At 73.8% G+C, this 448,720-nt stretch carries 410 protein-coding genes and 22 pseudogenes (1 of these 432 cut by a window edge); 230 read left to right on the top strand and 202 right to left on the bottom strand.

Going from position 1 to position 448,720, the window contains the following annotated elements; all coding sequences use genetic code 11:
• Positions 1-878 (top strand): annotated as a pseudogene (hemC, locus tag ACWH4W_RS23885) (hydroxymethylbilane synthase); its annotated part reaches 37 nt to the left of the window's first position; the annotation flags it as partial.
• A 19-nt stretch (positions 879-897) separates the two neighbouring features.
• Here the strand turns inward: hemC and ACWH4W_RS23890 are convergent.
• Positions 898-1,419 carry a hypothetical protein gene (locus ACWH4W_RS23890; RefSeq protein WP_473077906.1) on the bottom strand — a complete coding sequence of 174 codons (522 nt, stop codon included), beginning with the start codon at positions 1,417-1,419 and terminating at the stop codon, positions 898-900.
• 451 nt (positions 1,420-1,870) lie between these two features.
• Between ACWH4W_RS23890 and ACWH4W_RS23895 the strand changes: the two genes are divergently transcribed.
• Positions 1,871-2,665, top strand: a complete 795-nt coding sequence (locus ACWH4W_RS23895; protein WP_473077907.1) for an RNA polymerase sigma factor SigF — start codon at positions 1,871-1,873, stop codon at positions 2,663-2,665.
• A 39-nt stretch (positions 2,666-2,704) separates the two neighbouring features.
• On the opposite strand, the gene ACWH4W_RS23900 is transcribed toward ACWH4W_RS23895, so the two are convergent.
• Positions 2,705-3,031 carry an ANTAR domain-containing protein gene (locus ACWH4W_RS23900; RefSeq protein WP_473077908.1) on the bottom strand — a complete coding sequence of 109 codons (327 nt, stop codon included), beginning with the start codon at positions 3,029-3,031 and terminating at the stop codon, positions 2,705-2,707.
• 246 nt (positions 3,032-3,277) lie between these two features.
• Here ACWH4W_RS23900 and ACWH4W_RS23905 point away from each other — a divergent pair, with 246 nt between their 5' ends.
• The gene (locus ACWH4W_RS23905) at positions 3,278-4,081 is read left to right on the top strand and encodes a VOC family protein (RefSeq protein ID WP_473077909.1); all 804 of its coding nucleotides are present in this window, start codon (positions 3,278-3,280) and stop codon (positions 4,079-4,081) included.
• 21 nt (positions 4,082-4,102) lie between these two features.
• On the opposite strand, the gene glgX is transcribed toward ACWH4W_RS23905, so the two are convergent.
• Together glgX and ACWH4W_RS23915 are read right to left on the bottom strand one after the other, a co-directional pair.
• Entirely contained in the window at positions 4,103-6,247 is a 2,145-nt protein-coding gene (gene glgX, locus ACWH4W_RS23910; RefSeq protein WP_473077910.1) for a glycogen debranching protein GlgX, read from the bottom strand.
• Positions 6,244-6,756: a pep a2 gene (locus ACWH4W_RS23915; protein ID WP_473077911.1), complete on the bottom strand. Its 513-nt coding sequence runs from the start codon at positions 6,754-6,756 to the stop codon at positions 6,244-6,246. Before ACWH4W_RS23915 ends, glgX begins: the two co-directional genes overlap by 4 nt.
• A 357-nt stretch (positions 6,757-7,113) precedes the next feature.
• Between ACWH4W_RS23915 and ACWH4W_RS23920 the strand changes: the two genes are divergently transcribed.
• The 6 genes from ACWH4W_RS23920 (at position 7,114) to ACWH4W_RS23945 (ending at position 16,055) form a co-directional block, all read left to right on the top strand.
• Positions 7,114-7,416, top strand: a complete 303-nt coding sequence (locus ACWH4W_RS23920) for a DUF5133 domain-containing protein (RefSeq protein WP_473077912.1) — start codon at positions 7,114-7,116, stop codon at positions 7,414-7,416.
• Positions 7,417-7,489: 73 nt separating this feature from the next.
• Positions 7,490-9,487, top strand: a complete 1,998-nt coding sequence (locus tag ACWH4W_RS23925) for an alpha-1,4-glucan--maltose-1-phosphate maltosyltransferase (protein WP_473077913.1) — start codon at positions 7,490-7,492, stop codon at positions 9,485-9,487.
• On the top strand, positions 9,484-11,220 hold the full coding sequence (gene treS, locus ACWH4W_RS23930; RefSeq protein ID WP_473077914.1) for a maltose alpha-D-glucosyltransferase: 1,737 nt from the start codon (positions 9,484-9,486) through the stop codon (positions 11,218-11,220). Before ACWH4W_RS23925 ends, treS begins: the two co-directional genes overlap by 4 nt.
• Positions 11,221-11,248: 28 nt before the next feature.
• Positions 11,249-12,607, top strand: coding sequence for a maltokinase N-terminal cap-like domain-containing protein (locus ACWH4W_RS23935; protein ID WP_473077915.1), 1,359 nt, complete (start codon positions 11,249-11,251; stop codon positions 12,605-12,607).
• A 4-nt stretch (positions 12,608-12,611) separates the two neighbouring features.
• Entirely contained in the window at positions 12,612-14,837 is a 2,226-nt protein-coding gene (gene glgB, locus ACWH4W_RS23940; protein ID WP_473077916.1) for a 1,4-alpha-glucan branching enzyme, read from the top strand.
• Between the two features lie 129 nt (positions 14,838-14,966).
• Positions 14,967-16,055: a glutamate--cysteine ligase 2 gene (locus ACWH4W_RS23945; protein ID WP_473077917.1), complete on the top strand. Its 1,089-nt coding sequence runs from the start codon at positions 14,967-14,969 to the stop codon at positions 16,053-16,055.
• A 322-nt stretch (positions 16,056-16,377) separates the two neighbouring features.
• Here ACWH4W_RS23945 and ACWH4W_RS23950 read toward each other — a convergent pair whose 3' ends face one another.
• On the bottom strand, positions 16,378-16,611 hold the full coding sequence (locus ACWH4W_RS23950; protein WP_473077918.1) for a DUF6480 family protein: 234 nt from the start codon (positions 16,609-16,611) through the stop codon (positions 16,378-16,380).
• Positions 16,612-16,738: 127 nt separating this feature from the next.
• Here ACWH4W_RS23950 and ACWH4W_RS23955 point away from each other — a divergent pair, with 127 nt between their 5' ends.
• Together ACWH4W_RS23955 and ACWH4W_RS23960 are read left to right on the top strand one after the other, a co-directional pair.
• Positions 16,739-18,640, top strand: coding sequence for an AMP-dependent synthetase/ligase (locus tag ACWH4W_RS23955; protein WP_473077919.1), 1,902 nt, complete (start codon positions 16,739-16,741; stop codon positions 18,638-18,640).
• Between the two features lie 147 nt (positions 18,641-18,787).
• Positions 18,788-19,222, top strand: coding sequence for an ATP-binding protein (locus ACWH4W_RS23960; protein WP_473077920.1), 435 nt, complete (start codon positions 18,788-18,790; stop codon positions 19,220-19,222).
• A 20-nt stretch (positions 19,223-19,242) separates the two neighbouring features.
• Here ACWH4W_RS23960 and ACWH4W_RS23965 read toward each other — a convergent pair whose 3' ends face one another.
• On the bottom strand, positions 19,243-19,614 hold the full coding sequence (locus tag ACWH4W_RS23965; protein ID WP_473077921.1) for a PRC-barrel domain containing protein: 372 nt from the start codon (positions 19,612-19,614) through the stop codon (positions 19,243-19,245).
• A 340-nt stretch (positions 19,615-19,954) separates the two neighbouring features.
• Between ACWH4W_RS23965 and ACWH4W_RS23970 the strand changes: the two genes are divergently transcribed.
• The 10 genes from ACWH4W_RS23970 (at position 19,955) to ACWH4W_RS24015 (ending at position 35,275) form a co-directional block, all read left to right on the top strand.
• Positions 19,955-23,959 (top strand): HAMP domain-containing protein, encoded by a 4,005-nt coding sequence (locus ACWH4W_RS23970; RefSeq protein WP_473077922.1) that lies wholly within the window; start codon positions 19,955-19,957, stop codon positions 23,957-23,959.
• Complete coding sequence (locus ACWH4W_RS23975; RefSeq protein WP_473077923.1) at positions 23,956-26,370, top strand: SpoIIE family protein phosphatase; 2,415 nt, start codon at positions 23,956-23,958, stop codon at positions 26,368-26,370. The genes ACWH4W_RS23970 and ACWH4W_RS23975 overlap by 4 nt, the downstream gene beginning before the upstream one ends.
• 102 nt (positions 26,371-26,472) lie before the next feature.
• Positions 26,473-26,865, top strand: coding sequence for an STAS domain-containing protein (locus tag ACWH4W_RS23980; protein WP_106416549.1), 393 nt, complete (start codon positions 26,473-26,475; stop codon positions 26,863-26,865).
• 64 nt (positions 26,866-26,929) lie between these two features.
• Positions 26,930-27,829: an STAS domain-containing protein gene (locus ACWH4W_RS23985; RefSeq protein ID WP_473077924.1), complete on the top strand. Its 900-nt coding sequence runs from the start codon at positions 26,930-26,932 to the stop codon at positions 27,827-27,829.
• Positions 27,826-28,239 (top strand): STAS domain-containing protein, encoded by a 414-nt coding sequence (locus ACWH4W_RS23990; RefSeq protein WP_473077925.1) that lies wholly within the window; start codon positions 27,826-27,828, stop codon positions 28,237-28,239. Before ACWH4W_RS23985 ends, ACWH4W_RS23990 begins: the two co-directional genes overlap by 4 nt.
• On the top strand, positions 28,239-28,682 hold the full coding sequence (locus ACWH4W_RS23995) for an anti-sigma regulatory factor (RefSeq protein ID WP_106415620.1): 444 nt from the start codon (positions 28,239-28,241) through the stop codon (positions 28,680-28,682). Before ACWH4W_RS23990 ends, ACWH4W_RS23995 begins: the two co-directional genes overlap by 1 nt.
• Positions 28,682-29,749, top strand: a complete 1,068-nt coding sequence (locus tag ACWH4W_RS24000) for a SpoIIE family protein phosphatase (protein ID WP_473077926.1) — start codon at positions 28,682-28,684, stop codon at positions 29,747-29,749. The genes ACWH4W_RS23995 and ACWH4W_RS24000 overlap by 1 nt, the downstream gene beginning before the upstream one ends.
• Positions 29,746-31,467, top strand: a complete 1,722-nt coding sequence (locus ACWH4W_RS24005; protein WP_473077927.1) for a PP2C family protein-serine/threonine phosphatase — start codon at positions 29,746-29,748, stop codon at positions 31,465-31,467. Before ACWH4W_RS24000 ends, ACWH4W_RS24005 begins: the two co-directional genes overlap by 4 nt.
• A 141-nt stretch (positions 31,468-31,608) precedes the next feature.
• Positions 31,609-32,982 (top strand): NAD(P)/FAD-dependent oxidoreductase, encoded by a 1,374-nt coding sequence (locus tag ACWH4W_RS24010; RefSeq protein WP_473079249.1) that lies wholly within the window; start codon positions 31,609-31,611, stop codon positions 32,980-32,982.
• A gap of 61 nt (positions 32,983-33,043) precedes the next feature.
• The gene (locus ACWH4W_RS24015; protein ID WP_473077928.1) at positions 33,044-35,275 is read left to right on the top strand and encodes an FUSC family protein; all 2,232 of its coding nucleotides are present in this window, start codon (positions 33,044-33,046) and stop codon (positions 35,273-35,275) included.
• A gap of 685 nt (positions 35,276-35,960) precedes the next feature.
• On the opposite strand, the gene ACWH4W_RS24020 is transcribed toward ACWH4W_RS24015, so the two are convergent.
• From ACWH4W_RS24020 to ACWH4W_RS24035, 4 genes are all read right to left on the bottom strand, one after another.
• Positions 35,961-36,389: a hypothetical protein gene (locus ACWH4W_RS24020; RefSeq protein ID WP_106415616.1), complete on the bottom strand. Its 429-nt coding sequence runs from the start codon at positions 36,387-36,389 to the stop codon at positions 35,961-35,963.
• 28 nt (positions 36,390-36,417) lie between these two features.
• Positions 36,418-36,642: a DUF5133 domain-containing protein gene (locus ACWH4W_RS24025; RefSeq protein ID WP_473077929.1), complete on the bottom strand. Its 225-nt coding sequence runs from the start codon at positions 36,640-36,642 to the stop codon at positions 36,418-36,420.
• A 38-nt stretch (positions 36,643-36,680) separates the two neighbouring features.
• On the bottom strand, positions 36,681-37,538 hold the full coding sequence (locus tag ACWH4W_RS24030) for a SigB/SigF/SigG family RNA polymerase sigma factor (RefSeq protein ID WP_473077930.1): 858 nt from the start codon (positions 37,536-37,538) through the stop codon (positions 36,681-36,683).
• A 249-nt stretch (positions 37,539-37,787) separates the two neighbouring features.
• The gene (locus ACWH4W_RS24035; RefSeq protein ID WP_473077931.1) at positions 37,788-38,231 is read right to left on the bottom strand and encodes an ATP-binding protein; all 444 of its coding nucleotides are present in this window, start codon (positions 38,229-38,231) and stop codon (positions 37,788-37,790) included.
• Between the two features lie 150 nt (positions 38,232-38,381).
• Between ACWH4W_RS24035 and ACWH4W_RS24040 the strand changes: the two genes are divergently transcribed.
• The 3 genes from ACWH4W_RS24040 (at position 38,382) to ACWH4W_RS24050 (ending at position 40,910) form a co-directional block, all read left to right on the top strand.
• Positions 38,382-38,612: a hypothetical protein gene (locus ACWH4W_RS24040; RefSeq protein ID WP_473077932.1), complete on the top strand. Its 231-nt coding sequence runs from the start codon at positions 38,382-38,384 to the stop codon at positions 38,610-38,612.
• Between the two features lie 58 nt (positions 38,613-38,670).
• On the top strand, positions 38,671-40,137 hold the full coding sequence (locus ACWH4W_RS24045; protein ID WP_473077933.1) for an aminotransferase class I/II-fold pyridoxal phosphate-dependent enzyme: 1,467 nt from the start codon (positions 38,671-38,673) through the stop codon (positions 40,135-40,137).
• Between the two features lie 317 nt (positions 40,138-40,454).
• On the top strand, positions 40,455-40,910 hold the full coding sequence (locus tag ACWH4W_RS24050) for a cyclic nucleotide-binding domain-containing protein (protein WP_473077934.1): 456 nt from the start codon (positions 40,455-40,457) through the stop codon (positions 40,908-40,910).
• 7 nt (positions 40,911-40,917) lie between these two features.
• On the opposite strand, the gene ACWH4W_RS24055 is transcribed toward ACWH4W_RS24050, so the two are convergent.
• Together ACWH4W_RS24055 and ACWH4W_RS24060 are read right to left on the bottom strand one after the other, a co-directional pair.
• Positions 40,918-42,216, bottom strand: coding sequence for an MFS transporter (locus ACWH4W_RS24055; protein ID WP_473077935.1), 1,299 nt, complete (start codon positions 42,214-42,216; stop codon positions 40,918-40,920).
• A gap of 71 nt (positions 42,217-42,287) precedes the next feature.
• Entirely contained in the window at positions 42,288-42,911 is a 624-nt protein-coding gene (locus ACWH4W_RS24060) for a LysE/ArgO family amino acid transporter (RefSeq protein ID WP_473077936.1), read from the bottom strand.
• Positions 42,912-42,978: 67 nt separating this feature from the next.
• On the opposite strand from ACWH4W_RS24060, the gene ACWH4W_RS24065 reads away from it, so the two are divergent.
• A complete protein-coding gene (locus ACWH4W_RS24065) occupies positions 42,979-43,878 on the top strand; it encodes a LysR family transcriptional regulator ArgP (RefSeq protein ID WP_473077937.1) in 900 nt (299 codons plus the stop codon).
• Here the strand turns inward: ACWH4W_RS24065 and ACWH4W_RS24070 are convergent.
• A complete protein-coding gene (locus tag ACWH4W_RS24070; RefSeq protein ID WP_473077938.1) occupies positions 43,844-44,581 on the bottom strand; it encodes a TetR/AcrR family transcriptional regulator in 738 nt (245 codons plus the stop codon). The genes ACWH4W_RS24065 and ACWH4W_RS24070 overlap by 35 nt on opposite strands.
• Positions 44,582-44,719: 138 nt before the next feature.
• On the opposite strand from ACWH4W_RS24070, the gene ACWH4W_RS24075 reads away from it, so the two are divergent.
• On the top strand, positions 44,720-45,940 hold the full coding sequence (locus ACWH4W_RS24075) for a saccharopine dehydrogenase family protein (protein WP_473077939.1): 1,221 nt from the start codon (positions 44,720-44,722) through the stop codon (positions 45,938-45,940).
• Positions 45,941-46,044: 104 nt separating this feature from the next.
• A complete protein-coding gene (locus tag ACWH4W_RS24080; protein ID WP_473077940.1) occupies positions 46,045-46,302 on the top strand; it encodes a WhiB family transcriptional regulator in 258 nt (85 codons plus the stop codon).
• 73 nt (positions 46,303-46,375) lie between these two features.
• Here the strand turns inward: ACWH4W_RS24080 and ACWH4W_RS24085 are convergent, their stop codons facing one another.
• Positions 46,376-46,825, bottom strand: a complete 450-nt coding sequence (locus ACWH4W_RS24085) for a DUF6098 family protein (protein WP_473077941.1) — start codon at positions 46,823-46,825, stop codon at positions 46,376-46,378.
• Between the two features lie 163 nt (positions 46,826-46,988).
• Between ACWH4W_RS24085 and ACWH4W_RS24090 the strand changes: the two genes are divergently transcribed.
• The gene (locus ACWH4W_RS24090; protein ID WP_473077942.1) at positions 46,989-47,339 is read left to right on the top strand and encodes a DUF488 domain-containing protein; all 351 of its coding nucleotides are present in this window, start codon (positions 46,989-46,991) and stop codon (positions 47,337-47,339) included.
• A 51-nt stretch (positions 47,340-47,390) separates the two neighbouring features.
• On the opposite strand, the gene ACWH4W_RS24095 is transcribed toward ACWH4W_RS24090, so the two are convergent.
• Together ACWH4W_RS24095 and ACWH4W_RS24100 are read right to left on the bottom strand one after the other, a co-directional pair.
• Entirely contained in the window at positions 47,391-49,064 is a 1,674-nt protein-coding gene (locus tag ACWH4W_RS24095; RefSeq protein WP_473077943.1) for an FAD-binding dehydrogenase, read from the bottom strand.
• A 33-nt stretch (positions 49,065-49,097) separates the two neighbouring features.
• Positions 49,098-49,703: a TetR/AcrR family transcriptional regulator gene (locus tag ACWH4W_RS24100; RefSeq protein ID WP_473077944.1), complete on the bottom strand. Its 606-nt coding sequence runs from the start codon at positions 49,701-49,703 to the stop codon at positions 49,098-49,100.
• A gap of 48 nt (positions 49,704-49,751) precedes the next feature.
• On the opposite strand from ACWH4W_RS24100, the pseudogene ACWH4W_RS24105 reads away from it, so the two are divergent.
• From ACWH4W_RS24105 to ACWH4W_RS24115, 3 genes and pseudogenes are all read left to right on the top strand, one after another.
• Positions 49,752-50,264: pseudogene (locus tag ACWH4W_RS24105) on the top strand (alpha-ketoglutarate-dependent dioxygenase AlkB); the annotation flags it as partial.
• Positions 50,265-50,333: 69 nt separating this feature from the next.
• Positions 50,334-51,089 carry an MBL fold metallo-hydrolase gene (locus tag ACWH4W_RS24110; RefSeq protein ID WP_473079250.1) on the top strand — a complete coding sequence of 252 codons (756 nt, stop codon included), beginning with the start codon at positions 50,334-50,336 and terminating at the stop codon, positions 51,087-51,089.
• A gap of 41 nt (positions 51,090-51,130) precedes the next feature.
• A complete protein-coding gene (locus ACWH4W_RS24115; protein ID WP_473077945.1) occupies positions 51,131-52,402 on the top strand; it encodes a DUF4032 domain-containing protein in 1,272 nt (423 codons plus the stop codon).
• Positions 52,403-52,424: 22 nt separating this feature from the next.
• Here the strand turns inward: ACWH4W_RS24115 and ACWH4W_RS24120 are convergent, their stop codons facing one another.
• Positions 52,425-53,297 carry a universal stress protein gene (locus tag ACWH4W_RS24120; protein ID WP_473077946.1) on the bottom strand — a complete coding sequence of 291 codons (873 nt, stop codon included), beginning with the start codon at positions 53,295-53,297 and terminating at the stop codon, positions 52,425-52,427.
• A gap of 436 nt (positions 53,298-53,733) precedes the next feature.
• Between ACWH4W_RS24120 and ACWH4W_RS24125 the strand changes: the two genes are divergently transcribed.
• The 4 genes from ACWH4W_RS24125 to ACWH4W_RS24140 all read left to right on the top strand — a co-directional run bounded on the left by ACWH4W_RS24125 (position 53,734) and on the right by ACWH4W_RS24140 (position 58,620).
• On the top strand, positions 53,734-55,113 hold the full coding sequence (locus ACWH4W_RS24125; RefSeq protein WP_473077947.1) for a CAP domain-containing protein: 1,380 nt from the start codon (positions 53,734-53,736) through the stop codon (positions 55,111-55,113).
• A gap of 73 nt (positions 55,114-55,186) precedes the next feature.
• Positions 55,187-55,864 carry an AIM24 family protein gene (locus ACWH4W_RS24130; protein WP_473077948.1) on the top strand — a complete coding sequence of 226 codons (678 nt, stop codon included), beginning with the start codon at positions 55,187-55,189 and terminating at the stop codon, positions 55,862-55,864.
• Between the two features lie 81 nt (positions 55,865-55,945).
• Complete coding sequence (locus tag ACWH4W_RS24135) at positions 55,946-56,905, top strand: threonine/serine dehydratase family protein (protein ID WP_473077949.1); 960 nt, start codon at positions 55,946-55,948, stop codon at positions 56,903-56,905.
• Between the two features lie 122 nt (positions 56,906-57,027).
• Positions 57,028-58,620: a serine/threonine-protein kinase gene (locus ACWH4W_RS24140; RefSeq protein ID WP_473077950.1), complete on the top strand. Its 1,593-nt coding sequence runs from the start codon at positions 57,028-57,030 to the stop codon at positions 58,618-58,620.
• Positions 58,621-58,837: 217 nt separating this feature from the next.
• On the opposite strand, the gene ACWH4W_RS24145 is transcribed toward ACWH4W_RS24140, so the two are convergent.
• Positions 58,838-60,280, bottom strand: coding sequence for a serine hydrolase domain-containing protein (locus tag ACWH4W_RS24145; protein WP_473077951.1), 1,443 nt, complete (start codon positions 60,278-60,280; stop codon positions 58,838-58,840).
• 72 nt (positions 60,281-60,352) lie between these two features.
• On the opposite strand from ACWH4W_RS24145, the gene ACWH4W_RS24150 reads away from it, so the two are divergent.
• Together ACWH4W_RS24150 and ACWH4W_RS24155 are read left to right on the top strand one after the other, a co-directional pair.
• Entirely contained in the window at positions 60,353-61,345 is a 993-nt protein-coding gene (locus tag ACWH4W_RS24150; RefSeq protein ID WP_473077952.1) for an LLM class F420-dependent oxidoreductase, read from the top strand.
• 89 nt (positions 61,346-61,434) lie between these two features.
• Positions 61,435-61,860 (top strand): SsgA family sporulation/cell division regulator, encoded by a 426-nt coding sequence (locus ACWH4W_RS24155; protein WP_473077953.1) that lies wholly within the window; start codon positions 61,435-61,437, stop codon positions 61,858-61,860.
• A gap of 22 nt (positions 61,861-61,882) precedes the next feature.
• Here ACWH4W_RS24155 and ACWH4W_RS24160 read toward each other — a convergent pair whose 3' ends face one another.
• The gene (locus ACWH4W_RS24160) at positions 61,883-62,380 is read right to left on the bottom strand and encodes a DUF6328 family protein (protein ID WP_290004859.1); all 498 of its coding nucleotides are present in this window, start codon (positions 62,378-62,380) and stop codon (positions 61,883-61,885) included.
• A 129-nt stretch (positions 62,381-62,509) separates the two neighbouring features.
• Between ACWH4W_RS24160 and ACWH4W_RS24165 the strand changes: the two genes are divergently transcribed.
• Positions 62,510-62,851 carry a hypothetical protein gene (locus ACWH4W_RS24165; protein WP_473077954.1) on the top strand — a complete coding sequence of 114 codons (342 nt, stop codon included), beginning with the start codon at positions 62,510-62,512 and terminating at the stop codon, positions 62,849-62,851.
• A gap of 45 nt (positions 62,852-62,896) precedes the next feature.
• Here ACWH4W_RS24165 and ACWH4W_RS24170 read toward each other — a convergent pair whose 3' ends face one another.
• The 3 genes from ACWH4W_RS24170 to ACWH4W_RS24180 form a co-directional block, all read right to left on the bottom strand.
• Positions 62,897-63,880 carry an aldo/keto reductase gene (locus ACWH4W_RS24170; protein WP_473077955.1) on the bottom strand — a complete coding sequence of 328 codons (984 nt, stop codon included), beginning with the start codon at positions 63,878-63,880 and terminating at the stop codon, positions 62,897-62,899.
• 62 nt (positions 63,881-63,942) lie between these two features.
• Positions 63,943-64,653, bottom strand: coding sequence for a ribonuclease H family protein (locus tag ACWH4W_RS24175; RefSeq protein WP_473077956.1), 711 nt, complete (start codon positions 64,651-64,653; stop codon positions 63,943-63,945).
• Between the two features lie 377 nt (positions 64,654-65,030).
• Positions 65,031-65,519, bottom strand: coding sequence for a VOC family protein (locus tag ACWH4W_RS24180; protein WP_473077957.1), 489 nt, complete (start codon positions 65,517-65,519; stop codon positions 65,031-65,033).
• Between the two features lie 234 nt (positions 65,520-65,753).
• Here ACWH4W_RS24180 and ACWH4W_RS24185 point away from each other — a divergent pair, with 234 nt between their 5' ends.
• Both ACWH4W_RS24185 and ACWH4W_RS24190 read left to right on the top strand, forming a co-directional pair.
• A complete protein-coding gene (locus ACWH4W_RS24185) occupies positions 65,754-66,407 on the top strand; it encodes an ATP-dependent Clp protease proteolytic subunit (protein WP_473077958.1) in 654 nt (217 codons plus the stop codon).
• On the top strand, positions 66,407-67,009 hold the full coding sequence (locus ACWH4W_RS24190; protein ID WP_473077959.1) for a ClpP family protease: 603 nt from the start codon (positions 66,407-66,409) through the stop codon (positions 67,007-67,009). Before ACWH4W_RS24185 ends, ACWH4W_RS24190 begins: the two co-directional genes overlap by 1 nt.
• Positions 67,010-67,040: 31 nt before the next feature.
• Here the strand turns inward: ACWH4W_RS24190 and ACWH4W_RS24195 are convergent, their stop codons facing one another.
• The gene (locus ACWH4W_RS24195; protein ID WP_473077960.1) at positions 67,041-67,445 is read right to left on the bottom strand and encodes a helix-turn-helix domain-containing protein; all 405 of its coding nucleotides are present in this window, start codon (positions 67,443-67,445) and stop codon (positions 67,041-67,043) included.
• Between the two features lie 313 nt (positions 67,446-67,758).
• Between ACWH4W_RS24195 and ACWH4W_RS24200 the strand changes: the two genes are divergently transcribed.
• Positions 67,759-68,646, top strand: a complete 888-nt coding sequence (locus tag ACWH4W_RS24200) for a SigB/SigF/SigG family RNA polymerase sigma factor (RefSeq protein ID WP_473077961.1) — start codon at positions 67,759-67,761, stop codon at positions 68,644-68,646.
• Positions 68,647-68,738: 92 nt separating this feature from the next.
• On the opposite strand, the gene ACWH4W_RS24205 is transcribed toward ACWH4W_RS24200, so the two are convergent.
• Positions 68,739-69,194, bottom strand: a complete 456-nt coding sequence (locus ACWH4W_RS24205; protein ID WP_473077962.1) for an ATP-binding protein — start codon at positions 69,192-69,194, stop codon at positions 68,739-68,741.
• Positions 69,195-69,892: 698 nt separating this feature from the next.
• Here ACWH4W_RS24205 and ACWH4W_RS24210 point away from each other — a divergent pair.
• Positions 69,893-71,152, top strand: a complete 1,260-nt coding sequence (locus tag ACWH4W_RS24210) for a streptophobe family protein (protein ID WP_473077963.1) — start codon at positions 69,893-69,895, stop codon at positions 71,150-71,152.
• 14 nt (positions 71,153-71,166) lie between these two features.
• On the opposite strand, the gene ACWH4W_RS24215 is transcribed toward ACWH4W_RS24210, so the two are convergent.
• Both ACWH4W_RS24215 and mgrA read right to left on the bottom strand, forming a co-directional pair.
• Positions 71,167-71,577 (bottom strand): hypothetical protein, encoded by a 411-nt coding sequence (locus ACWH4W_RS24215; RefSeq protein ID WP_473077964.1) that lies wholly within the window; start codon positions 71,575-71,577, stop codon positions 71,167-71,169.
• A gap of 322 nt (positions 71,578-71,899) precedes the next feature.
• The gene (gene mgrA, locus ACWH4W_RS24220) at positions 71,900-72,892 is read right to left on the bottom strand and encodes an L-glyceraldehyde 3-phosphate reductase (protein WP_473077965.1); all 993 of its coding nucleotides are present in this window, start codon (positions 72,890-72,892) and stop codon (positions 71,900-71,902) included.
• A 149-nt stretch (positions 72,893-73,041) separates the two neighbouring features.
• On the opposite strand from mgrA, the gene ACWH4W_RS24225 reads away from it, so the two are divergent.
• Positions 73,042-73,938, top strand: a complete 897-nt coding sequence (locus ACWH4W_RS24225; protein WP_473077966.1) for a LysR family transcriptional regulator — start codon at positions 73,042-73,044, stop codon at positions 73,936-73,938.
• Positions 73,939-73,952: 14 nt separating this feature from the next.
• Positions 73,953-74,468: a mycothiol transferase gene (locus ACWH4W_RS24230; RefSeq protein ID WP_473077967.1), complete on the top strand. Its 516-nt coding sequence runs from the start codon at positions 73,953-73,955 to the stop codon at positions 74,466-74,468.
• On the opposite strand, the gene ACWH4W_RS24235 is transcribed toward ACWH4W_RS24230, so the two are convergent.
• The 4 genes from ACWH4W_RS24235 to ACWH4W_RS24250 form a co-directional block, all read right to left on the bottom strand.
• Entirely contained in the window at positions 74,450-75,529 is a 1,080-nt protein-coding gene (locus ACWH4W_RS24235) for an adenosine deaminase (RefSeq protein ID WP_473077968.1), read from the bottom strand. The genes ACWH4W_RS24230 and ACWH4W_RS24235 overlap by 19 nt on opposite strands.
• Before the next feature lie 38 nt (positions 75,530-75,567).
• Positions 75,568-75,960, bottom strand: coding sequence for a VOC family protein (locus ACWH4W_RS24240; protein ID WP_473077969.1), 393 nt, complete (start codon positions 75,958-75,960; stop codon positions 75,568-75,570).
• A 101-nt stretch (positions 75,961-76,061) separates the two neighbouring features.
• Positions 76,062-77,435: a phosphoinositide-specific phospholipase C-related protein gene (locus tag ACWH4W_RS24245; RefSeq protein ID WP_473077970.1), complete on the bottom strand. Its 1,374-nt coding sequence runs from the start codon at positions 77,433-77,435 to the stop codon at positions 76,062-76,064.
• A 95-nt stretch (positions 77,436-77,530) separates the two neighbouring features.
• Positions 77,531-78,436, bottom strand: coding sequence for a glycoside hydrolase family 19 protein (locus ACWH4W_RS24250; RefSeq protein ID WP_473077971.1), 906 nt, complete (start codon positions 78,434-78,436; stop codon positions 77,531-77,533).
• 515 nt (positions 78,437-78,951) lie between these two features.
• Here ACWH4W_RS24250 and ACWH4W_RS24255 point away from each other — a divergent pair.
• A complete protein-coding gene (locus tag ACWH4W_RS24255) occupies positions 78,952-79,404 on the top strand; it encodes an SPW repeat protein (RefSeq protein WP_473077972.1) in 453 nt (150 codons plus the stop codon).
• Positions 79,405-79,566: 162 nt separating this feature from the next.
• Positions 79,567-79,830, top strand: a complete 264-nt coding sequence (locus ACWH4W_RS24260) for a GlsB/YeaQ/YmgE family stress response membrane protein (RefSeq protein WP_473077973.1) — start codon at positions 79,567-79,569, stop codon at positions 79,828-79,830.
• Positions 79,831-80,045: 215 nt separating this feature from the next.
• Here the strand turns inward: ACWH4W_RS24260 and ACWH4W_RS24265 are convergent, their stop codons facing one another.
• Positions 80,046-80,894, bottom strand: a complete 849-nt coding sequence (locus ACWH4W_RS24265) for a GNAT family N-acetyltransferase (protein WP_473077974.1) — start codon at positions 80,892-80,894, stop codon at positions 80,046-80,048.
• Between the two features lie 86 nt (positions 80,895-80,980).
• On the opposite strand from ACWH4W_RS24265, the gene ACWH4W_RS24270 reads away from it, so the two are divergent.
• Positions 80,981-81,466, top strand: a complete 486-nt coding sequence (locus ACWH4W_RS24270) for a nucleoside deaminase (RefSeq protein WP_473077975.1) — start codon at positions 80,981-80,983, stop codon at positions 81,464-81,466.
• 299 nt (positions 81,467-81,765) lie between these two features.
• On the opposite strand, the pseudogene ACWH4W_RS24275 reads toward ACWH4W_RS24270, so the two are convergent.
• Positions 81,766-82,035 (bottom strand): annotated as a pseudogene (locus ACWH4W_RS24275) (chaplin); the annotation flags it as partial.
• 197 nt (positions 82,036-82,232) lie between these two features.
• Here ACWH4W_RS24275 and ACWH4W_RS24280 point away from each other — a divergent pair.
• Positions 82,233-83,840 carry an alpha/beta hydrolase gene (locus tag ACWH4W_RS24280; protein WP_473077976.1) on the top strand — a complete coding sequence of 536 codons (1,608 nt, stop codon included), beginning with the start codon at positions 82,233-82,235 and terminating at the stop codon, positions 83,838-83,840.
• 24 nt (positions 83,841-83,864) lie between these two features.
• Here the strand turns inward: ACWH4W_RS24280 and ACWH4W_RS24285 are convergent, their stop codons facing one another.
• Entirely contained in the window at positions 83,865-84,272 is a 408-nt protein-coding gene (locus tag ACWH4W_RS24285; protein ID WP_473077977.1) for a hypothetical protein, read from the bottom strand.
• A gap of 112 nt (positions 84,273-84,384) precedes the next feature.
• Here ACWH4W_RS24285 and ACWH4W_RS24290 point away from each other — a divergent pair, with 112 nt between their 5' ends.
• Both ACWH4W_RS24290 and ACWH4W_RS24295 read left to right on the top strand, forming a co-directional pair.
• The gene (locus ACWH4W_RS24290) at positions 84,385-85,479 is read left to right on the top strand and encodes a baeRF3 domain-containing protein (protein ID WP_473077978.1); all 1,095 of its coding nucleotides are present in this window, start codon (positions 84,385-84,387) and stop codon (positions 85,477-85,479) included.
• A 306-nt stretch (positions 85,480-85,785) separates the two neighbouring features.
• The gene (locus tag ACWH4W_RS24295; RefSeq protein ID WP_473077979.1) at positions 85,786-87,204 is read left to right on the top strand and encodes a PP2C family protein-serine/threonine phosphatase; all 1,419 of its coding nucleotides are present in this window, start codon (positions 85,786-85,788) and stop codon (positions 87,202-87,204) included.
• 31 nt (positions 87,205-87,235) lie between these two features.
• Here ACWH4W_RS24295 and ACWH4W_RS24300 read toward each other — a convergent pair whose 3' ends face one another.
• A complete protein-coding gene (locus ACWH4W_RS24300; protein ID WP_473077980.1) occupies positions 87,236-88,726 on the bottom strand; it encodes a DNA-binding protein NsdB in 1,491 nt (496 codons plus the stop codon).
• A gap of 235 nt (positions 88,727-88,961) precedes the next feature.
• On the opposite strand from ACWH4W_RS24300, the gene ACWH4W_RS24305 reads away from it, so the two are divergent.
• Both ACWH4W_RS24305 and ACWH4W_RS24310 read left to right on the top strand, forming a co-directional pair.
• Positions 88,962-90,098 carry an aminoglycoside phosphotransferase family protein gene (locus ACWH4W_RS24305; RefSeq protein ID WP_473077981.1) on the top strand — a complete coding sequence of 379 codons (1,137 nt, stop codon included), beginning with the start codon at positions 88,962-88,964 and terminating at the stop codon, positions 90,096-90,098.
• Between the two features lie 329 nt (positions 90,099-90,427).
• Positions 90,428-91,258 (top strand): annotated as a pseudogene (locus ACWH4W_RS24310) (N-acetylmuramoyl-L-alanine amidase); the annotation flags it as partial.
• A gap of 39 nt (positions 91,259-91,297) precedes the next feature.
• Here the strand turns inward: ACWH4W_RS24310 and ACWH4W_RS24315 are convergent.
• Together ACWH4W_RS24315 and ACWH4W_RS24320 are read right to left on the bottom strand one after the other, a co-directional pair.
• The gene (locus tag ACWH4W_RS24315; protein ID WP_473077982.1) at positions 91,298-92,305 is read right to left on the bottom strand and encodes a recombinase family protein; all 1,008 of its coding nucleotides are present in this window, start codon (positions 92,303-92,305) and stop codon (positions 91,298-91,300) included.
• 289 nt (positions 92,306-92,594) lie between these two features.
• On the bottom strand, positions 92,595-93,191 hold the full coding sequence (locus ACWH4W_RS24320) for a TetR/AcrR family transcriptional regulator (RefSeq protein WP_473077983.1): 597 nt from the start codon (positions 93,189-93,191) through the stop codon (positions 92,595-92,597).
• Positions 93,192-93,344: 153 nt separating this feature from the next.
• Here ACWH4W_RS24320 and ACWH4W_RS24325 point away from each other — a divergent pair, with 153 nt between their 5' ends.
• Both ACWH4W_RS24325 and ACWH4W_RS24330 read left to right on the top strand, forming a co-directional pair.
• Complete coding sequence (locus ACWH4W_RS24325) at positions 93,345-95,888, top strand: MMPL family transporter (protein ID WP_473077984.1); 2,544 nt, start codon at positions 93,345-93,347, stop codon at positions 95,886-95,888.
• Between the two features lie 118 nt (positions 95,889-96,006).
• On the top strand, positions 96,007-96,303 hold the full coding sequence (locus ACWH4W_RS24330; protein WP_473077985.1) for an antibiotic biosynthesis monooxygenase family protein: 297 nt from the start codon (positions 96,007-96,009) through the stop codon (positions 96,301-96,303).
• A 264-nt stretch (positions 96,304-96,567) separates the two neighbouring features.
• Here the strand turns inward: ACWH4W_RS24330 and ACWH4W_RS24335 are convergent, their stop codons facing one another.
• Positions 96,568-99,612 (bottom strand): Tn3 family transposase, encoded by a 3,045-nt coding sequence (locus ACWH4W_RS24335; protein WP_473077986.1) that lies wholly within the window; start codon positions 99,610-99,612, stop codon positions 96,568-96,570.
• A gap of 150 nt (positions 99,613-99,762) precedes the next feature.
• On the opposite strand from ACWH4W_RS24335, the pseudogene ACWH4W_RS24340 reads away from it, so the two are divergent.
• Positions 99,763-100,902: pseudogene (locus ACWH4W_RS24340) on the top strand (N-acetylmuramoyl-L-alanine amidase); the annotation flags it as partial.
• A gap of 78 nt (positions 100,903-100,980) precedes the next feature.
• Here ACWH4W_RS24340 and ACWH4W_RS24345 read toward each other — a convergent pair.
• The 3 genes from ACWH4W_RS24345 to ACWH4W_RS24355 form a co-directional block, all read right to left on the bottom strand.
• Complete coding sequence (locus tag ACWH4W_RS24345; RefSeq protein ID WP_473077987.1) at positions 100,981-101,478, bottom strand: glycosyltransferase family protein; 498 nt, start codon at positions 101,476-101,478, stop codon at positions 100,981-100,983.
• Positions 101,479-101,569: 91 nt separating this feature from the next.
• A complete protein-coding gene (locus ACWH4W_RS24350) occupies positions 101,570-102,472 on the bottom strand; it encodes a universal stress protein (protein WP_473077988.1) in 903 nt (300 codons plus the stop codon).
• A gap of 130 nt (positions 102,473-102,602) precedes the next feature.
• Entirely contained in the window at positions 102,603-102,845 is a 243-nt protein-coding gene (locus ACWH4W_RS24355) for a DUF397 domain-containing protein (RefSeq protein ID WP_473077989.1), read from the bottom strand.
• Between the two features lie 297 nt (positions 102,846-103,142).
• On the opposite strand from ACWH4W_RS24355, the gene paaK reads away from it, so the two are divergent.
• On the top strand, positions 103,143-104,444 hold the full coding sequence (paaK, locus tag ACWH4W_RS24360) for a phenylacetate--CoA ligase PaaK (protein ID WP_473077990.1): 1,302 nt from the start codon (positions 103,143-103,145) through the stop codon (positions 104,442-104,444).
• Positions 104,445-104,481: 37 nt separating this feature from the next.
• Here the strand turns inward: paaK and ACWH4W_RS24365 are convergent.
• Positions 104,482-104,713, bottom strand: a pseudogene (locus ACWH4W_RS24365) (TetR/AcrR family transcriptional regulator); the annotation flags it as partial.
• 146 nt (positions 104,714-104,859) lie between these two features.
• Here ACWH4W_RS24365 and ACWH4W_RS24370 point away from each other — a divergent pair.
• A complete protein-coding gene (locus ACWH4W_RS24370) occupies positions 104,860-106,635 on the top strand; it encodes a serine hydrolase domain-containing protein (protein WP_473077991.1) in 1,776 nt (591 codons plus the stop codon).
• A gap of 57 nt (positions 106,636-106,692) precedes the next feature.
• Here the strand turns inward: ACWH4W_RS24370 and ACWH4W_RS24375 are convergent, their stop codons facing one another.
• From ACWH4W_RS24375 to ACWH4W_RS24385, 3 genes and pseudogenes are all read right to left on the bottom strand, one after another.
• The gene (locus tag ACWH4W_RS24375; protein ID WP_473077992.1) at positions 106,693-108,261 is read right to left on the bottom strand and encodes a phytoene desaturase family protein; all 1,569 of its coding nucleotides are present in this window, start codon (positions 108,259-108,261) and stop codon (positions 106,693-106,695) included.
• 89 nt (positions 108,262-108,350) lie between these two features.
• Positions 108,351-108,641, bottom strand: a pseudogene (locus ACWH4W_RS24380) (tetratricopeptide repeat protein); the annotation flags it as partial.
• A 117-nt stretch (positions 108,642-108,758) separates the two neighbouring features.
• Entirely contained in the window at positions 108,759-109,130 is a 372-nt protein-coding gene (locus ACWH4W_RS24385) for a four-helix bundle copper-binding protein (protein WP_473077993.1), read from the bottom strand.
• Between the two features lie 146 nt (positions 109,131-109,276).
• Between ACWH4W_RS24385 and ACWH4W_RS24390 the strand changes: the two genes are divergently transcribed.
• Positions 109,277-109,639, top strand: a complete 363-nt coding sequence (locus tag ACWH4W_RS24390) for a DUF6479 family protein (RefSeq protein ID WP_473077994.1) — start codon at positions 109,277-109,279, stop codon at positions 109,637-109,639.
• Positions 109,640-109,729: 90 nt separating this feature from the next.
• Here ACWH4W_RS24390 and ACWH4W_RS24395 read toward each other — a convergent pair whose 3' ends face one another.
• Positions 109,730-110,479 (bottom strand): transposase family protein, encoded by a 750-nt coding sequence (locus ACWH4W_RS24395; protein ID WP_473077995.1) that lies wholly within the window; start codon positions 110,477-110,479, stop codon positions 109,730-109,732.
• 286 nt (positions 110,480-110,765) lie between these two features.
• Here ACWH4W_RS24395 and ACWH4W_RS24400 point away from each other — a divergent pair, with 286 nt between their 5' ends.
• From ACWH4W_RS24400 to ACWH4W_RS24420, 5 genes are all read left to right on the top strand, one after another.
• The gene (locus ACWH4W_RS24400; RefSeq protein ID WP_473077996.1) at positions 110,766-111,272 is read left to right on the top strand and encodes a SigE family RNA polymerase sigma factor; all 507 of its coding nucleotides are present in this window, start codon (positions 110,766-110,768) and stop codon (positions 111,270-111,272) included.
• Between the two features lie 11 nt (positions 111,273-111,283).
• The gene (locus tag ACWH4W_RS24405; protein WP_473077997.1) at positions 111,284-111,715 is read left to right on the top strand and encodes a cellulase; all 432 of its coding nucleotides are present in this window, start codon (positions 111,284-111,286) and stop codon (positions 111,713-111,715) included.
• A 229-nt stretch (positions 111,716-111,944) separates the two neighbouring features.
• Complete coding sequence (locus tag ACWH4W_RS24410; protein WP_473077998.1) at positions 111,945-113,192, top strand: dolichyl-phosphate beta-glucosyltransferase; 1,248 nt, start codon at positions 111,945-111,947, stop codon at positions 113,190-113,192.
• On the top strand, positions 113,189-114,442 hold the full coding sequence (locus ACWH4W_RS24415) for a hypothetical protein (RefSeq protein ID WP_473077999.1): 1,254 nt from the start codon (positions 113,189-113,191) through the stop codon (positions 114,440-114,442). The genes ACWH4W_RS24410 and ACWH4W_RS24415 overlap by 4 nt, the downstream gene beginning before the upstream one ends.
• Positions 114,443-114,621: 179 nt before the next feature.
• On the top strand, positions 114,622-114,915 hold the full coding sequence (locus tag ACWH4W_RS24420; protein WP_473078000.1) for a hypothetical protein: 294 nt from the start codon (positions 114,622-114,624) through the stop codon (positions 114,913-114,915).
• Positions 114,916-115,000: 85 nt separating this feature from the next.
• Here ACWH4W_RS24420 and ACWH4W_RS24425 read toward each other — a convergent pair whose 3' ends face one another.
• The 5 genes from ACWH4W_RS24425 to ACWH4W_RS24445 all read right to left on the bottom strand — a co-directional run bounded on the left by ACWH4W_RS24425 (position 115,001) and on the right by ACWH4W_RS24445 (position 123,388).
• Entirely contained in the window at positions 115,001-116,026 is a 1,026-nt protein-coding gene (locus tag ACWH4W_RS24425; RefSeq protein WP_473078001.1) for a hemolysin family protein, read from the bottom strand.
• Positions 116,023-117,360, bottom strand: coding sequence for a hemolysin family protein (locus ACWH4W_RS24430; RefSeq protein WP_473078002.1), 1,338 nt, complete (start codon positions 117,358-117,360; stop codon positions 116,023-116,025). Before ACWH4W_RS24430 ends, ACWH4W_RS24425 begins: the two co-directional genes overlap by 4 nt.
• 212 nt (positions 117,361-117,572) lie before the next feature.
• Positions 117,573-119,996, bottom strand: a complete 2,424-nt coding sequence (locus ACWH4W_RS24435; RefSeq protein ID WP_473078003.1) for a phosphoketolase family protein — start codon at positions 119,994-119,996, stop codon at positions 117,573-117,575.
• Positions 119,997-121,163: 1,167 nt separating this feature from the next.
• Complete coding sequence (locus tag ACWH4W_RS24440; RefSeq protein WP_473078004.1) at positions 121,164-122,078, bottom strand: universal stress protein; 915 nt, start codon at positions 122,076-122,078, stop codon at positions 121,164-121,166.
• Positions 122,079-122,440: 362 nt separating this feature from the next.
• Entirely contained in the window at positions 122,441-123,388 is a 948-nt protein-coding gene (locus ACWH4W_RS24445; protein WP_473078005.1) for an RNA-guided endonuclease InsQ/TnpB family protein, read from the bottom strand.
• Here ACWH4W_RS24445 and ACWH4W_RS24450 point away from each other — a divergent pair.
• From ACWH4W_RS24450 to ACWH4W_RS24460, 3 genes and pseudogenes are all read left to right on the top strand, one after another.
• The gene (locus ACWH4W_RS24450) at positions 123,348-123,491 is read left to right on the top strand and encodes a hypothetical protein (protein ID WP_473078006.1); all 144 of its coding nucleotides are present in this window, start codon (positions 123,348-123,350) and stop codon (positions 123,489-123,491) included. The two genes, ACWH4W_RS24445 and ACWH4W_RS24450, sit on opposite strands and share 41 nt — an antisense overlap.
• Positions 123,492-123,637: 146 nt before the next feature.
• The gene (locus tag ACWH4W_RS24455; RefSeq protein ID WP_473078007.1) at positions 123,638-123,925 is read left to right on the top strand and encodes a DUF1876 domain-containing protein; all 288 of its coding nucleotides are present in this window, start codon (positions 123,638-123,640) and stop codon (positions 123,923-123,925) included.
• Between the two features lie 293 nt (positions 123,926-124,218).
• Positions 124,219-124,584, top strand: a pseudogene (locus tag ACWH4W_RS24460) (sporulation protein); the annotation flags it as partial.
• A gap of 254 nt (positions 124,585-124,838) precedes the next feature.
• Here the strand turns inward: ACWH4W_RS24460 and ACWH4W_RS24465 are convergent.
• Entirely contained in the window at positions 124,839-126,221 is a 1,383-nt protein-coding gene (locus tag ACWH4W_RS24465; RefSeq protein WP_473078008.1) for an LCP family protein, read from the bottom strand.
• A 198-nt stretch (positions 126,222-126,419) separates the two neighbouring features.
• On the opposite strand from ACWH4W_RS24465, the gene ACWH4W_RS24470 reads away from it, so the two are divergent.
• Positions 126,420-126,788: a hypothetical protein gene (locus ACWH4W_RS24470; protein ID WP_473078009.1), complete on the top strand. Its 369-nt coding sequence runs from the start codon at positions 126,420-126,422 to the stop codon at positions 126,786-126,788.
• 14 nt (positions 126,789-126,802) lie between these two features.
• On the opposite strand, the gene ACWH4W_RS24475 is transcribed toward ACWH4W_RS24470, so the two are convergent.
• Entirely contained in the window at positions 126,803-127,735 is a 933-nt protein-coding gene (locus tag ACWH4W_RS24475; RefSeq protein WP_473078010.1) for a M56 family metallopeptidase, read from the bottom strand.
• Between the two features lie 6 nt (positions 127,736-127,741).
• Positions 127,742-128,128, bottom strand: coding sequence for a BlaI/MecI/CopY family transcriptional regulator (locus ACWH4W_RS24480; protein ID WP_473078011.1), 387 nt, complete (start codon positions 128,126-128,128; stop codon positions 127,742-127,744).
• Positions 128,129-128,323: 195 nt separating this feature from the next.
• Between ACWH4W_RS24480 and ACWH4W_RS24485 the strand changes: the two are divergent.
• From ACWH4W_RS24485 to ACWH4W_RS24500, 4 genes and pseudogenes are all read left to right on the top strand, one after another.
• Positions 128,324-128,580, top strand: a pseudogene (locus tag ACWH4W_RS24485) (GlsB/YeaQ/YmgE family stress response membrane protein).
• Positions 128,581-128,713: 133 nt separating this feature from the next.
• A complete protein-coding gene (locus tag ACWH4W_RS24490; RefSeq protein ID WP_473078012.1) occupies positions 128,714-129,289 on the top strand; it encodes a TerD family protein in 576 nt (191 codons plus the stop codon).
• Positions 129,290-129,394: 105 nt separating this feature from the next.
• The gene (locus tag ACWH4W_RS24495) at positions 129,395-130,069 is read left to right on the top strand and encodes a hypothetical protein (protein WP_473078013.1); all 675 of its coding nucleotides are present in this window, start codon (positions 129,395-129,397) and stop codon (positions 130,067-130,069) included.
• 145 nt (positions 130,070-130,214) lie between these two features.
• A complete protein-coding gene (locus ACWH4W_RS24500; RefSeq protein WP_473078014.1) occupies positions 130,215-130,490 on the top strand; it encodes a hypothetical protein in 276 nt (91 codons plus the stop codon).
• 42 nt (positions 130,491-130,532) lie between these two features.
• On the opposite strand, the gene ACWH4W_RS24505 is transcribed toward ACWH4W_RS24500, so the two are convergent.
• Positions 130,533-132,512, bottom strand: coding sequence for a heavy metal translocating P-type ATPase (locus ACWH4W_RS24505; protein ID WP_473078015.1), 1,980 nt, complete (start codon positions 132,510-132,512; stop codon positions 130,533-130,535).
• A gap of 137 nt (positions 132,513-132,649) precedes the next feature.
• On the opposite strand from ACWH4W_RS24505, the gene ACWH4W_RS24510 reads away from it, so the two are divergent.
• Positions 132,650-133,033: an ArsR/SmtB family transcription factor gene (locus ACWH4W_RS24510; protein ID WP_473078016.1), complete on the top strand. Its 384-nt coding sequence runs from the start codon at positions 132,650-132,652 to the stop codon at positions 133,031-133,033.
• Between the two features lie 198 nt (positions 133,034-133,231).
• On the opposite strand, the gene ACWH4W_RS24515 is transcribed toward ACWH4W_RS24510, so the two are convergent.
• On the bottom strand, positions 133,232-134,320 hold the full coding sequence (locus ACWH4W_RS24515; RefSeq protein WP_473078017.1) for a saccharopine dehydrogenase NADP-binding domain-containing protein: 1,089 nt from the start codon (positions 134,318-134,320) through the stop codon (positions 133,232-133,234).
• 93 nt (positions 134,321-134,413) lie between these two features.
• Here ACWH4W_RS24515 and ACWH4W_RS24520 point away from each other — a divergent pair, with 93 nt between their 5' ends.
• Positions 134,414-135,337 carry an NAD(P)/FAD-dependent oxidoreductase gene (locus ACWH4W_RS24520; RefSeq protein WP_473079251.1) on the top strand — a complete coding sequence of 308 codons (924 nt, stop codon included), beginning with the start codon at positions 134,414-134,416 and terminating at the stop codon, positions 135,335-135,337.
• A gap of 44 nt (positions 135,338-135,381) precedes the next feature.
• Here the strand turns inward: ACWH4W_RS24520 and ACWH4W_RS24525 are convergent, their stop codons facing one another.
• The 10 genes from ACWH4W_RS24525 to ACWH4W_RS24570 all read right to left on the bottom strand — a co-directional run bounded on the left by ACWH4W_RS24525 (position 135,382) and on the right by ACWH4W_RS24570 (position 156,868).
• A complete protein-coding gene (locus ACWH4W_RS24525; protein WP_473078018.1) occupies positions 135,382-137,397 on the bottom strand; it encodes a condensation domain-containing protein in 2,016 nt (671 codons plus the stop codon).
• Complete coding sequence (locus tag ACWH4W_RS24530; protein ID WP_473078019.1) at positions 137,394-138,815, bottom strand: class I SAM-dependent methyltransferase; 1,422 nt, start codon at positions 138,813-138,815, stop codon at positions 137,394-137,396. Before ACWH4W_RS24530 ends, ACWH4W_RS24525 begins: the two co-directional genes overlap by 4 nt.
• On the bottom strand, positions 138,812-140,194 hold the full coding sequence (locus ACWH4W_RS24535) for a class I SAM-dependent methyltransferase (RefSeq protein ID WP_473078020.1): 1,383 nt from the start codon (positions 140,192-140,194) through the stop codon (positions 138,812-138,814). The genes ACWH4W_RS24530 and ACWH4W_RS24535 overlap by 4 nt, the downstream gene beginning before the upstream one ends.
• The gene (locus ACWH4W_RS24540) at positions 140,172-141,788 is read right to left on the bottom strand and encodes an ABC transporter ATP-binding protein (RefSeq protein ID WP_473078021.1); all 1,617 of its coding nucleotides are present in this window, start codon (positions 141,786-141,788) and stop codon (positions 140,172-140,174) included. The genes ACWH4W_RS24535 and ACWH4W_RS24540 overlap by 23 nt, the downstream gene beginning before the upstream one ends.
• Positions 141,785-142,606 carry an ABC transporter permease gene (locus tag ACWH4W_RS24545; protein WP_473078022.1) on the bottom strand — a complete coding sequence of 274 codons (822 nt, stop codon included), beginning with the start codon at positions 142,604-142,606 and terminating at the stop codon, positions 141,785-141,787. The genes ACWH4W_RS24540 and ACWH4W_RS24545 overlap by 4 nt, the downstream gene beginning before the upstream one ends.
• Positions 142,603-143,574 (bottom strand): ABC transporter permease, encoded by a 972-nt coding sequence (locus ACWH4W_RS24550; RefSeq protein ID WP_473078023.1) that lies wholly within the window; start codon positions 143,572-143,574, stop codon positions 142,603-142,605. The genes ACWH4W_RS24545 and ACWH4W_RS24550 overlap by 4 nt, the downstream gene beginning before the upstream one ends.
• Positions 143,571-145,136: an ABC transporter substrate-binding protein gene (locus tag ACWH4W_RS24555; RefSeq protein WP_473078024.1), complete on the bottom strand. Its 1,566-nt coding sequence runs from the start codon at positions 145,134-145,136 to the stop codon at positions 143,571-143,573. The genes ACWH4W_RS24550 and ACWH4W_RS24555 overlap by 4 nt, the downstream gene beginning before the upstream one ends.
• Positions 145,137-145,182: 46 nt before the next feature.
• Positions 145,183-151,950 carry an SDR family NAD(P)-dependent oxidoreductase gene (locus ACWH4W_RS24560; protein WP_473078025.1) on the bottom strand — a complete coding sequence of 2,256 codons (6,768 nt, stop codon included), beginning with the start codon at positions 151,948-151,950 and terminating at the stop codon, positions 145,183-145,185.
• Positions 151,947-156,017, bottom strand: coding sequence for an amino acid adenylation domain-containing protein (locus ACWH4W_RS24565; RefSeq protein ID WP_473078026.1), 4,071 nt, complete (start codon positions 156,015-156,017; stop codon positions 151,947-151,949). The genes ACWH4W_RS24560 and ACWH4W_RS24565 overlap by 4 nt, the downstream gene beginning before the upstream one ends.
• Positions 156,018-156,115: 98 nt before the next feature.
• The gene (locus tag ACWH4W_RS24570; RefSeq protein WP_473078027.1) at positions 156,116-156,868 is read right to left on the bottom strand and encodes a class I SAM-dependent methyltransferase; all 753 of its coding nucleotides are present in this window, start codon (positions 156,866-156,868) and stop codon (positions 156,116-156,118) included.
• Positions 156,869-157,114: 246 nt separating this feature from the next.
• On the opposite strand from ACWH4W_RS24570, the gene ACWH4W_RS24575 reads away from it, so the two are divergent.
• Both ACWH4W_RS24575 and ACWH4W_RS24580 read left to right on the top strand, forming a co-directional pair.
• Positions 157,115-158,140, top strand: coding sequence for a permease (locus tag ACWH4W_RS24575; protein ID WP_473078028.1), 1,026 nt, complete (start codon positions 157,115-157,117; stop codon positions 158,138-158,140).
• Complete coding sequence (locus ACWH4W_RS24580) at positions 158,137-158,889, top strand: TIGR03943 family putative permease subunit (protein ID WP_473078029.1); 753 nt, start codon at positions 158,137-158,139, stop codon at positions 158,887-158,889. The genes ACWH4W_RS24575 and ACWH4W_RS24580 overlap by 4 nt, the downstream gene beginning before the upstream one ends.
• 165 nt (positions 158,890-159,054) lie before the next feature.
• On the opposite strand, the pseudogene rpsR reads toward ACWH4W_RS24580, so the two are convergent.
• From rpsR to ACWH4W_RS24595, 3 genes and pseudogenes are all read right to left on the bottom strand, one after another.
• Positions 159,055-159,236, bottom strand: a pseudogene (gene rpsR / locus ACWH4W_RS24585) (30S ribosomal protein S18); the annotation flags it as partial.
• Positions 159,237-159,262: 26 nt separating this feature from the next.
• A pseudogene (locus ACWH4W_RS24590) lies at positions 159,263-159,696 on the bottom strand (cobalamin biosynthesis protein CobW); the annotation flags it as partial.
• A 69-nt stretch (positions 159,697-159,765) separates the two neighbouring features.
• Positions 159,766-160,068, bottom strand: a complete 303-nt coding sequence (locus tag ACWH4W_RS24595; RefSeq protein ID WP_473078030.1) for a hypothetical protein — start codon at positions 160,066-160,068, stop codon at positions 159,766-159,768.
• Between the two features lie 846 nt (positions 160,069-160,914).
• Between ACWH4W_RS24595 and dhaK the strand changes: the two genes are divergently transcribed.
• From dhaK to ACWH4W_RS24610, 3 genes are all read left to right on the top strand, one after another.
• Positions 160,915-161,907, top strand: a complete 993-nt coding sequence (gene dhaK / locus ACWH4W_RS24600) for a dihydroxyacetone kinase subunit DhaK (protein ID WP_473078031.1) — start codon at positions 160,915-160,917, stop codon at positions 161,905-161,907.
• 64 nt (positions 161,908-161,971) lie between these two features.
• Positions 161,972-162,595 carry a dihydroxyacetone kinase subunit DhaL gene (dhaL, locus tag ACWH4W_RS24605; protein WP_473078032.1) on the top strand — a complete coding sequence of 208 codons (624 nt, stop codon included), beginning with the start codon at positions 161,972-161,974 and terminating at the stop codon, positions 162,593-162,595.
• A 1-nt stretch (position 162,596) separates the two neighbouring features.
• Positions 162,597-163,007, top strand: a complete 411-nt coding sequence (locus tag ACWH4W_RS24610) for a PTS-dependent dihydroxyacetone kinase phosphotransferase subunit DhaM (RefSeq protein ID WP_473079252.1) — start codon at positions 162,597-162,599, stop codon at positions 163,005-163,007.
• Positions 163,008-163,044: 37 nt separating this feature from the next.
• On the opposite strand, the gene ACWH4W_RS24615 is transcribed toward ACWH4W_RS24610, so the two are convergent.
• Positions 163,045-163,806, bottom strand: coding sequence for a glycoside hydrolase family 75 protein (locus ACWH4W_RS24615; protein WP_473079253.1), 762 nt, complete (start codon positions 163,804-163,806; stop codon positions 163,045-163,047).
• 646 nt (positions 163,807-164,452) lie between these two features.
• Between ACWH4W_RS24615 and ACWH4W_RS24620 the strand changes: the two genes are divergently transcribed.
• Both ACWH4W_RS24620 and ACWH4W_RS24625 read left to right on the top strand, forming a co-directional pair.
• Positions 164,453-165,460, top strand: a complete 1,008-nt coding sequence (locus ACWH4W_RS24620; protein ID WP_473078033.1) for a fibronectin type III domain-containing protein — start codon at positions 164,453-164,455, stop codon at positions 165,458-165,460.
• 171 nt (positions 165,461-165,631) lie between these two features.
• On the top strand, positions 165,632-166,168 hold the full coding sequence (locus tag ACWH4W_RS24625; protein ID WP_473078034.1) for a hypothetical protein: 537 nt from the start codon (positions 165,632-165,634) through the stop codon (positions 166,166-166,168).
• Positions 166,169-166,276: 108 nt separating this feature from the next.
• Here ACWH4W_RS24625 and ACWH4W_RS24630 read toward each other — a convergent pair whose 3' ends face one another.
• The 3 genes from ACWH4W_RS24630 to ACWH4W_RS24640 form a co-directional block, all read right to left on the bottom strand.
• Positions 166,277-166,846: a PadR family transcriptional regulator gene (locus ACWH4W_RS24630; protein WP_473078035.1), complete on the bottom strand. Its 570-nt coding sequence runs from the start codon at positions 166,844-166,846 to the stop codon at positions 166,277-166,279.
• Positions 166,847-166,877: 31 nt separating this feature from the next.
• Positions 166,878-168,893 carry an FAD-dependent oxidoreductase gene (locus ACWH4W_RS24635; protein ID WP_473078036.1) on the bottom strand — a complete coding sequence of 672 codons (2,016 nt, stop codon included), beginning with the start codon at positions 168,891-168,893 and terminating at the stop codon, positions 166,878-166,880.
• 108 nt (positions 168,894-169,001) lie between these two features.
• Positions 169,002-169,373: a hypothetical protein gene (locus ACWH4W_RS24640; RefSeq protein WP_473079254.1), complete on the bottom strand. Its 372-nt coding sequence runs from the start codon at positions 169,371-169,373 to the stop codon at positions 169,002-169,004.
• Positions 169,374-169,626: 253 nt separating this feature from the next.
• Here ACWH4W_RS24640 and ACWH4W_RS24645 point away from each other — a divergent pair, with 253 nt between their 5' ends.
• Complete coding sequence (locus ACWH4W_RS24645) at positions 169,627-171,696, top strand: SpoIIE family protein phosphatase (protein ID WP_473078037.1); 2,070 nt, start codon at positions 169,627-169,629, stop codon at positions 171,694-171,696.
• 871 nt (positions 171,697-172,567) lie between these two features.
• On the opposite strand, the gene ACWH4W_RS24650 is transcribed toward ACWH4W_RS24645, so the two are convergent.
• Positions 172,568-173,401, bottom strand: coding sequence for a putative protein N(5)-glutamine methyltransferase (locus tag ACWH4W_RS24650; protein WP_473078038.1), 834 nt, complete (start codon positions 173,399-173,401; stop codon positions 172,568-172,570).
• Between the two features lie 464 nt (positions 173,402-173,865).
• Here ACWH4W_RS24650 and ACWH4W_RS24655 point away from each other — a divergent pair, with 464 nt between their 5' ends.
• The 4 genes from ACWH4W_RS24655 (at position 173,866) to ACWH4W_RS24670 (ending at position 177,099) form a co-directional block, all read left to right on the top strand.
• On the top strand, positions 173,866-174,471 hold the full coding sequence (locus ACWH4W_RS24655) for a sulfite oxidase-like oxidoreductase (protein ID WP_473078039.1): 606 nt from the start codon (positions 173,866-173,868) through the stop codon (positions 174,469-174,471).
• A gap of 40 nt (positions 174,472-174,511) precedes the next feature.
• The gene (locus ACWH4W_RS24660; protein WP_473079255.1) at positions 174,512-175,231 is read left to right on the top strand and encodes a ferredoxin reductase; all 720 of its coding nucleotides are present in this window, start codon (positions 174,512-174,514) and stop codon (positions 175,229-175,231) included.
• 179 nt (positions 175,232-175,410) lie between these two features.
• Positions 175,411-175,992 carry an Rv1733c family protein gene (locus ACWH4W_RS24665; protein ID WP_473078040.1) on the top strand — a complete coding sequence of 194 codons (582 nt, stop codon included), beginning with the start codon at positions 175,411-175,413 and terminating at the stop codon, positions 175,990-175,992.
• Between the two features lie 138 nt (positions 175,993-176,130).
• Positions 176,131-177,099, top strand: a complete 969-nt coding sequence (locus ACWH4W_RS24670; RefSeq protein ID WP_473078041.1) for an acetylxylan esterase — start codon at positions 176,131-176,133, stop codon at positions 177,097-177,099.
• A 64-nt stretch (positions 177,100-177,163) separates the two neighbouring features.
• On the opposite strand, the gene ACWH4W_RS24675 is transcribed toward ACWH4W_RS24670, so the two are convergent.
• Positions 177,164-177,892 carry a class I SAM-dependent methyltransferase gene (locus ACWH4W_RS24675; RefSeq protein ID WP_473078042.1) on the bottom strand — a complete coding sequence of 243 codons (729 nt, stop codon included), beginning with the start codon at positions 177,890-177,892 and terminating at the stop codon, positions 177,164-177,166.
• 214 nt (positions 177,893-178,106) lie between these two features.
• On the opposite strand from ACWH4W_RS24675, the gene ACWH4W_RS24680 reads away from it, so the two are divergent.
• Complete coding sequence (locus tag ACWH4W_RS24680) at positions 178,107-179,270, top strand: D-alanyl-D-alanine carboxypeptidase family protein (protein WP_473078043.1); 1,164 nt, start codon at positions 178,107-178,109, stop codon at positions 179,268-179,270.
• Between the two features lie 152 nt (positions 179,271-179,422).
• Here ACWH4W_RS24680 and ACWH4W_RS24685 read toward each other — a convergent pair whose 3' ends face one another.
• Positions 179,423-180,439 carry an asparaginase gene (locus ACWH4W_RS24685; protein ID WP_473078044.1) on the bottom strand — a complete coding sequence of 339 codons (1,017 nt, stop codon included), beginning with the start codon at positions 180,437-180,439 and terminating at the stop codon, positions 179,423-179,425.
• Positions 180,439-181,194 carry a FadR/GntR family transcriptional regulator gene (locus ACWH4W_RS24690; RefSeq protein WP_473078045.1) on the bottom strand — a complete coding sequence of 252 codons (756 nt, stop codon included), beginning with the start codon at positions 181,192-181,194 and terminating at the stop codon, positions 180,439-180,441. Before ACWH4W_RS24690 ends, ACWH4W_RS24685 begins: the two co-directional genes overlap by 1 nt.
• Positions 181,195-181,369: 175 nt before the next feature.
• Between ACWH4W_RS24690 and ACWH4W_RS24695 the strand changes: the two genes are divergently transcribed.
• Positions 181,370-182,476, top strand: coding sequence for a fatty acid desaturase family protein (locus ACWH4W_RS24695; RefSeq protein WP_473078046.1), 1,107 nt, complete (start codon positions 181,370-181,372; stop codon positions 182,474-182,476).
• A gap of 178 nt (positions 182,477-182,654) precedes the next feature.
• Here ACWH4W_RS24695 and ACWH4W_RS24700 read toward each other — a convergent pair whose 3' ends face one another.
• Complete coding sequence (locus ACWH4W_RS24700) at positions 182,655-182,921, bottom strand: helix-turn-helix domain-containing protein (protein ID WP_473078047.1); 267 nt, start codon at positions 182,919-182,921, stop codon at positions 182,655-182,657.
• A gap of 246 nt (positions 182,922-183,167) precedes the next feature.
• Between ACWH4W_RS24700 and ACWH4W_RS24705 the strand changes: the two genes are divergently transcribed.
• Positions 183,168-183,557 carry a MarR family winged helix-turn-helix transcriptional regulator gene (locus tag ACWH4W_RS24705; RefSeq protein WP_473078048.1) on the top strand — a complete coding sequence of 130 codons (390 nt, stop codon included), beginning with the start codon at positions 183,168-183,170 and terminating at the stop codon, positions 183,555-183,557.
• 52 nt (positions 183,558-183,609) lie between these two features.
• Here the strand turns inward: ACWH4W_RS24705 and ACWH4W_RS24710 are convergent, their stop codons facing one another.
• A complete protein-coding gene (locus ACWH4W_RS24710; RefSeq protein WP_473078049.1) occupies positions 183,610-184,014 on the bottom strand; it encodes an SseB family protein in 405 nt (134 codons plus the stop codon).
• Positions 184,015-184,236: 222 nt separating this feature from the next.
• On the opposite strand from ACWH4W_RS24710, the gene ACWH4W_RS24715 reads away from it, so the two are divergent.
• Positions 184,237-185,682 carry a glyceraldehyde-3-phosphate dehydrogenase gene (locus ACWH4W_RS24715; protein ID WP_473078050.1) on the top strand — a complete coding sequence of 482 codons (1,446 nt, stop codon included), beginning with the start codon at positions 184,237-184,239 and terminating at the stop codon, positions 185,680-185,682.
• 198 nt (positions 185,683-185,880) lie between these two features.
• On the opposite strand, the gene ACWH4W_RS24720 is transcribed toward ACWH4W_RS24715, so the two are convergent.
• Positions 185,881-187,527, bottom strand: coding sequence for an FAD-dependent oxidoreductase (locus ACWH4W_RS24720; RefSeq protein ID WP_473078051.1), 1,647 nt, complete (start codon positions 187,525-187,527; stop codon positions 185,881-185,883).
• Positions 187,528-187,762: 235 nt separating this feature from the next.
• Here ACWH4W_RS24720 and ACWH4W_RS24725 point away from each other — a divergent pair, with 235 nt between their 5' ends.
• The 7 genes from ACWH4W_RS24725 to ACWH4W_RS24755 all read left to right on the top strand — a co-directional run bounded on the left by ACWH4W_RS24725 (position 187,763) and on the right by ACWH4W_RS24755 (position 193,073).
• A complete protein-coding gene (locus tag ACWH4W_RS24725; RefSeq protein ID WP_473079256.1) occupies positions 187,763-188,887 on the top strand; it encodes a SchA/CurD-like domain-containing protein in 1,125 nt (374 codons plus the stop codon).
• Between the two features lie 70 nt (positions 188,888-188,957).
• Complete coding sequence (locus ACWH4W_RS24730; RefSeq protein ID WP_473078052.1) at positions 188,958-189,425, top strand: cupin domain-containing protein; 468 nt, start codon at positions 188,958-188,960, stop codon at positions 189,423-189,425.
• Positions 189,422-190,690: a beta-ketoacyl-[acyl-carrier-protein] synthase family protein gene (locus ACWH4W_RS24735; RefSeq protein WP_473078053.1), complete on the top strand. Its 1,269-nt coding sequence runs from the start codon at positions 189,422-189,424 to the stop codon at positions 190,688-190,690. Before ACWH4W_RS24730 ends, ACWH4W_RS24735 begins: the two co-directional genes overlap by 4 nt.
• The gene (locus ACWH4W_RS24740) at positions 190,687-191,931 is read left to right on the top strand and encodes a ketosynthase chain-length factor (protein ID WP_473078054.1); all 1,245 of its coding nucleotides are present in this window, start codon (positions 190,687-190,689) and stop codon (positions 191,929-191,931) included. Before ACWH4W_RS24735 ends, ACWH4W_RS24740 begins: the two co-directional genes overlap by 4 nt.
• Before the next feature lie 26 nt (positions 191,932-191,957).
• Positions 191,958-192,218 carry an acyl carrier protein gene (locus ACWH4W_RS24745; protein ID WP_354758795.1) on the top strand — a complete coding sequence of 87 codons (261 nt, stop codon included), beginning with the start codon at positions 191,958-191,960 and terminating at the stop codon, positions 192,216-192,218.
• A 2-nt stretch (positions 192,219-192,220) separates the two neighbouring features.
• On the top strand, positions 192,221-192,703 hold the full coding sequence (locus tag ACWH4W_RS24750) for an SRPBCC family protein (protein ID WP_366251752.1): 483 nt from the start codon (positions 192,221-192,223) through the stop codon (positions 192,701-192,703).
• Between the two features lie 34 nt (positions 192,704-192,737).
• Positions 192,738-193,073 carry a TcmI family type II polyketide cyclase gene (locus ACWH4W_RS24755; protein WP_106415489.1) on the top strand — a complete coding sequence of 112 codons (336 nt, stop codon included), beginning with the start codon at positions 192,738-192,740 and terminating at the stop codon, positions 193,071-193,073.
• 85 nt (positions 193,074-193,158) lie between these two features.
• Here the strand turns inward: ACWH4W_RS24755 and ACWH4W_RS24760 are convergent, their stop codons facing one another.
• The 4 genes from ACWH4W_RS24760 to ACWH4W_RS24775 all read right to left on the bottom strand — a co-directional run bounded on the left by ACWH4W_RS24760 (position 193,159) and on the right by ACWH4W_RS24775 (position 196,485).
• Positions 193,159-194,187, bottom strand: coding sequence for a methyltransferase (locus ACWH4W_RS24760; RefSeq protein ID WP_473078055.1), 1,029 nt, complete (start codon positions 194,185-194,187; stop codon positions 193,159-193,161).
• Positions 194,188-194,241: 54 nt separating this feature from the next.
• Positions 194,242-195,303: a right-handed parallel beta-helix repeat-containing protein gene (locus ACWH4W_RS24765; RefSeq protein ID WP_473078056.1), complete on the bottom strand. Its 1,062-nt coding sequence runs from the start codon at positions 195,301-195,303 to the stop codon at positions 194,242-194,244.
• Positions 195,304-195,540: 237 nt separating this feature from the next.
• Positions 195,541-196,143, bottom strand: a complete 603-nt coding sequence (locus ACWH4W_RS24770; RefSeq protein WP_473078057.1) for a GOLPH3/VPS74 family protein — start codon at positions 196,141-196,143, stop codon at positions 195,541-195,543.
• A gap of 96 nt (positions 196,144-196,239) precedes the next feature.
• Complete coding sequence (locus ACWH4W_RS24775) at positions 196,240-196,485, bottom strand: DUF5133 domain-containing protein (protein ID WP_106415485.1); 246 nt, start codon at positions 196,483-196,485, stop codon at positions 196,240-196,242.
• Between the two features lie 120 nt (positions 196,486-196,605).
• Between ACWH4W_RS24775 and ACWH4W_RS24780 the strand changes: the two genes are divergently transcribed.
• Positions 196,606-198,504, top strand: coding sequence for an SMI1/KNR4 family protein (locus tag ACWH4W_RS24780; RefSeq protein WP_473078058.1), 1,899 nt, complete (start codon positions 196,606-196,608; stop codon positions 198,502-198,504).
• A gap of 42 nt (positions 198,505-198,546) precedes the next feature.
• Here ACWH4W_RS24780 and ACWH4W_RS24785 read toward each other — a convergent pair whose 3' ends face one another.
• The 5 genes and pseudogenes from ACWH4W_RS24785 to ACWH4W_RS24805 form a co-directional block, all read right to left on the bottom strand.
• Positions 198,547-198,792, bottom strand: a complete 246-nt coding sequence (locus tag ACWH4W_RS24785) for a hypothetical protein (RefSeq protein WP_473078059.1) — start codon at positions 198,790-198,792, stop codon at positions 198,547-198,549.
• A 230-nt stretch (positions 198,793-199,022) separates the two neighbouring features.
• Complete coding sequence (locus ACWH4W_RS24790) at positions 199,023-199,661, bottom strand: LamG-like jellyroll fold domain-containing protein (protein ID WP_473078060.1); 639 nt, start codon at positions 199,659-199,661, stop codon at positions 199,023-199,025.
• Positions 199,662-200,058: 397 nt separating this feature from the next.
• The gene (locus ACWH4W_RS24795) at positions 200,059-201,198 is read right to left on the bottom strand and encodes an alkaline phosphatase PhoX (RefSeq protein ID WP_473078061.1); all 1,140 of its coding nucleotides are present in this window, start codon (positions 201,196-201,198) and stop codon (positions 200,059-200,061) included.
• A 13-nt stretch (positions 201,199-201,211) separates the two neighbouring features.
• Positions 201,212-201,514 (bottom strand): annotated as a pseudogene (locus ACWH4W_RS24800) (hypothetical protein); the annotation flags it as partial.
• Positions 201,515-201,663: 149 nt separating this feature from the next.
• Complete coding sequence (locus tag ACWH4W_RS24805) at positions 201,664-202,563, bottom strand: SGNH/GDSL hydrolase family protein (RefSeq protein ID WP_473078062.1); 900 nt, start codon at positions 202,561-202,563, stop codon at positions 201,664-201,666.
• 203 nt (positions 202,564-202,766) lie between these two features.
• Between ACWH4W_RS24805 and ACWH4W_RS24810 the strand changes: the two genes are divergently transcribed.
• From ACWH4W_RS24810 to ACWH4W_RS24840, 7 genes are all read left to right on the top strand, one after another.
• On the top strand, positions 202,767-203,978 hold the full coding sequence (locus tag ACWH4W_RS24810) for a PucR family transcriptional regulator (RefSeq protein ID WP_473078063.1): 1,212 nt from the start codon (positions 202,767-202,769) through the stop codon (positions 203,976-203,978).
• A 251-nt stretch (positions 203,979-204,229) separates the two neighbouring features.
• Positions 204,230-204,538 carry a hypothetical protein gene (locus ACWH4W_RS24815; RefSeq protein ID WP_473078064.1) on the top strand — a complete coding sequence of 103 codons (309 nt, stop codon included), beginning with the start codon at positions 204,230-204,232 and terminating at the stop codon, positions 204,536-204,538.
• Between the two features lie 66 nt (positions 204,539-204,604).
• Positions 204,605-204,829, top strand: a complete 225-nt coding sequence (locus tag ACWH4W_RS24820; protein WP_473078065.1) for a hypothetical protein — start codon at positions 204,605-204,607, stop codon at positions 204,827-204,829.
• Positions 204,830-205,056: 227 nt separating this feature from the next.
• Positions 205,057-205,707 carry a D-glycero-alpha-D-manno-heptose-1,7-bisphosphate 7-phosphatase gene (locus ACWH4W_RS24825; protein ID WP_473078066.1) on the top strand — a complete coding sequence of 217 codons (651 nt, stop codon included), beginning with the start codon at positions 205,057-205,059 and terminating at the stop codon, positions 205,705-205,707.
• A 46-nt stretch (positions 205,708-205,753) separates the two neighbouring features.
• Positions 205,754-206,683: an NAD-dependent epimerase/dehydratase family protein gene (locus tag ACWH4W_RS24830; RefSeq protein ID WP_473078067.1), complete on the top strand. Its 930-nt coding sequence runs from the start codon at positions 205,754-205,756 to the stop codon at positions 206,681-206,683.
• Positions 206,684-206,718: 35 nt separating this feature from the next.
• Complete coding sequence (locus ACWH4W_RS24835; RefSeq protein WP_473078068.1) at positions 206,719-207,726, top strand: nucleotidyltransferase family protein; 1,008 nt, start codon at positions 206,719-206,721, stop codon at positions 207,724-207,726.
• A 120-nt stretch (positions 207,727-207,846) separates the two neighbouring features.
• A complete protein-coding gene (locus ACWH4W_RS24840; protein WP_473078069.1) occupies positions 207,847-209,031 on the top strand; it encodes a glycosyltransferase family 4 protein in 1,185 nt (394 codons plus the stop codon).
• Positions 209,032-209,115: 84 nt separating this feature from the next.
• Here the strand turns inward: ACWH4W_RS24840 and ACWH4W_RS24845 are convergent, their stop codons facing one another.
• The 5 genes from ACWH4W_RS24845 to ACWH4W_RS24865 form a co-directional block, all read right to left on the bottom strand.
• Positions 209,116-209,844, bottom strand: a complete 729-nt coding sequence (locus tag ACWH4W_RS24845) for an HAD family hydrolase (RefSeq protein ID WP_473078070.1) — start codon at positions 209,842-209,844, stop codon at positions 209,116-209,118.
• The gene (locus ACWH4W_RS24850; RefSeq protein ID WP_473078071.1) at positions 209,841-210,461 is read right to left on the bottom strand and encodes a D-sedoheptulose-7-phosphate isomerase; all 621 of its coding nucleotides are present in this window, start codon (positions 210,459-210,461) and stop codon (positions 209,841-209,843) included. The genes ACWH4W_RS24845 and ACWH4W_RS24850 overlap by 4 nt, the downstream gene beginning before the upstream one ends.
• Positions 210,454-211,155, bottom strand: a complete 702-nt coding sequence (locus ACWH4W_RS24855) for a nucleotidyltransferase family protein (RefSeq protein ID WP_473078072.1) — start codon at positions 211,153-211,155, stop codon at positions 210,454-210,456. Before ACWH4W_RS24855 ends, ACWH4W_RS24850 begins: the two co-directional genes overlap by 8 nt.
• Positions 211,156-211,213: 58 nt before the next feature.
• Complete coding sequence (locus tag ACWH4W_RS24860; RefSeq protein WP_473078073.1) at positions 211,214-212,263, bottom strand: amidohydrolase family protein; 1,050 nt, start codon at positions 212,261-212,263, stop codon at positions 211,214-211,216.
• Positions 212,264-212,730: 467 nt separating this feature from the next.
• Positions 212,731-214,032, bottom strand: a complete 1,302-nt coding sequence (locus ACWH4W_RS24865; protein ID WP_473078074.1) for an MFS transporter — start codon at positions 214,030-214,032, stop codon at positions 212,731-212,733.
• Between the two features lie 411 nt (positions 214,033-214,443).
• Between ACWH4W_RS24865 and ACWH4W_RS24870 the strand changes: the two genes are divergently transcribed.
• Entirely contained in the window at positions 214,444-215,199 is a 756-nt protein-coding gene (locus tag ACWH4W_RS24870) for a class I SAM-dependent methyltransferase (RefSeq protein WP_473078075.1), read from the top strand.
• An 11-nt stretch (positions 215,200-215,210) separates the two neighbouring features.
• Here the strand turns inward: ACWH4W_RS24870 and ACWH4W_RS24875 are convergent, their stop codons facing one another.
• From ACWH4W_RS24875 to ACWH4W_RS24885, 3 genes are read right to left on the bottom strand one after another with little or no spacing between them, the layout of a single operon-like run.
• Positions 215,211-216,149: a phosphotransferase family protein gene (locus ACWH4W_RS24875; RefSeq protein WP_473078076.1), complete on the bottom strand. Its 939-nt coding sequence runs from the start codon at positions 216,147-216,149 to the stop codon at positions 215,211-215,213.
• Between the two features lie 55 nt (positions 216,150-216,204).
• The gene (locus tag ACWH4W_RS24880; protein WP_473078077.1) at positions 216,205-217,125 is read right to left on the bottom strand and encodes an aminotransferase class IV; all 921 of its coding nucleotides are present in this window, start codon (positions 217,123-217,125) and stop codon (positions 216,205-216,207) included.
• Positions 217,122-218,126 (bottom strand): GHMP family kinase ATP-binding protein, encoded by a 1,005-nt coding sequence (locus tag ACWH4W_RS24885; protein WP_473078078.1) that lies wholly within the window; start codon positions 218,124-218,126, stop codon positions 217,122-217,124. Before ACWH4W_RS24885 ends, ACWH4W_RS24880 begins: the two co-directional genes overlap by 4 nt.
• Positions 218,127-218,400: 274 nt before the next feature.
• On the opposite strand from ACWH4W_RS24885, the gene ACWH4W_RS24890 reads away from it, so the two are divergent.
• The 8 genes from ACWH4W_RS24890 (at position 218,401) to ACWH4W_RS24925 (ending at position 228,972) form a co-directional block, all read left to right on the top strand.
• Positions 218,401-218,943: an NUDIX hydrolase gene (locus tag ACWH4W_RS24890; RefSeq protein ID WP_473078079.1), complete on the top strand. Its 543-nt coding sequence runs from the start codon at positions 218,401-218,403 to the stop codon at positions 218,941-218,943.
• A 318-nt stretch (positions 218,944-219,261) separates the two neighbouring features.
• Positions 219,262-220,311 carry an amidohydrolase family protein gene (locus tag ACWH4W_RS24895; protein WP_473078073.1) on the top strand — a complete coding sequence of 350 codons (1,050 nt, stop codon included), beginning with the start codon at positions 219,262-219,264 and terminating at the stop codon, positions 220,309-220,311.
• 183 nt (positions 220,312-220,494) lie between these two features.
• On the top strand, positions 220,495-221,337 hold the full coding sequence (locus ACWH4W_RS24900; protein WP_473078080.1) for an inositol monophosphatase family protein: 843 nt from the start codon (positions 220,495-220,497) through the stop codon (positions 221,335-221,337).
• Positions 221,334-222,848, top strand: coding sequence for a class I adenylate-forming enzyme family protein (locus tag ACWH4W_RS24905; protein WP_473078081.1), 1,515 nt, complete (start codon positions 221,334-221,336; stop codon positions 222,846-222,848). Before ACWH4W_RS24900 ends, ACWH4W_RS24905 begins: the two co-directional genes overlap by 4 nt.
• A complete protein-coding gene (locus tag ACWH4W_RS24910; protein WP_473078082.1) occupies positions 222,838-223,353 on the top strand; it encodes an acyl carrier protein in 516 nt (171 codons plus the stop codon). The genes ACWH4W_RS24905 and ACWH4W_RS24910 overlap by 11 nt, the downstream gene beginning before the upstream one ends.
• A 29-nt stretch (positions 223,354-223,382) precedes the next feature.
• On the top strand, positions 223,383-225,764 hold the full coding sequence (locus ACWH4W_RS24915) for an AMP-binding protein (RefSeq protein ID WP_473078083.1): 2,382 nt from the start codon (positions 223,383-223,385) through the stop codon (positions 225,762-225,764).
• Between the two features lie 139 nt (positions 225,765-225,903).
• The gene (locus ACWH4W_RS24920; protein WP_473078084.1) at positions 225,904-227,229 is read left to right on the top strand and encodes a condensation domain-containing protein; all 1,326 of its coding nucleotides are present in this window, start codon (positions 225,904-225,906) and stop codon (positions 227,227-227,229) included.
• 228 nt (positions 227,230-227,457) lie between these two features.
• Positions 227,458-228,972, top strand: coding sequence for a pyridoxal phosphate-dependent decarboxylase family protein (locus ACWH4W_RS24925; protein WP_473078085.1), 1,515 nt, complete (start codon positions 227,458-227,460; stop codon positions 228,970-228,972).
• 607 nt (positions 228,973-229,579) lie between these two features.
• On the opposite strand, the pseudogene ACWH4W_RS24930 reads toward ACWH4W_RS24925, so the two are convergent.
• From ACWH4W_RS24930 to ACWH4W_RS24955, 6 genes and pseudogenes are all read right to left on the bottom strand, one after another.
• Positions 229,580-229,785 (bottom strand): annotated as a pseudogene (locus ACWH4W_RS24930) (diguanylate phosphodiesterase); the annotation flags it as partial.
• A pseudogene (locus ACWH4W_RS24935) lies at positions 229,765-229,926 on the bottom strand (3-hydroxybutyrate dehydrogenase); the annotation flags it as partial. The pseudogenes ACWH4W_RS24930 and ACWH4W_RS24935, both read right to left, overlap by 21 nt.
• Positions 229,927-229,981: 55 nt before the next feature.
• Positions 229,982-230,482 carry an NUDIX hydrolase gene (locus tag ACWH4W_RS24940; RefSeq protein WP_473078086.1) on the bottom strand — a complete coding sequence of 167 codons (501 nt, stop codon included), beginning with the start codon at positions 230,480-230,482 and terminating at the stop codon, positions 229,982-229,984.
• Between the two features lie 63 nt (positions 230,483-230,545).
• The gene (gene lnt, locus ACWH4W_RS24945) at positions 230,546-232,156 is read right to left on the bottom strand and encodes an apolipoprotein N-acyltransferase (RefSeq protein WP_473078087.1); all 1,611 of its coding nucleotides are present in this window, start codon (positions 232,154-232,156) and stop codon (positions 230,546-230,548) included.
• Positions 232,157-232,719: 563 nt separating this feature from the next.
• Positions 232,720-233,265, bottom strand: a complete 546-nt coding sequence (locus ACWH4W_RS24950) for a hypothetical protein (RefSeq protein ID WP_473078088.1) — start codon at positions 233,263-233,265, stop codon at positions 232,720-232,722.
• 49 nt (positions 233,266-233,314) lie between these two features.
• Positions 233,315-234,109 carry a glutamate racemase gene (locus tag ACWH4W_RS24955; RefSeq protein ID WP_473078089.1) on the bottom strand — a complete coding sequence of 265 codons (795 nt, stop codon included), beginning with the start codon at positions 234,107-234,109 and terminating at the stop codon, positions 233,315-233,317.
• A gap of 39 nt (positions 234,110-234,148) precedes the next feature.
• Here ACWH4W_RS24955 and ACWH4W_RS24960 point away from each other — a divergent pair, with 39 nt between their 5' ends.
• Positions 234,149-235,342 (top strand): glycosyltransferase, encoded by a 1,194-nt coding sequence (locus ACWH4W_RS24960; protein WP_473078090.1) that lies wholly within the window; start codon positions 234,149-234,151, stop codon positions 235,340-235,342.
• 7 nt (positions 235,343-235,349) lie between these two features.
• Here ACWH4W_RS24960 and ACWH4W_RS24965 read toward each other — a convergent pair whose 3' ends face one another.
• Complete coding sequence (locus ACWH4W_RS24965; protein ID WP_473078091.1) at positions 235,350-236,618, bottom strand: TerD family protein; 1,269 nt, start codon at positions 236,616-236,618, stop codon at positions 235,350-235,352.
• A 357-nt stretch (positions 236,619-236,975) separates the two neighbouring features.
• Here ACWH4W_RS24965 and ACWH4W_RS24970 point away from each other — a divergent pair, with 357 nt between their 5' ends.
• From ACWH4W_RS24970 to ACWH4W_RS24985, 4 genes are all read left to right on the top strand, one after another.
• On the top strand, positions 236,976-237,410 hold the full coding sequence (locus ACWH4W_RS24970; protein ID WP_473078092.1) for a DUF6643 family protein: 435 nt from the start codon (positions 236,976-236,978) through the stop codon (positions 237,408-237,410).
• A 40-nt stretch (positions 237,411-237,450) separates the two neighbouring features.
• On the top strand, positions 237,451-238,278 hold the full coding sequence (locus ACWH4W_RS24975; protein ID WP_473078093.1) for an MOSC domain-containing protein: 828 nt from the start codon (positions 237,451-237,453) through the stop codon (positions 238,276-238,278).
• Positions 238,279-238,370: 92 nt separating this feature from the next.
• Positions 238,371-238,982 (top strand): Rv1733c family protein, encoded by a 612-nt coding sequence (locus ACWH4W_RS24980; RefSeq protein WP_473078094.1) that lies wholly within the window; start codon positions 238,371-238,373, stop codon positions 238,980-238,982.
• A 124-nt stretch (positions 238,983-239,106) separates the two neighbouring features.
• Positions 239,107-241,548, top strand: coding sequence for a right-handed parallel beta-helix repeat-containing protein (locus ACWH4W_RS24985; protein ID WP_473078095.1), 2,442 nt, complete (start codon positions 239,107-239,109; stop codon positions 241,546-241,548).
• A 10-nt stretch (positions 241,549-241,558) separates the two neighbouring features.
• On the opposite strand, the gene ACWH4W_RS24990 is transcribed toward ACWH4W_RS24985, so the two are convergent.
• Complete coding sequence (locus tag ACWH4W_RS24990) at positions 241,559-243,904, bottom strand: hypothetical protein (protein ID WP_473078096.1); 2,346 nt, start codon at positions 243,902-243,904, stop codon at positions 241,559-241,561.
• Positions 243,905-244,191: 287 nt separating this feature from the next.
• On the opposite strand from ACWH4W_RS24990, the gene ACWH4W_RS24995 reads away from it, so the two are divergent.
• Positions 244,192-245,043 carry a DeoR/GlpR family DNA-binding transcription regulator gene (locus ACWH4W_RS24995; protein WP_473078097.1) on the top strand — a complete coding sequence of 284 codons (852 nt, stop codon included), beginning with the start codon at positions 244,192-244,194 and terminating at the stop codon, positions 245,041-245,043.
• Positions 245,044-245,108: 65 nt separating this feature from the next.
• A complete protein-coding gene (locus ACWH4W_RS25000; RefSeq protein ID WP_473078098.1) occupies positions 245,109-245,579 on the top strand; it encodes an SRPBCC family protein in 471 nt (156 codons plus the stop codon).
• Here the strand turns inward: ACWH4W_RS25000 and ACWH4W_RS25005 are convergent.
• Complete coding sequence (locus ACWH4W_RS25005; RefSeq protein WP_473078099.1) at positions 245,553-246,704, bottom strand: PLP-dependent cysteine synthase family protein; 1,152 nt, start codon at positions 246,702-246,704, stop codon at positions 245,553-245,555. The genes ACWH4W_RS25000 and ACWH4W_RS25005 overlap by 27 nt on opposite strands.
• Positions 246,705-247,027: 323 nt before the next feature.
• On the opposite strand from ACWH4W_RS25005, the gene ACWH4W_RS25010 reads away from it, so the two are divergent.
• Positions 247,028-247,351: a hypothetical protein gene (locus tag ACWH4W_RS25010; RefSeq protein ID WP_290008823.1), complete on the top strand. Its 324-nt coding sequence runs from the start codon at positions 247,028-247,030 to the stop codon at positions 247,349-247,351.
• Positions 247,352-247,534: 183 nt separating this feature from the next.
• Positions 247,535-248,080, top strand: coding sequence for an ATP-binding protein (locus ACWH4W_RS25015; RefSeq protein WP_473078100.1), 546 nt, complete (start codon positions 247,535-247,537; stop codon positions 248,078-248,080).
• 617 nt (positions 248,081-248,697) lie between these two features.
• Here ACWH4W_RS25015 and ACWH4W_RS25020 read toward each other — a convergent pair.
• Genes ACWH4W_RS25020 through ACWH4W_RS25030 form a run of 3 tightly spaced genes read right to left on the bottom strand, consistent with a single transcriptional unit; the run spans position 248,698 to position 251,361 of the window.
• Positions 248,698-249,117 carry a PPOX class F420-dependent oxidoreductase gene (locus tag ACWH4W_RS25020; protein WP_198602621.1) on the bottom strand — a complete coding sequence of 140 codons (420 nt, stop codon included), beginning with the start codon at positions 249,115-249,117 and terminating at the stop codon, positions 248,698-248,700.
• Between the two features lie 40 nt (positions 249,118-249,157).
• Positions 249,158-250,090: an NAD(P)-binding domain-containing protein gene (locus ACWH4W_RS25025; RefSeq protein WP_473078101.1), complete on the bottom strand. Its 933-nt coding sequence runs from the start codon at positions 250,088-250,090 to the stop codon at positions 249,158-249,160.
• A 32-nt stretch (positions 250,091-250,122) separates the two neighbouring features.
• Positions 250,123-251,361, bottom strand: coding sequence for an ROK family protein (locus tag ACWH4W_RS25030; RefSeq protein WP_473078102.1), 1,239 nt, complete (start codon positions 251,359-251,361; stop codon positions 250,123-250,125).
• Between the two features lie 161 nt (positions 251,362-251,522).
• Between ACWH4W_RS25030 and ACWH4W_RS25035 the strand changes: the two genes are divergently transcribed.
• Both ACWH4W_RS25035 and ACWH4W_RS25040 read left to right on the top strand, forming a co-directional pair.
• The gene (locus tag ACWH4W_RS25035; RefSeq protein ID WP_473078103.1) at positions 251,523-252,656 is read left to right on the top strand and encodes a methyltransferase; all 1,134 of its coding nucleotides are present in this window, start codon (positions 251,523-251,525) and stop codon (positions 252,654-252,656) included.
• Between the two features lie 92 nt (positions 252,657-252,748).
• Positions 252,749-254,587 (top strand): glycoside hydrolase family 15 protein, encoded by a 1,839-nt coding sequence (locus ACWH4W_RS25040; protein ID WP_473078104.1) that lies wholly within the window; start codon positions 252,749-252,751, stop codon positions 254,585-254,587.
• 3 nt (positions 254,588-254,590) lie between these two features.
• On the opposite strand, the gene ACWH4W_RS25045 is transcribed toward ACWH4W_RS25040, so the two are convergent.
• Positions 254,591-255,541 carry a hypothetical protein gene (locus ACWH4W_RS25045; RefSeq protein ID WP_473078105.1) on the bottom strand — a complete coding sequence of 317 codons (951 nt, stop codon included), beginning with the start codon at positions 255,539-255,541 and terminating at the stop codon, positions 254,591-254,593.
• 400 nt (positions 255,542-255,941) lie between these two features.
• Here ACWH4W_RS25045 and ACWH4W_RS25050 point away from each other — a divergent pair, with 400 nt between their 5' ends.
• Positions 255,942-256,601 (top strand): phosphatase PAP2 family protein, encoded by a 660-nt coding sequence (locus tag ACWH4W_RS25050; RefSeq protein ID WP_473078106.1) that lies wholly within the window; start codon positions 255,942-255,944, stop codon positions 256,599-256,601.
• Between the two features lie 370 nt (positions 256,602-256,971).
• On the opposite strand, the gene ACWH4W_RS25055 is transcribed toward ACWH4W_RS25050, so the two are convergent.
• Positions 256,972-257,745 (bottom strand): response regulator, encoded by a 774-nt coding sequence (locus tag ACWH4W_RS25055; protein WP_473078107.1) that lies wholly within the window; start codon positions 257,743-257,745, stop codon positions 256,972-256,974.
• A gap of 236 nt (positions 257,746-257,981) precedes the next feature.
• On the opposite strand from ACWH4W_RS25055, the gene ACWH4W_RS25060 reads away from it, so the two are divergent.
• The 5 genes from ACWH4W_RS25060 (at position 257,982) to ACWH4W_RS25080 (ending at position 264,059) form a co-directional block, all read left to right on the top strand.
• Positions 257,982-258,965, top strand: a complete 984-nt coding sequence (locus ACWH4W_RS25060) for a Bug family tripartite tricarboxylate transporter substrate binding protein (RefSeq protein WP_473079257.1) — start codon at positions 257,982-257,984, stop codon at positions 258,963-258,965.
• Positions 258,962-259,537, top strand: coding sequence for a tripartite tricarboxylate transporter TctB family protein (locus tag ACWH4W_RS25065; RefSeq protein WP_473078108.1), 576 nt, complete (start codon positions 258,962-258,964; stop codon positions 259,535-259,537). The genes ACWH4W_RS25060 and ACWH4W_RS25065 overlap by 4 nt, the downstream gene beginning before the upstream one ends.
• A gap of 1 nt (position 259,538) precedes the next feature.
• Positions 259,539-261,047, top strand: coding sequence for a tripartite tricarboxylate transporter permease (locus ACWH4W_RS25070; protein WP_473078109.1), 1,509 nt, complete (start codon positions 259,539-259,541; stop codon positions 261,045-261,047).
• A gap of 186 nt (positions 261,048-261,233) precedes the next feature.
• Complete coding sequence (locus ACWH4W_RS25075; protein WP_473078110.1) at positions 261,234-262,364, top strand: cellulose binding domain-containing protein; 1,131 nt, start codon at positions 261,234-261,236, stop codon at positions 262,362-262,364.
• Between the two features lie 57 nt (positions 262,365-262,421).
• Positions 262,422-264,059 (top strand): cellulase family glycosylhydrolase, encoded by a 1,638-nt coding sequence (locus ACWH4W_RS25080; RefSeq protein ID WP_473078111.1) that lies wholly within the window; start codon positions 262,422-262,424, stop codon positions 264,057-264,059.
• 82 nt (positions 264,060-264,141) lie between these two features.
• On the opposite strand, the gene ACWH4W_RS25085 is transcribed toward ACWH4W_RS25080, so the two are convergent.
• Positions 264,142-264,801, bottom strand: a complete 660-nt coding sequence (locus ACWH4W_RS25085) for a class F sortase (protein WP_473078112.1) — start codon at positions 264,799-264,801, stop codon at positions 264,142-264,144.
• Between the two features lie 198 nt (positions 264,802-264,999).
• Positions 265,000-265,626, bottom strand: a complete 627-nt coding sequence (locus ACWH4W_RS25090) for a hypothetical protein (protein WP_473078113.1) — start codon at positions 265,624-265,626, stop codon at positions 265,000-265,002.
• A 252-nt stretch (positions 265,627-265,878) separates the two neighbouring features.
• Here ACWH4W_RS25090 and ACWH4W_RS25095 point away from each other — a divergent pair, with 252 nt between their 5' ends.
• From ACWH4W_RS25095 to ACWH4W_RS25110, 4 genes are all read left to right on the top strand, one after another.
• Positions 265,879-267,042: an MFS transporter gene (locus tag ACWH4W_RS25095; protein ID WP_473078114.1), complete on the top strand. Its 1,164-nt coding sequence runs from the start codon at positions 265,879-265,881 to the stop codon at positions 267,040-267,042.
• A gap of 110 nt (positions 267,043-267,152) precedes the next feature.
• Positions 267,153-268,031: an SDR family oxidoreductase gene (locus ACWH4W_RS25100; protein WP_473078115.1), complete on the top strand. Its 879-nt coding sequence runs from the start codon at positions 267,153-267,155 to the stop codon at positions 268,029-268,031.
• A gap of 55 nt (positions 268,032-268,086) precedes the next feature.
• Positions 268,087-268,821, top strand: coding sequence for a maleylpyruvate isomerase family mycothiol-dependent enzyme (locus tag ACWH4W_RS25105; protein ID WP_473078116.1), 735 nt, complete (start codon positions 268,087-268,089; stop codon positions 268,819-268,821).
• Positions 268,822-268,885: 64 nt separating this feature from the next.
• A complete protein-coding gene (locus ACWH4W_RS25110; protein WP_473078117.1) occupies positions 268,886-269,182 on the top strand; it encodes a DUF6332 family protein in 297 nt (98 codons plus the stop codon).
• Between the two features lie 596 nt (positions 269,183-269,778).
• On the opposite strand, the gene ACWH4W_RS25115 is transcribed toward ACWH4W_RS25110, so the two are convergent.
• Entirely contained in the window at positions 269,779-270,483 is a 705-nt protein-coding gene (locus ACWH4W_RS25115) for a TetR/AcrR family transcriptional regulator (RefSeq protein ID WP_473078118.1), read from the bottom strand.
• Between the two features lie 150 nt (positions 270,484-270,633).
• Here ACWH4W_RS25115 and ACWH4W_RS25120 point away from each other — a divergent pair, with 150 nt between their 5' ends.
• The gene (locus ACWH4W_RS25120) at positions 270,634-271,089 is read left to right on the top strand and encodes a nitroreductase family deazaflavin-dependent oxidoreductase (RefSeq protein WP_473078119.1); all 456 of its coding nucleotides are present in this window, start codon (positions 270,634-270,636) and stop codon (positions 271,087-271,089) included.
• Here the strand turns inward: ACWH4W_RS25120 and ACWH4W_RS25125 are convergent.
• Positions 271,073-272,314: a geranylgeranyl reductase family protein gene (locus ACWH4W_RS25125; RefSeq protein ID WP_473078120.1), complete on the bottom strand. Its 1,242-nt coding sequence runs from the start codon at positions 272,312-272,314 to the stop codon at positions 271,073-271,075. The genes ACWH4W_RS25120 and ACWH4W_RS25125 overlap by 17 nt on opposite strands.
• Before the next feature lie 194 nt (positions 272,315-272,508).
• Between ACWH4W_RS25125 and ACWH4W_RS25130 the strand changes: the two genes are divergently transcribed.
• Complete coding sequence (locus tag ACWH4W_RS25130; protein ID WP_473078121.1) at positions 272,509-273,870, top strand: dipeptidase; 1,362 nt, start codon at positions 272,509-272,511, stop codon at positions 273,868-273,870.
• 264 nt (positions 273,871-274,134) lie between these two features.
• Positions 274,135-274,341: an MBL fold metallo-hydrolase gene (locus ACWH4W_RS25135; protein ID WP_473078122.1), complete on the top strand. Its 207-nt coding sequence runs from the start codon at positions 274,135-274,137 to the stop codon at positions 274,339-274,341.
• A gap of 257 nt (positions 274,342-274,598) precedes the next feature.
• On the opposite strand, the gene ACWH4W_RS25140 is transcribed toward ACWH4W_RS25135, so the two are convergent.
• The 3 genes from ACWH4W_RS25140 to ACWH4W_RS25150 form a co-directional block, all read right to left on the bottom strand.
• Entirely contained in the window at positions 274,599-275,639 is a 1,041-nt protein-coding gene (locus tag ACWH4W_RS25140; protein WP_473078123.1) for an NUDIX hydrolase, read from the bottom strand.
• 144 nt (positions 275,640-275,783) lie between these two features.
• Positions 275,784-275,978 carry a hypothetical protein gene (locus tag ACWH4W_RS25145; RefSeq protein WP_473078124.1) on the bottom strand — a complete coding sequence of 65 codons (195 nt, stop codon included), beginning with the start codon at positions 275,976-275,978 and terminating at the stop codon, positions 275,784-275,786.
• Between the two features lie 68 nt (positions 275,979-276,046).
• The gene (locus ACWH4W_RS25150) at positions 276,047-277,000 is read right to left on the bottom strand and encodes an ROK family protein (RefSeq protein WP_473078125.1); all 954 of its coding nucleotides are present in this window, start codon (positions 276,998-277,000) and stop codon (positions 276,047-276,049) included.
• 207 nt (positions 277,001-277,207) lie between these two features.
• Here ACWH4W_RS25150 and ACWH4W_RS25155 point away from each other — a divergent pair, with 207 nt between their 5' ends.
• The gene (locus tag ACWH4W_RS25155; protein WP_473078126.1) at positions 277,208-278,302 is read left to right on the top strand and encodes a LacI family DNA-binding transcriptional regulator; all 1,095 of its coding nucleotides are present in this window, start codon (positions 277,208-277,210) and stop codon (positions 278,300-278,302) included.
• A gap of 501 nt (positions 278,303-278,803) precedes the next feature.
• On the opposite strand, the gene ACWH4W_RS25160 is transcribed toward ACWH4W_RS25155, so the two are convergent.
• From ACWH4W_RS25160 to ACWH4W_RS25185, 6 genes are all read right to left on the bottom strand, one after another.
• A complete protein-coding gene (locus ACWH4W_RS25160; protein WP_367508830.1) occupies positions 278,804-279,043 on the bottom strand; it encodes a helix-turn-helix domain-containing protein in 240 nt (79 codons plus the stop codon).
• Positions 279,043-279,540, bottom strand: coding sequence for a DUF2975 domain-containing protein (locus tag ACWH4W_RS25165; RefSeq protein ID WP_473079258.1), 498 nt, complete (start codon positions 279,538-279,540; stop codon positions 279,043-279,045). Before ACWH4W_RS25165 ends, ACWH4W_RS25160 begins: the two co-directional genes overlap by 1 nt.
• A gap of 438 nt (positions 279,541-279,978) precedes the next feature.
• Positions 279,979-280,941, bottom strand: coding sequence for an electron transfer flavoprotein subunit alpha/FixB family protein (locus tag ACWH4W_RS25170; RefSeq protein ID WP_473078127.1), 963 nt, complete (start codon positions 280,939-280,941; stop codon positions 279,979-279,981).
• Between the two features lie 61 nt (positions 280,942-281,002).
• The gene (locus ACWH4W_RS25175) at positions 281,003-281,791 is read right to left on the bottom strand and encodes an electron transfer flavoprotein subunit beta/FixA family protein (protein ID WP_473078128.1); all 789 of its coding nucleotides are present in this window, start codon (positions 281,789-281,791) and stop codon (positions 281,003-281,005) included.
• Positions 281,792-282,012: 221 nt separating this feature from the next.
• The gene (locus tag ACWH4W_RS25180; protein WP_473078129.1) at positions 282,013-282,522 is read right to left on the bottom strand and encodes a flavin reductase family protein; all 510 of its coding nucleotides are present in this window, start codon (positions 282,520-282,522) and stop codon (positions 282,013-282,015) included.
• Positions 282,523-282,740: 218 nt separating this feature from the next.
• Positions 282,741-283,157 (bottom strand): TlpA family protein disulfide reductase, encoded by a 417-nt coding sequence (locus ACWH4W_RS25185; RefSeq protein ID WP_473078130.1) that lies wholly within the window; start codon positions 283,155-283,157, stop codon positions 282,741-282,743.
• 190 nt (positions 283,158-283,347) lie between these two features.
• Here ACWH4W_RS25185 and ACWH4W_RS25190 point away from each other — a divergent pair, with 190 nt between their 5' ends.
• Complete coding sequence (locus tag ACWH4W_RS25190; protein ID WP_473078131.1) at positions 283,348-284,076, top strand: lysophospholipid acyltransferase family protein; 729 nt, start codon at positions 283,348-283,350, stop codon at positions 284,074-284,076.
• Between the two features lie 66 nt (positions 284,077-284,142).
• Here the strand turns inward: ACWH4W_RS25190 and ACWH4W_RS25195 are convergent.
• The 5 genes and pseudogenes from ACWH4W_RS25195 to ACWH4W_RS25215 form a co-directional block, all read right to left on the bottom strand.
• Positions 284,143-284,437: pseudogene (locus ACWH4W_RS25195) on the bottom strand (cytoplasmic protein); the annotation flags it as partial.
• A gap of 16 nt (positions 284,438-284,453) precedes the next feature.
• Positions 284,454-285,026, bottom strand: coding sequence for a transglutaminase domain-containing protein (locus ACWH4W_RS25200; protein ID WP_473078132.1), 573 nt, complete (start codon positions 285,024-285,026; stop codon positions 284,454-284,456).
• A gap of 75 nt (positions 285,027-285,101) precedes the next feature.
• On the bottom strand, positions 285,102-286,172 hold the full coding sequence (locus ACWH4W_RS25205; RefSeq protein ID WP_473079259.1) for a threonine aldolase family protein: 1,071 nt from the start codon (positions 286,170-286,172) through the stop codon (positions 285,102-285,104).
• Positions 286,169-286,915, bottom strand: a complete 747-nt coding sequence (locus tag ACWH4W_RS25210; RefSeq protein WP_473078133.1) for an SDR family NAD(P)-dependent oxidoreductase — start codon at positions 286,913-286,915, stop codon at positions 286,169-286,171. The genes ACWH4W_RS25205 and ACWH4W_RS25210 overlap by 4 nt, the downstream gene beginning before the upstream one ends.
• A 38-nt stretch (positions 286,916-286,953) precedes the next feature.
• Positions 286,954-288,351 (bottom strand): DUF6421 family protein, encoded by a 1,398-nt coding sequence (locus tag ACWH4W_RS25215; RefSeq protein WP_473078134.1) that lies wholly within the window; start codon positions 288,349-288,351, stop codon positions 286,954-286,956.
• A gap of 254 nt (positions 288,352-288,605) precedes the next feature.
• Here ACWH4W_RS25215 and ACWH4W_RS25220 point away from each other — a divergent pair, with 254 nt between their 5' ends.
• Positions 288,606-289,325 carry a glycerophosphodiester phosphodiesterase gene (locus ACWH4W_RS25220; protein ID WP_473078135.1) on the top strand — a complete coding sequence of 240 codons (720 nt, stop codon included), beginning with the start codon at positions 288,606-288,608 and terminating at the stop codon, positions 289,323-289,325.
• A 22-nt stretch (positions 289,326-289,347) separates the two neighbouring features.
• Here the strand turns inward: ACWH4W_RS25220 and ACWH4W_RS25225 are convergent, their stop codons facing one another.
• Positions 289,348-289,890, bottom strand: coding sequence for a GNAT family N-acetyltransferase (locus ACWH4W_RS25225; protein ID WP_473078136.1), 543 nt, complete (start codon positions 289,888-289,890; stop codon positions 289,348-289,350).
• A 148-nt stretch (positions 289,891-290,038) separates the two neighbouring features.
• On the opposite strand from ACWH4W_RS25225, the gene ACWH4W_RS25230 reads away from it, so the two are divergent.
• Positions 290,039-290,437 (top strand): VOC family protein, encoded by a 399-nt coding sequence (locus tag ACWH4W_RS25230; protein WP_473078137.1) that lies wholly within the window; start codon positions 290,039-290,041, stop codon positions 290,435-290,437.
• 130 nt (positions 290,438-290,567) lie between these two features.
• Here the strand turns inward: ACWH4W_RS25230 and ACWH4W_RS25235 are convergent, their stop codons facing one another.
• Positions 290,568-291,155, bottom strand: coding sequence for a MarR family winged helix-turn-helix transcriptional regulator (locus ACWH4W_RS25235; protein WP_473078138.1), 588 nt, complete (start codon positions 291,153-291,155; stop codon positions 290,568-290,570).
• Entirely contained in the window at positions 291,152-292,855 is a 1,704-nt protein-coding gene (locus tag ACWH4W_RS25240; RefSeq protein WP_473078139.1) for an FUSC family protein, read from the bottom strand. The genes ACWH4W_RS25235 and ACWH4W_RS25240 overlap by 4 nt, the downstream gene beginning before the upstream one ends.
• A gap of 158 nt (positions 292,856-293,013) precedes the next feature.
• Between ACWH4W_RS25240 and ACWH4W_RS25245 the strand changes: the two genes are divergently transcribed.
• From ACWH4W_RS25245 to ACWH4W_RS25260, 4 genes are all read left to right on the top strand, one after another.
• A complete protein-coding gene (locus tag ACWH4W_RS25245; RefSeq protein WP_473078140.1) occupies positions 293,014-293,556 on the top strand; it encodes a DUF5134 domain-containing protein in 543 nt (180 codons plus the stop codon).
• Positions 293,557-293,661: 105 nt separating this feature from the next.
• Positions 293,662-294,597 (top strand): M56 family metallopeptidase, encoded by a 936-nt coding sequence (locus ACWH4W_RS25250; RefSeq protein ID WP_473078141.1) that lies wholly within the window; start codon positions 293,662-293,664, stop codon positions 294,595-294,597.
• Positions 294,598-294,710: 113 nt separating this feature from the next.
• Entirely contained in the window at positions 294,711-295,490 is a 780-nt protein-coding gene (locus ACWH4W_RS25255; protein WP_473078142.1) for a phosphatase PAP2 family protein, read from the top strand.
• Positions 295,491-295,575: 85 nt separating this feature from the next.
• Positions 295,576-296,253 carry a TetR/AcrR family transcriptional regulator gene (locus ACWH4W_RS25260; protein WP_473078143.1) on the top strand — a complete coding sequence of 226 codons (678 nt, stop codon included), beginning with the start codon at positions 295,576-295,578 and terminating at the stop codon, positions 296,251-296,253.
• Here ACWH4W_RS25260 and ACWH4W_RS25265 read toward each other — a convergent pair.
• Positions 296,241-297,743 carry an LVIVD repeat-containing protein gene (locus ACWH4W_RS25265; RefSeq protein WP_473078144.1) on the bottom strand — a complete coding sequence of 501 codons (1,503 nt, stop codon included), beginning with the start codon at positions 297,741-297,743 and terminating at the stop codon, positions 296,241-296,243. The two genes, ACWH4W_RS25260 and ACWH4W_RS25265, sit on opposite strands and share 13 nt — an antisense overlap.
• 208 nt (positions 297,744-297,951) lie before the next feature.
• On the opposite strand from ACWH4W_RS25265, the gene ACWH4W_RS25270 reads away from it, so the two are divergent.
• Positions 297,952-298,611 carry a DUF305 domain-containing protein gene (locus tag ACWH4W_RS25270; RefSeq protein WP_473079260.1) on the top strand — a complete coding sequence of 220 codons (660 nt, stop codon included), beginning with the start codon at positions 297,952-297,954 and terminating at the stop codon, positions 298,609-298,611.
• Positions 298,612-298,635: 24 nt separating this feature from the next.
• Here the strand turns inward: ACWH4W_RS25270 and ACWH4W_RS25275 are convergent, their stop codons facing one another.
• Entirely contained in the window at positions 298,636-299,100 is a 465-nt protein-coding gene (locus ACWH4W_RS25275; RefSeq protein ID WP_473078145.1) for a DUF6214 family protein, read from the bottom strand.
• A gap of 202 nt (positions 299,101-299,302) precedes the next feature.
• On the opposite strand from ACWH4W_RS25275, the gene ACWH4W_RS25280 reads away from it, so the two are divergent.
• Positions 299,303-300,664 (top strand): FAD-dependent oxidoreductase, encoded by a 1,362-nt coding sequence (locus ACWH4W_RS25280; RefSeq protein WP_473078146.1) that lies wholly within the window; start codon positions 299,303-299,305, stop codon positions 300,662-300,664.
• A 357-nt stretch (positions 300,665-301,021) separates the two neighbouring features.
• Here ACWH4W_RS25280 and ACWH4W_RS25285 read toward each other — a convergent pair whose 3' ends face one another.
• Entirely contained in the window at positions 301,022-301,375 is a 354-nt protein-coding gene (locus tag ACWH4W_RS25285) for an ArsR/SmtB family transcription factor (protein WP_473078147.1), read from the bottom strand.
• Between the two features lie 123 nt (positions 301,376-301,498).
• Here ACWH4W_RS25285 and ACWH4W_RS25290 point away from each other — a divergent pair, with 123 nt between their 5' ends.
• Positions 301,499-302,578: an NADH:flavin oxidoreductase/NADH oxidase gene (locus ACWH4W_RS25290; RefSeq protein ID WP_473078148.1), complete on the top strand. Its 1,080-nt coding sequence runs from the start codon at positions 301,499-301,501 to the stop codon at positions 302,576-302,578.
• Between the two features lie 264 nt (positions 302,579-302,842).
• Positions 302,843-303,646: a pectate lyase gene (locus tag ACWH4W_RS25295; RefSeq protein WP_473078149.1), complete on the top strand. Its 804-nt coding sequence runs from the start codon at positions 302,843-302,845 to the stop codon at positions 303,644-303,646.
• An 83-nt stretch (positions 303,647-303,729) separates the two neighbouring features.
• On the opposite strand, the gene ACWH4W_RS25300 is transcribed toward ACWH4W_RS25295, so the two are convergent.
• Positions 303,730-304,494 carry a PaaX family transcriptional regulator C-terminal domain-containing protein gene (locus tag ACWH4W_RS25300; protein WP_473078150.1) on the bottom strand — a complete coding sequence of 255 codons (765 nt, stop codon included), beginning with the start codon at positions 304,492-304,494 and terminating at the stop codon, positions 303,730-303,732.
• 100 nt (positions 304,495-304,594) lie between these two features.
• On the opposite strand from ACWH4W_RS25300, the gene ACWH4W_RS25305 reads away from it, so the two are divergent.
• The 5 genes from ACWH4W_RS25305 to ACWH4W_RS25325 all read left to right on the top strand — a co-directional run bounded on the left by ACWH4W_RS25305 (position 304,595) and on the right by ACWH4W_RS25325 (position 310,425).
• Positions 304,595-306,283, top strand: coding sequence for a DNA alkylation response protein (locus ACWH4W_RS25305; RefSeq protein WP_473078151.1), 1,689 nt, complete (start codon positions 304,595-304,597; stop codon positions 306,281-306,283).
• A 224-nt stretch (positions 306,284-306,507) separates the two neighbouring features.
• Positions 306,508-307,662, top strand: a complete 1,155-nt coding sequence (locus ACWH4W_RS25310; protein WP_473078152.1) for a WD40/YVTN/BNR-like repeat-containing protein — start codon at positions 306,508-306,510, stop codon at positions 307,660-307,662.
• A gap of 73 nt (positions 307,663-307,735) precedes the next feature.
• Positions 307,736-308,413, top strand: a complete 678-nt coding sequence (locus ACWH4W_RS25315) for a uracil-DNA glycosylase (protein WP_473078153.1) — start codon at positions 307,736-307,738, stop codon at positions 308,411-308,413.
• Positions 308,410-309,417 (top strand): N-acetylglucosamine kinase, encoded by a 1,008-nt coding sequence (locus tag ACWH4W_RS25320; RefSeq protein WP_473078154.1) that lies wholly within the window; start codon positions 308,410-308,412, stop codon positions 309,415-309,417. Before ACWH4W_RS25315 ends, ACWH4W_RS25320 begins: the two co-directional genes overlap by 4 nt.
• A gap of 84 nt (positions 309,418-309,501) precedes the next feature.
• A complete protein-coding gene (locus ACWH4W_RS25325) occupies positions 309,502-310,425 on the top strand; it encodes a sirohydrochlorin chelatase (RefSeq protein ID WP_473078155.1) in 924 nt (307 codons plus the stop codon).
• Between the two features lie 317 nt (positions 310,426-310,742).
• Here ACWH4W_RS25325 and ACWH4W_RS25330 read toward each other — a convergent pair whose 3' ends face one another.
• The gene (locus ACWH4W_RS25330) at positions 310,743-312,230 is read right to left on the bottom strand and encodes an FUSC family protein (RefSeq protein WP_473078156.1); all 1,488 of its coding nucleotides are present in this window, start codon (positions 312,228-312,230) and stop codon (positions 310,743-310,745) included.
• 203 nt (positions 312,231-312,433) lie between these two features.
• On the opposite strand from ACWH4W_RS25330, the gene ACWH4W_RS25335 reads away from it, so the two are divergent.
• The 3 genes from ACWH4W_RS25335 (at position 312,434) to ACWH4W_RS25345 (ending at position 314,520) form a co-directional block, all read left to right on the top strand.
• Positions 312,434-312,910, top strand: coding sequence for an Lrp/AsnC family transcriptional regulator (locus ACWH4W_RS25335; RefSeq protein ID WP_473078157.1), 477 nt, complete (start codon positions 312,434-312,436; stop codon positions 312,908-312,910).
• Between the two features lie 19 nt (positions 312,911-312,929).
• Positions 312,930-313,628, top strand: coding sequence for an HAD family hydrolase (locus ACWH4W_RS25340; protein ID WP_473078158.1), 699 nt, complete (start codon positions 312,930-312,932; stop codon positions 313,626-313,628).
• A gap of 142 nt (positions 313,629-313,770) precedes the next feature.
• The gene (locus ACWH4W_RS25345) at positions 313,771-314,520 is read left to right on the top strand and encodes a DUF4142 domain-containing protein (RefSeq protein WP_473078159.1); all 750 of its coding nucleotides are present in this window, start codon (positions 313,771-313,773) and stop codon (positions 314,518-314,520) included.
• A 19-nt stretch (positions 314,521-314,539) separates the two neighbouring features.
• On the opposite strand, the gene ACWH4W_RS25350 is transcribed toward ACWH4W_RS25345, so the two are convergent.
• Entirely contained in the window at positions 314,540-315,301 is a 762-nt protein-coding gene (locus ACWH4W_RS25350) for a LysR family transcriptional regulator substrate-binding protein (protein WP_473078160.1), read from the bottom strand.
• 58 nt (positions 315,302-315,359) lie between these two features.
• Here ACWH4W_RS25350 and ACWH4W_RS25355 point away from each other — a divergent pair, with 58 nt between their 5' ends.
• Both ACWH4W_RS25355 and ACWH4W_RS25360 read left to right on the top strand, forming a co-directional pair.
• Entirely contained in the window at positions 315,360-315,761 is a 402-nt protein-coding gene (locus ACWH4W_RS25355) for a DUF5997 family protein (RefSeq protein ID WP_473078161.1), read from the top strand.
• Between the two features lie 186 nt (positions 315,762-315,947).
• Positions 315,948-316,436 (top strand): bifunctional DNA primase/polymerase, encoded by a 489-nt coding sequence (locus ACWH4W_RS25360; protein WP_473078162.1) that lies wholly within the window; start codon positions 315,948-315,950, stop codon positions 316,434-316,436.
• On the opposite strand, the gene ACWH4W_RS25365 is transcribed toward ACWH4W_RS25360, so the two are convergent.
• On the bottom strand, positions 316,402-316,728 hold the full coding sequence (locus tag ACWH4W_RS25365) for a hypothetical protein (protein ID WP_473078163.1): 327 nt from the start codon (positions 316,726-316,728) through the stop codon (positions 316,402-316,404). The two genes, ACWH4W_RS25360 and ACWH4W_RS25365, sit on opposite strands and share 35 nt — an antisense overlap.
• Positions 316,729-316,885: 157 nt before the next feature.
• Between ACWH4W_RS25365 and ACWH4W_RS25370 the strand changes: the two genes are divergently transcribed.
• On the top strand, positions 316,886-317,959 hold the full coding sequence (locus ACWH4W_RS25370) for a DNA polymerase III subunit beta family protein (protein WP_473078164.1): 1,074 nt from the start codon (positions 316,886-316,888) through the stop codon (positions 317,957-317,959).
• A gap of 72 nt (positions 317,960-318,031) precedes the next feature.
• Here the strand turns inward: ACWH4W_RS25370 and ACWH4W_RS25375 are convergent, their stop codons facing one another.
• Both ACWH4W_RS25375 and ACWH4W_RS25380 read right to left on the bottom strand, forming a co-directional pair.
• A complete protein-coding gene (locus ACWH4W_RS25375) occupies positions 318,032-319,279 on the bottom strand; it encodes a cation:proton antiporter (protein ID WP_473078165.1) in 1,248 nt (415 codons plus the stop codon).
• A gap of 4 nt (positions 319,280-319,283) precedes the next feature.
• Entirely contained in the window at positions 319,284-319,754 is a 471-nt protein-coding gene (locus ACWH4W_RS25380; protein WP_473078166.1) for a cation:proton antiporter regulatory subunit, read from the bottom strand.
• A 306-nt stretch (positions 319,755-320,060) separates the two neighbouring features.
• Here ACWH4W_RS25380 and ACWH4W_RS25385 point away from each other — a divergent pair, with 306 nt between their 5' ends.
• Positions 320,061-320,897 (top strand): universal stress protein, encoded by an 837-nt coding sequence (locus ACWH4W_RS25385; RefSeq protein ID WP_473078167.1) that lies wholly within the window; start codon positions 320,061-320,063, stop codon positions 320,895-320,897.
• Between the two features lie 564 nt (positions 320,898-321,461).
• Positions 321,462-321,770 (top strand): annotated as a pseudogene (locus ACWH4W_RS25390) (IS1380 family transposase); the annotation flags it as partial.
• Here the strand turns inward: ACWH4W_RS25390 and ACWH4W_RS25395 are convergent.
• Positions 321,757-321,864: pseudogene (locus ACWH4W_RS25395) on the bottom strand (IS630 family transposase); the annotation flags it as partial. The pseudogenes ACWH4W_RS25390 and ACWH4W_RS25395 sit on opposite strands and share 14 nt — an antisense overlap.
• Before the next feature lie 127 nt (positions 321,865-321,991).
• On the opposite strand from ACWH4W_RS25395, the gene ACWH4W_RS25400 reads away from it, so the two are divergent.
• The gene (locus ACWH4W_RS25400) at positions 321,992-322,504 is read left to right on the top strand and encodes a LuxR C-terminal-related transcriptional regulator (RefSeq protein WP_473078168.1); all 513 of its coding nucleotides are present in this window, start codon (positions 321,992-321,994) and stop codon (positions 322,502-322,504) included.
• A gap of 192 nt (positions 322,505-322,696) precedes the next feature.
• Here ACWH4W_RS25400 and ACWH4W_RS25405 read toward each other — a convergent pair whose 3' ends face one another.
• The 7 genes from ACWH4W_RS25405 to ACWH4W_RS25435 form a co-directional block, all read right to left on the bottom strand.
• Complete coding sequence (locus ACWH4W_RS25405; protein ID WP_473078169.1) at positions 322,697-323,206, bottom strand: SRPBCC family protein; 510 nt, start codon at positions 323,204-323,206, stop codon at positions 322,697-322,699.
• Positions 323,203-323,580, bottom strand: a complete 378-nt coding sequence (locus tag ACWH4W_RS25410; RefSeq protein ID WP_473078170.1) for an ArsR/SmtB family transcription factor — start codon at positions 323,578-323,580, stop codon at positions 323,203-323,205. The genes ACWH4W_RS25405 and ACWH4W_RS25410 overlap by 4 nt, the downstream gene beginning before the upstream one ends.
• Before the next feature lie 451 nt (positions 323,581-324,031).
• The gene (locus ACWH4W_RS25415; protein WP_473078171.1) at positions 324,032-325,990 is read right to left on the bottom strand and encodes a hypothetical protein; all 1,959 of its coding nucleotides are present in this window, start codon (positions 325,988-325,990) and stop codon (positions 324,032-324,034) included.
• A complete protein-coding gene (locus ACWH4W_RS25420) occupies positions 325,987-327,147 on the bottom strand; it encodes a VWA domain-containing protein (protein ID WP_473078172.1) in 1,161 nt (386 codons plus the stop codon). The genes ACWH4W_RS25415 and ACWH4W_RS25420 overlap by 4 nt, the downstream gene beginning before the upstream one ends.
• Positions 327,144-329,477, bottom strand: coding sequence for a DUF5682 family protein (locus tag ACWH4W_RS25425; protein WP_473078173.1), 2,334 nt, complete (start codon positions 329,475-329,477; stop codon positions 327,144-327,146). The genes ACWH4W_RS25420 and ACWH4W_RS25425 overlap by 4 nt, the downstream gene beginning before the upstream one ends.
• Positions 329,474-330,571 carry an ATP-binding protein gene (locus ACWH4W_RS25430; protein ID WP_473078174.1) on the bottom strand — a complete coding sequence of 366 codons (1,098 nt, stop codon included), beginning with the start codon at positions 330,569-330,571 and terminating at the stop codon, positions 329,474-329,476. The genes ACWH4W_RS25425 and ACWH4W_RS25430 overlap by 4 nt, the downstream gene beginning before the upstream one ends.
• An 8-nt stretch (positions 330,572-330,579) precedes the next feature.
• Positions 330,580-333,879, bottom strand: coding sequence for a DUF4132 domain-containing protein (locus tag ACWH4W_RS25435; protein ID WP_473078175.1), 3,300 nt, complete (start codon positions 333,877-333,879; stop codon positions 330,580-330,582).
• Between the two features lie 392 nt (positions 333,880-334,271).
• Here ACWH4W_RS25435 and ACWH4W_RS25440 point away from each other — a divergent pair.
• The 6 genes and pseudogenes from ACWH4W_RS25440 (at position 334,272) to ACWH4W_RS25465 (ending at position 340,965) form a co-directional block, all read left to right on the top strand.
• Positions 334,272-335,473 (top strand): IS3 family transposase gene (locus tag ACWH4W_RS25440; protein ID WP_473078176.1). Its coding sequence is split into 2 segments (ribosomal slippage): positions 334,272-334,563 and positions 334,563-335,473, totalling 1,203 coding nucleotides; the frame shifts between segments, so codons are not numbered across the junction.
• Between the two features lie 537 nt (positions 335,474-336,010).
• The gene (locus ACWH4W_RS25445; RefSeq protein WP_473078177.1) at positions 336,011-337,516 is read left to right on the top strand and encodes an FAD-dependent monooxygenase; all 1,506 of its coding nucleotides are present in this window, start codon (positions 336,011-336,013) and stop codon (positions 337,514-337,516) included.
• Between the two features lie 239 nt (positions 337,517-337,755).
• Positions 337,756-338,037 (top strand): transposase, encoded by a 282-nt coding sequence (locus tag ACWH4W_RS25450; RefSeq protein ID WP_473078178.1) that lies wholly within the window; start codon positions 337,756-337,758, stop codon positions 338,035-338,037.
• 13 nt (positions 338,038-338,050) lie between these two features.
• On the top strand, positions 338,051-339,595 hold the full coding sequence (locus ACWH4W_RS25455) for an IS3 family transposase (RefSeq protein ID WP_473078179.1): 1,545 nt from the start codon (positions 338,051-338,053) through the stop codon (positions 339,593-339,595).
• Between the two features lie 159 nt (positions 339,596-339,754).
• A pseudogene (locus tag ACWH4W_RS25460) lies at positions 339,755-340,255 on the top strand (C40 family peptidase); the annotation flags it as partial.
• A 224-nt stretch (positions 340,256-340,479) separates the two neighbouring features.
• Complete coding sequence (locus ACWH4W_RS25465; RefSeq protein ID WP_473078180.1) at positions 340,480-340,965, top strand: TnsA-like heteromeric transposase endonuclease subunit; 486 nt, start codon at positions 340,480-340,482, stop codon at positions 340,963-340,965.
• A gap of 67 nt (positions 340,966-341,032) precedes the next feature.
• Here ACWH4W_RS25465 and ACWH4W_RS25470 read toward each other — a convergent pair whose 3' ends face one another.
• The 4 genes from ACWH4W_RS25470 to ACWH4W_RS25485 form a co-directional block, all read right to left on the bottom strand.
• Positions 341,033-341,776 (bottom strand): SDR family oxidoreductase, encoded by a 744-nt coding sequence (locus ACWH4W_RS25470; protein WP_473078181.1) that lies wholly within the window; start codon positions 341,774-341,776, stop codon positions 341,033-341,035.
• Positions 341,777-342,067: 291 nt separating this feature from the next.
• Positions 342,068-342,864, bottom strand: a protein-coding gene (locus ACWH4W_RS25475) for an IS5 family transposase (RefSeq protein ID WP_473079261.1) whose coding sequence is annotated in 2 segments (ribosomal slippage) — positions 342,068-342,526 and positions 342,529-342,864 — 795 coding nt in all. Because the reading frame shifts where the segments join, the coding sequence is not laid out codon by codon here.
• On the bottom strand, positions 342,864-344,027 hold the full coding sequence (locus ACWH4W_RS25480) for a recombinase family protein (protein ID WP_473078182.1): 1,164 nt from the start codon (positions 344,025-344,027) through the stop codon (positions 342,864-342,866). The genes ACWH4W_RS25475 and ACWH4W_RS25480 overlap by 1 nt, the downstream gene beginning before the upstream one ends.
• A gap of 48 nt (positions 344,028-344,075) precedes the next feature.
• Complete coding sequence (locus ACWH4W_RS25485; RefSeq protein ID WP_473078183.1) at positions 344,076-344,498, bottom strand: secondary thiamine-phosphate synthase enzyme YjbQ; 423 nt, start codon at positions 344,496-344,498, stop codon at positions 344,076-344,078.
• 82 nt (positions 344,499-344,580) lie between these two features.
• On the opposite strand from ACWH4W_RS25485, the gene ACWH4W_RS25490 reads away from it, so the two are divergent.
• Positions 344,581-345,660 carry an FAD-dependent oxidoreductase gene (locus ACWH4W_RS25490; RefSeq protein WP_473078184.1) on the top strand — a complete coding sequence of 360 codons (1,080 nt, stop codon included), beginning with the start codon at positions 344,581-344,583 and terminating at the stop codon, positions 345,658-345,660.
• A 7-nt stretch (positions 345,661-345,667) separates the two neighbouring features.
• Here the strand turns inward: ACWH4W_RS25490 and mltG are convergent, their stop codons facing one another.
• Both mltG and ACWH4W_RS25500 read right to left on the bottom strand, forming a co-directional pair.
• Positions 345,668-346,525, bottom strand: coding sequence for an endolytic transglycosylase MltG (gene mltG / locus ACWH4W_RS25495; RefSeq protein WP_473078185.1), 858 nt, complete (start codon positions 346,523-346,525; stop codon positions 345,668-345,670).
• 43 nt (positions 346,526-346,568) lie between these two features.
• Entirely contained in the window at positions 346,569-348,371 is a 1,803-nt protein-coding gene (locus ACWH4W_RS25500) for an ABC transporter ATP-binding protein (protein WP_473078186.1), read from the bottom strand.
• Positions 348,372-348,481: 110 nt separating this feature from the next.
• On the opposite strand from ACWH4W_RS25500, the gene ACWH4W_RS25505 reads away from it, so the two are divergent.
• The 5 genes from ACWH4W_RS25505 (at position 348,482) to ACWH4W_RS25525 (ending at position 353,922) form a co-directional block, all read left to right on the top strand.
• Positions 348,482-348,970 carry a MarR family winged helix-turn-helix transcriptional regulator gene (locus tag ACWH4W_RS25505; protein WP_473078187.1) on the top strand — a complete coding sequence of 163 codons (489 nt, stop codon included), beginning with the start codon at positions 348,482-348,484 and terminating at the stop codon, positions 348,968-348,970.
• 159 nt (positions 348,971-349,129) lie between these two features.
• Complete coding sequence (locus tag ACWH4W_RS25510) at positions 349,130-350,971, top strand: ABC transporter transmembrane domain-containing protein (RefSeq protein ID WP_473078188.1); 1,842 nt, start codon at positions 349,130-349,132, stop codon at positions 350,969-350,971.
• Positions 350,968-352,749 carry an ABC transporter ATP-binding protein gene (locus tag ACWH4W_RS25515; protein ID WP_473078189.1) on the top strand — a complete coding sequence of 594 codons (1,782 nt, stop codon included), beginning with the start codon at positions 350,968-350,970 and terminating at the stop codon, positions 352,747-352,749. The genes ACWH4W_RS25510 and ACWH4W_RS25515 overlap by 4 nt, the downstream gene beginning before the upstream one ends.
• Before the next feature lie 388 nt (positions 352,750-353,137).
• Entirely contained in the window at positions 353,138-353,608 is a 471-nt protein-coding gene (locus tag ACWH4W_RS25520) for a DUF5709 domain-containing protein (protein ID WP_473078190.1), read from the top strand.
• Positions 353,609-353,658: 50 nt separating this feature from the next.
• On the top strand, positions 353,659-353,922 hold the full coding sequence (locus tag ACWH4W_RS25525) for a type B 50S ribosomal protein L31 (RefSeq protein ID WP_473078191.1): 264 nt from the start codon (positions 353,659-353,661) through the stop codon (positions 353,920-353,922).
• 79 nt (positions 353,923-354,001) lie between these two features.
• Here the strand turns inward: ACWH4W_RS25525 and ACWH4W_RS25530 are convergent, their stop codons facing one another.
• Positions 354,002-354,796, bottom strand: a complete 795-nt coding sequence (locus ACWH4W_RS25530) for a metal-dependent hydrolase (protein WP_473078192.1) — start codon at positions 354,794-354,796, stop codon at positions 354,002-354,004.
• 145 nt (positions 354,797-354,941) lie between these two features.
• On the opposite strand from ACWH4W_RS25530, the gene ACWH4W_RS25535 reads away from it, so the two are divergent.
• Positions 354,942-357,455, top strand: coding sequence for a DEAD/DEAH box helicase (locus ACWH4W_RS25535; protein WP_473078193.1), 2,514 nt, complete (start codon positions 354,942-354,944; stop codon positions 357,453-357,455).
• A gap of 19 nt (positions 357,456-357,474) precedes the next feature.
• A complete protein-coding gene (locus ACWH4W_RS25540) occupies positions 357,475-358,341 on the top strand; it encodes an acyl-CoA thioesterase (protein ID WP_473078194.1) in 867 nt (288 codons plus the stop codon).
• A gap of 192 nt (positions 358,342-358,533) precedes the next feature.
• Here the strand turns inward: ACWH4W_RS25540 and ACWH4W_RS25545 are convergent, their stop codons facing one another.
• Positions 358,534-359,601, bottom strand: coding sequence for a DUF6397 family protein (locus tag ACWH4W_RS25545; protein WP_473078195.1), 1,068 nt, complete (start codon positions 359,599-359,601; stop codon positions 358,534-358,536).
• A 127-nt stretch (positions 359,602-359,728) separates the two neighbouring features.
• Positions 359,729-360,136 carry a roadblock/LC7 domain-containing protein gene (locus ACWH4W_RS25550; RefSeq protein ID WP_473078196.1) on the bottom strand — a complete coding sequence of 136 codons (408 nt, stop codon included), beginning with the start codon at positions 360,134-360,136 and terminating at the stop codon, positions 359,729-359,731.
• Between the two features lie 323 nt (positions 360,137-360,459).
• Between ACWH4W_RS25550 and ACWH4W_RS25555 the strand changes: the two genes are divergently transcribed.
• Positions 360,460-360,804 carry a hypothetical protein gene (locus tag ACWH4W_RS25555; RefSeq protein WP_473078197.1) on the top strand — a complete coding sequence of 115 codons (345 nt, stop codon included), beginning with the start codon at positions 360,460-360,462 and terminating at the stop codon, positions 360,802-360,804.
• Between the two features lie 45 nt (positions 360,805-360,849).
• Here ACWH4W_RS25555 and mihF read toward each other — a convergent pair whose 3' ends face one another.
• The 3 genes from mihF to ACWH4W_RS25570 all read right to left on the bottom strand — a co-directional run bounded on the left by mihF (position 360,850) and on the right by ACWH4W_RS25570 (position 363,056).
• Positions 360,850-361,200: an integration host factor, actinobacterial type gene (gene mihF / locus ACWH4W_RS25560; RefSeq protein WP_473078198.1), complete on the bottom strand. Its 351-nt coding sequence runs from the start codon at positions 361,198-361,200 to the stop codon at positions 360,850-360,852.
• Positions 361,201-361,234: 34 nt separating this feature from the next.
• Positions 361,235-361,891, bottom strand: a complete 657-nt coding sequence (locus ACWH4W_RS25565; RefSeq protein WP_473078199.1) for a hypothetical protein — start codon at positions 361,889-361,891, stop codon at positions 361,235-361,237.
• Between the two features lie 694 nt (positions 361,892-362,585).
• Positions 362,586-363,056 carry a nuclear transport factor 2 family protein gene (locus ACWH4W_RS25570; RefSeq protein WP_164367171.1) on the bottom strand — a complete coding sequence of 157 codons (471 nt, stop codon included), beginning with the start codon at positions 363,054-363,056 and terminating at the stop codon, positions 362,586-362,588.
• Between the two features lie 161 nt (positions 363,057-363,217).
• Between ACWH4W_RS25570 and ACWH4W_RS25575 the strand changes: the two genes are divergently transcribed.
• A complete protein-coding gene (locus ACWH4W_RS25575; RefSeq protein WP_473078200.1) occupies positions 363,218-363,661 on the top strand; it encodes an Rrf2 family transcriptional regulator in 444 nt (147 codons plus the stop codon).
• Here the strand turns inward: ACWH4W_RS25575 and ACWH4W_RS25580 are convergent.
• The 3 genes and pseudogenes from ACWH4W_RS25580 to ACWH4W_RS25590 all read right to left on the bottom strand — a co-directional run.
• Positions 363,662-363,919 (bottom strand): annotated as a pseudogene (locus ACWH4W_RS25580) (hypothetical protein); the annotation flags it as partial.
• Positions 363,920-363,938: 19 nt separating this feature from the next.
• Positions 363,939-364,247: a DUF4158 domain-containing protein gene (locus ACWH4W_RS25585; RefSeq protein ID WP_473078201.1), complete on the bottom strand. Its 309-nt coding sequence runs from the start codon at positions 364,245-364,247 to the stop codon at positions 363,939-363,941.
• A gap of 6 nt (positions 364,248-364,253) precedes the next feature.
• Complete coding sequence (locus ACWH4W_RS25590) at positions 364,254-364,433, bottom strand: hypothetical protein (RefSeq protein ID WP_473078202.1); 180 nt, start codon at positions 364,431-364,433, stop codon at positions 364,254-364,256.
• Between the two features lie 107 nt (positions 364,434-364,540).
• Here ACWH4W_RS25590 and ACWH4W_RS25595 point away from each other — a divergent pair, with 107 nt between their 5' ends.
• The 3 genes from ACWH4W_RS25595 to ACWH4W_RS25605 all read left to right on the top strand — a co-directional run bounded on the left by ACWH4W_RS25595 (position 364,541) and on the right by ACWH4W_RS25605 (position 366,840).
• On the top strand, positions 364,541-364,975 hold the full coding sequence (locus ACWH4W_RS25595) for a PPOX class F420-dependent oxidoreductase (RefSeq protein WP_473078203.1): 435 nt from the start codon (positions 364,541-364,543) through the stop codon (positions 364,973-364,975).
• 183 nt (positions 364,976-365,158) lie between these two features.
• Positions 365,159-365,758, top strand: a complete 600-nt coding sequence (locus ACWH4W_RS25600) for a class I SAM-dependent methyltransferase (RefSeq protein ID WP_473078204.1) — start codon at positions 365,159-365,161, stop codon at positions 365,756-365,758.
• 221 nt (positions 365,759-365,979) lie between these two features.
• Positions 365,980-366,840: a hypothetical protein gene (locus tag ACWH4W_RS25605; protein ID WP_473078205.1), complete on the top strand. Its 861-nt coding sequence runs from the start codon at positions 365,980-365,982 to the stop codon at positions 366,838-366,840.
• Positions 366,841-367,247: 407 nt separating this feature from the next.
• On the opposite strand, the gene ACWH4W_RS25610 is transcribed toward ACWH4W_RS25605, so the two are convergent.
• The 3 genes from ACWH4W_RS25610 to xylA form a co-directional block, all read right to left on the bottom strand.
• Positions 367,248-367,430, bottom strand: coding sequence for a hypothetical protein (locus ACWH4W_RS25610; RefSeq protein ID WP_106415338.1), 183 nt, complete (start codon positions 367,428-367,430; stop codon positions 367,248-367,250).
• Between the two features lie 256 nt (positions 367,431-367,686).
• The gene (locus ACWH4W_RS25615) at positions 367,687-368,181 is read right to left on the bottom strand and encodes a hypothetical protein (RefSeq protein ID WP_473078206.1); all 495 of its coding nucleotides are present in this window, start codon (positions 368,179-368,181) and stop codon (positions 367,687-367,689) included.
• Between the two features lie 331 nt (positions 368,182-368,512).
• Positions 368,513-369,679, bottom strand: coding sequence for a xylose isomerase (gene xylA / locus ACWH4W_RS25620; protein WP_290009234.1), 1,167 nt, complete (start codon positions 369,677-369,679; stop codon positions 368,513-368,515).
• 114 nt (positions 369,680-369,793) lie between these two features.
• Here xylA and xylB point away from each other — a divergent pair, with 114 nt between their 5' ends.
• Complete coding sequence (xylB, locus tag ACWH4W_RS25625; protein ID WP_473078207.1) at positions 369,794-371,239, top strand: xylulokinase; 1,446 nt, start codon at positions 369,794-369,796, stop codon at positions 371,237-371,239.
• A 94-nt stretch (positions 371,240-371,333) separates the two neighbouring features.
• The gene (locus ACWH4W_RS25630; RefSeq protein ID WP_473078208.1) at positions 371,334-372,542 is read left to right on the top strand and encodes an ROK family protein; all 1,209 of its coding nucleotides are present in this window, start codon (positions 371,334-371,336) and stop codon (positions 372,540-372,542) included.
• 289 nt (positions 372,543-372,831) lie between these two features.
• Here the strand turns inward: ACWH4W_RS25630 and ACWH4W_RS25635 are convergent, their stop codons facing one another.
• The 6 genes from ACWH4W_RS25635 to ACWH4W_RS25660 all read right to left on the bottom strand — a co-directional run bounded on the left by ACWH4W_RS25635 (position 372,832) and on the right by ACWH4W_RS25660 (position 378,078).
• Positions 372,832-373,026 carry a hypothetical protein gene (locus ACWH4W_RS25635; RefSeq protein ID WP_473078209.1) on the bottom strand — a complete coding sequence of 65 codons (195 nt, stop codon included), beginning with the start codon at positions 373,024-373,026 and terminating at the stop codon, positions 372,832-372,834.
• 102 nt (positions 373,027-373,128) lie between these two features.
• Complete coding sequence (locus tag ACWH4W_RS25640; protein WP_473078210.1) at positions 373,129-373,992, bottom strand: phosphatidylinositol-specific phospholipase C/glycerophosphodiester phosphodiesterase family protein; 864 nt, start codon at positions 373,990-373,992, stop codon at positions 373,129-373,131.
• Between the two features lie 169 nt (positions 373,993-374,161).
• The gene (locus tag ACWH4W_RS25645) at positions 374,162-375,247 is read right to left on the bottom strand and encodes an acyl-CoA dehydrogenase family protein (protein WP_473078211.1); all 1,086 of its coding nucleotides are present in this window, start codon (positions 375,245-375,247) and stop codon (positions 374,162-374,164) included.
• The gene (locus tag ACWH4W_RS25650) at positions 375,244-376,425 is read right to left on the bottom strand and encodes an acyl-CoA dehydrogenase family protein (RefSeq protein ID WP_473078212.1); all 1,182 of its coding nucleotides are present in this window, start codon (positions 376,423-376,425) and stop codon (positions 375,244-375,246) included. Before ACWH4W_RS25650 ends, ACWH4W_RS25645 begins: the two co-directional genes overlap by 4 nt.
• Complete coding sequence (locus tag ACWH4W_RS25655; RefSeq protein ID WP_473078213.1) at positions 376,422-377,399, bottom strand: NADPH:quinone oxidoreductase family protein; 978 nt, start codon at positions 377,397-377,399, stop codon at positions 376,422-376,424. The genes ACWH4W_RS25650 and ACWH4W_RS25655 overlap by 4 nt, the downstream gene beginning before the upstream one ends.
• 103 nt (positions 377,400-377,502) lie before the next feature.
• Positions 377,503-378,078 (bottom strand): helix-turn-helix domain-containing protein, encoded by a 576-nt coding sequence (locus ACWH4W_RS25660; protein ID WP_473078214.1) that lies wholly within the window; start codon positions 378,076-378,078, stop codon positions 377,503-377,505.
• A 78-nt stretch (positions 378,079-378,156) separates the two neighbouring features.
• On the opposite strand from ACWH4W_RS25660, the gene ACWH4W_RS25665 reads away from it, so the two are divergent.
• The 5 genes and pseudogenes from ACWH4W_RS25665 (at position 378,157) to ACWH4W_RS25685 (ending at position 382,878) form a co-directional block, all read left to right on the top strand.
• Complete coding sequence (locus tag ACWH4W_RS25665; RefSeq protein WP_473078215.1) at positions 378,157-379,104, top strand: NAD(P)/FAD-dependent oxidoreductase; 948 nt, start codon at positions 378,157-378,159, stop codon at positions 379,102-379,104.
• Between the two features lie 49 nt (positions 379,105-379,153).
• Positions 379,154-380,692: an ATP-dependent DNA ligase gene (locus ACWH4W_RS25670; protein ID WP_473078216.1), complete on the top strand. Its 1,539-nt coding sequence runs from the start codon at positions 379,154-379,156 to the stop codon at positions 380,690-380,692.
• A pseudogene (locus tag ACWH4W_RS25675) lies at positions 380,689-381,147 on the top strand (NUDIX hydrolase); the annotation flags it as partial. The gene ACWH4W_RS25670 and the pseudogene ACWH4W_RS25675, both read left to right, overlap by 4 nt.
• Before the next feature lie 83 nt (positions 381,148-381,230).
• Entirely contained in the window at positions 381,231-382,616 is a 1,386-nt protein-coding gene (locus ACWH4W_RS25680; protein ID WP_473078217.1) for an NADP-dependent succinic semialdehyde dehydrogenase, read from the top strand.
• A gap of 25 nt (positions 382,617-382,641) precedes the next feature.
• Positions 382,642-382,878 carry a DUF6213 family protein gene (locus tag ACWH4W_RS25685; RefSeq protein ID WP_106415325.1) on the top strand — a complete coding sequence of 79 codons (237 nt, stop codon included), beginning with the start codon at positions 382,642-382,644 and terminating at the stop codon, positions 382,876-382,878.
• A gap of 10 nt (positions 382,879-382,888) precedes the next feature.
• Here the strand turns inward: ACWH4W_RS25685 and ACWH4W_RS25690 are convergent, their stop codons facing one another.
• Together ACWH4W_RS25690 and ACWH4W_RS25695 are read right to left on the bottom strand one after the other, a co-directional pair.
• Complete coding sequence (locus tag ACWH4W_RS25690) at positions 382,889-383,551, bottom strand: thiaminase II/PqqC family protein (RefSeq protein WP_473078218.1); 663 nt, start codon at positions 383,549-383,551, stop codon at positions 382,889-382,891.
• Between the two features lie 103 nt (positions 383,552-383,654).
• Positions 383,655-384,881, bottom strand: a complete 1,227-nt coding sequence (locus ACWH4W_RS25695) for an acyl-CoA dehydrogenase family protein (protein ID WP_473078219.1) — start codon at positions 384,879-384,881, stop codon at positions 383,655-383,657.
• Between the two features lie 172 nt (positions 384,882-385,053).
• Between ACWH4W_RS25695 and ACWH4W_RS25700 the strand changes: the two genes are divergently transcribed.
• A complete protein-coding gene (locus ACWH4W_RS25700) occupies positions 385,054-385,695 on the top strand; it encodes a TetR/AcrR family transcriptional regulator (protein WP_473078220.1) in 642 nt (213 codons plus the stop codon).
• Between the two features lie 272 nt (positions 385,696-385,967).
• Here ACWH4W_RS25700 and def read toward each other — a convergent pair whose 3' ends face one another.
• Positions 385,968-386,513, bottom strand: coding sequence for a peptide deformylase (gene def, locus ACWH4W_RS25705; protein WP_473078221.1), 546 nt, complete (start codon positions 386,511-386,513; stop codon positions 385,968-385,970).
• Positions 386,514-386,660: 147 nt separating this feature from the next.
• Here def and ACWH4W_RS25710 point away from each other — a divergent pair, with 147 nt between their 5' ends.
• The 5 genes from ACWH4W_RS25710 to ACWH4W_RS25730 all read left to right on the top strand — a co-directional run bounded on the left by ACWH4W_RS25710 (position 386,661) and on the right by ACWH4W_RS25730 (position 391,227).
• The gene (locus tag ACWH4W_RS25710) at positions 386,661-387,899 is read left to right on the top strand and encodes a DUF1727 domain-containing protein (protein WP_473078222.1); all 1,239 of its coding nucleotides are present in this window, start codon (positions 386,661-386,663) and stop codon (positions 387,897-387,899) included.
• A 24-nt stretch (positions 387,900-387,923) separates the two neighbouring features.
• The gene (locus ACWH4W_RS25715; protein WP_473078223.1) at positions 387,924-388,652 is read left to right on the top strand and encodes a type 1 glutamine amidotransferase; all 729 of its coding nucleotides are present in this window, start codon (positions 387,924-387,926) and stop codon (positions 388,650-388,652) included.
• A 201-nt stretch (positions 388,653-388,853) separates the two neighbouring features.
• Entirely contained in the window at positions 388,854-389,879 is a 1,026-nt protein-coding gene (locus ACWH4W_RS25720; RefSeq protein WP_473078224.1) for a 6-phosphofructokinase, read from the top strand.
• A gap of 128 nt (positions 389,880-390,007) precedes the next feature.
• Positions 390,008-390,961, top strand: a complete 954-nt coding sequence (locus tag ACWH4W_RS25725) for a cytochrome c oxidase assembly protein (protein ID WP_473078225.1) — start codon at positions 390,008-390,010, stop codon at positions 390,959-390,961.
• Between the two features lie 89 nt (positions 390,962-391,050).
• Positions 391,051-391,227, top strand: coding sequence for a hypothetical protein (locus ACWH4W_RS25730; protein WP_473078226.1), 177 nt, complete (start codon positions 391,051-391,053; stop codon positions 391,225-391,227).
• Between the two features lie 19 nt (positions 391,228-391,246).
• Here ACWH4W_RS25730 and ACWH4W_RS25735 read toward each other — a convergent pair whose 3' ends face one another.
• The 4 genes from ACWH4W_RS25735 to ACWH4W_RS25750 are packed head-to-tail and all read right to left on the bottom strand — an operon-like array spanning position 391,247 to position 395,330.
• Positions 391,247-392,452 carry a sensor histidine kinase gene (locus ACWH4W_RS25735; protein ID WP_473078227.1) on the bottom strand — a complete coding sequence of 402 codons (1,206 nt, stop codon included), beginning with the start codon at positions 392,450-392,452 and terminating at the stop codon, positions 391,247-391,249.
• A complete protein-coding gene (locus ACWH4W_RS25740; RefSeq protein WP_473078228.1) occupies positions 392,449-394,161 on the bottom strand; it encodes a sodium/solute symporter in 1,713 nt (570 codons plus the stop codon). The genes ACWH4W_RS25735 and ACWH4W_RS25740 overlap by 4 nt, the downstream gene beginning before the upstream one ends.
• Positions 394,162-394,182: 21 nt before the next feature.
• Positions 394,183-394,542: a hypothetical protein gene (locus tag ACWH4W_RS25745; protein WP_473078229.1), complete on the bottom strand. Its 360-nt coding sequence runs from the start codon at positions 394,540-394,542 to the stop codon at positions 394,183-394,185.
• A gap of 17 nt (positions 394,543-394,559) precedes the next feature.
• Positions 394,560-395,330: a LytR/AlgR family response regulator transcription factor gene (locus ACWH4W_RS25750; protein WP_473078230.1), complete on the bottom strand. Its 771-nt coding sequence runs from the start codon at positions 395,328-395,330 to the stop codon at positions 394,560-394,562.
• A 132-nt stretch (positions 395,331-395,462) separates the two neighbouring features.
• Here ACWH4W_RS25750 and ACWH4W_RS25755 point away from each other — a divergent pair, with 132 nt between their 5' ends.
• The 4 genes and pseudogenes from ACWH4W_RS25755 to ACWH4W_RS25770 all read left to right on the top strand — a co-directional run bounded on the left by ACWH4W_RS25755 (position 395,463) and on the right by ACWH4W_RS25770 (position 399,224).
• A complete protein-coding gene (locus ACWH4W_RS25755) occupies positions 395,463-395,966 on the top strand; it encodes an Lrp/AsnC family transcriptional regulator (protein ID WP_473078231.1) in 504 nt (167 codons plus the stop codon).
• 123 nt (positions 395,967-396,089) lie between these two features.
• Positions 396,090-396,902: a dimethylargininase gene (gene ddaH, locus ACWH4W_RS25760; RefSeq protein ID WP_473078232.1), complete on the top strand. Its 813-nt coding sequence runs from the start codon at positions 396,090-396,092 to the stop codon at positions 396,900-396,902.
• Positions 396,899-398,125 carry an ornithine--oxo-acid transaminase gene (gene rocD, locus ACWH4W_RS25765; protein WP_473078233.1) on the top strand — a complete coding sequence of 409 codons (1,227 nt, stop codon included), beginning with the start codon at positions 396,899-396,901 and terminating at the stop codon, positions 398,123-398,125. Before ddaH ends, rocD begins: the two co-directional genes overlap by 4 nt.
• A 230-nt stretch (positions 398,126-398,355) precedes the next feature.
• Positions 398,356-399,224: pseudogene (locus ACWH4W_RS25770) on the top strand (alpha/beta fold hydrolase).
• Positions 399,225-399,619: 395 nt separating this feature from the next.
• On the opposite strand, the gene ACWH4W_RS25775 reads toward ACWH4W_RS25770, so the two are convergent.
• The gene (locus tag ACWH4W_RS25775; protein ID WP_473078234.1) at positions 399,620-400,075 is read right to left on the bottom strand and encodes an RpiB/LacA/LacB family sugar-phosphate isomerase; all 456 of its coding nucleotides are present in this window, start codon (positions 400,073-400,075) and stop codon (positions 399,620-399,622) included.
• A 197-nt stretch (positions 400,076-400,272) separates the two neighbouring features.
• Between ACWH4W_RS25775 and ACWH4W_RS25780 the strand changes: the two genes are divergently transcribed.
• On the top strand, positions 400,273-400,998 hold the full coding sequence (locus ACWH4W_RS25780) for a lysophospholipid acyltransferase family protein (RefSeq protein WP_473079262.1): 726 nt from the start codon (positions 400,273-400,275) through the stop codon (positions 400,996-400,998).
• 66 nt (positions 400,999-401,064) lie between these two features.
• Here the strand turns inward: ACWH4W_RS25780 and ACWH4W_RS25785 are convergent, their stop codons facing one another.
• Entirely contained in the window at positions 401,065-401,352 is a 288-nt protein-coding gene (locus tag ACWH4W_RS25785; protein WP_473078235.1) for a type II toxin-antitoxin system Phd/YefM family antitoxin, read from the bottom strand.
• A gap of 64 nt (positions 401,353-401,416) precedes the next feature.
• Between ACWH4W_RS25785 and ACWH4W_RS25790 the strand changes: the two genes are divergently transcribed.
• From ACWH4W_RS25790 to ACWH4W_RS25800, 3 genes are all read left to right on the top strand, one after another.
• Entirely contained in the window at positions 401,417-402,052 is a 636-nt protein-coding gene (locus tag ACWH4W_RS25790; protein ID WP_473078236.1) for an ATP-dependent Clp protease proteolytic subunit, read from the top strand.
• Between the two features lie 7 nt (positions 402,053-402,059).
• A complete protein-coding gene (locus ACWH4W_RS25795) occupies positions 402,060-402,365 on the top strand; it encodes a hypothetical protein (RefSeq protein WP_473078237.1) in 306 nt (101 codons plus the stop codon).
• A gap of 547 nt (positions 402,366-402,912) precedes the next feature.
• A complete protein-coding gene (locus ACWH4W_RS25800) occupies positions 402,913-403,386 on the top strand; it encodes a C40 family peptidase (protein ID WP_106415300.1) in 474 nt (157 codons plus the stop codon).
• Between the two features lie 200 nt (positions 403,387-403,586).
• Here ACWH4W_RS25800 and ACWH4W_RS25805 read toward each other — a convergent pair whose 3' ends face one another.
• Positions 403,587-404,060 (bottom strand): ATP-binding protein, encoded by a 474-nt coding sequence (locus tag ACWH4W_RS25805; RefSeq protein WP_473078238.1) that lies wholly within the window; start codon positions 404,058-404,060, stop codon positions 403,587-403,589.
• A gap of 212 nt (positions 404,061-404,272) precedes the next feature.
• Here ACWH4W_RS25805 and ACWH4W_RS25810 point away from each other — a divergent pair, with 212 nt between their 5' ends.
• Both ACWH4W_RS25810 and ACWH4W_RS25815 read left to right on the top strand, forming a co-directional pair.
• On the top strand, positions 404,273-405,133 hold the full coding sequence (locus ACWH4W_RS25810; protein ID WP_473078239.1) for a helix-turn-helix domain-containing protein: 861 nt from the start codon (positions 404,273-404,275) through the stop codon (positions 405,131-405,133).
• 9 nt (positions 405,134-405,142) lie between these two features.
• Positions 405,143-405,367, top strand: a complete 225-nt coding sequence (locus tag ACWH4W_RS25815; RefSeq protein ID WP_473078240.1) for a DUF397 domain-containing protein — start codon at positions 405,143-405,145, stop codon at positions 405,365-405,367.
• A 100-nt stretch (positions 405,368-405,467) separates the two neighbouring features.
• Here the strand turns inward: ACWH4W_RS25815 and ACWH4W_RS25820 are convergent, their stop codons facing one another.
• Positions 405,468-406,595 carry an 8-amino-7-oxononanoate synthase gene (locus tag ACWH4W_RS25820; RefSeq protein WP_473078241.1) on the bottom strand — a complete coding sequence of 376 codons (1,128 nt, stop codon included), beginning with the start codon at positions 406,593-406,595 and terminating at the stop codon, positions 405,468-405,470.
• Positions 406,596-406,743: 148 nt separating this feature from the next.
• On the opposite strand from ACWH4W_RS25820, the gene bioB reads away from it, so the two are divergent.
• The 4 genes from bioB to ACWH4W_RS25840 are packed head-to-tail and all read left to right on the top strand — an operon-like array spanning position 406,744 to position 410,728.
• Positions 406,744-407,970 carry a biotin synthase BioB gene (gene bioB, locus ACWH4W_RS25825; protein ID WP_473078242.1) on the top strand — a complete coding sequence of 409 codons (1,227 nt, stop codon included), beginning with the start codon at positions 406,744-406,746 and terminating at the stop codon, positions 407,968-407,970.
• Entirely contained in the window at positions 407,963-409,243 is a 1,281-nt protein-coding gene (locus ACWH4W_RS25830; RefSeq protein WP_473078243.1) for an adenosylmethionine--8-amino-7-oxononanoate transaminase, read from the top strand. Before bioB ends, ACWH4W_RS25830 begins: the two co-directional genes overlap by 8 nt.
• Before the next feature lies 1 nt (position 409,244).
• Positions 409,245-409,973, top strand: coding sequence for a dethiobiotin synthase (bioD, locus tag ACWH4W_RS25835; protein WP_473078244.1), 729 nt, complete (start codon positions 409,245-409,247; stop codon positions 409,971-409,973).
• A 56-nt stretch (positions 409,974-410,029) separates the two neighbouring features.
• Positions 410,030-410,728, top strand: coding sequence for a class I SAM-dependent methyltransferase (locus tag ACWH4W_RS25840; protein ID WP_473078245.1), 699 nt, complete (start codon positions 410,030-410,032; stop codon positions 410,726-410,728).
• Here ACWH4W_RS25840 and ACWH4W_RS25845 read toward each other — a convergent pair whose 3' ends face one another.
• Together ACWH4W_RS25845 and ACWH4W_RS25850 are read right to left on the bottom strand one after the other, a co-directional pair.
• Positions 410,729-411,103: a fic family toxin-antitoxin system, toxin component gene (locus tag ACWH4W_RS25845; protein WP_473078246.1), complete on the bottom strand. Its 375-nt coding sequence runs from the start codon at positions 411,101-411,103 to the stop codon at positions 410,729-410,731.
• A gap of 3 nt (positions 411,104-411,106) precedes the next feature.
• Complete coding sequence (locus tag ACWH4W_RS25850; RefSeq protein WP_473078247.1) at positions 411,107-411,346, bottom strand: toxin-antitoxin system HicB family antitoxin; 240 nt, start codon at positions 411,344-411,346, stop codon at positions 411,107-411,109.
• Positions 411,347-411,543: 197 nt separating this feature from the next.
• On the opposite strand from ACWH4W_RS25850, the gene ACWH4W_RS25855 reads away from it, so the two are divergent.
• From ACWH4W_RS25855 to mug, 7 genes are all read left to right on the top strand, one after another.
• The gene (locus ACWH4W_RS25855; protein WP_473078248.1) at positions 411,544-412,380 is read left to right on the top strand and encodes an ABC transporter ATP-binding protein; all 837 of its coding nucleotides are present in this window, start codon (positions 411,544-411,546) and stop codon (positions 412,378-412,380) included.
• Positions 412,381-412,736: 356 nt separating this feature from the next.
• Positions 412,737-413,174: a GNAT family N-acetyltransferase gene (locus ACWH4W_RS25860; protein ID WP_473078249.1), complete on the top strand. Its 438-nt coding sequence runs from the start codon at positions 412,737-412,739 to the stop codon at positions 413,172-413,174.
• Between the two features lie 156 nt (positions 413,175-413,330).
• Positions 413,331-414,716, top strand: a complete 1,386-nt coding sequence (locus ACWH4W_RS25865; protein WP_473078250.1) for a hemolysin family protein — start codon at positions 413,331-413,333, stop codon at positions 414,714-414,716.
• Positions 414,713-415,726, top strand: coding sequence for a hemolysin family protein (locus ACWH4W_RS25870; RefSeq protein ID WP_473078251.1), 1,014 nt, complete (start codon positions 414,713-414,715; stop codon positions 415,724-415,726). The genes ACWH4W_RS25865 and ACWH4W_RS25870 overlap by 4 nt, the downstream gene beginning before the upstream one ends.
• A gap of 326 nt (positions 415,727-416,052) precedes the next feature.
• Positions 416,053-416,844, top strand: a complete 792-nt coding sequence (locus ACWH4W_RS25875; RefSeq protein ID WP_473078252.1) for an SGNH/GDSL hydrolase family protein — start codon at positions 416,053-416,055, stop codon at positions 416,842-416,844.
• A gap of 73 nt (positions 416,845-416,917) precedes the next feature.
• Positions 416,918-418,360 carry an adenylosuccinate lyase gene (gene purB, locus ACWH4W_RS25880; protein WP_473078253.1) on the top strand — a complete coding sequence of 481 codons (1,443 nt, stop codon included), beginning with the start codon at positions 416,918-416,920 and terminating at the stop codon, positions 418,358-418,360.
• Between the two features lie 44 nt (positions 418,361-418,404).
• Positions 418,405-418,905 carry a G/U mismatch-specific DNA glycosylase gene (gene mug / locus ACWH4W_RS25885; RefSeq protein WP_473078254.1) on the top strand — a complete coding sequence of 167 codons (501 nt, stop codon included), beginning with the start codon at positions 418,405-418,407 and terminating at the stop codon, positions 418,903-418,905.
• Between the two features lie 172 nt (positions 418,906-419,077).
• Here mug and ACWH4W_RS25890 read toward each other — a convergent pair whose 3' ends face one another.
• The 3 genes from ACWH4W_RS25890 to ACWH4W_RS25900 are packed head-to-tail and all read right to left on the bottom strand — an operon-like array spanning position 419,078 to position 421,059.
• Positions 419,078-419,356 (bottom strand): hypothetical protein, encoded by a 279-nt coding sequence (locus tag ACWH4W_RS25890; RefSeq protein ID WP_473078255.1) that lies wholly within the window; start codon positions 419,354-419,356, stop codon positions 419,078-419,080.
• Positions 419,357-419,410: 54 nt separating this feature from the next.
• Complete coding sequence (locus ACWH4W_RS25895) at positions 419,411-420,136, bottom strand: ABC transporter permease (RefSeq protein ID WP_473078256.1); 726 nt, start codon at positions 420,134-420,136, stop codon at positions 419,411-419,413.
• A gap of 2 nt (positions 420,137-420,138) precedes the next feature.
• Positions 420,139-421,059, bottom strand: coding sequence for an ABC transporter ATP-binding protein (locus ACWH4W_RS25900; protein ID WP_473078257.1), 921 nt, complete (start codon positions 421,057-421,059; stop codon positions 420,139-420,141).
• Positions 421,060-421,166: 107 nt separating this feature from the next.
• Between ACWH4W_RS25900 and ACWH4W_RS25905 the strand changes: the two genes are divergently transcribed.
• The 3 genes from ACWH4W_RS25905 to ACWH4W_RS25915 all read left to right on the top strand — a co-directional run bounded on the left by ACWH4W_RS25905 (position 421,167) and on the right by ACWH4W_RS25915 (position 424,259).
• The gene (locus ACWH4W_RS25905) at positions 421,167-422,324 is read left to right on the top strand and encodes a sensor histidine kinase (RefSeq protein WP_473078258.1); all 1,158 of its coding nucleotides are present in this window, start codon (positions 421,167-421,169) and stop codon (positions 422,322-422,324) included.
• Between the two features lie 14 nt (positions 422,325-422,338).
• Entirely contained in the window at positions 422,339-423,001 is a 663-nt protein-coding gene (locus tag ACWH4W_RS25910) for a response regulator transcription factor (protein ID WP_473078259.1), read from the top strand.
• 100 nt (positions 423,002-423,101) lie between these two features.
• The gene (locus ACWH4W_RS25915; protein ID WP_473078260.1) at positions 423,102-424,259 is read left to right on the top strand and encodes an ROK family protein; all 1,158 of its coding nucleotides are present in this window, start codon (positions 423,102-423,104) and stop codon (positions 424,257-424,259) included.
• A gap of 59 nt (positions 424,260-424,318) precedes the next feature.
• Here ACWH4W_RS25915 and ACWH4W_RS25920 read toward each other — a convergent pair whose 3' ends face one another.
• Positions 424,319-425,080 (bottom strand): GntR family transcriptional regulator, encoded by a 762-nt coding sequence (locus ACWH4W_RS25920; protein ID WP_473078261.1) that lies wholly within the window; start codon positions 425,078-425,080, stop codon positions 424,319-424,321.
• 307 nt (positions 425,081-425,387) lie between these two features.
• On the opposite strand from ACWH4W_RS25920, the gene ACWH4W_RS25925 reads away from it, so the two are divergent.
• The 3 genes from ACWH4W_RS25925 to ACWH4W_RS25935 all read left to right on the top strand — a co-directional run bounded on the left by ACWH4W_RS25925 (position 425,388) and on the right by ACWH4W_RS25935 (position 429,333).
• Positions 425,388-426,218, top strand: coding sequence for an alpha/beta fold hydrolase (locus ACWH4W_RS25925; RefSeq protein ID WP_473078262.1), 831 nt, complete (start codon positions 425,388-425,390; stop codon positions 426,216-426,218).
• Positions 426,219-426,395: 177 nt separating this feature from the next.
• Entirely contained in the window at positions 426,396-427,979 is a 1,584-nt protein-coding gene (locus ACWH4W_RS25930; RefSeq protein ID WP_473078263.1) for an alkaline phosphatase D family protein, read from the top strand.
• Positions 427,980-428,076: 97 nt separating this feature from the next.
• Entirely contained in the window at positions 428,077-429,333 is a 1,257-nt protein-coding gene (locus tag ACWH4W_RS25935) for a GNAT family N-acetyltransferase (protein WP_473078264.1), read from the top strand.
• A gap of 80 nt (positions 429,334-429,413) precedes the next feature.
• Here ACWH4W_RS25935 and ACWH4W_RS25940 read toward each other — a convergent pair whose 3' ends face one another.
• On the bottom strand, positions 429,414-430,601 hold the full coding sequence (locus ACWH4W_RS25940) for a trans-sulfuration enzyme family protein (protein ID WP_473079263.1): 1,188 nt from the start codon (positions 430,599-430,601) through the stop codon (positions 429,414-429,416).
• Positions 430,602-430,661: 60 nt separating this feature from the next.
• On the opposite strand from ACWH4W_RS25940, the gene ACWH4W_RS25945 reads away from it, so the two are divergent.
• Both ACWH4W_RS25945 and ACWH4W_RS25950 read left to right on the top strand, forming a co-directional pair.
• Positions 430,662-431,153: an Lrp/AsnC family transcriptional regulator gene (locus tag ACWH4W_RS25945; protein WP_473078265.1), complete on the top strand. Its 492-nt coding sequence runs from the start codon at positions 430,662-430,664 to the stop codon at positions 431,151-431,153.
• A 32-nt stretch (positions 431,154-431,185) separates the two neighbouring features.
• Positions 431,186-432,874 (top strand): DUF885 domain-containing protein, encoded by a 1,689-nt coding sequence (locus ACWH4W_RS25950; RefSeq protein ID WP_473078266.1) that lies wholly within the window; start codon positions 431,186-431,188, stop codon positions 432,872-432,874.
• A gap of 6 nt (positions 432,875-432,880) precedes the next feature.
• On the opposite strand, the gene ACWH4W_RS25955 is transcribed toward ACWH4W_RS25950, so the two are convergent.
• Genes ACWH4W_RS25955 through ACWH4W_RS25965 form a run of 3 tightly spaced genes read right to left on the bottom strand, consistent with a single transcriptional unit; the run spans position 432,881 to position 434,702 of the window.
• A complete protein-coding gene (locus tag ACWH4W_RS25955; protein WP_473078267.1) occupies positions 432,881-433,726 on the bottom strand; it encodes an SDR family oxidoreductase in 846 nt (281 codons plus the stop codon).
• Entirely contained in the window at positions 433,683-434,183 is a 501-nt protein-coding gene (locus ACWH4W_RS25960; RefSeq protein WP_473078268.1) for an Imm21 family immunity protein, read from the bottom strand. The genes ACWH4W_RS25955 and ACWH4W_RS25960 overlap by 44 nt, the downstream gene beginning before the upstream one ends.
• A 45-nt stretch (positions 434,184-434,228) precedes the next feature.
• On the bottom strand, positions 434,229-434,702 hold the full coding sequence (locus ACWH4W_RS25965) for a rhodanese-like domain-containing protein (protein WP_473078269.1): 474 nt from the start codon (positions 434,700-434,702) through the stop codon (positions 434,229-434,231).
• Positions 434,703-434,796: 94 nt separating this feature from the next.
• On the opposite strand from ACWH4W_RS25965, the gene ACWH4W_RS25970 reads away from it, so the two are divergent.
• On the top strand, positions 434,797-435,243 hold the full coding sequence (locus ACWH4W_RS25970; protein ID WP_473078270.1) for an Lrp/AsnC family transcriptional regulator: 447 nt from the start codon (positions 434,797-434,799) through the stop codon (positions 435,241-435,243).
• Between the two features lie 13 nt (positions 435,244-435,256).
• Here the strand turns inward: ACWH4W_RS25970 and ACWH4W_RS25975 are convergent, their stop codons facing one another.
• Both ACWH4W_RS25975 and ACWH4W_RS25980 read right to left on the bottom strand, forming a co-directional pair.
• Positions 435,257-438,247, bottom strand: coding sequence for an AAA family ATPase (locus ACWH4W_RS25975; protein ID WP_473078271.1), 2,991 nt, complete (start codon positions 438,245-438,247; stop codon positions 435,257-435,259).
• Positions 438,244-439,407 (bottom strand): exonuclease SbcCD subunit D, encoded by a 1,164-nt coding sequence (locus ACWH4W_RS25980; protein WP_473078272.1) that lies wholly within the window; start codon positions 439,405-439,407, stop codon positions 438,244-438,246. The genes ACWH4W_RS25975 and ACWH4W_RS25980 overlap by 4 nt, the downstream gene beginning before the upstream one ends.
• Before the next feature lie 203 nt (positions 439,408-439,610).
• Here ACWH4W_RS25980 and ACWH4W_RS25985 point away from each other — a divergent pair.
• Positions 439,611-439,772 (top strand): annotated as a pseudogene (locus ACWH4W_RS25985) (IS630 family transposase); the annotation flags it as partial.
• A 116-nt stretch (positions 439,773-439,888) separates the two neighbouring features.
• Here ACWH4W_RS25985 and ACWH4W_RS25990 read toward each other — a convergent pair.
• Entirely contained in the window at positions 439,889-440,617 is a 729-nt protein-coding gene (locus ACWH4W_RS25990) for a lytic polysaccharide monooxygenase (RefSeq protein WP_473078273.1), read from the bottom strand.
• Between the two features lie 593 nt (positions 440,618-441,210).
• On the opposite strand from ACWH4W_RS25990, the gene ACWH4W_RS25995 reads away from it, so the two are divergent.
• Together ACWH4W_RS25995 and ACWH4W_RS26000 are read left to right on the top strand one after the other, a co-directional pair.
• Entirely contained in the window at positions 441,211-441,639 is a 429-nt protein-coding gene (locus ACWH4W_RS25995; RefSeq protein WP_473078274.1) for a DoxX family protein, read from the top strand.
• A gap of 427 nt (positions 441,640-442,066) precedes the next feature.
• On the top strand, positions 442,067-442,903 hold the full coding sequence (locus ACWH4W_RS26000; RefSeq protein WP_473078275.1) for a carbohydrate-binding protein: 837 nt from the start codon (positions 442,067-442,069) through the stop codon (positions 442,901-442,903).
• A 226-nt stretch (positions 442,904-443,129) separates the two neighbouring features.
• Here the strand turns inward: ACWH4W_RS26000 and ACWH4W_RS26005 are convergent, their stop codons facing one another.
• From ACWH4W_RS26005 to ACWH4W_RS26015, 3 genes are all read right to left on the bottom strand, one after another.
• The gene (locus ACWH4W_RS26005; RefSeq protein ID WP_473078276.1) at positions 443,130-443,756 is read right to left on the bottom strand and encodes a YigZ family protein; all 627 of its coding nucleotides are present in this window, start codon (positions 443,754-443,756) and stop codon (positions 443,130-443,132) included.
• A gap of 23 nt (positions 443,757-443,779) precedes the next feature.
• The gene (locus ACWH4W_RS26010) at positions 443,780-444,352 is read right to left on the bottom strand and encodes a SixA phosphatase family protein (RefSeq protein WP_473079264.1); all 573 of its coding nucleotides are present in this window, start codon (positions 444,350-444,352) and stop codon (positions 443,780-443,782) included.
• Positions 444,353-444,516: 164 nt separating this feature from the next.
• On the bottom strand, positions 444,517-445,239 hold the full coding sequence (locus ACWH4W_RS26015; protein ID WP_473078277.1) for a hypothetical protein: 723 nt from the start codon (positions 445,237-445,239) through the stop codon (positions 444,517-444,519).
• 170 nt (positions 445,240-445,409) lie between these two features.
• Here ACWH4W_RS26015 and ACWH4W_RS26020 point away from each other — a divergent pair, with 170 nt between their 5' ends.
• The gene (locus tag ACWH4W_RS26020) at positions 445,410-445,829 is read left to right on the top strand and encodes a CoA-binding protein (RefSeq protein ID WP_473078278.1); all 420 of its coding nucleotides are present in this window, start codon (positions 445,410-445,412) and stop codon (positions 445,827-445,829) included.
• 123 nt (positions 445,830-445,952) lie between these two features.
• Here the strand turns inward: ACWH4W_RS26020 and ACWH4W_RS26025 are convergent, their stop codons facing one another.
• The 3 genes from ACWH4W_RS26025 to ACWH4W_RS26035 all read right to left on the bottom strand — a co-directional run bounded on the left by ACWH4W_RS26025 (position 445,953) and on the right by ACWH4W_RS26035 (position 448,077).
• The gene (locus ACWH4W_RS26025; RefSeq protein WP_473078279.1) at positions 445,953-446,516 is read right to left on the bottom strand and encodes a YbaK/EbsC family protein; all 564 of its coding nucleotides are present in this window, start codon (positions 446,514-446,516) and stop codon (positions 445,953-445,955) included.
• Between the two features lie 43 nt (positions 446,517-446,559).
• Positions 446,560-447,132, bottom strand: coding sequence for a helix-turn-helix domain-containing protein (locus ACWH4W_RS26030; RefSeq protein WP_473078280.1), 573 nt, complete (start codon positions 447,130-447,132; stop codon positions 446,560-446,562).
• Positions 447,133-447,246: 114 nt separating this feature from the next.
• Complete coding sequence (locus ACWH4W_RS26035) at positions 447,247-448,077, bottom strand: acyltransferase (protein WP_473078281.1); 831 nt, start codon at positions 448,075-448,077, stop codon at positions 447,247-447,249.
• Positions 448,078-448,184: 107 nt separating this feature from the next.
• On the opposite strand from ACWH4W_RS26035, the gene ACWH4W_RS26040 reads away from it, so the two are divergent.
• A complete protein-coding gene (locus tag ACWH4W_RS26040; RefSeq protein WP_473078282.1) occupies positions 448,185-448,715 on the top strand; it encodes a gamma carbonic anhydrase family protein in 531 nt (176 codons plus the stop codon).
• Positions 448,716-448,720 lie beyond the last annotated feature (5 nt).

Here is a 448,720-nt window from a genome sequence, read left to right on the forward strand (position 1 = left end):
ACTCGCCCATGGCACTCGCCCGGGTGGAGCGCGTACGGGCGGAGTTGAGCGCGGCGCACCCCGGAACGCGCACCGAGGTCGTCCCGGTGCGCACGACCGGGGACAAGTGGCTGGGCGACCTGTCGCAGGTGGAGGGCAGGGGCGCGTTCACCAAGGAGGTGGACGCCGCGTTGCCGGCCGGGGAGGCGGACCTCGCGGTGCACTGCGTGAAGGACGTGCCCGCCGACCGGCCGCTCCCCGCGGGCACGGTGTTCGCGGCGTTCCTGAAGCGGGACGACGTCCGCGACGCGCTGGTGCACCCGGACGGCCTCACCCTGGACGAGCTGCCGCCCGGCACCCGGATCGGGACCTCGTCGGTGCGCCGGGTCGCCCAGCTCGCCGCCACCCGTCCGCGGCCGCGGTGCGTGCCGCTGCGCGGGAACGCCAACCGGCGGCTCGCGAGGCTCGCGGAGGGCGAGGCGGACGCGCTGCTGCTCGCGGCCGCCGGCCTGGAGCGGATCGGCCGGAGCGACGTGATCAGCGAGGTGCTGTCCCCCGACGTGATGCTGCCGCCGGTCGGAGCGGGCGTCCTCGCGCTGCGGTGCCGGGAGGGCGACACCGGCCTGATCGAGGCGGCCGCCGTGCTCGACGACCCCGGCACCCACCGCGAGACCACCGCCGAGCGGATGCTGCTGCATGTGCTGCAGGGGCACTGCAACAGCCCGATCGCGGGCCTCGCCCGGGCGGACCGGAGCGGTGAACTGTCCTTGCGTGCCTGCGTCTTCACCCCGGACGGCACGACCCGGCTGAACGCCCACGAGTGGGCGGGGCGGCTGGACCCGGCGACGCTCGGCACCTCGGTCGCCGTGGCGCTGCTGCGTCAGGGCGCCCGCGAGCTGAACACCCCGGGCGGCGGCGTCAGGCGGTGCCCTCCTCCGCCTGCTCCTGGAGGAACAGGCTCACCTGCTGGGCGAGGCTCTCCCGGGCCGTCCCGGCCGTCGCGCCCGGCGCGGGTTCGAGCGCGCCGACGCCGCCCGTCCACAGCCGGCGTCCGGCCCACTCCTCGTCGGCGCGCACCTGCACCTGGATGTCGACCTGCCCCAGGAACCGCTCGGGCGCGGCCGCGTGGAGCACGGCGGTGGCGCGGCGCAGCGGATAGACGTCGAATCCCTCGATGAATTGCGAGTTGCGCCAGTCGATGAATGCGCTCTCGCCGTCGGGACCGGTGCGCACATCGATCTGACCGTCCTCGAGATGAATGCACACGGGGCGGTCGCCCCGGTTTTCGACGGTCACCCGGACCCGGAAGTACGACAGTCCTTCGGCGGCCTCGTCCCGCCCGCGCGGCGGTTCGCCCGCCTCCAGACGATGGACGCGGACCCGCAGACCGGCATGCTCGTCGTACTCCTGCCAGTCCCCGACCACGTTCGGCTCGTCCACAGTGCACCTCTCGACTTCTGTCCGCTGCTTCCTATCTGTGGGCTCGGCGCACTGTCAAATGAGCGGAATGCGCCGTGGTCAGGCAGTTCGCCCGATCTGATCGACGATCAAGCGCTGCGCAGGAGGAATCGCCCGGCCGGACCACCGGCGCGCCGCCCGGGCGTGCCGCACATCACGTCCGCCGCGGTGGTCGCCACCCGCGGGCGGCGCACCGCGCCCCTCCCGCGCCGGACCGGTCCCGCATCCGCGCGCCGGCGCCCCCTCGTGCACGCCCCGAATTCCCTCGATTCCGCAGCGTGCACCCTTCCCGAATTTCCCGTGACGCGCCCGCCACGTATTTCCCGGAGCCGTTTTGAAATCGCGGCGCACCGGGAAAGGAATGCTCAGTGCTTCGGACAGGAGGCACGTGTGTTCTGTCCATCCGGCACCCGCTCAGGGAGGTGCGCGCGTGATGCGTACCGTCGGTCCCAGGAAGCCCCACTCCCATGACGACGCCCCCGAGACGACCCGTGACTTCGAGCGTCTGGCCTCACTGCCCGACGGGCCGGAGCGCCGGAGGCTGCGCGACGAGCTGGTCACGGCGTGGCTGCCGATGGCCGAGCGCATCGCCGTCCGGTTCCGCGGCCGGGGAGAGGCCCTGGAGGACCTGTACCAGGTGGCGGCCCTGGGTCTGGTGAAGGCCGTCGACCACTACGACCCGGCGCGCGGGAACGCCTTCGAGGCGTACGCGGTGCCGACCGTCACGGGCGAGATCAAGCGCCACTTCCGCGATCACATGTGGACCCTGCACGTGCCGCGCCGGGTGCAGGACCTGCGCAACCGGGTGCGCGCCGCGGTGAAGGAGCTGTCGCAGACGACGCCGGGACGAGCGCCCACGGTCGCCGAGATCGCCGCGCACGCCCGGCTGACGGAGGAGGAGGTGCGGACCGGGACGGAGGCGCTGGAGTGCTTCTCCGCGCTCTCGCTGGAGGCGGAGATGCCGGGCACCGACGGGTACGCGCTGGGCGACTCGATCGGCGGCCCGGACCCGGCCTACGACGCCGTCGTGGACCGGGTGGCGGTGCGGCCCTGTCTGGAGGCGCTGCCGGAGCGGGAGCGGCTCATCCTCTATCTGCGCTTCTTCAAGGGGATGACGCAGAGCGGCATCGCCGACCAGCTGGGCATCTCCCAGATGCACGTCTCCCGGCTGCTGAGCAGCTGCTTCGCCCAGGTGCGCGAGGAGCTGTCGTCGTCCGACACCGGCTGACCGGGTGCGAGGGCTCCCGGCCGCGCCCGGCGCCGGGGCTCAGGACTCCGGGGGGACGTCCGGGAGGCGGGTGGGGCCGAGCCGGTCGAGGACCTCCTCGAGGACCGTGCGGACCTCGGCGGGCAGCACGCCCGTGCGTCCCCAGACGAGGATCATGTCGGCGATGCTGCGGAGCTTGATGTTGGTCCGCTGGGACACCTCCTTCAGCACCGTCCAGCCCTGGTCGGGCGAGACCCGCCCGAGCGCGACGATCATTCCGATGGCCTGGTCCACCACCGCGTGCGAGACGACCGCGTCCTTCAGCTGCCGGACTTCTCTCTCCAGCTGGAGGATCCGGTCCGCGCCCCCGTCCGTGGGCATGGTCACCTCCGGTTCCGGTGTGCCGCTCTCGTGCTGCCTTCGTTCGGTGCTTGAGTGCCTTCACCCAGTGTCCGATCCCTCCATGGTCGTCACTCGGCCCGCCTCCTGCCACCGGGGCGGCCCGCGGGTGGCCGGGGGTCACCGTTTCGCGGCCGCCGCCGGGGTACTCGGCAGGCGCCCGGGCCGGTGCTCCGCGGACACTGGTGCCATCCGGGTGGCTGCCGGGCCGACGAAGATCAGGACGCGACCGCTATGAACCACGACATGACCTCCCCCTCCGGTGCGACGGGCGTCGTCTCGGCGCACCCCGTCTACGGGGCGCCCTGCTGGGTGAGTCTGACCAGTCACGATCTCAGGACGACCGAGGACTTCTACGGCGCCGTCCTGGGCTGGGAGTGGCGTCCGATGCGGCTGGGCGACCGGTTCCGGGTCGCCCTGGCGGACGGCCGGCCGGTGGCGGGCGTCGCCGCGGTCGCCGGAATGTGGCAGACGGCGGTGGCGTGGACGCCGTACTTCGCGGTGCGCAGCGCCGACGAGGCGGCGGCGCGGGTGCAGGAGCGCGGCGGGACCGCCGCGGTCGGCCCCCTCTCCCTGCCGCCGGGGCGCGCGGCGCTGCTCGCGGACCGGGATGGGGCGACGTTCGGCGTGTGGGAGGGCGAGCTGTTCTCCGACTGGCACACCTGGCGCCAGGTGCAGCCGGCGTTCATCCGGCTGCACACCCGCGACGCGTTCGACGCGGCGATCTTCTACGGCGAGGTCTTCGACTGGGCGACCGGCGGTCCCGGCGGCTGCGAGGTGGACTACGAGGGCGAGGAGGTGGTGCTGCGCAGCGGCGGGGGCGTGGTGGCGCTCATCACCTCGGGTGCGCTGGGGTCGGCGCCCGACCCGCGGATCCGACCGCACTGGCAGGTCCACTTCACCGTGCCGGACGTGGCCGCCTGCGCCCGCGCCGCCGAGGAGCACGGGGGCGGCGTGCTGTCCCTGGGCCCCGAGGAGGCGGTGCTGAGCGACAACGAGGGCGCCCGGTTCACGGTCACCTCGCGCCGCGGGCACTGACACCTCCCCGGGGCCGCCCGGTCACCGCGCGGTGCGCGACGGGCGGGACAGCAGCACCAGGCTGCGCGCGTCCACGGTCAGCCGGGTGCCCGCCTTGCGCTCCGCCTCGTCGGGGACGCCGTCCGGGTCGGCGGTGTCGATCAGCGCCGTCCACCGTTCGCCGTAGGAGGCGTCCGGCAGCCGGAAGCCGACCGGCTCCCAGTGGCTGTTGAGCAGCAGCAGGAACGAGTCGTCGATGACGGGCCGGCCGCGCGGGTCCGGTTCGGCGATGGCGTCGCCGTTGAGGAACACGCCGACCGAGTGGGCGTCGGGGCGCGTCCAGTCGTCGTCGGTCATCTCCCGCGCGTCGGGCGCCAGCCACACCAGGTCGGGCAGCGGCTGGTCCGCGTGGCGCACGGTCTCGCCCAGGAAGAAGCGGCGCCGGCGCAGCACCGGGTGGTCGCGGCGCAGGGCGATCAGCCGGCGGGTGAAGGCGAGCAGGGCGCGCTGCTCGTCGCCGTGCCGCCAGTCGATCCAGCTGACCTCGTTGTCCTGGCAGTAGGCGTTGTTGTTGCCGCGCTGGGTGCGGCCCAGCTCGTCGCCGTGCGAGAGCATCGGGATGCCCTGCGACAGCAGCAGCGTGGCCAGGAAGTTGCGCTGCTGCCGGGCGCGCAGTTCCCGCACGGCCGGGTCGCGGGTGGGACCCTCCGTGCCGCAGTTCCAGGAGCGGTTGTCGTTCTCGCCGTCCTGGTTGTCCTCGCCGTTGGCCTCGTTGTGCTTGGCGTTGTACGAGACCAGGTCGCGCAGGGTGAAACCGTCGTGCGCGGTGACGAAGTTGACGCTGGCGCGGGGCCGGCGCCGGTGGTGGGCGTACAGGTCGGAGGAGCCGGTCAGCCGGGAGGCGAACTCGCCGAGGGTGTGGTCCTCGCCGCGCCAGAAGTCCCTGACCGCGTCACGGTACTTGCCGTTCCACTCCGACCACAGCGGGGGGAAGTTGCCGACCTGGTAACCGCCCTCGCCGACGTCCCAGGGCTCCGCGATGAGCTTGACGCGGCTGATCACCGGGTCCTGCTGGATCAGGTCGAAGAACGCCGAGAGCCGGTCCACCTCGTGGAACTGCCGGGCCAGCGTGGCCGCGAGGTCGAAGCGGAACCCGTCGACGTGCATCTCGGTGACCCAGTACCGCAGCGAGTCCATGATGAGCTGCAGCACGTAGGGGTGGCGCATCAGCAGGCTGTTGCCGGTGCCGGTGGTGTCGTAGTAGTGCCGCCAGTCGCCGTCCACCAGCCGGTAGTACGAGGAGTTGTCGATGCCCCGGAAGGAGAGGGTGGGGCCCTTCTCGTTGCCCTCGGCGGTGTGGTTGTAGACGACGTCCAGGATCACCTCGAGCCCGGCCGCGTGCAGCGCCTTGACCATCTCCTTGAACTCCGTGACCTGCTGGCCGCGGGTGCCGCGGGCGGAGTAGGCGTTGTGCGGGGCGAAGAAGCCGATGGTGTTGTAGCCCCAGTAGTTGGCGAGGCCCCGGCCCTGGAGCACGCCGTCCTGGACGAACTGGTGCACCGGCATCAGCTCCACCGCGGTGACGCCGAGCGAGGTGAGGTGCTCGATCACCGAGGGGTGCGCCAGACCGGCGTAGGTGCCGCGCAGTTCCGGCGGGACGTCGGGGTGGGTGCGGGTGAGCCCCTTGACGTGGGTCTCGTAGATGACGGTGTCGGAGTACGGGCGGCAGGGGCGTGCGTCGTCGCCCCAGTCGAAGGCCGGGTCGGTCACCACGCCGAGCATGGTGTGGCCCGCGCTGTCCGCCGGGTCGGGCCCGTGGGGGTTCCGCTCGTACAGCGAGGGGTGGTTGTCGATCTGGCCGTCGACCGCGGTGGCGTACGGGTCGAGGAGCAGTTTCGCCGGATTGCAGCGGTGGCCGGCGGCCGGGGCCCAGGGGCCGTGCACCCGGTAGCCGTAGCGCCGGCCGGGTCCGACCCCGGGCAGGTAGCCGTGCCAGACGAAGCCGTCGACCTCGGTGAGCCGCACCGTGCGGTGCCGCCCGTCGTCGTCCACCAGGATCAGGTCGACGCGTTCGGCGACCTCGCTGAACAGCGCGAAGTTGGTGCCCTCGCCGTCGTAGGTCGCGCCCAGCGGGTAGGGGCGCCCGCTCCAGGCGGGCGCCCCTTTCCGGTCGTGTCGCCGGGTCACCGGACCTCCTCCAGGAGGCCGCCGGGCGTTCGCACCCGTGCGGTGACCGTGGTGACGTTCACCTCGCGGGGCAGGTCCAGGCCCTCGCTCTCGCGCGGGTCGGGCGCGGTGGGCACGAGGGGCACGCGTTCGCCGGCGCGGGCGCGCTGCGAGAACCAGATGACCTTGCTGCCGGTCTCGGTGGCGCAGCAGCCCCAGCCGTCGCTGCTGGCGGCGAGGTGCTCGAGGCAGCCGCGCAGCTCCTGGTCGGGGCGCAGCGCGCGGTCGTTGTCCGCGATCGCCGTGATGAGGTGCTGGCCGTTCCACCACATCTCGATCGAGATGTTCTTGTCGGTGGCGTGCTCGTCGATGGCGCGGAGCAGCATCTCGGTGCCGCCGCAGACGGGCTCCATGAGGTTCTCCAGATTCCAGAACCGGAGGTGAGCGGCCAGTATCCGGCTGACCTGTCCCACCCTCTCCGGGCTGACTTCCACGTCGAGGTGGTAGTAGCAGGGCACTGCGGTCTTCATCGTCGGCTCCTCACCGCGAAGCTCGCACTCCTCCCGTCCGGCGGACGGGCCCCCGGACACGGAACGTGAGCGGGTGTCGCTCCTGAGTCACCTTCAGACTGAGGGGGTTGGTCCATTCGTGCAACACGAGCGCACGGGTGAGGCGCACGGGGCGGCATCCGAGCCCATCCGAGCCGCACCGACCCGCACGGTCACCGCGGTTGGGTGGTTGAAATTCCAACAGGACGCCGGGTCACCGTCCGTGCACCATGAGTGAAGACCTCGATCGCCGTTACGGGTCCGTGCACCGGTGCGCACGGCTCCGCCCGACCGTCGGGACAACGCGCACCCATCGAGTCCCGGAGAGGTGAACGGCTCATGCTGCTTCCCGCAAAAGCCGAAGTCGCCCGGCAGTTGCGCCGTTACCGGGCCTGGGAACGCGTGATGCTGGCCGCCCCCGCCGACCACACGGTGCGGGCGACCTTCGAGGACTCCGGCTACACCCTCTGCGTGCTGATGGGGAAGCGCTGCGCGCGGGAGGCGGCCGACGCCGCGGAACGGTACCTGCGCACGACGCTCGTCACCTATCTGCAGGAACAGGACGACCGGCCGCGTCCGGCCGCCACGGTCCGGCACGGTCCGCCGGCCGTCGAGCGGCGCTCCCCGGCGGGAAGGCAATGACCTTCCCGCCTCCATGTGGTCCCACGCCCGGGCGTCTGTCCGGGCATCGCGAGCGGCGGAGGTGCACAGGCCCATGAAGACGACCCCGACCATCGGTCGTGTCCCGGTACGGGACGTCCGGCCGTCCGTCGACCGCGGCAGACGGCCGGCGAAGGCCGTCGTCGGCGAGGCGTTCGAGGTGACGGCGACCGTGTTCCGTGAGGGGCACGACGCGGTGGCGGCCAACGTGGTGCTGAAGGACCCGGAAGGGCGTCCGGGGCCGTTCACGCCGATGCGGGAGCTGGCGCCGGGCACGGACCGGTGGGGCGCGGAGGTGGTCGCGGACGCGCCCGGCCACTGGACCTACCGCGTCGAGGCCTGGGGCGACCCCGTGACGACCTGGCGGAACGTCGCCACCGTCAAGGTCCCGGCGGGCATCGACACCGGGCTGGTCCTGGAGGAGGGCGCCGACCTCTTCGCGCGCGCCGCGGCCGGGGTGCCGCGCGACGCCGGGCAGGACGTGATCCTCGCGGCCGCCGCGGCCCTGCGCGACGACGCCCTCCCCTGCGCCACACGCCTGGCGGCGGCGTTGACGCCGGAGGTGGACGCGGTGCTGGCCCGGCATCCGCTGCGGGAGCTGGTCACCAGCAGCGACCCGCTGCCGCTGCTGGTCGAGCGGGAGCGGGCGCTGTACGGCTCCTGGTACGAGTTCTTCCCCCGCTCGGAGGGCACGCCCGAGCAGCCGCACGGCACCTTCGACACCGCCGCGCGGCGGCTGCCGGCGATCGCGGCGATGGGCTTCGACGTGGTCTACCTGCCGCCCGTCCACCCGATCGGGACGACCTTCCGCAAGGGCCCGAACAACACCCTGGACGCCGGCCCGGACGACGTGGGGGTGCCGTGGGCGATCGGCTCCCCCGAGGGCGGCCACGACGCGGTGCACCCGCGCCTGGGCACCCTGGAGGACTTCACCCGCTTCGTGGCCCGCGCCCGCGAGCTGGGCATGGAGGTCGCCCTGGACTTCGCGCTGCAGTGCTCCCCCGACCACCCCTGGGTGCACAAGCACCCCGAGTGGTTCCACCACCGCCCCGACGGCTCCATCGCGTACGCGGAGAACCCGCCGAAGAAGTACCAGGACATCTACCCCGTCGCCTTCGACGCCGACCTGGACGGGCTGGTCACCGAGACCTGCCGGATCCTGCGGCACTGGATGGACACCGGGGTGCGGATCTTCCGGGTGGACAACCCGCACACCAAGCCGGTGGTGTTCTGGGAGCGGGTGATCGCCGAGATCAACCGCACCGACCCCGACGTCCTCTTCCTGGCGGAGGCCTTCACCCGCCCGGCGATGATGCACACCCTGGCCCAGATCGGTTTCCAGCAGTCCTACACGTACTTCACCTGGCGGAACACCAAGCAGGAGCTGACGGAGTACCTGACCGAACTGACGGGGGAGGCCGCCTCCTACATGCGGCCCAACTTCTTCGCCAACACCCCCGACATCCTGCACGCCTACCTCCAGCACGGCGGCCGGCCCGCCTTCGAGGTCCGCGCCGTCCTGGCCGCCACCCTCTCCCCCACGTGGGGCATCTACAGCGGCTACGAACTGTGCGAGAACACCCCGCTGCGCGAGGGCAGCGAGGAGTACCTCGACAGCGAGAAGTACCAGCTCAAACCCCGCGACTGGGAAGCCGCCGCACGCGAGGGACGCACCATCGCCCCCCTCATCACCCGGCTCAACACCATCCGGCGCGACCACCCCGCGCTGCACCGGCTGCGCAACCTCCGCTTCCACCGGACCGACAACGACCACGTCATGGCGTACAGCAAGCGCAGGGGCTCCGACGTCGTGCTCGTGGTCGTCAACCTCGACCCCCGGCACACCCAGGAGGCGACGGTCTCGCTGGACATGCCGCACCTCGGCCTGGACTGGCACGAGACGGTCCCGGTGCGCGACGAGCTCACCGGCGAGACCTATCACTGGAGCAGCGTCAACTACGTGCGGCTGGAGCCGGGGCGGGCTCCCGCGCATGTCCTGCACGTCCAGCGACCGCCCGCCGCACAGCGGAACGGAGGGCCAGGAACGCCATGACCGTCAACGAGCCGGTGCCGGACACGTTCGAGGACACACCGGTCAGGGACCGTGACCCCGACTGGTTCAAACGCGCCGTCTTCTACGAGGTCCTCGTCCGCTCCTTCCAGGACAGCAACGGCGACGGCGTCGGCGACCTGAAGGGCCTGACCGCCAAGCTGGACTACCTGCAGTGGCTGGGCGTCGACTGCCTGTGGCTGCCGCCCTTCTTCAAGTCGCCGCTGCGCGACGGCGGGTACGACGTCGCCGACTACACCTCGGTCCTGCCGGAGTTCGGCGACCTCGCCGACTTCGTGGAGTTCGTCGACTCCGCCCACCAGCGGGGCATGCGCGTGATCATCGACTTCGTCATGAACCACACCAGCGACCAGCACCCGTGGTTCGAGGAGTCCCGCAAGGACCCGGACGGCCCCTACGGCGACTTCTACGTGTGGGCCGACGACGACACGGGCTACCCCGACGCGCGGATCATCTTCGTCGACACCGAGGCGTCCAACTGGACGTACGACCCGGTGCGCAAGCAGTACTACTTCCACCGCTTCTTCTCGCACCAGCCGGACCTGAACTACGAGAACCCGCGGGTGCAGGAGGAGATCCTGGCGGCCCTGCGCTTCTGGCTGGACCTGGGCATCGACGGGTTCCGGCTGGACGCCGTCCCCTATCTGTACGCGGCCGAGGGGACGAACTGCGAGAACCTGCCGGCGACGCACGCGTTCCTGAAGCGGGTCCGCAAGGAGATCGACACCCAGTACCCCGACACCGTCCTGCTCGCCGAGGCCAACCAGTGGCCCGAGGACGTCGTCGACTACTTCGGCGACTACGCCGCCGGCGGCGACGAATGCCACATGGCCTTCCACTTCCCCGTCATGCCCCGCATCTTCATGGCCGTGCGGAGGGAATCGCGCTACCCGGTCTCCGAGATCCTCGCCAAGACCCCCGCCATCCCCTCCGGCTGCCAGTGGGGCATCTTCCTGCGCAACCACGACGAGCTGACCCTGGAGATGGTCACCGACGAGGAACGCGACTACATGTGGGCCGAATACGCCAAGGACCCCCGCATGCGCGCCAACATCGGCATCCGCCGCCGCCTCGCCCCCCTCCTGGACAACGACCGCAACCAGATCGAACTGTTCACCGCCCTGCTGCTGTCCCTGCCCGGCTCGCCGATCATCTACTACGGCGACGAGATCGGCATGGGCGACAACATCTGGCTCGGCGACCGCGACGCCGTGCGCACCCCCATGCAGTGGACCCCCGACCGCAACGCCGGCTTCTCCTCCTGCGACCCCGGCCGCCTCTACCTGCCCACCATCATGGACCCGGTCTACGGCTACCAGGTCACCAACGTCGAGGCCGCCATGGCCTCCCCCTCCTCCCTGCTGCACTGGACCCGGCGGATGATCGAGATCCGCAAGCAGAACCCGGCGTTCGGCCTCGGCTCCTACACCGAACTGCCCTCCTCCAACCCCGCCGTCCTCGCCTTCCTGCGCGAGGCCCCCCCGAACGGGGAAGAAGGCGACGACCTGGTCCTGTGCGTCAACAACTTCTCCCGCTTCTCCCAGCCCACCGAGCTCGACCTGCGCGAGTTCAAGGGCCGGCATCCGGTGGAGCTGTTCGGCGGGGTGCGCTTCCCGGCCATCGGCGAACTGCCGTACCTGCTGACCCTCGGGGGCCACGGCTTCTACTGGTTCCGGCTCACCCGAGTCGCATCCCGCATCGGCCGACGCCTGTGAGCGTATGCCGGCGAGAGGAGGCGTCACGATGACGAAGACCGCATTCCTGCGCCCGCGGAGCGCGCCCGCCGAGTCCATGGAGTCGCTCGCCGGGCTGCTGCGCGAGTGGCTGCCGCTGCAGCGCTGGTTCGCGGGCAAGGACCGTCCCGTCACCGATCTCGGCGTGCTGTCCACGACCGAGCTGTTCCCGGGCTGTCTGCACGTGCTCGTGCACGCCGCGCACGGCGGCGTGCCCGCCCCCGGCGGCACCCCTCCCGCCGGCGACTGCTACCAGCTCCTGCTCGGGGTGCGGGAGCGGCCCTCGCCCCGTCCGGGCAAGGCGCTCATCGGCACCGTGCGGGACGGCCGGCTGGCCGGCCTGACGGTCTACGACGCCCTCCAGGACCCGCGCGCCGCCCAACTGCTCCTGGAGCGGCTGCGCCGGCCGGGCACGGTGGGCCCGCTGCGCTTCGAGGGCGACCCGGGCCGTGAGGTGCCGTCGGGTCTGGTGCCGCGGGTGCTGAACGCCGAGCAGTCCAACTCCTCGCTGGTGTACGGCGACGAGTACATCCTGAAGGTCTTCCGGCGCATCCAGCCCGGCGTCAACCCCGACCTGGAGGTGCCCGGGGCACTGGCCCGGCAGGGCTGCCACCGGGTGCCCGCGCCGGTGGCCTGGCTGCGCACCACCCACCCGTTCAAGGCGACGCTCGGGGTGCTCCAGCCGTATCTGCGCAACGCCGCCGACGGCTGGACGCTCGCTCTCGACGCGCTCGCCGCCGGGGACGACTTCACCGCGCAGGCGCACGCCCTCGGGCGCGCCACGGCGGACGTGCACCTGGCGCTGTCCTCCGCGTTCCCCGTCGGCGCGCCCGGCGAGAACGGGCGGACGGCCGCGGCGATGACCGAGCGGCTGACCGCCGCCGCGCACGCCGTGCCCGCGCTCCAGCCGTACGTGCCGGGGCTGCGCGGCGCCTTCGCCGCGCTCGCCACCTGCGACGCCGGACCGCCCGCCCAGCGCATCCACGGCGACCTGCACCTCGGCCAGGTGCTGCGGGCGGGGCGCGAGTGGTTCGTGATCGACTTCGAGGGCGAGCCGTCCCGGCCGCTCTCCGAACGGCGCAGCGCCCACTCCCCCGTGCGGGACATCGCCGGAATGCTGCGCTCCTTCGACTACGCCGCCCGGCAGCGCCGTCCCTGGCGCCCGGAGTGGGCGCGGCGCTGCCGCGAGGCCTACTGCGCGGGCTACGCGGCCCGCGCCGGCTGGGACCCGCGCAAGAAGCACGGCCTGCTCCGCGCCTACGAGACGGACCGGGCCGTGTACGAGGTGCTGTACGAGGCACGGCACCGACCCGACTGGCTGCCCGTACCCATGGCGGCGATCGAGCGCCTCGCCGTGAGAGGAGACTGAAGCCGTGGCCCTGCACGAAACGCCGCTGTCAGAATCGGCCGGGTCGGCCCCGTCCGCCGCCGCGAACGGGGCGGCCGCCCCCGCCCTCGATCCGCACGACCGGGGCCGTCTGCTGGCGGGCGCCCACCACGATCCGCACGCCCTGCTGGGCGCCCGCCCGGTGCCCGGCGGCATCGCCTTCCGGGCGCTGCGCCCCTTCGCCCGCGAGGTGAGCGTGGTCGTCGACGGCGAGCGCACCCCGCTCGTGCCGGAGGGCGACGGCCTGTTCTCCGCCGTGCTGCCGCTGGACGAGATCCCCGACTACACGCTCGCGGTGGCGTACGGGGACGACGAGCCGGTGGAGACGCACGACCCGTACCGGTTCCTGCCCGCGCTCGGCGACTTCGACCTGCACCTGATCCGCGAGGGCCGGCACGAGGAGCTGTGGACGGCGCTCGGCGCGCACCCCATGGTCCACCAGGGCGTGACCGGCACCCGCTTCACCGTGTGGGCGCCCAACGCCCTCGGGGTGCGGCTCGCCGCGGACTTCACGTACTGGGACGGGACGGCGTTCCCGATGCGCTCGCTGGGCTCGTCCGGGGTGTGGGAGCTGTTCCTGCCGGGCGTCGGCGAGGGCACCCGCTACAAGTTCGAGATCCACTCGCGCCACGGCCACCGGTTCCTCAAGGCGGACCCGATGGCCCGCCGGACCGAGGCGCCGCCGAACACCGCGTCGGTGGTCACCGCCTCGCACTACGCGTGGGGCGACGCGGAGTGGATGGCGCGGCGCGGGGAGCGGCCCGTGCACGAGGCGCCGTTCTCGGTGTACGAGGTGCACCTGCCGTCGTGGCGGCCGGGGCTCACCTACCGGCAGCTCGCCGAGCAGCTCCCCGCGTACGTGAAGGACCTGGGCTTCACCCACGTCGAGCTGATGCCGGTCGCCGAGCACCCGTACGGGCCGTCCTGGGGCTACCAGGTCACCGGCTTCTACGCGCCCACCGCGCGGCTCGGCACCCCGGACGACTTCAAGCACCTGGTCGACGCGCTGCACCGGGCCGGCATCGGCGTGATCATGGACTGGGTGCCCGCCCACTTCCCGCGCGACGACTGGGCGCTGGCCCGCTTCGACGGGGAGCCGCTGTACGAGCCCGGCGACTCCCGGCGCGCCGAGCACCCCGACTGGGGGACGTACACCTTCGACTACGCCCGCACCGAGGTGCGCAACTTCCTGGTCGCGAACGCCGTGTACTGGTGCCAGGAGTTCCACATCGACGGGCTGCGGGTCGACGCGGTCGCCTCCATGCTCTACCTCGACTACTCGCGCGAGGACGGCGGCTGGGAGCCCAACGTCCACGGCGGCCGGGAGGACCTGGCGGCGATGGCGTTCCTCCAGGAGATGAACGCCACCGTGTACCGGCGCTGCCCCGGCGTGGTGACCATCGCCGAGGAGTCCACGGCGTGGGGCGGGGTGACCCGGCCCACCGACACCGGCGGGCTCGGGTTCGGGCTGAAGTGGAACATGGGCTGGATGCACGACTCGCTGGAGTACGTCGCGCACGAGCCGGTGCACCGCAAGTACCACCACCACGAGATGACCTTCGCGATGGTGTACGCCTACAGCGAGAACTACGTGCTGCCGATCTCCCACGACGAGGTCGTGCACGGCAAGCAGGCGCTGGTGTCGAAGATGCCGGGCGACTGGTGGCAGCGGCGGGCGAACGTCCGCGCCTACCTGGGCTTCATGTGGGCCCACCCGGGCAAGCAACTGCTGTTCATGGGACAGGAGTTCGCGCAGGGCGCGGAGTGGTCCGAGGAGACGGGGCCGGAGTGGTGGCTGCTGGACGAGGGGTACCACTCCGCGGGTGACCACCGCGGGGTGCAGGACCTGGTCCGCGACCTCAACGCGCGCTACCGGGACCGTCCGGCGCTGTGGCAGCGCGACACCGACCCGTCCGGCTTCCGCTGGGTCGCGGTGGACGCCGCCGACGACAACGTCTTCGCGTTCCTGCGGTACGACGCGAAGGGGCGGCCGCTGCTCGCGGTGTCGAACTTCTCCCCCGTGGTGCGGCACGACTACCGGCTCGCCGTCGGGGACGACGCGGTCGCCTGGGAGGAGGTCCTCAACACCGACGCCGCCCGCTACGGCGGCGGCGACGTCGTGAACCCGGACCCGGTCAAGCCCGAGGACGGGCGGGTCCGGCTCACCCTTCCCCCGCTCGCGACGGTGTGGCTGGCGCCCACGCCGCTGTAGGCCGCACGCCGGCGCCCGGTGGCCCTCCGCCGACGACACCAGGTGTTCCGCGCCTCGCGCGGGGCATGCGGGTCGTACGGCCGAGGGTTGCTCGGCGTCGACGCGGCAGGCGAGAAGGGCGGGCATCAGGTGCGCACCGTGGGAGTGGAGGAGGAACTCCTCCTGGTCGATCCGGAGACCGGCGAACCGCGGGCGATGTCCGCGGCGGTGCTCGCCCGCGCCGAGCGGGAGGACGCCGGACAGGACGTCTTCGAGAAGGAACTGCACGAGCAGATGGTGGAGTTCGCCACCCACCCGCAGTCGTCCATGGAGCGCCTGCACGCAGAGATCGCCCGCTGCCGCAAGGAGGCCGCGCGCCACGCCGAGGAGATCGGCTGCACGGTCGCCGCGCTCGCCACGTCGCCGCTGCCGGTCAGCCCGGCGATCGGCGTCAACGAGCGGTACCGGTGGATGGAGGAGCAGTACGGCATCGCCACGCGCGAGCAGCTGGTCATGGGCTGCCACGTACACGTGTCGGTGGAGTCCGACGAGGAGGGCGTCGCCGTCCTCGACCGGCTGCGGCCGTGGCTGGCGGTGCTGACCGCGCTGAGCGCCAACTCGCCGTTCTGGCAGGGCAAGGACTCGGGGTACGCGAGCTACCGCAGCCGGGTGTGGCAGCGCTGGCCGTCGGCGGGGCCGACCGAGCCGTTCGGGTCGCCGGAGCGGTACCACCGTCGGGTCGCGGAGATGGTGGCGACCGGCGCGATCCTCGACGAGGGCATGGTCTACTTCGACGCCCGGCTGTCCCAGCGCTACCCGACGGTGGAGGTGCGCGTCTCCGACGTCGCGCTGCACGCGGAGACGGCCGGGCTGGTGGCCACGCTGACGCGGGCGCTGGTGGAGACGGCGGCGCGCGAGTGGCGGGACGGCCGGGAGCCGGTCGATCCGGGGGTGTCCCTGCTGCGGCTGGCCGCCTGGCAGGCGGCCAGCGCCGGTCTCACCGGCGAGCTGCTGCACCCGGGGACGATGCGCAGGATGCCCGCCGAGGCGGTCGTCCGCGCCCTCCTCGACCACACCGCGGACGCCCTCGCCGACCACGGCGACCTGGACCGCGCCCGTGAGGGCTGCGCACGCCTCCTGCGCGACGGCAACGGCGCCATGATCCAGCGCGACCTCCTGGAGCGCACGGAGAGCCTGCGTGACGTGGTCACGGAGTGCGTCCGCCATACGCAGGCGTAGCCCGGAGGTGAGGCTGCCGGCGCCCTCCACGCCCACGAGGCCCCGTATGCCGGAGGTCGCCCGGCCGGCGCCCGCACGCACACGTCGTCGCCGGTCCGGCCGCGCTGCCGGACGGCCCGCGGGGACGTGTCGGCGCCTGCCCCGACGGCAGCGCCCGCTCCGCGTCGACGGTCTCCCGTACGTCCTCACCGAGGCGTGGCCCAGCGGCGGCCCGGGCGGGGACGAGACGGTCGTGCGACGCTCCCCGGCCGACGGGGCGGCGCCGCGCGGGACCCCGCCGCCGGCACCCGGTGCCGGCGGCCGTGGCGGCGGGCCGGGCCGGTCAGACGAGCAGGTTGATCGCGTAGACCAGGAAGAACGCCGCGAAGAAGGCGACCACGACGAGGATCGCGGTCAGGGGGCCCTTGGCCCAGCCCTTGGTGGGGTTGTGGGTCTCGTAGGGACCCGCCTCGGGCATGCTGCTCTCCGCGGGCGGGGTTTCGCCCGGTGGGACGCCGCCACCCGCTTCGAGGCCGGTGGTGCGTTCCGGATCGGGATCGGGATTGACGTAGGTCATGGGGACCGGGTCCCCCGAAAGCGGCCGGATCATCAGTGCGGACACACTTGACCTGATCCCGGCCCGGGGCCCGGCCCGCTGGACTACATTCATGCACCGCCACCCCCGTTCCCGTGAGGAGCAGTGCATGCGCGACCTCGCTCTCGCTCCCCCGTCCGCCCCGCCCCTGACCGGCGGCCTCGCCGACAGCCTGTTCGCGAGGGCGGCCGAGAACCCGGCCATGCCCGTGCTCGCCCGCCGCACCGGTCCGGCCTCCGCCACCTGGGAGGAGGTGACCGCCGTCGAGTTCCGCGACGAGGTGGTCGATCTGGCCAAGGGCCTGATCGCGTCCGGCGTCTCGCCCGGCACCCGCGTCGCGATCATGGCGCGCACCCGCTACGAGTGGACCGTCCTGTGCCACGCCCTGTGGGCGGTGGGCGCCGAGGTCGTGCCGGTCTACCCGACCTCCTCGCGGGAACAGGTCGAGTGGATCCTGCGTGACTCCGGCTGCGTGGCGGTGCTGGTCGAGGACGAGCAGAGCGTGATGACCGTGGGCTCGGTGTGCGCCCGGCTGCCCCGCCTGCGGCACGTGTGGCAGCTCGACGCGGGAGCGCTGGACCAGCTGGTCGCGCGCGGCGAGGCGATCCCGGCGGCCACGGTCGACTCACTGCGGCGGATCGTGGTGCCGGACTCCACGGCCGTGGTGGCGTACACCTCCGGCACCTCGGGGCACGCCATGGGCTGCGCCCTCAGCCACCGCGGGCTGGCGTTCGTCTGCGACACGCTGCTGGCGGGCTGGGGCCATGTCGCGGCGCCGCCCGGCGAGCAGGGGTCCGTGCTGGCGTTCCTGCCGTTCTCGCACGTCTACGGACTGATGATCCAGAGCCTGTGCGTCCGCGGCGGCCTGCTGATGGGGCACGAGCCGGACCTCGGCGCGGAGGCGCTGTCCACGGCGCTGCGCACCTTCCGGCCCACCTACCTGTACGCGGTGCCGTCCCTGCTGGAGAAGATCTACAAGAACTTCCTGCGCGCCTCGCAGCAGTCGGGGCGCGGCGCGCTGTTCGAGCGGGCCGCCGCGACCGCGCGGGACTTCGCGGCGGCGACGGAGCGGCAGCGGCTCGGGCGCGGCTCCGGCCCCGGTCTCGACCTGCGGATGCAGCACGCCCTGTACGAGCGGACCGTCTACCGCAAGCTGCGGGCGACGCTCGGCGGCCGGGTGCTGCGGGCCACGTCCGGCGGCTCGCCGCTCGCCCGCGACCTGTCCCTCTTCTACGAGGGCATCGGCATCTACGTGCACGACGGCTACGGCCTCACCGAGACCGGCGGCGGCGTGACCATGCAGCCGTACGGCCGGGAGAAGTCGGGCACCGTCGGGCAGCCGCTGCCGGGCACCGCGATCGAGGTGGCCGCGGACGGGGAGATCCTGGTGCGCGGGCCGTCGGTGTTCCAGGGGTACCTGGGCGACCCGGCCGCCACCCGCGCGGCCCTGCGGGACGGCTGGCTGGCCACCGGCGACCTGGGCCGGCTGGACGGCGAGGGCTACCTCACGATCACCGGCCGCAAGAAGGACATCATCGTCACCAGCAGCGGCAAGAGCGTGGCCCCGGCCGCCCTGGAGCAGCGGCTGCGGATGCATCCGCTGGTGCACCAGGCGGTGGTGGTGGGCGACAACCGGCCGTGCGTGGGCGCCCTGATCACCCTGGACCCGGACTTCCTGGCCGACTGGCGGGCGGCGCTGTCGCTGCCCGGCGACGCCCCGGCCCGCGAGGCGCGCGAGGAGAACGCCCTGCGGGAGGAGATCGGGCGGGCGGTCGCCGCGGCCAACAGCAGCGTGTCCCGCTCGGAGTCGATCCGCGTGTTCCGCGTGCTGCCGGAGCCGTTCGACGTGTCCAACGGCCTGCTGACACCGTCGATGAAGCTGCGGCGGGACGAGATCGTGCGCCGGTACGCGCTGGAGATCGACGCGATGTACCAGTCCCGCACCCGTCCGGCGCGCACCCCGGCGCCGGCCGACGCGTCGGTGTGGGACGAGGACAGCGTCTTCCGCTGATCATGTCGCGACGGCGTGCGGGGTTTGTCACCCCACGCCGTCGGGCAGGCGGGCGCGTAGGCTCCGCCCGCACGGGAACCCACAGATCGGGGAACGCACGAAAGCAGCGACGACCGCCCCGGTTGTGGCCGGGGCCTGGAAGGCGACATGGCACCCGAGCCGCAGAGGGACAGGACACTGACCGGCGAGGAGATCACGAGCCGCATCGCCAGCTTCCCGGGGGAGCTGCACGATGTGACGGACGCGCGTCTGGTCGCGGAGGAATTCCTCTTCGACCTGGCCCGCGCGTCGGCGCCGACAGCGCCGGAGCACTGGGACGACATACTCCTGGTGGTGACGGAACTGGCCGCCAACGCGGTGCAGTACGCCCCCGGTCCGTTCGAGCTGCGACTGCGCCGCACGTTCGACGGGGTGCACGTCGTGATGCACGACACCAGCACCACCGAGCCGGCCCCGCGCCCGTTCCATCCGCACAGCGGCGGGGGCGGCATCGGGTGGCATCTGATCCACACGCTCTGCGACCAGGTGAGCGTCGTGACCCACGAGCGCGGCAAGGACATCCACGTCTTCCTGCCGTGGTGACGCGGCCGCCGCGCCCGCGCTCATCCGGCGGGCCGCTCCTGGCGGAGCAGCTCGCTGTAGTAGAGGCCGACGGCGGTGAGATAGACGGGGTCCATGGTCTCGCTGTCGGTGCGGAAGCGCGGCGCGGCCTTCAGCTCGGCCCGGGTGCAGGACACCGTCAGCTTCCGCTCCGCGGTGTCCACGGACGTGACCACGCCGACGGGCACCAGGAGGCTGCGGCCGAACACCCACACTCCGGTGTCCACGACGAGATGCGGCATGCCGTGATGGCCGGCCTGGCGGTCCACATGGCCGGCGGTGCCGTCGCTCGCGACGACGGTGAACCCCGTCAGGTCCGCCCCGCGGACGTGGTCCAGGTCTGACGCGTACGACCAGATGATGTCGGTGGGCACTGCTTCCGGCCTCCCCGAATGACGACTGCTCCCCATGACAGGAGCGGGGCCGGACTCCGCCCCTCTCCACCTGAGCAGATACCCCTCAGGCGCGCACACATTCGAACGGCGCCCCTCGAAAGCGGCCAACCTGGCGCGGCCACCGTGAAACCCAGTCATGTACCCCCGTTCCGCGGATACATGCCCGCCGTCCACCGTGATTCTCGGCGGGTCCGGCGAGCACCCGGACCCGGCTTTGTCGCGCGCCCGCGAGGTGGGTTAACCTGCGGCGTATTTCTCGTCGCGCGACTCCGCTGATCTGCGGGAATGCGCACTGAATGGGGCCGGAGCGAGGGTGCGCATGACCAGCAGAAGCACCGAGGGGACCGACACGGTGCCGGGGGACAAGGAGCTGAGGCAGCTCCTCGCCGGGCTGACGGCCGTCCGGGACGGGGACTTCGGGACCCGGCTCCCGGGCGACGCCGACGGACTCATGGGGGACATCGCCAAGGTCTTCAACGGGATGGTGGACCAGCTCTCGCTGTTCACCTCCGAAGTGACCCGTGTGGCACGCGAGGTGGGGACCGAGGGGACGCTCGGCGGTCAGGCGCAGGTGCCGGGGGTCTCGGGCACCTGGGCGGACCTCACCGACTCGGTGAACGCCATGGCGGGCAACCTGACGGCGCAGGTCCGCAACGTCGCCCAGGTGACGACGGCGGTGGCGAAGGGCGACCTGTCGCAGAAGATCACCGTCGACGCCCGCGGCGAGATCCTCGAGCTCAAGAACACCATCAACACGATGGTCGACCAGCTCTCCGCCTTCGCCGACGAGGTCACCCGCGTCGCCCGCGAGGTCGGCACCGAGGGCCGGCTCGGCGGACAGGCGGACGTGCAGGGGGTCAAGGGCACCTGGCGCGATCTGACCGACTCGGTGAACTTCATGGCCGGCAACCTCACCGGTCAGGTGCGCAACATCGCGCTGGTGGCGACGGCGGTCGCACAGGGCGACCTGTCGCAGAAGATCACCGTCGACGCCCGCGGCGAGATCCTCGAACTCAAGAACACCATCAACACGATGGTCGACCAGCTCTCCGCCTTCGCCGACGAGGTCACCCGCGTCGCCCGGGAAGTGGGCACCGAGGGCCGGCTCGGCGGACAGGCCCAGGTACGGGGCGTGTCGGGCACCTGGAAGGACCTCACCGACAACGTCAACGTGATGGCGTCCAACCTGACCGGTCAGGTGCGCTCCATCGCCCAGGTCGCCTCCGCGGTGGGCCGGGGCGACCTGTCGCAGCGGATCCGCGTCGAGGCGGCCGGCGAGGTCGCGGCGCTCGCCGACGTCATCAACACGATGGTGGACACGCTGTCCGCGTTCGCCGACGAGGTCACCCGCGTCGCCCGTGAGGTCGGCACCGAGGGCCGGCTCGGCGGACAGGCCCACGTGCCCGGGGTCGCGGGCACCTGGAAGGACCTCACCGACAACGTCAACTCCATGGCGAACAACCTCACCGGCCAGGTGCGCAACATCGCGCTGGTGACGACGGCCGTGGCGAAGGGCGACCTGTCGAAGAAGATCGACGTCGACGCGCGCGGCGAGATCCTGGAGCTGAAGACGACCATCAACACGATGGTCGACCAGCTCTCCGCGTTCGCCCAGGAGGTCACCCGCGTCGCCCGCGAGGTCGGCACCGAGGGCCGGCTCGGCGGACAGGCGGAGGTCGAGGGCGTCTCCGGCACGTGGAAGCGGCTCACGGAGAACGTCAACGAGCTGGCGGGGAACCTCACCCGGCAGGTGCGCGCGATCGCCGAGGTGACCAGCGCGGTCGCCGAGGGCGACCTGACCCGCTCGGTGAACGTGGAGGCGTCCGGCGAGGTCGCCGAGCTGAAGGACAACATCAACGCGATGGTGGAGTCCCTGCGCGAGACCACCCGGGCCAACCAGGAGCAGGACTGGCTCAAGACCAACCTGGCCCGGGTGTCCGGGCTGATGCAGGGCCACCGCGACCTGCCCGTGGTCGCGGAGCTGATCATGGACGAGCTGGTGCCGCTGGTGTCCGCCCAGTACGGCGCCTTCTACCTCGCGGAGGACGGCGAGGACGGTCCCGAGCTGCGCCTCGTCGGCTCCTACGGCTACCCGGACGACAGCGAGCGGCCGACCCGGATCCCCTTCGGCAAGACCCTCGTCGGGCAGGCCGCGCGCAGCCGGCGCACCATCCTGGTGGACGCGCTGCCGCCGGACTACGTGACCATCTCCTCCGGACTCGGCCAGGTGGTGCCGACCGCCCTGGTGCTGCTGCCGATCGTGGTCGAGGGCCAGGTCCTCGGCGTGATCGAGCTGGCGTCGGTGACCCCGTTCACCCAGATCCACCAGGACTTCCTGGCACAGCTCATGGAGACCATCGGCGTCAACGTCAACACCATCGTGGCGAACGCCCGCACCGACGAGCTGCTGGTGGAGTCGCAGCGGCTGACCGCCGAACTGCAGGAGCGGTCGGCGGAGTTGCAGACCCAGCAGGAGGAGCTGCAGCGGTCCAACGCCGAACTGGAGGACAAGGCGGCGCTGCTGGCCTCGCAGAACCGGGACATCGAGGCGAAGAACCTCCAGATCGAGCAGGCCCGGCAGGAACTCGAGGCGCGGGCGCAGCAGTTGTCGCTCGCCTCGAAGTACAAGTCGGAGTTCCTGGCGAACATGAGCCACGAGCTGCGCACCCCGCTCAACAGCCTGCTGATCCTGGCCCAGCTGCTCGCCCAGAACCCCTCGCGCAACCTCTCCCCCAAGCAGGTGGAGTACGCGCAGATCATCCACTCGGCGGGGTCGGACCTGCTCCAGCTGATCAACGACATCCTCGACCTGTCGAAGGTCGAGGCCGGGAAGATGGACGTCAGCCCCGAGCGGGTGGAACTGCGCCGGCTCGTCGAGTACGTCGAGGCCACCTTCCGGCCGATGACCATGCAGAAGAGCCTGGACTTCACGGTCACCACGGCGCCGGGCGCGCCCGCGGACCTGCTCACCGACGACTCGCGGCTGCGTCAGGTGCTGCGCAACCTGCTGTCCAACGCGGTGAAGTTCACCGAGCGGGGCCAGGTGGAGCTGCGGATCGAGCCGGCCCCGGACGACGAGGTGCCCGGCGAGGTGCTGCGGGGCGGTCCCGTGGTCGCCTTCCGGGTGCGGGACACCGGGGTGGGCATCCCGGAACAGCACCTGGAGTCGATCTTCGGCGCCTTCCAGCAGGCCGACGGCACCACCAGCCGCAAGTACGGCGGCACCGGGCTGGGGCTGTCCATCACCCGGGAGATCGCGCACCTGCTGGGCGGCGCGGTCACCGTGGACAGCGTCGCCGGACAGGGGTCCACGTTCACGCTGTTCCTGCCGGTGGCCCGGCCGGACTTCGAACAGCAGCTGCGGCCCGCGCCGGCCGTGGAGAGCGAGCCGGCCGGCGAGGAGCTGCCGGAGGCCGCCTCCCGCCGGGCGCCCGCGATCGAGGCCGCTCCGGCCGAGCCGGGACAGCGCCCGCGCCGGCTGCTGGTGGTGGAGGAGCGGCCCCGGGGACTGCTCACGCTGGTCGCGGAGAGCGTGGTGCAGGACGTCACGCACGCGGGCGGCGGCTCCCGGCCGTCGGTGGACATCATCACCGCCGTCGGCGCCCAGGAGGCGGCCGGCGCGCTGGCCACCGACCCCTGTCACTGCGTGGTGCTGGAGCTGGGCATGGCGGAGGCGGAGGTGACCCGCTTCCTGGAGGCGCTGCGCGGGGACTCCGCCCTGGCGAGCGTGCCCGTCCTGGTGCACAGCGGGCACCGCGCCGACGCCGACGTGGAGGCGGCCCTGCGCTCCCGCGCCTCGGGCACGGCGCTGGAGTTCCTGTCCAGCCTGGACGAGCTGCGGGAGCGGATCGCGCTGCACCTGTCGGCGGAGGAGCCCGGTGACGTGCTGTCGCTGGTGCGCCCGGACGAGGTGCAGCGGGCGACGCCGGAGGCCGTGGTGGACGGCTCGTTCGCGGGCCGGACCGTGCTGGTCGTGGACGACGACGCGCGCAACCTGTTCGCGCTGAGCGGCATCCTGGAGCTGCACGGTTTCCGGGTGCTGCACGCCGAGGACGGCCGCAAGGGCATCGAGAGACTGGTGGAGAACCCGGACGTGGCGCTGGTCCTGATGGACGTGATGATGCCCGAGCTGGACGGGTACGCCGCCACGGCCGAGATCCGGACGATGCCGCAGTACGCGGACCTGCCGATCATCGCGGTGACCGCGAAGGCGATGCCCGGGGACCGGGAGAAGAGCCTCGCGTCGGGCGCCAGCGACTACGTCACCAAGCCGGTCGACAGCCGTGAGCTGATCGCCTGCGTCCGCCGTTGGCTGCCGGCATGAGCGTCGACGAGCACGTGGGCGAGCCGCCGCCCGAGGAGATGGAGCTGCGGCGCACCCCGGCAGGACCCGCCGGGGTGGCCACCGACTCCCCCGTGGGCCGGCTGGCGGCGACGGTGGACCGGCTGAGCCGTGAGGTGCGCGCCGCGCAGGCGGAGGCCGAGGGGCGGGCGCTGATCGAGCTTGCCAAGGGCATCCTCGTGGAGCGCCTCGGCTGCGGTCCCGCGCAGGCGGCCCGGCAGCTCGCCGAGCTGACCGAGCAGGCCGGGACGACCCAGCTGGAGTTCGCGGTCGAGGTGATCAACCAGGCCGCCCGGGACCGGATGTCCGAGGTGACCAACGCCTTCCTGGCCGCCACCCGGGCGGCCGGCGAGGCGGAGGCGGACCCGGCGGCCGTACGGCTGCGGGCGGCGGAGAGCGGGGCGCTGGCCGCCGACGACACCCAGGCGGTGGCCGAGTCGCTGCTGGAGCAGGCGCTGCGTCCGCTGGGCGCGGTGGCCGTGGCGATCTGGGCGGCCGGCGCCGACGGGTCGCTGACCCTGGCGGGCAGTGCGGGCTTCTCCCCCGCCGAGGCGGCGCGCTGGTACTACGTGCCGCCGGACGTGGCGACGGTCGCGCGGTGCGGTCTGGCCGAGCGCGACGGGCTGTGGATCGAGTCGCTGTCCCGGCGGGGGCTGCCCAGCGTCGGCCGGCACCACCATCCGGACGGCGGCCGTGCGGCGGTGCCCGCCGGCACCGGGGGGCGCGTGTACGGGGTGCTGGAGATCGTCTGGCCGACGCCGCTGCCCCCGCAGCCGCCGCAGATCGTGCGGCAGGTGGAGGCGCTGGCCGAGCTGTGCGCGCACACCCTGGAGACGTTCACCGTGCCGGACGACCCCAGCCGGCCGCCGCGGGTGCTGCCGGACGCCGCGGAGCTGATGGACCTGGCCGACGGGCTGTACGACCCGGCCCTGGTGCTGGTGCCGCACCTGGACGAGTCGGGGAACCTGCTCGACTTCCGCATCCAGCACGTCAACAGCCGCTTCCTGGACCCCGCGGGCCGGCCGCGCGGCATGGTCAGCGGGGCGCTGCTGCTGGAGGCGTACCCGATGGCCGCCGGGGAGAGCGAGCTGTTCCAGCGGATCGAGCGGGTGTACGCCACGGGTGAGCCGTTCCGGGCCCGGCGCATGCACCTGACCGCGCTGGTCGACCAGGTGCCGCTGTCGGCGGTCGCGGACATCAGCGTGAGCCGGCACGGCGCGGGGATCCTGTTCATCTGGCGGATCGAGGACGAGACGGCCCGGCTGGCGAGCCTGCTGCAGCACGCGCAGCGGCTCGGCCGGATCGGCGGGTTCGAGGAGAACCTGCTGACCGGGGAGATCACCTGGAACGGCCAGCTGTTCGATCTGTACGGGCGTCCTGAGACCAGTCCGCCGGTGCCGCTGGAGGACCTGCCGGCGCACGCCCACCCGGACGACGCGGTCACCATCGGCCGTTTCCTGCGCACGCTGCTGCACCACCGGCGGCCGGCCTCGGCCGCCTTCCGGCTGCAGCGGCCCGACGGGGTGACCCGGCACATCCGGGTGGTCGCCGAGCCGGTGCTGGACACCGACGGGCGGCTGCTCACCGTACGGGGCGCCTATCAGGACATCTCGGCGCAGCACTGGACCGAGGTGGCGCTGGCGGCGACCCGCGACCAGCTCGCCCACACCGAGCAGCACGCCAGCGAGCGGGACCGGCTGGCGCTGCAGCTGCAGCGCGCGATCATGCCGCCCGCGCAGGCGCCGCTGCAGGTGCCCGACCTGGACGTGGCCGTGCGCTACCGGCCCGCCGAGACGGAGCAGCTGGTCGGCGGCGACTGGTACGACGCGGTGGTGCTGCCGTCCCGGCTGGTGCTGCTGTGCGTGGGCGACGTCGCCGGTCACGGCATCGAGGCGGCGACCAGCATGGTGGTGCTGCGCAACGCGCTGCGCGGACTCGCCGTCACCGGCGCGGGGCCGGGACAGCTGCTGTCGTGGCTCAACATGGTGACGCACCATCTGACCGGCGGGGTCACGGCCACCGCCGTGTGCGGCCTGTACGACCCGGCCACCCGCACCCTGCGCTGGGCGCGGGCCGGCCATCTGCCGCCGGTGCTGGTGCGCGGCTCCGAGGCGGTCCCGCTCCCCCCGGTGCAGGGTCTGCTGCTGGGCGCCGTGCCCGAGGCGCGTTACGAGGAGGGGGAGGTGCAGCTCGCCGCGGAGGACAACCTCCTCATGTACACGGACGGGCTGATCGAGCGCCGGGACCGCTCGGTGGAGGAGTCGCTGACGCATCTGCTCACCACCGCGGCCACGGTGCCGGGCACGCTCGACCAGCGGTTGGACCGGCTGCTCACGTACAGCAGGTCGGACACCGACGACGACACCTGCATCGTGGGGATCAGGGTGGGGTAGGTCACCCGTGCGGCCGATCGGGCGGGCGCAGGCATGAAGGAGCGATTCGGGGGTACGCGCGGCTGCGCGACGAAGAGCTTGATCACCTTGTTGGAGGTACTCGTGCCCATTGCCCAGGACCCGTTGTCCGTAGAGGTGACCCTTCCCCGTGAGGATGTGGCGCTGCTCACGGTGGAGGGTTACTTGGACGTCGACACGGCGACCGAGTTCCAGCACCACCTGGCCAACCAGCTGCACCACGGCCGCCGGCACTTCCTGCTGGATCTGTCGGCGGTCCCCTTCATGGACTCCTCCGGCATGAACATCATCCTGCGCGTCTACCAGGAGGCGCGGGAGCTGCCGGGGAGCGTGCACATCATCTCCCCCACCCCGGCCGTGCGCCGGATTCTCGACCTGACGGGCGTCAGCATCACCGTGCCCGTCTCGGGAAGCGTCGACGAGGCGCTGGAGCGCGTGGACCGGCACGAGCCGGCCCCGGCCGAGCCCGAGGCCTGAGCAAGCCGATCCGCCCGGTCCCGGCACGGGTCCGGGCGCATGTGACGAGGAGGAGAGCAGACAGGTGCCGGAGCACGAAGCGGACGCGACCCACGGAACCCCCGCCCGGGAGGTCGGGGACTTCCTGCGGCGGCGACGGGAGCAGGTCGCCCAGCGATGGGCGGACGAGCCCCTGTTCCGTACGGTCTTCACCGTCTCGCGCGACGAGGCGGTGGACGCGGGCCGGGTGATCGTGGACGCGCTGGCCCAGGTGGCCGACGCGCAGCGGATCGAGGACCCGGACGCCGCGGGGTTCACCGGGGTCCGCGAGCAGCTCGCCCGGATGGGGGCGGCCCGCTCTCGCGCGGGGCTGTCCATCACCCAGGTCTCCAGCGAGCTGGCCGCGCTGCTGCCGCCGGTGGAGAACCTCCTGGTGGCCGATCTGGAACAGGAGGACCCGGAGCGGCGGCGGGAGTGCGCGACCGCGCTGAGCGTGCTGATGGGCACCTTGCGGCTGGTCACCATGCAGACCGCGCTGAGCGAGAACCAGGCCCTGATCGACCGGCAGCGGCTGCAGTTGCTGGAGGTGGCGACACCGGTGATCAAGCTGTGGGACGGGATCGTCGCGGTCCCGCTGATCGGGACGCTGGACAGCGCCCGCAGCCAGGTGGTGATGGAGACGCTGCTGAACTCGGTCGTCGACCAGCACGCCCGGTTCGCGATCCTCGACATCACCGGCGTGCCGACGGTCGACTCGCTGGTGGCGCAGCACCTGATGAAGACGGTCGCCGCCGCCCGGCTGATGGGCGCCGAGTGCGTCGTCTCCGGCATCCGCCCGGCGATCGCGCAGACCATCGTGCACCTCGGACTGGACCTCGGCACGGTCAAGACCCGCGCGAGCCTCGCCGACGCGCTCGGGTACTGCCTGAACGAGCTGGGCGCGAACATCGTGAACGCTCCGGCCGAGGGTGCGGTCCGGCGGTGAGCGAACACTTCGCCCGCCAGGTCGCGGGACACGTGCCGGTGCTGCGGCTCGGGGACGTGCTGCTGGTCACCCTCCAGGGCGACCTGCACGACAGCATGGCCTCCCAGCTCCAGCAGGACCTGGCCGAGACGATCGCCGCCAGCCGGGTCACCGGCGTGGTGATCGACATCTCCGGGGTGGAGATCGTCGACTCCTTCCTCGGCCGGGTGCTGGCTGAGACCGCGGCGCAGACCGAGCTGCTGGCCGCGCGGACCGTGGTGGCGGGCATGCGGCCCGCGGTGGCGATCACGCTGGTGGAGCTGGGCCTGACGTTCCCGGAGCTGCGCACCGCGCTCACCACCGAGGCGGCGCTGGAACTGCTGGCGCAGCCCATCGTCGCGAGCCGGTCCGGCGGCGAGGGGAGACCGTGATGGACACCGCCGCGGACGTCGAGGCGCGGCTGCCCATCCGGTCGGACCTGGACCTCGCGTGGGTGCGTCAGCACGTGCGGCAGGCCGCGACCCGGCTCGGCTTCGGACTGGTGGACCAGACGAAGCTGGTGACGGCGGCCAGCGAGCTGGCCCGTAACACTCTGGTGCACGGCGGGGGCGGCGTCCTGGAGACGTCGCGGGTCACCGCCGCCGACGGGACGGCCGGGCTGCGGCTGACCTTCTCCGACGAGGGCCCCGGGATCGCGGATCTCGACCGGGCCCTCAGCGACGGTTACACCTCGGGCGACGGACTGGGCATGGGGCTGGGCGGGGCGCGGCGCCTGGTGCACGACTTCCAGGTCGACAGCACTCCGGGCGCGGGCACCACCGTGCGGGTCACCTCGTGGGTGTCCCGGCCGGTCCGGCCGCGCGGAGGTGCGTGATGCCGCGCGTGTGGCACGTGCCCGTGCACGACCCGACCCGGGTGCGGGACGCCAGGGTGGCGGCGGAGGAGGCCGCGGGCCGGGCCGGACTGGACGAACAGCGCCGGGCGGCGTGCGCGCTGGTCGCCACCGAGCTGGCGACCAACCTGCTGAAGCACGCGAAGGCCGGCGAGGTGGTCGTCGGCGTCGTCGATCCCGCCGTGCTGCCCGAGGGGCGGCCGGGGCGGGCCGTGCAGATCACCGCGCTCGACCACGGGCCGGGCATCGCCGACGTGCCCGGCGCGTTCGAGGACGGCTTCACCACCAGCGGCTCGCTCGGCGCGGGCCTGGGCACGTGCCGGCGGGTCGCCGACGCCTTCGGCCTGCACAGCGTGCCCGGCCGCGGCACGGTCGCGGTGGCCCGGGTCGGGCCCGCCACGACCGGTCTCGTCCCGGACGAGAACCCCGCGCGGTCGCTCGGCGTGCACGCGGGCGGCGTCAACGTGCCGTTCGCGGGCGCCGAGCTGTCCGGCGACGCCTGGTCGTGGGTGCGGTCCGGCGACCGGGTGACGCTGATGCTGGCGGACGGGCTGGGCCACGGCGCCGAGGCCGCCCGCGCCTCCGACGCCGCCGTGGAGGAGCTGCGCCACTGCGCCCGGCTGCCGCCCGCCGAACTGCTCCAGCGGCTGCACACCGCGCTGTCCGGGACCCGCGGCGCGGCGGTCGCCGCGGCCCAGCTCGACACCTGGACCGGGCGGCTGCGGTTCGCGGGCATCGGCAACGTGACCGCGCGGCTGCGGGACGGCGGGCGCTGGCGGACACTGCTGTCCCGGCCCGGGATCGTCGGCGCGCACCGGCCCCGCACGGTGCGCGAGGACGAGGTCGACTGGACCCCGGACAGCCTGCTGATCCTGCACACGGACGGGCTGCCGTCCCGCTGGACGCCGCCCTCGGACACCGGCGTGCCCCCGGCCGACCCGGCCGTGACGGCCGGCGTGGCGGTCCGCGACGCGGGCAGCGCGGCCCGCCCGGTGCGGGACGACACCGCCGTGGCCGTGCTCGCCAACGTCCCGGAGGCTCGTTCATGACGCGCGCCTGGCGCATCACGACCGTCACCGACGCGGCCCGCGCCCGGATCGCCGTGGCGCGACTGGCCGCCGCCTGCGGCGTGCCCACCGTGGAGCGGACCCGGCTGGCCACCGCCCTCAGCGGGCAGCTGCGGCAGTGCCTCACCAAGGGCGGCACCTGGCTGCTCACGCTGGAGACGGCCGAGGACGAGAGCGCCGGTCCGGGCGAGCTGCACGTGGTGGTCGTGCCGGCCCCGGACGCCGCCGGGGAGCGCGCCCCGTGGACGACGAGCGTGCGCTGCCCCGAGCCGGGCCGGGTGTCCGACCCGTGCCCGGTGCCGGAGGAGGCGACCGTGCTGTCCGAGGGGCTGCTGGGGGCCGACGAGGACACCTCGGTGGTGCTTCAGGAGCTGGCCGAGCAGGAGGGGCTGGTCGCCTTCCACCGGGAGGAGCTGCACCAGACCAACCAGGGGGTCCTGGCGCTGCACGCCGAACTGGACGCGGCGGGCAGGGCGCAGCGGGAGGCGTTCGCCGCGGAGCGCCGGGCGCGCACGGAGGCGGAGAACGCGCGGCGGCGGCTGACGTTCCTCGCGGACGCCAGCGCCGTGCTGACCGCGTCGCTGAACCACGACGAGATCCTGCGCCGGCTGCCGGAGCTGCTGGTGCCGCGGTACGCCGACGGCGTCGACGTCTGGCTGTTCGACGACCACGAGGACAACCGGCCCGCGCCCGCGACGCACCCGGGCGCGGCGGTGCTCGCCGCCCGCACCGGGCGTCCGCAGTACGCCGCCGACCACCCCGGCGACCTGCCCGGTGTGGAGGACCGGCCGCCGTCGGCGCTGGCCCCGGACCGGCCGCTGCTGTGCGTGCCGCTGCTGACGCCGCGCCGGGCGCCGCTGGGCGTGCTGACGCTGTCGCCGCAGGGCGAGCGCTGGGACCCGGACGACGCGGTGATGCTGATCGAGCTCGCCCGGCGGGCCGGGATCGCGCTGGACAACGCCCGCCGCTTCGAGCACAACCGGGACATCGCGGAGACGCTGCAGCGGGCGCTGCTGACGGAGCTGCCGTCGACGCCGGGCGTGGGTCTGGCCGCGCGCTATCTGCCGGCCACGTACGGGCTGAACATCGGCGGCGACTGGTACGACGCGTTCCTGCAGCGGGACGGCAGCCTGGTCACCGTCATCGGCGACGTGACGGGGCACGGGCTGCACGCCGCGGTGATGATGAGCCAGCTGCGCACCGCGCTGCGCGCCTACGCCGTGGACGGCGACAGCCCCGGGCGACTGCTGACCCGGCTGCACGGCTATCTGCGCCATCTCCAGCCGGACCTGTTCGCGACGGCCGTCATCGCCCGCTTCCATCCGGACGGTCAGACGCTGACCTGGGCCGCGGCGGGCCATCCGCCGCCGGTGCTGCGGCTGCCGGACGGCCGGGTGCGCACGCTGGACGCGAAGCCGGGGGCGATGCTGGGCATCCCGCTGAGCCAGGACATCGCCGACCACACCGAACGGCTGGCGCCCGGATCGACGCTGGCCCTCTACACCGACGGCCTGGTGGAGCGGCGTGCGCGGGGCATAGACCCGGGCATAGAGCGGCTGGGCGCGGCCCTCGCGTCGTTCGGCCGCGCGGAGCTGGACACGGATCTGGAGGACGTGGCGGACCGTGTTCTCCATCCGCTGCTGAGCGACTCCGAGCGCGACGACGACGTGTGCCTGCTCCTCTGCCACCTGCGCGGCTGAGGCGTCGCGCGGGCCGCGGCGGGACCCCCGCCCCGACCGCTCCCGGTGCGGTCCGGGGCCGGGGCGGGCATCGTGGAGCTGAAGAGGGGCACGCGTCAGGCATCGACGTTCGAGGCGGACCGCCCGAAGCCGCACGAAGGGATGGACACCGTGACACGACCCAGGATCCTCGTGGTGGGCGCCGGTTTCGCCGGTGTGGAGTGCGTGCGGCGGCTGGAACGCAGGCTCACTCCGGGCGAGGTTGAGCTGACGCTGGTGACCCCGATGTCCTACCAGCTGTATCTGCCGCTGCTCCCCCAGGTCGCCTCCGGGGTGCTGACCCCCCAGTCGATCGCGCTCTCCCTGCGGGGCAGCGAGAAGTACCGCACCCGGATCATCCCGGGCGGCGCGATCGGCGTGGACCTCAAGGCCAAGGTGTGCGTCATCCGGACCATCGCCGGGGAGATCGTCGACGAGCCGTACGACTACATCGTGCTGGCGCCCGGCAGTGTCACCCGCACCTTCGACATCCCCGGCCTGACCGACCACGCCTTCGGGCTGAAGTCGCTGGCCGAGGCCGCCTACCTGCGCGACCACGTGATCTCCCAGCTGGACCTGGCGGACGCCTGCACCGACCCGGCGGAGCGCGCCTCGCGGCTGCAGTTCGTGGTGGTCGGCGGCGGCTACGCGGGCACCGAGACCGCGGCCTGCCTGCAGCGGCTGACGCACGCCGCCGTCAAGCGCTACCCGCGTCTGGACCCCGGCCTGATCAAGTGGCACCTGATCGACATCGCGCCCAAGCTCATGCCCGAACTGGGCGAGAAGCTGGGCCGCAGCGCGCAGGAGATCCTCACCCGGCGCGGCATCGAGATCTCGCTGGGCGTGTCCATCGCCAAGGCGGGCGCCGAGGAGGTCACCTTCACCGACGGCCGGGTGGTGCCCACGCGCACCCTGATCTGGACCGCCGGGGTGGTGGCCAGCCCGCTCATCGGCACGCTCGACGCGGAGACCGTACGGGGCCGGCTCGCCGTCAACGCGGACATGCGGCTGCCGGGCCACGACGGGGTGTTCGCGCTCGGCGACTCCGCCGCGGTGCCGGACCTGGCCAAGGGCGAGGACGCCGTGTGCCCGCCGACCGCGCAGCACGCGCTGCGGCAGGGCCGGCACGTCGCGGAGAACGTCATCGCCACCCTGCGGGGCCGGCCGACCCGGCCGTACGTGCACCAGGATCTGGGGCTCGTGGTGGACCTCGGCGGCACCGACGCGGTGTCCAAGCCGCTCGGCTACGAGCTGCACGGCCTGCCCGCCCAGGTGGTGGCCCGCGGCTACCACTGGTCCGCGCTGCGGACCAAGGTCGCCAAGACCCGCGTCATGACCAACTGGCTGCTGAACGCGGTGGCCGGCGACGACTTCGTGCGCACCGGTTTCCAGGCGCACCGGCCGGGCAACCTGCGCGACTTCGAGTACCTGGACGCCTACCTGACACCGGAGCAGGTGCGGGCGCACGTCGAGGAAGCGGGCCGGGCGGCTCGGTGACCCGGCGGACGGAGACCGGGACGACGGACGGAGCGATGACGACGGGGGAGCGTGCACGGGCGTGAAGGCGGCGGGACGCCGGTGGGGCACACGGCTGCGCGACCACCTGGCGGCGTCCGACCCCGGACTGCTGCGGCTGACGGCCGGGCTGCGGACGGTGGGGGCCATCGCGCTGACCCTGGCCGTGCTCTCCCCGGTCGGCGCCGGCGTCACCCATCTGGTGGCGGGCGCGATGACCTCGATGGCCGCCACCTTCGCCATCCGGGAGCGGCGGCGGGGAGCACAGGCGGTCACGCTGGTGCTGGGGCTGCCGGTGGCACTGGCGTCGGTGTCGCTGGGCGCGCTGCTCAGCGAACGGGTGGTGATCGGCGACGTCTTCGCCGTCGTCCTGATCTTCTGCGCGGTCTACGGCCGCCGGTTCGGCGACCGGGGGATGTCGCTGGGCCTGATCGGCTTCCAGGTGTACTTCATGTCCCTGTTCGTGGGCGCGTCGCCCGGGCAGCTCCCGGCGTTGTGGGCGGTCATGGCGGTCGGATTCGTGTGCAGCGCCCTGGTGCGGTTCGCCGTCGTGCCGGTGACGCCGACGGGGCTGCTGGTGCGGTTGCGGCAGGCGTTCCGGGTCCGGCTGGCGCGGCTGGTGTCCGCGCAGATCGCGCTGCTGGACGCCACTCCCGACGAGGCCGACAAGGCGCTGGAGGAGCTGCGGGAGCGCACCGCCCGGCTGCACGAGACGGCGCTGATGATCCAGAGCCGGCTGGAGGAGGGCACCCCGGACGAGCCGACCGCGCGCCTGGTGCAGCGGCGCGTCGCCGACGCCGAGATCGCCGCCGAGCGCCTGGGGCTGCTGCTGCTGTCCGCCCGCAGCGCCGAGCGGGCGGACACCCTGACCCTGCATCTGCCCGGCGCCCCCGCTCCCGAGGTGCGCCGGCTGCCCGGCCCGGAGGAGGCGACCGCGCTGCTCCGCCGCGACCTGCGGGCGCTGCGCACGCTGGTGCTGCGGACGGGGACGGCCGGCACGGGCGTGGCCCAGGTGCGCAACCGTCTGCTCGGCTACCGGGACGAGGAGAACCTGCCGGCTGCCTCGGCGCCCGTACGGGACGTGTTCCGGGGCGTCGGTGAGGCGGCCCGTGCGGTCATGGGGCTGCGCACCGCCCTGGACGGCCCGCAGGACGAGTCGGACGACAGTCCGGCGACGGCCAGGTCCCGGGAGGAGCTGGACGCCGAGGACGCCGCCATCGACGCCGAGGAGGCGGAGGCGGACGAGGAGGCGAAGGGCCTGCAGCGGCCCACCACCCGTGCCGCCGTGCAGGTGTCCGTCGGCTCAGCGCTGGCCATCGTCGGGGGCGAGCTGCTGTCCACGGACCGCTGGTACTGGGCGGTGCTGACCTGCTGGATCGTCTTCATCAACACGGCCTCCACCGGGGAGATCCTGGTCAAGGGCTACCGGCGGCTGCTGGGCACGGTCTTCGGCGTGGTCGCCGGGATCCTGCTGGCCGGGCTGGTCGGCGGGCACACCCTGCCGGCGTTCGTGCTGGTGCTGGTGCTGATCTTCGCCATGTTCTACACGGCGCCGCTGTCGTACACGCTGATGTCGTTCTTCGTCACGGCGATGCTGGGGCTGCTGTACACCCTGCTGCACACCTACAGCTGGGAGGTGCTGGTGCTGCGGGTGGAGGAGACGGCGCTGGGCGCGGTGTGCGGGGTGGCGGCGGCGGCGCTGGTGCTGCCGGTGCGCACCGACCGGCGCACCAACGAGCTGCTGGTGACCGTGCTGGAGCGGCTGTCGGACGTGACGGACGCGGCCGTGACGCAGCTCAGCGGCGGTCCCGCGGACGAGCTGCTGGACAAGGCGCGCGAGCTGGACCAGGCGCTGGGCGACCTGCGCTCGGCCACCAAGCCGCTGACCCACCCGGTCACCCCGCTGCGGGCCCGGCGCACCACCGCCCGGTACGTGGTGGCGCTGCTGGAGACCTGCGCGTACCACGCGCGGTCGCTGGCGGCGACGGCGGAGCTGCTGCCGACCCATCCGTCGATCGCGGCGGACCCCCGGCTGCGGGGCGCGGCGGGCCGCACGGTGCGCAACATCGGGACGATCGCCGCCCGGGTCGCCGACGAGGAGGTCACCGCGCCGGTGGAGACGGGCCCGAGCATCGCCTCGCTGCTGGCGGACGACGCCGCCGCCCGCTACGGCCGGATCACCGGCCGCGTCCTGCGCCACCTGGAACGGCTGGACGAGGCGGTCGTCGGCCTCGCCCGCCCCCTGGACGTACCGGTCGCGGCGCCCGAGCGCTGAGATTCCGCGCCCGGCGCGCCGGCGACAGCAGCCCGGGCGCATGACCACCGCGCCGAAGCCCACCGCCACGGCCCACGGCCCACGGCAAGCACCACGCCGCCCCACGACCCGGCGTGAAACCGACCGCCACGGCCCAGCACGACACCACCCGCCACGGCCGGATCCCGCGCGCCGCCGAGAATGGCCGGACGAGGCGGTCGTCGGCCTCGCCCGCCCCCTGGACGTACCGGTCACGGCGCCCGAGCGCTGAGATTCCGCGCCCGGCGCGCCGGCGACAGCAGCCCGGGCGCATGACCGCCGCGCCGAAGCCCACCGCCACGGCCCACGGCCCACGGCAAGCACCACGCCGCCCCACGACCCGGCGTGAAACCGACCGCCACGGCCCAGCACGACACCACCCGCCACGGCCGGATCCCGCGCGCCGCCGAGAACGGCCGGACGAGGCGGTCGTCGGCCTCGCCCGCCCCCTGGACGTACCGGTCGCGGCGCCCGAGCGCTGAGGTCCCGGATCCGGTGCGCCGGCGACCGCCGCCCAGCTCCTCGCCCCGAACGCGCTGTGGCCGGCCGGGTCCCGGGGACCGCCGACGCCACCTGGACCACGGCCGCGCGGCGGCACGCCCCACGCACGGCGCCGGGGCCGCGGATCGGATCCGCGGCCCCGGCGGTGAGGGGGAGGGAGGTGTGGTCAGAAGTCGGTGGGCAGGCCGCTGGCCTCGGCGATGCCGCGCAGTTCCTCGTTCTGACGGTGGCGGTCGCGGATGATGCCGGCGATCTCGCCCAGCCGGGAGGGGTCGGCGGCGGTCTCCGCGTCGGTGACCACCCGGACCGGACCGCTGTCGTCGACCTCCAGCTCGACCACCTCGTTGTCCAGGCGGCCGGTGACCGCTGTGGCGATGACCAGGGCGGCCTCGTCGCGGACCTCCTGGGGCAGCTCCTCGTCCCCGTCGTCCAGCGCGAGGTCGAGGCCCGACAGGCGGTGCTCGTCGATGGCTTCGAGGACCGGCTCCACCAGGCGGAGCAGAAGCCGGTAGTCCTCGGTGTCCATCCGCACCCGCAGCAGGTCGAGATAGACGTCCACGGGGCGGTGCTCCGGGGTGAACTCGGATTCGCTCATGGGCCTCGGGTTCCCTTCCTGCGTGGGGTCACACGGCGGCCGGTACGGCCGTCGCGGCGGTGTCCCGTCCGTCCGGCGCCAGCCAGGCGCGTGCCGTGGCGAGCGCCCGTCCCACGTCCCGGGTGCCGGTCGACACGCACAGGGTGTAGGCCAGGTCGGCGATCCGCGACTCGGGAGCGGTCGTCGGGGCCGCCGTCAGCGTCTCGTACTCCTCGACGAGGCGGCGCAGCACGGTGGGGTGGGGCTTCAGCATGGGACTCGCTTTCCTGGGCGGGCGGTGCGGGGGGTCGGTCAGGCGGTGGGCTGTTCGCCGCCGCGGCGGCCGGGGCGCTGCCCCAGCACGTCGGCGCGCACACGGGCGCAGCTGCGGCTGATCAGGCGGGAGACGTGCATCTGGGAGATGCCCAGCCGGTCGGCGATCCGGCTCTGGGTCATGTCCTCGAAGAAGCGCATGTAGAGGATGGCGCGCTCGCGCTCCGGCAGGCGCCGCAGCCCCTCCTTGGCCGACTCGCGGTCGACCACCACGTCGTAGGAGGAGTCGGAGGCGCCGAGGGTGTCGGCGAGGCTGTAGCCGTCGTCGTCGGTGGAGAGTTCGGCGTCCAGGGACAGGGTGCTGAAGCTCTCCAGCGCCTCCATGCCGGCGGACACCTCCTCCTCGGTCAGCCCGGTGTGGGCGGCGATGTCCGCCACGGACGGCTCGGGGCTGCCGGGGTTCTGGGTGAGTTCGCGGCGGGCCACGCGCACCTTGTTGCGCAGTTCCTGGATCCGGCGGGGCACGCGCAGCGCCCACATGCGGTCCCGGAAGTGGCGCTTGACCTCGCCGGTGATGGTGGGGACGGCGTAGCTCTCGAAGGCCCCGCGGCTCGGGTCGAACCGGTCGATGGCCTTCACCAGGCCGAGGGCCGCCACCTGGCGCAGGTCCTCGATGGACTCGCCGCGGTCGCGGAAGCGGCCGGCGATCCGGTGGGCCATGGGCAGCCAGGCGGTGACGAGCTCGTCCCGGACCGCGTCCCGCTCGGGTCCGTCCTCGAGGGACGCCAGCCGGGTGAAGAGCGTCGTGGTGTCGGGGGCGTCGTCGTGCCGCCGACGGGACGCGGCGGCGTTCGTCCCGGAGGAGCCGGAACGAGGGGCGGACGTGTCAATGAGCATGCGGTTTCAGCTCCCGAACGGTGGTTTCAGGGATCTACCGCGGGGTGGTCGTCGCGGGACGCACGGAGGAATCCCGAGTCCCGGAGCGGTCGTACCACTCCCGCCGGCGCGCCTCCGGTCCGAAGCACGAACCTCCGATTGCCCCCGGTCCGGTAGAACAAACTCCGCTTCTTCGCGGAAATTGCCGCCGGCCCCGTGCGGACGGCCGGACCGGTCCTCGGACCAGCTTCGGCCGGCCTTGGACCAGCCTCAGACCAGAGAGACCAGGGCGGTGATCCGCTTGCCGCCGGCGGGCAGGTCGGACACCCGGACGTCGCGGGCCAGCCGGCACACGATGGGCCAGCCGTGGCCGCCGGGGCGGCGCCGTCCCTGGCCGTCGGTGGCCGGCGCGGCGACGGGCAGGGCGTCGCTGCGGTCGCTGACGGACAGGCGGACGCCGGGGCCGTCGACGTCGACCTCGAAGCCGGTGACTCCCCCGCCGTGCAGGATCGCGTTGGTGGTGAGTTCCGAGGCGACGAGCAGGGCGTCCGCCAGGGCGTCGGTGTCGCAGGGGGTACGGGTGGCCAGGCAGCGTTCGGCCACCGCCCGCAGGACGGCCTCGCGCACCTCGGCGGGCCGGGACGGGCACGGCTGCCCGGCGGGCCGGTCGCCGGGCGTCCGGACAACGGGTTCGATGAGGTGCTCCTCGCTCATGGGGCGGCTCCCTGGGTCGGTGGCAGGTGTTTTGCCTCAGATCTCCCTTTTCGGCTCACCTGTCCCGGTTCGGGCAAACCTCTCGGACCGTTTCCCGCCCGTTCCCGCCTGCCCGTCATGCGCACGGCTCACCGCGGGTACCCGGGGCGCATGACCGATGTGGTGGACTCGGACGAACTGCTGCGGCGCATCCAGCGGGCGCGGGCCTGCGCGGCACAGGAGGAGCGGTCCTGGCGGGCCCGGGGCGAGCGGCTGCACGGGGACGATCCGCGGGATCCCGGCGCCGCGCGGGACGCCGAGGTCCGCGCGGTGGCCTACGGGGTGGTGCTGCGGGTACTGGACGAGATCCTGACGCCGGGCAGGCACGCCGCGTCCGGCTGACGGGGCCGTGCCCGGACGCGGCGGATTGGCGCGGAGAGCGCCGGGCACCCGGTGACGCATGACTGCCGATCACCACCGGGCCCCGGTCCTGGAAGCACTGGAGGAGCACCACCGCAGCGGACGGCTGGGGTTCACGCCGCCGGGCCACAAGCAGGCGCGGGGAGCCGATCCGGCGGTGCGCGAGGTCCTCGGGGACGCCGTCTTCCTGGGCGACCTGCTGGCGACGGGCGGTCTGGACGACCGGCTCACCCGGGGCCGGGTGCTGCAGTCGGCGCAGGAACTGATGGCCGACGCGGTGCACGCCGAGCACACCTTCTTCAGCACGTGCGGCAGCTCCCTGTCGGTGAAGGCGGCGATGCTGTCGGTCGCGGGACCGCACGAGAAGCTGCTGATCGGCCGGGACGCCCACAAGTCGGTGGTGTCGGGGCTGATCCTGTCCGGCATCGAGCCGGTGTGGGTGGAACCGCGGTGGGACGCCGAACGCCATCTGGCGCATCCCCCGTCGGCCGCGGAGTTCGAGCAGGCCTTCGAGGCGCATCCGGACGCGCGCGGCGCCCTGGTGACCAGTCCGACGCCGTACGGCGCGACGGCGGCGCTGCGGGAGATCGCCGACGTGTGCCACCGGCGCTCGCGCCCGCTGATCGTGGACGAGGCGTGGGGCGCGCACCTGCCCTTCCATCCGGAACTGCCGTCGTGGGCGATGGACGCGGGCGCGGACATCTGCGTGACCAGCATCCACAAGATGGGCAGCGGCCTGGAGCAGGGCTCGGTGTTCCATCTGCGGGGGGATCTGGTGACGCCGGCGCTGCTGGGCATGCGCGCCGACCTGCTGAGCACCACCAGCCCCTCGGTGCTGATCTACGCGGGTCTGGACGGCTGGCGGCGGCAGATGGCGCTGCGCGGCGAGGAGCTGATGGGGTCGGCCCTGACGCTGGCGGACGAGGTGCGGGCGGCCGTCGAGGAGATCGACGGGATGCACGTCGACGGCCGGGACGACTACTGCGGGCCGGGCCTCGCGGACGACTTCGATCCGCTGCCGTGCGTGATCGACCTGCGCGAACTGGGCATCACGGGCTACCGGGCCGCGGACTGGCTGCGCAAGCACCGCGCGGTCGACGCCCACCTGGTCGACCACCGGCGCATCGGCGCGCAGATCACCCACGGTGACGACCGGGAGACCGCCGGCGAGCTGCTGGCGGCGCTGCGGGAGCTGGGGCGGGCGGCGCCCGGGCTGCGCGGCGGCCCTCAGGTGGCGGTGCCGGAGCCGGGCGAGCTGCGGATGGAGCAGGCGGTGCTGCCGCGGGACGCGTTCTTCGCTCCGGCCGAGGAGGTGCCGGCGGAGAAGGCCGCCGGACGGGTCGCGGCGGAGATGATCACCCCGTACCCGCCGGGGATCCCGGCGGTGCTGCCGGGCGAGCGGCTGACCGAGCCGGTGCTGCGTTACCTGCGGACCGGGCTGGACGCGGGGATGTACCTGCCGGACCCGTCGGACCCCGGTCTGGAGACCGTGCGGGTCGTCGCCTAGGGCGGGGACGCCGTCCCGAAGGACCGGGTGAAGGAGGTCACACGCAGTGAGCGCCTTCTCGGTTACGCGAACCTTTGGTCAATGGTTTATCGTTCACTCATCGTGGTGACGGAGTCGACCGACCTCCTCCGGACACCACCGCTTGCGGCCCTGGCTGGTTCCCCCCGTCCAGCCAGGGCTGTTTCATGCCCGGACACGGGCCGGCCGAGCGCTCACGGACCCGTTCCGTCCGCCGAGGTGCCCCGAACGGCGGCAGCGGCTGAAATGAGGAGGGAGGGAAAGCACCCGGACCGCATCCCGGCGAGGAGCCCCGCCCCATGACCAAAGCGATCAAGATCCTGACCGCCCTCCCCCTCCCCCAGCGCGAGAGCCTGATGAGACTGGCCCGGGAGGTGCACTTCCCGGAGGACACCCGCATCTTCGAGTCCGGCGGCCACGCCGACCGGTTCTGGGTGATCCGCTCCGGCGCGGTCTCACTGGACCAGCGGCTGGACGAGGTGCGGCGGATCACCGTCGCCGGGCTCGGCGCGGGCGACCTGCTGGGCTGGTCCTGGCTGTTCCCGCCGTACGAATGGGACTTCGGGGCGCTGGCGTTCAGCCCGGTGCGCGCCTACGAGTTCGACGCGACGGCCGTGCTGCGGCTGTGCGAGGCGGACACCGACCTCGGGCTGTCGCTGATGCGCTGCATGGCCGAGGTGCTCGCGCACCGGCTGGAGATGACCCGCGGCCAGCTGATGGAGCAGTACGCGCTGCGGCGCGGCGGGGTGCTGTGACAGCGGCTCAGACCCGGTAGCGGCGCAGCGCCGGCATCGCGGCGGCGAGCGCCAGCATCACCACGACGACCAGGATCCCGCCGCCCGCGACGGCCGTGCGGGGACCGAAGGCGGACCCGGCGGTGCCGTGCAGCACGTCCGCCAGGCGGGGGCCGCCGGCCACGACGACGGTGAAGACGCCCTGCATGCGGCCGCGCATCTCGTCGGTCGCGGCGGACAGCAGGATCGCCCCGCGGAACACCATGGACACCATGTCCGCCACGCCGGCGAGGGCGAGGAAGGCGACCGCGAGCCACAGGCTGCCGCTGAGCCCGGACCCGGTGACCGCCAGCCCCCACACCACCACCGAGCCGATGACCATCCAGCCGTGCCGGCGCGCCCGGGAGAACGTGCCGGAGAACAGGCCGCCCAGCACCGCGCCGATCGGGATCGCGGCGAACAGCAGACCCAGCGCGAAGCCCTCCCCGTAGGAGGCGTACGTCTGGGCGGCGAGCTGCGGGAACAGGGCACGGGGCATGCCGAGGACCATGGCGACGATGTCGGCGAGGAACGACAGCAGCAGCACCGCGTGTCCCGAGATGTAGCGGAAGCCCTCCAGGATGCCGCGCAGTCCGGCGCTCCCGGGCTTGGCGGCGGTGAGCGGCGGCAGCGCGGGCAGCCGGTACACCGCCCAGACCGTGACGCACAGCGCGAGCGCGTCGAGCAGGTACAGCTCGGCCAGGCCGATCACGGGGATGAGGGCGCCGGCCAGCAGCGGTCCGGCGATCTGGCCGGTCTGCATCACGGTGGAGCCGAGGGCGTTGGCGGCGGGCAGCTCGTCCGCGGGGACCAGGCGGGCGATGGAGGCGCTGCGGGCGGGCGCGTTGAGCCCCCAGAAGGCCTGCTGCAGGGCGAGCAGCAGCATCAGCGCCCAGACCGACCCCAGTCCGGCGAAGGCCTGCACCCAGAACAGCACCGAGGTGACCGCAATGCCGGTGTTGGTGAGCAGCAGCAGTCTGCGGCGGTCCGTGCTGTCGGCGATCGCCCCGCCCCACAGCGCGCACACGATCAGCGGCAGCAGTCCGGCGAGGCTCGCGGTGCCGACCCAGGCGGAGGAGCCGGTGATGTCGTAGATCTGCTTGGGCACGGCGACGGCGGTGAGCTGGCTGCCGACGGCGGTGACGGCGGTGGACGCCCACAGCCGGCGGTAGGCGGGGCGGCGCAGCGGGCGGGTGTCCATGGCCCAGCGGCGCCATCCGCGCGGTCCGCTCTCCTCCCGCTCCGCTTCGGGTGTCCGGGGCTCGGTGCTGCTCTCGCTGGTGTCCACGACCGTCCTGGTTGGTGCTTACATCTACTTGGCCGGGACTCACTATGGCAGGCCTCCGGACGGGCGCGTCCTCAGGCTCCCGCGACGAGCGTCACACCGAGGGCGATCATGGTGGCGGCCACCAGGGCGTCCAGTGCCCGCCAGGCGGCCGGCCGGGCCAGGAAGCGGCCGAGCAGCCGGGCGCCGAAGCCGAGCGCGGCGAACCAGCACAGGCTGGCCAGCGCGGCTCCGACGCCGAACGTCCAGCGCGCCGGACCGTGGTCGGCGGCGACGGAGCCGACCAGGAACACCGTGTCCAGGTAGACGTGCGGGTTGAGCCAGGTCATGGCGAGGCAGGTGAGCACGGCCCGGCGGCGGGATCGCGCCGCCGGGCCGTGCTCACCTGCCTCCAGCCCCGTGCCGGCCGGGCGGACCACTCTGCGGGCGGCCAGGGCGCCGTAGGCGAGGAGGAAGGCGCCGCCGGTCCAGGCCACCACCGTCAGCGCCGCGGGCCAGGCCACCACGACCGCGCCGACGCCGCCGACGCCCAGGGTGATGAGGAGGGCGTCGGACAGGGCGCAGATGCCGACGACGGCGAGCACGGCCTCCCTGCGGATGCCCTGGCGCAGCACGAAGGCGTTCTGCGCGCCGATGGCGACGATCAGGGACAGTCCGGTGCCGAAACCGGCGGCGGCGGTGGCGAAAGCGCTGGTCATGGCGTCGACGCTAGGACGGAAGGCCAGGTGCAGTACAGCTCAGGATTCTTACGTACCCTTAGCCGGTGTGAGGGAGGACCTTCCGCTGGACCAGGTACGGACGCTGCTCGCGGTGGTCGACGAGGGGACGTTCGACGCGGCGGCCGCCGCGCTGCACGTGACGCCCTCGGCGGTCAGCCAGCGGGTGAAGGCGCTGGAGCAGCGCACCGGGCGGGTGCTGCTGCTGCGCACCCGCCCGGTGCGGCCCACCGAGTCCGGCGAGGTGCTGGTGCGGCTGGCCCGGCAGGTGGCCCGGCTGGAGCGGGACGCGTACGCGGAGCTGGGGCTGAGCGGCGCCGGGGAGCCCACGCGGGTGTCGGTCGCGGTCAACGCGGACTCCCTCGCCACCTGGTTCCTGGACGCCCTGGTCCGGCTGCCCGCCCGGTCCCGGCTCTGCTTCGAACTGCGCCGGGAGGACGAGTCCCACACGGCGGCGCTGCTGCGCGAGGGGGCGGTGATGGCCGCGGTGACCTCCTCCCCCGACCCGGTTCCGGGCTGCTCGGTGCGGCGTCTGGGGACGATGCGCTACCTGCCGGTGGCGCACCCGGAGTTCGCCGCAAAGCTGCTGCGGGAGCCGCTGGAGGAGTCGGTGGCGGCGGCGCCGGTGGTGGTCTTCGACCGGCGGGACGACTTCCAGGACGGGTTCGTGCGGCGGCTGACGGGCGGCCGCACCGGGGCGAGCACCCTGCGCCATCACGTGCCGACCTCGGAGGGGTTCGCCGAGGCGGTGGCCGCCGGTCTCGGCTGGGGCATGGTGCCGGAGGCGCAGGCGGTGCCGCTGCTGCGGGCGGGCCGGGTCACGGTGTTCGCCCCGGGCCGGGCGGTCGACGCACCCCTGTACTGGCAGCAGTGGAAGCTGGACTCCCCCGCCCTCGCGGCGGTCGCGGACGCGGTCACGGAGACGGCGGCCCGGGCGCTGCACCGCTGACCCCGAGGCCGGCGAGGTCCCGTTCCGCGCTCGACAGCAGCATGTCCAGCGCCGTGGGATAGGCGCTCTCGACCATGCGGGCGGCGAGCAGCGGGGCGGTCTCGGCGATGCGCGGGTGGGTGGCGGCGGGCAGCCGGGCGTAGGTCGAGCGCCACATGTCCTCGTCGGCCCGCCGTGCCGCGTCGGGCAGCGCCAGGGAGGCGGCGTCGAGGGCGGCGAACGCCAGCGTGGTGTCGATGAAGGCGTGGTAGACGCGGACGGTGTCGGCCGGCGGGAATCCCGCGGTGCGCAGCACGTCCAGCACCGCCTCGTCGGCGGCCAGTTCGTCGGCCCGGCCGGAGACCCGGCTCGCGGTGAGGACGGCCGCCTGCGGGTGGGAGACATGGGCCGCGTGGATGCGCAGGCCGAGGGCGCGCAGGTCGTGGCGCCACTGTCCGCTCCGCCGCCAGCCGTCCAGCGCCTGGCCGATCAGCGCGTCGCCGATGGCGAGGGTGAGATCGTCCATGCCGCGGAAGTAGCGGTAGAGCGTGCTCGGGTCGCAGTCCAGGGCGAGTCCCAGCCGGCGGGCGGTCAGGCCCGTGCTGCCGTGCTCCCGCAGCAGCCGCAGCGCGGTCTCGACGATCAGCCGCTCCGACAGCACCACCCCGCTCCTCGTCGGCCGGCGCCGTCGCCGCCGCTCCTCGGGGACCACACGCTTGGCCATCGCCGCTCCTTCCGCCCTCCCCTCCTTATGCCAACGCCATTGACCTTACCTCCTGGCGCGGCGTTTCATCACGTCCGGGGCCCCGCGAAACGTTCCGGATCCGTGCGGATCCATGAGGAGGGAAGGGAGTGCTCCGTCATGCGCGTACTGCTGGTGGGAGCGGGCGGTGTGGGCACCGCCGTCACCCGGATCGCGGCCCGGCGGCCGTTCTTCGAGCTGATGGTGGTGGCCGACCACGACCCGGCCCGGGCGGAGGCGGCGGTCGCGGCGCTGGGCGCGGACGGTGGCCGGTTCCGTGCCGAGCGGGTCGACGCCGGCGACGAGGCGCAGGTGACGGCGCTGCTCGGGCGGCACGGCTGCGACGTGCTGCTGAACGCCACCGACCCCCGCTTCGTGATGCCGTTGTTCCGCGCGGCGCGGGCCGGCCGCGCCGCCTACCTCGACCTGGCGATGTCCCTGTCCCGCCCGCACGGCGAGCGGCCGTACGAGGAGTGCGGGACCAAGCTGGGTGACGAGCAGTTCGCGCAGGCCGCCGAGTGGGAGGAGGCCGGGCTGCTGGCGCTGGTCGGGATGGGCGTGGAGCCGGGTCTGTCGGACGTGTTCGCCCGGTACGCGGCCGACGAGCTCTTCGACGAGATCGAGGAGATCGGCGTCCGCGACGGCGCCGACCTCACGGTGGACGGTTACGGCTTCGCGCCGTCCTTCAGCATCTGGACCACGATCGAGGAGTGCCTCAACCCGCCCGTGGTCTACGAGAAGGACCGCGGCTGGTACACCACCGAACCCTTCAGCGAACCCGAGGTGTTCGACTTCCCCGAGGGCATCGGCCCGGTGGAGTGCGTGAACGTGGAGCACGAGGAGGTGCTGCTGATCCCCCGCTGGGTGGACGCCCGCCGGGTCACCTTCAAGTACGGCCTGGGCCGTGAGTTCACGGACACCCTCCGCACGCTGCGCCTGCTGGGCCTGGACCGCACCGAGCCGGTGACCGTGCCCGGCCCCGACGGCCCCGTACGGGTCTCCCCGCGGGACGTGGTCGCGGCCTGCCTGCCCGACCCGGCCACGCTCGGCGACCGGATGCGCGGCAGGACCTGCGCGGGCACCTGGGTGCGGGGCGCCAAGGACGGGGCGCCGCGCGAGGTGTACCTGTACCACGTGGTCGACAACCAGTGGTCGATGGGCGAGTACGGCTGCCAGGCGGTGGTGTGGCAGACGGCCGTCAACCCGGTCGTCGCGCTCGAACTGCTGGCGGCCGGCGCCTGGTCCGGCGCGGGTGTGCTCGGCCCGGAGGCGTTCCCGCCCCGTCCGTTCCTGGACCTGCTCACCGCGTACGGATCGCCGTGGGGCCTGCGCGAGCAGTGACCGTTTCCACGGATCCCGCTGTTTCGCGGCGGATCGACAGGTCACCCGAAAGGAGCAAGGCATCCAAAAGGGTGCGCATCGACTCCGGACGCAGGTGACTTTCGATGGACAACTGGCGGCACAGCGCGGCCTGTCGGACCGAGGACCCCGAGCTGTTCTTCCCGATCGGCGCCTCCGGGCCGGCCCTGTTGCAGACCGAGCAGGCCAAGGCGGTCTGCCGGCGCTGCCCCGTGCGGGAGCAGTGCCTGACGTGGGCCCTGGAGACCGGGCAGTCCATCGGTGTGTGGGGCGGCACGAGCGAGACGGAACGCCGCGCGCTCAAGCGGCGCATCGCGGCCCGCCGTTCGTCGGGCGGAGCCTGACGGGCGCGGCGGACGGTGCGGTGCGACGGCGAGGGCGTGATCCGCGCGGGCCCCGGGCGAGCGCGTCCGGCGGTCAGCGGTCGGCACGGCGCAGTGGCCCCCAGGGATGCTCCTGGCGGGCCACTTCCGTGTGCGCCTCCTCGATGACGCCGTCGGCGATCCAGCACAGCGGGCGCACATCGGTGACCAGCGGCTCGTTGTCCGGGCCGCGGCCGGTCTCGCGCCCCTTGAGCACCCAGGGCCGGATGCCGGCGCCCTTCTCCCGCGGCAGGTGCTCGTAGTCGTACAGCCGGCGCGCCACCCAGAGGGCCGGCGAGCGGCCTCGCCACCACTCCTCCACGTCGAGCGGGTTCGCGGACAGGCCGGGCATGGCCACGCCGGTGAGGTCGTCGATGCTGGACACCGCGTGCAGGTCGATCGCCGGTCCCCGGGACCAGCGGACGTACAGCCCCCGGTCGCGCTCCACCAGTGCGGTGAGCTCGGCGAGCGTGCCGACGACCGGCAGGTCGTCCGTGGTCTCCATCCGTCACCTCCCGGCCGTCACGTCCCAGGCGGACGGAGTACCCGGGCCGCGCCAAAACGATGCAGGCGTCCCGTCCGCTTCCGCCGTCGTGCCCGGTCCCGTGCGCCGCAGTAGGCTCGCGGCGACTTTGGCGGAAGGGGACCGGCAGCGGAAGGGGACCGGCATGAGCGTGCGCGTGCGCCGCGCCTACGAACCGCCCGAGCCCGGCGACGGGGTGCGGGTCCTCGTCGACCGGCTGTGGCCGCGCGGCCTGGCGAAGGAGGCGGCCCGGGTCGACGAGTGGCCGAAGGGGCTGACCCCCTCCACGGAGCTGCGCCGCTGGTACCACGCGGACGAGGGCGCCTTCGAGGAGTTCCGCGAGCGCTACGAGGCGGAGCTGGCCGCGCCGGAGGCGGCGGAGCTGCTGGAGCGGGTGCGGGAGCTGGCCGGGAAGGGGACGGTGACCCTGCTGACCGCGTCGAAGCAGCCGGAGCGCAGCCACGCGGCGGTGCTGGCGCGGCTGCTGACGGACTGAGCCGGCCCGGCCCGCGGGCCGGGCCGGCTCCTGTCACGCCCGCCACGCCCGCTACGCCGTCTGTGCGGCCGCCGCCCGCCCTGCCGCGCGCCCCGAGAAGAGGCAGCCGCCGAGGAAGGTGCCCTCCAGGGCGTTGTACCCGTGGACGCCTCCGCCGCCGAAGCCCGCGACCTCGCCGGCCGCGTACAGCCCGTCGACCGGGCTGCCGTCGGCGCCCAGCGCGCGGGAGTCCAGGTCGGTCTGGATGCCGCCGAGCGTCTTGCGGGTGAGGATGTGCAGCTTCACGGCGATCAGCGGTCCGGCCGCCGGGTCGAGGACGCGGTGCGGGGTGGCGACCCGGCCGAGGCGGTCGCCGATGTAGCGGCGGGCGTTGCGGATGCCCTGCACCTGGGCGTCCTTGCCGTAGGCGTTGGCGAGCTGCAGGTCGCGCGCCTCGATCTGGCGCCGGACGAGGGCCGCGTCGAGCAGGGGCTCGTCGGTGAGGGCGTTCATCCTGTCGACGAGTTCCTCGACGGTGGCGGCGGTGACGAAGTCCGCGCCCTTGCGCAGGAAGGCGTCCACCGGGGCGGGGGCGCCCTTGCCGAGGACGCGTTCGCGGAGGAACCCGGCGCGGTCCTTGGCGGTGATGTCCGGGTTCTGCTCGGAGCCGGAGAGCGCGAACTCCTTCTCGATGATCTTCCGGGTGAGGACGAACCAGGAATGGTCGTACGGGGCGATGTCCTCGGTGGTGCGCAGGTGCCTGAGCGTGCCGAGGGTGTCGTAGCCGGGCAGGCAGGGCTCGGGGAGCCGGCGGCCGAGGGCGTCGAACCACAGGGAGGACGGGCCGGGCAGGATGCGGATGCCGTGTCCCGGCCAGATCGGGTCCCAGTTCCGGATGCCCTCGGTGTAGTGCCACATGCGGTCGCGGTTGACCAGGCGTACGCCCGCGCGGGCACTGATGTCGAGCATCCGCCCGTCCACGTAGGCGGGGACGCCGGTGACCATCTCGCGCGGCGGGGTGCCCAGCCGCTCGGGCCAGTACCGCCGGACGACGTCGTGGTCGGCGCCGATGCCGCCGCTGGTGACGATCACGGCCTGGGCGGTGAGCTCGAACGCGCCGATCGCCTCGCGGCTGGAGGCCACGCCGCGCGGCGCGTCGTCCTCGGCCAGCACGGTGCCGCGCACCCCGCGCGCGGCGCCGTTCTCCAGGACCAGCTCGTCGACGCGGTGGCGGTGGTAGAAGGTCAGCAGTCCGTCGCGCGCGGCCTCACGGGCGTACCGCGCGAAGGGGGCGACGACGCCGGTGCCGGTGCCCCAGGCGATGTGGAAGCGGGGCACGGAGTTGCCGTGGCCGCCGGCGCGCAGGTCGCCGCGCTCGGCCCAGCCGACGGTGGGCAGGAAGGTGATGCCGTGACCGTCCAGCCAGGACCGCTTCTCCCCCGACGCCCACGCGACGTAGGCGTGCGCCCAGCGCCGCGCCCAGGAGTCCTCGTCGTCGAGCCGGTCGAAGGCGGCGCTGCCCTGCCAGTCGTTCCAGGCCAGCTCGAAGGAGTCCTTGACGCCGAGGCGGCGCTGCTCCGGCGACCCCACCAGGAACAGCCCGCCGAACGACCAGTAGGCCTGGCCGCCGAGGTTGGCGGCGTTCTCCTGGTCGACCAGGGCGACCCTGCGGCCCCTGCCGGTGAGTTCGTGGGCCGCGACGAGGCCCGCGAGGCCCGCTCCGACGACGATGACGTCGGCATCCATGGCGACCGTCCCTTCCTTGTCCGTCCGGAGACTTCATCCGGTGAGCAGCGCGGTGAGCAGGTGTTTCAGCCAGGTCCGGGCGCGTTCGACGTCCCGGTCCAGCAGCAGTCGGGCGGTGACGCCGTCGTAGGCGGCGATCACGGCGTGTGCGGCGCCCTCGGCGTCGCCGAGCACGGCGGGCAGTTCGGTGTGGCCGCGGGCCCGCTCCAGCCGGTCGGCGACGGCCCGCCGCAGCCGCGCCCGGTGGTCCAGCAGCGTGTCCGCCACGCGGGGGTCGCGGGCGGCGTGCACCAGGAAGTCGGTCTTCACCAGCAGCCAGTCGCGGTCCAGCAGCAGCACCTCGGAGACCCGGTCCACGGCGGCGGCCACGTCGAGGTCGGGTCCGTCCGAGGCGAGGGCGCCGGAGACCTGCTCGGCGATCAGGTCGGCGCGCTGGGCGTAGAGCGCGAAGAACAGCTCGTCGAGGCCGGCGAAGTTGGAGTAGAAGGCGCCGCGGGTGTAGCCGGCGGCCTCGCAGACCTCCTCGATGGAGACGTGGCCGAAGCCCTTGGCGGCGAAGACGGTGAAGGCGGCGTCCAGCAGATGGGCGCGGGTGCGCTGCCGGCGCCTGGTGACGCGCCCGGTGCCGGTGTCCGCCATGCCGCCCCCGCTCCCGCCGTCCGATACGGGAACGTATCCGATACAGCGGTGTATCGGACAGCCCCCGGAGCGGGGCGATCGCCGGACCCGCGTCCCGGTGCCCCGGGGCTCGCTCTTGGGCCACCCGGCCGCCGAGGCCCCCTGGAATCCGCCGCCGAGCGGCGCCGGACGGACGACCAGGTCGTGTCCGTGCCCCGGCTGCCGGCGTATCACGGCATCGGCGCCCCGCTCCCCCACCCGGTCCTCACCGGGGCCCGCGACGCCCTGAGCGCCCCCTGCGCCGAGGAGCCGGGCGAGCCGTTCGCCACGGCCGGGCCGTGCCCCTGCCGCGACGGCCGGGACGGCGTCGCCCGGCACGGCGACCGGATCGGCCGGGGCACCCGCGAGGACACCCTGGTCGCCGTCCTGCCCGTGGGCGCGCCCCGCGACCCGCCGCTGCGGCCCGTCGGCGGCGACGGGACCGTGCGCCGCCCGCTGGGCCACGGCGCCCCGGTCGTGAGGGGCGGGCCGTGCCGGCGCGCCCGGGAGCACCGCGCGCCCGGGAGCACCGCGTGCCGGGGAGCACCACCGCCCCCGGTCTGCTTTCCTGTGCGCGTGCGACCGGCAGGGGACGACACACTCGAGGTGGGCATGAAGGCGACGGTGCGGCAGGTGGCGGACGGCACCTATCTGGTGCGCGGCACGAACACGAACTGGGTGATCCTCACCGAGGGGGACGCCGTCACCCTGATCGACACCGGCTACCCCGGCGACCGCGAGGGGCTGCTCGGCTCGCTCGCGGAGGTGGGCGCCGCGCCGGAGGCGGTGGCGGCCGTGCTGATCACCCACGCGCACAACGACCACCTGGGCTCCGCCGAGTTCCTCAGCGCCGCGTACGGCACCCCGGTCCACACCCACGCGGAGGAAGTGCCGCACGCCCGGCGGGACTTCCTGCACCAGGTGACCGTGGCACAAGTCCTGCGCAACGGCTGGCGTCCCGGTGTGCTGCCGTGGGCCGCGCACGCCCTGCGCGCCGGCGGCACGGCGAACGTGGCGGTCACCTCGCCCCGCCCGTTCCCGGGCCCCGGCGACGGGCGGCCGCTCGACCTGCCGGGCCGGCCCGTCCCCGTGCACACCCCCGGCCACACCGCCGGGCACTGCGCCTTCCACCTCCCGCGCGTCGGGGCGGTGGTGTCCGGCGACGCCCTGGTCAGCGGGCACCCCGTCTCCCGCGTCGAGGGCCCGCAGATGCTGACGGACATGTTCCACCGGGAGCGCGCCGCCGCCGTGCGGTCGCTGGACGTGCTGGCCGGGCTGGACGGCGACCTGCTGCTGCCCGGCCACGGCCCGCTCCACCGGGGGCCGGTGCGGGACGCCGCCCTGCTGGCCCGCGAGCGCGCGCAATAGGCTGGAGCGACGATCAGCCGCGAGACGAGGACACCGCCGCCATGGCACTGCAGATCAACGCCACCAACCCGGAGCACCCCGCGCTCCTGTTGGAACTGCCGTGGCACCTGCCGCTGGAGGAGTGGCCCGAGGAGTACCTGGTGCCGCTGCCGCGCGGCATCTCCCGGCACGTGGTGCGCTACGCCCGCGCCGGCGACGAGGTGATCGCGGTGAAGGAACTCGCCCGGCGTCCCGCGCTGCGCGAGTACGAACTGCTGCGCGACCTGGACCGGCTCGGCATACCGGCGGTGGACCCGCTCGCCGTGGTGACGGGCCGCACCGACCCGGACGGGGAGCCGCTGGAGAGCGTGCTGGTCACCCGGCACCTCGGCGGCTCCATGCCGTACCGGTCGATGTTCGAGACGACGCTGCGGCCGGCCACCATGCACCGGCTGATGGACGCGCTCGCCGCGCTGCTGGTGCGGCTGCACCTGGCCGGTTTCGCCTGGGGCGACTGCTCGCTGTCCAACACCCTGTTCCGGCGCGACGCGGGCGCCTTCGCCGCCTACCTGGTGGACGCCGAGACCGGCGACCTGCACCCCGAACTGACGCGCGGCCAGCGGGAGTACGACCTGGACCTGGCGCGGGTCAACATCAGCGGCGAGCTGCTGGACCTCGAGGCCTCCGGCGCGCTGCACCCCTCCGTCGACCCGATCGACTTCGGCACCGAGATCTGCGGGCGCTACCAGGACCTGTGGAAGGAGCTGACCCGCACCTCGGTCTACCCGGCCGGCAAGCACCACTACATCGAGCGGCGCATCCGGCGGCTGAACGCACTCGGCTTCGACGTGGCCGAGATGCAGATCGAGCACGCCTCCAACGGCGACACGGTGACGTTCGTGCCGAAGGTCGTGGACGCCGGGCACCACCAGCGTCAGCTGCTGCGGCTGACCGGTCTGGACGCCGAGGAGAACCAGGCCAGGCGGCTGCTGAACGACCTGGAGAGCTGGATGGCCACCCAGGACGACTACGCCCCGGGCGACCCTTCCCCGAGCTCTCGGCTCCGCTCGGGCGGGGGGGACCCCCATGGCGCCCGTCCGGAGGTGCTCGCCCACCGCTGGGTGCGCGAGGTGTTCCGGCCCACCGTGCGGTCCGTGCCGCCCGAGCTGCGCGGGCAGATGGACCCCGCGCAGATCTACCACGAGCTGCTGGAGCACCGCTGGTACCTGTCCGAGCGGGCCCAGCACGACATCGGTCTGGAGACCGCCGTCGAGGACTACATCCGCACGGTGCTGCCGAAGCGGCGGGAGCCGCTGCGGGCCGCGGAGGAGTGAACCGGGCCCGCACCCGGCCGGGTCAGGCGGGCGGGACGACCGCCACCGGGCAGTCCGCGTGGTGCAGCACGCCTCCCGCCACGGAGCCGATCCGGGCGCCCACGGCGGAGCGGCGGGCGCGGCGGCCGACGACCATGAGCTGGGCCCCGCCCGACACCGACAGCAGCACCTGCCCGGCGCTGCCCAGCTCCACGTGCTCCACGACGCGCACGTCCGGGTAGCGCTCCCGCCACGGCGCGAGGGCGGCCGCCAGGTTCTTCCGCTCGAAGGGCTCCAGACCGCCGGCCTCGTCGAGGAGCTGGAGGGAGGCGGGGCTGTAGGAGAACACCGGCGGCAGGTTCCAGGCGCGTACGGCCCGCAGGGTGGCGCCGCGCCGGGCCGCGGTCTCGAAGGCGAAGCCGAGCGCGGCGGCGCTGTCCTGCGGGTCGCCCTCCTGCCCGACCACGATCTCGTGCCCGGCCACCTCGTCGGAGGCCTTGTCGCGGGCCCGGACGAACACCACCGGGCACCCGGCGTCGACGATCACCTGCTGGCCCACCGAGCCCACCAGGAAGCCCATGATCCGTCCGTGCCCGCGCGAGCCCAGGACCAGCATCTCGGCGCCGGCCGCCGCGGCGGTCAGGGTCTCCACGGCGTCGCCCTCCAGCACGTCCGTGGTGACGTCCAGGCCGCTGTGGTGGTCGCGGACGGCGCGCACCGCCTCCTCGGCCGCCTCCCGCGCCCACCGTTCCTGGGCGGCCCGGTCCCCGGTGTCCACCGCGTCGTGCGACTGGAACCGCCAGGCGTGCACCACTCTGAGCGGCAGTCCCCGGCGGACCGCCTCCCTGGCCGCCCAGGCCAGCGCGGCGAGGCTCTCCTCGGTGCCGTCGATCCCTGCCGTGATCGGGCGCGTCATGCCGTTCCTCCCGGTGTCGTGTTCCTGCGCGGTCCAGTCTTCCCTACGGGACCGCCGCCCCCGCACCGCGGTCACCTCGTACGACGCCCCGCGATCCCGCCTTCCCGCGCGGGGCCCGCGCACGCCCGCGCGGGTAGGCGGCGACCGCGGCCACGACGGGCACGGGCCGGTGCGGAGGCCGCGGCACGGGCCCGGAGCGCCGCGCCGGGGATCCGGTCACGCCGTGGGGGACGCAGGGCGCACCCCGTCGGGGCCGCCCGGAGCGTCGTCAGGACCTGGGCCACGACCGGATGTCTCCCGCGCCGCGGACCGGGCCCGCACCGCCGAGCCCCCGCCGGGGCCGCGCGCCCGCGCGGCGCCGGGAACTCCGGGGCCCTGGCCGTCGTTGTCCGGACACCCCCCACACCGGTCGGACGACGACGAACAGGGCGGTGTCATGAGCGAGTTGGTCCCCGGCGGCAACATCCCGCTCCCGAGCGGTGCGGTGACCGTCCGGGTGCCCGGGCCGTTCGACGTGTCCGCGCTGATCACGGACGACGGCCGGAAGGTGGCCGGGGACGCGGACTTCGTCTTCTACAACCAGCCGTCCGCGCCGGGCGCGCGGCTCGGCGGCGACGCGCTCGTCGTCGACCCGGCGGCGCTGCGCGCGGGCGCCACCCGGATCACGGTCGCCGTCAGTCCCGAGGAGCCCGGCACCCCGCTGAGCGCCCTGCCGGTCCCCGTGCTGGAGGTCACCGGCCCCGGCGGGCGCGCCCTGGCCCGCTTCCGTCCGGCGCGTCCCGACCGGGAGACGGTGCTGCTGCTCGCGGAGGTCTACCGGCGCGGCGACGGCTGGAAGCTGCGCGCCCTCGGGCAGGGGTACGCGGACGGACTGGCCGGTCTCGCGCGGGACTTCGGCGTCGACGTGGAGGACGACGAGGGCGCCGTGTCCACCCGTACCGCCCCGGTCGTCACCGGCAGGGCGCCGGTGAGCCCCGGCACGGCGGCACGGCCCGTCCCGCGGACGCACCCGGCCGTCCCGCCCCGCCCGGCGGCCCCGCCGTCCGCCGGGGACGACTTCCTGGCCCTGGTCAACTCCGCGCGGCAGGCCGCCGGTTCCCCGCCGGTGACGCACGACGGACGGCTGGCCGCGGCGGCCCGGGAGCACGCCCGGTCGATGGCGCGCGGCGGGCGTCTCGGCGTCGAGGGCCCGGACGGCGTGTCGGTGCACCAGCGCGTCGTCTCCGCCGGGTACCCGTACCTCACCGTCGGCGAGCACCTGGTCTCCGGGCCGCTGTCCGTCGACCGGTTCGTCGGCCACTGCCTGCGCCACGAGGCGGCCCGCCGCACGGTGTGCGACCCGGCGTTCACCCATGCCGCCGTGGCCTCCTGCGAGGGCGACGGGGACACGTACTGGACGGCGCTGTGGGCGCGTCCGCTCACCCCGGAGGGCCTGGACCGCACGGTGGCGGAGGTCGTCGGCCTCACCAACCGCGAGCGCGCGCGGGCCGGACTGCCCCCGCTGTCCTGCGACCCGCTGCTGACCACGGCCGCGCAGGCGCACAGCGCCGACATGGTGGCGCGTGACTTCTACGCGCACACCGCGCCGGACGGCGGCAAGCCCTGGGACCGGGCCGCCGCCGCGGGGTCCCGGTGCCGGACCGTCGGCGAGAACATCGCGTGCGGGCAGCGGTCGGCCGCCGAGGTGGTGCGCGGCTGGATGAACAGTCCGGGCCACCGGGCGAACATCCTCAAGCCGGAGTTCACCCGCATCGGCGTCGGCTTCGCGGGCGGCGGCCGGGCGGGCACGTACTGGACGCAGCTCTTCGGCGGCTGACCGTGCGGCCCGTCCCCGTGCCGTACGGGCACGTTTCTGGCGGTGGCGACGGAGGCCGGGCGAGGATGGCCCCATGAAGGGTGATCTGTTTTCCAGTGAGCACACGGTGCGGCCGGCCGCGGCCCCGGGCATGGCGGTGGAGAACGCCAAATGCCTGCGCTACACCGTCGACGGCGAGATGCTCGCCCGCCAGGGCGCGATGGTCGCCTACCGCGGCGACCTCCAGTTCGAGCGCAAGGGCCAGGGCGTGGGCGGGATGCTCAAGCGCGCGGTGACCGGTGAGGGACTGCCGCTGATGGCGGTGCGCGGACGGGGCGAGGCCTGGTTCGCGCACGAGGCGCAGAGCTGTTTCGTCGTGGAGGTGGAGCCCGGCGACGAGTTCACCGTCAACGGCCGCAACGTGCTGTGCTTCGACGCCACGCTGTCCTACCGCATCTCCACCGTGAAGGGCGCCGGCATCACCGGCGGCGGCCTGTTCAACAGCGTCTTCACCGGGCACGGCCGGCTGGGCCTGGTCTGCGAGGGCAGCCCGCTGGTGATCCCGGTGACCCCGCAGAGCCCGGTGTACGTGGACACCGACGCGATCGTCGGCTGGACGGCGGGCCTGTCCACCTCGCTGCACCGCTCGCAGTCGCTGGGCTCGATGCTGCGCGGCGGCTCGGGCGAGGCCGTGCAGCTGGTGCTCCAGGGGCAGGGGCACGTCGTGGTCCGTCCCAGCGAGGCGCCGCCGCACAAGGCGCAGCAGCGCTGAACCTCGTTGACCCCGGCCGCCCGCCGGGCGAGGCTGGGGCACGGCGCGGATCACGCCCCCCGCGCCGGAAAGGTGACAGTCGTGATCGAGATCGCCGACATCGACACCGCGGCCGAGCGGATCGCCGGGCACGTGGTGCGCACCCCGACCGTGCCGAGCCCCGGACTGTCGGCACTGCTCGGCGTGCCGGTGACGGCCAAGCTGGAACTGCTGCAGCGCACCGGGTCGTTCAAGGTGCGCGGCGCGGCGGCGAAGCTGCTGGCGCTGAGCGAGGCCGAGCGGGCCGCCGGGGTGGTCGCGGTGAGCGGCGGCAACCACGGCATCGCGCTGGCGGTGACGGCCGCCGCGCTCGACGTGAAGGCGACCGTGGTGATGCCGCGTTCGGCGCCCGTGCGGGCCGTGGAGATCGCGCGGGCGTCGGGCGCCACGGTACGGGTGACGGACGACATGGACGGGGCGTTCGCCCTCACCGCCGAGCTGCGGCAGGAGGGGCTGACCCTGGTCCACCCCTTCGACGACCCGGTGGTGATCGCCGGTCAGGGCACCGTGGGTCTGGAGTTCGCCGAGGACGCCGGTGAGCTGACCGACGTGCTGGTCAGCATCGGCGGTGGCGGCCTGATCTCCGGGGTCGCGGCGGCCCTGCGCGCCCGGCGGCCCGGGGTGCGGGTGTGGGGCGTGGAGACCGAGGGGGCGCAGGCGATGTCCGAGGCGCTGGCGGCGGGCGGCCCGGTGCCGGTCGCGCTCACGTCGATCGTCTCCACCCTCAGCGCGCCGGCCGTGTCGCGGCTGACGTACGACCATGTCGCGGAGCTGGTCACCGAAGTGCTGGTGGTGCCGGACCGGGAGGCGGTGCGGGGCTCGCTGGACCTGGCGGACCACGCCAAGGTGTGGGCGGAACCGGCCGCGGGCTGTCTGCTCCCGGCCGCCCGCCGGGTCCTGGAACGGGTCGGCGGGGACGCCCGCCTGGGGCTGGTGGTGTGCGGCGGCAACGCCACCACCGCCGACATGGCGGCGTGGGCGGACCACTTCTCCCTGCGCTGAGACCGGCGGCGCAGGGCGGCGTGCGGCGCCGTACGAAGGGCGTCGCGCCCGGCGTTGAACACACCGGCCCCCTCCCCGCGTATCAGGGGGGACGGAAGTCAGCGGTTCGACGAGGGATCACCATGGGCTGGGCGCACGCCTCCACCGGCCGGCCGGTCGCCGGCCGCTACCGGCTGGTCGAGATCACGCACCGCGAGACCAACCGGGTCAGCTGGTACGCCGACGACCTGCGGACGGGACGGCCGTGCCTGGCCACCCGGGTCGAACTGCCCGCGCGGGCCGCGGAGGGCGTCCGCCGCGCGCCCTCCCGTGTCCTGCGGGCCACCGAGAACGTGGCCCGGCTCTGCCCGGACCGGATCGCCGGCGTCGTCGACGCGGTCGTCGAGGGCGGCTGCCTGTGGACGGTCACCGCCTGGATCGACGGCGCCCCGCTGGACGAGGTCCTCCTCCAGCGGGGCACGTTCGCGCCCGCGCGGGCGGCGCGCATCGCCCTGGACCTGCTCGACGTGCTGGACGCGGCGCACGCGGAGGCCGTCACCCACGGCGAGCTGAGCCCCGGACAGCTCTACCTGCGCGAGACAGGCCCGGTGGTCGTCGCCGGCTTCGGGGTGGCCGGCACCACGTCGGCGCCCCGGCTCACCGCCCCCTCGTACGCGGCGCCGGAACAGGCGCGGAACGAGCGGGTCGGCCCGGCCGCCGACCTGTGGGCGCTGGGGGCGGTCCTTCACACGATGCTGGAGGGACGTCCGCCGTTCCGGGACCGGGGCAGGGCCGCGGCCACCCTGCGCGGGGTGGACCGGCTGCCGCTGCGCCCGCCGGTGCGGTGCGGGCCGCTCACCGGGGTCGTCACGGGACTGCTGCGCAAGGAGCCCCGGGAGCGCCCGAGCCGCCAGGCGGTCCGGGACGCGCTCACCCGGGTGCTGCGCGACGCCCCCGACGCGGGTCCGGCGCCGCAGGGGACGTACGGGCCGGCGCGGCGGGGGCGGAGGCGGAAGGGCGTGCTCGTCGGCGCGTCGCTCGTGGTGGTCACGGTGACGGCGGCCGTAGTCGCGGCCACGACGGGGCTGCCCGGCGACGACCGCGCCGACGGCGGCGCTAAGGCGTCGGCCTCCTCGACGGCCGGAGGGACCGGGGCGGCCGGAGGGGCCGGGGCCGGGGAGGCGCCGAGCGCCCCGCCGTCGTCCGGACCCGCCTCGCCGGACCCGTCCGGCACGGCCCCGCGGCCCCCGGCCGGCCCCGGCGCCCTGCCCGCCGGGTACCGCGCCTACCGGGCGCCGGAGGGCTTCTCCGTCGCCCTGCCGAAGGGCTGGGAGCGGCAGCGGACCTCGCGTGCCACCCGGCTGTCGTACCGCGTCACGTTCGGCTCCGAGGGCGATCCGCGCACCCTGGCCGTCACCTACAGTGAGCGCGTGGGGCCGGACCCGGTCGCCGTGTGGCGGGACACGGTGGAGCCGGGGCTCGAACGCACCGGCGCCTACCGGCGGATCGGCGCCGTCCGGGCGACCACGTACCAGGGCCGCGAGGCCGCCGACATGCAGTGGACCACCACGTACGGCGGCACCCGGGTGCGCACCTTCGGCCGCGGCTTCCTGCTGGGCGGCGGCCGGGGCTTCTCGCTGCGCTGGACCGCCCCGGCCGCCGACTGGACGGGCACCGGCAACCAGGAGGCGCTGCGCACGGCCCTGCGGACCTTCCGTCCCGGTGCGGGCGGTTAGGGCCTGTCCGGCGGAACATGCCGGAGAGGCGGGGCCTGGCACGCCCGTCTGCGGCGTTGCCGTCGCTCGCCGACGCCTCCGCTCTCGGCTGCGCTCGAGCGGGGGAGCCCCATCGTGTCGGCTCCCTCCTCCGCCTTGCGGCTGGACGCACCAGACCCCGCTCACCCGGGTCGCACAGCGCCGCCGCTCTTCCCCGACTTGATCCGCCGGGCAGGCCCTAGCCGCGCGGGGCGCGCAGCGCGCGCAGGGGCCAGGGGATCAGCGGGGTGGTGAGCCAGTGCGCGCGGAAGGCGCGGCCGGCGAGGGAGCAGGTGACGCGCAGCCGGTGCGGGGTCTCCAGGAAGGCGATGTCCGTCGTGAGGGTGTCCGCGCCGGTCCAGCCGCCGGTGACGGCCACCGGCACCGCGCCCTCGGTGACGGTCCAGTCCGCGCCGGTCCAGCGGGCGGCCAGCCGGTGGCCGTCCTCGTCGAGGGTCAGCGTCCAGCCGCCGTCCTCGTCCGCCGTGAGCCCGGCGGCGGTCAGCTTCGGCTGCTCGGCGCAGAGCCCGCCCTCCGGGGCGAACACGGCCCCCGACCAGTCGCCGGTCCGCCCGGCCGGGGCGGGCGCGCCGTCCGTCGCCGGCAGGGCGAGGCGCTCCGTGCGCTCGCGCAGGGCCGCGTCCTCGGCGTCCCGCCCGGTCAGCGGTGCGGGGCCGAACGCGGGCAGCAGGTGCTGCCACACCAGCTCGAGGTAGCGCTGCATCTGCTCGGTGGCCGACGTGGCGGCGATCACCGCGTCGTGCTCGGGCAGCACCAGGCAGAACTGGCCGTAGGCGCCGTCGCCGCGGAAGCCGTGCCTGCTCCGCCAGAACTGGTAGCCGTACCCCTGGTCCCAGTCGGACCGGTCGCCTGCGCCCATGGCCCCGGCGGTGGCGATGTGGGCGCGTGTCGCGCGCTCGGCCCAGCCCTCGGGCAGCAGCCGCTCGCCCTGCCAGACACCGTCGTTCAGGTACAGCAGACCGAGCCGGGCTATCGCGTCGGTGGTGGTGTGCAGACCGGCGAAGCCGATGTCGCGTCCGGCGCGGTCCCGGGACCACAGCGTCTCGCCGATGCCCAGCGGGTCGAACAGCCGGGGCCGCAGATAGTCGACCAGGGTCTGTCCGGTGACCCGCTGCACGATCGCGCCGAGGGTGTAGGTGCAGGGCTGGTTGTAGGTGAACAGGGTGCCCGGGTCGTGCTGCGGCGGCTGGAGCAGGAAACCTCGCACCGGTTCGGCCGGGTCGGCGCCGAACGCCTCGTCGACGGTCTCGTGGTCGTGCCCGCTGGCCATGGACGCCACGTGGCGCACCAGCATCGACCGGCTGCGCGGGTCGGTGATGTCGGCGTCGATCTCCGGGAAGTACGACAGCACGGGGGCGTCGAGGTCGATCAGCCCCTCCGCCTCGGCGAGCCCGGCGGCGGTCGAGGTGAAGCTCTTGCTGAGCGAGTACAGCAGGTGGGGGCGCGCGGGGGTGTAGGGCGCCCACCAGCCGGAGGCCACGACCCGGCCGTGGCGCACGATCATCAGTCCGTGCGGCTCGATGTCCGGGTCGGCCTCGAGGGCGTCGAGGAAGGCGTGGACGCCGGACGCGTCGACGCCCTGGGTCGCGGGGGCGGCGGTCGGAAGGGGACGCTGGGTCATGGGGGCATCCTGCCCGGGCCGCCGACGGGTGATCCACCGTTTCCGTCGGTCGCCGCGGGGGACCCGGACATCATGGTGCGAATCGGGTACACGATGATGACCGAGCAGGCCGGGCCGCGTGAGCTCGTCGAGCACGTGGTGCGCGCCGAGGAGGCGGGCTTCGACTTCTCGGTGACCTCGGACCACTACTTCCCGTGGCTGGCCGAGCAGGGGCATGCGCCGTACGCGTGGAGCGTGCTGGGCGCGGCCGCGCAGGCCACCTCGCGGATCCCGCTGATGACGTACGTGACGTGTCCGACGATGCGCTACCACCCGGCGGTGGTGGCGCAGAAGGCGGCGACGATGCAGCTGCTGTCGGGCGGCCGGTTCCGGCTGGGGCTGGGGTCCGGCGAGAACCTCAACGAGCACGTGGTGGGCGGTGGCTGGCCGCCGGTGGACGTGCGCCACCAGATGCTCGAGGAGGCGGTGGAGATCATCCGCGCGCTGTTCGAGGGCGGTCACGTGAACCACCGGGGCGAGCACTTCGACGTGGAGTCGGCCCGGCTGTGGGACCTGCCGGACCAGCCGCCGCCGATCGGGATCGCGGTCTCCGGGAAACGCTCGTGCGCCCTCGCGGGGCGCCTGGCGGACCTGGTGATCGCCACCGAGCCGAAGCCGGAGCTGCTGGAGGCGTTCGACCGGCACGGCGGTGAGGGCAAGCCGCGGGTGGGCCAGCTGCCGGTGAGCTACGACCCGGACCGGGACACGGCGGTGGAGCGGGCGCACGCCCAGTTCCGCTGGTTCGGCAACGGCTGGAAGGTGAACTCCGAACTGCCGCACCCGGACTCCTTCGCGTCGGCGACCCAGTTCGTGCGGCCCGACGACGTCGCCGCGTCCATCCCGTGCGGCAGCGACCCGGAGGACTTCGTGGAGGCGGTACGCCCGTACGCGGAGGCCGGGTTCACCGAGATCGCCCTGGTGCAGATCGGCGGCGAGTCGCAGCCGGCGTATCTGGACTGGTCGGAGAAGACGCTGCTGCCGGCGCTCCGGGAGGCCTTCGGCCGGCCGGCCGCCCCCGGCCGGTGACGGATTCACCCGGAGAGCTGAGCATCTCGCGGAGATCCGGGGTACTAGAGGGCTCTACGCCGCTCGTCGCTACGTCCCGGAGGCGCCTCGTGAACTCGTTCGTGCACAAGACCCTGGTGGTGGAGCTCCAGGCGGGCGACACGGAACGCTTTCCCGTCCTCGCCCACCTCAGCTACGACCCGTCGGACCCGTTCGCCATGACCGTCGTCTTCACCCTCGACGGCCGGGTGCTGGCGCGCTGGCAGCTGGACCGGGAGATGGTCGCCGAGGGGCTGGCCCGCCCGGTCGGCATCGGCGACGTGCGGCTGCGTCCGGAGGCCCGCGGGGTGGGGCGGGAGCTGCGCATGGAGTTCCTGGGCGAGGCGCGCGCCGACGGCGGCCGGCACCACGCGGTGGTGTTCGCCTGGGCGGAGGCCGTCGGGGAGTTCCTGGCCGAGACCCACCGGGTGGTGCCGCCGGGCTGCGAGGAGGTCAGCGTGGACGACTTCCTCGCGGACGTCTTCGCCGGGAGCTGAACGGGGACCCGCTCCGCGCGGGTCAGCGTGTGGTGTGGCGGTGGCGGGCCCACATCGGCAGCGCGAACCAGCACAGCAGGTACCAGCACACCACCCCGGCCACCAGGTACGGCACGAAGTCGTCGTGGGTGGCCACCCGCAGGATGAGCAGCAGCGAGGAGCTGGTGGTGACCAGCAGCAGCGCGAGTCCCAGCAGGGTGAGCCGTGAAGCCCACTGCACCGCCTTGGGCTTGATGCGCCGTCCGCTGACGAGCCGGTGCAGCGACACCGGTCCGATCAGCGCCCCGGTCGCGCAGGCGCCCATCACCACCGTGACGATGTAGATGGTCTTGTCGGTGCCGGACAGGTCCTCGTAGGTCGGGGTGAACACGACCGTCAGAAGGAAGCCGAACAGGATCTGCACGCCCATCTGTGCGACGCGGACCTCCTGGATGAGCTCGGTCCACATCCGGTCCGCTCTCTCGTCCTCGGTCTCGTTCCGCCCCCGGCGTCTGGTCTCGCCCCGCTCCGCGTCCGGCACGGTGCCTCCTTCGGTCGTCTCCTCCTCCGGTTTCCCCGAAAAGGGACCCTCCTCCCCCCGCCGGTTTGGCGGGCGCGGGGCGCGGTTACACGGTCGGCGACACGACCAGGCCGGAGGAAAGTGGGACACATGTCGGACACCCAGCTCACCGTGACACTCAGCGGCGGGGACGCCGACGACGCCCGGGCGGTCGTCGGGGCTCTGGAGGGCGCCTTCGGGCCGCCGCAGGAGCGGCCCTCGGACACGGACGCCACCGTCCGCATCGCGACGTTCGGCGGTGAGGGTCAGGGCACGGGCGCGGGGCGGACGGACACGCGGCCCCTGTCGGAGCCGGTGACCGTCACCGTGCAGGGCACCCCGGAGGCGGTGCTCCGGGCGAGCGACGCGCTGTCGCGGTCCTTCACGACCCGCGACCAGGGCGCCGCCTCCGGCGACCAGGAGCAGGAACGGCAGCTCCTCCTCGAGTCCTGAGCCGCCGTTCCCGCGCTTCCCCCCTCCGGCGAGGCTCGCGCTCCGCTACCAGCGGCCCTCCACCTGTTCCCGGATCCGCCGGTCGTACAGGTCGGCGATCGCGGCGAGGGTGGCGTCGGACAGCTCCGGCAGCCGGGCGGCGGCCGCGTTGGCGCGGGCCTGCTCGGGCGAGCGGGCGCCCGGGATGACGGTGGTGACGCCGGGCTGCTGGACGATCCAGCGCAGCGCGAGCTGGGCCGGGGTGTACCCCTCGGGGGCCAGCGCGGCGAACTCGGCGGCGGCCTCGACGCCGGTCGCGTAGTCCACGCCGGAGAAGGTCTCGCCCTGGTCGAAGGCCTCGCCGTGCCGGTTGAAGGTGCGGTGGTCGTTCTCCGCGAAGACGGTGTCCTTGGTGTACTTGCCGGACAGCAGGCCCGAGGCGAGCGGGACGCGGGCGATGATGCCGACGCCGGCCTCGCGTGCGGCCGGGAGCACCTCGCGCAGCGGCTTCATGCGGAACGGGTTGAGGATGATCTGCACGCTGGCCACGTGGGGGCGCGCGAGGGCGGTCAGCGCCTCGGCGCAGGTCTCCACGCTGACGCCGTAGGCGGCGATGCGCTCCTCCTCGACGAGGGTGTCGAGGGCGTCGAAGACCTCGTCGGTGGAGTAGACGGGGGTGGGCGGGCAGTGCAGCTGCACCAGGTCGATGCGGTCGACGCCCAGGTTGCGCCGGGAGCGGTCGTTCCAGGCGCGGAAGTTGTCCAGGACGTAGTTCTCCGGGATCTGGTCGACGCGGCGGCCCATCTTGGTGGCGACCAGCACGTGCAGGTCCGGTCGTCCGCTGAGGAACGACGCGATGGTCTGCTCGCTGCGTCCGTCGCCGTAGACGTCGGCGGTGTCGAAGAAGGTGACGCCCGCCTCGGCGGCGGCCTCCAGGACCGCGAGGGCGTCCTTGTCGTCGACGTCGCCCCAGTCGGCGCCGAGCTGCCATGTGCCGAGGCCGATCACCGAGGCGTGCTGTCCCGACCTGTCGAAAGTGCGCTCTTCCATGGCGGTCAGTGTGTCATCCGTCCCGGGCGGGCGACCGGCGGCTCCCCCCTGCGGGCGGCGGCTCAGGCGCCGACGGCCGTCCGGCACTCGGGATGGCCCCAGCCCTTGCCGTTCTTGGCGATGGGCTCGCCGGCCGCGTACGACCGTCCGCACGGGCAGCGGCCGGGGAACTTGGCCTTGATGGTGCGCGCCGAGGAGCCGCCGGACCGGCGGGCGGGCCCGGCCCCGCCCGAGGAGCGGCGGGGGGAGGCGCCGGCGGCCGGGCGCGGGGCGGACGGCGGCGGCTCGGGTGAGCCCTGCGCGCTGCCCGCGTCCTGCTGGGCGGAGGCCGCCTGACTGGCGGCCCGGTCGGCGAAGTCGTTGAGCCGGTCGCCGTCGACCTGGTGGGCGGGCACGTGGCGGAACTCGACGGAGCGGTCCTGGAGCAGGCCGTCGATGCGGACGACGAGTTCCTGGTTGGCGACGGGCTTCCCGGCGGCGGTGCGCCAGCCGTTGCGCTTCCAGCCGGGCAGCCAGGTGGTGACGGCCTTCATGGCGTACTGCGAGTCCATCCGCACCTCGAGCGGCACGGTGGGGTCGGTGGCCGCGAGCAGCCGCTCCAGGGCGGTGAGTTCGGCGACGTTGTTGGTGGCGGTGCCGAGGGCGCCGGCCTCCCAGCGGTCCGGTGTCCCGGAGTCGTCGGCGACCACCCAGGCCCAGCCGGCGGGCCCGGGGTTTCCCTTCGAGGCCCCGTCGCACGCGGCCACCACACGTTCACCCATGCGCCCGATCATGCCATGGCCGGGCGGGTGACCCGGTTCCGCTCCGTCGAGGGCGGCGGTCCTCGGCCTCTCCCCGTCGTGGCGGTGAGGCCGCTGACCGGGAAGTGCGCGCCCGGCGGGTCGCCGGCCGCCGCGAACCGCCCGAACGGCGCCTCCATGGGCTCGAAGCGCGGCACCCCGCCGGGGTCGCGGGCGGAGACACGTCGTGCCGTGGCCGGCCGCCCGCACGGGCTCCGTGAGCGGTGCGCCGCCGTGGTCGCGGATGCGGTCAGCGGTGGCGGAGCCGTTCCGGGCGGCGACGTGGCGGCACCGCCGGGAGGCGCCCCCGGGGACGCGGCGGGGTGGGCGGAGGGGCAGGGCGCCGAGCGCGGTCCGGTGCCCTGCCGTCCTCACGCCTCGCCCGCGTACGCCTTCTCCAGCTCCGCGAGGTCCAGCTTGCCCATCGTCATCATGGCCCGGAAGGCGCGGTCGGCCTTCTCCCGGTCCGGGTCGCCGGTCATCTCCGTCAGCCGCTTGGCGTTGACCTGCCAGGAGACGCCGAAGCGGTCCTTGAGCCAGCCGCACGGGCCGTGCTCGCCGCCGCCCTCGACCAGCTTCTCCCAGTAGTGGTCGATCTCCGCCTGGTCGTCGCAGTCGAGCTGGAAGGAGATCGCCTCGGTGAAGCGGAACTCCGGCCCGCCGTTCAGGGCGACGAACTTCTGCCCGTTGGCCGTGAACTCCACGGTGAGGACGGAGCCGTCCTCACCGCCGGGGGTGGCCCCGGTGTTCCGGACGACCTCGCCGAGCTCGGAGTCGCCGAAGACGGAGACGTAGAACCGCGCGGCCTCCTCGGCCCGGCCGTCGAACCAGAGGCAGGTGGTGAATCCGCCGGTGTCCATGAGTACCTCCCGGGTTCGGTCCCCGCGTGGATACGCGGTCACCGGTGCAGACCCTCCGCGCCGGCGGAACTCATCGGTGGGCGCGCACCTCGGCCGCCGCGGACCGCCCGGATCCGCTCTGCCCTGGGCGGATCTGCCGCGGGCAGAGATTCCCCCGGCGGCGGGCGCGGCGGGCCGACAGTGGACGCACGCGGCCGTCCGGCCGTGTTCCGACGAGCCATCACGGGAGCGTCCATGTCACCCCTCACCGCCGGCCCGCGGCCGGCCCCTCCCCGGGCGGAGGACGGCGACACCGCGCCGAGCCGCTTCGACGACCATCTCGCCGCCCAGCTGCTCGCCCAGCGGATCGTGCTGCTCGGCACGCAGGTCGACGAGGTGTCCGCGAACCGGGTCTGCGCGCAGTTGCTGCTCCTGTCCGCCGAGGACCCGCGCACCGACATCAGCCTGTACGTCAACAGCCCCGGCGGCTCGGTCCACGCGGGGCTGGCCATCTACGACACGATGCGGCTGATCCCCAACGACGTCTCCACCCTGGCCATGGGCTTCGCGGCCAGCATGGGGCAGTTCCTGCTCTGCGTCGGCGCACCCGGCAAGCGCTACGCCCTGCCGAACGCGCGCATCATGATGCACCAGCCCTCGGGCGGCCTCGGCGGGACCGCCGCCGACATCGAGATCCAGGCGGAGAACCTGGAGTTCACCAAGCGGACCGTCGAGCGGATCACCGCCGAGCACACCGGCCAGACCCCGGAGACCATCTCCCGGGACGGCGACCGGGACCGCTGGTTCACGGCCGAACAGGCCCGTGCGTACGGAATGGTCGACCGGGTGCTGGACTCGCTGGACGACGTCCGCCCGGCGGCCTCACGCCCCAGGATGGGACTGCGGTGATGGGGACGTACACGATTCCGAACGTCGTCGAGCGCACCGCGCGCGGCGAGCGGTCCTACGACGTGTTCAGCAGGCTGCTGGCCGAGCGGATCGTCTTCCTGGGCACGGAGATCGACGACGGCGTCGCCAACGTGGTCGTCGCGCAGCTGCTGCACCTGGAGTCGGAGGCACCGGAGAGCGAGATCGCGATCTACCTCAACTCCCCCGGCGGCTCGTACACCTCGCTCATGGCGATCTACGACACCATGACGTTCGTACGGGCCCCGGTCTCCACGTTCTGCGTGGGGCAGGCGGCGTCCACGGCGGCCGTGCTGCTGGCCGGCGGGGACCCGGGGCGGCGGTTCGTGCTGGAGCACGCGCGGGTGCTGCTCGGCCAGCCCGCCGTCGGCGGGATGCGGGGGACGGCGTCCGACCTGGCGCTGCGCGCGAGGGAGATCACGCGGATCCGCGCGCAGGTCGAGGAGGTGCTGGCCCGGCACACGCATCACGACGTGGCGACCTTGCGGGCGGACATGGACCGGGACAAGGTGTTCACCGCGCGGGAGGCCGTCGCGTACGGCCTGGCCGACGAGGTGCTGACCCGGCGGCCGGCCCTCGTCTGAGCGGCCGCCGGGGCCGTGCGGCGCCTCCCGCTCAGGCGGCCAGGCAGAGCCCGTCGCGCGCGGAGCCGTTCCGCACGGAGCGGGTGCGGACGGCGGACCGGCGCGCCGTGACCCGGACCAGTTCCGCGTGCGTACGGGCGAGCAGGTCGCCGAGGCCCAGGCCGAGCGCCCCGGCGGCGGCCGCGAGGACCTCCGAGGAGGCCTCCTTGCGGCCGCGCTCCACCTCCGACAGGTACGGCATGGAGATCCGGGCCGCCTCGGCGACGTCCTTGAGGGTCCGCTCCTGGGCCCGCCGCTCGGTGCGCAGCACGTCGCCGACGAGGTGCCGCCACAGCGGCTCCCTGGGCGCGGCGGGCGGGGGGCCCGGCGGGCCGGAGGCGTCCGGGCCGGGGCGCGGGGGGAGGCCGCGGGCATCGTTCGGCGCGTGATCGGTCACGTCCTCAGCCTAGGAATCCCGCTCCCGCGGGCAAGGGAGCGGGATTCCGCCCTGAGTGAAGCGCGTCCGGCGCGGTGACGTCCCGCCGAACGGGGGCCGAAAAGCGGAGGCCGTTCCTCCACCCCGGTGGTGCCGTGCCGCACCGGCCGCCGTACCATCGGACGACAGGCGTGACGGCCGGTGCGCACCGCGTCTCCCCGAGCGGCCCGGTGCTTTCCGGTCACGCAGAAGATCGACAGGCATAGGTGCCCGGAACCGGGGTACTCGGGAGTCCCGGTCTCGTGGCAGCCATGACGTTCGTGGGGAGTGGGCAATGAGGACCGCCGTGATCCGGTCGCAGGAGCGGACCGTGGACGGGCACATCGGCGCCGGCACCGAGGGCGAGGACCTTCGCGACCCCGGTGACCCGCGCGCCGTCGCGCCCCGCGACGCACGCGCGCTCTCCCGGCAGTTCTTCCGGCGGCTGGAGGAGCTGGAGGAAGGCACCCACGAGTACCAGTACGCGCGCAACACGCTCATCGAGATGAACATGTCCCTCGTGCGCTTCGCGGCCGGGCGGTTCCGCGGCCGCGGCGACGACATGGACGACATCGTGCAGACCGGCATGATCGGCCTGATCAAGGCCATCGACCGGTTCGAGCTGTCCCGCGAGGTCGAGTTCACCTCCTTCGCGCTGCCGTACATCGTGGGCGAGATCAAGCGCTTCTTCCGTGACACCACCTGGGCCGTGCACGTGCCGCGGCGGCTGCAGGAGCTGCGCGTGGAGCTGGCGAAGGCCCGCGAGGAGCTGTCGAGCCGGCTGGACCGCGAGCCCACCGTCGCCGAGCTGGCGACCCTGATGAACATCACCGAGCAGCAGGTCGTCGAGGGGCAGATCGCCGCCAACGGCTACAACTCCTCCTCCCTGGACGCCGCGCTCACGGGCGACGGCCCGGAGAACGGCGAGGCCGTCCTCGCCGACTTCATCGGCGTCGAGGAGGAGCGGCTGGCCCTGGTGGAGGACTTCCACGCGCTGGCCCCGCTGATGGCGGAGCTGAGCGACCGCGACCGCGAGATCCTGCACATGCGGTTCGTCGAGGAGGCCACGCAGGCGGAGATCGGCGAGCGGCTGGGCTGCTCGCAGATGCACGTGTCGCGTCTGATCAAGCGGATCATCGCCCGGCTGCGGACCGGCATGCTCGGCGAGCTGGGCTGCGCCTGACGCCTCCGCGGCGCACCGAAGGCGCCCCTGACGGTCCTGAGCGGGTCCAGGGGCGCTGCTGCGGAGAACGAGAAAAAAGAGAGCGGTGGCGTTCAGCCGCCGGTGAGGTCGATCACCGCGCGGACGCGTTTGCCGACCGGCACGCGCTCCACGCCGACGTCGCGCGCCAGCGCGCGCACGATCTCCAGTCCGTGCCGCCCGATCCGCTGCGGGTCGCGCGGGAAGACGCGGGGCAGGGTGCCGTTGCTGTCGTAGACGGCCACCGTGAGCGTGGTGTCCGTGCCCTCCAGCTCCAGGATGTACGGCCCGTCGCTGTGCCGGTCGGCGTTGGTGACCAGTTCGCTCACCACCAGGAGCACGGCGCCCTCCGCCTTGGCGTCGACCGTGGCGCACCACTCGGTCCTCAGCTGTTCGAGGAACTGCGCGGCGAAGTGCCGCGCCTCGGCGATGCAGCCCTGCTCGCCGGTGAAGTGTGCCGCCCGCCGCAGCGGTTCCACGGGCACGTCGAAACCAGTCGGTATCACTACCCCGTCCAAGCGATAGGTCATGCGTTTCCCTCTGCGACGCCGGGCCGGCCGGACGATGCGCACCGGTCCTGGTACCCCGAGACGGCCGGGGCAGTCCTGCTGATCTGCATTCGGCTTCCCCGCCGGGGAGACCGGTATGCCCGACCGGCGCACAGGGGGCCCCGTGCACGGGCCGGCAGCCGTACGGAGCCCGGCCGTCCCGTCCGCGACACGGCGTCCGACCGGCCGACGGCGCACCGTCCGGGCCGGCGTGCGGTGGGGGTCCGCAACGGGGGGGGCGTCGGTCGCCCTGTCGCCCGGGGCGCGACGGACCGCCTCACGCGGGCGGCTGCCCGGGGCGCGGGTGGTGGCCGGTGACGGCGGTCCGGTGGGTCCGTCCGAGGCGCCCGGCCTCCGTGTCCTGTCCTGGCCCGGCCAGGACAGGACACGCGCCCGCCGAGCCGTGCTCCGCCCGGTCCTCGCGTGCGCGGGGCATGACGGAACCGGAGCGGGCCCGGCCACGGGCCCCTACCTCCCCCGCGTGGGGACCGCAGGCCCTGCGATGTCCGGTCCGCCGCCGGGTCCCGGGCCTGCTGAGCACGGTGGTGATGCTCTCGGCGGCCTTCGGCCCGGTCACGGCACGCCGGGGCGGCGCCCGCGCACGTCCGCCGGGGGCGGCGGACCCGCGCGGACGGACTTCCCGGCGGGCGGCAGGGACGGGCGCTGCTTAGCGTGCACACGTGAGCGCACACTCCCCTTCTCCTCCGCGGTCCCCGTTCCACGACTGGGTGCCCGCCCTGGTCACGGTGGCCGGCTCGCTGGCCGCGATGGGCGCGGTGGCGGCGCTGGGGCTCTGGGCGGCCGGAGCGGCCGGCCTCCCGGAGGGCGCCTTCGGTCCGGTGCTCGCCGCCGTCCTGGTCCTCGCCGTGGGCGGCACGGTGCGGCTCTCCGGGGACGCCGGCGGTCTGGCCGGCACGGAGGGCGGCCTGACGGTGATCCCGCTGTCCGTCACCCTGACCGGGGCGCTGGTGCTCGGCTGGTGCTTCCTGCGTCCGCTGCGCCGCCGCGCGGTGGCGGGCGCGCCCGGGCCGGCGGGATGGGCGGCGCGGGTCGCCGTGCTGTGGCTGCCGGCGGTCCTCGGTCTGGCGCTGGCCGCCCGGCGCACCTTCGAGGTCCCGCTCGGGGACGACCTGCTCGGTGACCTGGGCGAACTGTTCGGGGTGCGGCCGGTGGCGGGCTTCGCCGCGGACGTGCTGCCGACCGTGCTGGTCGGCCTGGTGTGGCTGGCGGGCGTGCTGGTGGTGACGCTGCTGGTGTCGCGCGACACGCCGCTGCCGCCCGGGCTGACGCGGTTCCGGGCGGGGGCGCGGCCCGCGGCACGCGCGGTGCTGGGGCTGCTGCTCGCCTCCGTGGCCGTGGCGCTCGTCGTCGCGCTGGTGGTGGCCGCCGGCCGGGGGCGTCCGGCCGAGACGTTCGCGGTGATCCTGCTGGGACTGCCCAACGTGGCCTGGCCTGCGCTGACCGTCGGGCTGGGGGCGACCTGGGAGGGCAGGGTGGAGGGGCCGTTCGGGCTGCCCATGCCGCGGGTGCTGGACGAGGTGCTGCGCACCCCGGACGTCTCCGAGCTGAACCTGGGCTCGCTCGTGGAGCACGACGGCGGCCGCTGGTGGTGGCTGCTGGTGGCCGCCGCGATCCTGGTGGCGGGCGCGGCCTGCTTCATGGCGGCCACTTCGCCCGCGGGGGTGCCGGCCTGGCAGCACGCCGTGCGGCTGGCGGTGGCACTGGCCCTCGCGGTGCTCACGATCGGCCCGACGGCCCGTGTCTCCGCCAGGATCGGCCTGTCGGTGCTCGGCATCGGCGACCTGGGCGAAGGCCTGTCCGGGCAGGTGCTGCTGGAGCCGCGGCTGTGGGGCGCCTTGGGCCTGGCCCTGCTGTGGGGCCTGGTCGCGGGCTTCGCGGGGGCGTGGGCGGTACGGGGACTCGGGCGGCGGAAGCGCTGAGGGGCGGCCCGGTCTCAGGCGACCGGGACGCCGAGGACGCGGGCGGCGCGCTGCATCCGCAGGGCGTCCACCGACTCGGCGAGGAGTTCGTACTCCGTGGTGTCGTCGCCGGTGGCGACCCGCACCATGCGTCCGGCTGCGAGCGTCTCGGCCACCTGTTCCTGCCGCTCGACGTCACCGCACCAGGTGCGCAGCACGGTGGGGACATCGGGCACGCCGTCGGGGACCGGGACGAGCGCGCCCGGGGGTAAGTGCTCGGCTTCGGGCAGCGGGTCGAGGCGCTCGGCGATCCACAGGGCACGGTCACGCAGCCACCACAGGGCGAGGGCGAGGGTCGGCGCCCGGTAGGTGCCCAGGGGCACCCCGATGCGCCGGCCGTCGCAGACCCCGTACGCCGTGACGTGGCACAGGAATTCGTCGTGCACGTTCCCTCCCCCGCTGCGTGCTCGCCCGCCGGTTCCGGGCCGGCTGCCCGCTCCGTGGCTCGCGTGCTGTGCGTGAGGGCGCCGTCGCGCGGTGTGAAGCGCTCTCGTTGTCGAGTATGTTCACCGCTGAAACACTGTCACCACATGTTTCCGGCCAGTCTCCTGGCATATGCAAGGCGTTTCCTGGCCGAAACGACGCGGGTGCGCACGTCGTCCGAGGTGACCGGTGTGCGGCCGGGCCCGCGGGGAGGGACGCGCGGGCCGGGACGGCCGTGACCCGGCCGCCGGCCCCGCGAGGGGGACGGCGGCCGGTGACGTGCGGTCACTGCCTGACGATCGCGTCGATGCGCGCCAGCTCCTCGTCGGAGAAGTCGAGGTTGCGGGTGGCGGCGACGCTGTCCTCCAGCTGCTGCGGGCTGCTCGCGCCGACCAGCGCGGAGGTGAGGCGGCCGCCGCGCAGCACCCAGGACAGGGCCATCTGCGCGAGGCTCTGGCCGCGGGCGGACGCGATGTCGGCCAGCGCGCGGAGCCGGCCCACCAGCTCCTCGGTGAGGGCGTCGGTGTTCAGGAAGGGGCTGTCGCTCGCGGCCCGGGAGTCCTCGGGGATGCCGTCCAGGTAGCGGGAGGTCAGCAGGCCCTGCTCCAGCGGGGAGTAGGCGATGGAGCCGACCTGGAGCTCGTCCAGGGCGTCCATCAGGCCCTCGTCCTCCGGGCGGCGGTCCAGCATCGAGTAGCGCGGCTGGTTGATCAGCAGCGGGGTGCCCAGCTCGCCGAGGATGCGGGCGGCCTCCCGGGTCTGCTCGGCGTCGTAGTTGGAGACGCCGACGTACAGCGCCTTGCCCTGCTGCACCGCCGAGTGCAGGGCGCCCATCGTCTCCTCGAGCGGGGTGTCCGGGTCGAAGCGGTGCGAGTAGAAGATGTCGACGTGGTCCAGGCCCATCCGGCTCAGGCTCTGGTCCAGCGAGGACAGCAGGTACTTGCGCGAACCCCATTCGCCGTACGGGCCGGGCCACATCAGGTAGCCGGCCTTGGTGGAGATCACCAGTTCGTCGCGGTACCGCGCGAAGTCGGCCTTCAGCGCCTCACCGAGGACGGACTCGGCGGCGCCGGGCGGCGGGCCGTAGTTGTTGGCGAGGTCGAAGTGCGTGACGCCCAGGTCGAAGGCGCGGCGCAGGATGGCCCGCTGGGTCTCGGCCGGGCGGTCGGGACCGAAGTTGTGCCAGAGGCCGAGCGAGAGCGCGGGCAGCTTCAGGCCGCTGCGTCCGGCGCGCCGGTAGGGCATGTCCGCGTAACGGTCGGGGTGTGCGGTGTACAACGCGACTCCAGAGGGGTTGTCCCACGTCTTGGCGTTCGTCTTGCGTTCGTCTCGGCGGTTCGTCGAACCGCCCGTCCACTCTGTCGTGACCTGCGGGGAGCGGTCCAACAGAAGAATCCGATGGAATTGTGCGGCTACGCTTCTCAATCATGGAACTGCGCCATCTCCAGCACTTCGTGGCCGTCGCCGAGGACCAGCACTTCACCCGTGCGGCGGAACGGCTGATGGTCTCCCAGTCGGGCCTGTCGGCGTCCGTCCGGGCGCTGGAGCGCGAGCTGCAGACACCGCTGTTCGTGCGGACCACCCGCAGGGTGACGCTCACCGAGGCGGGGCGGGCGCTGCTCACGGAGGCCGAACGCATCCTGGCACAGGTGCGGGCCGCGCACGAGGCGGTGGCCGCGGTCCAGGGGGTGCTGCGCGGCACCCTCGCGGTGGGGACGGAGCAGTGCATCGCCGGGGTGAACGTGGCCGGGCTGCTCGCCGCGTTCCGGCGGCGCCACCCGGACGTGGAGATACGGCTGCGGCAGTGGGGCTCGGCCGCGCTCGCCGAGGAGGTCGCGGCCGGGCGGCTGGACCTCGCCTTCGCCTACCGCACCGACGCGGACCCGGACCAGCTGCGCGCCGTGCCGCTGACCGGCGAGCCGATGACCGTGCTGTGCCACCCCGGTCACCGGCTCGCCCGCGCCGGGGCGCCGGTCACCCCGCAGGAGCTGGCCGGCGAGGTGTTCGTCGACTTCCACCCCGACTGGGGCCCGCGCCGCGCCACCGACGCGGCCTTCGCCCTCGCGGGCGTACGGCGCACGGTGGCGCTGGAGGTGAACGACGTGCACAGTCTGCTCGACCTGGTCGACGAGAACCTGGGCGTGGCGGTGGTGCCGCGGCACTTCCGCCACAAGCGCCCGTCGCTCACCGCGCTGCCGCTCAAGGACGCCGGCGAGGCGGCGTACGAGACGGTGGCGCTGGTGCCGTCGCCGCGCGCGACCAGCCCGGCGGCGCGGGCGCTGATGGAGCTGCTGGACACCGGGGCGCGTGACGCCGGGAGGTGAGCGAGTCTGGAACCATGCATGCCAAGGACATCCTCATCGACGGCTTCGGCCGCGTCCGGGAAGAGGTCCACGCCGCCGTCGAGGGCCTCGGCCCCGACGAGCTCGCCGCCCGGCCCGCGCCGGACGCCAACAGCATCGCGTGGCTGGTGTGGCACCTCACCCGGATCCAGGACGACCACGTGGCGGACGCCTTCGGGCTGGAGCAGGTGTGGCCGGCCGACGGCTGGGAGAAGCGGTTCGGGCTCGGCCTGCCGCGCGGCGCGACCGGGTTCGGGCACACCCCGGCGCAGGTCGCCGAGGTCCGCGTCGAGTCGGCCGACCTGCTGACCGGCTATCACGACGCCGTGCACGAGCAGACCCTGCGCGCCCTGCGGACGCTCACCGCCGAGGACCTGGAACGCGTCGTCGACGAGAACTGGGACCCGCCGGTCACCCTGGGCGTGCGGCTGGTCAGCGTCCTGTCCGACGACCTCCAGCACGTCGGACAGGCCGCCTACGCCCGCGGGCTGCTTCAGAGCGCCGCTTCGTAACCCGGCAGGACGACGTCCCGGATCAGCGCGGCGCGCTCGTCGTACGGCAGGAACGCGCTCTTGACCGCGTTCAGGGTGACCGTGCGCAGGTCCTCGGCGGTCCAGCCGGCCTGCTCGACCAGCAGGGTCATCTCCCGGGTCATGGTGGTGCCGGAGACCAGACGGTTGTCGGTGTTGACGGTGACGCGGAAGCCGAGGTCCTTCAGCGGGGTGATCGGGTGCTCGGCGATGGACGTCGCGGCGCCGGTCTGGAGGTTGGAGGTGGGGCACATCTCCAGGGCGATGCGGCGGTCGCGGACCCAGGAGGCGAGCCGGCCGAGCTTGCCGCCCTCGAGGTCCGGGATGTCCTCGGTGAGGCGCACGCCGTGCCCGATGCGCTGGGCGCCGCACACCTGGAGGGCCTGGTGGATGCTGGGCAGCCCGTGGGCCTCGCCGGCGTGGATGGTGAACGGCACGCTCTCGCGGCGCAGGTGCTCGAAGGCGGCGAGGTGGTCGGCGGGCGGGAAGCCGTCCTCGGCGCCGGCGATGTCGAAACCGACGACCCCGGCGTCCCGGAAGGCGACGGCCAGGTCGGCGGCCTCGCGGACCCGGTCGAACATCCGCATGCCGCACAGCAGCGTGCCGACCCGGACGGGCGTGCCGGCGGCGGCCGCCTTGGCCATGCCGGCGGCCAGACCCTCCTGGACGGTCTCCACGACCTCGCGCATGGTCAGCCCGCCCCGGGTGTTCAGCTCGGGGGCGTAGCGCACCTCGCCGTAGACGACCCCGTCGGCGGCGAGGTCGAGGACGTACTCCTCGGCGGTGCGCAGCAGGCCCTCGCGGGTCTGCATCACGGCGAGGGTGTGCTCGAAGGTGGCGATGTAGCGCACCAGGTCGCCGGAGTTCGCGGCCTCCACGTACCAGGCGGCGAGCTCGTCCGGGTCGGTGGTGGGCAGCGGATGGCCGACGGCCTCGGCCAGCTCCACGACCGTGGCCGGGCGCAGGCCGCCGTCGAGGTGGTCGTGCAGGACCGCCTTGGGGAGGCGGCGGATCGTGTCGGCGTCTATGCGCGTAGATGACATGGCTGGCGGTTCCTAGGCGTGTGGTTCGGCGTGGTGGATCAGGCGGCGGGCTGGAGCAGGTCCCAGCGGTTGCCGTACAGGTCCCGGAAGACGGCGACCGAGCCGTACGGCTCGTGGCGCGGCTCCTCCAGGAAGGTCACCCCGGCGGCGGTCATACGGGCGTGGTCGCGGGCGAAGTCGTCGGTGTGCAGGAAGAAGCCCACGCGTCCGCCGGTCTGGTCGCCCACCCGGGCCCGCTGCTCCTCCCCCGCGGCGCGGGCCAGCAGCAGCGCGGCGCCGGTGTGCCCGGCGCCGGGCGCGACGACGACCCAGCGGCCGCCGTCCGGCCGGGGCGCGTCCTCGACGAGCCGGAAGCCGAGGACCTCGGTGTAGAAGCGGATCGCCTCGTCGTAGTCGTGGACGACGAGGGTGACCAGGGCGATGCGTCTCATCGTCACCTCTCGCAGGGGTTGACCGGAGAGGTTATACGTAAAACTGCCGTGCGCGCCAGTCCCGCCCCGGCGCCCGGTCCGGGGCGGGCCGACGTGGCCCCTCACGGGTAGGCGTAGGTGTTCAGCGCGGCGACGGCGGCCGCGGGGTTCCCCAGGTCGTAGCGGTCGACGGCGAGGTAGGTGGGCTTCTTGCGGGCGGCCGGCTGGCAGAAGCGGCGGGCGCGGTCGGCGAGCTTGGCGTTGTCGGTGGCGGCCGTGGAGGCGACGGCGGCGTCCCGGAAGTGGTTCATGACGAAGAGGGGCCGGAAGCCGGGTTCGGTGCGGGTCAGCGGAATCGTGGTGTTCGCGTCGTACCAGCGGCTGTGACAGGACCAGTCGGAGGCGCCCACGCCCGGCCCCATGGACCAGTGGTTCTCGACGGTCCACTCCCGCTGGTACATCACGCCGAAGCTGTCCCGCGTCAGCCCGGCCGACCGGTCCGCCTCCTTGCCGTGGTCGGTGAAGATCAGCAACCGGTGTCCGTCGGCGGCCAGTTCGCCCATCGTGGGCCAGCCGTGCTCGCGCACCCCGGTGCGGTCGGGGCGGTAGAGCACGTCCGACAGCCCCTGCACGCGGTCCAGTTCCGCGCGCAGGACGCCCGGCTCGACGTAGTCCTCGAGGAAGACGGTGACGAACTCCTCGGGGTGGGCGCGCAGGAAGTCGGTGATCCGCTGGAGGTCGACCCACAGGGCGACGGGTCTGCGCACCAGGGTGCAGCTGTTGTGGCAGAGGATGGCGCCGTCGGGCGTCTGGCGGATGTCCAGCATGAAGCCGCGTACGCCGTCGCGGAGTTGCTGTTCGATGCCGCGGTTCTGGTTGGGGAAGAGATCGACGAAGGGCGGGGCGAAGCCGCCGTCGACGCCGTTCGCGTAGGCGTTGTGCGCGGTGAGGAACGTGACCTGGTCCAGGGTGCGCTGCTCCTCGGGCGGCATCGGGCTGCCGGGCGTGTCGGCCGGGGTGAGGTACCAGGACGCGAGGTCGCCGTCACCGCCGCCGACCGACAGCGGCACGGGGTGAGTGGCTCCGGCGGGTTTCGGGGCGACGGTGAGCCGCCCGCCGGTGCCGGGTGCGGCGAGCGCGTACCGGTCGGCGCCGAGCGGGGTGAGGTGCCAGCGCGCCTCGGCGGCCCCGCAGGACACGGTGCGGGCCCGGTCGCCGGCCCGTCCGAGACAGACGCCGGGGCTGTCGGCGCTCTCCAGCAGGTGTCCGGCGCCGTCGGGGCGCAGGGACCACTGCTGGCGGCCCTCGTTCCCGCGCGGCCGATGCTGTTCGACCGCCCCGGAGGCGTCGGCGGCGTTGAGGCCGGTGACGGCGCTCTGGAGGTAGTACGTGCCGGGCGGCGGCACGGTGCCGGCGCCCGCCGCGGGCGCCGCGGGCGCCGCGACGAGCGCGGCGGTCGTGACGGCGGTGGCGAGCAGGGAGTGGGGGGTGCGCATGCGGTTCCCTTCGTCCGGAGGGGCGGACCGTCCTCCGGGGCGCGGCGCGCCCCGGAGGACAGTCAGGTGCATGACACCACGCCCGACCGTCGGCGTCAGCAGTACAGGTTGCCGCCGGGGGTCGTCCCGAGGATCTCGGTGAACTGCTGGTACTTCGTCACCCGGCTCTGCACCTGTGCCGGGTTCCTCCCGTCGCACTCCAGGGAGCCGTTGATGCTGCGGATCGTCTGGCCGAATCCCGCCCCGTTGACCATGGCCGCGTGCGGGGTCATGCTGCCCGGCCCGCTCTGGGTGTTCCAGTACCACAGGGCGGTCTTCCAGGCGACGGCCGCGTCGTTCTGCACCAGCCAGGGGTTGTTGAGCAGATCGATGCCCAGCGCGTCGCCCGCCGCCTTGTAGTTGAAGTTCCAGCTCAGCTGGATGGGGCCGCGCCCGTAGTAGGCGGCCTGGCCGGCCGGGCAGCCGTACGGCCGGCTCCAGTCGCAGTAGTGCGGGTAGTTGGCCTGGTTCTGCTCCACGACGTGCACCAGGCCGCCGGTCTCGTGACTGACGTTGGCGAGGAACGCGGCGGCCTCCTGCTTCTTCACCGTGTCGCTGCCGGTGTTGGCGAAGCCGGGGTAGGCGCTGAGCGCGGCGGTGAGGCCGCTGTACGTGTAGAAGGGGTTCCGGTTCGGGAACATCCGGTTGAACTGCGCCTCGGTCACGACGAAGTTCCCGACGGGCGTCCCGGGCCCGTTGTCACAGGCGTACGGCTCCCAGTACCAGGTGCTGATGGTGGGGTCGTAACCCGGGTTGGCGTGCTCGGCGATGTACGCCTTGCCGTCGGTGTAGCGGACGATCGCGCCCGCCTCGTACCACTGTCCGGCGACCCAGGCGGGGTAGCTCGAACACGCGGCCGCGGTGGCGGCCGAGGCGGTCGTGGTCGCGGCGGGGAGCAGCAGGGGCGCGCTGCCGGCGAGGACGAGGGCGGCGGTCACGGCGGCGATACGACGTCTCGACATGGGATCAACTCCTTCGCGGAACACGGCCGCTCCCGGGACGAGGACATGCCGGGGCGAGGCCTCGCGCGCACGCGCCGGCGAGGCCGGCCACGGCGCGGGCGCGGCCGTGGTGGGGGGTGTGGAGCACACTCAAGCGCTTTGGTCTGTACCAGTCAAGGGTCCAGACCAGTCAGATTGGCGCGTACACATCGATGCAGCCTCGGGCGCGCGGTCACGGGACACGGCGGCCCGCCCTCGTGCCGCCGGCCGGGACGCCGTGCTCACTCGGCGGCCCGGGCCCCGCCACTCTCCCGCGAGGCCGGCTTCGGTCCGCGCACGCGGGCGCCCGGGGGACCACAGCGGCCTGGAGGACGCAGCGGCCTTCCTCACCCGCGCCCGCACCGGCGCTCAGGCACGGCGAGGGGGCGGCACCCGACTACACATAAAGGGGAAATAAGCGCACAATGGGATATACGCGGTGCTTCCCGCATACCGCACCCAGACGCGGTCAGGCCTGCTAGCCGAAGGAGACGACCATGGCCAACGTCTCACACCAGCGCGGTGATCTCTCCAGCCATCCGGACGCACCGGAGATGCGCGCCCGGTACGAGCGCGTCCTCGGCAGCCGTGACGTGGCCTTCGTGGACGGGCCGGTGTTCCTGCTCGGCCTCTACTGCGCGGTGTCCCCGTGGGTCCTCCACTACACGACGAGCCAGCCGTCGCTCGTGACGCACAACCTGATCGTCGGCATCGCGATCGGCCTGCTCGCCCTCGGGTTCACGGCGGCCCCCTCGCGCATGTACGGCCTCAGCGGAGCCATGTGCGCGCTGGGCATCTGGATGATCGTCTCGCCATGGGTGGTGGGCACCAACCCCGACGCCGGGGTGATCTGGAACAACCTCATCATCGGCGCCCTCACCGTGATCCTGGGCACCGCCTGCGCCGCCACGGCGGCCAGGGCCGCTTCCAAGTCGTCGCGGTCGTCGTAGCACCCACGAGGACTCCCTCGCCCCCGGCCGGTCCGCGCGCCCCGCGGACCGGCCTCTTCTCCGCGCGTGTGCCGCGTCGCCCGGCGCCTTCGACGACTGCCGCCGCGGGCAGCGGGCAGACGCACCTCAGCGGAGGACACGGAAAGGGGAGACAGGAGAGACATGGAGATCGACGGCATCATCAGCGCCCTCGTCATCGGCGTCGTCATCGGCGTCCTGGGCCGGCTGGTCGTCCCGGGCCGCCAGCGCATCGGGGTCCTGTGGACGATCCTCGTCGGCATCGTCGCCGCCCTCATCGGCTCGGCCCTCGCGTCGGCGTTCGGGGTGGCGGACACCAAGGGTGTGGACTGGGTGGAGTGGCTGATCCAGATCGGCCTCGCGGCGGTGGGCGTGATCGCCCTGGACCGCACGAAGGCCGGTCGCTGAGACGCGGCGCCTGCTTGCGAGCGGTGGTTGTCCCACGGGCGGTGGACCCGCACGCCCGGCGGGACGGCCACCGCTCCCGCGCGTGCAGCGAGGCACGGCCGGGCGGCCGGCTCCGCCGGCATCCGCGCGGTCCTGCTCCCGCCGGCCCGGAGCCGGCCACCACGGCCCCTTGATCCGGCCCCACGCCGAGCAGCCCCTCCCGGCCTTCCCGGCGATCACGTCGGTACGGGGCCGGCCCCCGGCCGTGTCCTCCCCGGCCGTGCCCGGGCCCGGGGGGCGGGTTCGTACACGTACGGCGTCGTGACCGTCAGGGCCGTGAAGCCCAGGCGCCGCAGGACGGGGCGGCTCTGCGGCAAGGCGTCGACGTGGAGGTGGTGGTGGCCGCGGGCGGCGGCGATGCGGGCACGGTGGGCGACCAGGGCGCGGTAGACGCCGTGACCCCGCCACTCCGGTACGGTGCCGCCGCCCCACAGGCCGGCGAACGTCGTGCCGGGGCTCAGCTCCAGGCGGGCCGCGCCCACCGGTTCCCCGCCGGCCAGGGCGAGGACGGCGACGACCGTGTCCGGGGTGGCGGCCAGCGCGTCGAGGAGCCGGCGGCGCAGGCGGGAGGCATCGTCGCCGAAGGCCCGTTCGTGCACCTCGGCCACCCGGTCGACGCCGGTCCGATCGGTGACCGGTACGACCCGGATGCCGTCGGGGACGTCCGCGGTCAGGTCCAGCGCGTCGGTCTCCGCCGCCATCAGCGTCTCGGCCGGCTCGGGGGTGAAGCCGGCCGCGGTGAGACGCGGGCCGAGGTCCGCCGGGGTGTCGTGGGCGTACAGCTTCCACTCGAAGGTGAGGCCGCGAACCGTGTAGTGCGTGATCTGCTCCGCGATCGCCGCGTCCGCCTCGCCGGGCGAGGCGAGCCCGGACCAGACGACGCCGTTCCAGCCGTGCGCGGGGGCGGTGCGGCGCACCACCCGGCCGACGCGTTCGACGTGGTCGTCGGGGCCTTCGGGACGGGCGCCCTGTCGTACCTCGCGGTCGTAGAGGGCGAGCAGGGCCGGTGTGGTGGCGGGTTGCATGCCGGGAGTGCATCAGCCGCCGGTCACGGGAGCAACGGGATTAGGGTGGCTCGCGATCGAGCCGCCGGAGGAGACGGGACGGGACCATGGCTGTGCGGGACGACGAACTGCCGTATCTGCGGCGCTGCGTGGAACTGGCCGCCGAGGCGCTGGAGGCGGGCGACGAGCCGTTCGGCTCGGTGCTGGTGTCCGGGGACGGCACGGTGCTCGCCGAGGACCACAACCGGGTGGCGTCCGGCGACCGCACCCGGCACCCGGAGTTCGAGCTGGCGCGCTGGGCGGCGGCGCACATGACGCCCGAGGAGCGGGCCGCCGCCACCGTCTACACCTCCGGGGAGCACTGCCCGATGTGCGCCGCCGCCCACGCCTGGGTGGGCCTGGGACGCATCGTGTACGTCGCCTCGTCCGAGCAGCTGGCGGTTTGGCTGACGGAGCTGGGCGTGCCCGCGCCGCCCGTGCGGACCCTCCCGGTCTCCGCGATCGCCCCGGGTGTGGCCGTGGAGGGGCCGGTGCCTGAACTGACCGAGGGCATCGCGGCGTTGCACCGGCGGTTCCATCGGCGAAGCGGCTGACGAAAGCCCCCCGGGTCCGTCCGGCGCGGCGGGCCCGGGGGCGGCGGACCGTTTCCGCCGGGCGGTCGGCCGCCCGTGCGGAGCCGGGCGCGGCGGTACAGGACGATCCCGCCCAGGAACAGCGCGGCGCCGGTGGCGAGCACCGGGACCGTCCGGTCCGCGCCCGTCTCGGCGAGCGCGACCTGCTCCGCGGGAGCCGCCTGCTGCGGCGCGGGGGCGGGGAGGACGCGGACCGGCACGGTCCGGTCGGGGGCGGGCTCCGCCGGGCGCTCACCGGAGGTGGCGGCGGAGCTGTTGTCCGTGGCCGGGTCGCCGACGCCGACCACGTTCACGCTGTTGCCGCTCACGTCGACCGGGCCGTGCACCGGGAGCTGCACGCCGATGCCCGACAACGGGCCCGGCGGGCCGTGCGCGTCACTCCCGGCCGCCGCGCCCGACGCTCCGGACGCGGCGGCGACGGCGATCACACCGTTTCGGGCAACCCTTCGCACAGGCTCCCTGCCCTTCCGGACCTGGTCGCGGGCGTTCGCCCGCCACCGGACAGGACGCGGGTGCGGCATCCGGGCCATGGCTCCTCCGTATGCCGCAGCCGGTTCGCTCCCCAGGGGGTTCCGTCGTTCGAACCCACGGCACAGTCCGTCGGGCTCCCGGTGCCCGAACGCACCGACGCGGGACCGCCGTCGGCGCCGCAGGTCCGACGGGCGGGCGCGGCGGGGCCCGCTTATGGTGGGCGAGGGCGCCGGTCGGGGCGCCTTGGGAGGCTTCGATGCTGGGCGAGCTGTCCGAGCGACTCCGGGGCGGTCACCACGCGAACGCGCTGCCGCCCTCCTTCCGGCGCGGCGCGGCGGCCGGAGCGGTCGGGCTGGTCCTGCTGGCGACCGGCCTGACGGCCACCGGCCGCGACGAGCCGGACCTCGGCCGCTTCTACGACCAGACGATCGCGTGGGCGGCCTGCGAGGGCACGGAGGCGCCGAAGGACCTCCAGTGCGGGACGGTCACCGTGCCGCTCGACTACGCCGACCCCGGCAAGGGCACCCTCGAGCTGGCGCTCGCCCGCTACCGCGCGTCCTCCGACGACCCCCGCGGCTCGGTGCTGCTGAACTTCGGCGGTCCGGGCGGCTCCGGGGTGCAGGGGCTCGCCCAGGGCCGCAAGGACTTCCTCGGTCTGACCGACGACTACGACGTGGTGTCGTTCGACCCGCGGGGCGTGGGCCGGTCCTCCCCGGTGAGCTGCGGGACCGACGCCACCAGCCGCGCGCTGGAGGCGACCGACGGCGAGGAGACGGGCGATCCGCGGGACGCGCTGCGGCAGTTGCGCGAGGTGGCGGCCGAGTGCGAGAAGAACTCCGGGCCGGTCCTCGCCCACATGGGCACCGTGGACGTGGCCCGCGACCTGGACGTGATGCGTCAGGCGCTCGGCGACAGGAAACTCAACTACCTCGGGTTCTCCTACGGGACCCGGCTCGGCGCGGTCTACGCGGCCCGGTTCCCCGACAAGGTGGGCCGGATGGCGCTGGACGGCGTGGACACGCTCACCGAGCCGCTGGCCGAGCAGGGGCTCGCCAGCGCCCGCGGGCAGCAGACGGCGCTGGACCACTTCCTCACCTGGTGCGCCGAGGAGCTCGCCTGCCCGTTCGGGCAGGACGCGCGCGCCGCCCGCGCACAGGTCGTGGAGCTGGTCCGCTCCCTCGACGACGCTCCGGTGCCGTCCGCCTTCGGTTACGAGTTCACCGGCCAGGACCTGGCCGGCGCCATCGCGCAGGGCCTCTACACCAAGGAGATGTGGCCGCTGCTGCAGCGGGCGCTCGCCGAGCTGGTGGAGGACGGCGACACGAGCGGCGTGGAGTCCCTCGCGGCCGGCGGGACGGCCCCCGCCCCCGCGCGCTCCGACGAGCCGCTCGCCGACCCGGAGGACGTGCCGCTGGACAACCTGCCGGCGGCGCTGATGGCGGTGAACTGCGCCGACGACCCCGACCGTCCGGACGCGGAACACCTCGCCGAGGAACTCACGCGCCTGCGTGAGGCGTACGAGGAGGCGTCGCCGGTGTTCGGGCCGTACCGGCTGGCGCAGGTGGTGCTGTGCCACGGCCGGCCCAAGGGGACCGACTACATCCGCGAGCGGGTCAAGGACCTCGACACCCCGAAGATGCTGCTGGTCGGCACCCGGGGCGACCCCGCCACCCCGTACCACTGGACGGAGCAGACGGCGAAGCGGCTGGGCCCGTCGGCCGTGGTGCTGGACAACCGCGGCGAGGGCCACACCGGCTACGGTTCGTCCGAGTGCGTCCACCGCAAGGTCGACGACTTCCTGCTGCACGGCACGCTCCCGCCGAGCGGCAGCTCCTGCGGCGCGGAGGACGAGGACCGGATCTGACGCGGACGGGCCCCCTTGCCCCCTTCACCCGGGGGCCTCCTCGGGGCCGCGCTCCTCGTGGGCGTCCCCGCCGGGCCGCAGCGTCCCGGCGACCCGCCCCGCGTCCGGCGCGGACACCGCGATCCGTGCGAACGGCGACGGGGGCCGGAGGTCCGGGACGGCCACCGGAACGCCCGCCCGTACGGCGACGAAGTCGCGGCCCAGGACGTGCCCCCGCTCCCCCACGCAGAACCGTCCCGGCCGGCAGCGGCCGACGACCGGTGTGCCGCGCATCGCGCGCCGCCAGTCGGGCTCCGCCCCGGTCGCCGCCACCCCGGACAGCGGCACCCGTACCGCGCGGCGGCGCGCGAGCAGCGCCTCCCGCCACGACAGCCGGACGGTGACGGTCCCCCCGCCCCCGTCTCCGTCCCGCTCCACGACCGAGCGCGCCATCGGCGGTCACCTCCCCCCCTCCAGCGTGCGCCCGCGACCGCGCCGGCCCGAGTCCGCCCGACGGCGCTTTGCCCCGAATGCCCTACCACGGATTCCGCCCTATGGTGCTGTCATGGAGCACGATCTGAGTCCCTCCGCCCTCGCCGAGCTGCGCCGGCCGCGCCCCTACCCCGCCGTGTCGGTGCTGACGCCGACCAGCCGCCGCAACCCGCTGAACACCGAGGACGCGCTGCGGCTGCGCAGCATGGTGGCCGAGGCGAAGAAGAAGCTGGAGTCCGACCCCGCGGTCTCCCGGGACCGGCGCGCCGACGTGGCCGCCCAGCTGGACCGGGCCCTGGCCGAGGTCGATCTCGCGCACGCCGAGGACGGCCTGGTGATCTTCGCCGCCCCGGGCGAGCACCAGGTGTGGTCGCTGGCGCGCAGCGTCCCGGAGCGCGTGGTGCTCTCGGACACCTTCCTGACCCGCAACCTGGTCTCCGCGCAGACGGCGGAGCGCCCGTTCTGGGTGCTGTCCGTCGCCGCCGACCGGGCCACGCTGTGGAGCGGCGGCCCGGACCGGGTGACGGAGGAACGGGCCGGCGGCTTCCCGCTGGTGCGCGAGGAGCCGAACTTCGACCCGGAGCGGGAGGAGCGGGTCGGCGACCAGCCCAGCAACTACCGGGACGAGGACACCCGCCGCTTCCTGAAGGAGGCGGCCGCCGCGCTGACCTCCCTGGTGCGCGCCCACCCGAGGCCGCTGTACGTCACCGGCGAGTCGGCGGCGCTGTCGCTGCTGTGCGAGTTCGGCGACGCCGGCAAGGACGCCGTGCAGGTGCCGCGCGGCGGACTGGCGCACGGCACACCGGAGATGGTGTGGCAGGCGGTGCGGCCGGTGCTCGAGGAGCAGGACCTCAAGCGCGCCGAGGAGGTGGCGCGGGAGCTGGAATCCGCCCGCAGTCGCAAGGAGTTCGCGGCCGGCGCCGACGAGTTGTGGCAGAGCGCCCGCGAGGGGCGGATCCGGCTGCTGGCCGTCGAGGAGAACTACCGGATCACGGTCCGCGAGGACGGCGAGCATCTGATCGTCGCCGAGGACGGCGACCTCGACGCCCGCGAGGACATCGTGGACGAGATCGTCGAGCAGTGCCTGGAGACGGGCGCCGAGGTGCGTTTCGTGCCGGACGGCAGCCTGGCCGACGCGCAGGGCATGGCTGCGGTGCTGCGCTACTGACGGGCGGGGGCGATGCGGATCGGTCACCGCGCCCCACTCTCGAACAGATACCCGATCGTCGAACCCGTGAGTGAGTCGGCCTGAGTACCTGACGCACCGTCATCTCACATGCGTATCATGGGACTTGGGATGTCGAGCAGGTCCCGGGTGGCTACCTCGCGGTAACTCCGCGGGGACGGTGACATATGCCGACGGCACCGCCTCATCGTGTGTTGCCGAATCCCTCACAGGCCGTCGCGGGCTGTGCGACAGTCGTGACGGTCCCTCTCCGCCCGAAGGCCGTACCGTCCCGCATCGGAGTGCGTCATGCCGTCCCCCCTCCCCGCGGACCGCCCCGCCGCCCGGCCGCCGGGACGCGGTCCGGTCGACGCGCTCATCTCGCAGACCCGGCGGCTCAAGGGCGAGGTGGACGCGGTGCGCCGCGACACCCCGGCCGACGCGGGGGACCCCCGGGAGCGCTGGCGTCGCGCGCTGTACGACCTGGCGATGCACCAGCTCGACGACCTGGACGAGCACCTGGCGCAGCTGCGGGACGACCCGTCGCCCGCACCGGGCGCCCCGGCCGAGGAGTCACCCGTGCCGCCGGACCCGCCCCGCGCCTTTCTGCTCAGCCGGGTGGGCAGCGCGGAGTGGCACCTCCTCACGGACGAGGTGAGCTGGTCCGGCGAGCTGTACCGGATCCTCGGCCGCGACCCGGCCGCTCCCCCGCTCACCCTCGACGAACTGCCCTCCCTCGTGTTCGACGAGGACCGGCCGCGGCTGACCGAGATGGTCACCGGCTGCCTGGTCGACGGCCGGCCCATCGACGGGGAGTTCCGCGTGGTGCACGCGGACGGCGGCATACGGACCGTGCACATGAGGGGCGAACCGGTGCTCGGCGCCGACGGCAGCACCGTCTCCATGTGGGCGGTCCTGCGCGACGTCAGCGAACTGCGCCGCTGCCGAAGGGCGGTGAGCGAGACCCGTGACTCGCTGCACCGGCACGCCGCCGCGCGGAGCGAGCACCGGCTCGCGGCCGAGCTGCGGGAGGCCGTGCTGCCGGCGTGGCACGGCTCCCTGCGCTTCCCGCGGCGCGGCCCGCGGGCCCTGGACGTGGCCGCCGCCCGCCTGCCGCCCTCCGGGCGCGCACCGGTCGGGGGCGACTGGTACGACGCCCTCGAACTGTCCGACGACGCGACCCTGCTCGGCGTCGGCGAGCTGACCGGACACGGCATGGGCGCCGTGTCCGGCGTGGCCCTGCTGCTCGGCGCCGTCCGGGGCATGGCGCTGGCCGGCGCCGCGCCCGGCCCCCTGCTGGACCGCCTCGACCGGCTGCTCGGCGCCACCGCCCAGCCGGCCCTGGCCGGCGCCGTCTGCCTGCGCTACCGGCACGACACCCGCACCGCGGTGTGGGCGCGGGCCGGCAGCCCCGCCCCGCTGCTCTACCGCGGCCGGGCGGGGCGGGCGCTCGACGCACCGCGGGGGGTGCCGCCGGACGCCGCCCCGGGCACCGGACACGGGCAGGCCGAGGAGACCCTCGAGGTCGGCGACCTGCTCCTGCTGCACACCGACGGCCTGGTGCCCGGGCACACCGGGACGGCCGCCGTCCACCGCCTCCTCGCCCTGGCGCCCCGGTTCGCCGGGGGCCGTTCCGCCCAGGACTGCGTCCGGGAGGTCGTACGGGAGATCGGTGAAGGGGAGCGTGCCGAGCACGCCTGTGTGCTGGTGGCGCGGGTGGCCTCATGACGAGGGCGGAGCCGCGCGGCGGCGCGTGACCTCAGGCCTTGGCGCTGCCGCCCTTCCCCCACTGGTGGGGCAGCGCCACCTCGATCTCCTCCCGCAGCTCCTGGATCCTCGGGTACGAGGCGTACTCGGCGGTCAGCCGGTACATCTGGCGCAGCCGGTCCCAGGTGCGGCGCGAGGAGTTCTGGCCCATCGACACCAGGGCGAGCCGCGCGAACCGGTCGGCCTGCTCGGGGTCGTCGGCGATGAAGCACGCGGAGGCCATCGACAGGAAGTCGAAGATCTTCGACCGCTGCTGGGCGTCCACCCGCAGGGCCAGCGCCTTGTCCGCGTAGTGCTGGGCGTGGACGGCCGCGCCCGGCTCGAACTCCGCGAGCGTCCGGTACGCCAGGGCCTGCATGCCGTACAGGTCCGCCTCGTTGAACAGCTGCATCCAGTCCGGCGGCGGCGCGTCCCCCTTGTCGGAGACGAACAGGTCCTCGGCCTGGCCCAGGGTGCGGCGCATCGCCTGGCCCTTGCCCATGGACGCCTGCGCCCAGGCCTCGATGGTGTGGAACATGGCGCGGGTGCGGGGCAGCATCTGGTCGCCCGAACCGGACTGGGCGAGCTTCATCAGGTCCAGCGCCTCGCCGGGCCGGCCCAGGTGCACCATCTGGCGTGCCGCGCGGGACAGCGCCTCGCCGGCGCGCGGGCGGTCGCCGCCCTCCCGTGCCGCGTGGGCGGCGATGACGAAGTACTTCTGCGCCGTCGGTTCCATGCCGACGTCGTGCGACATCCAGCCGGCGAGGACGGCGAGGTTGGCGGCGACACCCCACAGGCGCCGCTGCAGATGGGGCGGGTGGCGGTAGGCGAGCATGCCGCCCACCTCGTTGAGCTGCCCCACGACCGCCTTGCGCTGGAGCCCGCCGCCGCGGGCGGCGTCCCAGGCCCGGAACACCTCCACGGAGCGCTCCAGTTCCTCGATCTCCTGCGACCCGATGGGGGCGGCCTCGTAGCGGTCGAACCCGGCGGGTTCGACGTGCAGGGGATCGTGCAGGCGGGGGGCGTCTGCGGTCAGGGCCGGATCGGTGTGCAGCCAGTCGTGCATGGCGCTGCTGAGTGCGGAGCCCGCGGTGAGGGCGGCGCCCGCACCCACCAGGCCGCGTCGGTTGAGCATGAGGTCCATTCCCGTGAATTCGGTGAGGACCTCGGCCGTCCGCTCGGGCGCCCACGGCATTCCGTCGGGATGTTCCGCACTCCCGGCGCGTGACCGTTTCCCCGTACGCCCGCGCCGGACCAGACCGAGATCCTCGATGGTCACGACACGGCCGAGACGCTCGGTGAACAGAGCCGCCAGCACCCGCGGAACCGGATCGCGCGGGATCTCTCCCATGTCGATCCACCGCCGCACCCGGGAGGTGTCGGTCGCCAGCTGCGGATGGCCCATGGCCGCCGCCTGCCGGTTGACCAGCCTCGCGAGTTCGCCCTTGGACCAGCCGGCCAGGCCGAACAGGTCCGCGAGCCGGGTGTTGGGTCGTCCGCTCACGTCAAGCCCCCAGGTTCTCGGCTGAGTTGACAGTAGCCCCGTGGGCCATGCCGGGCGACTATTCGCCAGGGTTCGCCAGGGTTCGCCAGATGGTGTGCCAGGGGCCCTCGGGTGTCGAGTAGGAACGCGCCACCACGACCCCGTCGCCGCAGGGGCATTCCCCCAGGGTGCGGCCGGGCGGCCGGGTTGGGTGGTGCGCTGACGTCGCAGGCACACGAAGGGATCTGTATCACCCATGTACGCAGCATCGTCCTCCGTGTCCGCCCCGCCCCGGCCGCTGCGTCCGCGTCCGTCGGACAGCGGCCCCTACCTCGCCCCCGCGCGGCCGGCGAATCCGGTGCTCGGCGCGGGCAACGCACGGCGCCTCGCGGGGCCGGGCACCCAGCCGCTCAGCGGGAGGCTCGACCTGTCCGGCGCACAGGGCGCGCAGCTGCGCGCGGCGCTCGCGTCGGTGCACCGCATCTGTCCGGAGTTCACGCCGGTCCAGGTGCTGCGCCGCACCGGCCGGTCGGTCCTCCTGGTCGGCACCACGGGCCGCAGCACGGCGGTCGCCAAGTGCTTACTGGACCACTCCCCCGCGTGGAGCGAGCGCATCCGGCACGAAATAGCGGCATACCGCTCGTTCGTCCGGCAGCGTCCGCCCGTGCGGGTACCCCGGCTGATCGCAGCGGATCCGGACAACTGCACGCTGGTCGTCGAGCGCCTGCCCGGACGGGTGGTGGCGCTCCAGCGGCACCCGGTGGAAGCGCCGCCCCGGGCGGACATCAGGGCGGCACTCGGCGCGATCTGCCGGCTCAACTCCTGGCGGCCGCCCGCCGGGACGTTCGACGCGCCGCTGGACTACGCGGCCCGCATCAACCGGTACCACGAGCTGGGTCTGCTCACCGACCGGGACCTCGGCGACCTGCAGAAGCTGCTGCACGGCATCGCCGTGGCGACGGGGCGGCAGGGCATGGGACAGTTCTGCCACGGCGACGCGCTGCTCTCCAACATCCTGATCTCACCGGCCGGTCCGGTGCTGGTGGACTGGGAGCACGCGGGCTGGTACCTGCCGGGCTACGACCTGGCGACCCTGTGGTCCGTGCTCGGGGAGGCGCCCGCGGCCCGGCGCCAGATCAGCCAGATCGCCCAGGCGGCGGGCCCCGCCTCGCGCGACGCGTTCCTGGTGAACCTGATGCTGGTGCTGACCCGGGAGATCCGCACCTGTGAGACGGCCGTGCAGCGTTCGATGCACGAGTCGGCGCCGGCGTCCGCGGGGGGCCGGCCGGGGGCCGTGCCGTCCGGTGAGGAGCAGCGGCTGCTGCTGCGTCGGCTGCACGACGACTGCCAGCTGGCCCGGCGGGCCGTGCGCGCCGCGGTCGGCACCCGCTGACCCGCACGGCGCGACCGCCCCGCCGACGCCCGTGCGACTGCCCGCAGGCGACGGCCGCCGCGGGCAGTCGGGCCGTCGCTGTCGGGCGGTCCCTCCCGGGCCGTCGCTCCCGAGCCGCCCAGAGGGGGACGGCGTACGGCCGTGGCGCAGGCGCCGCCGGACGCGCCACCGGTGTAGACCGCTGACGCGCCGCAGGTCCCACCGGGGCCGCCACGAAACCGCGCACACCGCGATGGACAAGGGAATTCACGCCCTCCTGGGCATGATTGACGGCTCATCGGCCTGCCGGTACCACTGACGGGTCACCCGACCGTCCCCAGGAGGCTGCAGTGCGAGAACTCGCCACCGAGCCCGGCCGTGCGGCCGGGCCGTCACGACGCGCCGTCCGGGGTGCCTTGGGCGCCCTGGCCGCGGCCGCGCTGACGCTGCCCCTGCTGGGCGCGGCTCCCGACCCGGCCCCCTCGGCCACCGCCCGGCTGCAACAGGCGTTCGCCTCCGCCGCGGTCGCGTACGACGTCCCGCAGAGCGTCCTGCTGGGCGTCTCCTACCTGCAGTCCCGCTGGGACGCGCACGGGGGCGCCCCGAGCGTCACCGGCGGCTACGGGCCGATGCACCTGACCGACGCCCGCGCCGCGCTCGCCTCCGCCGGACACCACGCGACCGGCTCCGAGGACCCGCGCGGCGACGACGCGCGTCCCGCGCTGCGCCCCTCGGAGCTCGGCCTGGACACCGCGGAGCTGCCGGACCGGCTGACCACCCTGCCGAGGGCGGCCCGGCTGACCGGCCTGAGCGCCCAGACGCTGCGCGAGGACCCGGCGGCGAACGTGGCGGGCGGCGCCGCCCTGCTGGCCGAGGCGCAGCGCCGGCTGGGCGCGCCGGCCGGCGACGACCCGGCCGACTGGTACGGGGCGGTGGCGCTGTTCTCCGGCGCCGACGACCGCGCCTCGGCGACGGCGTACGCGAACGACGTGTTCGCGGTGATCCGGGAGGGCGAGGAGCGGGTCACGGACGCCGGGCAGCGGGTCGCCCTGGACGCCCGCCCCGAGGTGGCGCCCGACACCTCGGCGCTGGACCGCGCCGGGCTGCGCGAGGGCTCCGCGGCCGGCACGGAGTGCCCGAGGACGGTGTCCTGCGAGTGGATCCCGGCGCCGTACGAGGAGGCCCTGTTCTCCCGAAGCTGCCGCGAAGTGACAAGTAACTCAGCGTGTCGTTAGGGCCTTAGCTTCTGTGTGAGGTTCTGGCACCTCGCTGCTGGTGAGAGCGGCGAAGTCGGCGTGGGCCTGTTCGATGGCTTCGGGGTACGCCTCGCGCTTGGCGTGTTCGGCGAGCGCCCGGTAGATGCTGGCGATGGAAGGGTTCTGCCCCTTGCGCTTGCCGGTGGGGATGATCAGGTCGGGCTGGATCTGCTCGACGGACTCGCCGCCCGCACGGCGGCGGAGCACGGTGTGGAGCATGTCGTCGGTGATGACGGGCGGCCGGCCGCCGTGCTTGCCTTTGCGGGCCGCGGTGTCGAGCCCCTCCAGGGTCGACTCGCGGATGTTCTCCCGCTCGGTCTCCGCCATCGCGGCGAAGAACGCGAAAAGCAGCTTCCCCGGCCCGGTCGGGTCGTAGATCCCGGGCAGCGGGCCGGCGAGCATCTCCAGGACCAGGCCGTGGGCGGTGAGGTGGTCGGCGAGGGCGGTGAGCTCGGCGGCGTCGCGACCGAGCCGCTTCATCTCGTACACGGTGAAGATGACCCGGCAGTGCGGGGCGTGCGCCTTGACCTCCCGGGCCGTCCTCAGCGCCTCCTCGAACTTCGGGCGGACCCGCACCCGGGTGCTGATCTTCTCGGCGAAGATCTTGCCCCTGGGGATGCCGTGCTTGCTGAGCGCGTCGAGCTGGGAGTCGAGTTCCTGCCCGAGCGTCGAGCACCTCGCGTACCCGATGCGGATGTCCGCGCTCGGCAGGTCCGGGTCGATCGGCGCCGGCGGCGGGGTGCCCGGCCGCCACGGCCGGCCCGGACCCCGGTCGGCCGGGGTCGGCACCCGCAGCGCCTTCTTCAGTCGGGGCACCATCGTGAAGCGGCGGGTGTGGTAGGCGGAGGCGACCGCGCCGCCGCGCGAGCGGCACGGTGAGCCGGGCTGGGCGTCACACTTCGGACAGGCGTGCTGCTCGACGTCGTCGGCGTCCGACCGGTGATTCGGGGAGGGCGGCTGAGGGTCCGTCATGAACTCGGATTTTCGCACAATACAAGTCTCAGAAGGGGGTCTGTCCCACTTTCGAGTGAGAACGGGTTCTGAGAACGAATCCGGGACCGGCGGGGGTACGGTGGCCTGCTATTGATCTTGCTCGCGCAAAGGACCGTTTGTGCGAGCGGGTCAGTGCGTGCAGCCCATGGCTTTAGCTCGCATGTGAGCCGCCAGCGGTCTGCGTCACGGTCCGGAACGGCTCAAGATCGGGCTCGTTCTGCCAGGGCTTCGCTATCGACGGGTCTGCGAGCCGCCCGGGCGGGGTGCGTCACGGGTGCTGCGGCGAGTCGTCGTCCGCGAGCAGTCGACGCGTCGCTCCCTCCGCGAAGTCGGACACGGTCGTCAGATCGTCGCCCTGGTCGATTCTGCGGATGCATGCATCGACAACTGCCTGGACCACCGCCACGGTCAGCTCGGGCTGTGGCTGACCCAGTTCGCGCACGACCCGGGCGAGCGCCTCATGTAGCGAGACGTGCAGATTCCTCACCCGCTCCCGCGCCGAGGGAGAGAGCGAGCCGCGCGAGAGCGCGGCCCGCCAGCCGTGGGTGCCGCGAGCTGCCTGTTCGAGGTTGGCCCTGACGTAGGCGGCAGCCTGGGCGGCGGGCGTGGTCTCGCTCGCGATGGCCTGCTCCACCGCGTCGATCCAGGCGGGGAATTCGCGGGTGACGACGAGTTCGAGCAGGTCGTCGATGGAGTTGAAGTAGCGGTAGATGCTGTTGCGGGCGATCCCGGCTCGCGCGGCAACCGCTCCGGCCGTGAGGGCTTCGACGCCGCCCTCTTCCAGTAGCCCCTCGGCCGCATCGATCAGCCGCGCGAGCCGCTGGGCCCGGTGCTCCCGGACACTGCCAGCTTCAATCTTGGGCATTTTCTCCGCTTCACCTCGGACACTGTGCCGTCTCCCGCCAACCTACCCCCACGCCCGGGAGGCTGAGAGAGCGTGTTAGCTTGACACAACTTAGAGACACCCTGTCGCTAAGTTCTGTCCGTGCTTCCTGCCGAAGGCTGCCCGATGCAACCGATGAACTCCCCCGCTCTGCTCCGATGTCTCCTGGGATCGAAGAAACGCGCCGCCGTGGTGGTGGCCTTCTGGGTCCTGATCGCGGGCCTCCTCGCCGGGGTCGCCCCGACCCTGGAATCCGTCGAGGACAACGCGTCCGCCAACCTGCCGCCCGCCGCCTCGGACTCGATGAAGGCCCGTGATCTCGTCCGCGCCCAGCTTCCGGGCCAGGACGCGACGCCGGCGATCATCGTGGTCCGCGGCAAGGGCACCGACGCCGCGGCGAGCGCCACACAGGCGGTCGCCGCCATCACCTCGGCCCTTTCCGGAACCAGCCGACCCGACCATGTCGTGAGCGTGGTCTCCACGGTGACCGCTCCCGACGCCGTAGCCGAGCTGGTCTCGCAGGACCGCGGTGCCCAGCTGGTCATCGTGCCCATGAAGGGAAGCCCCTCGGACGAGTCCTTCCAGAACGCGGTCGACAAGGTGCGTGACCTCGCCTCCGACCGGGCCGGGCCCGCCGACGTCGCGGTGACCGGCCCCGCCGGGATCGCCACCGACACCGTGAAGGTCTTCAGCGGCGGTGACAAAGTCCTGCTACTGGCCACCATCGTGCTCGTCCTGATCATCCTGCTGGCGATCTACCGCTCGCCCCTGATGGCGCTCGTACCGCTTCTTGCCGTGGGCGTGGCTATGCGCGTGGCGGAGACCCTCGGCGCGATTCTCGCGGACGCCGGAGTCATCACGGTCAGCTCCCAGACCGCCTCGATCATGACCGTGCTGCTGTTCGGGGTGGGCACGGACTACGCGCTGATCATCACCGCCCGCTACCGCGAGACCCTCCTCGACGAGCCAGACCGCGCCCGCGCGATGCAGACCGCCGTGCGCCGCACCGCCGAGTCCGTCCTCGCCAGCGCCTCAACCATCGTGCTCGCCATGTTCGCCCTGCTCGTGGCCGCATCCCCGGCACTTCACGGCTTCGGACCGTACCTCGCCCTGGGCGTGGCCGTCATGGCGCTGGTGGCGTTCACCTTGATCCCCGCCCTGGTCCTCCTGCTGGGCAGGGGCGTCTTCTGGCCCGGGGGCGTGGACAAGGCCGCCGAACGCAGTCGCGGCGCAGGCATCTGGCACCGCATCGCCGCCCTGGTCGCACGGGCCCCCGTCAAGGTGGCCTCGGCCGTGATCGCCCTCCTCGTGGTGCTGAGCGCGGGACTGCTCGGCTACCAGGAGAGCTTCAACACCCTCAGCGGCTTCCGCGCCGCCACCGAGTCGGAGCACGGACAGCACCTCATCCAGGAGGAATTCGGGCCCGGCGAAATCGCCCCCAGTACCGTCGTCGTCCATGCCCAGGACAACCTGCGCTCCGGCCCCGCACCCGCCGACATCGCCACCGCGCTCACCGATGCCGATCACGTCAGCCGTGTCGCAGACCCCCGCATGGGCAAGGACGGCAAGACCGTCTTCTACGAGGTCGTCCTCGACCTCGACCCCTACAGCTCCAAGGCACTCGATGCGATCGGTCCCCTCAAGCAGGCCACGCAATCCGCAGCCCAGGCCGCCGGAGTGCAGGACGCCACGGTGCTCATCGGCGGCGAGACCGCGCAGAACGCCGACATCCGCTCCGCCCTCGACCGCGACACGACCTTCATCGTGCTCCTGGTCCTGGCCATCGTCACCGCGGTGCTCGTCCTGCTGCTCCGCTCGCTCCTTGCCCCGCTCTACCTGGTCGCGACCCTGATCCTGTCGTTCCTGGCCACCCTGGGCGCCACCACCTTCTTCACCGTGACCGTCCTCGGTGACGACGGCATCGGCAACCGCGTCACCGCGTACATCTTCGTCTTCCTCGTCGCGCTCGGCGTCGACTACAACATCTTCATCATGAGCCGGTTCAAGCAGGAACTGCGCACCCAGCCCCCGGCGAAGGCGATCACCGCCGCCCTGACACGCACCGGCGGCGTCGTCTCCTCCGCGGGCCTCATCCTCGCGGCGACCTTCGCCGTCCTGATGACCCAGCCGATCCGCGAACTGTTCCAGTTCGGCTTCGCCATGGCCTTCGGCATCCTGCTGGACACCTTCCTCATCCGCCCTCTCCTGGTCCCCGCCATCGTCCGCCTGCTCGGCGACCGCGCCCTGTGGCCCGCACGCCCCGGCACCCCGCAGACGCCTTCCACGCCCACCTCCGAACCGCCTTCCGCCGACGTGCCGGCCGCACGGACTGCCGAAACCGGCTCCAGCCGTCTGCTGCGCGCGTTCACCTGGATCGCGGTCATCGAAGCGTGCACGTGGGCAGGTCTGCTGGTCGGGATGTACCTCAAGTACATCCCCGAAACCACCGAACTCGGCGTACGGATCTTCGGCACCCTCCACGGTGCCGCCTTCATCGTCTACGTGTTCCTGACCGTCCTGGTCGCGATCCGGCTGAAGTGGCGACTGGGCCGGACCACGATCTTCGCCCTGCTGGCCGCCGTACCCCCGTTCATGACTGTCGCGTTCGAAATCTGGGCCCGCCGCACAGGCAGGCTCCCTCAGCCGACCGCGGCCCCGACCCCGACTCCAGCCCTGTAACCGCACCCCGCAGAGGGACTCGATCGGACACGCGGTGCACATCATCGCCATCGCCGTGCGCGCCTCGGCCGGGCGGGACAGCCACCGACACCACGCCAACAACCGGAAGAAGACAGAAATGATCACAGCCGTCACCGAGTTCACCGTCGCCGCGCCCGCCCAGGGCGCGTTCGAGGACCACTTCACCGCCAGCATGCGCGCCACCCTTACCGACGTGCCGGGGCTGCGCAACGCACGGCTGCTGCGTCCCCGCAAGGGCGCACACGGCTACCTGGCCGTCCTCGACTTCGAGGACGACGCCGCATTCACCGCCTACACCTCGTCGGAGGCATTCCGCGCCGCGCACGCCGACCCCACCCACTCGCTCTCCGACGACAACCGCGTCACCGTCTTCGAAGCGGTCACGCAGGTCTGACATTTCTGGTTCGGCGGATGCCGGAATAACCCGCGCGGCCGAGCCGCGCGGGATGACGCAGACGGTGCCTCCTGACCGCACTGCGGCAGCGGTGACCGCCGAGTCGAGCAAGGGCGGTCTCTCGGAGTCACAGGCAGTGACTCCGAGAGACCGCCCTTGCCTGTGCTTTCCGCGGTCCCGCAAGAAACTGCTGGCCCCGGACCCGGCGCCTCACCCTAAAGAACGATTTAATCGCTCCCTGGACAACGCCGGGAGTACGGACCATCAGGATGCCGACCCGGCCGCACCCTGCGCCGCCAGTCCGGGAATCCGCGTATCGGACGCGGCACGGGGCCCGGGGACCATAGACGTCGCGGCGGTGAGGTCGAGGTGGGAATTCATGTCCAGCTCGAACCGGCCGTAGGGGTTCACATGAGTCCAGAACAGCGGGGACAGTGCCCGCCGGTCGGCGTCGGTGAGCCGTTGCTGCCACTTCTCCTCGCTCAGGATGTCCTGGAGGAGCAGGGTGTTGACGTGCACCAGCGCGGACTGGAGCAGGTGCAGGGCGAGCATAGACACCTCCTGGGACTCCTTGTCGGAGCCGGTCAGATCGCCGTCCTTGCCGTAGAACAGGTCGTGGTTGGCGGAGTTCCAGTTCTCCACGACCTGGAGGCCGTCGTTGATCTCGCGGCGCAGGTCGGCGTCGGCGAGGTAGTCGCAGAGGAACGCCGTACGCACCGCACGGCCCAGTTCCTCGATCGCCCGGTAGGTGGGGTGCTTGGGCCCGCCGCGGGTGAAGCGGCGCAGGACCTGCTCGGCCTCGGCGGTACCCAGGCGCAGGGCGGTGGTGTACTTCACGATCTGGTCGTACTGCTGGCCAATCAGGTCCCAGTCGATCGTCTTGGTCGACAGCACTGGCGCCAGGTTCGGCCACTTCTCGTCCTGACCGGCCGCCGGCCGGTACAGCCGCGCCGAGCCGACGTTCTTCAACCGTGGGAGCAGGTTGAAGCCGAGCATGTGGGCGAAGGCGAACCCGACGATGGAGGCGCCGTGTGTGTCGGTGTACTGCCGGTCGATCTCCACGTCCGTGCAGTGCCGCAGCACGCCCTCGATCATCGCGGCGACCTCGGAGGCCGAGCAGGATTTGAGCTGGCTGTAGACGCACAGTGACTTCTTCTCGACGTGCCAGTAGATCATTACGCCGGGCCCGCGGTAGCGCTGGTGCCACTCGGTCATGAAGTTGCTCGACCAGGAGCCGAACTTCTTCGAGTCGCTCGCGCAGGCGGTGCCCTCGCCCCACCACGTCGCGTCGCGGGCGGCGAAGGTGGCGTTGACCAGCCGCACCAGCGCCGCGCGCAGGTTGGTCCGGTTGACGAACAGGTGCCGCACCCGGCGCAGGACGGCCTCGCTCTCGCCGTGCTTGCCGGTGACCGCGACCCGCTTGATGCCCATGTTCGTGCCCAGCGCGAACAGCACCAGCAGCAGCCGGCGCCGCAGCACCGCCTTCGGGACCGCCTCCCTGGTGGCGACCGAGGTGAACTCGCCGGTGAAGCCGGTGGCGAACTCGGCCTCTTTGAGGATGTCGATCAGGTCGATGGTGCCCCAGCGGCGCTCGATCTCCGCCTTCAGGGCGACCAGGTTCTCCGGCTCCTCCTGCTTACTCAGAGGCGAGACCTTGATCCATGGCTCACCGTGCCGGCGCACGATGTCTACCCCGCCCGTGATGCCCAGCTCCAGCGCGGTGTCGAAGCGGGTCAGGGCCTCGCGCAGCCGCTTGTGCAAGGCCTCGATGAACTTCTCCGGGTCCTGTGGCTGGCGGATCGCGTCGTAGTGCACGTCGCGGTTGTCCTCGAAGTCCGGCGGCAGGTCGTCCTCCGGGTTCCGCCACCGGTTCGCCCCCGGCACCCAGATCTCCCGCCGCCGCAACGCGTCTCGCAGCGCCACCAGCACACACAGCTCGTACGGGATGCGCTCCACGCGGCCCCGCTCATCCACAACCGCCTTGCGCCACTCCTCGCGCACCACCCCCGCGAGCGGGATCTTCTCCGCCTCATCGAAGAACGCCCCCTCCTTGGCGATCGGCTGATCCAGATACCGCTTGAGCAGGTCGATGGCGTCCATCACCGGCCGGTAGGCCGTGTTGTTGCACTTCAGCTCCAACGCGTTCAGCAGCGGCGAGAGCATCCGCCGCCAGTGACCCGAGTACGACGAGCGCAGCACCGTACGCACCCGGGCCCGGTAGCGAGCCTCGTTCGCCGCAGCCTCCGCCGCCAGCGCCTTCAGCGTGGACTCCCCGGCCACCGGATAGATCACCTTGCGGACCGTGCCGCCCGGCTCCGCGACCGCCGCCTCCGCCAGCCGCAGCAGGATGCCCTCCTTGCCGCGGACCCGCTTCATCTCCTTGTTGAACTCGCCCTCGACCTTCTTCTCCGCCCGCGTGTTGATCTTCTGCACGAGCTGGATGAACAGCTCCACCAGCGAGTCGGTGATCTCCGTCTCCCGCACGTGGCACAGCGTCGACAGCAGCGTGTACCGCACCGGTCCGGCCGCCGCCCGCAGGTCCGAGGGGTACTCCTTCGCCGCCCGCGCCCGCCAGGCCTCGACCAGCTTCTCCGACACGTCCGCGAAAAGCTCCGGCGGGAGCTGGAGCCCTCGCACCCGCTGGAGCTTGTTCACCTCCGCCAGCAGGCTGTCCAGCCCCAGCGCGCCCGGGTCCGCCTTCAGCTCGGTGAAGAAGGTGCCCCCGCCACCCGCGCTCTCCTCGTCCGCTCCGGCATCTTCGGCGATCAGGTCGTCCAGCCGGGGCCGGGTCGCCGCCGACAGCCGGCCCGCAGTGGCCGCGCAGAACCGTTCCTCGAACACGCTGACCGCCTTGCCCACCAGCCGGGCGATCTGCCCTGGGGTCGGCGGCTCCAGTCGGTCCTTGCGGCAGCGGGCCACCACCGCCTCCGCGAGCCGGTCCCGGTTCAGCTCCACCCCGCACAGCTCGACCGCCAGCCACTCGGCGAGCTGGGCCTGGTCCTCCTCGGAGCACTCACGGAATCCGAACGCGCCCCGGATCTCCATCCGGTGCCGCTTGATCGCCCGTCCCGACCAGTCGTACGCGGCCCACTCCTCCGCAGGCACCTTCACCTGCTGGGCGACGTACGACACCGCCGGCACCGGCATCTCCCCGGCGTCCTCCGGGAACCGGGCCTCCACCTCGAAGAACTTCAGCAACAGCGCGAACCCCAACCGGTTCGCCCTCGACTTGTTCCGCAGGCGCTCCTGGTCGTCCTCCAGCAGCGTCCAGACCTCGATCAGGTCCTCCGGCTCCCACACCTGCCGCATCCCGCGCTCCCTCCGGTCGTCACGACCGGACCAACCTCGCCGAGCAAGGCCTTCGACGAGCCCAGAAGATCAAAAACGCTGACAAACACATCCCAAGTCCGCTACAGAGAGCTACTTGTCACTTCGCCGTAGCTTCGGGAGAACAGGGCCGAGGAGTTCGGCGAGGGCGACTACGGCAACCACGACCTGGGGAACCGGCCCGCCTCGCAGCGGATCCGGTACATCGTCGTGCACGACACGGAGGGCGCCTGGGAGGGCGTCCTCCACATGGTCCAGGATCCGACCTACGTGTCCTGGCAGTACAGCCTGCGCTCCACCGACGGTCACATCGCGCAGCACGTGAAGGCGAAGGACGTCGCCTGGCACGCGGGCAACTGGTACGTCAACGCGGCGTCGATCGGCCTGGAGCACGAAGGCTTCCTCACGGATCCCGACGCCTGGTACACCGAGGCGATGTACCGGTCCTCTGCCCGGCTGGTGAGGTACCTGGCCGGCAAGCACGGCATCCCGCTGGACCGGCAGCACGTCCTCGGCCACGACACGGTCCCGGGCACCACCGCCGCCACCATCCCGGGCATGCACACCGATCCCGGCCCGTACTGGGACTGGCGGCACTACTTCGAGCTGCTGGGCAGCCCGTTGAAGGCCACGGGCGGGAAGGGCTCCGGGGCCGTCACCATCCGGCCCGACCACGACACCCACCGGCCGGTGTTCACCGGCTGCGAGGCCGCCGGGCAGCCCTGCGCCCCGCACGGGTCGAGCGCGGTGCGGCTGTACTCCGACCACGACGTGAACTCCCCGCTGATCAAGGACATCGGCCTCGGCTCCGCGCCGACCACCGGGGTGAACGACCTGTCCTCGCGGGTGTCCACGGGACAGCAGTACGCGGTGGCCGGCCGGTGGGGCGACTGGACCGCGATCTGGTACCTCGGCCAGAAGGCCTGGTTCCGCAACCCGGCGGGGAACCCGGTCGCCGTGCCGGCCAGGGCGAAGGTGGTCACCCCGCGCGAGGGCCTGGACTCCGTGCCGGTGTACGGGCGCGCGTACCCGGAGGCGGCGGCCTACCCGGCGGGGGTGCCGGTGCAGGCGGTGTCGGCGCTGCCGTACAGGGTGCTCGCGGGGCAGAAGTACGTGACCGGCGGCAAGGTGCCGGGCGAGTACTCCTACGCGGTGACCTTCGACCCGGCCTCGCACCGGGTGGTGCGCGGCGAGGAGCAGTACTACGAGATCCAGTTCGGCCACCGGGTCGGTTTCGTGCGGGCGGCGGACGTGACGGTCTCGTCGTCGTAGCGCGGGAGCGCGCGCCCTGCGACGGGCGCCCCCGGGCCGGTGCGGTCCGGGGGCGCCCGTCGTCGTCCGCGGGTGAGGTCAGCCCTGCTGGAACAGCTCCGCCGGCAGCGGCTTGAGGAGGGCGTACAGGTCGTCGGTGATCGGGCGGTCCCAGGCGGCGATGGTCACCAGGACGTTGTCGCTGCGGTCGAACTGCACGCAGGAGATCCGGCTCTCGGAGAGCTTGACGCGGCGCACGATCAGCAGGTTGTCGCCCTGCATCACCGGCACGTCCTCCGTGGAGACGACGGTGACCTCCTCGTCGTTCTCCAGCGCCAGCAGCAGCTGTCCGACCTCGAAGGGCACTTCGCCCTCGGGGACGTCACGGGCCGGGGAGCCCTCGGGCAGATTGCCGATGATCATCGCGGGACCGCGGCCGCCGAACAGGTCGTAGCGCAGGAAGACGCCGTGGCAGGTTCCGTCGGGGGCGGGCAGCAGGCCCGCGCCCAGGTTGCCGGGCCAGTCGCCCGGGTCCATGGCCAGTACGTCGAAATCGGGCCCGGCGGGCGTGGCACTGCGGCGGCGGAGGAACGACATGCCGCCATGGTACGTGGCCGGAACGCGGTCCGGACGGTCGGGCGGAGGCCTCTCGGCCACCCGCCGGCCGCCCGGTCCGGCGTCTTCCGGCTCACTCCTCCCCGGGCACGGGCGGAACGACCGCCACCGGACTGTGCGCGTGCAGCAGGACCGCCTGGGTGACCGAGCCCATCATGCGGGCCGGCGCGAACAGGCGGCGGCGGTGGCGGCCCACCACGACCAGCGAGGCGTCCCGGGACTCGCCGACCAGGTGGCCGGCCGCGTCGCCGGGCTCCACGGCGACCTCGGCGGCGACCTCCGGGTGCCGTTCCCGGTACGGGGCGAGGAAGCCGTCGGCGAGGACGCGCGTCTCGTGCTCGATCGCCTCCTGGTCGGCCTGCGCGGGCGGCACCTCGCCGGGCAGCATCATCGTCTGCAGCGGCCACGGGTACGCGGTGACGACCCGCAGTCCGGTGCGGCGCAGGGCGGCCTCCGCGAAGGCGAAGCCGAGCGTCGCCGCGTCGGGACCGTCGGCGTTCACCCCGACGACCACGGGGCCGTCCGGGCGGGCCGGCGCGTCCTCCTCGCCGCCGCGGCCGGGCCGGGGCACCACGACCACCGGGCACACGGCGTCACGGGCGGCGGCCAGGGAGTTCGACCCGAGCAGCAGGCTGGCGAAGCCGCCGCGGCCCCGGGAGCCGAGCACCAGCAGCCGGGCCTCCGTGCCGGCCTCGGGCAGCAGCGCGCCCGGCACGCCCTCCGTCACCACGTAATCGACGGACGGCGTGCCGCCCAGCTCGTCCACCCGGGCGCGCGCCTGTGCGAGCACCGGGTCCTCGTCCGCGCCGGGCGGCCCCGCGTCCCGCGCCTCCGGCCGGGTTCGGGGCAGGTCCGCGCGGACGTGCAGGACGCGCAGCGTCGCCCCGCGCCGCCGGGCGGCGTCCAGGGCCCACTCCAGGGCGCGCAGTCCGTCCTGGGATCCGTCCACCGCCGCGACCACCGGCTGGTCGTTCATGTGCCTCGCCTCCGGATACGGCATCGGGTCCGCGCCGTTCCCCGTGGGGTCCGGCGTGGCTCTCTGCGCATCACGTGTCCGGAAAAGCGCGCGGCACACGTCCGTGGGGCGGGGCGCGCCGCCGATCGGGTCAGGTCAGGTCGAAGTCGCCCTCGCGCGCACCCGACACGAAGGCCCCCCACTCGGCGGGGGTGAAGATCAGGGAGGGGTTCTCCGGACGGCCACTGTTGCGCATGGCGACGAAGCCCTCCACGAAGGCGGTCTGGACGTCGCCCAGACCTCTGCTGCCGGACTGCCCCTGTGCGTCGCCGAGGTCCAGCTCGGGCTTGTCCCAGCCCGTGAGCGGGCGCTGCTGGGTGGTGCTCTCGGCCACGTCCGTGCTCCTCCCGGTTGCCGTCGGCGCCAGCCTGGCGAGGGTCATGTCCTGCGGACAGGCCGTGGGAGGGGTGCGGATGACGGTCGCGGGGCGGGTGCGGGGCGGTGGGGGCTGGTCGCGCGGTTCCCCGCGCCCCTCAGGGCATCGTCGTCGCCGCGTCCTCGAACCGCGCCGTCGGGGAGAAGCGCAGGCCGGGCTCTTGCACCGGACGGCGGTCGACTGCGTTACTGGGGCCCGTGGCACACGACCGAATGATCGGTCGACGGCAAGAGGACGGTTGGAGGGAAGGTCCTGATGACTCAGGCGGCGGACCTGCCGGACCCGGCGGAACGGCTCGGCCTCGACGGGTTGCGGGCCCTCCAGCTGGAGCGGCTGCGGAACTCCTTGCGGCACGCGTACGAGAACGTGCCGTTCCACCGGGAGTCCTTCGACAGGGCGGGCGTCCACCCCGACGACTGCCGTTCGCTGTCCGACCTGTCCCGCTTCCCCTTCACCACCAAGACGGACCTGCGGGAGAACTACCCGTACGGCATGTTCGCCGTCCCGCGCGAGCGGATCCGCCGGCTGCACGCCTCCAGCGGCACCACCGGGCGCCCCACGGTCGTCGGCTACACGGAGAACGATCTGTCCATGTGGGCCGACGTGGTCGCGCGGTCGCTGCGCGCGGCGGGCGGCAGGCCCGGCGACATCGTCCACATCGCGTACGGGTACGGCCTGTTCACGGGCGGCCTCGGCGCCCACTTCGGCGCCGAACGCCTCGGCTGCACGGTGATCCCCGCCTCCGGCGGCATGACGTCGCGGCAGGTCACGCTGATCCAGGACCTGAAGCCGTCGGTCATCATGGTGACCCCGTCCTACATGCTCACCCTGCTCGACGAGTTCGAGCGGCAGGGCGTCGACCCGCGCTCCACGTCCCTGCGCGTGGGCGTCTTCGGCGCCGAGCCGTGGACGGAGCAGATGCGGCGGGAGATCGAGGAGCGGTTCGCGATCGACGCGGTCGACATATACGGGCTGTCCGAGGTGATCGGCCCGGGTGTCGCGCAGGAGTGCGTGGAGACCAAGGACGGGCTGCACATCTGGGAGGACCACTTCTTCCCGGAGGTCGTCGACCCGGTCACGGGCGAGGTGCTGCCCGAGGGCGAGCGGGGCGAGCTGGTGTTCACCTCGCTCACCAAGGAGGCCATGCCGGTCGTCCGGTACCGGACCCGGGACCTGACCCGGCTGCTGCCGGGCACGGCGCGGGTGTTCCGGCGCATGGAGAAGGTGACCGGACGCAGCGACGACATGGTGATCCTGCGCGGGGTGAACCTCTTCCCCACGCAGATCGAGGAGATCGTGCTGCGCACCCCGGGCGTGGCGCCGCACTTCCAGCTGCGGCTGACCACGCGCGGCCGCATGGACCGGTTGACGGTGCGCGCGGAGGCCCGCCCGGACGCGGACGCGGCGGCCCGGGAGGCGGCGGCCCGGTCCATCGTGCAGGCGGTGAAGGACGGCATCGGCGTCTCGGTCGAGGCGGAGATCGTCGACCCGGAGTCGCTGGAGCGGTCGGTGGGCAAGATCCGGCGCATCGTGGACCTGCGGGAGCGGCGCGGCTGAGACCCGCCCGGGGCGGCTCGGCCCGCCGCTCGCCGGTCACGGTCCGCTCGGCCGCGGCCGCCGCCAGCCGGTCCCGTTCTCGGGGTGAACACGTCCGGCAGGGTGAGCTGTCCGACGACCAGCCAGGTCAGGGCGAGGTACAGCAGCTTGACGGCCGTGGCGTCACCGGGGAGGCCGGAGCCCTCGCGGTGGTGGACGTCGGCCTCGACGTCCGCCCGGACGCGCTCGGTGAGCACGGTGCGCAGTCCGGGCCGGCGGGTGGCCTCCAGCGGAGTGACGGCCTTCGCACGGCCCCGCCCGCCCGTTGTCCACAGCCATTGACAACCCGCACCCCTGACACGAAAGTTTCATCTCGCGCAGTGATGTCCGGAAGTTACTTTCAGACGGCTCGGGCTGGACTCGGGAGGGTGGACGGATGGCGGACGGCAGAGGGATCAGTCGGCGGCACGTGGGCATGGGGGCGCTGGCGCTGGGCGGGGGGCTGGCGTTCGCCTCGTTGCCCGCGGATCCGGCAGCCGCGGCGGCCGCGCCGCGTGGCGGCGGACGCCCGGCGCTGCGGCACGGGTCGGCGCAGCGGGCCGGGCTGCGGCCCGAGCCGTTGAAGCAACTCGTCGCCGACGCCGAGACGTTCCTCCAGCCCTCCCCGGAACACCCCTGGTACGCGGGGGCCGTTCTGCTCGCCGGGCGGGGGCACACGGTCGCGCTGCACCGGCCCATCGGCATGGCCGTGCGCTACCAGGCGTACGACGAGGAGACCGACACCGGCGTCGAGTTCCCGGCGGAGCAGCGGATACCGATGGCCGAGGACACCGTCTTCGACCTGGCGTCGGTGTCGAAGCTGTTCACCTCGATCCTCGCCGTGCAGCAGATCGAGCGGGGCCGGCTGACGCTGGAGGCGCCGGTCGCCTCGTACCTGCCGGACTTCGGACGGGCCGGGAAGCAGGACGTGACGATCCGGCAGCTGCTCACGCACACCTCGGGGTTCCGCGCGTGGATCCCGCTGTACACGGCGCCGACGTACGAGGAGAAGGTGCGGCGCGTCTACGACGAGGCGCCGACGAGTCCGCCGGGGACCGCGTACCTGTACTCCGACCTGAACCTGATCTCGCTGCAGCTCGTGCTGGAGCACGTCACCGGCCGCCCGCTGGACGTGCTGCTGCGCGAGGAGATCACCGGGCCGCTGGGCATGCGCCGCACCCGCTACAACCCTCCGGCGTCCTGGAAGCCGAAGATCGCGGCCACCGAGGACGCCCGCAGGCCGTGGGCCGGGCTGGACCGGGGGCTGGTGTGGGGCGAGGTGCACGACGAGAACGCGTACAGCCTGGGCGGGGTCGCGGGCCACGCCGGTGTGTTCTCCGACGCGTGGGACCTGGCGGTCCTCGCGCGGACGCTGCTCGACGGCGGTGTCCGCGGCCGGGAGCGGATCCTGCTGCCGGAGTCGGTGGAGCTGATGTTCACCGACTTCAACACCGCGTTCCCGGGCGACGAGCACGGCCTGGGCTTCGAGCTCCACCAGCACTGGTACATGGGCGCGATGGCCACGCCCCGCACGGCCGGCCACACCGGGTTCACCGGCACGGCGCTGGTGCTCGACCCGACCACCGACTCGTTCCTCGTCGTCCTGGGCAACTCCGTGCACCCGGTGCGCAGCTGGCGGTCCGGGTCGGCGCCCCGGGTGGCCGCCGCCAACCAGCTGGCCCGCGCGGTGCCGGTGCGTCCGGCCCGGGGGCGCACGGCGTGGTTCTCGGGGATGGCGAGCGCGGCCACGGCGACCCTCGCGCTGCCGGCGCTGGACACCTCGTCCGGCGCGGCCCGGCTGAGCTGCGCGCTGTGGTGGGACACCGAACCGCGGGCCGACGTCCTGGTCCTCGAGTCATCGGCGGACGGCGGGACGGCCTGGGAGCCGGTGCCGTTCACGACGCGGCGGCGCGGCGCCGCGCCCGAGCGGCACCCGACGGGCACGGCCACCGGCTGGTCCGGCCGCGTCTGGCACGACCTCACCGCCGATCTGCCGACCGCCCCGGGGCTCGTCGTGCGCTGGCGGTACACGACGGACCGGCTGTACGTCGGGCGCGGCGCCTACGTCGACCGGCTGCGCGTCGAGAAGGGCCGCCGCCGGCTCTTCGACGAGGCCCGTCCCGCGGACGCGGCGCGCCTGCGGGCGGAGGGCTGGAGCCGGGAGGACGGCTGAGGCCGGGCCACGGCCGGCCAGGACTGACGGCCCGGCCGGCCGTGGCCGGCCGGGCCGTCAGTCCTGGCCGGCCTCCAGCACCGCCATCGCCGCGTTGTGCCCCGGCACCCCGCTCACCCCGCCGCCGCGCACCGCGCCGGCGCCGCAGAGCAGCACGTTGGCGTGGGCCGTCTCCACGCCCCAGCGGCCGGTGCCGTCCTGGGCGTGGGGCCAGGACAGGTCGCGGTGGAAGATGTGGCCGCCGGGCAGCCCGAGGTCGCGTTCCAGGTCGAGCGGCGACCTGGCCTCGACGCACGGGCGGCTGTCGGCGTCCGTGGCGAGGCAGTCGGCGATCGGCTCGGCCAGGTGGGCGTCGAGCTGGGCCAGCGTCGACTTCAGCAGTTCCTCGCGCACCGCCTCGTTGTCCTGTTCGAACAGCCGCGCCGGCGTGTGCAGTCCGAACAGGGTGAGCGTCTGGTAGCCCCGCGCCGCCAGGTCGGGCCCGAGGATCGAGGGGTCGGTGAGCGAGTGGCAGTAGATCTCGGAGGGCGGCGCGTCGGGCAGTCGTCCCGCGGCGGCCTGGGCGTGCGCGGCGGCCAGCTGCTCGTAGCCCTCGGCGATGTGGAAGGTGCCGGCGAACGCCTCGCGCGGGTCGACGGAGCTGTCGCGGAGCCGGGGCAGCCGCTCGAGCAGCATGTTCACCTTGAGCTGGGCGCCCTCGGCGGGCGGCGGGGGCGTGTCACCGGTGAGCCGCGCCAGCTCCTCCGGTGAGGCGTTGACCAGGACGTGCCGGGCGGTGACGACGCCTTCGCCGTCGGCCGTGCGGTGGGTGACCTCGGCGGTACGGCCGTCGGTCTCGACGCGTACGGCCCGGTGGCCGGTGGCGATGACCGCGCCGGCCGCGCGGGCGGCGTCGGCGAGCGCGTCGGTGAGCGCGCCCATGCCGCCGACCGGGACGTCCCAGGCGCCGGTGCCGCCGCCGATGACGTGGTAGAGGAAGCAGCGGTTCTGCTTCAGTGAGGGGTCGTGGGCGTCGGCGAAGGTGCCGATGAGCGCGTCGGTGAGGACGACGCCGCGCACCAGGTCGTCGGCGAAGCGCTCCTCGACGGCGACGCCCAGGGGCTCCTCGAAGAGGATCCGCCAGGCCTCCTCGTCGTCCACCGTGCGGCGCAGCTCCGCACGGGTGGGCAGCGGCTCGGTGAGGGTGGGGAAGACCCGGCGGGCGACCCGGCCGGTCAGGTCGTAGAAGTCCCGCCACGCCCGGTACTCGCGGTCGGAGCCGGTGAGCCGGACGAACGCCTCGCGGGTGCGTTCCTCGCCGCCGCCGACGAGCAGACCGGTGGGCCGGCCGCCGCGTTCGGCGGGGGTGTACGAGGAGATGGCGCGGGTGGAGAGCCGGACGTCGAGTCCCAGGTCGGCGAGGATCTTCCGGGGCAGCAGGCTGACCAGGTACGAGTACCGGGACAGGCGGGCGTCGACGCCCGCGAAGGGGCGGGTGGAGACCGCCGCGCCGCCGGTGTGCTCCAGCCGCTCCAGCACCAGGACGGAGCGCCCGGCACGGGCGAGGTAGGCGGCGGCGACGAGGCCGTTGTGGCCTCCGCCGACGACGACGGCGTCGTACGTCCGGGACTCCTGAGCTGCGGTCATGGTTCTTCGTAGCACGTGGCGATCGCCCGCGGCCAGAGGAGACCAGGGGGACCGGGACGGCCGGCCGGGGCCGGCGGGGTGACGGACCGCGCGCCTCCGGCCAGACCCTGCCCGCGAAGCGACGCCACCCGCCCGTACAACTCCGCCGCCTCTCCCGGACGGCCCGGGCGCTCCGGGCGGTGGGCCTCGTCCTCACGGGCGGCGAGGGTGTCGGGGTGGTCCGCGCCGAGGACCCGCTCCCGGGCGTCGGCCGCCCTCCGGTACTCGGCGAGCGCGTGCGCCCATCGCCCAGCCGGCCCGGCACGGCGGCCGACCAGGGCATCCGGGTGGCCGGCGCCGAACACCCGCTCGCGCAGGGCGGCCGCCTCGCGGGACTCGGCCGGGTCCGGACGGACCACGACGCCTCCGCCATGGTCCACCCGGCCTCCCCCGCAGGGCGACAACCCGCCCGAGTGCCCACGGGGCCGGGAGGCGGCCGGGGACGTGGCGGGAGGGGGTCAGTCGAGGGTGGCGAGGAATTCGGTGCAGGCCCGCGCGCAGGCGCGGCAGGCCTCCGCGGTCCGTTCCGCGCCGGGATGCCCGTCGAAGATCTGGGCGCTCTCCAGGCACACCTGGCGGCACCACTCGACCTGCATACGGATGGTGGCCTCGTCGGCCTGGTTCTGCTCGGACAGCACCCGGCAGGTCGCGTCGCAGACCTCCGCGCACATGATGCCCTTGCGTCGTACGAGTTCCTGGTTCTCGGCGCCGTCGGGGTCCACGAGGCCGGCCCGGGTCGCGCAGGCCCGGGCGCACTCGGTGCAGGCCTGGGCGCAGGCGAACCGGTCCTCCAGGAACCGGAACAGCTCCTCCTGCGATGTCGTCGTCACACCGCGCGGGTTGCCCCCGTGCGAGGCGTCAAACCCGGCCGGCCCAACGTTCCCAAGGGCTGTACGGCGTCCCGCGGGCGGGTCCGGCGGGGGCGATCTGGTTCGGGGCGGGGACCCGGGGTACCCGCGAGGACATGATGAACGCGATGCAGACAGCCGACCTGGCGGCGGGACGCGGTGCCCTGGGCGTCGGTCTGGTGGTGGCCGGGATCGCGGTCCTGACCCTGCTGATCGGCATGTTCCTGTTCGGCAGCCGCCGGGTCCGCAACAACGACTCGCACCGGCCGCGGCCCGAGGAGCAGCCCCGGATGCCCGAGGGCGGTCCGGTCCGCGAGGTACGGGAGCACCGGGAGCCGGAGGAGATGCCGCGGACCGAGGAGCGGCTGAGCCCGCACGAGCTGAAGGGCCACGGCAACGCGGGCACCCGCACCGGCGCCGGCGAGGGGCGTCCCCGCTGGAACGAGGGCGGCGGCGGAGGCTTCGGCAGCGGCGGCCCCGGCGCCCACTGACCTCGACGGTCCCGGCGAACGCCGGGGCCGTCGCCGTGTCGGCCGCCTTCTCGGCCGGCCGCTCGGGAACCGGCAGGGCAGTGAGCATTTTCAGCGCTGCCTCTCCAGAGTGAGGACGGCTCTGGCGATGACAGTCATGAGGTTGGGGCTGCAGCGTGCTCTGCGGAAGATTCGCCAGGACTTCAGGCGGGCGACTCCGCGTTCGACGGGTGCCCGGGCCGCGGACAGGGCCCGGTTGACGGTCCGCTCGGTGGGGGTGAGTTCGCCGTTGGGCGGGCGGCGCTTGGCGGTGGTGACCCAGTCTCCGGCTCCGATGTAGGCCATGTCGGCGAGGACCGGGACGCCCTGGCGTTCGCAGATTCGGATGATTTTGTGAGTGCGGGCGGCCGTCAGGTCGTGGGTCCGGCCCGGCAGCGCCGGGGACAGCCACAGGACCTCCCCGGCAGGATCCGTGACGACCTGCACGTTCACGCCGTGCCGTTTGTGCTTGGACGAATAGTCGGCCTGCCCGTCGCCGACCCGGTCGCACTCGGCAAGGGTGCCGTCCAGGAGCGCGTAGTCGGGGTCCGTCTCCCGAAGTGCCTTCAGCAGTCCTGGCGCCTTGTCCGCCAGGTGCCGGACGACGGTGGTGACGTAGGCGTGGGCGGTGCCGACGGATATGCCGAAGCCCGCGGCGAGCTGCGTGAGGGTGTCGTGCCGCCGGAGGTAGACCAGGGCGACGAGAGCCCGCTGGTGAGGCGGGAGCTTGCAGCGGCGGTCACTCTCACGGGTGACGATGAGCATGGTTACCCACTCGACCAGGGCGTGAGGCAGGTCGAGTGAGGCAGGATAGGGAACCAACGAGGCTCCTGTGCTGATGAGTTGAGACGTCGAACACCTCTCTCAACGGCACGGGAGCCTCGTGCGTTGCGGGTGTCGGCCTCGTCACCCATCTGGTGGCCACTCTGAAAGTGCTCAGTGCCTCTCGGCACTGCCCTTTTCGTGTGTGCGGCGCCGCTGCGGCCGCGCACACGACCGCACCCTTCACGGGACGTGAGGCGGGTCACAGGGGTGTACTGCAGCGTTTGCCCGGCCCCAGGGTCTTCTTACAGGTGCAAGGGGTTGCACGGACACGGGGCGGTAAGGGATGCAGCGGTTTCGGGCCGACGGCTTCGACGAGTTCGTGGCCGCCCGCTGGTCGGCGCTGCTGCATGTCGCGCGTCTGCTCACCGGCGGCGACCGCCAGCGCGCCGAGGACCTGGTGCAGGAGGCCCTGGTGAAGTTGTGGTTCGCCTGGCCGAAGGTCGCCGAGCAGGCGCCTGAGGCGTACGTCCGCCAGGTGCTGGTGCGGCTGGCCGCGCGGTCGGCCCGCCGCCGCTGGTGGGGGGAGCGCCCCGTGGACGAGCTGCCCGACCGGCCCGGACCGGGCGACGTGTCCGCGTCCGTCGCCGAACGCTCGCGCCTCGAAGCGGCGCTGGCCCTGCTGACGCCCCGGCAGCGGGCGGCGGTGGTGCTGCGCTACTACGAGGACCTGCCCGAGGGCCAGGTGGCGCAGGCCCTCGGCTGCCCGGTCGGCACGGCCCGCTCCCACGCGTCGCGCGGCGTGGCGCGGCTGCGGCAGATCCTGTCCGACTCCGCCCGGCCCGTGACGTGAGGGGAGCAGCGATGGACGACTTCGAGCGCGAGCTGACGCGCATGATGCGCGAGGGCCGGACGCCCGCCCCCTTCGAACCGGGGCAGCGGGCGCGCCTGTACCAGGGCATCCGGGCCCGTCGCCGGACGCGGGTGCTGGTGCGGGCGGGCGGTTCCGCCCTCGCGGTGGCCGGGCTGAGCGTCGGTCTGGCGCTGCTGCCCCACCTCGGCTCCGGGCCCGCGCCGGCCGACCTGCCCCTGCCGGCGACCGGGTCGACGGCCCCCTCGCTGTCCGGCGGACCGACCGGGACCCCGTCCGGCACCACGGAGCCGAGCGCGTCACTGCCGCCGCCCCGGACGTCCGAGCCCGGCACACCGGGCGGTCCCCCGCCGGAGACGACCGGGCCGGTCACCACGGAACCCGGCTACGGCGGCACCCCGACCTCTCCCCCGCCGAGCGGATGACCCCGAGCGGATGACCCCGAGCGGATGACCCCGAGCGGATGACCCCGGGCGGATGACCCCGGGCGGATGACCCCGGGCGGATGACCCCGGGCGGATGACCCCGGGCGGGCCGCGAGCCCGGCCGACCCGCCCGCGGACCACTCGACGGGTGTATTTGGCATGTCCAGATCAGCCTCGGCCTCCCCACCTCATCACCGCGACCCCAGGCGTACGCCGGAAAGGGACCCGCATGAGAACCGCCCGGCGGTCCGCACCGCCCCTCGGCCCCGAGCACCACCGCTCCGAGCCCGTCCTGGAGGTGGTCGTGCCCGTGCACAACGAGGAGCGCGACCTCGAACCCTGCGTCCGCAGGCTGCACGCGCACCTCGCGGAGACCTTCCCGTACCCCTTCCGGATCACGGTCGCCGACAACGCGAGCACCGACCGCACCCCGTGGATCGCCGCCCGCCTGGCCGGGGAGCTGCCCGGCGCCCAGTGGGTGCGGCTGGAGGAGAAGGGACGCGGACGCGCCCTGCACACCGCCTGGTCCCGCTCCCCCGCCCCGGTGCTGGCGTATCTCGACGTGGACCTGTCCACCGACCTCGCGGCGCTGCTCCCGCTCGTCGCGCCGCTGATCTCCGGCCACTCCGACCTCGCCATCGGCACCCGGCTGGCCCCCGGCTCCCGGGTCGTGCGCGGACCGAAGCGGGAGATCATCTCGCGTTGCTACAACGGGCTGCTGCGCGGCACCCTCTCCGTCGGGTTCACCGACGCGCAGTGCGGTTTCAAGGCGGTCCGGCGGGAGGTGGCCGAGCGGCTGCTGCCGCTGGTGGAGGACCGCGAGTGGTTCTTCGACACGGAGCTGCTCGTGATCGCCGAGCGGGCCGGGCTGCGCATCCACGAGGTGCCGGTGGACTGGGTGGACGACCCCGACAGCCGGGTCGATCTCCTCCCCACGGCGCTCGCGGACCTGCGCGGCATGGCCCGGCTGGGCCGGGCGCTGGCCCGGGGCCGGCTGCCCCTGGCCGCGTTGGGCGGCGCCAGGACGGCCGCCGGCCCCACGGTCCCGCCGCCCGGCCGCCGCACCCAGCTGCTCCGGTTCGCCGCCGTGGGGGCCGGCAGCACCTTGCTGCACCTCGCCCTGTACGTCCTGCTGCGTCCGGCCGCGGGGGCCCAGGCGGGCAACGCGCTCGCCCTGCTCCTCTGCACCCTCCTCAACACCGCCGCCAACCGGCGCTTCACCTTCGGCGTGCGCGGGCGCGCGGGACTGCCGGCCCATCACCTCGGCGGACTGGCGGCCCTCCTGGCCGGTCTCGCCCTCACCGGCGGTGCGCTGGCCGTCCTCCACCACGCCCTGCCCGCCGCCGGTCCCCGGGCCGAACTGACGGTGCTGGTCGCCGCGAACCTCGCCGCCGCCCTGCTCCGCTTCCACCTCCTGCGCGCCTGCGTCCTCCCCGGCCGCCGCTCCCCCCGTACGACAGGGATCCCCGCCTCATGAGCAGCACGACGACCCGCCGGGCCGACCCGGCAGCCGTCCCGTCCCCGCCCGCGCCCGGCCCCCGTGAGCGGCTGCGCCGCCTCGCTTCCCGCCTCGGGCCCGTCCTCGCCGTGTACGGGGTGCTCAAGCTGACGGGCTTCACCGTGTTCCTGGTCCTGCTGGACTCCGCCGGCGACTTCCGGGAGAAGCACGTCAGGTTCGGCGGCGGCGCGCACCCGTGGGACGTGCTGGGGAGCTGGGACGGCTGGTGGTACCAGCAGATCGCCCTGCACGGTTACGACCCCGCCCTGAAGCCCGTCCCCGGCGCGACCGGACTGATCACCCTGGAGGGCGACTCCGCGGCGTTCTTCCCGCTGTATCCGGCGCTGATGCGGCTGGTCATGGAGGTCACCGGACTCGGCCCGTACGGCGCCGGGATGACCGTCTCCGTGGTGTGCTCCTTCGTCGCCGCGCTCGGCGTCCACGCCGTGACCGCGCATCTGGGCGGACGCCGGGCCGGGCTGGTCGCGGTGGGCCTGTGGGCGGTGTGGCCGGGGTCCGGCACGGAGTGGGCGGTGTACTCCGAGTCGCTGTACACGGCGCTGGCCGCCTGGACCTGCTGGGCCGTGACGACCCGCCGCTGGGCGGCCGCCGGGGTGCTGGCCTTCGCCGCCGGGCTGACCCGGCCCACGGCGGTCGCCCTGGTCGCCGCGCTCGCCGTCGCGGGACTGCTCGCGGTGGCCCGGCGGCGGGAGGACTGGCGGCGTCCGCTGGCCGCCGTGGCGATCGCCCCGCTGGGCACGGCCGGCTACCTGGCCTGGGTGGGATACCGGATGGGCGACTGGGGCGGTTACACCAAGCTCCAGGAGGGCGCCTGGGGTCACACCTTCGACTACGGACGGCACAGCCTCGACGTGCTGACCTCCGTGCCGGTCGGGCACTTCGACTACCTGTTCGCCATGCCGATGGAGGACATCATCGGGGTCGGGGTGGTGCTGCTGGTGCCGGTGCTGACCGTGCTGCTGGTGCGGCTGCGCCCGCCGGCCGTGCTGGTGGTGTACACGGTGCTGTCGTACCTGATGGTGATGGCCACCCAGCAGTACTTCGGCAACGTCTCGCGTTATCTGCTCCCGCTGTTCCCGCTGTACGTGCCGCTCGCCCTGGCCATGCGCCGGCTGAGCGGGCCCGTGCTGGCCGCGGTGCTGGGCACGGCGGCGGTGGCGTCCGGGTCGTACGCGGGGTACGTCCTCTTCGAGCTGGGCGTGCCGTAGGCCGGGCGGGGGCGACGTCGTCCGCCGCCGGGTGGGGACGGGGCCGGCGCAGTACGCTGAGCGCAGTCGGCCACCGGGAGCTTCCCATGTGGAAACGCAGGAGGCACGCACGTCGGTCCGCCCCCGTCGCACCGGAGTTGTGCGATCTGTGTGCGAGAACGTTCCCGCCGGAGGAGGCGGTGCGGGGGCATGTGGCGGACTCCTCGGCCGTGCGTCCCGACGATCCGCTGCACGACGGTCTGCGCCGCGTCACCGCGTGCTGCGAGGCGCACCTGGACCTGATCCGCGCCGCCTACCGGCGGCGGCCCTTCGTCCAGGAGGAACTCTGGGCGGGCAAGATCAGCCGCGTCCTGACGTCCGGCACGCCGGTCCTCGGCATGATCGAACTGGCGTGCCGCACGGGTCTGGACGAGCCCGACATCCGCCGCGCGATCGCCTGGCACAACGAGCGTCGCCGGCGCATGGACGGGTGACTGCCGGCGCATGTGGCCGCGGCCCCGGCCGGACGGGTGTCCGGCCGGGGCCGCGGGGTGTCGCCGGTGCCGGCGGCGCGGGAGGTCAGGCCGGGGCCGGGGCCGCCGGGCCGACCAGTTCCGTCAGGACGTCCTCCATCGTCACGAAGCCGATGACCTTGCCGTTCTCGCCGACGGCCGCGGCGAGATGGCTGCCCTCCGCGCGGAGCGCGGTGAGCGTGTCGTCGAGCGGGGTGTCGATGCGGACCCGGGTGACCTTGTGCAGCGCGGTGAGCGGGAACGGCCGGTCCCGTTCGGTCACGCCGAGGGTGTCCTTGATGTGCAGGTAGCCCAGGAGCGCGCCGTCGGGGCCGGTGACCGGGAAGCGGGACAGGCCCGCCTCGGCGGCCACGCGCTCCAGGCGCGTCGGGGTGACCGTGTGGTCGACGGTGTGCATCCGCCGGGCCGGGACGAGGATCTCGCCGACCGGGCGGGTGCCCAGTTCCAGCGCGTCCCGCAGCCGCTCCCCGTCCGCCGGGGTGAGCAGTCCCGCCTCGCTGGAGTCGACGACCATCCGGACGAGCTGGTCGTCGGTGAACACCGACTCCACCTCGTCCTTCGGCTCGACCCGCAGCAGCCGCAGCAGGACGTTGGCGAAGGCGTTGATGCCGAACACGAAGGGCCGCAGCGCCCGGGTGAGCCACACCAGCGGCGGGCCCAGCAGCAGCGCGCTGGGCACCGGCGCGGCGAGCGCGATGTTCTTCGGCACCATCTCGCCGATCAGCATGTGCAGATACGTGGCGAGGGTCAGGGCGATGACGAACGCGATCGGGTGGACCAGGGCGTCCGGGACGTTCACCGCCTCGAAGGGCGGCTCCAGCAGGTGCGCGATGGCCGGTTCGGCGACCGCGCCGAGCACCAGCGAGGACACCGTGATGCCGAGCTGGGCGGTGGCCATCATCGCGGACAGGTGTTCCAGCGCCCACAGGGTCAGCCGGGCGCGCTTCTCGCCCGCGAGGGCGCGCGGCTCGATCTGGCTGCGGCGCACCGAGATCAGGGCGAACTCGGCGCCCACGAAAAAGGCGTTGGTCAGCAGGGTGAGGACACCGATGGCGAGCTGCAGGACGGTCATCGGGCCTCCTCCATGACCTCGGCGGCCGGCAGGACGGCCGGGGCGGTGACGCGTATGCGGTCGGCGCGGTGGTGCTCGACCGCCAGCACGTCGAGCACCCAGCCGTCGACCTCCACGAAGTCGCCGGCGACGGGGATGCGGGCCAGGCGGGTGGCGATCAGTCCGGCGACCGTCTCGTACGGGCCGTCCGGGGCGGGGAGCCCCAGGTCGGTGAGCCGGTCGAGACGGAGACCGCCGTCGGCCTCCCAGACCGCTCGGCCGTCGGCCGTGGGCGGTGCGGGCGCCAGCTCGGGCACCTCGACGGGGTCGTGCTCGTCGCGGACCTCACCGACGACCTCCTCGACGATGTCCTCCACGGTGGCGACGCCCGCCGTGCCGCCGTACTCGTCGATGACGACGGCCATGGCGCGGTGGGCGCGCATGCGCTCCAGCAGCCGGTCGGCGGGGAGGCTGTCGGGGACCAGCAGCGGCGGCGTGGTCAGCTCGGTGACGGGCGTGGTGGCGCGCCGCTCCGGCTCCAGGGCCAGCACGTCCCGGATGTGGACGGTGCCGACGACCTCGTCGAGGCTGTCCCGGTAGACCGGGAAGCGGGACAGGCCGGTGGCGTGGCTGAGCACGGCGGCGTCGGCGGCGGTGGCGTGCACCTCCAGGGCGCAGACGTCGACGCGCGGGGTCATCACGTTCTCGGCGGTCAGCTCGCTCAGGTGCAGGGTGCGGACGAACAGCTCCGCGGAGTCCGCCTCCAGGGCGCCCTCGGCGGCGGAGTGCCGGACGAGCGCGCCCAGCTCCTCGGCGGTGCGGGCGGACGCCAGCTCCTCCGCGGGTTCCAGGCCGAAGCGGCGCACGAAGCGGTTCGCGGTGCCGTTGAGGTGGTTGATGAACGGGCCGAAGGCGGCCGTGAAGGCGCGCTGCGGTCCCGCGACGACCTTGGCGACCGCCGCGGGACGCGAGATGGCCCAGTTCTTCGGGACCAGCTCGCCGATCACCATCAGCACGACCGTGGACAGCGCCACACCGAGCAGCGTGGCCACGGTCGGGGCGGCGGCGCCGAGGCCGGCCGCCCGCAGCGGGTCGCGCAGCAGGGCGGCGAGGGACGGCTCGGCGAGCATGCCGATCACCAGGGAGGTGACGGTGATGCCGAGCTGGGCGCCGGACAGCTGGACCGTCAGACGGCGTACGGCGGCCAGCGCTCCGGCCGCACCGCGCTCACCGGCGGCGGCGGCGCGCTCGAGTTCGGCGCGCTCGACGGTGGTGAGGGAGAACTCGGCCGCGACGAACACCGCGCAGGCCAGCGTCAGCAGCAGGGCGAGCAGAAGCAGCAGGACCTCGGTCACCGTGCCACCCCCGCTCCCTGTCGGGCCGCATGACGCGGACTGCGGGTGGTGGCACGGTTACTACTGGGAGGATCACCCATCGGGGGACCGTCGCTCCTTTTCCAACAGTACGAAGATGTGTGGAAGCAGAATGGCTGCTTCCACGCCAACTGTAAAGGACCCGCAAAGTACCCCGTGCGTGTATGCGCCGGTCCGGGGAGCGCGCGGCCCGGTCAGCCGTCCCAGGTCCAGTCGGCGACCTCCGGCAGGTCGGTGCCGTGCTCGCGGATCCACGCGTGGTGGCGCAGGCGGACGTCCTCCATCCGCTGCCGTACCGCGGCGGCCCGCACCGCCAGGCCGGGGACCCGGTCGATGACGTCCATGACCAGCCGGTAGCGGTCCAGGTCGTTGCGGACCACCATGTCGAACGGCGTGGTCGTGGTGCCGATCTCCTTGTAGCCGCGCACGTGCAGGTGCTGGTGCCCGGTGCGGCGGTAGGCGAGCCGGTGGACCAGCCACGGGTAGCCGTGGTAGGCGAAGATCACCGGTTTGTCCGCGGTGAACAGGCCGTCGTACTCGAAGTCGGACATGCCGTGCGGGTGCTCCTCGCGGGGCAGCAGACGGGCGATGTCGACCACGTTGACGACCCGCACGGCCAGCTCGGGCAGATGCCGGCGCAGCAGCTGCGCGGCCGCCACCACCTCCTGGGTGGGGACGTCGCCCGCACAGGCCAGCACCACGTCGGGTTCCCGGTCGCCGGTCTCGGTGCCCGCCCAGCCCCAGATGCCGGCGCCGCGCGCGCAGTGCGTCCTCGCCTGCTCCATGGACAGCCAGTCGAAGCAGGGCTGCTTGCCGGCCACGACCACGTTGACGTAGTCGCGGCTGCGCAGGCAGTGGTCGGCGACCGACAGCAGGGTGTTGGCGTCCGGCGGCAGGTAGACCCGTACCGCCTCCTGGCTCTTGTTGAGGATGTGGTCGACGAAGCCGGGGTCCTGGTGGGAGAAGCCGTTGTGGTCCTGGCGCCACACGTGCGAGGTCAGCAGGTAGTTCAGCGAGGCGATGGGGGCGCGCCAGGGCAGGCGGCGGGTGACGCGCAGCCACTTGATGTGCTGGTTGACCATCGAGTCGACGATGTGCACGAACGCCTCGTAGCAGGAGAACAGGCCGTGCCGGCCGGTGAGGAGGTAGCCCTCCAGCCAGCCCTGGCAGGTGTGCTCGGAGAGGATCTCCATCACCCGGCCGTGCCGGTCGAGGTCCTCGTCCACGTCGAGCGTGCCGGCCTGCCACGCCTTGCCGCTGGCCGCGTACACGGCCTGCAGGCGGTTGGAGGCGGTCTCGTCGGGGCCGACCAGCCGGAAGTCGCGCCGGTCCGCGGTGGCCCTCATCACGTCCTCGAGGAGGTCGCCGAGCACCCGGGTCGGCTCGTGCCGGGTCGCCCCCGGCTTGTCCACGGGGACGGCGTGCCGCTCCAGCGGCGGCAGCGGCAGCTCGCGCAGCATCAGCCCGCCGTTGGCGTACGGGGTGGAGCCGAGGCGGCGGGCGCCTTCGGGGACGCAGGCCAGGACGTCGGCCCGGGGGCGGCCGTCCTCGTCGAACAGCTCCTCCGGCCGGTACGACCGCAGCCACGCCTCGAGCTGCCGCAGGTGGCCGGGGTCGTCGCGGACGCCGGGCAGCGGCACCTGGTGGGAGCGCCAGGTGTCCTCGACGGGCTGCCCGTCGACCTCGGCGGGCCCGGTCCAGCCCTTCGGGGTGCGCAGGACGATCATCGGCCAGCGGGGGCGTCCGGTCGCGCCGTCCTCACGTGCGGCGCGCTGGAGGGCGGCGATGCGGTCGAGGGCGGTGTCCATGGCGCGGGCCATCGCCCGGTGAACGGCGGCCGGGTCGTCGCCGGTCACGTACAGGGGGTCGTGGCCGTAGCCCCGCAGCAGCGCGTCCAGCTCGTCGTCGGGGACGCGGGCGAGCACGGTGGGGTTGGCGATCTTGTAGCCGTTCAGGTGCAGGATCGGCAGGACGGCGCCGTCGTGGACGGGGTCGAGGAACTTGTTGGAGTGCCAGGAGGCGGCCAGCGGGCCGGTCTCCGCCTCGCCGTCGCCGATCACGCAGGCCACCACCAGGTCCGGGTGGTCCAGCGCGGCGCCGTAGGCGTGGGACAGGGAGTAGCCGAGCTCGCCGCCCTCGTGGATGGAGCCGGGGGTCTCGGGAGCGACGTGGCTGGGGACGCCGCCGGGGAACGAGAACTGCTTGAACAGCCGCGCCATCCCCGCCGCGTCCCGGGTGATGTCCGGGTACGTCTCGGTGTACGACCCCTCCAGCCAGGACCCGGCCAGCACCGCGGGCCCGCCGTGCCCGGGCCCCCACACGCACAGGGCGTCCAGGTCGCGGGCCCGGATCACCCGGTTCAGGTGGGTGTGGACGAGGTTCAGGCCCGGCGAGGTGCCCCAGTGGCCGAGCAGCCGCGGCTTCACGTGCTCCGGGCGCAGCGGCTCGGTGAGCAGGGGGTTCGCCATGAGGTAGATCTGGCCGACGGCCAGGTAGTTCGCGGCGCGCCAGTGCGCGTCCAGCGTCCTCAGCTCGTCCTCGCCGAGCGCAGCGAGATGGGGGTCCCCCCGGCCGGAGGCTGGGGGAGGGGCGGAGGCCTGGGGCGTGTCGACGGACATCGTGGTGTCCTTCCGCGTCGGGTGGTTCCGGAATGCCTGGGGCGCCTGGGGGCGCCTGGGGGGGTTCCTTCGGGTGCGTACCCTCCTCAGCTTCCCCGGGAGGCCGGGGTCCCGACAGGGCCGCGTGGGCCATCTGCGGGGCGCCGTCCGGCCGGGGGCGCTTTCGGTCGAGGTCGGGCGCGATGCCGGTACGGCCACCCGCGGGCCGGGGCCCTCGTGCCGCGCGGAGCGGCGCGGCGAGGGCCCCGGCCGGCGGGGAGGGCCGCCCGCCCTCAGTCCTCCTCTCCGTGCTCCTCTCCGTGCTTCTCTCCGTGCGGGACCACGACGACCGGGCAGGCGGACCGGTGGAGGGCCGTGTGGAGGACGCGGCCGAGGCGGGGGCCCGGGCGGTCCCCGTGGCGGCGGGCGCCGACGACCGGCAGGCCGGCCGTGTGGGAGGCGTCGACGAGGACTTCCGGGCGGGGCCCTCGACCGTGCGGGGGCGCGCCTCCAGGCCGGCCGGGACGCCGCCAGGGCCGCGTCCAGTTCCTCGGCGGCCCGCTTCTGGTACAGGCGGGCTGCCTCGCGCGGGAGCCGCTCGGCGCGCTGCCGGAAGGTGCCGTCGGCCAGGAGGCCGGACTCGGCGGTGTGCCCGGGGACCGGCTCCCTGAGTTGACCAGCCGCAGCGGCAGGCCGCGCAGCAGCGCCTCACGGGCGGCCCACTCTGCGGCGGCACGACTCTCGGACGAGCCGCCGTGGCCCACGGTGACGGCGCGGAGCACGGGTTCCGCCTCCCGTTGCGGGACCCTTCCGCGGCGGGCCCCTCCGCTGCCCACGATCGCGGCGCGGGCCGCCCCGCGGCAGAGGCCGCCGGTCCCGCCCGCCCGGGCCGTTGGACCCCGCGTCCCGGGCCCGCCCGGACCGGGTGGGGACGGGTGGTCGCCGGCGGCCGGACGGGGACGGACCCGTCCGGCGGCGTGGAAGTGGCGCCGTCGAAGCGGGACCGCACGCGCCGGTCACGGGGACGGCCGCGACCGTGCCCTGACAGCCGGTCAGCACGTCCCCCGGAGGCCGGGGGCGGTCAGCCGGGCACCGGACCGAGCAGCACCGGCGTCCAAGGGGACGCCCACGGCGCCGGGCAGGTGTCCGACGCCGTACCAGGCGGGCGTGCGGGCGTGCCGACACCGGTCACGGGAGGGACGTGGACCCGCGGTCGTCCGCATGCCAGCCGTGCGGTACGACCGCCAGGGGACAGCGGGCCTGATGGACCATGGCATGGGCGACGGGACCGGTCCGCGGCAGCGCGGACCGGCCGGCGATCCGGTGCCCGACGACCAGCAACCGCGCGTCGGAGGCCGCCTTGAGCAGGGCGCCCGCGGGCTTGCCCTCGGCCACCGTCTCCAGGACCTGGACGTCGGGGTACTTGTCCCGCCACACCTGCAGCACGGCGGACAGGAAGCGCAGCCACTCCCCGGCCCGCTCCTGGTCACCGGCCGGGCCCGCGTCGGCCGCGCCCAGGGTGAGCCGGTCGGGCGCGCGCCAGGCGTGCAGGGCCCGCAGCCGCGTACCGCGCCGACGGGCGGCCTCGAAGGCGAAGGCGAGCACCTCGTCGCAGGGTTCGATGACGTCGACCCCGACCACGACGTCCTGCCGGCCCTCCCCGTACGGTCCCGTCTCCTCCCCCGCAGCGTCGGTGCGTACGAGGACGACGGGACGGGTGGCCCGGGCCACGACGCCGAGCGAGACGGAACCGACGAGGAGACCGGCGACCCGGCCGAGCCCGCGCGAGCCGAGGACCAGGGGATCGGCGTCCTCCGCGGCCCGCGCGAGGGCGGCGGCCACGGGCCCCTCGGCCTGGACCTCGTGCACCCGTACGTCCGGCCGGACGGCACGGACGTGTTCGGCCGCCTTCTCCAGGACCCGCCGGGCCAGGCGGTGGTCGGCGGACCGGGCGGGATCCGTGCCGTTCCGCCGCGGGTGCCGGCTCCGCACGTGCAGCAGCCGCAGGCCGGCTCCACGGCGCGCGGCTTCGTGGGCCGCCCACGCGGCGGCCGCCAGGCTCTCGGCGGAACCGTCGACACCGACGACTACCGGCGACTCCATGACAAGCACCTTTCGATCGGAGCGTCCCCCGCCGACGCCCAGCGTCGCCGGGGCGGTGGCGGGCGGGGAGGGGCTACCAGGCCCTGCCCCCGGGCCCGACAGGCCCCGACCGGGCCGGAACGCGGGGGCCGACGGACCGACGGGTGGTGAGCCGACGGGGTGACGGGGCGGTGGGCCGGCGGGCCGTTCACAACGACGGCATCTCGGACAACTGGGCCGATCGGCCCTGTTCCCGGCCCCCTGCGGCCCTGGAATCCGCACGGCGGCCGCCGGAAGCTGGAAGCAACCGCTCCCGGCGGGCCCCCGTCCCGCCGGCGACACCCCGCGCTGTGAGGAGGTTCAGCGTCGACTTCTTCCCCCGCTTAGAAGCGGGGGGTTCCAGCGGTCGCCCGCTGGGGTTTCCGCTTCACAGCCGGCTGCCCGCCCGGAGTGCTCCGTTGAGGTCTTGCACCAGCTCCACAGACAGACACCGTCAGCCCGACGGCCAGAAGGTTTCTCGCTGCGTTCACGTCCCGGTCGTGCACCGCCCCGCAGGCGCACGTCCAGGTACGCACGTGCAGCGGCATCCTGCCCTGCAGAGCGCCACAGTCCGAGCACAGCCCGCTGGAGGGGAAGAAGCGGTCGACGACCACGACGTCCCTGCCGTACCAGGCGGCCCTGTACTCCCGCATCGACCGGAACTCGGCCCAGGCAGCATCGCTGATGGCGCGGGCCAGGGCCGGGTTTTTGACCAGGTTGCGCACGGTCAGGTCCTCGATCACGAGCGTCTGGTTCTCACGCACGAGTCGAGTGGTCAGTGTGTGCAGGTGGTCCCGCCTGCGGTCGGCGATCCGGGCATGAATTTCGGCGAGCTTGCGGCGGGCCTCGGCCCGGTTGGCCGAGCCCTTGGCCTTCTTCGCCAGGGCCCGCTGGGCTTTCGCCAGGCGGGCCCGGTCGCGCCGCTCGTGCCTGGGGTTGGTGATCTTCTCCCCGGTGGACAGGGTCAGCAGGTGCGTCAGCCCGGCGTCGATCCCGACGGCCCTGTTCACGGCCGGCAGCGGCCGCACCGAGGGATCCTCCACGAGCAGGGACACGAACCAGCGCCCGGCCGCGTCCTGCGACACCGTCACCGTGGACGGCGATGCGCCTTGGGGAAGCGGGCGGGACCACACGATGTCCAGCGGGTCGGTCATCTTGGCGAGGGTCAGGCGGCCGTCGCGGAACCGGAAGCCGGAGGTGGGGCGGGCGGTGCCCCTGACCGGCCAGGTGGAGCGGCGCAGCGACAGCGACGTGGCGGTGCGTGCGGCGAGCCGCCTCGACGGGGTGGTCACGGTCGTCGACCAGTTGTCGTACCGGGTCGACGACACGCGGCCGCGTCCGGCCGGGGCGGCCCCCGCACCCGCGGAGCCCGAGGGCCGGGCCGCCCACCCGTGACCGGTACCGGTGCCGCCGGTGCCGGGGTACCCGGTCCCACGGCACCGGTACCGGGACCGTCGGCCCGGTGTCCCGCGTCCGCCGGAGCCGGATGCGGGCGTGGAGCGGCCGGCACACCCCGGACCACCCCGGCTGAGGAGGCAGTCATGTCGCACACCCTGGAATGGAAGACCCGCGTCCACCTCTTCGAGGAGGAGGGAACGACGAAGGCGCGCGCCACCCTGGAGACCGGGACGACGACCCTCACCGGTCACGGCGCCGCCCACCGGAACCCGGCGGACCCGGACGTCCCGGAGATCGGCGACGAACTGGCGGCGGGCCGCGCCCTGCGCGACCTGGGCCGGCAGCTGCTGGACCTCGCGGAGCGCGACGTCGAGAGCGTGGGCGCACGGGGCGGCGCGGAGGACGGCCCGGTCCTGGGCTGGTCCCTGTAGCCGGCCGCCTCCCTCACAGCGGGCGCCGGGGCGCCCCCGTGGCCCCGGCGCCGCACGGGGGTGGCCGGCCGACGGAGGCTCCGGCGCTCACCGCTGCGTGAGCTCGAGGAGTCTGCGGGCCCGTGTGGACCGGCTCATGCGGTCCACGTTCCCCTTTCCCCCGCCCTCTCCCCGAGGCGGAGGACGCCCCGCGGGCCCGCTCGCGGACGTGGAGGACACCGAGGACGCGTACGTGAGGGAGCCGGAGCTCCCCGGCGTCAAGAAGGACGACGTCACCGTGGAGGTCGCCGACGAAGCGTGGCGGCTCCCTCTCCGGCGGCCACGACGCGCCGGCCAGGTTCACCGTCGGCCACCACGACTCCCGCGACTGGAACGCTGACGTCGAGGACCGGGTACGCCAGTTGGTCGAGCACAGGGCCTCACACGGTGCCTACGGCCACGGCGGCCCGTACGCCGGGGGACACGGCGGGCACTACGGTCACGGCGACCATCACCACGACGACCACCACCGATCCGGTCCCGGTATGGGGACCGTCGTCGCCGCGGGTGCCGCCGGTCTGGCGGTCGGCGTTGCCGGCGTTGTCGGCGGCATGGTCGCGGCCGAAGTCGTCGACGAGGTCGGTGACTTCTTCGAAGGCGACGAGGAGGACGAGGGCTGACGGCAGGCCCCGGCAGGCGGTGGAGGACGCACAAGCGGGGGGGTGGGCAGGCACTTCTCCCCACCCCCCCGCCGACAACTTCTACTCGCTGTGGAAGAACCGCTGTCCGGAGCACCCGGGTCCGGGCATCCTCCCGGCACGTACGGAGGTCTCATGGCCCCGTGGGACCGCGCCCTCGACTCCACCGAGATCGCCCGGCCGGCCGCCGAAGGGAACACTGCGGACGCCTGGCTCGGGGCTCGGACTCGGTCGCCTCACCGGATGCCCTCGGGATCGAGGTCGGTTCCGACGACCAGGGTCACAGTGCCGGCGGCAGCGCCCGTGTCCTGCCCGGCCCGCACACCGGGCAGCCGGGAGGCGAGCACTTCGGCCCGGTCGTCCAGGCCCGGCGGATGACTGACCGTGGTGGTGCGGGTGGTCGCCGGGGCGTTGCCCGTGCCGACGATCGTGAAGCCGGCCTCGCGCAGCTTCTCGGCGACGGCGGCGGCGCGCCCGGAAACACCGGTGCCGTTGAGGACCTGGACACGCACGGAGGAGGCGTACACAGGGGTCTCGGCGTCCGCCCGGAGTTGCTTCTTGTCGACCTCCTGGTCCTTGGCCAGGGCGGTGAACAGGTCGGCGGCCTGGGGGTACTGCCACACGATGTTGGCCTTGTCGGTGGGCACGTCGGCCTCGCGCGGGTAGTTCGGCACGGTGAGGAAGGTCAGGCGGTCGGCGGGGATGCCCTTGAGTTCGGACGCGAGGCCGTACAGCGGCTTGACGCCGGCCAGGTCCTCGTCCGTGGTCAGGGACTCGGTGGCGGACTCGAGGAAGCCGTACAGCGCACTCGGGCTCGTGAGTTTGGACTGCGCCTTCTCGACCAGTGCCTGCATGAATTCCTGCTGGCGGCCGATGCGCCCGGTGTCGGAGCCGTCGCCGATGCTGTAGCGGGCGCGTACGTAGCCGAGCGCCGCCTCGTCCCTGACGGTCTGGCAGCCTGCCTCCAGGTCCAGGTGGGCCTTCTCGTCGTGGATGGCCTGCTCCGGGCAGACCTCTATGCCGTCCAGGGCGTTGACCATGCCTTTGAAGCCCTGGAAGTCGACGGACACGAAGTGGTCGATGCGCAGGCCGGTGCCGGCTTCGACGGTCTTGATGGCGCAGGCGGCGGCCCCGGCGACCTCGCCGCTGGTGCCGCCGATCGCGAACGCCTCGTTGATCTTGGCGTGGTGCGGGGCGGACGTGGTGCCGTCGCCCTTGTCGCAGGCGGGTATCCCCACCCACGAGTCGCGCGGGAGCGAGACGACGGTGGCCCACTTCCGGTCGGCGGGGACGTGCACGACCATCAGCGTGTCCGACTGCATGGTGGTCAGGCCCTTGCCGTACTTCGCGTTGTCGCCGTCGCGGCTGTCGGAGCCGACGACCAGGATGTTCTTCGAGCCGGGGCTGAGGTTGACCGGACGGTCGCCGCCGAGCTTGTCGTCGACGTCGGCACCCTGGATGTTGTCGTCCAGATCCTTGTAGACCCAGGCGCCGACACCCGCGACACCGAGGACGAGCACGGAGCACACACCCGCGCTCCACGCCAGGACCCTCCCCCGCCTCGTCAGCCGGACTCTTTCCGTTCCGGCCGGCGCGCGCCGCCTTCCCGTTCCGCTCACTGGCGCTCACTCCTCAGCCTCGATCGCGTCCGTCCGTTGCGCCCGGACCTACGACCCCCATGGCCGCCGAACGGGTGAACTCTACACGCCTGTAGAGACAAGGAGGGGAGGGGCCGCCTCATCGCCGCCGGAACGACGAGACCGCAGCACCCCTCGCCCGACGTGCGCGCAGGGTGCGGACGCCTTGAGGAACCGAGCGTGAGCAGCAGTGACGATGTGCGGACGGCAGCCGGGAAGGCGCCGCGGGCGCTCGCGGGACGCAACCGGGCAGCGAAGATCAGCGCGTTCTTCGCACTGGGCGGAGTGGCGTTCCTCACGGACTTCGCCACCGGCACCGCCCGGATCGATCCCGGCATCCTCGTCGGCCCGTCCCCGTGGTGCACGCTGATCGCCGTCCCCGCGGGCCGCGTCGGCCGCTCCCGGGGCCGTCGGCTGGACGGGGAAGGCCGCGGGCCGGCCTTGGCGAACATCCTGACCGACTGGTTGGCGCTGCCCACTTGCCTGCTCGCGCTGCCGGCCTTCGTGGGGCTCGTCGCCGGACTCGCCGTGCTCACCGGCCGCACCTGACACCCCCGCCCGGGTCAGAGAGGGGTGGCCGCGTGGAGGATGAGGACCATCGTCACGGCGGAGTTCGCGGACGACATCGCGGAGACCACGGCCCCCACGGCGGCACCCCACGCCGCCAGACCCACCGAGGTGAACACCGACGGCCAGCGGCGCACCGCCGGAGCAGGTCCGAGCAGGGCCGCCACTCTGCGCGGCACCGGGCCGGCCGCGGCGAAGCCCGCCAGCGTGACCACCGGAGCGCCCCGGGACACCAGGGCCGTCCTGCCGATCGCATACGCCACGGTGCGGCGGCTGCCGACCGCCCGAGCCGCCTCCTCGTCCGCCCACCGCTCCGCCGTGTACGCCACCGCCGTGCGCAGCGGCCGCAGGAAGGGGTTGGCCCGCGCGGCCAGCTGGACGGCGAGCAGAAAACGATGGTGGCGGGCGGCCAAGTGAGCCCGTTCATGGGCGAACAGCGCCCGGCGCTCGGCCGGTTCGAGACAGTCCAGCAGGGCTGTGGTCACCACCACGCGATCCCGCCGACCGCCCGGCAGCGCGTAGGCGTAGGGCACGTCGTCCGGCAGGACCGCGGCCTCCGTCTCCCGCAGTCCGGCCAGCGCCCGGTGAGCACGACGGCGCACCCGGCCGTGCCGCCACAGCGTCCGCCCGCACGCCGCGAGCACCATGCACAGGGCGGGGATCGCCGCCTTGCCGGCGACCTCGTCGTACGGGACCGCCGCCCGCACCTCGGGGTCCGACCAGCCGTCGGGCAGCGGGTTGCCGGGAAGCTGGGCGGTGCCGACCACCATCACCAGCCCCAGGCACACCGTGCTGCACACCGCCATCGTCGCCGCCACCGCGGTCAGCAACCTGGTCGCGGTGCGCGGGTGGAGATGCTGCTCGGCCAGGCGTGCGATCGGCCAGGCCGTCAGCGGCAGGACCAGCGGCAGAAAGACGAACGCCCCCATGAGGTCTCAGTCTTCCCCTTCACTCCGGGGCTGGCCCAGCAGTTCGCGCAACAGCCGTTCGTCATCCGGGCCGAGACCGGTGACGAAGCTGGCCAGCACCGCCTCCCGGTCGCTCTCGGCGTCCAGCACCCGGCGCATCTTGTGAGCGGCCAGACCGGCAGGGTCGGAGGCCGGAGTCCAGGCGAAGGACCGGCCCGCCCGTTCCCGGGCGACCACATCCTTGGCCAGCAGCCTGGTCAGGATCGTGACGACCGTCGTGTAGGCGAGGCCGCCGCCCAGGCGCTCCTGCACCCAGCCGGCCGTCGCCGGGCCGTCCGCCTCCCGCAGCGCCGCCAGGACCAGCGCCTCCAGCTCGCCCTGCCCCCGCCGCCGGGGACGCTGCTGCTCAGTCACGCCCCGCCCCCCCCCTTCCGCCGCCGCCCGTTTCCCGAGCGGACATCGTACAGACGCCCCCACGTGCCTCATGCTCCCGGCGCATCCCTCCAACCCACCACCATGACCTCTACATAGCTGTAGAAGTCAAGCCGCCCCAGGGCACGCCCGCACGCAAGAGGGACCACGGAAAGGAGTGCTGGAGAGAGGGGTGTCATCGCGTGGCCGGTACTGGGGCTTCTCGCCGGAGCGATCACAAGGCCATCCTGCCCGGACGCGATCCGGGCGGCCGCATCGGCACGACGCTCATCGGCGCGGCCGGCGCCTCCGTGGGCGGCTGGCTGCCGGCGGAGTTCCTCGACCGACCGGTCCAGCAGGAATTCTTCGATGCCGCGACCTGGGGTTCGGCCATCGCGGGCACCCTCGCACCGCCCATCGCCCATCGCCTGCTTTTCGGCAACTCGCGGGACTGACCGGGAGCTTCATCAAGACACACCGACCCCGGGACGCGGTCGCACCCTCCTCCCAGTTTTTCTACAGTGTTGTAGATTCTTGACTCGGGCCCGCACCGCGGGCTCGATCTCACCCGCCGAGAAGGAGTACGCAGTGGGAGTTTCCCTGTCCAAGGGCGGCAACGTCTCGCTCAGCAAGGAGGCGCCGGGCCTGACCGCCGTCCTGGTCGGCCTCGGCTGGGACGTCCGCACGACCACCGGCACCGACTACGACCTCGACGCCTCCGCCCTCCTCCTCGACGCCTCCGGCAAGGTGCCGTCGGACCGGCACTTCGTCTTCTACAACAACCTCACGAGCCCCGACGGCTCGGTGGAGCACACCGGCGACAACCTCACCGGTGAGGGCGAGGGCGACGACGAGGTCGTCAAGGTGGACCTCGCGGCCGTGCCCGCCGAGGTCGACCGGATCGTGTTCCCCGTCTCCATCCACGACGCCGAGAACCGCGGCCAGAGCTTCGGCCAGGTCCGCAACGCCTTCATCCGCGTCGTCAACCAGGCCGACAACCAGGAACTCGCCCGCTACGACCTGTCCGAGGACGCCGCCACCGAGACCGCGATGATCTTCGGTGAGCTGTACCGCAACGGTGCGGAGTGGAAGTTCCGTGCCGTCGGGCAGGGCTACGCCTCAGGACTGTCCGGTATCGCCGCCGACTTCGGCGTAGGCGTCTGACCTTCCCCCGACGACGCCGGGCCGGCCCTCCCGAAGGGCCAGGTCCGGCGCGTCGACGCGCAGCTCCGACCGCCGGACCCGAACATCCCACCCGCAGGAGACCACGTGGCCGATCCACTGCGCCTTCGCCCGGAGGACAGGCCGGACTTCGAGGCGGTACTGAACCTGGCACTCACCACCGCGGACGTACAGAAGGTACTGAGCACCGACCCCACCGGCCGGGCCACCGCGCGCCTACGCCTGCGGGCCCTCGGCGACGCCGACGAGATAGCCGCCGCGGCATCCGGGGAATACGGCGCGTACCTCGCCCTGCGCACGTCGGCACAGCCCGACCCCCCGCGACACCCCACCGCCGGCGCCCTGCTGCCCGCCCTGGCGGTCCTCACCCCGCTTGTGGCCGCCGCATCCGCCGCGGTCCTGCTCGTCCTCGGCTACCTTCTCCAGCTGACCGGTGCGGAGGGCGCGCTGCCCGGCTCACTGGTCACCGCCGGATGGGTCCTGACGCTGATCGCGGGCATCAGCGCCCTCCTCGCCTTCGCCGCGCTGTTGAGGACGGCGATACGCGGCGATGACGAGTCCGCACACGCAGCCCGTCTGCAGCAGTCACGACGGAACTGGCACCAGGCCCTCCTGGACCGAGGCATGCTGCCCCGTCTGCGCCAGTGCCTCGATGAGGGCCCCGCCATCCGTGGCACACCGCCTCCGGTGGTCCGCGCCACCGACCCCCACGCCGCCACGGGACCGAAGGAGCGCCCCTCTCCTTCCGGTCGGCCCGAGTGAGGGCCACCGGATGAGAGACCCGTGCGCCCGCCGCGGGCCGCACTTCCAGAACCCGCTTCCGGCCGTCGCGCCCCACCCGTAAGCGCCACCACCGTCACGCTCGCGCCGTCCAGGCCCGGGTCCCGGGAAAGGGAGCAGGACACCCATGTGCGGACCGAGCGAACTCGCCATCGTCCTCATCGTCGCCACAGCCGTTCCCACCGCCGGGAAGGGACGGGACACGGTGCATCTCGCGCAGCGCCACGGGCCCGAGGTCTTCCTCGACCCGGCGCACATGAACCGCTTCCACCGGCCGGCGACGGCGCTGCGGTCACTCCTGCCGCCGGAGCAGACCGGGGCGGCGGACCACTGGCGAGAAGGCCGCTCCAGGAAGATCCGGGTGTGCCTGCGTGGAGGCCGCGCGCCCCGGCGCACGGGATGACCGTGCACCGGGGCGACCGGCGGCCGGGCGCCCTGCGGCGCCTCAGCCGGTAGCCTTGCGCCAGGCCGACTCGCGCAGCAGCCGCAGGCCGTTGAGGCCGACGATGACGGTGGAGCCCTCGTGGCCGGCGACGCCCAGCGGCAGCGGCAGATGGCCGACGAGGTCCCAGACGACCAGGCCGGCGATGAAGACTCCGGCGATGACGAGGTTCTGCACGACGAGCTTGCGGGCGTGACGGGACAGGGAGATCACGGCGGGCACGGTGGCCAGTTCGTCCCGGACGATCACCGCGTCGGCGGTCTCCAGCGCCAGGTCGGAGCCCGCTCGGCCCATGGCGACGCCGGTGTGGGCGGCGGCCAGCGCGGGCGCGTCGTTGACGCCGTCACCGACGACCATGACCTTGCGCCCGGTGGTCTCCAGTTCCCGGACGGCACCCACCTTTTCCTCGGGCAGCAGCCCGGCCCGCACGTCCTCGATGCCGGCCTCGGCGGCGAGACGGGCGGCGGCGCGCGGGTTGTCGCCTGTCAGCAGTACTGGCGCGGTTCCGGTGAGGGAGGCGAGTGAGGCCACGGTCGCGGCTGCGTCCGGGCGCAGCCGGTCGGCGATGCCCAGGACACCGGCCGGTGCACCGTCGAGGGTGACGAGGACGGCGGTCCGGCCTCCCTCCTCCAGTTCACCGGACAGGGCCTTCGCGTGGGCCGAGGCGGCGTCGTCGGCCTCGCGCAGCAGCCGGGCCGGGGCGCCGGCCTCGACCAGGCGTCCGTCGAGCGTGGCCTTCACTCCGACACCGGGCGTGGAGCCGAAGTCCGCCACCGGCTTGCACTCGAGCCCCCGTTCGCGCGCCGCGGTGACGATCGCCCTGGCCAGCGGGTGTTCGCTGGGGGCCTCCGCCGCGGCGGCGAGCAGGAGCAGGTCTTCGTCGTCCAGGCCCGTGCCCGGGAGCGGGCGGACGTCCGTGACGCGCGGGGTGCCCTCGGTCAGGGTGCCCGTCTTGTCCAGCGCGACCGCGTCGACCTGGCCCAGCCGTTCCATGACCACGGCGGACTTGACCAGCACTCCGTGGCGTCCGGCGTTGGCGATGGCCGACAGCAGGGGAGGCATGGTGGCCAGCACGACCGCGCACGGCGAGGCCACGATCATGAAGGTCATGGCCCGCAGCAGGGAGTCGGTGAGGTTCGCGCCGAAGGCGAGCGGGACGAGGAACACGGCGGGGGTCGCGGCCACCATGCCCAGTGAGTAGCGCTGTTCGACCTTCTCGATGAACAGCTGGGTCGGCGCCTTGGTCTCGGAAGCCTCCTGCACCATCCGCACGATCCGGGCGATCACCGAGTCGGCCGCGTCCCGTTCGACCCGTACGCGCAGCGCGCCGGTGCCGTTGAGGGTGCCGGCGAAGACCTCGTCGCCCCTCTCCTTCGCCACCGGCAGGGGTTCACCGGTGATGGTGGCCTGGTCGACCTCGCTCACCCCGTCGAGGACGCGGCCGTCGGCGCCGACGCGCTCACCGGGCCGCACCAGGACGGTGTCACCGACCGTCAGGTCCTCGACGGGGACGGCCGTCTCGCTGCCGTCGGCCTCGATGCGGGTCGCGGCCGCGGGTGCCAGGTCGAGCAGGCCGCGCACCGAATCGGCGGTGCGGGCGGTGGCCAGCGCCTCCAGAGCTCCCGAGGTGGCGAAGATGACGATCAGCAGGGCGCCGTCCATCACCTGCCCGATCGCTGCCGCCCCCAGCGCGGCGACGACCATCAGCAGGTCGACGTCGAGCGTCTTCTCCTTCAGTGCCCGCAGACCCGCCCATCCGGGTTCCCAGCCGCCGGTCGCGTAGGACAGCGCGTACAACGGGCCCCATGCCCAGGCCTGCGCCCCGGCCAACTGGAGCGGCAGCGCGAGCAGGAAAAGGATCGTGGCCGCGGCCGCCCAGCGCACCTCGGGCAGGGCGAGAACCCGCGTCCTGCGCCGGGAGACGGCTCCGGTGCGCGCGGGTGCGGGACGGCCGGCCGTGGGCGGGGGGAGGGTGGAAGTCATCGGAGCAGACAGTCCTTCACGACGGCATGGCGAAGAGGCGGCAGCCCGTACATGCGGCAGCCACGCGCACTCACCATACATGAGCACATGAAGATTGGTTCATGCGTTCATGGAGGGGTCTTCGTAGGATGGTGCCCATGGGCCATGGAGCTGACGCCGAGACCACCGCCACCGCACGCGAACGCCTGGAGACGGTGGGCGCCGCCGACGTGGCCGCGACCCTTCAGGCTCTGGCCACCCCGTCCCGGCTGCGCATCCTGACCCGCCTCCAGGAGGGCCCCTGCGCCGCCACCGAACTCGCCGACGCCGTCGGCATGGAACAGTCGGCCTGCTCCCACCAACTGCGCCTGCTGCGCAACCTCGGCCTGGTCACCGGCGAGCGCCGGGGCCGCTCGGTCATCTACGCCCTCTACGACCACCACGTCGCCGAACTGCTGGAGCAGGCCCTCTATCACGTCGAGCACCTGCGCCTCGGCCTGCGGGACACGCCGACCACGGCGGCCGTGACCGGGATGACCTGAGCACGGGATCGCACCGTTCCTCATCAGTGAGCAGGAGTGGGTCTTGGACCCGTGCCTGGTCGACCGCCGATCGACATCTCGCCGACCGCACCCGGGGCGCCCGGTGACGGGCCAGGTACACGGGTGGTCCGGCGAGCCGTTCGGCCGTCGGTGCGCCCCCGGCCCTCTCCGGGGGCCGGGCGGCGCGCCGGCGGGTGCTCACAGCACCTCGAGCTCCGCCGCGCCATCGGCCGCCAGCTCCTCGGTGACCCGCGCGGGGTCGAGCACGTCCGCGGCGAAGTGCACACCGGGAGTGATCGCCCCGTCGAGCACCCGGAGAGCGGCGGCGGCGGCGAGGAACCCGCTCAGCTCGTAGGAGTCCGGGGCGCGCAGGACGAGCCTCGCGGTGGGCGGGCCGTCCGTCGCTCCGTCCCAGAGGTGGAACTCCTGTCCGTACCAGGCTCCGTGGCGCCGCACGTCCTCGTCGGCCGCCGCGACCAGGTCGGCGGTCTCCGTGCTGTCCAGTGCCCATGCCATGGCCAGTTCCTCGGCCAGGCGCCCGCCGCCGAAGACGGTGTACCAACGCACCCGGCCGACGTCCGTGGCACGGGCCAGCCGGACGGCCTCGGTGGACAGGAAGGGGAAGGCGTCGACGGGTGCGGGGAAGGCGTCGAGTCGCACTCCTCGGCGGGGGGCCAGCGCACGCTCCCGCACCCGGCCCTCGTACCAGGCGGCCGCCGGCGTGCCGTGCTCCGGTCCGCGGCCGAGCAGCACATCGCCGGCGGCGGCCGGGGTGAGCGGCGCGACGCCGCCGACGTAGGCGTCCAGTGCGACGGGACCGGTGGCGCGGGCGGCCAGCGCGCGGGGCAGCAGCGAGGACAGACCCGGCAGTGCGCCGGCGGACAGCACGGCCGTGCGTCCGGCCGCCACCCATCGCCCGGCGCCCCCGTCGGCGGACAGCAGGTTGTGGACCGGGTCGTCACCGGCCGCGTCGACGTAGTCCGCGCCGCCTCGCAGCGCGGCCCGGGCGACCGCGTCGAGGACGCGGTACGAAGGTCCCGCGCAGTTGACGACGAGTCGGCAGCCCTCCGTGAAGCGATCCAGCGAGTCGGGATCGGTCAGGTCCACCGCCAGGGCGCCCACGTCCGGGCCTCCCTCCGGAAGGCCGGCGACCAGCGCTTCCGCCCGGCCCCGGTCGCGGCCGGCCACCACCAGCGGGTGGACACCCGCCCGGCGGAGCCGCCGTACGACCGCGCTGCCGACTGCTCCGTAACCGCCTATGACGCCGATGACCGCCGGGTGTCGCACCGGTGTTCCTCCTGTTTCCCGCTGATCCAGTTGATGAAAATGATAATTATTATCGTAGTCATCATTCGACGGACTAAGGAAGAAGTGACGACGATGCACGACGTGATCGTGGTGGGCGGAGGGCCCGCCGGCCTCAACGCGGCGCTGGTGTCCGGGCGTCAGCGCAGGCGGGTCCTCCTGCTGGACTCGGGCCGCCCGCGCAACGCGCCCGCGGCGCAGATGCACATGTTCCTCAGCCGGGACGGCTTCCCGCCCGCCGAGCTGCGCCGCATAGGCCGGGAGCAGCTCACCGCCTACCCGAACGTGGCCGTACGCGAGGCGACCGTCACCGCCGCCGCGCCCGAGCCGCGGGGATTCGCCCTGACGCTGGCCGACGGCACCGTGGAGCGGACCCGGAAGCTGGTCCTCGCCACGGGGCAGGTCGACGTGCTCGACGAGCGGGTGGAGGGCCTGTCCGCGCTGTTCGGCCGGGGGGTGTACCACTGTCCGTTCTGCCACGGCTGGGAGACCAGCGGGATGAGCCTGGCCGTCCTGGGGCACGAACTGCCCCAGGTCATGCAGGCCTTGTACGTGGCCGACCGGTTCAGCGAGGACGTGATCGTGTGCACCGACGGCCACCCGGTGCCCGAACAGGCCGCGGGCCGCCTCGCCGGGGCCGGGATCGTCGTGGAGGAAACGGCCGTGGCCCGCGTCGAGGGGGAGGAAGGGGCCGTCCGCCTGGTCCTCGCCGACGGACGGGTGCTCGAGCGGCAGGGCGTCTACCACCGGGCGCCCACCCGTCAGCACTCCCCGCTGGCCGAGGAGTTGGGGTGTGCGATCCTCCCGGACGGCTGTGTGCGGGTGGACGAGTTCCAGCGCACCTCCGTGCCCGGTGTGTACGCGGCCGGGGACACCGCCCGGCTGGAGGCCCTGCCGGACGCCCTCACCTTCGTGATCACCGGTGCCGCCGACGGCGCCCGTGCCGCGGTCTGGCTCGACCAGGAGCTCTTCCGCGAGGACGCCGGCCTGGGCGGCTGAGACCGAGGTGCGGCGGGGGCCGTCCCGCCCCCGCCGCACCCTTCTCACCGGTCGTCCGGTTCGCGGAGGGCGGCGGCGAGTCCGGCCACCGTGGGCTGCCGGAGGAAGCGGCGGGGCGTCACCCGCCCCAGCCCCTCCCGCGCGAGCGAGCCGAGCATCCGCACCGCGAGCAACGAGTCACCGCCGAGCGCGAAGAAGTCGGCGGTGCGCTCCTCCACCGAACAGTCCAGCAGCTTCCGCCAGTGCGCCGCGACGGCTCGTTCCGTGTCGTCCCGGGGCGGTCCCGGCTCCGTTCCGCCGGCCGCCGCCGCAGGTACGGACAGGCGCCGGCCGGACGCCTGCCGGCCCGGCCCGGCCCGCTCGCCGTCGACCGCGTCGGGCAGTCCGACCACGGCGGCCCAGCCGACCGGTTCGACCAGCGATTCCACGGTCGCCATGAGATCGGCGAACATCCGGTCGACGTCCGCTCCCGCGAACAGCTCCTCCACCAGCGAGAAGACGACCACCAGCTCCCCGCGCAGCTCGAACAGCCGCACCTCCAGGGCCACCTGGGGCGTCCGCAGCTGCTGGTGGTGGCTCAGCAGGTCGATCGCGCCCAGCGGCCCGGCCTCCTGGGGCACCTCGCTGCCCAGCGCCGCGTCCACTCCCAGGGTGGACTGGAAGACGACGGGTGCCACCGGGCGGTGGGTGCCCCGGCGGCGGCCCAGTTCGCGGGAGACCTCCACGCCGGTGATCAGGTTGTGGGCGAGCGCGTCGCCGATGTCCCGCTGCGCGCGGCCGGCGAGGTCGGCGAAGACGGGGGCCGCCGGCAGCTCGACCGGCAGGAGCATGGTGGAGGAGAAGGCTCCCACCAGGCGGGACACGTCGGGGTGGAGCGGGAGGCGGTTCAGCTGGAGGGTGTTGAGCAGGAAGCGGCGGTGTCCGCAGGCCCGGGCGACGGCGGCGGCGAAGGCGGCGAACATCGCCGCGGACGGGGTCACCCCGTGCTCGGTGCACAGCCGGCGCAGAGCCGACCAGCGCTCCGGGTCGAGCACCGCCTGCCGGGTGCCCATCAGGGTGGGGCGCACCTCGGCGGGGTCGGCCACCAGCGGCAGGGCCGGCGGCAGCGGGAAGTCGTCGAGGCGGTCCCACCACCAGTCGCGGTCCTGCTGCCACGCCTCGGTGCCGGGCAGGTCCCGCAGGGTCGTCACGTAGTCGCCGTAGTCGATGTCCAGGGGCGCGAGGACGGCGTTGTAGTCGGAGACCAGGGCGAACAGGTCGCGGTAGAAGACTCCGGAGGACCATCCGTCGATGATCAGCAGGCTGGTCGAGGAGTGCAGCCGGGCGCGGTCCCCGGGCATCAGCGTCAGGCGCATGTCCAGACCACAGCCCCGGGACGGGTCGGGGCCCTCGGTGCTCATCTCGTGGCGTATCTCCGCGAGCCGGGCCGCGGCCGTCTCCTCGTCGGCGTCGCGCAGGTCGGTGACCCGGAGCTGCGGTACCGCCTCCGGGTCGTCCAGGGGCAGGATGCGCTGCCGGCCGTCGGGCAGGATGCGTGCCCGCAGGACGGCCTGGTGCTCGGCCAGGCGCTCCAGGGCGTCCTGCAGCGCCTCGGGGGCTTCGTCGGCGTCGATGTCCTCCAGCCCGATGTCCACGTAGTGGTGCGCGGAGCGGTAGGACAGCTCCCAGGCGTCCTGCTGGCCCACGAAGTAGCCCTGCTGGAGCGGCAGGAGCGGGAACGGCGCGTCCGGGTCCTCGCGTCGGCGCAGGTCCAGGGGCAGCGGGCGCAGGGCGCCCGTCCCCGATCCGGTACTGCGTTCGTGGACGAGGGCGGCGAGCTGCGCGGCGCTCTGTTCGACGCGGACGTCCGCCAGCGCCAGCGGCGTGCCCAGCCGTTTGCGCAGCATCGCGGCCATGCGGACGGCCAGGACGGAGTCGCCGCCCAGGCTCAGGAAGCTGGCGTCCGCCGGTACGGCGGCCAGGTCGGTCTCCAGGGCGTCGGCCCACACGGCGCGGACGGCGTCGACCAGGTCGGCCGAGGTCTGCTCGGCGGTGTGTTCGGGTGTGGATGCGGGGGTCAACAGGGGGCTCCAGTCGGGTCGGCGGGGCGGATGATGTCGTCCACGGCGTGGATCCGTGGGAGGGGCAGGGCAGGGGGCAGGCGGCCGGCGAGCGCGGCACGGACACGGCCGGGGTCCGGGCGGGCGCCGTGGGTTCTGACGCGTCCCGCGATGACGCGCTGGCCCGCCGAGGCGAGGGGGTGCTCCTCGTGCGGCAGGACGGGCAGCGGGTCGAAGCCCGCCGCGTCCAGTTGCCGTGCCCATTCCCCGGCGGTGAGGAAGACCCGGTCCTGGCCGGCCCGCAGGTCCGTGAACCACTCCTGTTCTCCGGGCGCGGGCGACATCAGCAGGTACATGGAGGTGAGCGCCTGGTAGTGCTCCTGGCACGACTCGACCAGGACCAGCAGCCCGTCGGGCGCCAGCAGTTCCCGCAGGGCCGCCAGACAGCGTCCGGCGTGCCGTGCGTTGTGCAGGACGTTCGCCGCCAGGACGACGTCCTGGGAGCCCGGTTCCAGGCCCTGTTCGAGCGGGTCGGCCTGGATGTCGAACAGGGCGTGCCGCAGTCCGGGGTGGTCGCCGAAGGCGTTCCGGGCCGCCCGCAGGAAGAACGGGGAGACGTCCGTGAACAGGTAGTCGACGGGCGTGTCGCCGAGCGCCTGCAGGACCGTGCCGGTGGTGCCGCCCACGCCGGCGCCCGCTTCGAGGACGCGCAGGGGGGCCGGCCCCGTCCGGCGGTGGGACTCGCCGGCGATCAGGGACGCGGCGGCGTGGTTGGCCCAGCGGCTGGGGACGCTGTCGCGGTAGTTGCCCTGCGCGGTGTCCGTCTCCCCGTCGGGGAAGAGGACCTCCTGCAGGGACGTGCGGTCCTGGAGCAGCAGCGGGAGCCGTTCGGCCGCGGCCCGGAAGAAGCGGGTCATGGACGCCGGGTAGCCCAGGCCCGCGCAGGCGCCGTCCAGCTCGCGCAGTGCCCGGGCGTGGCCGCGGCGGTCCGGCACCGCGAGGGAGTGGTGGCGGCCCGTCGCCGCGTCCAGGTGGAGCCGGCCCTCCGCGGTCAGGGTGCGCAGCCAGCGCCGTACGATCCACGCGTGCCGGGGTGCGACCGCCAGGGCCCCGAGGACCTCTTCGGTGGCGGGCCGGCCGGCGTCGCGGAACAGACGGGTCCGGTCCAGTACCCGGGCCATCGTCAGCAGCGCCGTCTCGTCGAGCTGCCGCATCAGTGCCGGGAGAACGGTCGGGTCGGTACCGCGGACGGTGGCGTCACCGGTGTCCGCGGCCCGGTCTGCGGCGCGGGCGTCGTCCCGGCCGGGACCCGGCGACGGCCGCGCCGACGGGGGCGGTCCCGTCACCAGCAGGGTGTCCTGTCCACCACCGCGCACCAGCTGCCACTGCGTCACGCCGGGCAGCCCGGCGAGGGTCTCGTCGGTGAGTGCGTCGTTCACGCGTGGCCGTCCTCGATGACGTCCACCACGGTGATCGCCGGCGGGGTCGTGTCCGGTTCGGCCCGGCGCAGGTGGTCGCGCAGCACCTCGGGCAGACGGCGCCGGACGAACAGGGGGAACGGCTCGTGGGCTGCCGGGCCGGAGGGCGCCGGGAGGTCCTCGGCCGCGGCGGGCGCGCAGTCGGCGGGGGCCGCCACGGCCAGCGCGCGCGGGTCGGCGGCGTCGAGCAGTACGGCGGCGTCCGCTCCCCGCAGTGCCTCGCGCAGGGCGTACGGGGTCACCGCCCCGGGGGCGTCGTGGAGCAGGGCGTTGGGGATGCCGTGGACGACGACGGGAGGGCCGTCGAGCGCGTCGCGCAGCGCTTGTGGGACATCGCTCCCCCGGTGCCCGTCCCAGGGCGTCCGGCGCACGTGCCGGGTTCCCGGTCCGCCGGTGTGCGGGCCGACGCGCAGGACGACGTCGTAGCGGTAGCGGGTGAGTTCGGTGTCCTCGGCCATGGTGCGGGCGTGCACGCTCATGCGGACCGGGCGGGGCCGGGTCGCGATCGCGGCGGCGACGGCCGCCGGGGTGAAGGACAGTTCCTCGTCCGCCTCGGCGGCGGCCGCGGCCCTTGCGGCGATCGTCGTGCCGTCCGCCTCGGGGTCGCGGGCCCGTTCCAGCCGTGTGAAGTGGTCGAGCAGCAGGCCGGAGTGCCGGATGTCCCCCACGATCACGGTGCCGCCGTCCTCGACCGCCGACAGCGCCCCGTGCAGGACGGTGGTCAGGTAGGCCAGGTCGGGGAAGCACTGGGTGACCGAGTTGAGCAGCACGCAGTCGGGGCGCGCGCCGGGGCCGAAGGCGGCGTCCATGGCGTCCCGCACCCGGGGCGCGGCCGTCTCGTGGGCGGCGGCCCGGACGAACGCGGTGCGGGGCAGGCCGGCCGCGGTGAGGCGGTCCACCGCGACCTGGGCGACGTCGGTGCCGGCGTACCCGTCCAGGTGCGGGTGCAGGCGGTGGGCGAGCAGGCCGGTGCCGCAGCCGAGTTCCAGGACCCGACTCGGACGCTGGGCCAGGACGAGGTCCACGGTGCGGTCCACCCAGTCCCGCATGTGGGCTTCGGGCAGCGGTGCTCCCGTGCCGGAGGCCCGCCACCCGGACAGGTCGAGGTCGTCGGCGTGCCGGCCCTCGGCCGTCTCGTACGTCCACTCGTAGACCTCGGCCCACTGCTCGAGGTGCTCGCGCATCAGGGGGCCCGGCTCGGGTGCCGCGGTCACGGCGTCCGGGTGCGGGACGACCCGGACGCCGCCGTCGGGTGCGGGGCGGGCCCGAGCCACCCAGGGATGGGCGGCCAGCAGGTCCGCGATCCGGCCGGTGTGTTCAGCCGTCGTGTGGTCGGACACCGGAGTGCTCCGTTCTCTCGTCGAGGGGGTGGTCGGGGGTCGTGTGCGGCCGTGGGACCAGGCGGCGCCCGGTCAGGCGGAGGACGCGGTCGGCGCGGGCGGCCGTGTCGGCGTCGTGGGTGACGGTCAGGACGGCGGGGCCGTCCTCCCGCAGCCGGTCCAGCAGGTCGAGGACGAGTCGTGCCGAGTCCGGGTCCAGACCCGCGGTGGGCTCGTCCAGCAGCAGCACGTCGGGCTCGGCGGCGAGCGCCCGGGCGAGAACCACCCGGCGGCGCTGGCCGCCGGAGAGCGCCGCCGGTCTGCGGCCGGCCAGCTCGGCGGGGAGTCCCACGGCCTCGAGGAGTTCCCGTACGCATTCCCGTCCGGCCGCCGCGGTCGTGCCGTGGAACACCTTCAGCGGCCGGGCCACCGCTCGGCCGACGGTGTGCGCCGGGTTGAGTTCCGCCGCCGTGTCCTGTCCGGCCAGTTGGACGGCGCGCAGCGTCCGCCGGTCGCGCGAGCGGGTCCCGGCGGGCAGCGGGCGCCCGTGCAGCAGGAGGTGTCCTGCCGCCGGTGGACGACGGCCCGCGAGGGCGTGCAGCAGGGTCGTCTTCCCGCTGCCCGACCGTCCCGTGACGGCCAGCCAGCCGCCCGCCGGCAGGTCCAGCTCGCCGACGCCGAGCAGCGGCGTGCCGTCCGGGGTCCGCAGGGTCAGGCCCCGCGCCGACAGCACGGGCGCCGGGGACGGGACGGGGTCCGCCGCCGTGCGGGGCGAACGTCCGGCCTGTGGTGACGCGGGATCGGCGATCGGGCGAAGCGGTTCCTTCCCCGGGGTGCGCGTCATCCGTCCGCGCTCGGCGGCGGTCACACGTGACCTGTACCGCGCGGTGGCGTCGGCACCGGCGGCCGGGGGCGCGTCACCGGCGAGCACCAGTGTCCGGTCGGCCAGTTCCGCGGCCAGCCGGGCATCGTGCGTGACCAGGACGACGCACCGGTCGGGGGTCCCACGGCGTGACCGCACCTCTTCGGCCACCAGGTCGGCCGTCGCGCGGTCCAGTGCCGAGGTCGGTTCGTCCAGGACGAGCAGCTCCGGGTCGGCGCACAGGGCCCGGGCCAGAGCGACCCGCTGGGCCTGTCCGCCGGAGAGTTCTCCCGCCCGCCGGGAGGCGAGCCCGGGTGGAAGGCCCAGTCGGTGCATCAGGGCCTCGACCCGCAGGGCGCGGGCGGCGGCGTCACCGGTGAACTCCTCGCCGATCAGCCGGTCCACGCGCCACAGCGGGTGGAGGGCCGCGCCGGGGTCCTGCGCCAGCCAGCCGCACCGGGCACGCCGCCACCGCCGGGCCGTCCGGCCGGGCGACACGACCGCGCCGCGCCAGCGCACGGTGCCCGCCGCGCGGTGCAGTCCGTCCGGGAGGACGTCGAGCAGGGCGCGCAGCAGCGTGGATTTACCGGCACCGGACGCGCCGGTGACGGCCAGCACCTGCCCCGGGCCGACGCGGACGTCGACCGGCGGCAGGACGGTGGCTCCGTCGAGGGCGCGGCGGACGGTCAGACCCTCGGCCGCCAGCAGCGGGGCGTCGGTGGGAACGAGCCCGTCGTGGGCGCGGACCGTCATGTCGCCTCCCCCGGAACACGGGCGGCCGTCCGGGCCGCCGCGGCGAACACCCAGGCGCAGCCCGCCAGGGGGATCGCCGGCGCCAGCAGCGCCCAGGGGTTGAGTGCGGCGCCGGGCAGGTTCTCACTGAGCATCAGGGCCCAGTCGGGGTCCGGGGGCTGGGGTCCCAGCCCGAGCACGGCGAGGGCCGCGGCGATCTGCAGTGCCGTGACGAGCCGGAGCCCGGCGTCGGCGGCGACCAGGCGGCGCAGGGCGGGCAGCACCTCGTGGAGCAGCACGGCGGGCGTGCGCTCGCCGCGCTCGACGGCGGCGTGCACGTGCCCGCTGTCGCGCAGCTGCGCGCACTGCGTGGCGACGACCCGCGCGGTGAGCGGGGCTCCCGCGAGCACCGACGCCACGACGACCGCCGTCGCCCCCGGCAGTGCGGTGGCCAGCACCAGCGCCAGGACCAGGGCGGGGACGGCCAGCAGCAGGTCGCACAGGGCCCGTACGGTGCGGGCGGCACGGTCGCCCGACCACCCCGCGGCCAGGCCGAGACCCGCGCCGCAGACGACGGCGGCGAGCGCGGCGAGCAGGGACACGGTCAGGAGCTGGGTGCCCCCGGCCAGGACCCGGGACAGCACGTCGCGCCCCAGGACGTCGGTGCCCAGCGGATGCCGTCCGCCGGGCGGCGCCCAGGGGGCGGCGACCGTTCGCTCCGGTGGGTGCGGGGCGGCGTACCGGCCGAACGGCACGCACACCAGCAGGGTGAGGGCCGCGGTCACGGACACCGGAGGACGGACGGCTCCGGGGAGGAACGGCGCAGGCGCTCCGGTCATGCGGTCCTCCCCGCCGTCGCCACCGACGGGCCGGGGGCCCCCGGCGCCGTGGTGCGACGGGCGGCCAGGTCGGCCAGGAGCATGCCCAGCAGCAGGACGGCGGCCGGGAGGAGGGCAGCGGCCTGGATGACGGGGACGTCCCGCACCGCGACGGCGGACACCAGCAGCTGCCCGGTGCCCGGGTAGCCGAAGAGGGTCTCCGCCAGGGCGGTCCCCGCCACGAGACCGCCGGTCAGCAGGGCCGTCACCTGGAGCGCCGGCGCGTACAGGAAGGGCAGGACGTGCCGGTGCAGCACGAGCGGGGCGGGCAGGCCGCGCAGCCGTGCGTCGGCCACGTGCGGGCGGCGCAGGGTGTCGGCCAGCGCCCCGCGCAGCAGGACGGTGGCGAACGCGGCCGAGGGCAGCGCCAGGGTGAGAGCGGGCAGCACCAGGAGCCGGGGGTCCGCCAGGGGCGAGCCGCCGGGCGGCAGCAGGGACACGGGGGGCAGCCAGCCCAGCAGCCCGGCCAGGACCGCGCCGAGCACCGCCGCGTGGACCGGCTGCGGCACGGCGGCCAGCCCGGTGGCGGCCGTGCCGCCCCGGCCGCCGCGCAGGTACGCCACGGTCAGGGCCGTCGAGGTGAGCAGCACGGTGACCGCGAGCGCCGCCGCGACCAGGACGGCGGTGGCGGGCAGCCGTTCGGCGAACAGCGTCGCCACCGGCTTGCCGCCCGCCAGCGAGCGTCCCAGGTCCCCCCGGACCAGGCCGTACAGCCAGTCGAGGTAGCGCACCGCGGCCGGCCGGTCCAGCCCGAGGCGTTCCCGCTCCGCCGCGACGTCCTCGTCGGAGGCCCGTCCCGCCGTCCTCAGTTCCCCGGCGTCACCGGGGAGCAGTTCGGTGGCCGTGAAGACCGCGGCCGTGGCGGCGACGGCCAGGGCGGCGGCCCGGCCGACCGGGCGCAGGGCGCGGCCGGCAGTGCGCGGGGTCACTTGGCCATCCACACCTGGTCGATGAACATGCGCTGGAATCCGGGCCCGTCGGGCAGTCCGCGCACGCCCGGCGCGGCGAGGTCCAGGCCGTCCCCGGTGCCCCAGACGACATAGCCGCCGTCCTCCCACAGCTCGCGCTGGATGCCGGAGAGCAGTTCCTCGCGCCGCGCCTCGTCGGCGGTCGACATGGCCCGGGCGAAGCCGTCGTCGAAGCTCTTGCTGCGCCAGGCGGTCTCGTTGGTCGGGGAGTCGGACAGCAGTCCGACGCGGACGAGGTCGGGGAAGGAGATGCCCCCGTAGTAGCCGGTGTAGAACGCCTTCTTGGCGTAGACGGCGGTCCAGTAGGTGTCCGCCGGCTCGACCTTCACCTCGGCGTCGACTCCGATGTCGGAGAGCTGCTGGGCGTAGAGGGTGGCCGCGGTGTCCATGCCGGGGTAGGAGGTGGTGGTGTGCAGGGTGACGGACAGTCCGTCGGCGTGGCCGGCCTCGGCCAGCAGCTTCTTGGCCCTCTTCACGTCGCGGGTGCGCTGCGGCAGGTCCTCGGGAGCCGAGGGGTCGTAGGGGGTGGGGAGGTCGTTGGCGATCTCGCCGTAGCCGAGGAACACGGTGTCGACCAGGGCCTTGCGGTCGGCGGCGAGGCGGAACGCCTCGCGGACCCGGGGGTCGTCGAACGGCTCGGTGTCCAGGCGCATGACGAACGGGTACTCGGTGACCCCGTCGCGTCGGACGACCTGGGTTCTCGCCGAGGATCCGGCGCTTTTGACCGCGGCGGGGCTGACGCTGCCGGCGACGTCGGCCTGCCCGGAGGCGACGGCGCCGGCCCGTGCCTGTGGGTCGGCGACGGCCTGGATCTCGATCCGGTCCAGGTGCGGGCGCTTGCCCCACCACGTGTCGTTGCGGGTCAGGACGGTGGTCTGGGCACCGGTCCGCTCCACCCGGTAGGGGCCCGAGCCGATGACGGGGCGGGAGAAGTCCTCGGTGCCCTCCGGGACGACGAAGGTGACGGACTCCAGGGCCCGGGGCGCGTCGGCCATCGGGGCGCGGGTGGCCAGGACGACGGTGTGCTCGTCGGGGGCGGTGGACTTCTTCATGTCGAAGTCGGCGAGCCTGCCGTAGTTCTCGGCGGCCTTGCCGCCGATGCGCCGCAGGGAGTACAGCACGTCGGCGGCGCGCACCGGTGTGCCGTCGGTGAAGCGGGCGTCCTCGCGCAGGGTGAGGGTCCAGCGGTCCATGGCGTCGTTGGGCTTCCACGACGTGGCGAGCCGCGGCCGGGTCCTCCCGTCCTCGCCGGGGACGGTCAGGACGTCGTAGGTCAGGGCGAAGCGCAGGACGTCGGACTCGTTGCCGAGGCCGCCGTGGGGGTCGTCGCTGGCGGTGGCGGGGGACCCCGCGACGGCGTACCGCAGGGTGCCGCCGTCGACGGGCGCGCCGGTGCGGGAGGCCGGGGTGTCGGCGGCGGGTGTGCCGGAGCAGGCGCTCAGCAGCAGGGCGCCGACCGCCGCGAGGGCGGTGAGGGCGGATCTGCGGGACAGGGGGCTGCGGGGTGACGGGTGCTGGTGCATGGTTGCTTTCCGCGAGAGGTTCGGGGGTCAGGGGTGGCCGCCGGGCTCACCGGCCGGTGTGGACGGCGGCCAGGGCCCGGTCGATCAGGGCGGCGGTCCGCCGTACTGCGGGGTCGTGCAGCAGGGAGTAGTGGTGGCCTTCGACGGTGTGGGCGTCGACGGGGCCGCTGACGTGCGGCAGCCAGCCGAGGGCGGGCAGGTCCGCGGCGTCGTCGACGCCCATGCCGACGCCGGCGTTGTGCGGCGCGGGACGGGACGCGGCGATGAGCAGCAGTCGGGTGGCCGGGTCGGTGAGGTGTCCGGCCCGGTGGTCGGCCAGCGCCCGCAGGTGGCGTTCGAAGACCTCGAGGCGGGTGTCGGCGGTGTCCCGGGGGCCGAGCAGGCCGGCCGCTCGCAGCCGTTCGGTGACCGTCCGGCGTACCGCCGCCGGGTCCGGGGCGGTACGGATCGTCTCCGCGTCCGGGCCGAGGTCCAGGTCGAGGTCGAGGAACGCCTCCAGCGAGCGCAGGTAGCGGACGGCCGCGGAGGCGGTGTCCTGGGTGCGGTCGGCGCCGCCCAGTGCCCGGATGCGGTCGGGGGTGTTGGAGTCGATCAGGACGAGGAGGTCGGTCCGCTCCCCGCGTCGCTGGAGTTCCACGGCCATCTGGTGGGCGACGGTGCCGCCCATCGACCAGCCGCCCAGCAGGTAGGGACCCTGCGGCTGGTGGACGCGCAGCGCCGCGAGGTAGCGGTCGGTCGTCTCGGCGATGGTCCGCGGCCCGGTGCCGCCGGTCAGGGCGGGGTCGGTGAGGGCCACGACGGGCCGGCCGTCGGTGAGGAGACGGGCGAGTTCGCCGTAGCACAGTACGTCCCCGCCGGAGGGGTGCATCAGGAACAGGGGGCGGTCGCCGTTGCCGTCGCGCAGCAGCAGGGCCGCGTCGGTGTCGGGGGTCGGGCCGGGAACGGTCCGCTTCCTCGCCCTGGGGGCCGGCCGCCGGGCTTCACGGGCCGGGGCGGCGGGCGCGGTGCGGGGCTCCTCGGTGTCCCACGCCCGCGGTGCGTCGGCCAGCCGGCGCACCCGCTCGGCGTAGGCGGCGAACACCGCGTCCGCCTCGTCGGCGGGCAGGGCGTTCTCCAGGACGTCCCACTGGAGCAGGAGCGCCCCGTGCTGCTCGATCACCTGGTGGTCCAGCCAGGTCTGCGGGGTGCTGCTCACGCCGTACACCGGGGTGCCCGCCCAGTCCAGGTCGTGGCCGCCGCCGAGCGGCCCGGACAGGCCCAGGGCGCTGGTGAAGACCACGGGAACGGACTCGGTGCGGCCGGTGCGCGAGGACTTCTCGGCCAGCAGGTCGAGCGCGGAGAACTCCCGGTGGTCCAGGTCCTCGAAGAGGGTGCGCTGGGCCCGTACGGCGGCGTCGGCGAAGCAGCGGGTGTCCGAGCGGTCCACCTCGTGGAGCATCAGCGAAGTGAAGTCGCCGACCACGGCGTCCGCCCCGGGAAGGTGCGCGGGCCGGTCGAAGAGAGTGAGGGTGACGGCGAAGCGGTTCTGCCCCGACCACCCGGCGAGGGCCTCGCCGTAGGCCGCCAGCAGGACGGCCGTGGGGGTCAGCCCGCGCCGGGCGGCCTCGGCCTTGAGGGCGTTCCAGCGGTCCGGCTCCAGACGGGCGGTGCGCCGTGCGAAGCGGGGCCGGTCCCCGGGGCTCCCGGCCCGGACGGGCAGCGCGGGTGCGCCGGGCAGGTCGTCCAGCCTGGCCCGCCAGTAGGCGGCGGCCCGCGCGTGCTCCGGGCCCTCGGTGCGGCGCTCGAGTGCGGCCACGCAGTCCGCGAAGCTGGTCTCCAGCGACGGCAGCCGGGCGTCGGGGTCGTGGTAGAGGGTGCGCAGTTCGCGGTCCCAGATCAGGTAGCTGGCGGTGTCGCACACCAGCACGTCCACGTTGACGAACAGCCGGACGACGTCGCCGGGCAGTCGGGCGGCCCGGATGTCGACCAGGGGCCAGCGGCCCGGGCGGGGTTCGCGGCGCACCATGCGGGTGCGCACGCGCTCCAGCTTCCGGGCGCGCTCGGCGTCGTCGTCCTTCGTCAGGTCCTGCACCCGGATCCGGTAGTGGGGCACCTTGTCGAGCACCCGGTTGCGGCCTTCCGGTGAGACGACCGCGCGCAGCATCGGGTGGCGGGCGACGACCGCGTTCCACGCCGTTTCGTAGCGGTCGGTGTCCAGACCGGGACAGTCGTACTCCAGGTGGAAGGAGCACGGGACGTCGCCGAGGCGGTAACCGCCCGATCCACCGACCCAGTAGGCGTGCTGCACCCGGGTGAGGGGGAACTCCCGGAGGCCGTCCCCGGGTTGCGCGGAGGGACCGCCCGCGGTCCGGGGCGCGGCGGGATCCCGCCGGGATTCCCCGCCGGGCAGCATCGGGGCCAGGGCCGCGATGGTGGGCCGGGCGAGCAGGTCCTGCAGCCGCAGGTCGGCACCGTGGTCGTCGCGCAGCCGGGCGAGCATGCGGGTGGCCAGCAGGGAGTGGCCGCCGAGGGCGAAGAAGTCGGCGTCACGGTCGGTGACGGGGAAGCCCAGCAGGTCCGACCAGACCTCCGCCAGGAGTGTCTCCGCCCCGGTGGTGAATCCCGCACCGGCCTGCGGCTCCGCCGTGGGCGCGCCGGGAGCCGGAGCGACGGAGGCGGGTACGGCGGTGGGCGTGCCCGCGGTGCGGGGCGCGAGGTCGGCCGGCGAGACGGCGACGGAGGCCGGGACACGGCCGCCGGCCGCGAGCGCCAGCAGACGGTCCACGGTGCGCATGCCGTCCGCCAGGCCGATCGAGTGCCGGGAGGCGACGGTGCGTTCGCTCCGGCCGGGCCCGACGCGCCAGCCGTCCCAGGCCACGCTGATCCAGCGGGGTGCGTCCGGGTCCGCGTGGTGCTCGTGCTCGGCGAGGGCGTCCAGGTAGCGGTTGACGGCGGCGTAGGGGGCGAGGCCGAGGCCTCCGACGAACGCCGTGGCGGAGGACATCAGCAGGACGGTGGCCGGGCGGCGGCCGGGCGGCAGGCCGTGCACGGCGCCGCGCACCGCGAGGGCCGCGGTGACCTTGGCGTGCGCGTGGGCGCGCACGGCCCGCTCCTCGGTGGCCCGCAACGGCGCGACGGCGGCGGAGGCGACCACGCCGGCGGCGTGCACGACCAGGTCCAGCGGGCCGTCGCGGTCGGTCAGTTCCCGCAGCAGTTCCGTCGTGGCGGCGGTGTCCGCGGCGTCCGCGGCACGGACCTCGATGTCGGCGCCGGAGTCCCGCAGAACACGGATCGTCTCCGCCCGTTCGGCTTCGGTGCTGCCGGGGGCGGGGTCCGGGGGGAGCCCGGTGCGGCCGGTCACCACGACCCGCCGTCCGGAGCGGGCCAGGTGCCCCGCCAGGGCCAGGCCCACGTCCCCGAGCCCGCCGAGGATCACCGCCGTGCCCGTTCCGCCGTCGGTGACGGCCGGGCCGTCCGTGTCCGGCGCGGGTGCGGACGGCCGCCAGGGGGTGATGCCGCGCGTCCAGCGGTGTCCGCCGCGCAGGGCGCACTCGATGCCGTTCGGGCCTCCCGCCAGCAGGTCGGCGGCCTCCGCCGGCACGGTCCGGACGTCGTCGGCGTGCGGCGGGCCGGCCGGCAGGTCCACCGAGCGCCAGCGCAGGCCCGGGAACTCCTGGGCGAGGACGCGGGGCACGGCGAGGCCGGCGGCGGCGTGGGCCGCCGGCCGGTCGGTGCTCTCCACCTGCTGGGCGTTGTGGCTGAGGTGCAGCAGGCAGGTGCGGTGCGCCCAGGAGGCGGCGGCCCGCGCCACCTGGGCGTAGTGCAGGACCGACGCGCTGACGGTGTCCGCCGGGTCGTCGCCGGTGTCACCGTACGGGCCGATCACGACGATGCCCTCGCACGGGGTGCCGGGGTCCGCGAGCGCCTCGCCGAGGGTGACGGTGCGGGCGCCGGCGGCGGCGAGCGCGGCGCGCACCCGCTCGGCCGACGGTGAGCCGGGCGGACCGTCCACCAGCCAGCGGCCCCGCAGCGCCGACGGGTCCGCCTCGACGGGAGGCGTGCGCCGCCAGACGGGCAGTTGGAAGGGCTCGGACTCGTCCGGGGCGGCCTGCCCGGCGCCGTGGCCGGGGCGGGCCGCCGTACCGGCCTGTGCGACGGCCGGCGGATCGATCCACAGTCTGCGGCGCTCCATGGGCAGGCCCGGCAGGACGACACGGCGTCGCCCCGGACGGTGCAGGGCCGCGGCGTCCAGGGGGACCCCGTGCGTCCACAGTTCTCCGGCGGCCGCCAGCAGCGCGGCTCGTCCTCCGCCGGGCTGCTCACGGTCGGGGAAGGCGGCCAGGGTGGCCAGGAGCTGCCGGTGTCCCTGCTGACGGGCCAGTTGGAGCAGTGCACCGCCGGGTCCCGCCTGGACGAGGACGGCCGGCCCTTCGCCCAGGGCGGTGGCCAGGGCGTCGGAGAAGCGCACGGTGGAGCGCAGGTGCGCCACCCAGTGGTCGGCGCCCGGAGCGGTGTCCAGCAGTTTCCCGGTGAGGGTGGTGGCGAGCGGGATGCCGGGAACACGCGCCCGGACGGCCTCGGCGGCCGCGCGCAGTTCGGGCAGGACGGGGTCGACCAGGCGCGAGTGTGCGGCCGCGTCGAGGGAGAGCCGCACGGAGCGCTCGCCGCGTGCGGTCAGGACGCGCTCCGCTTCGGCCACGGCCGGCGAGGGTCCGGACACCACGCAGGACCGCGGGCCGTTGACCGCGGCCAGATCCAGGTCCGGGTGGTCGGCGAGCAGGGCGAGGGTCTGCCGCTCGGTCAGCGGGACCGTCAGCATCACCCCGCCGCCGGCCGCCCGGGACATGCCGCGCGAGCGGACCGCCACCAGGGTCGCGGCGTCGGACAGGGACAGGGCACCTGACAGCACGGCGGCCACGTACTCGCCGAGGCTGTGACCGACCACCGCGTCCGGCTCGACGCCCCAGGAGCGCAGTGTGCGCGCGGCGGCGAGGGAGACGGTGAACAGGGCGGGCAGTCCGTGGGCGGGGTCGCGCAGCAGCCGGCGCGCGTGCTCGTCGGACGGGTCGGCGGTGATCAGCGCGGTGAGGCCGGTGCCGGTCCCGTCATCGAAGAGATCGGCGCACTCGCGCACGGTGCGGTCGAACTCCTCTTCCTCTGCGCACAGTTCGCGACCCATGCCCGCGTACTGCGCTCCTCCGCCGGGGAAGGCCAGCACGATCCGGGGCGGGGTGGGACCGGGGCGCCGCCGCGGGGCGGCGCGCAGGGCGCGGCTGTCGGTCTCCGCCGCCCCGGTGATCACCGCGGCGGCGCGGTACGGCAGCGTCGCGCGGCCGGTGTGCAGGGTGTGGGCCGCGTCGGCGGGCGCGACCTCCCTGGTGTGGAGGGCGGTCGCGGTGGCCTCGGTGAGGCGGGCGAGGGCGTCGTCGCGGTGCGCGCTGAGCAGGGCGAGCTGCGGACGCGGATCGGCGGGCGGCGCGGGCCGGACGGGGGCGCTGCCCAGGACGACGTGGCAGTTGGTGCCGCCGATGCCGAAGGAGCTGACGCCCGCGTACCGGGGCCCGGTCCAGTCGGTGGCCTCGTGGACGACGGTGAAGGGCGAGTCGTCCAGCCGGAGGTCGGGGTTGAGGGGCAGGGCGTCCAGGGTGGGCGGCAGTACGCCGTGGTGCAGGGCGAGTACGGTCTTGGCGAAACCGGCGATGCCCGCGGCCGAGTTGGCGTGCCCGATGTTGCTCTTGACCGAGCCCAGGGCGCACCAGGCCGGGCCGGTCTCGCCGAACACGCGGCGCAGCGCGGCGACCTCCACCACGTCGCCGAGGCGGGTGGCGGTGCCGTGGGCCTCGACGTAGGTGATGTCCCCGGGCGTGAGACCGGCCACGGCGAGCGCCTCGGAGACCACGCGGGCCTGTCCGCGCGGCGAGGGGGCGGTGAAGCCGGTGCGGTCGCCGCCGTCGTTGTTGACGGCGGAGCCGTGCAGGACGGCCAGCACCGGGTCGCCGTCGGCGAGGGCGTCGCGCAGCCGCCGCAGGACGGCCACACCGACGCCCTGGGTGTGCACGATGCCGGTGCCCTCGGCGGAGAAGGTCCGTACGCGCCCGTCGGCGGAGAAGATCCCGTCGGGGACGTGGAGGTAGCCCCTGCCCTGCGGGACGATCAGGGAGGCGCCGCCGGCGAGGGCGGTGTCGCACTCCCCCGCCAGCAGGGACTGAGCCGCCAGGTGCACGGCCACCAGCGAGGTCGAGCAGGCGGTGCCGACCGCGACGGCGGGTCCGGTGAGCGCGAGGCGGTGCGCGACGTGCAGGGGGAGGTAGTCGGCCACGCCCGCGAGGGCCGCCTGGAGGCTGCCGACGGGATCGGTGGCGGAGGCGGCGTACCGGTCGGCGAGGTTGCGGGCGAGGTAGTCGCTGTGGGCGGCGCCGGCGAAGACGCCCACGGCGCCCGCGCCGGCGCCGCCGCCGTGTCCGGCGCTCTCCAGGGCGCGCAGGCACGCTTCGAGGAAGAGCCTCTGCTGGGGGTCCATCACGGCCGCTTCGGCGTCGGTCAGGCCGAACGGCTCGGGATCGAACCGGTCCTGTTCGTCGATGACCCCGCTGACGGGTATGTGGGCGGGGTTGGCCAGCAGCCTCGCCGGGACGCCGCGTTCGGCCAGTTCCCGCTCGTCGTGCCGGGTCAGTCCGCTGCGGCCGCCGACGAGCAGGTCCCAGTAGGCCGCCGTGTCGGGGGCTCCGGGGAACCGGCAGTCCAGGGCGGTGACCGCGATCAGGTCGTCGTCGGCCTCGTGGTCGGGCCGGGGCGTGTCCGGCGTGTCTCCCCGGGAGGAAGTCGGTTCGGTCATCGTGTGGTCTCCTCGGCCAGGGCGCGTGCGGCGACGCGGGACGTTCTGCGCGTGGGCCGTTCGGACCGCTGGGAGGCGGGGGGCCTGACGGCGTCGGTGCCGGCGTCGGTGGCGGCCCGGTCGGTGTCCGGGGCGCTCTGGGCGGTGATGCGGGCGGCCAGGGCCGCGACGGTGGGGTGTTCGAACATGTCCGCCAGTGCGAGCCGGGGTGCGACGCCCTCCCGGAGCCTGCGGTGGGTGAGGACCAGGGTGAGGGAGGTGGCCCCCAGCTCCCTGAAGGTGCTGTCGGCTGTCACCGGCACGTCCGTGAAGTCGGCCAGGATGCCGGTCAGGGCCTCCAGCACGGCCGGTGCCACGGGCGCGGCCGGGCCCGGCCCGCGGTGCCGGGGCGCCTGGTCCGGTCCGGTGCCGTACCGTTCCGGGGCCGGGGCGCCGGACGCCGGACCGGTGGACGGGGAGGGCGTCGGGGAGCCCCCTGCCCGGGGGCGGCAGACCACCTCCGCCAGTCCTCCGGGGCCCAGGAGCGGCACTGCGGCTTCGCCGTCGGCGGTTCGCGCCACGTGCCGGAGCCATCGGGCCGACGCCTCCAGCGCCTGGTCCGGCCGGAGCCGTCCGGGTCGGACCACGACGGCGGCCTCCAGGCCCAGGGCGGTCGCCTCGGCCAGCGCGGCGGCGACCCAGTCCCCGCCCGGGGCGGACTCGGCGGCGGCTCCGGCCGGGACCGTACGCGGTGTCGCGGTGGGCTCGGCCGCCGCCTCGGCGACCGGGGCCGGCCCGTCGGCGTCGGTGGTCCGGTCATCGGCGGGTGGGGCGGTCAGCGCCGCGTGGTCGATCTTGCCGTTGGCCGTCACCGGCAGCTGGTCCAGGATCACGAACCGGCTGGGCACCATGTAGTCGGGCAGCCGTTCGCGCAGGACGTCCGCCAGCTCCCGGGCGGCCGGCGGTTCGCTCGCGCCCCGGGGCGACAGGTGCGCCACCAGTCGTGGCCGTCCGTCGGGGCCGCGTACCGACGACACCACGCACTGGCGGACCGCCGGATGGCGGGCCAGCACCGCCTCCACCTCGCCCAGTTCGATGCGGTGCCCGCGGATCTTCACCTGCCGGTCGACGCGCCCGAGGAACTCGATGGCGCCCTCGGCGGTCCACCGGCCGAGGTCCCCGGTGCGGTACAGCCGGCGGCCCAGTACGGGGTGGACGGCGAACCTCTCGGCGGTCTGGACCGGATCGGCGGTGTAGCCGCGGGCCAGCCCGTCGCCGCCGATGAACAGCTCCCCCGCCTCGCCCACCGGGCAGGGCGCGCCGTCCTCGTCGAGGACGAAGAAGCTCTGGCCGCGCAGCGCCCGGCCGTAGGGGATGCTGCGCCACCCCGGATCGACGTGTCCCACCGGATGAGTGATGGACCAGATGGACGCCTCGGTGGCTCCGCCCAGGCTCATCACCTCCGCCTGGGGGGCCAGTCGTCGCAGCCGGTCGGGCAGGGTCAGGGGGATCCAGTCACCGGAGAGCATCACCAGGCGCAGGGTGCGCAGCGCCCCGGTGGCCTCCTCCGGTTCCATCTCCGCGTACTCGACGAGCATTTCGAGCAGGGCGGGTGCGGTGTTCCACACGGTGACGCCGTGCCGGCCGGCCTGTTCGAGCCAGTGCTGCGGGTCGCGCTGCCGGGCGGGGTCGGGCAGCACCAGACAGCCGCCGGCGCCGAGGACGCCGTAGATGTCGAACACGGACAGGTCGAAGCTGAGTGCCGACAGCGCCAGCACCCGGTCGTCGGGGCCGATGGCGAACCGGTCGACGATGTCGTCGACGGTCGTGCGCGCGGCCCGGTGCTCGATCTCCACGCCCTTGGGGCTGCCGGTGGAACCCGAGGTGAAGATGGTGTAGGCGATGTCCTCGGGCCGTGGGGCCGTGAGCGGTGCCGCGGGACCGGCGGAGCCCGCGGCGGTGCGGGCGGGGCGCCCCGCGGCGGTCAGGCGGTGGACGGTGACGCCTTCGGGCCAGTCGGTCCTCACACCGCGGCCGGTCAGCGCGTGCCGGACCCCGGCCCGCTCGCAGACGGCGGCGATCCGCGCGTCCGGCCAGGAGGGTTCGACCGGCAGGTAGCCCGCTCCGCTCAGGCTGACGCCGAGTACGGCGGTGACCTGCGCGGTGCCCTTCTCGCAGGCGACGGCGACCATGTCGCCGGGCCCCACCCCGTGTGCGGCCAGCAGTGCCGCGGTGGCGGCGGCGTTGTCCGCGAGGCGGGCGTGGGTGACGGTGGAGGAGGAGGTGCGCAGGGCGGGCCGTCGTGGATGCCGCCGGGCCGCGTCGGTGACCGGATCGTGCAGCAGGGGGCCCGCGTTCGGGAAGGGCACCGCGTCCAGGGGCTCTTCGGGGTGGAAGGACGGATCCCAGCCCAGGGTGGTGTCGTGCCAGGCGTCGGGGTCCGTCAGGGTGTGGAGCAGGCGTACGAAGGCGTCGAGCAGGGCCGGTGTCCAGCCGTCGGGGAACGCCCCCTCGACGGCGTCCCAGGCCAGGCGGAGGCGTCCGCCCTCGTCCCACACGATGTGGTCGAGCAGGACCTGCGGGGTCTGGGAGATGCCGTACACCTCCTGTCCGATCCAGGACGCCGGAGGCTCCCCGGCGCCCGCGAGACCCACCCCGCTGGTGAACACCACCGGGTGGCTGAGGGCTCCCGCCGACGGTGGTTCCTGCCCCCGCAGTTCCCTGAGCACCTCGACGCCGGACACGGACCGGTGGTCCAGGTCCTCCCAGAAGCGGCGGTTGACGGCGGTGGCGTAGTCGGCGAAGCCCTTCCAGCCGGCGGGGTCGAAGCGCGGCGTGCCGACCAGGGCGGTGGTGGTGAAGTCGCCGACCACCCCCTCGGCCCCGTTCTCGTCCTCCGGGCGGTCGAACAGGGTGGTGTTGAGGCAGATCCGTTCCCCGGCTCCCCACCGGCCGAGGACGACGGCGAAGGCCGCGAGCAGGGCCGCGGTCGGCGTGACCGCGTGCTCGGTGCACCGGGCTCGTAGCCGGGTCCAGGTTTCGGCGTCGAGTTCGGCGGCGGAGCGGACGAAGCGGGGCGGGGTGGTGTCGGCGGGGTCGCGCAGCAGGGGCAGCCGTGGCGGCGGCGGCAGTTCGGGGGCTCGTTCGGCCCAGTAGGCGTGGTCACGGGCGCGCCGGGCCGCCCACTCCGGGTCCCTCGAGCGGGCGCGCTGGAGGTCGGCGAACCGGGCTGCCGGCTCGGGAAGCCGGTGGTCGGGGTCCGCGACGAGGCGGCCCCACTGACGCATCAGCAGCATCCAGCCGGTGAGGTCGGTCAGGAGCACGTCCACGCCGATGTGCAGCCGGGTCCGCCCGTCGGGCAGCAGGGTGGCGTGGATGTCGAACAACGGCCACGACTCCGTGGGCCGGTTCTGGTGGGAGCGCTCCCGACGCTGGGCGGACAACGCTTCCCTCACCTGTCCGGCGGACTCGCCCCACAGATCGGTGACGCCGATCCGGTAGGGGCCGGGAGCGGCTGCGATGCGCTGGCGGCCCCGGTCGTCCACCGTCATGCGCAGCATCGGGTGGTGGTCGACCAGCCGGTTCCAGGCGGCTTCCAGCCGGGCCACGTCCACGAACGGGTCCGTGCCGCCGGGTGTGCGGTCGTACTCGTAGTAGTAGAAGGTGGCCACTCCGCCCAGCGGCATGCCCTCGGCCCGCCCGGCCAGGTACGAGGCCTGGATGGGCGTCAGGGGGAAGCACTCCTCCTCCGCTTCCTCGTCGTTCCGTGCACCGCCGGGTTCCGCCCCCGCCCGGCCCTCGGCACCGAGGGGCCCGGGATCGGTGACCTCCTCCGGCGTGCGACCGGCGAGGAGACGGTCCGCCACCGCACGGGCCGTCGCGCCGTCACCCAGAAAGGCGGTCAACGGCAGGTCCTGGCCGGTGCGTTCGCGGATCCTCCGCCTCAGCCGCACCGCGGTGAACGATTCGAGCCCCAGGGCCGCGAGCGGAGTCGTCCGTGCGACCTCGTGGGGTGGTGTGCCGAGGACTTCGGCGATGCAGTCGATGACGCGGGCAAGGAGGTCGTCGCTCGGCACAGGCTGGTCCATCCGGTCTCCGTCGAAAGGCGGGCAGGGCGACGCCTCCCCCGCAGAGAGATCCGGGGGAGGCGGAACACCGATGAACCTAGTTGAAAATGATTATCAGATCAACCAACTTGCGATGTCAGATCGCTCGCGCGCTCGAGAACGCACAGCCCCAGAGCGGAATCACCGGTCCGGCGCAACGCCAGTCCCGCCTCGGCGACTTCGGCCGCCAGCGCGTCCTCCGTCGCGACCCACCAGCGGTACTCGACCGACGTCCCGGCCAGCGGCCGGCCCTGACGCAGGACGCCGTAGTCCATGCGCCAGGTGATCTCGTCCGCTCCGGTGGGACGCGCGCTCGCCCAGCCCTCGTACTCCAGCTCGCCCACGACGGCCCGGGCCGTCCGCACCCGCTCCACCTCCACCGGGGTGAACGGCGGAGCGAGGTTGAACACCAGCGCCCCGCCCGGGGCGAGCTGCCGGGCGGCGCGGCTCCACAGCGCGCGCCTCTGCCCGGGCGACAGATGGCCGATCATGTTCAGGGCCACCACGGCCCGCACACCGTCGGGCCAGTCGGCGCCCGCGCAGTCACCGGGAACCACCGTGACGCGCTCACGCAGTTCGTCGTCCTCGTGAACCCGGGCGAGCAGGACGGCACGCATCGCGGCGGACGGCTCGACGGCGAGCACCGGCACCCGCGGCAGCGCGTCGCAGATGACGCGCACGCCCCGGCCGGACCCGGCCCCGAGGTCCACCACGGCCCCGGTTCCGGGGCGGACGTGCGACAGGACGTCCGCCAGCGCCGGAGCCAGCGGCTCCCACGACTCGGCGATCAGGATGTCGAGGTACTCGGCGGACCGCTCGTAGGGGTCGCTCATCACTGCTCCAAAGACTCGGTGCCTCATGGTTCGCCCCGTACAGTAATCAGAAATGAATTTCATTACTAGAAAGATGCGGGAGGCGTTGACGCGTCGTCAGCCGGGTCCGTCGGGTCTCCCGAGGCCCTGGGGTCCGGCAGCCGGAGGTGCCTCAGTAAGGTGTCCTGGTCCGGCACCGCGCGGTCACCTCTTCGGCGGCTTCCCGCGGGCGGCGCATCAGTGTTGCCGTGCGGCGAGGCGAGTGACGTGAGCGATCAGGAGTACGCCGAGAGGCGGGGCGGGCTCACCGATGTCGTGCGCCTCGTCGTGCGGGCGGTCGTGCACCTCTCTCTCGGCGGGTTCGCACTCGTCACGATCATCACGGTCGCCGGAACCCTCGGGCCGATGCTCGCGCTCGACCTCTACACTCCGCCCGTCGCCGCCTGGTGGACCGTGTTCACCGCCGTCGTCGTCCAGGGTGTCCCGTTCCTCCTGCTCGGCGCGCTGGTCTCCGCGACCATAGGTGCGTTCGTGCCCGAGCGCGTCTTCACCCGACTGCTGCCGCGCAGCCCGGCTCTCGCCGTACCCGTCGCGGGCGCGGCCGGTGTGGTGCTTCCCGGCTGCGAGTGCGCGTCCGTGCCGGTGGCCGGCAGCCTGATGCGGCGCGGGGTCGTTCCGGCCGCCGCGCTCGCGTTCCTGCTCTCCGCGCCCGCGATCAATCCCGTCGTCCTCGTCGCCACGTCCCTCGCGTTTCCCGGTCAGCCGCTGATGGTGGTGGCCCGGCTCGTCGCCTCGCTCGTCACCGCCGTCGCCATGGGCTGGTTGTGGGCACGCTTCGGCAGGAAGGAATGGCTGCGGCTGCCGGGAGCGCCGACGGCCGGGACCGGCACCTCCCGCGCGGGCTCCTTCATGGCGGGGCTCCAGCACGACTTCCTGCACGCCGGGGGTTTCCTGGTGGTGGGTTCGGCGGCAGCGGCGACCTTCAACATCGCGGTGCCACGGTCGCTGCTGGACGTCTTCACGGCGTCCGCCTGGGCATCGGTGCTCCTGCTGGCCCTCCTCGCCGTGGTGCTGTGCGTGTGCAGCGAGGCGGACGCGTTCGTGGCGGCGTCGCTGAGCGGGTTCGGACCGATCGCGCAACTGACGTTCATGGTGGTCGGCCCGATGGTCGACCTCAAGCTGTTCGCGCTTCAGGCCGGCACGTTCGGGCGGACGTTCGCGATCCGGTTCTCGTCCGCGACCTGGGTGGTCGCGGTGGCGAGCAGCGCGCTCGTGGGGTGGTGGGTGCTGTGAGGCGGTACGGTCCCGCCGTGCTGTTGCTGCTGGTCGGCGCCGCGGTGCTGCGGATCTCGCTGTTCAGCGACCTGTATCTGCGGTACGTGCAGGCCGGGCTGCGGCCCTACCTGATCGCGTCCGGGGCGCTGCTGGTGCTGCTCGGTCTGGCGCGGGCGGCGTCGACGGCGCGAGCGGCACGGGACGGCACCGCTTCCGTGGACCGGAGCGCGCACCCGGCCGAGGACGGACACGGCCACGTCCACTCCCATGCGGGCGGCCCGCGCGTCGCCTGGCTGCTCGCATTGCCCGCAGCCGCCCTGCTCCTCTTTCCGCCGCCCGCGCTCGGTTCCTACAGCGCCGCGCGCGAAGAGGCCCGACGCGCCGCGGAGAATGTCGGCACGTTCCCCGCGCTGCCCGCCGGGGACCCGGTGGACCTGAGCCTGGCCGAGTTCAGCACTCGCGCCGTCTACGACAGCGGGTACTCGCTGAAGGGCCGCACGGTCCGGCTGACCGGGTTCGTCACCCACGGGGACGGCGGCGCCTGGTACGTGACCCGGCTCCGGGTCGCGTGCTGCGCGGCCGACGCCACAGCGGTCAGGGTGGAGGTCCGCGGTGCGGACGCGCCGGAGGCCGACACGTGGGTGGTGGTGACAGGCGCCTGGCACCCCGAAGGCGAGCTGGGATCACCGGCGGCCTGGCCCCCGGTGCTGGACGCCGCGACCGTCCGGCGCATCGCGGAGCCGTCGGATCCGTATGAGAAGCGCTGACCTTGATCGCCACGGGCAGCGAAGGGCGCCCCGGTACGAGCGGGTCCGTGCGAGTGTTCCCCGCTCGGCCGGAGCCGGGAGGGTGCTCGTCCCGCCTTGCAGGCGAGGCGAACACCTCGATCCCGCTCTTCGGCACGACCTGACGGACGGGCTCCAGCCGTGCTGTCGAAAGTTGCAGGGAGGCAGGGCCGTCTCGCGCGCGTTCTTGACGGCTCGCGCCCTCTGCCGCTGCTGCCGGCACGCACATGGGTCACCCGGCGGCTGCGGATCTTCCCCCCGTCGGAGATGAACCTGCGCAGCAGGTCGGTGTCCTTGCGGTCGACGTAGGTGATGCCGGCGGCGTCCAGCGGAGTGGTGCGTTTCGCGGTGCGCCGGTCGGCGCCTGTGCGTCCAGGCCCGCCTCGGCGAGGTCGTCGCCGTCGGACGGGTACGGCAGGACCAGGGCCGGGGCGGCCACGGTGGCCACCCCGGTCAGTGCGAGCGGTGCGCCCTCGGACGCGATGACCGGGGCCGTGCCGTGGGGGTCGCCGGAGTCCCGCGGTTCCACGACGGCCAGCCGGCGGCCGCCCGCTTCCGCGAGCCGCGTCAGTTCCAAAACGAGGTCCTCGCGCAGCAGTCGTTCACCAGGGGCGCGTCGCCGCTGCCGAGCAGGCCGTCGGCGTCGCGCACGGTCCGGCGCACCGGACCGTCGACGGCGGACGTCAGATCGTGGTGCAGGGCGACCGCACCGGGCACCGCGCGCGGGATCTCGTCGACGGCCGCCCGGCGGGCGCCGGCGTGGAGTTCGACGACGATCGCGACCGGCAGCCGGGCCCGGCCCGCGCTCACCGTCCGCTCCGTTCGCGTCCGTAGCCGGACCAGGGTGGTCCGGAGGACTCAGTGGTCGTCCCAGTGTCCCTCGTGGGCGGCGTGCCGATGCCCGTCGTGCACGTAGTCGACGTGGTTCTCGTGCGGCACGGCGACGTGCCCGCAGCCGCTTCCGTGCTGGTGTTCGTGGCCCTCGTGCGGCCTGTGACCGGTGGCGGTGCACTCGTCGACGTGCCCGTCGTGCGCGCGGTGGATGTGTCCGTCGTGCATGTAGTCGACGTGGTCGCCGTGCGGGACGGCGACGTGCCCGCAACCCTCCTCGTGCCGGTGGTCATGGGCTTCGTGGGTGCGGTGCTCGGTGGCGGACGTCATGAGGTCCTCCTGATGCGGTCGAGCGGGCGGCCGCCCGTACGACGGCCACTGCCGCGCTACCGGATCACCCTAGGGTGACGCTCGCGACCGCGCATGCGGAGGCGAGACGCAAGGCAGTCGCAGGACGGCGCGGCCGGCAGGCTTGCCGGTGTGACAGCGCATGAGACGGTGCGCGCTCCCGTGATCACACGGCTCGGACGGCCCCGGGACGCCACCGCGACCGTCCGGCAGGAACTCACCGCGTGCCGGGCGGCGGTGATCGACGCCGGTGGAGCGGTCGTCTCCATGGGCCGCCCACCGCGAACGGAAGCGGTGGGCGTTCTGCGACGACCTCGGGGAGGAGGACGTCGAGCGGGGACCCGAGGACGTCGACGAGCGAGTGCAGGAGGGGGCAGGAAGGGTGCGGCCCCCAGCCGCGAGGCGAGCGGTGGATCCGTTCTCGGCCTCAGGCGCAAGGGCACACCCACGAAAGGCCCCACCCCGCCCCGGTCGGCTCCCGTCGCGACGGCCGTTCGGGGGTAGTCGTTTCCGGGTACGCGCGCCGCTGAGCCTCACGGGGCCGCGGCCAGGGGTGTGGAGGGCCGCACGACCTGTGAAGGTTCGCCCACGTGACCTTCACTGCCGCAAGGCCGATACTGCCGGTAGCGGCGCTCCCGGCCGACCGGCAACGAACCAGCTCGCAGAACTGCCGATCCGTCACCGAAGTCAGCATCAAGTCGGCATCCGTACCGTCACAACCCGCTCCCGACCGTCTCGACTCGTCAAGACCAAGAACTGCTTGCAGCAACTCTGAACAGCAAGAACGCAGGTCGACAACCCGCCTGCTGAGCTCCCTAGGAGGTACCCGTGAGGATGCTGATCAACGTTCCGGAGACCGTGGTGGCGGACGCGCTGCGCGGTATGGCGGCGGCCCATCCCGAGTTGACGGTGGACGTGGAGAACCGGGTGGTGGTCCGCAAGGACGCCCCGGTGGCGGGCAAGGTGGGCCTGGTGTCCGGCGGCGGTTCGGGGCACGAGCCGCTGCACGGCGGGTTCGTCGGTCCCGGCATGCTGTCGGCGGCCTGTCCCGGCGAGGTGTTCACCTCCCCGGTGCCCGACCAGATGGTGCGGGCCGCGGCGGCCGTGGACAGCGGGGCCGGGGTGCTGTTCGTCGTGAAGAACTACACCGGCGACGTACTCAACTTCGACATGGCGGCGGAGCTGGCCGAGGACGAGGGCATCCAGGTCGCGAAGGTGCTGGTCAACGATGACGTGGCGGTGACCGACAGCCTGTACACGGCAGGCCGCCGGGGCACCGGGGCGACGCTGTTCGTGGAGAAGATCGCGGGCGCGGCGGCCGAGGAGGGGCAGCCGCTGGAGCGGGTGGAGGCGCTCGCGAAGCAGGTGAACGAGAACTCCCGCAGCTTCGGCGTGGCGCTCAGCGCCGTCACCACGCCCGCCAAGGGCACGCCGACGTTCGACCTGCCGGCCGGGGAGCTGGAGCTGGGCATCGGCATCCACGGGGAGCCGGGCCGCGAGCGGCGCCCGATGATGACGTCCGGCGAGATCGCCGCGTTCGCCGTCGACGCGGTCCTGGAGGACCTCACCCCGCGCAACCCGGTGCTGGTGCTGGTCAACGGCATGGGTGCCACGCCGCTGCTGGAGCTGTACGGCTTCAACGCCGAGGTGCAGCGGGTGCTCGGCGAGCGCGGCGTCCCGGTCGCCCGCGTCCTCGTCGGCAACTACGTCACGTCCCTGGACATGGCGGGCGCCTCCGTCACCCTCTGCCAGGTCGACGAGGAGTTGCTCCGCCTGTGGGACGCGCCGGTGCGTACGCCCGGGCTGCGCTGGGGAATGTGATCCACACCGGGGTTGATCCACACCGGGGCCGGCGCCCCGGACACCTACCACGCGAGGAGTTCCCGTGCTGGACGCCGACTTCTTCCGTCGTTGGATGACGGCCGCCGCCGCATCCGTGGACCGCGAGGCGGAACGGCTCACCGCCCTCGACTCGCCGATCGGGGACGCCGATCACGGCAGCAATCTGCAGCGCGGCTTCCGGGCGGTGAAGGACGCTCTGGACAAGGAGCCGCCCGCCACGCCCGGCGCGGTGCTGACCCAGGCCGGGCGTCTGCTGGTGTCGACGGTGGGCGGCGCGTCCGGTCCGCTGTACGGGACGCTGCTGCGCCGCACCGGGAAGACGCTGGGAGAGGCGGCCGAGGTGGACCGGCGGCAGCTCGCCGAGGCGCTGCGGGCCGGGGTGGACGCCGTGATGAAGCTGGGCGGCGCGGCGCCGGGCGACAAGACGATGATCGACGCGCTGGTCCCCGCGGTGGACGCGCTCGGCGAGTCGTTCGCCGCCGCCCGGGACGCCGCGCGGGAGGGGGCGGTCGCGACGACGCCGATGCTCGCCCGCAAGGGCAGGGCGAGCTATCTGGGCGACCGCAGCATCGGGCACCAGGACCCCGGCGCGACCTCGGCGGCGCTGCTGGTCTCCGCGCTGCTCGACGCCGCGCCCGGCGACGGGGAGGCGGACGGCGGTGAGTGAGGTGAGCGGGGAGAAGCTGGTCGGGATCGTCCTGGTGTCGCACAGCGCGTCGGTCGCGTCCTCGGTGGCGGAGCTGGCGCAGGGGCTGTCGGGCGCGGGGGCGTCGGTGCCGGTCGCCCCCGCGGGCGGCGCCGGGAGCGGTGGACTGGGCACCAGCGCGGAGCTGATCGCCGCGGCGGCCGCGTCCGTGGACCGGGGTGCGGGCGTGGCGGTGCTGACCGATCTGGGCAGCGCGGTGCTCACCGTGAAGGCGTTGCTGGCCGAGGGCGACGAACTCCCCGAGAACACGCGGCTGGTGGACGCGCCGTTCCTGGAGGGCGCGGTGGCCGCGGTGGTCACCGCTTCCACGGGCGCGGACCTCGACGCGGTGGCGGCGGCGGCCTCGGAGGCGTACGGCTACCGGAAGGTGTGAGGGCGCGCCCGCAGGGGCGGGGGCCGGGCGCGGCGCGTCAGTCCGCGGAGTCCACGAACTCCCGCGCGAGACGCTCGCCCCGGGCCTTCGCCGCCTCCCGGTCCTCCAGCGGGGTGACCCGGCTGTCCTTGAACACGATGTACGTCACCCCGGAGGGGGTGCCGCCGGAGCGCGGGTCCGGGTCGATGCCCAGGGACGTGGCCGCCGCGTAGGAGGCCTCGCCGATGATGTCGGCCGGGCCGGTGTCGCCGACGACCGCGTAGCTCACCCGGTCGCGGTAGACCACGGCCGCGACCGATCCGCCGCGCACGCCGTGGTCGCGGTGGTCCCAGATGCCGCTGGGCGCGGGGACCACGACATAGGGCAGCTTCTCCGAGCCGAGCGCGCGTCCGTCGGACTGCGCGAACGCCGTGGAGGAGGAGAAGTACGGGTCGGTGCGGGCGTTGCAGCGGCGGCTCGGGCGGCCGTCGCAGTCGATGTCCATGTCGGCCTTCCAGAACACCGCGTCGCGCGTGCCGCACACCGGCACGGTGGCCGCGGCGCCGCGGTCCTTGCGGTACCGGCCCCGGGAGACGGGGACGCAGCCGCTCACCTTGGCCAGCAGGTCGGCCGCGGTGACGGGGGCGGGGGACGCGGGGGCGGAGGGCTCGGAGCCGGTCGGGGCGGGGCCGGAGGCCGCGGGGGCCGGCGTGACCGGGGCCGGTGTGGCGGGGGCCGGAGTCGTGGCGTCGACGGCCGCCGGATCCGAGGTCGGCGGTCCCGGAGCGGCGGCGTCCGGGCTCCCCGTGCCGGGAGTCACGGGACCCGGCGCCGCGGAGCCGCCCGGTGCCGCACCCGGTGTCAGCGCCCCCCGCGCCCTGTCCCGGGCGACCGGTTCGGCGCGCCCGCGGTGCGGTACGGCGACGCGCGGCAAGCCGGCCGCGGGGCCGGAGGCGACGCGCCGCGCGTCGGTCCTGGAGGGACGGATGTGGACCGACTCCGCGGCGGAGGACGCCGAGGGGGCCAGCAGTGCCACGCCGGCCACGGCGACGGTGAGCGTCTGGACACGGGACACGGTCAGGAAAGCCTCTCGTCGGGGACAGGGACGCACACCCAGGGCACTTTGCCCCATTTCACCCCGTTGCGAGGAGGGTGACCGCCCCGAAAGGGGCCGGACGGGTCCTCCAGGACCGGCGGAGACGGACGGCGCCGGAGGCCCGGGCGCGCGTCACCCCGGGCCGTCCGGCCACCCGTACCGGCGCGGGATCAGCGACGACAGCGGTCCGCGCCTCGGGCCCGAACACGCCGTGGATCAAAGGCGGTTCGGCCCGTTCCGCGTTCAGGATACGCAACACGGCGGGGCAGCCGGCCCGCATCACCCTCTTGATGTGAGCGCATCAGCAGCCCCATATTGGTACGGACCTTCACTCGGACCGGTCCGGCATGGATCCTCGGGAGGCGGAGTCGTGCGTGGCGTTCCCCCAACCGCGTCATCGCGTCGCCTGCTCGCGCTCTGCGCGGTCGTGCTGCTGGCCGTCTCCTGCCGCTGGGGCGGGCCGGACGACGCCGGCGGCGAACGGCCGCCGCCCGGAGCTCCGACGGGCGTCACCGCGCAGGCGGGCAGCGCCACCAGCGTCCACGTCATGTGGAACCGGGCCTCCTCCGCCGGTTCCGAGGTGACCGGCTACGAGGTGTACCGGGGACGCACCAAGGTCGAGGAAGTGCCCGCCGCCACGCACATGGTGGACGTGTCCGGGCTGCGGCCCGCCACCACCTACGTCTTCACGGTGCGGACCCGGGGCGCGGACGGACGGCTCGGTCCGCCCAGCCGGGAGGTGCGCGCCACGACCCCCACGGCGGCGCGGACCGACACGGAGCCGCCCACCGCCCCGGGGGACCTGGAAGGACGGGCGGCGGGCAGCCGGGCGGTCCAGCTCTCCTGGTCCGCGGCGCGGGACGACCGCGGTGTGGTGTCGTACGACATCCACCAGGGGCGTACGAAGATCCACAGTGTGGGCGGGAACCAGACGGCCGCCGTGGTGACGGGGCTGCGGCCGGGCACCCGGTACGCCTTCACCGTCCGCGCGCGGGACGCGGCGGACAACCTCTCGCCGTCCGGCCGCGTCGTCCGCCTCACCACCCCCGACGGCGCAGACGGCGGCGCCGCGGCCGTCGCGCCCGCCGACTTCCGCGCGACGGTCCGGAGTTCGGGCGGGGCGTACTACATCGTGCTCTCCTGGGTGCCGCCGCGCGTGGACGGAACGGTCACCGAGTACGAGGTCCGGCTGGACGGACGGCCCGTCACCTCGCTGGTGTACGGCGGCGAGGCGCCGCGCGACCGGGCGACGTACCGCTTCTACGCGGGCGAGGAGGCGGGGGTCACGCACCGGGTGCGGATCAGGCCGCTGCTGCCGGACGGAACCTGGGGCGCCTTCTCGGCCGAGCGCACGGTGACGACGGGCGCCGACGGCTGACCCCGGCGCCCGTCGCTGAGCCGCCCGGAGGACGTCGTCACCTGCCCGGATGCGACCGGGGTGCGCGCCGGCCGGGCTGCCCGTTGGCTGGCGTCGTGGCGGCACGGGCGCTCCCCGACCTCGGCGGCGCAAGGGATGTACCGCCGGCCGTGCCGCCGGAAGGCAGTCCACATGAGCATCTCGAAGCCTCTGCTCCGCCTCGGACCGGCCGTGGCAGCCGCCGCCGCGCTCGCCCTGCTCCCGGCCGGACCGGCTGCCGCGGACGGGATCTCCGTCAGCACCACCGGGAACACGGTCTCGGTGAGCACCTCCGCGTGCGGCCAGGTCAACGGCCACTGGGGCACCGCCTCGCTGCTCGGCAGCGGTCAGGCGAACTTCTCGCAGGGCCGCCAGGTGGCGCTGTCCGGGACGTCCGCGGGGCAGTCCGCGGCCTGGTCGGACGTCGGTGCGGGCACGTACACGGTGATCGTGGTGTGCTCCAACGGCAGCACCGCGGGCACCCAGTCCGTGATCGTGTCCCCGTCGTCCAGCCCCTCGGCCTCCCCCACGGCGTCGCCGTCCCGCGGTGTGATGGGCGGCGTCGGCGGCGCCTCGGAGGACTACGGCACGGTCACCGCGGTGGCGGGCGGCGCGCTGGTCGGCGCCGGTGTCCTCGGCACCGTCTGGTACCTGCGCCGGCGCAACGCCGCCCGCCCGCGCCACCTGTAGACCCGGCGCCGGCCGCCGTCACGTCCGACGCGCTCCGGTCGGGCGGCCGGCGTCGCCCCCGCCACCCTCAGGGGCGCGGGGAACCGCGCGACCAGCCCTCGCCCACCCTCACGCGGGCGGCTGATCCCGCCGTTCCGGCGCCTCCGGAAGCTCCGCGAACTCCGCGAGCGCGTGATCGAGCCACTGCGTCCAGAAGGTCTCCAGGTCGATGCCGGCCCGCAGCACCAGATGGCGCAGCCGGTCCTCCGGCTCGCCCCTGCCGGGCGGGAAGTCACGGCGCTCGATCTCCTGGTAGGTCTCCAACTGCCGTGCGTGCAGCTCCCGGTGACGGCGCAGGTCCGCCTCCAGGCCCGCCGTCCCGACCACCGCGGCGGCGCGCAGCCGCAGCAGCAGCGCGTCGCGGTGCGGCTTGGGGTCCTGGGACGCGGCGGTCCAGCGGGCCAGTTCCTCCCGGCCCGCCGGCAGCACCTCGTACGCCTTCTTCTGCCCGCGCGCGGGCTGCTCGGGGGGAAGGGCCCGGATCAGGCCCTCGGCCTCCAGTCTTCCCAGCTCGCGGTAGATCTGCTGATGCGTCGCGGACCAGAAGTAGCCGATCGACCGGTCGAAGCGGCGGGTCAGCTCCAGCCCCGACGACGGCTTCTCGAGCAGGGCGGTGAGGATCGCGTGCGGGAGTGACATGCGCTCATCCTAGGGACGGGCCTCGCCCTCCCTAGAGGGCCGCCGCGAGCTCGGTGCCCTGCTTGACGGCCCGCTTGGCGTCCAGCTCGGCGGCCACGTCGGCGCCGCCGATCAGGTGGGCGGGGCGTCCGGCGGCGACCAGCTCCTCGTAGAGGTCCCGGCGCGGTTCCTGCCCGGTGCACAGCACGACGGTGTCGACCTCGAGGACGGTGCTCTCGTCGCCGACGGTGACGTGCAGTCCGGCGTCGTCGATCCGGTCGTAGCGCACGCCGGGGACCATGGTGACGCCGCGGTGGCGCAGTTCGGCGCGGTGGATCCAGCCGGTGGTCCTGCCGAGCCCCGCGCCGACCTTGGACGTCTTGCGCTGGAGCAGGTGGACGGTGCGCGGCGGGGCGGGCCGCTCGGGCGCGGCGAGGCCGCCGGGCGCGCGGTACCCGGTGTCGACGCCCCACTGGCGGAAGTACGTCTCGGGGTCCTCGTGCGCCTTGTCGCCGCCGTCGGTGAGGAACGCGGCGACGTCGAAGCCGATGCCGCCCGCGCCGAGGATCGCGACGCGGTCGCCGACGGGCGCGCCGTCGCGGAGGACGTCGAGGTAGCCGAGGACGCTCGGGTGGCCGACGCCCGGGATGTCGGGGACGCGGGGGGTGACGCCGGTGGCGACGACGACCTCGTCGTAGCCGGTGACGTCGGCGGCGGTGACGTGCGTGTCGAGGCGGACGTCGACGGCGAGGTCGGTGAGGCGGGTGCGGAAGTAGCGCAGCGTCTCGTCGAACTCCTGCTTGCCGGGGACCTTGCGGGCGACGTTGAGCTGCCCGCCGATCTCGCTCGCGGCGTCGAACAGGGTGACGTCGTGGCCGCGTTCGGCGGCGGAGACCGCGCAGGCGAGGCCGGCGGGTCCGGCACCGACCACGGCGACGCGCTTGCGGCGGCGGGTCGGGGAGAGGACCAGCTCGGTCTCGTGGCAGGCGCGCGGGTTGACCAGGCAGGAGGTGATCTGTCCGCTGAAGGTGTGGTCGAGGCAGGCCTGGTTGCAGCCGATGCAGGTGTTGATCGCCTCGGGGCGGCCGTCGGCGGCCTTGGCGACGAAATCGGGGTCGGCGAGCATCGGGCGGGCCATGGACACCATGTCCGCGGTGCCGTCGGCGAGCAGCCGCTCGGCGAGTTCGGGGGTGTTGATGCGGTTGGTGGTGACGAGCGGGACGTCCACCTCGCCCATGAGGCGCTTGGTGACCCAGGTGTAGGCGCCGCGGGGGACGGAGGTGGCGATGGTGGGGATGCGCGCCTCGTGCCAGCCGATGCCGGTGTTGATGATCGTGGCGCCGGCCGCCTCGACCGCCTTGGCGAGGGTGATCACCTCGTCCAGGGTGGAGCCGCCGGGCACCAGGTCGAGCATGGAGAGCCGGTAGATGAGGATGAAGTCGTCGCCGACCGCCTCGCGCACCCGGCGGACGATCTCGACCGGGAAGCGCATCCGGTTCTCGTAGGAGCCGCCCCAGCGGTCGGTGCGGTGGTTGGTCTGCCGGGCGGTGAACTCGTTGACGAGGTAGCCCTCGGAGCCCATGATCTCGACGCCGTCGTAGCCGGCCTGCCGGGCGAGACGGGCGGCGCGCACGTAGTCGTCGATGGTCCGTTCGACCTCGGCGTCGGTCAGCTCGCGGGGCGGGAAGGGGCTGATGGGCGCCTGGAGGGGGCTGGGCGCGACCAGGTCCTGGTGGTAGGCGTAGCGGCCGAAGTGCAGGATCTGCAGGGCGATGCGGCCGCCCTCGCGGTGGACGGCCGCGGTGACGACCCGGTGCCGCTCGGCCTCCTCGTCGGTGGTGAGCTTGGCGCCGCCCTCGTAGGGACGCCCCTCGTCGTTGGGGGCGATGCCGCCGGTGACGATGAGGCCCACTCCCCCGCGGGCGCGCGCGGCGTAGAACTCGGCCATGCGGGAGAAGCCGCCCTCGGCCTCCTCCAGACCGACGTGCATGGAACCCATGAGGACCCGGTTGGGCAGCGTGGTGAAGCCCAGGTCCAAGGGGGTCAGCAGGTGGGGGTAACGGCTCATCTGGCCCTCCGTGCGCGGTGTGGTGCCTGTAGTTGTAGGGCACGCGCACCGACTTATGCAACTAGTTGCATAATGAGGGTGACGGAGGGCACAGACTTCCGGCCGGGCTCACCTGCTCTCGAGACGGACGTGCAGTTCGCGCTCCTGGTCGCCCGAGACCCCGCTCAGCTCGCTCACCCGGAACAGGCCGTCCAGCGTGGTGCGGAACCGGTCGATCGCCCAGTAGCCGCCGTACACGTCGGCGTCGACCGGGGAGGACAGCCGCGCGGGGCGGGCCCGCCCTTCGCGCGCGTCGGCGACGTCGAACGTGCCGAGCCACACCGTGGGCCGGGTCTCGTGCAGTTCCTCGGGGATGTCGTCGGAGCACCGGTCCGACGAGAAGCACGCGCACAGCGTGTCGAAGACGATCCGGGCGTCGTCCTTGCCGCATCCGCTGATCTCGACCGACACGGGCTCCGGGTGCGTGGGCTCGTTGACCATCGTGATCGCTCCTTCCGTGGTCACACCGCCGTCCCCCCGCCCTCCCTCAGCAAAGCACCGGACGCCGGAACGCACTACCCGCGCCCCCCGCACGCCCTTCCCGCGATGACGCGGCCGCGGACACCGGCCAGGATGGGGTGAGAGCAGGAACCGGACGACGGGAGCGGCGGACAATCGCCCTCGCGCGCGGTACGACAAAGGGACGGCGGCGCGGCGACGGCGTGCCGCGGACTCGGCGAAGGCGGGGCGTGGGATGAGCGCAGCGTGGTCACTCCCGGCCGGCGGGGACGGACCGGTGCGCCCCAGCGGGCTGCTCGACGTCCTGCGCGTGGCCTCGGTCGTCCTGGACCCCGAGGGACGGATCGTGCTGTGGAGCCCTCAGGCGGAGGAGCTGTTCGGCTACTCCGCGCGGGAGGCCCTGGGCCGGTACGCCGCCCGGATCATGGTGCACGAGGAACACCTCGACCTGGTGAAGAAGCTGTTCGCCGAGGTCATGCGCACCGGGCGGAGCTGGGCGGGCGCCTTCCCGATCCGGCGCAAGGACGGCGGAACCCGGCTGGTGGAGTTCCGCAACATGCGGCTGCTGGACGACCGGGGGCAGGTGTACGCCCTCGGTCTCGCGGTCGACCAGTCGACGGTGCGGCGGCTGGAACGGGACGTGGCACTGTCCACCCGGATCGTCGCCCAGGCCCCCATCGGGCTGGCCGTCCTGGACACCCGTCTGCGGTACGTGTCGGTGAACCCGGCGCTGGAGCGGATGAACGGCCTGCCGGCCGACGAGCATCTGGGCCGCACGATGCGGGAGGTGCTCCCGCTGGTGGACGCGGCTTCGGTCGAGCAGGCCGCCGAGGAGGTGCTGCGGACCGGGCGTCCGCTGGTCGACCGGTCGATGACCGGCCGCACCCCCGCCGACCCGGAGGGGGAACACGCCTGGGCGGTGTCCCTGTACCGGCTGGAGAACGCGCTCGGCACCGTGCTGGGCGTCGCCGTGTCGGTGGTGGACATCACCGACCGGCGGCGGGCGAACGCCGAGGCGGAGACGGCGCGCCGCCGGATCGCGCTGATCGCCGACGCCTCCGCGCGGATCGGCACCACGCTGGACCTGGACCGCACGGCCGGCGAGCTGGCGGACGTGGCCGTGCCGGAACTGGCCGACGCGGCCGCGGTGGACCTGCTGGACGCGGTCGCACGGGGCCGGCGCAGCGTCCTCGGCCCGGCCGAGCCGGCGCTGATGCGGGCGCTGGCGGTGCGCTGGATCGACGCGTCCGACGTGCTGCCGGCCGCCGACCCGCCGGGCCGGGTGATCCGGTACGCGCCGGACCGGCTGATCACGGAGTGCGTGCGCACCGGGCTGCCGGTGATGGTGGCGCAGGTGAAGGACGAGGACCTGCTGCGGATCGCCCGCTCCCCCGAGGCCGCCGAGATACTGGCCCGGGCGGGCGTCCACTCGTACCTGGCCGTGCCGCTGATCGCGCGCGGGGAGGTGCTGGGGGCGGTCGACCTGATCCGCACCCGCAACCCTCAGCCGTTCGACGAGGACGACCTGCTGCTGGCGCGGGAGCTGGCCTCGCGGGCGGCCGTGCAGATCGACAACGCCCGCTGGTACCAGAACGCCCGCGACACCGCGCTCACGCTCCAGCGCAGCCTGCTGCCCAGCCATCCGTCCGTGACGGGCGGGCTGGAGGTCGCCTCCCGCTACCAGCCGGCGGGCGCCACCAGCGAGGTCGGCGGCGACTGGTTCGACGTGATCCCGCTGGACGACGACCGTACGGCGCTCGTCGTGGGCGACGTGATGGGCAGCGGCATCCCGGCCGCCGCCACCATGGGCCGGCTGCGCACCGCGACCCACACCCTGGCCTCCCTCGGACTCGACCCGGCGGTGCTGCTCGAACACCTGAACAGGATCACCGTGGAGCTGGACGAGGCGATCGCCACCTGCGTCTACGCCGTTCACGACCCGCGCGAGCGGCGTTGCGTCATCGCCAACGCGGGCCATCTGCCCCCGGTCCGCATCCGCGCCGGCCACCCGCCCGAGCTGCTCGACCTGCCCACCGGGGTGCCGCTGGGCGTGGGCGGCGTCGCCTTCTCGACGACCACGGTCGACCTGGATCCGGGCGACCGTCTGGTCCTCTACACCGACGGCCTGGTCGAAACCCGCCGCGACCCCCTGGACGCCCGCCTCGACCGCCTCCTCGCCCTCCTCGGCACCCCGGCCGACTCCCTGGACGAGGTCTGCGAGCTCCTCCTGCGCACCCTGCACGAGCCGGACAACTTCGACGACGTGGCCCTGCTGATCGCGCGGGTCACGGCCCCGGCGGACTGAGGCGCGGGGCGCGGGGCGCGTTCGGGACGTGCCCCGCGCGGGGTCGCCCACGGCGAGGTTCCGGCACACCCCGGACGGAGGACGCCGGACGCCGGCACCACCCGCCCGGCCGCCCGCCCGAGAAACAGCCGGGCAGCGTCAGGCGCCCCCGGCGCGCCACGCACGTGGGCCACGCTCCGGGAACCGCACCTCCCCCGGGCACGGGGCGCGTCCGAACACACCCCACGCACGGTCGCCCACAGCAAACTTCCGGCACACCCCGGACGGAGGACGCCGGACGCCGGCACCACCCGCCCGGCCGCCCGCCCGAGAAACAGCCGGGCAGCGTCAGGCGCCCCCGGCGCGCCACGCACGTGGGCCACGCTCCGGGAACCGCACCTCCCCCGGGCACGGGGCGCGTCCGAACACACCCCACGCACGGTCGCCCACAGCAAACTTCCGGCACACCCCGGACGGAGGACGCCGGACGCCGGCACCACCCGCCCGGCCGCCCGCCCGAGAAACAGCCGGGCAGCGTCAGGCGCCCCCGGCGCGCCACGCACGTGGGCCACGCTCCGGGAACCGCACCTCCCCCGGGCACGGAGGCCGTGCCGCCGTGCGAGGGCGATCCCGGCGGCCGCCCCGGCCCGTGCGGCCCCGGACCGCGCCGGCGATCAGACGCCTACCAGGAGCCCGCGCACACCTCGTGCGCGCACGAAGGCGGGCGCCTCACCGGCAGCCGCGTGAGCCCTGGCGTGCCCGGCGCGTGTGGCGCGGCTGCGGTCCGCGTGCCGGGGACCCTCCCACGGAGCGCCTGCGCGCCTCCGGCGGCGGCCCGGGGCACGGGGCCGGCTGCCGCCCATGACCGCGTGCCGGGGGCAGCGCCGCCCCCTCACGGCCGTGTGCCGATCACCACCTGGGCGTGGCGGTCCTCGCAGACGGCGAGGTGGGGGCGGAGGCCCGCCCGGGTGAGCGTGGTGAGGGCCGTCGAGGCCTGGCGGGGGCTCGTCTCGGTCAGCAGGGAGCCGCCGGGGGCCAGCCAGGCGGAGGCCTCCGCCGCGACCCGGCGGAGGACGTCGAGACCGTCCGCGCCGCCGTCGAGGGCGACGCGCGGCTCGTGGTCGCGGGCCTCCGCGGGGAGGAGGGCGATCTCGTCGCTGGGCACGTACGGGACGTTGGCGGCGAGGATGTCCACCCGGCCCCGCAGCCGCGCGGGCAGCGCGTCGAACAGGTCGCCCTGGTGGACCTGCCCGCCGAGGACCCCGACGTTGCGGCGGGCGCAGCGCACGGCGGCCGGGTCGATGTCGGCGGCGTGCAGGTCCACGGCGCCGAGCGCGGCCGCCAGCGCCGCGCCGACCGCGCCCGAGCCGCAGCACAGGTCCACGACCACGGACGCGTCCGACGCCCGGGCGAGCGCCTGTTCGACGAGGAACTCGGTGCGCCGGCGCGGCACGAACACGCCCGGCTCCACGACGATCCGCCGGCCGCCGAACTCGGCCCAGCCGACGACGAGCTCGAGGGGCAGTCCGGCGGCGCGGCGCGCGACCGTCGCGTCGACGGCACGCGGGTCGCCGTCGGCCGCGGCGAGGATCACGTCGGCCTCGTCCTCGGCGAAGACGCAGCCCGCCGCGCGCAGCACGGCCGCGACCGCGTCACGGGACGGGAGGGCGGGAGAAGAGGACGGGAAGGCAGGAGAAGAAGGGGAACGGTCAGAACGGTGTGGCAAGAGCCCGGCCTTTCGGGAGCCGAAGGGCGCTCTCGGGGTCACCCGCTCCGGGTGGACCGTGTCGCTGCGAGGTGAGAGCACCCGACCTGACAAGCGGTGATGGGTCTCACCTCCTCAAGGGTCGGCCGGGTCGGTCCGCGGCCGGACGGCCACCCTACCCGACGATCTTCTGGCGGTACGGCGCCTTCAGGAACCCTCAGCCGGCACCTGGTTCACCTGCCCACGACCTCCTCGGACGGAACACCCAGGTCACCGGGGACAGGCGCGCCGCCTTCGGGGAGGGGCTCGCGGACCGGCCGGAGGAGGACCTGCGCCGGTTCGCCGGTCACCCGGCCCGTCCCGACGCCCGGTCCGCCGGGGGGACGGGCTGACGACGGACCGCCCCGTGGCGTGCGCGGGCCGCACACCGCGTACCGTGGAGCGCGGAACACTTGAGCACCACCTGCAACGGAAACGCCGATCACGTGAACATCACCCGAGGCTTCACCGGCCGTCCGCGCGTGCACGACCCCGGGCTGCCGCCCGGCCAGTACGACGCACGGGACGAGTGGCCCGTCCTGTCCGCCGAGGTCACCCCCGACCTGGCGCCCGAGGACTGGACCTTCCGGATCGACGGCCTGGTGGCCGAGCCCCGCACCTGGGACTGGGAGCAGGCCCACGCGCTGCCCGCCGACGCCTACGAGGGCGACATCCACTGTGTGACGGGCTGGTCGAAGTTCGGGGTGCGGTTCGGCGGTGTTTCCCTTGACGCCTTCCTGGACCGGGTCCGGCCGCTGCCGTCGGCCACGCACGTCGTGGCGTACGCGCACACCGGCTACACCACGAACCTCCCCCTCGCCGACGTGACCGGCGGGCGCGCCTGGATCGCCTGGGAGTACGGCGGTGAGCCGCTGCCCGCCGAGCACGGCGGCCCGGCACGGCTGATCGTGCCGCACCTGTACTTCTGGAAGAGCGCCAAGTGGATCGCCGGGCTGCGGCTGCTGGACCACGACGAGCCGGGCTTCTGGGAGGGCAACGGCTACCACGCGCGGGGCAACCCGTGGGAGGAGCAGCGGTACTCCGGTGACTGAGCAGACGGCGCGGCCGGGAACACCGGCCACGCGCTTCGCCGTGCCCGGGCGCATCGGTGTGAGCCGGCGGGCCGCGTCGGTGTGGCGGACGGCCACGCTGACGGAGATCCGCCGGGAGACGCCCCGCGTGTCCACCTTCCGGTTCGCGGTGCCCGGCTGGCCGGGGCATCTGCCCGGCCAGCACCTGATGGTGCGGCTGACCGCCGGCGACGGGTACACGGCCCAGCGCCACTACTCGATCGCCTCGGCGCCGGACGACTCCGGGCACGTCGAGCTGACGCTGGACCATGTGCGGGACGGGGAGGTCTCCGGCTGGTTCCACACGGTGGCCCGGCCCGGCGACCGGATCGAGATGCGCGGCCCGCTCAGCGGCTTCTTCGCCTGGCCGGGCGACCGGCCGGCGCTGCTGCTGGGCGCCGGCTCGGGCGTCGTCCCGCTGATGTCGATGGTGCGGCACCACCGCGCCCGGAACCTGACGCTGCCGCTGCGGCTGCTGGTGTCGGCGCGCGGCCCCGAGGATCTGATCTACGCGGACGAGTACGGCCCGGAGACGACCCCGGTGTTCACCCGGACCGCCCCGGAGGGCACGGCCGTCGGACGTGTGGCCGCCGCACATGTGGCGCCGCTCCTGGCCCAGCAGCCGCCCGGTGGGTGGGAGGCCTACGTGTGCGGCTCCAACTCCTTCGCCGAGCACGCCTCCAGGCTGCTGGTGGCCGCGGGTCAGCCCGTGGAGCGCATCCGCATCGAGCGCTTCGGCTGACCCGGCCCGGCCCGCGCGCCGCGCCCGTGGGCGGTGTCGTTTCACGCGCCCGCCGCGGGGGCACCCGCCCCGGACCCGTTCCGCGCGTGCCGTGAGACGCGTCCCGGAGCCGCTGGGTCCGCCGCCCCGCTCGGCCTGTCACCCCCTCGGCTGCGGGGGACGGCGAGGGGAGGCGAGAGATGCGAACGCGGGTGCTGTCCCGGCGGCGGCGCGGCCCGCTGTGCCGCCGGTCGGACGTCGTCGAGGCGTGGACGACGGTGGCCGTGACCGTGCTGCTGTGCCTGACGGTCCCGTCGGCGGGGCTGCTGACCACCCGGTGGGCGTACGGGGAGGCGCGGGCGGCAGCCGACGAGCAGCGCGCCGAACGGCACCGGGTGCGCGCCGAGGTCCTGGAGCGCCCTTCGACGGCGCGTCCCCCGGCCGGGTCGGAGCGGCGGCACGCCTCCCGGGCGACCGTCCGCTGGACGGACCCGGACGAGGGCACGCGGACGACCGTGGCGCGGGTGCCGGCCCATGTCCGCCCCGGCGACCCGGTGCACGTCTGGCTGGACTCCCGGGGGCGCGAGGTGCTGCCGCCGGTCGACGACGCGTCGGTGTGGCAGTACGGCGTCGGCACGGGCACCCTGGCCGCCGGCGGCACGGCGGCCGTGCTGCTGCTCGCGCACCGCGCGGTGCGGCGGGTGGCGCTGCGGCTCCGGCTCGAGGAGTGGGAGCGGGACTGGGCCCGCACCGGACCGCGGTGGACCCGCCGGGGCGTCTGACATCCACCGGGCACCCCACGGGGGCAACCGCTTTCCACGAGGTTCACCTGGGACTTTTCCCCCGCACTCTGGCGACGGGCCGCATGATCCACGTAACGTGACCTCGCTGCGCACGGTCCCTCACGAAGGCGGTCCCCCATGTCCCTGTTCGACCTCCCCCTCGACAAGCTGCGCGCGTACCGCAGTGCGTCCACGGAGCCCGAGGACTTCGACGCGTTCTGGTCCGGCACGCTCGACGAGGCGCGCCGGCACGACCTGGACGCGCGGTTCGAGCCGGTCGACACGGGACTGACGACCGTGGAGGTCTTCGACGTGACGTTCGCCGGGTTCGGCGGCCACCCGGTGAAGGGCTGGCTGACCCTGCCCGCCGGCGCCGACGCGCCGCTGCCGCTGGTCGTGGAGTTCGTCGGGTACGGCGGCGGCCGCGGGCTGCCGCACGAGCACCTGCTGTGGGCGTCCACGGGCCGGGCGCACTTCGTGATGGACACCCGCGGCCAGGGCAGCGCGTGGGGCGGGGGCGGCGGCACGGCGGACCCGGTGGGCGCCGGTCCGGCGTTCCCCGGCTTCATGACGCGCGGCATCGACGCACCCGAGAACTACTACTACCGGCGGGTGTTCACGGACGCGGTGCGCGCGGTGGAGGCGGCGCGGTCGCACCCGCTCACCGACGCCGGCCGCACCGTGGCGACGGGCACGAGCCAGGGCGGCGGCATCACGCTCGCCGTGGGCGGCCTGGTGCCGGACCTGGCGGGCGTCGCGCCGGACGTGCCGTTCCTGTGCGACTTCCCGCGCGCCACGACGCTCACCGACCGCAACCCCTACCGGGAGATCGGCAACTACCTCAAGACCCACCGCGGCCGGGCGGCGGACGTCCGGCGCACGCTGTCCTACTTCGACGGCGTGCACTTCGCCGCCCGCGGCACCGCGCCCGCCCTGTTCTCGGCGGCGCTGGAGGACCAGACCTGCCCGCCCTCCACGGTGTTCGCCGCCTTCAACGCGTGGGCGCACGAGGACAAGGCGATCGAGGTGTACGACTTCAACGACCACGAGGGCGGCGGCCCTTACCAGGAGGCGGCGCAACTGCGCTGGATGCGGGACCGCGCCTGACGCACCGCACGGTCCCCGCCGGACCGCCGGACCTGGAAACGGGCCCGGGGCTCCGGCGGGACGGTCAGCCCTTCCCCCGTTCGGCCACGATCAGCCGCACCCGGGGGCTCCCGTCCCGTCGGCGGCCGAACTCGGGGAGGGCGAGGAACTCCACGCGGAACCCGGCGCGCTCCAGCCCGCGCCACAGGCCGCCGAAGCGCACGGCGCGGTAGTACATGACGAACGGCGGACGCCAGAGGGCGTTGCGCACCCGCATGACGGTGTCGAACCCGAGCAGCATCACGTGGGCGGGGGAGCCGGGCCGGGGCGGTGCGACGACCGGGAGGACGAACCGGCCGCCGGGCCGGAGCACCTTGCGCACCTGCGCGAACAGGACCGGCAGCTCGCGCGGCAGGAAGTGGCCGAGCGCCCCGAAGCTGACCACGAGGTCGAACTCCGGCCCGAACGGCAGGGCCCGCGCGTCCGCCCGCACCCAGGAGACGTCGGGCCCCTCGGGCCGCGTGCGCGAGCGGGCGACCTCCAGCATCCCGGCGCTGAAGTCCACGCCGGTGACGCCGTCCCGGCACACCTGCCGCAGCACGTCGACGCCCGCGCCGGTGCCGCAGCACAGGTCGAGCCCGGTGCCGTAGGGGCCGGACTCCAGCAGTGCGGCGGCGGTGGCGTCCAGCACGGAGTCGGGGGTGCGGAAGGGGGTGTGGTCGAACTTCGGGGCGAGGAGGTCGTAGCCGCGCTCCACGGACGACAGTGCCTGGACGGCGAGTTCGCTCAGTCGGGGGCCTTCGGGGCTGAACATCCGCCCAGCCTAGAGCCGGTCCGCCGGGGCCGCCCCGGAGTCCGCCCGAGTCGCGCCGGGACGGCCCCGCACGGGACGCGTGCCCCGGGCCGCGCATCGGGGTCCGCGCACCGCCGGCAGACCGCCGCAAGCCGGGCAGAGCATCCGGGTACTCGCGAGCGGCTCGCGGCCGGGGCAGCACGGGGTTCGGGACACCGCTTCCTACGTTTGCGGTATGACTATCGGATTTACTTCGCGGGCTGCCGTGTCGGGGTGCGCGCTCTGCGCGGCGGGTCTGCTCGCGCTCGCGCCCGCCGCGGCGACCACCGGGCCCCGCGTCGATCCCGGGCCGCGGACGACGAACGCCCCCGCGTCCCTGTTGTACCGGCCGGGCACGCACGTCCGTCCGCGCGCGGGGGCGCCCGAGGTGCCGGACCTGTCCGCCCGCTCCTGGCTGGTCGCCGACGCGGACACCGGCGAGGTGCTCGCGGCGCACGACGCGCACCGCAGACTGCCGCCCGCCAGCACCCTCAAGACGCTGTTCGCGCTGACCGTGATGCCGGTCCTGCCGTCCGGCATCCGGCACCGCGTCCGCCCGGAGGAACTGGAGGGCATCGGCCCGGGGAGCAGTCTCGTCGGGGTCGCCGAGAACCGGACGTACCGCGTCTCCGACCTGTGGAACGGCGTCTTCCTCAACTCCGGCAACGACGCCGTGCGGGTGCTGGCGGCCCTCAGCGGCGGCTGGCGGGCCACGGCCGAACGGATGGAGGAGAAGGCACGGTCCCTGGGCGCCCGCGACACCCGGGTGAAGTCGCCCGACGGGTACGACGCACCGGGTCAGGTGTCGTCGGCGTTCGACCTGGCCGTGTTCGGCCGTGCGGGGCTGCGCAGCCCCGAGTTCGCGGAGTACTGCGCGCGGGCGGAGGCGACCTTCCCGGCCCGTGACGGCGGCAGCTACCCGATCGTCAACACCAACCGGCTGCTCACCGGGGCGGACGGGGTCGCCCCGTACCGGGGGCTGATCGGGGTGAAGAACGGCTACACCAGCCAGGCGGGGAACACGCTGGTCTCGGCCGCGCGGCGCGACGGGCGGACCCTGGTGGCGACGGTGATGAGCCCTCGCCCGGACGACGGAAACGCGGTGTACGAGGAGGCGCGCTCGCTCCTCGACTGGGGCTTCGAGGCAGCGGGGACGGTGAACCCGGTGGGCTCCTTGGACGCCCTGCGGAGCGGCCCGCCCGGCGGCCCGGAAGCGGACACCGTGGTCGCGTCCACGCCTCGTCGGAACGACACCGACGACCGCCCGGTGTGGTGGACGGCCGCCGGGGCCGGGCTGCTGGGCGGCGCGGGCGTGGCGGTGTACCTGCGGCTGAGATGGGGGCCGGTGCCGAGGGCCTGAGCGCCGGCGAGCGGCCGCCCCGTCCCGCACGCCTGAGGTGTGGAGGACCCCCGTGCCACAGGCCTGACCGCCGGAGGGCGGGCCCCCCTCCCGCACGCCTCACGCGTGGGACGGCCCGGCGCCGAGGGACCGGTCTGCCGGTCACACCTCGTTCAGACGCGAACGGGTTCCGCCGTCGCGTCCAGCGCGCTCACCGGGCGGATGCCGCCGACCGGGCGGCCTCCGCCGAGTACCGTCTCGCCCGCGAACGCGGTGAGCCGGGCGGGGTCCACGCCCGCACGGGCGAGGGCCGCCGCGGTGACCGGGACGCGGGCCCGGCCGGCACCGTCGGCGATCTTCACGGCGACGGCCCGCCCGTCGGGCAGCGCGGCCACCTGGACGCCCTCGAAGCCGTCCTTGGCGAGCAGCCCGGGCACCGCGCGCATCAGCGCGGCCACGTCCCGGCCGGTGCCGGACGCCATCTCGGCGTGCGTGCGCATCGCGTCGGCGACCCGGCCCTCCGGTGTGCCGGGCAGGGCGCCGGCGATGCGGGCCGCGGCGCGGGCGAGGCCCTCCAGGGAGACCGCGAACAGGGGCGCGCCGCAGCCGTCGACGGTGACCGTGGCGACGCGCCGCCCGGTGAGGTCCTCGACGGTCTCGGCGACGGCCCGCTGGAGGGGATGGGCCGGGTCGAGGTAGTCGTCGAGGGACCAGCCGTTCAGCTTCGCCGTGTACAGCATGGCGGCGTGCTTGCCGGAGCAGTTCTGGGCGAGCCGGGAGGGGCCGCGGCCCGCGCGCACCCAGGTGTCCCGGACGGCGGGGTCGAAGGGCAGGTCGGGGACGTTGCGCAGGTGGTCCTCGGTGAGTCCGGCGTGTTCGAGGATGCGCCGGGCGCCGTCGAGGTGGCGTTCCTCGCCGGAATGGCTGGCCGCCGCCAGGGACAGCAGTGCGCCGTCGAGCGGGAGACCTGCGCGGACCATGGCCACCGCCTGGACGGGCTTGAGCGCGGAGCGCGGGTAGAAGGCCGCCTCGGGGTCGCCGAGACGGAACGCGGCCCGGCCGTCGGCGTCGAGGACGACGACGGAGCCGTAGTGGACTCCTTCGACGACTCCGCCGCGTATCAGGTGGGCGACGGGGGCGTGGCGGGGTGCGCGGACCGGGGGTGCGTCCGCGGGGAGACTGCTGTGCATCACACTGCCTGCGGGTGGTCGGGGCGGGCCGGCGCGGGGGTGGTGCGCGGGCCCGGCGTGCGCGTGGAGCGCACGATGTCGGTGAGGGTGGTCTCGACACGGTCGAGGTGGTGGGTCATGGCCCGGACGGCGTCCTGTTCGGAGCCGTCGGCCAGGGCCTCGACGATGGCCCGGTGTTCACGGTCGGAGTGGGCGCGGCGGCCGCCGAGCTCGTTGAGGAAGGCGGACTGGCGGGCCAGGGCGTCCCGGATCTCCTCGATGACCCGCCGGAACACCGGGTTCTGGGCGGCCTCGGCCACGGCGAGGTGGAAGAGGGTGTCCATGGCCGCCCAGGCGCGGGTGTCGGTCTCCCGCTCCATCCGCTCCAGCAGGCCCCGCAGCCGGCCGAGGTCCTCGGGGCCGCGGCGGCGGGCCGCGTAGCCGGCGACGGGGATCTCGACGTGCCGGCGCACCTCCATGAGGTGTCCGGCCGTGTAGTCGCCGAAGGTGGGGTCCTGCACGGCGTCGGCGACCACGAAGGTGCCCCTGCCGGTGCGGGACACGGTCAGGCCCATGGTCTGCAGCGCCCGCAGCGCCTCGCGCAGCACCGGGCGGGACACCTGGAGGCCGCGGCACAGCTCGGCCTCGGAGGGGAGCTTGTCGCCGATGGCGTACTCGCCGCGCTCGATGGCGTCGCGGAGGTGGGCGAGCACCGCCTCCGTCGCGCTGACGCGCCGTGGTGCCGCACCACCTGTCTGGCTGTCTGACAGGTTCACGGGCCGATCGTGCGGGCCGGCCGCGCGCACTGTCAAGCGCGGGCGGTGCCGAGGTGGCGCGGGCCACGCCCCCGCCCTGGGGGCAGCACCCCCCTCCCCCCGGGGGGAACCGTCCTTTCGCATGCGGGTGCCAGCGCCCTTCTTCGCACCGTGAACCGCGCCCATACTCACACGCATGGCCAATTCGACGATACCGACCGGCATCCATTCCCCGGGCGAGGGAGAACAGCGGACGGAATTTCAGGGGAACGGGCGGAAGAGGGAGCGGGAGAAAAATTCCGGGAGAGGGAGTGATTTCTCCGAGCTGTCCCGGCGCATGACGGAGGCGGGCCTGCTCCGCCGCCGTCCGCTGTATTACACGGTGCGTTTCACCGCCGTCGGTCTGGCGCTCACCGGAAGTGTCGCCGCGTTCCTGGTCCTGGGCGACAGCTGGTGGCAGCTGTGCGTCGCCGCCGTGCTGGCCGTGGTGTTCGGGCAGCTCGGGCTGGCCGCGCACGACCTGGCGCACCGCCAGGTGTTCTCCCGCCGGCGCCCCAGCGAGATCGGCGGCCTGGTGGTGGCCGACGCGCTGCTCGGCATGAGCTACGGCTGGTGGATGAACAAGCACACGCGCCACCACGCGCATCCCAATCACGAGAACAAGGACCCGGACGTCGCACCCGACATCATCGTGTGGTCACGCCGTCAGGCTCGGCAGGCCGAGGGGCCGGCCCGGTTCGTCGGGAAACACCAGGCGGCCCTTTTCTTCCCGCTGCTGACCCTTGAGGGCCTGAATCTGAGTTTCAGCAGTTTCAAGGCACTGCGGAGTCCGTCGATGAAACGGCCCGTGCTGGAGGGCACGCTGCTGGTCGCGCATTTCGCCGTTTATTTCGGCGGTCTGTTCGCGGTTCTCTCCCCCGGCAAGGCGCTCGCGTTCATCGCCGTCCACCAAGGGCTGTTCGGCCTCTACCTCGGTTCCGTGTTCGCACCGAACCACAAGGGCATGCCGATGATCGAGGAGGGGACCGAGCTGGACTTCCTGCGCCGCCAGGTGCTGACCTCCCGCAACGTCGACGGCGGTGCGCTGACCGACGTGTTCATGGGCGGCCTGAACTATCAGATCGAGCACCACCTCTTCCCCAGCATGCCGACACCGGCGCTCGCGAAGGCCCAGGCCATCACCGAGCGGTACTGCGCCGAGCTGGGCATCCCGTACTGCCGGACGGGTCTCCTGGACTCGCACCGCACGGCGCTGCGCCATCTGCGACAGGTGGGCGAGCCCCTGTGCACGGCCGGTCGCTGACCGCCACGGCGCCCGCACCTTCGGGCCCTGCGCCCGCATCGTCCGGGCGAGCGGGCCGAGGGTCCCCACCGCGACCGCCGCGACGACGGGCGTCCGGGCACGGGCCTGCGTCTCCCAGCCGCTCGCGACGGCCGGCGCAACGGCCGGACGTCCTCCGTTCCCGTCGGGACCGGCCCGCCTACCAGCCCTTCTCGAACAGCCGTGTCACCTCGGCGAGGCGGATCTCGTCACGGCGGTAACGGGGGCCGCCGTGGTCGGCGGCGGGGCGGAGCAGGCCGAGGGAGGCGAGCAGCCGGAGGTGGGTGAGGGCCACGGGGCGGGACACGCCCAGGCGGGCGGCGACGTCGTCCGCGGTGAGGCCGCGTTCGGCGGTACCGGATGCGCCCAGCCACGCGAGGATGCGCAGTCGTGTCCCGTCGGCCGGGGTCCTCAGCATGTCGTCCACCTCCCCGCCGGGCTTCCTCGTCTCCGGCGCCCTCCCACTGTGCCCCGGCCGGGGCCCTCGTATCCCGCGCCTCGCGCACCTTGTCCGGACTCAACCCCCGTACTACATAAGGAAATTGAACGTCGAAGCGGTGACCGGGGGCCGCATCGGCGCGGGGATGGCCCCGCCCGCGGGACCGACGGAACGGGCGTCGACCTGACGACGCCACCCGTTCATTGAAAATCGAACAAATGTTACCGTTCCCTTATGGCAGGGACGACCGACGAGGTACGGCTCGAGGAACGGTGGCGTGACATCCTCGCCGTGCACGCGCGCACCCTGGGTGAGATAGACCGCGCGCTGCATCCCTACGGTGTGGGCGCCTCCGACTTCGAGGTGCTCGACCTGCTCGCGTCCACCGCTCCCCCGCACGGTGAGCGGTGCCGGGTGCAGAACCTGGTCGGCCGGGTGCATCTGAGCCAGAGCGCCCTGTCACGGCTGATCGCCCGCCTCGAGCGGCACGGCCTGGTCGAGCGGAGCACCTGCCCGACGGACCGGCGCGGTGTCTACGTGCAGCTGACCGCGCGCGGCCGCGAACTGCACGCCGAGACGCTCCCGGTGCAGCGCGCCGCCCTGGCCCGCGCTCTCGGGGACTGAGTCCGGCCTCCGCCCCCGGCCCGAGGGGGCCGGGGGCGCCGTACCGCGCCCGCTACGGGCGGGCCAGCAGGGTGCGGACGCCCTCGGAGGTGAGGGTGAGGCGGTGGTCGGAGCTGCCGTCGATGGTGAGGGACAGGTCGTCGGCCGGCCACTGCGCGGCGAGCGCGCCGAGCGGGACCAGACGGTAGCGGGAGACGAACGGGAGCAGCCCGGTCATCTCCAGTTCGGAGGTGAACACGGGCACCACCTGCGTGCCGCCCGGCTGCTCCAGCACGGGCAGCGCGACGGCGCCGGGGTCGGCGGCCTCCTCGTCGCCCGCGTCGTCGGGCACCGGGATCAGCACGTCGCTGTTGGCCAGGGCGTCCAGCGCGGCCGTGTCCTCGGTGTTCTCCGACAGTGCGTCCAGGGCCCGCTGCGCGGGCGTGGGGGCGTTGTTCTCGTGCGCGGGTGTTTCCATGACGAATTCCCTGGTAGCGGCGGTTGTCGGTCCGCCCGGGACGCACTCCGGCTCCGGGCACGGTGAGGGACGCGTACCCGTTCGCACGTCGCGCAACCCTGCGATCGACGACCGTCCCGCGCGGCCCGGCGAGCCCCGCCGCTCCCCCGGGACGGACCCCCTCCGACCCCTCCGAGCGACATGGCTATCATATGAGCACCCTCTAGCTCGAAAGATGATGCTGTGACTGTCAACGAAGACTCGTTCATCAACTGGAAGCACCGCGAGGAGATCGCGGAGTCGATGATCCCGATCATCGGGAGGCTGCACCGGGAGCGGGACGTCACCGTCCTGCTGCACAGCCGCTCCCTGGTGAACAAGTCGGTGGTCAGCATCCTCAAGACGCACCGCTTCGCCCGGCAGATCGCCGGCGAGGAGCTCTCCGTCACCGAGACCCTGCCGTTCCTCCAGGCGCTCACCACGCTGGACCTCGGTCCGTCCCAGATCGACATCGGTCTGCTGGCGGAGGCCTACCGCGCGGACGACCAGGGCAAGTCCGTCGCCGAGTTCACCGCCGAGGCCGTCGCCGGCGCGACCGGCGCGAACAAGATCGACCGCCGTGAGCCGCGCGACGTCGTCCTCTACGGCTTCGGCCGCATCGGCCGGCTCCTCGCCCGTCTGCTGATCGAGAAGGCCGGCTCCGGCAACGGCCTGCGGCTGCGCGCGATCGTCGTCCGCCGGGGCGGTGAGCAGGACATCGTCAAGCGCGCCTCGCTGCTGCGCCGCGACTCCGTGCACGGCCAGTTCCAGGGCACGATCACCGTCGACGAGGCGAACGGCACGATCGTCGCCAACGGCAACGCGATCAAGGTGATCTACGCGAACGACCCGACCGAGCTCGACTACACCGCGTACGGCATCAAGAACGCCATCCTGATCGACAACACCGGCAAGTGGCGCGACCGGGAGGGCCTGTCGCAGCACCTGCGGCCCGGCGTCGACAAGGTGGTGCTGACCGCGCCCGGCAAGGGCGACGTGCCGAACATCGTGCACGGCGTCAACCACGACACCCTCAAGCCGGACGAGCGGATCCTGTCCTGCGCGTCCTGCACCACCAACGCGATCGTGCCGCCGCTCAAGGCGATGGCGGACGAGTACGGAGTGCTCCGCGGCCACGTGGAGACCGTCCACTCGTTCACCAACGACCAGAACCTGCTGGACAACTACCACAAGTCCGAGCGCCGCGGCCGGTCCGCGCCGCTCAACATGGTGATCACCGAGACCGGTGCCGCGTCGGCCGTCGCCAAGGCGCTGCCCGACCTGAAGGCCCCCATCACCGGCAGCTCCATCCGCGTGCCGGTGCCGAACGTGTCGATCGCCATCCTCAACCTCCGGCTGGGCCGCGCGACCGACCGCGAGGAGGTCCTCGACCACCTGCGCAACGTGTCGCTGACCTCCCCGCTGAAGCGCCAGATCGACTTCATCAGCGCGCCGGACGCCGTCTCCAGCGACTTCGTCGGCTCGCGGCACGCCTCGATCGTCGACGCCGGCGCCCTGAAGGTCGACGGCGACAACGCGATCCTCTACCTCTGGTACGACAACGAGTTCGGCTACTCCTGCCAGGTCGTCCGCGTCGTCCAGCACGTGTCCGGCGTGGAGTACCCGACGTACCCGGCCCCCGCGGCCTGAGCCACGCGCGACGGCGGGGCGGGGCCGGCGAGTCGTCCGGCCCCGCCCCGGTCCGCCCGGCTGCCCGGCTGCCCGGCTGCCCGGCGATAAGAGACAGGTCGGTGACGCGCCCCGCCCCGCCGTCCCGGGGCCGGAGCGCGTCCGCCGGGGCGGCATCGGCGGCGGGCGGGCCCGCACCGCCCCGGCGGACGCGGCCGGTCAGACGCGGGACAGCAGGGCGGTGACCGTGTCCCGCAGGGTGCGGGCCGGGTCCGCGGCCCGTCCCTCGTGGCGCCAGGCGACGAAGCCGTCGGGTCGCACCAGCACCGCGCCGTCCGGCGTGACACCGTGGGCCGCGGCCCAGTCGGCGCCCGGCTCGGGCACCAGGTCGGCGCCCTCGCCGACGCCGTACGCGTCCAGCGGCACCGGGAGCGCGGCCGCCACCTCGGCCGCGGCGGCGAGCCACGGGCTGTGCGGGGACGCCAGCAGCACGAGCGAGCGCTCGTAGAGGTCGAGCGTGGAGACGCGGGCGCCGGCGCGGTCCAGCCACAGGTGCGGTGCGCGGCTGCCGGGCTCGCCGGTCAGCGCGAGGCTCTCGGGCACCACCGGGGCCGCCGGGTCGGCGCCCAGCACCGCGCCGCTCGGGTAGCGGTAGCCGAGGGCCACGTTGAGGATGCCGCCCTTGCGCTTGGCGAGCGCCGCGGCCTCGCCGTCGGGCGTGTAGCCGGGGTGGCTGTGCTCCGCCGAGCGGGACGAGGCGCGGGCGCTGGTCGCCTCGGCGACGGGCCGGCGCTCGCGGTCGTAGGTGGCGAGCAGTCCGGGCCCGGCCCAGCCGCCCAGTACGGCGGCCAGCTTCCAGGCGAGGTTGTGCGCGTCCTGGATGCCGGTGTTGGAGCCGAACGCCCCGGTGGGCGACATCTCGTGCGCCGAGTCGCCGGCCAGGAACACCCGCTCGTCCGCGTACCGTTCGGCGACCCGCTCCGCGGCGTGCCAGGCGGCCCGGCCGGTGATGGTCACGTCCAGGTCGGGCACGCCCACCGCCCGCCGGATGTGCGCGGCGCACCGCTCGTCGGTGAAGTCCTCGAGCGTCTCGCCGTGTTCGGGGTGCCAGGGGGCGTGGAACACCCAGCGCTCGCGGTTGTCCACCGGCAGCAGCGCCCCGTCGGCCTCCGGGTTGGTCAGGTAGCAGACGATGAACCGCCGGTCCCCGACGACGCCGGCGAGGTCGCGGGAGGTGAACGTGAGGCTCACGTTGTGGAACAGGTCGCCCGGGCCGTTCTGCCCGATGCCCAGCGCCTCGCGGACGGGGCTGCGCGGGCCGTCGGCGGCGACGAGGTAGTCCGCCCGGATCCTGGTGTGCTCGCCGGTCTCCCGGCTCTTGACCAGCACCGTCACACCCTCGGCGTCCTGGTCGAAGGAGAGCATCTCCGTCCCGAAGCGCAGGTCCCCGCCGAGCTCCCGGGCCCCCTCGAGGAGCACCGGTTCCAGGTCGTTCTGGCTGCACAGGCACCACCCGCTGGGGCTGAAGCGGGCGAGCCCGCCGCCGGGGTCGATCTCCTGGAGCAGCCACTCGCCCTCGTCGCCCGCCAGGCTCGGGGTCTGCCAGATGCCGTGGTTCTCCGCCAGGACCGACGCGGCCCGGCGGATGCGCTGCTCGACCCCGGCCCCCCGGAACAGCTCCATGGTGCGTACGTTGTTCCCCCGCCCCCGCGGGTGGATCGACGTGTCCGCGTGACGTTCGACGAGCGTGTGCGGCACGCCGAGGCGTCCCAGGAACAGGGACATCGACAGGCCCACCAGGGAACCGCCGACGATGAGGACCGGCGTGCGGTGATCCACCCGGCCGGTCGTGTCCGATCGATTCATTGAAACGCCTCCAGCGTCGCCCTCGACGGGCTGTGGAATGGGACGCACCTTTCATGCCCGGTGCGGAAGGGTTCGCGTCCCGGCGGCACCCGGATGGCACGCGGTTCACCCACCTGCCCCGTGTCGCTCGCGCACACCGGAAAGTCGCGTCAACGATCAACGCATGACGATCCCGGCCCTCCAGCGGGCGCGGTGGTCGTTCCCGACCTTCCGACGAAGAGGAGAGGTGCGCCGGATGACCATGTCGGCACGCGTGTCGCAGTCGGCGTTCGACGGCTCGAGGCTGCGGGTGATCCTGCTGCTCGACCTGTACGAGGGGGCCCAGGAGCAGTTCCTCGACGCGTACGAGCACATGCGCAACAAGGTCGCGTCCGTCCCCGGTCACATCAGTGACCAACTGTGCCAGTCGATCGAGAACCCCTCGCAGTGGCTCATCACCAGCGAATGGGAGAGCGCCCTGCCGTTCCTCAAGTGGGTGAACAGCGAGGAGCACATCGCGATCGTCCGGCCGATGCATAGCTGTGTCCGGGACACCCGGTCGATGCGCTACAGCATCCTCCGCGAGACCCACCCGGAGCAGCCGCTCACCACCGAGGCCGCGCGGGCGAGCCTGCAGAAGGCGGCCCGCGTGGGCACCGGGGTCACCCGTCACGCCCTCACCTTCACCGTGAAGCCGGGCTCCGAGTCCAAGGTCGTGGACATCCTGGCCAATTACGACGCGCCCGAGACGCGCATCAACGGCATCACGCGACTGCACCGCACCTCCCTCTTCATGCACGGCAACCGCGTCGTGCGGGCCGTGGAGGTGGAGGGCGACCTGCTGGCCACCCTGTGCCACGTGGCCAGCCAGCCCGAGGTCCAGGCGGTGGAGGAGGCCATCAACCCCTATCTGGAGCAGGACCGGGACCTGACCGACTCCGACTCCGCGCGGCTCTTCTTCACCCGGGCGGCGCTCCCGGCCATGCAGCACGTGACGGCCGGCCGGCCGGAACCCGCCGGCCTGCGGCGGCACATGCTGTACTACCCGGCCGTGACGGACCGCGGCCTGGAGCTGGCCCGGTTCCTCGCCCACCAGGACGAGGCCGCCGCGAGCGACCCGGACGGCCCGGTGTACGCGAGCACCGTCTTCCAGCGCGACGACGTCGTGGTCCGCATGATCGACGTCACCGGCGAGCTCGATCTCGACCCCGCCGCCGCCCTCGGCATCAAGGGCCCGGGCAAGGCCGCCGAGCTGGAGCGTCTCCTGGACGGCGCCGCGATCGGCGTCGAGGGCTCCCTGAACTCGGAGCGCACCTTGCACCGGCTCCTGGCGCACGCCGACATGCTGCCCGTCACCGACCGCGTCTCCGCGGATTCCTGACGACCCACCGCGGTGACGTCCGCGGCCGCGGACGTCCGGACGTCACCGGAACACCCGGAGGTAACCAACCATGTCCAAGCAGCATCCACGCATCGTGGACCTGAGCGAGACGGAACCCAACCGCCGGCGCGGGGGTGACCTGAGGACCCTGCTCACCCCGGCCACCGTGGGCTCCACGAGCGGCTTCATGGGGCTGGCCGTCATCAAGCCCGGCGAGCGGATCGCCGAGCACTACCACCCCTACTCCGAGGAGTTCGTGTACGTCGTCACCGGCTCGCTGGAGGTGGATCTGGACGGCGAGCCGTTCGCGCTCCGCGCCGAGCAGGGGCTGATGATCCCGATCGACATGCGGCACCGGTTCCGCAACGTCGGCGACGAGGAGGCCCGCATGGTGTTCCACCTGGGTCCCCTCGCGCCCCACCCGAGCCTCGGGCACGTCGACACGGAGGAGACCGAAGGCGCGGTGTCCGGGCCGCAGTTGACGGTGGGCGGGCCGGAGGCGGGCCGTCCGGCCGAGCCGAGCGAGGCCATAAAGTGACCCGGCGAGTGGCCGTCACCGGTATCGGCGTGGTCGCTCCCGGCGGCATCGGAACGACGGCGTTCTGGGACCTGCTGGCGGCCGGCCGCACCGCGACCCGCGGCATCACCCTGTTCGACCCGGCGGGTCTGCGCTCGCGCATCGCCGCCGAGTGCGACTTCGACCCGTTCGAACACGGCCTGGACGCGGACCTGTGCCAGCACTCCGACCGCTACATCCAGTTCGCCGTGGTCGCGGCCCGGGAGGCGGTCCGGCAGTCCGGGCTGGACACCGGGGCCACGAACCCGTGGCGCACCGCGGTGTCGCTGGGCAGCGCGGTCGGCGGCACCACCCGGCTGGAACACGACTACGTGCTGGTCAGCGAGGGCGGTCGGCGCTGGGACGTGGACCACACCAAGGCGGAGCCGAAACTGCACCGGGCGTTCTCGCCGAGCACCCTCGCCTCCACGGTGGCCGAGCAGTTCGGCGCCCGGGGCCCGGTGCAGACGGTCTCCACCGGCTGCACCTCCGGGCTCGACGCGGTCGGCTACGCCTTCCACAGCGTCGCCGAGGGGCGGGCCGACGTCTGCATCGCGGGGGCGTCGGACTCGCCGATCTCCCCGATCACCATGGCCTGCTTCGACGCCATCAAGGCGACGTCGCCCAACAACGACGACGCCGAGCACGCGTCGCGGCCGTTCGACGCCCGCCGCGACGGGTTCGTGATGGGCGAGGGCGCGGCGGTGCTGGTGCTGGAGGAGTACGAGCACGCGCGGGCCCGCGGCGCGGACATCCTCTGCGAGATCAGCGGCTACGCCACCTACGGCAACGCCTACCACATGACCGGCCTGACCAGTGAGGGCCTGGAGATGGCCCGCGCCATCGACGGCACCCTCGACCAGGCCCGTGTCGATCCCACCCGGATCGACTACGTCAACGCGCACGGTTCCGGCACCCGGCAGAACGACCGGCACGAGACGGCCGCGGTGAAGCGGTCGCTGGGGGCGCACGCGTACGAGACGCCCATGAGCTCCATCAAGTCGATGGTGGGGCACTCGCTCGGCGCCATCGGCGCGATCGAGGTGGTCGCCTGCGTGCTCGCGCTGCGGCACCAGGCCGTGCCGCCGACGGCGAACTACGAGACCCCCGACCCGGAGTGCGACCTGGACTACGTGCCGCGCACCGCCCGCCCGCGGAAGCTGGAGCACGTGCTCTCCGTCGGCAGCGGGTTCGGCGGTTTCCAGTCCGCGGTGCTGCTGTCCGGGACGGGCGGGAGGGCACGATGAGCAAGCGGCGTTCCGGGCGTGCGGCCGTCACCGGCATCGGTGTGGTCGCACCCAACGGACTGCGGACCGACGCGTACTGGAAGTCGGTGCGTGAAGGCCTCGGCGTACTGGACCTGATCACCCGCGAGGGCTGCGAGCACCTGCCGCTGCGGGTGGCGGGCGAGGTGCGGTCCTTCGACCCGGCGGCCCTCATCGAGGACCGCTTCCTGGTGCAGACCGACCGGTTCAGCCATTTCGCGATGGCCGCGGCGGCGCTCGCCCTCGACGACGCCGGACTCGGCGGTGAACCCGACGATCCGTACTCGGTCGGCGTGGTCACCGCGGCCGGCTCCGGCGGCGGCGAGTTCGGCCAGCGCGAGCTGCAGAAACTGTGGGGCCAGGGCTCCAAGTTCGTCGGCCCGTACCAGTCCATCGCGTGGTTCTACGCGGCGAGCACCGGGCAGATCTCCATCCGCGGCGGCCTGAAGGGGCCCTGCGGGGTGGTGGCGAGCGACGAGGCGGGCGGTCTGGACTCCCTCGCGCACGCGGCCCGTGCGGTGCGGCGCGGCACCGACGTGATGGTGGTGGGGGCGGCGGAGGCGCCGCTGGCCCCGTACTCGATGGTGTGCCAGCTCGGCTACCCCGAGCTCAGCACCCTCGACGACCCCGACCGCGCCTACCGCCCGTTCACCGAGAAGGCGTGCGGGTTCGTGCCCGCCGAGGGCGGTGCCCTGCTCGTCGTCGAGGACGAGGAGCGGGCCCGTGAGCGCGGGGTGCCCGTGCGGGGTGTCGTGGCCGGTCACGCGGCCACGTTCACCGGGGAGTCCCGCTGGGCGGAGTCCCGTGAGGGCCTCGCCCACGCCATCACCGGCGCCCTCGACGAGGCGGGCGTCGCACCGGAGGAGATCGACGTCGTGTTCGCCGACGCCCTGGGCGTGCCCGAGGCGGACCGCGCGGAGGCGCTGGCGATCGCCGACGCCCTCGGCGCGCACGGCGCCCGGGTGCCGGTGACGGCGCCCAAGACCGGCTTCGGCCGCGCCCACTGCGCCGCGCCGGTGCTGGACACGGTGGCGGCGCTGCTGGCCATGGAGCACGGCCAGGTGCCGCCCACGCCCAACGTGTTCGGCATCTGCCACGACCTCGATCTGGTGACGTCGCACGCTCGCCCCGCCGAGCTGCGCACCGCCCTCGTCCTCAGCCGGGGACTGATGGGTTCCAACGCGGCGCTGGTCGTGCGCCGCGGTGACGATTCCGCCCGGTGATCCGGGCGGGGAAGGAGCAGTCACCCGTGATCACCACCGAAGTGACCTTCGACGAACTGGCCGCGCTGATGAAGCAGGCGGCCGGCATCACCGTCGACCCCGAGGAACTCAAGGACGCCGCGGAGTCCCCCTTCGACTCCTTCGGTCTCGACTCGCTCGGCCTGCTCGGCATCGTCGGTGAGCTGGAGAACCGGTACGGCGCCTCCCTGCCGCCCGACTCCGAGCGCTGCAGGACGCCCCGCGAGTTCCTGGACCTCGTCAACAGCACCCTCACGGCTGGAGCCTGAAAGTGGCAGGACACACCGAGAACAGCATCACCATCGACGCTCCCTTCGACCTCGTCTGGGAGATGACCAACGACCTGGAGAACTGGCCGCGGCTGTTCAGCGAGTACGCGTCGGTGGACATCCTCTCCCGGGAGGGCGCCACGACGACGTTCCGGCTGACCATGCACCCGGACGAGAACGGCAAGGTGTGGAGCTGGGTGTCGGAGCGCACCCCGGACCGCGAGAAGCGGAGGGTGCGCGCCCGCCGCGTCGAGACCGGCCCGTTCGCCCACATGGACATCCTGTGGGAGTACGAGGAGGTGCCGGGCGGCATCGAGATGCGCTGGACGCAGGACTTCGCGATGAAGCCCGACGCGCCGGTGGACGACGCCTGGATGACGGACAACATCAACCGCAACTCCCGCACCCAGATGGCGCTCATCCGGGACAGGATCGAGCAGGCCGCCCGCGAGACCGAGACCGCGTCCGTCGCGTCCTCGCGCTGAGCACCGGTCCCGCCGGGGACCCGGAAGGAATCCCATGCACCACGCCCTGATCGTCGCCCGGATGAAGCCCGGCTCGGCGCCGGACATCGCCGACGTGTTCGCCGCGTCGGACCGAGGTGAGCTGCCTCACCTGGTCGGCGTCAGCCGGCGCAGCCTCTTCCGGTTCGGGGACGACGTGTACCTGCACCTCATCGAGTCGGAGCAGGACCCGGCGCCCGCCATCGCGAAGGTGGCCTCGCACCCCGAGTTCCGCCGCATCAGCCAGGAGCTGGAGGCGTACGTCAGCCCGTACGACCCGGCCACGTGGCGCGGCCCGAAGGACGCCATGGCGCAGTGCTTCTACCGCTGGGAGCGCGGCGCCGGCTCCTGAGCCGCCGCACACACGAAGGCCCGAGGCCGCCGGTTCCGCGTCAGTCGCGGAGCCGGCGGCCTCGAGGTGTGCGCGGGCCTCGGGATCAGCCGGGGACGGTGCACTCGAAGGCGTGCAGGTAGGCGTTGACCGGGCGGATCTCGCCGATGACCAGGCCCGCCCCGGTGAGCCGGTCCACCATGCTCTGCCGGGTGTGCTTGGCGCCCCCGACGTTCAGGAGCAGCAGCAGGTCCATGGCGGTGGTGAAGCGCATGGACGGGGTGTCGTCGACCAGGTTCTCGATCACCACGACCCGGGCGGCGGGGCGCGCCGACCGGCGGATGGCGGCCAGCACCCGGCGGGTGCTGTCGTCGTCCCACTCCAGAACGTTCTTGATGACGTACACGTCCGCTGCGACGGGCACCTCCTCGCGGCAGTCACCGGCCACGACGCGGGCCCGGGCGGCGAGCGCCCCGCCGTCCCGCAGCCGGGGGTCGGCGTTCTCGACGACGCCGGGCAGGTCGAGCAGGGTGCCGTGCAGGTGGGGATGCTTCTCCAGGAGGCCGGCCAGGACGTGGCCCTGGCCGCCGCCGATGTCCGCCACGGAGGCGGCGTCGCCCAGGTCCAGGAGCCTGGCCACGTCCCGCGCGGACTGCTCGCTGGAGGTGGTCATGGCCCGGTTGAAGACGTGGGCGGACTCGGGCGCCGACTCGTTGAGGTAGGTGAAGAACTCCCGGTCGTACACGTCCTCGAAGACGTTGCCGCCGGTGCGCACCGCCTCGTCGAGCCGGGGCCACACGTTCCAGGTCCAGGGCTCGGTGCACCACAGGGCGATGTAGTGCAGGCTGTGCGGGTCGTCCTCGCGCAGCAGCCGGGACATGTCGGTGTGCTCGAAGGTGCCGTCGGGGTTCTCGGTGAAGACGCCCTGGCACGACAGCGCGCGCAGCAGCCGCCGCAGGGTGTGCGGCTGGGTCTTCACCGCCGCCGCCAGGTCGTCGACGGTCAGGGGGTCGTCGTCCAGCGCGTCGGGCACGCCCAGGCGGACGGCGGCGCGTACGGCGGCCGCGCAGGCCGCCCCGAACACGATCTCCCTCAGCCGCATGGGCGGCGGGGGAGCCGGATCAACGGTGGTCATCCGTTGCCTCGCTTCTGCTGTGGTGCCGTGGGTGGGGGGGGGAGGGCGGTCGGGTCAGCACATTCCGGCGGGTTCGGAGAGTGTGCAGGTGTTGTGGCTGAAGGTGTTGGTGGTGGCGGTGTCGCGGTTGGCGAGGTCGGCGGGGCTGTTGCCGGTCACCAGGTTGTCGCGGACGTCGTTGCGCTCGCCGGGCGTGCCGACGAGGCTCTTGAAGAGCACGATGCCGCCGGAGAGCGGGGAGGCGCCCTTGTTGTTCTCGACCCGGTTGAACGCCACCCGGGTCTCCTCGACGCCGGTGAGGACGATGCCCGAGCCCTGGAGGAAGGGCAGCCGGGGTGTCGCGGCGCAGTGCTTGTTGTTGGCGTGGACGTGGTTCCAGGAGACGTCGAGGTGTCCGGCGCGGGGCTCGGTCTCGTCGCCGACGACGAACACGGCGGCGCAGTTGCCGGTGGCCTCGTTGTGGTCGACGCTGAGGTTCCGCAGCCGCCGCACGGTGACGCCGATCCGGTTCCCCGCCGTCTCGTTGTGGCGGATCACCGTCTTCTTCGCGTCGCGCGCGCCTTCCTCGGTGTCGACGGTGTTGGCCACGAACAGGCCGGCGTCGCCGTTCTCGCGGGTGACGTTGTGGCTGATCACGCTGCGCGTGGAGCGTTCGGCGGCGATGCCCCACCGGCCGTTCTTCTCGGCGGTCACGAACCGCACCTTCAGGTTCTCGGTGCCGGTGGCCCACACGCCGTTCTTCGCGAACCCGCGCACCGTCAGGGACCGTACGGAGACGTTCTCGAGGGGCTTCTCGTCGGTGCCGGTGACGCAGACGCCGTTGCCCGCCTCGGCACAGGCGGACGTCCCGGGGCTCGCGGGGGGCTCCAGGACGGTGCGGCCGGCGGCGTCGCCGCGCAGGGTGATGCCGGAGCGGGTGATGTCGACGCTCTGCTGGTAGGTGCCGGCGGCGATCAGCACGGTGTCCCCGGACCGGGCCGCGTCCACGGCCTTCTGGATGGACTGCCCGGGCTGCACGCGGTGCACGGTCGTCAGATGGGTCGAGGGCGCGGCGCCGATCCCCGCCGCGACGACGGCGGTGGCGCAGGCGGCGTACGCGATGTGACGTCTGTTCATGAGGCCGAAGCTATGAGCGGCCCTGGTGGCCCGCCACCGGTGATCACCCAGCCGGACGCGGGCTCGCGGGTGTCGTCGTCGCGCCCTGTTCCGTCCGTCCGCGGCACCGGTTCCGCGACCTCCCACCTGGCCGCTCACCCGTTCGACCGGTGGGCCGGGCGCCCCCGCCGCCGCATCGGAACGCGGCCCCGGCGTCGTACCGCCCGGCCGCCCGCCGCCGGGGCGGGCGGACGCCGGTCAGTTGCCGCGCCAGATGTTGTCGAAGGCCGCGGCCTCGATGGCGCGGCGCTGCCGTTCGCCGGCCAGTTCCGTGACCGCCTGGAGTACGGCGGCCAGCACCGCCGTGTGGTCGTCGGCGAGCCCGTCCGGCTCGTCGCCGCCCCGCTCGGTCAGTCCGGCGGCGGCCGCGAGGGCGCCGAGCACGGGGTCGCCCGATGTCCAGCGCTCTCTCGCCGCCCTGGCCCCCGACGGGTCCGCCGGTGCGGTGTTCTGCCGCCGCAGCGGGTTGCGGCTCCGCCGCTCGGGCGCGAGCAGCCCTTCCGCCTCCAGTACGGACCGGTAGCGGGCCGCGAGGCCACGGCCACGGCGCCAGAGCCAGTCCTCCACGGTCTCGCCGGGTCCGCCGTCCGCCAGCCGCCGCGCGGCCTCGGACAGCAGGGGGTCGTCGGCCGGCGCGGACCCGCCGGGGACCAGGCGGACGCCGTCGAGGGTGAGGGTTCCGGCGCCGAGGAGGTCGATCAGTTCCGCCCCGGCGAGGGCGAGCGACAGATCCCCCTGCTCCACGACGGCGCCGTCCCGCGGGTCGGCGGCGACGAGGGCCAGGTCACGCGCTGTGGTCATGAGCGACTCCGGTGCGGGCGGAAGGACGTTGCCTCAACGGTCGCACACCCGCACCCGCCCGGCGTGTCCCCGCCGGTCCCCGCTTCCGGGAGTCCTTCACGCGGCGAGCGTCTCGTCCGCCTGGCGGAGGCCGGCGCGGCCCGCCCGGTACTGCTCGAGCAGGGCGTCGGCGGCACGCAGGGCCTGCTCGGCGGTACGGGAGCCGGTCATCACGCACAGCGTGTAGGTGGCGTCCTCGAGCGCGCGGCTGGTGTGGCCGGTGGGCAGCACGTCGTGCTCGATCCGCGCCTGCGCGAACCGGGCCAGCACCGCACGCAGCTCCTTCTCCGCCGGCATGATCATGGTCGTTTCCTCTCCCCTCGTCGAAGGCCGTCCCACAAGCGGGGCGCCAGGCTTGCGATTGCCCCGCCCAAAGAGGTCCATGCCTGTCGGTCTGTCAGTGGCGGGTGACAACATCGGCGCATGACGGGACACACGGTCTTCGACTGGCGGACCTTCCTGCTGCGGTGGAGCGGCGAGTGGGCGGACTCCCTGCCGCACGACGAGGCGCGGTCCCCGGATGACGAGGCGGCGCGGCGGGCGCGGTGGCTGGGCTTCCCGCCCGCGTCGCAGGAGCGGGTCGCGGCGATGGAGGAGCGCCTCGGCCGGCGCATGCCTCCGTCGTACCGGGCCTTCCTCCGGATCACCGACGGCTGGCGGCACGCGGGCGGGTTCGTGTGGCTGCTGGCGGGGACGGCGGACGCGCGCTGGCACGCCAACGAGTCGGAGCTGGCGGACGTGTACGAGGAGTACCTGGACGAGGACGCCGGCCCGGAGGAGCGGCGGAAGGCGGGCATCTGGCGGCGCGGACTCCAGCTCGACGTGCGGTCCGACGCCACCTACGTCCTGCTGGACCCGGAGGACGTGGACGAGGACGGCGAGTGGGCCGTGTACACCTGGGCGAGCTGGCGTGCCGACGCGCCGGAGCGGCACCCGGACTTCCGGTCCTTCATGGAGGCGATGTACCGGGAGTTCCACCGTCTCCGGGCGCACCGCACCGACCGGGAGCCCGCGTTCGTCAACGACACGACCCGGGAGCTGGACGCCCGGGTGGCCGAGGCCCGCCGGGACGCGCTGCGCGGCGACTGGGAGAGGGCGCTGAAGACGCTGGACGAGGCCGGGGAGTACGGCAGACCGCGGGCCAGGGGCCTGGGCGACCAGATACGCCGCCTGCTCGGCAGGACTTACATGGTGGACTTCCCCGACGTGGTGACCGACCCGAGGTACGCCCCCGAGCTCCTGCCTCCCCTGGTGGCCGAGCACGCCGCCCACTCCTACCGCGGCGACACCTCCCTGACCTTCCCCCTACGGGGTGCGGACGACGCCCTGGTGTCCCGGGCCTTCGCGATCCTGGAGCAGGTGCGCGCCGGCACGTACCGGTACACGGCCCCCGGTCCCTTCGGCGAAGCGGTCGACCGGGCACGCGAGCTGGCCCGCTGGGGCGACACCGACCGGGCGTGGCGCACGTTGACGGACGCCCTGCCCCTGTGGCGGCCACTGGGCCCGGACCACTTGGCGCCCCTCGGCTGGGTGGCCGACCCGGTCCTCGGTCCGCTGCTCACCGTGGAACGGGGCCGCGAACTGCTGGCCACGCCCAGGGGCGGACACCCGGGAGAGGCGCCCGCCCCGACGCCCGGCCTCGACCCGCCCGGCCTGGCCTGGCTCGCGGATCCCGGACCGGGAGGCGGACGAGAGCCCTACCGCTTCGTCCTGGTGGAAGGAGTGGAGCCGGAAGACCTGCCCGCGCGTCTGGGCGACGAGAACGCGGAAGGTGCGGCGCTCGACACCCCCAGGACCCTCTGGGAGGCGCGGCAGCACCTGCCGCGCAGCCCGAGGGAGTCCTCGTCCTACGACGACAGGCCGGTCATGGCGGTCGGCCGGGCCGGCGCCGGATGGAGCTTCGCCTTCGACGGGGACCCGGCGCCGTTCGCCCCTCAGCGCTTCGTCTCCCCCGCCGCGGCCGCCGCTGCGGGCACCCGCGCGGTGGTGGTGTGGGGCGACCTCGGGGCCCGGCGCGGGAAGTCGTTCTTCCACCTCTCGATGGCACGCGACGGCACGCAGGAGTACGCCTTCACCTATGCGGACGGCGAGATCCGGCGCACCGGTGACATCCCCCGGGCACTGGACCCGGACCGCTTCTTCGCCGTACCCGGGACCGGCGCCGCGGCGGAACGGCCGCTGCTGGAAGCCGTGGCCGAGCACTTCGGCGTCCGTCTCCCCCGCCACGCTCTCCGGAACGGCCGTCTGCACACCGTCACCACTCGTTCGTGGATCCGGCCGCCGGGGGACGGTGAGACGTACCTGGTGTGGTCCATGGCGTGAGGACGCCGGTCGCGGGGCCCGCCCCGCGTGGCCGGCCGACGGTCACGAACCCTGGCGGTCCTCGGTGTCCCCGCTCGCCTCGTCCTCGGCGTCCGCGGGGGCCTCGACCCCCTCCAAGGGGTTGCCCGCCGTCGTGCCGCGGCCCGTCTGGTAGCCCTCCTTGGCGCTCCCCTCGCCCGGGATCGTCCGGTCCTGCGCCTGCTGCTCACCGCCCGAGTGGGCGCCGGGCTCCTCGCCGCTGCGCGCCCGGCCGTAGCGGTCGGTGTCCTGGTCCTGCTGCCCGGTCATGTCCGTTCCTCTCGTCGGCGTCGGCGGCCCGCCGGGTTCCCGGTGACGGACGACGCGAAACGCCCACCGCGGCATGAGGCCGGCGCGGACACCGCGGGGGAGCCCCGTCGGCCGTTGCCGTTCTCCGAGCAGGCCGTTCGAGCAGTCGGACCGGTCGCCCGGAGCCGCCCGCGAGCCGGGACCTCCCGGCGCGTGTGCCCGTGCGCCGGCAAGTCCGGGCTCCGGCCGGGTCAGGGCCGGAGCAGGCCGCCGATCTCCCCCTCGGTGAGGGCACGGTCGAAGACCATGACGTCCTTGATGCCGCCCGGAAAGTGATCGACCGGCCTTCTGCCGTAACGGCCCCGGCCGATGACGAAGGGCCCCTCGGACACGATCAGGATCCTGTCGCGGATCGCACCCTCCTGGGCGCCGTTCACGAAGAGGCGCAGCTCCCCGGCGACGCTGTCGCAGACACCGGTCAGATGGGTCCACGCACCGGCGACCGGGACGGACGTCGGCGTGACGCGCAGGTCCGGGCGGGCGAAGGCCCAGCGGCCCTCGTCGGAGGAGTACTGGAGGTGGAAGCCGCTGGTTTCCTCGCCGTCCTGGCTGACCGCGGTGACGAAGTGCGGAGGGATCACACCGAGCCGGACCCACGCACCGACGGTGAAGCTGCCGCGTGCCGTGTCGATCACCGCGCCTTCGGTGGCCACTTCACTGCTGAACCCGTTGAACTCGGCGCCCTCACCGTGGCGCGTTCCCCATCTGACCGCCGTGGCCGTGGCGTGGTGGCGTCCGGCGGCGTCCGCCGCCCGTGTTCCGGAACGTTCGTCGAGCCGCCAGGCCGCGACGGGGCGGGGCGCCACGGGCACCGGACCGGGTCCGGACACGGCCCCCACGGGGACCGGACCGGACCGACGCAGCTTACGGGAGCGCGGTCTTGCCGGCGGACCGGCAACTGCCGGACTCCGATCCGCCGTTGGGAGCGGAGGCCACCGTCGGACCGGCTGCCGGCCGGCCGCGGGGAAGGCGCCGAAAGGCGCGACGGCTCCGGCGGGAGCCTGCTCGCAGGACCGGCGGCGACGGAGGGGAGCCGCCGACACGTACCACGCTTCCCGCCGGCGGTGGAGACGGCCCGCGAAGGAGTCATCGCCCGGCCGGCCCCGGCGGTCCACCACCGCCTCACGGCCGAACGCCCGTGGCGCCGCCGGGCGGCCCGGGCGCCTTGAGCCGCCGGATCCGGGGCCCCTGGGGCGGGCCCGGTCGCCGGCCGGGGCCCGCGGGGCCTCAGTGCCGGAACGGGCCGCGGACCTCGTACGTCACGCCGCCCGAGCCGCTGATCTCGCCGCTCGTGCCGCGCTGGGAGGAGAAGTAGAGGCGGCTGCCGTCCGGGGAGAAGGCGGGACCGGTGATCTCGGAGTCGGGGTGGCCGTCGACGCGCAGGACCGGGGCGACCACGCCGTCCCGGGTGATGATGTTGATCTCCATGTTCCCGCCGTCCTCGGCGACGTAGAGGTCCCCGGCGGCCGTGCCGGTGATGTTGTCGACCCCGGTGAGGGTGCCGTCGCTGTTGTAGACGGACGTGATCGTCGAGTCCCGGGTGTCGTACGCCCAGACCTGACGGTCGCCCTTGGCGGTGAAGTAGCAGATGCCCTCGGCGTAGTGGCAGCCCTCGCCGCCGTCGAAGTGGCGGGCGGCGGAGAGCTGCCTGCGGGTCTGGACCAGCGGCGCGGACGGGTTCGGCACCTCGCGCCACTCCACGCCGTCGCCCGAGGTGGTGCACGCCACGTCGAGGCGGCCGGTGGACAGGTCGCCCCAGGTGTCGGGCGTGAAGCGGTAGAAGCAGCCGTCGTCCTCGTCCTCGGTGAGGTAGACGACCCGGTGGTCGGGGTCGCAGGCGGCGGCCTCGTGCTTGAAGCGGCCCATGGCGTGGTGCGCGACGGCCCCCTTCCGCCCGTACGGGTCGGTCTCGAAGACCCGGCCCCGGAAGGTCTCCTCGCAGGACAGCCACGTGTTCCAGGGAGTCGCGCCGCCCGCGCAGTTGAGGTTGGTGCCCGACAGGATGCGGTAGGCGCGGTCCACGGAGCCGTCGGCGCGGAAGCGGATGGCGGAGGCGCCGCCCAGGAGCGGTATCTCGGAGTTGGAGACGTAGATCCAGCCGTCGCCGTCGGCGTAGCAGGCGCCGCCGTCGGGCGCCGAGTGCCAGATGATGCCGCCGACGGGCCGCAGCGAGCGGGCGACGACGCGGCTGGTGAACCCGGCGGGCAGGGCCACCCCGTTGGCGTCCGGGGCGAGGAGCGGCCCGTACGGACTGCCCGGGGCCGCGCCGGCCGGGGCGGCGTGGCCGGCCTGTTGCCACAGGGTGCCGCAGAGGACGGCGGCGCCGGTTCCGGCGGTGACCGTGCGGAGGAAGGAACGTCGCTGCATGGGGCCTCTTCCGTCAGGGGGCGGGGATGGCGGTGCAGGGGGCGCCGCCGCAGACGTCCAGGACCCACCCGGTGGTCAGGAAGACGGCCTTCTGCTGGCGCGCGGAGGGCGTGTTCCGGGGGTCGGAGTGCGGGTCCTGCCCGTACTCGGGTGCCGTGGGCGGTGTGTTGGTCAGGGGCGGTGTGGGGGTGCCGCTGTCCCAGACGACCATCGCGGAGCCGCCCCGGAAGGGCGGGTCGGCGGTGCGGATGCCCCAGTGGGGCACCCGGTCGGGGCTGCGGCCGGGTGCGAGCGCCGGGGCGTGGAGCCGGGCGCCGCCGCGGGCGGCGTCAGGACACCGCCCGCCGCGGCCAGCAGCGCGGCCAGCGCGAGCCGCAGAGCGCGTGGCGCCCGCGCCGGCCGGGCCGGCCGTGGGGCCCGCTCCCGGCGCCGCCGCAGCGGCCGGCCTCTCAGGTGCGGCATCCGTCAGGCGCCCGTGATGTGATCGCCGATCAGCCGCGCGTACGCGGCCTCACCGGCCGCGTTGGGGTGCAGCGGCGCCGCCGGTGAGGTGGGCACATAGCCCTCGATCCAGCGACGGCTCGGCGCCTGGCAGGCGTCGTGGCCCGCGCTGGGCGTGCGCAGATCGACGTACTCGGCGCCGTGGGCCGCGGCCTGTTCGGCCAGGATCCCGTTCAGCCGGTCCACCGCCCCCTGGAGATAGTCGGCGTCCACACCGAGCACCGGCTGCACCGGCCAGCATCCGCCCGGCTTGATGTAGAGCCCGTACCCCGCCACGATCACCCGGGCGTCCGGCGCCTTCGCGCGGATGCCTGCGAGCACGGCCGCCACCTTCGGCGCGGCGGAGTCCACGCGCTGCGCGACCCGGTCCACACCGCCCTCGGTGTGACCCGTCTTGCACGGCTCCGCGGTCGGGTCCAGCCGCATGCAGTCCTGGGCGATGCCGACCAGGCCCGCGTCGTTGCCGCCGATGGTGAGCGTGACCAGGGTCGTGTCCGCGCTCAGCGCGTCGAACTGCGGCGGCGCCTCGCCCATGTCCAGGTCCAGCAGGGACAGCCCCTGAGGCCGCGTCATGTGGTCCGTCTTCGCCCCACTGCACGTCACGTCGCGGAACTCGGCGACGTCCAGCCGCTCCGCCAGCTCGTGCGGGTAGTTCTGCGTGGACCGGCCACAGGCCAACGGCCCGGTGGGCCACGGGATCAGCGGCCCGGACGCCATCGAGTCACCGAGGGCCACGTACACCTCCCCCGCCGCGGACTCGGCGGCGGTGGCGGCGGGCGCTCCCGCCAGCAGCCCGGCCACCAGACCCGCGCCGAGCGCGCATCTGACCAGACGGGCGATTCCCTTGCGGTACGACGTGTTCACTGCGGCTCCCAAGTCCCGAGGACGGCATGACGGCAAGCTGTGCAACGCGCGGTACAGGAGAAACGGTGCGAATACGCTTCCGGGACGACGGGTGCGGATCCGCGACGGCGTCGGAGCTGGAGCGGAAGGTGCCGCCGGTCATCTTGCAGCCTTCCGGGGCCCTGCTTAACTGGGCGGTGACGCAGACTTCAACGGGGGTCCTTGTGACGCGTGACAACTCCGGTCCGCACCTGTGCGTCGCGGGCCGTCCCGCCGCCGCCCGACTCCGTGCCGCCGCACCCGCCCTGACCCGCCGTATCATCGCCCGCCTGCGCACCGAACTCCCCGCCTACGCCGAGCTGCCCGGCGAGGCACTGACCGGCGACATCGCCGACATCGTCCAGCACAACCTGCGGATGCTCGCCGACTCCCTGGAACACCGGCGCCCGCCCGACGACACCGAACTCGTCCGGCAGCGGGACTCCGCCGGCCAGCGCGCCGAGGAGGGCGTACCGCTGGACGCCATCCTCACCGCCTACCACCTGGGCACGACCATGTGCTGGCAGGAACTGTCCGCCGGCGCCCGCCCCGGCGAACTCCCCGACGTGATCCGGACCGTGACCCACATACTGACGCTCCAGCAGTACGTCACCTCGGCCGTCAGCGCCGGTTACCTGGAGGCCCGCCGAGCCCTGGACAGCGAAGAACACCGCGGCCGTCACGCCCTGATGACGGCCCTGCTCGCCGGAGACCCGGCCGAGGGCGGCAGCGAACGCTACGTCGCCCTGACCCTCGCCCTCGCCCCGCACCCCGACGAGACCGGCGACGGCCCCGGCGCCCGGATCGCGGCCCGGCGCAAGCTCCGCCGGGTCCGCTCGGCTCTCGACGCCCACGGGGGCGAGCCGCCCCTGACCGCCCTCGGCCCCGACGGCGGCACCGTCCTGCTCCCCGCCGCCGCGCCCCCGCCCTGGACGGAACTCGCCGCGCTCGTGGCCCGTACCGCGGACGCCGCCGGCGTGCCGGTGACCGCCGCGGCCGAGACGGCCGAACCGCCCGGGATACCGGCGGCCGTCGCCCGTACCGCCGAGGTCGTCGCCCTCGTACGCCGCTCCGGCCGGCCGCCCGGCCTGTACCGGCTGGCCGACGTCCTCCTGGACTACCAGTTGAGCCGCCCCGGCGAGGCCCTGCACGGCCTGGCCTCCCTGCTGCGGCCCCTGGAGGACAAACCGGAACTCCTGCGGACCCTGGAGACCCACCTCGCCCGCGAACTGGACCGCCGCGCCACCGCCGCGGCGCTCCACATCCACCCCAACACGGTCGACTACCGGCTGCGCCGCATCACCACCCTCACGGGCCTGTCCCCGACCCGCCCCCTGGACCTCCAGCACCTGGGCGCGGCCCTCGTCGCACGCCGGTCGCTGCGCCCGGAGGGCTGACTCCCCCGGAGCCGTGCGTGTGCGCACCGCCGCTCCCGGCGCGCACACGCCCAGGGGCCCGAAAGCGGTCCCGGCCCGGTCGACCGCGCGGCCGGGCAGTGAGCACCGCGTCCTTCCGGCACGGTGGCCGCGCGCAGGGCCGGCCCTCGGACCATGTGGCCCCGCCACACGCGCGCCTGGCCTGCGGGTTCCTACGGTGTGGCGACACGCAGACGTCCCCGGCGGAGGGCTGTGCCGTCATACCCGTACGCGTGGGTCCGGTTCCCCGGCCCGACAACGACTACGACACGCGTGCCGTGTCGGCCACCGCCCCGCCCGGCCACGGCGGGTCCGTCCTCGACCGGCACATGGGGTGTCTCCACAGCAGCGCGCTGCACGTCACGAGCCAGAGCATCCGCGACCTCACCGAGGAGGCCGGGATGCCCGTCGGCTGCCACGGCTGGACAGAGCTCCACGACCTCGAGGACGACGGCCGCCTCTACGACGACGAGGACGGCGAAGGCGGTGAGGACGAGGACGACGCGCTCGGGGGACCCAGCCGCCATGAGCTGGTGTCGTAGGCGGAGCAGAAGGCTTTCGGGTACGCGGTCGGTTCCGTACGGGTCCTGCTGCACGGGCGTCGGGCCGTGCGCGCCCTCGTGGACGCGTGCCTGGTCGCTCGTCGGCGGGAGGCCCACCCGTGCACGGGGAGGGAGCCGGCCCCGGCCGGGGTCGAGCAGGGCCTGCGCCGGGCGCTCGCCGAACGGCTCGCCGTCCGGCTGCGGACCGGTCTGAGCCACCGCGCCGCCGGCGGGGCCCGGGGCCGGGAGACCGAGCGTGACCGCTTCCGCTCCGGGCGGCGGTCGCCGTGACGGCCGGACGGGCACGCCGGGCACGGGCGGGGAGGTGGTGAACCGGGTGAGGCCACCGGCCGGTTCCGGTGGCGGTCCGGCTAAGCTCCGACCGAGCGCGGAGACAGACGCCGTCGGAGCAGGTCGACGACCGCTCGCGGCCGTGCCGCGTGTGAACGGGGACCGGGCCGCCCGTGCGGCCCGGCCTGCGCAGCAACCGTGTCCGTCGAAGCGGGAGCAGACCCACCATGACCACCGACCGGCCTTGCGTGATGATGCGGCACCGTGACGAGCGGGCGTCGCGCGCGGGACGACCGACCGTCTTCCTCGACCGTGACGGCGTGCTGATCGAGAACCGTCGCACCCACGTGCGCCGGGCGTCCGATGTCGCCCTGATCCCGGGAGCGGTGGACGCCGTGCGCCGCCTGAGCGAGTGCCGTGACGTGGTCATCGTGACCAACCAGGCGGTCATAGAACGCGACTCGGCGCCGGCGGAGGAGATCCTGGCGATCCACCGCTCCCTCGTCGACACGCTCACGGCCGCGGGCGCGGACATCGTGGGATCCGTGATCTGCCCGCACGATCCCCTCAGCCGCTGCGCGTGCCGGAAGCCCGAGCCGGGGATGCTGATCGCCGCTTCACGCGCCTGGGGGTGCCGCCTGGAGGGCAGTTGGATGGTCGGCGACGCGATCACCGACATCCAGGCAGGGGTCGCGGCCGGGTGCAGGACCATGCTCGTCCGGACGGGCCGCGGCGCGGCCCACGAAAGCAACACCCGTCAGGTTCACCCGGATTGCGTCATAGCCGCCTCCCTGCCCGCTGGCGTCGACCGGCTGCTCGCCCGACCCGGCGCCCCCCTTCACGAGGCTCCGCGCGACCAGCCGGTCGACCACCGGTGATTGACTGACCATGACGATACGAGTGAACTCCAGGGAGACGGACACGATGACTCACCGGGCACTGGTGACCGGGGCGGCGGGAACGATAGGCGAGGCGGTCGTCGACGAACTGGTCCGGCGCGGCTTCGAGGTGGACGCGTGGGACCTCGTCGAGCCGCGCCCGGGTCCGGGAGTCACCACCGCCGGCGTCGACTTGCGCCTGCCGGTCGATCCCGCACTGGTACGGGACTACCGTCTGGTCGTCCACCTCGCCTCGGTCACCGAGAACCGTGACGACCGGTCGAGTCTTCTCGATCACCTCGATTCGCTCAGCATGACGGCCCACCTCCTCGACGCCCTCGCCGAGCGCGCTCCGGGCGCCGTGGTGACCACCTCGAGTCAACTGGTCTACGCATCCGGCCGGCAACACCCCGACGAGCAGGCTCCGGTGGCGGCCACGACCGGGTTCGCCGCCGCCAAGATCGCCTCGGAGGCGTTCCTCGAGGCCTACGGGCACCGCAGCGGCGTACCGACCGCGGCGTTTCGGCTCGCCAACATCGTCGGACCGACCACACGCCGCGGCGTCGTCCACGACTTCGTGCGCCGGGCCGGTGAGGCCGCCGGCACGGGCGGTACCGTCGAGATCACCGGTTCCACCCACCACCGCCGCTCCTTCCTGAGCCTGGCGGACTGCGCGTCGGCCGTCGTCGAACTCTCCGACGCCCTGCCCGGCTCGGCGCAGGGACAGCAGGTCTTCAACATCGCGAACTTCGACAGCGTCTCGATCGCGGACGTGGCGGATGCCGTCGCGACGGTCACCGGCGTCACGTTCGCCGTGGAGAAGGACAGCGACCAACTGGCCTGGCGCGGCGACGCCGGCACGGTACTGCCGGACACCGCCCGGCTGGCCGCCACGGGCTGGAGGCCCCGGGCGTCGTCCCGGGAGGCCGTGCGCCAGGCGGCAGCCGGCCTGTGGGCGTCGCGGGCGGGCCGATGACGGGCCCGCAGCCGACCCCGGGCACCGTACGGGGTGTGATCCTCGCCGCCGGCCGTGGCACCCGGCTGGGCGGCATCACGGCCACTGTGCCGAAGCCGCTGGTACCGGTCCTGAACCGCCCCCTCATCGAATGGATCGCCGAGGACCTCGCAGCCGCCGGGATCACGGAGGCGGTGTGCAACCTGCATCACCTGGCGCCTGCCGTCGAAGCGTGGATGCAGGCCGCGCCGGTCCACGGGATCCGGCTCACATCCGTGACGGAGGAACGCCTGACCGGGCCGGCCGGTGGTCTGCTGGCGGTCCTCGAACAGCTCGCCGGGGCGGACCAGGCGGTCGTCGTCAGCGGTGACGCCTGCACCACCGTCGACTTCGGCGACGTGGTCGCGGAGCACCGGCGCCGCGGTGCGGTGATGTCCGTGGTGACCCAGGTCGTCGAGGACCCACGACCGTTCGGCCAGATCGACGTCGACGCCGACGGCTGGATCACCGGCATGGTGCGGGACCCCTCCCGCCGTCTGCCCTCCGGCATGATCAGCACCGGCATGTACGTCGTCTCGCCCGAGGCCCTCGAGGTGCTGTCCGACCTCCGCGGCACGGCTCCGGACCTGGACTTCGACCGGCACCTGGTGCCCGAGCTGCTGCGCCGCGGGATGCCGGTGGCGGCGATCGGGACGGCGGCGTACTGGAGCGACGTCGGTGTCCCCCGGGCTCTTCTGTCGTCCTCGCTCCACCTGCTCGGCACCGACCGGCTCCGCCGCAGCGCCCGTCCGTGCCGGGACCGGACGTCGAACCCCGACGCGGACGTCTGGTGCCGGGGCGGCCACCCCCCGGTGGAGGGAACAGTCACCGGACGCGTCCTGCTGGGCGAGGGGGTGACGGTGCCCGCCGGCAGCCGCGTCGAGGGCCCGGCCGTCCTGGGAGGGCGGACCGTCCTGGCGGAAGGAGCCCATGTGCGGCACAGCGTCACGATGCCGGAGACCCGGCTGCCGGCCGGACTGTTCGAGAACTCCGTGTTCTTCGGCCGGGCGGACAGCGGCGGTTGAGCGAACGGAGCGCGTCCTGCCGAGCCGCGCCCCCGGGCACCGCACCGCCGATCGCGGCTCGGCGGGGCGCGCCCGCCCGAAGGCCGCACACCCAGACCGAGACAGGACATGATGATCCCCATGCGCGTGGCACTCCTGACATCGAGCTTCGACCCGGTCATCGGCGGTGCCGAGACCTACGCACTGAACCTGGCCGAGGGACTGACCGCGGCCGGCCACCAGGTCATGGTGCTGACCGACACACCGCACGGCATGGAGCCGGGCGCGGCCGACCCCGAGCCCCGGCCCTACCGACTGGTCCGGCTGTGGCGCTACCGGGACCGGCTCTTCGACCGCCAGAAACTGCCCTGGGAGGAGATGGCGTTCTCGCTCGCCACCGAACTCGAAGCCCACCTGGACGCCTTCCGGCCGGACGTCCTGCTCTCGAACAGCCTGGACACCGCCCTCCAGGCAGCCATGATCCGGCGTTCGAGGCCCGGCCTCGCCTGGGCTGCCGCCTTCCACGAACACGCCCCGCAGGACGAACCGTTCGGCGACGGACGCATGGCCGTCGTCTACGGCGACCTGCGCCCCGACGCCGTACTCGCCGGCTCACGGTTCTACGCCGAACGGGCCCGCGCCCACGGACCGGCCGAGGCGGTCCATCTGATCCACCACGGAGTGCCGATGCCGGAGGTCGACGTGGACACGACCGCCGCCTGGCGGGCCCGGTACCGTCTGGGCGATCAGGACCTGATGATCGCCTGCGTCGGCCGCCTCAAGCCGCGCAAGGGCATGTCGGAACTCATCGAGGCGTTCGCGAGCCTCCGGCCCCGGGAACGACGGCTGCGGCTGGTCATCGCGGGAACGGTCAGTTCGGCGTCCCAGGCGTACGCCGATGGGCTGAAGTCCCTCGCCGACCGCCTCGGCTGCGCCGACCTGGTCGCTTTCGACGAAACCGTGGTCGCGACGGAGGTCCCCGCCCTCTTCTCGGCCGCCGACCTCGTGGCGCAGCCCAGCCACGAGGAGGGGCTGGGGCTGGCCGTGCTCGAGGGCATGGCGGCGCGCCGGCCGGTCGTGACCACGCGGGTCGCGGGCATCAACGAGATCGTGACCCGGCCGGACGTGGCCGTTCAGGTCGAGGCGCGTGACGCGAAGGCACTCGCTGCCGCCCTCGATCGGATGCTCACCGATCCCGCCGCCCGCGAGGAGTACGCGGAGGCGGGGTTCGCGCACGTCCGGGACAACTTCAGCCTCCCCGTGATGGTCAGCCGTACCGCGGAGGTACTCGCCTCCCTGCCGCGGTCGTCGACCGCCTGCCGGTGACCCCCCACGCACGATGCGGGGCGGGCCGGCCGCTGCGCGCGGCCGGTCCACCCCGCAGGCCCGGTACGGCGTCCGCGGCGGCCCTCACTCCGCCGCGGCTCCGGCCAGCGCTTCCTCCGCCAGTGTCACCAGCTCCGGGAGCTCGGTGATCCGACGCACTCCGGGGATGTGCCGGTACAGGTCGAACCGGTCGTACAGGACGATCTCGCCCATGCCCGCGGCCATGCCCCCGACGACGTCGTTGACCACGTGGTCGCCGACGTACCAGCAGTCGCCCGCGTCCAGCCGCAGCCGGTCGACCGCGATGCGGAAGATGCCGGGGTCCGGCTTCTCCACACCTGCCACGGTGGAGTCGACGACGACGTCGAAGTAGCCGCGCAGCGACCAGCGGTCCAGCTCCTCCAGCAGAGTGCCGTCCGAATTGGATACGACGGCGAGCACGACGCCGAGGTCCTGGAGAGCCTGGAGCGCGGGCGCGGCACCGGGGTCGAGCTCACGGTACAGATCACGCTCGGCAAGGCATGTGCGCAACGCCTCGAGGGTCGGCCCGGGGGGCAGTCCCAGCGCACCGGCGAAGGCGAACCCGGTCCGGCCGATCGCGTCGTGGCCCGAGGGCAGCCGCATGTGGGACGCGTCGCACGCCATCTGCAGAGCCGCTCCCGCGTCCGCCGCCGTCACGCCGGGCACGCCCCGGGCCGCGAGTTCCTCCGAGATGACGCTCCCGTCGGGATGGACGAGGGTCATCCCGACGTCGAAGAGGATCGCCCGCGGTGTGCGCGCGGGCGTCCCCGGGGGACGCGCTGCCGCGCTCACCGGACGAGCCTTTGCGCCGGGGTGGACACCCGGTGGGCGCGCACGTTGCGTATGGTCCTGGCGACCATGTGCATGAAGAGCGACTGGAGGTCCTCGGTCAACCCGTAGTCCCCGTGCACATCGAGCAGTACCGTGACGTCGCTCAGCTCGGACAGGGGACTGAGCTGGCCCACCAGGCTCAGCACCGCGACACCCCGCTCCCGCGCGGCCGACGCGGCGCGGAGCACGTTGGCGGACCTCCCGCTGACCGAGAGGCACACCAGCAGATCACCGGGGTGGCAACGCTCGATCAGCTGCTGCTCGAAGATCGCCTCGTAGCTGAAGTCGTTGGCGATCGCCGTGATGCGCGCCGTGTTCTCGGTCAGGGAGCAGACCTCCCGGGTGCGGTGGCCGGCGTTCCAGGCAGCGGCCTGCCAGTCGCAGGCCATGTGCTCGGCCACCGACGAACTGCCGCCGTTGCCGACGACGAAGACACCGCGCCCGCCGCGGATGCGCGACGCGACCATCTCGATGGCGGTGTCCAACTGCTCGGTGTCCAGCCGGTCGAGGGCGACGGACAGGTCGTCGACGTATCCACGGGCGCCCCGGACCGTGGTCCGGTCGGATTGGCTAGGCACGGGGCCTCACCCTCCGCCACTCCCGTTCCGCGACCGCGAGCCGGTCGGGCGTGCCGATGTCGAAGAACCGGCCGTCCACCACCTCGGCCTCGACGAGGCCCTGCCCGGCCAGGACGGGCCACAGCTCTTCGAGGTCGCATCGCCGGTCGGGCACGTGCTGGAGCACGTCACGCGTCAGCGCGTACAGTCCCGCGTCGACGTGCGTCGCGCCCGCGGCCGCGTGCTTGTCATAACCGGTGACACGGCCGTCCTCCACCACGACGTTCGGCACCACGTCCGGGACCTGTGCCGAGACGGCCATCCGCGCGACGGCCGGTGTGGTGGGAACGGGAAGCACAGGCCCCTCCAGCTCCGCGGGGGGAAGGGTGTCGGCGAGCCACACCACGAATTCCTCGGGCAGGTGGTCGCGGGCGGACCGGAGTGCTCCGGCGGTGCCGGCGCCACCGGGAACGTCGTCGAGCGACCAGGTGAAGTCCAGGCCCCGAGCAGCGAGGTGCTCCACGATGGGGCTGTACAGGTGGTCCAGGGCGAGGTGGAACCGCCCGAAGCCGAGGCGTGTCGCCTCCCTGACCAGGTGATCGAGCAACGGCGCACCCGCGACGGGCTGCAGCGCCTTCGGCGTATCCGCGGCGCGGCCCTGCAGGCGGGTCGCTCGCCCCCCGGCGAGGAAGACTACGAGGCGCTCAGAATGCATGGAAGGGACAGCCTCCACTCCGACCGATCGAGGTTTCCAGCTCGGCATTGCGCGGGTTTCAGCGGTGGGTGACGGTGTACTGGATGGCGGTTCGGGGGTTGTCCCAGAACATCTGGTCGATCTGCTGTTCGGAGAATCCCAGGGAGGCCATGTTCTTGCGCTGGCGGTCGGGGCCGCTCTGGCCGGCGGCGACCTTGCCGTCGTCACGGCGCCACAGCAGTGAGCCGTCGTCCGAGAGGGGCTCTCGGGCCATGGTGGGGATCTCGGTGTGGTCGGTCAGCACGATCATCCTGTCGCTGCCGAGGTAGTCGACGGTCTTGCGGACGATGTCGAGGTCGACGTGGTAGCCGTCGAAGTTGATGCAGGGGAAGAGCTTGCCGTCCTGCGCCGCGTGGATCATCTCCGCCGGTACGGGACCGAGCAGGTCGGCCAGCGTCTCGCGGCTCCAGGGCCGGTCGACGATCGCGGGCAGTTCCCCGGCGCGCAGGGCCAGCTCCTCGGCGGTGCGGTAGGCGTGCCGGAAGTTGCGCGGCATGTCGTTGTAGAGGTGGTCGGTGAGGATCAGGTAGGGCGAGGACTCGTAACGGGCGTGCAGGAAGTCGATGACGGCCCGCATCCGGCGTGCGCTGCGCTCGGGAGCGTCGCGGTGGAAGTGCCCCAGCGCCACCCGGCAGCCGTGGTCGTAGAAGTCGGTCAGCAGGCCGGCGAAGGTGAAGCCGGGCGCGATCTCCTCGTCCAGCTCCATCGCGTCGGGAGCCATCACGATGTAGCGCAGGCCGTGGGCGCCCAGCGCGGCCAGGCGCCGCCACTCCTGCGCCGTCGGCGTCCACACACCCGCCCGGGGGATGCCCCCCTCGGGGCCGAGCATCGGGCCCTCCACCGCGAAGCCGCGTATCCGGGTCCCGGGGACCTTCGCCCGGTAGCCGTCGTAGGCCCTCACCAGTTCCTCGAACGCCCCCAGCGCGGGCCGGCGCAGATACACCGTGGGCACGATCTCCAGTCCGCGCTCCTGCGACAGCCTTTCCAGCGCGGGGAGGTCGGCCTCGCTCATCTCGGAGAAGTCGATCTCACCCAGGCCGTGGAAATGGTAGAGGAAAGACTGCGACACGTGAGAGACCTCCCATGACCGTGACGATGCATCCGCCAGGACGGCCCACGAGAGCCCCCCGAGCGCGATCACAGTAACAAACACCCGGTCCGCCACCCAGGCACACACCCACGCCGGCAAGTACCCACCCGGACACCACAGTTACCCGCCCGGAACGTCTCCGCACACCACCCCCGCCACCACAGGCCCCACCCACCGACCACCACAGGGAGAACGGACTCGGTCCTGCCTCAGGTCCGTGCGGGGTTCGCGTCCGAGCGGCAGAGCCCGGGAGGACCTTCAGCACGGTGTGCTCGGCCGGGGCGCGGCCCCCCGCGGTGGATTCTCAAGGCCGATGGTCCGGTCGGGGACACGGACGGGCCCCACCCGGCCCTCGAGCGCGTCGGGCAACGGCTTCCCGACGCGGAAGCGGCACATCGTCAGCCTCCGGGCCGCCCACCAACCCGGTTCGGGGGGGCGGTTGCGCGCTAGTCCTTCAGCGGGTGGGCGGCCTCATCGGCCGGGAACTTCGCGACCAGCACAGCCAGCACCGCCGCCACCCCCGGAACGATCGCCGCGATCAGGAAGGTGGTACGCGTACCGATGGCTTCGGCCACGGGCCCGGCCAGCGCCATCGAAACCGGCATGAGGCTGATCGAGACGAACGAGTCGAGCGCGGCGAGCCGACCGAGCATGCGGGCGGGCACCCTGCGCTGCAGCAGCGTTCCCCAGATCACCGACGAGGCGGAGAACAGTGCGCTGAGCAGGAAAGCGCCTCCTGCCACCACGTACAGGTGACTGGCGTACCCGACGGCGATGAGGGGCAGGCAGCTGGCGCCCCACATCAGGGTCATCACGGTGAGATAGCGCCGCGGCATCCGTACGGATGCCATCACCAGCGAACCGACCGCCCCGCCCACGCCGTAGGAGGCCATCACCCAGGCGTGGTCGCCCGCGCCGCCCCCCAGGCGGTCCTTGATCAGGAACGGGATGAGGACCTCGACCGGCCCCGCCATCATCAAGATCATTACCGACGCGAAGAGCAGGGTGGCGAGCAGCCAGGGAGTGTGGAGCACATAGCTGTAGCCCTCCCGCATGTCGCTGATCGCGGAGCGGACCGGGTGCGCGTCGTCCGCCTCGTCGTGCTTGCGGCGCACCGGTGTGAGCGGAACCATCGCCAGGATCACCAGCCCCGCCAGGCTGGCCAGTGCCGCGATACCGACTGCTGCTCCCGGCGAGGACATGCCCACCACGACGCCGGCCACACCGGGGCCGACGGCCTGGCCGATCGTCGGCCGCACCATGCCCTCGAAACCGTTGACCGCCATCAGGTCCGACTCGGGGACGAGGGCCGGCAGCCAGGCGTTGTAGGCCGGATAGTAGAACGCCTGGGCCATGCCCGTGGCCAGAGCGACCGCGGCGAGGTGCCAGAGCCGGGTGGAGTCGCTGAGCGCGAGCACCGCGATGATGCCCATGCCGAGCAGTTCCACGCCGGCGACACACAGCAGGATCAGCTTCTGCGGCACCCGGTCGGCCACTACGCCCGCGAGCAATGCCGGAAGCAGGACCCCCACGGCAGCGGATGTCGACACCACCGAGAGCTGAGGCGGCCCGCCGCCGATGCGGACGACCTCCCACACCTGGGCCACCACCCACACCCCGGTGGCGAAAGTGGACAGGGCCAGCGCGACCGCCAGTCGGCGGTAACTGGCGAGCCTGAACGGGACCAGGGCACGCGGCAGCCGCTGACGCGGCGCCAGCTCGCTCTCCGCCGCCTGTTGCTCGGTCATCTCACCTCCGGTACGCCGGCCGTCCCGCCCGAGCCGACCCACTGCGAAACACATCATCACCGAACGCGTCGGCACACCGTGCCGAGCTCCCCGCCCGCCCCCCTCGACTGCCCCGGCGATCAGTGACGAAATCCGCCGGGTCCGGGGCCGCGCCCCAGGCCGGCCGCACCCTCCGGACGGACGTGGTCGCGGCGGCTTCGCACGGGCCAGGCCCCGGGACCCCCGCCGCCGCACGCACACGGCTTCGTCCCGGGCTCCGCCGGCACCCTCCTGCTGCGGTGGGGTCGGGGCCGCTCAGCATCGCACACACGGCCCACGGGCCCCTCGGGAGGCACTGGTAACGTCGCTCCCGCCGACGGACATCCACACGGGGGTCGTTCTCGCGCGGCCCCTTCCGAGAGTTGGAGGAACGTGCACGAGCAGCCGCAGCCCCATCCTGCGTTCGAGGCGGACTACGACCGGTTCTGGCGCCGCTACCGCTCCGAGAGTGCCGAGGTCCAGGAACTCGACACCATCGAGAACCTGGGGAACCTGACCCCCGGTATGCGTGTGCTCGACCTGGCGTGCGGTTTCGGGCGCATCGCGAACGGCCTCGCGGCGCGCGGCCACACGGTCGTGGGGATCGACTCCAGCAGACACCTGCTCGAGATCGCGCGCCAAGAGGGGCACCCGGCCACCACCTACCTGCTGGGCGACATGCGAAAGCCTCAGGCGGACGGGGAGTTCGACGTCGTCCTCGTGTGGTCGACGTCCCTGGGCTACTACGAGGAAGAGGACGACGAGGCAACCCTGTCCTCAGCTCTTCGCGCGCTGAAGCCGGGGGGCCGGCTGCTGGTGGAGAGCCGCCATTGGGACGCGTTCGGGCGCACCTTCGACGACTTCACCGAGAAGAGCCACGGCGACGACGTCCTGCGCGAGTGGCACAGCTACGACCCGCTTCTCGGGCGGCAGCTCACCGAGCAGGAGGTCGTCATCGAGGGCCGTTCCACCCGGCGCAGCTACCACGTCCGCCGTTACGGCATCCCCGAACTGCGGTCCCTGGTGCTCCGGTTGGGGTACGAACACGTGACCGCCCACGACGAGCGGGGGCGGCCGCTGACGCCGACGAGCGAGCGAGCCGTCCTACGGGCCCGACGACCGCTCGCCGGCGACGAGCCGCAGAACTGACCGGCGTCGATTCAGCCCAGGAGCGCGCGTACGACGTCGGGCCGGTTCAGGGCCGCGACACACCAGGCGAAGTGGCCGTCCTTGCCCTCGGCGTCGTACGCATTCGCGGTGATCAGTGAGTACGCCGCTCGGTAGACCAGGAGCGCCTCCCGCTCATAGCCCAGGCGCTCCTCGATCTGCGTGTAGAGACCGAGCTCGGTCTCCAGGGCGTGCTCCCCGTACATGTCGAAGATCGAGGCGGCCACCGAGGCGTCGAACACCGGATCGCCTTCGGTCGTGAGGAATCCCCAGTCGAGGACCGCCGTCGGAGCCCCGGCGTCGTCCACGAGGATGTTGCCCAGGATCATGTCGCCGTGGATGACGGACCGCCGTCCGCTGTCGATCTCGCGCAGCCGCCCCTGCAAGGCGTGGAACTTCTTGTCGAGGTCCGCGACAGCCGGCTCGAGCACGGCCCTGAACCGGTCGACGCGACGCTCGGCCAGTGCGTGGAGGGCCTGGGGGAAATCATCGGCCGCGTCGTAGAGCGAGACCTGCTCGTCCATGACCGACAGGGCTCGGCCCTCGGGCAGCGGCCCGCTCCCGGCCAGCTGGGACAGCACGTCGACGAACGCCGACCTGGCCTCCGCGTGGGTGATACGGCCGGCTTCCAGGAGGTCGGACATGCTGGTACCGGCGAGCCGCTGCTCGATCGTGACGCAGCGGTCCTCGACGACGTGAACCTCGTGGATCCGCGGGACCGCGAACTCGAAGGCGCTGCCGGCCAGCGCGTCGTAGAACACCTGTGTCCGCTGCAGGGCCGCCTCCGACTCGTTGAACCAGACCTTGGCGACCCGGTCCTGGTCGATCTCGTAGACGAGTCCTTCCATCCCCTGACCGAGCAGCCGGGGGTCCGCCCCGCCCGTCCAGCGGTGCAGGAGACGGGTCGCTTCGTCGTGGGTCGGGAGGTGCATCACGCCACCTTCTCTAGGAGGTTGTCGGGTTGGTCCCTGTCCAGCACGGGTGCGCTCACCACGCTACGCGAGTCTGAAGAGGGGAGCGGGCGGAGTCCGTCGCGGTACAGATCGAGCGGTACCTGTCGAACAGTCTGCGGGCCAGGCCCTCCGTCCCGTTGCCGAGTTCGACGCCGTCGAAACTGGCCACCTCGACGACCTCGTCGAGGGTGCCGCACAGGAACACCTCCTGAGCCTCGTGCAACTCCTCGGGGCGGAGGGACCGCTGCGTCACCTTGACGCCGAACTCGTCCTCGAGGAGGCGGGTCAGCACGGCGCGGGTGATGCTGTCGAGCGCGCCGTCCTCGGGTGGCGGGCTGACCACTCCGTCGGGAAAGACGGCCATGACCGCCGCTCCGGCGGTCTCCGCCACCGTGCCCCGCGCGTTCAGCAGCAGGGGCTCGTCGCCCCCGGCCCGTACCGCGGCCATACGAGCGAGCCGGAAGGCGGAATACACGGCGCCGCTCTTGGCCTGGGACGGGAAGGCCGGGTCGTCGACCCGCGTCCACGGCGTGCTGACCAGGCGCACACTCCGCAGAGGGCCGCGCTCCCGGGTGTACGACGTGATGTACGCGCCCATCCGCATGCGGCTCGGGTCGCTCGTGTAGGCACCGCTGTCGAGGTAGAGCGTCGGGCGTATGTAGAGGTCGAGCTCGCTCGGCTCGGCCCGGATCAGGTCCAGGACTCCCTGCCGCAGGTCCTCCAGCGAGTGGGGCAGGGGAAGATGCAGCAGCGCGGCGGAGCGGGACAGCCGCTGGAGGTGTTCGTCCAGCGCGATCACGGCGTGCTCGGACCGGCCCTCCACCTTGTACGCCATGACGCCCTCGAACACGTTGACGCCGCGCATCGCGGTCTCGGTGGTGACGTGGACCTGGGCGTCCTGCCAGTCGCCCACTGCACCGTTCCACCAGATCTTGGTCGGCTTCTCCAAGCTCATGACAGCTCCTTCTCTCCAGCCGGGGATGCTCCACGCTGCCGGGGGGTGACGACGGGGGCGACGCGTCGACCGCCGGTCCTGCCGGGAGCCGGCTCACGGGAGCCCGTACGGTCGACCCGCGCGCCCTGCGCGGACAGGCGGAACGGCAGTTCGGGGGCGTGCGCCCGGGCCATCGCCGCCCGCACGGCGCGGAGCGCACGGTCGGGGACACTGACCAGCACGTAGCCACCGCCGCCCGCTCCGACCAGTTTCCCGCCGTGAGCCCCGGCAGACAGGCAGACGGCCAGCAGCTCCTCGGCGCGAGGGGTGGAGACACCGCGGCCCAGGCCCGTCTTGAGATTCCAGTTCTCGGTCAGGAGGGGGCCGAACCGGTCGACGTCCCCCTCCTCGACGGCTCGGCGGAACGGGGCCACGAGGGCCCGGATGGCGTGGAGTTGTTCGGTGCGGCGGCCGGGTCCGCCGGTGCCGCCCTCCGGTGTCCGACGCTCGGCGTCCCGCTTGGCCGCTGCCGCGATCCGCGAAGCGTCACGGCTGTCGCCCGTGTCGAAGAGGAGCAGGTTCCTGTCGATCCACGAGGCCGAGCGCGGGTGCGGTGCCAGAGGGGAGACCCGGACCGCGCCGTCGGTGCCGACAGCGAGTGCCCCGATCCCTCCGTGGGCGGACGCGAAGGAATCCTGTGGCCCCACCATGCGGCCGGCCTGACGGTGCTCCCAGTGATATGCCGTTCGGGCCAGCTCGTCGGCGCTGCCGCCAGGGCGGAGCAGGCCTGCCAACGCGACGAGGAAGGCGCCCGACGAACCGAGTCCCGCCCCCGCCCGGGCATCGGCGGTACTCGTCACCGTCCAGGTCCGGTGCGCCCAGTCGGGGTGCGTCCCCAGGACCGACGTGACCAGTTCGTTGAGCACGGGGTCGCCGGGCAGGTCCCCCGTCCGGTCGGACCACCTCATCTCCGACCGCTCGGAGGCGGACAGGCGGACACGCACGGAGGCGTCGATGGCCATCGCGATCACGTCTCCCCCGAACTCGGCGGAGTAGTCGGGGAGATCGGTACCGCCACCCGCAAGGGAAACTCTCAGTGGTGCCCGACAGCTGACGCCGTCCTCGCCGCCGGTCCGATGTGCGTGCCGTGTCATTCTCTCGCTTGCCTCCCGGGTACCAGCAACGTCCCGGAAACTAACATCCACCCACCGTCATACGCCTGTTGGGGCTGTCGGCCGGCGTGCGACGATGGCGCCGATCGATCACGAACACGTGCGAGCAACCGCGGAAGGTCCCATGGATGCACCTCGCTCCCCCGAGTCCCGCTGGATCGGCGAGCGCCGGCTCCATCGGTTGTCGCCGTGGTTCCGTGTCGTCGAGGCGGTGCTGCACGAGGGGACGGAGACCTCCACCTGGCACTTCCAGGACCATCCGGGGGCGGCTGTCGCCGTGCCGGTGACCGCCGCGGGCACCGTCCTGGTCTCCTCGGAGTACCGCGTCGCCCTGGACCAGGTCGTCCTCGAGGTGCCCGGCGGCAGGATCGATCCCGGTGAGACGGCCGAACAGACAGCGCTGCGGGAGATGTTCGAGGAGATCGGAGCAACCAGCGAGCGAGCGGTCCACCTCGGCCGGTTCCACAACAGTCCCGGTAGCTCGAACGAGGTGACGCACGCCTACGCCGCGCTCGGGGCCAAGGTGGTCACTCCGCGTGCGGGCACCGTGGAGACCACGGTGGAAGCCCTGGTGGCGCAGGCGTCGCTCGGAGGGTACGCCGACGCCTCGACGCTCACCGCGGTCCTGCTGGCTCAGGCCGCAGGCCTCGTCGGCCCAGCACGATGACCGGCGGTGCGGATCGTCCGGACCCGGTTCGGCCTCCGGCGCACGGATCCAAGCAGTGTGCTCGGCCGCTGTCCTGAAACCGCATCGATCGCCTCTCCCTGTGGTGGTCGGTGGGTGGGGCCTGTGGTGGCGGGGGTGGTGGCGGGGGTGGTGTGCGGAGACGTTCCGGGCGGGTAACTGTGGTGTCCGGGTGGGTACTTGCCGGCGTGGGTGTGTGCCTGGGTGGCGGACCGGGTGTTTGTTACTGTGATCGCGCTCGGGGGGCTCTCGTGGGCCGTCCTGGCGGATGCATCGTCACGGTCATGGGAGGTCTCTCACGTGTCGCAGTCTTTCCTCTACCATTTCCACGGCCTGGGTGAGATCGACTTCTCCGAGATGAGCGAGGCCGACCTCCCCGCGCTGGAAAGGCTGTCGCAGGAGCGCGGACTGGAGATCGTGCCCACGGTGTATCTGCGCCGGCCCGCGCTGGGGGCGTTCGAGGAACTGGTGAGGGCCTACGACGGCTACCGGGCGAAGGTCCCCGGGACCCGGATACGCGGCTTCGCGGTGGAGGGCCCGATGCTCGGCCCCGAGGGGGGCATCCCCCGGGCGGGTGTGTGGACGCCGACGGCGCAGGAGTGGCGGCGCCTGGCCGCGCTGGGCGCCCACGGCCTGCGCTACATCGTGATGGCTCCCGACGCGATGGAGCTGGACGAGGAGATCGCGCCCGGCTTCACCTTCGCCGGCCTGCTGACCGACTTCTACGACCACGGCTGCCGGGTGGCGCTGGGGCACTTCCACCGCGACGCTCCCGAGCGCAGCGCACGCCGGATGCGGGCCGTCATCGACTTCCTGCACGCCCGTTACGAGTCCTCGCCCTACCTGATCCTCACCGACCACCTCTACAACGACATGCCGCGCAACTTCCGGCACGCCTACCGCACCGCCGAGGAGCTGGCCCTGCGCGCCGGGGAACTGCCCGCGATCGTCGACCGGCCCTGGAGCCGCGAGACGCTGGCCGACCTGCTCGGTCCCGTACCGGCGGAGATGATCCACGCGGCGCAGGACGGCAAGCTCTTCCCCTGCATCAACTTCGACGGCTACCACGTCGACCTCGACATCGTCCGCAAGACCGTCGACTACCTCGGCAGCGACAGGATGATCGTGCTGACCGACCACACCGAGATCCCCACCATGGCCCGAGAGCCCCTCTCGGACGACGGCTCACTGCTGTGGCGCCGTGACGACGGCAAGGTCGCCGCCGGCCAGAGCGGCCCCGACCGCCAGCGCAAGAACATGGCCTCCCTGGGATTCTCCGAACAGCAGATCGACCAGATGTTCTGGGACAACCCCCGAACCGCCATCCAGTACACCGTCACCCACCGCTGAAACCGAGCGGCCGGAGACCGGTGTCCGCCGGAAGTGACCGGCGGGGCATGCCCGCGTCCGTGGACGTCGTGAGTGCGTGCGGCAGCGCGCGCTCCCCCTGCCGCCCGGCCCGTGCCGGGCGACGCATGGCCCTTCACGACGCGGCATCCGCGGGAGACCGTCCGGCAGGAGCAGGAGGGACAGATGTCGCCGATCGACACCGAGCTGGAACGCGCCCTCGAGGCGGCTCAGCGTGCCATGGACTCGACCGACGCGATCCTCAGGAGGTTCGACCAGGAGCCGCGCGACGTGTCGGTGAAGACCGACGGCTCGCTGCTCACTCGCGCGGATCTCGCCGTCGAGGACGCGGTGCGCGCTGCACTCTCCCCGCACTCCCCGGGCGCCGAGGTCTTCGGGGAGGAGCGCTCCGGTCCGGAGGGAGTGCGCGCCCTGCTCGCCGGTGAGGTCGACGGATGGCTCGTGGACCCCATCGACCACACACGTCACTTCGCCCGGTCGGACCCGGAGTTCGGCACGCTCCTGGCCTACGTCCGCGACGGCGAGCCCGTCGTCGGCGTCATCTCGGCGCCGCTCCTGGGCATCCGCGCCTGGGCTCTGCGGGGAGGCGGCGCCTTCGTCAACGGCGAGGCCGTACGCGTCAGCGACCGGCGTGACCTCGCGTGGGCCGAAGTCGCTTTCGCGGGGTTCGCGGAATGGACCTCCGGGGCACCTCACCGCAACCTGGGCGCCGTACTGGCCCGCTCGTCGTACCCGCACGGCACCCGGGGCGGCTTCCTGCAGCACCTTCGGGTCGCCAACGGCAGTGTGGACGTGGCCATCGAGCCGTGGGGCGAGGCCTGGGACCTGCTCCCGGGTGCGTTGATCGTGGCCGAGGCCGGCGGACGGGCCACGGCTCTGGACGGCGGCCCGGTGGGGGCGGCCTCTGACGGCGGCTTCGTCGTCAGCAACGGACCGTTGCACTCCGAGGTGCTGGAACTGCTGCGTGCCGGGGCGTCGGGGGCCGACGGAGAGAAGCTCCCCGCATGAACGAGTGGTCGAGCGGTGGTGCGGTGCGCCCGGCCGCGCGAGGCGGCCGGGGCGGGGAGCGGCGCGTGTCCGCCGGGCCGTCCCCGTCCGGGGCCGACCGTGCCGGTGAGTTCTCGCTGCGGCGCACCTGGGACGGGGCCGGCGCGTCGGCGACCGCCCTGGTGCACCTGCGGTCAGGGGCGCGAGTGACCTTCGGCGACCTGGAGGCGAGGGTGTCGTCGGTGACGAAGGAGATGCGCGCGCACGTCGACTCGCACGGCCTCGTACAGCCGGTCGTCCTCCACGAGACCCACGACGAGATCGCCACGCTGGTCACCCTCCTGGCCGCCGCACGAGCCGGACTGGGCATCTGCCTGGTGCGCGCCGGCACCTGGGCGGCGACCTCGGAGCGGCTGTGCTCGCAGCTCGTCGCCGCCGGGTTCGACGGGGTCCTCCACGAGGGCGCGCTCGCCGCGCGGAGCGACCGCGCGCCGGAAGGCGGTCCGGCCGCATGGTGTGCGCTCCTCCACAGCGGCGGAACGACGGGCCGTCCGAAGCTGATCCGCCTGGACCTGTCCCCGGCCGCGCTCTCCGGCATGCAACGGCTGTACCGGCAGGCCGGCTGGCGCCCGGGCTCGAACCAGCTCGGCCTGCTGCCGCTGCACCACGCGGCCGGTCTGATCCCCGCACTGACCGGCCTGCTCGACGGCGGCCGGCTGACGCTGACGGGCAGGAGCTTCGACCCCGACGAGGTCCTGGACGTCATCGGCTCGGAGTCCGTGGAGTGGTTCTGCACCACGCCCACGCATCTTCGCCTGCTGGCACTGGCCGACGGCTTCGCCGCTGCGGATCTGGGCACGCTCCGCGGTGTGCTGCACACCGCGGCGGCATGCGACCACGGGACCAAGCGGCGATGGATCGAACGCATCGGGGAAGCCCGCGTGCACGAGTTCTATTCGTCCACCGAACAGGTCGGGCTCACGTTCTGCTCAGGACAGGAGTGGACACAGCGACCGGGAACCGTCGGGAAGGGATATCTCACCCGCGTCAGTGTGCGGGACGCCGACGGGCGACCGGTCCCGGCGGGGACCGTGGGCGAGGTGTACATGCGCAGCCTGTCCCACGCGCGCCACACGGCGCCCGGCGTCAGGCGGACGAGCGACGGGTACCGCTCCGTCGGCGACCGCGGCTACCTCGATGCCGCCGGGTACCTGTTCCTCGTCGGCAGGGACGGCGACATGTTCACCGTGGGCGGCGAGAACGTGTACCCCGCCGAACTGGAGAGCACGATCCTCGAAGTGCCCGGTGTCCGGGACGTGATGGTGCGGGCACGACCGCACGGGGTGCTCGGCAGCATCGCCGAGGCCCTCGTCATCGCGGACGACCCCACGAAGGCGACGGCCTCCGCGATCAAGGCGCACTGCAGGAGGACCCTGCCACCGGCGTCCCGGCCTCATGTGCTCTCGTTCGTCGATGCCCTCCCGCGTACCGAAGTCGGCAAGTTGAAGAGATGGGGTACCGATGACCACTGAATCAGCACCGTCCACCGACCTGGCCCGGTTCGTCGGCTCGCTTCCCGACGTCGCGGACTCCGCCGTGACGTTCTCGCACGACCGGTGGATCGTGGTGATCCGCTCGGGCGGAACGGTCAGCGCCGTCGAGTACCGGAACCTGATCTGGGAGCACCTCGGCACGGACGCGAGCGCTCCCGTGGTGGTCATGGGGGATCCGGCGGCCGTCGACGAGGTGACGATGCGGGTCGTCGAGCAGACCGCGGCCGAGCACCGGTCGGTCTACACCGCCCCGCGCGACGAGGTCGAGGAGTACGTCTGCGGTGTGGTCGCCGAGGCCGCCCAGAGCGTCCGCGTGGGCGTCGACGACGACTTCTTCGACCTCGGTGCCGACTCGCTGGCCCTGATCGAGGTGTCGACAGCGGTCTTCGAGAGGTACGGTCTGCAGCTCGGCATACAGGAGGTGTTCGAAGCCGGTACCCCGGCGCAGGTCGCCCGCCTGATCAAAGCCCGGACGGCCGGCTGATGTGGCTGCTGGGAGGGGACCGGGACTCCGTGGCGGTCGTCGCTGACGGCGAGGCGATCACCTACGGGGAACTCGAGCGCCTGGTGGAGGAGTTCACCCAATGGCACCTCGGGCAGGAGGGCGCTCGCGTCGTCATCGCGGCCGAGCAGAGTCTGCGTACGGTGGTGGCGTACCTCGCCTCGTTCGCGACACCGACCACGGTCATCCTGGTGGATCCGCTGAGCGGCCCGGAGTCGATGGCCCGGACCGTCGACTCCTACGAGCCGCACCTCGTGGTCGGCGCTCCGTCGCTCGGTCACGCCCTCTACCGCGAGACCGAGCCCGGTCACTGGGTCCGCCGGGAGGCCGGGGCGGCCGGTACGACCTCCACCAAGCTCGTCCTGCTCACCTCGGGCTCCATGGGTGTGCCCAAAGGCGTTGCGCTGGGCGAGCCCGGTCTGCGGGCCAACGCGCTCGGGATCATCGACCGGCTGGAGCTGGACGCCCGGAGCCGCTCCGTCACCAGCCTCCCCCTGCACTACGCGTTCGGCCTGTCGGTGCTGCACTCCCATCTGGCGGCCGGCGGCAGTCTGGTGGTGACGAAGGAACGCCCCACGTCCCGGAAGTTCTGGAACGTCCTGTCCACCGGCGGCGTCACCCACCTCGCCGGGGTCTCCTTCATGTACGAGCTGCTGCAGGATCGGTTCGCCCGGCACTGGCCGGAGACACTGCGGCAGTTGTCGCACTCCGGTGGGCGGCTCGCACCCGAGGTGACGCGCCGCTACCTGGACCTGGCGCAGAGACACGAAGCGCAGTTCTTCCTCATGTACGGACAGACCGAACTCATGACGCGGGTGTCCGCCTTCGACCTCACCCGCAGACCGGACAAGACGGGCTCCGTGGGCCTGCCGCTCGCGGGGATCGAGGTGGCCTGCGACAGGGGGGAACTCGTCGTCAAGAGTCCCAGCGTGATGCAGGGCTACGTCGACTCGGCCGAGGCGATCAACCGCCTCGGCCGGGGCCGGACCTGCCAGGAGTTCCACCGGACGGGTGACCTCGCGACGATCGACGACGAGGGCTTCATCTGGATCACGGGGCGTACGAGCCGGACGGTCAAGCAGTTCGGGAAGCGGATCAGCCTCGACGAGATCGAGACGTACCTCCGGCACGAAGGAGACGTAGCCGTCATCGGCTCGGACTCGGAGATCGTCATCTGCGTGGCCGGACACCGGGGCGACGTGAACGAGACTGGTCACACGGACTGCGCGGGCGGCCGGGCTGCCCGCGTCGTCGGTGTCGGCGAAGACGGTCCCGGACATCCCCCGGACGAGCCGGGGAAAGGTGGACTACCCCGCCCTGGAATCGCTCGTCGGGGGCCGGCACCGGACGGCGGGGCAAACGGCCCGCGACGAGCGAAAGGAACCGGCGTGAAACTCATCGACGGCGAGCGTCTTCCCGCCACGGTCTCGGAGCGCGTCATCGTCCGGTACCGGGGCGAGACCGTGCACGACGAGCACGTGGGGACGGAGGACGCGACGTTCTCACTGCTGTGCGTCAGCAAGCCGGTCTTCGCGCTCGCCGCGCTGAACTTCCTGCTCGACCGGACCGACGTGACGCTCGACAGTCCGGTGAGGCCTTTTCTGCCGGACGCCTTCGGGCCGCGGTTCGACCCGATCCGGATCCGGGACCTGCTGACCCACTCCAGCGGCATCACCCGGGACGCCACGCCCGGGCGCTGGTCCGAGGAACGTTTCCGGCGGTGGATCGCCGGCTCTCCCGTGGACCCGGCGCACGCGCCGGTCTACACCGTGACGACGGGCTGGTACGTGCTCTCGCTCGTTCTGGAACGAGCGTCGGGCATGGACAGGACCGCGTTCGCACGGCGCTTCGGCTTCGAACCGTTCGGCGCCGGACTGGGATACGGACCGCCGGCGCCCGGTGAGGCCCCTCCGCTGCCGATCGTGAACAGCGAGACGGGCGACCGTGAGCCCGATCTGTGGTGGGCCGACGTACCGGAGATCATGGCGTGCGCGTGGCCCGGCTCCGGCTTCCGCGGCAAGGCGGAGGACCTGATGCGCATCTTCGGGGTCCTCGCGACCGGTGCGGAGCGCGACGCGCTGCCGGACCCGCTGGCCCGCGCCGTTCCGTACCTGGAGCAGCCGGTCGGCAAGGGCCTGTCGACCGACGGTGAGGGCAAGCACGCCTTCGACTTCTCGCACGGCGCGCTCACGGGGTGGCGGTGGACGGGTCAGCAGCCGGGCCGGGAGGCCTTCGGATCCGACTCCGGAACCGGCTCGTTCGCTCTCGCGGACACCCGCCGCGAGCTCGCGGTGGTGTACGTGAGCAACCTGGTGAGGGAACCCGTGCAGAGTCTCCTGCGCCGTCGCCGGTTGATGAAACGCGTCTACGACCATCTCGAGAGCGGGCATTGAGCACCGGTCTCCGTGCCGCGCCCAGTGCCGCACGCGAAGCCGGGCGCACCGGGCGGCCCACCGACACAGCGATCCAGAACACGAGGCGGGAAACCAGGTGGACAGCGAGCGAATGAGCCTTACGTGGGGACAGGCCGCCATGGTCGAGATGTTTCACCACCGCGGGCTGGACCCCGTTCATTGGCCTCTGAGCATCGTCTTCGACGAGCAGGAGGCCCGCACGGACAAGGAGGGCGTCCTGGCGGCGCTCCAGGGGCTGGCCCACCGGCACGATGTCCTGACCTCGGTCTTCGAGGATGTGGGGGACGCGTTCGACCACGCCGACCCGGACACGTTCCCGCGGCAGGTCGTGCACCGGGGATCCGACGTACGTCCGCTGACGATCGAGGTGGACTCGGTCGACGCCCCGCTGACCGGTGAGGGCGTACTGGGGCTCGCACAGAGCGAGTTCGTGCGCCGCGGTCGCGCCTTCATGCCGCTCCTGATCAACCGAGGGGGCAGGTGGACGGGAGGGGCCGTCGTCTCCCACCTGGCGGTGGACGGCAACGGGCTGGAACTGCTCCACGACGAGTACCGCGAGCTGCTCGCCGGCGGCACCCCGCGCCTGAGGGCGGCCCGGATCGCCGAGGTGCTCGAGGCCGAGCGTTCGGCCGAGTTCGCCCGGGCGGAGAAGGAGAACCTGGCCACCGTGCGGCGGATGCTCGGTGAGGCCGCCAGCACCAACCTCAGGAAGGACCCGACCGAGGCCGCGACGTTCGGTGTCGTGGAGTCGGCGGAGCACGCTCGCTCGCTGGCACGGCTCAGTTCCGCGCTTCGTGTGAGCAAGCCCGGCATCTCGCTCGTCGTCTACGCGATCCTCCTGAGCGTCGACCTCTCGACACGCCGGGTCGTGGTCCGGTCCCAGCACCGCCGGCCGTCGCCCGTACCCGATTCGGTCTGCGCCGTGGCGAATTCGCCCTTCGCCTTCAGCTCCGTGACGATCGACCCCGACCTGACCTTCAGGGAGCTGGTGTCGCGGGAGTACGCGGGGATCGTCGAGGGCTACCGCGCCTCCCTCTTCTCACCCTACGGGTACGAGCAGGTCAAGCGCATGGTCGCGCTGGAGCGCGGGATCGAGGAGATCAACGGCCTGCCGGAGTTCAACTACCTGCTGAAAGGCGGTTCGCCCCGGGCCAGGGCCGGTGCCGTCGCGGCGAGCAGGGTGGAACGGTCCTGGTACGAAGTGGTCGATGGGATCCAGCCCAACTCCCGCGGCAACCTGAGCATCTTCGAGGAGACGGACCACGACGTGCTGCAGCTCTTCGGCACCGCGTGGCGGGAGGCGAGCGACTCGTTCGAGGTGGTCCGCACGTTCAACCGGTTCTGCGCGGTGGCTGCCACGGACGTCGATCAGCGGGTGGGCGACATCCTCGACCGCGCGCGGCGCGCCTACCGTGCTCACCCGGTCTCGCCGTCCTTCCTCTGACCCGTGCTGAGGTTCCGACGGGGCGCCGGGCGACGCCGCCCGCGGCCGCCTCGCTCCCGGCCCGTGTCCGCGCCGGCCCGCTGAGCTCCGGCTCGGCGGGCTTTTGCGTCGATCGGTCACCGTGCCCCCGGCCGCCGCTCCCGACGTCGCTCGCCACGGTCGATCCGATCGACGCAGAGCGGTGCCCCCCTCTGCCCGACCTCATTCGCCCTCTAGGGAGGAGCCTCCATGCACAGCAGGTCCCACCTGCTCAACGGCGCGACGGCGGAGCGCTACCACCGCGACGTCAACCTCGCCACCGCCCGCATCGCCCGCAAACTCGCCTCCACCGACCGCCCGTTCACCGGAGCGACCCCGCAGGAGCTGGCACGGGTGGTGGACGGCGTGGACCTGGACACACCGCTCGGCGACACCGCGGCGGCCCTGGACGAGCTCGAACGCGTCTATCTGCGCGACGCGGTCTGGTTCCACCACCCGCGCTACCTGGCACACCTCAACTGCCCCCTGGTGCTTCCGGCCGTGGTCGCCGAGGCGGTCATAGCCGCGGTCAACTCCTCCATGGACACCTGGGACCAGTCCGCCGGCGCCACCCTGATGGAACGGCGGCTCGTCGACTGGACCGCCACGCGGGTCGGGCTCGGGACGGCGGCCGACGGTGTCTTCACCTCCGGCGGCACCCAGTCCAACCTCCACGCGATGCTGCTCGCCCGGGAAGAGGCGCTGCGGCTGGCCGCGAAGAGGGCCCGGACGTCGGGCGCCGCCGCCCCCGCAGCCACCCGGGCGGAGCTGCTGCCCACCTTGCGCGTCCTCACCTCGGAGATCAGCCACTTCTCCATCGAGAAGTCCGCACGCCTCCTCGGCCTCGCCCCCGACGCCGTCGTCCCCGTGCCGGTGGACGTCGCCACCCGCCGGATGCGCCCGGACGTCCTCGCCCACGAACTGGAGCGCCGTGCTCGTTCCGGGGAGACGGTGATGGCGGTGGTCGCGACGGCGGGAACCACCGACTTCGGCAGCATCGATCCGCTTCCGCAGATCGCCGATCTGTGCGAGAAGTACGGCACGTGGCTGCACGTGGACGCGGCCTACGGCTGCGGCCTGCTGGTTTCCCCCACCCGCCGCCACCTGCTGGCCGGCGTCGAGCGGGCCGACTCGGTGACCGTCGACTACCACAAGTCCTTCTTCCAGCCGGTCTCCGCCTCGGCCGTCCTGGTGCGCGATCGCACCGTGCTCGGCCACGCCACTTACCACGCCGACTACCTCAACCCCGCGTGGATGGCCGAGAACGCCGTCCCCAACCAGGTGGACAAGTCCCTGCAGACCACCCGCCGCTTCGACGCGCTGAAGCTGTGGATGACGTTGCGGATCATGGGGCCCGACGCGGTCGGAGAGCTCTTCGACGAGGTCGTCGACCGCGCCGCGCAGGCCTGGGAACTGATCGAGGGCGACCCCCGGTTCGAAGCCGCCGTACGCCCTCAGCTGTCCACCCTGGTCTTCCGCTACCGCCCCGCCCCCGGCACGGCGGCGGCCCGCGTGGACGCGGCCAACCTCCACGCCCGCGAGATGCTCGCGGCCACCGGTGACGCGGTGATCGCCTCCACCGTGGTGCAGGGGCGGCACTGGCTCAAGTTCACGCTGCTCAACCCACTGACCTCGCTGGCGGACATCTCCGCCACCCTCGACCTGATCGCCGAGCACGCCGAGCGGCACCTGGCCGTACCCGGCTCCACGGTCGTGCGCACGTGAATCCCGCCCGACGCCGTGCGGGCGCCTCAGTCCCGGGGCGGCCGCACGGCCGCCCGGGCAAGTCCCGGCAGGGACTTCCCACCCCGGGTCGAGGCCGATCCGCGGCGACCTGGACGGGACACGGACGGGACGGGGACGAGCCACAGGGCCCGTGCCCGGAACCCGATGCGCGGGGAGGGAGCGAGAGGACCACGTCGCGGGGGGCGACGCGGCGGGCGCCCTCGTGCCGGGCGTCCCCGCCCCCGGGGTCCCCGCCGGTGAGGCGGCCGCGCTGTTCGGCGGATGCGCCGATCGTGCGCCGTCGATCAGCGGTGCTCCGAGGAGGACGGGACCCGGACCGTTCCCGAGCCGGCGGCTTCGACCGCCCTCGGGGCCGAGCGGCGGAACCGGGCCTGCCTCCCCCGCCGCCCACCGCACGACGCCCTGAGCCGAAGAGCCCCTGAGCGCTCTGGTTCAACGCGGCGCGATCCGCCGAAACCGCCCCGGTCAGGCCCGGACGACCTCCCGGCTCGAGGAACGAGCGACGTGTCAGGCTCGCGGCTCCGTCGCCCGCGCCCGTCGGCCAGGTCAGGGGGACGCCGCGCTGCCTGCGGGCGGCCGGCTCGCATCCGGCGAGGTCGTGGGCGGTCTCGAACAGCGCGGACAGCTCGGCCTCCCGGCGGCGGCGCTCCTCCCTCGCGGAACGCACGCGCAGGGCGAGCAGCTCGGCCCGCTCCAGAGCCGCGGCCCGCTCGGCGGGCAGGCCCTCGGCGCGGGCCGGCAGCACCGGCTGTTCGTAGGCCTCGGCGGGGCGCCCCGGGCCGACAGCTCCAGGAACGGCGCCTCGGCGCCGGCGGCGGGCCGCAGCACGCAGGCGCGGCCGATACCGCCGGCGGCCCCGGTGACGAGCGCGGTGCGTCCGCCGAGGTCGAGGAGAGGGCCGTGGGGAGCCGGGAGGGCACTGGGCGCGGTCACGGGGGCGGCCCTGGGCAGCACGCCCCGGTCCACCCACGTGATCGCGCCCCACGGTTCAGCCGTTTCCCGTGGGGCCGAGCCAGGTGGGTGCGGGCTCGAACCAGGTGGGTGCGTCGGCAAGGGCCTGCTTGATGCGGAAGCTCGCGAAGTCGTTCAGCTCGGGGAGCGCGTCCGCGGCGAACCAGCCGACGTCCAGGGACTCGTCGTCGTTGACCCGCGCCTCACCGCCGACGGCGCGGCAGCGGAAGGTGACGTCCATGTACTGGCAGACGTCGCCGTTGCCGTACGTCACCGGCTCCAGGGCCTGGACCAGCACGACCCGCTCGACCGCGCAGCGTACGGCGGTCTCCTCCTCGACCTCCCGCACCGCGCAGGCGGCGGGCTGCTCCCCCGGATCGGGGATGCCGCCGATGACCGACCACTTACGGGTGTCCGCCCGGCGGTTGAGCAGCACACGGCCCTCGTCGTCGAAGACGAGGGCCGTGACGCCGGGCAGCCACAGCAGCTGGTGGCCGGCCGACGCACGCAGGGTGCGGATGAAGTCAGGAGTAGCCATGCCCCCGACCCTAACGGGCACCCGGGGCACGTCCGGGCACGTCAGGAGGCGTGCGGCGGTCCCCTACCGGTCGCCGGCGCGCCGGGCGCGCACCCGCACGGCGACGCCCCGGCCGAGACCGCCCGCGGCCAGCAGGACGAGGCCCGCCTCCGGGAGGGCGCCGAACCGGGTGGCGGGTGTCTGCGAGGTGCGCAGCGGCACCTCCTGCACCAGCGAGTCGGCGACGAACATGCCGGTCCTCTGCGTGATCCTTCCGTCCGGCATGATGACGGCGCTGACGCCGCTGGTGACCGGCACGGTGACGGCGCGGCTGTGCTCGACGGCGCGGACCCGGGACATGGCGAGCTGCTGGTAGGTCATCTCGCTGCGCCCGAAGGTGGCGTTGTTGCTGGGCACGGAGATCATCCGGGCGCCGTCGGTGACGGTGTCGCGCACGGCCCAGTCGAAGGCGGCCTCGTAGCAGGTGACCAGGCCGACGGCGGCGCCGTCCCGGTCGAACACGCCCGGCTCCGAGCCGCGGCTGAAGTCCTGGCGGACCATCGAGGTCCACTCCTCGTTGATCGCGCCGACCAGGGAGCGCAGCGGGAGGTACTCGCCGAACGGCTGGGTCTGCCGCTTGTCGTAGGTGTCGACGGGGCCCTTCACCGGGTCCCAGAGGATCTGCTCGTTGAGCAGCTTCCCGTCCCGGGAGACCACCGCGCCGACCGAGATCGGCGCGCCGACGGCCTTCGCGGCGCGGTCGACGACCCGGCGGGCGTCCTCGTTGGCGAAGGGATCGATGTCGGAGGAGTTCTCCGGCCACAGCACGATGTCCGGCCGCTCGGCACGGCCGGCGGCGACCTCGGCGGCCAGTCGCTCCGTCTCGCGCGCGTGGTAGTCGAGGACGGCCCGCCGCTGGGCGTTGAAGTCGAGCCCGAGACGGGGCACGTTGCCCTGGACGACGGCGACGGTGACCGTGCCGCTCTCGGCCTCGTCGCCGACCAGCGTGCGCGCCGCGAACGCCCCGGCCACCGGCACGGCGACGCTCAGCACGCCGACGACCGCGGCGGCCCGGTGCGGGGCGCCGGTGCGCCGCGCCCTCACGGCGAGCCGCACCAGCTCGTACAGGCCGAATCCGCAGAGCACCACGGCGAAACCGAGGACCGGGGTGCCGCCGAGCGCGGCGAGCGGCAGGAACACGCCGTCGGCCTGACCGAAGGCGATCTTGCCCCAGGGGAAGCCGCTGAACGGCACGCGCGCGCGTGCCGCCTCGCCGGCGATCCACAGCGCCGCCGCCCACACCGGCCACCCGGGCAGCCGCGACACCACGGTGATCCCCGCGCCGGCCAGCGCCACGTACACCGCCTCGATCACCACGAGCGCGAGCCACGGGCCGGGGCCGACCTCCACGCCGGTCCACACCAGCAGCGGCAGCAGGAAGCCGAGGCCGAAGAGGTAGCCGAGGCCGAGGCCCGCCTTCCAGCTCCGGCCGCGCAGCACCCAGCCGAAGGCGGCGAAGGCGGGCAGGGCCAGCCACCACAGGGTGCGCGGCGGGAAGCTGACGTAGAGGAGGAGGCCCGCGAGCGCGGCGACGGCGGGCGGGAGGAGGCGCGCGCGCCACTTCTGCCGGGCCGAGGGCGTGGTCCGCGGCGGCATGGGGTCCGACGCGCCGACGGAGGTTGCGGTGACGGTCACCCGGCGAGTCTACGGCGCGTGACCTGGGGTGGGACAGCACGGTCGTACGGCGCCGGGGCGGCCGGACCGCGGCGGTGCCGGGTTCGGCCACGGGGTGCGTGGCGGCGGTGGTGGTACTGGGGTGCTCGCTGGCGGCGGGCCGGGTACGGCGTCGTGGCGCCGCCCTCGTCGGGCTGGGCCTGGCCGCCGCCGGGGCCGCCGGACTGACCTGGGCCGTCGCCGGGGACGCGGTGCCGGAAGGTTTCGCCACGTCGCTCGGGGGCCGGCTCGCCCCGCACCGGGTGGCGTTGTGGCGCGATGCGCTCGACCTGGCCCGGACGCACGTGGGCCTGGGCGTGGGACCGGGCCGCTTCGGCGAGGGGAGCACCACGTCCCTGGGATCACCGCCGGGGAGAGCCGCGCCCGCCGCCCCGCTTTGCGGCCGACCGGCCGGCACGGGCCACGCGCTGCGGCGGGACGACGCCCGGCCTCACGATCACGTCGTCCGCGAGGCGCGCCCACCGATCAGGGGCGACGCGCGCCCGCCCCGCCGACGAGGCGCCGTGCGCCGGGAGCCCGCCCCCTCACGACTTCGTCCCCGGCCGCCTCAGCCGCAGCCGGTCGCGGATGACGCGGACCGCCGCCTCCGCGTCGTCCACCGTCACGGTGAACGTATGGCCGTCCGCGAGCCGGAGGACCACGCCCTCGCCGCGGCGGACGACGACCGCCGTCCCCTTCTCGGGGCGCCAGCGATAGCCCCAGCCGCCCCAGTGGCGGGGCGTGACGTGCGGGGCGAACTCGGCCCCCGCGACATGGGACAGCGGGATGCGGCGGCGCGGTACGCCGATGTGGCCGCAGCGCACCTCGAGGTGGTCCTCGTCGACGCGCAGGGCGACGTGCACGAAGGCGAGGGTGCCGAACAGCACCAGGAGTCCGGCCGCGATGCAGCCGACGACGGCCATGGCGAGCGGCGCGCCACCGGACGTCCACGCGGAGTCGACGGCCAGGGCGATGCCGAGCGCCATGCAGGCGACGCCGATCAGCGCCAGAAACCACTGGAAGCGGGCGGTGGCGCGACCGGTCCAGACCTCGGAGTACGGGCCGTGCTCGCCAAAGCGGTGGTCCCTCATGCCTCGAGGCTACTCAGGGTCCGCCCCGTCGGTCCTGCGTCGCGGGCCGTTACTGGGCCGTCCGGGCGGGGACGGCCGCCTGGAGCAGTCCGCCCTCCGGATAGGTGAGGGCGGCCTCGGGCAGCGGGCCCGGGCGCCCGCTGAGCAGCACGGTCAGCGTGCCGGTGGCGGGGGCGTCGGGGGCGGGCTGCTCGCCGAGCCGCCGCAGGGCCTGGGCGGCCACCGCGCCGGCGGAGCCGTGCAGGGCGAGCGGCCGCGGTCCGGGGCGCTGCACGGCGGCGCGGATGCGGTCGGCGACCAGCTCGTAGTGGGTGCAGCCGAGGACGACGGTGGTCACGTCGTCCGGGGTGAGCTCGGCGGCCGCGGCGACCGCGGCGTCGATCGCCGTGTCGTCGGCGCGCTCCACGGCCTCGGCCAGTCCCCAGCAGGGCACCTCGGTGACGGTCACGCCCGCGGCGAACCTCTTGATCAGGTCGCGCTGGTAGGGGCTGCCCGTGGTGGCGGGCGTGGCCCAGATGGCGAGCGGGCCGCCGCCGGCCGCGGCCGGCTTGATGGCGGGGACGGTGCCGACGACCGGCAGGTCGGGCTCGTGGCGGGCGCGCAGGGCGGTGAGGGCGTGCACGGTGGCCGTGTTGCAGCCGACGATCAGCGCGTCGGGCCGGTGCACGGCGGCCGCCTCGGCGACGGCCAGGGCGCGCTCGGTGAGGTCGACGGGCGTCCTGGGTCCCCACGGCATGCCGTCGGGGTCGAGGGAGAGCACCAGATCGGCGTCGGGGCGCAGTCGCCGTACCGCGGCGGTGGCCGCCAGCAGTCCGATTCCGGAGTCCATGAGCGCGATCTTCACCCGGCCACGATAGACGATGAGCCGCTGCGGGGCCGTGCCGTGGGGCAGACTGCGCACGTGAGCGCCGTCGTGTGGAGTGCCGCCGTGTCCCTCGCCGCCTGGCTGTGGCTGCTGCTGTTCCAGGGGTGGTTCTGGCGCACGGACGTACGGCTTCCGGCGTCGCGCGACCCGGACGCGTGGCCGGACGTGTGCGTGGTGGTCCCCGCGCGCGACGAGGCGGCGGTGCTGTCCGCGAGCCTGCCGTCGCTGCTCGCCCAGGACTACCCCGGCCGGGCGGAGGTGTTCCTCGTCGACGACGGCAGCACGGACGGCACCGGGGACCTCGCCCGGGAGCTGGCCCGGCGGCAGGGAGGTCTGCCGCTCACCGTGGTCTCCCCCGGGGAGCCGCCGGCCGGGTGGACCGGCAAACTGTGGGCGGTGCGGCACGGCATGGAGCTGGCCCGCGCCGGGGACCCCGAGTACCTGCTGCTGACGGACGCCGACATCGCGCACGCCCCGGACAGTCTGCGGCGGCTGGTGGCGGCGGCCCGGACCGGCGGGTTCGACCTCCTGTCGCAGATGGCGCGGCTGCGGGTGGAGAGCCCGTGGGAGCGCCTGGTCGTGCCGGCGTTCGTGTACTTCTTCGCGCAGCTCTACCCGTTCCGCCGGATCGCCCGTCCGGGGTCGAGGACGGCCGCGGCGGCCGGGGGGTGCGTGCTGCTGCGCGCCGACGCCGCCGCCCGGGCGCGGATCCCGGACGCCGTGCGGCACGCCGTGATCGACGACGTGGCCGTGGCCCGCGCGGTCAAGCGGAGCGGCGGGCGCGTGTGGCTGGGCCTGGCGGACGGCGTGGACAGCGTGCGCCCCTACCCGCACCTGCGCGACCTGTGGCGCATGGTGTCGAGGAGCGCGTACGCGCAGCTGCGGCACAGCCCGGTGCTGCTGGCGGGCACGGTGGCCGGTCTGGCGCTGGTGTACCTGGTGCCGCCGGTCGCGGTGGCCGTGGGCGCGGCGGCGGGGAGCCCGCCGTGCGCGCTGCTGGGTGCGGCGGCCTGGCTGGTGATGGCGGGGACGTACGTCCCGATGCTGCGGTACTGCCGGCAGCCGCTGTGGCTCGCCCCGCTGCTGCCGGCGACCGCGTTCCTCTACCTGCTGATGACGGTGGACTCGGCGGTGCAGCACCGCCGCGGGCGCGGTGCCGCCTGGAAGGGCCGCACCTACGCCCGCCCGGAGACCGCCGCCGAGGAGGGCTGACGGGCCGTCACTTGCGGCCGGGCGTCCAGTTCATGCCCCAGCCGTAGGCGTGGTCGACGGTGCGCTGCGGGCTGACGCCGCGCTCGGGGACGAGGTAGCGGGCCTCGCGCTGGACGAGCAGGTCGCCGCTGCCGTCGTTGCTGATGAGCGCGAGCGCGCACACCGTGGAGGGGACGGTGCACTCGTCGAGGGAGAAGTCGATGGGGGCGCCGTGCTGCGGGCGGAGGGTGACCGTCGCGTGCAGGTCGGCGAAGGAGCGGGCGCCCTCGTAGACCGTGACGAAGACGAGGATGCGCCGGATGAGGTGCTTGTGGTCGAGGTTGACGGTGAGGTTCTCGCCGCTCGACGAGGCGCCGGTGCGGTCGTCGCCGTCGAGGTGGATGAAGGGCGGCTGGTGCAGCGAGCCGAAGGCGTTGCCGAGGGCCTGGACGACGCCCTTCCTGCCGTCGGTGAGCTCCCACAGGGCGCACAGGTCGAGGTCGAGGTCGGCGTGCAGGGCGACCGCCCGGCCCAGCTTGGAGGCCCAGCCGGAGAACTGCTTGCGCACTTCCCAGTTGAGGTTGACGTGCAGGGAGCCCGAGGTGCCGCCCTGCTTGGACAGTGACACGGACGGCGCCGCCTTGGTGAGCGTCACCTTCGTCAGCCGGACCGGCGCCTGGGGCGCCGCCGGAGGGGGCGGGGGCTGCGGGACGGTGGCCGCCGGCGTGACCGGCGGGGCCGGAGGCGCGGCGGACGCGGCGGGCGGGGCGGCGTGCTGCGGCTCGTCCACGGTGATGCCGTAGTCGGTGGCGAGTCCCTCGAGCCCGCTGCTGTAGCCCTGGCCGACGGCGCGGAACTTCCAGGCGCCCTGGCGCCGGTAGAACTCGCCGAGCACGAAGGCCGTCTCGGTGGTGGCGCCGGTGCTGTCGAAGCGGGCGGCCACGGTTCCGTTCGCCGCGTCCTTCACCTCGATGGAGAGGTCCGGGACCTGCCCGAAGGGGCCGCCGTCGCTGGAGGCGGCCAGGATGACGGACTCGATGCCGGGTTCGACGCGGGTGAGGTCGACGAGCAGGGCGTCGGTCACCCGGCCCCCGGCCTGCCGCTTGCCCTCGTGGCGCACGGCGCCGGAGGCGTGGGCGGGCTGGTTGTAGAAGACGAGGTCGCCGTCGGAGCGGACCTTGCCGCCGGCCAGCAGCAGCGCCGAGGCGTCCGCGTCGGGGACGCCGGGGCCCGAGCGCCAGCCCACGTCCACCCGCAGTGCCGTGGCCGGCACCGGTGTGTTCGATCCCTTCGGCATTGACATGTCCCGCCCCCATCACAGGTCGCCGCGCCAGGCCGGTTCCCGGCGTCCGTCGGTGTGCGTCCGCCCAACCTATTCCCCCGCGCGCCGGACGCCCACGGCGGCCGGCGACATCGCGCTGATCGCGGCCCGCCCGCTCCCCCGGGCGTGGGACGCCCACGCCGCACGGGTGGGACGCCCCGTGCAACCCTCGGTAACGCCCTGGGAACTCGGCCTTTACACGAAAACCACGCGACAGAAAGCCCGTTTTCCCCAAATTCGCTCGCATTGGGGACCGCGAGTCACCCAGGGAGCGGAAAACAACCCTCTTATCGGTCTCCCCAACCGGCACATCGTGGGCTTAACTTATGTGCCATGACCTCCCCCCGCTCCATGTATGGCGGCGGCTACTCCTCCGCTGCCTTCCCGGACACCCCGATCTACGACTCGCTCGTGGCCGAGCGGGGCACCCCGCAGATCGCCCCGATCCGGGTCCCCGCCGCGTACGAGGCGCCGGGCAGTCACCTGCCCGCGCTTCCCTCGGCACTGCCGGCCCTCCCGGCGGCACCGTCCCAGCCGTCCTACGGCTACCCCCAGCCCGCGGCGCCGCAGCCCGCCCCGCTCCAGCAGGCGCACACGCCGTACATCCCGCAGCAGGCCACCGCGCCGCGCGGCTACCCCGGCCCCCAGCCGCAGCCGCCGCGCCCGCCCCAGCCCGCCGGGTACGAGGCGATGCGCCCCGCCGCCCCGCGGCCGGCGCCCGCGCCGTACCAGGACCCGTACAACAACCAGCAGTACCGGGGGTACTGAGCGGACCGGGGCCGTCGTCCCGTGATGGCACGATGGCCCCATGCGGAACGCTCGTGTGCGCTCGATCCACGTTCATCCGGTCAAGGCCTTCCGGAGCCTGCCGCTCCGGGAGGTCGTCGTGGAGCGCTGGGGTCCGGCCGGTGACCGGCGCTGGATGCTGATCGACGACGGGGGAAAGGTCGTCACCCAGCGCCGCCACCCGCGCCTGGCCCTCGCCGCCGCCGAGCCGCTGCCCGGCGGCGGCGTCGTGCTGTCCGCACCCGGCCGGGACCCGGTCACGGTGCCCGTGCCGGCCCCCGGCGCGACCGTCCCGGCGGAACTCTTCGGCGACACGGTGGAGGTCGTCCCCGCCGAGGACGCGGCCGTGCACGCCTGGTGCAGCGGCTTCCTGGGCACTCCGGTACGGCTCGTGCACCTCGACGACCCCGCCGTACGACGGCCGGTGGACCCCGCGTACGCGCTGCCCGGCGAGACGGTCACCCTCGCCGACGGCTACCCGCTGCTGCTCACCACGACCGCCTCCCTGGACCGGCTCAACTCCCTGATCGCACAGGGTGCGCACGCGGACGAGGGCCCGCTGCCGATGAGCCGCTTCCGGCCCAACGTCGTCATCGAGGGGACGGAGGCGTGGGCGGAGGACCGCTGGACCCGCGTCACGATCGGCGAGGTCCCGTTCCGGGTCGCCAAGCCCTGCGGCCGGTGTGTGGTCACCACCACCGACCAGGACAGTGCCCTGCGCGGACGCGAACCGCTGCACACCCTGGGCCGGCACCGGTCCGTCGACGGCCGGCTCGTCTTCGGCCAGAACCTGGTGCCCCTCTCCCCCGGCACCCTCCGGATCGGCGACCCGCTGGAGGCCGTGGCCTGACGCACCGCCGGGCGGGCCCGCGCGGCGCGGGAACCCGGGCCCGCTCCGGCGCGTTGGGCTGCGTGAGGGGTCGGCGAGAGACCGGGGAGGGGGTGCGTGCCGTGCGGGCGGTCGGCGGACTGTGGCGCTGGCGGCGCAACCCGCTGTGCCGGGCCACCGACCTCGCGGAGGCCTGGCTGGCGCTCACCGCGCTCCTGCTGGTCACCCTCGCCGCACCGCTGATCGGCGTCCTCGCCGGCAGCGCCGCACACGCATCGCTGCAGCGTTCGGCCCTCGCCCAGCAGCAGTCCCGTCACCTGGTGACGGCCACGGTGGTGCGCGAGCTCGAACCTCCCCTGCCGGGCACGGACACGGAGCTGGTGGGCGGGGCCCCGGGCAGCCGCGTCCTGGCCCGCTGGACCGCCCCGGACGGCGCCGACCGGCGGGAGCCCGTGCGGGCGCGCCTGCCGGACCCCCGGCCGGGCGACACCTTCCGCATATGGACCGACGGCAGCGGGGACCGGGTCGCGCGCCCGCTGGACGCGGACGCGGCGACGGCGCACGCGGCGCTGGCGGGCACGGGGGCCGCGCTGCTGGCCGCCGGACTGTTCGAGGGCGGGCGGCGCCTGGCGCTGCGGCGCATGCTCGGCGACCGGTACGCCCGCTGGGACCGGGAGTGGGGCCGGGTGGGTCCGGACTGGGGCAGGGCGGGAGCCGGCAGCTGACGGCGTTCCGCCTCCGGTCAACTCGCCGCCCCCGCGCACGCTACGGTGGTCCGGCCGAACCGATCGGCAGCGACCCGGACGGGAACGGTCCACAGGTACGACGAGGTGGGGGCACGGCAACACCATGGCACAGGGCACGGTCCAGGTGACGCACACCGGCACATCGAGGTGGCGGCGCCGCACGGGTGAGTACCCATCGCTCGCCGCCGCCCTGGAGGCCGCGGCCGAGGGCGACGTCCTCACCGTCGCTCCCGGCACCTACCGGGAGAACCTCGTCGTGCGGCGGGCGGTGACCCTGCGCGGGCCCGAGGGGTCGCCCGGATCGGTGCGCATCACGCCGCCGGACGGGGTGCCGCTCACCGTGCGCGCCTCCGCCGTGGTGCAGGACCTGCACGTGGAGGGGCAGGACGCCACCGCCCCGGCCGTGCTGGTGGAGGACGGCACCCCGGAGCTGCGGGACATCCGTGTGGTCAGCCGGTCCGCGGCCGGCATCGAGGTGCGCGGCGCCGCACGGCCCACGGTGCGCCGCTGCACGGTCGACAACCCGGCGGGCGCCGGCATCGCCGTCCTGGACGGCGGGGGCGGGGTGTTCGAGGAGTGCGAGGTGGTCGCCGCCGGACAGGCGGGCGTCGCCGTGCGCGGCGGAGGCCACCCCCGCCTGGAGCGCTGCCGGGTGCACCACGCCTCCGGTTCCGGGCTGACCGTGACCGGGGAGAACTCGGCGCTGGAAGCCGTCGGGTGCGAGGTGTACGAGGTGCGCGGCAGCGGGGTGCAGGTGACCGGCCGCGCCACCGCCCACCTCACCGACTGCGACGTGCACCGCACCACCGGGGACGGCGTCACGCTCGACACGGACGCCGTGCTGACGCTGGCCGACTGCCGCATCCACGACATCCCGGAGAACGCGGTCGACCTGCGCTCCCGCTCGGTGCTCACCCTGACCCGCACCACGGTGCGGCAGTTCGGCCGCAACGGCCTGTCGGTGTGGGACCCGGGCACGCGGGTCGACGCCCACCAGTGCGAGATCTTCGACAGCACCGGCGACTACCCGGCGGTGTGGGTGAGCGACGGCGCCACGGCCGTCCTGGAGTCCTGCCGGGTGCACGACGTGCCGGACGCCCTGTTCGTGCTCGACCGCGGCTCGCGCGCGGACGTCGTCGACAGCGACCTCTCGCAGGTGCGCAACACGGCGGTGTCGGTGAGCGACGGCGCGACCGCCCAGCTCGACGACTGCCGGATCCGGGAGGCGGCGACGGGCGCCTGGTTCCGTGACCACGGCAGCGGCGGCACCCTCGACAACTGCTCCCTGGACGGCACCCGGACCGGCGTCATCGTCACCAAGGGCGCCGACCCGACCGTCGAGCGCTGCACGATCGACTCCCCCGCCGAGGCGGGCGTGTACGTCTCCGCGGGCGGCCGCGGGACCTTCGGGCACTGCCGGGTCACGGGCAGCGGCGGGTACGGCTTCCACGTCATCGACGGCAGCCGTACGACACTGCGCAAGTGCCGTACCGAGCGCTGCGCGCGCGGGGGTTACGAGTTCGCCGAGGGCGCCGACGGGACGTCGGGACCGGGCGGACCGGTCGTCGAGGACTGCACGAGCGACGAGTCCGGCAGCCTGCGCGCCGATCCGCCCGCCCCGGAGCCTGCGGTGCAGACGACGGGCCGCACCACGGGACTGCTGGGCACGGTCCCCGCCCCGGCCTCCGAGACCCCGGCCCCACCCGCGCCCGTGCCGGAAGCACGGCGCCCGGCGCGCACCTCGAAGGACGTCCTCGGTGAACTCGACGCCCTGGTCGGTCTGGAGAGCGTCAAGCGCGAGGTGCGGGCCCTCACCGACATGATCGAGGTGGGCCGGCGCCGGCAGCAGGCCGGGCTGAAGGCGGCGTCCGTCAAGCGGCACCTGGTGTTCACCGGCTCCCCCGGCACCGGCAAGACCACCGTGGCGCGTCTGTACGGCGAGATCCTCGCCTCGCTCGGGGTGCTGGAGCAGGGTCACCTGGTCGAGGTGTCCCGCGTGGACCTGGTCGGCGAGCACATCGGCTCGACGGCGATCCGCACCCAGGAGGCGTTCGAGAAGGCGCGCGGCGGGGTGCTGTTCATCGACGAGGCGTACGCGCTCTCGCCGGAGGACGCGGGCCGGGACTTCGGCAAGGAGGCCATCGACACGCTGGTGAAGCTGATGGAGGACCAACGGGACGCGGTGGTGGTCATCGTGGCCGGCTACACGGCCGAGATGGAGCGCTTCCTGTCGGTCAACCCCGGTGTGGCGTCCCGTTTCTCGCGGACGATCACATTCGGCGACTACGGTCCCGAGGAACTGCTGCGGATCGTGGAACAGCAGGCCGAGGAGCACGAGTACCGGCTGGCGCCGGGCGCGGCCGAGGCGCTGCTGACGTACTTCACCGACATACCCAAGGGCCCCGCCTTCGGCAACGGGCGCACGGCGCGGCAGACGTTCGAGGCGATGGTGGAGCGGCACGCGAGCCGTGTCGCCCAGCTCGACGAGCCCACCACCGACGACCTGACGCTGCTGTACGCGGAGGACCTGCCCGCGCTGTCCTGAGCGCGGGCCGTCACGCCGCCGGGCCGGGCTCCCCGGTGCGGCGCGGGGCGGGCATCTCGGGCCGCAGCCGGGCGAGCAGGCGCCGGCGTTCCTCCGCGAACGCCGGGTCGGCCTGGTAGTCGGAGTGGCCGAGGATCGGCGCGGGCAGCGGGTGGTCCGCGGTGCGGCCGTAGGCGAGGGGGTCCTTCAGCGGCGGGCGGTCCACGTCGGGTCCGCCGTCCCCGGGCAGCCGCACGGGGCCGCCGATGGGGTCGGTGCGCCGGTGGAGGTTGCGCCAGCAGTCGACCTCCCGGTGCAGGGAGGCGAGCGCGTCCGGGCCGAAGTGCGCGGGGAACCAGCGGCCGTACAGCCGCTCCAGCGGGGAGCCGTAGGTGAGCAGGGCGACGCGTCGGCGGGCGGACGGCGGGAGCTGCCAGGCCGCCGCGGCGGCGAGCACGCTGCCCTGGGAGTGACCGGAGAGCACCAGCCGTCCGCCGGTGGCGCGGGTCCAGGTGGCGATCCGCCAGGTCAGGTCGGGCACCGCGCGCTCGGCGTAGCAGGGCGGCGCGAAGGGGTGCGCGGCGCGCGGCCAGAAGGTGCCGACGTCCCACAGGATCCCTATGGTGCGGCGGGCGGAGGCGTCCTTGTAGGCGCGGCGGCCCCAGGTGACGAGGAGGACGAAGCCGAGGCCGATCAGCCAGGAGCCGAGGGCCTGCGCGGTCTGCGCGGCGCCGTGCACCACGGGGTGGGCGCCGCGCGCCGCCTCGCCGGGCGTCCTTCCGGTGGCCATCGCGCCGGCGAGGGCGCCGGCGCCCAGCAGCAGGGTGGCGGCGGAGGTGACGGCGAGGATGCGCGGCCCGCGGTCGGTGAGGGCGGCCATGGCGCGCACCGACGCGATGCGGCGGGTGCGGCCGGGGTCGGCCGTCTCACCCGGGTACTCGTCCTCCACGACGGCACGCTCGGCCCGTGCGAGGTGCCAGGCGCGGCGGGCGAGCCAGCCGCACATGACGAGGAGCAGCACGAGCAGCGGGGGGATGACGGACGCCTGCCAGGTGAGCAGGACCGGCGGGCCGGGGAGGGAGGCGCGGGTGCCGTCCAGCCAGTCGGACACCCGCTGCGCGACGCCGCCGGACATCACCCCGCCGAGGGCGCAGGCGAGCATGGCGACCGCCGGCCCGGCCAGCCCGCGCAGCGCGGCGCGCCGGTCGGGGTCGGTGCGGTGCAGGGTGTGGGCGACGCCTGCGAGGAGGATCACCAGCAGGCCCTGCGCGAGGGTGAGGGCGCCGAAGGTGACGTTGCCCGGCAGCCGGCCCGCGGACTGCCAGCCGGGGCGTTCCCATCCGGCGTACAGCGCGCTGAGGACGAGCAGGGCGAGGGCGGCGAGAGGCAGTGCGCGCACCAGCCGGCGGTCCGCCTCGCCGTCGAGGCGGTGTTCGCTGCGGCCGCGGCGGCAGACCACCCACACCACCGCGCAGGCCCCGGCGGCCAGCGCCGCCTCCAGCGTCACGCCCAGGGCGGCGAGGGCGGCGGGACCGCCCGGCTCGCGGTCGTGACGGGCGGCGGCGGAGCCGACGGCGGCGGCGACCGTCAGCAGCGCGGCGGCGGTGTGCGCGGCGCGCAGCCGGGCGCCCAGCCGGCGGCCGTACCAGAAGCCGGGCCGGTTCAGCGCGGTCGGGCCGGTGTCCTCCTCCGGCGTGGACGCGCCGGCCATCGGCTGCTGCGACTCGTACGCGCTCCAGGTGCGCAGGGACAGGAACCACAGCAGGCCGGTGAGGGCGGCGGGCACCAGGGCGGCGAGGGCGAGCCGGCGGCCCGGGGCGCTCCACCAGCCGCCGTCGGCCGCCGTGAAGCCGAGCCAGGAGTGCCGGTCCGCGCAGGCGGGCGTGCCCGCGCACTGCCAGGCGGTCAGGTCGAGGGCGACCTCGCAGGCGGCGGCGACGAGCAGCACGGTGAGGCTGAGGCCGGTCAGCCTCACCAGCAGCCCGTACAGCCGGACCGTGCGGCGGTGACCGTGGGCGCTGCTGGGGCGCATCCAGTGGGCGAGGTTGACCACCATGAAGGGCAGGAGCAGCAGCCACAGGGCACGGGTGCCGTTGCCGGAGGTGAGGTTGCACCAGACGTACGCCTCGGGGACGGGTCCGTCACGGCGGACGGCGGGGTCCCGCTCGGCGTCGGCGTCGTCGGCGCGGCGGAACACGGCGGCGACGTCGTCGCCGGTGACGCGGACCGTGCGCGGGTCGTCGAGCATCCGCTCCGGGGTGGTGCCGCCCACCCCGTGCACCAGGAGCTCCAGGGCGGTCCCGGACCCGGCGGACCCCCCGGCGGCCGGTGCTCCGCCGTCCTCGGCCGGCCTGTGCCGCTGCGCGTTCTCCACCATGTCGCTTCCCCCGTGACGCCCCGTCGGCTCCGTCCGTGCGGGACAGGATCTCCCGTACCCGGACGGTGCGCATCCGTCGTCACATGACTTCCCCGGTCCGTGTGGCGCGCACGCCTCACGGGGATGACCAGAAGCGCCATGTACGCGACGAGCCACCGGTGGCGCCGCCCGGGGCCCGGCATGGGAGGATGGGACGTCCGCGCGCCGGTGCCGGGAGCATGCCGCCCGACGCCGTGGACGTGCGGGTGGATGTCGGACTGCTGTGCGGCGAAGGGACCGGAGCGTACGTGAGCGAGAATCAGAACCTGCTCGCCGAGCAGCGGCGCGCCCTGATCCTCGACGAGGTCCGGCGGCGGGGCGGGGTCCGGGTCAACGAGCTGACCCGCAGGCTCGGCGTGTCGGACATGACGGTCCGCCGCGACCTCGACGCGCTGGCCCGGCAGGGCGTTCTGGAGAAGGTGCACGGCGGCGCGGTCCCGGTGGCCGAGGCGAGCACGCACGAGCCGGGGTTCGAGGCGAAGTCCGGTCTGGAGCCGACCGCCAAGGAGGACATCGCGCGCGCGGCGGCCGAGCTGGTCCCGCCGGGCGCGGCGATCGCGCTGTCCGGCGGCACGACGACGTTCGCGCTGGCCCACCGGCTGACCGAGGTCCCCGATCTCACGGTGGTCACCAACTCGGTGCGGGTGGCCGACGTCTTCCACGCGGCGCAGCGCTCCTCGGGCAGCCGGCAGGGGGCGGCCACGGTCGTCCTGACCGGCGGGGTGCGCACCCCGTCCGACTCCCTGGTGGGCCCGGTGGCCGACCAGGCGATCGCGGCGCTCCACTTCGACCTGCTGTTCCTCGGCGTGCACGGGATATCGGCCGAGGCGGGGCTCTCGACGCCGAACCTCGCGGAGGCGGAGACCAACCGGCGGCTGGTGCAGTCCGCCCGGCGGGTCGTCGTGGTCGCCGACCACACCAAGTGGGGCACCGTCGGCCTGAGTTCGTTCGCCTCGCTGGAGCAGGTGGACACGCTGGTCACGGACTCCGGACTGTCCGCCGAGGCCCGCGCGGAGGTGTCCGAGCATCTGCGGCGGCTGGTGGTGGTCGGCGAGTCCGAGGAATACCCGGACGAGCCGGCGCAGGCCGGCGACGCCTGACCGGGGCGCCGCTCCGTCCGCGTCCACGTGCCGCACGTCGCGTGATCCTTCAGGGAGTTGAGTCGATGGCCCACCGTCTGCGCCCCGTGGGGCAGGAGTTCGCCTCGGTCGCACCCGTGCGCCTGGTCTTCGAGCGGGAGATCACCGCGGCTCCCCCGGCGGTGTACGACGCGCTCGCGCGGGACGTCACCGGCTGGCCCGCGTGGTTCCGCCCGGTCACCCTGGCCCGTCCGCTGGACGGCGGCGCGGGCCGGGAGATCCGGCTCGCGGGCGGGGCCCGGTTCCGCGAGACGGTGCTCGCGGCCGAGGAACCCGGGGTGTACGCCTACCGCGTCGACGTGACCAATGTGCCGGGCGCCCGCGCCCTGGTCGAGGAGTGGCGGCTGCGGCCGGCCGGGACGGGCACGCGGGTGCGCTGGGCGATGGCGGCCGACGGCGTCACGCCGTTCCGGCTGGCGCTGAAGGCGGCCCGCCCGGGTCTCGCGGCGGGCTTCCGCGACGCCATGGCCTCACTGGACCGCCGGCTCGCGGGATAGCCCCTCGGGCCACACGCCGGTGCGCAGCAGGGAGTCGATCGCCGCCGCGTACGGCGTCACGTCCAGGCCCTGCTCGGCCAGCCAGGCGTCGGAGTAGTACTTGTCCAGGTAGCGGTCGCCCGGGTCGCACAGCAGCGTGACCACGCTGCCCCGCCTGCCCTCCGCGGCCATCTCCGCCACGATCTTCAGCGCGCTCCACAGCCCGGTGCCGGTGGAGCCGCCCGCCTTGCGGCCGATGACGTGCTCCAGGGCCCGTAGGGCGGCGACGGCGGCCGCGTCGGGCACCTTCATCATCCGGTCGACGGCGCCGGGCACGAAGCTCGGCTCCATGCGGGGGCGGCCGATGCCCTCGATGCGGGAGGCGCTGTCGCAGGAGACGTCCGGGTCGCCGGTCGTCCAGCCCTGGAAGAAGCAGGAGTTCTCCGGGTCGGCGACGCAGATGCGGGTGTCGTACTGCATGTAGTGGACGTAGCGGGCGAGGGTCGCGGAGGTGCCGCCGGTGCCGGCGGTGGCGACGATCCACTCCGGTTGCGGGAACCGTTCCCTCCGCAGCTGACGGAAGATCGACTCGGCGATGTTGTTGTTGCCGCGCCAGTCCGTGGCCCGTTCCGCGTAGGTGAACTGGTCCATGTAGTGGCCGCCGGTCTCCGCCGCCAGGGCGGCGGACGCCTCGTACATCGTGCGGGGGTCGTCCACGAAGTGGCACCGGCCGCCGTGGAACTCGATCAGGCGGCACTTCTCGGCGCTCGTCGTGCGCGGCATGACCGCGATGAAGGGCACGCCGATCAGCTTCGCGAAGTAGGCCTCCGACACGGCCGTGGAGCCGCTGGACGCCTCGATGACCGGGCGGTCCGGCCGGATCCAGCCGTTGCACAGGCCGTACAGGAACAGGGAGCGGGCCAGCCGGTGCTTGAGGCTGCCGGTGGGGTGGGTGGACTCGTCCTTCAGGTAGAGGTCGATGCCCCACCGCTCGGGCAGCGGGAAGAGCAGCAGATGGGTGTCGGCCGAGCGGTTGGCGTCGGCCTGCACCCGGCGCACGGCCTCTTTCAGCCAGGCCCGGTAGGCGGGGTCGCTGCGGTCGACGTCGAGGGTGGCTCCGGTCACGGTCTGTTGGGGAGTGCTCACGAGTGGGCTCCTTACACTGAGCGCCGCCGGCGTCCAGCGCGGCCGACACTCCGATCATAAGCACCTCTCACACCACCTCCCACCTGCATAAACACATCTTTGACGACCTGAAAGGCAAGGCTGGGAACCCGGGGGCGCGCGGGTGGGGGCGCATTGGCGCGAGTGCCCCCCGCGCCCCCGGACGGCGGGGTTCGGGCTCTGGTGCTCGGCGGCGCGTGCGGGCAGACTGCACCGGCGGGAGCAGGGGCACACTGGTTCCGGACAGCGGCCGGTTCGCGCGGCGCGGTCCGGACCACCGACGCGCACAGAGGGGGCGGGTGGCAATGGCGGAGCCGGAGTTCGAGGCCACGGGCGTGCGGATCGGCCGGCGGCTGCGGTCGCTCACCCGGGCCGGACGGGTCCGGATCAGCGACGGGCGGCTGGAGTTGCTCACCAGCTACGGCACCGAGATAGACAGCGCGCCGGTGCAGGCCGTACGGGCCACCCGGCCGTGGTTCGCGCCCGACGGCCGGGCGTTGGCCGACCTCAACGGCCACCGGTATCTGCTGACCCTCGGGGACCACGACCCGGCGCCCGGGGAGCCGGGTCCGCCGGCGGCCCGGCGTTTCGTCGAGGCCGTCCGCCGGGCGGCGGGGCGTGACGCCTGAGATGTCCGCGAGTTGCGCCGCCTCATCGGCTGGGTCACGCTGTTCTCACGTCACTCTGGGTTTACCGGCGATAACGCTGCGAACCAGCCCGCCGGCCACGACAGCAGGCGGCAGCGTCACGCAGGCGCCCTGCTGGATCCGTACTCCGTGTTCTTCCGGACCTCACGTCGGGGAGTCGCAGCCGTGATCAGTCATCCGAGCAGGCACTGCACGGTGGAGCTCCAAGCCCTGCCGTCGCGGATCGGCCAGGTCCGCAGAATCGTATCTGCGCAGTTGCGCTACTGGCACATGGATCCCCTGATAGACCGGGCCTCGCTCGGTGTGACGGAGCTGTTGTCCAACGTCCACCGGCACGCACAGCCCGACAAGACGTGCACCGTGGAGATGGAACTGCTCCTCGACCGGCTCAAGGTGTCGGTGCACGACCACGATCCGCGGCTGCCGGCCGTCGCGGACGCCGGACCGCTCGCCACCTGTGGCCGCGGCCTGGCGATGGTGGCCGCCATGAGCGAGAGCTGGGGCGTGCTGCCGGACGGCGAGTCGGGCAAGGCCGTGTGGTTCACCCTGCCGACGCCCGCGGCCGCCGCACCGGCGGCCTGGGACCGGCGGCCGGACCTCACGGCCGCCGCACCGGACCGGCCGCGGTTCACGGAGGTCGCACTCGTCGACCGCGTGTCCGAGGCCCACCGGCCCGAACCCGCTCCCGCCCGGTCCGCCGTCCCCGGCTGACCGGGCGGTGACACGACGGGCGCCGCCGAGGGCGGCGGTGTCCGGCGGACCTCCCGCCCGCCGGACACCGCTGTCGCGGACCGCCGGCGGACGCGGACGAGGCCGGCCGTGGTGACGGCGGGCCGGCCGCCGGCGCCGACGGTCCTCGCGGTGTGCCGGGCGTCCGCCGCCCGGCACACCGTGAGGACCGCCTGCCGGCAGCTCGTGGCCGCCGCCCCCAGGTCCACCGCGGCGGCCCGGACGCCGTCGACGTACACGTGCGCCCGCACACGCGCGCCCGGCCCGGCCCCGGCGCCCGGGAGGCCGAGCGGCCGGTGGACGTCCGCGTCAGGCTCCCGCCCTGGAAGCGCCGGAGTACGACGTGCCGCCGGGGCAGCCGGCGGAGCCGCGCGCGCTCCGGCCGCCGGACCGGGCCGCCGCGCTCTCCCGGAGGATCACCGGCGTGCGGGCGGCCGCCGTCTCGTCGCCCCTCGGCGACACGTCGAGCCCCGCCCCGGGAGGGGGTCCGGTCATCGCGCGGCCGACGACAGCCGGCGTACCGCCCGGGGAGCACGCGGGCGGTACGCCGCTTCTGCCGTGGCCCCTCGACGTGCACGGCGCGTCCAGGGGCTCCTCGGTCAGCCGGACTGGTCGCTGTCCTTCATCGCGCCCCAGCCGTGCCACCGCTCGACCTCGACCCAGGCGCTGACCCGGCGGCGCTCGCGGTCGGGGTACTCGGAGCCGCCGTAGTGGCGGGAGAGGCGGTCGATGTCGGCGAGGCCCTCGTCGTCGTACATCTCGGCGACGCGGCCCAGAAGGGTGACGTGGGTGTACCAGTCGTCCGCGGCGAGGACGGTGAGGGTGACGCGCGGGTCGCGGCGGAGGTGGCCCAGGCGGACCCGGCCCTCGTCGAAGTTGATCAGCGCGCGGCCGTTCTCCCAGAGGTACCAGGTGGGGGTGGAGACGGGCGCGCCGTCGGAGCGCAGGGTGGCCATCACGCACGGGTTGGGCTTGCGCAGCAGCGCCTCGGCCTCCGGCGGCAGTGGGGGCTTGGACACGTGAACTCCTCGATGAGTGAAGGGAATCGTGGGGGGATGGTCATGTGGTGGTCGCCGGTCCGTCGCCGAGGCCGGCGTGGTACGCGGCTGCCGTGTCCTCGTCGCCGTGGCCCTGGTCCGCGGCCCGCTCCAGGCGGCGGGCGCTCGCGGCGACGTCGAGGCGGGCGCCGCCGCGCTCGTCGGCCCGCACGATGAGCGCGGCGTCCTCGGCGGCGGTTCTCACCGCGTACTGAGCCGGGGGGAGCCGCTCCTCGAGGACCGGCTGTGCCTTGGCGGGCGGACGGCCCATGTCGAGCGGTCCGCCGGCGATGAGGGCGAGGAAGGCGTCCGGGGCGACGTCGAGGGCGCGGGCCGGCGCCAGGGTCTCACCGGCGGCGGCGGTGGCCGCGGGCACCCGGCTGTCGGCGACCGGCTCCAGCCGGGTGGCGCCCGCCTCCGCGCCGTCCTCGCCGGTCCGCGCGGTGCGGGCGCCCACCGCGTCGAACACCGGCGTCACCGCGTCGTGCCCCTCGACGGGACCGGCGGCGAGCACGGTGAGCCGTCCGTCCTCGACGGGCCCCCGGGCGCCGGGGGCCGGGGAGTCGTAGAAGCACGAGCCGTGGGCGCGGGCGAAGGCGGCCGTCCCGGCGACGTCCTCGACGCCGCCTGGGCGCAGTGCACCACCGGCGGCGTCGAGGACGTCGCCGGTGGTGCACTGCGCCCAGGCGGCTGCCGGCGGGAGGGCCGGGGCGGCGGCGCGCACGGTCCCCAGGGTGACGGGACCGTCGTGCGGCATGGTGAGGACCACGTCGGCGGACTCCACCGCCTCCTCGGGGGCGCCGGCCACGTGGGCGCCGTCGGCGGCCGGCGGGGCGGCCTTGGCGCGGGTGCGGTTCCAGGCGCGGACGGTGCGCCCGGCCCGGAGGAGGTCGCGGGCCGTCGCGGCGCCCGTGATGCCGGTGCCCGGGGCGTCACCGGTGAGCTTGTCGGTCATGCGGTCGGCCTTCCGTCGGGCGGTCGTCGTCCCTACGCCAGTGCGCCCAGGGGATCGTCCAGCACCGGCTGCCAGGCCAGCTCCGCCGCGCCGACCAGACTGTTGTGGTCCAGCGTGCAGGGGAGGATCGGTACTCCGCCACTGCGGCCCCACAGGCTGCGGTCGGCGACGACGGCGCGGAGCCGGTCGGGATCGGCCTCCAGCAGGGTGCGGTGCAGGCCGCCGAGGATGATCCGGTCGGGGTTGAGGATGTTGACCAGTCCGGCCAGTCCGAGGCCGAGCCGGTCGATGAGCTGTTCGGTGGCGGTGCGCACCTGCGGGTCGTCGTACTGCCCGCGGATCAGGTGGTCGGCCTGCTTCAGCAGGGACATCTCGGGGCCCGGGTCGCGGCCGGCCGCGGTGAGCAGGGCCAGCGGGTCCGCCTCGACGTCGAGACAGCCGCGGCCGCCGCAGTGGCAGGGGCGGCCGTCGGGGTTGACCGCGAGGTGGCCGACCTCCAGGGCCAGGCCCGAACTGCCCGTGTGCAGACGGCCGTCGAGGACCAGCGCGCCGCCGACGCCGCGGTGGCCGGTGGCCACGCACAGCAGGTCGCGCGAGCCCCGCCCGGCGCCGTGCCGGTGTTCGGCGAGCGCGACGAGGTTGACGTCGTTGGCGGCGAAGGCGGGCCCGTCGAGGCCGGCGGCGCGCACCTGCTCGGCGAAGATCTCCCGCACCGGGGCGCCGACGGGCCAGGCCAGGTGCAGCGGGTTCAGGGCCAGCCCCTCCGGTTCGGCGACCGCCGACGGCACGGCGAGCCCCGCGCCCACGCACCGCCGGCCGGTCTCCCGCAGCAGCTCGGCGCCGGCCGCGACGACGGAGCCGAGGACCTTCGCCGGGTCGGCGTCGACAACCTCGCAGCCGGGCGTGGTGGCGACGATCCGCCCGCCGAGCCCGACCAGGGCGGCGCGGAAACCGTCGGCGTGGATCTGCGCGGCGAGCGCCACGGGGCCGTCCTCGGCGACGGACAGCCGGTGCGAGGGACGTCCCTGGGAGCCGGCTCCGGCGCCGGGCCGGGCGTCCACGCGGATCAGTCCGAGCGCCTCCAGTTCGGCGGCCACCGCGCCGGCCGTGGCGCGGGTGACGCCGAGCTCCGCGGTGAGCACGGCACGGGTCGGGGCGCGTCCGGTGTGCACCAGCTCCAGCGCGGGTCCGAGCGCCCCGCGCCCCCGGTCCAGCCGCGTCCTCGAGGTGGTCCCTTCCCCCGCCGGCCGGGGGTCCGCCTTCCCGCTCATGGGGGCGAGTCTCCCATGATCCGCGACGCTCGCGGACGACAGGCCGCCCGTCCACGGGACACCCGTGGGGCGTGCGCGGCGTGCGCCCCGGCGGCTCCGCCCGTCCGCCGGGCCGGACCGGACCGGGGCTCGGTTAGCCTGGCCGCACGATGAACGACCGTATGACGACCCCCTGGGGCGAGCCGGTGCTGGCCCGCTTCCCCGAGGACCCGCGGAACAGGCTGCGCGCCTGGGACGCCTCCGACGCGTATCTCCTCAGGCATCTCGCCGGCCGGCAGCCGCCGTTGTCCGGCACGGTCGTGGTCGTCGGCGACCGGTGGGGCGCGCTGGTCACGGCGCTCGCCGCGCACCGGCCGACGCAGATCACCGACTCCTGGCTCGGCCAGCAGGCCACCCGCGCCAACCTCGCCCGCAACGGCGTCGAGCCCGGCACGGTCCGGCTGCTGACCACGCGGGACGCCCCGCCGGAGCGGATCGACGTACTGCTGGTGCGGGTGCCCAAGAGCCTGGCGCTGCTGGAGGACCAGTTGCTGCGGCTGGCGCCGTCGGTGCACGCGGACACGGTCGTGGTCGGCACGGGCATGGTGAAGGAGATCCACACCTCGACGCTGAAGCTGTTCGAGCGGATCCTCGGCCCGACCCGCACCTCCCTGGCGGAGCAGAAGGCCCGGCTGGTCCTCTGCACGCCGGACCCCTCGCTGGTCCGCCCGCCGAACCCGTGGCCGTACCGCTACACGCTCCCCGAGGACGTCGGACCGGTGTCGGGCCGGACGGTCGTCAACCACGCCGGGGTGTTCTGCGCGGACCGGCTCGACATCGGCACCCGTTTCTTCCTGCGCCACCTGCCCGCCGGGCGGGGCGGCGGCCGGGTGGTGGACCTGGGCTGCGGCAACGGCGTCGTGGGGACGGCGATGGCGCTGGCCGACCCGGAGGCCGAGGTGCTGTTCGTGGACGAGTCCTTCCAGGCGGTCGCGTCGGCGCAGGACACCTGCCGGGCGAACGACGTGGGCGGGCAGGCCGAGTTCCGGGTCGGCGACGGACTGACGGGCGTCCCGGCGGGCAGCGTCGACCTGGTGCTGAACAACCCGCCCTTCCACTCCCACCAGGCCACCACCGACGCCACGGCCTGGCGCATGTTCACCGGAGCCCGCCGCACCCTGCGCCCGGGCGGCGAGCTGTGGGTGGTCGGCAACCGGCACCTCGGCTACCACGTGAAGCTGCGCCGCCTGTTCGGCAACAGCGAGGTGGTGGCGTCGGACCCGAAGTTCGTGGTCCTCAGGGCCGTACGGCGGTAGGCCCCGGCCGGTGCGCCGCCCGCCGGAAGGCCGGTCCCGCGCCCCCTGCCTAAGCTGGCAGGAGAGCACGCGCGCCGGCCGAGGAGGCTGCGATGGACGGGACGACGGACCGGCCGGGCGACGGCTCCGGCGCCCGGCGGTACACGCCCATCGCCGATCACGGGCTGATCGGCGACCTGCGCAGCGTGGCGCTGGTGGCGACGGACGGCACCATCGACTGGTACTGCGCGCCGCGCTTCGACGCGCCGAGCGTGTTCGCCGCGCTCCTGGACGCCGGCCGGGGCGGCTGCTTCGAGCTGGCGGCGGCCGTGCCGGCCCGCACCAGGCAGTTCTACTTCCCCGACACGAACGTGCTGATCACCCGCTACTTCACCGGGGACGGCGTCGGCGAGGTGCAGGACTTCATGCCCGTGTCGGGCGAGTCCGCGCGGGAGGACCGGCACCGGCTGATCCGGCGGGTGCTGTGCGTGCGCGGCTCGCTGCCGTTCCGCGCGCTGGTGGCGCCGCGGTTCGGCTACGCGGCCCTCCCGCACACGCTGCGCGTCACCGGGGACGTGGCCGTCTTCGCGTCCGAGGCGCTGGAGCTGGCGCTCACCGCCACCGTCCCGCTGGAGCAGGACGGACGCGACGTACGGGCGGACTTCAAGCTGGCCGAGGGCGAGACGGCCGTGTTCGCGCTGGACCGGGTCGGCGGTGGGCTGGCGCCGCGCGGGTGCGCCCACGCGGAGGCCGAGCGGGAGTTCACCGCGACGGTGCGCTACTGGCGGGACTGGTTGTCCGCCTCCCACTACCGGGGCCGCTGGCGGGAGATGGTGCACCGCTCGGCCCTCACCCTGAAGCTGCTGACGTACGCGCCCACCGGGGCGATCGTCGCCGCGCCGACGACGAGCCTGCCGGAGGAATTCGGCGGCGAACGCAACTGGGACTACCGGTACACGTGGGTGCGCGACGCGGCGTTCTGCGTCTACGCCATGCTGCGGCTGGGCTTCACGAAGGAGGCGGAGGCGTTCATGGCGTTCGTCTCCCGGCACATCAGCCCCGGCGACGGCAAGCCGTCGGGCCCGCTCCAGATCATGTACGGCATCGACGGCCGCACCGACCTGTCCGAGCGGAGCCTCGACCACCTGGAGGGCCACCGCGGATCGCGGCCGGTCCGGGTCGGCAACGCGGCGGCCGACCAGCTCCAACTGGACGTCTACGGCGCCCTGATCGACTCGATCTACCTCTACGACAAGTGGGCCGAGCCGATCTCCAGCGAGCAGTGGGACCATGTCACGGCGCTGGTCGACTGGGTGTGCGGCAACTGGGACCAGCCCGACGAGGGCATCTGGGAGACGCGCCGCGGGCGGAAGGACTTCCTGTACTCACGGCTGATGTGCTGGGTGGCGATCGAGCGCGGCGTCCGCATGGCCCACCGCCGCGGCCTGCCCGCCGACCTGCCGCGCTGGACGGAGTGCCGGGACGCGATCTACCGGCGGATCATGACCGCCTGCTGGTCGAAGGAGCTGCGGGCGTTCGTCCAGCACGAGGGCGGTGAGGTGCTGGACGCCGCGCTGCTGATGATGCCGATGGCGAAGTTCATCGCGCCGAAGGACCCCAGGTGGCTGTCCACGCTGGACCGTCTGACCCGGGAGCTGGTCTCCGACTCGCTGGTCTACCGCTACGACCCGCACGTGAGCCCCGACGGCCTGCACGGCGAGGAGGGCACCTTCTCCATCTGCTCCTTCTGGTACGTCGAGGCCCTCACCCGCGCCGGCCGCCTCGACGAGGCCCGCCTGGCCTTCGAGAAGATGCTCACCTACGGCAACCACCTCGGCCTCTACGCCGAGGAGATCGGCCACACCGGGAACCAACAGGGCAACTTCCCCCAGGCCTTCACCCATCTCGCCCTGATCAGCGCGGCGTACAACCTGGACCGGGCGCTGGGCTGACCCTCAGTGGCCGTGCCCGGGCGACTCCGCGTGTCCGGGTGAGGTGGCGGGGCGGGGCTCCTCGGAGGGGACCTCGCCGGCCTCGACGGTGAAGGCGGCGGTGCGGATGGCTCCGTCGTGCTTGAAGTCCAGGAAGAGGCGGTAGCTGCCGCTGCTGGGCGCCGTGGCGGTGAAGGAGACGTGCGGTCCGGGCTCGGTGGTGCCGTCGCCCGGCTCGCCCTCGGGGTGGACGTGCAGGTAGGCGAGGTCTCCGGCGCGCAGGGCGACCAGGTGACCGTAGGCGCCGAGGTAGGGCTGGAGGTCGGTGACCGGCTCGCCGTCGCGGGAGACGGTCAGGCGCAGTTCGCTCGCCCGGCCGGGTCGCAGTGTCCCGGTCAGCTCGACGTCGTAGCCGTCGACGCGGGCCGTGGTGGAGGGTCGCGGCAGGTCCTGGGGGCGGTAGGGGCCGGAGGCGGCCAGGTCGGCGCCCAGGGTGAGGTTCTCCGCGCCCGGCCGGTCGGGGGTGAAGTCGGCGAACACCCGGTAGCCGCCGGCGCGGGGCAGGTCGACGGGGGTGCTCCAGGTGCCGTCGGCGGCGCGCTCGGGGTGGAGGTGGCGGTAGGTCACCAGGTCGCGGGAGGCCACGATGAGGTGCAGTTCCTTGTCGTGCTCCCGTCGGTACTCGGTGACGGGAGCACCGTCGGCGTCCCGCACGGTGAGGCGCAGTCCGGTCCGCTCGCCGGCCGTCACGGCCGGGGTGTCCAGGTCGAGGGTGTAGCCGCCCTCGGAGACCTGCAGCCCGCCGGGCGCGTGGGCGGCTCCGCCGTGCTCGCTCGCTCCCGGCGGATGCTTCTCCCCGTGCGTCTGGGGACGGTCCGCGACGACCGGGTCGAAGGTCTGGCCGACCCCGTAGGCGGTGCCGAAGGCGGCGGTCAGTGCGGCGGCGAACGCGGTGATCCTCAGTCCGGTCTTCATGGCCGTCTCTCCCGTGGAAACAGCGGCCCGCACTCCGTCACGAGCCGGTCGATACAGTTCACCATACCCCTGGGGGGTACCTAGTCAAGTCGACGAGCGCCTTGTGCGGCATACGGGGCGGGGGTATGCGGCCACCCCTCTCGCAGAGACCCGCCCCGTGTTCGCGAGGGGCCGGGGGCGACCGTCGCGACGGTCGGCGCCGACGCCGCGGTCCACGGCGGCCGCTTCGGTGTCCGTGGCGCGCAACTCCCCTGCCGCTGCGGACGTTCCGGGCGGCCCGGGCCGACTGCGGGCGGGGCGGGCGGGCCCGCCGCACGGATCATGCGTACCGTGGGCACCCGGTGCATCCCGCCTCACGGTGCGGGTACACCACCAGACGATGTCACCGCGGGAGAGACAGATGAGCGAGCCGCCCACCACCGACCGGAACGACGCCCGTCCGCTCACCGGACCCGTGCCGCCCGCCGATGGACTGCGCAGGGTCGCCTCCGCCGTGCTGAGCGACCTCAGGGCGGTGGACGGCGCGCTGTACGCGGCGGTCGCCGCGACCCCGACCCCGACGCTCGACCGCGCGCTGCGCCGGCTCTCCCACGCGGCCGACCACTCCAAGATCTCCTTCGCCCTCGCCGGCGCGCTGGCCCTGGCCGGCTCCCGCCCGCGCCGGGCGGCGCTCGCCGGGGTCGGCGCCGTGGCCGTGGCGTCCGCGTCGGCGAACCTGCTGGGCAAGCGGCTGGTCCGGCGCAACCGCCCGGACCGGGAGGCGGCGCGGGTGACGGTGGACCGGCATGTGCCGATGCCGACGTCGGCGTCGTTCCCCTCCGGGCACACGGCGTCGGCGGTCGCCTTCGCGACGGCGGTGGGGACGGTGCTGCCCGCCGCGTCGGTGCCGTTGGGGGCGCTGGCGGGGGCGGTGGGGTATTCCCGCATCCACACGGGGGTGCACTATCCGGGAGATGTGGCGGCGGGGGCGGTGCTGGGGGTCGCGTCCGCGGCCACCGCGCTGGCGGTCGCCTCGGCCCGGCTCCCGGCGTCCTACCCGCGGTGGCCGCGGCGCGGTTGACACCGGGGGAGGCTTCGGGCGCCCTCGGGCGGCTCGGCGGTCGTGTCTTCGACGCGGGGTGCACCAGGGGGTCGCGCGGCGGGGCTCATGCGCACCCGGCGTGGGGGCGGGCCGGGGGCGACCGGCCTCCCGACGTCCCCCACGGCGTCCTCGTGCGCGTCCACCACCCGCAGCGTCGCGCCCTCCCCGCCCCGTGAACACCGCCTCGCACAGCGCCGCGGCGAACTCCGGCGCGTCCCGGGCCTCCCGGCCGCTTCCCAGGCGGCCGCACCCCGGCAGTGCCCTCAGAAGGACGTCCGGGTTCGTTTTCGCACACTGACCGACGGGCGTCCTCCGCCATGGTCGTGACCGGCACGCACACCGAACTCGTTCATCCGGGTTCCGCCTCCCGGGAGACAACTCCGCGCCCGCTCACCCCGGAGGTGACTCCACGCCCCGCCCCGGCCGCCCCCGCGAACCGGTACCGCCGCTCAGGCCGCCCGGTCGCCCCGTAGCGCAACGACACCTCGGCCGCGCCCACCGTGTGGAAGTACTCCAGATACCGCCGCGCGCTGACCCGGGACACCCCCGTGAGCCTCGCGCACTCGCTCGCCGACAGGCTCCCCTCCGCCTCCCTCAACGCCCGTTCGACCAGCCCGGCGGTCTCCGCGCTCATCCCCTTGGGCAGCGCGGACGTGACGGGCATCGCCGCCCCCGCCAGCACCCGGTCGACGTCCGCCTGCCCGCGCACCACCGTGTCGCGCAGCAGTCCCCGCTGCATCGCGTACCGCTCCAGCCGCCCCCGCAGGTCCTCGAAGTCGAAGGGCTTGAGGAGGTAGTCGACGACGCCGCGCCGTACCGCGCCGCGCACCGCGTCCGCCTCGCGCGCGGCGCTGACGACCATGACGTCGCAGTCGTGCCCGGCGGTCCGCAGCCGGGGGATGACGTCGAGCCCGAACACGTCGGGCAGATACAGATCGAGCAGGACGAGATCAGGACGCAGCTCCTCGACAGCACGCAGGGCCTGCTCTCCGCTGCCGGCGACACCCACCACCCGGAAGGCGTCCACGCGCTCGACGTACGCCCGGTGCACCCGCGCCACCCGGAAGTCGTCGTCCACCACGAGCACCCCGACGGTGTCGGCCGCTCCCTCCCCGTCTCGCATACCGCCATCATGACCCCCGCCCCCGACCGGGCAAAGAGCGGTGCGGAAGACCTGCGGGGGATCTGCACGACGACGCCCGCCCCGCTGACACAACGACCACAACCTCCATTGCTTCCGTAACCGCGACAGCCCGCCCCCGCCCGGGCACCATGTGGCCCGCGTCACCCTCCTCCTCCCCGGGTCACGCGCCTTCCGGACAACACACGTCAGAACCCGACCGACAGGTGGTGGCACTCGTGCGTCTGCGCACACCCCTCGCCCTGCTCGGCGCCGCCCTGCTCGTCCTCGTGGGCCCACCGCTGCTCACGACCGGCAGCGGCGCCGAGAGCGGCACGCACATCCCGGGCCTGCGCCTCATGGTTCCCAACACGCCCGGCGGCGGTTACGACATCACCGCCCGCACGGCCGCGAAGAACGCGGAGGACGCCGGACTCACCGGCTCCGTCGAGGTGTTCAACCTGCCCGGAGCCGGCGGCACGGTCGGTCTCACCCGCCTGGTGAACGAGCGCGGCAACGGCAAGCTGGCCATGTCGATGGGCCTGGGCGTGGTCGGCGCGGTCCGCTCCAACCACGCGCCGCGCACCCTCGCGGACACCACGCCCCTCGCCCGGCTCACCGAGGAGCAGGACGTGGTGGTGGTCGCGAAGGACTCCCCGTACCGGACCATCGGCGATCTGGTCGAAGCCTGGAGGGCCGCCCCCGGCCGGCTCCCCGTGGGCGGCGGTTCGTCCCCCGGCGGCCCGGACCACCTCGCGCCGATGCTGATGGCGCGGGCCGCCGGGATCGCCCCGAAGGACGTCAACTACATCCCCTTCGACGGCGGAGGCGAACTGCTCGCCTCGATCCTCGGCCGCAAGGTCGCCTTCGGCGTCTCCGGGGTCGGCGAGTACCGCGACCAGATCGAGGCGGGCGAGCTGCGCCTGCTCGCGGTGACCGGTCCGGAGCGGGTGCCGGGCCTCGACGCACCCACGCTCAAGGAGTCGGGCTACGACGTGGAGTTCACCAACTGGCGGGGCGTCGTCGCCCCGCCCGGCCTCACCGACGCCGAACGCGGCAAGCTCGTCCGGCTGTTGGAGGCCCTGCACGACTCGGAGGAGTGGCAGGAGTCCATGAAGCGCAACGGCTGGGACGACGCGTTCCTGACCGGCGACGAGTTCGGCGCGTTCCTGGCCGCCGAGGACGAGCGCGTGGTGTCGGTACTGAAGGAGCTCGGCCTGTGACCACCGACGACACGACACCGACACCCACGCCCGCACCCACGCCGAAGCCTGAGCCGGCACCGACGCCGTCCACCACAGCCCGCTCCTGGCTCCGCGACCACTCCGAACTGGGCGTCGGCGCCCTGCTCCTCGCCCTCGGCGGGCTCGTCCTCACCGACGCCCTCACCATGGACGTCGACCTCACCCAGCGCGGCCCGGTCGGGCCGCGGACGGTTCCGGTCGTCGTCGGCGCCGCCCTGCTCCTCGTCGCCGCCCTCCTCGCCGTGGACGTACTGCGCGGCGGCCGGGGCCAGGCGGAGACGGGCGAGGACGTCGACCTGACCGAACCGGCCGACTGGCGCACGGTCCTGCTGCTCTCCGGCGTGTTCCTCGGCTCCGCCGTCCTCATCGAGCCGCTCGGCTTCCCCGCCGCGGGGGCCCTGCTGTTCTGGGGCGCCGCCTACGCGCTCGGCAGCCGCAGGGCGGACCGCGACCCGCTGATCGCGGCGGTGCTCTCGCTGGTCACTTACGCCCTGTTCGACAAGCTGCTCGGAGTGCCGCTGCCCGGCGGTCCGCTGATGGGAGTGCTGTGACATGAACACCCTCGACTCCCTGCTGGACGGCTTCGGCACGGCCCTCACCCCGCTCAACCTGCTGTGGGCCGCGGTGGGCGTGCTGCTCGGCACGGCGATCGGCGTGCTGCCGGGCATCGGCCCGGCGATGGCGGTGGCCCTGCTGCTGCCGGTGACGTACGGGCTCGACCCGACCGGCGCGTTCATCATGTTCGCCGGCATCTACTACGGCGCGATGTTCGGCGGTTCGACGACCTCGATCCTGCTGAACACGCCCGGGGAGAGCGCCGCCGTGGTCGCCGCGATGGAGGGCAACCCGATGGCGAAGTCGGGGCGGGGCGCCCAGGCCCTCGCGGCCGCCGCCGTCGGCCACTTCGCGGGCGGCATGGTGGGCACGCTGCTGCTGGTCGCGCTCGCGCCGACGGTCGCCGACCTGGCGGTGGACATCGGCGCACCGGACTACTTCGCCATCATGGTGCTGGCGTTCATCGCCGTGACGTCGGTCCTCGGCTCGTCGCGCATCCGGGGCCTGGCCTCGCTGCTGATCGGCCTGACGATCGGCCTGGTGGGCCTGGACCGGATGACCGGGCAGCAACGGCTGACCTTCGGTTCGCTGCACCTCGCCGACGGCGTGGACGTGGTGATCGTCGCGGTGGGCCTGTTCGCGATCGGCGAGGCGCTGTGGGTGGCCGCCCATCTGCGGCGCCGGCCGCCGGACCCGATCCCGGTGGGCCGGCCGTGGCTGGGCCGCGCGGATCTGCGGCGCACCTGGAAGTCCTGGGCGCGCGGCCCGTTCATCGGCTTCCCGTTCGGCGCGATCCCGGCGGGCGGTGCGGAGATCCCGACGTTCCTGTCGTACGTGACGGAGAAACGGCTGTCGAAGCACAAGGACGAGTGGGGCAAGGGCGCCATCGAGGGCGTGGCGGGACCGGAGTCGGCGGCGTCCGCCTCGGCGGCGGGCACGCTGGTGTCGATGCTGACGCTGGGCCTGCCGACCACGGCGGTGGCGGCGGTGATGCTGGCGGCCTTCCAGCAGTACGGCATCCAGCCGGGCCCGCTGCTCTTCGAGCGTGAACCCGATCTGGTGTGGGGCCTGATCGCCTCGCTCTTCGTCGGCATGGTGCTGCTGCTGGCCCTCAACCTGCCGCTCGCGCCGCTGTGGGCGAAGCTGCTGCGGGTCCCGCGGCCGTACCTGTACGCCGGCATCATGTTCTTCGCGGCGGTGGGCGCGTACGCGGTCGGCGGCGAGGTGGCCGACCTGGTGCTGCTGCTGGTCATCGGCCTGATCGGATTCGGCATGCGGCGCTACGGACTGCCGGTGCTGCCCGCCGTCATCGGCGTCATCCTCGGCCCGGCCGCCGAGCAGCAGCTGCGCCGAGCCCTGCAGATCAGCGACGGCAGCGTCACCGGCCTGGTGAACACGCCGTTCTCCGTGACCGTCTACGCGGTCGTGGTGCTCCTGCTCGCCTGGCCGCTGATCCGCGGGGCGCTGCCCCGCCGCCGTACGGCGGCGCCCGACCGGAGCGCCTGAGCCGTCGAACGACGGTCGAACTCGCCGGTGTCGGGCCGGGACTCCCACGGCGTCCCGGCCCCACGCCCCGTCTCCCCCGCAGGTCACGCGACGGATCCGCGCCGCACCTCTTGACGCGTAATCGACAACGGTGGCTTCATGTCCCGCATGGGAGCGCTCCCACCTCCGCTTCGGGAAGGGGACACCATGCGCGACACCCGCCTTCTGCGCTTACCACGCTCCTCCACACGGTCACTGCTCGGTCTGCTGGCCGCCCTGCTCCTCCCGCTCGGCCTGCTCGCTCCGGCCACGGCGGCCGCCTCCCCGTCGGACGGGAGCCGAGCCGCCGCTCCGGTGCGGATCATGCCGCTCGGCGACTCCATCACCGGATCACCGGGGTGCTGGCGCGCCCTGCTGTGGAACCGGCTCCAGGACGCCGGCCACACCGGCGTCGACTTCGTCGGCACCCTGCCCCCGCAGGGCTGCGGGGTCGCGCACGACGGCGACAACGAGGGCCACGGCGGCGAACTGGTCACCCAGGTCGCCGACCGGGGCCTGCTGCCGGCCCGACTGGCCGCCACTCGGCCGGACATCGTTGTCATGCACTTCGGCACGAACGACGTCTGGAGCGGCATCGCCCCCGACCGCATCCTCGCCGCCTACACCACGCTGCTGGCGCAGATGCGGGAGTCCAACCCGGACATGCGCGTCCTGGTCGCCCAGCTGATCCCGATGAACCCCGCCACGTGCGCCGCCTGCGCGCAGCGGGTGATCGACCTGAACGCCCGTATCCCCGGCTGGGCCGCCGCCGCGACCACCGGCCGCTCGCCGGTGGTCGTGGTGGACCAGTGGACGGGCTTCGACACGGCCACCGACACCTACGACGGCGTGCACCCCGACGCGGCCGGGGACGAGAAGATCGCCGCCCGCTGGTTCCCCGCCCTCGCCGCACAGCTGGACGGCGTTCCGGACGACCCCCAGGAGCCGGACGACCCCGGTGACCCGGACGGCCCCGCCCTCACCTGCACGGCGTCGTTCCGGTCCGTCTCCGTCTGGCAGGGCGGCTACCAGGCCGAGGTGACCGTACGGAACACCTCCGCCGCGCCCGTCCGGGGCTGGACGGTGACGCTGCGGCCGGCCGACGGCGCCCGGGTCGCCCAGGTGTGGAACGGCACCCTGACGACGACCGCCGACGGCACGGCCACCGTCGCCGACGCGGGCTGGAACGGCTCTCTGGCCCCCGGTGCGAGCACGGCGTTCGGGATCATCGCCACCACCACGGCGGCATCGGCCGCCCCCGCCGCCACCGCCGACTGCGCGGCCACGCCCGCCCCCTGACTCCGGCTCACGGCCGACGCGGAAACGTCCCTCATCCACCTCTCCCCTGGAGCCGCCATGAGAACCACCGACCGCACCGTCCCCCGGGCCGCCGCGCTCCTCGCGGCGTTCGCGGGGCTGCTCCTGACGTTGCTCGTCCCGACCACCCCGGCCCACGCGGCGCCCACCGGGTTCCGGGTGGAGAACGGACGGCTTCTCGAGGCGTCCGGCAACGACTTCGTGATGCGCGGCGTCAACCACGCCCACACCTGGTACGCCGACCGGCTCGACGCGCTGGACCACATCAAGGCCAAGGGCGCCAACACCGTGCGGGTGGTGCTGTCCAGCGGCGACCGGTGGACCCGCAACGACACCGCCGACGTGGCGAACGTCGTCGCGCAGTGCAAGCGGAACCGGCTGATCTGTGTCCTGGAGGTGCACGACACCACCGGTTACGGCGAGCAGAGCGGAGCGGTGACGCTGTCCCGCGCCGCCGACTACTGGATCGAGGTGCGGGACGCGCTCGCCGGCCAGGAGGACCACGTCATCGTCAACCTCGGCAACGAGCCGCACGGCAACACCGACTACACGCGCTGGACCGCCGACACCAAGGCGGCGATCCAGAAGCTGCGGGCGGCCGGGTTCGGCCACACGCTGATGGCCGACGCCCCCAACTGGGGCCAGGACTGGGCGTTCACCATGCGCGACAACGCCGCCTCGGTGCTCGCCGCCGACCCGGACGCCAACACGGTGTTCTCCATCCACATGTACGGCGTCTTCGACACCGCCGCCGAGGTGAGCGACTACCTGGGCCGCTTCGTCGCCGCGAAACTCCCCATCGTGGTGGGTGAGTTCGGACACGACCACTCCGACGGCAACCCGGACGAGGACGCCATCCTGTCGGTCACCCGGCAGCTCGGCATCGGCTACCTGGGCTGGTCGTGGAGCGGCAACGGCGGCGGGGTCGAGTACCTGGACATGGTCGAGAACTTCGACCCGGACCGGATGACCGGCTGGGGGCAGCGCCTCTTCGACGGCCCGGACGGCATCGCGGCCACGTCCGAGGAGGCGGCGATCTACCGGGGCGGCCCGGGCGAGGACACCACGGCGCCGACCGCTCCGGGCGCGCCCGCGGCCTCGGCGGTGGGCTCCTCCTCCGTGACCCTCACCTGGGGCGCCGCCACCGACGCGGTCGGGGTGACCGGTTACGACGTCGTGCGGGTCGCCGGCGGCCGGGAGACCGTGGTCGCCTCGGCGACCGGCACCACGGCCACCGTCACCGGTCTCACGCCGGACACCTCGTACACCTTCGCCGTCTACGCCCGGGACGCGGCCGGCAACCGCTCGGCGCGCTCCGCGGCGGTGACCGTCACCACCACGTCCGGTCCGGCGACGGGCTCCTGCGCGGTCGCCTACCGGGTGACGGGCGAGTGGCCCGGCGGTTTCCAGGGCGAGGTCACCGTGCGCAACACCGGGAGCACGGTGGTCGACGGGTGGACGCTGCGCTGGACCTTCCCGGCCGGCCAGCGGATCACCCACTCGTGGGGCGGGACGGCGACGCAGAGCGGTGCGGAGGTGAGCGTCGCGGCGGCCCCGTACACCGCGACGATCCCGCCGTCGGCTTCGGTCTCGCTGGGCTTCACCGGCACGCGGTCCGGGACGAACACGAACCCCACGGCGTTCCTGCTGAACGGCGCGGAGTGCTCCGTGGCGTGACGGAGCTGGCTGCCCGGAGGGTCCCTCCCCTTCCGGGCGGCCGTTCGCCGTGCGGGGCCGGCCGTGCTCGGGTGCGTCGCCCTCAGACGAGGCGGGCGAAGACCACCAGGTTCTCGGTGTAGTCCTTGGCGGCGCGGTCGTAGGCGCCGGCGCAGGTGATGAGCCGGACCTGCGCGTCGGGGGTGTCGGCGTAGACCCGCTCGTCGGGGAAGGCGTCCTTGGCGAAGGACTCCGCCTCGTCGACGACGAACGTGGCCCTGGTGCCGTCGGCGCGCTGCACCCGGAAGCGGTCGCCCTCCTCCAGTTCGCTGAGCCGTGCGAAGACGGCGGCGGAGGTCTTGGTGTCCACGTGCCCGGCGATGATCGCGGTGCCCGGTTCGCCCGGGGAGACGCCCTTGGCGTACCAGCCGACGAGGTTGGTGTCGTCCGCGGGGGGCGGTTCGAGCTGTCCCTTGCTGTCGAGGTCGAGCGCGGTGAAGGGAGCGTCGACCCCGATGGAGGGGATGACCAGCCGGGTCGGCGCGGAGCGCGGCAGGTGCTTGGCGGCGGACCGCTCACCGGGCGACGTCGGCGTGGCGGCGGACCCGCCCTCGGCCGGCCCGGCGGACGCGCCGGCCGAGGGCGCCGTGGAGACCGTGCGGATGGCGTGCGGTCCGTGGGCGTCGCCGGGCGGGTCCTCACCGCCGCCCATCAGCGTGGTGGCCAGCAGCAGACCGGCTCCGCCCCAGAAGACCGCGGTCATGACGGAGCGCACCCTGCGCCTCGTCGGGGACGCCTGGTCGGGTTCTACGGGAGTGGGGGGACTGGCCGGCATCGGGGGGACCACCTCATTCGGGCGCGGCGGGGGGTGCTTGGGGGAGGTCAGGGAGGGGGCGGACGGGGCCGTCGTGACGCGCGGGGCGCCGGGGACGGCCCCGGCCGCTATGACCCCGGGCACGGCTCAGGCCATGTCCCCGGAGACCTTCTTACGGCGCAGTGCGTAGGCGCCGGTGCCGAGGACCGCGAGCGCGGCCAGGCCGCCCGCCGTGACAGCGGGCTCCGAGGCGAGACCGCCGCCGCCGGTGTGCACGCCGCCGCGCGGCTTCTCGTGCTTCCCCTCCTTGTCCTGCTTGCCGCTCCAGGAGTCCTCGCTCTGCGAGTCCTCCTTGTCCTTGTAGGTCTCGGGGTCGTACTTCGGGTCCTTGGCGGTGCCCCAGTCGTCCGCGTTCACCACGGACAGGGCGCCGCCGCCCGTGTGGACGCCACCGCGCGGCTTGTCGTGCTTGCTCTCCTCGCCGTACTTGCCGCCCTCGTCGTGCTTGCTCTCCTCGTCGTACTTGCCGCCCTCGTCCTGCTTGCTCTCCTCGTCGTACTTGCCGCCCTCGTCCTGCTTGCTCTCCTCCTCGTACTTGCCGCCCTCGTCCTGCTTGCTCTCCTCCTCCTGCTTGCTTTCCTCGTCGTGCTCCTTGCTGTAGGACGACTTGTCGTGGCCGCCGTCGTCACCGTGGTCGGCGTAGGCCGCGGGCGCGACGATGGCGAGAGCCGCCGTGGCCGTCGCGGCGGCGAGCACCATGCGGGCAGAGCGCATCTGAGAGTCCTTCCGCTGGAGGCCGGGCAGCTGACTCCGCGTCAGCACGGATCTCCCGGGCTCCGGCGTGATCCACGCTCAGTCATGTCGCGCGCCCTCACCATCCGGGACGATCACACGGGTTAACTCCCCCACCCCTCCGGCCCTGCGCCGGCTCGCTTCGCCGCACGCGGCGGCATCTTGCCGCCGCACGGGGACGCCGCCTAGCCTGCTTTTGTGCCGCAGATAAACAAAACCCGTTCGCACAGTGCCGTGCCGGGTACCGACCTCGTCCGACTCCGACTCGCCCTGACCGCCTTCTTCGCCCTGGACGGTTTCGTCTTCGCCGGCTGGGTCGTGCGCATCCCCGCCGTCAAGGAGCAGACCGGGGCGTCCGCGAGCGCCCTCGGACTCGCGCTGCTCGGCGTGTCCGCGGGGGCCGTGATCACCATGACGCTGACCGGCCGGCTGTGCCGCCGGTACGGCAGCCACCTGGTCACCGTGGTCTGCGCGGTGCTGCTGAGCATCAGCGTGGCCCTGCCGCCGCTGACTCACTCCGCGGGGGCGCTGGGCGCCGTGCTGCTGGTGTTCGGCGCGGCCTACGGCGGGATCAACGTCGCCTTCAACAGCGCCGCCGTCGACCTGGTGGCCGCGCTGCGGCGGCCCGTCATGCCCAGCTTCCACGCCGCGTTCAGCCTGGGCGGCATGATCGGCGCGGGGCTGGGGGCCCTGGTCGCCGGTTCCCTGTCACCGGCCCGGCACCTCACCGGGCTCGCCGTGGTCGCGCTGCTGGTGACGGCGGTCGCGGGGCGGGCGCTCCTGCGGTGCGAGCCGCTGACCCCGGCGGACGGGGGACGGCCCGCCGAGGGCGCCGCGCCCCGGCGGGACCGGCGCACCAGGGCCCTGGTGGTCGTCTTCGGGCTCATCGCGCTGTGCACCGCCTACGGCGAAGGGGCGCTGGCCGACTGGGGCGCGCTCCACCTCGAACAGGACCTCGACGCCTCGCCGGGGGCGGCGGCCGTCGGCTACCTGTGTTTCGCGCTCGCCATGACGATCGGCCGGCTGAGCGGCACCGCGCTGCTGGAGCGGCTGGGCCGGACCCGCACGATCCTGGTGGGCGGCTCCACCGCGGCGGCCGGCATGCTCCTCGGCGCGCTCGCCCCGTCCCTGTGGGCCGCGCTGCTGGGGTACGCCGTCACCGGGCTGGGTCTCGCCAACCTCTTCCCCGTGGCCGTGGAGCGGGCCGGTGCGCTGGCGGGCGCGAGCGGGGTGGCGACCGCCTCCACGCTGGGCTACGGCGGGATGCTGCTCGGTCCGCCCGCGATCGGCTTCATGGCCGACTGGTACAGCCTCCCGGCCGCCCTCACCAGCGTGGCGGTACTGGCGGCGGTGGCCACCGCCGTCGGCTTCGCGACCCGGAACGTCCGGACGGACTGAGCGTCCGGCATGGATCGCCGGGCGGTCTCGGGGTACCCGGTCGTCGGCGTCCGCCGGTCCTCCGCCCGGTGGACGCCGCAAGCGACCACCGTGTGGATCCGGGAGAGAACGTGAGCGAACAGCAGAACCCCGTCGACCAGCACCCCACCCCCGACTTCCCCGCCCAGGACCAGCCGCACCCGGGCTGGACCGGCCCCATGGACCCGCCGCCGGACCACGGTGAGGACTCCTACCGGGGCAGCGGACGACTGACCGGCCGTACGGCCGTGATCACGGGCGGGGACTCCGGCATCGGCCGCGCGGTCGCCCTGGCGTTCGCCCGCGAGGGGGCCGACGTGCTCTTCACCCACCTGGACGGCGAGAAGGACGAGGCGGCCGAGACCGCGCGGTGGGTGGAGGAGGCCGGCCGGCGTGCCGTGGCCGTCTCCTGCGACATCCGGGAGGAGGAGAACTGCCGGGCGCTGATCGACCGGGCGGTCTCCGAGTTCGGCGGCATCGACATCCTGGTGAACAACGCCGCGTACCAGATGTCCCAGCCGGACGGCATCGAGGCGATCACCACCGAGCAGTTCGACCGGGTGGTGCGGACCAACCTGTACGGCATGTTCTGGCTGTGCAAGATGGCCGTGCCGCACATGCGGGAGGGCGGCTGCATCATCAACTCGGCCTCCGTGCAGGCGTACAAGCCGAGTCCGCATCTGCTGGACTACGCGACCACCAAGGGCGCCATCGTCACGTTCACCCAGGGGCTGGCGCAGATGCTGATCGAGCGGGGCATCCGGGTCAACGCCGTGGCGCCGGGCCCGGTGTGGACGCCGCTGATCCCGGCCACGCTGCCGGACACCGCGGAGTTCGGCAAGCAGGCCCCGATCGGGCGTCCGGCCCAGCCGGCCGAGATGGCCCCGGCGTACGTGTTCCTCGCCTCGCAGGAGGCGTCGTACATCACCGCCGAGATCGTGAACGCGACGGGCGGCACCCCGCTGCCGTAGGGCCCGGCGGAAAAACACGCACGGCACCGGCCCTCCGTGAGGCAGACTCCCGGCCATGGAGACTGCCCGGTACCTGGGGATCCTGGAGGACGAGGGCCGGCTGCTGGCCGAGGCCGCGGAACAGGCGGGGACGGACGCCCCCGTCCCCGCCTGCCCGGACTGGCGGCTGCGGGACCTGCTGCGGCACACCGGCGCGGTGCACCGGTGGGCGGCGGCCTTCGTCACGGACGCGTGCGCGACGCTTCGTCCGATCGGGGACCATCCGGACCTGGACGGCGCCGAGCTGGTCGCCTGGTACCGCGCCTGCCACCGCGCCCTGCTCGACACCCTCCGCTCGGCGAGGCCGGACGTGGAGTGCTTCACCTTCCTGCCCGGCGCAAAATCCGCGCTCGGCTTCTGGGCGCGCCGCCAGGCCCACGAGACGGCCGTGCACCGCCACGACGCGGAGGCGGCGCGCGGCGGCGACCCGACGCCGGTCACCCCGGACTTCGCGGTGGACGGCGTCGACGAACTGCTGTGCGGCTTCCACGCCCGTCCCAGGAGCCGGGTCCGCACCCCGGAGCCGCGCGTGCTGCGGGTGCGCGCCACCGACACGGACGCGGTGTGGACCGTACGGCTGTCCCCGGGGCCGCCCGTGACCACGCGGGACGCGGCCGGGGACGCCGAGTGCGAGGTGTCCGGGCCCGCCGCCGAGCTGTACCTCGGCCTGTGGAACCGGCTGCCGCTGCCGTCGGTGACGGGCGACGCGTCGCTCGCGGCGCTGTGGCGGGAGACGTCCGCCGTCGTCTGAGGGGCCGCGACGCCCCTGCTCGTGGGCGCTTGCCCACCGGCCGCACGCCTGTTTGACTTCCGGCATGCGGGACGACGGGGGACGTACGGCGGGCGGGGGCCGCCGCCGCAGCCAGGCCGAGCGGGACGCGATCACCGTCGAGATCGGGTACGCGCTGTGCAGCGCGGCGTTCGCGGCGGCCGTGGTCTTCGGCGCGGTGGCGGGTCCGGCCCTGCTGTTCGCGCTGCCGGGGACGGCGGAGACCGTGCTGGTGCGCGGGGGCGCCGTGGTCGCGGGGGCGCTGTTCGCCGTCCGCGCCGCGTCCGTCCTGGTGCGCTTCCGGCGGACGGCCCGGCCCGGCCGCACCGGCACCGACCCGTAGGCCGGGACGGCCCGTCGGGGGCGGTCGCGGGCGCCCGGCTCGACCATGGGGCGGACCGACGCGGACCGTGGCGGTGAACGGCTCACCATCAGGCGCCGGGGCGATCTCCTCGTCGGCCGGGCCGCACCCTCCTCGGTCCAGGGACCCGCGCCGTCACCGGAAGGGGCAGCCTGCGGCACAGGACGTGGGCGATCAGCAGTGCACGGCCCACAGCGTGCCGGTCGCCGCCCGGGCCGCGTACCGCCGCTCCGGGGCGACGGCGGCGAAACGGCGACGGCCAGGGACACGGGCCGTACGGACATCCGGCCCCGAGACGCACCAGGGGGGCGCCACCGTGCCGCACAGCACGGCGACCGGATGCCGCCATCACCACAGCGGCAGCGCGCCCGACACGAACAGCAGCGTCCGGCCGGCGCCACAGAGCACCGAGGTCCTGGCACACCCTCAACGCCCTGCCCGGAGCACCACCGCTCCGGCGGGCCGGCGCCGGGCCCACGCTGTTCGTCCCTGCCCGCCGCGCTGGACGCCGCACCCGCCGGGCGGCGGATCACTCGTACGCCCGGAGAAGTACGCCCCGCTCGGGCGCCGGGGGCGGCCTAAGGCGTCTCGGCGGGCCGCAGTCCCACCGTGCGGGCGAGACCGCCGACCGTGTGGCGGAAGAACGCGTCCCGCTCCTCCACGACCCCGGTGAACTGGCCGAACACCTCGAAGCCGATCAGACCGAGCAACTGCGCCCAGGCGGCCACGCAGGCCGGCGCCGCCGCGGGAGGCAGGTCGGGGACGAAGTCCGACACCATGCGCGCGGCCTCCGCCTCCAGGTCCGCCGGGAGGGCCGTGACGTCGAGCTCCCCGGCCCGGTGGGCGTCGCGGACGACGCCGATGAGGGCGAAGCCGACGCGGGAGGCGGCCGGGACGGTGGTGGCCGGCGCGGCGTAGCCGGGCACGGGCGAGCCGTAGATCAGCGCGTACTCGTGCGGATGCGCCAGCGCCCAGCCGCGGACGGCCTCGCACACGGCGGTCCAGCGCTCCCCCGGGGCGGCGCCCGCACGGGCCCCGGCGGCCGTTTCGGCCGCCTCGCCCAGAGAGTCGTAGGCGTCGACGATGAGCGCGGTCAGCAGGTCGTCACGGCTGGGGAAGTAGCGGTAGACCGCGGAGGACGCCATGCCGAGGGTTCTGGCCACGGCCCGCAGGGACAGCTCGGCGGCGCCCTGCTCGGCGAGGCGCCGGCGTGCCTCCTCCTTGATGGCGGCGGTGATCTCGGTCCTGGCCCGCGCGCGGGCGCCGTGTGCGGTGCTCGTCATGCCGTCAGTGTTCCACGAGGACAGAGCGGCGCACACAAACGAGAGCACTGCTCTTGCAACGGCGCACGGAGCCGGGCACACTGAAACCGAACGAGATCAGTGCTCACAAAACAGAGCGGCGCTCTCACCCCTGTTTCCCCGGAGGTCCCGATGCCGTCGTCCACGCCGTACTACTTCACCGCCGGTCCCGTCGCCGCCCGGTTCAACCGGATCGTCGGCTGGCTCGCCCGGCACGGCGTCAGCCTCGCCGGCACCGCGGAGCTGTCCGTCCGCGGCCGCAGGAGCGGGCAGATGCAGCGCGTCCCGGTCAACCCGCACAGCCACGCGGAGCAGCAGTACCTGGTCTCGGCGCGCGGACACTCCCAGTGGGTGCGCAACATGCGGGTCGCCGGCGGTGGTGAACTGCGCGTGGGCCGCAAGGTGCGCACGTTCACGGCGGTGGAGGTCCCCGACGAGGAGAAGGCGCCGGTGCTGCGCACCTACCTGGAGAAGTGGGGCTGGGAGGTCAACCAGTACTTCAAGGGGGTCACCGCCAGGTCCTCCGACGAGGAGATCCTGGCGGCGGCCCCCGACCACCCGGTCTTCCGGATCACTGTCCGGAGCTGACCCCGCCGTCGCCCGCGGAACGCCGGTCCCGCGCCAGCAGGGCGCGGTGGGCCATCGGGTGGCGGCGGACCAGTTCGCCGAGCGTCGTCGAGCCCTGCGTGATGTCCTTGAACGCCTTCCAGGCCGGGCGGAAGCCGGTCAGGACCGCGTGGAAGACGCCCGGCCGCTGCTCGAACGCCGCCAGCATCCGCTTGCCGACGCTCATCTCCACGCCGAGCCCGGCCTTCACGGCGAACGCGTAGTTGAGGGCCTGCCGGCGCGCGTCCACGGCGTCGTGCGCCTCGGCGATGCGCACCGCCCACTCCCCCGCCAGCCGGCCGGAGCGCAGCGCGAAGGAGATGCCCTCGCGGGTCCACGGCTCCAGCATCCCGGCCGCGTCCCCGCAGACCAGCACCCGGCCGCGGGACAACGGCGAGTCGTCGGCCCGGCAGCGCGTGAGGTGCCCGGAGGAGATCGCCGGTTCGAAGCCCGCGAGGCCGAGCCGGGCGATGAAGTCCTCCAAGTAGCGCTTGGTGGCGGCGCCTTCACCACGCCGCGAGATGACGCCCACGGTCAGGGTGTCGCCCTTGGGGAAGACCCAGCCGTAACTGCCGGGCAGGGGGCCCCAGTCGATGAGCACCCGGCCCTTCCAGTCCTCGGCGACCGTCTCCGGCACCGGGATCTCCGCCTCCAGGCCCAGGTCGACCTGGTCCAGCTTGACCCCGACGTGCGCCCCTATCCGGCCGGCGCTGCCGTCGGCGCCGACCACGGCCCGCGCGAGGACCGTCTCGCCCCCCTGGAGGACGACGGCGACCGTGCGCCGGTCCGGCACGGCCGAGCCGTGCTGCTCCACGCGCTGCACGGCGACGCCGGTGCGCAGTTCGGCGCCGGCCTTCTGCGCGTGCTCGACGAGCTGCTGGTCGAACTCGGGCCGGTTGACGAGCCCGAAGAGCATCTGCCGGGAGCGGCGGGTGCGGGCGAAGCGGCCGTTGCTGGAGAACGTCACGGCGTGCACCCGGTCCTTGAGCGGCAGCTCGAAACCGGGCGGCAGCGCGTCGCGCGACGGGCCGATGATGCCGCCGCCGCAGGTTTTGTAGCGGGGCAGCTCCGCCTTCTCCAGCAGCAGCACGCGCCGCCCCGCGACCGCCGCCGCGTAGGCCGCCGACGCCCCCGCGGGTCCCGCGCCCACCACGACGACGTCCCACACCCGCCGCACGTCGTCCGCCGAAGAGTTCTCGCTGCTCACGATGGTCCGCTGCTCCGATCACGCCGCCTGCCGCTGCTGTCCTCCCGCATCCTACGGCGGCGGTCGTCACGGTCCGCTGTGGGAGGATCGGCGACGTGAGTGTCCCTTACATGGGTCACTCACGCACACCACACGATCATCGCGTACCGCGAAGTACGCACTCGCACAACGTCGCACCCACAAGGAGCGTGCCCATGTCGTCGAATCCGGTCGCCGTGACCGTCGCCTCACTGATGCCCAGGGCGAAGGAGGAGCTCACCGAGCTGGTGGCCTTCAAGTCGGTGGCGGACTTCGACCAGTTCCCGCGCGAGGAGAGCGAGGGCGCCGCCCGCTGGATCGCCGACGCGCTCACCGCCGAGGGCTTCCAGGACGTCGCCCTGCTCGACACCCCGGACGGCACCCAGTCGGTCTACGGCTTCCTGCCCGGCCCGGAGGGCGCGAAGACCGTGCTGCTGTACGCGCACTACGACGTGCAGCCGCCGCTGGACGAGGCCGGCTGGGCCACCCCGCCGTTCGAGCTGACCGAGCGCGACGGCCGCTGGTACGGGCGCGGCGCCGCCGACTGCAAGGGCGGGGTCATCATGCACCTGCTGGCGCTGCGCGCCCTGAAGGCGAACGGCGGCGTGCCGGTGCACGTCAAGGTCATCGTGGAGGGCTCGGAGGAGCAGGGCACCGGCGGTCTCGAGCGGTACGCCGAGGAGCACCCGGACCTGCTCACCGCGGACACCGTCGTCATCGGCGACGCCGGCAACTTCCGCGCCGGTCTGCCGACCGTCACCACCACGCTGCGCGGCATGACGCTGGTGCGGGTGCGGATCGACACCCTCGCGGGCAACCTGCACTCCGGTCAGTTCGGCGGGGCCGCGCCCGACGCGCTGGCCGCGCTGGTGCGGGTGCTGGACTCGCTGCGCGCCGAGGACGGCAGCACGACCGTGGACGGGCTGACCGGCGACAGCGCCTGGCAGGGCATCCAGTACGAGGAGGAGCAGTTCCGCAAGGACGCCAAGGTGCTGGACGGGGTGGAGCTGATCGGCTCCGGCACGGTCGCCGACCGCATCTGGGCCCGCCCCGCGGTCACCGTGCTCGGCATCGACTGCCCGCCGGTGGTGGGCGCCACGCCGTCCGTGCAGGCCAGCGCGCGGGCGCTGGTCAGTCTGCGGGTGCCGCCGGGCGTGGACGCGGCGGAGGCGACCGAACTGCTGCGCGCGCACGTGGAGTCGCACACGCCGTGGGGCGCGCGGGTGACCACCGAGCGGATCGGCCAGGGGCAGGCGTTCCGCGCCGACCCGGCCAGCCCGGCCTACCAGGCCATGGCGGACGCGATGGCGGTCGCGTACCCCGGCCAGCAGATGCAGTACGCCGGTCAGGGCGGCTCGATCCCGCTGTGCAACACGCTCGCCGCCCTCTACCCGAAGGCGGAGATCCTGCTGATCGGGCTGAGCGAGCCGGAGGCGCAGATCCACGCGGTGAACGAGAGCGTGTCGCCGGACGAGCTGGAGCGGCTGTCGGTCGCCGAGGCGCTGTTCCTGCGCAACTACGCGTCCGGCACCGGCTGACCGGCGCCCTCCGCCGACGCAGGGCCTCCGTCCCCGGACGGGGCCCTGCCCCTCCCCCCTGCCTCGGGATGCCGCGCTTCCCGGTCGGCCAGGGGTACGTCTGACGCGACGTGCCGGACGACCTGACGCCGATCGCCGCCGGTCCGGCGGGCCCGGGCGCACCGACCGCCGGGGCGGTGACGTCCGCGGGCACGCGTCCGGAGGCCGTCCGACGAGGTCCGCCCACCGGCGCGGAGGTGCTGTCCCACCGCCTGGACGCTCCCCATGTCACCCCTGCTGCTCCCGGACGGCCACGAACACTCCTCGCCGGTCACGGAGTCGCCCGACGGCGGCATCCTGGACGTAGGCGTCCAAGGCCAGGTACCGCACGTCCCGGGCCACACCCACGGCAGCCTCGCGCTCCGTCTCCCCGGCCACGGCACCACGTTGACCGGCGACCCGGTGCCGCGTCCCCGACGCACGGCACGGTGATCCCGGGCGTCCCCACCTGAACGAGCGTCAATTCCCGGCGTCCTGCGTCCGCTCGGCCGGCCTGGACACGAAGGTGGCCCGCTTCGGCCCTGGCGACCCGGTTCCGACGGACGCGGTCGGCAGGCTACGGGCGAGGGCGGACGCGGCTCGTCGGGCCGCCGGCCGCTGAAGCCGCCCGCGTCCGGGCGAGCCGCGCGGCACGCGAGCCGCAGGCCGTGCACAGCGGGCGGACGACGGCCCCGAGGCCGTGAGTCCCCTCACCCCACCGGCACTCCGCCCTCCAGATACATCGCCCGCCCGCGCTCGCGTGCCCGCAGCGCCCGGCGCAGGCGCTCGTAGCGGACCGGAGGCAGCAGATGTGCCGCCTCGGCCTCGGAGGCGAAGCGCCAGGCGCGCAGTTCCGGGCCGGGCAGCAGCATCCGTCCGGCGTCCGCGGAGTCGAGGCGGCCGCCGTCGAACAGCAGCCGCAGTCCGCCGAAGGCCGGGGGCGCGGGCGGCTCCCAGTCGACGACCAGGAGGGCCGGCACGTCGTCGAGACGGATGCCGGTCTCCTCGGCGACCTCCCGCATGCCGGCCCGCGCCGGAGCCTCCCCGCGTTCGACGACCCCGCCGGGGAACTCCCAGCCGGCCTTGTAGGTCGGGTCGACGAGCAGCACGCGGTCCTGCTCGTCGAAGAGCAGCACGCCCGCCGCGACGGTCTCCGCCGTGGGCTCGGGCGTCTGCACGATGTCGCAGGCGGGCACCTCTCCGCTGCCGACCGCCTCGGCGATGCGGCGGGCGGTGTCGCGCGGGGTGAGGCAGCCGCTGTCGATCGGGTAGGCGTCGGCGGTCAGCCAGGCGGCGAGCGCCGCCTTGAACGGCTCGATGCGGTCGTACGACCACTGCCGGACGCGTATCTCCCCGTCGGGGAGGTCCTCCGGGACCTCCCGGCCGGCTATCCGCTCCCGCAGGATCGTTTCGGCCGGGGCGAGCAGGACATGCCGGACCGGTATGCGGCGGGCGGCGAGGCCGCCGAAGATCTCGTCACGGTACTCCTGGCGCAGCAGGGTCATGGGGACCACCAGGGTCCCGCCGAGCTCGGCGAGCATCGCGGCCGCGGTGTCGATCACGAGGCGTCGCCAGATCGGGAGGTCCTGGAAGTCGCCGACCCCGGCGAGGTGCTTGGGCGGGAGCAGTCGGTCCAGCGCTCCGCCGATGACCTCGGGGTCGAAGAGCGTGCTGTTCGGGATCAGCTCGATCAGTTCGCGCGCGGTGGAGGTCTTCCCCGCACCGTACGCCCCGTTGATCCAGACGATCACGGTTCCCCCTCTTCTGTTGGCCCCCTGAGGCTTGCCCGCTCCACCCTGCCACGGAAACCAGATCGCGTTGAGAACACGCGACGGCGGCGCCGGCACCCGTCGTGGAGGGGTGCCGGCGCCGCCGTCGGCGCTTCGGTGGGCCCGTCAGGCCTTGCCGTCCCGGTCGACGTCCAGCTCCAGCGTGTTGTTCTCCGCGACCGTGCGGTCGAGGGTGCTGAGCGTGTCCTCGACGTCGAGCGCGCCGAGGGCGGTGTCGGCGAGCGCGTGCGACGGGGTGACGGCCGCGACGACGAAACCGGTGGCGAGGGAGGCGATGGCGAGCATGCTGCGCTTCTTCATGCCCGGCTCAACTGCGGAACCGGCCGTCTGGTCACGCCCCGGTCCGGACGAGTCGCCGGCCGGGTCCCTCACACCCCCGCGACCGCCGGGTCCGTGCGGCTGAACAGCGCCGCCGCGGCCGCCCCCACCAGGCCGGCGTCGATGCCCGTCTGCGCCGGGGCCACCGCGAGACGCCGCACGAAGGACAACGTGGCGTACTCGGTGAGCGCCCTGCGCAGCGGCGCGAACAGCACCTCGCCGGCCTTGCCCACGCCACCGCCGATCACCGCGATGTCGATCTCGACGAGCGTCGCGGTGGCCGCGATACCCGCGGCGAGGGCGCGGGCCGCCCGCTCGAAGGAGGCCACGGCGACCGGGTCGCCGGCACGGGCGGCGGCGGCCACCGCGGCGGCGGAGGTGTCACCGTCCGGACCGGGTCGCCAGCCGTTCTCCAGGGCGCGCCGGGCGATGTTGGGGCCGCTCGCGATCCGCTCCACGCACCCGCGCGCGCCGCACGGGCACGGGTCGCCGTCGAGGTCCACGCTGATGTGGCCGATGTGACCGGCGTTGCCGGTGGGTCCGGGGTGCAGCCGCCCGCCGAGCACCAGGCCGCCGCCGACGCCGGTGGAGACGACCATGCACAGCGCGTTGTCGTGGCCGCGGGCGGCGCCCTGCCAGTGTTCGGCTGCGGTGACGGCGACCCCGTCGCCGATCAGCTCGACGGGCAGTCCGCCGGCCGCGTCCCGCACCTTGGCGACGAGCGGGTAGTCGCGCCAGCCGGGCACGTTGACCGGGCTCACCGTGCCGGCGGAGGTGTCGACGGGGCCCGCGCTGCCGATGCCGACCGCGTCCGCGCGCTCCCAGAGCGGGGACGCGGTGAGGTCGCCGATCACCGCCTCGACGGCTGCCATGACGGTGTCCCCGGCCTCCTGCGCTGGGGTCGGCCGCTGCGCGCGGGCCAGGATCCGGCCCTCACGGTCCACCAGCGCGCCGGCGATCTTGGTGCCGCCGATGTCGAGCGCAGCCACGAGGTCGGTGTGCATCAGAGTCGGATCTCCCCGTCAACCATCGGAAACCATCAGAAAACACGCTGGGAACGGCCATGCGCGACCAGGAGGCAACACATGGGGCACGGGCGGCGGCCCGGTCGAACGGCGAGGCGCGGGCCGGAGTGTGCGTCGGACAGTGTCCCCCGAGCCTGACAACGTTGTCCAGGCTCTATGCTCGACGCCACATCCTCATACAAGCCCATGGACTCACGCATCCCCGTGGCCGACAGGACAGGACACCGCATCGTGCCGGAGACGACCCGCCGCACCGACCGCTTCCCAGGGACCCGATACGGCAACCGTCCGACGATGAAGGACGTGGCCGCCCGTGCCGGGGTCGGCCTCAAGACGGTCTCCCGCGTGGTGAACGGCGAGCCGGGCGTGACGCCGGAGACCGAGCGCCGGGTGCAGGAGGCGATCGAGGCGCTCGGCTTCCGCCGCAACGACAGCGCCCGGGTGCTGCGCAAAGGGCGCACCGCCAGCATCGGTCTGGTCCTGGAGGATCTCGCGGACCCGTTCTACGGCCCGCTGAGCCGGGCGGTGGAGGAGGTGGCCCGCGCGCACGGCGCGCTGCTGATCAACGGGTCGAGCGCGGAGGACGCCGACCGTGAACAGGAGCTGGTCCTGGCGCTGTGCGCCCGCCGGGTGGACGGCCTGGTGGTGATCCCGGCCGGCGACGACCACCGCTACCTGGAGCCGGAGATCAAGGCGGGTGTCGCCACCGTGTTCGTGGACCGTCCGGCCGGGCACATCGACGCGGACGTGGTGGTGTCGGACAACTTCGGCGGCGCCCGCGACGGCGTGCGCCACCTGATCGCGCACGGGCACCGCAGGATCGGCTTCATCGGCGACATGCCGCGCATCCACACGGCGGCCGAGCGGCTGCGCGGCTACCGCACCGCCATGGAGGACGCGGGGATACCGGTGGCGGACGCGTGGATGTCGCTCGGCGTCACGGACCCCGAGCGGGTGCGCCGGGCGGCGGAGGAGATGCTCACCGGCCCGGAGCCGGTCACCGCGATCTTCACCGGGAACAACCGGGTGACGGTCACGGTGATCCGGGTGCTGGCCGGGCACGCCCGTCCGGTCGCCCTCGTCGGCTTCGACGACATCGAGCTGGCCGATCTGCTGCAGCCCGGCGTCACGGTCGTCGCGCAGGACGCCGCCGCCCTCGGCCGGACCGCCGCCGAGCGGCTCTTCCGCCAGTTGGACGGCACCCTGATCGCCCCGGAGCGCATCGAGCTGCCGACCCGGCTGATCACCCGCGGCTCGGGCGAGCTGCCCCCGGCCGACTGAGCGGGGCGGTGACGGTGGAGGACCGTGCGCGCGGGCGCTGAGGCGGGGCGTGGCGCCGCGCGGGCATCCGCCGGAGTGCCCGGGCGTCCGGCCGCGGGAGTCGGGGGTGCTCGACAGGGGCCGGCTGCTGTCGCTGGACCGGTGGGGGCTCCGAGGACCGGGTGCCGGGTGATCCCGATCGGCTCCCCCGCCTGCCCCGCGCAAGCGGAAGAGGGCCGCGAGCCGGGATCACACGCGACCGGCCGGGCGCGGCCAGCGGGTCCCGCGCGCCACCGCCCCGCAGGCCCCGGCACCGGCGGAACCACAGAGGGCCGCGAATCAAAGCCGCACGCGACCGGCCGGGCGCGGCCAGCGGGTCCCACGCGCCACCGCCCCGCAGGCCCCGGCACCGGCGGAACCACAGAGGGCCGCGAATCAAAGCCGCACGCGACCGGCCGGGCGCGGCCAGCAGGTCCCACGCGCCACCGCCCCGCAGGCCCCGGCACCGGCGGAACCGGAGCGCTACGCCGGGTTCGCCGCCGGTTCCGCCGACGCGTGGTCGGGTTCGTAGCGCAGCAGGTCGCCCGGCTGGCAGTCGAGCACCTCGCACAGTGCGGCGAGGGTGGTGAAGCGGACCGCCTTCGCGCGGCCGTTCTTCAGGACGGCCAGGTTCGCCGGGGTGATGCCGACGCGTTCGGCGAGTTCGCCCACGGACATCTTGCGCCGGGCGAGCATCACGTCGATGTCGACGGCGATCGGCATCAGATCACCTCGGCCAGTTCGGCCCGCATCCGCGATGCCTCCAGCTCCCGGGCCACGGCCTGGGCCAGCAGCATCCGCAGGACGAGGACGACGAGCGCGATGCCCACGATCGCCAGGCCGACCCCGCCCACCAGGAGCACGACGCCGGGCGCGACGGCCTCCCCCGGCGCGAGCAGCGCGCCGAGCGCGAAGACCAGCAGGGCCGCGGCGACGAACGCGCCGATGACGATGTGGACGTAGCGGAAGGCCGCGTGGGAGAAGACGGTGCCGCGCCGCGCCATGGTCACCAGCCGCCAGACGCAGATCAGCACGGTCTGGGCGGCCAGCACGGTGAGGACCACGATCACCAGGAGCGGGGTCCGCAGAAAGGCGTACCGCTCGTCCAGCCCGTCCAGGTCGCTCGCCAGCAGCGGCACCATCACCGTCTGCACCGCCAGGGAGCCCGCCAGCAGCACCGCGATCACCGCGCGCAGCGCGAGCACGGTCACGTGTCCCATCGCCCCTCCTTCACTCGAAGCACGATGGGAATCTATCGACTTTCGATAGGTTGCGCAATCACGGACGGCGCCGGCGGTGAACCGGTCGCCGGGGTACAGGCGCTCCAGTTCGGCGTCGACCGGCGCGAAGAAGGCGCCGACCTCCTCGGCGACGGCGCCCGCGAGACGCGCGGGCACCCGCTCCTGTCGCCCCCGGCCCATGCCACCCGCCCGGACGACCGCGACCCGGATTCCGTCACCCTGTTTCCGCGACACGGAATCAGCAGTTCGTTGACCGACGGTGTCCAGCGGTCTCCGTGCCGGCCGACACCCCCCTGCGGGCCGGCCCGCCCCGCCGGCGGGACACGGCGGGGCGGGCCCGCCGGCGGGCCCGGCGGGACACGGCGAGGCCCCCACGACCGGGTGCGGTCGCGGGGGCCTCGGACGGTCCGGAGGCGATCAGCCCTTGCGAGCCTTGATCTCCTCGGTGAGCTGCGGGACGACGTCGAACAGGTCGCCGACGACGCCGTAGTCGACCAGCTCGAAGATCGGGGCCTCGGCGTCCTTGTTGACGGCCACGATGGTCTTCGAGGTCTGCATGCCCGCGCGGTGCTGGATCGCGCCGGAGATGCCGTTGGCGATGTACAGCTGCGGCGAGACCGACTTGCCGGTCTGGCCGACCTGGTTGGTGTGCGGGTACCAGCCGGCGTCGACGGCGGCGCGCGAGGCGCCGACGGCCGCGCCGAGCGAGTCGGCGAGCGCCTCGATGATCGAGAAGTTCTCCGCGCCGTTGACACCGCGGCCGCCGGAGACGACGATCGCGGCCTCGGTCAGCTCCGGACGGCCGGTCGACTCACGCGGCGTGCGGCCGGTGACCTTGGTGCCGGTGGCCTGCTCGGAGAAGGTGACGCTCAGGGACTCGGCCGCGCCGGCGGCCGGGGCGGCCTCCACGGCGGCCGAGTTCGGCTTGACCGTGATGACCGGAGTGCCCTTGGAGACGCGGGACTTGGTGGTGTAGGCGGCGGCGAAGACCGACTGGGTGGCCACCGGGCCCTCGTCGCCGGCCTCGATGTCGACGGCGTCGGTGATGACGCCGGAGCCGATGCGCAGCGCCAGGCGGGCGGCGATCTCCTTGCCCTCGGCGGAGGACGGGACCAGCACGGCGGCCGGGGAGACGGCCTCGTGGGCGGCCTGGAGGGCGTCCACCTTCGGCACGACCAGGTAGTCGGCGTACTCGGCGGCCTCGTGGGTGAGGACCTTGACCGCGCCGTGCTCGGCGAGCGTGGCGACGGTGTCGCCGGCGCCGCTGCCCAGCGCGACGGCGACCGGCTCGCCGATGCGGCGGGCGAGGGTCAGCAGCTCCAGGGTCGGCTTGCGGACGGCGCCGTCCACGTGGTCGACGTAGACGAGAACTTCAGTCATGGGACTTCTTCTCTCCTGCTTGCGAAGTGTGAGGGGCGGGAAGCGAACCGTGCCGTGCGGCTCAGATGAACTTCTGGCTCGCGAGGAACTCGGCGAGCTGCTTGCCGCCCTCGCCCTCGTCCTTGACGATCGTGCCCGCGGTGCGGGCCGGACGCTCGGACGCCGACTCCACCGTGGTGTAGGCGTTCTCCAGGCCGACCTCGTCCGCGTCGATGTCGAGGTCGGAGAGGTCCCAGGACTCCACCGGCTTCTTCTTGGCCGCCATGATGCCCTTGAAGGACGGGTAACGGGCCTCGCCCGACTGGTCGGTGACCGACACGACCGCGGGGAGGGACGCCTCGAGCTGCTCGGAGGCCGCGTCGCCGTCACGGCGGCCCGTGACCTTGCCGTCCTCGACGGACACCTCGGACAGGAGCGTCACCTGCGGCACGCCGAGGCGCTCCGCGAGCAGCGCCGGGACGACGCCCATGACGCCGTCGGTGGAGGCCATGCCGGAGACGACCAGGTCGTAACCCGCCTTCTCGACGGCCTTGGCCAGCACCAGGGAGGTGCCGATGGCGTCCGTGCCGTGCAGGTCGTCGTCCTCGACGTGGATGGCCTTGTCGGCGCCCATGGACAGCGCCTTGCGCAGCGCGTCCTTGGCGTCCTCGGGGCCCACCGTCAGGACGGTGACCTCCACGTCGTCGTCCGAGTTCTCCGCGATCTGCAGCGCCTGCTCGACCGCGTACTCGTCCAGCTCGGAGAGCAGACCGTCCACGTCGTCACGGTCGACGGTCAGGTCATCGGCGAAGTGCCGGTCGCCAGTGGCGTCGGGCACGTACTTCACAGTGACAACGATCCTCAAGCTCACGCCGGCTCTCCTACTGCATCGTCATTTCTGGCTGCCTGCCTGCAGGCAGCATAGGCGCCTCAAGCGGGCGGTCCCGGTCGGGGCGACCCACGCTCCGATGGAAATATTACTCGTCAGTACACTCAGTTTCTGCCCACTAAGCAAGCGCTTTGAACTGTGACCTTCGCAACGCAGCGTAACCGGAACTCCTCCGGTCCGCGACGCGGTCGGGGCCCCGCGTCTCAGTCGGGCAGTCCGCTGAATCGCCCCTGGTGGTAGACGAGGGGGCGGCCGTGACCCGTGGGGTCGCCGACCAGCACCTCGGCGACCACGATCCGGTGGTCGCCCGCGGGCACCCGCGCCGTCACCCGGCACACCATCCAGGCGGGCACGCCGTGCAGCACCGGCACCCCCTCCGGCCCCTCCCGCCAGGCCGTGCCCGGTCCGAAGCGGTCGGCGCCCCGGCGGGCGAAGGTGGCCGCGAGGTCCTGCTGGTGCTCGCCCAGCAGGTGCACGCCGACGTGGTCGCTCGTCGCGATCGCGGGCCAGCTGGAACCGGCCGTGGAGACGCCGAAGGACAGCATCGGCGGCTCCGCGGACACGGAGGCGAGGGAGGTGGCGGTGAAGCCGACCGGACCGGAACGGCCGCGCGCCGTGACCACCGCGACCCCCGCCGGATGCCGGCGGAAGACGGAGCGCAGCAGGTCGGGCGAGGCGGGCCGGGCGGCACCGAGGTCGGACATTGCCGTCATGGAACAGTCCTTCTGGGAGGGGTCACGGGCGGGTTCGCGGCTGCTCACCGGCCCGGTCGGCGCACACGCGGGAAGCGGGCGCCGGCCGGGAGGCGGCCGGGTACCCGAGGGCGGCGAAGGAGTCCCGACGACATGGTCGTCAGGCTGACGACAAGCGCCGCGCAGCGTCAAGCCGGCCGCTGCGGATGGGAGATGTCTCACCGTGATCGCGGCGGCTGTCACAGCGCCGCGCCCAGGGCGGCGATCACGTCGGCCTTGCGCGGCTGTCCGGCCGCGCGCCGCACCACCCGGCCGTCCGCGTCGAGCACCAGCACCGTCGGGGTGCGCTCGATCCCCAGCCGCCGTACGAGGTCGAGGCGGGCCTCGGCGTCGATCTCCACGTGGGTCACGCCCGGCACCATGCCCGCGACCTCGCCCAGCACCCGGCGGGTGGCCCGGCAGGGCGCACAGAAGGCGCTGGAGAACTGCACGAGCGTGGCGCGCTCGCCCAGCCCCGTGCCGAGTTCGGCCCCGAGACCGGTGCGCACCGCGCCGTCGCCGCCGGGCCGTCCCGTGTCGTCACTGCCTCGCACTCGCCACTCCCGCCCTGGATGCCGCTTCCCGACCGCCTCCAGCGTCCCAGGATCCGCGAACATTCCCGTCCGGGCGGCACAACCCCAGGTGGATCACGGGAACGTGACGAGAATCTCCGCCCCGGAGCGGCGCCGGGGCTGGTTCACCGGCCGTTTCTGGGGCAGCATCAGCGACAGGCCGTAAACCTACGGCTGCGTAACTTCGACTGGGAGACCCCCTGCCCAGGAAAAAAGGAAGGGTTCCGACCCGCCCATGGCAGAACTTGTCTACCGGCCCGTGATCGGCTTCGCCCGCACCCTGTTCAAGGTGTGGGACCTCAAGATCGATTGTCAGGGGTCGGAGAACATCCCGCGCTCGGGCGGCGCCGTGCTGGTGAGCAACCACATCAGCTACCTCGACTTCGTGTTCAACGGACTGGCGGCGCTCCCGCAGAAGCGGCTGGTCCGCTTCATGGCCAAGGAGTCGGTGTTCCGGCACCGTGTCTCGGGTCCGCTGATGCGCGGCATGAAGCACATCCCGGTGGACCGCAAGCAGGGTGAGGCCGCGTACCAGCACGCGCTGCGCTCACTGCGGTCCGGGGAGATCGTGGGCGTCTTCCCCGAGGCGACGATCTCGCAGTCGTTCACGCTGAAGAGCTTCAAGTCCGGTGCCGCGCGCATGGCGCAGGAGGCGGGCGTCCCGCTGATCCCGGTGGCGGTGTGGGGGACGCAGCGGCTGTGGACCAAGGGCCGTCCGCGCAACTTCAAGCGCAGCCACATCCCCATCACCATCCGCGTGGGCGAGGCGATCGAGGCGTCCAAGGACAAGTACGCGGGCGCGATCACCCGGCAACTGCGCGAGCGGGTGCAGGAGCTGCTGGAGGCGGCGCAGCGGGCGTACCCGGTGCGGCCGAAGGGCCCGGACGACACCTGGTGGATGCCGGCCCACCTCGGCGGCACGGCCCCCACCCCGGAGCAGGTGCGCGAGGCCGAGGCCCACTGAGGTCCTCTTCCAGGCCCCGGGTCCGTGGTCGCACCACGGGCCCGGGGCCTGCCGCGTTCGCACGGACCGGGGCAGGCCGGCGTCCGGCAGGGCCCGCTTCGCCAGGGCTCCGCGGAGTTGCGGGTGCGGGAGGGCTCGGAGCCGAAGGCGCCGCAGGCCGCGCGCCGGGCCGCCCTGTGCGGGTCCTCGTGCGGGGCGCGCCCGTCCAGGCGGGCGGCGAGCCGGCGTGCGCCTGGCCGAGCAGGGCGGAACTCCCCTCGACGCCGGTCCCGTTGGCCAGACCGTGCGCCTCGACGGCGACGCGGGTGAAGCCGGGCACGAGGGCCCGTACCCCGTCGGACACGATCGGGGCGAAGGTCAGGGGCGCGCCTCGCTGCTCAGAGTGCGGTGGGGAGCGTCCGCCACAGGTGCGGCCGGTCGGCGGCGTTCCGAAGGGCGCGCAGGACGACGGGGTGCGGCGCGGCGTACAGGACCGGATGGTCCGTCTCGTGGGACGAGGGGTCGGGCGTGAAGGCCAGCCGCTCGCCGTCGAGGGAGAACCGGGCGTCCACTCCGGGCTTGTTGCCGCGCGGGTCCTGCCGGTGCCAGGCGCCGTGGAACCGCACCGCGACCAGGCCGTGCACCACGCCGAGGCACTGGTAGCAGAGCGCGGCGGGGATGTCCTCGGCGCGCAGCAGCGCGGCCAGGGCGTGGGCCTTGGCGTAACAGAGGCCGGTGCCCTGTTCCAGCACGTCGGAGGCGCGCCAGGTCACGCGGGGGTCCCCGGCGTCCTGCGAGTGCGTGATGCGGTCGCGCACGTACGCGAAAGCCGCCTGCGCATACTCATACGAGTCGCGGACATCGGCGGCCAGGCGGGCGGACACCTCCCGGACCAGCGGATGGTGATGGTCGATGGCCTCGTCGGCGGCCAAGTAGGCGGAGAGGTCCGGGTTTTCCTGGATCAGCTGCATGGTCTCGGAGCATAGGTACACGCCCGACCGAGAGTCAATGAATTTTCAGTCGAGCGCATACCTATGCATACCGTGTCAGCGAGCCGCCTCCTCCTTCAAGGCGGCCACGAACCGGTCCACGTCGTCCTCGGTGGTGTCGAAGGCGCACATCCAGCGGACGTCGCCCGCGGCCTCGTCCCAGAAGTAGAAGCGGAACCGCTTCTGCAGGCGCTCGCCCACGTCGTGCGGCAGCCGTGCGAACACGGCGTTGGCCTGCACCGGGTAGAGGATCTCCACGCCGTGCACCGCGCGCACGCCCTCCGCGAGGCGCTGGGCCATCTCGTTGGCGTGCCGGGCGTTGCGCAGCCACAGGTCCTTGGCGAGCAGCGCCTCCAACTGGACCGACACGAAGCGCATCTTGGAGGCGAGCTGCATGGACAGCTTGCGCAGGTGCTTCATGTGCTTGACCCCGTCCGGGTCCAGCACCACGACCGCCTCGCCGAACAGCGCGCCGTTCTTGGTGCCGCCCAGCGAGAGCAGGTCGACGCCCACCGCGTTGGTGAAGGTGCGCAGCGGCACGTCCAGCGTGGCGGCGGCGTTGGCCAGCCGTGAGCCGTCGACGTGCACCTTCATGCCGTGCGCGTGGGCGTGCTCGCAGATCGCGCGGATCTCGTCCGGGGTGTACACCGTGCCCAGCTCGGTGGCCTGGGCTATGGAGACGACCTGCGGCATGGCCCGGTGCTCGTCGTCCCAGCCGTACGCCTGCCGGTCGATGAGCTCCGGGGTGAGCTTGCCGTCCGGGGTGGGCACGGTGAGCAGCTTGATGCCGCCGACCCGCTCCGGGGCTCCGCCCTCGTCCACGTTGATGTGGGCGCTCTCCGCGCAGATCACCGCGCCCCAGCGGTCGGTGACCGCCTGGAGCGCCACGACGTTGGCCCCGGTGCCGTTGAAGACCGGGAAGGCCTCGGCGGTGGGCCCGAAGTGGCTGCGGATCACCTGCTGGAGGTTCTCGGTGTACGCGTCCTCGCCGTAGGCGACCTGGTGACCGCCGTTGGCCAGGGCCAGGGCGGCGAGCACCTCCGGGTGGACCCCGGCGTAGTTGTCGCTGGCGAAACCGCGGACGTCCGGGTCGTGATGACGACGCGCGTCGGTCCTCGGCGGGTTCACGGCTTCTCGGTCAGCCACAGACGGTTTCCGTTCACTTCCGCGGCGGGCTTGTCCCAGACGCCGACGACGGCCTCGGCCAGGTCCTTGACGTCCGTGAAGCCCGCGAACTTCGCGTTGGGGCGCTCGGCGCGCATCGCGTCGTGCACCAACGCCTTCACCACCAGGATGGCAGCAGCCGACGTCGGCCCCTGCTCGCCCCCGGCCTTGCGGAAGTAGTCGGCCATGGCCAGCGTCCACGCCTCGGCGGCGGCCTTGCCCGCCGCGTACGCGGCGTTGCCGGCGGTCGGCCTGGTCGCGCCGGCCGCGCTGATCAGGACGTACCGGCCGCGGTCGCTGCGCTGGAGCGCCTCGTGGAAGGCGAGAGACGTGTGCTGCACGGTGCGCACCAGCAGCAGCTCCAGGAAGTCCCAGTCGTCGAGGCTGGTCTTGGTGAACGTCTCACTGCCGCGCCAGCCGCCGACGAGGTGGACCAGGCCGTCGACGCGGCCGAACTCCTTCTCGGTGCGGGCGGCCCAGTCCCGGGTGGACTCCAGGTCGAGCAGGTCGACCGTCTCGCCGGTGACGGTGGCCCCGCCGTGCGCGTACCGCGCGGCGTCGACGGCCGCCGCCAGCCGCTCCGGGTCGTTGTCCGAACCGACGACGGTGGCTCCCGCCTCGGCGAGCCTGAGCAGCGCCGCGCGTCCCGCGGGCCCGCCCGCGCCGGCCACCGCGATCACCGCACCCTCGAGCGCCCCGTTCCCCATGGTTCTCGCCTCCTGAGCAGTGTTGTGGACGAGATCGCTCACGCGGCGACCCGCTCGGCGCCGTCCGCCGTGATGCCCTTGGTCGAGGCGATCACGTTCTTCAGCTTCTTGGACAGTGCCTCATAGAACATGCTCAGCGGAAACTCGTCCGGAAGCACGTCATCGACGAGTTTCCGCGGCGGCAGCGACAGGTCGAGGGCCTCGGGGCCCTTGGCCCACGTGGAGCCCGGGTGCGGGGAGAGGTAGCGGGAGACCAGCTCGTAGCCGGCGAGCCAGTGGACGAGCTTGGGGCGGTCGATGCCGTCGCGGTACAGCTTCTCGATCTCCGCGCACAGCTCGTTGGTGACCCGCGGGGCGCGCTCCCAGTCGATGGAGAGCTTGTTGTCGGTCCAGCGGACGACGTCGTGCTTGTGCAGGTAGGCGAAGAGCAGCTGGCCGCCGAGACCGTCGTAGTTGCGCACCCGCTCGCCGGTCACCGGGAAGCGGAACATGCGGTCGAAGATGACCGCGACCTGCACGTCACGGGCCTGCGGCACGCCTTCGTCCGCGAGCTTCACGGCCTCCTTGAACGCGGTGAGGTCGCAGCGCAGCTCCTCCAGGCCGTACATCCAGAACGGCTGGCGCTGCTTGATCATGAAGGGGTCGAACGGCAGGTCGCCGTGGCTGTGGGTGCGGTCGTGGATCATGTCCCACAGCACGAAGGCCTCTTCGCAGCGCTTCTGGTCGTGGACCAGGGCGGCGACGTCCTCGGGCAGCTCCAGGCCCAGGACGCCCACGGCGGCCTCGGTGACCCGGCGGAAGCGGGCGGCCTCGCGGTCGCAGAAGATGGCGCCCCAGGTGAAGCGCTCGGGGGCCTCGCGCACGGCGATGGTCTCGGGGAAGAGCACCGCGGAGTTGGTGTCGTACCCGGACGTGAAGTCCTCGAAGGTGATGCCGCAGAACAGCGGGTTGTCGTAGCGGGTGCGCTCCAGCTCGGCCAGCCAGTCGGGCCAGACCATGCGGAACACGACCGCCTCGAGGTTGCGGTCCGGGTTGCCGTTCTGCGTGTACATCGGGAAGACGACCAGGTGCTGCAGGCCGTCCTCGCGGCGGGCGGCCGGCTGGAAGGCCAGCAGCGAGTCGAGGAAGTCGGGCACCTCGAAGCCGCCCTCGGCCCAGCGGGCCAGGTCCTTGCCCACGGCCTCGTGGTACGCGCGGTCGTGCGGGAGCAGCGGGGACAGTTCGTCGACCGCGCCGATCACGGTGCGCACGGCGTGCTCCGCGTCGGCACGCGACGGAGCGCCCTCGGCCGCGAAATCGATGGAGCCGTCCTTGGACTGCCAGGGCCGGATCCGCTCCACGGCATCCTTGAGCACGGGCCATGCCGGGTGCTCCACCACCCTGATCATCGAAGGAATCCGCTCCCCCGAACCCTGCTGCACAAGAATTTCCGTCATGTCCCATCCTCCACAGGAGAACCTTGCGTACGCCTGACCGTATACACAGGGCGTTTCTCCCATCAAGGGGTGCCTCAGGAAAATATCCTGCCTCACCCGGGGAGTCACCGCATTTTTTCCTGTCGGCTACCCCGTCCGGCGACGCTCCATGCGTTCTGGGTGCGGACCCTGGACGCCGTGGGCAGAGGCGATACGGTCCCAGAGGGCCGTAGGGAAGCGGTCCCCCGCCGCCGTCGACGGAAGCGAGTCGGATCTTGAACTTCCTCACCATCGGTCACCGCGGAGTCATGGGCGTCGAACCCGAGAACACCCTCCGGTCCTTCGTCGCCGCCCAGGAGGCCGGGCTCGACGTCATCGAACTGGACCTGCATCTGAGCAAGGACGGCGCGCTCGTGGTGATGCACGACGCGCGCGTGGACCGCACCACGGACGGCACGGGTGCCGTCGCCGACAAGACCCTCGGCGAACTGCGCGCGCTGGACGCCGGGCGCGGCGAGCGCGTCCCCCTCTTCGAGGAGGTCCTGGACGCGGTCCGGACGCCGCTGCAGGCGGAGATCAAGGACGTCCGGGCGGCCCGGGCGCTGGCCGAGGTGATGAACGACCGGGGGCTCGCCGGCCGGGTCGAGGTCGCGTCGTTCCACGACGAGGCGATCGCCGAGATCGCACGGCTGGTGCCCGGGGTGCGCACGGCCCTCGTGTCCGGCCTCCCCCACCCCCGGACGAGCTCGAGCGGGGGGACCCCCACCGGCACCGACGTGGTGGACCGGGCGGTGGCCGTCGGCGCCTCGAGACTGTGCCTGAACATCCGCCGGATCACCCTGGAGATCGTGGAGCGCGCCCGCAAGGCGGACCTGTCGGTGGTCGGCTGGGTGGTCAACACGCAGGACCATCTGCGGCTGGTGCGGGCGCTGGAGCTGGACGGGGCGACCACCGACTACCCGGAGATCAAGCGCACCGGCCGCTTCACCGCGTGAGCGGCCGGACGCCGTACGACGGTCAGGTCAGCTCCTTGACCAGCAGCTCGAACTCCAGGTCGTCACGGAGCGGGACGCCGAAGCGCTCGTCGCCGTACGGGAACGGCGTGGTCTTTCCCGTACGGCGGTAGCCGCGTCGCTCGTACCAGGCGATCAGGTCCTCGCGCACGGAGATCACCGTCATGCGCATCTCGGTCACGCCCCAGTCCTCGCGGGCCCGGCGCTCCGCCTCCGCGATGACGGCCCGGCCGAGGCCGGCGCCCTGGAGGGCGGGGCTGACCGCGAACATCCCGAAGTAGGCGTGGTCCCCGCGGTGCTCGAGCTGGCAGCAGGCCACGATCCGGCCGTCGCGCTCCACGGTGAGCAGCCGGCTGTCCGGCGCCTTCAGGACCTCCAGAACACCCTCGGGGTCGGTCCGCTGCCCGTGCAGGATGTCCGCCTCGGTGGTCCACCCCGCGCGGCTGGACTCCCCCCGGTAGGCCGACTCGATCAGCTCGACGAGGGCGTCCACGTCGGCGTCGGTGGCGTGGCGGAAGGTCGGTGCGGCGTCGGCGGCGGTTCCCATGGCGCGGTTCCTCGATTCGTGCGCGTCTCTTTCGACGTGGCCGGGACGGGCCGAGAGTAACCCGCCGCCGCCGGGCGCCGAAGGGGACGTCCACCCTCCGGACGGCGGGTCGGCGACGGCTCGCGGGTCCTCGCCTAGGCTCGGCCGCATGGTGCATGTACTCAGCAGCCGTGTCCTGCTCCGTCCCTCCGACCCCGAGCGCTCCCGCGACTTCTACGGCCGTCGGCTCGGGCTCGCCGTCCACCGCGAGTTCGGCACCGGCCCGGAGCGCGGCACCGTCTACTTCCTCGGCGGCGGCTTCCTGGAGCTCTCGGGCCGCGCGGACGCGGCCCCGGCGGGCTCCCCCGATGTGCGGCTGTGGCTGCAGGTGGAGGACGTGGAGGCGGCGCGGGAGGAACTGACCGCGCGGGGCGTGGAGATCGTCCGCCCTCCGGTCGAGGAGCCGTGGGGTCTGATCGAGATGTGGATCGAGGACCCGGACGGCACGCCGATCGTCCTCGTCGAGGTCCCGGCCGGACACCCGTTGCGGTACCGGCCGGGGATCTAGACCTCGTGCTGCCCTCCCCGCGGGACCGGGACACGCCGGCTGCGTCCCCAGCCCGTCCGGCGCCCGCGGACGAGGCCCGCCGGGGCCGGAGCGGGGTTCCGGGGCGCGGCCCCCGGGTACGGTCGTCCCCCTACGCGCGCAACGCGCCCAAGCGCCCCTCCAGCTGGGACAGCAGTCCCCCCAGCAGGGAGGCGAGATCACCCAGCTCCGCGTGGTCGAGCCCGGACAGCACCGCGGTCTCGTAGGACAGCTGCGCCGGCAGGATGCCGTCCACCAGCTCGCGGCCCGCGTCGGTGAGGCGTACGTGCGCGACCCGGCGGTCCCGGGTGTCACCACGGCGTTCCACCAGGCCCCGCTCGGTGAGCTGCTTCAGCCGCTTGGTGACGGCGGCGCCGGAGGAGAAGGTCTCGCGGGCCAGCTCGCCGGGGGTCAGCTCGTGCCCCGTGCGGCGCAGCGCGCCGAGCAGGTCGAACTCCGGGCGGGTGAGCCCGGCCCGCCGCAGCGGGGCGTCCTCGGCCTGTTGGAGGAGCGCCGCGCAGCGGTTGATGCGGCCGATGACCTCCATCGGGCCGGTGTCGAGGCCGGGGTGGACCGCCCGCCACTGCCGGACGACCTCGGCAACGGTGTCGCGCCCGGGGGCGGACGGGTCCGCGGTGTTCGAGGTGCCCGGCGTGCCGGTGACACCGTCGCCGGCCGTTGGCCCGTGGGGCGCCGTCATGGCGATGCGTCCTCCGTGTGCGTGTGCGTGCTGGTGCCGGGGTCCGGGAGGAGTCCCTGGCGTCGTACCGTCGCCGCGAGCGTACGGTGTGCCGCCTGCTCGGCGAGCACCACCCGCTCCCGGGGCAGCGTGCGCTGCCACCATTCTCCGGCCGCGACGTCGGCGGTGGCGCGCAGGTCGACCACGGCGGCGGCGAGCCCGCGACGGGCGGCTTCCAGGGCCGCGGGCGCGGCCTCCGGGTCGGCCGCCAGGCGGGCGGCGTGCTCGCGGGCCCGGTCTGCGGCGGTGAGCGCCCGCTCGACGCGCCGGCCTGCCCGCCGGTCGGTGACGGCGACGGCGGCGGCGAAGCCGACCAGGGCGCCGACCAGCGTGTCCACCAGCCGGTCGGCGACCAGCTCGCCGGTCGGCCGGTAGCCGGGCAGCTCGGTGACGAGCAGCGCCAGCGGCGTCACGCAGACGCTGCCGAGCCAGTAGTTGCGGCCGATGAGCGCCTCGGCGCCGAAGTTGCAGGCCAGGATGGTCAGGACGAGGGCGAGCGGGCCGAGCTGGGCGACCGGGGCGACGGCCGCGAAGAGCAGCACGCCGACGAGGTTGCCGACGACGCGCTGCACGGTTCTGCTCCAGGTGAGCGTGATGTTGGCCTGGTAGAGGGAGGCCGCGGTGACCAGGGCCCAGTAGGGGCGGTCGGCGCCGAGGGCGAGGGAGGCGTGGCCCGCGAGGGCGCAGCCGAGCGCGGTGCGGACGGCGGCCGGGGCCAGGGGTCCGAGCCGGGTCCGCAGCGGGCCGGGCGCGGTGGCGCGCTCGGCGGCCACGCCCGGGAGTTCGTCCCGCTCGACGGGCGGGCCGTCGTCCCCCCGGCGCGGGTCGCCGGCGTGCGGGACGCGGCCCGTGCCGCGCACCGCGCGGGCCCAGGCGCGGAGGCGGGCGGGGTCGGCGTCGGCCGGTGCGGCGAGGGCGACCTCGGCGCGGACGACGAGCCGTCCGAGGGCGCGGCGGGTGGCGGAGGGGCGGTCCCCGGCCACGAGCAGGGTCTGCCGGGCCGCGTGCACGGCGGCGTAGGCGGCAGAGCGGGCGCCCGGGCTCCCGTCGTCGCCGTGCGCGGTCTCGGCGTATGCGGCGGCCTCCTCGAGGGCCCGGGCGGTGGCCCGCCGTTCGGGGCCGTGCGGCCGGAGCGGGGCGGGGACCATGCCCACCAGCCAGGCCCACGCACCGGCCGCCGCCGCGAGCGCGAGGTGGCCGGGGACCTGTTCGAGGGTCTGCGGCACGAACAGCGAGGCCGAGCTGACGAAGGTGAGGATGACGTGCGCGGGCGGCCCGACGCGGGTGGCGTCGCACACCGCCTTCTGGACGGCGGCCAGCAGGGCCCCGACGGTGACCAGCACGGCGGCGTTCCGGGTGAGGGAGGCGGTGACCAGGGCCACGGCGAGGCCGCCGAGCATGCCGAGGATCACCCACGCCAGCACCTTCGCGCGGGCGGCGTACGGGCGGTTGTGCGCGTACAGGGCGCACAGGGACCCGGCCATGGTGTACGCGGCGAGGTCGAGGCGGCCGAGCGCCACCAGGAGCAGGCCGGGCGGGGCGACGGCGGCGACCACGCTGAGGGCGGGCTTGAACCAGACGTCGGAGGGGCGCCCGAGGCGCAGCGGGCCGGCGACCGGGAGACGCCGGACGCGCGAGGGAGTGGGGAGGGCACTGCTCATGACCAGCAATGTTAACAGGTGTTTTACTTGTAAAAATTTTACCGGGAAGGCCATCCGCGCCCCCGGAAGCCCCCCGCGTACCCCCTCGCGCTCGCGTACGCGCCGTCGGACCCGGGCATTCCCTGACCGTCCGGTGGAGCGGTTCGAGGGGGGTTCGCGTGCACGGACCGGGATCGTCCGGCTGGCTGCTGGTGGCGCTCTGCGCGGTGACCGGCGCCTACTGCCTGCTGCGGATGCGCAGCCGCGTCGAGGAGCAGCGCCGGGCGGCCGGCGGCGAGGCGCTGATGGGGTTCGGCATGGCGGCGATGGCGGTGCCGGCGGCGGTGTTCACCCCGCCTGCGTGGGCCTGGCCGCTGTGGGCGGCGGTGTTCGGGGCGGCGGGGCTGCACGCCCTGTGGGCGGCCCGCGCGTCCGCGCGCCATCTTCACCATGTGGTGGGCGCGGGCGCGATGGTCTACATGGCGGTGGCCATGGCGGCCGCCCCGCAGGGGGCGCACCACGGCGGCGTGGGCATGCCCGCGCTGACCGCGGCCCTGCTGCTGTACTTCACGGCGTACGTGCTGGTGACGGGCGCGCGGCTGGTGCCGGTGGCCGCCGTGGCGGGCGGACCGGGCACCGGGTGGGGCGACCGGCCGGAGCTGGCGCGGGCCTGCCGGCTGTCGATGGGGATCGCGATGGTGGCGATGCTGCTGATGATGTGAGGGCGCGCAGGAGGCCGTCCGGCCGTCGGTGCGGGACCGTTGTCTGCGTCACTTCGGACCGCGGGCCCGTTTCCAGGGGGGCGTCCGCGCTTCTAGGCTGCTCCCATGATCCTCCCCGCGGTCCTGCTGCTGCTCGGTGTGCTGACCGCCGTCGTGGGTCCCCGGCTGCTCGCGCGGGCCGACTGGCCGGACCGGGAGCCGGTGGTGGCCCTGTGGGCCTGGCAGTGCGTGATCGCGGCGGTGCTGCTGTGCTGCGCCCTGTCGATGACGTTCAGCGCGGCGGCGGCCTGGCGGGCGGTGGGCGGCCGTGTGTTCACGGGCGCGCCGGGCGCGGTGGCGGAGGCGTACACCCTGGGCACGGCGGGTCTCTGGGCGCATGTCACCGCCGTGGTGCTGGCGTGCGGCGGGCTGTGGAGCGGGGCCATGCTGCTCCGGGAGATCGCGCGGGCCCGCGCCCGGCGCCGGGCGCGCCGCGCGGAACTGCGGCGCCGGGCGCCCCTGCTGCCCGGCGAGGAGCCGGGTTCCGACCGGCTCGTGGTGCTGGAGGGTGACCGTCCCGACGCCTGGTGCCTGCCCGGCTCCCCGCCCCAACTGGTCGTCACCACGGCCGCGTTGCAGCGTCTGAAGGGGAGGCAACTGGACGCCGTGCTGGCGCACGAGCGCGGTCACGCGCGGGCCCGCCACGACTGGCTGCTGCACTGCTCGTCGGCGCTGGCGGAGGGCTTTCCCCAGGTGCCGGTGTTCTCCGCGTTCCGGGACGAGATGCACCGGCTGGTCGAACTCGCCGCGGACGACACGGCGTCCCGCCGGTTCGGCCGGCTGACCACCGCCCTGGCCCTGGTGGAACTCAACGAGGACCGCGGCGTGTTCGGCCCCTGCCCCACCACGCAGGCGCACGTCCCGGCGCGGGTGCACCGGCTGCTGGGCCCGGGCGACCGGCTGACCGCGGGACGGCGGCTGCGGCTGACGGCGGTCGCGTCGCTGGTGCCGGCGGTCCCCGTCCTCGTGGCGTTCCTGCCGGGATTGCGGGCACTGGGGTAGGCGACGGCCCCGACGCGGCCGGACCGTCCCGGCCCCGGGCCGGTCCGCGCCCCCTGAGGACCGGGCGTGCCGGGTTCCTGGCCCGGGCGCCCCCGGTCGGCGAGGATCATTCCATGCGCACCCCCCACGCCCCCGCACCACCCACGCCCCCCGGATCCCGCGCACCGGCCCGGTCGGCGGCGGCGTCGGCCGCCGTGCTCGCGGCCGCCTCCGCGCTGCTGCTGGCGCTGGTCGCCGCCGAGTGGCGGCCCCTGCTCGACCTGGACGGCGTCATCTCCCGCACCACGCACCGCTGGGCGGTGGCGGAGGGCGGGCTGACCCGGGCGGCCCGCGTCCTGACGGACTGGGTGTGGGACCCGTGGACGATGCGTCTGCTGTGCGCGGTGGTGGTGGTCCTGCTGCTCCGGCGGCCGGCCACCCGGTGGACCGCGGGGTGGCTGGTCGTGGTGGTGGCCCTCGGCACGGCCGTGCAACAGGGGCTGAAGGCCGCGCTCGGCCGGGAACGCCCGGTGTGGCCCGACCCGGTGGACACGGCGCACTACGCCGCCTTCCCGTCGGGACACGCCATGACCGCGACGGTCGTCCTGGGACTGCTGCTGTGGGTGCTGCGCCGCCGGAGGCCGGGACCCGCGCTGTGGCGCACGGCGCTCGCGGTGACGGTCGTCTCGGTGGCCGGCGTCGGTCTCACCCGGATCTGGCTCGGCGTGCACTGGCCGACGGACGTCCTCGGCGGCTGGCTGCTCGGCGCCCTGACGGTGGTCGGGGCGGTCGCGGTGCACCGGCGGCTGCGTCCCGCCGCCCCTGACCCGGCACCGGGCCCCTCGGCCGGTGCGCGCCCGTCGTCCGTCCCCGAACCGTTCACCTCGGACGATCCCCCGCGTCGCCCGAGGTGAACGGCAGCCCGAAGAGGGCCCGCCAGGGCCCTTCCAGGTGCGCTGAGTATAGTTGGCTGGCAGCCAGTCAACGCAGGAGTCCAGCATGTCCCCGCGCAGCGCCCTGGTCAATGAAGAGTTGCGTCGGCGTTCCAAGGAGCGGCTGCTGCACGCGGCCGTCGAGCTGGTCGACGAGCGCGGGTACGAGGCGACCACGCTGAGCGACATCGCCGACCGGGCGGGCTCCGCACGGGGTCTGGTGTCGTACTACTTCCCGGGGAAACGCCAGCTCGTGCAGTCCGCGGTGCACCGGCTGATGCACCGCACCCTGGAGGAGACCCTGGAGCGCGAGCCGCGCACCGAGGACGGCAGGGAGCGGATGGCGCGGGCCATCGACGCGATCCTGGGCCTGGCGCGGGACCGGCCGGTGCTGATGCGCCAGCACATGGCGGGGCTGCTGCAGGCGGAGGGCTTCCTGCCCTGTCCCGAGCAGCGGCGGCTGGCCGAGCTGCTGAGCGACACCGTCGCCCGGCACGGCTCGCAGGACGTCGGGGCCGACTACCCGATGCTGCGGGCGCTGCTGATGGGCGCCGTGTACGCGGCGGTGATGCCGGGGGCGCCGATGGCGCTGCCGGTGCTGCGCGCCGAGCTGTTCAAGCGCTACCGGCTGGACTGGGAGATGGGTGTCCCGCCGGGCCCCGGGGGGACCGGCGGGACGGAGGAGAAGGACCGGACGGACATGGCCCGGTTCTTCGCGACGGATCCCGGGACTCAGTCGAAGTAGTCCGGCTGCGTCTGCACGTTGAGCTCCTGCATACGGACCCAGCGGGCCGCGTCCGTGCGCCTGTCGTCGATCTTCAGGACGTCGAAGCCCTTGGCCATGTCGTTGGAGTAGATGTAGCCGTTGTAGTAGTACGCCGACCACGAACCGCCGGTGACGAGCTGGTCGGTGGAGAGCGGCCCGCGCTCGAAGTAGGCGATCTCCCTCGGCTTGGACGAGTCGGTGAAGTCCCACACCGAGACGCCGCCCTGGTACCAGGCCTGGACCATCAGGTCACGGCCGCGGACCGGGATCAGCGAGCCGTTGTGGGCCACGCAGTTCTCGGTGTCCGCCTGGTGACGGGGGATCTTGAAGTAGCTGCGGAAGACCAGCTTGCTGCGGTCGCCCTTGCCGACGATGTCGTAGATGCCGTCCGCGCCGCGGTCGGGACCGATCTCCGCGTTGCAGGTGGCCGCGCCGCCGCCGCCCAGCTCGTCGGTGAAGACGACCTTGTCGGCCCTCTGGTTGAAGGTCGCCGAGTGCCAGAACGCGAAGTTCACGTTGTCCTGGACCCGGTCGATCACCTTCGGACGCTCGGGGTTCTTGATGGAGAACAGGATGCCGTCGCCCATGCACGCGCCGGCGGCCAGGTCCTTCGAGGGCAGCACGGTGATGTCGTGGCAGCCGGTGGTCTTGGAGACGCCCGGGTTGGTGGGCGCGCCCGGGTTGCCGCCGCCGTCCGGGCCCTCCCCCGGGAACAGCACGGGGAACCCGACCACGGCGGCCTTGTGCGGGGCCTTGCGCGGGACCTTGATCACGGAGATGCCGTCGTGCGGCGGCTGGCAGTCCGGGTAGGCCGCGTTCGGCGAGTAGGAGGAGACGTAGACGTAGACGTTCTTGCGCTCGGGCACCAGCGTGTGGGTGTGCGAGCCGCAGGCGGTCTCGACGGCGGCGACGTAGCGCGGGTTGCGCTTGTCGCTGATGTCGAAGACCTTCATGCCCTCCCAGGAGGACTTCTCGGTGGCCGGCTGCGTGGTGCTGTTGCAGCTGCTGTCACTGCGCGAGGAGTCCGTGGACAGGAACAGCAGGTTGCCGGAGACGGAGATGTCGTTCTGCGATCCGGGGCACAGCACCTGCGCCACGGTCCTGGGCTTCCTGGGGTTGCTGATGTCGAAGATGCGGAAGCCGTCGTAGTTGCCGGCGAAGGCGTACTTCCCCTGGAAGGCGAGGTCCGAGTTGGTGCCGGACAGCACGTCCTTGGGGATGTTGGCCACGTGCTTGATGTTGGCGGAGTGGACGATCTCGTCCTGGCCGGGTATCTCACCGCTCTTGATGGCCGCCCGGGCCTCGGACTGGTCGCTGCGGGACACGTCCTTCGGGGCGGCGGGCGAGTCCCCCGGGTCCGGGATCGCGGCGGCGGGCGCGGCGGTGAGCAGCGCGGCCAGCAGGCCGCCCGCCGCCGCGGCAACTCCCAGCCGTCTCCGCCGGGTTCGGGAAACGCTCAACAGGATCACTGTTTTCCTCCCTGGTTCCGTTCACATCGGAACGGTGTGGCACCGGCAGTATCGTCTTCGACATGCACATACCAACAGAGGGCCAACGCCATCGCACCGAAGTTTTCTGATCGGAGTCGCGAGGAAGCGTGCTAGGACGGTCATCGACACTCACGAGGTGTCCCGCACCACTGCCGAGCGGGGATACCGCCAGCCACAGGAGGTCCATGTGCACTACCGCCGCGTGCCACGCCTGTCCGTCGTCGCCGCCGGGCTGACCGCGCTGGCCGTCCTCGGGCTCGTGGGCTGCGACTCCGGCGACGACGCCGAGTCGGCTCCCGCGAGCGGGCCTTCGGTGATCGCGCCCGGCGCGCCCGGTGAGGAGAACCGCACCCTGTCGGCCGAGGAGGCCGAGCGGCAGCGCAAGGAGGACGACTCCCCCAACTCCGCGGACGTGTCGTACGCGCGGATGATGATCCAGCACCACGCGCAGGCGCTGGAGATGACCGAACTGGTGCCGGGGCGTGCCGAGTCGCCGAAGGTGGCCGGGCTGGCCGAGCGCATCGCCGCCGCGCAGAAGCCGGAGATCGACGCGATGAAGGGGTGGCTGCGCACCCACGGCAAGGCGGAGGAGGACGCCGGTCACGGGCACGGCCACGCGACGATGCCCGGCATGGCGACCGAGGCGCAGCTCAGGCAGTTGCGGGCGGCCGAGGGCGCGGCGTTCGACCAGCTGTTCCTCACGCTGATGATCACGCACCACCAGGGCGCGATCACCATGGCCACGGAGGTGAAGGGCCAGGGGAACAACATCCGGATCGAGGAGATGGCGGACGACGTGGTCGCGCAGCAGACCAGCGAGATCAACCGGATGCGCGACCTGCTGTGACGTTCCGCCGGGACGGCGGGCCGGTCAGCGGCGGGCGTGGCGCGGGGAGAGCAGCCCCGCGTCGCGCGTCCGGCCGATGAGGCGGAGCGCGCCGCGCCGGCTGTAGCCGGTCTGCTCCATCACGGCGAGCACCGGGTCGGCGCCCCGCTCCTGCGCCGCCCGGTACGCCCGGGCCACGAGCGGCCACTCGGCCCGCCCGCCCGCCGGGTCCTCCCGGTGCGCGCCGCCGGTGTCCGCCCCGGGCTCCGCCTCCGGCTCGGGCTCGGCGCCGCAGGCCCGCGCCAGCGGTCCCTCGATCCAGTCGGCGAACACGGCCAGGTCCTCCAGCGCGAGCGCGGGGCGGGCCTGGACGTCCTCCACGCAGACCCAGCCCTCGCTCACGGACGCCAGCGCCTCGATCACGGCCCCGTCGGGGAAGGCCAGCCGCACGTGGAGCCACCGGGTGGCACGCTCGCCCTCCCGCACCTCCCACGCGGGCCACACGGACACCGCACCCTCTGTCGGAGAGCGATCGGAAAGTTGAAGAAAAGATGCCTCGAGCACGCAGGCAACGTAACGGTGTGATCAGTTTCCCTCCGTAGGAACACGCACCCCGGACGGCGGACGGCACCCTGTCAGCGCAGTGAAGGGGGTGCCATGCTGGAGGCACCGGCGGACTCCCGCCGGTCTCCCCGGGGTGAGGAGTTTCCCCGTGCTGCGTGTCGCCGTCGTCGGAAGCGGGCCCAGCGGGTGCTACACGGCCCAGAGCCTCGTCCAGCTCGATCCCGAGGTGCGGGTGGACGTCCTGGACCGCCTGCCCTGCCCGTACGGCCTGGTCCGCTACGGCGTGGCCCCGGACCACGAGAAGATCAAGTCCCTGCAGGACAGCCTGCGCACGGTGCTGGAGCACGAGCGGGTGCGCTTCCTGGGCGCGGTGCCGGTCGGCCCGGACGGGGTGCCGGCGGCCCGGCTGCGGGAGCTGTACCACGCGGTGGTGTACTGCGTGGGCGCCGCCGCGGACCGGCATCTGGGCGTGCCGGGCGAAGCCCTTCCGGGCAGTTGGTCGGCGACCGAGTTCGTGTCCTGGTACAGCGCGCACCCGGACGCCGCCGACGCCGGGTTCCTGCGCGGGGTGCGGTCGGCGGTGGTCGTCGGCGTGGGGAACGTCGCCGTGGACGTCACCCGCATGCTGGCGCGCGGCGCGGGCGAGCTGCGCCCGACCGACATGCCGCACGCGGCGCTGACCACCCTCGCGGCGAGCGAGGTCACGGAGATCCACATGGTCGGCCGGCGCGGCCCCTCGCAGGCCCGCTTCACCGCCAAGGAACTGCGCGAACTGGGCACGCTGCCGGACACCGCCGTCCAGGTCGACGCGGCCGAGGCGGCGCTCGACCCGGCGTTCGCCGACCCGGCCGGCCTGCCGCCGCCCCGGCGCCGCAACGTCGAGGTGCTGCGCGGCTGGACCGCGCCGGCGCGACCGGACGCCCGGCGTCTGATCCGGCTGCGCTTCTTCCTCCGCCCGGTCGAGCTGCTCGCCCGCGACGGCCGGGTGGGCGCCGTGCGCTTCGAGCGGACGACGCCGGACGGCCGCGGCGGGGTCGCGGGGACGGGCCGCTTCGAGGACGTCGAGGGGCAACTGGTGCTGCGGTCGGTCGGCTACCGGGGCGTGCCGCTGGAGGGGCTGCCGTTCGACGCCGCGACGGGCACGGTGCCGCATCACGCCGGGCGAGTGCTGCGCGGGGGCGCCGTCGCCCCGGGCGAGTACGTGGCGGGCTGGATCAAGCGGGGCCCGACGGGCGTCATCGGCACCAACCGCTCCTGCGCGAAGGAGACGGTGACGTCCCTGCTGGAGGACGCCCCGTCCCTCACCGGCCGCGCCCTCCCCGACGACCCGCTGCCGGCCCTGCGCGCGGAGGGCGTCGCCCCGGTCGCCTGGCAGGGCTGGCAGGCCATCGAACGCGCCGAGTCCCGCCTGGGCGCCTCCCTCGGCCGGGGCGTCGTCAAGCTCCCCGACTGGGAGTCGCTGCTGACGGCGGCGCGGGGCGAGGACGGCGGGGCCGTCCGGCAGCCATAACCCCGCCTGCCGCGTGGCCGGACGGTCACGCCCGAGCAGGCGGACTGCGGAGCCGACCCCGCCGGACCGCCGCTCGCCGCCCCGCCGGGGAGCGAGCTGCGCGGCCCTGCAGGCCTCTTCCGTCCGCCTCGTCACGGAGGCGGACGCGAGCAGCCGGCGGGGGCGTCTCCCCGGCCGACGCGGCGCGCGAGGCCCGTACGCTGCTCGCCCGCGCCGACGGCCTCACCAGCCACGTCCTCATCGGCCACCTGACGGCGGGGGAAGCCGAGGACCTGCTGCACACACCGGTCAGGGCCTGGGGAACGCCTGGGCTTCGCCGCCTCCGGGAAGACCGGCCGACCGCCCGCGGCCGGCGCGTCAGGACCGCGCGTCGCGCGCCGCCTGGTGGCTCACCGCGGTGAGGAGGGCGTCGAGGAGGCCCGGGAACAGGGCGTCCAGGTCATCGCGGCGCAGGCCGTTCATCTTGGCGGTGCCCTCGTAGACCTGCTGGATCACACCGCTCTCGCGCAGCACGCGGAAATGGTGCGTGGTGGTCGACTTGGTGACCGGGAGGTCGAAGTGGGAGCAGGACAACGCGGCCTCGGCGTCCGCGAGTTCGCTGACGATGCACATCCGGACGGGATCGGACAGCGCGTGCAGCACCGAGTCCAGCCGGATCTCGTCCCGCGCGGGGTGGGGCAGGACGCGGCGGCTGGGAAGGGCGGTCGTCACGGCGGCTCCATGGTGCTCCGGGAGCCCTCATTGTACGAGAACCTTCGTAGTTTGACATCCTACGTACTACGACGGCTATCGTACGAGCCGCACACCCGCCGTCTCCGCCGAACGGAGCTCATCGTGAGCACGCTCTTCGAGCCGTACACCCTGCGCGCCCTGACGATCCCCAACCGCGTGTGGATGGCGCCGATGTGCCAGTACTCGGCCGCGCCGGACGGCCCGGAGGCCGGTGCGCCGAACGACTGGCACTTCGCGCACTACGCCGCCCGCGCCACCGGCGGCACCGGGCTGATCGTCGTCGAGGCCACGGCGGTGTCGCCGGAGGGCCGCATCTCCCCGTACGACCTCGGGATCTGGAACGACACGCAGGTCGAGGCGTTCCGCCGGATCACCCGCTTCCTCTCCGAGCAGGGCGCCGTGCCGGCCGTCCAGCTCGCGCACGCCGGACGCAAGGCGGCGACCGACCGGCCCTGGAAGGGCGGGGCGCCGCTCGGACCGGAGGACCACGCCTGGCGGCCGGCCGCGCCCAGCGCGGTCGCCTTCAGCGAGCGCCACCAGGTGCCGGACGAGCTGAGCACGGAGCAGATCCGGCAGATCGTGGGCCGGTTCCGTGCGGCCGCCCGCCGGGCCCTCGCCGCCGGTTTCGAGATCGCCGAGATCCACGGCGCGCACGGCTACCTGATCAACGAGTTCCTCTCCCCGCACTCCAACCGCCGTACCGACGCCTACGGCGGCTCGTACGAGAACCGGACGCGGTTCGCGCTCGAGGTGGTGGACGCCGTGCGTGAGGAGTGGCCGGACGACAAGCCGCTGTTCTTCCGCGTCTCCGCCACGGACTGGCTGGACGCGGCCGGCTGGACCCCGGACGACACCGTGCGCCTCGCCGCCGACCTGCACCGGCGGGGCATCGACCTGCTCGACGTCTCCACCGGCGGCAACGCCCCCGGCGTCCGCATCCCCACCGGCCCCGGCTACCAGGTGCCGTTCGCCGCGCGGGTGCGCCGGGAGACGCCGATGCCGGTCGCCGCCGTGGGCCTGATCACGGACGCCGGGCAGGCGGAGAAGATCCTCGCGGGCGGTGAGGCGGACGCCGTGCTGCTGGGCCGTGAACTGCTGCGCGACCCCTTCTGGGCCCGCCGGGCCGCCCGCGAGCTGGGCGCCGAGGTCCGCGTGCCGGACCAGTACCACCTCTCCGTCTGACCTGTTCCCCCCCACCGTGTCGCGCCGGCGGCCCGGAAGCCCTTCACGGGCTTCCGGGCCGCCGGCGTCCGTCGTCCCCGACCGAACAGGAGGCACGCGAAGCGTTGACCGGAAAGCGCTTTCCCTCTACGTTCCGTTCATCGACGTGACCGTGCCGCGGCCGTTGAACGGAAGCGGCCCGCATGTCGTACACCCCTGTGAACGTCGTTCACCCACAGGGCGCCACATGGCCCCATACCCCCACACCACGACAGAAGGAACGACATGACATCCGCGACACGACCGCGCACCCGCGGACGCGCACTGACCGGCACGCTCGCCACCCTCGGCCTTTCGGTCGGCATGGTCCTGACCACCGCGGCTCCCTCCGCGCAGGCCGCGTCCTGGCCGACCCCCAACGGCAGCCAGGGGGTCTCCTCCACCATCTCCGTGTCCGGCACCAAGGACTACGGGATGAAACGCCTGTACGGCACCGGCGACCTGGGCTCCGGCAGCCAGGACGAGGACCAGGGGCCGATCCTGAAGCTGGCCGACGGCGCGGTCCTCAAGAACGTGATCCTCGGCGCCCCCGCCGCCGACGGCATCCACTGCGAGGGCTCCTGCACGCTGCAGAACGTCTGGTGGGAGGACGTCGGCGAGGACGCGGCCACCTTCAAGGGCAAGTCGTCCGGCGCGGTCTACACCGTCAGCGGCGGCGGCGCCAAGGAGGCCGGGGACAAGGTCTTCCAGTTCAACGGCGCGGGCACGCTCAACGTGTCCGGCTTCGCCGTCCAGAACTTCGGCACCTTCGTCCGCTCCTGCGGCAACTGCTCCACGCAGTACAAGCGGACGATCAACCTCAACTCCATCGAGGTGACCTGGAAGGGCGGCCGCATCGCCGGCATCAACACCAACTACGGCGACAGCGCGACCCTGCGGAACATCACGATCGTCGGCGACAGCGGCAAGAAGATCGTGCCGTGCCAGAAGTACATCGGCAACAACACCGGCAAGGAGCCGAGCGGCAACGGCTCCGGCCCCGACGGCACGCACTGCAAGTACAGCCCGTCCGACATCACCTACCGGTAGCCCCCCACGGGCAGCGGCCGTACGGGGCGCCCCGCGTGACGTCCCCTACGGCCGCCGGCCTCCGCGCCTTCGCCCGCGCGCGGTCAGGACCCGCCCACCAGGGTGCGCACCTCGTCCTCCAGCTCCCGCCGGTAGTCCGCGTACGCGGCCCGCAGTGCGCCGCCCGGCCAGTCCGGTGGCAGCAGAGGCGCGGGCAGCACGGGGTCGGCCAGCAGGTGGCGCACCACGGCCGCGAACAGGGTCAGCCGCTCGGCCGGACGCCCGGTGCGCCCGACGTGCCCGAGCAGCGCGCGGGCCTCGTCCGACCAGGCGTCCAACGGCCAGAGCCGCGCGGCGAGTTCGGCGGCGGGCCGCGCGGGGCGGGTCGTACCGCGTTCGGCCGCCTCGTCGAGTGCGGCGGGCAGCGGGCGGTCCAGGTTGGCCGGGCGCAGCCACACCCCCTCGCGCAGCTCGGCGAGGCGCAGACCGGCCAGCCGGGTGCGCAGCTCCGCCCGTTCGGCCGGGCCGCGCCCGCTCGCGGTGACGACCACCAGCTCCCAGTCCCCGTCCCACGCGCGGGTGCGCGGCCGCACGGACTCGTCCTGGCGGCGCTGGCGGTCCAGCAGCCGGTCGCTGAGGCGGTAGCCGGTGTCCGTACGGCGCAGGTCCCCGGCGGCGACCATCCGGCTGAGCGCCGCCCGCAGCGTCGATCCGCCGACGCCGAACCCCTCCAGCAGCCGCCCGAGCTCCCGCGCCGACAACTCCGGCGGGTGCGTGCCCAGCAGCAGGCTGAGGACGACCGACCGCGCGGAGAGGGGGCGCGGCCGCAGTTCTCCCGGTGCCGGCTCCGCCGGGTCGTCGCTGCCCATGGGGACGTACTTTAGGCCCTCGCTCTCGAGGCCCCTGAGGGCGGCGCCCTTTATGCGTTGCACTATTGATACACTCGTGTGAATAGTGCAACACTCAGCCATGACCCTCACGCGCACGGACGAGTCGCAGCAGCTCCCGTACGGACTCGGCGTCGCCGGCGGCGCCACGCACGACGTCACCAACCAGCCCCCTCCCCCGGCCCCGTACGACGCCTCCGACGACGTCGCCCTGCTCGAAGGGGTGCGGCGGGAGGGAGCCGGCTGGGCGGAGGAGGACCTGCGCCGGCTCGGACGGCTGGCGGGCGGCGAAGAGGCGCAGGAGTGGGCCGAGCAGGCCAACCGCCACGAGCCCGAGCTGCGTACCCACGACCGGTACGGGCACCGCGTCGACGAGGTCGACTTCCACCCGAGCTGGCACCACCTGATGCGCACCGCCGTCGCCGAAGGGCTGGCCGGCTCGCCCTGGGCGGACGACCGCCCCGGCGCGCACGTGGCACGCACGGCCGGCGGGCTCGTCTGGGGCCACACCGACGCGGGACACGGCTGCCCCACGTCCATGACGTACGCGGCGGTCCCCGCCCTGCGCCGGCAGCCCGAGCTGGCGAAGAGCTACGAGCCGTTGCTGACCAGCCGTGAGTACGACCCAGGGCTGCGCGTGCCGGCCGAGAAGCGCGGGCTGCTGGCCGGCATGGGGATGACCGAGAAGCAGGGCGGCTCCGACGTCCGCACCAACACCACGTCCGCCGCGCCGACCGCCGAGCCGGGTGTGTACGCCCTGCGCGGCCACAAGTGGTTCACCTCGGCGCCGATGTGCGACGTGTTCCTGGTGCTGGCGCAGGCGCCGGGAGGTCTGTCCTGCTTCCTCGTGCCGAGGGTGCTGCCCGACGGCACCCGCAACACCTTCCGCATCCAGCGGCTCAAGGAGAAGCTGGGCAACCGCTCCAACGCCTCCTCCGAGCCCGAGTTCGACGGGACGGTGGCCTGGCTGGTCGGGCCCGAGGGGCAGGGCGTGAAGACCATCATCGAGATGGTCAACTGCACGCGTCTGGACTGCGTGACGATGTCGGCGGCCCTGATGCGCAAGACGCTCGTCGAGGCGGGCCACCACGCACGGCACCGCAGCGCCTTCGGGGCGCGCCTGGTGGACCAGCCGCTCATGCGCAACGTACTGGCCGACCTCGCGCTGGAGTCCGAGGCCGCCACGGCGCTCACCCTGCGGCTGGCCGGTGCGGCGGACCGTGCGGTGCGCGGGGACGCCGGGGAGGCCGCGTTCCGGCGGATCGCGACGGCGGCCGGCAAGTACTGGGTCACCAAGCGGGGTCCGGCCTTCACCGCCGAGGCGCTGGAGTGCCTGGGCGGCAACGGGTACGTCGAGGACTCGGGCATGCCCCGGCACTACCGGGAGGCGCCGCTGCTGTCGATCTGGGAGGGCTCGGGCAACGTCAACGCCCTCGACGTGCTGCGGGCTCTCGGCCGGGACCCGGCGACCGCGCAGGCGCTGTTCGACGAGCTGTCCCTGACCCGTGGCGCGGACGCCCGGCTGGACGCGGCCGTGGCCGGGCTGAAGGACCGGCTGGCCGAGGGGTCGCCGGTGACGGCCCGGCGCCTGGTGGAGCGGATGGCGCTGACCCTGCAGGCGTCCCTGCTGGTGCGGCACGCTCCGCCCGCGGTCGCCGACGCCTTCTGCGCGACCCGGCTCGGCGGCGACTGGGGGCACGCCTTCGGCACGCTGCCGGCGGGGGCCGGTCTGGACGCGATCCTGGAGCGGGCGCTGCCGGGGCAGGGGTGAGCCGGGGCGGGTGACCGCGGCCGGCGGGGCGGCTTCCTGCGGCCGGCGGGGCGGTCGGCGCCGTGTGGCCGGCGGGGCGGCTTCCTGCGGCCGGCGGGGCGGTCGGCGCCGTGTGGCGGGCGGGGGCGTCCCCGGGTCGGCGACGGCCGTCGGGCCGTCCGCCCCACGGACGGCCGCCGCACCGCCGTGACCTGCGGTCACGCCGTGTCCGACGGTGACTGTCAGTGGTGGGGTGCACACTGGCCGGTGTCCTGATCGAGGACGTCGAAGGCGATGTCACGGAGGTGATCGGCATGACCGAGGTACTGCTCGCCGTGGGCACCCGCAAGGGCCTGTTCATCGGACGCCGGCGAGGCGGCTCCTGGGAGTTCGACGAAGACCCCTGTTTCAAGGCGCAGGCCGTGTACTCGGTCGCGATCGACACCCGGGGGCCGAGCCCTCGGCTGCTGGCCGGCGGGGACAGCGCGCACTGGGGCCCGTCGGTGTTCCACTCCGACGACCTGGGCCGCACCTGGACCGAACCGGCCCGCCCGGCCGTCAAGTTCCCACCGGACACCGGAGCGTCGCTGGAGCGGGTGTGGCAACTGCACCCGGCCGCCGCCGAACCGGACGTGGTGTACGCGGGCACGGAGCCGGCCGCGCTGTACCGCTCGGAGGACCGCGGCGACTCCTTCGAGCTGGTCAGACCGCTCTGGGAGCATCCCACACGCTCGAAGTGGATGCCGGGCGGCGGCGGTGAGGGCCTGCACACCGTGCTGACCGACGCGCGCGACCCGCGGGCGGTCACGGTGGCCGTCTCCACGGCGGGCGTGTTCCGCACCCTGGACGGCGGCGCGAGCTGGGCGCCGTCCAACTCCGGGGTGTCCGCGGTGTTCCTGCCGGACCCCGACCCGGAGTTCGGGCAGTGCGTGCACAAGGTCGCCCGGGACGCGGTGGACCCGGACCGGCTGTTCCTGCAGAACCACTGGGGGGTCTACCGCAGCGACGACGCCGGCGCCCACTGGACGGACATCGGGGAGGGACTGCCCTCGACGTTCGGGTTCGCGATGGTGACGCATCCCCACCGCGGCGACACGGCCTACGTGTTCCCGATCAACGCCGACTCCGACCGGGTCCCGGCCGGCCGGCGCTGTCGTGTCTACCGGACCGGGGACGCGGGACGGAGCTGGGAGCCGCTGTCGGCGGGGCTGCCGCCGGAGGACCACTACGGCACGGTGCTGCGCGACGCGATGTGCAGCGACGACGCCGATCCCGCGGGCGTCTACTTCGGCAACCGCAACGGCGAGGTGTACGCGTCCGCGAACGACGGCGACAGCTGGGAGCAGTTGGCCGCCCACCTGCCGGACGTGCTGTGCGTGCGGGCGGCGGTCGTCGGATGAGGTCCGGGCGGATCCCGCCGGGTTCGGGCCACGGTTTGATAGCCGCTCCCGAGGCGGCAGTAGGGTGACGCCCGTGGCACCACGACCCTTGAACGAAATCGTCGAAGCGGGCTGGGCGAAGGCCCTCGAACCGGTGGCGGGACGGATCGCCGCGATGGGCGACTTCCTCCGCGCGGAGATCGCCGCGGGACGCACCTACCTCCCGGCGGGGGCGAACGTCCTGCGGGCCTTCCAGCAGCCCTTCGACGAGGTACGCGTCCTGATCGTCGGACAGGACCCCTACCCCACCCCGGGACACGCGGTGGGCCTGAGCTTCTCCGTCGCCCCCGACGTACGGCCCCTGCCCGGCAGCCTGATCAACATCTTCCGCGAGCTGAACAGCGACCTGGACCTGCCCCAGCCGTCGAACGGCGACCTCACCCCGTGGACCGAGCAGGGCGTGCTGCTGCTCAACAGAGCGCTGACGACGGCCCCGCGCAGGCCGGGATCCCATCGCGACAAGGGCTGGGAGGAGGTCACCGAGCAGGCGATACGCGCGCTGGCCGCACGCGGCAAGCCGCTGGTGTCCATCCTGTGGGGACGCGACGCCCGCAACTGCCGTCCGATGCTGGGCGATCTGCCGGCCGTGGAATCGGCGCACCCGTCGCCGCGCTCCGCCGACCGCGGGTTCTTCGGCTCCCGCCCGTTCAGCCGGGCCAACGACCTGTTGATCCGTCAGGGCGGGCAGCCGGTGGACTGGCGCCTGCCGTGACCGGAGCCGGCTACCTCGCCGTGGACTCCGGAGGCTCCGGGCTGCGGGCCGTCGTCGGGACGCCCGGGCGCGGCCCGCTGGCCCGGGCCTCCTCGGACGTGCCGGTGCGCACCGGCGACCGAGGGCTCGACCCGGGACACCTCATGGAGCAGCTGGTGCCGATGGCGCGGGCGTTGTGCGCCGAGGCGGGGCTGGAGCGGCTGGACACGGCCGCGATCGGCGCGGCGGGGATGGCCAGCCTGGGGGACGCGCTGCGTGCGGAGCTGCCGGGCGGGCTCGCCCGCGAACTGGGTGTCACGCGGGCGGCGTTGGCGGCCGACGCGGTCACGGCGTACGTGGGCGCGCTCGGGTCGCGGCCCGGAGCGGTGATCGCGGCGGGCACGGGTCTGATCACGATCGGCACCGATCTGGCCGGCTGGCGGCGGGCGGACGGCTGGGGTCATCTGCTCGGCGACTGCGGCGGCGGGGCGTGGATCGGCCGGGCGGGTCTGGAGGCGGCGCTGCGCGCGCACGACGGGCGAGGCAGCGGTTCGGCGCGGCTACTGGCGGACGCGGAGGAGATGTTCGGCCCGGTGGCCGGACTGCCGGGGCAGGTGTACCCGCGCGCCGACCGGGCGGCAGTGCTCGCATCGTTCGCCCCGCGCGTGGGCGCGTGCGCGGTGGACGGGGACCCGGTGGCCGTGGACATCGTGCGGGCGGCGGCCCGGCACATGGCCGACTCGGCGGCGGCGGTGTGCCCGGCGGACGGCGCGGCCGTGGTGGGGTGCACCGGCGGTCTGTTCGGGCTGGGCGAGGTGGTGCTGGCGCCGCTGGACGAGCGGCTGGCGGAGCTGCTGCCCGGCGCGCGGCGGGTCCCCGCCGAGGGGGATCCGCTGCACGGGGCGGTGCGGATCGCCGAAGACCTTTCCGCTGGTCCCCTCGCTCTTCCGGGTGACGAGAGGATGCTGTGCGTGACGAGCACGAGGGGAACGGACGTCACCCTCACGACCGACACCCGTACGTAACTCATCCGACAAAACCGGACGGATACCGCTCACCCGCCCCCTCCCCGAACAGGAGACCCCCGGAAGCCACTAACATGCCGCAGCATGAGCACCCCCACTGGGCCCGCGTCCGGCCTGCCCGTACGAATGCCGCGCCCCCGCCAGCCCGGACGGCACCGCCGTCCCGAACCCCTGGTGGCTCCCGAGGGCGCGCCCGCGCTCGTCCTCGCCGTGCCGGGTACGCCCAGTAGTGCCGCCCGCTCGCTCGCCGACGAGGTCGTGAGCATCGCACGTTCCGAGCTGCCCGGTCTCGACGCCCGGATCGGTCACCTCGACGGGGGCGACGAGGATTCCCCCTCGCTGACCTCCGTCCTCACGCACGCGGCCGAGGAGCGCACGGCCCGCTACGAGCAGGCGCGTGCCGCCGGTTCCGACGTCAAGGAGCCCGACGGCCCCGTCGCCGTCGTCGTGCCGCTGCTCGCCGGCCCGGACAGCGCGCTGCTGCGCCAGATCCGCCAGGCCGTCATGGACAGCCGCGTCGCCGCCGAGCTGACCGACGTCCTCGGCCCGCACCCGCTGCTCGCCGAGGCGCTGCACGTGCGGCTCTCCGAGGCGGGTCTGGCACGCGCCGACCGCGCCCGCCTGTTCACCGTGGCGACCGCCGCGGACGGCATCATCCTGGCCTCCGTGGGCGGCGACGAGGCGGTGCAGGCGGCCGGTATCACCGGCATGCTGCTCGCCGCACGCCTCGCCGTGCCGGTGATGGCCGCCGCCCTCGACCAGGAGGGTTCCATCGCCTCCGTGGCCGAGCAGCTGCGCAACGCCGGGTCGCAGCAGCTGGCGCTGGCGCCGTACCTGATCGGCCCGGAGATCGACGCCTCGCTCGTCGAGGAGGCCGCGAAGGAGGCGGCGTGCCCCGCGTCCGAGCCGCTCGGCCCCTACCCGGCCATCGGCAAGCTGGCCCTGGCCAGGTACACGACCGCCCTGGGCATCGCCCCGCAGCAGCCCCAGAGCGCCCCGGCCCGCTGACGCGGGCGCCCCTCTCGCAGGACGCCTGAAGGGCCCGCTCCGGTCACCCGGAGCGGGCCCTTTGGCGTGCGGGGTACGGCCGTCCCGGCCGGGCTGTGACGGGCGGGAGGGCGGGTCGGCGGCTCGCCCGGGGCCGCCGGGGCCGGACGGTCTGCTGCGGCCGGGCGTGCGGCGGATGAGGGGTGCGGACGCGGCCGCCGGGCGACAGGCCCTGACACACGCCGCCAGGCAACCGGTGGGGGTCTGCCCGGGCGGGCGGCCCACCCGCAAGCCTTGCCGCGCCCGCACGTCAAGTCAGCCGGCGGCCGTCCCGGTCCTCACGCGCCCACCAGCGGTGAGCCCGACGGCGTCCGGAGGGGGGTCGAGAGTTCCGCGAGGGTGCGTTCCAGGGTGTGGAGGTGGACCAGGGCCGGTTCCGTCGCGGAGGGCGCTGTGCGCAGCTCTATGTCGCGGCCCGTCGTGAGGGCCTCCACCGCTGCCTCGACGCGCCAGCAGGCCGCCGCCAGGCGGGCGTCGTGCGAGGCCTCCGGGTCGGCGGCCACGGCGACCAGGCCGCGGATCTCGCGGGCACAGTCGTCGAGCAGCGCCAGCACCCGGCGGGCCCGCCGCTTGCGGCCGAGCATCGGGTTCAGCGGGTGCACGAGGGGCGCCACCGACAGGCGCACCCGGGCGAGGAGCTGCTCCAGTTCCGTCACCGTGGGCGCCGGGTCCGCGTCCGGGTCGCCGGCCAGCCGCGCGGCCGTCTGCGCCGTGCAGGCGTGCACGCAGCGCAGCGCCCGCTGGATCCACGCGTCGGTGACGCTGTGCGTGGACACGGGCAGGACGAAGACCACCGCCAGCGCCGCGCCGAGCGCGCCCACGCCGGTCTCCGCCATGCGCAGGGCCAGCAGGGACGGGGTGAGCACGCCCAGCAGGCCGTAGAGCATGGCGGCGAGGACCGTCACCCAGAGCATCATCCAGGTGTACGAGAGGGCCGCCGTGTAGAAGACGCCGAAGACGGAGACGGCGACGACGAGGGCGGTGACCGCGCCGTCGCCGTGCGCGGGAACGGCGACGAACAAGGCGAGCCCGGCGCCGATGACCGTGCCGAGCACGCGGCGGAAGCCGCGCACCAGGGTCTCGCCGCGCGAGGTGGTGTTGACGAACGCCCACCAGGTGGCGCCGACGGCCCAGTACCACCGCTCCCCGGACACCAGCTGGCCCACGAGCAGGGCGAAGCCCGCGCCGGCCGTCGCCTGGACCGCCTGGCGGGTGGTGATGCGGGCCAGCCCGGTGCCGCCGGGCGGGGTGGGCACGACCGCCGGGGGCAGCCGCCGCTCGTAGCACCACAGTCCGAAGCGCACCGCGCCCGCGGTCGCCACGGACAGCAGCACGGAGGCGGACAGCTCGGCGAGCTGACCGACCCTCGCGTGCAGGAACTGCGCCGCGAAGAAGGTCATGAAGGCGAAGATGCCGAGGCTGTGCCCGCGCGGCCCCCAGCGCCTGGCGTACACGCCGAGCCCGACCACGGCGAGGAAGACGATGTCCCGGGCCGCCGCGTGGTCCTGGAGCGCCGCGGCGACGGCCAGCACGGGCAGCCCGGCGGCGGGCAGGAGGGCCGTGGTGACGGCCTGCCCGCGGACGGTGGCGTCGGTGACGGTGAACAGGGCGAGGAGCGCGGCGAGACCGCCGGTGATCGTGCCGGTGAGCGAGTGCCCGGCGAACCCGCAGACGACGACGGCCAGCCCGATGCCGAGCACGGCCCGCGTCGCGAACCGCAGCCGGATCCGTCCCGGATCCGGAGCCATGAACACCTTCTTCAGCACCTACCGCCCCCTGGCATCTCGTACGACATGTGTCGTGGCATGAAAAAGGCGCCGCGGGTCCGCAGCGCCATCGACGCACCCATATCAGCATCTTCACCGCCATCGGCTCAACTGGCACCCGGTTGAGTGAGCCATTGGTACAGTGCTTTCGGCATTCCTTCGGCCATCTCCGTGCCAATGGCCGACTCCGGAGCGACAACCCCGTGGCCGTGGACGAACTCGACACCCGCATCCTGCGGCTGCTGTTGGAGCAGCCGCGCACGAGCGTGCGCGAGTACGCCCGGATCCTCGGCGTGGCGCGCGGCACGCTCCAGGCGCGGCTCGACCGCATGGAGCGCGACGGCGTGATCACCGGCACCGCCCCCGCCCTCTCCCCCGCCGCGCTGGGCCACCCCGTGCTGGCGTTCGTGCACATCGAGGTCACCCAGGGGCACCTCGACGAGGTGGGGGACGCGCTGGCCGCGGTGCCGGAGATCGTGGAGGCGTTCTCCATCACGGGCGGCGGCGATCTGCTGACCCGGGTGGTGGCCCGTGACAACGCCCACCTGGAGGACGTCATCCAGAAGCTGATCGGGCTGCCCGGCGTGGTCCGCACCCGTACCGAGGTGGCGCTGCGGGAGCGGGTGCCGCACCGTCTGCTGCCGCTGGTGGAGGCGATCGGCCGGTCGGCGCGGACCTAGGCCCTGCCATGCTGGACGCATGAGCGCACTCGGCACCCTCTCGGTCGTCTTCGATCTCGACGGAACACTCGTGGACAGCGAGCCGAACTATTACGAGGCGGGACGCCGCACGCTCGAGGAGTACGGCGTCCCGGACTTCACGTGGGAGGAGCACGAGCGCTACGTCGGCATCAGCACCCGCGAGACGATCGCCGACTGGCGTCGCCGCTACGGCCTGTCCGCGTCGGTGGACGAGCTGGTCGCGGTCAAGAACCACCATTACCTGGAGCTGGCCCGGACGAAGACGACGGTGTTCCCCGAGATGCGCGCGTTCGTGGAGCGGCTGGCGGGCGAGGGCGTCCCGATGGCCGTGGCGTCGGGTTCCTCGGCCGAGGCGATCGGCGCGATCCTCGCCGGCACCGGGCTGGACGCGTATCTGCGGACCGTCGTGTCGGCCGACGAGGTCGCCCGTGGCAAGCCCGCCCCCGACGTGTTCCTGGAGGCGGCGCGGCGGCTCGGCGCGGACCCGGCGGACTGCGTGGTGGTCGAGGACGCGGCGCCGGGCGCGGCCGCCGCGCACGCGGCCGGGATGCGCTGCGTCGCCGTCCCCTACGTGGCCGCGCAGGCCGACGCACCGGAGTTCGCCACGGCGGACCTGCTGGTGCGCGGCGGCCAGGCGGAGTTCACGGCGGTGGCGGCCTGGCACTGGCTGGCCGCCACCGCCCGCCGAGGGGCCTGACCGGTGCCGGCCCGCAGACGTGGGGAGCCGCACTGAGGTTCGCCGTCCCAAGCAGCCGAAAATTCTTTCCCCGGAGGGTGATTGTTACGCGCTCCCCGTCCGTACTTCCTGGTGTTGGGCCGTTCTCAACCCAGGAGGAACGATGCGCTTCTCGCGCAGCACGGCAGGAACCGCGTTCGTGGGCGGAGCCATGATCCTGACCCTCACCGCGCTCGCCTATCCCACCATGCTGGGCGTACAGACCACATCCACCAAGCAGGACCGGGTGGTGGCCAACACGAACTACGGCCCCCTGACGGAGGAGGACCGTGACTTCGTGGTGAAGGTGCGCGCGGCCGGACTGTGGGAGCACCCCCTGGGACTGCTGGCGATGGAGCGCGGCACGACGCCCGAGATGAAGGAGGCGGGCGAGCACCTGGTGGTCGGACACGGCCGGCTGGACGCCAGCTGCCGCAGGATCGCACTGGAGCTCGGCATCACGCTGCCGAACCAGGCGTCGCCGCAGCAACAGGGGTTCGTGGAGACGGTGAAGGCCACCAACGGCAAGGAGTTCGACTCCACGGCCGTGAACATCATGCGGGTGACCCACGGGCAGATCTTCCCCGTGATCGCCAAGATCCGGGCGAACACCCGCAACACGCTGGTCCGGCAGCTCGCGGACCAGGCCAACGACACCGTGCTGGATCACATCACGGTGCTGGAGAAGACCGGCCTGGTCAATCACGAGCAGGTCAACTTCCAGCAGACCAGCCCGCCGAAGCTGCCGCGCGAGCAGGTGACGCCGCCGGCGCCGCAGGCGGGCGCGCCGGTGCTCGCCCTGCCGATCCCGAAGGAGCTGGAGGACCTCAACACGGCCTCCCCGGCACCGTCGCCCTCGGGGACGGTGCGCTGACGCCTTCGCGGTCCGCGGCTCAGGACCTGCGGCGGGGCTTGCCCCGTCGCGGGTTCTTCGCCGTTCCGCCGCCGGTTCCCCGCCGGCCGCGGGCGGCGTTGCGCGCGGCGGGCCCGTCCTTCTTCCTCTCCGGTTTCCTGTCCGGTTTCTTCTCCTGCGCGGGCTGCGGCCGGCGGCCGCGGGTGCTGTTGACGGTCCGGCCGCGCACGATGCCGATGAAGTCCTCGACCAGGTCCGTGGTCGCCGCCTCCGGCCAGGCCAGCGCCACGCTCGAGGCGGGAGCCTCCTCCAGCGGGCGGTGGGTGAGGTCCTTGCGGTGGTGCAACCGGGCCAGCGACAGGGGCACGACGAGCACACCGATCCCGGCCGCGACCAGTTCGATCGCGTCGGCGGTGGTGGCCGGGCGCTCCAGGGCGGGGCGGCCCGGCAGGGTCTCCCAGTCGAGCACGTCGTCGAGGGGGTGCAGCACGATGTCGTCCGCGAGGTCCTCGACGGTGACCGAGTCGGCGGCGGTGACCAGGTGGTCCTTGGGGACCACGACGACCGTCCGCTCGGTGTAGAGGGGGATGGCGCTGAGCACGGTCCGGTCGACGGGGAGCCGGACGAGGCCCGCGTCGGCGCCGCCGTCCAGCAGCAGTCCCCGCGCCGTGCCGACGGGCGCCTGGGCGAGGGTCAGCGGGACGTCGGGCTGCCGCTCGTTCCAGACCCGCACCCATTTGTCGGGCATCACACCGGGGACGTACACGAGGCGGAACGAGGGGGACACTTCCGGGCCGGTCACCTGGCCAGGTTACCGGCCGTGGTCGGCGGCCGTGCACACGCTCGATACCCTGGACGCCATGACGCAGCACCAGAGCACCCAGACGATGAAGCCCGCGACCGCGGCGAAGAAGCTGGGTGTGTACCTCGAGGCCACCCCCGCCGAGTTCCGGGAGGGCGTGGTCTCGCGCGCGGAACTGAACGCGCTCCAGGCCGATCCCCCGCGGTGGCTGCGGGACCTGCGGCGCGACGGCCCGCACCCCCGCCCGGTGGTCGCGGCCAAGCTGGGCGTCTCGATCTCCGGCCTGGCCCGCGCCGGGGTGACCGAGCCGCTCACCACCGAGCAGATCGAGGCGCTGAAGGAGGAGCGCCCCGAGTGGCTGGAGCGGGAGCGCGCCACCCAGGCCGAGGTCCGCAAGGAGGCGGCCCGGCTGAGGAAGCGCGAGAACGAGAACACCGAGAGCGGCGAGAGCGGCGCCTGAGGCCCGCTCCCGAGGCACAGGACACCCCCGGCCGGGCCCCCGGTTCCCGGGGGTGTTCGGGTTCCGCCCCCTCGCTCGCCGGGAACCGGCACCGCCCCACCCCTTCCGGAGAACAGATATATGCACCACCATGTGGCGCTATCGCACGCGCCCGTGGCGGCGCGCCGACCGTGCCCGGGGTGGGACATGCGCGACACCAGGTGGAAGCAGGCCGTCGAATGGCTGGCCGCGGCGGCCACGGACCCGCAGGAGTGCAAGCGCCGGTGGGACCGCGCCCCGGGGACGGCCCTGCTCGCGGCGGGCCGGTACTGGGACGTGCTGAGCGTTCCCGACCGCCTGGGGCTGCTGGCCCTGGACCTGCTGTGGAGCGATCCGCTCGAGATGCCGGGACCCACGCTGGTGGACGTCACGGCACGCCGCGTGGGCTTCTTCCTGCCGCCCGACCCGGGCAGCGAGTGGGTGGGGTTCGGGGTGCGGCACGTGGGACGCGGCTCCTGGGTGGCCGTGCCGCCGCCGTACCGGCCCTCCGGGCGGCTGGAGTGGCTGGTCCCGCCGGACGGCACCGGCGCGCTGCACGCGGCGGAGCCGCTCGAGCGGGCGCTGCGCCGGGCGGCCGGCACGCTCGCGGTGCTCGCACCGGTCAGCGCGGACCCGTCGCGCCCGGACCGCTGGTGACGTCCGGTTCCGGCGCCTCTTCGGACGTCTTCTCCTCGGGCGTCCCGGAAGTCGGCAGAAGGACCGGGACGCGGAACGGCACGGCCGGCGCCGGACCGCGGTCGCCCGCGGCGGCGAAGGACGCCCGCAGTCCGTCCCGGTGCGCCGGGACCGTGTGCCCCTTCGCCCGCCACTCCGCGACGAGTTCCGCGTAGATCGGTGTGTTCGCCGGGTGCCCCCCGGTCAGTTGCGCGTACGGCCGGCTCACGGCGTCGTGCCCGAGAAGGCGCCGCGCCGTCTCAGTGCTGTCCATGCCGGAGCAACGCGCCGCCGTGCGCCGGTGGTACGCCGTGGGCTTCACCTCCGCCCCCGCGGGTGAAGCCGTCACCCGCTCGGCCGTACGCGTCGCGGGGACGGGGTTTGACCCTCGACCTTGTCGAGGCGGCAGGGTCCGAGGTGTGGAGAGCGAGATGCGCAGCATTGGTGAGACGGCCCGCGAGAGCGGGCTGGGCGTCAGCGCCCTGCGGTTCTACGACCGTGCCGGTGTCCTGGTTCCCGACCAGGTCGACCCGGTCACCGGTTACCGCTGGTACGCGCCGGAGCAACTGGGCGAGGCCCGGCTGCTGGCCCGGCTGCGCCGCACCGGGATGCCGCTGGCGGACGTCCGGCTGGTCCTGGCCGGCTGGACGGCCGCCGACACCGACCTCGTGCGCCGGCTCCTCGAGGCGCATCTGCGCCGACTGGAGGAGGGGCTGTCGGCCGCCCGCGCCGAGTTCTCCGCGCTCCGCGCCCTACTCGACGACAGGGAGAACCCCATGATCTCACCCCGCACCGCCGCCCGGCTGTCCGTGTCCGGCCCCGGTCTGGCCGCCGCACTGGACGCGGTCCGTTTCGCGGCCGGCACCGCTCCGGAGCTGCCGGTGCTCGCCGGCGTCCACCTCGACGTCGAGGGCGACGCGCTGCACGTCGTGGCGACCGACCGCTACCGGATGGCCGTGGCACGCACCGCCGTCGGCGGGCACGACGGCGGCCGGGTGCAGGCGACCGTGCCGCTGCCCCTCGCCGACGCGATGCGGGCGCTGCTGGACGGCGAGAACGAGGCGCGCCTCACCGTGGACGACGGCCGCGTGACCCTGGAGGCCGGTGACCGGCAGACCGGCGGCCGGTGTCTGGAGCAGGACTTCCCGGACTACCGGCGCCTGGTGCGGCTGCCCGCCGGGCGGCGTGCCGAGGTGGACGTGCCGGCGTTCACGGAGGCCGTGCGTTCGGGACCGGTCCGGCCGCACGAGGACGGCGGGGACGCGCGGTGCGAGCTGACGGTGCTGGCGGTCTCGGACGACGGCGGGGTCGTCCCGGCCCCGGAGGGCGCCGACGCGCCGGACCTCGTGGCGGTGAACCGGGCGTTCCTGCTGGACGCGCTCGCCGCGGCGGCCGGTGAGCGGCTCGTCCTGGAGTTCGGCGCTCCCACGGCCCCGCTCGCGATCCGCCGCCCCGCGGACGAGCACACGTTCTCGCTGCTGATGCCGGTGCGACTGGCCGACTGAGGCACCGCCCCGGACGCACGACGGCCCGGGCGCTCCCTCACGGGGCTGTCCGGGCCGGACGCGCAGACGGGCTCAGCGGTCGCGGCCGCTGTCCTCCATCGGCTCCAGCGTCTCCACGGCGGGCGTGCCGTGCTGGGCCGGCAGGGTGTCGGGCGCGGGCGTGCGCCGCCCGGCCAGGCGCATCGCGATCGGCTCGGTGTAGCGGGCGGTGAGCGGGCCGAGCACCACCAGGACCAGGACGTAGGCGGTGGCCAGCGGGCCGAGCTGGGGTTCGATGCCGGCGGTGACCGCGAGTCCCGCGATGACGATGGAGAACTCGCCGCGCGCCACCAGGGTGCCGCCCGCGCGCCAGCGGCCCTTGGGCGAGATGCCGGCCCGGCGGGCCGCCCACCAGCCGGTGGCGATCTTCGTCAGCGCGGTGACGACCGCCAGGCCGAACGCCGGCAGGATGACCGGCGGGATGGACTGCGGGTCGGTGTGCAGGCCGAAGAAGACGAAGAACACCGCGGCGAACAGGTCGCGCAGCGGCGCCAGCAGGTTGTGCGCGCCCTCCGCGACCTCGCCGGACAGGGCGATGCCGACGAGGAAGGCGCCCACGGCGGCCGACACCTGGAGCTCCTGGGCGATGCCGGCGACCAGCAGGGTCAGGCCGAGCACGACGAGCAGCAGCTTCTCCGGGTCGTCGCTGGAGACGAAGCGGGAGATCACACGTCCGTAGCGGACGGCGACGAAGAGCACGAGCCCGGCGACGCCCAGCGCGATGGCGAGGGTGACGCTGCCCGCGGCGAGGCTGACGCCGGCCAGCAGGGCGGTGATGATCGGCAGGTAGACGGCCATCGCCAGGTCCTCGAGCACGAGGATACTGAGGATGACCGGGGTCTCTCTGTTGCCGAGCCGGCCGAGGTCGCCGAGGACCTTGGCGATGACACCGGAGGAGGAGATCCAGGTGACGCCCGCGAGCACCACGGCGGCGACCGGACCCCAGCCCATGAGCAGGGCGAGGGCGGCGCCGGGCAGGGCGTTGAGCGTCATGTCGACGAGACCGGCGGGGTACTGCGTCTTGAGGTTGGAGACGAGGTCGCTGGCCGTGTACTCGAGGCCGAGCATCAGCAGCAGCAGGATCACGCCGATCTCGGCGCCGATCGCGACGAACTCCTCGCTGGCGCCGAGCGGCAGCAGGCCGCCCTCGCCGAACGCGAGGCCGGCCAGCAGGTAGAGGGGGATGGGCGAGAACTGGAGGCGTCCGGCGAGGCGGCCGAGCAGGCCGAGGCCGAGGATGATCGCGCCGAACTCGATGAGGAAGATCGCGGAAGAGTGCACGCGCTCACTCCCGCCCGAGGATCTCGGCGGCGGCGTCGATGCCCTCGCGGGTGCCGATGACGATCAGCGTGTCCCCTCCGGCGAGCCGGAAGTCCGGCGCGGGCGACGGGATCGCCTCCGCGCGGCGCAGCACGGCCACGATCGACGCTCCCGTGTCGGTGCGCATCCGGGTCTCGCCCAGCAGCCGTCCGTTCCAGTGGGACACCGAGGAGAGTTCGATGCGCTCGGCGACCAGCCCCAGGTCGGTGGTGTGCAGCAGGTTCGGGCTGTGGTGGGCCGGCATCAGCGCGTCGATGAGCGCGGCCGACTCGGCGACGCTCAGCCGCATCGAGCGGGCGCAGGCGTCCGGGTCGTCGGAGCTGTAGACGTTGACCGTCCGGGCACCGTCGCGGTGCGCGATGACGGACAGGTGCTCGTGCTCACGCGTGGTGAGGTCGTATTTCACACCGATGCCCGGCAGCGGTGTCGCGCTCATCCGTGGAGCAGGCACAGCCCGTCCCCTTCCCGTTCTTCTTCTGAAATCGTCCGATGTGCGGGGCTGGGCGGACCGTCCCACGGCACCGGGTGGCACCCCCCACCGGCGTAATGGTGCCATCCCGCCATTCGGCCGGAACATGGGTGTTGCCACGGATGGACAGGTTCCGGGGGCGTGGAAAAGATCTCCGAGGACTTCGTGCCGCCGCAGTTCAGCGGGGTGCACCGGACAAAACCCGGGAATCGGGCGCGTAGGGGCCGTCCGGCGTGGGTACTCGGTGACACCTTCCGGGGACGGGAGTGTGTGGTGGACGACACGGTGATCGTCGGAGTGGACGGCTCTGCCTCCAGCCTCGCCGCCGCCGACCTGGCGGCCGAGGAAGCACGGCTGCGCGGGGCACGGCTGCGGATCGTGCACGCGTTCGCCCGTCCCGCGGATCTCGATCCGATGGTGCACGGGGCGCTGGCCGAGACCGAGCAGCGGGTCCACGAGCGCGTCCCGGGCCTGGAGATCACCCGCACCGTGGTGTCCGGCGACGCGCTGACCGTGCTGCGGGCCGAGTCGCGGCACGCGGTGCTGACCGTGCTGGGGCGGCGCGGCCGGAGCCTCTTCGGTGACCTGCTGCTGGGCTCGACGACCATGCAGTTGGCGGCGCACGGGCACGGCCCGGTGATGGTGGTGCGCGGGCGGTCCGACCCGCAGGGCCCCGTGCTGCTGGCCGCGGACGGCTCACCCGCCGGGAACGCCGCAGCCTCCTTCGCGTTCACGGAGGCCGAGCTGCGCGGGGCTCCGCTGGTGGCCATGCACGTGTGGAACACCTGGGGCGAGCCCACACCGTACGAGGATCCGGGTGATCCGCTGAGCGTGGTGGTGGACCTCGACCAGCTCGAACTGCGGCACCGGCGGCTGCTGGAGGAGGCGATGAAGCCCTGGATGGCCGCGCATCCGGGGGTCATGGTCCAGCCGCGCCTCGAGCGTGGCCGGGTCCGGCAGGCGCTGCTGGCGGCGACGCGCGAGGCGCAGCTGGTGGTGGCCGGGGCGCGTGGTCACGGCGGGGTCGCCGGGATGCTGCTCGGCTCGGTCAGCCAGGCACTGCTGCACCACGCGGACTGCCCGGTCACCGTGGTGCGGGCACTGAGCTGAGACCGTGCCGGCGCCGGCGCCGACCGGAGGCGGCGTCAGCCGAGGAGGCTGAGGCGGACCTTGCGGTCGGGGTTGTCCCGGTTGGTGTCCGCGCTCGCCGCCTTCCACCGCCTCGCCCGGCCGCGCCCCGCCCTCCACCGCTTCAGCAACCCGGTGCTCCCGCACCCCCCAGCACGTCAGGAGACCGCACGGCGGTCAACTGGTCTTCGCGGCGGACAACCAGGGGGTCAGGGACTGGCCCATCCCCTGGCCGCCCCGGGGCGTTCCAACGGACTCCGACCCCCTGTCCGGCTCACAGAGGACCCCCACTTCGACGACGACCCGGAAACGATCCTCGAAGCGGAACCCCTCAACCGCTTCCTGCTCCAGTTCACCCTCAACGGAGCATGCGACACTGCGCCCTTCAACGCCTGGACCAGGGTCATGCCCCTGGAGCGCCTCGAACCGCTGTGGCACTTCCTCCGACCGGTCCCCCTCGGCCCTTTCCTCCCCACCTCCACAGGCGACCTGTTCCATGCAGCCCCTGGACTACTGGCCGGTGTCAGCGCCGACGAGACGTGAGGCAAGCATCGCGTTCGGCACAACGCCACCGAGAAACCCTCGCCCCCTTGCGCACCTACGACCCTGCGCAACCTGCCCCTGCACACCACAACCCAGAACAAGGTCTGGCTCGAGATCGTCCAGATCGCCCTCGACCTGCTGGCCCGGGATGCCCCCGGACGAGGTCTGGGGGAGGACACACATGCTCACGCTCACCGGCGCCGCCAGGCTCTGGGCGCCCGCCGCCGGCGAATCCTCCGCCCGGCCCGGCGCTGGCCCTGGACCGGCCACATCGCCGCCACACTCGCGCGGCTCGCAGCTCCAGGGCGGTGAACGCGACGTTGGAGAGCCAGCCGCGCCGCGGCAGGGACCAGATGCCCTCGGCGGGGTTGAAGTCGGGTGCGCGGGGCGGCAGGTAGCAAACAGTCCGACCGACGACGCCCACCACCAGGCGTTCGGGACACGGCACGTGTTCGGCCTGTCGCTGCCCGGGCGGGAACCGCACGTCAGCGGATTCCCGGCGCACCGGTCCGGCGGCGACTCCTCCCGGCACGATGAGCGCTACGCCGCATGCGTCCAGCCACTGCTCAATCCCTCCTGATGGCGCTGCGCGAGTCTCCGGCAGCGATCGCAGGCGGCAGGCCAGCCACGCCTTGGCGACGCCGCTGACCCCGCGCGAGACGAGCGTGCTGCACCTGCTGGCCACGGGACTGACCGCAGAGGTGATCGGACGCAGACTGGGCATTTCGCCGCGTACCGTCCACAAGCACCTGAACGCGTTGTACCCGGAAGCTCGGGGCCGCGGACCGGCTCAGCGCGGTGCTGCGCGCCCAGGACCCAGGCCTGCTTCCCGGGCCGTCCGGCGTCCACCCCGGCCCGGGTTCGACCGGCTCGCGTTCCCGGTGAACGGGAAGCCCCCTGCCCACCTGCCTCGCGGTCGCCGCCGACAGGAACGGGGACGTATGCGTAAGCCGTGCCGCTGCTGCCGGAAGTGGGCCGAGGCCATCGGCTTCATCCGTGACCGGATCCGTCGGCGGACCCGCATCGGCCAGGGACGACGCCCCTGACCGGTCACGTCGAGCGTCCCTGTACGGCGGGCTCCGACCCGACGGCCGAGTCGGTGCAGCGTTCGGCGAGTTCGAGGAGCGCGGTCTGCGCCGTGCGCACCGTGGCCGTCGTCGCCTTCACCGAGGTCCAGCCGCTCTGCCGGCCAGCCCGCAGACGGACCGGCAGGGATCCAGCCCTCGCACTCGGCCTGCTCAGCTGAACAGGGCGAGGTAGTACCGTTCGTGGACCGGATGGTAGTCACCGAAGTCGACGGATGCCGGGTCACCGCCGGTCTCGGCGAGGACGAGCCGGTCCAGGTAGTAGTCCCAGCCGGGGCCGACACCTCCCGCCGTCGCGGGGTCGTCGCCGACGGCCTGGGTGAAGGTGAGCGTGGTGGTGCCCTCGTGCTCGACGAGTGTGAGAGTCATGCGCCAGACGAGTTCCTGGCCGGGCACCTGCGACGTGAGGACCAGACGGCGGGGAGCCCGGCACTCCTCGATGGTGAGGGGCTCGGCCTGGTGCTCGTCACCCTCGTAGAGCATCCGGAAGTCGACCGAGCCGGTCGACGGGTCACCGGTCCACTCCCCGATCCACCGGGCCAGACGGTCCGGCTCGGTGACCGCCGCCCAGACGTCCTGGATGCCGGCCCGGAAGGTGCGGTCGAAGGCGATGCCGTCCAGGCCGTCGACGGTCACGCGACGCCCGGTAGGGATGCCGGTCATGCGGATTCCTCCTGAGGTCTTCCCGTGCCGGGAGCGGCGCCGGTGCCGGCCCGACGGTCGTGGACGGTTCTGCGAACCTCCAGTTCGAGGGCGTCGAAAGCACTCTCGGGGATCGGGAGGCAGCACCCGGCAAGCTCGTCGAGCAGGGCGCGGACCGGGGCGAGGCCCGGGCGGGCAAGCGCGTAGTGGCGCTCGCGACCGTAGTCCTCGGCGGTGACCAGCCCTGCCTCGGTGAGCAGTCGCAGATGTCTGCTCACCGCGGGCCGGCTGATCGGGTGCCGTGCCGCGAGGTCGACCACTCGGGCCGGGCCGACGGCGAGTGCGCGCAACAGGTCGCGGCGCACGGGGTCAGCCAGGGCTATGAACGGATCCACCCCCTATTAGTAACTTACCGGTTACCAATAGGCAAGTCCTCGGCTCCACGACCGGGATTCCCGGAACGGGAGGCGATCCGCCTGACGACGCCCGGACGTCACGCGCTCGGGCTGCGGCGCGGTCCGCCGCCACGAGCCGTGGGGAGCATGCTCGGCTTCGGCCCGAAGGCCGGGCGCGTACGGGGAGGTGGGCCGCTCGGCGAGGAGCCCTTCCAGCCGATGGATCCCCGGGCGCGGCCGGCCGAACGGCCTGCCCGGCGCCGTCCTGGTCGGCGGGCTGCACGAGGGACTCCTCCCCTGCGCAGGCAGCGTCGGCGTCGGCACCACCAGCCGCCCGCCCGCGACCGCCCCCACATGAGCCCGGCCTGTCCCACCGAACCGGGAGCTGATCAAGGGTGACGTGCACAAGATGCCGGAACTCAACGTGAACGCACCGGACCATCACTTCCAGTCACGGCGACGTGTACGGGCCGGCCCGGTGGAGTTCCAGGGTGGTGGCGAGGCGGATGACGGCGGTGTGCCAGTGGGACGTGGCGGTGGCCGGGCCGTGGGTGCGGAGGGCGGTTGTCACAGCGGAGACCTTGTCCGCGGTGGTGTGGAAGCCGGTTCGGCGCAGGAGGGCGGCTGCTGATTCGAGGGTGGCGTGGTCGGTGGCAGCCAGGTTCTTCAGGCCGTGGTGGGCGGCCTCGGCGAGGGCTGCGAGCGCCTGTTCCAGGGCAGTGGTGAGGGGGTCGTCCGGGGGGTGCGGGGCGACGGGGAGGCCGGTGTCGCCGTCGCCGGGAGCGAGGTCGGGGACGAGGACGCCGTGGGAGGTGCGGACGGCGAGAGGGGCGAGGAGGACCCTGCCCCGGTCATGGCGGAGGGAACCGCTGATCCGGTCGGCGGTGCCGGAGGCGAGGGCGTCGGTCAGGGCGTCCAGGGCGCCGGGGCAGTGGGGGTTGTGCGCGGTGCTCAGCAGGGCCTCGTTGCCGGCCGGGTCGTGAAGGACGGCTTCGAGGCGCTGTGCGGCCGGGTCGTACCGCACGGGTCCGGCCTCCGCGACGGCGAGGACGCGCATGGACTCGGCCTCCACCCGAGGGCGGACGAGGCGGGGAAGGAGGGTACCTGGGGCGGGGAACTGTGCGGCGAGGTCGGTGACCAGCAGCCCGGGCGGCAGGTCGTCCCAGGCGGTGCCGACGGGAGTGACGGACGTGGTGGCGATCCGGCCGCGGGAGATCTCCACGGCGCGGCCGGCTGTGCGGGAGGTGGCCTCGCTGACCACGTTGGCGGCGGCAAGGGTGCGCAGGTTTGTACCGAGGATCCTGCGGGAGCCGAGGTCATGGCCGGTGGGCGCCTGACCGTCGGGCAGCTCCCAGCGTTTGTGCAGAACGAGGACGACACCGGCATCGGGGTGGGCGAAGAAAACGTCGGCGGTGCGGTCGCCGGCGGAGCCGTCGACATGGCAGCCGAGGGCGACGAGGCGGACTCGACGCAAGGCTGTGCGGGCCGTCTCGGCAGTGCCGAGGACGGCTGCGGGGTCGGTGGGGGCGGCGCGGTGGCGGGCGTGGAGTTCGGCGAGGAGCAGGGCGTGGGTCTCGCGGTCGTGGCGGGCGCCGCGGACGGCGTGCTCGGCCAACTGGTGGCGTATCCCCTCGAGGGCCGCGGCGGGCCAGTGGCGGCCGGCGGCCGTGAGGGCGGCGCCGGCACGACGGAGGGTTCCGTCCAGGACGGGGCCGGCCTGGGGGACGCCTTCGACGAGGAGTTCGTCGACGAGGTCCATGGCTGCGCGGTGGGCGCTGTCGCCGTGGTCCGGGGTCGTCTTCTCTCCTCCGACGGTGACTCGGTCGCTGCCCTCGGTGTCGGCGGCTCGGAAGGCCCAGACGGCAAGTACGACCGTCGCGCCGCGCAGTGGCTCGGCTGCGTCGGTGACGGCGAAGCCGGGGCGGTGGGGCACGGGGAAGCGGACGGTGCAGGCGGGGAGTTCGACGGCGGGAACGGGGTCGGCGGGGGTGGGGCGGTGGAGGACGGCCTGGTAGCCGCGGTCGCGGGTGCGACGGGCCGCGGTGAGGGCGGGACGGCCGAAGGCCTCGGCCAGGGCGGTGTCGTCGATGTTTCCGGGGGACCAGTCGGTGAAAGGCGGCGGGGTGTCCGATGCGGTCGCGGTGCGCTGGTAGGCGAGGACGAGGCCGATGCGGTGGCGGCAGACCCCGTGGGCCTCGCAGCTGCAACGGGCGTCCTGCAGGGTGGCGCCGGGCGGCAGTCGGGTCTCGGTGCCGTCGGGAAAGCAACCGTGCACGGTGTGGTCGCCGGTGACGTCCAGGTCGGGGCCCGCTCCGGCGTCGAGATCCTTGGCGGCGCGTTTGACCAGGCCGCGGTTGGCGAGGGCGGCGAGGATGTCGGGGGTGAGGGCGAGCAGGTCGGTGCGGATCATGCCGTTCGTCCTCCGTGGGCCATTCTCTCGGCAACGAATTCGGCCAGGTGGCCGGGGGTCATGGCGCCGATGTGTGCGCCGGCCTCGGCGAGGCGGCCGGCCAGGTCGCGGTCGTAGGAGGGGGCGGCCTCCTCGTCGAGGGCGGCGAGGCCGAGGACGGTGACGCCCTGTCCGGTCAGGTCGCGGACGGTGCGGGTCAGGCGGTGGGCGTCGCCGCCCTCGTAGAAGTCGGTGATCAGAACGACGATCGTGCGGCGCGGGTTGCCGACGAGGCCGGCGGAGTAGTCGACGGCGCGGGCGATGTCGGTGCCTCCGCCGAGCTGGACCTTCATCAGGAGTTCGACGGGGTCGGTGACGTCGGAGGTGAGGTCGACGACCTGCGTGTCGAAAGCGACCAAGTGGGTGCGCAGTCCGGGCAGGCCCCATAGGCAGCCAGCGGTGACGGCGGAGTGGATCACGGATCCGGCCATGGAGCCGGACTGGTCGACGAGGAGGATCAGCTGCCACTGCTCGATGTGGCGGCGGGTGCGGGAGTGGAAGTGCGGCTGCTCGATGAGGATGCGGCGGTCCTCGGGCCGATAGTGGGCGAGGTTGGCGCGGATCGTGGCCCTGAAGTCGAAGTTTCGGGCGAGGGGGGTCCGGCTGGGGCGGCGGGAGCGGGCTCCGGTGAGGGCGCGCCGGATATCCGGCCTCAGCCGCTCGGTCAGGTCGCGCACGACGGCTTCGACGATGCGCCGGGCGGCGGCCAGAACCTGCGGGTTCATCAGGTGTTTGGTGCGCAGCACGGCCCGCAGCAGGCTGGTGCTGGGTTCTACGCGGAGAAGAACGTCGGGATCGGTGACGATCTCGTCGATGCCGTAAGTCTCCACGGCGTCGCGTTCGAGGCGTTCGACCGTCTCCCGGGGGAAGAGACGGTGGATGTCGTCGAGCCAGTCGACGACGGTGAGCGTGGAAGGGCCGTCGCCGCCCTCCCGGCCGTCGGCGGTGCCGCGGCGTTCACCACGGCGGGCGAGGTCGTCGTCGCGGCCGTAGAGCCACTGGAGGGCGGTGTCGCGGGCGGCGTCCTGGCCGTCGAGGCCGCCGGTGCGGCGTTCGGCGGGGGCGCCGAGGATCAGCCGCCAGCGTTCCAGTCCTGCGCGGGGGTCGTCGGGGGTCATCGGGGTGCTCCGAGGGCGTGCCGGTCGAGCAGGAGGTCGGTGTGTTCCTCGAGGGCCGCGGCACGGGCGAGGAGCAGCGGGTCGGCGGTGGTGCGCAGCAGGGTGCGGGCGGAACCGTGCAGGTCCCGGCGGTTGAGGAGGAGTTGTGCGACGCGTTCGCGTTCACGGGGCGGGAAGAAGGCGAAGGCCTGGCGCAGGGCGGGCAGGGCATGGAGGAACACGTCGTCGGTCATGGCGGTGACGACGCCGTCCAGGGTGTCGAGCAGGGACCGTTCGCCCTTCGGGGCGGGCCGCAGGATCTCTTCGCGGGCGAGGGCGAACAGACCGGCCAGCCAGTCGCCGAGGACGACGGGGTCGGCCGCGGCGGCGAACGCTTCGGCCTCACCGGCGGGTTCGGTCAGGACTCCGAGGGCGCGGCACAGGCCGAGGGCGGCGCCGCGCAGGTCGGCTGGGGCATGCCGGTCGCGGGCGATGCGGGCGGCGGCTGCGGCGGCGGTTTCCGGGGTGAGGGCAAGGGCGGGTGCGGCGTGGAGGAGGGCGTCGCGGGCGGCGGTCAGGGCGCGCAGGCGGGGGACGTCGACGCCGGGTGGGCCGCCGTGAAGGCCCTCCACGAGGTGGAAGAGGCGGTCGACGGCGTGGTCGAGGACGCTGCCGAGCAGCGGGTCACGGGCTGCACCGAAGACGCGGTCATGGCGCCAGAGGCCCAGGACCACGGCGAGGGCCCGCCCCAGGGGGCCGGGGTCGACGGTGGTACGGATCCGCTGGGCGAGGCCGTCCAGGAGGTCGTGGGAGAGGGTTCCGACTCCGCAGAGGACGGCGTCGAAAAGGAGGGCGGCGGTGGTCCCGGCGTCGGCGGCTGTACCGGTGTCGCGGAGGCGGCGGGCGAGGAAGGCTGTGGCGGCCTCGTCGGGGCGGGCTCCGTAGGCGCCGGCCTCGGTCAGTGCGGCGTCGCGGCCGGTGCGGGGGCAGGGTTCCCAGGTTTCGTGGTCGCGGGGGTCGGCTCCATGGTCGGGGCCGGTGAGGCGGGTGTGGCCGGGGATGCCGAGGATGCGCAGCTGGTGGAGGAAGCGGCTGCGTTCGAGCCCCCGGGGGTTGGTGAGGTCGAGGTCGAGGGTGCGGTCGCCGTCGAGGCCGAGGCGGATCTCCTCGGCAGTCACGTGGTGGACCAGGGGTGGCAGCGGAGTGTCGGGGTGGAGGCGGCCGGTGCGGTCGCCGGTGCAGGCGACGACCGTTTCGACGACGGCGGGGTGGGCGCCGGGCCTCAAGGGGCCGTCGGTGTTCCAGGGGAGCGGCTGGTCGAGGTCGTCGGTGATCAGTGCGGCGGCGAGGCCGTCCAGGACGTCGACGCGGGCGGGGCGGGGGTGTCCGCGGAGGGCGGCGAGGCCTTCGGTGAGGGTGTGGGCGGAGATCAGGGCGGCGGTGGAGACGGGGAGGCGGCGGGCGCGGAGCCGTTCCACGACGGTGCGGTGGAGGGTCCTTGCGGCCGCGTCGGGGCCTTCGTCCCACAGGTGCTGGTAGTAGCCGGGGGACGGCATGCCGGACTGGTAGCCGGCGAAGGCGTCCATCTGGCGGAAGGAGTAGGGCACCAGGAAGCTGCCGCCCGTAGCCCCGTCGGGCGGGACGGGCACCGGGGGCCATGCGGCATGTTCCGCACCCGGAGACGTGCCGGGGGCGGCGGTGAGGGCGCGCAGGGCGGGCTGGTGGAAGCCGCCGGTCACCACCAGGACCGGTCGGCTGCCGGCGTGTGCGACTGCGGCACGGACCCAGGAGGCCATGTACTGCTCGCGGGCGCGGTCCCCGACGTCGGCCTCGGTGCCGCCTCGCACCAGGGCGAAGTAGGCGTCCAGGCGGTCCTGCAGGCCGTCCGGATCGGCGATCTCGAAGACGCGGTCCCACAGGGCGTCCACGGTGTCGACCCGGTAACGGGCGCGGAGCCGTTCGGTGGCGCGGCTGTAGCGGGCCTCGGCGTCGGCGTAGCGGTTGGCTGCGCCGTCGGGGCGGTCGGTGAAGGCGCGGTGCCAGGCGGGCAGGTCGATGAACCGGACCTCGGCGCCCGCGGTACGGCCCTCGGTGAGTGCCACCCATTCCGGGGAGTACGCGCACAGCGGGGCCCAGGAGGTGGCGACCCGTTCGGTGTCGCGGTAGTGGCTGAAGACGGCGATGGGCAGTTCGTGTCCGAGGAGCAGTTCGCCGATCCGGTCGTTCATGTCGGCGGGGCCCTCGACCAGGACGTAGGCCGGGCGCAGTTCGCGGATCGTGCGGCGGACGAGGCCGGCGCAGGCCGGTGAGTGGTGGCGCACCCCCAGGAAGGTGACGCGGGCGGTGCTCACCGTTGGTCCAGCAGGTACCGGGCCTCGTGGAGGGCCTGCCACTGGGGGCCTCGGCGCAGGCGGGCCTGCTGTTCGAGGAAGCGGCGCAGGCGGGCGAGGTCCTCGGGGCTGTCCTTGGCGGCGGTGCCGGCGAGACAGGAGACGATGTCGGCGGCGTTGCCGGCCTCGCCGCGCAGGAACCAACCGCGCAGGCCGACGGCGTGGGCCGTGGAGACGGCTTCGGCGGTGCTCATCACTGCGGAGGGCCGGTCGCCCTGGCCGGGTGCGCCGCGCAGTTCGCGAAAGGTGCCCACCAGTACCTCGAGGACGTCCCGGTCGGGTGCCCGCTCGACTCCGGACTCGCGGAGCAGGGCGGTGGACTCGGCTTCGACGAGGGCGAGTTCGGTGTCGAGGTCGGGTATCGGGAAGACGGTCTCGAAGTTGAAACGGCGTTTCAGCGCGGCGCTCATCTCATTGACGCCGCGGTCACGGGTGTTGGCGGTGGCGATGACGTTGAAGCCCTGGCGGGCGAAGACCATGCCGTCGTCGCCGTCGAGTTCGGGGACGGCGACGACGCGTTCGGAGAGCAGGGAGAGCAGGCAGTCCTGGACCTCGAGGGGGCAGCGGGTGATCTCCTCGAAGCGGACGATGCGTCCCTCGGCCATGCCGCGGAGCATGGGGGCGGGCACCAGGGAGCGGCGGGAGGGGCCTTCGGAGACCAGCAGGGCATAGTTCCAGGAGTACTTGATCTGGTCCTCGGTGGTGGCCGCGCCGCCCTGAACAGTGAGCGTGGAGGTGCCGCTGACGGCTGCCGCGATGAGTTCGGAGAGCAGCGACTTGGCAGTGCCGGGTTCGCCGACGAGCATCAGGCCCCGGTTGGTGGCCAGGGTAACCAGGGCCCGTTCGACGAGCGAGGGGCTGCCGACGAACTTGCGGCTGATGCCGGCGTCGGGGTCTCCGACCACGAAGCGGAGGGCGGCACGGAGGCTGAGCCGCCAGCCGGGCGGCCGCGGGTCGGTGTCCCCGGCGCGCAGCTCGGCGAGTTCGTCGGCGTGGCGCACTTCTGCGGGCGGACGCTGCAGGCGGGGCGGGTGCGGGTCGCTCACTGTGGTCATGGCGGTGCTCACTTGGCGGTGACGTCGGTCAGGTCGGCGAGGATCTCGGAGGCGATGACGGGGTCGATCTCGCCGAGGCGGTGCGGGTACGTGTGGTTGGGCCAGTAGTCGCCGGGGGCGGTGTCGATCCAGATGGTCTCGAGGGTCTGGTCGGGGAACGCGTCGACCATGCCGACGGCGATGCCGCCGTCGAGGGCGATGACGAGGTGGCGGTCGCGGGTGATCGGGCGGGAGAACCAGCGTTCCACGCCGTTGTCCTCGGGCGTGCCGCGTTCCCAGCCGCGCTTGGTGAGCCCGAGGAGTTTGCCGACGGGGACGGTGACGCCCTCGAAGCGGGTCAGCCTGTGGCCGGTGGCCTCCTCGTCGGTGAAGGCGTGCACGGGACGCCCGAGCTGCGGGAAGGGCTGGAGGATCTCGTAGTCGGCGAAGAGGTCGGCCCAGTCCTCGAGTCCGTCCGCCAGATGGAGGGGGTGGGCGAGGCGCACGGTGGCGCCGACGGGGAGGGTCCATGCGTCGTCGTGGACGTCGGCGAGGGTGAGGTCCTCGGCGACACGGAACGCGGTCACCGTGCCGTCGCCGTCGCCGAGCCAGATCAAGCGGCGCACCAAGTGGCGCAGAAGGGGGTGTTCGACGAGCAGTTCGCGGAACTCGGCGGCGGTCCAGGAGCGGCCGGTGACCATGGCGGCCTCCAGGCGGCGCAGCTGGTCGGAGGCAACGGTGCGGACCTCCTTCTTGAGGGCGGCGAACCGCTTGCGCTCGGCGGGGGCGAGTTCCGGGTCGTCCTTGACGCCCGGGGCCGGCAGGGTCTTGCGGAGCTTGCCGGTCTCGTCGCGGACGCAGGGGCGGAGCTGTTCGTCGAAGGTGACGGTGAAGCGGCGCGGGCCGTAGTCGATGACGGTGCTGCCGTCGTCGGCGAGGCCGAGGTCGGGGACCAGCCGGTCGGCGAGCTGGTCGGTGGTGAGACCGAGTCCTTCGGCGACCTCGTCGATCTTCTCCCGGGCTCGCTTCTTGAGGGCCTTGAACGGCACACGCTGGGAGATGCCGTGCAGATGGCGCAGGGCGGTGTCGGTGCCGATCGCAGCGAGGACGGTGAGGCCCTCGACGGCCCGGTGGTGGGCGTTCTCACCGGGCCAGGCACGTACGAGGGGGGTGAGACGGCGGACGGTCTCGTCGTCGCCGAGGAGGCCGAGGGTGTGAAGGGCCCAGCTGTCCTTGGCCTGCATGCCGTGGAACCGCCACGTCTCGAAGAGGGCCCAGGCGAACTCGGCGAGGGAGCCGGCGTCACAGTGCTCGGTGACGGTGGCGAGGCCGGGGTAGACGTCACCGGGCTTGGAGATCTGCAGCATGGCCGTCACGTGGCGGACGGCGTCGGCGGGCAGGGCGCCGCGGCCGCCGGTGAGCAGGATCTGCGGGAACAGGGCGGGGTCGGCCCAGGTGCAGGGGGACGGCATCCTCGCCGGAAGGGCGGCTTCCAGCGGATCGCCGGCGAGGAGGTCGGAAACGATCTCCTCGGCCTCGGCGCCGCAGCCGGCGGCGCCCTCCCGCACGGCCTCGGCGCCCACCTCTGCGGCGAGTTGCCGCAAGGCGTGTTCGGCGTGGGTGCGGGCCCTGCCCACCGGGCCGACGGCGTCGGGAACGAGGAAGGCGACCGCGGCCCGGCCGTGGCGGCGGAGCCAGGCGAGAACCGTGGGCCTCAGCGGCTGACGGCGCACCAGCCACTCGGCCATCTGCCGGGCCACCTCGACGCTGCGGTAGGGCAGCAGCAGGCCGCCGGCGGTGGCCGGGTAGCGGGCGGCGAGCCGGCTCAGCATCGGCAGGGCGTGCAGGCCGTGGCGGGCGGCGACGGGCCTGAGGTGGCTTTCGGTGTCCCAGACGTGCTCGGGGGCGAAGGCGTCGAGCAGCGGGCGTACGACGTCCTCGGGGCCGGTGACGAAGAGGCGGGCGGCGCGGATGTCGCCCCGCCACCTTCCCCGCTGCATCTGCTGGATCTCGCGGGACCAGTCGTACTCGCGGAACCAAGGGGTTTCAGCGACGACGGTGGCCGCCCAGGTCTCCTGCTCCCCGGGCTTCCAGGCCACCTCGGCCTGCGGCGCCCCGGGGACGTCGCGGGCCACACGGGCCTTGCGGCTGGTGCGCTTCCGGGTCCACGGCGGGGCGACCAGCAGGGCGGGGAGCGCCTCCGCAGGCGCTTCTGCCTCCCGTTCGCCCCGCTTCAGCAGCGGGGCGACGACGGCTGCGGACGCCTCGGGCAGCGCAGGCAACGTCTCCTTCGTGAGCTCCGGGTGGGTCGCCACGTGCAGGGGCAGCAGCATCCGGGAGAGAGACGCCTGTTCGCTGTCGCCGACCGCGGTGGCGGAGAGCAGCCGCAGGGCCCGCCGCGGGTAGCGGTTCATGGCGTCGAGCAGGGCGGGGCGGACATTGCGGTCGCCGCCCTTCTTCAGCAGCAGGCGGAAGGCGTCGTCGGTGGGCAGTTCGGCGGCCCAGCCCGCGACGTCCCGGTGTCCGTCGGATCCGTAGGCCCCGTCGAACGCGTCCTCCAGCAGGGACCCGACGGCGGGACCGAGCCGGTGCGCGAGGGTGGCGAGCAGGGGGAGGTTCCAGCCGTTCCAGCCGAGTCGTGCTCCTTCGCCGAGGCGGGCGATCTGCTCCGGCCGGTGCAGGGAGAGGAGGAGCATGCGCCGCAGGACGGAATCGTCCGGTATCGGACCGTCGCAGCACTCGTCGACCCAGGCATGCTCCTCGGGTACCAGGTAGGAGACCACGATGCGGCGCTCGGCGGTGTCCCGGAGGCCGGCGAGGGCCTCGACGGCCCGCCGTCGGATCTCCTCGTCGACCGCCGCGAGCAGGTCCCGGACACGGGCGGCGGTCTCCCACACGTAGGAGGTCCGGTAATCGGCCGCTCTCCGCAGCGCCGCGTCGTACCGTCGGGAACCTGCCTGCTTGTAATGGGGGTTGACGCATCCCAGCTCCACGACGGCACGGGCGGCGAACGGCAGACCGTGCTCGGTCACGCAGGCATCGACGAGCACGTCCACCATCGTGTAGTGCCAGCCGACGGCGATCTCCACGGCGGCTCCGAGCGGGGAGGGACTGCCCTCCCGGTGGGCCCGGCCCTCCTTCACCAGCTCCGGGTCGCTGCCGGAGGAGGAGAACATCTCCTCGAACCAGGCCGCCTCCTGCGCGTAGCGGCGAGCGGCCTTCTCCACCGCGTCCTCGGCCGGCTTCGCGGCGGCCCGGAGCGCGGGCAGGGCCCGCAGCCAGGCGGCGGGCATCTCGAACCGGTCCTCGTCGGCGATTTCCTGGTGCATGGCGCTGTTCCTCCCCGTCACCCGTCGCACGGGGACCTCATGAGCAGTTGCCGAGCACGTTAGACCTCGGCACTGACAACGGTCGGGCCCATGCACGCCCTGGCGGCGGCGCATCCGCATCGCAGGGCCCCCTGCCTCCGCGTCCCCGTTCGTCTCGTCCTACCGATGTGCTGGCATGCCGACGAAGTGGAGCGGGCAGAAACCGAACCCTGTCACATCTGGCGATCGGTGCGTGAACGCGCCCGCCGTCAAGGGCAGCGACGGGAAGTGGCGACTGGAGCCGATTCCTGGCTGCCCCGTTCCCACGCGGACCGAGTCCTGCGGACGGGCCTTGACCCCGGATCTTGGACACACGAGACACTGGATCCTGAGGATCTGAGAACGGACGTCTCGTGGTCATGAAGAACTATCCGCCGCGGTTCAAGGCGGACGCGGTCGCGCTGTACGAGTCGCGGCCCGAAGCGACGCTCAGGTCGGTCGCCGCTGATCTGGGGGTGAACCCGGAGACGTTGCGGAACTGGGTCAGGGCGGCCGGTGCGAGCCGGCCGCGGGGACGTCGGGCCGAGGCGTCCGTCGAGCCGCCCACTGCGCTGGAGGCGGAGAACGCGGCCCTGCGCAAGAAGATCCGCGAGCTGGAGGAAGAGCGCGAGATCCTGCGGAAGGCGGCGAAGTATTTCGCCGGGGAGACGCGCTGGTGACCCGCTTCCAGTTCGTCGCAGACCACCAGCGCCGTTACGGCGTGAAGCGGCTGTGCACCATCCTGGGCATCGCCCGCTCCAGCTTCTCCTACTGGCGCCGCACCGCCTCCGGCCGGGCTGCCCGGCAGGAGGCCGACGCCCATCTCGCCACACGGATACGGGCCGTGCACCGGGAATCGGACGGCACCTACGGTGTCCCCAGGATCACCGCCGAGCTCCGCGAGGACGGCGAGCGCGTCAACCACAAGCGGGTCGCACGCGTGATGCGGAGCATCGATCTGGCGGGCGTGAGGCTGCGACGAAGACACCGCACCACGGTCGCGGACCCGGCCGCGGCGAAGGCCCCGGACCTGATCGGCCGCGACTTCACCGCGAGTGAGATGAACACGAAGTACGTCGGTGACATCATCTACCTCCCCCTGGAGAGCGGGAGGTTCCTCTATCTGGCCACGGTCATCGACCTCGCCTCACGGCGTCTGACCGGCTGGGCGATCGCGGATCACATGCGCACCGATCTCGTCATCGACGCCCTGGCCGCCGCGAGACGCACCCGCGGCAGCCTCGCCGGAGCGGTCCTGCACACCGATCATGGAGCCCAGTACACCAGCCGGGCCTTCGCCGACGCCTGCAGCCAGGCCGGCGTCCGCCAGTCCATGAGCGCGATCGGCTTCAGCGCGGACAACGCACTTGCCGAGTCCTTCAACGCGACGTTCAAACGCAAGACCCTCCAGGGCCGCAAGCACTGGGCCGACGAGCACGAAGCCCGCCTCGACGCGTTCCGATGGCTGCACCGCTACAACGTCCGACGCCGTCACTCCCGCCTCGCACACCGCAGCCCCATCGCTTACGAGAACGCCCTCCGAACGACATCAACTACGCTGACGCAAGCCGCGTAACCCGTGTCCAGAAACCGGGGTCAAGGCCCGTCGCGGGTCGGAAGCCGCCGACAGGCCGTACCGGTTCGATCTCCAGTGCGTGGTCGCCGATGGTGAACTGGTCGCCGCTCATACGCCCGCCCCCTTCGCGGTCGCCCGCGAGGATCTGTTCGTAGCGTTCCCGGCTCACATGCCCTATGCCGTCGGGCGTGGTGACGCCTTCCCTCACGGCCGGGGCCCGGCGGCGGGCCGCCGGTGGGTGCCCCGGCCCGTGTCCCCGAGCGTCGGGCCGACGCAGGTTCGATCACCAGCAGTGACCGCAAACGGCTGTTTGGAACCCCAATTGGCCCCACCAAAATTGCGTGGAGCATCAGTTCGGGCCTTTGGGTGTGCGGTTCCTTTGTTGCCCGGTGGCGGGCTTCAGGACCCATGGAAGTTCGTCTGCCGGAGCCCTGCGGAACGCAGGTGGCGGTGAACGGCGAAACCCTCACTCGTATTAGGCTCGGCACTCCGGCCACTTCAGATCTCAGTCGCAGAGGATGCCAGGTGGAAGGTCCAATGGTGATCGTGGTCGGCGCGGGACCGACCGGGCTGGCCCTGGCATGCGGCTTGGCCCTGGCTGGGGTATCGGTCAGGGTTGTCGACAAGGCGGGGCGGCCGTCGACAGCGTCACGTGCTCTGGGGATCCAGCCGCGGGGCTCCGAAGTCCTCGACCGGCTCGGAGCTCTGGAGGGACTGCCGGAGCGATCGGTGCGGGTCGCGGAGTTCGTCACGTACGTCAACGGCAAGTGCCTGATGCGTCTGACGGTCGGTGCGCATGCGACGCTGGCGGATCGCCCCGTGCTCGTCAATTCGCAGGCAGAGGTGGAAGCGCAGTTGCTGCGGCGGCTTCGCGATCTTGGTGTCGAAGTGGAGTGGGGCCGGAAGTTCGTCGACGCTGATCAGGATGCGGAGAGCGTGACTGTTCAGTTCGACGACGGAGCGGTGCGCGCGAGGTGGCTGGTGGGCTGCGACGGAGCGCACAGCCAGGTGCGCACATCGGCGGGCATCGGTTTTCCCGGAGCGCCCATGATGGATGGTTTTCTCCTCGCGGATGTGCGCGCGTCGTTGCCGTTTCCCAGAGACGTGGTGTCGGCGTGGCTGCACCGGGAGGGAATGCTCGGGGTATTTCCTCTGCCCGGGGACGGCGTCTGGCGACTGGTGGCGTCGGCTCCCGCGGATGGTGAGGACATCGGTTCCGATCGTGTGTCGGACGCGCTGAGACTGGCCGTTCAGGAGCACGCCGGGATCCAGCCGCCCGAGCGATGGACGGACCTGTGGACTTCGACCTTCCGTATTCAGCGCAGCCTGGCCACCAGGTACCGGTCCGGCCGGATCCTGCTGGCGGGAGATGCTGCTCACGTACACAGCCCGTTCGGTGGACAGGGCATGAACACCGGGCTCGGTGATGCCGAGAACCTGGCCTGGAAGCTCGCACTGGTCGCCTCGGGCAGAGCCCACAGCCGCCTGCTGGACACCTATGAAGGCGAACGGCGTCCAGTGGCCCGCGAGGTGATGGCTTCGACGAGCGGTGTTACGCGTTTGGCCCTCGCGGACAACATGGTGGTGCGCGCCGTCCGTGACCGTGCCCTGGTTCCGTTACTCCGTCTCCCGACGGCGCAACGGCTGCTCTGGGAGAAGTCCTCGCAGCTCAGGGTCAACTACCGCAACGGGCTTCTGGGAGGCCGGTGGTCGCGTTTTCGGATCGGTGTCGGACCCCGTGCGGGCGATCGCGTACCCGACCTGGCCTGCCTCCGGGAGGACGGCAGCCGCACCCGCCTGCACAGGGAGCTCGGTCACCGGTGGGCGCTTGTCGCCCCTGCCCCGGTTGCACCGGCCTTTGTGGACACCGCCCGCAGACACTTGGGCGCAGATACCGCGGTGGCCGCACTCTCGGAGACCGGCGGGAGACGGACCGTCATGCTCGTTCGTCCCGACGGCCACCTGGGGTGGGCGGGCGCCTCGCCAGCCGCGTTGGACGACTGGTTGACGCGCGCTCTGGGTGGCGGTGGCGGCCTCCGCTGAGGGGAGACCGCCACCGCCGTGCTTACCGACTTCTGCTTACGCCATGGCGAGCAGGGCGGCGAACAGGAACGACACCAGACCCCCGAAGAAGAGGGCCGCTGCCGCGATGTGCACCATCCTGTGGACCTCCATTCGGGCGGCCAGCCCCTATGTGAGGACCATCGCCGGGGTGAAGCTTCCCCTTGATCGTGGACACCTGGAGACTGGGACCTGAGTGGTTTCAGAGGAAGTAGCACCAGGTGGGAAGCAAGTACACGAAGCGGTACACCGAGGAGTTCAAGCGGGACGCGATCGCGCTCGTGGATTCCTCGGGCAAGACGGTCACCGCTGTTGCTCGGGAGCTCGGTATCAGCTCGGAGTCCCTGCGCGGCTGGTACCGCCGGGCCAAGGCGGACCGGGGCGAGGGCGGGTCCGGTGAGCTGACCGGCGCCGAGCGCGAGGAACTCAAGCGGCTGCGCAGGGAGGTCCGCGAACAGCAGCAGACGATCGAAATCCTGAAAAAGCGACGGCCTTCTTCGTGAGGGAGAACGACCGGTGAGCGAGCTGTACCGGCTGATCCATGCGGAGAAGGCGACTTACCCGGTCGTTCTGCTGTGCCGGGTGCTGAAGGTCGCCCGCGTGATGCGTGAGCGCGACATCCGCGGTGTCAGCCGGCGCAGGCGGCGTTCGCTGACCCGGCCGGATCTGAAGGCGAAGCCCGCCCCGGACCTGATCGGCCGCGATTTCCATGCCGAGCGTCCCGGGACCAAGCTGGTGGGCGACATCACTCACCTGCCCACCGCCGAGGGCTGGCTCCACCTCGCCTGCTGGCTGGACCTGGCCACCCGCGAGGTCGTCGGCCACGCGATGGCCGACCACCACCGCGCCGGGCTCGTCGTCGATGCACTCGACATGGCCCACGGCCGGGGCGCTCCGGAGCCCGGCTGCGTGATGCACAGCGATCGCGGCAGCGAATACACATCGGCCCAGTTCCGGGAACGAGTACGGGAGTTGGGGCTGCGGCAGAGCTGCGGACGCACCGGATCATGCTTCGACAATGCCGCCGCGGAGAGCTTCTGGGGCGTCTACTTCCTGGTGGCGATGCGCCTGTTCCCCGAGGTCGGCTACCGGCTGGTCTGGGACAAGCTGACCGCCGGCCTGTCGGGAATGCCGATCGTCTGCCCGAGCACGAAAGCGCTTCGTGATCTGCGCCGCAGACTCGGCAGCGCGCCGGTGCGGGCGCTGTTCGAGGTGCTGGCCGGGCCGTTGGCCCGGCCGACCACGCCGGGGGTACGCTTCGGCCCGTATCGGACGGTGTCGTTCGACGGCTGCAGCTCGATCAAGGTTCCCGACAGCGAGCGCAACCGGGGCCGGCTGGGGCGGTGCCCGCACGGCGGCTGTCCCCAGGTCGAGCTGATGACACTGGTCGAGACCGGCACCCGGGCCGTGATCGGAGCGGTCTTCGGCCCCACCCGGGAGGGCGAAACCTCCTACGCCACCAGGCTGTTGCACCACCTGGACTCCGAGATGTGGGTGCTGTGGGACCGGGGTTTCGACGCCAACGACGTCCTCGCCGCCGTGCACACCACCGGCGCACGGGTCCTGGGCCGCATTCGCCGGCGCCGCCGCCCACCGGCCCTCCAGCCGCTCGCTGACTCCTCCTACCTCTCGGTCATCGGAGGTGTCCTGGTGCGCACCATCGAAGCCCGGGTGAGCGTCACCTGCACCAACGGCAGCAACTTCGAGGGCTCTTACCGTCTGGTAGGTGCGCAGGGGGTCTTCGAGCAGGGCATCGGGGAGATCGGCCGCCGCGTCCTGTCGGCACTGTCTCCCGCACGGCGATCCCGCATCAGCACCCGCAAGGTGAAGTCCCCCATCTCCCGTTACGCGGAACGGAAGCTGGACGGCCGCCCCGACGGCAGCAAGGCCGTGACCTCGACGACGATCACTCTCCTGCCGCCCCCATCACCGGAGCCCGCACTGCCCGCGACGACAGTCCGGGAGAAGACCGGCCACGGCAAGACCTGCAGCCGCATGGCGCGTCCTGGCCATCCTGCAGGCAGAACCCGAACGGCTGTGGCACTCAAGGGAGATCGCTGAGCTTCTCGGCGACGTCACCCTCGTCGCCACCTATCGACAACTCGCTCGCTGGACCGAGAGAGGAGTGATCAAAAGAGTCCGCACCGGCCGCTACGCGGCAATCACACAATAAAGAATCTCTTGCGTGACCTGCGAAAACACTAACCACCCGGCCTTGGGGAAACTTCACCCAGTACCGCGGGCCGCTGTTCGGCGGACGGGGACGGGACGGACTTCGGCACCATCCCTGCCGGTGCGCTACCAGGCGAGTACAAGATCCCCGCCACTGCCCCGCGAGAGGTTCGGACGGCGATCCGGTGGGCGTTGGGTCAGCTCGGCACTCCGTACCAGTGGGGTGGGAACTGCACCAACTCCCACGGCACCGACCCGATGGGCCGCTGTGACTGCTCGTCCCTGATGCAGCAGGCGTACAAGATCGCCGGAATTTCCCTGACACGGACCACGTACACGCAGGTCAAGGACGGCAAAGCCGTCTCGGTCGACGCCCTTGAGCCGGGCGGCCTCCTCTTCACCGAAGGGACTGCGGCCATGCCCGAGCATGTCGGGATGGCGATCGGGCAGGGCCTGATCGTCCACGCCCCGCGCACCGGTGACGTCGTGCGGATCACGACCCTCGCGTCCTGGGAGTCGCGGATTCTCGCAGTCTGCCGAGTCGTCTGACCGACACCTCTGTAGGTTCCGAATAGAGGTGTCGTTTTCCAAGTGACTTGTCATCAACTTGTCGTTCGACGCGTCCGGCTGAGTCTCCCCTCGGTGCGGGGTTAGCGTCATGCCGGCGGTCCGTGGTCCAGTCTTTCGTTGGGTTTGTCCTCCGTTCCGATCAGGCTAGCGCTGGTGGCGGCCAGTGTCCTGGTGTCGAAGACATCGGACACGAAGGGGCGACCATGGGGACTGGTGCAGGTGGCGAGGACGCGACAGATAGCCGGACAGTCCGGGTCACGTATCGGCGGTGCGACGGCCGGCTGGTCGAGGCCGATCTCGACCGGATCCCAGTGGACGAGGTCGCAGGCGGGCTCCCCGTACGAGAGTTCCGTTGGTCTCGGGGCCGGAAGCACTATTCGGGCTGGTATCACGCCTCGACGACGGGCCGGTTGGTGGCCCACGAGAGCCGGTTGGAACTCGCACGCATCCTGATCGCCGACTTCGCCAGCGACGTCACGGAGATCGCGGCCCAGCCCTTCCATCTGGTCGGCCGGGACGGTACGCGCATCCGCCGGCACGTCCCCGATCTGTTCCTCGTCCATGCCGACGGTCTGGTGACCGTCGTGGACGTCAAAGCCCCCTCACGCATGAAGGATCCCAAGGTGAACCCAGCACCGCACCGCGACCGGAAGAAGCCAAACGATCAACAGTCGCCCGAAGTCATCTGACTAGCGGCTTCGCGAGGAGGACGACTCGATCAGCCTCGACATGAATGCCTCACAGCTCCCCTATCCGTTAGAGGACACCTCCGTTGGCACGAATGTTCTGGCCCGTCAGCCACCGCCCGTCCGGCCCCGCAAGGAAGGCGACGACGTCCGCCACGTCCTCGGGCTGGCCGAGGCGTCCGAGCGAGGTCATTCCGATGGCCATCGCCAACTTCTCCGGCTCGTTGGCCGCGTTCAGAAGATCGGTGTCCGTGGCGCCGGGCGAGACGGTGTTGACCGTGATGCCCCGTGCGCCCAGCTCGCGTGAGGCTACCAAGGTCAGCTGTTCGAGGGCGCCCTTGCTGGCTGCATATGGAGCGTTGCCGGGAGCGGGGAAAACGGTGTTGAGGGTGGAGATGTTCACGATCCGCCCGCCGTCGCGCATGCGCCGCGCCGCATAACGCACCGTGAGGAAAACTGACTTTGCGTTCACGCCCATCACTCTGTCGAACACAGCCTCCTCCGTCTGCGCGATGGGCACGACGTCGGTATGCATAGCCGCGTTGTTGACCAGAATGTCCAGACCGCCGAGCTGACGTTCGGCAGTAGCTAACAACTCCTCGGCCGCGCGAGGCTCCGCCAGATCCAGCTGGACCGCAACGACCTTCCCGCCCGCCTTCTCGGCCTGCCGCACGACCTCATCCGCAGCATCCCGGTTCTGCGCGTAGTTGAAGACCACAGTCGCCCCGTCCCGCGCAAGCCGCAGCACGACAGCCCGACCGATCCCCCGCGAGCCACCGGTAACGACAGCCGCCTTGCCCGTGAGCACCGCCATGATCTCTCCCTGCCTCGATGGCCCGCCCGCTGGGAACACCCATACCCACCAAGCGGCGTCGAAAGAGCGAACCACCCCACGATCCGCACTCCGCCCCAGCGGACCGATCCACGACGTGTCCGAGGAAAACGACAGATCGGCTGGACGAACCCACCGACAAACCGGCCGGACACCCATCCAAAACCCCTGGACATCACGGTCCCGGCCGACAGATCAAATCGGAACCTACAACCTCCCCTCCCTCCTCTCTTCTCGCAGCGTTGCTTCGCCCGCTCAGGCTTAGACGTCGTCTCATTTGGTGAGTCTGCGGTAGCAGATGAGGCTACAGGCGATGGCGGTGAAGGCCAGGAAGTGCTCGGCCTTGCGTTCGTAGCGGCGGTGCAGGCGGCGGCAGCCGGCCAGCCAGGACATGGTGCGCTCGATCGTCCAGCGGTGCCGGCCCAGCCGGGTGGACGACTCGATGCCCTTGCGGGCGATGCGGTGCCGGATGCCTCGCTTGCGGAGCCATCGCCGCAGGTGGTCGTAGTCGTAGCCCTTGTCGCCGTGGAGTTTGGCGGGGCGGCGTCGACGGGGTCCGCGGCGGGAGCGGATCGGCGGGATGCCCCGCACGAGCGGCTCGAGTGCCTGGCTGTCGTGAAGATCGGCGCCGGAGATCCCGATGGAGAGGGGCAGACCGGTCCGCTCGGTGATCAAGTGGATCTTCGACCCTTTCTTGCCCCGGTCCACAGGATTCGGACCCGTCAGGTCCCCCCTTTCATGGCCCGTATGTTCACCGAATCGATCGCGCACCGCGACCAGTCCAGCTCCCCGCGCGAGCCCAGTTCATCGAGGATGAGCCGGTGCAGCTTCGCCCAGACCCGAGCGGCGGACCACTCAGTGAAGCGCCGGTGTGCAGTCGGCCCCGACGGGCCGAAGACCGGCGGCAACTGCCGCCATGTGCAGCCCGTCGTAGCCACGAAAACGATCGCGGCCAGCACCTCACGATCCCCGTACCGGCGCCGACCACCGCCCTGCGGCCGTGATGGAGCAGGGGGCACCACTCGCTGGAACAGCTCCCACAACTCGTCCGGCACCATGCGCTCGACCATCACCACGTGATGCAGACTACCCAACACCCCAAATGAGACGACGTCTTAATGAGCGGGGCGGACCGGCAGTGCTGTGCCTGCGGCCAGCCCTTGTTCCGTGCCGTGCAGGTGTGGCGCGGAGGGGCGTCCTTCGACGTCTGGGTGTAAAGGCGCGTATGGCACTGTCCGCACAGGGCGACCGTGGTCAGCAGGTATTCACGGTTGGAACGGCGGGTCCAAGGGGCCTTCCGGGAGAGGATGGCGCTCCGGAGCGCCTCGTGCGTGGCTCGTTCCCACAGTCCTTCGCAGAGTCGTACGGGATTGCCGTCCGCCCTTCCGAGGACGGGCTTGTTGCGGTGCATCAGGTACCCGAGGGTGGCTTCCGACAGAAGGATGTTCTTCAGGCTCTGCGGGGACCAGGGCCGGCCTCCTGCCGGCTTGCCGTACATCACCGCCAGGTGATCCGCCGGTGACAGTTCCCCGGCACGGTTGAGACGCGCGGCCTCACTGCTGCAGGTGACGTTGTCCGGGTCGGCCAGGATGCGGCGGGCGACCTCCCGCAACACTTCGGAGGCGTGCGGGTGCAGCTGGACCTGATCGATCTTTCCTCCCATCACCTTCCGCACGTACTGGAAGCCGTACGACGGCTTGCCCTTCGGACGGCCGGCGGCACGGGTCTTGACGGTGGCGTCACGGTTGCGGCGCTGGATCGCACGCAGTTCCATCTGCGCGCCCCAGGCTTCCATGGTGAAGCGGTTCTCGTCGGCGGGGTCGTCGAGGTTCCAGGCCCCGTCGTGCCCGTACGTGACGAGCATCTTCTTCTCGTCCCGCATCTTGTAGCCGGTGTTCAGGCAGTCGACGACATTGCGGCCGAGCCGGTCCACCGCTGCCGCGACCAAGCCGTCGTAGGGGCCCCTTTCGTCACGGAGCCACGGGCCCAGGCTGGGGCGGGTCACGGGGTCCGTGGCGCCGGAGACCTCCCAGTCGTCCGCCCAGCCGATGATGTGCGCCCCGACGGAGGCGGCGGCAGTGAGCACGTCTTCTCGCTGGCGCTCAGGCGAAGACGTCGCCAGCTTCACGCGCGACAGCCGCCGCACTCCGAGCGGGTACTTGCCGCATCCGCCACAAGGACATTCGGCCGCACGAGGGTCCGTACCGCGCCCTTCTTGTCCCCGTTCGAGCACGCATGGCCCGGAGAAGCGGCGGCACGCGCCCCGGTCGAAGGCTCCTGGTCAGCCGAGGAAGCTGAGGCGGACCTTGCGGTCGGGGTTGTCCCGGTTCGTGTCGACCAGGCACACGGACTGCCAGGTGCCCAGTTCCAGGCGGCCGTTGATCACCGGGAGCGTCGCGTGGGGCGGGACGAAGGCGGGCAGGACGTGGTCGCGGCCGTGGCCGGGGCTGCCGTGCCGGTGCTGCCAGCGGTCGTCGGCGGGCAGCAGGGTGTGCAGCGCGGAGAGCAGGTCGTCGTCGCTGCCCGCGCCGGTCTCGATGACGGCGATGCCGGCGGTGGCGTGCGGGACGAACACGTTGAGCAGGCCGTCCCGGCCGGCCGCGGCCTCCCGCAGGAAGGCCTCGCAGTCGCCGGTGATGTCGACGACCCGCTCGGCGGAGCCGGTGGTGAGGTTCAGGACTCGGGTGGTGAAGGCGTCGGACATGACCCCATCCTGACGCACTCGGCGCGGTTCCCGGCGGAGCGCGTCCGGGAAGATCCGCCACGGCCGGGGTGTTGGCGGAAGTGTGAACAGTGTGCGCGAGGTCGAGGTGGTCGTCGTCGGCGCCGGGCAGGCCGGCCTGTCGAGCGCCTATCACCTGCGGCGGGCCGGCTTCGAGCCGGGCCGCGACGTCGTGGTGCTGGACCACTCCCCCGGCCCCGGCGGTGCCTGGCAGTTCCGCTGGCCGTCGCTGACGTACGGCAAGGTGCACGGGATGCACGCACTGCCCGGGATGGAGCTGACGGACGCCGATCCGCGGCGGCCCTCCTCCGAGGTGATCAGCGAGTACTTCGACCGCTACGAGCGGACGTTCGACCTGCGGGTGCGCCGTCCGGTGGACGTGCGCGCGGTGCGGGAGGGGCCCGGCGGACGGTTGCTGGTGGAGACCTCGCGGGGCGTCTGGGCGACCCGGGCGCTGATCAACGCGACCGGCACCTGGGACCGGCCGTTCTGGCCCCGCTACCCGGGTCAGGAAACCTTCCGCGGACGGCAGGTGCACACCGCGCGGTATCCGGGCCCGGAGGCGTTCGCCGGGCTGCGGGTGGTCGTGGTGGGCGGCGGCGCGTCCGGCACCCAGCATCTGCTGGAGATCGCGCCGTACGCGGCGGCCACCACCTGGGTGACGCGGCGGCCGCCCGTCTGGCGGGAGGAGCCCTTCGACGAGGACGCGGGCCGTGCGGCCGTGGCCCTCGTCGAGGAGCGCGTCCGGCAGGGGCTGCCGCCGCGCAGCGTGGTCTCCGTGACGGGACTGCCGCTGAACGACGCGATCCGGCGCGGGCTCGCGGACGGAGTCCTCGACCGGCGGCCCATGTTCGACCGGATCGAGCCCGACGGCGTGGTGTGGGCGGGGGGACGCCGTGCGGCGGCGGACGTGATCCTGTGGGCGACCGGGTTCCGGCCCGCCCTGGACCATCTCGCGCCGCTGCGGCTGCGGGAGCCGGGCGGAAGGATCCGCGTGGAGGGCACCCGGGCGGTCGCCGACCCGCGGATCCACCTGGTCGGCTACGGCCCCTCCGCCAGCACCGTCGGCGCCAACCGCGCGGGGCGCGCGGCGGTCCGGGACATCAGGCGGCTGCTGGCCGGGGAGCCGACCGCCGCGGCCTGAACGGCGGTCACCCGGCGGAGGGCCGGGCGGACGTCTCGGCGGTCCTCTTCCGTTCGGCCTCCGCCTCGGCCACGTTGCGCTGGTGCTCCGCGAGGTCCGCGGTGAAGCGGGTGTCCCCCGGCCGGACCGTGACGAAGTACAGCCAGTCGCCCGGGGTGGGATTGATCGCGGCGCGCACGGCGTCCTCCCCGGGGTTGTCGATGGGGGTCGGCGGCAGCCCCATGCGCCGGTAGGAGTTGTAAGGGCTGTCGATCCCGGTGTCGGCGGGGGTGGCGCGGGCCTTGGTCCGGTTGAGGGCGTAGTCGACGGTGGAGTTCATCTGCAGCGGCATGCCGCGCTCCAGCCGGTTGAAGACGACCCGGGCCACCTTGCCCATGTCGGACTTCGTGGCAGCCTCGGCCTGGACGATGCTGGCGACGGTGACCGCCTGGTAGACGTTCATCGCGTTGCGCTGCGCCCCGGCGGCGACGGGGGCGCCGTTGAACGCCTTGTCGGCCTTGTCGACCATCCGGGCCAGCAGCTTCTGCGGGGTGGTGTTCTCCGGGAGCGGATACGTGCCCGGGAAGAGATAGCCCTCGGGGTTGCCCTCCGCCTCGTCCGGCAGCTTCAGGCCCGCCTTGGCGAGGGACTTCTCGGTCGTCCCGGCGGGGAGGTCGAGGGCCTTGTCGATGGCGGCGTAGACCTGGCCGGCCCGCCATCCCGCGGGGACCACCAGGGTGTCGGGGCGGGGCTCCTCCTCGTCGCCCATGATCAGCAGCGGCACCGCCACGGCGGTGCCGGCCACGACGGCCCCGAGCGTCGCCAGGGCGAAACGGCCGCGGCGCGTCAGTCGGATCGGGTTCCGTGACGGAGTGTTCGTCTGCATGCGGGCACGGTAACCCTCATAACGTCACAAACCCGGCATATTTTCAGCTTGTCGGCTCCAGTCGGGCGTCCCGTCGTACGAGGGCCGCGTAACGCCCGCCGCGCTCCAGCAGCTCCTCGTGGGTCCCGCGTTCGACCACGCGCCCGGAGTCGAGGACCACGATCTGGTCGGCGTCGCGGACCGTGGAGAGCCGGTGGGCGATGGTGAGGGTGGTGCGGTCGGCCGACAGCGCGTCGATGGCCGCCTGCACCGCCGCCTCGGTGCGGGTGTCCAGCGCGCTCGTGGCCTCGTCGAGGACGAGCACCGGAGGGTCGCGCAGGATGGTCCGGGCGATCGCGAGGCGCTGCTTCTCCCCGCCGGAGAAGCGGTGGCCGCGCTCACCGACGACGGTGTCGTAGCCGTCCGGCAGGGCCGCGATGTGGTCGTGGATCTGCGCGGCCCTCGCCGCCGCGTGCAGCTCCTCGTCGGTGGCGTCGGGCTTGGCGAAGCGCAGGTTGTCCGCGACCGACGCGTGGAAGAGGTACGTCTCCTGGGAGACGACGCCCACCGCGCGGGCCAGGGTGTCGAAGTCGAGGTCCCGCACGTCCACCCCGTCGAGGGTGACCCGCCCGCCCGTGACGTCGTACAGCCGGGGTACCAGGTGGCCCAGCGTGGACTTGCCGGCGCCGGTCGGGCCGACGACGGCGAGGCTGCCGCCCGGCGGGACGGTGAGGTCGATGCCGTCGAGGACCGGGCCGCCCTTGCCGTCGTAGCCGAAGGAGACGCGCTCGAAGCGGACCTCGCCCTTCACGCGCTCCAGGCGCACCGGGTCCTCGCGCTCGGTGATGTCGACGGGCAGGTCGAGGTACTCGAAGATGCGCTGGAAGAGGGCGAGCGAGGTCTGGATCTGCACGCCGGTGGAGAGCAGGCTCACCGCCGGGCGGAACAGGCCCTGCTGGAGCGAGACGAACGCGACGATGGTGCCGATCGACACCCCCGGTCCGCCCGAGTGCAGGGCGAGGCCGGCTGTCCAGTAGATGACCGCCGGCATGGCGGCCATGACGATCGTGATGACCGCCATCCGCCAGCGGCCCGCCATGTTCGACCGCACCTCCAGGTCGACCAGCCGCTCGGACTCGTCGGCGAAGGCGGCGGTCAGCGAGTCGGAGCGGCCCATCGTGCGGCCGAGCAGGATGCCGCTGACCGACAGCGACTCGGTGACCGTGGCCGCCATCGCGGCCATCTGCTTCTGGCGCCGGGTGGTGATCTTCTTGCGTTCGTTGCCGACGCGGCGGCTGATCCAGACGAAGACCGGCAGCAGCGCCAGCGACACGGCCGTCAGCCGCCAGTCGAGCGCGAGCATGGCCACGATCGTCGCGACCACGCTGGTGAGGTTGGAGACCAGGGAGGTCGCCGTGGAGGTCACGGTGGCCTGCATGCCGCCGATGTCGTTGGCGATGCGGGACTGCACCTCGCCGGTGCGGGTGCGGGTGAAGAAGGCGAGCGACATGCGCTGCAGGCGTCCGTAGACGGCGGTGCGCAGGTCGTGCATGACGCGCTGGCCCACGGTCGTGGAGATCAGGGTCTGCAGCACGCCGAAGACGCTGGTCAGCACGGCGCTGAGGATCATGCCCAGCGCCAGCAGGCTGAGCAGGCCGGTGCGGCCCTCGGGCAGGGCGACGTCGAGGATCGCCTTCAGCAGGAACGGCGAGGCGACCGAGACGAGCGACGACGCCCCGACGAGCAGTCCGACGATCGCGAGGCGGCCCCGGTAGGGACGGAAGAGGCGCAGGATGCGCCGCACCTGCCGGGGTTCCTGCTCGGCTCCGGCGGGCGGCGTCCATGCGGGTGCGTGGTCGGGGTGCATGGTCTCCTTCGGGGTGCGCGGTGAGTCGGCCGGGCGTCCGGACCGGTTCGGCGAACAACGTTCATTGTTACCTGCACTCACAATGAACGGCATCCTGATAATGTTCCCGCATGACCGCCCCCGACCCCGACGGCCTGCTGGCCGAGCAGCTGCTCCGGCTCACCCGCCGGGTGCACCGCATCCAGAAGCGCCATCTGGAGCGGCGCGAGCTCGGCATCACTCCTGCCCAGTCCCGGCTGCTGCGCACCCTCGCGCACTACAGCTCGCCGCCCCGCATGGCCGACCTCGCGGAGCGGCTGGAAGTGGTGCCCCGCGCGGTGACCACACTGGTCGACGGGCTGGAGGCGCACGGCAAGGTACGCAGGGTCCCGGATCCGGTCAACCGGCGGGTGATCCGCATCGAGCTGACCGACGAGGGGCGCGAGGCGCTCCGCGAACTGCACGCGGCGCGGCGGGCGGCCGCGGCGGAGATCCTCGCTCCGCTGGGGGAACGGGAGCGGGAGCAGCTCGGGGAGCTGCTGGACACACTGGTCGACGGGGTTTCGGACCCGCCCTGCGGGGAGGGGCCGGCCGAGCGGCCGGGCGGGCTCAAGGGCTGACGTTCCCGCTCGGGCTCCCGGCCGGGCCGGAGCTCCGCGCGCGGGGCGGTGGCCGGGAAAAACCGGTTGCCCGCGGCTGGGCGGCGGAGCCAACCTGTCACGGTTTGCTGCGGCCGTCCGAGGACGGCCGCGGCTCCTGCTCCGAGCCCCTGGGACGCCATGCAGATTCACGACCTTCCGTACCCCGATCCGGGCGTGCCCGACGCCCGCTCGGGCCCTCGATTCCTGTGGTGGCTCTTCCGCAACCAGCTGACCGGACAGCTGAAGTCGCTGGCCTGGGGCCTGCTGCACTTCGCGTCCGTGGCCTCGCTGCCGTTCTGCGTCGGTGTCGCGGTCCAGGCCGCGGTCGACCGCTCCGGCGGGCGGCTCGCGCTGGCCGGCGGGCTGATGGCGCTGGCCTGCGTGGGCAACGCGGTCGGCGACACCTTTCTGCACCGCTCCGCCGTCACCAACTGGATCACCGCCGCCGCGCGCGTGCAGCAGCTGCTGGGCCGCAAGGCCGCCGTGCTGGGCTCGGTGCTGACCCGGCGGGTGGCCGCGGGCGAGGTCGTCGCCGTCTCCACCGGTGACGTGGAGAAGATCGGCTGGTTCGTGGAGGCCCTGTCACGGTTCACCGCCGCCGCGGTCACCGTCGTCGCGGTCACCGTCGGCCTCCTCGCCTACCAGCCCGCCCTCGGTGCCGTCGTCGCCGTCGGACTGCCCGTACTGGCGCTCGCGGTGCTGCCGCTGCTGCCCACGGCCACCCGGCGGGCGGACGTCCAGCGCGAGAAGGCCGGACGGGCCACCGAGCTGGCCTCCGACACCGTCGCCGGGCTGCGGGTGCTGCGCGGCATCGGCGGCGAGGACCTGTTCCTCGACCGCTACCGGCGCGCGTCGCAGGAGGTCCGCCACGCCGCCGTGCGCAGCGCGCGGATGTGGTCGCTGATCGCCGCCGTGCAGGTGCTGCTGCCGGGCCTGCTGCTGATCACGGTGGTCTGGTACGGCGTCCACCTGGCCCGCGACGGCCGGATCGCCGTCGGTGAGCTGGTCACCGTCTACAGCTCGGTGATGCTCCTCACTTACCCCTTGCGCCATTTCGAGGAGATCGCGATGGCCTACTCCTTCTCGCGCCCCTCGGCCCGGCGGGCCGCGCGGGTGCTGTCGCTGGAGCGGGCCACGGACACCGCCGGAACGCGCGCCGCCGAGATCCCCGCGGGCGACCTCTACGACCCGGAGACGGGGCTGCTCGCCCCGTCCGGGCTGCTCACCGCCGTGGTGTGCGGCGACCCGGACGCGGCGGGGCGGCTGGCCGAACGGATCGGCGGGCACGCCGCGCACGAGGGCGCCTCGGTGCTGCTCGGCGGGACACCCCTCGACGAACTGCCGCTGGACAGCGCCCGCACGGCCGTGCTGGTGCAGGACAAGGACCCGGTACTGCTCTCCGGCACGCTGCGGGAGCTGCTCGACGTGCCCGCGTCCGGCGCGGTGGACCCGCGGGCGGCGCTGGAGGCCGCGCAGTGCGGGGACGTACTGGCGGCGTTGGTGCAGGGGTCGCTGGGCGCCGGGGATCCGATGGACGCCCGCATCACCGAGCGCGGACGGTCGCTGTCCGGCGGGCAGCGCCAGCGGCTCGCGCTCGCGCGGTCGCTGGTCACGGACCCGGAGGTGCTGGTCCTGGACGAACCCACCTCCGCCGTCGACTCGCACACCGAGGCACGCGTCGCGCAGGGCGTGCGCGACCTGCGGGCCGGGCGCACCACCGTGGTGTTCACCTCGTCCCCGCTGCTGCTGGACCGCGCCGACCGGGTGGTGTTCCTGCACGACGGCACGGTCGTCGCGGTCGGCGGCCACCGCGAGCTGGTGTGCACCGAGCCCCGGTACCGGGCCGTGGTGACCCGCGAGACGGAGGAGGAGCCGACGCCGGCCGGGCTGCGCGCCGACGTCGGCGGGCTGCGCGCGGACAGGGTCCCGCACGGCCTCGAGGAACTGGAAGAGCTCGAAGAGATCGAGGAGACGGCATGATCGGCGTGGCGCCACCGGCGTACGACCCGGCGGCCCCGACCACGGCCGGCACGCTGCCGGTGGGGGCGCCCGCGACCGTGCGCGCGTACGTGGCCGAGCTGCTGCGCCGGCACCGGCGGGCCTTCCTGCTGCTGGTCACCGTGAACACGGTGGCGGTGATCGCCTCGATGGCCGGGCCGTACCTGCTGGGCGGGCTCGTGGAGCGGGTCTCGTCCGGCGAACGGGAGCTGCACCTGGGGCTCACCGCGACGCTGTTCACGGCCGCTCTGGTGGTCCACGCGGGGTTCGTCCAGCAGGTGCGGCTGCGCGGGGCGGTGCTCGGCGAGCGGATGCTGGCGGACCTGCGCGAGGACTTCCTGGTGCGGTCGGTGGGGCTGCCGCCGGGCGTGCTGGAACGGGCCGGCACCGGAGACCTGCTGTCGCGCATCACGACCGACATCGACCGGCTCGGCAACGCCATGCGCGAGGCCGTGCCCCAGCTGGCGATCGGCGTGGTGTGGGCGGCCCTGCTCCTCGGCGGCCTGGTCGTCACCGCGCCGGAACTGGCGCCGGCGGTGCTGGTCGCGGTGCCGCTGCTGGTGGTGGGATGCCGCTGGTACTTCCGCCGGGCGCCGGGCGCCTACCGCTCGGAGGCCGCCGGGTACGCGGCGGTGGCCGCCGCCCTCGCCGAGACCGTGGACGCCGGGCGGACGGTGGAGGCGCACCGCCTCGGACCGCGCCGCGTGGCGCTGACGGACCAGCGGGTGCGGGAGTGGACGGCCTGGGAGCGCTACACGCTGTGGCTGCGCTCGGTGCTGTTCCCCGTCGTCAACATCACCCACGTCACGGTGCTCGGATCGGTCCTGATGATCGGCGGGGTGTTCGTGCTCCAGGGCTGGACCGGCGTCGGCCAGCTCACGACGGCCGCGCTGATCGCGCAGATGCTGGTGGACCCGGTCGGACTCATCCTGCGCTGGTACGACGAGCTGCAGGTCGCGCAGGTGTCGCTGGCCCGGCTGGTCGGCGTGCGGGACATCGAGCCGGACGCGGGGGACCCCGCCGTGACGCCCGAGGGGCGCCGGGTGCGGGCGGACGCCGTGCGCTTCGGCTACCTGGAGGGCGTGGACGTCCTGCGCGAGGTGTCCCTCGAGGTGCCGCCGGGGACGCGGATGGCCCTGGTGGGGCCCTCGGGCGCCGGCAAGTCCACGCTGGGCCGGCTGCTCGCGGGGATCTACGCGCCCCGGGAGGGACGCGTCACCCTCGGCGACGCGGAGCTGTCCCGCATGACCGCGGAAGGGGTCCGCTCCCACGTCGCCCTGGTCAACCAGGAACACCACGTCTTCGTCGGCTCCCTCCGCGACAACCTGCGGCTCGCCCGCACCGGCGCGGAGGACGCCGAGCTGTGGGCGGCGCTCGGCGCGGTCGACGCGGACGGCTGGGCGCGGGCGCTGGAGGACGGCCTCGACACGGAGGTCGGCTCGGGCGGGTTCGCGCTCACCCCGGCGCAGGCGCAGCAGATCGCGCTGGCCCGGCTGGTGCTGGCCGACCCGCACACGCTGGTCCTCGACGAGGCGACCTCGCTGCTCGACCCGCGCGCGGCGCGCCACCTGGAGCGCAGTCTGGCCCGGGTTCTCGACGGAAGGACCGTCGTGGCCATCGCCCACCGGTTGCACACGGCCCACGACGCGGATGTGATCGCCGTCGTCGAGGACGGCCGCATCAGCGAGCTGGGCAGCCATGAGGAACTGGTCGCGGCGGGCGGAGCCTATGCGGCCCTGTGGCGTTCCTGGCACGGGTGAGCGGGGCACGTCCCCGGGGCCGTCGGTCACGGGGCGCCCGTGCGGCGAGGGTGTTTCAGGGGCGGGGGTGTTCCCGAGGCGGACGCGTCCTCGGCCCCTCCCCTGAGGCAGGCACCGTCCTGCGCCCCCGCGCGCCGGTGTGGCGCCTTGCCGTGGGCCACCCCTCGCCGGCAGGCACCGGCCCCGTTCGGGACGGCGGACCGGCGTCCGCCGGTCACGACGGGTGGCGTTGCGGGGTCGGGAGATGCAGTGGAAGGCTGGAAGCAGGCATCGGCTCGGGGGCGCCCGGAGTCCGGTGGAGCGGGTCCGGGCGGATCCGGTGCCCGTGGAGCCGGCCCGGCGCGGGCCACGGCGGGCGACGCTGCCCGCCCCACCCCTGGAGGTGTCCGTGAACAGCGTTGACGGTTGGGGAGACGACGTCTACCAGCCCGACGCGTCCGAGATCCAGGACGACGCCGGTCTGCTGGACGCCGAGGACACGCTGGAGACCGACGATGTCGACGATCCCCTCGACCGGGGCTGGTCGCCTCCCGAGCGGCCCTGGGCCGTGGAGCACTACGGCGTGACCGCCGCCGAGCGGCACCGGGGCGAGACGCTGGACCAGCGGCTGGCCGAGGAGCTGCCGGACCTGGTCGTGCCGGACGGCGACGGCCTCGGTGATTCCTCCGGCACCGACGGGGAACTCCTGGACAACGAGGTCGGTGCCGTACGCTCCGGCCGGCTCGTCGCCCCCGACGAAGGGGTGCACGAGGACGAGGAGGAGGCGCTGGTCGCCAGCGACGTCGGCATCGACGGCGCCGCCGCCTCCGCCGAGGAGGCCGCCGTGCACATCGTCGACGAGGACGGTCTGCCCGGCTGACCCCGACCTGCCCGGCCGCGACGCGGAACCCGACCGCCCGAGGAGCACCCATGCAGCAGGACAAGCACCCCGACTACCACCCGGTCGTCTTCCGGGACCGGGCCGCCGGATACGCCTTCCTCACCCGGTCCACCGCGTCCAGCGAGCAGACCATCGAGTGGGACGACGGTGAGACCTACCCGGTGGTGGACGTGGAGATCTCCTCGGAGAGCCACCCGTTCTACACGGGCAAGGCCAGGACCGTGGACACCGAAGGCCGCGTCGCCCGCTTCGAGCGCCGGTACGGCGGCGAGAGCCGTGAGGGCGGCGGCTGACCGGCGGCCGGCTGTGTGTGCCGTACAGCGTCCTTGGGCGTCGGCGTCCATGGGCGTCGGCGTCTATGGGCGTCGGCGTCTATATGACGTTGAGCGCCGCCGCGCAGCCCACCCCGCCCAGCAGCATGAACGCCGGCATCAGCACCTTCAGCTCCACCCAGCTGCCCGCGCGGAACCGCAGCGCCTTCGGCGGGCCGACCGGGTACCAGCGCTTGCGGCCGACGGGTATGGGCCACAGGATCGGGCAGCCGGAGACGGTCAGCGCGTCCCCGATGTCGTGCACCAGCGCACCGAGGACGATCGGCAGGCCGAGCCACAGGTACTCCTGGCCCGGCTCGGTGAACAGCCAGCCGGCTCCGTTGCCGGGCTCGTCGAGGATGTCCGCGATGATCCAGGCGCTGGTCGCTGCCAGCAGCCACACCAGCACGTCGCTGCTGGAGCCGCGCGTCGCCCGCCACAGCAGGCCCTCGATGGCCAGCACCATGTGCACGAAGAGGATGAACAGGACCGCCCAGCGGCCGCCGTAGATCGCCAGGGCCGAGGTGCCGCCGCCGATGAGGACCGCCCACAGCCAGGTGTGGGTGAGGGTCCGGTGACCGCCCGAGCGACGGGGATCGCCCGGCTTCTTCGTCGCTTTGTAGACCGCGTAGGACAGCTTGTCGACGATCTCGCACAGCCGGCGGGACACGGGACCGAAGGACCGCGAGATGGTGGCGGCCTTGTGATCCAGGTCCGGGGCGAGGGCGGCCCCCGCGCAGATCAGCGCACCGGCCAGCAGCACCGGCCAGGGCATCGGGCGTCCGGCCGCGGACGTCGCCGCTCCGACCCCGAGCCAGGCCGCGGCGCCCGACAGTGAGTGTGCTGGTCCCATCATCGCCTGTGCCCGCCCCATTCCTCTTGTGCCGCCGCCCTGTTGACCGGGGACGGAGACGCTGCGCCGGCGACACAGCGTAGCGGTAGTGATCTTCGAGCCGACAGCCGATTCCCGCATCGGACGGGTGGGCAGGCAAAATAGGGTGGTGACCCTTATCGATCAGCTGCCGCCGACCGCCGACCCCGACGCCCTTTACGAAGCCTTCGAGTCGTGGGCGCAGGAGCGCGGTCTCACTCTCTATCCGCACCAGGAGGAGGCGCTGATCGAGGTGGTGTCGGGGGCGAACGTCATCGTCTCGACGCCCACCGGCTCCGGCAAGAGCATGATCGCCGCGGGCGCCCACTTCGCGGCGCTGGCCCGGGACGAGGTCACCTTCTACACGGCCCCCATCAAGGCCCTGGTGTCGGAGAAGTTCTTCGAGCTGTGCAAGATCTTCGGCACCGAGAACGTCGGCATGCTCACCGGTGACGCGTCCGTCAACGCCGACGCCCCGGTGATCTGCTGCACCGCCGAGGTGCTCGCGTCGATCGCGCTGCGCGACGGCAAGGACGCCGACGTCGGCCAGGTCGTGATGGACGAGTTCCACTTCTACGCCGAAGCCGACCGCGGCTGGGCCTGGCAGATCCCGCTGCTGGAGCTGCCGCAGGCGCAGTTCGTGCTGATGTCGGCGACGCTCGGCGACGTCTCCTTCTTCGAGAAGGACCTCACCCGGCGCACCGGCCGGCCCACCGCCGTGGTCCGCTCGGCGACCCGGCCCGTACCGCTGTCGTACGAGTACCGGTACACCCCGCTCACCGAGACGCTGACCGATCTGCTCGAGGCCCGGCAGGCGCCGGTGTACATCGTGCACTTCACACAGGCGCAGGCCGTGGAGCGGGCGCAGGCGCTGATGAGCATCAACATGTGCACGCGGGAGGAGAAGGACCGGATCGCCGACCTGATCGGCAACTTCCGTTTCACCACCAAGTTCGGCCGCAACCTCTCCCGTTACGTGCGGCACGGTATCGGGGTGCACCACGCCGGCATGCTGCCCAAGTACCGGCGGCTGGTGGAGAAGCTGGCGCAGGCGGGTCTGCTGAAGGTCATCTGCGGCACCGACACCCTCGGCGTGGGCGTCAACGTGCCCATCCGCACGGTGCTGTTCACCGCGCTCACCAAGTACGACGGCAACCGGGTGCGCACACTGCGGGCGCGGGAGTTCCACCAGATCGCGGGGCGCGCCGGGCGGGCCGGCTTCGACACCGAGGGCTTCGTGGTGGCCCAGGCGCCGGAGCACGTCATCGAGAACGAGAAGGCGCTGGCGAAGGCGGGCGACGACCCGAAGAAGCGCCGCAAGGTGGTGCGCAAGAAGGCGCCCGAGGGCTTCGTCGCGTGGAGCGAGCAGACCTTCGAGAAGCTCATCGGGTCCGAACCGGAGCCGCTGACCTCCCGCTTCCGCGTCACCCACACCATGCTGCTGTCGGTGATCGCCCGGCCCGGCAACGCCTTCGAGGCGATGCGCCGCCTGCTGGAGGACAACCACGAGCCGCGCAAGCAGCAGTTGCGGCACATCCGGCGGGCGATCGCCATCTACCGCTCGCTGCTGGACGGCGGCATCGTCGAGACGCTGGACCGGCCGGACGCGGAGGGGCGCATCGTGCGTCTCACCGTCGACCTGCAGCAGGACTTCGCGCTGAACCAGCCGCTGTCCACGTTCGCGCTGGCCGCGTTCGAGCTGCTGGACCCCGAGTCGCCGTCGTACGCGCTGGACATGGTGTCCGTGGTGGAGTCCACGCTGGACGACCCGCGGCAGATCCTCGCCGCCCAGCAGAACAAGGCGCGCGGCGAGGCGGTCGCCGCGATGAAGGCCGACGGGGTGGAGTACGAGGAGCGCATGGAGCGCCTCCAGGACATCACCTATCCCAAGCCGCTGGAGGAGCTGCTCTTCCACGCGTACAACACGTACCGCAAGTCCCACCCCTGGGTCGGCGACCACCCGCTGTCGCCGAAGTCCGTGGTCCGGGACATGTACGAGCGGGCGCTGTCCTTCACGGAGCTGGTGTCCCACTACGAGCTGGCGCGCACCGAGGGCATCGTGCTGCGCTACCTCGCGAGCGCCTACAAGGCGCTGGAGCACACCATCCCCGACGACCTGAAGTCGGAGGACCTGGAGGACCTGATCGCCTGGCTGGGCGAGACGGTGCGCCAGGTCGACTCCAGCCTGCTGGACGAGTGGGAGCAGCTGGCCAACCCGGAGGAGATGACCGCCGAGGAGGCCCAGGAGAAGGCCGACCAGGTCAAGCCGGTCACGGCCAACGCCCGCGCCTTCCGGGTCCTGGTCCGCAACGCCATGTTCCGCCGGGTGGAACTCGCCGCCCTCGACCAGGTGGACGAGCTGGGCGAGATGGACGCCGAGTCCGGCTGGGACGCGGACGCGTGGGGCGAGGCGATGGACAAGTACTGGGACGAGTACGAGGAACTCGGCACCGGTCCCGACGCCCGCGGCCCGAAGCTGCTGATCATCGACGAGCAGCCGGAGAACGAGCTGTGGCGGGTCCGCCAGATCTTCGACGACCCGAACGGCGACCACGACTGGGGCATCAGCGCCGAGGTCGACCTGACCGCCTCCGACGCGGAGGGCCGTGCCGTCGTGCGGGTCACCGACGTCGGCCAGCTGTGAGCACAGGAGAGACGCACCCATGACGAACCCGGCCGAGAGCCTCGTCGCCCTGCTCGACCTGGAGCAGATCGAGGTCGACATCTTCCGCGGCCGCAGCCCGCAGGAGTCCCTGCAGCGGGTCTTCGGCGGACAGGTCGCGGGCCAGGCGCTGGTCGCCGCCGGCCGCACCACGGAGGGCGACCGTCCGGTGCACTCGCTGCACGCGTACTTCCTGCGCCCGGGGCGTCCCGGGGTGCCGATCGTGTACCAGGTGGAACGCGTGCGGGACGGCAGGTCGTTCACCACCCGCCGGGTCACCGCCGTGCAGCAGGGCCGCACGATCTTCAATCTGACCGCCTCCTTCCACAAGCCTGAACAGGGGGGTTTCGAGCACCAGTTGCCGCCGGCGCGTGAGGTGCCGGACCCCGAGTCGCTGCCGACGGTCGCGGACGAGATCCGCGAGCATCTGGGCGCGCTGCCGGAGCAGTTGGAGCGGATGGCCCGCCGCCAGCCCTTCGACATCCGCTACGTCGACCGGCTGCGCTGGAAGCCGGACGAGATCGAGGGCGCCCAGCCGCGCAGCGCGGTGTGGATGCGCGCGGTCGGTCCGCTCGGTGACGATCCGCTGGTGCACACCTGCGCGCTGACCTACGCCAGCGACATGACGCTGCTGGACGCGGTGCGGATCCCGGTGGAGCCGCTGTGGGGCCCGCGCGGTTTCGACATGGCGTCGCTGGACCACGCGATGTGGTTCCACCGGCCGTTCCGGGCGGACGAGTGGTTCCTGTACGACCAGGAGTCACCCATCGCCACGGGCGGCCGCGGGCTGGCCCGCGGCCGGATCTACGACCGGGAGGGCCGCATGCTGGTCTCGGTCGTCCAGGAAGGGCTCTTCCGGGCGCTGTAGGTCCGGGGCCGGCTCGGTCACCGGATGCGTCGGGCACACCGGACGGTCCACGCACCGCGCGTCGCGGCATGCGGGCGTCTCGCGTCGTCGGCACCACCGCTCGCGGCGTCTCGAGTCGCCTGGCGCCACCCGTTCTCACGTCGCCGGGGGTCGCTCGCTCTCGGGTGCTTCAAGTCGCCGGACGCCGCCCTCTCATGGGCGTGTCGCGGCTCGGCCGGGGCGGTGACGCCATCGTGCGAGCAGGCCTCGGCGTCTGGCTCGGTCGGCGGGGGCGGGGGTGTCCCGACCGGCCGGGGTCGAGGTTGCGGGCCTTGCGGACCTTACGGGCCGGGACGCGGACGCCTGGGGCGCGGGTACGGTTCGGGGGGACACGGGCGGCCGGGACGCGGACCGCTCGGCCGCCGGTGCGGTCCGGCAGGACGCGGGCGGCCGAGGAGCCGGGCGGTGGGCGCGGGCCTCGTCCACGAGCCGGGCCAGGTCGGCCCGCAGCCAGGCGATCTCGTCGGGATCGCGGGCCGTCATGAGGTCGGCCGCGATCTGCGCTCCCGGCGAGTCCGGGCCGCCGCCGCTGCCGGGCGGTCGGCGGCGGAGCCCGTTGAGACGGGACCGGTCGTAGGGGTCCCGCACCACCTGCGCCACATGCAGCGGGCCGAGGAAGGACGCGACGGCCCCGGCACGTGCCCAGGGGTCCTCGGCCTCGCGGAGCAGGAAACCCAGGTGCCTGCTGCGCCAGTTGCGGGGCCGCAGGTCGGTCCCGGCGTCCAGCAGACCGCGCAGCCCTTCGGGCGTACGCCCGGTCAGCAGTGGCGCGTTCTTTTCGTCGTCGCCGAAGCACCGCACCTCGTCGGCGAGATAGAGCCAGACCACGGCGCGGTAGCGGTTCAGGTAGAACGCCACGGGAACCAGCAGACCGAGCCTCGCCAGCCGCGTGAACCGGGTCTTCGGCACCCCCAGCAGCGCGGCGCCCTCCGCGGTCCCGACGGCGTGCACGCTGTGGCGCAGCGTCTCGGGGAACCCCGGTCCGGCGCGCAGCCGCTCGATCTCCGCCCGCGCGACCCGCCGCTCCCCCGCTGCCCCGCCGGGCCCCGTGCGGATCCGGCCGAGTCGCACGGCCAGGTCGAACTCCATGCGCCGCAGACCGAGTTCGCGGGTCGCGCGGCCCGTCGTGACCCAGGCGTCGGCCCTCGCCACGACCGGGCCGGCACCCGTGTCGTAAGCCGTGACGGATCGCTGCGTGTCGGTCGTCGACTGTCGGGACATGCTCGTCTCCCCCGTGTTCGTGGAGGGCCGGCGCCGGTCGCGCCCGCTCCGGGAAAGACGGTATCCGTTTCGTCACGCTGCGTGGCGAGCCTGTGGACAACCTCCGTCACGACGACGGACACGCAGGTCAGGAGTCCGGTTCCGGCTCCGGTCGGCGGCTGTCGACGCCCAGGTGCTCGCCGACCCGGTTGACGAGCAGTGTCATCTCATAGGCGATGTGTCCGATGTCGGCCTCGGCGCCGCTGAGGACGCACAGGCAGCTTCCGGAGCCGGCGGCGGTGACGAACAGCACCGCCTCGTCGAACTCGACCATCGTCTGGCGCACCCCACCCGCGCCGAAGTGCCGCCCCGAGCCCTTGGCGAGGCTGTGCAGCCCGGACGAGACGGCGGCCAGGTGCTCGGCGTCCTCGCGGCGCAGGCCGGTGCTCGCCCCCGTCACCAGGCCGTCGTTCGAGAGGATCAGCGCGTGCCGTACGTGGTCGACGCGCTGGGTCAGGTCGTCCAGCAGCCAGTCGAGTCGCCGGTTCTGCCCCATGTCGTGTGTCTCCCCCTGTTGTCCCCGTGTGCCCCGTGTGTCGTCCCCTCCGGTCGGGAGGGTCCCTGCGCCAGCCTTCCCCACGACCGGGCGGCGGGCAAGGAAGATGAGAGCCATGGGACAGAAGATGACCGGAGGAGGGGGTGTGACCCAGATACGCGTCAAAGGGGCAATGAGTTGATCTTGAAGCCCTGACGGGCGGCCCGAGTGCCCCGGAGAGGCCACACCCTCGTACGAGGGTGATGCTCTGACCTTTGCTCCCCTGGGTGGGTACAGTCCCGGTAGCGTGCCGCCGACCACGCGAGGTGAAGGGCGGGGCCGCGGTGGCGAAGCGGTGGGCCCGGTACGTGATGCCGGTGATGGTCGATGTCGACTGCGACGACGACAAGGTGACCCGGGTGGTCACGCTCCCGGAGGAGGTCCGCGAGGACCGCGACGACATGGGGCACTTCCTCATCTACGACGAGAAGTTCGTCCGCCGGAACGGCGACGAGCAGCCCCAAGTGCACGCGTTCTGTGTGGGCGAGCCTCGCTGGGAGCATCCGCAGTTCCGGGCTGGCGGGCCGGTGAACTGGCCGGAGACCTCAGCGTGGGAGGAAGGCTTCGACCTGACTGAGGCGGACGGCCGGTACGCGGGGATCAACCCGTACGAGCTGCGGGAGCGGTAGAAGGACAGCGGAGGGCCCCGGCCGGGAGCTTGGTGTTCGCGGTGGTCAGGCCGCCGGCGCGAAGAGTTCGAGCAGGCGTTCCTTCTGCCGGGCGCCCAGGCCCTGGACGCGGCGGCTCTCGGAGATTTCGAGTTCGTCCAGGAGCTGTGCGGCGCGGACCTTGCCGATGCCGGGCATCGACTCCAGCAGGCGGCGGACGTAGACCTTGCCGACCACGGTGTCCTCGCGCTCCAGCACCTCCTTCAGTGGGACCTTGCCGTCCTTGAGCTGGGCGAGGATCTCGCCGCGCTCCTTGCGGACAGCGGCGGCTTTCCTCAGCGCTTCGGCGCGGGCCTCGGCGGTCAGTGCGGGCAGAGCCGTCGGGGACCTCTTCCCGTACGGCGTTGCGGCGGCCATCGTCACCCCGCCGTCGGGCCGGTGACCAGCAGGCTTACGGATCTGCCCCTGGTGGGGCGCCGACTTCGCCCTGTGCGGTCCAGGTCTTGAGTACGCGTTCGCGGCCGTCGCCGACTTCGATGAGGCGGATGACCACGCTGTCCTGGCTGCCGTACAGCCCGACCCAGCCGCGGTACGTGCGCGGGGCGGGAGCGTCGTCGGTCCATTCACCGGTGACGGCCGGGCCGCCCTCTTCGAACGGGAGGACCGCGAGGTGCCGGGTGGGCTCCGGCTGGTCCGCCGTACGCGCGGCGGGAACGTCCCTGGCCTTCAGGGCGGCGAAGTCGGCGTGCGCGGCCTCGACGGCTTCGGGGTACGCCTCGCGCTTGGCGTGTGCGGCGAGCGCCCGGTGGAGGCCGGCGACGGAGGGGTCCTGTCCCTTGCGTTTGCCGGTGGGGATGATCAGGTCGGGCTGGATCTGCTCGACGGACTCACCGCCCGCGCGGCGCCGCAGCACGGTGTGGAGCATGTCGGCGGTGATGACCGGGGGCCGGCCGCCGTGCTTGGCCTTGCGGGCCGCGGTGTCAAGCCCCTCCAGCGTCGCCTCCCGGACGTTCTCCCGCTCGGTCTCCGCCATCGCCGCGAAGAACGCGAACAGCAGCTTCCCCGGGCCGGTGGGGTCGTAGATGCCGGGCAGGGGCCCGGCGAGCACTCCAGGACCAGGCCGTGGGCGGTGAGTTCGGCGGCGTCGCGGCCGAGCCGCTTCATCTCGTACACGGCGCCGAGCCGCTTCATCTCGTACACGGTAAAGATGACGTGGCAGTGCGGGGCGTGGGCCTTGACCTCCCGCGCCGTACGAGCGCCTCCTCGAACCGGGCCCTCCGCGGACGCGGGTGCTGATCTTCTCGCTGAAGATCCTGTCCCCCGGGATGCCTCAGCCCGCAAGGCGTCGAGCTGGGAGTCGTCGTCCTGCCCAAGGGCGGAGCAAGGGGCGCGGGTGGTGCCGTCTCTCACGCCGGCCTCCGCGCCGGTTCTCGTGATCGTCACGGACTCATGGCAGGCCGAGCCCTCCACGGTCCGCGCACGCGTGGAACTCGTCCACGGTCGGCGTCGGATGCGCAGGGCTTGGCGGCATGGGGAAGGGCAGTCCGGCCCCGCGTACCTCGATGATCTTCGGGGTGGGGTCTCGTCGCAGCGGTGTGTCTCGTGGAGGCGGGCCCGGAGAACGTCACTCGATGTGGGTCGTCGCCCCACCTGCCGGCCAGGGCTGCTGATACGCGATGAGTCGGCCTGCCGGGTCGTGTCGGCGGTTGGGTGCGAACAACGACTTCGTTCAAGAAGCAGCGCCGGGCATGCGGCCCGAAGAAGGGGGTGCCTTGTCGCATACTCGGCGCTGACCGGCGGAGTTACGCCGTCGTGGCTGCTGTCTCGGTGGCTTCGACTGCGGACTTGAAGTCGGGGTGGACCCCGATTTGATCAAGCCACACGCTCATCGAGTTGTAGCAATTGAACCTTTCGATCTTTCCGTCACGGAGGTACCAGAGGTCCGCCGCCGGCACGTCGATCCGATTCCCGGTCGGCGGGATCTCGCCGACCGGAGTCGGAAACCCTCCGAGATGCGTGCCCTGGATTCGCAACTCGACGGCGACGACATCACCGAACGCATGTACCTCGAGCAGCTCGCGGTGCACATCGGGGAACGAGCGGGCGAGGCCCGCGATCACCTGAGGAATCTGCTCTCCGCGGAAACTCTGCGAGGTCGACATGTCGTTGAACGACCCGCCCTCGGTGAACAAGGCCAGGAAACCGTCACCGTCGAGCACGCTCCCTTCCGCGAGCCGGTAAGCCTCGCGAATGGTCTTTTCGTTACTTTCCATTCCTGCTCTCCTTTGAGTTCGCAACACGCTCACGATCCGCGCTTGTCTTTGATTGGCCCTCCCCGGCTGTCGTAACAATAATCGTTACGCCAGATTGTCGCAACCTCCACTGTTACGACTGCGCTGTCGTAACATGGAGCGTTGCGACCGGAGGAGGGAGCATGAGCGCCAACAGCAGGCTGACCATTGCCGCCCATGCGCTGGCCTGGATCGGTCTCTACCAGCGCCAGGGCCACGAGGTCGCCACCTCCGAGCAGATCGCAGCCAGCGCGAACACCAACCCCGTGGTGATCAGGAGGCTGCTCGGCGAGCTGCGCAGGGCCGGGCTCGTGGAGTCCCGGCGGGGCGCGGGCGCGGGCTGGTCGCTGGCGCGCGAGCTGGGGTCGATCACCCTGCTCGACGTGTACGAGGCAGTGGAACCCGGCCCGCTGTTCGCGCTGCACCGCACCACCCCGGACCAGGGATGCGTGGTGGGTCACGGCATCCAGCCGGCCATGCGGGGCATCTACCAGGACATCGAGGAGACCCTGAGACACGAACTGGCCCGCGTCACGCTCGAGAAGGTGCTCAGGGACGTGCTCGCGGCACCTCGCCAGCCTCTCTGATCAGCTGGGCGACCCCGTGCGAACCGTAGGGTTCGGCGTGGGTTCTGCCCACCGGGGCGGAGTGGCGTGAGCGTGGAGATGGAATCCCGCACTCCGCCGGTAGTCGAACGCCGACGAGAGGGGCTCGGCCTCGTCCAGCCACCGGTGCAGGAGCGGATGCGGCAGCCTCTTCCTGACGTACGTCACGAACCCGTCGTCGTCCGTGGGCGGTTCGTCATCGCGCAGCCCCGACACGATGACCAGATGGGTGCCGCCCTCGGCGTCGCCTTCTGCGGCGTCAGCCCGCCAAGGCCATCTTGTCGAAGGCGGAGAACCCCGGCAGCTCCAGCCCGTCCTGCACGACCTTCTCCAGCGCGATGTTGATCAGGCCCGCCGGCCGGTTCCTCGCCGCGGCCTCCTTGCAGATCGACGCCTCGGTGATCCGCCGGGCCTCCGCCTGGTCGTACGCCACGCCGACCCGCTTGCGGACCAGGCCCCGGTGCTGCTTGGCGGTCCGCTTCGCCCGGTACACCGGCAGCGTGCCCTCCGGCAGCTCCACCTGCCGCCGCACGAACTCCACCACCTGCTCCGGCACGTCCTCCGGCACCGAAAATCACCCCATGCGCTGATACGACTTCAGCATCAGCAACAAGGCCAGCAGATGCTCATCCCCGTCCGTCGCCCCGGCCGCCCACTCCAGCTCGTCACGAGTCGGCGAGAAGAACAGATGCCGCCCATGCGCGGTGATCAGCCGCTTGAACCGCGGATACGCGGTCCACTCGATCGAGGTCACAACCCGCCCCGGGCCCCAAGACGATGGTCAACATCACCACCAACGACGCCGAGCCGAACGGATGACGGGCCGGACGCTCACGGCTTCAAGATCAACTCATTGCCCCTTTGACGCGTAACTGGGTCACCCCCCAGGAGGAGTGGCGGGAGTTCGTCTCGTACGGGACCCGCACCGGGAAACCGGCCACCGTCCGGGCCGACGGCCGTCCGCACCCGGCGCCGGTCTGGTTCGTCCTCGACGGGGGCGAGGTGGTGTTCAACACCGGCACGGCGACCGTGAAGGGGCGCAACCTGGCCCGTGACGGGCGGATCGCCCTCTGCGTGGACGACGACCGGCCGCCGTTCGCGTACGTGACCCTGGAGGGCCGGGCGCGTCTCTCGGAGGACCCCGGGGAACTGCGGCACTGGGCCGCCCGGATCGGCGCGCGGTACATGGGCGAGGAGCGCGCCGAGGAGTTCGGCGCCCGCAACGGCGTGCCGGGCGGGCTGCTGGTCCGGGTGCGGATCGACATGGTGCCGACTGAAAAGGGCGTGGCGGACTGACATCGGGCCGTCCGAGGGTGACGTTGAGACCGGTGGTGACCCGGAGACGTCAGGGGCGCAGGCGCGCTGAGGGGCGCGTTCGGGCAGCAGCGCGAAGATGACGCACCGGCGGCGCGGGCCGGCCGCATCGCGTTCGAACGCGCGCACACGGTCTCGCCGGTTCCGATGGGGAACCATGCGGACATGAGCGACGACCACACACACGTCCAGGAGTTCTTCGGCGCCCGCGCCGCCGACTGGGACCGCCGCTTCCCCGACGACGGCCCGGCCTACGCCGCCGCGGTCGCCGGGCTGGGGCTGCGCGAGGGCGACCGGGTGCTGGACGCGGGCTGCGGCACCGGGCGGGCGCTGCCCGCGCTGCGCGCGGCGGTGGGCCCGTCCGGGGTGGTGCTGGGCGCGGATCTGACGCCGGCGATGCTGCGGGAGGCGGTGCGGGCCGGACGGAACGGGGACGGCACGCTGCTGCTGACGGACGTGGCGGCGCTGCCCCTGCGTCCGTCCTCGCTGGACGCCGTGTTCGCGGCGGGGCTGATCGCGCATCTGCCGCATCCGGCCGAGAACCTGCGGGAGATCCGCCGCGTGGTGCGGCCCGGCGGGGTGCTCGCCCTGTTCCATCCGGTCGGACGGGCCGCCCTCGCCGCGCGCCAGGGGCGTCGGCTCACCCCGGACGACCTGCGCGCCGAGCCGAATCTGCGGGCGCTGCTGACGCGTGCGGGCTGGCGCATGAGGTCGTACGCCGACGAGGACACGCGGTTCCTGGCGCTGGCGGTGCGGGACGGCTGAGCGGCGTTCCGAGTTCCGCGGGGCTTGCGTGCGGGGTCCGTAGGACTTGTGTGCGGGGTCCGCGAACGGGCCCGAACGGGCCCGAACGGGCCCGCGCGCTGGTCGGTCCGCCCCCGTACGACTGGGAACCCGCAGCTCCGGGCACGGGTGCGGGGTCGTGACAACGGCCTCGGGGTCGGCATATCGTGCGCGCCGACGGGCGAACCGATGGGGAGGCTGGGATGACCGGGACGGACGAGGAAGCCGTCGCCTCCGACGACGCGCTCTACGTACTGACGGCGGCGCTGCTGACGCCCGCGAAGTTCCCGAGCGTACTGGGCGACGACTACCCGGAGGCGTGCGCGGCGCTCGGTCTTCCGCCGGTGGCCGACGGATACGGGCTGGTGCTCGGCCAGGACGGGGAAGGCGCCCGGTGGACCGTGGTCGTCGACGACGTCTCGCTGGTCGCGGTCGCCATCGCGTCATGGGACTGCGGCATGGAGCACGATCTGTCGCCGGACGAGCGCACGGTCGTCGCCGCGCTGCCCGGCTGGCCCCTCGCGGTGGCCGTGGCGGCGCCGAACGTGCCCGCGCCGCACGATCCCTCCCCCGACGTGGCGGACATGCCGCCGCTGTCGCCGCCCGATGCGGAGGTGTGGGGCCCGGCCCAGCGGCGTCTGGGGGCCGACGAGATCGCGCTGCAGTGGGCGATGTGGCGGGAGCAGGTGGACGACTCGGCGGTCCCGACGCCCGGTGCGGCTCCGGAGACCGACGCGGGCTCCGGGACCGACGCGCACGGCAAGGAGGGCGGGGCCGCGGGGGCGTCGGTGGGCGGGCACAGCGGAATCCGCCGTGCGCTGGCCGAGGCGCGCGCCTACATCGACTCGCCGCCGCCGCTGGGCCGGGTGCGGTCCTCCTTCGCACCGGGCGGTGCGCGCACCCTGCGCGCGGACGGACCCGGGTGGTCGCTGGTGGCCCGGACGGACGACATCGCCTTCGTCCTGCTCGACGACGAACCGGGGGAGGTGCTTCCGGTGCGCCGAGGGCCTGAGCTGCCGGGGCTGCTCGAAGCGCTCGACGAGATGGCCGTACGGCCGCTGTGAGCGGGCGCGCGGGGCAGGACGCCTTGGCGGGCCGGATGCGGCAGTCACCGGGATCGTGTCCGGCCGCGATCAGGTGGCGGTACGACCGCCTTGGCTCGCCCGGCGCGCACAGCGCCGGGCGGGGAGGGCACGCCCCACAGCCGTCCCACACGGGCGTACTCGACACGTGCGCGGGACGGGACGCCCGAGCGGGCGACGCGGCGACCGCCGGCACCGAATCCGGCCGCGCGCACCGCCGGAGCGCCTCGCACCCTGACGTCTCCCGGACGCAGGGCACGGTGGAACGCCCGGCGGACGGGGCGGCGCCCGCACCGGCCCGTCACCTCGCGGCGGGACGCGTCACCCCGGTCGCGGCTCACACGACCGCTCCCGCGGGTGCCCGCCCCTCGCACGCCGAGGCGGATGCCTCAGCGACCCAGCTCCTTGCGCCCGGCCCGCCGCAGGCGTTGCCTCTGTGACGGGTCGAGGGCGAGATAGGCGGCTGCCGGGACTCCCAGGATGATCAGGAGCGCTGCCCACCAGGGCAGCCAGATGAGCAGAATGAGCCCGGCTGCCACGCCCCCCGCGGCGATCTTCGCGTTCTTCGACATGTGTGTCGCCTCCTTCGCGGCCAGTGCCGCTCTCTGGCGTGAAAACGGGTCCGCGCCGGCGGCGGTTCCTGGCCGCCACCTTGAGACGCCCCTGAAAGATCCCTGAGATGTGCCCCCTAAGGCCTCCAGGTCCCCCGGTCCCAGGTCTCCCGGTCCCGGGTCTACAGGTCCCCGGGTCTCCCGGCAGCCCGCGCCCCGCCCCTCACCATGGTGACCCACCTCACAGCTCAGGGGTACCCGCAGGACGCGCCGAGCATCAGGGCGCGTCCGCGCCGTCCAACCCCGGCAGCAGCGACTCCAGGCCGCTCGGCAGCGCGGTGGGCAGACCGCTCGGCCAGTCGCTGGGCAGCGCGGTCGGGAAGCCGGAGGGCAGTTCCGTGGGGAAGTCCGAGGGCAGCAGCCCGCTCGGGAAATCCGAGGGCAGCAGCCCGCTGGGGAAATCCGGGGGAAGGTCCAGCGATGGGCCCCCCGGGTCCGTGGCGGTCTCGGTGGGCTCCGGGGCCGGGCCGTCCTCGTCCGACGTCACCAGCACGGCGATGGCGACCACCAGGGCCGCCACGATCACGGCGAGCAGCAGGACCAGCAGCCTGCGCCGGCCGGGCCCGCGCCCCGGCCCGCCTCCGCCGCCGTCGGGCGGTCCGGACGCGGATCCGTCCCCGTAGGAGGGCGGGCCGAAACCTCCGCCGTGCGGCGGCGGTGCGCCGTCCGGCGGGCCGGGCGGCTGCTGGGGCGGTACCGGTGGCGTGGCCATGAGCACATCGTCGCCGCGCCCCCGCCCCCGCGCGAGGAGACGGCACGAAAACCGCCCGCCGGTCGTGGCGCCCGCACCTGGAACGCCCCTGTCCGCGCAGGCAACGCGGACAGCGCGCGCCGCGCACACCCCGCGCCCCGGACACGCCCGGCGCCCCGGACACGCCCGGACATGCGCGGGCGCACCCCCACCGACCGCACCGACCGAACAGCGCCGCGCCCCCGTGCCCGGCCCACGGAGCCACGGCGCCCGAACCGCGACCGGGGCGCGCCTCGGCACCCGGCGGTGACCAGGGGCCCGCCCCGAGGGACGAGCCCCTGCGCGCGGGACGTCAGCCGCGCGCTCCCAGCAGGTGGTCCATCGCCAGCTGGTCGAGGCGCTCGAAGGCCATGCCCCGGGCGGCGGCCGCGTCCGGGTCGAAGTCCTCGAAGGCGGACCGGTCGTCGAGCAGCGCCTGGAGGCCGTCGGCCGCCGTGGGCTGGGCGAGCTGGTCCAGGCGGGCGGCGCGCAGCGCCTCCTGGACCTCCGGGTCGGCACGGAAGGCCGCCGCGCGCTCCTTGAGGATCAGGTAGTTGCGCATGCAGCCGGCCGCGGAGGCCCACACGCCGTCGAAGTCCTCGGTCCGCGGCGGCTTGAAGTCGAAGTGGCGCGGGCCCTCGTACCCGGCCGACTCCAGCAGGTCGACCAGCCAGAACGCGGCGCGCAGGTCGCCCGCGCCGAAGCGCAGGTCCTGGTCGTACTTGATGCCGGACTGGCCGTTGAGGTCGATGTGGAACAGCTTGCCCGCCCACAGGGCCTGGGCGATGCCGTGCGGGAAGTTGAGCCCGGCCATCTGCTCGTGGCCGACCTCCGGGTTGACCCCGTACAGCTCCGGGCGCTCGAGGCGCTCGATGAAGGCGAGGGCGTGGCCGATGGTCGGGAGGAGGATGTCGCCGCGGGGCTCGTTCGGCTTCGGCTCGATGGCGAAGCGGATGTCGTAGCCCTGGGAGGTGACGTACTCGCCGAGCAGGTCGAAGGCCTCCTTCATGCGGTCCAGCGCGACCCGGACGTCCTTCGCGGCGCCGGACTCGGCGCCCTCGCGACCGCCCCAGGCGACGTAGGTCTGCGCGCCGAGCTCGACCGCGAGGTCGATGTTGCGGATGGTCTTGCGCAGCGCGTACCGGCGCACGTCACGGTCGTTCGCGGTGAAGCCGCCGTCCTTGAACACCGGGTGGGTGAACAGGTTGGTGGTCGCCATCGGGACCTTCATGCCGGTCTCGTCCAGCGCCTGGCGGAAGCGCTTGATGTGCTCGGCGCGCTCGCTGTCGCTCGCGCCGAAGGGGATGAGGTCGTCGTCGTGGAAGGTCACGCCGTGGGCGCCGAGCTCGGCGAGGCGGCGGACGGACTCGGCCGGGTCGAGGGCGCCGCGGGTGGCGTCGCCGAAGGGGTCCCGTCCCTGCCAGCCGACGGTCCACAGGCCGAACGTGAACTTGTCCTCGGGGGTGGGCTGGTAGCTCATGCCGCGGCTCCTTGCTCGCTGAGACTATTTCGTCATGGCGGTTTACAAATTAGTATGCAGGAACATTTCTGGGAAGAGACACACCCCGCCGGGGCGCGGAAGAGGGAGAGACCGATGTCAGCAGCCGAGGGTCCGCTCGTCGTCGGCGTGGACACATCCACCCAGTCCACCAAGGCCCTGGTCGTCGACGTGGCGACCGGCAGGGTCGTCGCGAGCGGCCAGGCGCCGCACACGGTGACCTCGGGCGCGGGGCGGGAGAGCGATCCGCGTCAGTGGTGGGACGCCCTGACCGAGGCGCTGCGGCAGTGCGGCGAGGCGGCGCACGAGGCCGCGGCGGTGTCGATCGGCGGGCAGCAGCACGGGCTGGTCACGCTGGACGGGCACGGCGAGCCGGTCCGCCCGGCGCTGCTGTGGAACGACGTGCGGTCCGCCCCGCAGGCGAGCCGGCTGGTGGAGGAGCTGGGCGGCGCGAAGGCGTGGGCCGAGCGGACCGGCAGCCTGCCGACCGCGTCCTTCACGGTCACCAAGTGGGCCTGGCTGGCGGAGCACGAGCCGGACGCGGTGCGCGCCACCAAGGCGGTGCGGCTGCCCCACGACTATCTGACCGAGCGGCTCACCGGGCAGGGCACCACCGACCGCGGCGACGCCTCGGGCACCGGCTGGTGGGCGTCCGCCACGGAGGCGTACGACGAGGAGATCCTGGCGCACGTCGGGCTGGACCCGGCGCTGCTGCCGCGCGTGGTGCGGCCGGGCGAGGTGGCCGGCACCGTGCGCGACGCGCATGATCTGCCGTTCTCCAAGGGCACGCTGGTGGCGTGCGGCACAGGCGACAACGCCGCTGCCGCGCTGGGCCTCGGGGTGCGCCCCGGCACGCCGGTGATGAGCCTCGGCACGTCGGGCACCGTGTACGCGGTGTCGGAGCGGCGGCCCGCCGATCCGACCGGCACGGTGGCGGGCTTCGCCGACGCGCGCGGCGACTGGCTGCCGCTGGCCTGCACCCTCAACTGCACGCTCGCCGTGGACCGGGTCGCCGACCTGCTGGGTCTGGACCGCGAGGCCGTCGAACCGGGCCGCGGCATCACGCTGCTGCCCTTCCTGGACGGCGAGCGCACCCCCAACCTCCCGCATTCCTCGGGTCTGTTGCACGGTCTGCGGCACGACACCACCGGCGGCCAGCTGCTCCAGGCCGCCTACGACGGCGCCGTCCACTCCCTGCTGGCCGCGCTCGACCTGGTCCTCGACGAGGACGCCGACCCGTCGACGCCTCTGCTGCTGATCGGCGGCGGCGCCCGCGGCACGGCCTGGCAGCAGACCGTACGGCGGCTGTCCGGGCGGCCCGTGCAGGTGCCCGAGGCGAAGGAGCTGGTCGCGCTCGGCGCGGCGGCCCAGGCGGCCGGGCTGCTCACCGGGGAGGACCCGGCCGCGGTCGCCCGGCGCTGGGACACGGCGGCCGGGCCGGTGCTGGACGCGGTGGAGCGGGACGAGGAGACCCTGTCCCGGCTGGCCGGGGTACTCTCCGACGCGGCCCCGCTGCTGGAGCGCGCCCCGGACCACGGCTGACGCCCCGGCGACCACCGCCCCACGGCGGCCGCGTCACGGCCGCCGTGGACGTCCGCCGGGCGCGGACGGCACCGACCCGAGGATTGACGGAGGAATGAGCACACCGCTGCACGAGGCCCGCCCGGCAGGTCAGGGGCGCGGCCTGCCCGACACCCAGCAGGGCATGCGCCGCCGCAACCTGTCGCGGGTGATGCACACCGTCCGGGACGAGGGGCCGCTGTCCCGAGCCGCCGTCGCCTCCCGGATCGGCCTGACGCGCGCGGCGGTGTCCACGCTGGTCGACGAACTCATCCGCACCGGGCTGCTGGAGGAGCTGGGCCCGGAGCGGCCCGGACGCGTGGGCCGTCCCGGTTCGGCTCTCGCGGTCAGCGGGCGGGGTCCCGCGGGCATCGGCGCCGAGGTCGGCGTCGACCACCTCGCGGTGTGCGCGGTCGACCTGCGCGGGCAGGTCCGGGCGCGGGCGGTGCGGCACGTGCCGAACCGGGACCGCTCCCCCGAGCCCGTGCTCGGGGAGCTCACCGAACTGATCCACCGGGTGGTGGCCGAGGCGGAGGGCGAGGGCCTGTGGCCGGCCGGGCTCGCCGTCGCCGTCCCCGGCCTGGTGGCCCGCGACGCCCGGACCGTCGTCCGCGCTCCGAACCTGGGGTGGCTGGATGCGGATCTCGGCCCGCTGCTCCCCGCGACGCTGCCGCTGACCGTGGCCAACGAGGCCAACTTCGGCGCGCTCGCCGAACTGTGGCTCGGCGAGGACGCCCCGCGTGACTTCCTGCACGTGTCGGCCGAGATCGGCATCGGCGCGGCGGTCATCGTGGACGGGCGGGTGCTGCACGGCAACCGCGGGTTCGCGGGCGAGCTGGGCCATGTGCCGGTGTGGCCCGACGGCCCGTCGTGCGCCTGCGGCGGCCGGGGCTGCCTGGAGCAGTACGCCGGCGAGGAGGCGGTGCTGCGCGCGGCCGGCCTGGAACCCGGCGAGGACCGGGTCGGCCTGCTCGCGGGCCGCGCCGAACAGGGCGACACCGCCGTACGGCGTGCCCTGCACGACGCCGGCACGGCGCTGGGCATCGCCCTGACCGGGGCGGTCAATCTGCTGGACCCGGAGAGCGTGGTCCTGGGCGGCGCCCTGTCGGGGCTCTCCCCCTGGCTGCTGCCCTCCCTGCGCGCCGAACTGGCCCGCCGCACGGCCGGGCCGGCCTGCCCGGTCTCCGTCTCCGCCCTGGGCCCCGAGGGCCCGCTGCTGGGCGCCGCCCACTCGGTCGTCCGGGGTGTCCTGGACGACCCGGCGGTGGTGGCCGGACGGGCCTGACCCCCGCGAGGTCGCCCTCCCGGGACCGCCCTGCCGCGCGAACCGCCTCGGCTCCGCGCTGACACACGGCTTCGGGGCCGCCCGGCCGACTGACCGGTGGCCGTGATCAACAGGGGACCGCCGCGACCACGGCGCGCGGTCTCGCGGTGTCCGCGAACAACCCGGCCGGCCTCACCGCGACATCTGCCGCACGGGTACCCGCGAGCGGAGCGTGCGGGCACCCCCAAGCCAGGCGTACGGCCGCCCCGCAAGCTGGGCGGCGTGCGGGCGCCCCGCCCTCACGCCCCTCTCACGGCCGCAAGCCGCTGACGATGTCCGCCGTGGCCGTCAGGCCGCTGTGGATCGTGGGGGCGATGCTGGTGCTGGCCAGGTAGAAGCCGAGCAGCAGGCACACCAGGGCATGGGAGACCTTCAGCCCGCTGTTGCGCAGGAAGATCACCGCCAGGACCGAGAGCAGCAGCACCACAGAGATGGAAATGGCCATCGTCAACCTCCTCCGCCACGCCTGTTTCGCGGCGTTCGGCCGCAAGTGTGGCGTAGCGGAGGGTTTGTCCGGGCGGCTGACCTGTCCGCCGAACGTGTGGTGTCACGCCTTCCGGTGGGCGTCGAGGAACGCTTCCAGTCCCGCGAGGTCGTCGGTGTTGAGGTGGTCGACGTCCGCCGCGACCAGTTCTCCCCACAGCGCGTCACGGGCGGGACCCGGCACGTCCGGGGTGGCCCAGAAGCGCACCCGCTGCCCTCGGGCGTGAGCCGTGCGCACCAGTGTGCGCAGCTTCCGGCGTTCCGCCTCGGGGAAGACGCCGACGCCCTGCCAGGTGAAGTGGAGGGTCCAGTTGTCGCTGATCAACGGCGCGAACGAGGCGGGTGCGGGGCCGCCGAGGTCGGTGAGCCGGCCGTCGTAGAAGGCGTGGCGGATCCGCTGGGCCTCCATGGGCGCGCGGGCGGCGCGGTCGCCGGAGACGACGGCGGTGACCGGCCCGGGGAACACCCTGCCGTGCGCGTATGTCGTGAACAGGCCCTTGTGGCGCCGCAGTCGGCGGTCGAGTTCCGCGTAGGTGGAGGCGCCCTCGGTCTTGAGGTCGATGAGGAGTTGGAGCGATCCGCGGTGGCCCCGGTACACCGTGCCGCGGTGGGCGCGGACGCGGGCGGCGAGCGGGTTCAGGTACAGCGACTCCAGGGTGCGGGCGGGGTCGAGGTCCTCGGGGTCGTGGGCGACCAGCAGCCGTCCGTCCACGAGGTGGATGTCCGCCTCGACACTGCCGAAGCGGTGGTCGAGGGCGTCGGACAGCGGGCGGGGGTGCTCGTAGTCGTTGTGCGCGTGGGCGCGCCACAACGGGCGGGCGCGGCGCGGGTGCTGACCGGCCAGCGCCTGGGCCGCGGGGAGGGCGACCGGGGTCGCGAGGGCGGCGCCGAGGGCGGTGAGGGCTCTGCGACGGGTGGTGAGGGCCATGCTCTGCCTCCCTGAAGTGCTGTACGGGGTCCCGGTGAGTATGGGGTCCCGCCGCGCACAAGGAGCAGAGACGTGCGAGGAGTTGGCCGGTTCGCCGTCGGCCGTTCACCCACGAGCGGCGGCCCGCCCACCCCGGACGGGGGAGGGCGGGCCGCCGACTGGACACCCGTCAGGGCGCGCGCAGATCCACCAGCTCCGCCAGCGCCTCCCGGTGCGCGCCCGCCGTGCCGTAGGCGATCGAGTCGGCCTTGGCGCGCTTGAGGCGCAGGTGCACCGGATGTTCCCAGGTCATGCCGATGCCGCCGTGCAGTTGCAGGGCCTCCTCGGCGGCGCGGACGGTGACGGGCGCGGCGAAGGCCTGCGCCACGGTGACCGAGACCTCCGTATCCTCGCCGGTCGCGAGGGCGTCGGCGGCGGCCCGTGCGGCGGCGCGGAGGTGGACGGTCTCCAGCCACAGCTGCGCGAGCCGGTGCTTGAGCGCCTGGAAGCCGCCGACGGGCCGGTTGAACTGCGTGCGCTCCTTCAGGTACCGCACGGTTTCGGTCAACGCCCATTCGGCGATCCCCAGTTGTTCCGAGGCGAGCAGTCCCGCCCCGGCCCGCAGGGCGCGTCGTACGGCGGGCTCCGCGTCACCGACGCGGTGGCCGGGCGCGGCGTCGAGAGTGACGCGGGCGAGGGGCCGGGTGAGGTCGAGGGACGTCTGCGGGGTGACGGTGACCGCGTCGGCCGTCACCGCGTACAGCCCGCCGTCGTCCGCCGGCACCAGCAGGACGTCGGCGACGGCGGCGTCCGCGATGCCCGTCAGCTCGCCGTGCAGGGTGCCGTCGTCCACGCGGACGGTGGCGAACGGTGCGCCGGGGGCGGTGTGCAGTCCGACCGCGAGCGCGCCGATCCGGCGTCCGGACGCCAGGCCGGCGAGCACGTCGTCGCCGTCCGCACAGGCCAGCAGTGCCTCGGTGGCCACCACGGCGCTCGTCAGGTACGGCACGGGGGCGACCGCGCGGCCCAGCTCCTCCAGCACGACGGCGGCTTCGCGGTGGGTCGCGCCCTGGCCGCCCCGGTCCTCGGGGACCAGCAGCCCGGCGAGGCCCATGCCCTCGGCGAGGGTCTTCCACAGGGCCGGGTCGTGCGGCGCGTCCGACTCGGCGCGGGCCAGCACGGCCGTCGTGTCGCAGTGGTCGGTGAGCAGGTCCCGGACGGCGGCGCGCAGCGCCTCTTCCTCCTCCGAGTACAGCAGGTCGGGACGGTTGCTCATCGGGCGAGGTCCTTCCAGGCGACGTCCTTGTCGGTGCGCGGCTCGGCGGGCAGGCCCAGGACGCGCTCGGCGACGATGTTCAGCAGGACCTCGCTGGTCCCGCCCTCGATGCTGTTGCCCTTGGAGCGCAGGTAGCGGTAGCCGGCGTCACGGCCGGTGAAGTCGACGTGGTCGGGGCGGCGCATGGTCCAGTCGTCGTACAACAGGCCCTCCTCGCCGCGCAGTTCCACCTCCAGTCCGCTGATCTCCTGGTTGAGGCGGGCGAACGCGAGCTTCATGCCGGCGCCCTCGGGGCCGGGCTGTCCGGCGACGAGCTGCTGGCGCAGGCGTTCGCCGGTGAGCCGGGCGACCTCCGCCTCGACCCACAGCTTCAGCAGCCGCTGGTGCAGGTCGTGGGTGCGCAGTCCGGGGCGTTCGCGCCAGGTCCTGGCGACCGGGCCGATCATGCCGCCCTCGCGGGGCAGCCGCATCCCGCCGATGGCGACGCGCTCGTTGTTCAGGGTGGTCTGGGCGACCCGCCAGCCGTCGCCGACCTCGCCGAGGCGGTGGGCGTCGGGGATGCGGACGCCGGTGAGGAACACCTCGTTGAACTCGGCCTCGCCGGTGATCTGGCGCAGCGGCCGCACCTCGACACCGGGGTCGGTCATGTCGCACACGAAGTAGGTGATGCCCCGGTGCTTGGGCACGCCCGGGTCGGTGCGCGCGATGAGGATGGCCCAGCGGGCGAGGTGGGCGCTGGACGTCCACACCTTCTGCCCGTCGACCACCCACGTGTCTCCCTCGCGGACGGCGCGGGTGCCGAGCGCGGCCAGGTCGGAGCCGGCGCCGGGCTCGCTGAAGAGCTGGCACCAGACCTCCTCCCCGGTCCACAGCGGCTTCAGGAAGCGCGCCTTCTGCTCCTCGGTGCCGTACTGGAGGATCGTCGGGGCGGCCATGCCCAGGCCGATGCCGATGCGGCGCGGGTCGTTGTCGGGGGCGCCGGCGGCCTCCAGCTCGGCGTCCACGACGGCCTGGAGCGAGCGCGGCAGGCCGAGGCCGCCGAGCCCTTCGGGGAAGTGGACCCAGGCGAGTCCGGCGTCGAAGCGGGCGCGCAGGAAGTCCAGGCGCTCCGTCTCGGCGGGCGGGTGCGCGGCCAGCAACTCGCGGGTACGGCGGCGCAGTTCGTCGGCGTCGGTCATGCGGTGGCTCCGTTCTCCCCGGACGGCAGCACGGTGACGCGGCCGGTGGTGACGCCCTCGACGACCCGCTGCACGGCGTCGGCGGCCCCGGCGAGCGGCACGCGCTCGCTCACCAGCGGCTTGATCGCGCCCCGGGCGGCGAGGTCGGTGAGCTGTTCGTGGCAGTCCCGGACCAGCTTGGGGTCCTTGGTGTTGTACAAGCCCCAGTGGAGGCCGAGGATCGCGTAGTTCTTGATCAGGGCGTGGTTGAGGCCGGGGCTGGGGATGGTGCCGCTGGCGAAGCCGATGATCACGATCCTGCCCTCGAAGGCGACGGTCTTGGCGGACTGGGCGTAGGCCTCGCCGCCGACGGGGTCGAAGATCACGTCCGCGCCGCGTCCGCCGGTGGCCTCCTTGACCGCGGCGACGACGTCCTGCTCGCGCCGGTCGATCACCACGTCGCAGCCCAGGCCGCGGGCCACGGCGGCCTTGTCGGCGCCGCCCGCCACACCGACGACGGTGGCGCCGGCCGCCTTGCCGAGCTGCACGGCGGCGCTGCCCACCCCGCCCGCGGCGGCGTGCACGAGCAGGGTCTCGCCGGCCTCCAGGCGGGCCCGGCGGTGCAGGGCGAACCAGGCGGTCTGGTAGCCGATGTGCAGGGCCGCGGCCTCGGCGTCGTCCAGCGCGTCCGGGGCGGGCAGCAGCGCGGCGGCGTCCGCGACGGCGTACTCGGCGAAACCGCCGTGCGGCAGCACCGGATTGGCGAGCACCCGGCGGCCGTCCTCGGTCTCGCCGCAGATCTCCACGCCCGGGGTGAACGGCAGCGGCGGCCGGACCTGGTAGTGCCCCCGGCACATCAGGGCGTCCGGGAAGTTGATGTTGGCGGCGCGCACCCGGAGCAGCACCTGCCCCTCGCCGGGCGCCGGCCGCCCGACGTCCGCGAGGCGCATCACCTCGCCCGGCTCGCCGAGTTCGTGCACTTGCCATGCCTGCATGCGGGGCCTCCACGGGACGGTGAACGTCGTCTTCGCTGACCGGGTCTCCGCATACTAAGCGGTCGCTTGCCTCAAGGGAACCGTCCCGCGCCCGCCGGCCGGCTCACCCCTTGCCCTTCGGCCGCGCCCGCACGTGCATCCGCTCCCCCTGCGGCCCGAAAAGGCTGAGGAACTCCACCGGCCCCTCCCCCGTCGACCCGAACCAGTGCGGCACCCGCGTGTCGAACTCGGCCGCCTCCCCCGCCGTCAGCACCACGTCGTGGTCGCCCAGCACCAGCCGCAGCTTCCCGGAGAGCACGTACAGCCACTCGTAGCCCTCGTGGGTGCGCGGGTCGGGCTCCAGCCTCCGCTTCGGTTCGAGCACCTTGTACGCCTGGAGCCCGCCGGGCTGCCGGGTGAGCGGCCAGTGGGTGCGCCCGCCGCGCTCGATCGGCCGGGCACGCACCCGCGGATCGCCCGCCGGGGGCGCGCCGACCAGCTCGTCCAGCGGCACCTGGTGGGCCTGCGCGATGGGCAGCAGCAGGTCCAGGCCGGGTTTGCGCTGCCCGGACTCCAGCCGGGACAGGGTGCTCACGGAGATGCCGGTCGCCTCCGCCAGCGCCGCGAGCGTCACCTCCCGCTCCTTCCTGATCCGGCGCAGCCGGGGGCCCACTTCCGCGAGAACGTCGTCTATCACCATGCGGACATTGCAGTTTCGGCAACCTCGTTTGTCAATCCGTGGGGTCTGGGGCGACCGTCGGTCGTGGAGGTGGTCACGATGACCGAGACGGATCGCAGGGACAGCCGCTACGACGTGGTCGTGGTGGGCGGAGGCGCGGCGGGACTGTCGGCCGCGCTGGTGCTGGGACGGGCCCGGCACCGCACGCTGGTGGTCGACGCGGGCGAACCGCGCAACGCGCCCTCGGCGCACATGCAGGGTTACCTGAGCCGGGACGGGATGGCGCCGGCGGACTTCCTGGCGCTCGGCCGGGAGGAGATCGCGGCCTACGGGGTGGACCTCGTCCGCGACCGCGTCGTGGACGCCGCCCCCGGCGAGGACTTCACGGTGACGCTGGACGGGGGCGGGAGGGTGCGCGCCCGGCGGCTGGTCGTGGCGACCGGGCTGAAGGACGAGCTGCCGGACGTCCCCGGGGTCGCCGAGCGGTTCGGGCGGGACGTGCTGCACTGCCCGTTCTGCCACGGCTGGGAGGTGCGCGACCGGCCCTTCGGGGTGCTCGCGTCGAGCGCGGCGGGCGTGCACCAGGCGCTGATGGTGTCCCGGTGGTCGAAGGACGTCAGCTTCTTCCTGCACCGGGTCGCCGAGGAGGAGCTGTCCGACCTGGACCTGCGCCGGCTGGCCGCGGCCGGGGTGGGCGTGGTGCCGGGCGAGGTCGCCGCTCTGGAGGTCGAGGACGACCGGCTCACCGGCGTGCGGATGGCCGACGGCACGGTGCACTCCCGGTCGGTGCTGTTCGTCGCACCGCGCCCGCTCCCGCGGACGGGGCTGCTGGAGCGGTTGGGCGCGGAGATGCGCGAGACGCCGTTCGGGACGTACCCGGTGGTCGACCCGAACGGGCTGACCAGCGTGCCGGGCGTGTGGGCGGCGGGCAACGCGATCGGCTTCGCCGAGCAGGTGGTGCACGCGGCGAGCGGCGGCTACCGGGCGGCCGCCGCGATCGTCGGCGACCTGCGGATGGCGGACCTGGACGCGACGCTCACCGGATGACCGCTCCGCCGGAGGTGTAGGAGGCACGCCTTCGTAGCACCCTGACTGCATGCTGCTGTCCCGTCTGGCCCAGGTGTCCCAGGAGGTGGCCGCCGCCTCGGCGCGGTCGCGGAAGACCGCGCTGCTCGCCGAGCTGTTCCGGGAGGCCGGGCCGGACGACGTCCCGGTCGTCATCCCGTATCTGGCGGGGCGGCTGCCGCAGGGACGGATCGGGGTCGGCTGGAAGGTGCTGAGCCGTCCGGTCCCGCCCGCCGCCGAGCCGTCCCTGACGGTGCGCGAGGTGGACGCGCTGCTCACCCGGCTCGCCGAGGTGTCGGGACCGGGCTCCCAGACGGAACGCGCCCGGCTGGCCGGTGAGCTGCTGGGCGCGTCCACCGAGGCCGAGCAGCGGTTCCTGACGGGGCTGCTGACCGGCGAGGTCCGCCAGGGCGCGCTGGACGCGCTGGCGGCGGAGGGGCTGGCCCGGGCGACGGGCGCGGACCCGGCGGACGTACGGCGGGCGGTGATGCTCGCGGGCTCCCTCCAGCCGGTCGCGGGGGCGCTGCTGGCGGACGGGCCGGAGGCGCTGGAGCGGTTCCGGCTCACCGTCGGGCGCCCGGTGCAGCCGATGCTGGCGCACAGCGCCTCCTCGGTCGCCGAGGCGGTCGGGAAGCTGGGCGTCTGCGCGGTCGAGGAGAAGCTCGACGGCATCCGCGTCCAGGTGCACCGCGACGGCGACGCCGTGCGGGTGCACACCCGCACCCTCGACGACATCACCGACCGGCTGCCCGAGGTGACCGCGGCGGCGCGGGAGCTGCCGGTGGAGCGGTTCATCCTGGACGGCGAGGTCATCTCCTTCGACGCCACCGGGCGCCCGCGGTCCTTCCAGGAGACCGCCGGGCGGGTCGGCTCCCGGGTGGACGTGGCGACGGCCGCCCGGGAGACGCCGGTCTCCCCCGTGTTCTTCGACGCGCTGTCGGTCGACGGCCGGGACCTGCTGGACCTGCCGTTCGCCGAGCGGCACGCGGAACTGGTCCGGCTGGTGCCGGAGCCGATGCGGGTGCGGCGCACCGTGGTGGACGGCCCCGACGGCCTGGAGGCGGCGGAGCGGTTCCTCGCGCGGACCCTGGAGCGCGGCCACGAGGGCGTCGTGGTCAAGGGTCTGGAGGCCCCCTACAGCGCGGGGCGGCGCGGGGCGTCCTGGCTGAAGGTCAAGCCGGTGCACACGCTGGACCTGGTGGTGCTGGCCGCCGAGTGGGGCCACGGCCGGCGCACCGGGAAGCTGTCCAACCTGCACCTGGGCGCCCGCACCGCCGACGGCGGCTTCGCGATGCTCGGCAAGACCTTCAAGGGCATGACCGACGCGATGCTCCGGTGGCAGACCGAGCGGCTGCGGGAGATCGCGGTCGGCGAGAGCGGCGGGACGGTGACCGTGCGCCCCGAACTCGTCGTGGAGATCGCCTACGACGGCCTGCAGCGCTCCAGCCGCTACCCGGCCGGTGTCACCCTGCGCTTCGCCCGGGTGATCCGCTACCGCGAGGACAAGCGCCCGGAGGAGGCGGACACCGTCGGGACCGTGCTCGCCGCGCACCCGGGGGTGCGGCCGTGACGAGGGCCCGGAGCGCGGGGCTGCTGCTGTTCCGGCGCGCCGGGGAGGGCGTCGAGGTGCTGCTCGGCCACATGGGCGGCCCGTTCTTCGCGCGCCGGGACGCCGGGGCGTGGACCGTGCCGAAGGGCGAGTACGACCCCGCCGAGCCCGCCTGGGAGGCGGCGCGCCGCGAGTTCGAGGAGGAGCTGGGGCTGCCGCCGCCGGACGGGGAGGCGGTGCCGCTCGGGCAGGTCCGCCAGGCGGGCGGCAAGGTGGTCACCGCGTGGGCGGTGGAGGCCGACCTGGACCCGGCGTCGGCCGTCCCCGGCACGTTCGCCATGGAGTGGCCGCCCGGGTCGGGGCGGACGCGGGAGTTCCCGGAGCTGGACCGGGTCGCCTGGTTCCCCCTCGACCGGGCCCGCGAGGTGGTCGTCCCGGCACAGACCGCGTTTCTGGACCGCCTGGCGGAGCACTCGCTCCGAGAGGCCTCCCCGCGTTGCGCGGCCCGTCGGCGCGCGGGAAGGTCGTCAGAGCACCGCCCGTCCCATGGAGGCCAGTGATGCACATCGCCACGGTGAATCCGGCGAACGGCGAGACCGTCAAGACGTACCACCCCATGGACGAGGACGAGCTGGAACGCCGGCTCCGGCTCGCGGAGGCCACCTTCCGCACGTACCGGACGACGACCTTCGAGGAGCGTTCCCGCCTGCTGCACCGGGCCGCCGAGATCCTCGACGAGGACCGGGACGCCGTCGGCAAGGTGATCACCACGGAGATGGGCAAGCCGATCGCGCAGGCCCGCGCGGAGGCCGCGAAGTGCGCCAAGGCGATGCACTGGTACGCCGACCACGCGGCCGAGCTGCTGGCCGACGAGGAGCCCGACGCGTCCGACGTGAAGGACTCCGGCGCCTCCCGGGTCCTGGTGCGCTACCGCCCGCTGGGCCCGGTGCTCGCGGTGATGCCGTGGAACTTCCCGCTGTGGCAGGTGGTGCGGTTCGCCGCCCCCGCCCTGATGGCGGGCAACGTCGGACTGCTCAAGCACGCGTCGAACGTGCCGGGGACCGCCCTGTACCTGGAGGACCTGTTCCACCGCGCGGGCTTCACCGAGGGCACGTTCCAGACCCTGCTGATCGGCTCCGCCACCGTCGACGACCTGCTGCGCGACGAGCGGATCAAGGCGGCGACCCTCACCGGGAGCGAGCCCGCGGGCCGGGCCGTCGCCTCCACCGCCGGCGAGATGATCAAGAAGACGGTGCTGGAGCTGGGCGGCAGCGACCCCTTCGTGGTCATGCCCTCCGCCGACCTGGACCGGGCCGCCGAGGTCGCGGTGACCGCCCGGGTGCAGAACGCCGGGCAGTCCTGCATCGCCGCCAAGCGGTTCATCGTGCACACGGACGTCTACGACGCCTTCGCCGAGCGGTTCGTGGCGGGCATGAAGGCGCTGAAGGTGGGCGACCCCATGGACGAGGACACCGACGTCGGCCCGCTCTCCAGCGAACAGGGCCGCACGGACCTGGAGGAGCTGGTCGACGACGCGGTACGGGCCGGCGCCACGGTGCTGTGCGGTGGCGAACGTCCCGACGGACCGGGCTGGTTCTACCCGCCGACCGTGCTGGCCGGGGTCGGCCGGGAGATGCGCATCCACCGGGAGGAGGCCTTCGGTCCGGTCGCCACGCTCTACCGCGCGGCCGACCTGGACGAGGCGGTGCTCATCGCCAACGACTCGCCGTTCGGGCTGAGTTCCAACGTCTGGACGCGCGACGAGGCGGAGATCGACCGGTTCGTCCGGGATCTGGAGGCGGGCGGCGTGTACGTCAACGGCATGACGGCCTCCCACCCCGCGTTCCCCTTCGGCGGCGTGAAGCGGTCGGGCTACGGGCGTGAGCTGTCCGGGCACGGAATCCGCGAGTTCTGCAACATCACCACGGTTTGGCACGGCGCGTGACGCGCGCACGGCTACGATCCCGACTGTGAACCGCGAAGTGACACTGCCTCTGATCGTCGACGACCGCGGCACCCTCCAGGTGGCGGCCGCCGACGTCAGCAAGCTGCTGCGCACGGTGGGCGGCCGGTGGGTCCGGCTCGTCGAGGCCGGCGAGAGCGGGCTCGACGAGGACACGGTCGCCGCGCTGACGATCGAACTCGCGAAGCTCGCCGACCGCATCGACGTCGCGTGCATCGCCCACAGCAGCGGCACCACGCCATGACGGCAGGCCGTCAGGCCGGCCGTTCGAGGGTGCGCCAGAACAGCGCTTCGTAACTCTGCAGCAGGTGCCCGTAGGCCCGGGCACGACGCTCGTCCAGGCGGCCGGCGTCCAGGGCCGCCTGGACGGCGCGCTCCGCCGTGCGGTCCAGTTCCTCGGCCGGTTCGGCGAAGAAGTCGAAGAAGGCGCAGGCCTCGTCGTCGAAGCCGTAGTGGGTGCGCAGGGCCCCGGCGATCGTGGCGCAGTAGCCGCCCCAGGCCGAGAAGTTGGCGGTGACGGCCAGGACGGCGTCGGCGGGGGCGGCGTTGAGCGCCAGCCAGGCGACGTAGGCCGGGTAGGCCTGGCAGCCCGGCAGCGGGGTGTACGCGGCGGCGCGGTCCTCGTCGACGCCGCAGGCCGCGGCGAAGGCGGGCAGCCGCCGCTGGGCGACGGCCTCGCCCTCGGCGAGCGCGGTGAAGAAGGCGTCGGCCTCCGGTTCGGCCGTGGACCGCACGGCCAGCTGGAGGAAGGCGCGGCGGTCCGCGGGAATCACCCGCGTCTGTTCCAGCGCGAGCACCGCCAGCACCTCGCGGTCCGCCTCACCTGCCGCGATCAGCGGCACGAGGGGGTTGGAGCGCGGGTCGGGGGCGAGTTCCGCGGTGATCGTCTTCAGCAGGTCCCGGGCCGTGCGTGTCATCGCGTCCTCCGAGGCGTCGGTCACCCCGAGGGTGGCCCGGCGGCCGGACGACGGCAACCCGGCGGTGCCGCCCGCACCGCCGGGTCGTTCCGTGGGGGCCGTCCTAGCGGATGGACATGCCCGAGAGGGTGCGGGCGATCACCAGGCGCTGGATCTCGCTCGTCCCTTCGAAGATGGTGTAGATCGCGGCGTCCCGGTGCATCCGCTCGACCGGGTACTCGCGGGTGTAGCCGTTGCCGCCGAGGATCTGGATCGCCTGGGCGGTGACCTTCTTGGCGGTCTCGCTGGCGAACAGCTTCGACATCGAGCCCTCGGCCGCGGTGAACGGCTTGCCGTTGATCGCCATCCAGGAGGCGCGCCACACCAGCAGGCGGGCGGCGTCGATCTGGGTGCGCATGTCGGCGAGCTGGAAGGCGACGCCCTGGTTGTCGATGATCGGGCGGCCGAACTGCTCACGCGTTGTGGCGTAGTCCAGCGCGACCTCGTAGGCGGCGCGGGCGGTGCCCACGGCCATGGCGCCGACGGCGGGACGGGACGCCTCGAAGGTGGCCATGGCCGCGTTCTTCACGCGCTCACCGCCCTGCTTCGCCTTCTCCCGGGCGCGGGCGAGACGCTCGTCCAGCTTCTCCTTGCCGCCGAGCAGGCAGGAGCCGGGGACGCGCACGTCGTCCAGGATGACCTCGGCGGTGTGCGAGGCGCGGATGCCGTGCTTCTGGAACTTCTGGCCCTGGGACAGGCCGGGGGTGTTCGGCGGGATGATGAAGGAGGCGTGGCCCTTCGAGCCGAGCTCGGGGTCGACGACCGCGACCACGACGTGGACGTTGGCGATGCCGCCGTTGGTCGCCCACGTCTTGGTGCCGTTGATCACCCACTCGTCCTTGGCCTCGTCGTAGACCGCGCGGGTGCGCATCGACGCCACGTCGGAGCCGGCGTCGGGCTCGGAGGAGCAGAAGGCCGCGACCTTCACGTCGTTCACGTCGCCGTACATCTGGGGGATCCAGGTGCCGATCTGCTCCTCGGTGCCGTTGGCGAGGACGCCGACGGCGGCGAGGCCGGTGCCGACGATCGACAGGGCGATGCCCGCGTCGCCCCAGAACAGCTCCTCCATGGCCATGGGGATGCCGAGTCCGGTCGCGTCGAAGTACTGCTGGGCGTAGAAGTCCAGGGAGTAGATGCCGACCTTGGCCGCCTCCTGGATGACCGGCCAGGGAGTCTCCTCACGCTCGTCCCATTCGGCGGCGGCGGGGCGGATGACGTCGGCGGCGAAGCCGTGCAGCCAGTCCCGCACCTCCTTCTGTTCGTCGTTGAGCTCCATGGTGAACTCGGCCATGACCCCTCCAGCGGCGACGCCCGTGCGTGTTACTTGCGGTAACCCCAGTCTGTTACCGATAAGTAGGAAAAGTCAACTCTCCGGGGCAGGCCGACATCCCGTTCGATGTCCGGGCCGTGATCGGTGTTAGTTTGCGCAGGCGTCACCGATTCGGCACGGGCGGGGAGAGCTCATGGACACCACACAGCGGACCGAGCAGCAGCGGTCCGCCGACCGACGCCGGCGCGAGCTGCTGGAGGCCGCCGACCGAGTGGTGCTGCGCGACGGCCCGGGAGCCTCGATGAACGCCATCGCCGCCGAGGCCGGCATCACCAAGCCCATCCTCTACCGGCACTTCGGTGACAAGGGGGGACTCTACGCCGCCCTCGCCAAACGCCACACCGACGCCCTGCTGGCCTCCCTGCGGGCCGCGCTGGACGCGCCCGCGGAGCGGCGGGAGCGGGTCGAGGCCACGCTGGACACCTACCTGGCGGCGATCGAGGCGCGCCCCCAGGTGTACCGCTTCCTGATGCACCCGGCGGAGGGCTCGCCCGGCGACCAGGGTTTCGACGTGGGCAAGCACTCGGCGCCGCTGCTGCGCCGGATGGGCGAGGAGCTGGCCCAGGTGATCGAGGAACGCCTCGACCTCGGCCCCGGCAGCCACCGGCTCGCCCGGGTGTGGGGCCACGGCATCGTCGGCATGATGCACGCCGCCGGCGACTGGTGGCTGGGCGAGCGCCCCTGCGACCGCGCCGAGTTGGTCCGCAGCCTGGCCGACCTGCTGTGGGGCCGCCTGGCGGCGGCCGGCGACAAGGCGGGCGGCCCGGGCTTCTGACCCCGGGCCGGGGACGGGGGCGCGCGGCGCGGGGGACGGCGCGGACGGCTGCCGCGTGCGGCAGCGGCCGGGCCGACACGGGCAGGAGCGAGGCGCCGGCGCCGGCCGCGCCGGACCTCGGTCTGCGCACGCGCGAGCGCAGGGCCGGGCGAAGCGCGCAGTCGTCCCCGTGGCGGCCGCCCGGAAGAGCGGGCGCGGGCGGGGCCGGCGCGCTCCCGCCGCCGCCCGCGGCGCGGCGCCCGGACGCGGGCGGCGGGACGCCGGGACCCGGCTCAGGCGGGGCGGTGCCAGGAGGCGCGGGAGACCTGACGCATCAGCTTGCGGTGACGGCGGCCGGTGAGCCGGTCGGCGTAGACCGTGCCCTCCAGATGGTCGCTCTCGTGCTGGAGGCAGCGGGCGAAGAAGCCCGTGCCGTGCACGGTGACCGGCTCGCCGGTCACCGTGACGCCCTCGACCACCGCGTGGTCGTACCGCTCCGTCCCGGCCTCCAGGCCCGGCAGCGACAGACAGCCCTCGGGGCCGCGCACCACCACCCCGTCCGTCACCGCCGGCCGCGGGTTCACCACGTGCCCGAGGTGCCGTACGTCCTCGTCGTCCGGGCAGTCGAAGACGAACACCCGCAGCGGCACCCCGATCTGGTTCGCGGCCAGCCCCACACCCCGCGCCGCGTACATCGTCGCGAACAAGTCCTCCACCAGCTCCGCCAGTTCCGGACCGAAGCCGGTGACCTCCTCGCAGGGCGTGTGCAGCACCGGGTCGCCGAGCAGGGTGAGGGGCCGAACGCGTCCGTGGACGCCGGGGAGGGAACCGTGTCGCATGGCGGCAAGGGTACGGTCCTTGTATTCCCGCCCCGTCTCACGATGGAGCCGCGGTACTGGAGGGTGAAGGGATCTCGATAGGCTGAGCCCACACCACGTGGCCGTCAGGCACAGACGCGGCGCGTACGCAAGGAGGATCGAGAACTGATGGCAGGCAACTCGGACCCGCTCACGCCGCGGGCCAAGCTGGCCGTGACCGCGGGCAAGGCGGTCGCGGCGGCGTCCCGCGCCGCAGGGCGCGGCAGCGGTTCGGTGATCGGCGGCCGGGTGGCGCTGAAACTCGACCCCGACCTTCTCGCGCGGCTCGCCCAGCACCTGGACGTGACCCTCGTCTCGGCGACCAACGGCAAGACCACCACCACCCGGCTCATCGCCGAGGCGCTCAAGGCGGCCGGCCCGGTCGTCTCCAACGCGCTCGGCGCCAACATGCCGGCCGGCATCACCTCGGCCCTCGCGGACGGCGCGGACGCCCGCTACGGCGTCATCGAGGTCGACGAGAAGTACCTCGTCGGCGTCGCCCAGGCCACCGAGCCGAAGTGCATCGCGCTGCTCAACCTCTCCCGCGACCAGCTCGACCGCGCCGCGGAGACCCGGATGCTCGCCGAGAACTGGCGCGAGGGCCTGGCGGGTTCGAAGGCTGTGGTCGTCGCCAACGCCGACGACCCGCTGGTGGTGTGGGCCGCGTCGTCCTCCCCCAACGTGATCTGGGTGGCCGCCGGCCAGATGTGGAAGGACGACGCCTGGTCCTGCCCGTCCTGCGGCGGTGTGATGCAGCGCCCCGGCGACGACTGGTTCTGCGGCGAGTGCGGCTTCCGCCGCCCCACCCCGACCTGGGCGCTCTCCGGCGACCACGTGCTCGACCCGCACGGCTCCGCCTGGCCGATCCACCTCCAGCTGCCGGGCCGCGCCAACAAGGCCAACGCCGCGTCCTCCGCGGCCGTCGCCGCCGTCTTCGGGGTGCCGCCGCAGGTCGCCCTGGAGCGCATGTACCAGGTGCAGGCCGTGGCCGGACGCTACGACATCGTCCAGTTCCAGGGCCGTGACCTGCGGCTGCTGCTCGCGAAGAACCCCGCGGGCTGGCTGGAGACGTTCTCGCTGATCGACCCGCCGCCGGCCCCGGTGATCCTGTCGGTGAACGCGCGCTCCGCCGACGGCACCGACACCTCCTGGCTGTGGGACGTCGACTACACCCGGCTGACCGGCCACCCGATCTGCGTCGTCGGCGACCGGAAACTGGACCTGGCGGTGCGCCTCGAGGTCGCCAACCAGCAGTTCCAGGTGTGCGAGAACCTCGACCAGGCGGTCCAGATGTCTCCGCCGGGCCGGATCGAGGTCATCGCCAACTACACCGCGTTCCAGGACCTGCGCCGCCGCGTCGGCAACTGACCACGACACCTCAGGGGACTTGAAGTGAGCGACAACCAGCTGCGGGTCGTCTGGATCTACCCGGACCTGCTCAGCACCTACGGCGACCAGGGCAACGTCCTCGTTGTCGAGCGCCGGGCGCGGCAGCGCGGCCTGGACGTGGCACGGCTCGACGTGCGCAGCGACCAGCCGATCCCGACCTCCGGCGACATCTACCTGATCGGCGGCGGCGAGGACCGCCCGCAGCGGCTGGCCGCCGAGCGGCTGCGCCGCGACGGCGGGCTGCACCGGGCCGTGGGGAACGGCGCGATCGTCTTCTCGGTCTGCGCCGGCTACCAGATCCTCGGCCACGAGTTCATCAACGACCTCGGCCAGCGCCAGCCGGGCCTCGGCCTGCTCGACGTGGTGTCGGTGCGCGGCGAGGGCGCCCGCTGCGTGGGCGACGTCCTCGCGGACATCAACCCGGCGCTGGGCCTGCCCCCGCTGACCGGGTTCGAGAACCACCAGGGCGTCACCCATCTGGGCCCCACGGCACGCCCGTTGGCCCAGGTCCGTTTCGGCAACGGCAACGGCACCGGGGACGGCACCGAGGGCGCGTACAACGACACCGTCTTCGGCACGTACATGCACGGTCCGGTGCTGGCCCGCAACCCGCAGATCGCGGACCTGCTGCTGAAGCTGGCGCTGGACGTCAACGCCCTGCCGCCGACCGACGACCGCTGGTACGAGGCCCTGCGCGACGAGCGCATCGCGGCCGCCCAGCAGCCCGCGTGAGGCGCTGGGCGAACACCCCCGGAGGAGGCGTCGGAGGGGCCCGGAACGGCCCGTCTGACGCCTCCTCCGCACAGGTGAGCGGGGTCGTCCAGCAGGCGGACGCGGGATGCGGCTTCGCCCTCCGGAGCGGCTAGGGTGGCGGGGATCGAGCCGGACGACGCGGTCCGGTCCCGGCCCCCTTCGAGAAGGTTGTTTCGGGCTATGCGCATTGGTGTCCTCACGTCCGGCGGCGACTGCCCCGGCCTGAACGCCGTCATCCGGTCCGTCGTGCACCGTGCCGTCGTCGACCACGGCGACGAGGTCATCGGCTTCCGCGACGGGTGGAAGGGCCTCCTGGAGTGCGACTACCTCAAGCTCGACCTCGACGCGGTGAGCGGCATCCTCGCCCGCGGCGGCACCGTCCTCGGCTCCTCCCGGGTGCGCCCCGAGCATCTGCGGGACGGTGTGGAGCGGGCCCGGGGCCACGTCGAGGAACTCGGTCTCGACGCGATCATCCCCATCGGGGGTGAGGGCACCCTCAAGGCGGCCCGGCTGCTGTCCGACAACGGTCTGCCGATAGTCGGCGTGCCGAAGACCATCGACAACGACATCGCCGTCACCGACGTCACCTTCGGGTTCGACACGGCCGTCGGGGTGGCCACCGAGGCCCTGGACCGGCTGAAGACCACCGCCGAGTCGCACCAGCGCGTGCTGATCGTGGAGGTCATGGGCCGGCACACCGGCTGGATCGCGCTGCACTCCGGCATGGCGGCCGGCGCGCACGCCGTCGTGGTCCCCGAGCGGCCCTTCGACATCGACGAGCTGACCGCCAAGGTCGGCGAGCGGTTCTCGGCCGGAAAGCGGTTCGCCATCGTCGTCGCGGCGGAGGGAGCCAAGCCGAAGCCCGGGACCATGGACTTCGACGAGGGCGGCAAGGACGTCTACGGCCACGAGCGGTTCGCCGGGATCGCCCGGCAGCTCTCCCTGGAGCTGGAGTCGCGCCTCGGCAAGGAGGCCCGGCCGGTGATCCTCGGCCACGTCCAGCGCGGCGGCACGCCCACCGCGTACGACAGGGTGCTGGCCACCCGGTTCGGCTGGCACGCGGTGGAGGCCGTGCACCGCGGCGACTTCGGGCGGATGACGGCGCTGCGCGGCACCGACATCGTGACGGTGTCGCTGGCCGAGGCCGTCGAGACGCTGAAGACGGTGCCCGAGGACCGGTACGCCGAGGCGGAGTGCGTGCTCTGACCCCGCTGCCGCCGCCCGGCGCGTGAGACGGGCCTCACAGAACGCCCCCGGTGACGGACGTCGCCGGGGGCGGTTCTAGTCTGGTGCGGACCGATTGCGTACAACCTGGACGAAAATGGAGCCGGCGGATGGATCACAGCGGGCACGGCATGACCATGGATCTGCCGCCGTTCACGCTGGGGCGAGGGCTCGCCTGGTCGGCGGACCCCTTCTTCCTCGTCGCCTGCCTGCTGGGGCTCGCGCTGTACGGCTGGGGCGTGGTCCGGCTGGTCCGGCGCGGTGACAAGTGGCCCGTGGGGCGGACCGTGGCGTTCACCGCCGGTGTGCTGAGCATCGGTCTGGTGATGTGCACCGCGCTGAACGACTACGGCATGGTGATGTTCAGCGTGCACATGGTGCAGCACATGGTGATCAGCATGGTGTCGCCGATCCTGATCCTGCTCGGCGCCCCGGTCACCCTGGCGCTGCGGGCGCTGCCCCCGGCGTCCGTGCGCGGCGCCAAGGGGCCGCGCGAGCTGCTGCTGATGCTGCTGCACAGCCGCTACATGCGGGTCGTCACGCACCCGCTGTTCACCATCCCGATGTTCATCGCGAGCCTGTACGCCCTGTACTTCACCCCGCTGTTCGACTTCCTGATGGGATCGGCGGTCGGGCACGTGGTGATGATGGTGCACTTCCTCGCCGTCGGTCTGGTGTTCTTCTGGCCGATCATGGGTGTGGACCCGGGTCCGCACCGGCCGGGGCACCTGATGCGGATGCTGGAGCTGTTCGCGGGCATGCCGTTCCACGCGTTCTTCGGCATCGCGCTGATGATGGCCTCCACCCCCATGGTCACCACCTTCCAGGACCCGCCCGCGTCGCTGGGCATCGACGCCCTGTCCGACCAGAACGCGGCCGGCGGCATCGCCTGGGCGTTCAGCGAGGTCCCCTCCGTCCTGGTGCTGATCGCGCTGCTGTTCCAGTGGTACGCCTCGGACCAGCGGCAGGCCCGGCGCAAGGACCGCGCCGCCGACCGGGACGGCGACAAGGAGCTGGAGGCGTACAACGCCTACCTGGCGTCCCTGGAGGCGCGCGGCGGCTAGAGAGCCCTCGGGACCCGCGTCCCGGCACCGGCCTCCTTTCCGGAAACCGGGGCACCATGGAGGGACCGGACCAAGAGGAGGGTGTCACGATGCCCGTCACCACGAACGGTTCCACCTCGACGAAGACCATGGGAGTGCTCACCGTCGGCGGCCTGGTCGCCGTCACGGCGTACACGGTGGCGCTCGGCAGCAACGGCTGGCTGTGGTTCGGCTGGGTCGTCCTGGGCCTGATCACCCTCGGGATGGTCGCCACCCACACCGGTTGACCGCACGCACGGGGGCGGCTCACCGCGGGGTGAGCCGCCCCGCCAGATGGACGCCCGGCTGGTACTTCGGCAGCCGGACGGTGATCTTCATGCCCGCGCCCGCGGCCGTCTCGATGACCAGCCCGTGGTCGTCGCCGTAGACCTGGCGGAGCCGGTCGTCGACGTTGGACAGGCCGATGCCGCCCGTCGGGCTGACCTCCCGGGCGAGGATGCGGCGCAGCAGCTCGGGGTCCATGCCCGCCCCGTCGTCCTCGATGACCACCAGTGCCTCGGCTCCCGCGTCCTGCGCGGTGATCTGGATGCGGCACGTGTCGGCCTTGCCCTCCAGACCGTGCTTCACGGCGTTCTCCACCAGCGGCTGGAGGCACAGGAAGGGCAGTGCGACCGGCAGCACCTCGGGCGCGATCTGCAGGGTGACCGAGAGCCGGTCGCCGAAGCGCGCCCGCACCAGTGCCAGGTAGTGGTCGATGGCGTGCAGCTCGTCGGCCAGGGTGGTGAAGTCGCCGTGCCGGCGGAACGAGTAGCGGGTGAAGTCGGCGAACTCCAGCAGCAGCTCGCGGGCGCGCTCGGGGTCGGTGCGCACGAAGGACGCGATCACCGCGAGCGAGTTGAAGATGAAGTGCGGGGAGATCTGGGCGCGCAGGGCCCGGATCTCCGCCTCGATCAGCCGGGTGCGGGACTGGTCCAGGTCGGCCAGTTCCAGCTGGACGGAGACCCAGCGGGCGACCTCCCCGGCGGCCCTGACCAGCACCGCCGACTCGCGGGGCGCGCAGGCGACGAGCGCGCCGTGCACCCGGTCGTCGACGGTGAGCGGGGCGACCACCGCCCAGCGGACGGCGCAGTCGGGGGTGTCGCAGGTCAGCGGGAAGGCCTCGCCGCGGCCGGTGTCCAGGGGGCCGGCGAGGCGCTCCATGATCTCGGTGCGGTGGTGGGCGCCGACGCCGTCCCAGACGAGGACCCGCTCGCGGTCGGTGAGGCACAGGGCGTCGGTGCCGAGCAGGGAGCGCAGTTTGCGGGCCGCCTTGCGGGCGGTCTCCTCGGTGAGGCCCGCGCGCAGCGGGGGCGTGGCCAGCGAGGCGGTGTGCAGGGTCTCGAAGGTGGCGTGCTCGACGGGTGTGCCGAGCCCGGCGAGGCTGGCGGGCCGTGCCGTGCGCCGGCCCAGCCAGAAGCCGGCGGCCAGCAGGGGCAGCACGGCGACGAGCAGACCGGCGAGGAAACCGCTCATGCGGACACCTCCGTACGCAGCTCTTCCGGCAGGTGGAAGCGGGCCAGGACCGAGGCCGTGCCGGGCGGCACCCGGCTCGGCGTGGCCAGGGAGACCAGCACCATGGTGAGGAAGCCGAGCGGCACCGACCAGAGGGCGGGCCAGGCGAGCAGCGCGTGCCAGGGCCCGGCGCCCGGGTAGCCCGCCATGGTGGCGGCGACGGCGAGGAACGCGGAGCCCCCGCCGATCAGCATCCCGGCGGCCGCGCCCGGCGGGGTCAGCCGCCGCCACCAGATGCCGAGGACGAGCAGCGGGCAGAACGACGAGGCGGACACGGCGAAGGCGAGGCCCACGGCGTCGGCCACCGGCAGCCCGCCGACCAGGACGCTCGCGGCCATCGGGACGGCCATGGCGAGCACGGTGCCGAGCCGGAAGTGGCGCACGCCGCGGGAGGGCAGCACGTCCTGGGTGAGCACCCCTGCCACGGCCATGGTCAGTCCGGAGGCGGTGGACAGGAACGCGGCGAACGCTCCCCCGGCGACCAGGGCGCCCAGCAGGTCGCCGCCGGTGCCGCCGATCATCCGGCCGGGCAGCAGCAGGACGGCGGCGTCCGCGTCCCCGGTGAGGGTGAGCTCGGGGGCGTAGAGCCGGCCGAGGGCACCGTAGACGGGGGGCAGCAGGTAGAAGGCGCCGATCAGGCCGAGGACGGCGACGGTGGTGCGGCGGGCGGCGACCCCGTGCGGGCTGGTGTAGAAGCGGACCACCACGTGCGGCAGGCCCATGGTGCCGAAGAAGGTCGCGAAGATCAGCCCGTACGTGGCGTACAGCGGGCGTTCCGCGCGGCTCTCGGCGCGGGAGGGCGACAGGGCGTCGTCGGCGCCGTGTCCGGCGGCGGGCACCTCGGCGCCTTCGGCGAAGGTGAGGCGGGTGCCGCCGTCGACGCGGTGGGTGCCGGCGGGCAGGCGGACCTCGCTCCCGGTGTGCTCCCGGCCGTCGACGGTGCCGTCCACGGTGACGGTGAGCGGGGCGGTGAGGCGCAGGTCGACGGTGTCGTCGACGCGCACCACGCGCTGTTCGCGGAACTCGGCGGGTTCGTCGAAGGCGTGGCTGGGCGCGCCGTCGCTCTGCCAGGCGAGCACCAGGAAGAGCGCGGGCACCAGCAGGGCGGTCAGCTTCAGCCAGTACTGGAAGGCCTGGACGAAGGTGATGCTGCGCATGCCGCCGGCGGCCACGATGACCGTGACGACGACGGCGACGATCACCGCGCCGAGCCAGTCGGGGGCGCCGGTGAGCACGGTGAGGGTGAGTCCGGCGCCCTGGAGCTGGGGCAGCAGGTAGAGCCAGCCGACGCCGACGACGAGGGCGCCGGCGAGCCGCCGTACCGCGTGCGAGGAGAGCCGGGCCTCGGCGAAGTCGGGCAGCGTGTAGGCGCCGGAGCGGCGCAGCGGGGCGGCGACGAACAGCAGGAGCACCAGGTAGCCGGCGGTGTAGCCGACCGGGTACCAGAGCATGTCCGGGCCCTGGACGAGGACGAGTCCGGCGATGCCGAGGAAGGAGGCGGCGGAGAGGTACTCGCCGCTGATGGCGGCCGCGTTGAGGCGGGGGCCGACGGTGCGGGAGGCGACGTAGAAGTCGGAGGTGGTGCGGGATATGCGCAGGCCGAAGGCGCCGACGAGGACGGTCGCGACGGCGACGAGCGCGACGGCGGTGACGGCGTAGGCGGTGTTCACGGTGGTGCGGTCCCCGGGGTCTCAGCGGTCCTCGACGAGCCGGACGAAGTCGCGTTCGTTGCGTTCGGCGCGGCGGACGTACCAGCGGGCGAGCAGGACCAGCGGGGGGTAGAGCCCGAAGCCGAGGACCGCCCACTCGAGGCGGCGGGCGTCCGGGGCGACGGCGAAGACCAGCGGCAGCGGGCCGATGAGCAGCGCGAGCACGGCGAACACGGTGAGCCCGGTGCGCAGCTGGATGCGCATCAGGGAGCGGACGTAGGTGTGGCCGAGGGTGGTCTGCTCGTCGATCTCGGTGCGCGGGCGGTAGTAGCCGGAGGAGCGGAGGACGCGGCGGGGCGGGCCGGTGACGACCACCCGGCGCTCGGCGGGTTCCTGGGGCATGCGGGCCTCTCCCCCGGTCAGCCGGTGGTCCGGCGCATCAGCAGGTCCCGCAGCTCGCGGGCGTGGCGCCTGCTGACCTGGAGTTCCTCGGAGCCGATCAGGACGCTCACCGTACCCGCGCCGAGCCGCAGTTCCCCGATGTGGCGCAGGGCGACCAGGTGGCGGCGGTGGATACGGACGAAGCCGCGGGAGCGCCAGCGCTCCTCCAGGGTGGACAGCGGGATGCGCACGAGGTGGCTGCCGCGGTCGGTGTGCAGGCGGGCGTAGTCGCCCTGTGCCTCGACGTGGGTGATGTCGTCGACGGCGACGAAGCGGGTGACGCCGCCCAGCTCGACGGCCATGTGGTCGGGGTCGGGCTCGTGCACGGGGATGCGCGGGGCGGCGTCGCGGGGGGTGGGGCCGCGCTGGGCGGCGGCCCGCCGTACGGCCTCGGCCAGGCGTTCCTTGCGGACGGGTTTCAGTACGTAGTCGACGGCCTTGAGGTCGAAGGCCTGGACGGCGAAGTCCTCGTGGGCGGTGACGAACACGACGAGCGGCGGCCGGGCGAAGCCGGTGAGCAGCCGGGCCAGGTCGAGTCCGTCGAGGCCGGGCATCTGGATGTCGAGGAAGACGACGTCGATGGCGTCGGGCCCGTCGGGTCCCGACTCCAGTGCCCGGTTGATGCGGCGCAGGGCCTCGGTGGCGTCGCCGGCGCCCTCCGCGCTCCCGATGCGCGGGTCGGCGTTCAGCAGGTACAGCAGTTCCTCCAGCGAGGGGCGTTCGTCGTCGACGGCGAGGGCGCGCAGCATGAAGGTGGAGTGTAGGGGGATCTCCGGGTCCGGACCACGTGCCGGACAAGGGCGTTTCACCCGGTTCCGCGCCCGGACCCCTCCGGGGCGGGACCGGGGCGGCCCCGGGGCCGCCGCGGATACAGTGCCCGCATGAACAGCAGGCCCGCGCCGTTCGACGAGCTCGACCGGAAGATCGTCACCGCTCTGATGGCGAACGCCAGGACGTCCTTCGCGGAGATCGGCGCCTGCGTCGGGCTGTCGGCGACGGCGGTCAAGCGCCGGGTGGACCGGCTGCGGGAGACCGGGGTGATCACCGGGTTCACCGCCACCGTGCGGCCGTCCGCGCTGGGCTGGCGCACCGAGGCGTACGTGGAGGTGTACTGCGAGGGGGCGGCGCCGCCGCGGCGGCTGGCGGAGGTGGTGCGCAACCATCCGGAGATCGCGGCGGCGATGACGGTGACCGGGGGTGCGGACGCGCTGCTGCACGTGCGGGCGCGGGACGTGGAGCACTTCGAGGAGGTGCTGGAGCGCATCCGCCAGGAGCCGTTCATCCGGAAGACGATCAGCGTGATGGTGCTGTCGCACCTGCTGCCCGACAGTCCTGAGGCGGGAGTGACACAGCCCGCCCCGGACGACGCACCGGACGTGCGCTGAGGGTGGGAAAGACGCAGCGATCGTGCGCACACGCGCAGGATGCGTCGCTTGTCGGCCGCGCGGCTCGGTTCCTACCGTGGAGTCACCCCCTGTTGACACCGTGTGAAGCGGAGGAACCCCTTCGTGCCCGGATCACGTGTGGCGCGCCCACGGCGTTATCTCGTCTGCGAACCCAGATTCTTCGCCGTGCGGTACGCGATCAATCCCTGGATGCGTCCCGGCCGTCCCGTCGACGTCTCACTCGCCCGGCGGCAGTGGCTGTCGCTGGTCGACGCCTATCGCCGCCACGGCCATACGGTGGAGACCGTGGAACCGCTGCCCGGTCTGCCCGACATGGTGTTCGCCGCGAACGCGGCGGTCGTCGTGGACGGCCGTGTGTTCGGCTCCCGGTTCCACGCCCCGGAGCGGCGTCCGGAGTCGGTGCCGTACGAGGCCTGGTTCAAGGCGCACGGGTTCGACGTCCAGCACCCGGAGTCGGTGTGCGAGGGCGAGGGCGACCTGGTGCCCGCCGGGCGCTGGATCCTCGCCGGGACCGGTTTCCGCACCGCCCCCGAGGCGCACCGGGAGGCGCAGGAGTTCTTCGGGAGGCCGGTGATCGGCCTGACCCTGGTGGACCCGTACTTCTACCACCTGGACACGGCGCTGTTCGTGCTGGACGAGGAGAACGTCGCGTACTTCCCGGAGGCGTTCTCGCCGGGCAGCCGTGAGGTGCTGGAGCGGCTGTACCCGGACGCGGTGACCGCCACCCGGGAGGACGCCATGGCGTTCGGCCTGAACTCCGTCTCGGACGGCCGTCATGTGTTCATCTCACCGGGGGCGGCCTCGCTCGCCGCCCGGCTCGCCGACCGCGGTTACGTCCCCGTCCCCGTCGACCTGTCCGAGTTCCACAAGGCGGGCGGGGGCATCAAGTGCTGCACTCAGGAGATCCGCTCATGACCTCTGTCGCCCGTACGCGTTCGTCCGCCGAGCTGATCGCGGCGGAGGAGCCGGTCCTCGCGCACAACTACCATCCGCTGCCCGTGGTCGTCGCCCGCGCGGAGGGCGCCTGGGTGGAGGACGTCGAGGGCCGCAGGTACCTGGACATGCTGGCCGGCTACTCGGCGCTGAACTTCGGCCACCGGCACCCGGCGCTGATCGAGGCGGCACACCGCCAGCTGGACCGGCTCACGCTGACCTCGCGCGCCTTCCACAACGACCGGCTCGCGGGGTTCGCGGAGCGGCTGGCCGCGCTGACCGGCCTGGACACGGTGCTGCCGATGAACACCGGCGCCGAGGCGGTGGAGAGCGGCATCAAGGTGGCCCGCAAGTGGGCCTACGACGTGAAGGGCGTCCCCGCGGACCGGGCGACGATCGTGGTGGCGGCGGACAACTTCCACGGCCGGACGACGACGATCGTGAGCTTCTCCACGGACGAGGTGGCGCGGTCCGGGTTCGGGCCCTTCACCCCGGGGTTCCGGGTGGTGCCGTACAACGACCTCGCGGCGCTGGAGGGGGCCGTCGACGAGACGACGGCGGCGGTGCTGATCGAGCCGGTCCAGGGCGAGGCGGGCGTGGTGATCCCGGACGACGGTTATCTGGCCGGGGTGCGGGAGCTGACCCGGCGCGCCGGGTGCCTGTTCGTCGCCGACGAGATCCAGTCGGGGCTCGGCCGCACCGGCCGCACCCTCGCCGTGGAGCACGAGTCGGTCGTCCCGGACGTGGTGCTGCTCGGCAAGGCGCTGGGCGGCGGCATCGTCCCGGTGTCGGCGGTGGTGGCCCGGCGCGAGGTGCTCCAGGTGCTGCATCCGGGTGAACACGGGTCGACCTTCGGCGGGAACCCGCTGGCGGCCGCCGTGGGCACGGCCGTGGTGGAGCTGCTGGAGACGGGTGAGTTCCAGCGCCGCGCGGCCGAGCTGGGCGTGGTGCTGCGGGAGGGTCTTGAGGCGCTGGTCGGCAAGGGCGTCACCGGGTTCCGCAGCCGCGGTCTGTGGGCGGGCGTGGACGTCGACCCGGCCCTCGGCACCGGCCGGGAGGTCAGCGAGCGCCTGATGCGCGAGGGCATCCTGGTGAAGGACACGCACGGTTCGACCGTCCGGCTGGCCCCGCCGCTGACCGTCACCGCGGACGAACTGCGGGAGGCGCTGCGCACGCTGGAGAAGGTGCTCAGCCGTCAGGTCTGACCGCCTCCGCGCCGCCCCCGCCGGACCTCTCGACACCGTTGGCGGATCCGGCGGGGGTGTCCACGGGACGTGCGGGGGCATGAGGAAGGCTGTGCCGGCTCAGCACTCGCCGGCCAGGGGGCCGGCTCGCGCGGTCTGCTGGTCCGGTGGTCCTCGCGTGCGCGTACGGACCCGTCCTGGGCCGGCGGGTGCCGTGGGCGGTGTGTCGACGAAGGCGGGAGGGCCGGGCCTTGTTCGAGGGCTTCGAGACCGAGCGGGTCGAGGTCGATGAGGCGTCGATCCTCGTTCGCCACGGCGGGGAAGGGCCGCCGTGGTGCTGCTGCACGGCCACCCGCGGACGTCCGCGACCTGGCATCGCGTCGCCCCGCTCCTCGTCCGACACGGTTTCACCGTGGTCTGCCCCGATCTCCGGGGGTACGGCCGGTCCACCGGTCCGGTGCCCACCGCGGACCACGCGGGACACTCCAAGCGGGCCGTCGCCGGTGACGTGGTCGAGGTCATGCGCTCCCTCGGCCACGCCCGGTTCGCGCTCGCCGGGCACGACCGGGGAGGCAGAGTCGCGCTGCGTCTCGCACTCGACCGTCCCGACGCGGTCTCGCGAGTGGCGCTGATCGACTGTCTGCCCGTCACCGAGCACCTGTCCCGCATGACGACCGAGTTCGCCACGCGGTGGTGGCACTGGTTCTTCTTCGCCCAGCCGGACATCCCCGAGCGGGTCATCAACGCCGATCCGGACAGCTGGTACCGCGGCGATCCCCGGAGCATGGGACAGGAGAACCACGACGAGTGGCGCGCGGCCACGAGAAACCCCGACGTGGTGCGGGCGATGCTGGAGGACTACCGGGCCGGCCTCACCGTCGACCGGCGGCACGAGGAGGACGACCGCGCCGCCGGGAGACGGATCCGGTGCCCGGCACTGGTCCTCTGGTCGCTCCGGGACGACCTCGAGGACCTGTACGGGGACCCGGTGAGGATCTGGCGGCGGTGGGCCCCGGACGTACGCGGCCACGGCATCGACGCCGGGCACCACGTGGCCGAAGAGGCGCCGGAAGCGCTCGCGTCCTCCCTCGCGGGCTTCTTCGCCGGGCGGCCCGGATGAGGAACCTCCGCACCGCCTCCCGCGGAGCAGCCGCTGCCCCCGCCCCCGAGGGGGGCGGGCCGCGGCACGGGCGTCGATCGGCTGCGGGGCGGCGTGCCGGGCGCTGCCGGCCCCGGCCTGGTGTGCGGACGTCAACGGGGTCCGGCGCGTTCAGCACCGTCTGCGGGCGGGCCGCGTCCCCGGGTGGGGACGTCGGCCGGTGCGACCCCGGTGCTGTGCACGGACGGGCGACATCGACGTCGGGCCGCGGCGCCCGGCGGGCTCTCTGTGCCGTCACCGTGAGCCGGACCCGGAGCCGCCTGCGGACACGGCGCCGAGGGAGCTGCTGCCGCCGGGCGGCGCCACGGGCGACACGGCGCCGGCCGTCGTACGGCGGTGACGGGGCCCCCGCGCCGTCAGGTGCCGGTGCGTCCGTGGTCGAGGCGGATGGTGCGGTCCACGTTGGCCCGGTCCTCGGGGTCGTCGCTGGGGCGGCCGGCGAACCAGGCGTCGAGGATCTCCTTGAGCAGCGGCTCCGAGGTGAGCCGCAGGCTGAGCGCCAGCACGTTGGCGTCGTTCCAGCGACGGGCGCCGTCGGCGGTGTAGGCGTCGGTGCACAGGGCGGCCCGCACGCCGGGCACCTTGTTGGCGGCGATCGAGGCGCCGGTGCCGGTCCAGCAGCACACCACCGCCTGGTCGGCCGTCCCGTCGGCGACCTCGCGGGCGGCGGCCTCGGAGCAGACGGCCCACTGCGGGTCGTCCCCGGGGCTCAGGGCGCCGTGGGCGCGCACCTCGTGGCCGCGCTCGCGGAGTTCGCCGACCAGGGCGCGGGCGACGGGTTCGTCCATGTCGGAGGAGACGGAGATCCGCATGCCGTCGAGCGTACCGGGCGGTGCGCGGGTGACGGTCGTGCGGCGTGCGGCCGGTGCTCCGCCGCGGTGCGTTCCGGTTCCCGTCGGACCTGGTGCCGGGGCCCGTCGCCCGGTCCTAGACTGGCGGTTCACTACGTGCCGGATGACCTGCTGGAACGCGGCGACCCCGTCGTTTCCCAGAGTCGAGGAGCGTGCTTTTGTTCTACAACCTGCTCAAATATGTGCTGTTGGGCCCGCTGCTCAGACTGGTCTTCCGGCCCCGGATCGAGGGCCTCGAGCACGTCCCGTCCTCCGGCGCCGCGATCGTGGCGGGGAACCATCTGTCCTTCTCGGACCACTTCCTGATGCCGGCCGTGCTGAAGCGGCGCATCACCTTCCTCGCCAAGGCCGAGTACTTCACCGGTCCCGGCCTCAAGGGACGGCTGACGGCGTTCTTCTTCCACAGCGCGGGGCAGATCCCCGTCGACCGCTCCGGCAAGGAGGCCGGGCAGGCGGCGATCCGCGAGGGCCTCGGGGTGCTGAGCGAGGGGGAACTGCTCGGCATCTACCCGGAGGGCACCCGCTCGCACGACGGCCGCCTCTACAAGGGCAAGGTCGGCGTGGCGGCGATGGCGCTCAAGGCGGGCGTCCCGGTGGTCCCCTGCGCGATGATCGGCACGTTCGAGGCGCAGCCGCCCGGCCGTAAGATCCCCCGCATCCACCCGGTGGTGATCCGCTTCGGCGAGCCGCTGGACTTCTCGCGCTACGCGGGCATGGAGAACGAGAAGGCGATCCTGCGCGCCGTCACGGACGAGATCATGTACGCCATCCTCTCCCTCTCCGGGCAGGAGTACGTCGACCGGTACGCGGCCGACGTGAAGGCCGCGGAGGCCGGACGCAAGGCGGAGGAGAAGCGGCGCACGCCGCGCATGCCGCTGCGGTGAGCGCCGGACCCGGGTGAGGGGCGGCCGGAGCGTTCCGGCCGCCCCTCACTGCCGTGGGGGCCGGCGTCACGAGCCGGCCGCGCCCCTGTGTTCCGCCGCGATGCCGAAGCGATGGTGTTCGCGGGCAGCGGACGCGACCTCGCGGACGCCGGCCACCGTGCTGATCACCGGCTCCTCCGCCGGGTCCGGCGCCTCCTTCAGTTCGTCGAGTCGTCGCAGGTCATCGGCGGAGACGAGGGCGACGAGCGGCTTCCCGTGCCGGGTCACGACGACCCGCTCACCGCCGTACACCACGCGGTTGATCAGGTCGGCGAGCTCGGCCCTGGCCCGGGTCACCGGAATCTCGTAAGCCATGGGACCATCATAACGTCACGTACGTCCTGTACATTTTTTACAGACAACGAGACAGGAGGGCACCATGACGCGACCGCCCGCCCGCCAGGTCCTGCCCGAGTTCACCGCACGCACGGCGTCCGGGCACCGGACGTCCGACCCGTACGCGCGGCTGCTGGAGGAGCGGATCGTCGTCCTGGGGACGCGGATCGACGAGACCGCGGCCAACGACGTGACGGCCCGGCTCATGCACCTGGAGCATCACGCCCCGGACCGCGACGTCTCGCTGTACGTCAACTCCCCCGGCGGCCCGTTCCACGCCCTGTCCGCGCTGTACGACACCCTGACGTACGTCACCTGCGACATCGAGACGGTCTGCCTGGGCCGCGCCGAGGGGACGGCCGCGCTGCTGCTGGCCGCGGGCACCCCGGGCAAGCGGTACGTGCTGCCCGGCTCCCGGCTGGTGCTCCGTCAGCCCGCACCCCCGGAGCCGGTGGAGGGCAGGGCGAGCGACCTGGCGGTCCAGGCCGGGGAGCTGGCCCGCGTCAGGGCCCGCATGGAGGAGATGCTGGCCCGGCACACCGGCCGGCCCGTGGACCGGGTGCGGGCGGATCTGGAGCGGGACCTGGTGCTCGACGCGCAGGCCGCCGTGGACCACGGCCTCGCCGACCGGATCGTGCCGCACCGCCGGGCCACCCGCACCGCGACCGGCGCGAGGTGAGCCGCGGATGCTGCCGGAACTGCCGCCGCTGCCCGCGCTGACCCGGGCGGAGGCCGAGCTGATCGACCGTTACCTGGAGGTCGTCGACCTGCTGGGCCGGGTCAATCCGGCCCAGGGCGACGACACCTACCGAAGCCTGCGCGCGGCCCAGGCGCTGGTCGGCACGGCGGTCGCGCTGCGCGACGCGCTGGCCCTGATGCACCGACGGGGTGAGACCGAACTGCACGCCGAGACCCTGGCGCGCGCCCTGCAGGTGCTGGACGGCGAGCGGCGTACGGCCAGGGTCACGCTGCCTCCGCGGGCGGGAAGTTGACGGGAGCGGGCGCGAAGCGGCGGGCCCCCTCGACGAGCTGCCCCGCAACGGGTTGAAACGGACCGAACGGCTTACCCCCGTCCGGCGTAGACGAACCTCCTGTTTTCGGGCCGTCGCACTTGCGCGTCCGGCCCCGCCGAGGGGCGGAATTGACCATTCCACCGCTGGTCCTGGCCTCCCACGCCCTCTTGACGGCGGCTCGAACGGACGACTGTCCACCCGAACGGCTGAGTGGTGAGTAACAACACAAACCCCCCGTTCCGTTGGGAAATCGGCCATGTCATGAGCCAAGATCCCTGACTGACGACAAGACCCCGCCGCCGCGGCGGGGCGATCCGGGCGGACGCCGAGTCCTGCCGCCGCCCGGATGACCGGTCGACAGGAGTGGATCGGCAGGAGTGGAGGACCCAGGCACGACGGGTCGCCGGTACGCGGACAACACGCGCACCGAGCAGCCCTTGGGGTGAAGCCGCGTGAGCGGCCGGGCTACTTCGCCAGCCCGAATCCGACAGGTCATCCTTCACAGGCGGCTGACGAAGGGTTGCGCATGAGTGCGCTCAATCGTGTCCCGTCTCTCATGGCCCGGGCCGGCACGGCCTCGGCCCTCACCCTCGCCGCCGTGGGCGGCTCCATCGTGGTTCCGGGAGCGGCCGGGGAGGCTGCGGCGGCAACCGTGGGCACCAAGGCCCTGAAGGTCGCGGCGTCCAAGAAGGGAGCGCCGTACCAGTGGGGGGCGACCGGACCGAACCGGTTCGACTGCTCGGGCCTGACGCTGTACTCGTTCAAGAAGGTGGGGAAGAAGCTCCCCCGCACGGCCGCCCAGCAGTACAACAAGACGCGCCACATCTCCAAGAGCAGCCGGAAGGTCGGAGACCTGGTGTTCTTCCACTCGGGCAGCTACGTCTACCACGTCGGGATCTACGCAGGTAACAACAAGATCTGGCACGCGCCGAAGACCGGGGACGTGGTGCGGCTGCAGAAGATCTGGACCAAGAGCGTCTGGTACGGCCGCGTGAAGTGACGGGCGGAGGCGGCCGGCGCCCGCGGGAGCGCCGCCGCCGAGCCGCGACCGGCCACGCGGGCCCGACGCCCGCGTGGCATCCCGCCGGGGGTCCGCACGGCGTCGTCCTCGTCCTCGGGACGACACGCCCCGGGCCCCTCACGACGTCCCCCGGCGTCTCCCGGAGCCTCCTCGGCCGCCCCGCCGCCCGTGACGTGGCGTCATGGTTCCTGCGGAACCGCGGCGATGACGGTCTCCGTGGGCCGGCCGGGGGCGGCGCCCGGCCACGGGAGTTCGACGGCGACCGTCTTGCCGCCCTCACGGGTGGGGCGGATCCTCAGACGGCCGCCGCATTCCGCGGTCAGCCAGCGGATGATGACCAGACCGCGCCCGTTGTCCTGCTGCACCGCCGCCGGAAGGCGTTTCGGGAACCCGGGATGGCTGTCCGTCACCCCGATGTGCACCCGCTCCTCCCGGACCAGGACGACGTCCACCGTGAACGTGGGCGACTGCCCGAAGGTGTGCTGTACCGCGTTCGTGGCCAGCTCGGAGACGATGAGCCGTACGGTGTCGCAGAGTTCGGCGTCCGGTGGCAGCCCCCATCCCGCCAGCGTGCCGGCCACATGGGCCCGCGCGGCGGAGACCGAGGCGGGATCGCTCGGCAGAGTGACGGATGCTTCCAGATGGTCTGCCATGGCGACGTCGTCCCTTTCCCACGGAACCGCGGTCCGACACGGAGCGGCTGGTTCGAGTACGGTCCCGCACTGGTGCTTCGTCGCCAGACTGCCATCACCGCAGGGCGCCGCGCGGCGATCCACCAAGATATGCATATATCTGTCGCTCAAAGCGGTGAACTCTGCCCTGGGGGACCGTATCCGGGCGGCCCGGAAGGGGTAAGGAGAGGCCCATGCAGCACGGCCCCGCGGTGCGCCGCAGGAAACTGGGCGCCGAACTGCGCGCGCTGCGCATCGCGGCCGGACTCACGAGCGGCGACGCGGCCCGGCTGGCGGGCTGGCACCAGTCGAAGGTGAGCCGGATCGAGACGGGCACGAGCGGGGTGAAACCGGCCGACGTGCGGTTGCTTCTCGACGCCTACGGTGTGCACGACCCGCAGTTGCGGGAGTTGCTGCTGGTGCTGTCGGGCGCCGGCGACGGCGACGGGCGGCACCACTGGTGGCACGCGTACCGCGGTGTACTGCCCCCGACCTACCGGGACTTCATCAGCCTGGAGTCGCAGGCGAGCGCGATGCGCACCCTGGAGACCACCGTCGTCCCCGGGCTGCTGCAGACACCCGAGTACGCGCGGGCGGTGACCGAGGCCGCCCTGGAGGGCGCGTCGGAGGAGCGGCTCGACGCCCTCGTGGAGGTGCGGCTGGCGCGGCAGGACGTCCTGCGGGCCGAGCCGCCGCTGGAGCTGTGGGCGGTGCTGGACGAGGCCGTGCTGCGCCGGGAGGTGGGCGGCCCCGAGGTGATGTCGCGCCAGCTGAACCGGCTGGTCGAGGCGTCCCGGCTGCCTCAGGTCCGGTTACAGGTCCTGCCGTTCAGCGCGGGCGCGCACATCGGCGTCATGGGCCCTTTCGTCATCCTTTCGTTCCCGCGCACTTCTGACCTGGATGTGGTGGTCCACGACCATCTGACGACTAGTCACTACCTGGAACGGAAAGAAGACCTCCGGGCGTACTCGGAGGCCTTCGAGGCCCTGGCGAGCCACGCCCTCTCACCCGAGGAATCGTCGGAATTCATCGCCGGCGCAGCGGCCGGCGCGTAAGGAGGCACGATGCCCGCACCGCCCCGGACCATCCCGTCCAGCCTCGCCCTGCGCGGCGTGCGGTGGCTGCGCAGCAGTCACAGCACGGGGGCGAACAACTGCGTGGAGACGGCCCGGCCGACCGCCGGCCCGTCGGCCGGACTGCTCGCCGTGCGCGACAGCAAGGCCCCGAACGGGCCCGCGCTGCTCTTCCCCCCTGACGCCTGGGCGCGTTTCCTGACGGCGGTCCACTGATCCGGCCCCGTCCCCGTCCCTGATCCGAACCGTCCGGCCGGTTCAGCCGGTCCGGCCGGTCATCCGTACCTCGCGCGACACACGGCCGTGCCCCGCCGACTCATGGCCGCGTTTCGCCGATCACCCGTACAGCGCGTTCGATCTCCGCCCCGGACAGGTCCGCCCGGGCGGTCAGTCTGAGCCGTGAGATGCCGTCGGGCACGGAAGGAGGACGGAAGCAGCCCACGGACAGACCGGCCGTCCGGCAGTCGGCCGCCCAACGCACGGCCTGCTCCGGGGAGGGAGCGCGCACGGAGACGACCGCGGCGTCCGGACGCACCGCTTCCAGGCCCGCGGCCGTGAGCCGGGCGTGCAGGTCGCGCGCGACCTCGGCCGCCCGCGCCGCGCGCCCCGGCTCGCGGCGCAACAGCCGCAGCGCCGTCAGGGCCGCGCCCGCCGCCGCGGGGGCGAGACCGGTGTCGAAGATGAACGTCCGCGCCGCGTTGACCAGATGGCCGATCACCCGGGCCGGACCCAGCACCGCCCCGCCCTGGCTGCCGAGCGACTTGGACAGCGTCACCGTCACGACGACGTCCCCGTCGCCCGCGATCCCCGCCGCGTGCGGGGCGCCCCGGCCGCCGTCGCCCAGCACACCGAGCCCGTGCGCGTCGTCGAGCACCAGACCCGCGCCGTGCTCCCGGCACGCCTTTGCCAGCGCGGCGAGCGGCGCGGCGTCGCCGTCCACCGAGAACACCGTGTCCGACACCGCCACCGCCGGGCCCTCGTGACCGTCCAGCGCCTTGCGCACGGCGTCCGGGTCGCGGTGGGCCACCACCTGCGTCGCGCCCCGGGCCAGCCGGCAGCCGTCGATCAGCGAGGCGTGGTTGCCCGCGTCGGAGACGATCAGCGAGCCGTGCGGGGCCAGGGCGGTGACGGCGGCGAGGTTGGCCGCGTAGCCGGAGGAGAAGACCAGGGCGGCCTCGAAGCCGCAGAAGTCGGCCAGTTCGCGCTCGAGTTCGGCGTGCAGTTCCGTGGTGCCGGTGACCAGCCGGGAGCCGGTCGCGCCGCCGCCCCAGGTGCGTGCCGCCCGCGCGGCCCCCTCGGTGACCTCGGGGTGGCGGGCGAGGCCGAGGTAGTCGTTGCCCGCCAGGTCGAGGAGCGGCGTGCCGGCCGGCCGGGGGCGCAGGGTGCGGACGAGCCCGGCCCTGCGGCGCAGTTCCGCCTGCTCGTCGATCCAGCCGAACGCCATGGGTCCTCCGGGGATTCTGTAGGCAGTGCACAGACATTAGCGGCAGGGCACCCCCCGCCACGGTGTGGTGATACCCACACCGCCGGACGGCTCTGTTGTCCGGAGTCTCCTTGGCCAGGACGGCCCCGGTAGGACAGGATCGGCTCCCATGGACCTGCTGAACACGCTGGTGGACAAAGGGCTTCGACGCGAGACGCCGACACGGGCCGAGGCGCTGGCCGTCCTCGCGACGTCCGACGACGACCTGCTCGACGTGGTGGCCGCGGCCGGGAAGGTGCGCAGGCACTGGTTCGGCCGCCGGGTGAAACTCAACTATCTGGTCAACCTCAAGTCCGGGCTGTGCCCGGAGGACTGCTCCTACTGCTCCCAGCGGCTCGGCTCCACGGCCGACATCCTCAAGTACACCTGGCTGAAGCCGGACGAGGCGTCCCGGGCGGCCGCCGCGGGGCTGGCCGGCGGCGCGAAGCGGGTGTGCCTGGTGGCCAGCGGCCGCGGCCCGACGGACCGGGACGTGGACCGGGTGTCCGACACCATCAAGGCGATCAAGGAGCAGAACCAGGACGTCGAGGTGTGCGCCTGCCTGGGCCTGCTCTCGGACGGCCAGGCGGAGCGGCTGCGCGAGGCGGGCGCGGACGCCTACAACCACAACCTCAACACGTCCGAGTCGACGTACGGGGAGATCACCACCACGCACACCTACGCCGACCGGGTCGACACGGTGCGCAAGGCGCACGCGGCCGGTCTTTCCGCCTGCTCCGGGCTGATCGCGGGCATGGGCGAGACCGACGAGGACCTGGTCGACGTGGTGTTCTCGCTGCGTGAGCTGGACCCGGACTCGGTGCCGGTCAACTTCCTGATCCCGTTCGAGGGCACCCCGCTCGCCAAGGAGTGGAACCTCACCCCGCAGCGCTGCCTGCGCATCCTGGCGATGGTGCGGTTCGTCTGCCCGGACGTCGAGGTGCGGATCGCCGGCGGCCGCGAGGTGCATCTGCGCACGATGCAGCCGCTCGCGCTGCACCTGGCCAACTCGATCTTCCTCGGCGACTACCTCACCAGCGAGGGCCAGGCCGGCAGGGCGGACCTGGAGATGATCGCGGACGCCGGGTTCGAGGTGGAGGGCGCCGGAGAGGTCACCCTGCCCGGACACCGGGCGGGTGCGGGGTGCGGCGCGCACGACGGGGCCGGCCGCGGGACCCACGCGGACGGCGGCTGCGGCCCCCACGAAGGCGGTGGCTGCGGCTCCCACGAGGGCGGCGTCTGCGGAACGGCCCCCGCCGCCACGTCCGCCCCCGCCGCCCCGGCGGACGAGCCGCGTCCCGGCCTGGTGGCCGTGCGTCGCCGGGGCGCGGGAACGGACCTCGCGCCCAATGCCTGACACGTCCGTCGCCGCGCTGCTGGAGCTCGACCGGCGGCACGTGTGGCATCCGTACGGGCCCATGCCGGGGCGTCAGGAGCCGCTCGTCGTCGCGTCGGCGAGCGGTGTCCGGCTGACCCTCGCCGACGGGTCGGGCGAGCTGGTCGACGGCATGTCGTCCTGGTGGTCGGCGATCCACGGCTACAACCACCCGGTGCTCAACGAGGCCGCCCGTGACCAGCTCGGCCGGATGAGCCACGTGATGTTCGGCGGGCTCACGCACGAGCCCGCCGTACGGCTCGCGAAGCTCCTCGTCGACGTGTCGCCGGACGGCCTGGAGCACGTCTTCCTGGCCGACTCGGGGTCGGTGTCGGTCGAGGTCGCCGTCAAGATGTGCCTGCAGTACTGGCGTTCGCTGGGCCGCCCCGAGAAGCGGCGGCTGCTGACCTGGCGGGGCGGCTACCACGGCGACACCTGGCACCCGATGTCGGTGTGCGACCCGGACGGCGGGATGCACGACCTGTGGTCCGGGGTGCTGCCGCGCCAGGTGTTCGCCGACGCCCCGCCCGGCCCGTACGAGGAGGAGTACGCCGGCCACCTGCGGGAGCTGGTCGGACGGCACGCCCGTGAACTGGCCGCGGTGATCGTGGAACCGGTGGTGCAGGGCGCGGGCGGGATGCGGTTCCACTCCCCCGCGTATCTGCGGGTGCTGCGGGAGGCGTGCGACGAGCACGACGTGCTGCTGGTCTTCGACGAGATCGCCACCGGGTTCGGCCGCACGGGCACGCTCTTCGCGGCGGAGCACGCGGCCGTGTCGCCGGACGTGATGTGTGTGGGCAAGGCGCTGACCGGCGGTTACCTCACGATGGCGGCGACCCTGTGCACCTCGCGGGTGGCCGAGGGCATCTCGCGGGGCGAGGTGCCGGTGCTGGCGCACGGCCCGACCTTCATGGGCAACCCCCTGGCGGCGGCCGTGGCCTGCGCCTCCGTCGAGCTGCTGCTCGGCCGGGACTGGCGCGCGGAGGTCGAGCGCATCGAGTCGGGGCTGCGCGAGGGGCTGGCGGAGGCCGCCGGGCTGCCCGGGGTGCGGGACGTACGGGTGCTGGGAGCGATCGGGGTCGTCCAGCTCGATCACGACGTCGACCTGGCCGCGGCCACCCGGGCGGCGGTGCGGGAGGGCGTCTGGTTGCGGCCGTTCCGCGATCTGGTGTACACGATGCCGCCGTACGTCACGGGTGACGCGGACGTCGCGCGGATCGCCCGCGCGGTGTGCGCGGCGGCGAAGGAGGGATGACATGCCGGTGCTGGTGGTGACGGGCACGAACACCGAGGTGGGCAAGACCGTGGTGACGGCCGCGGTCGCCGCGACGGCGCTGGCGGGCGGCCGTTCGGTGGCGGTGCTCAAGGCCGCGCAGACGGGCGTGGGCCCGGACGAGCCCGGGGACGCGGCGGAGGTCGCGCGGCTCGCCGGACCGGTCACACCGGCCGAGCTGGCCCGCTATCCCGAGCCGCTGGCGCCCGGCACGGCGGCCCGCCGGGCGGGCCGGGCGCCCGTGCACCCGCACGAGATCGCCGAAGGAGCCGCCAAGCTGGCCACCGAGCACGACCTGGTGCTGGTGGAGGGCGCGGGCGGTCTGCTGGTCCGGTTCGACGCGGCCGGCGGGACGCTGGCGGACGCGGCGGACCTGCTGCGCGCGCCGGTCCTGGTGGTGGCCTCCGCCGCACTGGGCACCCTCAACGTCACGGAGCTGACGGTCCGGGAACTGCGCGGGCGCGGACTGGAGCCGGTGGGGGTGGTGATCGGGAGCTGGCCGGCGGACCCCGGTCTGGCGGAACGCTGCAACCTGCTGGACCTGCCGGACGTCACCGGCGTCCCGCTGCTGGGCGCCGTCCCCGAGGGCGCGGGGCGCCTGGACCCGGCCGTCTTCCGGGCGGCCGCACCGCACTGGCTCGCGCCCCGGCTCGAGGGCACCTGGGACGCGGAGGCGTTCCGCACGCGCGCGGCGCCGGCCCGCACACGGTGATTCGCCGGGCGGGCCGACGGGGAGAATCGCCGTAGGCCCGACCCGGGGAGGTCCCCATGCAGGTGCGGTCCCCCCGCTCCGCGCAGGCGGTGCGGGATCCCGTGCACCACCCCGTCTTCGCCCGCTGCTACGCCCGCTGCAGCGCCGCCGCCGAGAGCCGCGGGATGGCGGACGTACGGCGCGGGCTGCTCCGCGGCCTGTCCGGGCGGGTGATCGAGGTCGGCGCGGGCAACGGCCTGAACTTCGCCCACTATCCGGGCACCGTCTCGGAGGTCGTCGCCATGGAGCCGGAGCGGGCACTGCGCGCGCTGGCCGTGGAGGCGGCGCTGCGGGCGGGGATGCCGGTGGACGTGGCGCCCGGGGTGGCGGAGGCGCTGCCCGTCAAGAGCGAGGCGTTCGACGCGGCGGTGCTGTCGCTGGTGCTGTGCAGCGTGCGGGACGTGCGGCGGGCGCTCGCGGAGGTGCGGCGCGTGCTGCGGCCCGGTGGCGAGGTGCGGTTCTTCGAGCACGGCGCGGGCGGCGGGCGGGTCATGCACGCGACCCAGCGGGCGCTGGACCGCACGGTGTGGCCGCCGCTGGCGGGCGGCTGCCATCTGTCCCGCGACCCGGTCGGGGCGCTGCGCGGGGCGGGCTTCGAGCTGGGCCCCTACCGGCGCATGACGATCCCCGAGAAGGGGCCCGCGCTGCCGCAGTCGTTCTGCGTCATCGGCACCGCGTGGCGGCCCCTCGCCGGTGCGGGGGCCGACGGCGGGTGATCAGGCGCACCAGCGGCGCAGTTCGGCCGCGATGGCGTCGACGTCCGCGTCGCCCGTCTTGACCAGGCGGGCCAGGTCGCGCACCTGCTCGGGCGAGGTGACGACCTTCAGCCCGCTGGCGACCAGGTAGGCGTACGCGACGGCGGAGGCGAAGAGCGCGTTGGAGCGTTCCAGCGCGGGAACGTGGATCAGCAGCTGGAGCAGCGCGGCGGCGCGGCTGTGCGGGGTGCCGTAGACGGGGACGTCGAATATCTCGGCGTCATGACGGGCGACGGCGGCGACGAGGGCACCCCAGTCGGTGACCTGGGGGTCGCCGGGGGTCTGCCGCTCGGCGAGCATGAGCAGCCAGGCGAGGTCGATGCGTACGTGGTCCAAGGGTCAGCGGTGGCCTTCGCGCGCGCCCTCGCGGTCCCTGCCGAACTCCTCGGCGAAGACGCTCTCGTACTGCTTCATGAAGTCGGCGGCGGCCTCGACGAAGGCGCGTCCGGACTCGCCGGTGTCCTGCCGGACCAGTTCCTCGATGTAGCGGTTGACGCTGATGCCTCGCGCCAGGGCGCGCTCCCGGGCCGCGCGGGCGGTGTCCTCGTCCACGCGCACGTTCAGCCGAGTCTTCGCCATGCCTCGAAGCTAGCGCCGGGACGCCAGCAGCGGCAAGGGAGCCGGCGCGCGAGCCCATGTGTCCCTTACATCGGAGTCCGGGACCAGACCCGGGACGGAGACGGTCCGGCACTCACGGGGGATGTTCCGGGCGCACCGGGCGGCCTTACCGTCGGCGCGACATGCTCGACCCGGTTGTTCGCACCGAGGAGGCCGCCTTGTCCACACCCGCTGCGGAGCACGCCCCGGGCCTCGCGTCGGCCGACGGGACCGCGGCCCGCGCCCGCGGTCTGACCAAGGCGTACGGCTCGGGCGAGACGGCGGTGACCGCCCTCGACTCGGTGGACGTGGACGTCGCGCGCGGGCGCTTCACCGCGGTGATGGGACCGTCGGGCTCCGGGAAGTCCACGCTGATGCACTGTCTGGCCGGGCTGGACACCGTCTCGGCCGGCCAGGTGTGGCTCGGCGGCACCGAGATCACCGGGCTGAAGGACCGTGAGCTGACCCGGCTGCGGCGGGATCGCGTCGGGTTCATGTTCCAGTCGTTCAACCTGATCCCCACGCTGAACGCGCGGGAGAACATCACCCTGCCCATGGACATCGCCGGGCGGAAGCCCGACGAGGAGTGGCTGGACCGGGTCATCGACACGCTCGGTTTGCGCGACCGGCTGAAGCACCGGCCCGCGCAACTGTCGGGCGGCCAGCAGCAGCGGGTGGCCTGCGCGCGTGCCCTGGCCTCCCGGCCCGAGCTGATCTTCGCCGACGAGCCGACCGGCAACCTCGACTCGCGGGCCGGCCTCGAGGTGCTGGGCTTCCTGCGGGAGGCGGTGGACCGGCTGGGCCAGACGGTGGTCATGGTCACCCACGACCCCGGCGCCGCCGCCCACTCCGACCTGGTCCTGTTCCTCGCGGACGGCCGCATCGTGGACGAGATGCGACGGCCCACGGCGGAGTCGGTCCTGGAACGGATGAAGCGGTTCGACGTCGTGCGCGCGGCGACGGAGCCGGACGCGTCCGGTGGCGGCGTCGCGTCGCCGGACGGCGAGGAGGACTGACGCCGCGCTGGAGGCCACCCCGCGCGGCTTCCTCGCGCACCCGCCACGCTGACGGCCGGGGCCGGGCCCCGGTCGGCGGGTCGTCGGTGGCCGGCGCCTCGATGTCGCGGTCCTCCGACGAGATGTCGCGGTCCTCCGGCGAGCGGACCGACAAGACGCCGGGCGCGGACTGCGTCGTCCGGAACGCCGCCTTCAGGCCGTTCCCGCCGGAGATCACCCGGCGCCGCGGGCGTCGCGGACGAACGTGCCGGAGGCCGCCGCCCATGAGCGCGCCCCGCGCGCGGTCCCTTCGCGCGGCCGGTCCGCATCGTGGAAATCCGTGCTCACGGCCGGTCCGCCGTGCTGGAATCGGGCGCATGAGTGAACTGCCGGGCGCACCGCGGACCCGGGCCGCCGGCCCCGACGACCTCGACGCGGTGCTGGCCTTCTGGAAGACGTCCGCCGAGGGCACGAGCATCAGCGACGACCGGGACGGCGTGGAGCGGCTGGTCGCCCGCGACCCCGAGGCGCTGATCCTCGCCGAGCGGGACGGCGAGCTGGTCGGCACGGTGATCGCCGGCTTCGACGGGTGGCGCTGCCACCTGTACCGCCTGGCGGTGCACCCGGAGCACCGCCGCCAGGGGATCGCCACGGCGCTGCTGACCGCCGCCGAGGAGCGGTTCGTGACGCTCGGCGGGCGCCGCGCGGACGCGATGGTGCTGCAGCGCAACGAGACCGCCCATCATGCGTGGGCCGCGGCGGGGTATGCGCCGGAGGAACGGTGGCGGCGCTGGGTGAAGCCCCTGACCGGGTGATCCACGGCCCGCCGACCGGACTTTGCCCATCCTTTACCCGGTGGGGGCCACTCGGTCCCCCATGAAAGGTTGTGTCTCCGCCCGTGGGCCCGCCTCCGGTTGCCGACATCGCGCGTCCGATTCCGTCCTGTCCGACGATGGGACGGAGGTGACCCGATGACCGAAGTGCTCCTCCTGCTGGCGGCGATCCTGCTGTCGCTCCTGTGCGGGGTGTTCGTGGCCGCCGAGTTCTCCCTGACCACGGTCGAGCGCTCCGACCTGGAGCGGGCGGTGGAGCGCGGCGAGCGCGGCGCGGCCGGCGCGCTCAAGGCCGTCCGCAGCCTGACCTTCCAGCTCTCCGGGGCGCAGCTCGGCATCACCGTCACCAACCTGGTGGTCGGCATGCTGGCCGAGCCGTCGATCGCCGCGCTGATCACGGGCCCGCTGCGGGACATCGGCGTCTCCGGCCCGGTGGCGCGCTCGCTGGCGCTGGTGATCGGCACGGGCCTGTCGACGGTGTTCCTGATGGTGGTCGGCGAGCTGGTGCCGAAGAACTGGGCGATCTCCTCGCCGCTGGCGATCGCCAAACGGGCGGGCAACGCGCAGCGCTGGTTCAGCGCCGCGTTCCGCCCGTTCATCACCCATCTGAACGACTCGGCCAACCGGATGGTGCGCCGCATCGGGCTGGAGCCGGCCGAGGAGCTGGAGTCCGCGCGCAGCCCGCAGGAGCTGGCCGCGCTGGCCCGGCACTCCGCCAAGGAGGGCGCCCTGGAGCCGGACACCGCGGAGCTGTTCGTCCGCACGCTGAACCTCGCCGACCTGACCGCGGAGAACGTGATGACGCCCCGCGTCCAGGTCATCGCCCTGGAGGAGAGCGCGACCTGCGAGGACGTGGCGAACGTGACCCGGGCGACCGGGCTGTCCCGGTTCCCCGTCTACCGCGGGACGCTGGACTCGGTCGTCGGCACGGCGCACGTCAAGGACGTGCTCGCGCTGCCCGCCGGGCGCCGCCCCGAGGTGCCCGTGTCGGAGCTGATGCGCGAACCGCTGCTGGTGCCCGGGTCGCTCACCGTCGACCGGCTGCTGGACCGGCTGTCCGGCCGCCGCACCATGGCCGTCGTCATCGACGAGTACGGCGGCACGGCGGGGGTGGCCACCCTGGAGGACATCGTGGAGGAGGTCGTCGGCGAGGTCATCGACGAGCACGACCCGCACGAGACGCCCGACCTGGCCCGCACCGGCACCGACGAGGCGGGCCGCGAGCTGTTCTCCGCCGACGGCTCCGCACGGCTGGACCAGCTGGCGCGGGTCGGGCTGCGCGCCCCCGAGGGGCCGTACGAGACGCTGGCCGGGCTGGTGGCCGCCGAGCTGGGCCGGATCCCGGAGGCCGGTGACGCCGTCGAGGTGGCCGGCTGGCGGCTGGAGGTCGCGGACGCCTCCGGCCGCCGCGCGGCGCGCGTGCTGCTGCGCGCGCCCCGCGACGACGACGCCCGGACCGCACGGCCGGACGGTGACGGATCCGCGTCCGCCGGCCTCCACGACGACCCGGGAGCCCGCCGATGACCGCCGTGCAACTGCTGATCGGCCTGGCCACCCTGGTCGCCAACGCCTTCTTCGTCGGCGCGGAGTTCGCCCTGATCTCGGTGCGCCGCAGCCAGATCGAGCCGCACGCCGACGAGGGCGACCGGCGCGCCAGGCGGGTGCTGTGGGGCCTGGAGCACGTGTCCCAGCTGATGGCGGCCGCGCAGCTGGGCATCACGTTGTGCACCCTGGTCCTCGGCATCGTCGCCGAGCCGGCCATCGCCCACCTGCTGGAACCGGTGTTCCACGCGGTGGGCTTCCCCGAGGGCGCCGGACACGCGGTGTCCTTCGTGATCGCGCTGACCCTCGCCACGTACCTGCACATGCTGTTCGGGGAGATGGTGCCGAAGAACATCGCGCTCGCGGAGCCGGTGCGCAGCGCGCTGATGCTGGGTCCGCCGCTGGTGGCGCTGTCCCGCGCGCTGCGCCCGGTGATCTTCACCGTGAACGCCTTCGCGAACACGCTGCTGCGGCTGTTGCGGGTGGAGACGCGGGACGAGGTGGCCGCGTCCTTCTCGGACGCCGAGCTGGCGCAGATCGTGAAGGACTCCGGCGAGGCGGGTCTGATCGACGACCGGGCCCGTGAGCGGCTGAACGACGCGCTGGAGCTGGGCCGGCGTCCGGTGCGGGACGTGGTGATGCCGCTGGAGCGGGTGGTCTACGCGCGCCTGGGCGTCACGCCGGAGGAGCTGGAGCGGCTCGCGGCGGAGTCCGGGTTCTCGCGGTTCCCGGTGGTGGACGAGCAACGGCGGATCGTCGGCTATCTGCACGTCAAGGACGCCCTGGACGCCTCGCCGCGGGACATGCCGTTCCGGCTGCGGGACATGCGGCCCATCGCCCGGATCCGGGAGAGCACGCCGATGGACGACGTGCTCACCGCGATGCGGGGCAGCCGGACGCACCTGGCGGCCGTGCTCGGGACGGACGGGCGGCTGGCGGGGCTGGTGACGATGGAGGACGTGCTGCGGGAGCTGTTCGGGCAGCGGGCCTGAGCGGTTCCCCCGGACGCGGGAAGCCGGCTGCCGGGGCGCGGAGCCGGCTTCTCCGGGCTCGCGGGAGTCGGCCATCCGGATGTGCGGGAGCCGGTTCTTCCGGACGTGCGGGAGCCGGCTTCTCCGGGCTCGCGGGAGTCGGCCATCCGGATGTGCGGGAGCCGGTTCTTCCGGACGTGCGGGAGCCGGCTTCTCCGGGCTCGCGGGAGTCGGCCATCCGGATGTGCGGGAGCCGGTTCTTCCGGACGTGCGGGAGCCGGCCTTCCCCGCGGCCGGCAAGGCGACCGACCGGCGGGTATGTGCCAGGGGCTACCATTTCTGTCGCCATGCAGACGAACCCCACTCCCAGCGCCCCCGCCCACACCAGCCTCGTCGCCCTGGGCGACTCCTTCACCGAAGGCATGTCGGACCTGCTGCCCGACGGCACCTACCGCGGCTGGGCGGACCTGCTCGCCGCCCGGATGGCGGCCGCGGTGCCCGGTTTCCGGTACGCCAACCTCGCGGTGCGCGGCAAGCTGATCCAGCAGATCGTCGACGAGCAGGTGGACCGGGCGGCCGCCATGGGAGCCGACGTGATCACCCTGGTCGGCGGCCTCAACGACACCCTGCGCCCCAAGTGCGACATGGGGCGGGTGCGGGACCTGCTCACCGAGGCCGTGGAGCGGCTGGCCCCGAACTGCAAGCAGCTCGTGCTGATGCGCAGCCCCGGCCGCCAGGGACCGGTGCTGGAGCGTTTCCGCCCTCGCATGGAGGCGCTGTTCGCGGTCGTCGACGAGCTCGCCGCGCGGCACGACGCGCTGGTGGTCGACCTGTACGGGGCGCCCGCGCTCGGCGACCCCCGGCTGTGGGACGTGGACCGGCTGCACCTCACCGCCGAGGGGCACCGCAGGGTCGCGGAGGCGGTGTGGCAGACGCTCGGCCACCCGGCGGAGGACCCCGAGTGGCACCTGCCCCCGGAGGCGGCGCTGCCGCCGCACTGGGTGGCGCGGCGGGTCGCGGACGCCCGGTTCGCCCGGCAGCACCTGCTGCCGTGGATCGGCCGTCGGCTCACCGGCCGCTCCTCGGGCGACGGCCTGCCGCCCAAGCGTCCGGAGCTGCTGCCGTACGAGACGGCGTAGCCGCCCCCTTGTACGTTCCTCCAGGTCACCCCGTGGCGCGGGCCTGCACGAACCGCCAGTAGACTCCCTGCACGTGACTGCTGCGCCCGCCAAGCCCCGTATCCCGAACGTCCTCGCCGGACGCTACGCCTCCGCCGAGCTCGCCACGCTCTGGTCGCCCGAGCAGAAGGTGAGGCTCGAGCGGCAGCTCTGGCTCGCCGTGCTGCGGGCCCAGAAGGACCTCGGGATCGACGTGCCCGACGCGGCGATCGCCGACTACGAGCGCGTCCTCGACACCGTCGACTTGGCCTCGGTCGCCGAGCGCGAGAAGGTCACCCGCCACGACGTGAAGGCGCGGATCGAGGAGTTTAACGACCTCGCCGGGCACGAGCACGTGCACAAGGGCATGACCTCCCGCGACCTCACCGAGAACGTCGAGCAGTTGCAGGTCCGGCTGTCGCTGGAGCTGATGCGGGACCGCACGGTGGCCGTGCTGGCCCGCCTCGGCAAGCTCGCCGGGGAGTACGGCGAGCTGGTCATGGCCGGCCGCTCGCACAACGTGGCCGCGCAGGCCACCACCCTCGGCAAGCGGTTCGCTACCGCCGCCGACGAGCTGCTGGTGGCGTACGGGCGGCTGGAGGAGCTGCTGGGCCGCTACCCGCTGCGCGGCGTCAAGGGCCCGGTCGGCACCGCGCAGGACATGCTGGACCTGCTCGGCGGGGACGCCGCCAAGCTGGCCGAGCTGGAGCGGCGGATCGCCGGCCACCTGGGCTTCTCCCAGGCGTTCACCAGCGTCGGCCAGGTCTACCCGCGCTCCCTGGACTACGAGGTCGTCACCGCGCTGGTGCAGCTGGCCGCCGCGCCGTCCTCGCTGGCGAAGACGATCCGGCTGATGGCGGGGCACGAGCTGGTCACCGAGGGCTTCAAGCCCGGCCAGGTCGGCTCGTCCGCGATGCCGCACAAGATGAACACGCGCTCCTGCGAGCGGGTCAACGGCCTGATGGTCGTCCTGCGCGGCTACGCCTCGATGACCGGTGAGCTGGCGGGCGACCAGTGGAACGAGGGCGACGTGTCCTGCTCGGTGGTGCGCCGGGTCGCGCTGCCGGACGCCTTCTTCGCGCTCGACGGCCTGCTGGAGACGTTCCTGACCGTGCTCGACGAGTTCGGCGCCTTCCCGGCGGTCGTGTCCCGCGAGCTGGACCGCTACCTGCCGTTCCTCGCCACCACCAAGGTGCTCATGGGCGCGGTCCGCGCGGGCGTCGGACGTGAGGTCGCCCACGAGGCGATCAAGGAGAACGCCGTGGCCACCGCGCTCGCCATGCGGGAGCAGGGCGCCGAGCGCAACGACCTGCTCGACAAGCTCGCCGCCGACGGGCGGCTGCCGTTGGACCGCGCCGGACTGGAGGCGCTGATGGCGGACAAGCTGTCCTTCACCGGCGCCGCGAGCGACCAGGTCGCCACCGTGGTCGCCCGGATCGAGGAGATCGTGAAGCAGCGCCCGGAGGCCGCCGGCTACACCCCCGGGGCGATCCTCTGAGGCGCTTCACCCGGGAGGAACTGGAGGCCGCCCGCGACCGCCTCGTGCCGGACCTGGTCGCGGACGGCCTGCGGGTGCTGTTCTGCGGCATCAACCCGGGCCTGACGACGGCCGCGACGGGCCACCACTTCGCCCGCCCCGGCAACCGCTTCTGGCCCGCCCTGCACCGCTCCGGTTTCACCCCGCGCCAGCTGCCGCCGTCGGAGCAGCACGAACTGCTGTCGTACGGGCTCGGCATCACCAACGTGGTGGCGCGGGCGACCGCGCGGGCCGACGAGCTGACCGCCGAGGAGTACCGGGAGGGCGGGCGGGAGCTCGCGGCGAAGGTGGCCCGGCTGCGTCCGCGCTGGCTGGCCGTGCTGGGCGTGACCGCGTACCGCGTGGCGTTCGACGACCGCACGGCGAAGGTCGGACCGCAGGCGCGGACGATCGGCGGGTCCCGGGTGTGGGTGCTGCCCAATCCCAGCGGGCTGAACGCGCACTGGACGCCGACGACGCTCGCGGAGGAGTTCGCGCGGCTGCGGGAGGCGGCGGAGCAGGAGTGACGGTCCCTCGGGGAAGGGGTCGTCTCCTGGGGAGGGGGCCGTCACCGTGCCCCCCGGCCGGCGGCCGCACCGCGTCGCCCGCGTCCCGGCCGGCGACCGCGACCGCGACCCGGCGGCCGGTCCCCCGCACCTCCCACAGCCGGGCGACGCCCGCGTGGTGACCGAGTCGGGCTCACGGCTCGGACATCCCCTCCCGCGCCGTGCGCGGGTCGTAGAGGCCGGTGCCGCCCCAGCGGGGGGCGAGCCGTTCGCGCACCGCGTCGCGGGCCTTCCCGAACCGGTCCACCGTCGCCGCCCGGCTCGCCGGACCGGGGTCCGGGCGGCCGCCGGACTCCGGCACGGCGACGTGGTGGCCCGGTCTCGGGAGGCCGGCGTCCGACGGGCCGTGCTCCGCCGGGAAGGGACGGAGGCACAGCTCGTCGACGAGGACGATGCGCCGGGCGGGGTTCACGACTCCGGCAGACCCGCCGCCACCGACCGCGGCGGCGGATCGTCCGGTGGCCTCTCAGGCGTCGTACCGCCGCAGCCGCCACGCCCCGGCCAGCAGGGCGGCGGCCGTCCAGCACGCGGTGACGGCGAGTCCCGTCCAGGGGCCGAGCGTTCCGTCGGACACGCTGTGCAGCACCGCCTGGCCGGCGCGGTCCGGCAGGAAGTCGACGACGGTGCCGAGCGCGTCGCCGATCACGAAGGACACGATCAGGATGAACGGGATCAGCACCGACAGGGTGGCCACCCCGCTGCGCAGCAGCGTCGCCAGTCCGGCCGCGAACAGGGCCATGAGCGTGAGGTAGACGGCGCCGCCGAGCACGCCGCGGACCTGGTCGGCCGTGCTCAGGCCGTCGGCCGCGTCGCCGAGTCCGGCCAGGCCCGCGAGGAGCGCCGCCAGGGACGTCACCAGGGACGTCACCAGGACGACGACGGCGACGGCGGCCGCCTTGGCGGCGAACCACAGGCCGCGACGCGGCACCGCCGTCAGCGACAGCCGCACGGCGGCGCCCTCGCGGTACTCCGCCGACACGGCCAGGGAGCCGAAGGCGATGGCGGCGATCTGCCCCAGGGTGGTGCCGGACAGGGCGGTGAACAGCGGGTCGGCGCCGGGGTCCTCGGGGTCCATGCCGGCCAGCGCGGAGAACGCGGTGGTCACCGCGAACAGCACGAACAGGGTCGCGAGCAGCGAGCGGACCGTACGGATCTTGAGCCACTCGGAGCGGAACACGGGGGCGAACGGCACGGTCAGGCCTCCTGGGGCTGGGCGGCGAAGTCGGTCTCGGCGGCGGTCAGATCCAGATAGGCCTGCTCCAGGGTGCCCTCGTCGGCGGTGAGTTCGAGGAGCGGCACCCCCTCGGCGGAGGTAAGGCGTCCGATGTCGTCCACGCGCGCGTCGGGCACGGTCCAGTGGCCGTCGGGGTGGCGTACGGCCTGGTGGCCGTGGCGGGCCAGGGCGCGCTCCAGCGCGTCCGGGTCGGAGCTGCGCACCCGTACGGCGGGCCGCACGCGCGCGTCGATGAACTCCCGCATGGAGGTGTCGGCGAGCAACCGGCCCCGGCCGAGGACGACGAGGTGGTCGGCGAACACGGCGGTCTCGTTCATCAGGTGACTGGACACCAGCACGGTCCGCCCCTCGTCCGCGAGCCGGCGCAGCAGGCCGCGGATCCACACGATGCCCTCCGGGTCGAGGCCGTTGGACGGCTCGTCGAGCATCACCACCTCCGGGTCCCCGAGCAGCGCGGCGGCGATGCCGAGCCGCTGCCGCATGCCGAGCGAGTACGTCCGCACCCGGCGGCGGGCCGCCGGACCCAGCCCGGTCTCCTCCAGCACCTCGTCCACCCGGCGGTCCGGGATGCGATGGGTCGCCGCCAGGACGCGCAGGTGGTCGCGGCCGGTGCGGGCCCCGTGCGCGGCGCCGGGGTCGAGCAACGCGCCCATCCTTCGCAGGGGTTCGCGCAGGCTCGCGTACGGCCGGCCGCCGAGGGTGGCCGAGCCGGAGGTGGGGTGGTCCAGGCCGAGCACCAGGCGCATGGTGGTGGACTTGCCCGCGCCGTTGGGGCCCAGGAATCCGGTGACGCGGCCCGGGGGCACGGTGAAGGTGAGGTCGTCGACGGCTCGTCCGGTGCCGTACTCCTTGGTGAGGTCGCGGACGTCGATGCTGGTCATGACCCCAGCGTGGCCGCCGCACGGGGGTGCGGTCCTCCCCCGGGCGCGGGGACCGTCTCCCCCGTGCGGGGGAGGCGGCCCTCCCGGGGCGCTGGCACGATGGCGCGGTGATCCGTTTGCTGCGCCCGCTGCGGAACGGGGCGACGTACACCCGCTTGCTGCATCTGTGGGTGCCGGCGCTGCCGTTCAGCGTGTGGGTCCTCGTCCACCCGAGCACACCGTGGGCGCCGACCCTCGTGCTGGTCCCGCTGGGGCTGGTCGCCGTGGTGCGCAAGGGCGAGGGCGTGCAGGCCCGGTTGCTGCTCACCCCCGGCGAGGCGGACCCGGGGATCTCCGAGGAGCCGTCGGCCTGCTGGCAGGACCGGGCGCGCACCTCGCTGTGGATGCTGGTGCGCATCCTCCTGTCCACGGCGACGGGCATCGTCACGGTGTGGCTGCCCCTGCTGGCCTTCTCCCTGGCACAACTGGCCGCCGGCACGGTGCCCGCCGGGGTGCCGGTGCTGGAGGACGCCCCGCACCACTGGGCCTACGCCCTGCTCGTCCCGCTCCCCCTCGTGCTGCTGTACGCGGCACTCGTGGGCATCGGAACGCTCGTCACGGCCGCCGCGCGCCGTCTGCTCGGCCCCTCGCCCGCCGAACGGCTCGCCGCGCTGGAGGCGAGGACGGAGCAGTTGCTGGAGCGCACCCGCATCGCGCGCGAGCTGCACGACTCCATCGGGCACGCGCTGACCGTGGCCGTCGTGCAGGCGGGGGCCGCCCGCGCGGCGTCCAGCCCGGAGTTCACCGAACGCGCCCTGACGGCCATCGAGGAGACCGGCCGGGCCGCCCTGGAGGACCTGGAGCGGGTGCTCGGCGTGCTGCGCGAGTCGGAACGGCCCACGAGCGCCCGGCCGACGCTCACCGACGCCGACCGGCTGCTGGAGTCCGCGCGGGCCTCCGGGGCGGTGGTCGACGCCGAGGTCACCGGGCCGCTGGAGACCCTGCCGGGCCCTGTCTCCCGCGAGGGTTACCGCATCCTCCAGGAGGCGCTGACCAACGTGCTCAGACACGCGGGCGCGGTGCCGGCCCGGGTCCGGGTGGCGACCGCGGACGGCCTGCTCACCCTGGAGGTGCGCAACCCGTTGCCCGACGACCGGCCCGCCCCCGGCCGCGGCAGCGGGCTGCGCGGGATACGGGAGCGGGCGGCGCTGCTGGGCGGGCGGGCGCGCACCGGCCCGGACGGCGCCGGCGACTGGCGGGTGCGGGTCGAACTGCCCCTGGGCTGATCTACGCTGGGCGGATGCCGGTCAGAGTGCTCCTCGTGGACGACGAACCCCTGGTGCGCGCCGGGCTCCGGGCCGTGCTGGAGGCGCAGCCGGACATCGAGGTCGCCGGGGAGGCGGCCGACGGGGCTGCGGTGATCCCGCTGGTGCGGCGGCTGCGGCCGGACGTGGTCGCCATGGACGTGCGGATGCCGCTGCTGGACGGCATCGAGGCCACGCGCGCGCTGCTGCGGACGGTGTCCGGCCCGCCGAAGATCCTCGTGGTGACCACCTTCGAGAACGACGAGTACGTGTACGAGGCGCTGCGCGCCGGGGCCGACGGGTTCCTGCTGAAGCGGGCCCGGCCCGCGGAGATCGTGCACGCGGTGCGGTTGATCGCCGCGGGCGAGTCGCTGCTGTTCCCCGCCTCGGTGCGGCGACTGGCGGCCGAGTACGGCGACGGCGGCGGGAACCGCGCGGCCCGCGCCGTGCTGGAGCGCGCCCGGCTGACCGAACGGGAGGGCGAGGTGCTGCGGCTGATGGCGCGTGGACTGTCGAACGCGGAGATCGCCGCGCGGCTGGTGGTCGGCGCCGAGACGGTGAAGACGCACGTGAGCGCCGTGCTGGCGAAGCTGGGGGCGCGGGACCGGACGCAGGCGGTGATCACGGCGTACGAGTCGGGGTTCGTGGCGCCGGGCTGAGCGGGCCGCGCCGGGACCGGGTGCGCCGCCCGGTGGTCGCCGGGGTGAACCGCGCCGAGTACGATCCGCCCCACACACGCACGAGCTGGGAGGACGGACGGTGGGGCGGCTGACCGGCGGGGATCCCTCGCTGCTGCGGAGGATCAACTCCGCCGTGGTGCTGCACGCGTTGCGGGCCACGGACTGCGCGACGCTGACCGAGGTGACCCGGGTGACGGGACTGTCCCGGCCGACCGTCGAGGGCGTCGTGGAGGGTCTGATCGAGGCGGGCCTGGTCGTGGAGGCGGCGGCCGGCGAGGGCGCCGCACGGCGTCAGGGCCGCCCGGCGCGGCGGTTCCGCTTCCGGGCGGAGGCGGGGCACCTGCTGGGCCTGGAGATCGGTGTGCACCGGGTGGCCGCGCTGCTGGCGGACCTGGACGGCCGGGTGATCGGCGCGGAGGTGCGGGACGCGGACGAGACGGTCGAGGCCGACGAGCGGCTCGACCGGCTGCGGACGGCCGTCGCGGAGCTGCTGCGGCGGGCCGGGGTGGCGCGCGGCTCGCTGCGGGCGGTCGGTGTGGGCACGCCGGGGATCGTCGACGTGGACGGCACGGTGCGGCTGGGCACGGCGCTGCCGGGCTGGACGGGGCTGCGCCTCGGCGCGCGGCTCAGCCGCTCCTTCACCTGCCCGGTGCTGGTGGAGAACGACGCGAACGCGGCGGTGGTCGCGGAGCACTGGAAGGGCTCGGCGAAAGGCCGCGACGACGTGGTGTTCGTGCTGGCCGGGCTGAGCCCGGGGGCCGGTTCGCTGATCGGGGGGCGGCTGCACCGCGGGTACGGCGGGGCGGCCGGCGAGATCGGGGCGCTGCACCTGCTGGGCCGTGAGGCGACGCCGGAGACGCTGCTGTCCACCACGGACGAGCCGCTGCACCCGCTGGACGAGCAGGCCGTCGCCCAGGTGTTCGCGCGGGCCCGCGAGGGCGACCAGCGGGCCCTGGCGGCGATGGACCGGTTCATCCGGCGGCTGGTCCACGACGTGGCGGCACTGGTGCTGGCGCTCGACCCGGAACTGGTCGTGATCGGAGGCTGGGCGGCCGGGCTGGACGGGGTGCTGGAGCCGCTGCGGCGCGAGCTGGCCCGCTACTGCCTGCGCCCGCCGGAGGTCACCCTGTCGCTGCTGGGCGAGGCGGCGGTGGCGACGGGCGCGGTGCGGCTGGCTCTCGACCATGTCGAGGAGCAGCTCTTCGCCGTGGAGGGCACGGTGACGGCCCGCCGCTGACGGGCGCGCCGCGGGGCGGGCCCCACGGCGCGTCGACGGTCCGTCAGGAGGCCCGGCGCTCAGGACGCCTGGCGCTGCGGGCCGTGGTGTATCTCGACACCGCCGAAGTCGCCGAAGGTCAGGCGGCAGGTGTCCGCGCGGTAGGTGGCCACCGAGAGGGCGGCGGTGCGGCCGCGGGCGAGGTAGCGGGTGGTGACGACGAGGACGGGGGCGCCGGGCAGGCGGTCCAGTTCCTTCGCCTCGTCCGCGCCGGCCGAGCCGAGCTCCACGGCGTTCTCCTGGCGCTCCAGCGTCAGGCGCTGCAGTTCGCGCAGGACCGCGCGGGCGCGCGCCGCGCCGGAGGGGGCGTCGATGCCGGAGAGGTCGGGCACCGAGGCGGCCGGGACGTACAGCAGCTCGGACGCGACGGGCTGACCGCGGGAGACGCGGGAGCGCCGCACGATGTGCACGGCCTCGTCGCTGCCGGTCGCCAGGCGCTCGGCGAGGGCGGCGGACGGCGCCTCGAACCGGCAGTCCACGGGGTGCCACGCGTCGTCCGGGCCGCCGGGCCAGGCGTGCTGCTCGCTGCCGACGGGGACGCCCATGCGCGGCGGGGCGACGGTGGTGCCCACCCCGCGGCGGCGCTGCAGCCTGCCTTCCAGTTCGAGCTGTTCCAGGGCCTGCCGGAGCGTGGCGCGCGCGACGCCGAAGCGGGCGGCCAGGTCGCGCTCGTTGGGCAGGATCTCACCCACGGCGAACTCCGAGTCCAGCGCCTCGCTGAGCACGGTCTTCAGATGCCAGTACTTCGGTTCCGGCACCGATTCCAGCTGCGTGGTCCCCACCCTGTCCTCCACGATCGCCGTGTCCGGCGGCGTTTTAACGCCCTTGTTTATTAAAGGTTGTTTCACTTCTACGCGACGATAAGGGGGCCACCGGACTTGGTCAATACCAATCGACGCCGTGCCGGAGGCCAGGTCGCGCCGCGCGGCGCGCGCACGACGGACCGGACGCCGCCGGGCCGGCCGCCCTCCCCGGTCGGCGGGCGTGCCGGTCTACCCGTCGGTAGCAATTGCTGACAAGCTGTCTACGACGTCGGGCGCGACGTCCCTTCCGCGCATCCGTTCCACGAGTCCGACCGAGGAGCACCTCATGTCCGCGACCGTCACCTACAAGGTCACCTCCCCCCGAGGCCCGCAGGCCGTGACCCTGTCCTACGTGCGCGTGGGACGCGGGGCGCCGCTGCTCCTGCTGCACGGCATCGGCCATCACCGGCAGGCCTGGGACCCGGTGGTGGACATCCTGGCCACCGAGCGCGAGGTGATCGCCGTGGACCTGCCGGGCTTCGGCGCCTCGCCCGCCCTGCCCGACGGCCTCGACCACGACCTGCCCACCATGACCACCGCCCTCGCCGGCCTGTGCGAGGCGCTGGAACTGGACCGGCCGCACGTCGCCGGCAACTCCCTCGGCGGTCTGCTGGCCCTGGAGCTCGGGCGGGCGCGGCTGGTCCGGTCGGTGACGGCGCTGTCGCCCGCGGGCTTCTGGACGCAGGCCGAGCGGACGTACGCCTTCACCGTGCTGTCCGCCATGCGCGGGATCGCGGAGCGGATGCCGGAGCGGCTGGTCGAGAGCCTGGCCCGGTCCGCGGCCGGGCGGGCGGCCCTGACCAGCACGATCTACGCCCGCCCCGGGCGCCGCGCCCCCGAGGCGGTGGTCGCCGAGACGCGTGCGCTGGCCGAGGCGCCCGGTTTCGCCCGCACCCTGCGGGCGGGCGGCGCCGTGCAGTTCACCGAGGACGTGCCGGGTGTTCCGGTGACGGTGGCCTGGGGGTCGCGGGACCGTCTGCTGATTCCGCGGCAGGGCGTGCGCGCGAAGCGGATCATTCCGCGGGCGCGGTTGGTCCGGCTGCCCGGGTGCGGGCATGTGCCGATGAACGACGATCCGGCGCTGGTGGCGCGGGTGCTGCTGGACGGCAGTCGCTGACGGCGTGCGGGGGTGCGGGACGTGGGGCGGTGGCCCGCTGCGGGCCGGTGGGGCTTGACACGCGGTTTCCCCGCACCCCTGAGGGGCGTTGTTCACCCGGGGTTCGTGCGCGTGCCGTCGCGTCGGCGTAGGTGTGGGGACGCACACTGACCGGATCCCGGCCCCGGAGGCGTATTCATGGCACACCGTCCGTTCCCCGCACGCCGTTCCGTGCTGAAGGGCTCGCTGGCCGCTTCGGCGGGGCTGGCCCTGCCCCCGCTGGGCTCCGCGCCCGCCTTCGCCCGGTCGGGGCGTCCGGCGGCCGAATGGGGCGTCCAGACGGGGGACGTCACCCGTGACTCCGCGCTGGTGTGGGTGCGGTCGGACCGCCCGGCGCGGATGATCGTCGAGACCTCGGCCACGGAGTCCTTCCGCACCGTCCGCCGCCTGCACGGCCCGTTGATCGGCCCCGGCACCGACTTCACCGGCACCACCCGGCTGCGCGGGCTGCCCCCGGGCGAGCGGATCCACTACCGGGTGCTGCTGGCCGACCCCGACGACCCGCGCCGCACGAGCGCGCCGGTCGCCGGCGCCTTCCGCACCGTGCCGGACCGGCGCCGGGACGGGGTGCGGTTCGTGTGGTCGGGCGACCTGGCGGGACAGGGCTGGGGCATCAACCCGGCGTTCGGCGGCTACCGCATCTTCGACGCGATGGCCCGGATCGACCCGGACTTCTTCCTGTTCAGCGGGGACACCATCTACGCCGACGGCCCCATCGCGGCGACCGCCGAACTGCCGGACGGCAGCCTCTGGCGGAACATCACCACCGAGGAGAAGTCCAAGGTCGCGGAGACCCTCGCGGAGTTCCGCGGCAACTTCCGCTACAACCTGCTGGACGAACACCTGCGCCGGTTCAACGCCCGCGTCCCGTCCGTCGTCCAGTGGGACGACCACGAGGTGCGCAACAACTGGTACCCGGGGCAGCGGATCGCGGACACGGACACCCGGTACACCGAGAAGAGCGTCGACGTGCTGGCGGCCCGCGCCCGGAGGGCGTTCGGCGAGTACTTCCCCGGTTCCACGCCGCGGCCCGGCGCCCGGGAGGGCCGGATGTACCGGGTGCTGCGGCAGGGCCCGCTGCTCGACGTGTTCGTGCTGGACATGCGGACGTACCGGAACCCCAACTCGCCCGGCGACCAGGCCGCCGACCCGCAGGGCATCCTGGGCCGGGAGCAACTGGACTGGCTGAAGCGGGAACTGGCGCGGTCGCGCGCGGTGTGGAAGGTGATCGCCGCCGACATGCCGATCGGCCTGATCGTGCCCGACACCACCGAGGGACACCCGCACGTCGAGGCGGTGGCGCAGGGCGACCCGGGGGCGCCGCTGGGACGCGAGCTGCAGATCGCCGAGCTGCTGCGGTTCGTCAAGCACCGGCGGATCACCGGCACGGTGTGGCTGACGGCCGACGTGCACCACACCTCGGCGCAGCACTACCAGCCCGCACGGGCGGCGTTCGGCGATTTCGAGCCGTTCTGGGAGTTCGTCTCCGGACCGCTCAACGCGGGTGCGTTCCCGGCCTCGGAGCTGGACGCGACGTTCGGCCCGGAGCGGGTGTGGGTGAAGGCGCCCACCGCCTCCAACGTCTCCCCCGCCGGGGGCTACCAGTTCTTCGGCGAGGTGGACATCGACGGCGGCAGCGGCGAACTGACCGTGCGGCTGCGGGACATGGACGGCACGGTGTTGTTCAGGAAGACGCTGCAGCCGGGCCTCGTCGGTCAGTAACGCTGCATTTCGGACAGAAGCGCGCTTTACCCGTCAGTCACAGTACGTTCGTGATCACGAAACACGATTCCTTCACAGTGACCGCATGAGTCGAGACATGTCTGAAGTGACGAACGACCGTGCCGGAGGGCGCGCGCCCCGCCGCTGGAACCCGCTGGCCCGTGCCGCGCGCCGCGGGGAGACCCTGCGCACATGGCGGACGCGCCGCCACGGCCACGCCCCGCCGGCGCACGATACCGGCGGCGCTCCGCCGCCGCCCGAGCCGGCGGCGGCCGGGAGCGCGCTGTGGCGGATGCGGACGACCGTGCGGGACGAGCCGGGCGCGCTCGCGGCCCTGTGCACGGCGCTGGCCGAGCGGCGGGTCGACATCCTCAGCCTGCAGACGCACCCGCTGGGCGCGCACACCGTCGACGAGTTCCTGCTGCGCGTGCCGGCCGGTACGGATCTCACCGCGGCGGTGGCGGCGGGCGGGGGCACGGACACCTGGGCCGAGCGGGCCGACGCCCACGACCTGGTGGACGGCCCGACCCGGATGCTCGGGCTGGCCGCCCGCACCGCGACCGACGCGTCCGAACTGCCGCTGGTGCTGCGCCAGTTGCTGGGGCGCTGCACGATCCGCTCCCAGCCCGCCGCGGCGGCCGGCACCGCGGCGCCCGTGCCGCCCGAGGGCGCCCTGGAGGGCACCGTGATCCGGCTGCGCGACCCGGAGGGGGGTGTGATCACGGCGGAGCGGCCGTATCTGCCGTTCACCCCGACGGAGTTCGCCCGTGCCCGGGCGCTGGTGGAGCTGGACGCCCGGCTCGGTCCGCGGCTGCCGCGCGGCCGTGACGTGCTGACGCTGTCCGAGGGCGGTCACGTCTGCGTGCGCCGGGCGGACACCGCCGACCTGGAGGCCGCGCGGGAGATGCACGAACGGTGCTCCACCGAGACGCTGCGGCGCCGGTACCACGGACCCGTGGACGACGCGAGCCGCTACCTCGACCACCTGCTCAGCCCGCGCTTCGGCCGCACGCTCGCCGCGCAGACCGCCTCCGGCCGCATCGTCGCCCTCGGCCACCTGCTGTGGGACGGCGACGAGACCGAGGTGGCGCTGATCGTCGAGGACGCGTGGCAGCGGCGGGGCATCGGCGCGGAGCTGCTGTCCCGGCTGGTGGGCATGGCGGTCGAGGCGGGCTGCGCCCACGTGTACGCCGTGACGCAGGCGTCCAACACGGGCATGGTCGCCGCGATGCGCGGCCTGGGCCTCCCCCTCGACTACCAGATCGAGGAGGGCACCCTGGTCATCACCGCCGGCCTGGACTCCACCCCGGTCCGGAGCACCCCGGCCCCCGGCGAGAGGGTCACCCGCCCCTGACCCCCACGGCGGAGGGCGGCCCGGCGCACGGCGCGTGCCGGGCCGCCCCCGTCCCCGCGGACCGTCTCCGCGGCAGCGCCCTAGCCCTGGGCCATGGCCTCCGTCCGGGCGGGCCGGTCGGCCGGCGTGCCCAAGGCCTGGTCGAGATCGGTCCAGAGGTCCTCGACGTCCTCCAGGCCGACCGAGAGGCGCAGCAGGCGGTCGGAGACGCCCGCGTCCCTGCGGTCGTCGGCGTCGACGATGCGGTGGCTGATGGACGCCGGGTGCTGGATGAGGGAGTCCACGCTGCCGAGGCTCACCGCCGGGGTGATCAGGCGGACGCCGGCGATCACCGCGTGCGGGTCGCCGTGGACCTCGAACGAGACCATCGCGCCGCCGATGCCCGGGTAGTGCACCCGGGCCACGCGCGGGTCCGCGGCCAGGCGGGCGGCGAGTCCGGCGGCGTTCGCGGACGCCGCCCTGACCCGGACCGGCAGGGTCGACAGGCCGCGCAGCAGCAGGTAGCCGGCCAGCGGGTGCAGCACCCCGCCGGTGGCGAACCGCACCTGTCGCAGCCGCCCGGCGAACTCCTCGTCGCAGGCCACCACGCCCGCCAGCACGTCACCGTGCCCGCCGAGGTACTTGGTGGCGCTGTGCAGCACCAGCCGCGCCCCGTGCTCGGCCGGACGCTGGAGGACCGGTGTGGCGAAGGTGTTGTCCACGAGCAGCGGCACCGAGCCGCAGGCGTGGGCGACCGCCCGCAGGTCGATCTCGGCCAGCGTGGGGTTGGCGGGCGACTCCACCAGCACCAGGCCGGTGTCCGGACGGAGCGCGTCGGCGACCCCGGCCGGGTCGCTCCAGGTGACCTCGGAGCCGAGCAGCCCGGCGGTCAGCAGATGGTCGCTGCACCCGTACAACGGCCGTACGGCGACGACGTGCCGCAGGCCCATCGAGCCGCGGGCCAGCAGGACGGCGCTGAGCGCGGCCATGCCGCTGGCGAAGGCGACCGCCGACTCGGTGCCCTCCAGGCGGGCGAGGGCGGTCTCGAAGCGGGCGACCGTGGGGTTGCCGAGCCGCCCGTAGACGGGTGGGCCGTCGGGTTCGGCGCCGGTCGTGGCGAAGGCGTCGACGCGGGCGGCCTCGGCCCGGCTGTCGTAGGAGGGGTAGGTGGTGGACAGGTCGATCGGCGGGGCGTGCAGTCCGAGTCCGGCGAGGTCGTCCCGGCCGGCGTGCACGGCCTCGGTGGCGAGTGCTCTGGTGGTGCGTCGCGTGTCCATGCCGTTGTCCATGGCGCTCAGGGTGAACACCGGCCGGTTCTGTGCGGCCGAACCCCGTGCTACGTTCGGCCGGTGACCGAATCCGTCGTACTGGATCCGGTGGATCTCCATCTGCTGCGGCTGTTGCAGAACGACGCCCGGACGACGTACCGGGATCTCGCCGCGCAGGTCGGGGTCGCGCCGTCGACCTGTCTGGACCGGGTGACCCGTCTGCGGCGCTCCGGCGTGATCCTCGGGCACCGTCTGCGACTGGACCCGGCCAAGCTCGGCCGGGGTCTGCAGGCGTTGCTGTCGGTGCAGGTGAGACCGCACCGGAGGGAGCTGGTGGGGCCGTTCGTGGAGCGGATCCGGGCGCTGCCGGAGTCGCTGACGGTGTTCCATCTGACCGGTCCCGACGACTATCTGGTGCATGTCGCGGTCGCCGACATGACGGATCTGCAGCGGCTGGTGCTGGACGAGTTCACCGCCCGGCGGGAGGTGGCGCGGGTGGAGACGCGGCTGATCTTCCAGCAGTGGGACTGCGGACCGGTCATGCCGCCTTCGCCCTCGGCTCAATCCACGTGACGCGCCGCGGACGTCGTACCAGGATGGTCCGCATGTCACGAACCAACAGCGCGCTTCCCCGTCAGGTCGCCGACGCCTACGTCGACGAGCTCATCGCCCTCGATCCGATCACCGGGACGTACCTCGGGGTCAAGGAGAGTTCCTCCCGGCTGCCCGATCTCTCCCCCGCCGGTCAGGAGGCGGTCGCCGAACTGCTCAGGACGACCCTCGCGCGGCTCGACGAGGCCGAGCGGCAGCCCGGCGCGGACAGCGGCGTCGAGCGCCGCTGCGCCCGGCTGCTGCGGGAGCGGCTGACCGCCGAGCTGGCCGTGCACGAGGCCGACGAGCACCTGCGCGCGGTGGGCAACCTGGGCACGGTCGCGCACGCGGTGCGCGAGGTGTTCACGGTGACTCCGGCAAGGACCGAGGAGGACTGGCGGGCGATCGCGGAGCGGCTGCGCGCGGTCCCGGCCGCGCTGGCCGGCTACCGGGAGTCCCTGGCGCTGGGCCTGGAGCGCAAGCTGTACGCGGCGCCGCGCCCCACGAAGACGTTCGTCGGACAGCTCGGCGAGTGGGCGGACACCGGCGAGGGCCGCGGCTGGTTCGAGGACTTCGCCGCCGCGGGCCCGCAGGCGCTGCGCGCGGAGCTGGACGAGGGCGCCCGCGCGGCGACCGCGGCCGTGGCGGAGCTGCGGGACTGGCTGCGGGACGTCTACGCCCCGGCGGTCGAGGGCGCGCCGAACACGGTGGGCCGGGAGCGCTACGCCCGCTGGTCCCGCTACTACAACGGCACCGACCTGGACCTGGACGAGGCCTACGCGTACGGCTGGTCCGAGTACCACCGGCTGCTCGGCGAGATGCGGAAGGAGGCCGAGAAGATCCTGCCGGGGGCGGGGACCCCGTGGGTGGCGCTGGCCCACCTCGACGAGCACGGCCGGCACATCGAGGGCGTGGACGAGGTCCGCGACTGGCTGCAGGGCCTGATGGACCAGGCGATCGACAGGCTCGACGGCACGCACTTCGACCTCGCCGAGCGCGTGCGCAAGGTGGAGTCGCGGATCGCCCCGGCGGGCAGCGCGGCGGCGCCGTACTACACGCAGCCGTCGGAGGACTTCTCCCGGCCGGGCTGCACCTGGCTGCCCACGATGGGGCTGACCCGCTTCCCGGTGTACGACCTGGTGTCCACCTGGTACCACGAGGGCGTACCCGGCCATCACCTCCAGCTGGCGCAGTGGGTGCACGTGGCGGAGGACCTCTCCCGCTACCAGGCCACCGTCGGCATGGTCAGCGCCAACTGCGAGGGCTGGGCGCTGTACGCGGAGCGGCTGATGGACGAGCTGGGCTTCCTCACGGACGCGGAGGAGCGGCTCGGGTACCTGGACGCGCAGATGATGCGGGCGACCCGGGTCATCGTCGACATCGGCATGCACCTGGAGCTGGAGATCCCCGCGGACTCGCCGTTCCACCCGGGCGAGCGGTGGACGCCGGAGCTGGCGCAGGAGTTCTTCGGCGCGCACAGCAGCCGCCCGGCGGACTTCGTGGAGAGCGAGCTGACGCGCTATCTGACGATCCCGGGACAGGCCATCGGCTACAAGCTCGGCGAGCGGGCCTGGCTGCTGGGCCGGGAGAAGGCCCGCGAGCGGCACGGCGACGCCTTCGACCTCAAGGCCTGGCACATGGCCGCGCTGTCCCAGGGGTCGCTGGGCCTGGACGACCTGGTGGACGAACTGGCGGCGTTGTGAGCCGGTTCAGCGCCGGAAGCCGCCCTCGGAGTCGATGACCTGGCCGGTGATCCAGCCCGCCTCGTCCGTGGCCAGCCACGCGAGGAGGCGGGCCGGGTCGTCGGGCATGCCCCAGCGCCCGGCGGGGAAGCACGCGGCGATCGCGTCGTAGGCCTCGCCGGTCAGGTAGTCGGTGTCCACGGGGCCGGGGTTGACGGTGTTCACGGTGACCGCGTGGTCGGCCAGCGCGGTCGCCAGGGAGCGGGTGATGGAGGCCAGGGCGCCCTTCTGGAGGGCGTAGGCGATCTCGCCGGGCATGCCGCCGGCGATGTCCTGCCCGGAGGTCATCATCATGACGCGTCCGCCCGGAGTGCCCGGCGGGAGCGCGGCGCGGTGCCGGGCGTGGGCCTGGACGAGCAGCAGCACGGAGCGGGTGTCGACGGCCCAGTGCGCGTCGAGCATGGCGGCGTCGACGGTGTCGAGGTCGCCGTCGGAGCCGCTGAGGGCGTGGTTGGCGACGAGGATGTCCAGGCGTCCGCCGAGCGCCTCGGCGGCGCGGGCGTGCAGGGCGGCCGGTTCCGCCGGGTCGCTGAGGTCGCCGGGGCCGGCGAGCACCCGCGCGTCCGGATCGCCGAGCGCCTCCCGCACGGACGCGGTGACGTCCTCGATCCGGTCGGCGCCCCAGGGCATGGCGGCGTCGTGCGGCACGTGATGGTGCAGATAGACACTGGCGCCGTACGCGGCCAGCCGGCGGGCCGCGGCATGGCCGATGCCGCCGCGCCGGCTCGCCCCGGTCACCAGGGCGGTGCGGCCCCGCAGCGGCAGGGGGTCACGGCGGAGTTCCTCGGGCGGGGGCGGGGGAAGCTTCGGCATGATCCCCATGATGGGTCGCGCCGCCGGTGAGGGCACGCGAATAACGGCGGGCGCCCGCGCGCCGGGGCGGCCGCCGGAGCGGCACCGGGGCCGGCCGGGCCCGAGGGCGGGACGGGCGTGGCCGGCGGCGTGCGGGCCGGGCCGCGTCGAACAGCACGACCGGGCCGGGCGCCCTCCAGCGCGTCTCCTGCTGCCGCCATGCGGTGGCCGGCGCGGCGGGGACGCGTGCCGGCAGGTCCTCCTCCGTGTGCCCGGCGACCCGGCGGACGACGACGGAGTGCTCGGGGAGGCGGGCGGTGGCGGCCGGTCCGTCGCCCAGGACGGAGGGCGGCGGCGGCCGAGGGACTCCGACCGGCCCGTCGGCCTCCCAGGGCCCGGTCGTGGTCCGAGGCGGTCTTCCCGCCGTCGGCTCCCGTCCGGAGGGCAGTACCGTCCCCGGCACCGCGTACGGCTCCATGGCGGCGGGGACCCGCCGCTCGACTCCCTTGCCGGACGACCGGGTTCAGCATCCGCACGCGTCCGTGTCCGCCAGGGAGGTCAGCGGGTCGGCGGCGCGGCGCTCCCGGCCCCGCGGGGCCTCGAACGCGTAGCCCTCGCGCACCCAGTACTCGAAGCCGCCGAGCATCTCCTTGACGCGGTACCCGAGTTCGGCGAGGGCGAGCGCGGCGCGGGCGGCCCCGTCGCAGCCCGGGCCCCAGCAGTACGTCACCACCGGCACGGCCGGGTCGAGGAGTTCCGCGGCCCGCTCGGGGATCCGCGCGGTGGGCAGGTGCAGGGCGCCGGGCACGCGGCCCTGGTCCCACGCCTCGGCCGAGCGGGAGTCCACCAGGACGAAACGGGGGTCCCCGCCGGACGCGAGGGCGGCGGCCACGTCGGCGACGTCGGTGTACAGGGCGAGGCTCGCGCGGAAGTGCGCGGCGGCCTCGGCCGGGGAGGCGGGGGCGACCCGCAGGACGGGGTTCACGGTGGTCGTCATGACGGAGAAACTACGGGCGCGGACGGCGGGCCTGAAGGGACGCATCCCGGTCCGGGGCTTGATCCGCCGGGGATTTCCCTGCTATTTCTCGGCGATGACCGAGTATTCCCCGGACGCCACCGACTGGCGCATCCTCGACGTCCTCCAGCGCGACGGACGGGCCGGCTACGCCGCACTCGCCCGCGCCGTGTCGATGTCCGCGAGCGCGGTCACCGAACGGGTGCGGCGGCTGGAGGAGGCCGGGATCATCCAGGGGTACGCGGCGGTGGTGGACCCGGAGCGGATCGGGCTGCCGGTCCTGGCGTTCGTCCGGCTGCGTTACCCGACCGGCAACTACAAGCCGTTCCACGACCTCGTCGCCGCCACACCGGAGATCCTGGAGGCGCACCACGTGACGGGCGACGACTGCTTCGTGCTGAAGGTCGCCGCGCGGTCGATGCGGCACCTGGAGGAGGTGTCGGGGCGGATCGGCGCGCTCGGTTCGGTGACCACCAGCGTGGTGTACTCCTCGCCGCTGCCGCGCCGTCCCGTGGGCCGGTGACCCGGCCGCCTCGTCACGTCCCGCGCTGGCGCAGCCGTGAGCCGGAGCGGCTCTTCTCCACCTCGAGCTGGGCGTGTACGCGGCGGCGCAGGTCGGGGACGTGGCTGACGATGCCGACGCTGCGGTCGCGTTCGCGCAGCGAGTCGAGGACGTCGAGCACCTCGTCGAGGGTCTGGTCGTCGAGGCTGCCGAAGCCCTCGTCGATGAAGAGCGTGTCCAGTCGCACCCCGCCCGCCTCGTCGGTCACCACGTCCGCGAGTCCGAGCGCGAGGGCGAGGGAGGCGAAGAACGTCTCGCCGCCGGAGAGGGTGGCGGTGTCGCGCTCCCGGCCGGTCCAGGCGTCCACCACGTGCAGTCCGAGGCCGCTGCGGCCGCGGCCGGTGCGGTCGTCGGAGTGGACGAGGGTGTAGCGGCCGGACGACATGCGGCGCAGCCGGACGGTCGCGGCGGCGGCGACCTGCTCCAGACGCGCGGCGAGCACGTACGACTCCAGGCGCATCCGGCGTTCGTTCTGCGCCGAGGTGCCCGCGGTGAGGGCGGCCATGCGGGCCACCCGGTCGTACTCCTCGCGCAGCGGTCCGAGCCGGCGCACGGAGGCGGCGGCGCGGGCGGAGAGCCGGTCGAGTTCGGCGCAGCGGCGGGCGGCGGCGTCGCGCGCGGAGGCCGCCTCGCGGACGGCGCGGTCGGCGTCCTCGGCGGCGCGCCGGGCGGCGGCGAGGTCGGCGGCCGGCTCGCGGGCGGCGGCCGCGGTCTCCGGTTCGGCGAGGACGGCGCGCACGGCGGCCTCCTCGTCGTGCCAGGCGTCCAGACGCCGTTGCAGCTCCTGGTGGGCGGTGTCGTCGAGGAGGGCGTCGGCGGCGGCCCGCGGGGTGTCGAAGCCCGCGCGGAAGGCGGCGTCGGCGAGCCGGGCGTCGGCGTCCTTGAGCCGCCGGGCGGCCTCCTCGGCGGCGCGGGCGGCGTCGGCGGCGTCGGTGAGCAGCGCGACCTCGCGTTCGAGCTGCCCGGCGCGTGCCGCCACGCTGGGGGCGTCTCCCCGCGCGTGAACCAACTCCGTCTCCAGAGCGGCGCGTTCGAGGTCGATGCGGTCCCGGTGACCGACGCGGGCGGCGGCGCGGACCGCCGCGTCGCGCTGGGCTGCCGTGCGCAGTTCGTGCTCGCGTTCGGCGGCGCGCAGCTCCTCCTGGGCGGCGTGCAGGGCGGAGGCGGCCTCCCGCGCCCGTGCGTACTCCCGCTCCGCCTCGTCGAGTTCGCGGGCGAGCTGTTCGGCCGGGGTGTCCCCGGCCCCGGCGCCCGCCGCGGCCAGCTCCTCGCGGACGGCGGCGAGCCGCTGCTCGGCCTCGGCGCGCCGCTCCTCCGCGCGCTGGTGGCCGGCGAGGGCGCGCTCCTCGGTCTCGCGGTCGACGTGTCCTGCGACCCTGCGGGCCGGGGCGGGGTGTTCGGTGGCGCCGCAGACCGCACAGGGGGCGCCGTCGGTGAGGCCGGCGGCCAGCTCGGCGGCGATGCCGCCCAGCCGCTGCTCCTTGAGGTCGAGCCAGTGCTGCCGGGCGGCGAGGGCCTCGTCGCGGGCGGCGCGGGCCTGGTCGGCGGCCGTCTCGGCGTCCCGGGTGAGGCGGTCCCGCGTCCGGGCGGCCGCCAGGCGGTGGCGGGCGGTGTCGCGCCGTCCCGCGAGTTCCGCGGCCCGGGCCGCGGCCTGCTGGGCGGTCGCGATGCGGTCCTGGAGGGCGGCGCGGGTGGCCTCCCAGCCGTCGAGCCAGGCCTCGGCGTCCTCGCGGACCTCCTCGTCGGCGCGTTCCTGGCGGTCGAGGCCGGCCCGTTCGTCGAGGAGTTCGGTGAGGCGGCGCTCCGCGCGGCGGGCCGACCCCAGTCCGCCCAGTTCCTCGGCGGCGCGGCGGGCCGCCGCCGCGAGCCCGTCCGGGCCCGCGTCCGCGAGGGACGCGGGGAGCAGGGCGCGGGCGCGCTCCTCGGCGGCGGCGGCGCGGCGGTGCTCCGCGTCGGCGGAGTCCCGCAGCTCCAGGGCGGGGAGCACGGTCCCGGCCTTGCGGGCCCGCTCCATGCGGGCCCGGTCCTCGTCGTGGGCGCCGGACCGCTCCCGCAGCCGCTCGGCCCGCTCCCGCGCCTCGGCGTACCGGCGTTGCAGCCGGTGCCGTTCGCGTGCCGCGTCCAGGGCTCGGCCCGCCTCGGCGCGTACGGACTCGGCGGTGGCGAGCCGGCCGTGGGCGGCGGTGAGCTGTTCGCGCGCGGTGCTGCGGGCGACGGCGGCCGCGGTCAGCACGGCGTCGGCGAGGCCCGGTTCGCCGGGGGACAGCTCGGGGAGCTCCATGGCGTCGCCCGCGGCCTGCTGCATGCGGTGGGCGTCGGCGAGCAGGTCGGCGTCGCCGTCGCGCACCCGCGCCTCGGCGGCCCGGCGGCGGTCGGCGAGGCGCCTCTCCACCTCGGCGAAGCGGTGGGTGTCGAAGAGGCGGCCCAGCAGCTTGCCGCGGGCCTCGGCGTCGGCGCGCAGGAAGCGCGCGAAGTCGCCCTGCGGCAACAGCACCACCTGGCAGAACTGCTCCCGGCTCATGCCGAGCAGCTGAGTGATCTCCTCGCCGATCTCCTGGTGGGAGCGGCTGAGGTCCTTCCAGGCCCCCGTGGCGGCGTCGCGCTCCCGCAGCCAGGTCTGCGCCTTGTCGACGGTGGTGCCGGCGCCGCGCTTCTTCGGACGCTCCCACGGAGGCTGCCGGGTGATCTCCAGCCGGCGTCCGGCGACGGTGAGTTCGAGGGTGACGGAGGTGCGGGTGCCGGGCGCGGCGTGGTCGCTGCGCAAGGTCGTGCCCTGGCCGCCCTGGCGGGCGCCGGGGACGGAGCCGTAGAGGGCGTAGCAGACGGCGTCCAGGACGGAGGTCTTGCCGGCGCCGGTGGGGCCGTGCAGCAGGAACAGTCCGGCGGCGGACAGGGCGTCGAAGTCGACGCTCTGGGTGGTGCCGAACGGCCCGAAGGCGGTGATGTCCAGGCGGTGCAGTCTCATCGGACCCCCTCCCGCGCGGCCTGGTCGGCGCGGACGGCGTCGAAGGCGTCCCGCAGCACCGTGCGCTCGTGCGGGTCGGGCCCGGCGCCGCGGACGTGGGCGACGAAGTCCTCGGCGATCTGCTGGTCGTCGCGGCCGGCGAGGCGGCGGGCGTAGGACACGTCGGGGTCGTCCGGCGGGCGGTCCGGGTCGAAGACGAGGGCGAGGGTGTGCGGGAACCGCTCGGTGAGCCGGGCCATGGGGTCGGCGGGGCGGACCGGGTCGGTGAGGGTGGCCTCGACCCAGGCCTCCTCGTGCGGCGCGAGCGCGGGGTCGGCGAGCAGCTCCTCGAGGGTGCCGCGGACGCGGGCCAGGGGGCGCGGCACGGGGCAGTCGACGCGCTCGGCGGTGACGCTGCCGTCGGCGGCCAGGTCGACGAGCCACATGGACTTGCGGTGCCCCGCCTCGGAGAAGGAGTACGGCAGCGGGGAGCCGGAGTAGCGGACGCGGTCGGTGAGGGTCTGGCAGCCGTGCAGATGGCCGAGCGCCACGTAGTCGACGCCGTCGAACACGGCGGCGGGCACGGACGCGACGCCGCCGACGGCGATGTCCCGTTCGCTGTCACTCGGTTCGCCGCCGGTGACGAAGGCGTGGGCGAGGACGACGGAGCGGGTGCCGGACGGGCGGGCGGCGAGGTCGGCGCGCACCCGGTCCATGGCGGCGGCCAGCACCGCCTCGTGCCCGGCCCGTTCCACGCCGAACTCGTCCCGCACCAGGGCGGGCTCCAGGTAGGGCAGGCCGTAGAAGGCGACGTCCCCGTGCGCGTCGGGGAGCAGCACGGGGGTGCCGCAGGCGGAGGGTTCGGTGCGCAGGTGGATGCCGGCGCGGCCCATGAGCCCCGCGCCGACGCCGAGGCGGCGGGCCGAGTCGTGGTTCCCGGAGATCATCACCGTGGGCACGCCGAGGTCGGCGAGCCGGTGCAGCGCGTCGTCGAACAGCTCGACGGCGGCGAGCGGCGGAACGGCCCGGTCGTACACGTCCCCCGACACCACCACCGCGTCCACGTCGCGCTCGCGCGCGGTGTCGACGAGGTGGCCGATGAACTCGGCCTGGGCGCCGAGCATGCCGACGCGGTGGAAGGACCGGCCGAGGTGCCAGTCGGACGTGTGCAGAATTCTCAAGACGCCGCTCCGGCCTGCATGTCTCCCCTTACTCAGCCCCTGTGGTCGGCGCCGGACCGGCACGGTCCTCGTGGTCGGCGCCGGTCACGCCGGCGCCCGTCGGCACCTGATCCGTCACGGACCTCAGTCTGCCATCAGCGTCCGGGGTCGGACGGCCATGGGTGCCGGCCGTGCTCTGGACGGTGGAGCGGCCGAGCCACCCCGACGCCCACAAGGCCTCCGGCCTGAAGGAATCCGCCGCGGTCCGGGGCCGGCCGCCCCTCCCCTCCTTGCCTCCCTACGCACCCGACCTCGGTCCCGTGGAAGGAATCCGGTCCCTTCTACGTCGCGGCCGGCTCTCCCACGTCGCCTCCTCCACCCCCGAACGCGCTCCTGACAGTGATCGGGATCCGGCGCCACACGCTCCGTCGTCGGTCATGGTCGGCCGGGTGCCGGGGGTGTCGGCGGCAGGGCGCTCAGGGGATCGGCCCATCGGCTGAGATCAGCAGGCCCCGAGGTCTTCCCAGACACCCCACTCACCGGTGGTACCGGGCTGCTCGCCCCTCACCCACCACTTGGCGCGCCAGGTGTGTCCGCCGTAGGAGACGGTGTCGCCGCCGGTGTACACGCTGCCGGCGTTCCAGAGCGGCGCGGTGCAGTCGCCCGGCTCCCCGTCACCGCCGCCGTCACCGCCGCCGTCACCGCCGCCGTCACCGCCGCCGATGTTGACGTCGATGCAGGCGTAGAAGGCGTTGCCGGTGTCCGCCACGTTCCACACGGCAAGCACCTTCTGACGTCCGGTGAAGCCACCGAAGTTCACCTGGTGGCTGACATCGGCGGGAGGCTGGGCACGACGGCCGTCGAATTCGGCGATCTTCGTGTTGCCGATGAAGTACTGCCAGTTGGCAGTGGAGTGCCGTGCCGTGTGGTGCCAGTTGAAGGTGTGCGTACTGCCGACCGGTGTGACCCGCCAGCCCTTGCTGTCGTCGTCGAGCTCGGCGAACTGAGCGTTTCCGCCGCTGCAGCTGCGCAGGCCCTTCGGCCCTTCGACGCTCTGCGGCTCGTACTTGATCTGGCCGCAGTCGACGACGCCCGCGGCGCACTGGTCCTGTCGGCTGCCGGGGTCGGTCACCCAGCCGTGAGCGCCGGCCGTGCCCGCCGGGAGACTGACGGCGAGCAGAGGAGCTACCAGCGCTCCGATCGCGAAAGTCGCTTTCCTTTTCGTGTTCATGCCACTCCACTTCCTTCGATGCCGTCAGGGCGGTCGCCCGAGGGCGCGAACAGTGCCGGTCAGGTGTGACGCACATGCGCTGTGCCGTCGTGCCGCCCGGTCGGGCGGGACGGGCCGTGCGGGGACACCGGTGTCGCGGTGGACGCCACCGAGCGCGCACGACGCCGGCCACTCCGGCACGAACCCGGATAAGGTCTAGACCTTCCCTATGCAGGTCTAGACCTTAGCGGCGGATCGGATTCGGTCAAGGGGTCGCGCAAAGCGAACTGCCGGGCGGGCCGTCCCACTCGGGAGCCGCGCCCCGAGCCGGAACTTCTCTCCCTATTGGTCTAGACAAGGGCCCCGGCATGGTCCACTGTTCGACTGCCACGCCCCGGCCACCCTCGACGGTGCCGGGCCCACCCGGCCGTGATCCGCGCCATGCACCGGCCGAGTGGCGCACCGGGCGAGCATTCGCCCACGCCCCAGCCCGACGCGGGCCACCCGCCGGGCATCGCCCGGACCAAGGCGCCCGAGCACCAGGGCCAGTCATCGCCGCCCCACCGCGCCACCGCTTCCTCGAGATCGCCGCGCGAGACAAAGGAGACAGACCGATGAAAGCGCTGGACAGAAGCAGAGAGCAGATGATCGGACTTTTCAGGATCGTCCTGGGACTGCTGTTCGCCTGTCACGGAGCCGCCACCTTGTTCGACATCCTGGGCGGTCCGCACGGAGCGAAGCCCGACTTCGCCGCGTGGCCCGACTGGTGGGCCGCCGCCATCCAACTGCTCGGCGGCACACTGGTCCTGTGCGGCCTCGGGACCCGGACCGCGGCTGTCCTGTGCTCCGGATCCATGGCATACGCCTACTTCGTCGTGCACCAGCCCCATGCGGTCCTCCCCATCGAGAACGGCGGTGAGGCGGCGGTCATGTTCTGCTGGTCCTTCCTGCTCATCTCCGCCCTCGGGCCCGGCCGTTGGACCTTGGCAAGCCTCCTCGCCCACCGGGGAGGGCGACGCGGCCGGACGGCGGCGACAACGTGACCGTCCCGAAGAGGCCCCCACGTGGTTTCCGGCGCCCGGTTCGGTGCAGCCGGTGAGGTCCTCGGCGGTGGGGCGGAGCCGACGCTGACGGCGGCAGCGGGCAGGACGGCTGCGCACAGTCGATCTGCCGCGATGCCCACGGTGTCGCGTTCGTCGTCGGCCGCCCCTCCTCCGTGCCGGACGGACCGCCCGCGCAACGGCGTATGCGGTCGGCTCGCGCCGCCGGAAGACGCATAACGCCGGGCAGAGGGCGGAACAGGAGGTCCCCGGACCGCCTGGTCGCCCTTACGGTTACCTGCCATCACCATGGAGCGCCGGCGGCTGCCGGCCCTGCGGCGGCGGGAGCGCATGCCGGTTCCACACGCCCCGTACGCGTGATGCGCAGTCCAGCCCTCCGCTTCCACTCCGCCGAGAGACGAGGATCCCCATGCCCCCCACCAGCCCCTCTCCCGACGAGCCGGGCGGCATCAGCCGCAAGAACCTGTTACGTGCGGCCATGGCCGCCGGCGCGGCCGTCCCGCTCCTCGCCACCGGCGGCATGGCCCTGGCCCGTGACGCGGTCCGCCCCGCCGGCGCCGGTGCACTCACACCGACTCCGGAGTGCGACGACGGGGACGACCTGACACCGGACCAGATGGAGGGTCCGTACTTCAAGCCGAACTCGCCTCTGCGCACCAGCCTGGTGACGGCGGGGACGGCCGGCACGCCTCTGACGGTGAGCGGTTACGTCTTCGGCCGCAACTGCGTCCCGCTGTCCGGCGTGCTTCTGGACTTCTGGCAGGCAGACGACGCCGGCGCATACGACATGACCGGTTTCGCCTTCCGCGGGCACCAGTTCACCGACTCCACCGGCGCCTTCGGTCTCACGACGATCGTGCCCGGTCTCTACCCGGGCCGCACCCGGCACCTCCACGTGAAGGCCCAGGCCCCCGGCGAGCCGGTGCTGACCACACAGCTCTACTTTCCTGGCGAGCCCCGCAACGCCACGGACACGATCTACGATCCCGCGCTCCTGATGCATGTGCGCGGCGCGGGCAACGGCAGGCGGGGCGCCTTCGATTTCGTTCTGGACGTCGACGGTGTTCCGGGCGGTGGTTCCCCCACCCCGACCGGCCCGCCGAGCGGCGCCTGGGCGGCCGGCAGGAGCTACGCCTCCGGCAACGTGGTGACCTACGACGGGTCCTCCTACCGCTGCCTGCAAGCCCACACGTCCATGGCCGGCTGGGAACCGCCGAATGTCCCCGCCCTCTGGGCTCGGACGTAGGTGCGCTCAGGCCGGGGAGCAGGCTCCACCGGACGGGTCCGGCCCTCCTCGGCGGCCCGGGACGGCCTCGGGGACGGTTCCCGCGGCGAGGGACGGCGTCGCTCCGACGGCCAGGGGCCGATCAGCGCACCCGGCGTCTCCGGCAGCGCGGGCGGTTGTTCCCGTACCGCCCGTCACGTCCCGGTTCCGCCCGTCGCCGCCCGGAGAGGTGGATGCGCGCGGGGCGTCAGGCGTCCCCGTAGGCCTCCCCGCCCAGGTCGAGGCGTGCGGTGCCGGAGGTGACGTCGGCGAGCCAGGCGCGGAAGGCGTCCACGTCGGCGTCGGGGAGGCCGATCTCGAGGGTGACCTCCTCGCCGTAGCGCACGTCGCGCACCTCGCGGCCGGTGGAGCGCAGGTCGTTCTGCACCTTTCCCGCCCTCTGGTGGTCGACGGTGACGGTGGCCAGCCGGAAGCGGCGCCGGGTGATCGTGCCGAGGGCGTCCAGGGCCTCGCCGACCGAGCCGCCGTAGGCGCGGATGAGGCCGCCCGCGCCGAGTTTCACGCCGCCGAAGTAGCGGGTGACGACGGCGACGACGTAGCGCATGTCGCGGCGCAGCAGCATCTGCAGCATGGGGACGCCGGCGGTGCCGCCGGGCTCCCCGTCGTCGCTGGCCTTCTGGACGGAGGCGTCCGCGCCGATGACGTACGCCCAGCAGTTGTGGGTGGCGTCGGCGTGCTCCTTGCGGACGGCGGCGATGAAGTCCTGAGCCTCCCGCTCGGTGGCCGCCGGGGCGAGGGCGCACAGGAAGCGGGAGCGGTTGATCTCGGTCTCGTGCACACCCGCGCGGGCCACGGTGCGGTACTCGTCCTGCATCCGGCCAGCCTATGCGGCTCCCGTCAGCGACTGCCGCGCGGGACGGTGAGCGAGGTGAGCAGGGCGCCTGCGAGGGCCAGCTCGCGCCGGGAGGCGCCGCGCCGGTCGGGCACCGCGATCGCGGAGGCGGGGAACGTGGCGCGGACCCGGTCCAGGGTGTCGTCGAGGCCGTCGGAGGCGAGGGCCGGCACGAGGTCCTCCAGCCCCGGGTTGTGGCCGACGAACAGCAGCGTCTCGGCCTCGGCGGGCGCTTCGCGGATCACGTCCAGCAGGCCGGGGACGTCCGCGTGGTGGAGGCGCGGGTCGAGCCGGACCGGCGGGGACGTGCCCCACTGCCCGGCGGCCGGCTCCCCGGTGCGGCGGGCGCGGACGGCCGCGGAGCACAGGGCCGGGCCGGGCAGGCGGTCCATGGCGGCGAGGGCCCGCCCGGCGGCGGGTGCGTCCCGGCGGCCGGCGGGCGCTTCGCGGATCACGTCCAGCAGGCCGGGGACGTCCGCGTGGTGGAGGCGCGGGTCGAGCCGGACCGGCGGGGACGTGCCCCACTGCCCGGCGGCCGGCTCCCCGGTGCGGCGGGCGTGGACGGCCGCGGAGCACAGGGCCGGGCCGGGCAGGCGGTCCATGGCGGCGAGGGCCCGCCCGGCGGCGGGTGCGTCCCGGCGGCCGGCGGGCGCCCGTGGCCGGCGGGCGCCTTCCGGCCGGGCGGACCTGGCGTGCCGCAGCACGACCAGCCGGCGCAGCGGTCCCGCCGCCGCACGCTCGATCATGCGGGGGTTCCGAGGTCGCGGGCGAGGTCGAGGCCGAGCAGCCGGTCGGCGTAGGCGTAGGTCTCGAAGCGGGCGCCGTCCGCCGGGCCGGGGTCGGTCTCCAGCGCGCGGAGCACCCCGAGCACCCCGGCCGTGTCCAGATCGCCCTCCCACGCGCCGCGCAGGTCGGCGCGCACCTCGTCGGGCACGGGCCGGGAGGGCCGCCGCGCCCAGTCGGCGACCGCGCCCCGCCAGCGGCCGAGGGTGTCGCCGGCCTCCGCCAGGGCGTCCGCGTCGATCCGCACGGGCGCGCTCCTCGGGTGCGCGAGCAGGGCGAGGCGCAGGGCGGCCTGGTCGGCCTCGACCGGCGGGACCGGCGCCGCCCAGGTGACGGGGGCGACGGCGACCCGTACGCCGTCGGGTTCCGCGCCGTCCTCGTCCACGACGTGCAGCACCTGTGCCTCGCCGAGCCCGGCGGCGCCCTCGCCGTCCTCGAAGGGCCGGACCCCGAGGGCGGTGGCCGCCGCACGCAGCTCCTCGTGCTGCCGTTCGGCGGAGAGCAGCGCCCACACCGGCGTGCCGCCGAGTTCCAGGGCGCGCACGAGCAGGTCGGCGGCCAGCAGCACGCGCAGGCCGGTCGGGTCGAGGCCCGGTGGGTGGGCCTCGACCCGGGTCAGGCCCCGGCGGGCGGGGGCGGCGGCCACGAGCTCGCCGGTTCGGGCGTCGGTGATGCGCAGCACGAGGCGAGCGTAGGCATACGAGCGGGCACACGCAGGTATCTCGCACGCTTTTCACGCCGTCGCCTGCCCGGCGCCGCCCGTCGTGGCAGGCGCGCGGCGCCGGGAATCACCGTGCCGTGCGCCGGGTTGTGCAGGACACCAGCTCATTCCAGACCCACGGGAGGCCGACGGTGTACGGCGACGATGCGACGGTCCGCGAGATCCTCACCGAGTCCGGTGACACCTGGGCCGTGGTCGGCCTGTCCGCCAACCGGCAGCGCGCCGCGTACGGGGTCGCGCAGGTGCTCCAGCGGTTCGGCAAGCGCGTGGTGCCGGTGCACCCGAAGGCGGAGACGGTGCACGGGGAGCAGGGGTACGCCTCGCTCGCGGACATCCCCTTCGAGGTGGACGTGGTGGACGTGTTCGTCAACAGCGACCTGGCGGGCGCGGTGGCGGACGAGGCGGTGGCCAAGGGCGCCAAGGCCGTGTGGTTCCAGCTCGGGGTGGTCGACGAGGCGGCGTACGAGCGCACGCGTGCGGCGGGGCTGGAGATGGTGATGGACCGCTGCCCCGCGATCGAGATTCCCCGGCTCGGTCCCCGCGAGGCCTGAGCTCCCCGCGAGGCCTGAGAAAAGCAGCGGTCACGCCAGTGCCGCACGGACGGGCGGGGTGACGCCGTGAGGGCGAGGGCACACGGCGCGTACTGAACACCCGGACGGTCGTGGCCCGTCGGCTCAGGCCGCGGGCCTGCCGAGGCCCTCCAGCACGACCGCCCCCGGCAGGTCCGCGAAGGCCTTGCCCGGAACCAGCAGCTTCCCGCGCCGCCGCCCGCTGCCGACCAGCACGTACGGCAGGTCCACGACGGCCGCGTCCACCAGCACCGGCCAGCTCTCGGGCAGTCCGACGGGGGTGATGCCGCCGTACTCCATGCCGGTCTCCCCCGTCGCCGTGTCCATGGGCGCGAAGGACGCCTTGCGGACGCCGAGGTGGCGGCGCACCACCCCGTTCACGTCGGCGCGGGTGGTGGACGGCACGAGGCACGCGGCGAGCGTGGTCTCGCCGCCGCGCCTGCCCGCCACCACCACGCAGTTCGCCGACCGCTCCAGCAGGTCACGGCCGTAGTGCTCGACGAAGACGGCGGTGTCGGCCCACCGCGGGTCGGTCTCGACGTAGAGGATCCGGTCGGCGGGGACGCTCCCGCTCCAGGCGCGGACCGCGGCCGCGACGGGGGCGGTCAGCTCGTCGAGGCAGTCGGGGGCGGGGGTGGCGTGGTCGAAGTCTCCGATGGGTGCGCGCATGGCGGCACGGTAACAGCGGGCGGGGCGGCCGTCGGAGCGCGTCTCACTGCACGGGCGGCACCGACACCGTCATGATCATCTCGACGGGTCCGTCGCCCGCGTTGCCGTACGTGTGGGGCGCGTTCGCCTCGAAGGAGGCGCTGGCGCCGGCCGGCACCCGGTGCTCCTCCCCGTCGACGGTGAGCGTCAGCTCCCCGGCCGTGACGTGGAGGAGTTCGACCGTGCCCTCGGGGTGCGGGTCGGAGTCGCTGCTCTCCCCCGGCATCAGCCGCCACCGCCACATCTCCAGCGGGCCGAGGGCCTCGGTGCCGGTCAGCAGCCGGCTGTAACTGCCGCGCTCGGTGGACCACAGGCGGACCGTCCGGTCGGCGGGGACGATCCGGACGTTCGGGCCGCGCTCGTAGTCGAGCAGGGTGGGCACGCTGACGCCGAGCGCGTCGCCGATCTTGACGATCGTGCCGATGCTCGGGTTGGTGCGCGCCTGCTCGATCTGGATGAGCATGCCGCGGCTGACGCCCGCCCGGGCCGCGAGCATGTCCAGGGTGAAGCCGCGCTCGGTGCGCCAGCGCTTGACGTTGCGCGCCAGCGACCGGGTCAGCAGGTCGAGGTCCGCCACATTCCGTCCGTTCGACAATCCGGATGACCGGGGCCGGACCGTGCGACTGCGGTGCGGTGTACCCGGTCGTTCACCGCACTGTACTGCGAGGCCGCGGCCGGGAAGGCGCGGGCCTCAGGCGCCCGGTTCCGCCTCGGCCAGCCGCGCGGCGCCGTTCGCCTCGTGCCGGGCGAGGCGGGCGGCGCTCTCCTCGTCCAGCCCGGCGAGGCGGGCGGCGCTCTCCTCGTCGAGTCCCGACAGCGCCCGCAGCTGATCGGGCGTGATGTCGTCGGGGATCGGCACGGGCGGCGGGGTGCGCAGCGGCGGCTGCCAGCCCTCGTCGGGCGTCCAGCGGCGGACGACCCGGGCGGGCGCGCCCGCGACCACGCAGTGGTCCGGCACCTCGCCGCGGACGACCGCGCCCGCGGCCACCACCACGTTCCGCCCGACGCGGGCGCCCGGCAGGATCACCGCGCCGGTGCCGATCCAGCAGCCGGGGCCGATCTCCACCGGCTCCATCCGCGGCCACTGCTTGCCGATGGGCTGGTCCGGGTCGTCGTAGGAGTGGTTGGTGGAGGTGACGTAGACGTACGGGCCGAAGTAGCAGTCGCTGCCGATGGTCACCGTGGTGTCGGCGATGACGTGGCTGCCGCGGCCGAGGACGACGCCGTCGCCGATGCGCAGGATCGGGTCGGGGCCGAGGTCGAGGCCGGGCATCAGGCCCGCGGTGAGGGTGACCTGCTCCCCGACGATGCAGTGCGCGCCGATCCGGATCCAGGGCTCGCCGAAGACGGTGCCGAGCGGGAAGGCGAGCCTGGTACCCGTTCCCATCGCGCCGAACCGGAAGCGGCCGGGGTGTTCCGCGGTCACCGAGCCCGTGCGCTGCGCCCAGGCCCAGCCCGCGTGGACCGCGCGCTGGGCGAGGCGACGCGGCCAGGACGAGAACGTGTTCTTGCGCTTCGGCACCCGCTCACCGTAGTCCGCGGGCGCGACGGGGACGGCCCGGCGCCCCTGTGATCTTCACCCCACGGGTGTGGCGTACGGTTCCCCCGACATCCGACGAGGAGGCGACGATGACGCACCAGGCCTTGATCACCGGCATCGGCGGCAGGGAGCCGCGGATCGACGAGGGGGTGTTCGTGGCGCCCACGGCGAGCGTGATCGGGGACGTGACGCTGCACGCCGGGGCGAGCGTCTGGTACGGGGCGGTGCTGCGCGGCGACGTGGAGTCGATCACGGTGGGCGCCGACAGCAACGTGCAGGACAACTGCACCCTGCACGCCGACCCCGGGTTCCCGGTCACCGTGGGCGAGCGGGTCTCCGTCGGGCACAACGCGGTGGTGCACGGGGCGACCGTCGAGGACGACTGCCTGATCGGCATGGGCGCGACCGTGCTGAACGGCGCCGTGATCGGCGCGGGCTCCCTGGTCGCCGCGCAGGCGCTGGTGCCGCAGGGCATGCGGGTGCCGCCGGGCTCCCTGGTCGCGGGGGTCCCGGCGAAGGTACGGCGGGAGCTGACGCCGGAGGAGCGCGAGGGGCTGACGCTCAACGGCACGATGTACGCGGAGCTGGCGAAGGCCCACCGGGACCGGCACGGGGGCTGACGCGG

This window comes from Streptomyces sp. DSM 120436 (assembly GCF_055778765.1).

Bases quoted from the DNA above. Each gene is read 5' to 3' on its own strand.
- ACWH4W_RS25775 (WP_473078234.1), bottom strand. From the start codon at position 400,075: ATGCGGATCTCCGTCTCCTCCGACATGGACGAACCCGTCGCCCGCGCC.
- ACWH4W_RS24175 (WP_473077956.1), bottom strand. From the start codon at position 64,653: ATGATCGGGCGCATGGGTGAACGTGTGGTGGCCGCGTGCGACGGGGCC.
- ACWH4W_RS24910 (WP_473078082.1), top strand. From the start codon at position 222,838: ATGACCACTGAATCAGCACCGTCCACCGACCTGGCCCGGTTCGTCGGC.
- ACWH4W_RS25445 (WP_473078177.1), top strand. From the start codon at position 336,011: ATGGTGATCGTGGTCGGCGCGGGACCGACCGGGCTGGCCCTGGCATGC.
- ACWH4W_RS24595 (WP_473078030.1), bottom strand. From the start codon at position 160,068: ATGACGTCCGCCACCGAGCACCGCACCCACGAAGCCCATGACCACCGG.
- ACWH4W_RS25170 (WP_473078127.1), bottom strand. From the start codon at position 280,941: ATGACTGAAGTTCTCGTCTACGTCGACCACGTGGACGGCGCCGTCCGC.
- ACWH4W_RS23995 (WP_106415620.1), top strand. From the start codon at position 28,239: ATGGACACCGCCGCGGACGTCGAGGCGCGGCTGCCCATCCGGTCGGAC.
- ACWH4W_RS24510 (WP_473078016.1), top strand. From the start codon at position 132,650: ATGGGCCATGGAGCTGACGCCGAGACCACCGCCACCGCACGCGAACGC.
- ACWH4W_RS25230 (WP_473078137.1), top strand. From the start codon at position 290,039: ATGGTGCATGTACTCAGCAGCCGTGTCCTGCTCCGTCCCTCCGACCCC.
- ACWH4W_RS25830 (WP_473078243.1), top strand. From the start codon at position 407,963: ATGCCTGACACGTCCGTCGCCGCGCTGCTGGAGCTCGACCGGCGGCAC.
- ACWH4W_RS24640 (WP_473079254.1), bottom strand. From the start codon at position 169,373: ATGGTCAACGAGCCCACGCACCCGGAGCCCGTGTCGGTCGAGATCAGC.
- ACWH4W_RS24090 (WP_473077942.1), top strand. From the start codon at position 46,989: ATGAGCGTGCGCGTGCGCCGCGCCTACGAACCGCCCGAGCCCGGCGAC.
- ACWH4W_RS25510 (WP_473078188.1), top strand. From the start codon at position 349,130: ATGCAGATTCACGACCTTCCGTACCCCGATCCGGGCGTGCCCGACGCC.
- ACWH4W_RS25615 (WP_473078206.1), bottom strand. From the start codon at position 368,181: ATGGCCACGCCACCGGTACCGCCCCAGCAGCCGCCCGGCCCGCCGGAC.
- ACWH4W_RS24110 (WP_473079250.1), top strand. From the start codon at position 50,334: ATGAAGGCGACGGTGCGGCAGGTGGCGGACGGCACCTATCTGGTGCGC.
- xylB (WP_473078207.1), top strand. From the start codon at position 369,794: ATGTCAGCAGCCGAGGGTCCGCTCGTCGTCGGCGTGGACACATCCACC.
- ACWH4W_RS26005 (WP_473078276.1), bottom strand. From the start codon at position 443,756: ATGCAGGACGAGTACCGCACCGTGGCCCGCGCGGGTGTGCACGAGACC.
- bioB (WP_473078242.1), top strand. From the start codon at position 406,744: ATGGACCTGCTGAACACGCTGGTGGACAAAGGGCTTCGACGCGAGACG.
- ACWH4W_RS24050 (WP_473077934.1), top strand. From the start codon at position 40,455: ATGACCAAAGCGATCAAGATCCTGACCGCCCTCCCCCTCCCCCAGCGC.
- ACWH4W_RS24170 (WP_473077955.1), bottom strand. From the start codon at position 63,880: ATGGAAGAGCGCACTTTCGACAGGTCGGGACAGCACGCCTCGGTGATC.
- ACWH4W_RS25940 (WP_473079263.1), bottom strand. From the start codon at position 430,601: ATGGACAACGGCATGGACACGCGACGCACCACCAGAGCACTCGCCACC.
- ACWH4W_RS25670 (WP_473078216.1), top strand. From the start codon at position 379,154: ATGCTGCTGTCCCGTCTGGCCCAGGTGTCCCAGGAGGTGGCCGCCGCC.
- ACWH4W_RS24625 (WP_473078034.1), top strand. From the start codon at position 165,632: ATGAGCATCTCGAAGCCTCTGCTCCGCCTCGGACCGGCCGTGGCAGCC.
- ACWH4W_RS23970 (WP_473077922.1), top strand. From the start codon at position 19,955: ATGACCAGCAGAAGCACCGAGGGGACCGACACGGTGCCGGGGGACAAG.
- ACWH4W_RS24290 (WP_473077978.1), top strand. From the start codon at position 84,385: ATGGAGCACGATCTGAGTCCCTCCGCCCTCGCCGAGCTGCGCCGGCCG.
- ACWH4W_RS24520 (WP_473079251.1), top strand. From the start codon at position 134,414: ATGCACGACGTGATCGTGGTGGGCGGAGGGCCCGCCGGCCTCAACGCG.
- ACWH4W_RS24665 (WP_473078040.1), top strand. From the start codon at position 175,411: ATGCGAACGCGGGTGCTGTCCCGGCGGCGGCGCGGCCCGCTGTGCCGC.
- ACWH4W_RS25710 (WP_473078222.1), top strand. From the start codon at position 386,661: ATGGCAGGCAACTCGGACCCGCTCACGCCGCGGGCCAAGCTGGCCGTG.
- ACWH4W_RS25750 (WP_473078230.1), bottom strand. From the start codon at position 395,330: ATGCTGCGCGCCCTCGCCGTCGACGACGAACGCCCCTCGCTGGAGGAA.
- ACWH4W_RS25145 (WP_473078124.1), bottom strand. From the start codon at position 275,978: ATGAAGAAGCGCAGCATGCTCGCCATCGCCTCCCTCGCCACCGGTTTC.
- ACWH4W_RS24285 (WP_473077977.1), bottom strand. From the start codon at position 84,272: ATGGCGCGCTCGGTCGTGGAGCGGGACGGAGACGGGGGCGGGGGGACC.
- ACWH4W_RS24950 (WP_473078088.1), bottom strand. From the start codon at position 233,265: ATGAGGGACCACCGCTTTGGCGAGCACGGCCCGTACTCCGAGGTCTGG.
- ACWH4W_RS24770 (WP_473078057.1), bottom strand. From the start codon at position 196,143: ATGACCACAGCGCGTGACCTGGCCCTCGTCGCCGCCGACCCGCGGGAC.
- ACWH4W_RS24260 (WP_473077973.1), top strand. From the start codon at position 79,567: ATGGAGATCGACGGCATCATCAGCGCCCTCGTCATCGGCGTCGTCATC.
- ACWH4W_RS25610 (WP_106415338.1), bottom strand. From the start codon at position 367,430: ATGTCGAAGAACGCGAAGATCGCCGCGGGGGGCGTGGCAGCCGGGCTC.
- ACWH4W_RS25810 (WP_473078239.1), top strand. From the start codon at position 404,273: ATGCAGCACGGCCCCGCGGTGCGCCGCAGGAAACTGGGCGCCGAACTG.
- ACWH4W_RS25695 (WP_473078219.1), bottom strand. From the start codon at position 384,881: ATGGCCGAGTTCACCATGGAGCTCAACGACGAACAGAAGGAGGTGCGG.
- ACWH4W_RS24435 (WP_473078003.1), bottom strand. From the start codon at position 119,996: ATGTCCGTCGACACGCCCCAGGCCTCCGCCCCTCCCCCAGCCTCCGGC.
- ACWH4W_RS25700 (WP_473078220.1), top strand. From the start codon at position 385,054: ATGGACACCACACAGCGGACCGAGCAGCAGCGGTCCGCCGACCGACGC.
- ACWH4W_RS24320 (WP_473077983.1), bottom strand. From the start codon at position 93,191: ATGCCCAAGATTGAAGCTGGCAGTGTCCGGGAGCACCGGGCCCAGCGG.
- ACWH4W_RS24345 (WP_473077987.1), bottom strand. From the start codon at position 101,478: ATGTCGTTCCTCCGCCGCCGCAGTGCCACGCCCGCCGGGCCCGATTTC.
- ACWH4W_RS24865 (WP_473078074.1), bottom strand. From the start codon at position 214,032: ATGACCGAGCAACAGGCGGCGGAGAGCGAGCTGGCGCCGCGTCAGCGG.
- ACWH4W_RS25135 (WP_473078122.1), top strand. From the start codon at position 274,135: ATGTCACCCCTGCTGCTCCCGGACGGCCACGAACACTCCTCGCCGGTC.
- ACWH4W_RS25680 (WP_473078217.1), top strand. From the start codon at position 381,231: ATGCACATCGCCACGGTGAATCCGGCGAACGGCGAGACCGTCAAGACG.
- ACWH4W_RS24685 (WP_473078044.1), bottom strand. From the start codon at position 180,439: ATGCACAGCAGTCTCCCCGCGGACGCACCCCCGGTCCGCGCACCCCGC.
- ACWH4W_RS25155 (WP_473078126.1), top strand. From the start codon at position 277,208: ATGGACTCACGCATCCCCGTGGCCGACAGGACAGGACACCGCATCGTG.
- ACWH4W_RS25515 (WP_473078189.1), top strand. From the start codon at position 350,968: ATGATCGGCGTGGCGCCACCGGCGTACGACCCGGCGGCCCCGACCACG.
- ACWH4W_RS25655 (WP_473078213.1), bottom strand. From the start codon at position 377,399: ATGCAGGCATGGCAAGTGCACGAACTCGGCGAGCCGGGCGAGGTGATG.
- ACWH4W_RS23975 (WP_473077923.1), top strand. From the start codon at position 23,956: ATGAGCGTCGACGAGCACGTGGGCGAGCCGCCGCCCGAGGAGATGGAG.
- ACWH4W_RS25960 (WP_473078268.1), bottom strand. From the start codon at position 434,183: ATGGAGCCGTACGCGGTGCCGGGGACGGTACTGCCCTCCGGACGGGAG.
- ACWH4W_RS24635 (WP_473078036.1), bottom strand. From the start codon at position 168,893: ATGAGCCGTTACCCCCACCTGCTGACCCCCTTGGACCTGGGCTTCACC.
- ACWH4W_RS25370 (WP_473078164.1), top strand. From the start codon at position 316,886: ATGCGCAGCATTGGTGAGACGGCCCGCGAGAGCGGGCTGGGCGTCAGC.
- ACWH4W_RS24990 (WP_473078096.1), bottom strand. From the start codon at position 243,904: ATGGTGGAGAACGCGCAGCGGCACAGGCCGGCCGAGGACGGCGGAGCA.
- ACWH4W_RS24115 (WP_473077945.1), top strand. From the start codon at position 51,131: ATGGCACTGCAGATCAACGCCACCAACCCGGAGCACCCCGCGCTCCTG.
- ACWH4W_RS25035 (WP_473078103.1), top strand. From the start codon at position 251,523: ATGACGACCCCCTGGGGCGAGCCGGTGCTGGCCCGCTTCCCCGAGGAC.
- ACWH4W_RS25180 (WP_473078129.1), bottom strand. From the start codon at position 282,522: ATGACGGCAATGTCCGACCTCGGTGCCGCCCGGCCCGCCTCGCCCGAC.
- ACWH4W_RS25110 (WP_473078117.1), top strand. From the start codon at position 268,886: ATGCGGGACGACGGGGGACGTACGGCGGGCGGGGGCCGCCGCCGCAGC.
- ACWH4W_RS25540 (WP_473078194.1), top strand. From the start codon at position 357,475: ATGACGAACCCGGCCGAGAGCCTCGTCGCCCTGCTCGACCTGGAGCAG.
- ACWH4W_RS24970 (WP_473078092.1), top strand. From the start codon at position 236,976: ATGACCTCCCCCCGCTCCATGTATGGCGGCGGCTACTCCTCCGCTGCC.
- ACWH4W_RS25640 (WP_473078210.1), bottom strand. From the start codon at position 373,992: ATGGCCCTCACCACCCGTCGCAGAGCCCTCACCGCCCTCGGCGCCGCC.
- ACWH4W_RS24415 (WP_473077999.1), top strand. From the start codon at position 113,189: ATGAGCAGCACGACGACCCGCCGGGCCGACCCGGCAGCCGTCCCGTCC.
- ACWH4W_RS25820 (WP_473078241.1), bottom strand. From the start codon at position 406,595: ATGGCGTTCGGCTGGATCGACGAGCAGGCGGAACTGCGCCGCAGGGCC.
- ACWH4W_RS25000 (WP_473078098.1), top strand. From the start codon at position 245,109: ATGGCCCACCGTCTGCGCCCCGTGGGGCAGGAGTTCGCCTCGGTCGCA.
- ACWH4W_RS24705 (WP_473078048.1), top strand. From the start codon at position 183,168: ATGGCAGGGACGACCGACGAGGTACGGCTCGAGGAACGGTGGCGTGAC.
- ACWH4W_RS25215 (WP_473078134.1), bottom strand. From the start codon at position 288,351: ATGACGGAAATTCTTGTGCAGCAGGGTTCGGGGGAGCGGATTCCTTCG.
- ACWH4W_RS24840 (WP_473078069.1), top strand. From the start codon at position 207,847: ATGCGCGTGGCACTCCTGACATCGAGCTTCGACCCGGTCATCGGCGGT.
- ACWH4W_RS24855 (WP_473078072.1), bottom strand. From the start codon at position 211,155: ATGCATTCTGAGCGCCTCGTAGTCTTCCTCGCCGGGGGGCGAGCGACC.
- ACWH4W_RS25355 (WP_473078161.1), top strand. From the start codon at position 315,360: ATGACGCAGCACCAGAGCACCCAGACGATGAAGCCCGCGACCGCGGCG.
- ACWH4W_RS24390 (WP_473077994.1), top strand. From the start codon at position 109,277: ATGCAGACAGCCGACCTGGCGGCGGGACGCGGTGCCCTGGGCGTCGGT.
- rocD (WP_473078233.1), top strand. From the start codon at position 396,899: ATGACCTCTGTCGCCCGTACGCGTTCGTCCGCCGAGCTGATCGCGGCG.
- ACWH4W_RS24325 (WP_473077984.1), top strand. From the start codon at position 93,345: ATGAACTCCCCCGCTCTGCTCCGATGTCTCCTGGGATCGAAGAAACGC.
- ACWH4W_RS24560 (WP_473078025.1), bottom strand. From the start codon at position 151,950: ATGACCGAACCGACTTCCTCCCGGGGAGACACGCCGGACACGCCCCGG.
- ACWH4W_RS24500 (WP_473078014.1), top strand. From the start codon at position 130,215: ATGTGCGGACCGAGCGAACTCGCCATCGTCCTCATCGTCGCCACAGCC.
- ACWH4W_RS24255 (WP_473077972.1), top strand. From the start codon at position 78,952: ATGGCCAACGTCTCACACCAGCGCGGTGATCTCTCCAGCCATCCGGAC.
- ACWH4W_RS23950 (WP_473077918.1), bottom strand. From the start codon at position 16,611: ATGACCTACGTCAATCCCGATCCCGATCCGGAACGCACCACCGGCCTC.
- ACWH4W_RS24245 (WP_473077970.1), bottom strand. From the start codon at position 77,435: ATGCGCACCCCCCACTCCCTGCTCGCCACCGCCGTCACGACCGCCGCG.
- ACWH4W_RS24070 (WP_473077938.1), bottom strand. From the start codon at position 44,581: ATGGCCAAGCGTGTGGTCCCCGAGGAGCGGCGGCGACGGCGCCGGCCG.
- ACWH4W_RS25085 (WP_473078112.1), bottom strand. From the start codon at position 264,801: ATGACCGCGGTCTTCTGGGGCGGAGCCGGTCTGCTGCTGGCCACCACG.
- ACWH4W_RS24885 (WP_473078078.1), bottom strand. From the start codon at position 218,126: ATGGCCATCGACGCCTCCGTGCGTGTCCGCCTGTCCGCCTCCGAGCGG.
- ACWH4W_RS24095 (WP_473077943.1), bottom strand. From the start codon at position 49,064: ATGGATGCCGACGTCATCGTCGTCGGAGCGGGCCTCGCGGGCCTCGTC.
- ACWH4W_RS25340 (WP_473078158.1), top strand. From the start codon at position 312,930: ATGAGCGCACTCGGCACCCTCTCGGTCGTCTTCGATCTCGACGGAACA.
- ACWH4W_RS25995 (WP_473078274.1), top strand. From the start codon at position 441,211: ATGAAAGCGCTGGACAGAAGCAGAGAGCAGATGATCGGACTTTTCAGG.
- ACWH4W_RS24630 (WP_473078035.1), bottom strand. From the start codon at position 166,846: ATGTCACTCCCGCACGCGATCCTCACCGCCCTGCTCGAGAAGCCGTCG.
- ACWH4W_RS25150 (WP_473078125.1), bottom strand. From the start codon at position 277,000: ATGCACACCGACCTCGTGGCTGCGCTCGACATCGGCGGCACCAAGATC.
- ACWH4W_RS25570 (WP_164367171.1), bottom strand. From the start codon at position 363,056: ATGGAAAGTAACGAAAAGACCATTCGCGAGGCTTACCGGCTCGCGGAA.
- ACWH4W_RS25725 (WP_473078225.1), top strand. From the start codon at position 390,008: ATGGATCACAGCGGGCACGGCATGACCATGGATCTGCCGCCGTTCACG.
- ACWH4W_RS25965 (WP_473078269.1), bottom strand. From the start codon at position 434,702: ATGACGACCACCGTGAACCCCGTCCTGCGGGTCGCCCCCGCCTCCCCG.
- ACWH4W_RS24765 (WP_473078056.1), bottom strand. From the start codon at position 195,303: ATGAACAGACGTCACATCGCGTACGCCGCCTGCGCCACCGCCGTCGTC.
- ACWH4W_RS25795 (WP_473078237.1), top strand. From the start codon at position 402,060: ATGCTGCCGGAACTGCCGCCGCTGCCCGCGCTGACCCGGGCGGAGGCC.
- ACWH4W_RS25950 (WP_473078266.1), top strand. From the start codon at position 431,186: ATGTCACGAACCAACAGCGCGCTTCCCCGTCAGGTCGCCGACGCCTAC.
- ACWH4W_RS24505 (WP_473078015.1), bottom strand. From the start codon at position 132,512: ATGACTTCCACCCTCCCCCCGCCCACGGCCGGCCGTCCCGCACCCGCG.
- ACWH4W_RS25690 (WP_473078218.1), bottom strand. From the start codon at position 383,551: ATGACACGCACGGCCCGGGACCTGCTGAAGACGATCACCGCGGAACTC.
- ACWH4W_RS25360 (WP_473078162.1), top strand. From the start codon at position 315,948: ATGCGCGACACCAGGTGGAAGCAGGCCGTCGAATGGCTGGCCGCGGCG.
- ACWH4W_RS25130 (WP_473078121.1), top strand. From the start codon at position 272,509: ATGTCGTCGAATCCGGTCGCCGTGACCGTCGCCTCACTGATGCCCAGG.
- ACWH4W_RS24670 (WP_473078041.1), top strand. From the start codon at position 176,131: ATGTCCCTGTTCGACCTCCCCCTCGACAAGCTGCGCGCGTACCGCAGT.
- ACWH4W_RS25730 (WP_473078226.1), top strand. From the start codon at position 391,051: ATGCCCGTCACCACGAACGGTTCCACCTCGACGAAGACCATGGGAGTG.
- ACWH4W_RS25345 (WP_473078159.1), top strand. From the start codon at position 313,771: ATGCGCTTCTCGCGCAGCACGGCAGGAACCGCGTTCGTGGGCGGAGCC.
- ACWH4W_RS24265 (WP_473077974.1), bottom strand. From the start codon at position 80,894: ATGCAACCCGCCACCACACCGGCCCTGCTCGCCCTCTACGACCGCGAG.
- ACWH4W_RS24710 (WP_473078049.1), bottom strand. From the start codon at position 184,014: ATGGAAACACCCGCGCACGAGAACAACGCCCCCACGCCCGCGCAGCGG.
- ACWH4W_RS24315 (WP_473077982.1), bottom strand. From the start codon at position 92,305: ATGACGGACCCTCAGCCGCCCTCCCCGAATCACCGGTCGGACGCCGAC.
- ACWH4W_RS25815 (WP_473078240.1), top strand. From the start codon at position 405,143: ATGCCCGCACCGCCCCGGACCATCCCGTCCAGCCTCGCCCTGCGCGGC.
- ACWH4W_RS23935 (WP_473077915.1), top strand. From the start codon at position 11,249: ATGACGAAGACCGCATTCCTGCGCCCGCGGAGCGCGCCCGCCGAGTCC.
- ACWH4W_RS25660 (WP_473078214.1), bottom strand. From the start codon at position 378,078: ATGGTGATAGACGACGTTCTCGCGGAAGTGGGCCCCCGGCTGCGCCGG.
- ACWH4W_RS23895 (WP_473077907.1), top strand. From the start codon at position 1,871: ATGCGTACCGTCGGTCCCAGGAAGCCCCACTCCCATGACGACGCCCCC.
- ACWH4W_RS25990 (WP_473078273.1), bottom strand. From the start codon at position 440,617: ATGAACACGAAAAGGAAAGCGACTTTCGCGATCGGAGCGCTGGTAGCT.
- ACWH4W_RS25210 (WP_473078133.1), bottom strand. From the start codon at position 286,915: ATGGGGAACGGGGCGCTCGAGGGTGCGGTGATCGCGGTGGCCGGCGCG.
- ACWH4W_RS25405 (WP_473078169.1), bottom strand. From the start codon at position 323,206: ATGACCGGCATCCCTACCGGGCGTCGCGTGACCGTCGACGGCCTGGAC.
- ACWH4W_RS24400 (WP_473077996.1), top strand. From the start codon at position 110,766: ATGCAGCGGTTTCGGGCCGACGGCTTCGACGAGTTCGTGGCCGCCCGC.
- ACWH4W_RS24755 (WP_106415489.1), top strand. From the start codon at position 192,738: ATGCACCACGCCCTGATCGTCGCCCGGATGAAGCCCGGCTCGGCGCCG.
- ACWH4W_RS24905 (WP_473078081.1), top strand. From the start codon at position 221,334: ATGAACGAGTGGTCGAGCGGTGGTGCGGTGCGCCCGGCCGCGCGAGGC.
- ACWH4W_RS24140 (WP_473077950.1), top strand. From the start codon at position 57,028: ATGGGCTGGGCGCACGCCTCCACCGGCCGGCCGGTCGCCGGCCGCTAC.
- ACWH4W_RS25115 (WP_473078118.1), bottom strand. From the start codon at position 270,483: ATGACGAGCACCGCACACGGCGCCCGCGCGCGGGCCAGGACCGAGATC.
- ACWH4W_RS25860 (WP_473078249.1), top strand. From the start codon at position 412,737: ATGAGTGAACTGCCGGGCGCACCGCGGACCCGGGCCGCCGGCCCCGAC.
- ACWH4W_RS24720 (WP_473078051.1), bottom strand. From the start codon at position 187,527: ATGAATCGATCGGACACGACCGGCCGGGTGGATCACCGCACGCCGGTC.
- ACWH4W_RS24250 (WP_473077971.1), bottom strand. From the start codon at position 78,436: ATGTCGAGACGTCGTATCGCCGCCGTGACCGCCGCCCTCGTCCTCGCC.
- ACWH4W_RS24900 (WP_473078080.1), top strand. From the start codon at position 220,495: ATGTCGCCGATCGACACCGAGCTGGAACGCGCCCTCGAGGCGGCTCAG.
- bioD (WP_473078244.1), top strand. From the start codon at position 409,245: ATGCCGGTGCTGGTGGTGACGGGCACGAACACCGAGGTGGGCAAGACC.
- ACWH4W_RS25365 (WP_473078163.1), bottom strand. From the start codon at position 316,728: ATGGACAGCACTGAGACGGCGCGGCGCCTTCTCGGGCACGACGCCGTG.
- ACWH4W_RS24040 (WP_473077932.1), top strand. From the start codon at position 38,382: ATGACCGATGTGGTGGACTCGGACGAACTGCTGCGGCGCATCCAGCGG.
- ACWH4W_RS24890 (WP_473078079.1), top strand. From the start codon at position 218,401: ATGGATGCACCTCGCTCCCCCGAGTCCCGCTGGATCGGCGAGCGCCGG.
- ACWH4W_RS25055 (WP_473078107.1), bottom strand. From the start codon at position 257,745: ATGCGAGACGGGGAGGGAGCGGCCGACACCGTCGGGGTGCTCGTGGTG.
- ACWH4W_RS25160 (WP_367508830.1), bottom strand. From the start codon at position 279,043: ATGCCGATCGCCGTCGACATCGACGTGATGCTCGCCCGGCGCAAGATG.
- ACWH4W_RS25190 (WP_473078131.1), top strand. From the start codon at position 283,348: ATGGCAGAACTTGTCTACCGGCCCGTGATCGGCTTCGCCCGCACCCTG.
- ACWH4W_RS26025 (WP_473078279.1), bottom strand. From the start codon at position 446,516: ATGCGCGCACCCATCGGAGACTTCGACCACGCCACCCCCGCCCCCGAC.
- ACWH4W_RS24775 (WP_106415485.1), bottom strand. From the start codon at position 196,485: ATGATCATGCCGGCGGAGAAGGAGCTGCGTGCGGTGCTGGCCCGGTTC.
- ACWH4W_RS24680 (WP_473078043.1), top strand. From the start codon at position 178,107: ATGACTATCGGATTTACTTCGCGGGCTGCCGTGTCGGGGTGCGCGCTC.
- ACWH4W_RS25735 (WP_473078227.1), bottom strand. From the start codon at position 392,452: ATGAGCGGTTTCCTCGCCGGTCTGCTCGTCGCCGTGCTGCCCCTGCTG.
- ACWH4W_RS24180 (WP_473077957.1), bottom strand. From the start codon at position 65,519: ATGGACACCGGCGGATTCACCACCTGCCTCTGGTTCGACGGCCGGGCC.
- ACWH4W_RS25075 (WP_473078110.1), top strand. From the start codon at position 261,234: ATGCGCGACACCCGCCTTCTGCGCTTACCACGCTCCTCCACACGGTCA.
- ACWH4W_RS24350 (WP_473077988.1), bottom strand. From the start codon at position 102,472: ATGAACGACCAGCCGGTGGTCGCGGCGGTGGACGGATCCCAGGACGGA.
- ACWH4W_RS25255 (WP_473078142.1), top strand. From the start codon at position 294,711: ATGCGCACCCCCCACGCCCCCGCACCACCCACGCCCCCCGGATCCCGC.
- ACWH4W_RS25575 (WP_473078200.1), top strand. From the start codon at position 363,218: ATGAGCGCCAACAGCAGGCTGACCATTGCCGCCCATGCGCTGGCCTGG.
- ACWH4W_RS25525 (WP_473078191.1), top strand. From the start codon at position 353,659: ATGCAGCAGGACAAGCACCCCGACTACCACCCGGTCGTCTTCCGGGAC.
- ACWH4W_RS25850 (WP_473078247.1), bottom strand. From the start codon at position 411,346: ATGGCGAAGACTCGGCTGAACGTGCGCGTGGACGAGGACACCGCCCGC.
- ACWH4W_RS24130 (WP_473077948.1), top strand. From the start codon at position 55,187: ATGAAGGGTGATCTGTTTTCCAGTGAGCACACGGTGCGGCCGGCCGCG.
- ACWH4W_RS25300 (WP_473078150.1), bottom strand. From the start codon at position 304,494: ATGGGCAGCGACGACCCGGCGGAGCCGGCACCGGGAGAACTGCGGCCG.
- ACWH4W_RS25530 (WP_473078192.1), bottom strand. From the start codon at position 354,796: ATGATGGGACCAGCACACTCACTGTCGGGCGCCGCGGCCTGGCTCGGG.
- ACWH4W_RS24185 (WP_473077958.1), top strand. From the start codon at position 65,754: ATGTCACCCCTCACCGCCGGCCCGCGGCCGGCCCCTCCCCGGGCGGAG.
- ACWH4W_RS25975 (WP_473078271.1), bottom strand. From the start codon at position 438,247: ATGAGACTGCACCGCCTGGACATCACCGCCTTCGGGCCGTTCGGCACC.
- xylA (WP_290009234.1), bottom strand. From the start codon at position 369,679: ATGAGCTACCAGCCCACCCCCGAGGACAAGTTCACGTTCGGCCTGTGG.
- ACWH4W_RS24125 (WP_473077947.1), top strand. From the start codon at position 53,734: ATGAGCGAGTTGGTCCCCGGCGGCAACATCCCGCTCCCGAGCGGTGCG.
- ACWH4W_RS24830 (WP_473078067.1), top strand. From the start codon at position 205,754: ATGACTCACCGGGCACTGGTGACCGGGGCGGCGGGAACGATAGGCGAG.
- ACWH4W_RS24080 (WP_473077940.1), top strand. From the start codon at position 46,045: ATGGACAACTGGCGGCACAGCGCGGCCTGTCGGACCGAGGACCCCGAG.
- ACWH4W_RS24030 (WP_473077930.1), bottom strand. From the start codon at position 37,538: ATGCTCATTGACACGTCCGCCCCTCGTTCCGGCTCCTCCGGGACGAAC.
- ACWH4W_RS25545 (WP_473078195.1), bottom strand. From the start codon at position 359,601: ATGTCCCGACAGTCGACGACCGACACGCAGCGATCCGTCACGGCTTAC.
- ACWH4W_RS24335 (WP_473077986.1), bottom strand. From the start codon at position 99,612: ATGCGGCAGGTGTGGGAGCCGGAGGACCTGATCGAGGTCTGGACGCTG.
- ACWH4W_RS25050 (WP_473078106.1), top strand. From the start codon at position 255,942: ATGAGCGAGCCGCCCACCACCGACCGGAACGACGCCCGTCCGCTCACC.
- ACWH4W_RS24145 (WP_473077951.1), bottom strand. From the start codon at position 60,280: ATGACCCAGCGTCCCCTTCCGACCGCCGCCCCCGCGACCCAGGGCGTC.
- ACWH4W_RS25040 (WP_473078104.1), top strand. From the start codon at position 252,749: ATGGACGGGACGACGGACCGGCCGGGCGACGGCTCCGGCGCCCGGCGG.
- def (WP_473078221.1), bottom strand. From the start codon at position 386,513: ATGCGACACGGTTCCCTCCCCGGCGTCCACGGACGCGTTCGGCCCCTC.
- ACWH4W_RS25755 (WP_473078231.1), top strand. From the start codon at position 395,463: ATGAACAGCAGGCCCGCGCCGTTCGACGAGCTCGACCGGAAGATCGTC.
- ACWH4W_RS25430 (WP_473078174.1), bottom strand. From the start codon at position 330,571: ATGACCACAGTGAGCGACCCGCACCCGCCCCGCCTGCAGCGTCCGCCC.
- ACWH4W_RS24740 (WP_473078054.1), top strand. From the start codon at position 190,687: ATGAGCAAGCGGCGTTCCGGGCGTGCGGCCGTCACCGGCATCGGTGTG.
- ACWH4W_RS24100 (WP_473077944.1), bottom strand. From the start codon at position 49,703: ATGGCGGACACCGGCACCGGGCGCGTCACCAGGCGCCGGCAGCGCACC.
- ACWH4W_RS24295 (WP_473077979.1), top strand. From the start codon at position 85,786: ATGCCGTCCCCCCTCCCCGCGGACCGCCCCGCCGCCCGGCCGCCGGGA.
- ACWH4W_RS25505 (WP_473078187.1), top strand. From the start codon at position 348,482: ATGACCGCCCCCGACCCCGACGGCCTGCTGGCCGAGCAGCTGCTCCGG.
- ACWH4W_RS24455 (WP_473078007.1), top strand. From the start codon at position 123,638: ATGTCGCACACCCTGGAATGGAAGACCCGCGTCCACCTCTTCGAGGAG.
- ACWH4W_RS25485 (WP_473078183.1), bottom strand. From the start codon at position 344,498: ATGTCCGACGCCTTCACCACCCGAGTCCTGAACCTCACCACCGGCTCC.
- ACWH4W_RS25865 (WP_473078250.1), top strand. From the start codon at position 413,331: ATGACCGAAGTGCTCCTCCTGCTGGCGGCGATCCTGCTGTCGCTCCTG.
- ACWH4W_RS26000 (WP_473078275.1), top strand. From the start codon at position 442,067: ATGCCCCCCACCAGCCCCTCTCCCGACGAGCCGGGCGGCATCAGCCGC.
- ACWH4W_RS24425 (WP_473078001.1), bottom strand. From the start codon at position 116,026: ATGACCGTCCTGCAGCTCGCCATCGGTGTCCTCACCCTGCTGACCAAC.
- ACWH4W_RS25745 (WP_473078229.1), bottom strand. From the start codon at position 394,542: ATGCCCCAGGAACCCGCCGAGCGCCGGGTGGTCGTCACCGGCCCGCCC.
- ACWH4W_RS24330 (WP_473077985.1), top strand. From the start codon at position 96,007: ATGATCACAGCCGTCACCGAGTTCACCGTCGCCGCGCCCGCCCAGGGC.
- ACWH4W_RS24060 (WP_473077936.1), bottom strand. From the start codon at position 42,911: ATGACCAGCGCTTTCGCCACCGCCGCCGCCGGTTTCGGCACCGGACTG.
- ACWH4W_RS25955 (WP_473078267.1), bottom strand. From the start codon at position 433,726: ATGCCGAAGCTTCCCCCGCCCCCGCCCGAGGAACTCCGCCGTGACCCC.
- ACWH4W_RS23920 (WP_473077912.1), top strand. From the start codon at position 7,114: ATGCTGCTTCCCGCAAAAGCCGAAGTCGCCCGGCAGTTGCGCCGTTAC.
- ACWH4W_RS25550 (WP_473078196.1), bottom strand. From the start codon at position 360,136: ATGGGGCAGAACCGGCGACTCGACTGGCTGCTGGACGACCTGACCCAG.
- ACWH4W_RS25600 (WP_473078204.1), top strand. From the start codon at position 365,159: ATGAGCGACGACCACACACACGTCCAGGAGTTCTTCGGCGCCCGCGCC.
- ACWH4W_RS24825 (WP_473078066.1), top strand. From the start codon at position 205,057: ATGACCACCGACCGGCCTTGCGTGATGATGCGGCACCGTGACGAGCGG.
- ACWH4W_RS25080 (WP_473078111.1), top strand. From the start codon at position 262,422: ATGAGAACCACCGACCGCACCGTCCCCCGGGCCGCCGCGCTCCTCGCG.
- ACWH4W_RS23960 (WP_473077920.1), top strand. From the start codon at position 18,788: ATGGCACCCGAGCCGCAGAGGGACAGGACACTGACCGGCGAGGAGATC.
- ACWH4W_RS24085 (WP_473077941.1), bottom strand. From the start codon at position 46,825: ATGGAGACCACGGACGACCTGCCGGTCGTCGGCACGCTCGCCGAGCTC.
- ACWH4W_RS25645 (WP_473078211.1), bottom strand. From the start codon at position 375,247: ATGAGCAACCGTCCCGACCTGCTGTACTCGGAGGAGGAAGAGGCGCTG.
- ACWH4W_RS24000 (WP_473077926.1), top strand. From the start codon at position 28,682: ATGCCGCGCGTGTGGCACGTGCCCGTGCACGACCCGACCCGGGTGCGG.
- ACWH4W_RS25010 (WP_290008823.1), top strand. From the start codon at position 247,028: ATGGCGGAGCCGGAGTTCGAGGCCACGGGCGTGCGGATCGGCCGGCGG.
- ACWH4W_RS25295 (WP_473078149.1), top strand. From the start codon at position 302,843: ATGACATCCGCGACACGACCGCGCACCCGCGGACGCGCACTGACCGGC.
- ACWH4W_RS25605 (WP_473078205.1), top strand. From the start codon at position 365,980: ATGACCGGGACGGACGAGGAAGCCGTCGCCTCCGACGACGCGCTCTAC.
- ACWH4W_RS25030 (WP_473078102.1), bottom strand. From the start codon at position 251,361: ATGAGCGGGAAGGCGGACCCCCGGCCGGCGGGGGAAGGGACCACCTCG.
- ACWH4W_RS25305 (WP_473078151.1), top strand. From the start codon at position 304,595: ATGACCCTCACGCGCACGGACGAGTCGCAGCAGCTCCCGTACGGACTC.
- ACWH4W_RS25200 (WP_473078132.1), bottom strand. From the start codon at position 285,026: ATGCAGCTGATCCAGGAAAACCCGGACCTCTCCGCCTACTTGGCCGCC.
- ACWH4W_RS24675 (WP_473078042.1), bottom strand. From the start codon at position 177,892: ATGTTCAGCCCCGAAGGCCCCCGACTGAGCGAACTCGCCGTCCAGGCA.
- ACWH4W_RS25105 (WP_473078116.1), top strand. From the start codon at position 268,087: ATGGAGACTGCCCGGTACCTGGGGATCCTGGAGGACGAGGGCCGGCTG.
- ACWH4W_RS24120 (WP_473077946.1), bottom strand. From the start codon at position 53,297: ATGACGCGCCCGATCACGGCAGGGATCGACGGCACCGAGGAGAGCCTC.
- ACWH4W_RS24985 (WP_473078095.1), top strand. From the start codon at position 239,107: ATGGCACAGGGCACGGTCCAGGTGACGCACACCGGCACATCGAGGTGG.
- ACWH4W_RS25025 (WP_473078101.1), bottom strand. From the start codon at position 250,090: ATGACCGACAAGCTCACCGGTGACGCCCCGGGCACCGGCATCACGGGC.
- ACWH4W_RS24880 (WP_473078077.1), bottom strand. From the start codon at position 217,125: ATGAGCTTGGAGAAGCCGACCAAGATCTGGTGGAACGGTGCAGTGGGC.
- ACWH4W_RS25185 (WP_473078130.1), bottom strand. From the start codon at position 283,157: ATGTTCGCGGATCCTGGGACGCTGGAGGCGGTCGGGAAGCGGCATCCA.
- ACWH4W_RS24540 (WP_473078021.1), bottom strand. From the start codon at position 141,788: ATGACGGTCCGCGCCCACGACGGGCTCGTTCCCACCGACGCCCCGCTG.
- ACWH4W_RS25165 (WP_473079258.1), bottom strand. From the start codon at position 279,540: ATGGGACACGTGACCGTGCTCGCGCTGCGCGCGGTGATCGCGGTGCTG.
- ACWH4W_RS24440 (WP_473078004.1), bottom strand. From the start codon at position 122,078: ATGGAGTCGCCGGTAGTCGTCGGTGTCGACGGTTCCGCCGAGAGCCTG.
- ACWH4W_RS25420 (WP_473078172.1), bottom strand. From the start codon at position 327,147: ATGACCCCCGACGACCCCCGCGCAGGACTGGAACGCTGGCGGCTGATC.
- ACWH4W_RS25875 (WP_473078252.1), top strand. From the start codon at position 416,053: ATGCAGACGAACCCCACTCCCAGCGCCCCCGCCCACACCAGCCTCGTC.
- ACWH4W_RS25790 (WP_473078236.1), top strand. From the start codon at position 401,417: ATGACGCGACCGCCCGCCCGCCAGGTCCTGCCCGAGTTCACCGCACGC.
- treS (WP_473077914.1), top strand. From the start codon at position 9,484: ATGACCGTCAACGAGCCGGTGCCGGACACGTTCGAGGACACACCGGTC.
- ACWH4W_RS26040 (WP_473078282.1), top strand. From the start codon at position 448,185: ATGACGCACCAGGCCTTGATCACCGGCATCGGCGGCAGGGAGCCGCGG.
- ACWH4W_RS23955 (WP_473077919.1), top strand. From the start codon at position 16,739: ATGCGCGACCTCGCTCTCGCTCCCCCGTCCGCCCCGCCCCTGACCGGC.
- ACWH4W_RS24190 (WP_473077959.1), top strand. From the start codon at position 66,407: ATGGGGACGTACACGATTCCGAACGTCGTCGAGCGCACCGCGCGCGGC.
- ACWH4W_RS25650 (WP_473078212.1), bottom strand. From the start codon at position 376,425: ATGACCGACGCCGACGAACTGCGCCGCCGTACCCGCGAGTTGCTGGCC.
- ACWH4W_RS24005 (WP_473077927.1), top strand. From the start codon at position 29,746: ATGACGCGCGCCTGGCGCATCACGACCGTCACCGACGCGGCCCGCGCC.
- ACWH4W_RS24475 (WP_473078010.1), bottom strand. From the start codon at position 127,735: ATGGGGGCGTTCGTCTTTCTGCCGCTGGTCCTGCCGCTGACGGCCTGG.
- ACWH4W_RS24370 (WP_473077991.1), top strand. From the start codon at position 104,860: ATGGCGGACGGCAGAGGGATCAGTCGGCGGCACGTGGGCATGGGGGCG.
- ACWH4W_RS24645 (WP_473078037.1), top strand. From the start codon at position 169,627: ATGAGCGCAGCGTGGTCACTCCCGGCCGGCGGGGACGGACCGGTGCGC.
- ACWH4W_RS25870 (WP_473078251.1), top strand. From the start codon at position 414,713: ATGACCGCCGTGCAACTGCTGATCGGCCTGGCCACCCTGGTCGCCAAC.
- ACWH4W_RS23915 (WP_473077911.1), bottom strand. From the start codon at position 6,756: ATGAAGACCGCAGTGCCCTGCTACTACCACCTCGACGTGGAAGTCAGC.
- ACWH4W_RS24305 (WP_473077981.1), top strand. From the start codon at position 88,962: ATGTACGCAGCATCGTCCTCCGTGTCCGCCCCGCCCCGGCCGCTGCGT.
- ACWH4W_RS24205 (WP_473077962.1), bottom strand. From the start codon at position 69,194: ATGACCTATCGCTTGGACGGGGTAGTGATACCGACTGGTTTCGACGTG.
- ACWH4W_RS24565 (WP_473078026.1), bottom strand. From the start codon at position 156,017: ATGGACCAGCCTGTGCCGAGCGACGACCTCCTTGCCCGCGTCATCGAC.
- ACWH4W_RS24545 (WP_473078022.1), bottom strand. From the start codon at position 142,606: ATGACCGGAGCGCCTGCGCCGTTCCTCCCCGGAGCCGTCCGTCCTCCG.
- ACWH4W_RS25910 (WP_473078259.1), top strand. From the start codon at position 422,339: ATGCCGGTCAGAGTGCTCCTCGTGGACGACGAACCCCTGGTGCGCGCC.
- ACWH4W_RS24225 (WP_473077966.1), top strand. From the start codon at position 73,042: ATGGAACTGCGCCATCTCCAGCACTTCGTGGCCGTCGCCGAGGACCAG.
- ACWH4W_RS25260 (WP_473078143.1), top strand. From the start codon at position 295,576: ATGTCCCCGCGCAGCGCCCTGGTCAATGAAGAGTTGCGTCGGCGTTCC.
- ACWH4W_RS24785 (WP_473078059.1), bottom strand. From the start codon at position 198,792: ATGACCGGGCAGCAGGACCAGGACACCGACCGCTACGGCCGGGCGCGC.
- ACWH4W_RS25930 (WP_473078263.1), top strand. From the start codon at position 426,396: ATGGCACACCGTCCGTTCCCCGCACGCCGTTCCGTGCTGAAGGGCTCG.
- ACWH4W_RS25415 (WP_473078171.1), bottom strand. From the start codon at position 325,990: ATGATCCGCACCGACCTGCTCGCCCTCACCCCCGACATCCTCGCCGCC.
- ACWH4W_RS24280 (WP_473077976.1), top strand. From the start codon at position 82,233: ATGCTGGGCGAGCTGTCCGAGCGACTCCGGGGCGGTCACCACGCGAAC.
- ACWH4W_RS25925 (WP_473078262.1), top strand. From the start codon at position 425,388: ATGTCCGCGACCGTCACCTACAAGGTCACCTCCCCCCGAGGCCCGCAG.
- paaK (WP_473077990.1), top strand. From the start codon at position 103,143: ATGACTCAGGCGGCGGACCTGCCGGACCCGGCGGAACGGCTCGGCCTC.
- ACWH4W_RS24725 (WP_473079256.1), top strand. From the start codon at position 187,763: ATGACCATGTCGGCACGCGTGTCGCAGTCGGCGTTCGACGGCTCGAGG.
- ACWH4W_RS25785 (WP_473078235.1), bottom strand. From the start codon at position 401,352: ATGGCTTACGAGATTCCGGTGACCCGGGCCAGGGCCGAGCTCGCCGAC.
- ACWH4W_RS24240 (WP_473077969.1), bottom strand. From the start codon at position 75,960: ATGAGACGCATCGCCCTGGTCACCCTCGTCGTCCACGACTACGACGAG.
- ACWH4W_RS23925 (WP_473077913.1), top strand. From the start codon at position 7,490: ATGAAGACGACCCCGACCATCGGTCGTGTCCCGGTACGGGACGTCCGG.
- ACWH4W_RS25470 (WP_473078181.1), bottom strand. From the start codon at position 341,776: ATGGCGGTGCTCACGGGCAAGGCGGCTGTCGTTACCGGTGGCTCGCGG.
- ACWH4W_RS25665 (WP_473078215.1), top strand. From the start codon at position 378,157: ATGACCGAGACGGATCGCAGGGACAGCCGCTACGACGTGGTCGTGGTG.
- ACWH4W_RS25325 (WP_473078155.1), top strand. From the start codon at position 309,502: ATGAGCACCCCCACTGGGCCCGCGTCCGGCCTGCCCGTACGAATGCCG.
- mltG (WP_473078185.1), bottom strand. From the start codon at position 346,525: ATGCAGACGAACACTCCGTCACGGAACCCGATCCGACTGACGCGCCGC.
- ACWH4W_RS24200 (WP_473077961.1), top strand. From the start codon at position 67,759: ATGAGGACCGCCGTGATCCGGTCGCAGGAGCGGACCGTGGACGGGCAC.
- ACWH4W_RS25090 (WP_473078113.1), bottom strand. From the start codon at position 265,626: ATGCGCTCTGCCCGCATGGTGCTCGCCGCCGCGACGGCCACGGCGGCT.
- ACWH4W_RS25935 (WP_473078264.1), top strand. From the start codon at position 428,077: ATGTCTGAAGTGACGAACGACCGTGCCGGAGGGCGCGCGCCCCGCCGC.
- ACWH4W_RS25465 (WP_473078180.1), top strand. From the start codon at position 340,480: ATGGGGACTGGTGCAGGTGGCGAGGACGCGACAGATAGCCGGACAGTC.
- mihF (WP_473078198.1), bottom strand. From the start codon at position 361,200: ATGGCCGCCGCAACGCCGTACGGGAAGAGGTCCCCGACGGCTCTGCCC.
- ACWH4W_RS25070 (WP_473078109.1), top strand. From the start codon at position 259,539: ATGAACACCCTCGACTCCCTGCTGGACGGCTTCGGCACGGCCCTCACC.
- ACWH4W_RS25240 (WP_473078139.1), bottom strand. From the start codon at position 292,855: ATGAGCAGTGCCCTCCCCACTCCCTCGCGCGTCCGGCGTCTCCCGGTC.
- ACWH4W_RS24230 (WP_473077967.1), top strand. From the start codon at position 73,953: ATGCATGCCAAGGACATCCTCATCGACGGCTTCGGCCGCGTCCGGGAA.
- ACWH4W_RS25630 (WP_473078208.1), top strand. From the start codon at position 371,334: ATGAGCACACCGCTGCACGAGGCCCGCCCGGCAGGTCAGGGGCGCGGC.
- ACWH4W_RS24150 (WP_473077952.1), top strand. From the start codon at position 60,353: ATGGTGCGAATCGGGTACACGATGATGACCGAGCAGGCCGGGCCGCGT.
- ACWH4W_RS25120 (WP_473078119.1), top strand. From the start codon at position 270,634: ATGCCGTCGTCCACGCCGTACTACTTCACCGCCGGTCCCGTCGCCGCC.
- ACWH4W_RS24025 (WP_473077929.1), bottom strand. From the start codon at position 36,642: ATGCTGAAGCCCCACCCCACCGTGCTGCGCCGCCTCGTCGAGGAGTAC.
- ACWH4W_RS24075 (WP_473077939.1), top strand. From the start codon at position 44,720: ATGCGCGTACTGCTGGTGGGAGCGGGCGGTGTGGGCACCGCCGTCACC.
- ACWH4W_RS24045 (WP_473077933.1), top strand. From the start codon at position 38,671: ATGACTGCCGATCACCACCGGGCCCCGGTCCTGGAAGCACTGGAGGAG.
- ACWH4W_RS24235 (WP_473077968.1), bottom strand. From the start codon at position 75,529: ATGTCATCTACGCGCATAGACGCCGACACGATCCGCCGCCTCCCCAAG.
- ACWH4W_RS24920 (WP_473078084.1), top strand. From the start codon at position 225,904: ATGGTCGAGATGTTTCACCACCGCGGGCTGGACCCCGTTCATTGGCCT.
- ACWH4W_RS25045 (WP_473078105.1), bottom strand. From the start codon at position 255,541: ATGAAGACCGGACTGAGGATCACCGCGTTCGCCGCCGCACTGACCGCC.
- ACWH4W_RS25840 (WP_473078245.1), top strand. From the start codon at position 410,030: ATGCAGGTGCGGTCCCCCCGCTCCGCGCAGGCGGTGCGGGATCCCGTG.
- ACWH4W_RS24975 (WP_473078093.1), top strand. From the start codon at position 237,451: ATGCGGAACGCTCGTGTGCGCTCGATCCACGTTCATCCGGTCAAGGCC.
- ACWH4W_RS25900 (WP_473078257.1), bottom strand. From the start codon at position 421,059: ATGACCAGCATCGACGTCCGCGACCTCACCAAGGAGTACGGCACCGGA.
- ACWH4W_RS24730 (WP_473078052.1), top strand. From the start codon at position 188,958: ATGTCCAAGCAGCATCCACGCATCGTGGACCTGAGCGAGACGGAACCC.
- ACWH4W_RS25720 (WP_473078224.1), top strand. From the start codon at position 388,854: ATGCGCATTGGTGTCCTCACGTCCGGCGGCGACTGCCCCGGCCTGAAC.
- ACWH4W_RS24965 (WP_473078091.1), bottom strand. From the start codon at position 236,618: ATGCCGAAGGGATCGAACACACCGGTGCCGGCCACGGCACTGCGGGTG.
- ACWH4W_RS25250 (WP_473078141.1), top strand. From the start codon at position 293,662: ATGATCCTCCCCGCGGTCCTGCTGCTGCTCGGTGTGCTGACCGCCGTC.
- ACWH4W_RS24780 (WP_473078058.1), top strand. From the start codon at position 196,606: ATGACGGGACACACGGTCTTCGACTGGCGGACCTTCCTGCTGCGGTGG.
- ACWH4W_RS24375 (WP_473077992.1), bottom strand. From the start codon at position 108,261: ATGACCGCAGCTCAGGAGTCCCGGACGTACGACGCCGTCGTCGTCGGC.
- ACWH4W_RS24760 (WP_473078055.1), bottom strand. From the start codon at position 194,187: ATGACCACCGTTGATCCGGCTCCCCCGCCGCCCATGCGGCTGAGGGAG.
- ACWH4W_RS24940 (WP_473078086.1), bottom strand. From the start codon at position 230,482: ATGGCTACTCCTGACTTCATCCGCACCCTGCGTGCGTCGGCCGGCCAC.
- ACWH4W_RS24035 (WP_473077931.1), bottom strand. From the start codon at position 38,231: ATGAGCGAGGAGCACCTCATCGAACCCGTTGTCCGGACGCCCGGCGAC.
- ACWH4W_RS23905 (WP_473077909.1), top strand. From the start codon at position 3,278: ATGAACCACGACATGACCTCCCCCTCCGGTGCGACGGGCGTCGTCTCG.
- ACWH4W_RS24410 (WP_473077998.1), top strand. From the start codon at position 111,945: ATGAGAACCGCCCGGCGGTCCGCACCGCCCCTCGGCCCCGAGCACCAC.
- ACWH4W_RS24795 (WP_473078061.1), bottom strand. From the start codon at position 201,198: ATGCAGCGACGTTCCTTCCTCCGCACGGTCACCGCCGGAACCGGCGCC.
- ACWH4W_RS25400 (WP_473078168.1), top strand. From the start codon at position 321,992: ATGAGCGCTACGCCGCATGCGTCCAGCCACTGCTCAATCCCTCCTGAT.
- ACWH4W_RS25970 (WP_473078270.1), top strand. From the start codon at position 434,797: ATGACCGAGTATTCCCCGGACGCCACCGACTGGCGCATCCTCGACGTC.
- ACWH4W_RS24020 (WP_106415616.1), bottom strand. From the start codon at position 36,389: ATGAGCGAATCCGAGTTCACCCCGGAGCACCGCCCCGTGGACGTCTAT.
- ACWH4W_RS25435 (WP_473078175.1), bottom strand. From the start codon at position 333,879: ATGCACCAGGAAATCGCCGACGAGGACCGGTTCGAGATGCCCGCCGCC.
- ACWH4W_RS25225 (WP_473078136.1), bottom strand. From the start codon at position 289,890: ATGGGAACCGCCGCCGACGCCGCACCGACCTTCCGCCACGCCACCGAC.
- ACWH4W_RS24695 (WP_473078046.1), top strand. From the start codon at position 181,370: ATGGCCAATTCGACGATACCGACCGGCATCCATTCCCCGGGCGAGGGA.
- ACWH4W_RS25805 (WP_473078238.1), bottom strand. From the start codon at position 404,060: ATGGCAGACCATCTGGAAGCATCCGTCACTCTGCCGAGCGATCCCGCC.
- ACWH4W_RS24925 (WP_473078085.1), top strand. From the start codon at position 227,458: ATGCACAGCAGGTCCCACCTGCTCAACGGCGCGACGGCGGAGCGCTAC.
- ACWH4W_RS24570 (WP_473078027.1), bottom strand. From the start codon at position 156,868: ATGAGCGACCCCTACGAGCGGTCCGCCGAGTACCTCGACATCCTGATC.
- ACWH4W_RS25800 (WP_106415300.1), top strand. From the start codon at position 402,913: ATGAGTGCGCTCAATCGTGTCCCGTCTCTCATGGCCCGGGCCGGCACG.
- ACWH4W_RS24270 (WP_473077975.1), top strand. From the start codon at position 80,981: ATGGCTGTGCGGGACGACGAACTGCCGTATCTGCGGCGCTGCGTGGAA.
- ACWH4W_RS24010 (WP_473079249.1), top strand. From the start codon at position 31,609: ATGGACACCGTGACACGACCCAGGATCCTCGTGGTGGGCGCCGGTTTC.
- ACWH4W_RS25235 (WP_473078138.1), bottom strand. From the start codon at position 291,155: ATGACGGCGCCCCACGGGCCAACGGCCGGCGACGGTGTCACCGGCACG.
- ACWH4W_RS24555 (WP_473078024.1), bottom strand. From the start codon at position 145,136: ATGCACCAGCACCCGTCACCCCGCAGCCCCCTGTCCCGCAGATCCGCC.
- ACWH4W_RS25500 (WP_473078186.1), bottom strand. From the start codon at position 348,371: ATGCACCCCGACCACGCACCCGCATGGACGCCGCCCGCCGGAGCCGAG.
- ACWH4W_RS24405 (WP_473077997.1), top strand. From the start codon at position 111,284: ATGGACGACTTCGAGCGCGAGCTGACGCGCATGATGCGCGAGGGCCGG.
- ACWH4W_RS25380 (WP_473078166.1), bottom strand. From the start codon at position 319,754: ATGAGCGCGACACCGCTGCCGGGCATCGGTGTGAAATACGACCTCACC.
- ACWH4W_RS25635 (WP_473078209.1), bottom strand. From the start codon at position 373,026: ATGGCCATTTCCATCTCTGTGGTGCTGCTGCTCTCGGTCCTGGCGGTG.
- ACWH4W_RS24165 (WP_473077954.1), top strand. From the start codon at position 62,510: ATGTCGGACACCCAGCTCACCGTGACACTCAGCGGCGGGGACGCCGAC.
- ACWH4W_RS24875 (WP_473078076.1), bottom strand. From the start codon at position 216,149: ATGCACCTCCCGACCCACGACGAAGCGACCCGTCTCCTGCACCGCTGG.